Source organism: Pseudomonas sp. KBS0707, from assembly GCF_005937945.2.
GTDB lineage: Bacteria > Pseudomonadota > Gammaproteobacteria > Pseudomonadales > Pseudomonadaceae > Aquipseudomonas > Aquipseudomonas amygdali.
The window spans coordinates 5175001-5636373 of record NZ_CP041754.1 but is presented as its reverse complement, the minus strand read 5'-3'; the positions used below and the strand labels follow the sequence as shown (position 1 = coordinate 5636373).

Below are 461373 nucleotides of genomic sequence, written 5' to 3'. Positions count from 1 at the left end.
GAACAGCGTCCAGTTCGGCACGGAACGGGCGAAGGTCATACCTTCTTCCCAACTGGCCTTGATGCCAAGGCGCTCTGCCAGTTGCCGGTGCGCGAAGCACAGCAGGCCGCTGAATCCCAATTCGTCGAAGCGCGGATAGAGCGTGCGTACAACATCATCGAATTCGGTCAGGACCGAGTCTTTATCCGGTGTGTTCAGACCGTTTTCCAGCAACGGCTGCAACGCCGCCCAGACACCCGAATCACGGTCCACCAGAACCTCGTCGCAATCGATCAGCAGTGCGCGGTAATCAATAAGCCCCATGGCAGGCAACGTCTCCATTCAACAATGATCCCCAGCGCTGGTGGTCGCAGCGTCTCGCGACAACCGCGACCACGTCTACGCTCAGCTGGACTTCAATACTCGTGCCAAGGCGGCATCGAGAATGGTCAGTGCTTCATCGATCTGCTGCTCTGTGGTGACCAGCGGTGCGAGGAAACGCAACACGTTGCGGTACACACCACACTTGATCACCAACAGGCCGCCAATGCGTGCCTGATCAATGATCTTCTGATTGAGATCAGCGTCCGGGCTACGTGCGGCGTCGTTCTTGACCAGTTCCATGGCGAGCATGAAGCCGGTGCCGCGCACGTCGCCGATGCAGGTGTAACGGTCCTTGAGCTTGAGCAGACCGGCACGCAAATGTTGGCCCAGCTGCTCGCCACGCGCGAGCAGATTGTCCTGCTCGTATGTGTCGATCACCGCCAGTGCGGCGGCGCAGGACAGCGCATTACCACCATAAGTGCCACCCAGACCGCCCGGAAGCGGTGCATCCATGATCTCGGCACGACCGACCACGCCTGACAGCGGCATGCCGCCCGCGAGGCTCTTGGCAACCGTCACCAGATCAGGCTGGATACCCGAATGCTCGAAACCGAACCATTTGCCGGTCCGCCCGAAACCGGACTGGATTTCATCGACAATCAGCACGATGCCGTGTTGCTCGGTCAGCGCACGCAAGGCCTTCATGAACTCCACTGGCGCAGTCAGGAAGCCGCCATCGCCCTGCATCGGCTCGATCAGAATCGCCGCCACACGCTCCGGTGCGACCTGAGTGGCCAACAGCTCGTGCAACGCCGCCAGCGCGACTTCGCTGGTCACGCCGCGATACTCGTTCGGGTACGGCGTGTGGAACACTTCGGGGGCCATAGGGCCGAAATTCTGTTTGTACGGCTGGCTCATGCCGGTCAGCGTGGTGCCAAGCAGCGTACGGCCATGAAAACCGCCGCGGAACGAGATGATTGCCGGGCGATTAGTGTGGGCGCGGGCGATTTTCACCGCGTTTTCGACCGCTTCGGCGCCGGAGGTGAAAAGCACGGCCTTGTGATCGATGCCGCTCTGGCCCGCGATGAGATGGCTCAGGCGTTTGGCCAGGTCCAGATAGGGCTGATAGGACGCCACCTGAAAGCAGGCGTGGGTGACTTTGGTCAGCTGCGCCTGAATCGCCGCGACCACGTTCGGGTGGTTGTGGCCGATGTTCAACACGCCGATACCGCCGACGAAATCCAGATAGCGCTTGCCATCGACGTCCCACAATTCAGAACCCTGTGCCCGGTCGATGACCAGCGGGTGGGCCGTGACAATCCCGCGCGGCACGAACTGATCGCGCTGGCGGAGCAGATGGGGGGGTTCGTCGACTTTGCTGTTCATGGTTATACCTGTCGTGGGCCTGGCAGCCGACGGGGTGGCTGCGATGCTGTTCAGGTTAAGCGTTCAGCGAAATGATCTACGCCGAACTTGCCCTCTCAGATGTCCAGATCAACTGTTTTTCGCCTCGCAAACGGCAGATTCCTTCATGCCTTGCGAGCACCACGCAATCTGCCGGGCAACGCTGCTTTTCAGTCATGCCGGTGCTCTGCAAAAGGCTGTTTCGACAGATCCTGCTTCCGACTTGCGGCATGATGGGGCTCCACTTTCACACTCAGGAAATGCCCATGCCCGCCCTGCTCTACAAAGCTGACCCCGCACGCGCCGAACGCTGGCGTGTCCTGTTTGCCGAGCATGCGCCGGACATTGAATGGCGTGTGTGGCCGGATATCGGTGACCCGGCCGATATCCACTATTTGGGGGCCTGGCTGGCACCTGATGATCTACAGGAGCTGCTGCCCAACCTGAAGGTGCTGTTCGCCTTGTCTGCGGGCGTCGATCAACTGGACCTGAGCCGTATTCCCGAGTCCTTGCCGGTGGTTCGTCTGCTGGACCCCGGCATCAGTCATGGGATGTGTCAGTACGCGTCTTTGGCGGTACTGAGCCTGCACCGGGAAATGCTGCGTTATCGGCAGCAGCAGGTCGAGGGCGTCTGGAAAGCTCATCCGCTGGTACCGGCGCACAAGCGTCGCGTGGGTGTGATGGGGCTGGGCTTGCAGGCGCAGCATATTCTGTCGACCCTCAAACCATTCGGTTTCGAGCTGTCGGGCTGGGCGCGTAGCGAGCATCAGGTAGAAGGCGTGACGTGTTATGCGAGTGAAGGACAGCTGAGTGCGTTTCTTGGTCAGTGCGACATTCTGCTGTGTGTGTTGCCGCTGACCGGGCAAACCGAAGGCATCCTCAATCGCCAGCTTTTCGAGCGCCTGCCCCAAGGTGCAGCATTGATCAACATGGGCCGTGGCGGGCATCTGGTGGAAGCGGACCTGCTTGAAGCACTGGATAGCGGCCAATTGAGCGCTGCGGTGCTGGATGTACTGCAACAGGAACCGGCACCGGCTGATCATCCGTTCTGGCAACACCCGAAGATCATGCTGACACTGCATGTCGCGGCCATCACCCAACCGGAAAGCGCCTTTCCTGGCCTGCTCGATAACATTCGCCGCTTTGAGCGTGGTGAAGCGATGCAGGGGCAGGTGGATCGCGGCCAGGGTTACTGATGCGTTGGATTATCGTTCCCCACGCTCCGCGTGGGAATGCAGTTCTGGACGCTCCGCGTCCGATCTTGAGCGTGCTGTGCTCTGTGGATTTGTGACGCGGAGCGTCACGACCTGCATTCCCACGCTGGAGCGTGAGGAACGATAATCTCAACTATCGTGCCGACGCTCCGCGTTGGTACGCCGTTCTGAACGCTACAACCCCCCCACATGAAACGCCTTTACTTCCAGGTATTCATCCAGGCCGTAGCTGGAGCCCTCGCGGCCCAGGCCGGATTGTTTGACGCCACCGAACGGGGCGACTTCCATGGAGATGATGCCGGTGTTGAGGCCGACCATGCCGAACTCCAGCGCCTCGCCGAAACGCCATGAGCGACGCAGGTCCTGGGTGAAGTAGTACGCGCCAAGGCCATAAGGCGTGGCGTTGGCCAGTGCCAGCGCTTCGGCTTCGTCGGTGAAGCGCATCAGTGGCGCAACAGGCCCGAAGGTTTCTTCGTTGGCCAGCAGCATGCCCGCATGGGTTTCGCCCAATACCGTTGGCTGGACGAATTGACTGGTGCCATCGGGACGGCCGCCATGCAGCAACTTCGCGCCCTGGCTCAGCGCATCATCAATGTGCCGGGTAACCTTGCTGACCGCCGCCGGGTTGATCAGCGGGCCAATGGTCACGCTCTCTTCCAGGCCGTTGCCGACCTTGAGTTTGCTCACTTCCTCTACCAGCCGTGCAGCAAAACGGTCGTAGATGCCGTCTTGTACCAGAATCCGGTTGGCGCACACGCAGGTCTGCCCGGCGTTGCGGAATTTGCTGAGCATGATGCCCGTCACCGCCTGTTCCAGGTCCGCGTCGTCAAACACGATGAAGGGCGCGTTGCCGCCCAGTTCCAGGCTCAGACGCTTGATGTGTTCGGCGCTCTGGCGCATCAGCAAACGGCCGACCGGGGTCGAGCTGGTAAAGGAAATCTTGCGCACCACCGGGTTGCCGGTCAGTTCTTCGCCAATGCCTGCGGGCATGCCGGTGATGACGTTGAACACACCGGCAGGAATACCCACACGCTCGGCCAGTACCGCCAGCGCCAGCGCCGACAAAGGCGTGAGGTCCGATGGCTTGACGATGATCGGGCACCCGGCAGCCAAGGCTGGCGCGCACTTGCGGGTGATCATTGCGTTGGGAAAATTCCACGGGGTGATTGCGGCGCACACACCCACCGGCTGCTTGAGAGTCATCAAACGGCGGTCTGCGCTGGGCGCGGGGATGGTTTCACCGTAGGAGCGGCGCGCCTCTTCAGCGAACCATTTGACGAAGCTGGCGCCATAGCGGATCTCGCCGCGTGATTCGTTCAGCGGCTTGCCCTGCTCAAGGGTCATGATCAGCGCCAGGTCTTCGACGTTATCGAGCATCGCCTGATGCCAGCGCTCCAGCAGAGCGGCGCGCTCGGCAGCGGGACGTGCGCGCCAGGCGGGCCAGGCACGATCCGCAGCTTCGATGGCGCGACGGGTTTCAAGGCCATTCAGGGCCGGAACCTGCGCGATCATTTCGCCGGTCGCCGGTCGCCGGGTCGCTGATGGTCAGCGTTGCACCATTGTCAGCGCTGATCCATTGCCCATCGACGTAGGCGCGGTCTACCAGCAGGCTGGGGTCTTTCAACTGATTCTTGAGCATGGTCGAGTCCTGTTTCGGGATACCTGCCAGTCTAGGCAGGCGCCGCAGTCCAGGATGCTGAAAGCAGGATAACGGCAGCGTCCGATGCTGAAATTTGCCCTCGGACGGCAGCCTCTACTGCTTTAATGAGCCCAGCAGGGTTTGCAGAAAGCGCTCACCCGCGTTCATCTGGCTCTCCTCGATAAACTCATCCGGCTTGTGTGCCTGCTCGATAGAGCCTGGCCCGCACACCACCACCGGCACGTTGAGCCGCCCGGCGAACAGACTGCCTTCAGTGCCATAGGAGACCTTGATGTGCTGAGTGCCCGGTTCGGCAAATGCATGCAGCATGCGCACTGCTTCAACACTCGGATGAGTCTCCAGTGCCGGGTATTCGTTCATCACTTCGATTTCGATAGCGGCCACGCCCGACAATTGTTTCGCCTCGCGTACCAGCACTTCGGCGCGCTCGCGCAGTTGCTCCAGCAGCACGTCGGGATTGTCGCCCGGCAGGTTGCGGTATTCGAATTCCATGGTGCACAGGTTGGGCACAATGTTCAGCGCCTTACCGCCATCGATACGGCCGATGTGCACGGTGCTGTAAGGAATGTCGTAACCCTCGTCACGCGCGCCTTGTTGCTCGATCTGCTTCTGGCTCTTGCGCAGCTCGGCGATGAAATCGCTGGCCAGATGAATCGCGTTGACCGCTCTGGGTGCCAGCGACGAATGCGCCTCCTGGCCTCGGCAGAAGGTGCGATAGGACGCTTTTCCCTTGTGCCCTACGGCAAACTGCATCAGCGTCGGTTCGCCTACCACACACAGGAACGGGCGTACCGGTGCCAGATGCAGGACGTCGAGCAGACGCCGCACGCCGACACAGCCGATCTCTTCATCATGGGACAGCGCCAGTTGCAGCGGACGGATCAGGGTCGTGTCCGCGGCATCGAGCATCGCGTCGATGGCCAGGGCAATGAAACCCTTCATGTCGCAGGTGCCACGGCCGTAGATGCGCCCGTCGCGCAGGGTCGCCTGAAACGGCGGCATCGTCCACGCCTGGCCAGCAGCAGGAACCACGTCGGTGTGCCCGGAAAGCAGCACACCCGGCACATCACGCGGGCCGGTGCTGGCGAACAGGTTGGCCTTCTTGCCGGTCTCGTCCTTGACGATCAACGACTCGATGCCTTTGCTGGCCAGCAGTTCACGGACGTATTCGATCAGTGCCATGTTCGGCTCCGACGACACGGTGTCGAAGGCGATCAGGCGTTTGAGAATTTCCAGGGCGCGGGGGCTCATGAGGCTTTACTCGCTTGTTCGGTAACGATTTCAAAACGGCGAATGTCGAACGGGCTGATCGAGGTGCTGGTGGTGCCGGTGCTGATCAGTTCAGCCATCACGTCGCCCACGCCCGGACCGAGCTGGAAGCCGTGACCGCAGAAGGCAAATGCATAGAACAGGCCATCGACCTTACCGCTGCGGCCCATCACTGGCAGCGAGTCCGGCGTGTAGCCTTCAATGCCGCTCCACACGCGGATGATGTTCAGGTTGCCGACACCGGGCAACAGCCGACGCATCTGCTGCACCTGATTAATGATGCTGCGCGGCTCGACGTAGGCGCGGCGGTTGACCATGTCCGGCTTGCTGCGAAAACCACCGCCGATGACGATGTTGCCACGTGCGATCTGCCGAAAGTAGATCACTTCGTGAGGGATTTTGGTGAACACGCCGATGACGGTCGGCAGCGCATAAGGCACCGGTTCGGTCACAGCCATCTGCGGGCCATTGGTTTCCAGCGGTACGGGCTCGCCAAACTGCGCCGAGAGTTTTTGCCCCCAGGCACCTGCGGTGATCAATAATTGATCGGCAGTGAAAATGCGCCCGTCAGTGGTAGTGACTTCAAATTCGTTACCGACCTTTTCCACATGGGCCACTTCGGTACGCTCTTCGATGCGCGCCCCGGCACGAATCGCTGCGCGCGCAAAAGCCGGTGCAGCCAGACGTGGGTTGGCGTGGCCATCGTGAGGCGCGTAGGAGCCGCCCTTTACGTCCGGCCCGAGAAACCCGAAACGCTCGTGCAGTGCCTTGCCGCTGTAGATTTTCAGGTCCAGCTCACGGGCTTCCGGGGCCGCTGCATAAGCTTCCAGCTCAGCGATTTCATCCTCGCGATAGCAGACGCGCATGTGCCCGCTGGGCAGAAACTCCAGGTCTTCGCCGATCAGCTCAGGCAACCGCTGCCACAGTGCTCTGGAGCGGTTGGCCAGTTCCAGCTGACCGAGGTGCCGACCTTGGCGCCGTACGTTGCCGAAGTTGACGCCGCTGGCGTACTGGCCGATCACGTCGCGCTCCAGCAGGGTCACCGACTTGCCGCGCTGACGCAGAAAAAACGCCGACGCCGAGCCCATGAAGCCGCCACCGACAATCAGCACATCCACTTTCGGTTGTTTCATGAGGCCACCTCGTCCACCAGCATCGACAGCGGTTTCACGGGTGCCTGCCCGCGCTGACGACCGACCTGCTCGACCGGCACACCGGCCTGGGCAGCGATTACTTCGGCACCGGCCTGCGAGCAATAACGCCCTTGGCAACGGCCCATGCCAACGCGACTGAAAGCCTTGGCGCGGTTGACTTCGCATGCGCCTTTTTCACGCACCACGCCGCGCAATTCACCGGCGCTGATCATCTCGCAGCGGCAGACAATCGCTTCATCGGGCAACGCAGCTGCCTGGGCAGCAGGCCAGGGAAACGCTTCGGTCAGCCCGACACGGAAGCGGTCCATGACCTGCAGATTCTTGCGCACCTCTTCGCGGCGCGAGTTATCCACAGGCCGGCCAAGATCGTCCAGCAACGCCATTGCCGCCAATCGCCCTGCCTGTTCGGCGGCATCGGCACCACGGATTTTTGCGCCGTCGCCCGCTGCATAAACGCCGTTCACCGAGGTGCGACCGTCTTCGTCGACCGCCAGCACCCATTGCCCGGACGCGTCGTCGAAACGCAGTTGGCATCCGGCCAGGTCAGCCAGTTGAGTTTCCGGGCGCAGGTGATAACCCAGCGCCAATGCATCGCAATCGACGGTCAGCGAGTTACCGTTGGCGAGCTTCACGCGCACGCCGGTCACACCGTCCTGCTCGCTGCCGATAATTTCTTCGGGCTGCACGCCCAGGTGCACCGGCACTTTAGCGCTGTACAACTGGGCCAGCAGTTTCATGCCGTTGAACAGCAAGCCAGGGCGCGCGAGCAATTTGGGCATCGCGCCGATGCGCTTGCTGAACGGCGAGGTGTCGAGCACAGCGGCCACATCGGCACCGGCTTTGACGTACTGGCTGGCGACCAGATAAAGCAACGGTCCGCTGCCCATGAACACCACGCGACTGCCAATCGAGACCGATTGCGACTTGAGCGCGATCTGTGAGCCGCCCAGGCTGTAGGTGCCTGCCAGTTGCCAGCCCTTGATCGGCATAAGCCGGTCGGTGGCCCCGGCACACAGGATCAGTGCGTCGTATTCCACCACGGTATGCACGCCCTGGCTGGCACAGCACAGCTCGCCATGCGTGAGGTTCCAGGCCAGTGTGTCGGGGCGATAGTCGATTTGTGCGCGCAGGCGATCAAAGCTTTCGTGCAGGTCACGCGCCTTGGCTGCTTCGGTGCCATACAACGCTGAATAATCGCGCTTGAAGCCTTCTGGCTGACGGCGATAGATCTGCCCGCCGTCGCGCCGGTTTTCGTCGATCAGAATCGGTTTGATGCCCGCCGCCAGCAAGGTTTCGGCGCAACGGGTGCCCGCTGGGCCAGCGCCAATGATGACGACTCTCGGGCTGGCAGGGTTCTGAACGTCTAACCGTGAAGAAGTGGCCATTTCGCCTCCGGTTGGGTGGTGACGATATCGAGTCCGTCGCGGACTTCGTTGGAGCAGGCGCGCAGGCGCTCGCCGTTGCGGGTCCAGACCCAGCAATCCTGACAGGCGCCCATCAGGCAAAAACCGGCACGACGTCCGGAGTCGAACTCGGACTGGCGCAGCGTGGCTTTGCGGGTCAGCAACGCCACCATCAAGGTGTCGCCCTGCAATGCTTCTATGGGCGCGCCATCGACCATCAGGCTCACAACCGGGCGATCACGTTCGCCCAGTCTCACAAAACGGCCACTCATGCGTAGGCTCCCACGGTCACAGGATTAAGGTTTTCTTGCACCGCCTGCAGCTCGTCGCTGTCGCGATGGCAGAGGATTTCGCTGCCGCCTGCGATCATGCGACGGCTCGGGGCAGTCTTGTTGCACAGGCCTTCGACACGTGCCGGGCAACGGTTGAGGAAGGTGCACAGTTCGGGGTTGCTGGCCGGGGCGCTGATGGGTGGCAGCTTGCCGCTGGTCACACCACAGGTTTCCAGCCAGCCCTGACGCAGTTCCGGCACTGAGTGCACCAGCAGGTCGGTGTACGGATGGAATGGCACACGGCTGAACGCTTCGCGGCTGCCCTCTTCGACCTTGTGGCCGCTGTACATCACCACTATGTCGTCGCACAGCGCGCGGACGGTGGAAATGTCATGGCTGATGAACAGGTAGGAAACACCCAGCTTGCGGCGCAGTTCGCCAAGCAGTTCAAGGATGCACGCGCCCACCACGGTATCCAGCGCCGAGGTCACTTCATCACAGAGGATCAGGTCCGGCTTGGCCGCCAGCGCGCGGGCCAGGTTGACACGTTGTTTCTGGCCACCCGACAGTTCGTTGGGGCGCCGCTCTGCCAGTTCACGGGGCAGGCGCACCAGGTCCATCAGTTCGTCGATGCGATCGCGCAGGGCTTTGCCCTTCAGGCCGAAATACATCTTCAGCGGGCGCGCCAGAATTGCGCTGATGCTGTGCATCGGGTTGAGCGCGGTGTCGGCGTTCTGGAACACCATCTGGATGCGCCGAAATTGCTCTTCGGTGCGTCCCGCCAAGGTGCCGGACAAGTCGGCACCGTCGAATGTCAGGCTGCCGTGCGCCGGGTCCAGAAGACCGGCGACCACACGGGCCAGGGTCGACTTGCCCGAACCGGACTCGCCGATCACGCCAATGGCCTGGCCACGGCGAATGGTCAGGTCGATGTCTTCCAGCACGCGAATCATCGGCATGCCTTGCAGGTTCTTTTTGCCGTAGCCTGCAGTCAGGCCCCTGATGGTCAGCAACGTGCTGTCCTTGACCACCTCGCTGGCCGGTTTCAGTACTTTGTCGGGCCGCGCCGCTGCCAGCAGGCTGCGGGTGTAGGCGTCTTCCGGGCCTTTGAGCAGCGCCGCAGTGCTGCTCTGCTCGATAATCCGCCCGCCATTGAGCACCACGATCTGATCAGCCATCTGCGCCACGACGGCAAGGTCGTGAGAGACATAGACCGCCGTCGCACCGCGCTCGCGCACCACCCGCTTGAAGGCGCGCAGCACGTCGATCTGCGTGGTGACGTCCAGCGCCGTGGTCGGCTCGTCGAGGATCACCAGCAACGGGTCGCTGATCAGCGCCATGGCTGCCATCACGCGCTGCAACTGACCGCCCGAAACCTGATGCGGGTAACGCTGGCCGATGCTTTCCGGGTTGGGCAAGGCCAGGTCGCGGAACAGCTCTACGGCCTTGGCTTGCAGGTCTGCACGACTGCCCAGACCATGAATCAGCGCGCCCTCGATAACCTGATCAATAAGTTTTTTTGCCGGGTTGAAAGCCGCCGCGGCACTTTGCGCGGTGTAGGAAACACGGTTGCCGCGCAGGCCCTGCAACTGGCTTTCGGGCAGGCTGAGCATGTCGTGCTCGCCCACCTGAACCACACCGCCGGCCAGTTTGCAGCCGCGTCGGGCATACCCCAACAGGGCCAGCGCGATGGTGGTCTTGCCGGAACCGGACTCGCCGATCAACGCCAGCACTTCGCCTTTTTCCAGCGCGAAGCTGACGCCTTTGACGATTTCCAGCTCGCCCTGATCGCCATCGGCAACCACGCGCAGGTCTTGCACACGAATCAACTGGCTCATTTTCAATGCCCTCCCGAGCGGCGACCGCGCCGTGAGGCGAGCCGGTCGATGAACAGGTTGACACCGATGGTCAGCGTGCCGATGGCCAGCGCAGGTATCACGATGGCCGGCGCGCCCTGACTCAGTCCGCCGATGTTCTCGCGTACCAGCGAACCAAGGTCGGCATCGGGCGGCTGCACACCAAGCCCCAGAAAGCTCATGCCGCTGAGCAGTAACACGATGAAGCCAAAACGTAGCCCCAGGTCGGTCATGACCGGGTTGAGCATGTTCGGCAGAATTTCACGGCAGGCAATGTAGATACGACCCTCGCCGCGTGTGCGCGCCACTTGCACGTATTCCAGCGCTTCGATATTCACCGCCAGGCTGCGCGCGATACGAAACGCTCCCGGCGTGTAGCTCAATACCGCCGTACAGATCAGCAGCACCTCGGACGAGCCGAACGCCGAGACCATGATCAGCGCCAGCATTTTGCTGGGGATCGAGATGAACGCGTCCATCAGGCGGCTGATGATTTCGTCCAGCCATTTTGGCGCGACCACCGACAACAGCGCGCAAAGCGTGCCGATGCCGCTGGCCAGCACCGCCGAAATCAGCGCCAGGCCCACCGTGAAGCGCGCGCCGACCAGCACCCGGCTGAGCATGTCGCGGCCCAGGTAATCAGTGCCGAACGGATAAAGCGCGCTCATGTTTTCAAACATGTTGTCGGAAACCACTTCGCCGACAGCATGCGGCGCGAGCCAAGGACCGAACAGCGCGACCATCAGCCAGATGAAGCACACCGTTGCGCCCAGCAGGCCAAGCCATGAGGTGGGGCGGGACGCTTTTTTGCGCAGCACCGGTGCCGGCGCTTCAGGCGTCGATTTCGCAATGAATTGAGTCATTGGGTTCTCAGCCTCGGATTGGAAAGAATTGCACACAGGTCGGCCATCAGCACCAGACCCAGGTAAGCGGAGCAGAACAGCATGGTGCAGCCTTGAACCAACGCCATGTCACGGTTGGTTACAGCATCGACCATCAGGCTGGCGATGCCGGGATAGTTGAAGATGGTTTCAACGATAACCACCCCACCCAGCAGGTAGGAAAGGCTCAGCGCCACCGCGTTGACGATCGGCCCGATAGCGTTGGGCAAGGCGTGGCGCAGCACGATACGCACCGGGCTGACGCCCTTGAGGCGGGCCATTTCCACATACGGGCTGTCCAGTTGGTCGATGACCGCAGCGCGGGTCATACGCGCCATTTGCGCCACGATCACGCAGCACAGCGTCATCACCGGCAACGCGTAAGTGCGCATGAATTGCCACGGCGAGCTGACGTCACCGCCATACGACAACGCCGATAGCCAGCCCAGGTTAACGGCGAAAATCAGCACCGCCAGGGTTGCCACCAGAAATTCGGGCACCGCCACCAGGGTCAGCGTGATGAAACTCAGCGCACCATCAAGGCGGCTGCCGCGGTACATCGCTGCGCCAATGCCCAGTGCCAGCGCTAGCGGTACCGAGACCAGCGCGGTGGTTGCCGACAGCATCAGGGTTTTCGGAAAGCGCCCGGCAATCAGCTCGGACACCGGCATCGCGTTGGACACCGACTCACCGAAGTTGCCGCCGAGCAGGTTGGTCAACCAATGCAGGTAACGCACCACACCTGGCTGATCCAGGCCCAGCTTTGTACGCAATGCGGCGACCTGTTCAGGCGTCGCGAATTGTCCAAGGGCCTGTTGTGCCGCGTCTCCAGGCAACACCGCCGTAATGGCGAAGACCACGATGGAAACGATCAACAACGTCACGATCGCCGCGCCGAAGCGCTGCACGATCAACCAGAGTGTGTTGCTATTCATCTGCATCCTCCTGCTCGGTTCAGCGTTGCATTTACGCGTCCAGCCAAACCTGCTCGCTGAACATGTAGCCCATGAAGCCGCCCAGCGGGTTGCTGGAATAGCCCTGAACGCGCTTGTCCACGCCGTCGATGTTGCTGATGAACACGGGGATGCCGATGCCGCAGTTCTGGCTTACCAGGGTCTGCATGTCGCCGTACATTTTGGCGCGCTTGGCGTCGTCGGTTTCCCCGCGGGCCAGCAGCAGCAACTGGTCGAACTGATCGTTTTTCCAGCCGGATTCGTTCCACGGTGCCGAGGACTGGAAGAACTGCGAGAAGATCACGTCGGCGTTCGGTCGCGGGTTGATGTTGCCGAAGCTCAGCGGGTGCTTCATCCAGTGGTTGGACCAGTAGCCGTCGCTTGGCAAACGGTTGACGTTGAGGGTCAGCCCGGCCTGTTTGGCGGACTGTTGCAGCAGCACGGCGATGTCCACCGAACCCGTGGCGGCAGGCGATGCCGCGACGGCCATGGTGATCTTTTCCATGCCGGCTTTCTTGAGCAGGAATTTGGCTTTTTCCGGGTCGTAGGCGCGCTGTGGCAGGTCGGCGTTGAAATAGCGCGATCCCGGCGAGATCGGATGGTCATTACCCACGCACGCGTAGCCACGGAACACCGCCGATTTGACCTGTTCACGGTCCAGCAGGTACTTCATAGCCTCGGTGAATTCCGGGCTCTTGCCGGGCATCTGGTCCTGACGAATGATCAGGTCGGTGTAGTTGCCGGACGGTGCATCGACCACGCGGTGTTTGGCGCTGGCGGCAATGCGTGTGGTGGAGCGCGGATTGACCTCGTTGATCATGTGTACGTCGCCGGAAAGCAGCGCGTTGACCCGCGATGGCTCGTCGCTGATGGCGATGAATTCGATCTCGTCCAGGTACGGCAGGCCCGGCTTCCAGTAGTTGGGGTTGCGTGCACTGACCGAGCGCACGCCAGGGTTGAATTCCTTGACGGTGAACGGCCCGGTGCCGATGCCTTTGCTGAAGTCGGTGGTGCCTTCGGGCACGATCAGCAGGTGTGAAACGGCGAGGATCGACGGCAGCTCGGCATTGGGCGAACTGAGGGTGATCTGCACTTCCAGCGGGCCGGTGGCCTTGATCTCGGAAAACTGTGCCATCAGTGGCAGGACTTTCGAGCCAGTGGCCGGGTCCTTGTGGCGCGACAGGGAGAACACCACGTCGCCAGCGGTCAGCGCCTTGCCGTTGTGGAAGGTCACGCCTTGGCGCAGGGTAACGGTCCAGACGATCGCGTTGTCGCTTTCGATCTTCTCGGCCAGCTCCATGTGCGGCACCAGATGACTGTCGAAACGGGTCAGGCCGTTGTAGAACATGAAATGACGCACGTAGTCGGTAGACAGCGCGCCTTTGGCCGGATCCAGCGTGTCGGCGGTAGAACTGGACATGCCGGCAACGCGAATGCGGCCGCCCGGCTTGCCTTTGACAGGGGCATCCGCGTCGTCGGCAAAGACCTTGCCGGCCGCGCCGAACAGGCTGGTGGAGCCCGCCGCAACCACACCTGCAACACCCAGCATGCGCAACGCATCGCGCCGCGACAGGCCACGATTGAGACCTTTGAAAACCCGCAGGCTGTCTTGGCCTGTGATCAACGCGGAGTCGGTTTTGTTATCAGCCATATCAGTTCTACCTGTCGAAAAGGGGAAATTCCGAATTGCTCACGGTTGGCCGGAGCGTCCTTCAAACACACACGACGACGGTTAAACAAACACTCAGTGGCGGCTGTCCTGGTAGCGGTAATACGCGCCTACCAGCGGCAGAAACCATGGCTTGCCGAAGTGGCCGGGAATGGCTGGCCAGCTCAGGTCCTTCCACGGATTGGCCTGTGCCTTGCCTTCCATGACGTCGGCCATCATCCGCCCCATGTGCACTGACATCTGTACACCGTGGCCGCTGTAACCCATCGAGTAGAAGACCCCGTTGTGTTCGCCTGCACGCGGCAGACGGTCCGAGGTCATGTCCACCAGTCCGCCCCAGCAGTAGTCGACCTTGACGTGTGCCAGTTGCGGAAACATCTGCACCATGGCCGCCTGCAGTACCTTGCCGCTCTTGGCGTCGGAGCTGCTGTTGGACATGGCGAAGCGCGCCCGCCCGCCGAACAGCAGGCGGTTGTCCGGCGTGAGGCGGAAATAGTTGCCGATCAAACGGCTGGTCACGTAAGCGCGCTGGTGGGGGAACAGTTGGTCGATCAGCGCTTGCGGCAACACTTCAGTGACGATGACGAAACTGCCGACCGGCACGATGCGCCGGCGATACCAGCCCAGTCCGCCATGCTGGCAGGCACCGGTCGCCAGCAGCAGCTGGCCGGCCTGGATCGAGCCCTTCGAGGTGTTGACCACAAAGCCGCCACGGTTGGCCTTCCAGTCCTTTACCGTTGCGTTCTGATAGACCCTTGCGCCATGACGCACCGCCGCGTCGGCGAGACCCAGACCGAAACGTCCGACATGCATCTGTATGCCGTTGCGCTGCAGCAGGCCGCCGTGAAACTCGTTCGAATCGATTTCGGCGCGCACGTCCTGGGCGGACAGCAGCTCGACGTCAGCATCGACTTCACGGCGGATCAGCTCGCAGGTGCGCGCCAGTCCTTCGTAATGCCCTGGCTTGGCCGCCAGCTTGAGCTTGCCGTTACGCTTGATGTCGCAGGCGATGTTTTCCTGCTCGATCACGGTCACGACGCTCTGCACCGCGCTTTCGTAAGCCTTGTAATACTCGCGTGCCTGATCGGCACCCAGGGTTGCGCTCAGCGACGCGTAGTCCTGAGCCACGCCGGTATTGCACTGTCCGCCGTTGCGGCCCCGATCACCCGGCCTGCTTCCAGAACCACCACGCTGGCACCTTTCAAGGCCAATGCACGCGCCGCCGCAAGGCCGGTGAAACCGCCACCGACCACTACCACGTCAGCCTGCCCCTCCACTGCGCCGTCCTGCGCGCCGGTAAAGCCTGGAGCCGTATCGAGCCAGTAAGACTCACTGCGCATCTCGTTCCCCTTGTCACTCATCGAAGAGCACCTTGAAAAATGCCGGTGTCAGGCGCCGGGCCTGGCTTACAAGCCGACCAGCCCGGCCAGTCCGCCGATATCGGGAATCTGGTGGTATTCGAAGCTGCTGTTGGCTGGCTGCTCATGACCACGCGCCACGAATACCTTGTTCCTGATCTTCATGTCATGCGCCGAGAACAGGTCGTAACGGAAGCTCGAGGACACATGCAAGATGTCTTCCGGGCCGCAACCCAGGTTGTCGAGCATGAACTCGAAAGCAGCCAGACGCGGTTTGTAGGCCTTGGCCTGTTCAGCGGTGAACACCTTGTGGAACGGCGCGCCGAGCTTTTCGACGTTGGACATGATCTGGCTGTCGCTGGCGTTGGAGAAAATCACCAGCGGGATCTTGTCGGCGATTTTCGACAGGCCGGCGGGCACATCGGCGTGCGGGCCCCAGGTCGGCACGGCGTCGTAATACAGTTGGCCTTCTTCGCGGTATTCAACGTTCCAGCGCTTGCAGGTGCGAGCCAGTGCGACCTTGAGGATTTCGTCGTACGGCATCCAGTCACCCATGACCTGATCCAGACGATACGCCGAAAAATCCTTGACGAACTGATCCATCTGTTCAGCCGCAACGCGGTCGGCAAACAGCTCGCGCGTCATGGTGCCCATGTGGAAATTGGTCAAGGTGCCGTAGCAGTCGAACGTAATGAATTTTGGTCGAAGAAAGCTCATTGTGTGCGGTCCTGAAAGTTCGTTGAGGTCATGGCATGACGAGCAATCCGGCCTGATGTTCAGGGGCGGTGATGCACGCTGCAGCACAACCTCATTACAACACCGTGAAATCAGCAGATGGCGTTAAAAGTGATGGCTGCTTGATAGAAACCACCGTTTTGAGGTGCGCGCTCAGCAGACTTTGCGGGGCGCTCCAGCCTTGGGCAGAGCCCGGTTTTCGGCGCTTTTATGACCCTTTTCAGGGCGCTCGGGCTCAAACCCGCGGGTTTGCGCCGCAGAAACTGCGCCGCGCCAGCGCTTGGCGGGCGACAAACTCCGAGCCCTATATAAAAGGCTTGAACACGGGGTGAAAACCCTAAGCATTTGCTGCCGGAGGCCGCGCCGATTTAAGCAGTAACTGTGGTCTGGCGAACGGCACTTCGTGGAATCTGCCGAATGCGTGCAGCCCTCTTGTCACCGTCCGCAGCAGGTGGGATACAACATGCCTGACGCATCCTTTTATTGCCTGTGCATCCTTCTGGACGGAGACACGTCATGCTCGCTCAGCAACGCCTCGATTTTGAATTTCGCCCCATGACCGCAGCCGATGTCGGTAACGCTCATGAGTTATCCATTGCCCTGAAGTGGCCGCATCGACTGGAAGACTGGGCCATGCTGCAACGAGTCGCCCAAGGCTTTGTTGCAGTACACAACGGTCGCTTGATCGGCAGTGCCTTCGCCTGCCATCAGGGCGAGTTTTCCACTATCGGTCTGGTGATTGTCAGCGACGACTATCAAGGCAAGGGCATTGGCCGCAAATTGATGGAGCTTGCTGTCGGCTGCGTGCCGCCACGCACCGCCATCCTCAATGCAACACTTGCCGGCGCCCCGCTGTACGAAAAAATGGGCTTCGTCAGTTTTGGTGAGGTTCAACAGCGTCAGGGGCAGGCACAACTGCCTGACACAACCGCATTGAAAGCACAGGAAAGCAGTCGTGCGCTGAGCGAGGCTGACCATGCTCGCGTGCTGGAACTGGCCAATGCCGGTTCGGGTATGGACCGTTCGGTAACGCTGGGCGATGTGCTGAATAACCTTGAGCACGCAGTCGGCATCGAACGCGATGGCCAGTTGCAGGCTTTTGCCCTGTTGCGCCCGTTCGGCCGTGGCCTGTGCATCGGCCCTGTCGTCGCCCAGACGGTGGAACAGGCCAGGCACATGATCGAGCAACTGCTGGCCAAAGTGCCTTGCGCCTTTGTACGCATCGACATCCCGACCGACTGCGGCCTGGCCGACTGGCTGGACGAAGCCGGCCTCAAGCGTGTCGATAGCGTGACCTGCATGAGCATGGGCGCAGTTCCGCAAGCCAGCCAGGGCGTGCGCCAGTTTGCGCTGATTACCCAGGCGATCGGCTGATCGCCCGGAAAAACATCATCGTGCCAATGCTCTGCGCTCAGCGTTACACAAAAGTGCGGATGAGCTCTAAAAGCGGGGCTGAAACCGCAGTGGCAGGCTGGGCAGAAACCTACAGTGGGAGCGAACTTGTTCGCGAAGACGGTAATTCAGGCGATATATTTTCGAAGAATGTACCGGCCCTTTCGCGAACGAGCGAAGCGTCGCCCGGTCCGCTCCCACAAGAGTTGGGTATAACGCCAAGCGCACCGCGTTGGAACGATCATCGATGAATCATAAATTCTCATCCAGGAGCCCAACCCAATGCCCCACCCCACAGTCCTGCTATTGGCCCGCGCTGACCTCAGCCCGGTAGATACCGAATTCACCACCGGCCCCATTGATGCGCATGACCCGTTCGACAGTGGCCGCCGCACAGCATTTGTCGATGAACAGGGTATTGCGGCTGGCATCGTTGAATTGGGTACGGCGCTCTCGATAGAGGCCTACCCCTACACCGAAATGCTGGTGATGCATCGCGGTAGCGTCACGCTGACCTCTGGCACCGGCAGCATCACCATCAGCACCGGCGAAAGTGCCGTGATCGGTCGTGGCACGCAAGTACGTATAGAAGCGCAACCGGACAGCCTCTGGGCGTTCTGCGCATCCACTCAGGCCAGCGGCCCCGACAAACCCGGTGTCACCGCCCTGGACCGCCTCGCCATGCTCACACCGTCCTCACCGCCAGCCCCGGCGATCATGATCAGCGCGCTGCCGCAGTGCCGCAGCAACAACCTGTTTGAAGACACCGCAAGCACTTTGCGCATCGGCGTCTGGGACTCCACACCCTACGAGCGCATCTCGCGCCCGCACAAAATCCATGAGCTGATGAGCCTGATCGAAGGCAGCGTAGTGTTGAGCCTGGAAAACGGTCCGAGCCTGACCGTGAACACTGGCGACACCGTATTCGTCGCCCAGGGCGCGCCCTGCAAATGGACCAGCACGGGGTATGTGCGCAAGTTTTATGCTGTGACGTGAAGAAAGTTATTGCGCCCTTCAGTCTTGCAGGGCGCAATATACTTACATGTTTAGCTCTCGCCAGCGCAGTTAATCCAATGCAGCGCTAAAAGACAAGAATAAAAAATTTCTTTCGCCAATGCACGAAGAATCAGAAGTTTCCTACTTGCCTTCCGTGTCGCTTGTGTTAAGAAAAAATAACTAATTTCAGCAAGTTGAAATTTGCTCCTGACGGGCCCATCAAGGCAGTCATGCGCTTTATGCATTGCTTAACCTTTATCTCTCATGTTGACTGGAGATACTTTATCTGACCGACGCATTCACTGTGCGCACACTTACTAACCCTCCGCGAGACTCTATAAGCTGAACGATCCGTATGGGCACGAACGACCGCTGCCCCGTTTCGTCTCGCGTTTACCTTATTCAAAATCAATATGAAATTACTCATTTAACTCAAGGATTATTCCCTATGAAAACCAACAAGACCTTATTGGCTTCCCTTGCTTTTGCAACACTGTGCACCAGCGTTACGGCGCAAGCGGGACCAGCAGTTACTGTTACATTTAAAAACCTGGGCTCCGAGGTGGCGGAGTATAAACCCGTTACGCGTAATGAGATATCTGCCCGGCTGAATGCTAAATCACCGATTAACTCTGCAGTCCCCCCCGGGAGGTTCAGATACTTACTCGATGCAAAGCACTCTCTCGCCGGATACCAGCTACGCCAGTGTTCGCTACGTCATGGGGTCCAAGGTTTGCGTATTCTCGACCACCTTTATAAAGCTTCCCGGTGCAGGCGGGGCCAAGGTGCCGAAATGGAACCGGACTGCAAATTCTGAAGGCGGCGCTGTCTGCGCGGCGACGTCTCGCGCCACCAATCTGTCCACCTACGCGTGGGCTGCTGAATTCACCATGAAATAAGCCCCCCGGAGCGTGCGTGTCGCATTTTGATACGCACGCTTTTCAGCGGAAAACTAAAGCGGTGTCTGGCTGGGCCGATACAAAGAGTGAATATAAAGCCATGGATTGGCCCCTGCCGCGAGGACGCAGCATGATTGATACGATATCCCTCACACACCTCACCAATAAAACTGCACTATCGACTGTCGGGAAAAGCACCTCCGCCACGACTTTGAACTCCAGCCTGAAAGAGCTTGATTCTGCATCTGCTATTGACGGTGCCACCTTCTCGACATTGTCCAGTCAATTAAGTAGTAGTTCCGCACGAGCCCAAGCCCGCGACAGCAGTCTTGACTTCAAAAACCTGGGGGCCTTGGCAAAAAAAATTAGTGATAAAGTTGCAGGCAACAGCTATTACGCCAGTAGAAAACTGCACGACGCAGAGATTCCGGATACGGACGACCCTGCATTGCTCGAAAGAGCCATGCAAGCGACTTCGTTCAACAACGGGGCAGGAAAAAACCCATTCGCGGGTTTATCTCAGGATCAACTGAGGTTGATTATTTATGACGAGGGTGGCGACTTCACAATAAACGAAAGAAATGCCGCGTACTCCGAAAACTACTCTCAAGAGCAAGTATGGAAAAGGGCCATATGCCAAAGGTATACCGACGAATACAACGAAACCGGCAAAAGTACTCAAACACTGGTCATGCTTCTCGCCCACTATGACCAGCTGCCACCCATAGAAAAAGCACAATACCCCGCCAATTACGCCGCGCTCATCACATCGGACGACAGCTCGGCCATGGACATTTTCAACGCGCTGAAAAGCCAGTCAGATATTCAGGAGGCTTGAGCGCCTACGACGGAGCACGCGGTTTCGCGTGCCCGGTATTGCTGTCGGCGTCCTGCTGAATTGCCGCTCGCCGACAAAACGGCCATTTCATTAGTCGTGGCTCAGGGCCAACGTATAAAACTTGCTGTCCACCGCAATCAGCGGAAAGCTCGCTGGCAGGTCCTTTTTCTCGATCTCCCGAAAGCCGTGCTTCTCGTAGAAGCGATGCGCGGCATGAAACTTGTCGGTCGTGCCCAGGAACATCTCAGTAACGCCCCTGCTGCTGGACTCCTTGATCAAGCAGTCCAGCAGCTTGGCTGCAATCGAGAACTCTTTGCCGCGAAACGGCGCGGCAACGAACATCTTGCGCAGCGCTGCCTGCCCTGAGCCGATGTCCTTGAGCGCGATGCTGCCGACGACCTGATTACCTTGCACCGCGACCCAGAAATCACCTGTGCCGGTCTGGTAAAACGTGGGAATCGCCTTCAGATCAGGCTGATCCTCGGCGGTGATGGGGATACCGAATTCTTCACGCTGGATGGGCAGGATCAATGCCGACACACCTTGCTCATCGTTCGGCACAAAACGACGTACCTGAATTCCGGTCGCTGTCACAAACCACCTCCTTGCCATCGTCACAAATGGAAATGAGTATTCCAGACAAGCAAACGCCCCGACAAGTCGAGGCGTTTCCATGAGCATTTACGGGGTCCGTATGTGGGGACGGACACGGAGATGTTTAATTACAACATGGCTCCGGCGACCTCGCAGTTACGACGGTTGCCGTTGAATCAGGCATTCAGTCGTGCCCCTCCAACCCCGGCCGTGGACAACTCCCGACCGCCGCGATTGAGCTGATCACTGGCCTAATGCGCTGTGGCCGAAGCGATAGCCATATGAGCAGATTTTTCGACGCATGAACGGCATAGGCTAGGCCATCCATCATGTGGTCAAACGTCGCGGACGTGCGGGCTCACAATGTTAATCGAGTCACATGGAGAGAGAGAATCGATACTTCGGTGCGCAGCGAAATTGACGGTTTGGGTACACAGGCTAAACAATGCAGATCTGCATTACGTTGCTCCGGCAGTTCTGCCGCTGCGCGAGAGGTGCTGAGCGGATTTGGGATTTTATTGTTTTACCAAGGAACGGGTTTATGGCTGAAGTAAAGAAAATACCTTACTACACGATGAAACGGTCTATTTTTCGTGGCAAAGTATGGAAAGAAAATGATGGCCTAGAGGGGGCTGTCCCCATCAATACTCCGCAAAAAATCTCCTATAATCGTTGCGCGCCTGGTCAAGTAGTCTTAAAGCCCACAGAGCGTAGTAAAGAGCAACGTATGGCGCAACAAACAGAAGCGGGAGGTAAGAGATCGCTTACTGAAGTTAAAAATAATAAACCCTCCTCCGTGGAAACCAAACCCTCAAAGCCCTATACGCGAGAGCGCGATGCGGAAGATAAGGAAAAGCTTCCAGAGTTTGATCTTCAGGATATTCCTTTGGCCATGGACAAAATAGGTTGGCCGACAGCTGCCAAGATCGCCAAACGGTGGTTCGCTAGCCCTAAGCATATCTACAATAACCAACCCAATTCAGTTCAACCCATTGATGACACAACAGTGACATTAAAATGGGCTTTTAAGTATGGAAGCGTAGCAGAAAAATTTAATGAATTAATTGAAGAAAAAATTCATTTTGAAAAAGCAATTGCAGGTGCTAAACAAAAAATCCTCACGCATGTAAAAAATAAATTCGATGATTCTAGTTCGGCAGCAAATCTTTCCTTTGATACGTCTCCTTGGATAGGGGATATCAGGCAGTTTCATATTGACTGGCAAATTCAGTTTCAGGCAATATCAACAAGTAACACTCTTGACGGCATGAGTTTAACTGATCTCACTGCCACGCTAGGAAATTTTAATATCTATGCTGCTATTGGCAGGGTTGAAGTTGCTGTGGAAAAATTTTACAGATATGACGATACAGCCAGAACAAAAACTTTTTGCGCTGAAGCTACGGCGACCATTACTAGTGTATATACCTACCTGAAAGACAACTATTCCTTTAACGACAAAAATGATGGCAACAGTCAATATCTAGGGCACTGGAACAAAAATGACATGATTCTTTCCTACGCTGCCGTTGTCAGTGATCTTGTTGACGGTAAGAAAATTCATACTAATATGGGTAGTACCCCTATAACTGAAACTAAAATCAATTGGGACTATTTGCCTGGCGGGCAGATTGACAAGCCAGTAGATAAAAGAACAGGTATTGTCAGAAAATTTATGGAGAAAGATGTTTACTGGCCTGTGTACAATAGCTCTTATAGTGAGTGGAGAGAAAAGCATGGTCGGGGTGGCGATTTTATGATTTACAGCAGACCTGAAATACATAAACTAAAAAAGCCTATTATCATAAAGCTGGATACATTATGCAAACCCTCAGAGCCCATGTAAGAAAAATGTACCTCTGGTCTTTTTTCTTCTTTGTTTTTATATTTATTGCTTTGGTTATTTACTCCACTGCATTTAACGTGCTAGACAATACTGACTGCCAGAGCTACAACCACACTAAAGAATTAAACGGAGGCACAAAAAACTTCGACAATGAGAAATTTATAATAAATATTTGCGGAGCCGGACTCAACAACAGTCTTTTTAATGGCGATGGCATGGAGAGGGTCCGGCTGACTATCTTCGACGATCAAGGCGAGCTGTTAGCCAGGAGATACTATAGGATCTTTTGGGACGGCCAGCCCGGACATGAGCCGCTTAAGTTTTCTGAAAGCAGTATTACCTATCAAGACGACAAGGAGCAGAAAGGTCACGCAATCACTATGCCTCCTACACGCTTGGAGTGGATTCGGGCACGGCTTCCCCTATAATTTTGGTCCTCATACGAATGGGCTTATTACGGATATTAGAGAAGCCCTGATGCAGTGGAAGCGCTCATTGATAAGGATTTAGCCAGAGACTATACGAGCCCTCTGATTGACTCTGAAGTAAAGGGCGTAAAGTTTTATTTATTGAAATGCCTTGATCTCTACTTCGGTAAAGAACTCAATGCTCTGGTAAAGAAGTTTGTAATAAAGCCGGGCCCTACCTACAGGCAAGATAATAAATGACTGACGCCAACGCTGATATTTACACGGAGGTTGTGCGGACGCTATTCAATCGTCGAGTCGCAATCTGAACGGTTCTACATCAAGTACTCAATTCCAGGACCAAAAAAAACCGCCTGATGAAGGCGGTTTTTTTAGAGGACGCTAATTACAACTTCGGACCCGCAGCCTTGATGGCGTCGCTCACGTCGAACTTCTTGAAGTTCTCCACGAACAGACCAGCCAGGGCCTTGGCGGCTTCGTCGTAGGCAGCTTTGTCAGCCCAGGTGTTGCGTGGGTTGAGCAGGCCGGTGTCGACGCCGGGTACCGATTTCGGTACGTCGAGGTTGATGGTGTCCAGGTGCTCGGTTTCTGCACCGATCAGTGCGCCGCTCTGGATGGCTGCGACCACGCCACGGGTGGTCGGGATGTTGAAGCGCTTGCCGACGCCGTAGCCACCGCCGGTCCAGCCGGTGTTGACCAGGTAGACCTTGGATTTGAAGCCGCGGATGCGCTTGATCAGCAGTTCAGCGTATTCGCCAGCCGGACGCGGGAAGAACGGGGCACCGAAGCAGGTGGAGAAGGTGGACTTGATGCCCGAACCCGAACCCATCTCGGTCGAACCGACCAGTGCGGTGTAACCCGACAGGAAGTGGTAGGCAGCCTGTTCTTCGCTGAGGATCGACACCGGTGGCAGGACGCCGGTCAGGTCGCAGGTCAGGAAGATCACGGCGTTTGGCTCGCCGCCGAGGTTTTTCGGTGCGCGTTTTTCGATCAGTTCACGCGGGTATGCCGCACGGCTGTTCTGGGTCAGGCTGCTGTCGGCGTAATCGGCTTTTTTGGTAACCGGGTCGAGTACGACGTTTTCCAGTACCGCGCCGTGCTGGATGGCTTTCCAGATGACCGGCTCGTTCTTCTCGGACAGGTCGATGCACTTGGCATAGCAACCGCCTTCGATGTTGAACACCACGCCTTCGCCCCAGCCGTGTTCGTCGTCACCGATCAGGTAGCGGCTTTCGTCGGCGGACAGGGTGGTTTTGCCGGTGCCGGACAGGCCGAAGAACAGGGTTACATCGCCCTCTTCGCCCATGTTGGCTGCGCAGTGCATCGGCAGAACGTCGGAAGCCGGGAGCAGGAAGTTCTGCACCGAGAACATGGCTTTCTTCATTTCGCCGGCATAACGCATGCCTGCGATCAGCACCTTGCGGGCTGCGAAGTTGATGATGACGGTGCCATCGGAGTTGGTGCCGTCACGCTCAGGGTCGCAGACGAACCATGGCGCGTTCTGGATTTCCCACTCGTCCTTGCCAGCCGGGTTGTACTGTTCAGGGTTGATGAACAGGCAACGGCCGAACAGGTTGTGCCACGCAGTTTCGGTGGTCATCTTGACGGGCAGGTAGTGCGCAGGATCGGAGCCTACATGAACGTGGGAAACGAAGCGCTCGCGCTCGGCCAGGTATGCACCGACACGGTTCCACAAGGCGTCGAATTTCTCGGCCGGAAACTTGCGGTTGATCGGGCCCCAGGCGATGGCGTCCTGGGTGCTCGGCTCTTCAACAATGAAACGATCGACCGGCGAACGGCCAGTACGATGGCCTGTCTCCACAACCAGTGCGCCAGTGTCGGAAAGTACGCCTTCGTTACGGGCAAGGGCTTCCTTGACCAGTTCGTCGGTGCTCAGATCGGTGTGCACAGCGTTGTTGATTTGCGTCATGAGGTTCCCCGTCGGCCTGTAGCCGAGTGCTCCAAACGGTTTTGTAGTAAAAAAACAACCACTACTACAGCGTAAAAGTGGGCCGGATTATGCCAGAAATGCCCAGAAATGGTAGGACCCTCCTGTCAGAACAGCATTACAAGGGCCCATACCGTATTCTGAGGGGCTTTACGCGTTGATCAATGGCGCGTGTCAGATGGCGAATCGACACCGCCGCCAGCAAACAGCTGTGCAACGTCAGTGGCATCGAACAGGTAGCGCTCGTTGCAGAACTGACAGTCGATCTCGATGCTGCCGTTGTGCTCGATGACCAGTTGCTGCGCGTCCTCCAGGCCAAGACTGACCAATGCGTTGGCCGAGCGCTCGCGCGAGCAACTGCAGCGAAAACAGATTGGCTGGGCGTCGAACAGGCGCACCGGGTCTTCGTGATACAGGCGATGCAAAATGGTCTGGTTGTCCAGGCCGAGCATTTCTTCGGCAGTCAGGGTGCTGGCGAGGGTAATGACATGTTCCCAGCTGGCATCGCGCTCTTCCGGGTCGGTGATCTGTGCGGCAGGCAGTTGCTGCAGCAGCAGGCCGCGGGCGCGATGACCGTCAGCCTTGAGCCAGAAACGGGTGCCCAACTGCTCGGACATCACGAAGTAGTTAGAGAGGCTTTCCGACAGGTCGACGCCATCCAGCGCCACAATGCCCTGATAGCGCTTGCCCTTGTGCGGGTCGACAGTCAATGCCAGCGAACCGTCAGGCATCAGGTCCTGCAGGCCCGCGTCTGGCGTGATGAGCGTTTCGTCATAGCGGGCGATGCCGCGCAGCTCGCGTTCGCTGGAGCATTCGACCATCAGCAGCGGTACAGCGCCGCTGGAGCGCGCCTGCAAAATCAGCAGTCCGTCGAACTTGAGGGTGCCGACCAGCAGAGCGGCGGCAGCCATCAGTTCTCCCAGCAACTGCGCGACCGGCTCCGGGTACGGGTGCTTGGCGAGTACTTCGGCATAACTGCGTTCAAGGGCTACCAGCTCTCCACGAACGTCGCTTTCGTCGAAGATGAAGCGCTGGGTGAAATCGGTGTCCGGTAAATCATGCATAGGGAAGGTATCTGAAGTAATGACATTGGATGGCACGCGGCTGAGCAAGCACCGTCCGGCACTCGAAAGCGCCGTGGCCATGCGGATTGACCGGCATTTTAGGAGCTATCCGGTGCGCTTCCAAGCGGGTTGGCCGTTCGGGCTGATCGCCGGAGCCGCCATGCGCTGTTTTCAGTCGTTGTTGTGGCTGGCACGGAAACCAAAAAGCTCCCGGCGTTGCTTCTTGGTGGGCTTTCCGTCGGTAGTTACACCCAGGTTGCCAGCCTTGCGCTGAGCGGCCGCGCTTTCTCTTTTGGCGATGCTGTCGGGTGTCTCGCTATACAGCGTCTGCGCCTCAGGCGCACCCCGGCGAACGGTGGACAACGCCTCGACCACTATCGTGCGCTCATCGAAGCCTATGCGAATCTGAAACTCGTCGCCTGGACGAGGCTCCTTGCCGGGCTTGCAACGTTCGCCGCGACAGTGCACCTTGCCGCTTTCGATAGCTGCTTTGGCCAATGCGCGTGTTTTGAAAAAACGTGCGGCCCACAGCCATTTATCCAGACGGACCTTGTCATCTTCTTCCGGCTTTTGCGCCATTTGAATTCCTCATCAGTGCAGCAGTCTGAACGTTATCGGGCTCATCAGGAAACGCGACTGCGTCGCTCGCCTGATGTGTACATACCCACACGAACATGAAGTAACCGATCCTTGCTTGTCAAAAACAGCTATTCCCCTTTTCATTGCCCGACCCCTACATGGAGCGCGACGTGACAGATTTTCCAACTTCGTTGACCGCCCCCAGAAAAGGGTGCGCGGGATGCACGGGCAGTCCGGAACTGGATTTCTCGTTTGACTACGCGTATCAACCGATCGTGAACCTTCACGACCAGTCGATTTTCGCTCACGAGGCGCTGGTTCGTGGCCCCAATGGCGAAGGTGCGATGTCCGTTCTGAGTCAGGTCAACGACCAGAACCGCTACCGCTTCGATCAGGCGTGTCGGACCACCGCCATCGCCGGTGCCGCGAAACTGGGCATGAACGAGCGTTTATCGATCAACTTTTTGCCCAACGCCGTGTATCGTCCCGAGCTGTGTATCCGCAGCACGCTGGAGGCCGCGAGGCAGCGTGACTTTCCTGTCGAGCGTTTGATTTTCGAAACAATCGAAAGCGAGCATGTGGATAACAATGGGCACTTGAGCAATATTCTGCGCGAGTATCGCGAGTTCGGCTTCATGACCGCCATCGATGATTTCGGTGCCGGGTATTCCGGGCTGACGCTGCTCGCGGACTTTCAGCCAGACCTGATAAAGCTCGACATGAACCTGATTCGCGACATTCATCGTGATCGCGCGCGTCAGGCTATTGTTCGGGGTGTTGTCACAATGTGTTCGGACTTGGGGATTAAGCTCATCGCCGAAGGTATAGAGCAGGTTGAGGAGCGGGACTTTCTCGCCGATTGCGGCATTTTCCTGATGCAGGGCTATCTGTTCGCCAAACCTGCATTCAAAGCCCTGGCGCAGATAGCACCTGACGTCTGGCAGAAGTCTTGAGACATACGGAATTGCTTTGAAAACATTCGACCATCTGACAGTCATCGGCCTGCGCGAGTGGGTAGCGCTTCCCGACCTGGGGGTGGCGGGCCTGCGGGCAAAAATCGATACCGGTGCGAGCACGTCAAGCCTGCATGCCACCGAAATCGAACCTTTTGAGCGCGATGGCCAGAAATGGGTGCGCTTCAACGCGCATCTGGGCACTGTGGTTCAGTTGCGGCATCGCCGCTGCGAGGCGCAACTGGTCGCCATGAAAACCATTAAAAGCTCCAATGGCCACGCGCAGGTGCGTTACGTCATTCGCACCACGCTGGCCCTGGGTGATCGTATCTGGCCAGTGGAATTCACACTGGCTTGCCGCAAGTCGATGCGTTATCGACTGCTGCTGGGTTCCAAAGCGCTGATCGACGGCCAACTGGTGGTCAATCCGGGCATAACTTACGTACAAGACAAGCCGGTGTTCCCGGCCTCTACTTCCTCAGGTGTTGCATGAAGATCGCTGTGCTTTCGCGTAATCCGCGTCTGTATTCCACCCGTCGTCTGGTCGAAGCTGGCATCGAGCGTGGCCATGAGATGGTGGTGATCGACACCCTGCGCGCCTATATGAACATCGCTAGCCACAAGCCGCAGATCCACTATCGCGGCAAACCTCTGGAGGGCTTCGATGCGGTGATTCCGCGCATCGGTGCTTCGGTGACTTTCTATGGCTGTGCGGTGTTGCGTCAGTTTGAAATGATGGGCGTGTTTCCGCTCAATGAGTCGGTCGCCATTGCCCGCTCGCGCGACAAGTTGCGCTCGCTGCAACTGCTGTCACGTCGGGGCATCGGCTTGCCGGTGACAGGCTTTGCCCACTCGCCTGACGATATTCCCGACCTGATCCAGATGGTCAACGGCGCGCCGCTGGTCATCAAGGTGCTGGAAGGCACTCAGGGCATCGGCGTGGTGCTGTGCGAAACGGCCACGGCGGCCGAATCGGTGATCGAAGCCTTCATGGGTCTCAAGCAGGACATCATGGTGCAGGAGTACATCAAGGAAGCGGGCGGTGCCGATATTCGCTGCTTCGTTGTCGGTGACAAGGTCATCGCCTCGATGAAGCGTCAGGCCAAACCGGGCGAGTTTCGTTCCAACCTGCACCGTGGCGGCAGTGCCAGCCTGATCAAGATCACCCCGGAAGAACGCATGACTGCATTGCGTGCAGCCAAGGTCATGGGCTTGAGTGTGGCGGGTGTGGATATTCTGCGCTCCAATCACGGCCCGCTGGTGATGGAGGTCAACTCGTCACCTGGCCTGGAAGGCATTGAAGTCACCACCAGCAAGGATGTGGCCGGGATGATTATCGAGTATCTGGAGAAAAACAGCGGCCCGCACATGACCCGCACCAAAGGAAAAGGCTGACAGGGCGGCGACTCGACTCAATCGCTCAGGCCATGAGCTTGTCTGCGGATAAGCTGGCCTGAGCACTTCACTACCGTACATCTGTTAAATGCGCCGAGTAATCGATTCAGCAGCGCTATGTTCTTTCTGCAGACCCGCTTCTCTCCATCAGGCCGAAGACGACGTTTTAGCCACCTTCGCGCCGAATCGCCCTCTCGCCTCGCGACATAAATCAACACATTTCTGCTTATTTGTATGCCGATTGAGCATGAGGTAGTCGTTTACGGCATTAGACGTATGCGCGTGCCATGGGAATAGTTGCGACTTTTTTCGCCTGCTACAGAGCCGGGATGCTCGTCTGCGGTGACCTTCTCGGGACATTTCCAAAGGGATCCCCTGCCCTGAAACTGCTTTGAAAAGCACGCTCGGCGCATCGGTCTTGGACTTGCCCAAGCCACTTTGAACAAGGGTAATAATATGAAGAAGGCAAAGCTGAGTCTGGCCTGGCAGATTCTTATCGGACTGGTACTGGGTATCGCGGTGGGTGCGCTGCTCAACCATTTCAGCGCCGAGAAGGCCTGGTGGATCACCAATCTCCTGCAGCCTGCGGGCGATATCTTCATTCGTCTGATCAAGATGATCGTTATCCCTATCGTTGTCGCATCGCTGATTGTAGGCATCGCGGGCGTAGGCGACGCCAAGAAACTGGGGCGCATCGGTCTGAAGACCATCCTCTATTTCGAAGTCGTGACCACCATCGCCATTCTGGTGGGCCTGGTGCTGGCCAATGTGTTCCATCCGGGCACGGGTATCGACATGAGCACGCTGGGTACGGTGGATATCTCCAAATACCAGCAGACAACGGCCGAAGTTCAGCATGATCACGCGTTTATCGCGACCATTCTCAACCTGATCCCGTCCAACATCTTTGCTGCCATGGCGCGTGGCGAGATGCTGCCGATCATCTTCTTTTCAGTGCTGTTCGGTCTCGGGCTTTCCAGCCTGCAGGCAGAGGTCCGTGAGCCTCTGGTGAAGCTGTTTCAGGGCGTCTCGGAAACCATGTTCAAGGTCACGCACATGATCATGAACTACGCGCCGATCGGCGTGTTCGCGCTGATTGCGGTGACCGTCGCCAACTTCGGTTTCGCCTCCCTGTTGCCGCTCGCCAAGCTGGTGATTCTGGTGTACGTGGCCATCGCCTTCTTTGCCTTCGTGGTGCTGGGGCTGATCGCTCGGGCATTCGGCTTCTCGGTGATCAGGCTGATGCGCATCTTCAAGGACGAGCTGATTCTGTCCTACTCCACCGCCAGCTCCGAAACCGTACTGCCACGCGTGATCCAGAAAATGGAAGCCTACGGCGCGCCAAAAGCGATCTGCAGCTTCGTGGTGCCGACGGGTTATTCGTTCAACCTCGATGGTTCTACGCTTTATCAGAGCATTGCGGCGATCTTCATTGCCCAGCTGTATGGCATTGACCTGTCGATTGGCGCGCAGCTGATGCTGGTTCTGACCCTGATGGTCACGTCCAAAGGTATCGCGGGTGTGCCGGGTGTTTCCTTCGTGGTACTGCTGGCAACGTTGGGCAGCGCCGGTATCCCGCTGGAAGGCCTGGCGTTTATTGCCGGTGTCGACCGGATCATGGACATGGCGCGTACGGCCCTGAATGTGATCGGCAACGCGCTGGCCGTACTGGTCATCTCGCGCTGGGAAGGCATGTACGACGATGAAAAGGGCGAGCGCTACTGGAACTCCCTGCCGCACTGGCGCAGCAAGGAACCTGTACCGATGGGCCAGCCGACGGCTGACTGATCTTCGTCAATGTGCTGACAAACCCCGGACCTCCGGGGTTTGTTGTTTTCAGGTCGCCGGTTAGACTGCCTGCCTTACCAGAGGAATGAACATGAACGACGCACTCGACAATGACGAAGAAGAATTTGCCGCCTCGACCCTGATCGAAGCCATCGAGAACCAGATCGAATCCGGTAACCCGCCAGCGGCCAAGGCTGTTTTCAACATGCTTACCCTGGTTAACTACGAGCGTGAAGACATTCTCGAAATGATGGCGCACGTCCTGGCCATCGAAATCGACGCCTTGCTGGAGCAGGACCGTCCGTTCGATACGCAATGGTACGAAGCAGCGCTGCGGGCCCTGCCCGATCTGCCCCCGGAAAAGTAACCTTGCGGTCAGGTCGTGCCAGCAAGATATATGCTGCAAACACTCCAGACGCTGACTACACTGCAAATGCCCCGCTGCCGCATGATCCTCCGGGGCTGCCACGCCAAACCGGCTTCAACGGTCATCCAGAACCGACGAGCGCAGATTGGACACGTCGATTCCAGAGCACACCCGCCAGCCGGCGAGGTCGTACTACTACAAAAAGTCTGGAGTACCTATGTCGTATACCCCTGAGTTGGTTGCCGAACTGGAAATCCTTGCACTGTTCAATCTGGGAAACACCCAGGAAGGCCTGAAAGTCCACCATGTAGCGGCACCCACTGCCGTTGCAGCAGCAAAAAGACTCTTCGATAAAGGACTGACGACCCAGGTCGATGGCGGTTATCTGACCAGCCTCGGGCTTGAGGCCGCTCAACATGCCCAATCACTGTTGACCATCCTCAACGTTTCCAAACAAGCTGCCTGACAGGCGCAGGGCCTGCGCACAAAAAAGCGTGGCAGGCCCTTCACTTATCTGAACGCCGGTCGATACAGGATTCTGGCGTCAGAATAACAACCCGACTGAATCCTTTTCTCTCGGCTGCAAACCTTCTCCGCCATCTTTGCTCAGTAATTCCACGCCTGCACAGGCCAGATGCCTTGAGTTGCGATGACGCGTAATCCTGAAATTCGCCCCGACCTGGATGAGGGCATCGACCGCAAGGTTCTCAGCCAGTTGCGCAACCGTTTCCTGTCGCTCAATGACGGGCGATATGCGCGTGCCCTCGAAGGCATGTCGACCCGCCAGCAAAGCGTTCTGACCCTGCTGCCGCTGTTCTTTCACGTCAACCACCCTCTGCTGCCCGGTTACGTTTCCGGTGGCACGCCTGCTGGCGTCTCGCAGTACGAACCGGACACGCTGGCGCTGGCCGAAGCGCAACGCCTGACACGCTCCTTCTCTTACAAGGTCCGGCGTGGTAACGCTCCTCAGCCGATTCACGGCCTGTTCCTGATGGGCAGCCTCGGTACGCTGGCCCAGGCTGAACAAAGCGACATGGACGTATGGGTCTGCCACGACAGCGAACTGGAGCCGGAGGCCATCGCCGAACTGCGCAGGAAATGCCAGGCCCTTGAAGCCTGGGCCGCCACTATGGGGGCAGAAGCGCACTTTTTCCTGATTGACCCGCAACGTTTCAAGCGCGGGGACCGCGACTCGCAGCTCAGCTCTGACGACTGCGGCACTACCCAGCATTACCTGTTGCTCGATGAGTTTTATCGCACGGCGATCTGGCTCGCAGGGCGCACCCCGATGTGGTGGCTGGTGCCAGTCTATGAAGAGCAGAACTATGAGGATTACACCCATACCCTGCTGAGCAAACGCTTCATTCGCGCCAGCGAAGTGCTCGACCTCGGGCCGATGTCGCACATTCCTGCGGCGGAGTTTATCGGTGCCGGCTTGTGGCAGTTGTTCAAGGGTATCGAGTCGCCCTACAAGTCTGTTCTCAAGCTGCTGCTGATCGAGGTTTACTCCAGTGAACATCCCCGCGTGCAGTGCCTGAGCCTGCGTTTCAAGCAAGCGGTGTTTGCCAACCAACTGGACCTGGATGAGCTGGACCCGTACGTGGTTGTGTACCGGCGTATCGAAGAGCATCTGCAGGCACGCAACGAGCAAGAGCGCCTCGAACTGGTACGGCGCAGCCTGTACCTGAAGGTCAACAAAAAGCTCACCGGCTCGAGCCGTCAGCGCAATACCGGTTGGCAACGCCTGCTGCTGGAGCGCCTGACCTTTGAGTGGGGCTGGGATGAACGACAACTGGCGCTGCTCGACAGCCGCAGCCAGTGGAAAGTGCGCCAGGTGGCCAGCGAGCGTCGTGCACTGGTTAACGAGCTCAATTACAGCTATCGCTTTCAGACCCGGTTCGCCAGAACGCAAAGCACCGCCGACGCGCTCAATGCTCGTGACCTGACCATACTCGGTCGGCGCCTGTATGCCGCTTTCGAGCGCAAGGCGGGCAAGGTCGAGTTCATCAATCCGGGCATCGCTCCGGACCTTGCAGAAGATACGCTGACGCTGGTGCATTCCCCTGATAAACGCGAGCCAGGCAAGCATCAGTGGGCCCTGTACAACGGCAACCTGGGTATTCACGAGTGGCCGAACTTTTCGCCAATCAAGCGCAGCCGGGAATTGCTCGAGCTGCTGACCTGGTGCCACCGCAACAACGTGATCGACACCACGACCCGCGTGGCGCTGCATCCGGGCACCAGTGACTTGAGCGAGTTCGAGTTGTTCAACCTGCTCGGTGCCTTGCAGCAGAGTATTGAACTGCCGCTGCCCGAGGTCAGCGACGACGAGCTGCTCATGCCCAGTACACCCAGCGAGATACTGTTGCTGGTCAATGTCGGTGTCGACCCGCTCAGGCATCACCGCGACCTTAATATTCTGATGACCACCGAGCGCACCGACTCGCTCAGTTACGCGGGTGTCCGGGAGAATCTGGTGCTGACGCTGGACCAGATCACCCTCAATACCTGGAACGAAACGCTGGTCAGCCGCTATGACGGCCCGCATGCCCTGCTCGACTGCATGAGCGAACTGCTCGGCAGCCTGCCGCAGAGCGGTAAACAGCCGCAGATTCGGGTGCGCTGCTTCTGTCATAACCGGGCGCCTGCCATCGCCCAGCGGGTTGAAGAGTTGATCAGCACGGCCCGGTTATTACTCGCCAGGCAGTTGAACCACCGTTATCTGATTCAGGTGCAGCAGCAGTATCATGTGCTGGAGATCAAACCCGGACAGGTCGGTCATGTAGTGGTCAACAGCCTGCCAGGCCTGTTCAAGTACCTGGGTGAAGAGCTGCCGTTGTACAGCCCTTTGCATCTGGACCCTCAGGCACTCGACGGCCACGATCTGGCCCTGATCCTGCCACTTGGCCAGCCTGAATGTATTCAGGTGTTCTACCGAATCAACGAGCCGGATGCCGACGTGTACGTGCTGGACGAACACAATTCGCTCTGGCACCAGCGCCTGCCGTATCACGACGAACAAAGCCTGCTGACGCCACTGCAGCGTTTTCTTCACTCGCTGGTTTATCGCCGAGGCGCGTCATTGCCGCTGGACGACCCGTCCGAGCCGGTTTCGCTGGAAACCCTTTATTACCAAGTGCTGCCTTCTGGCCCCGGGCTTGCCCGGCGTGTCGAACATCGGTTGGCACCGACTGCGGCGGACAAGGCGTTTTATGACGTGCAGGCAATCATCGAAGAAACCTCGCCCGGACAGCTGAGCGCCACGCTGTACTGCGATAACTGCGAGTTTTCCGAGCTGGAATATGGCGATCAGCTGTATGCCGCCGTTGCCCGGCAAATTCTCGGCAAACGCCTGGAACCCCAGCGCTATCGCTGTTACATCACCGATCTGGACCTGTCCGGGCTGCTGGATGACCGGCATGGACAAAGCATCCTCTTCCTGCATCACAAGGCAGAGCTGGAAAAGCTGTTGAACGAGGCGATGGACCAGGCCTGACGTACGCTTGTCCTGCCCCGCGCGCCTAACGTTCCAACGCCGAGCATTGGCACGATAGGTGTTCTCTGGTGCGCCTATCGTTCCGCACGCTCCAGCGTGGGAATGCCGTTCTGGACGCTCTGCGTCCGCTCTTGAATGCGGAGGCGCTTTACGGATGCAGCGCCTTCGATTACTCGTACTCGCCCGCTGCTTCCGGCTGATATTCCACCGCCAGCAAGGTCAGCTTGAGGGTCTTGCCGCCCGGTGCTGGCCAGTCGATGTGCTGGCCGACGTGCAGACCCAGCAACGCCGAGCCCATTGGTGCCAGAACCGAGACGGTGCCGTCTGCGCCTGCATCCTGTGGATAAACCAGCTTGAGGTGGTAATCCTTGCCGCTGACTTCTTCACGGCAATGCACACGCGAATTCATGGTCACAACGCCCGCAGGCACTTCATCGTGGCCCACTACCTGGTCGGCGCGGTCCAGTTCGGCCTGCAACGCCTGGATGCCCGGCGTGTTTTCGTCCTGGCTGTCGATGAAACTCTCAAGACGCTGTACATCGAGGCGGGTGAGGATGATCGAAGGTGCTGTGGTCATGGTCTGGGCAGACTCCTTTATTCTCCATGAATAAAACAAAACCCCGCCGGGGTGGGCGGGGTTCTACGGGCCTCTCAATCTGGAGAAGCAGGTTCCGACACTAACACAGCGCAGTAAATACACAACCCGACGCGGCATCAGCCTGCGGTCTGGCCCGCGCTGGCTCGACGCTGTTCCGCTTCATGGCGAATCTGTCGACGACGATGGTCATCGGCCGAGCGCCATTCGCGGATGTCTTCGACATGACGGAAGCACCCGAGGCAAACCTTCTGCTCATCGAGCCGGCACAGGCTGATACAGGGCGACGGTACAGCCGGGCTGACGTTGCTGAAAAGCGGTTTGGGCGGTCGAACGGGGGACTGGCTCACGATCAGATCTCGTCGAAATCCAGTTCGACACCGGCTTGCTCAAGGGTGATGCGCGCAAGCATTTCGCTGAGCAGCTCATCACTGGTGTCGCAGGCCCAACGGCTGTTCTCTTCGTCATAATCGAAATGGAAACCGCCGGAGCGGGCTGCCAGCCACAGCTGACGAAGCGGCTCCTGACGACTGAAGATCAGTTGCGAGCCGTTTTCGAACTTGACGGTGAGGACGCCGGCCGAGTTTTCCAGGTCGACATCCAGGTCGCTCTCGTCGAAAACATCTTCCAGCACCTGCTGCGTCGCATCGACGAGGTCGTGAAAACGGGCTTCGGTCAAACTCATTGCGGGAACCTCGATAAGTGTCTGCAAATAGCGCAGAGGGGCAAGATACGGACGCAGCCAGGCAAATGCAAAGCTTACTCATCATTGACGATGCACGAGCACTTTAATCCCGATCAACCACCGCTCTGCTGCGGCTTTCACGTCAAAGGCACGCCAGACGGGACGCCGCTCGCATAGGCAAGCTGCCGGGTGGTCGGTATACTCTGGCGCAATTAATGCTTTTACAAAGGATTTCGCCATGAAGCGCCTGATCTCTTCGCTTGCTGCGCTTGTCGCGGTCGCTTGTCTTGTTACGGCCTGCGGCCAGAAAGGCCCGCTGTATCTGCCGGATGACACCAAAACTCCGGATGAACAAGCCAAATCGCAATCGCACAAGCGCCTTTAAGGGAATTCAATGGACGCCTTCAACTACCGCGACGGTGAGCTGTTCGCGGAAGGGGTAGCATTGTCTGCCATTGCCGAGCGCTTCGGCACGCCGACCTATGTCTACTCGCGCGCTCATATAGAGGCGCAATACCGTGCCTACGCCGATGCGCTGAGCGGCATGCCGCATATGGTCTGCTTCGCCGTAAAAGCCAACTCCAATCTGGGCGTGTTAAATGTCCTGGCGCGTCTTGGCGCCGGTTTCGACATTGTTTCGCGCGGCGAACTGGAGCGTGTGCTGGCCGCAGGCGGCAAAGCCGAGAAGATCGTGTTTTCCGGCGTCGGCAAGACCCGTGAAGACATGCGTCGCGCTCTTGAAGTTGGTGTGCACTGCTTCAATGTCGAATCCACCGACGAGCTTGAGCGCCTGCAGGAAGTGGCTGCCGAGCTCGACGTTCGTGCGCCGATATCGCTGCGGGTCAACCCGGATGTGGATGCAGGCACTCACCCTTACATCTCCACCGGCCTTAAAGAAAACAAATTCGGCATCGCCATTGCAGATGCCGAAGACGTTTACATTCGCGCCTCGCAACTGCCAAACCTGGAGGTGATCGGGGTCGACTGCCATATTGGCTCGCAACTGACCACGCTCGAGCCGTTCATTGATGCGCTGGATCGCCTGCTGGACCTGGTTGATCGCCTGGGCGATTGCGGCATTCACCTGCACCATATCGATCTGGGTGGCGGTCTTGGTGTGCGTTATCGCGACGAAGAGCCTCCGCTGGCGGCCGACTACATCAAAGCCGTGCGTGAGCGACTGGCTGGTCGTGATCTGGGGCTGTTGTTCGAGCCGGGGCGCTTCATCGTGGCCAACGCAGGCGCGCTGCTGACCCGCGTCGAATACCTCAAGCACACCGAGCACAAGGATTTCGCCATCGTCGATGCGGCGATGAACGATCTGATCCGCCCAGCGCTTTATCAGGCGTGGATGGACGTCACCGCGGTACGCCCGCGCGACGGCGAACCTCGTGCGTACGACATCGTCGGGCCGATCTGCGAGACCGGCGACTTCCTCGCCAAAGGGCGCGAGCTGGCGCTGGCCGAAGGCGATCTGTTGGCGGTCCATTCGGCCGGTGCCTATGGCTTCGTCATGAGTTCGAACTACAACACCCGTGGCCGTGCTGCTGAGGTACTGGTCGACGGTTCCCAGGCTTTTGAAGTGCGTCGTCGCGAAACCGTGGCCGAGCTGTTCGCTGGCGAAAGCCTGCTGCCGGAGTAATCCCATGCTGCTGCGTTTTACCAAGATGCACGGGCTGGGTAACGACTTCATGGTCCTGGACCTTGTGAGTCAGCACGCGCACATCTTGCCCAAGCATGCCAAACAATGGGGCGACCGCCACACCGGTATCGGTTTCGATCAGCTTTTGCTGGTCGAGGCGCCGAACAATCCGGATGTGGACTTTCGCTACCGAATCTTCAACTCCGATGGTTCCGAAGTCGAACAGTGCGGCAACGGCGCGCGCTGCTTTGCCCGTTTCGTACTCGACAAGCGCCTGACGGCCAAGAAGCAGATACGCGTCGAGACCAAGAGCGGCATCATTGAGCTGGATATCCGCAGCGACGGGCAGATCAGCGTCGATATGGGGCCACCCAGGTTTGTCCCGGAAGAAATACCTTTCGAGGCCGCAGAGCAGGCCACCCGTTACAACGTCGAGGTAGACGGGCAGAATATCGAACTGGCTGCTGTGTCCATGGGCAACCCGCATGCCGTACTGCGTGTCGATGACATCAATAACGCGCCGGTCCACGAGCTGGGGCCAAAGATCGAGCATCACCCGCGCTTTCCGGCACGGGTCAATGTGGGCTTTCTCCACGTGGTGGATCGTCAGCGTGCGCAGTTGCGTGTCTGGGAGCGTGGTGCCGGGGAAACCCAGGCCTGTGGCACCGGCGCCTGTGCGGCGGCGGTTGCTGCCATCAGCCAGGGCTGGATGGATTCGCCGCTGCTGATCGACCTGCCCGGAGGTCGCCTGTCCATCGAATGGGCTGGCCCGGGACATTCTGTCATGATGACCGGCCCCGCCGTCAGGGTTTATGAAGGCCAAGTTCGTCTTTGAGTGAGTAACTGCCATGACCGATCAACCTCCCGCTTCAACAGGCACCCCCTGCGAATCGCCTGTCGATAGCGCAGCGCCAGACCTTGAAGCAGAGGCGGTCATCGCCTTCCTGCTCGAGCACCCGGACTTCTTCGCCGAGCACGACGAGCTGCTGGTGTCGATGCGCATCCCGCACCAGCGTGGCAATACCGTTTCGCTGGTCGAGCGTCAGCTAAAGCTGCTGCGCGAGCGCAACATCGAAATGCGTCATCGCCTGTCGCAGCTGATGGACGTCGCTCGGGACAACGACCGCCTGTTCGAAAAGACCCGACGCCTGAACCTCGCCTTGATGGATGCCACCAGCCTGGACGAGCTGGTCATCGCTGTCGAAGACAGCCTGCGTCAGGATTTTCAGGTGCCCTTCGTCAGCCTGATCCTGTTCAGTGACAGCCCGATGCAAGTGGGGCGATGGGTCAGCAGCGCCGAAGCACAGAAAGCAATCGGCGGCCTGATTGGCGAGAAGATCATCTGCGGCGCGTTGCGTGAGCATGAACTGGCGTTCCTGTTTGGCGCAGAGCAAGGCAAGGAAGTGGGCTCTACCGCCATCGCCAGCCTCAATCACCTGGGCCTGCATGGTGTGCTGGCCATCGGCAGTCGTGATCCGCAGCATTACAAAAGCTCGGTCGGTACTCTGTTCCTCAGTTACATCGCCGATGTCCTGAGCCGCCTGCTGCCGCGTTTCGCTCACTCTTTACGCTCGGTTCGCTAGCTATGGAACAGCATCTGGACGCCTACTGCATGCACCTGCGCAGTGAGCGTCAGGTGTCGCCTCATACGCTTGAAGCCTACCGGCGCGATCTGAGCAAGGTTCTGGCATATTGCCAGAAGGCGCAACGGTCGAGCTGGAATGATCTGGATATCCAGCACCTGCGCAGCTTTACCGCCCGCCAGCACCAGCAGGGCCAGTCTTCACGCAGTCTGGCGCGCATGCTGTCGGCGGTGCGCGGTTTCTACAAGTACCTCAATCGCGAAGGCATCTGCCAGCACGACCCGGCAAACGGCCTGTCACCGCCCAAGGGTGAACGGCGTCTGCCCAAGACGCTGGACACCGACCGCACCGCGCAATTGCTGGATGGCGGCGTCGAAGATGATTTTCTGGCTCATCGCGATCAGGCCATTCTGGAGCTGCTTTACTCATCAGGGTTGCGACTGTCCGAACTGACTGGTCTGAACCTGGACCAGCTGGACCTGCGCGACGGGCTGGTGCAGGTCTTGGGCAAAGGCAGCAAGACCCGCGTACTGCCGGTCGGCAGCAAGGCGCGCCAGGCATTGGAAATATGGTTGCCGTTGCGTGCCCTGACCAATCCGCAGGACGACGCCGTATTCGTCAGCCAGCAAGGCAAGCGCCTCGGCCCGCGCACGATTCAAGTGCGGCTCAAGGCGGCTGGTGAGAGGGAGTTAGGGCAGAACCTGCATCCGCACATGCTGCGTCACTCGTTCGCCAGCCACCTGCTGGAGTCGTCACAGGACTTGCGCGCCGTGCAGGAGCTGCTGGGTCATGCGGACATCAAGACCACGCAGATATATACGCACCTGGACTTCCAGCATTTGGCTACTGTTTATGACAGCGCCCATCCCCGAGCCAAACGTAAAGGAGCTGCAGATGATTAAGCTGGTGACGTTTGATCTTGACGACACGCTCTGGGACACCGCCCCTGCCATTGCCGGTGCCGAAGTCACACTGCGTGACTGGCTGGCCGAACACGCGCCAAAGCTGGGGGCGATTCCTGTCGAGCACCTGTGGGAAATTCGCTCGCGCCTTGTGGCTGAAGACCCGTCCTTCAAGCACCGCATCAGCGCCTTGCGACGCCGCGTGCTGTTCCATGCGCTCGAAGATGCCGGCTACGACCCGGACGAGGCGCAGGACCTTGCCGACCGCGGCTTTGAAGTCTTCCTGCATGGCCGCCATCAGGTGCAGATTTTCCCTGAGGTGCAACCCATGCTGGAAATTCTCGCCAAGACCTTCACGCTGGGCGTGATTACCAATGGCAATGCCGATGTGCGTCGTTTGGGGCTGGCTGACTATTTTGCCTTCGCGCTGTGCGCCGAGGACCTGGGTATCGGTAAGCCCGACCCCGCACCGTTTGTGGAAGCGTTACGGCGCGCAAAAGTCGATGCCAGCGCAGCCGTGCACGTAGGCGATCACCCGAAGGACGATATCGCAGGTGCCCAACAGGCGGGCATGCGCGCCATCTGGTACAACCCGCAAGGCAAGGCCTGGGACGCAGACCGGCTGCCGGATGCCGAGATCCACAACCTGTCGCAGCTGCCGGAAGTCCTGGCACGCTGGGCCTGAAAACGGTCTGATGTTCGCTCAATAGAAAAAGCCCGCAGCGACGGCGGGCTTTTTCTCATACAGCGTCTGCAGCCTTAAATCGGGCGGCTACCGTATTTGTTGTCAGGCTTCTTGGGCGGATCGGCGACCACGTTGGCCTCCACTTCCTGCACCTTGCCACCACGCGCCAGGAACTCTTCCATGGCACGCGCCAGAGCATCGCGCTCTTTGTTCTTGGCTTCTACGCTAGGCAGTTCATCGACCGAGACAGCGGCCTTGGCCTTGCCTTTTGCGGGTGCTGCCGGAACGTCGGAATCGTCTGGCTCGGCTGCGTCGTCTTCCGGGGAGGCTGCTGCAAGCTCCTCACCGTCTTCGCCTTCCAGGTCGTCTACCAGATCGTCGTTAGTATCGTCGTCGTCGCTCATGTTCTACCTCATGACTTGCGAAAGCTGATTAGTTATAGCCCAACCGCCCGGAAATGCTAAGGCGATCGGAAAAATTCCATAACCGCTGACTCCAGCGGTTATATCCACTCACCCTGAAGGGTGGCGAGGACGTTACGAGACCCACCAGCGTCTCGATGTTCGCCCAGGTAAATACCTTGCCAGGTGCCCAGCGCCAGTCGCCCTGCCGTCACCGGCAGAACCAACTGGCAGCCCAGCAGACTGGCCTTGAAATGCGCTGGCAAGTCATCAGGGCCTTCGTCGTCATGTTCGTAGCCGTCCACGCCCTGGGGCACCAGACGGTTGAAAAAACGCTCAAAGTCACGACGTACCGCCGGATCAGCATTTTCGTTGATGGTCAACGAAGCCGAGGTATGTTGCAGCCATACATGCAGTAGCCCGACACGACAATCGCGCAACGGGGGCAAACCCGCGACTATTTCGTCAGTCACCAGATGGAACCCGCGGGGCCTGGCCCGCAAGGCAATTCTGGATTGATGCCACATACCGTTCTCCGCACCTTCGGCGCGCATTCTAACTCGACTGAGAAAAAAGCAAAGCGCGCAATAAACCGGCTTCCCTGCAAGTTGACGAAGACTGTCGATACATCGTTACCTGCGCTGCGTCACGGTGCCGAAATCATTGACGCGGGCAAAGTCAATGACAGCAAAAATCCGCGGTATATCCGCAAACGTCAGACAAAAAAAATGCCCGGAGACCGGGCATTCTTTTTTGCATCTGCGGCTGCTTACAAGTTGTAGCCACGCTCGTTGTGTTGCGCAAGGTCCAGACCGACAGACTCTTCCTCGTCGGTAACCCGCAGACCCATTACAGCATCCAGGACTTTAAGGATGATGAAGGTCACGATTGCGGTGTAAACGACGGTGAACGCGACGCCCTTGAACTGAATCCAGACCTGGGCACCGATGTCAGTAACAGTGCCGAAGCCGCCCAGTGCAGGTGCTGCGAACACGCCGGTCAGGATCGCGCCGACGATACCGCCGATACCGTGAACGCCGAACGCATCCAGGGAGTCGTCGTAGCCAAGCTTGCGCTTGAGGCTGGTAGCGCAGAAGAAGCAGATCACGCCTGCCGCCAGACCGATGATCAGAGCGCCCATCGGGCCGACTGTACCGGCAGCCGGGGTAATAGCGACCAGACCGGCAACCACGCCCGACGCGATGCCCAGAGCGCTTGGCTTGCCGTGGGTCAGCCACTCGGCGAACATCCAGCCCAGTGCGGCGGCAGCGGTAGCGATTTGAGTCACCAGCATCGCCATACCGGCAGTGCCGTTGGCCGCAGCGGCGGAACCGGCGTTGAAACCGAACCAGCCGACCCAGAGCATTGCTGCGCCGATCAGGGTATAACCCAGGTTGTGCGGTGCCATCGGCGTGGTCGGGAAGCCTTTGCGCTTGCCCAGTACCAGGCAGGCCACCAGACCGGCTACACCGGCGTTGATGTGCACCACGGTGCCACCAGCGAAGTCGAGAACGCCCCAGTCCCACATCAGGCCACCGACGCCACCCCAGACCATGTGGGCGATTGGCGCGTAGACCAGAGTGAACCAGATACCCATGAACACCAGCATTGCGGAGAACTTCATGCGTTCTGCGAAAGCGCCGACAATCAGGGCAGGGGTAATGATCGCGAAGGTCATCTGGAAGGTGACGAACACCGCCTCAGGGAACAACGCAGCAGGACCGGTAATGCTTGCTGGCGTGATGCCTGCCAGGAACGCTTTACCCATACCGCCAAAGAAGGAATTGAAGTTGACGACGCCCGCTTCCATGCCGGTTGTATCGAACGCAATGCTGTAGCCGTACACGACCCACAGGATGCTGATCAGACCGGTGATGGCGAAACACTGCATCATCACGGACAGAATATTCTTCGAGCGAACCATACCGCCGTAGAACAGCGCGAGACCGGGGATGGTCATGAACAGGACCAGAGCGGTCGAGGTCAGCATCCATGCAGTGTCGCCAGAGTTCAGCACCGGCTCGGCCACTGGGTCAGCCGCCAGGGCAAGACCAGGTAATGCGAGGGACAACAGGGCACCGAGCCCTGCGAATTGACGCAGAGTCATATTGTTTTCTCCTGGGGCGTTGGGTTTGGCGGCTTAAATAGCGTCTGTATCGGTCTCGCCGGTACGGATGCGAATGGCCTGTTCCAGATTGACCACAAAAATCTTGCCGTCACCGATCTTGCCGGTGTTGGCGGCCTTGGTTATGGCTTCGATGACACGATCCAGATCCTTGTCATCAATGGCGACATCGATCTTCACTTTGGGAAGGAAGTCGACGACGTATTCAGCACCGCGATAAAGCTCAGTGTGACCCTTCTGACGCCCGAAGCCTTTGACTTCAGTGACGGTGATGCCCTGCACGCCGATTTCAGACAACGACTCGCGAACGTCATCCAGTTTGAACGGCTTGATGATGGCAGTGACTAGCTTCATGAAAACTTTCTCCCGAATTTGGTGGACTTGCCCCAGGAAAACAAACCCGACTCAAGTCTAAGCGCAGTGCCTGGCTTTGTAACGTGTCGGCCGCCTGATCAGGCCAGGCCAACTCCAGAAAACCGCTTCTGACGAAACACTTCCCCGCTCCGCCTGCCGCACTGCATTCGTCACAGCGACTGCATCAGTGCATGGGTCATAAGCCACTAAGCAGAAAGCTTGCCATCTCGTGAATATTCATTGAATACAGGCTCTTGGGCAGGTTTTGCCGGGTCAAACCGGCTTCGCGACCAAGGTAATGCACACTAATGGTGCTCATGTGTACGCCGCAGCGCTCCATAAGCGTGCGACTCGCCCCCGTCAAATTGACTATAGACACTGCGTGTTACACTGCCGGCTTCTGATTCAGGAAAATCATCATGCTCGCGCCCAAAGCCTTTCTTGACGCCCTCAGCTGCCACGCTTCCCGTCTTTTCAACGGCGAAACGCCAGTACCCCGCAGCGAATTCGAAGCCCAGTTCAAGGCCCTGCTGCAAAGCGGCTTCAGCAAACTGGACCTGGTCAGCCGTGAAGAATTCGATAGCCAGATGGCCGTCCTCGCCCGCACCCGCGCCCGCCTGGAAGCGCTGGAGGCCAAGATGGCCGAGCTGGAAGAGAAGGCTGGCGATGTTGAAAAGGCCGAGTAATTCCTGGCCTGATATCTTCGCCGGTCGTCAGGCCATTGCGATCAGGCGATCTCGCTTCTGATCGCTTGTACCACCATGCTCGACAATCGCTCGGTCAGAGGATTGGGATTCGCCTCGTGCCTGTGCAACGTCAGGGCTATCGAAGGCAGAGCCGGCAAACCCCGGTCTTCGATATTCAGAAGCTCAGTGCCCGATTGAAGACCAAGAGCCGTTCTGATGGTGTAGCCCAATCCAGCCTCGGTGGCCGCAGACAGACCATTGAGACTCGAGCTGGTAAAGGAAAGATGCCAAGGGATCCCGGCAAGGTTCAATGCGTCAGTGGCCTTTGAATGGAAGGGACAAGGCGCGTCAAATGCAATCACAGGAAGTGGGTTGCCTGACTCGACACGCCAGTCCAGATACCGGTGTGACGATCCGATCCATTGCATGGGCAGCTCTACGATCGTTTCTTGGTACCCATTCTTTTTTACACCCCCCCACGCCACCGCAAGATCGAGAGAACCATTTTCGATGCGGTTCAACAGATCTGCATTACGTGCAATACGTGCCTCGACTCGAACATCGGGGTGGGCTCTGGCGAATCGTCCAAGCACTGTCGGCAAGAAACTGCCCAGGTCTTCCTGAAGCCCGAGGCGTACCCAGCCTTTGAGTTTGAGCTCCGACACTGCCGTTATGGTCTCGTCGTTAAGGCTCAAGAGGCGCTTGGAATAGTTAAGTAACACCTCCCCGGTGTCCGTCAACGCCAGCTTGCGTCCGGCTTTCTTGAAGAGTGGAGAGCCTGCCTGAGCTTCCAGTTTTTTCAATTGGGCACTAATGGCTGAAGTAGAGCGGGCAAGTTTCTGCGCGGCCTTGGCAAAACTGCCCAATTCGACCCCTGTTACAAAACTGCGCATGACATCCAAATCGAAATTCACCGGTCTCATAACAATCCTGCTTTTTGGGACGAACACGCAAAATAATTTGATATTCGAGACGATACTCTCATGAGAATCTTGCGACCCACAACCAATTAAATAGTGGGATTCTTATGACTGTCGATAACGGTCACCGTTGGAAAGTGCTTGGCGTCGGCGTGGCCGCCAATGCGAGCTTTTCAAGCGTCGTAGGGGGGCTGCCCGCGACGGCGGTCTATATGCGTGCCACCTACCAGTTGGATAACAGCGAGCTGGGGCTTGTACTCGGCGTTTTAGGATTGGGTATCGCCATCAGCGAGATCCCGTGGGGGCTGCTGACTGACCGCTGGGGAGACCGTCCCGTACTGCTGACTGGCCTGCTCAGTTCGGGGATTGCATTGCTGATATTGGCCATGCTGGCCTCTTACGCACCGACGGTCGTATTGCTGGCGTTGGGCCTGTTCGTAGTGGGCCTGCTTGGCAGCAGCGTCAACGGAGCCAGTGGGCGAGCGATCATGGCCTGGTTCAAAGAGGGTGAACGGGGGTTGGCCATGAGCATTCGCCAGACGGCCGTTCCGGGCGGTTACGCCTTGGGGGCCATCGTGCTGCCCTATCTCGCTTATACCTACGGGTTTGTAGAGGTCTTTACTGCATCAGCCTTGTTCTGCCTGATAGCGGCGTTGTTTGCCGGGTTCTGGCTCTATGAACCCGACTTCTCCAGCAGCGCTGCAAAAAAACAGAGCATGGAGACAAGTGCGAGCCCGTTAAAGGATCTGAGGGTCTGGCGCATCGTATTAGCCATCGGTCTGTTATGCGCGCCTCAATTCGCGATCCTCACCTATGCGGCGGTGTTCTTCCATGATTTCAGCAAGATGGACATCACGCTGATTTCAACCACGTTGGCGATTATCCAGGTCGGCGCGATTGTCAGCAGAATATGGAGCGGACGCTGGACCGACAAAAACAAAAACCGACGTGCCTACCTCAAGACCTGTGCCTGGTTAAGCACCCTGACTTTTTTGGCGCTAGGCACCTTGGTGTCGGCAGCGGGCTTTTATGGCCTGAGTGAAACTGCGCTGGCCAGCGGTCTGATTATCGGCGTCATGATCATTGCTGGAATAAGCGTGTCCGCCTGGCACGGTGTCGCCTATACCGAACTTGCCACACTGGCGGGTGCGAGTCGGGCGGGTACAGCCTTGGCCATGGGCAATACCTGCGTGTTTGTGGTGCTGTTCGCAACGCCCATCGCTGCATCCTCTCTCATGACTCACTTTTCCTGGGGAGTGGTGTGGCTGGCAGCAGCCTTCTGCGCGCTGTTGACGGTGCCGTTGTTCCCGCGCGTTGAAAAAAGCTATGCACTGGCACCCCGTTCAACCTGAGATCGATTCCCCTGCTGACCGCTGTTGTAAACCGTGTTGCCAACTAGTTTGAGCAGCACGCCCTCGCACTGACGATAGACGCCACCGGCCTGACGCTTTCTTAATTGAACTGAACTCTTTCCATGGAGGAGAGGCATGATCCCGCTATTTACTTTTGAGCCTGAAGAGAAAGCACACCTGCTGAATCTTCTGGAACCGCTAGATTTATCCCCCTATAAAAGCTACACAGGTTTCTCGGAAGGCATACGGCGCTTGCACTCCGATGTGCCCGCTCGTTTCCTGAGTGCCTGTCAGATTATCCGCAGCGAAAGAGCGAATCATCAGCAAAAGATTCACGTTATTCGCAACTGCCCTATGGACAGGTTGATTCCCGAGCTTGATCCGGAGGATCCGGTAAAGGATAAACACGTCAAGAAAACACAGTTTGTCAGTGAGGCCTTTCTTGAGCTGTTTGCGCAACTTACCGGCACACCGTTACTGTCTTATGAGACCAGAAATGAAGGTGATTTCTTCACCGATGTTATTGCCATCAAGAAGTACAGCGGGCAATTGACCGGCTTCAGTGACAGTGAACTGGTGTTCCACAATGATCGTACCGCGCATAAAGTCAGGGCCGACTACATCACTGTTACCGCTGATGCAGAATTGACCCATGTGACGACTTGGCGTTGCCCCATAAGTATTCAGCCCAAAGTCAGACCTGCTAACGCTTTACGGAGTAGAAGCTTGGGTCAGCGAAATTTCGACACATGGGTCAATTCTGCATCAGCGGCAACAAGCAATGGAACTGAAAACCAACGTAAGGCATGGTTAGAGTTTGCTAATCCCCTCAGATTGCGGGGATTAGCGAACTTTGATTTTCTGAACGAGTTTATGGCACCGCTTTTCAGGGGGATATCACCTGTCGTGGCGCTCGCTGAAGCGGTATCATAAAACGTGGTTTTATCGTATTGGCCAGGCTGCATTAGGGGGGACGGACAGGCTGGGCTTAAGTGCACTTTCTGTTACGTTGTTCCCCAAGCCCCCGACAATACAATATTAGACGTCAGCCCAGCGAAGCTTCAGGTAGTCGACCACCTGCTGAGTCTGTGAGGCCCGCAGAAACATATGTCGAAATAACATGCACCCGGAAACCTCAGTCAGAGAATCATTCAGGTCAAGCTGACGGGTAATTTCAGGCACGCCCCCCTCGACAGTCCAGTCGGGCTCGGTTTCTGATGCCGTTCCCACTTTATACAGAGCCATACCAATATATAACGCTGTGCCAGTTCCGCTGACGGTATCCGCCCACCACTGTGTGATGACATCATAACGCGCAACCTCACGAGCAAACGGCCAGTATACCTGCGGGGCGATATAATCAATGATGCCGTCAATGACCCATTTCCGTGTGTCTGCATACGCGAAATCGTAATTAGACGCACCGGCCTGCGTATCGGACCCCAGCGGGTCGTCAGATTTATTCCGCCAGACGCCTGCCGGGCTGACGCCAAACAAGACATCTGCTTTTACGGCGGCTATTTTCTTATGGCATGTATCAACCAGCGAATAAGTGTTATTCCGCCGCCAGTCGGCCTTCGTGGTAAAGTTAGTGTTGTATTTCTGGTAGGTGGCATCATCCTGCAGCAGCGAGCTTGCAGTTTCATTATAAAAATAATCATCGAATTGAATGGCATCAACATCGTATTTAGTGACAATTTCTTCAACAATACTACTAACCCACGTCTGAACTTCAGGTATACCGGGGTTGAGAACAAAGCGGTTCGCTGCGGTTCCCGTCCATTCAGGATGCGTTTTAAACACACTGGCCGGTGAGTCAGATGATGAGTTGTTCAGCTCTTCGATTGTGGCATCGCTGGCGTTCATTGATACGCGGTACGGGTTCACCCATGCGTGCAGCTCAATATTGCGAGCATGTGCCTGCTCGATAGCATAAGCCAGTGGGTCGAAGCCGGGATTCTTCCCGAGCGTACCCGTCAGGTACTTCGACCACGGAAGCAGGTCTGATGCGTAGAATGCATCTGCGCAGGGAACAACCTGGAATATGACGGCATTCATTTTCATTGCCACAATTTCATCAAGAATGCCGGTCAATTCTTCTTTCTGTTTACTGACACGTGCAGCCTCGTCAGTGATGGCCACAGATGAGACTGACGGCCAGTCAAGATTCGTAACTGTCGCGACCCAAGTCGCCTTGAGGTTTTTGTTCGCAGTTGCCATTGCGGTTTCTCCTTTAGGGTTCTGAGTGAACGAAGAACGCCTGCTCTCACAGACGTTCTTCAGGTATGGGAACGGCGTGTCAGCTCAGTTGCACGTCTTTCATCGCAGGAATATAACCGTAGTCATATTCTTCCTGCACGAACGAGCGATCCCCTTTCAAGAGGATTCTCACCGTCGGCGCTTCGGTCCCGCCGATACGATAATCCTCGCCTTCGGTGGGCACGCTGTCGATGAAAGAAGTTACCAGACCGTTTGGCATGACGCAGTGCGAATACGTCTGGAAAGGCTGCTCGGGCGGATTGCCGAGCACCAGGCCGGAAGCGTTCATTGGCCGGTACGGACCGAACAAATGTTCGCCGACAAAGCCGTACACCCCGTCTGGCCCTGTAATACCATCGGCATACGTGAACTTGTGACTGATGGTGAACAAGTAATACTTGCCGTCTTGAAAAACATAGTGCGGGCGCTCTGTCTGATCGTTCACGCCGACGGCCGTCACCAATGGCGGAAGTATTTCCCACTCTTCGCCACTGAGATCTTTTGCAACCGCCAGACCGATACAACCCACCTGGAATCTGGCACCCCCCACGTCTTCATGACCCGGCGGCACAGGGCCAAGTTCGGCAGCCCCTACTGTGTGCGAGCCGCGTTCACCGGCGACATTGCCTTCAAACACCATGTACAACTTGCCGTCATTAGGATCAATGAACGGACTGGGATCGCGAAAGTTCCAGCTCGAGTTCTGCGCTTCGGTTTGATAATACGTTCCGTCGGCCTCGAACAGTTTTTTGACCTGGGTAAAGTCTTTCAACTCCACGCCTTGATCGGACGTCACAATACGGCCACGTACCTTGGCGATCGCTGCGCCGGGTGTGACGCAGGTGTAATAAAGATCAATATCGCCTTTGTCATTCAACAGTATGGGTGTGCCCGCCCACTCTCGCGTCGTGGGCGATACCCCCTCGGCCATTACACGGCCACCAAAGATCCAGTCCTTGCCGGTACGCGAGTACCAGTAGCACATGCGTGCGCGGCCATGACGATCTTCCCAGTCACGCTTGATGTCATAACGGCCATTGGCGTCGAGGTATTGCGGATCATTGGGGTGACGGTCAGCCGTCAGGGTCAGGATAACCGACCAGCCGTTGACCGAAACCACCGTGCCATCCAGCTCGCGCAGCGGCATGGTATCCCAGATGAATACCGTATCACTCATGACCGGAAAGTCCGCACTGACCAGTGGCTGCGTGGTGGTCGGGTCATTTTCATTGACCTTCAGCGCATCGGCGCGGGACCAGACAGTGGGTTCGTAGTTGATGTTACCTGCTAGAGGACTATTTTTGAGCTGGCTTACAGCAGAGCTGCTAGTGGACATAATTGATACCTTTAAATAGCTTTGGGAGGCAGCAGCGACGCTGCTGTACCTCTTTCGCTCAAAGGCGATAACTCAAGGCTCACGGCCTTCACATGATTCAGCGTCCCGCAGCGGGAGCACTTGATTTGGAGTTCGGTGTAGTCACCCATGCGGGCCAGCAGCTTCTTGCACTGCCCGCATCGGTAGTCTTTCAACATTTGCATTGGTCTCCTTGTGCTTCGCCCAATAAAAAACCCCGCCTGGGCGGGGTTTGGGGGATCGCAATTTACCGGTTGGCGCTGTTTAAAAGCCCGTGTCCGGCGGCTGCCCTGAGGCGCAAATCGCATATCGTGGAACCTTTTTACCCCCCTCCGGAAAGGCTGGAAAGGGGCAGTTTCGGAGTAGGTCGAGTTTGGCCGGAGTTCAACACGAGTTCGACCGCAGTTGCGCAATTGACCCGGATAAACGGTACGAGACAGCGCTTTTATTGAGGGCGCTTCAGAAAAAGGAATTTCCTATGAAAGTGCTATGACTAATCGAAAATTTGGGTATCTAGGAAAGACTGGAGGACACCCTGCCCCTTCATCCCAACCATGTGCATTTGCTCTACGGCCATGTGGTTGCACCTAAAGCGCTGGTGGCCAGTTCGCTGCGGATGAAGCCCGACCACCTGTTTCTGGCAGAGCTGACGGGCGATGAGGCGTGGCACTGCATTGAAATGCAAAACACCGGTACCGGAGGCACCGTATGTACGGCGCACGCCAACGATGCCGAAGCAGGATTCGCTCGGGTGTGCGGCTTGATCAAGCAGTCACCGATCGGCATCGGCCTGGACTATAGCTACATCGAGCGCCTGGTACGGACCACATTCGACGTGGTGGTGTACATGGAAAACACCTACATCGAGGGAAGTGCATTACGAACCCGAACACAAGCTGGCCTTGCTCAATGGCCAGCGTCAACGAGCTGCCTAGGAGAACGCCATGTGGTGGAAAGTCTCGTTATCGATAGTGGTCATGATGGTCGTGTGTTTTGTGATCGGGCTGTACGCAGGGGGTGCGCTGTTTCTGCACCTGACTCAAGGTCACTTCGCGGGCTTGTCCTGGGACACACTGTGGGAGGCCCGCAAACTACCCTGGAACGACCGGCGGATGCTGTACGTGCCTTGGTCGTGGTGTGTGACGGCCGCCCTGACGTTCCTGCCAGTCGGCATCACGCTGATGGCCATTTTCATGCGCTTGAAGCCCAAGACCTCGCTGCACGGTGATGCCCGCTTTGCCAACAACCGCGAGCTGCGCCAGTTCGAGTATCAAGGCGAGTACAAGAACACCAGCAAGTAGGCATTGCACCCGCATCTCTCCTGATACTCCCGCATTTTCAAACCATTCCAATGCACCACCACGCAGACGGCTATCGGCCGCCTGGGGCCGAGCGGTGTCCGGAAGCACCTTGCAGGAAATTCTCAATGGAGAATCAGAAGGATACTTGGGCAACACTTGTCGGGTCGAAAATCCTAATGCGCAGTGGATGAGTGGAACAAAAAGTAGAAAAGCAGCCACTCATACCGCTGGCAGTTTGCTTAAAGGGCTGCTGATACTAGTTCTAAAATTTCCCGATACGAAAAACAGGAGAGGTTCGTGAGTACAAATAAGAAAGGTATTGATCTATCGCATTTTCAAGGTGATGTTGACTTTAAAAAAGTTTCTGAGGCTGGCATTGAGTACGCTTTTATCAAAGCAATAGAAGGCGCTACCGTACAGGATGCAAAATATACCACGTATCGTACGGACGCTAGAGTCGTTGGAATAAAAACGGGGGCATATCATTACTTTCGAGCACTCAGTAGCTCGCCGGAAGCACAACGAGATAACATCGTTAGTACACTTACTGCTGCTGGCTTCGATGCATCAACTGAGTTTTTTGCCATTGATGCGGAGCTCGAAGGCAACGAAAAAGCCACGCCGGACGAAATGGCTGATAATCTTCATAAACTGCTAACTTTATTGGAGAATGAAAAAATTTTACAAGGAAAAAGACCCTTTATATATTGCGATAATAATTTCTGGGCAAATCATATTTCAGGGGATAAGTATGCCTTTAGGGAAGGTCTGAAGTAGCCGGATGTTTTCCGGCTACCGAGTCCTCAGCACTTTTCAAAAAACGATGCATGTCGAAATTTGCTCAATTATCTTCGCTTTTCAGCTCTTTCGGCCGCTGCAAAGCCTTTTGCGGTAACCATTTCCTGCATTACACGCGCACCTCTCCTGCGCTCGCCAACAAATGTCGGCGGGCCATCCACAGGTTTGACAGGGCGAACAACGTCACCATCTGCGCGGTGTTCTTGGCCAAGCCCCGAAAGCGCACTTTTTCATAGCCAAACTGGCGTTTGATGACCCGAAACGGATGCTCGACCTTGGCGCGAACCTGAGCCTTGGCCTTCTCGATTTTGCGGATCGCCTTGTACAAAACACTGCGTTTTCCGTGCTTTTTGTAAGTGCTGCGGCGGGCGGCAATCTGCCAAATGACCTTGCGCCCAGCATGTTCTTCGCGCTTCTCAACCCCGGTGTAACCTGCGTCGGCGCAGACTACGTTTTCCTCGCCGTGTAGCAGTTTGGCAACCTGCGTGACGTCTGCCACATTGGCCGCTGTTACTACCACGCTGTGCACCAGGCCTGACTCGTCGTCGGCGCCGATGTGAGCCTTGGCGCCGAAATAGTACTGGTTACCTTTCTTGGTTTGATGCATCTCAGGATCGCGTTTGCCATCCTTGTTCTTGGTCGAACTGGGCGCGTGGATCAGCGTGGCATCGACGATGGTGCCTTGACGCAACGACAAGCCACGGTCGCCCAGATAACCATTAATTACGCCGAGAATCCCGGTCGCCAACTCGTGCTTTTCCAGCAGATGACGGAAGTTGAGAATCGTGGTTTCGTCTGGAATGCGCTCCAGGCTCAGGCCTGAAAACTGACGCAGGATGGTCGTCTCATACAGCGCTTCTTCCATCGCCGGATCGCTGTAGCCGAACCAGTTCTGCATCAGATGAACACGCAGCATCGCCATCAGTGGGTAGGCGGGCCGGCCACCTTCTCCTTTTGGATAATAGGGCTCAATCAGGGCAATCAAACCTTTCCAGGGCACCACCTGATCCATCTCGATCAGGAACAATTCCTTACGGGTCTGCTTGCGCTTGCCGGCATACTCGGCGTCGGCGAAGGTCATCTGTTTCATCATCGAAAAGCTCGGCGACTGGTGTCCGGAGATTTTGCCAAATTAGGAAGTCTTTTTCAGAGTTTCCTTAGAGGGTGTAGACAAAATAAATTAAACTTTCACTCCCTTGTCTGAATAGCCCTCAAGCCATGCCTAAAACCGGACGTCCTCGCTCGATTGCCGCCGAGCACTATCCCGTGCTGGTGAAACTCGCTCATGCACAGCCCTATTCCAGCCAGGCCGAATTGGCGCTCGTATTCTTCGCCGAAACCGGTATCACTGCGCATCCCGACACCTTTGCAAAAGCGTTGAAAATGGCAGGGATTACGCGTGTAAAGCAGCGGGCCAAGGGAAGTTTTCAGTCACCTGAACCTAATAAAGCCTATGGCTACAATGAAACCCACCGCCGCCAACTGCCGGAGCAGCTATATCCGAGTTGCTTGACAGATACCGAGTGGGCACTGGTCGCCGACCTGTTTGAAAGCCAGGGCGGACGAGGAGTGCCACCGCTTCACTCTCGGCGCACGTTGCTGGAAGCCTGTTGCTATGTCGTACGCACGGGGTGCTCATGGCGAATGCTACCCCGCGATTTTCCTCATTGGGACAATGTCTACAAAACGTTCCGCCGGTGGAGCGCTCAAGGCAAGTTCGAGCAAATGCATGATCGCTTGCGAGCTCAATGGCGTGAGCGGGAAGAACGCGCTGACAGCCCGTCAGCAGCGATCCTGGATTCACAGTCGACCCGCAGTTCTCCTCAAGGCGGTGACAGCGGCTACGACGCGGGCAAAAAAGTCAAGGGGCGTAAACGAAGTCTGATTGTCGATACATTGGGCCTGCTGCCGGCAGCCGCAGCATCGTGTTGATGATGCATGAAGATGGCGAGCAGATTGGCCGGTTCAAGGTACGTAGCCTGATGCGAGAGCTGGGATTGATCAGTAAGCAACCGGGATCGCATGCTTATAGAAAAGCGACGGTGGAGCGACCCGATATTCCGAATATTTTGAATCGAGCATTCGATGTTCCAGCGCCCAATCAGGTGTGGTGCGGCGATATCACTTACATCTGGGCACAAGGGAAATGGCATTACCTGGCTGTGGTTATGGATCTTTTCGCGCGCCGAGTGGTGGGCTGGGCGTTATCGAGCAAACCGGATACTGATCTGGTAATCAAGGCGCTGGATATGGCCTACGAACAACGCGGCAAGCCGCAGGGCCTGCTGTTTCACTCGGACCAGGGCGCCCAGTATGGCAGCCGACAATTTCGCCAGCGGCTTTGGCGATACCGCATACGCCAGAGCATGAGTCGTCGTGGCAACTGCTGGGATAATGCGCCGATGGAGCGGGTGTTCCGGAGTTTGAAAACTGAGTGGATACCGACCGTGGGCTACATGACGGCCCAAGAGGCTCAGCGAGACATCAGTCATTATCTGATGCATCGCTACAACTGGATTCGGCCACACCAGTTCAATAACGGACTGGCGCCAGCTCAGTCCGAAAAAAGACTTAACGTCGTGTCCGGGATCAGTTGACCACTACAGAATAGCCCTCAAGCCATGCCTAAAACCGGACGTCCTCGCTCGATTGCCGCCGAGCACTATCCCGTGCTGGTGAAACTCGCTCATGCACAACGTCGCCTTCTTCCAGCCTGAAATTCCGACTTTTTCAACAGAATCTGCCAGAAGCAGTCACTCGGCGGATAGGCTTGGCAAACCGTTGTCAGCGAGATCCGGACGACAGATGGTAGCTAATGAAAAGCCACGAAATCTAATATTTATTCTTCATTCTTGAAGAGTATTTGGTCACCAGTTTGGCCAGCAACCAGGCCAGAAAAGTCACAATGATTAAAGAAGCAATTAGTATCGTAAAGATTACCATTGTTTCCGCATCCTCTATCCCGTTGACACTGAAGACATCGTGCAGGGACAAATAAATTGCATTACCAACTGGTGTTTCTAATCCGGCCCTCACCAGTCCGCTAAGTATCAGGGTTCGCGTTATGATGGAGGCTACTATAACTACAGCGAAGACTTTAATGGTGGCTTTAATAAAGCGCATTATTTCTTGTTCCTGGGGTCAATGACATCTAAAACTCCAAAGTATTTTTTTTCGGATCCGGGAATTCTGTCTCCTTCCATATTGCGCAAGTAAATGCTTAGTTGATCAAAGCCAAGTTGAGATGTCATAGTTACACATCCCTCGCTTAAGCCTAGGGGACCTATAGGGTGCAGTCTGAAATTACCTCTCGTCACGTTGCTGACGATGGTTTCATCATCAATACTTCCGTCGTCACGGTAAAGTGAAAACCAATGACTCCGATCAGTCCGGGCAAACAAATCTGAGATCGGCTCTCGGAGCCAGCCCATTCTTCCGCCGCTTTCCCGATCAAGAATATAATATCGGCCAGGCGGCAGTGGCCCCTGTTTTAGATCACCCACTGCAGCAGGATCGTTGGCGAAGCCAGTTAATCCTGAAAAAGCCTCATAGCTTTCATTATTACTGCACTTCAGCTGGCTCATCGGCTGGCCTGTCAATTCAAAAGTGCAGTACGCTACTTTGTTGGTATCTATTGATTGGGTGTCCATGGGCATACATCTCCTTGTGTGATATCAGGCGTATACCTTGTTGGAAATTGCATCCCAACCGCCCACCACCTGGCCGCCCCCTTGCCCATCTGCGCGTTTTTGTTGTGTATAGGTCATTTTGATACGGCCATAATTCAGACGTACCGTTTCTGTGGGAAAGCCGCCCTCTACATCTCCGTTACCGTTAAGTGAAACGGAGGAAATAATGACCTCTTCAAGTACGATTTCCAAATATTTGAGCTTGTCTGTTCCTGCACGGTTGACCGCGAGTGTGACCTCTTTGAAGTGCTTTCCACTGCAGCAGGCTTCGTGCAGCTTTGGGGTGGCTTTGTCCACAGTTTTGCGGAAGAAGAGGTCACTCATACGAGCACGACCACTCGTTGCTCCGCCTGCACTGGTCGCCGTGACAGAGGCGGACTGGCTTGCTCCTAGGTCGAAATTTTCCATTTCGATCCAGTCCTTAAATTGAGCGTCAAGAGCTTCACCTGGAATTCCGTCGATTTTCAAATACGCGTCAAAGGCCATGTCGGTAATCATCCCTGCTGATTGATTTACAGCATATTGAGTGGCTTACTTTGTGAGGTCAACCGGGCTGCTCTCCAAATTGTTGGCGCTGATTAAAAACTGCCCGCTGCGAGTGGCGGGTGTTGGCCGTCTGCTGCCCCTCCCTCATCTGAAGTAGCCATCACGCGCCCTATGTTCAATAGCCCCCCACAGAAAGGCCCGCTCTGGCGGGTTTTTTGCGCTTGCTAGACACCAGTCCCTGGCCGTCTGGACTACCATTCTCGTTCGTACTGGTCTGGATGGCTCAGACCTTGTGAAAAACAGGAGTGATCATTTTGAAAGGAGCCGGCTCATCCAGCTTTGAGGCCAAATTTATTGAGCAGCAATGGGAAGAGCTGCGAGTCAGTCACCCGCCGCTGGGTCAACTGATCGATGACCTATGGGTTGCCATGGACGTGAGCAAAGCCTGCGTTGTTGATCACGTGCAGCTCAAAAATATGGTGGGGGCATTGGGGCGCAGTCTGCGCAGCGGTTCGCCTGACAGTGTGCGACGCTTTAAAGGTTGGACGATGCAATTCGTCCGGGACGGCGCGTTACCTGCTGACAAGGCCGCAGAGCTAGACACACGTGTCGAAGCTCTAAACCATGCGTGAAGGAATGTAGAGGGAGGCGATGAGAGCCATTTTGGAGAGTGGCGCGGCGCGCTTCAGCTTTGGGTGATGCGCACCTGGTTCAACCTTACAAAAGTTGGTCATGTTGCCGAAAGTCGTGGGGTGAAAGTGCTGCAGGCCGAAGTTTGACGCCTGGTGCTACGTCTGGGAGGCATTGACCAGCGGGACGCTGAGGTCGTAAACGTCCATCATTGCTCCGTCCCGGTGACCACTGGCCTCCTGCTTGTCCGCGCGGTTGCCAGCCGTGTCGGTAATGCCCCGCCGCTTGAGGTCATGCAGGCCAAACCGCTGCTCGACCGTTATGGTGCCGTCCTCGATGGCAGAGGTGATGAATCGTTGCCAGGCCGTATCCAAACTGGATTTGCGTAAAGCCCCACCGTGACTGGCCACGATGATGTAACGCCGGTCGGGACGAATCGGAACGACCGTTGATTTGCTGGCCCACACCTTGGCCCGGTAGGCCTTCGCTCCCTCCCAGGCGGCGCGCAGGCGTGGCGTCCAGCGGACAATGTTGTCCCGGCTGCCCTTGCGCCGGTTGGTCATGACTCCTTCGGTCAGCTCGTGGGCGTCGGTCAGGGTGATGGTCTCAATGCCCCGCAAGCGGCATAGGTAACCCATCTCCATCACGTAGCTCAGGTACTCCGGACAGCCGCCTTTCTCGTTCCTGGCCAAGCGACCGAATGCCAGCGCACGGTCGACCAGCACCTCCATGACTTGGTGTTCCGGCAAACGCCGGCGTTTGCGCTCCACCGGCGCTTCAATGCCCTGCGCCGGATTGCTGTCGAGGTAGCCCCGATTGCGACCCCACTGCAGTACCCGGCGCAGATAGCGCAGGACATGCGCTGCTTTAGACGGCGTGCCCTCGTCCGCCAGGCGATCGACAATCCGCTGGATCAATGCCGCCGTGAATTTCTTCACCAGCAGTTCCCCCAACGGTTTGCCCAGCCGGGTAGGGATATCCAGCAAAACGTCTCGCGAATAACAGTAGTCGCTGTGAGTCTTGAGGCTGAGCTTCTTGTAACGATCGCTCAGGTGAAATTGTGCGCAGACGTAACGCAATGTGCCTTTATCGACGCCCGAGGTTTGCTCCATGATCTGGTGTAACTCGGCCAGGCTCACGTCAGCAGGTGCCACATTGCGCCGGCGCTGTTTGCCGGTTTCGTCGTAATGCAGCGTGTACCAGACGCCGGCGTTGCGATGATCAAAATAGATGGCCGCTGGAAGAGCGACCTGGTCGATGTGTGGGGGGATGTGCGGATTGTGCTTCCGCTTACGCGCTTTCCTCATAGGATATTGGTGTCATAGCTCTCTGAGGTTACAGACTCGATGCCCGCAGCGTGGTGGATAAGATCCAGCGTCGTCCACGGACCAGTGCGCCCCCGGAACATGCGGATCCCTTGGGTTATCAGCGAGCGTTCGACGTCGGAGCGGCGTTGGTAGCCGGTGATGCGCTGCAGGTCCTCAAAAGTGAGAACGTTGCTTGTTTGGGAGTTCATGATTGCTCTCTATCTCAAGCAGCAATCAGGGCAGTGTAACGTCCCACCCTGATGCTCAAAGCCAGAACCTGACGGCTCAATTACTGGGGGAGGGGATGTCGAGAATGCTGGCCAGAACGCGCATGTCGTTGGCGCTCAAATCACCTTGGGTCGTAGCCTGTGCGGATTCAGATGGCGGCTCCAATGCTTCTGGCGAAGGGGGCGGCCTGCAGCGCGTCTTCGTGGTGAACGCCTCGGAGATAGGTGCCGGATCGGGTTTGCCGGGCCAGCGCGATACATCACGTAGAGGACGGCGATCAGCCCGCGCACGTCGTCGTGCAGGCGCTGGGTCTCGTCCGCCCGTCGTTTCACCGCGTCCAACTGGTGAACCGCGTAACAGGCCTGTTCCGCCGCGTCCGGTCGGTGAGCCGCGCATCCGTCCGATACTACCAAGCCCGCCCGGTGAGCCGCGCATCCGCCCGGTACCGCCAAGCCTGGCCGGTGAATCGCGTATTCGCCCGGTGCCACCGCGTCCGACCGATGCTCCTCGTATTCGTCCGGCCTCACGTATGCCCATCCCTGTGCCGCCGCTTCCTGCGGCTGCTCAACGAAGCATTATGCCTTTGCTGGGCAAGATGGCAGGCAAGGCCAAGGTTTTGCCTGGCGAAGCGGTAATCAGCGCTGGCCTGAAAGCGGTCGAGCTGTATCAGTCGGATGACCCTATCGAGAAAAAACTGGAAGGTGCTACCGAAGTTGCGGGCTCCGCGCTGGGCGGGTGGGGTGGAGCTGCGGCCGGTGCGGCGATTGGCACGATGATTTTGCCGGTCGTTGGCACGGCGATAGGCGCGGCCATTGGCGGTGCCCTGGGGTCTTGGGGCGGCAGTGAGGTCGGCGGCTTATTGGGCAAAGAGCTGTTCAGCAGTCCTGAGAAAGAGAACAAGCCGGTGTCGTTGCTGGCAGCGCCTCCGGTTCCGGTCGCGCTGCCCGGACCAGTAGTGCCCACGCTAGGTGCGACGGCCAAGGCTTTCGATAACGACCGGGTGCCCCTTATGGCTCGGGGGCCAGCTCCAGCGTTGGCTCCTTCCGGGCCGCTGATGGGGGATGTAGGTCGGGCTATGACGGAAAAGCCCGCAGCGAGTCCTGCCGCGCCGATTGTCATCAAGCCCGAGGCCCCCAAGATGCCGATAGGGGGCTTATTCAGATCACAGGGCGGGATAACTACGCCGCGTGCGCAGAAGCCCTGGGCCTGGATCTGCTCGAGCATCCTGAACTCCTCGAGCGTCCGGAGCATGCCGCCATGTCAGCTGCTTGGTTCTGGCACCGTGCTGGGCTCAATACCTTCGCAGATAGAAGCGACTTCCTGACAATCACCAAACGGATCAATGGTGGCACAAACGGCCTTGCCGACCGCCAAGCGCTTTATACGCGTGCCCTGAAGGTCCTGGTCTGATTGAGCTGAAGAGATAACGCAGCAGATTGAAAAAGAGCGACCAGTCGAGATGCGCCAACATCGCGACTGGTCACTGTTCCCGCAGATTACCCCTGCAAGTCCAGCCAAGGCTCTCGCTTCGTGCACAAAGCGGAGTGAGCCTAGCACCTGTCTATATATACAGTAAAGGTCTTGCTTTCTATGTCCACACCCATCATCCCCTGGATGGGCGGCAAACGCCGCCTGGCCGACCGTCTTATCCCGCTTTTCCCACCCCACGAATGCTACGTCGAAGCGTTCGCTGGCGGTGCGGCCCTCTACTTCATGCGTCCCCAGGCCGCCCCCGTTGAAGTCTTGAACGACATCAACGGAGACCTGGTGACGCTGTATCGCGTCGTCCAAAATCACCTTGAAGAATTCGTCCGTCAATTCAAATGGGCACTCAGCTCGCGCCAGGTATTTGAGTGGCAGAAGATGACCCGCCCCGAAACCCTTACCGACGTCCAGCGCGCGGCACGTTTCTTCTATCTGCAGCACCACGCCTTCGCAGGCAAGGTGAGTGGGCAGACGTTTGGTACCGCTACAACCGGTCCGGCCATCAACCTGCTGCGGATCGAGGAAAATCTTTCTGCGGCCTGGCAGCGTTTGTCCGGTACGTATGTGGAGAACCTGCCGTGGCTTGAGTGCGCAGAGCGTTACGACCGGCCTCACACGTTCCATTACATGGACCCGCCGTACTGGCAGACGGCTGGATATGGTGTGGATTTTCCATTCGATAATTATGAGCGAATGGCTGACTTCATGCGGCGGTGTAGGGGGAAGGTGATGGTCAGCATCAACGACCACCCTGACATACGGCGCGTTTTTGAAGGCTTCCATTTTGAAACTGTGGACATTCGTTACAGCACGGCAAACCAGAGAAAGGGAAAGGCTGATGTCAGCGGGGAGCTGGTTATCATGAATTGGGAGCCTGCCGCGCTCGGTGGGTTGTTCTGATGTTTGGCTTCAAGTCGGCCAGCGACCAGTACACCGAGAGAGAACCTTGATGATACAGTATGCTGACGCGATCTAAGTCATGGATGAGTTGATATGAATGATTTTTGCACGCCGGAGTCCAATGGTAGTCCCACTTGGGGGGTCTTTGATGTTTTTGTTTGGAAGTTGGTGCCAGCACGGTTCGGTGGAGGGCGAGGTCATATCCAGCGCTTCAAAGATACTTGGCTGATTCACAATAAGCAGTTCATCAAGGCATCAGCCGCAAAGTATTCGCTTCCTGTTGAGCTGTTGGCAGGTGTGTGTTGGATAGAAGCCGGAGGAGACCCAAGTTCTGCCGATAGAGCAGCATTCGAATTCCGAGTGTTCGATCATTTGGGCAACTTGCCAACCGTCAGCACTCCGCCACCTGCTAAGACTAGTTTCGGATGGGTGAGTGTTCAGCTTAGGACCGCAGCAGTTACATTAGGTCTTAACCCCGATGACATGTCAATTAGCGAGTTGAGAAGCTTAGCCAACTGTCTGGAGCAGGATATCTATAATATTGATCTAGCAGCAAAGCACTTGCGGCTGCTAGTTGATCATGACAATTTTAAATCCATCGGCATGGACGAGGTGCGTATCATTGGTGCTCGATACAATCGAGGGACAAACCCATCTATTGAGAGAATAAAAGAAGACACCAGTTATGGGGATTTTATTGTGAAAAGATGGAATTTTTTTAGTCAGCTTGTAAGGTAGTTTATATGACGGCTAAAGGCGTTTTGATAAGGGTTTTGCTGTATACGGTTTACGTATCCTGTCTGCTGACGTATATGATGTTTCATGGTTCGCAATACGATTGGATGGAACCAAGTTCCATAGTGTCGCATATTGAGGACAGATCCAATACTCGCGGTGATATAAGAACCATGACTGTGCTGCTTGCGCTTTTTGTACAGTTCTTGATTTTCATAAGCTGTACTAGAAAGGAGTGGGTAGGTACTGCTATTCTTCTTGCAGTCGTATTTGCTGTTTACTGGTGACCCAGTATGCCCGCCTGTTTGGTAGGCGGGCTTCTGCTGTGGCAGGGTACTCAGGGCACTGATTTATGCAAATGGCTTATTCGCGGTCCGGTCCCATCCGCCGGATACGATCCCAGCACTTCCACCGTCAGCACGGCGCTGCTGTGAGTACTCGAATTTTATTCGTCCATAGTTAAGTGTGATTAGCTCTACAGGTAAGCCTGCATGCTCAGCCCCATTTCCGCTAACGGTAGATATCAATACCTCTTCTAAGACGATATCCAGATACTTAAATTTTTCTGTGCCCGCCCGATGGACACGAATAGTTACTTTCTTGATATGCGACCCACGACAGCATAGCTCAAACAGTTTTGCCGTTGCTCTGTCTATATATTTACTTACTTTAAAGTCGCCCAGAGTAACGCCGCCTGCGCTCGCGCCGCCGCTAGAGCTGGCGGATGTACTGATCGACTGAACCGCGTCGTAATGGTAGGACAGCAGTTCCACCCAGCCTTTGTGGGCGTCATCAAGAGATTCGCCCTCTACACCGTCGACCTGCATAAATGCGTCAAAAGACATATCAGCTTCCTGCTTTAAAGATTAGAGCGCTTAGCCTAGCTTATAGGGGGCGGGTATTGCCAGCATCCTCTAATCTGCGCATGAAAATAGATGACCGAGAACTCACATCATGGGGTTTATTCTATTTTGCGACTCGCTCCTACAAGCAGAGTAAGCGATCTGAATCGCTCGGACTGAAGGTCACTGTCTATCCACAACTGTTATTTCGCAGAGCCTCCAACGGCCATTAGCAGCCTTCTGGCACTGAGGGCTTCGGTAAGGTGCTACCCATCACAACGAATAGCAATCGACCCAAATCAGCCGGTCATATTGGGGTTTCCGGCAGCATCTAGGATCCTTGACACGTATCGCGTAATCTGAGATCACGAATGAGGAGGATTTTATGGTTCAGGGACACGATGCACTTTTGTACCAAGCTGGGTGGATTACCGCAGAAGAGCTGTTCCGGCGGATGTTTTCCCCTCTATCTTTGGAATGGGTTTTCAGAGACCGATTTGGAACATCTTTGGCCAAAGGGATTGACCGGATCAATGGCTTCCAGTTTAGCTGTAGGTCAGCATCCGAGCTGGAAGTCGTTTCGGCCAAATGTCTTGATAGCACTTTTAGATTTGCACCATTTCTAGAACAGCTAAAGTTGAAAGGGCGCGGAAAGGAACCTCGCGTTATAAGTATACCAATTGTCCGAGATCGTATAGTTCTTCATCAGCTTCAAAAATACCTAGCCCTGATTTTTCCTGAGCAGGTACCTAGAAACGTAGCTAGTAGTTATGTCCGCCAGGTAGCTTTGGATGTCAGTACGATGGACGCGGCTAGTGCATGGGTGTGTAGTACTGACATCCAAAAATTTTATGACTCGATTGACCAAGATCGAACGGTCATGCTGGTAGGGAGAAAGATCAAGATACCTCAGGTCTTGAACTTGATCGCTCATGCCTTGCGGACTCCGACAGTGCCCAAAAATACACCACGAAATAAGCACTCAGTCTATAAGCAAGAAGTTGGCGTCCCTCAGGGGCTAGCGATATCTAATATATTGGCAGCGATCTATATGGCTGACGTGGATCGGGCGATGCGGTCAGTACCAGGGCTTCACTATTATAGATACGTCGATGATGTATTGATGTATGGGGAGGAAAGCCTGGTTACCACTTCGTTTAATTCGTTGAAAAGAAGGTTGATGAGGCGTGGCCTTCATCTTCATGGCTTAAGCTCTGATAAGACGAAATTTGGCCCGCTAGATCAAGACTTTTCGTATCTTGGTTACGTTTTTGAACTTCCTAAAATTACTGTGAGAAGAAACACAGTGGAGCGTTTTTTGCAATCGGTTGCCGCAAAGATAAGCGATTTTAAGCATAACCGAGCAAAGCGCCTTGAAAAGTTAAAATATCTCAATAAAGAAAGATTAGTCGATATTTTCTTTTTAGAGATAAATGAAAAGATTACTGGGGCAATCAGTCAAAATAAGAGGTACGGCTGGGTGGCCTACTTTAATCAGATTACAGATGAAAAACTCTTACACGAGATGGATAGAGCAGTCATGCGAATGGTTGCCAGGGTTCCTGACCTTGCAGCTGTAGGCACTATTAGGCTCAAGAAGTTAGCTCGCGCGTATTTTGCGATGAAATTTGATCCACGAGGTGGCTACGTACGAGATTACGATGTGGTTAAGACATCGGCGGAAAAGCTCAGCTTTTTGGAGAGCCGGGGCAGAGTAGACCCAGCCGTGGCACTGACTGAGGTGCAGATAATAGAAAAATACGATCATTATATTCGGATGGTGCTAGCACGGATGAACGAAGACGAAGGAGAAATTTACTAGCCAGATGTGTATATTGGCATCGGGTGGTGCCTACCGCTATGCGGTACCTCTCGCCTTAGGTCGAGAGCGGAAGTGCTCCGAGCCCCTTCAAACGGGCGTGACACCAAGTGTTATACCTTCCTAGGGGCTGTCCAACGGCTGCTTGGGAAGTGGATCTGACTGATTACTCAGGCGCCACCCCATTTTTCTAGGAGCGAAAGATGAAGAATTACCTGACTGAATTGCGCACTGTAATCTGGCGGACTGCTGGCGCGCGCTACAATGCGGCTCGACGCCTAAAGCGCAAGGAGCTTTTCTCTACGATAAGCTTGACCTTTTTCTCAGTCATGAGCATCTGTCTCGCGGTTGTCCAAAAAATGTATGCACCAGCTATTTCAAATGTTTCTGGATTAGATGATTATTTGACGACTCTCTCTATCCTGTCAGGCATTTTTCTATTAGCGATCTCGCTAATGGAGTGGGGGGCGAGGAACGGTTCAAGTGCGGATGCGCTCTACAAAAATGCTGAAGACTTGAACTCATTGCAAAGAAGAATAAAGCAAGAGCTTTTCAAAATTGACGCCATCGCTAGCTCTTGGGATAAATGTAGCGCATTTTCTATTGAATATGATGTCATCCAAAGTCGGTGCGATGTTAACCATGATCCGCTTGATGATCATCGGTTCCTGGCTGCGAAAAGATTGGCTAGTGAGTTTGCGAGCGAGAATATCAGTTTTTTTCATGCCGCCTGTATTAAAATGCTGTGGTTTTTTTCCAGTATTTGGTACTACTTGCTATTTTGGTTTGTTTCAGTTGTGGCCTTGATTCCGGTGTTTAGTGGTATTAAATTTTTTTAATATTTGCTCGATTTGTTTAAAAGTGTTTTTTGATAAGTCCGTGTTTCGCGATGATTTACTACCGATAAGTTATTCGTCAGTTGTTATCCGGGTGCTACTTAATAGCCGAACCCCTAACACTCTCCTTTGCGCCTCGCCGTCTGCCTTCGCTAGCACTATTGTTTTTGTTGCTTCAAGAGAAATAAGTCGTTGCGATACGAAATCGTCTAGGGCCTTCATGGACTGAGAGCCATTGCAGAACGTAAACGCCTTTCCCCATCCCAAGATGATTTTGTCGATTCGGTAGAGGGCTGATGAATACGAGTACTTACCGTTACCGTCATCATGCTCTGCGTTGTATCGAAGGGCACGAGCGGCTGTGTCAAATTCGGCGCCCAGCTTTACTTTGAAGCGCTTACGAGTTGCTTCGCTTGGTTGAACTAGCCCTGGAGATACATTGCAGCCTAGAAAGTCGAAGCCTTTGTCTGTGGATCCCCGAGACGCTTTTACTTTGTCTACACGCGGGTCGTAGGCGCTCAAGCCTATTTTGTCTAGCGTCTTTAAAGCCCTGTTGAAAGCCCGATCCACATTGCTAAGACTTTCTCCAAGAAGCAGGAAGTCATCGATGTAACGAAGGCAGGTAATGCCATCAGCGTTCATGGCCACGTCGAAATCGGCTAGATAGATATTGGCTAACAATGGCGACAAGGGTGAGCCCTGCGCTACACCTTCGATTCCTATCGGAAATATCTCGTTGAGCCCCTGCCGTCTCAAGTCGTCAATGTTAGCGAGGTCGGTCGTGATCGCCAGGTCTAGAAGCTTGAGCGTTGCGTCGCAGTTGATGTGGGAACGTAATAGGTCCTGGACCCGGTCTTTATTTATTTTAGTAAAGAAGGCCGGAATGTCCGAACGAATATGGAAGCGAGCACCATTCCGCATAGCATCCCTCGCGTCAGAGATGGCCATTGCAACGCGTTTCGTAGGTATTCCCCCATAGCTCGTTGGAGTGTCGAGCACTTTTCTAACAAACCGCACACGACGCTGTAGAACGTCGAGCAAGGCACGTTGAACCACACGATTGGGGATAGGTGCTAGCACCAAAGGGCGAGCTTTTCCTCCCGGCTTCTTTTGAGCAACTCCGGTTTGTTGGAGAAAAGTGAATGTCTGCTTTGATAGGGACCGCTGAATTTCAACCAAAGAGTCAGGCAGCCGACTCTCGAACTCTTCAGCGTCTCGTTTTATTTCGTCGGAGGACGAAAAGAGCGCGCTACTGCGCACCTTCCTCCACGCGCCGTAAAGGGTTCGTTGACTACAGATGTCCTTATACAGTCTGCTCATTCAGACGATCCTTGTGTTGTTGGGCATCCCCAGTTCTCTCTCACCCAACTGCTACAGGGACTAACTACCTTCGGGAGACCCAGATACCTGAACGGCTATCTTGGTCGCGACCCGCACAGCGCCCTCCGAAGAGATAACGCTGCCGTCTGGCAAACTCGGTTCAACGCCGCGTGGCGGCTCGACCAGCAAGCAGACGAAGCAGGTCCATGATAGCAAAATAATAGCCGAGGGCTTGTATAAACTTAGGTAGTGAAACAGTCTCTAAATAGCTGCCCGATCAGGCTTTGGTCAACAGCATGATGTGTGTGGCATGGATATCTTCTGTCTGCATGAAGCCGCAACGCAGGTAAAACGCATCGCCTTCAGAGGTGTCAGTGGAAAGACGCACGCACTGAAAACGAAGCGCGGCCTGCGCAATCAATGCTTTTACCAGCGCCTGACCTACATGTTGCCTCCTTACAGTAGGTGTTACGTACACACGCCTTAGCCTTGCGGTATCAGTTTTGATATACGGATCGACCGATAGCCCCCCGATGCCTATGAGTTGCTGCTGCGAATAAGCTGCCATAAGACATTCGCCAGGCGCATCAAAGCGATTTGCTCCGGAGTGCCATTCTGAAATCAGGCGTGTCAAAAATCTGAAGCCCTCTGCAACCGCCTCCTCCTCCAAGGCAAGAACCTGTGAGGGCAGGTGCGCAATTTGCTGAATCTCGATGGGTTGCATTCATCGTCCTCCGATTCGTTGATAATTCTTCAGGCCGGTGAGAGCTCGTCACCTACATGCTATGAGCGATGCAAGTGGATGCTTTGGCTGCTTGCTGCCTCCAAGCTCAACGAGCTGAATTGGTAAAGGGGCGTGTGCTTCAAAAAAACACTTCGCTTTAGCATAGAATAATGGAGTGAGACCAAGCGTGGCGCTAATGAGTTACAAATACTTTAGTTTATCTTTAATTTCTTTTCGAGCGCGACGGGATCGATTTTCCTAATTCAACGGCTGATGCTCTCAGTGAATGCCGATGTAAGAGGTTTTCGACTATGTCCATTACAAGTGTTACGTCATCCGATTGAAGAACATATCCTCTATGAGCGGCAGCATGGCCAGCATCAAGAGCAACTTCGAGTATCTCTTGATCTACAGAGCTCAAATGTCCACCGCGAACGAGTGCTGCGAGCTTTTTTGCAAAGCCGCCGACATCACCAATTGTAGCGTTGATGTAAATATCTATGAGCGCCCTCACGCCCATAATGGTCAGCCTACGGCTGTCTGTGTGTAAGGCTGTGTAGATCTCTCTGAGAAGAGACTGCCATTCATCTGGAAGCGTTGAAACCCAGGGTGGACTCTTTCTGGATATCCTAGGTGGAAAGTACTCAGTCTCTGCACTCATATCGTAGTCTGAGTGCCAATGCTCTACTTTGAATAAAACGCTCTGGCATCCACAGCACGACCATATTCTGTATATTGTTCCCCACTCCTCCCAGGGATTACGATCTGTATTTGTAACGCTGACCGCGTATTGCCTGACCTCGTCGTGCATTGTCCAGCTCGCGCAACGATTGCAATGGGCGCTACTCATTATTGCTCCCGAGGCCATCTCTTCGTAGCTGACCTGTTAAGAGTTCGGTGGTGTTGGAAAATTTATATGCTAATACTTGGAGTACGTACACAGCTAGATTCTCCGAAATCCCGCCCAAGCGAATGGTGAACCCGGTGTCCCATTGCATCGGCTTTTTTTCAACGTTCAACTGCGAAAAACGCTTGGTGTTTTCGATCCACCCCTCCGCTATGGCTGACCAGATCCAGGCTTCGTAATCGGTTTCGGGCAAGGATTTGTACGTTGAATTGTACGTACTACAGAAAAAAAAGGGCCTGCATCGCTGCAAGCCCTTGATTTGTATGGTGCCGGCACCAGGAGTCGAACCCGGGACCTACTGATTACAAGGAAGATGCTTTAAATAGATTAATCAATGGGTTACGGATTTTCTTATTACGTGGCAATGTTTTGGAAGGCTTGCCGCACGTGGCGTATCTGACTGTTATTACGTGGTCCAGAGCCCACCACCGACCACTTACAGAGACCCAGCCATGAGCGATGATGATTTGATCTATCTTTACGAACCTCCCCTCTCCGACAAGGAGGCGATCTTAATCGGAAGGATCATTGCTCTATGGGGAGCACTGGAGTCCATCGTGTTTGAGCAGACGCTTGATACTTTCAAGGTGCGTGGAGAGAGAGAGTTGCCCAAGCAAATGAACAACCTCAACTTTTCCAATGTGTTAGGACTTTGGAAAACCCATGTTGCAGACGTAGCAGAGGGCGGACGTGCAGAGGTTTTCAAGCAGCTGTACGCGAAAATCAATCACCAACTCGATTCGAGAAACGCTATGATTCATGGCATGTGGACCTGGACCGTCGATGATCCAGGGAAGATAAGCACGATGCGAGTTTCTAAAAAACAGCTCATAACCATGGACTTCCCAGCTGGCAGTTTGGCTGACATCCATAAGCAACTTGCCGTTATCAACTTCAAGATCCGATATCCTGGTGGACTGGAAGATTATGCGCGTGAGAGGGGGGAGGAGGGCTTTTCCATCAGCCGCAAAGCGATGAGCATGCTTGCCGGTAATCCAAATGCTAATGACTGGCTTACGTTGCATCCGGTGCTGGGCGACGAGTCCGAATGATCTTTTGAGCTACCCATAACGCGGCCTATGTTCAATCGGCCATCACAGACAAGCCCGCCCTACCGGGCTTTTTTGCGGCCAGTGGATGCCATAGGCCGGGGGGCAGAAGTTTCAGCACATCAGCGAGAGTCTACCACTGGAGAAGCGCTGGCGACTCGCTGCGGTATGGGGTGTAGTGAATGCCTAGAGCGAATTGAGCCCCAGCACAATAGCGTTTAGATGCCGTGCTTGCGAAGGTAGCGAGAGATTTTGGGAGCAACTAGATCTGACAGATCGAACCCTGCCCTGACCTGATCATATACGATACGGCTGACGGGGGTGTCCGGTCGAACATCCCCGGCTATAATTTGAGTCTCCAGCCGTGGCACCTTTAGCACCGTAGCTCCTCTGTAAACCACCCAACTCTTACGATTTATGAATGGGTGGCAACCAGGGTGCAAAACACATGCAGGATCGTGGAACGCCCCCTGCTGGACAGATGAGAAGTTTACTACCAAAACGCTCATCTCGTTGATTTCGCCACAGTGAACAGGATCGTTCATTACCACGTGGAGATGCGGGACAGGCCCTGTGACTATGAACAACGTTCCTTGCTGAAATACAGTCCATTGCGGCATTACGACATCTCGGCGAGTTTCTGACCTAGCAGCTTACGGGTTTGGAGCATTGAGACCTTTTCATGAGCCTGCACTTTGGTGAGCCCAAAAGATTTGAAAGTGACCTCAGAGTCAATTGGCTTGCTGGAGCTGCCGGGATTCTCCCATTCCGGAAGCGTATGAACGTAATCCACCAACTCCCAGCGCTTCAATTGGCCAAAATTCGCGAACACTTCTTCAAGAATCGCCAAGTCTGCCCGCGACAGCTCATCAAGCTCATCCCATGCAAAATCTCGCTGGAGCGTTACTTCGTTGTTTCGGATCGGGGAAATGAGCGCGCTCCACGCATCACTACTACGACTGCCATTCATTAGATCCAGAGTCGCCGAAAGGATAGGACCGTTTTTCATGTTGCATTGGGAGTCGTCAGACATCGGAGCGTCGTAGCGCTCCATACTCAAACGGTCAGCCAGATAGAGCAGCTTCATCAGCTTGATATGAGCCATCGGAGCTTCACGGCGAGCCAAAAAGAAAGCCGCCATCTGGGCCACTTTTTGTTCGGAAAAAATCAAGGGTCACCTCTCTTGCGCCATCCATGGGCATTGCTGATCGCGGGCGCGAAATTATGGGCGCACATGTGTATTAGTCAACAATATCAGGTGAGCATCCCATGGAAGCAGACGAGTGGTTGAATTCGCCTCCTCATCTTTTATCTATCGGCTCTCTGCCACGATCCTTGAATGTGGGTATAGCACGATTTCGAGATTCGCAACGGATTGGCCGACGATACGACGCCTTTATGCCGTATCTAATGAGCAGTGCTACGTCTGGGACGCATTGACCAATGGTACGCTGAGATCGTAGACGTCCATCATTGCCCCATCCCGATGACCGCTGGCCTCCTGTTTGTCTGCCCGGTTGCCGGCGGTGTCGGTGATACCACGTCGCTTAAGGTCATGCAGCCCGAAGCGTTGCTCGGCCACGATTGTGCCGTCCTCGATGGCCGAGGTAATAAACCGTTGCCAAGCCGTATCCAGGCTGGATTTGCGCAGAGCTCCTCCATGGCTGGCCACAATGATGTAGCGTCGATCGGGACGAATTGGAACGACCGTTGATTTGCTGGCCCATACCTTGGCCCGGTAGGCCTTTGCCCCCTCCCAGGCGGCGCGCAGCCGAGGTGTCCAGCGGACGATGTTGTCCCGGCTGCCCTTGCGCCGGTTGGTCATGATCCCTTCGGCCAGTTCATGGGCATCGGTCAGCGTGATGGTCTCAATGCCCCGCAAGCGGCACAGGTAACCGATCTCCATCACGTAGCTCAGGTACTCCGGACAGCCGCCTTTCTCGTTCCTGGCCAAGCGCCCGAACGCCAAGGCTCGGTCGACCAGCGTCTCCATGACCAGGTGTTCCGGCAAACGTCGGCGCTTGCGCTCTACAGGCGCTTCGATGCCTTGCGCGGGATTGCTGTCGAGGTAGCCCCGGTTGCGGCCCCACTGCAGTACCCGGCGTAGGTAGCGCAGGACATGCGCCGCTTTGGACGGCGTGCCTTCGTCGGCCAGGCGATCGACAATCCGCTGGATCAGTGCTGCGGTGAATTTCTTCACCAGTAGATCCCCCAACGGCTTGCCCAGCCTGGTCGGGATACCCAGCAGGACGTCCCGTGAATAGCAGTAATCGCTGTGAGTCTTGAGGCTAAGTTTCTTGTAACGATCGCTCAAGTGAAACTGCGTGCAGACATAACGCAATGTGCCTTTATCGACGCCCGAGGTTTGCTCCATGATCTGGTGCAACTCGGCCAGGCTCACGTCAGCAGGTGCCACATTGCGCCGGCGCTGTTTGCCGGTCTCGTCGTAATGCAGCGTGTACCAGACGCCGGCGTTGCGATGATCAAAATAGATGGCTGCTGGAAGAGCGGCCTGGTCTATGTGTTGGGGGATGTGCGGATTGTGCTTCCGCTTACGCGCTTTCCTCATAGGATATTGGTGTCATAGCTCTCTGAGGTTACAGACTCGATGCCCGCAGCGTGGTGAATAAGATCCAGCGTCGTCCACGGACCAGTACGCCCCCGGAACATGCGGATCCCCTGAGTTATCAGCGAGCGTTCGACGTCGGAGCGGCGTTGGTAGCCGGTGATGCGCTGCAGGTCCTCAAAAGTGAGAACGTTGCTTGTTTGGGAGTTCATGATTGCTCTCTATCTCAAGCAGCAATCAGGGCAGTGTAACGTCCCGCCCTGATGCTCAAAGCCAGAACCTGACGGCTCAATTACTGGGGGAGGGGATGGCGAGAATGCTGGCCAGAACGCGCATGTCGTTGGCGCTCAGATCACCTTGGGTCGTGGCCTGTGTGGCCAGGCCTTCAAGTCGCCCGCGAGCCTGCGGAGTCTTGTGCACTTGGTAACTGATCAATGCTGCGCCGATCAGGGCGATAGTCAGCAGGTTTGGGGATGGTGTGCTAGCCTTTGGATCGCTGCTGCTTGGGTGTTCCGTCTTCATCACCGTACTCCTAGTAGTGGTTGGTACTGGGGAGCTGCAACTCCTCAGTACCGTTCTTTTGCTGACATCGTTGCCGTCAGTTTCTTATGGCTGCAGTCATGCCCTGCGCACTAGGTGAATCACCAAGTCTTCCAGATCGATCAGATCTTCCGTTTCTGATTGCCATTCCAGCACCGCCTGGATCTGATCCCGGCTGCATTCCAGTACTAAAAGCTCCTGCTTTGTGGCGCTCCGAACCTCCAGAATCTCTACCAAGCCAGCAGCGCTGTATGCCTCGGCATGTACCAGTTGGTTTGCTTCGCCGATCCAGTCGTGCAGTTCTTTCAAATGCTTGAGCTGCTTCGTAGCACCTTGCCAACCTTCGCCCGTGATGACTTGAATGTGCATGTGTGTTCCTCCTCGCGGTAGTGATCAAGCGGCCTGAAAAATCCAGCAACGCACGGTTTTCGGCTTATCAGCGGCGTCGATATCCCAGGACGAACACACATTGCGGTTTGTCTCGATAAACTTCGGGCACTTGCTGGTTTTGAGGTGGCGTTTGAGTTCGGCCAGATCCGGGACCTTCTGCCGCTTGTTCGCTGCAGCTTCGGCAAAGTCGTTCAGGTTGACGGCAATCAGCCCCTCATTACGGGAGTGGTTCAACGCGCCAGCGTGGCTGTTTAGGTATTCGTAAAGCTCCCAGAACTCAACGACCATCGGGTGATCAGCGTTGATTGCCAGTTGTCGCTCTTTGGCCATGCATTGAACCTCCGCATGGGCTGCGTCAACTTGGTGCTGCTGCAGTGGCACGACATGTACCAGGGCGTCGACCAGCGCATGCAACTGGGCGTGGTTCTTGGCAATACGCACCGTGCGGATCTCGGGCAACTGCAGCAGCCGCTGTTCATAGAGCGGCACACTCGCTTTCACGGTCTGCATCACTTGCGCTTCCCGGGTTGTTGCCATCAACAGAAAGCCACTCACCTTGTCGACTGGCATCTGCTCGAGCTCTTCCACCAGCAGTTTGGTTTTGGCTGTCTGGCCGTCCTTTGTCATGCCGACGTGGGCTATCCGCTGCAGGATGGGCTCCGAGGCGTTCACAGCATGGTTTTGGGCGAACACAAAAGCACCGCGGAACGGCGGTTCCCGCGTGTCGTTGCCGTTGTTCTTCACCCCGGTCGACCGGACGCTACGGCCGTTGTAAGCGGTTTTCAGCTCGTCCCAGTCGTACTGCTTCGTCGCGCTGCCATCGGTCTTTTCCCGTTCAGATTCGATCAGCACGACCGGGAGGTTGCCGACCTGGGCGAAGTTACGGGCGCGGGCAGCTGCAGTTGCTCAAGGTCGAACAGATCGCAGCCGCCGGCGATGGCGTCCAGGATGGTGATCACCTTGCGCCACTGACCGTCCGGACACAGCGCGCCGGCAGAGATCTGCTTATCGCTCGGCCATGGCTCCTTGGCGTTCTTGCGCTTGCTGTTGCGGAATTTCTCACCCTGCCAGAACGGGTACGCCTGATGCGATACGGCGCTAGGCGTGGAGAAATAGGTTTTGCGCCACTTCTTATGGGTCGCCATGGCGCTGGCCACGGTGTTCAGTTTCTCGAAGTCGCGAATCCAGAAATATTCGTCAACGTACACATGGCCATGGTGACCCTGCGCAGTGCTGCTGTTGGTACTGAGAAACCGCAGCTCGGCCCAGGGCTTGCCGTCCTTGCTAAGTACGATCGGGTTGCCGGTCAGCTCCAGGCCGAACCAGGCTTGGGCAAACGCGATGATGTAGCTGCGGAAAATCTCGGACTGGGCGCGGCTGGCTGAATCCTACGGCGTCGAGCTTGCCAGCAAGACGTTCAGCGTCGAGCCGTCGATTGCCCAGGAACTCAACGAGGCGATCACCCACAAGTCCGATTTCCTGCAGCGCATCAACGTCATCGGCGTGACCGAGATCAAAGGTCAAAAGGTGTTCCTGGGCGTGTCGGGTCCTGTGACCGGTCGCACCAACACCAAGACCACTGATCGTGAAGCCAAGGATGCTTCGGCGCTGGATGACAGCACCTATGAGCTGTTTTCCACCGAATCCGACGTCAGCCTGCCTTACGCCAAGATCGACGCCTGGGCCAAGTTTCCGGACTTCCAGCAGCGCTACTCCGCTGCAGTGCAGAAGCAGATCGCACTCGACCGTCTGATGATCGGTTTCCACGGTCTCAAAGCCGCGCCGCAGACCAACCTCACTGAATTCCCGATGCTGCAGGACGTGAACAAGGGCTGGTTGCAGATCGCTCGCGAGCAGATCCCTGAGCAGGTTCTCAAGGAAGGCAAGGTCGCTGGGAAGGTGACGCTGGGCGAAGGCGGCGACTATGCCAACCTCGATGCCCTGGTGCATGACACCAAACAGATGGTCGACGAGCGCGTTCGTGATGGTGGCGACCTGATCGCAATCATCGGCAGTGACCTGCTGGCCGCTGACAAAGCCAAGCTTTATGCCAAGCAAGGCGACCTGCCAACGGAGAAAGAACGCATCGAAGACGCTCAGGTTATCGCGACCTACGGCGGTCTGCCGAGCTTCAGCGTGCCGTTCTTCCCGGTCAACATCGTAGTGGTCACCAGCTTCGACAACCTGTCGATCTACTTCCAGGACTCCAGCTGGCGCAAGCAGACCGTTGATAACCCGAAGCGCTCCCGCGTCGAGGATTACAACAGCCGTAACGAAGGCTATGTGATCGAGCAGCTGGAAAAGTTCGCCATGACTGAAAACGTCGAATTGGTGAAAGCATGAGCCTGGCACTGGCGCACAAACGCCGCTTGATCGCAGAAGGCCCAGCGGCTGCGGTCGCCGGTGCACAGATGGCTTATTCGGCTGACACCGCGCTGTCCAGTCCTGCCAATGCACGCAAGCATTTGAAGCTGATGGAAGACGCCTTGGCGGGTGATTTGGAGCGCATCAGCGCGATCAACAGCCGCGAGCAGCGCCAGTTGCTCAAGCGTGACGAGCTGCTGCCCAAGTACCTGGATTACGTACAGCGGTACCGCGATTCGGAATTGAATTTCCAGAACTCGGTGCTGGTGTATGTCCTGATCTGGCTGTTCGACACCGAGCAGTTCACCCAGGGCCTGGAGCTAGCCGACTTCGCAATATCCCAGGACCAGGCGCTGCCTGAGCGCTTCAACCGCGACATTCCGACCTTTGTTGCAGACGAGGTGATCGACTGGGCCGAGGCGGAATTCAAGGCCCGGCGCAGCCCTGAGCCCTACGTTTCCAACCTGCTGCCCCGTGTGGATGGCGAATGGCAGCTGTATGAGCGCATCCCGGCGCGCTACCACAAGTTGCTGGGAATGATCGCGCTGCATCGCAAGGACTGGCCTGTCGCTATTCACCACTTCGAACGAGCCGAACAGCTCTACGAAAGCATCGGCGTAGGAACACGCCTGTCTGACTGCCGCAAGGCGCTGGCCAAGGCGCAAGCCAAAGAAAACGCCGGCAACGGCATCGAATAACCGACTACCCCCCCGGCGAGAAACTGTGGATGTGAGCCAACCATTTATGGCCCTGACCCACTGAAACAGTTTTCCCGCCCCTATTTGAGCGGCCAGAAATGAGCTTTTCCGGGAAACCCACCACCTTTGTGGAACAAGCGATCGAGAACGACGGCTTTTGGCCTGATCTCTCTGTGACCGAGTTTCAGAAGGGTTACCGCCTGCCGGCGGAGTACCTGGTAGAGATGCTGGCCGCCGATCTGACCATGGCCATGGTCGAGGTCAATACCGACCTGGCCAAGTTAAAAGCGCGCTGGCAGGGCGCTGGCGTGTCCAACGTTGAATCCGCAGACACCACCATCCTGCCAGAGCGCACCTTTCAAGCGGCGACCTATAAGCGCGCCGTCTACAGCCGCGCCAAAGCCAGCCTGCTGACTCAGTTCGCCACGGTCAATCGCCGCGAAAGCGCCGAAAACGTGGGCAAGGAACTGCCAGAGCGCTCCGAAACTTTCCTCGCTTTCAGCCAGGCTGCTGTGCGGTCGCTGCAGGGCCGTGGCCGCATCACGGCGGCGCTGCTGTGATCAAGCTCAAGGCGTTGACCGCCTACCTGCTCGAGCGCCAATTGGTCGCTCCTGAGCAGCTCGACAGCTGGACCGACCAGGTGCAGGTCGAGCTGGTCTGGAAACCTGACACCCAAGGCATGCACATGGGTGACATGAATTACGGCGCGACCATCTCGATCGAGCGGTTCGCGGATCACCCGGCGCGCCTGTTTGCCCTGGTAGGCAGCTGGCTGGAAACCCACGACCAGGACCGCGACGGTCTGCCAAACGTGGTGTTCGACGTGGTCATGCTCGACAACGACCTGGCCGACGTCGACATCAAGCTGCAGTTCACCGAAGCGCAGTACCTGGCCGAGGATCCTGCCGGCGAGATCGAGGCGTTCGGCAATACCTGGTCGTTCGTGCCGTTCGAACTGTGGGTAGCTGAGAGCGGCGAGGTGACCGGTCATGGCCTTTGATCTGGACATTCGCGGCATGCTCGAAGCCCAGGACCTGCTGGCTTTGATGGAGCTTCCGACGCCCAAGCGCAGACGTCTGTTGAACAACGTTGCCAAGCGCGTGCGCAGTCTGAGCCGCCAGCGGATCCGCAATCAGCAGAACCTGAATGGAACGCCGTTCGCGGCCCGCAAGGACACGTCCAAGGGCAAGAAGAAGATGGAAACCGGCCTGGGCAAGCTGCTCGATGTCACTCGCCTGACCGGTACCGAAGCGGAGCTGGGCTGGCGTAACACGCTGACCCGTTGGGTTGCCTCGCAGCAGCACAACGGCGTGTCCGAACGGCGCACCGCCGCGCAGATGCGCCAGTGGAACAAGGTTCCGCCGGGCACCGCCGCTACCGAAAAACAGGCCAAGAGCCTGCGCCGTCTGGGTTTCAAGACCCGTCAGGAAGGCAAAAAGACCCTGACCCGCCCATCCGTGGCGTGGATCCAGCAACACCTGAACTACGCCAGAGCGGGATTGCTGATCCGCGTCCTGGACGACGAACGAGCCGAATCCACCGGTGCGCAAAGCTGGAACATCCAGCTGCCTGCGCGTCAGTTCCTCGGTGCCAGCGACAGCGAAACCAGCCAACTGGTGAACCTGGTGCTGCAACAAATCCTTAATTCACCCCGCTAACGAGGCACCGCTTTATGGCACTCGGCAAAGTCAGCGTTAACAATCTCAACCTCGGCCAGGGTGCCGTAAGCGAGATCGAACGCTATTTCCTATTTATCGGTCCCGCTGCCAAGAACGTCGGCAAGCTGGTCCCGTTGGACACCCAAAGTGATCTGGACGTCCAGCTGGGCGTTGCGGACAGCGACCTGAAAACCCAGATCCTGGCAGCGCGCAGCAACGGCGGTGATCGCTGGGCCTGCATCGCCGCTCCGATCGCGGGCGAAACCACCTGGCAACAGGCGCTTGAGAGCGCGACTCGCAGTTATTCCTTCGAAGCGGTGGTGATGGTCAACCCGGCAACCACTCAGGCCGAGCTGTCAGCGATGTACGTTGCAGCCAATGACCTGAGCAACAAGCTGGGCCGCCGCGTCTTCGTGCTCGCCGCGACTGCCGGCATTGCTCCGCAGTTGAGTTGGAGCGCTTACGTTGTCGAGCAGAAAGCCATCGTCGGCGGCCTGGCTGCGCCTCGGGTTCTGCCGGTACCGCAGCTGCACGGCAATAACCTGGGCGTGCTGGCCGGTCGACTGGCCAATGCCGCCGTGAGCATTGCTGACACGCCGATGCGCGTGGCCACCGGCGCGGTCCTGGGCCTGGGCGCTGAACCCAAAGACATGGATGGCATCCCGCTGACCTCCGCGGTGCTTTCGCAGCTCGACGCAGCGCGCCTGTCTGTGCCGCAGACGTACCCGGACTATCCGGGCACCTACTGGGGCGACGGCAACATGCTGGACACCCCCGGCAGTGACTTCCAGGTGATCGAGAACCTGCGTGTCGTGGACAAGGCAGCACGCCGCGTGCGCGCTCTGCTGATCCGCTACGTAGGCGATCGCACCCTGAACAGTTCGGCCAACAGCATGGCGACCACCACGTCCAAGCTGATGGCCCCGCTGCGCGCGATGGCCAAGTCCACCAAATTCGCCGGCCAGGTATTCCCGGGCGAGATTGAGCAGCCCAAGGACGGCGACATCGTGCTGACCTGGACGAGCAAAACCTCTGTCGTGGCCTACCTCAAGCTGCGCCCCCTCAACTGCCCGAAAGACCTGACCGCGAACATCGCGCTGGACCTTTCCGTTACGGATTCGGAGTAACCCATGGCCGCAAAAATTGGCGGTAAGAACTTCGACGTGAACCTGGGCGATCTGCTCGTTCACGTCGAGGCCGGCACTATCGATATCACGGACAACAGCACCGTGGCCCAGACCAAGGGTGTGCCCAATGGTCACGTCGACGGCGATGTCGCTGCAGCTGGCGAACTGGAGCTGGACACCACCAACTTCAATCTGCTGATCGAGCAGGCCAAGACTGCGGGCAGTTTCCGCGAGCTGGAGCCGTTCGACATCGTGTTCTTCGCCAAGGCCGGCGAAGAGGAACTGCGCATCGAGGCCTTCGGCTGCAAGGTCCGCGTGTCCAGCCTGCTGAGCATCGATCCCAAGGGCGGCGCGAAGAACACCCACAAGGTGCCGTTCGACGTCACCAGTCCAGACTTCATCAAGATCAACGGCGTGCCGTACCTGGCTGCTGCTGAAATCGAGGGCCTGACGTAATGGTTTGCCCGTTCGATCGTGCGCAGGCTCTGGAGCAGCGACAGCGCGACCAGGCCATTGCGGCCCAGTTGGCCAAGCCGCGAGCGAGCGGGCCGAGCCTCACCCATTGCCAGGACTGCGACAAGGAGATCCCACCGGCGCGCCAGGCGTTGGGCGGTATGACCCGTTGCGTGCCTTGCCAAACCCTGACCGAAAAAGGACGTCGCTGATGAGCACGAATCAAGTTGCTCAAGACACAGCCATTGCCCTGGTAAAGGCATCGCCCGCCATTGGCGTTGCCGCCACGGGTGCGACCGGTGCCGTTGACTGGTCGACAGTGGCCTACATGCTGACCGCGTTCTACATGGTGCTGCAGATCCTGCTGCTGATCCCCAAGTACCGCCAGATGCTGCGCGAGTGGGAGACCAAAGCATGAGCCTGCGCGTCAAGATTACCGCCGGCTTCCTGCTGCTCTGCAGCGGCACGTTGACCGCCTTCTTGGGCACTTGGGAAGGCAACGGCCAGAACGTGGTGTATGCCGACAGGCTGGCCGGCGGGTTGCCCACTGTCTGCAAAGGCATCACCAGGCACACCAGCCCGGATCCAGTGGTGGTCGGTGAATATTGGTCGGATGCGCGCTGCGCCGAGGTGGAAGGCCTGGTCATCGCCAAAGGCCAGTTGAGCCTGGCCGACTGCCTGACCAACCAGGCGATCGGGCAGAACACGTTCGACGCCTTGAGCAGCCACGGCCACAACTTCGGCGTGCCGACGACATGCGCGAGCCGTGCGGTGGGCCTGATCAATGCGGGCCGCATTGCCGACGGCTGCAGAGCGCTGGCCTGGGCTTCTGACGGCACGACACCAGTGTGGGCCTATGTGACCGGTGCCGACGGCCGTAAGACTTTTGTTCGTGGCCTGCACAACCGCCGGCTGGCCGAAATGAGGTTGTGCCTGCAATGACCATCAGCCCGCTGCAACTGTTATTTCGCACCCTGTTCGTCGGCCTCGTCATCTGGCTTGCCGTCGATTGGGCGCTTGATCGGTATGAAACCGTCGTCCAGGAGCGCAACAGCGCAATAACCGAGCGCGATGGCCTGCGCGAAGCCGCACGGATCAGAGGCGAGCAGCTCGCAGCGCGGGACCAGCTCGACACCCACCACACCGAGGAACTGAATCGTGCCCGCGCTCAAATCAACACTCTGCAGCTTGCTGTTGCTGATGGCCGTTACCGGCTGCGCATCAAAGCTGTCTGCCCAGCAATGCCCGGTACCGCCGGCACCACCGGCCTGGCTGATGCAGGCAGCGCCGAACTCGCAGCAGACGCTCGATCGGATTATTTCACCCTCAGAGACGAGCTTGCCCTCAGCCGGCAAATGATCCTCGGCCTGCAGGACTACATCCGCCAGGTCGTGCAACGCACGCCGGCACAACCCTGAACCTTTGCAACTCAACCTTACGGAAACACTGACATGAGCGAAGTAAATCGCAGCATCACTTTGGAACGTGGCGACAAGGAATTCACCTTCAACCTGACACCGCAGGTGATCACCAAGTACTTCAACGCCACGACCCAGGCCAACAAGGTCGCGCCGGCCCACAACCTGCTGATGGGCACCGTCAAGGACGAAGACAAGGCCGCACTGAAGGCGCTGCTGGAAAACCCGATCACCACCATGACCCTGGCCGGTGCGTTGCTTGAAGAGTATTCGCCGGACGTTGAAGTGATCGTAAAAAAGCCCTCGAACATGCCGAAGGCCTGACCCAGGACGGGCTGGGCCAGTTGCTGGCCTTGGCCCAACGCTGGCTGCCTGGCGCTGAACCCACGATCGAAAGCATGGGCACCGCCAAGTGGCTTGAAGACGAACACTGGAGACGCATGGAAATTGCCGTCGCCAACGGCATTTCCACTGCCTTTAACGGATAACCCTGATGGCTGACCGTTCCGCCCGCCTGGCTTTCATCCTGAAACTGACCGACAAGGTCAGCGCCCCGTTGGGCAAGGTGAAAACCAGCTTCAGCGACCTTGCCGCGAAGAGCCAGCAGAACATCATTCAGATGGGTGCAGGCCTGGCCGGCATGGTGGGGGCGGGCAAGGCCATCACCGAATCACTGGAACCGGCGCTGGAAGTGAACCGGGCGCTGGGTGACATGCGCGCCTTGGGCACCACCGAAGACGCGCTGGCGTCGCTGAACCGGACGGCCCTCGAATTTTCGATCACCTACGCCGCCAGCGCCGCCGAGTTCGTGGCGTCGTCACGTGTCATCGATGGCGCGATCAAGGGCCTGGTCGGCGGCCAGCTGGCCACCATCACCAGTGCCAGCAACCTGTTGGCCAAGGTCACCAAATCCGACGCCGAAACGACCGGGGCGTACCTGGGCACCATGTACAACCTGTTCAAGTCCCAGGCAGACAAGATGGGCCGGGTGGAATGGGCCCAGCAGCTGACCGGCCAGACCGCGCTGGCGGTGAAGCTGTTCCGCACCGACGGTGCCCAGTTGAAAGATGCCTTCAAGGAAGTAGGGGCGATCGCAACCCAGGCCGGCGTCAGCTTTGCCGAACAAATGGCGGTGGTCGGTACGCTGTCCAGCACCATGGAAGGGGGCGATGCCGGGGGGCGCTACAAGGCGTTTTTTGAAAACCTCAGCGCGGCTGCCGAGAAAACCGGCCTGAGCTTCACGGACGCCGTCGGCAATGCACTGCCCATGCTGCAGATCATGGACAAGCTGCAGGGCAAGTACGGCGACCTGACCAGCGCTGCTGCCGGCACCAAGCTGATGGAAGTATTCGGCGGTGAAGGTGCCCAGGTGATCGGCGCACTGGCCAAGGACACCGATCGGCTGCGCAACGGCATTGCCGAGCTGGGCAAGGTCCGGGGCCTGGAGAACGCCGAGAAGATGGCTAAGGCCATGGTCGACCCCTGGCAGCAATTCGGCAAAGCCGTCGAAGCGCTGCGCATCGCCTTCGGCCAGTCCCTTATTCCGACGCTGACCCCGCTGATGGAACGTCTGGTGGGCATTGCCAAGACCTTGACCCGCTGGACGCAACTGTTCCCGAACATCACCCGGCTTATCGGTATCACCACGCTGGTGGTCTTTGGCTTCATCGCCGCGATGTCGTTGCTGACCCTGGTAGTCGGTGTCAGCAAAATGGTCTGGCTGGGCATGCTCACCGTGTGGAAGCTGCTCACCTGGCAGGGCTTCAAATCGATCGCCATGTTCCTGTTCCACACGGTCATGGTCGCAGCTTTCGTGGTCGGCCTGATCGGTCTGTACACCTGGATGGCGATCGTGCGCGTCGGCATGCTGCTGTGGCAGGGCGCAATCTGGCTGGTCAACGCCGCCATGCTGGCCAACCCGGTGCTGCTGATCGTGGCCGGCATTGTCCTGCTGGCCGCTGCCGTGGTCGCAGCGGTCGTTTACTGGGACGAGCTGTGCGCCGCACTGATGAACACCACCGCGTTCCAGTGGATCAGCGATCAGATGGCCAAATTGTCCAGCTGGTTCGACTCGATGGGCGGTTGGTCAGGCGTCGCCAAAACGGCCTGGGACAGCATCCTGTCTACGGTCAAAGGCGCAATCAATGGCCTGATCGAGATGGCCAACAAGATCCCCGGCATCAACATAGAAACAACGTTTGGTGATCTGCCCGAGCCGCCGAAGGTTCCAGATCTGCCCGGTCAGGTGGGCGCAACTGTACCGGGTCCACAACTGCCGGCAGTGGTGACCACACCGCTGGCGGGCACCGTACCGGGAGCGGTCGCTCGATCTGCGCCGGCCCAGGGTGCTGCAGCGAGAGTCCAGGTGAAACCTGCACCGCCTATCAGCCTGCCGCAACCCAACGTGCTGCCCTTCAAACCGCTGCAGATGCCTGCTCCGCAGATCAGTCAGGCCGACCCGATCATGCTGCCGTCGGCGTCGGCGGACCTGGCGTTTTCGATGCCGGCCAAAACGGCACTGCCAGAGCGCGTCGAGAAGGTCATCGAGCTGCCTGCCAAATCGGACAAGGGTATTGAGGCCCGCAAGGCGATCAACGCCAATACGTCGATCAGTCCCACCAAACCGCAGGCCGTCCCGAAAGGAGGACTGATGCAAAGCTTCCAGAACCAGAGCAATGCCATGAACCCCAACCAGCGCCCCGGCACCCACGTCGAGACGCTGAATATCAATACCTCCAAACCGATGACACCGCTGGAGCTGGAAAACATGATGGCCATGGCGGTGGGCGGCTGATGAGTGAATACGTCGACCTGCTGATCATGAACAACGACCTGGTACTCGACCCGGCTCGCCAGCCCCTGCTGGTGGATGACCGCGCCTCGATCGCTCAGGACATCGCGCATCTGATCCGCGAAAGTGGCCTGCTGATCACCCTGGTGGCCGAGCGCGACCGGTTGCGTCAGCGTGACTGCATTCAGCAGATGGAGCTGCTCGTCGAGGATGACGAACGCCTGGTACCAGGTACTGCGCAGATCGAGCAGACCCAGCCGGGTGTGTACCTGGTGACCGCCACGACCGTGAAGTTTGGCCAGGTGGAGATCACCTTATGACCGTCGACTTCAAAAAGGCGCTGGGTGATTCCGGCATTCCGACTACCGAGGCGCAGCTCAAACAGGCCTGGGAAAAACTGGCCGTCGAGCAGGGCAGCACGCTGACCAACACCAGCGCGTACAGCCCGTTCTGGCGAATCATCACGGCGCTGGTCACCAAGCCCGTGCTTTGGCTGCTGGAGTTTGTCAGTGGCACGGTGCTGCCGAACTTCTTCGTCAAGACTGCCGGCGCGCAATGGCTGGACATGCTGGCTTGGGCGGTGAACATCGAGCGCAAAGCCGCGACGGTGGCCGTTGGTGAACTGCTCTTTACCCGCGCCAATACCGGTGGCGAGCTGGAAGTGCCGATCGGCACTGTCGTCCAGTCGCCGACCCTCAACGGTCATATCTACCAGTTGGTAACCACCGAGCCGCGCACCTTTGAAGAGGGCCAGAGTCAGCTGGTGGTACCGGTCAAGGCGGTGGGAGTCGGCAGCGGCTACAACCTGGCACCTGGTTATTACGCCGTGCTGCCCCAGTCGGTACCGGGCGTTGTCCAGGTGGTAAACAACATCGACTGGTTGCAGACGCCTGGCGCGGATTCCGAGCATGACGACCAGTTGCGCCTGCGCGTGCGCAATCAGTTTTCGGCGGTCAACCAGTGGCACACCGATGCGGTGTACCGGGCGATCATCACCGGGTTTCCTGGGGTTGCCGCTGACGGCGTGTACTTTGAACACGGCGCGCCGCGTGGACCAGGCAGTGCCAACGCCTTTGTACTGTTCGACGCCGGCGTGCCCGCCGATACTTTCCTCGAGCAGATCAACACGCATATCCGCGACGGCGGCAACCATGGCCACGGTGACGATCTGCTGGCCATGGCCATGCCTGAAACTCTGCACGCGATCAGCGTCAAGGTCTGGCCGGTGGCGAACCTGACAGCGCTGCAGCTGCAGACGCTGCAGGCTGAGGTCGGGCTGTTCATCCGCGCCGCTTTCCGCGAAAGCACCCAGAGTGACTACGCGCCGACTCGGACATTTCCCCAGTCACGTTTCAGTTTCAGCCGCCTGACCGAAGAGCTGCACGTCCAGTTTCCGGATATCAGTTCGTTGCGGTTTGCCAACAGCGACATCGTCTCGGCCTTGGACATCCCGCGCATCAGCACCCTGGCGGTGGTCCTGCAATGATCAAGCTCAAGCTGCCGTTCTGGCTCGAAGGGCTGGAGCTGACCAAGCTGGTCACCACCGCCCAGCTCTGGTGGGAGCAGGCCACCGAGTGGCTGCGCTGGCCGTACCTGCAGTTCGACGCAGACACCTGCCACCTGTCCATTTTGGAGCTGTGGGCCTGGCAGCGTGATGTCACGCGGTTTCCCGCCGAACCTGAAAGCCTGTTCCGTCTGCGGGTCAAGTACGCCTTTATCAACTCGGTGGACGCCGGCAGCACTGCTGGTTTGAAACGCATCCTGGAGCGCTTGGGCGTCGGCTACGTCGAGATCCAGGAGCGCATGCCCGAACGCGACTGGGACGTCGTGTTGCTCACCCTGAGCGATTCCCAACTTTCCGAGAACCCCGACCTGTTGCGCGTGCTGATCCGTCAGTACGGGCGCACCTGTCGCCGGTACGACTTCGTAACCATCACCCCGGTGCGGCTTGCTGTTGCCCTGGTGGATTTCAATGACGATCAGCAAACGCTGGTCGCCAGCCTTTAGGAGCCCTCATGGCTGCAAGCATTACCCTCGCCGGCGAGAAACTGATCGCCCAGAAACAAGCGGACAACCTGCCGCTGACCGTGGCCCGCTTCGTGCTGGCCAACGTGCCCGGCCTCAATGTGAGCGGCCCGGTCAATCGCGCCGGCGTGAAGCCGCCAGCGGCCCAGATCGTCTACACCGCAAACATCACCCAGCAGGGCTATGTGAACCCTAACCAGGTGGTGTACAGCCTCCTGATGGGCACCGATATCGGTGACTTCGACTGGAACTGGATCGGCCTGGAGACCAGCGAAGACGTGCTGCTGTCGGTGGCCTACGTGCCATTGCAACAAAAGCGCAAGAACGTCCTGCCTGACCAGATCGGCAACAACGTGACGCGCAACTTCCTGGTGGTGTTCGACGGTGCCCAGCAGCTGACCGGCATCAAGATCGATGCAAGCACCTGGCAGCACGACTTCACTGTACGCCTCAAAGGCATCGACGAACGCGAGCGGCTGAGCAATCGCGATATGTTTGGCCGTGCCTGCTTCTTTGATAGCGGTTTGAAACTGGAGAAAGTCGGTAGCACCTACCAGCTCAAGGCGGGGGTGGCTTATGTCGAAGGAATTCGTCTTGAGTCGACAGCCGTCCTGCCGGTCGTCGTGCCGTCGGTGCCCAACAACGCCTGGCTGGATGTGTCTCTGCAGCGCGATCACAGCGACGTGGTGGGTACGTTCCAAGTGGTGTTTGGCATGGACAAGGTGGATTACAACGACGGTGCCGGCGCACGCCATTACTTGGTGCCGTTGGCCGACTTGCCCACCTCATCGTTGATTACCGATCTGCGCAGCGTCGAGCCGATCATCACTGAACTGATCAAACACCTGGCCTCCCGGGTTGGTGACTATCCCAATCTGCGCGCCCGTGCCACCACTAAAGATGACGTGAAGCTGGACCAGGTTCCCAACGCGATCAGCAGTGATCCAACCAGCAATAGTGATCAAGTGTTGGCCACCACCAAAATGGTTGTAGCTGTACGCCAACTGCTCGAGGCCCTAGTCGACACCAAGCTCAACAAAAACGGTGGGGATGTCACGGGTACGATCAACACTACGCAGTCCATAGTGCTTAATAACGGTAGCAGTGACTCGCCAGAGGTGCGCTGGGCGACGACGTTACGTACCGTCTTTGCTGATGTGTATAACCATACGTTCCGTATTTTTTCGACAGGCGTACCGGATCCGCTGAACCTGGATCTGGCCAACCAGCGTGCGTATCTGTTTGGCCGCGAGCCGTGGGACACCGGTAACTTCAATCCGGCCCTTAAAGCTAATCTGGCGGGGGCAGCATTTACCGGCCCGGTCAGAGTGCCTTCGCTACCGGCCACGACCAAGGACCAGCAGGCCGCGAACACTGCCTTTGTGCATTCGGTGGTCGCCGCCCTGGTGGACTCGTCGCCGGCGGCGCTCGACACCCTCAAGGAGCTGGCGACGGCCCTGGGCAACGATCCCAACTTTGCCACGAGCATGACCAATGCCCTGGCGGGGAAACTGTCGACCAGCGGCGGCACGGTGGCCGGCCGACTGTACAGCCGCAAAGCAGATGCTCAACTCGGCGATTGGGGATCTGCGGGTCTGGTTCTCGATTCGGATTTGCACCCAGCCATTACCTTTCATGCCTCTTCGCGTAGTGTGGCGCGGATGCTTGGGCTACAAACTGACAATGAGCTGTATCTGGGCGGATCTGACCCTGGCCAGCCGCAGTACAAGCTGTACCACTCGGGCAACTTCAATCCTGCCGGCAAAGCCAACGTCGCCACCACCCTCGGTGGCTATGGCATCACCGACGCCTATACCGCCAGCCAGTCAGATGGGCGTTTTGTGTGGCTCGCGGGTGAAAACGGCTACACCGCATTCAGCCTCGGTCAGGTTCCTTCGCTGGCAGCGGCGGGTGCTTACACCCAAGGCCACGCCCCTCTGGGGATTACGAACGGCAATAACCCGGCCGCTGCAGCAGTGATTACATTTCATCGGGGCGGGTCCTACGGCACGTTCTTTGGTCTGGACACGGACAACCAGTTTGCGTTCGGTGGCTGGTCAGCGGGTAACGCTCGGTACCGTTTTTGGACCGAAGCCAACCGGCCGAAAAACACTGCCTCAGTTGAGGTCAACGGCTGGCACAAAGATGCTGACACCGGTCGCATCGAGCAGTGGGGGCGAGTCACGCTGGTATCGCCGAATGACGTCGGGGCAGTGGCGGAAGCGGGGATTTATTTTCCGATGTCGTTCCCGGCCGCGTTCCACTCTGTGACGTTCGGCATTGAGGCGGTCGGAGAGACCACTGAAATTGCCGAGAACCTGGTGGGGTTTCATAGCCCTGGCTTGGGCGCCATGACCGTACGCGTTCAACGCGTTGCCGGCAGTAACCCAAGCAACACCCCCATCACCATCCACTACCGCGTAACGGGGAAATAAATGGAGTTCTTTTACGGTCGCCCGTCGGGCGGGTTTTACAGCAGCGCGAGCCACGGCCCCCGAACCATCACTATCGATGACCCAACCTTCGAACGACCGAAGATCCTGGTCCCGGATCCCGCATACATCCCGGGCGACCACAGCCAGGAGGAGTCCGTGCCGATGATCGAGATCGATGACCTCGGCGTCCCGGTGCCGCAGATTACCGTCGACAATCCGGAATGCCTGCTGCCCCCGGCGAGCGATCTGATCGAGATCAGCATAGAGCACTACCAATCCTTACTGGAGGCACAGAGCAACGGCATGCGTATCGACCTAGATGACAGTGGTAGACCTGCTGCTATTGCGCCGTTTGCTCCCAGCATCGAGACGCTGCGCGAGAATGATCGTTGCTGGCGGGACTATCAGCTCAAACAGACCGATGGGATGGTCAGCCGTCACCGTGACGAGCTCGAAGCGGGGCAGGCAACGACGTTGTCGGTGGAACACTACAGGGCGCTGCAGGCCTATCGTGGCGCGCTGCGTGATTGGCCGGAGCATTCGTCGTTTCCTGACATTTCAGCCCGCCCATCAGCCCCGACCTGGTTGGTGCTGCCATGAGTTGGACCAACATCAAGTTTCGCTGGCCGGCACAAGCCACTCAGTGGATGGACCAGATGGCCGGCGCTCGCAATCTCATTCAGAGCGAAATGCTCAGCACTGGAGAGCGAGTCTCCAAGCTAGCCGGCATCGCGACCACCAGCCCGGGGCGGATCGGCGGAGCTGCACAAGCGGCGATCAGCGCCGGCCGTACCGCCTTGGCGGACCAGTTCGAGAACGTCCCGTCGTGCATCGTGGTGACGCCATTCCAGCACGGTATAGGGCAGGGCAGCGGTGGTCACCAACGCTTTCTGTCTGCGCCTAACCTGCTACAGCTGCTGGCCGACAAGTTGACTGACACGACCGACGCAGTCCGCCCGCAAGGCCAGCAGAGCGCCCTGGTACTGATATTCCTCGCCACGCGCCTGGACCAGCTTGCCGCGACGTTGGGTCGCTTCAACGTGGTGTTGCCTATGCCTGACCTGGTACGCGCCGAACGCCGGGCCGAACACCTGGCCAAGCTGGAGGTGGAAAAGTGGGTCATGCCGATCGCCGGGCAAATGCCGCTCTGGAGCCAATTGCCGCTGCAGCGGTGCCCGATCACCAAGCTGGCCAGCCAGTCCATGGCCGGACAGCTGGCTGTACTGGAGGGCTATGCCGCCGACAGCTCGCCCATGGCGGACCTTGCAGATCTGCAGGCGCGGAAGAAGGCGCAGGTACAAGAGCGCGAGCAGCAGCTGGCCGATCTGAAAGCCCAGTTCACTAACAGTGCCGACGACGTATCGATACAGTCCAGGATGCTGGGACCGGGTGACCTGGGCCAACTGCGCGGAGAACTACTTGAGGGTGAAGCACCGGGCCATGAATGGCCGCTCTGTGCCGGCGCGCTGCTGGTGGGATCTGCAGAGAGCCTGAGCTTTGTCCAGGAGCTGGTGGGCCTATGAGGCTGCTACTCAATGGCGAGCAGATCGTCGGCCACCGCATGAAGCTGACGGCCAACCTCAAGATCGAGGCCGATGAGCTGGGCGGCCAGACATCGGCAACCGACAAATCGCACAAGGGGTTCAAACCCAAGACGCTGACCGTGGCGCTGACAATCCCCTACAAGGCCCTAGAGGACCTGCGCACGATCATGCGCCTGGCCGAGGCGACTGCAGGCGGTGGCCAGCTCCAGACCTACCGCATCGTGAACGACACGGCCAAGGCCTTTGGCATCCGGCAGGTGACGTTCTCTGACGGGGTCAGCGCCCGCGAGGACGACACACTGGCCCAATGGATCGTCCAGTTCACCCTAAGCGAGAAGCTATCCAACCCTGAGAAGGTCGAGAACCGGCGCGCCGGCAACGGCGTAACGTCCCAGTCAGCACCAGGTGACGGTGTTGCAGGCAGCGGATCGGGCACGCCCGAAGAGCTGACAGGCTTTGAAGCGGTGCTCAAGAAAGTGGACACCTATCTGGGCGGCACGCCATGAGCATGAAACTGCACAAGGTGCTGACGATCGGCGGAGTGACTATGCCGCTTATCAACGACGATGTTCGTCTGGACCTCAAGAGCCCGGGCCGTGCCACGTTCACAATCAAGGCCGGTGCCACCGTCAAAGGTTTGGTCACGTTCGATATCGGCTACAACGAAGCGGTCCTGCAGCGTCATTTCATTGGCTACGTCGAACGCTGCACCGCCACCAACGGGATCGAGCAGGTGGTGCTGTGTCGTGAGTTAGCCGCGGTGCTGGCCAACCCGTTGCCCATGAACCTGCGCCACGTGGATCTGCGCGCTGTGCTGGCTGATATCGATAGCAAGACCGGCCTGCGTTTCCGGGTTCCGGATCAGGCCTACACACGAGTCAAGACGCCGTTTTTCTACAACCTGGCCGCTGGATACCAGGCGCTGGACAGCATGGCGCGGGTGTTTGGCATCAAGGACTTTATCTGGCAGCAACAGGGCGACGGCGAGATCTACGTCGGTGCGTGGGCTGACAGTTTCTTCGGCGCTCGGTCGCCGTTGCAGTTGCCGGTTAACCTTTTTGACGGTTATCAGGGCAGCCAAAGCGCGATGATCGCGGCCTTACCAGGCCTGCGACCAGGCGTATCAATCAACCAGGGCGAGCGGATCACGAACGTGACGCTGGCCGGCACACAGATGGCCATCAAATGGACGACGCAATAAAGCGCAGCGTAGAACGACAATTCCCTGAACTCACCGGCGGCTATCACTTGCCTCGCTTCGCCAAGGTCGTGGCCGTAGCGGATGCGCCGGCCAGCGCCGGGCTGTGTGACGACTTCCGACCGCGCTTCTCGGTCGACCTGCAGGTGATGGGGCCAGATGGTGAGATCGACACGACTTTGCCGGTACTGGCCGGCGTGCCGCTGCCCATGCCGGTGGGTGGCGATGAAATGGGGTTCTTTGCGTTTCCGGAGGAGGGCACCAGCGTAGTGGTGTGTTTCGCCTACGGCCTGCCACATAAGCCTTACATTCAGACGATCCTGCCGCACGGCCTGACACTGCCGAAGGTGCCCAAGGGCGACCAGGTGTGGCAGCACAGTGATGCCGTGCAGCAGCGCGTCGACGCGGACGGCAACTGGCTGCGCAAGACCGACGGCAAAATCCAGGACCAGGCGATCGAGCGCGAAGTCGACGCCATGACGAACACCGAAAGCTTCCAGAGCCACACCAGGAAGGTGGATGACCATTCGATTGAGTCAGTGGGTGGCGTAAAAAAGATCGAGGCTTTGGGCGCGCTCAAGCTGTTGTCAGGCGGATCCGCGAGCCTGGCGGCAGTGGACGACTTGCACCAGGCAACCGGTCGAGATCTGAACCTGGTGGTCGGCCAGAAGCACAACGTCACGGTGGGTGGCGACATGCACGAACGGATTCAGGGCCTGCGTGAAAGCATCACCAGTAAAAGCCAGCGTTTGCAGGCTCCGAAAAACTGGGTTGGGTCTGGAGGCGTGAACATCTTTCAGGTCGTGTGTGACCTGCTTGATCTGGTTCAGGACATGAACTCTCAGCTCGCTGCGCATACCCATGGCGCGACGCCGGTGCCTGCCAACGCAGCCGCGTTCACAGCTGATGCGACGAAAGCAGCGTTACTGTCAGCGAAGCTCAAGCCAGTAACGCTCTGAGAGAGCCTATTCCTTAAGAGGTGGTGCCTGGGGAGCATAAAGGGCACTGTCCGGCATTTGCTACGCAGTTCAAAGACCTTATCGCAGGCACTGGGTTATCTCATCACTCAACCAGCGGAGCCAACGTGGCTTTCTGTTGGGTCACCCGTTCGCTTTCCTATTGGTCTATGTATGGGGCTATGTATCGCTTTATCTATTGGTCTATCTATTCATTTATCTATTGATTCAGCAGTCAACTTAACCTTTCGCGTCTGGAGTGACGTTGGTTCTCCATGCTGTTCCGAAAGAAGCATATGGCTTTCCGAAAGTGTTTATTGTGTTTACTAATGTTGACCAATTAATCTAATTTTCAAAACGTCTGAGAGTGGATCTAAACCGTTCGTCTGAGAGATTAGCCGCATAGCTCAGAGCAAAGAGTCTTAGGCCCGATGATCAAATTTGATCAATGACCCAGAAATGCTTGGTTTTCGTGGGGTGAGATTTTACTGAGGGGTCGCTAAAACGACTCAGGCCCACGCAGTGGCGGGCCTGAGAGGAGGGTTTCGGGAGAGATTTGTTGTGTTACGATCTTCCCGTCACCCATACAGCTATGCATCTTGGAACCTAGGAATCTCTGAGCGTATGGCCAGCGCACGGGCGCGTCAACATGCGAATACGCATGTCGCATAAGTAATTCGCCTTTAAAATATTGAAACTGACACTCAACTGATATCGCAAATGTCAGCGAAAGTTTTCGTGTGCGCGTAGGCGGTGACGGCTTAAACGCTTTCACAGCAAGTTTGTGTTGCTGTCCATCCACACAGGAGATACTGACGTGAAACGATTTTTCCACGAAGACTTGATCCGGATCTTGCAGACGCTTTATTGGTCGCTACGCTTGTACGGCATCATCAAAGAGCTGTGATCAATCGCGGGGCGGAGGTGGGTTCTGTTATCTCTGTCCCGCACCACTGAATCAATTACTCTTAACACACCGCGGTTGGTCTGGCGTGTAATGTCGCCTTGGCCTAGTGCTTCCTGCGCATTCAACAGGCTAGGTTTGCAGGTGTGGATCAGAGCGCTGATATCACAGGTGCCTGCACCACCAAGCCTGCGCGTAGGCACAGCCGTCGACGTATTCAATACCACTGAGCACAAACCCATTGTGGGCCATTGTGGCCAACGTGACGTCCAGCAGCTCTGGGAGCCGCTGTCCCTCTTTTGGCATGCCTGCCTCAAGCCAGGCAATGTTTGCATGCCTGCCTAAATATTTGCAGTGAGTCGATCGGACTACCACGTTCCCTAGTATCGCTTCGTAACGCTCCCTCTCTCTGGGTTCCAGCGCTACGCCCTTGTGCCTCATTGGAATCACCAAGACCTGCATCAGGCGGCACTTTCTGATGGGGGGAGGTAAAGCTGCTCTTCAATTGCATAGGCGAGCGCTCCGTCAGCGAGTTCCAGCATGTCGCTGTACTCCTCTGCGTTCACGATTTTCGAGGTATGCAGAGCGCAAGCACGTTGCAGCAACAATTTGTGATGGACTCCTGGACGAGCGAGCAACGCGGTGCTGTCCTCAAGCAACGCGACCCATGCATCAACCTCTGCTTTTTTCTCTGCGATAACCACTGCCATGACCGTCTGCCCTCCGAATTTAACTGTATGTGCGTACAGTACAATCGCGTGCTTTGGCTTCGCCACAACTCTCCGATGGAAGGACTGAGTCTCAGCTAATCCGGGCTTCGGCGGAAAATTGGCCTAGGAATAAAAAAACTCAAGGAAAAGCACTTATCCCCCTCCCGCCGACGGGCTCCGCGTCCGTTTTTTGTGCAAATCCAGATGCGATGAAAGCACTACCCCAGCCCAGGCCAGCCGTGGGGTTGCGCAGGGGAGGGGCAATTGCACAACGTGCAAGCTTATGCAGAAAAATGTCAGCGCCTTACACAGTGAGCGACGGAGCGGTACAGATGGTGGCAAACCTCGGGGGCTCGGCCCGCTTGGGTGAAAAGTTGGAAAACCGAGGAGGATGGTGGTTTTCCAAATCGACACCAGTCCTGAAGCGGCGCACCAAGGCATCGATAGCCAGATCAGGTCAAACCTCTACAACGCACGCAGGACGGGGTCTATAGCCGCACTCAGGATGCTTTGGACGTTGCACACAGTTACACGTGCTGGTGACGACCTGAAGACCTTAACCCGCTGCAGTCGGCGTTTTGAAAAAAACCGTTTTAAATGAGATCGAATCTCAGGTATGGGAGGGTGTTTTCAAAAAGAGCGATATTAGCTATATGACCCACGAACCTAGGCTGGAGGCCACGGTTTTACTGGGCTGCGCGTATTACATCGAAAGGTAATATGAAGCGATATGAAAAGTAATATTTTCCTGAAACCCCCGGATTCATTGGGTTTTAGGAAATGAAAATATAGCTTTAGTAAAAGGTAATATTATCGCCTTTGTATCGCTTCAATATTACCTTTGCCCGAAAACGCTGAAAGCCACGGCCTGCAAGGGCTTCAGCCATTTTTCCCGAGCCGTATTACTAATATTACCTTTTTTCTGACCCCCCTCAGATTTTGAGCGGGGTACCCTGTCCGAGCGGTTGGCCAGGGTCTCGCGCTACTGCTCATGAGCGTCTGTAGCTGCGGTTGGAGCTCGACGTGGAGCGCGTAAGACAGGCCCGATCGGTGGACTTGTTACGTGGCTTATTACGTCTGGGGGAAAAAACAAGGGCCTGCATCGCTGCAAGCCCTTCTTTTATATGGTGCCGGCACCAGGAGTCGAACCCGGGACCTACTGATTACAAGTCAGTTGCTCTACCAACTGAGCTATACCGGCGTAATGGGCTGCGAGTATATAGCTTCTGATGAGCTTGTAAAGCCTAGCTGTCTGATTCAGTTGAAAAAAATCGACCATTGGCGCTTTGGGTGGGATGCGGGCGGGTGGTGGTGCAGGACGTTTCTGTTGGTTTTGGCGGAATGGTCTGCTTGATGTGTGTGAGCACTGCGCATTTGAATGCTGATTTCGCCTCTGGCACGCGCAGCTTGTACCTGACAAAGCGATGGATTTTTAACCTGTTCGTTCAAACCGATGCGTCCAGCGTTGATGGCTATCTGGTGCGTGAACAGGCACCCATCCGACCCCCGCCATTTTTGGGCAGTTGCAGGGCGGGAGGGCTTTGCATAGGCTTGTTCTCAACGGCCCAGGCTACTGAGTCAGTAGCACGGGACGTTAGCTTTTCAGCCAGCAGATAAAGGACTATCTGATGAGTAATGCGATGGATCGTAACCGGGTTTGGGGTTTTGTTTGCCGCAGGCTGGTCATTCGCTGAGGAGTTGTTGAAGGATATTTGTAGTTGCGTCTGGCCTGTCGGGTCTTGCGCAAGGTGGGGCTGAGGATTGCTGTCTGAATCGCATGAATGTGCGTCTGGACGCTCACGAAGGCTTCATCGATGTTTCAAGAGATGCCCGGATCCTCTGGATTCGGGCATTTTCTTGTGGGCTGGTTCTTGTTGCGTTGCATTTGCACTGGAGATATGGGCTTTTTGGCCGATACATCTGTATCAAAAATGGCAGTCAGCCATGGACAGCAAGTGCAATGCAGAGAACGCCCACGCATTACGAGCTGCTGAGTGTTGCTCGCGATGCCTCTCCTGAGCAGATCAAGAAGGCTTATCGCAAGCTGGCGCAGAAGCTGCACCCGGACAGGAATTCCGACCCTTATGCCTCGGACATGATGGGCGTGGTCAACGCGTCTCATGATGTGCTGGCGGACCCTTCGCGGCGTGCGGCTTATGATGCGCAGCTTGCTGCCGATGAGCACAAAGCTCGTATGGACGCGTTGCGGCGCAAGCAGGCGCGTGCGGCGGGTGTGCAGGCGGTGCATGTATACGCCGCAAACTCTGCTACTGCCACTGCAACGCCCTCTCGGGCCGCTCGGACGGGCCCGGCGCCCAAGGCTTCTCCTTCCTCTTCATCGCCTTCCAGTGACAAGCGTCGCCGCAGTGCGTGGCGTTGGGCGCTGGTGTTTGTGGTGTTTTGCGCAGCCGGGGCGTGGATGGGTTATGACCGGGATGCTGGCAAGGCGTTTGTGCCAGCCGAGCCGGTGCCGGTGGCGCAGACGTGGGTCAAGCCAGCGCCCGCCGCACCGGTTGAAGAGCCTGTGGCCAGTCCAGCCAAGCCGGTTGATGCGGTAACGTCCGAGTGTGAGGTGCCCGCGCTGGATCCGATGGGCGCGCCCTGGCCGGAAAAGGCGGGTTACGTGAAAGATATGCCGTTGCTCAAGGACAACGGCTGGTCGCAGATCACTGTGGATAACTCGGCCGGCGAGTCGGCGGTGTATGCCAAGGTCACGGATGCGGTGGGGCGCAGGGCGTTTCGGCATGCGTTCGTGCCGGCCGGTGCGGTGTTTACGTTCGCCAAGATGGACCCGGGGCTGTATCTGCTCAAGTACAAGATGATGAGCACGGGTTGTGCCTTTGCGTCGGGTCGGATCTTGCTGGAGGAGACGCCGATGGGTAGTCAGATCAAGTCCAGTGCGTACAAGCTGACGTTGCGCAAGTTGCAGAACCGCAGTGTGCCGTTTGCGCGGTTGAAGGATGATCAGTTTTAGCGGTTGGGCTGTGACGTGAGTGCGGCGTCGTCTGTTAAGTCTTCGCGGACAAGTCCGCTCCTACGGGCTTCGGCAATTGTGTGCAGAGATCATCTTTTGCAACGCTTTCAGGCCGGTTTTTGCAGGCTTGGTCTCTTTCTTTTGAAGGACATTTCCGAGAGAATCCCCGACCGCTTGCGCCTCTCGATGTGTGCTTCTAATCTCCGCCCGTCGCTGCATATCAGCGATCGGGTTTAGTCGCCCGGATTTGAGTTAAGGCGTATCGCGTCGCTGTTTTGGTCAGGTCTTCTTCCTGCACTTTATGGCGGCTGTGCGCGAGGGCACCTTTGGGTGCGCCGGTCTTAGCTCCCGGTCGACTAACCTTCGCACAGCTGCCACCTCACTCGTTTAGTCGCGACCCCAGTGGCAGTTCCATTGAGGAGAGAGCTAAGCATGGTCAAAATAACCCCCGACCCACCCAAACAGTCCAGCACCGCGCCAATCTTCGACAAGGCGGTCGTCAAGCGCGCCATGGCGTGTTACCTGCCAATCCCCCGCACTGACAAAGAACCCCACGACGGCAAGTTCGACTTCATCAGCCTGGAAGCAACCCTGGTGCATGCGCTGGATTTCCTGCGTTGTGCATCGGCTACTGCCCACGAACTGGGCGATGAATTGGCCGGTGCGCAACGCGACCTGGCGTTTGCCTCCATGCACATGCTGGAAATGGCCAAAGTCATGGTCGAGCGCTCGCTGGAGTGTGTCGAAGAGGTCTGAAACCTCGCACTAAACAAGTCGTGCACAGGCACTTGCGTGTGCACGATTGAGCCAGGTAAAAGGCTTGTCCCAGAGCCTTTACCAAATCTTTATGCACAATTGCTTGATAAAAAAATACGCGCGTTACCAGATGTGCGCACATTGGCCTGATGCGCCGCAAGGCATTGTTTTTGCGGGGTACGGAAAGGATTGCGGGAAAAAATAAGGGGCTTTAGTAACTGGCGCGCCAAGCTTTAACGCACTCATCCACATTTTCATCAACAGACTTATCCACAGGTTGCTCAATCGATTTAGGTCACGATTTTCGAGCCAGAATCAGCAGGTTGCGTGGTGTAATCCGGCTGTCACAGAAAGTGCCAACGCTGACGCTGTAGCCCTGCTCGTGGACATACATTGCCCTGTCGAGCACCAGCCACATCTCCAGCGGACGCCGAAACAGGTCGCGGATCAGTTCCAGGTTGCGCACTTCGGCCAGCCTTTTCCAGCCAGCGGCTTCCAGAGAAGCCCAGTCCTGCTGGCCCGGTGCCGGTAGATTCTTCAGTCGCGCCAGATGATTGCAGTAGTCCGCGTAGGACGCGTCCAGCCAGGAAGTCGGCAGCGAGGGCGTGGGCAAGTAATCGTCAATGCCGCGCAAGCTTCGCTGCAGCAGGTCGAAGCCCAGACGGCGAGCCATTGAGGTGTCGCGTTGACGACGCACGCGAGCGCCAGCCGTCACGGTTTCGCTGAGTGGCAGGCCGAGTTCGTCTCGCGACAGCTTCAAACCCGATGTTTTGCCGTCGCTGGACAGCGGTCGATACAAGTCGTGCCGGGTGCGGTTGTAGCAGCATGGCGCGATTGCCATGTGCCGACAGCCGGTCTGGCTTGCCAGCTCCATCAGCTGAATGTGCAGGTCGCCGCAGGCATGCAGCGCCACAGGCGTGTGCTCGGGTTGCAGGCAGCGCCAGGCGTCGTCGGCCATGACATCCTGCTGCACATGCCTGGCGTCGATGCCTTGCCGCGTACTCAGTGCCAGGCCTGCTTCGATCAGCGCCGAGTCGTGCTCCAGGCAGGTCAGGCGCTGACCGCGCCCGGTCAGGCGACGTCCCAGGTGGCCTTTACCTGAGCACCAGTCCAGCCAGTGAGTGGTGGTATCACGCCTGTCCAGATGGCTGGCGAAGGCTTCGATCTGTTGCCATTTGCGCCCCGGCACGTCGACACTCATGCGCGCATCGACTGGCTCCAGAGGATATGAAGGCAGTTCCGCTACATTGCTCAGGGCGACGGCCTCGGCGGCCAGTTGCGGGAACGGAAATGGCGCGTCGAGTTGTTCCGGGTGGTTATGCGCGGTCTCGGCCTGTTCCAGCGTGCGTTGCCGCAGCCAGTTTGCGAGGTCAGGATATTTGTCTTCCCACGGCAGACGCAGGTGCGTGAACGGCTTGGGCCGCCACAAGGCCTGATGCGCGAACAGAAAGCTGTCCAGCGCACGAAAGTGGCTGCCGAGGTGTTCATCCTGCAAGCAAGGTTCAGTGGGCATAGTGGCGGCCTCGCGGGGCAAGGTGCTGACTGGGTCGACGCCAGCACCCTTCATATCAGCGCCCCTGACTGGCGTCTACACGCAATAGCTTTTCCAGCAGGCGGAAGCCTTGTACCAGCACGAACGTCATCACGAGGTAGAACATACCGGCGGCGAAGAAAATTTCTACCGGCAAGTAAGTGCGGGCGATGATCGTGCGGGCCATGCCGGTCAACTCCAGCAGGGTGACGGTGCTGGCCAGTGCGCTGGCCTTGAGCATCAGGATGACTTCGTTGCTGTAGGCAGGCAGGCCGATACGTGCCGCGCGGGGCAGGACGATGTAGAACAATGCTTTCCATTTCGACATGCCCAGCGCCCGCGCAGCCTCGACTTCACCGACCGGCACGGCCTGAATGGCGCCGCGCAGGATTTCTGCGATGTAGGCGGCGGTGTGCAGGGTCATGGTGACAACCGCACACCAGAAAGGGTCACGCAGGTATGGCCACAGCGGCCCCTGACGCACCACGTCGAACTGCGCCAGGCCGTAGTAGACCAGAAACAGTTGCACCAGCAGCGGTGTGCCGCGGAAGAAAAAGATGTAGGCGTAGGGCAGGGCGCGTACCGGCCAGTGACGCGATGCACGGGCGATGCCCATCGGGATGGCGAGGATCAGCCCGGCGATGACGGCAATCGCCACCAGCTCAAGGGTCAGGGTCGCGCCCTGTGCCAGGCGTGGCAGCCACTTGATGATGACTTCCCAGTTCATGACGCGCTCCTCAGAAAGCCGCGACTGGCACGCTTCTCAAGGAAGTACATGCCGGCCATCGCCAGCACGGTCAGGCCCAGGTACATGAAGGCCGCGACCATGTAGAGGTGAACGCTTGCTTGGTGAAGCCCACGGCGATCTGCGCGTGGCGCATGATTTCTTCCAGGCCGATCACCGAGACCAGCGCGGTGTCTTTCATCAGAATCATGAACAGATTGCCCAGGCCGGGCAGGGCGATGCGCCACATCTGCGGCAGGACCAGTTTGAAGAGGATGCGCGAGCGTGACATGCCCAGCGCCAGCCCGGCTTCACGATGACCTTTGGGGATGGCCAGAATCGCGCCGCGAAACACTTCGGTCGCGTAGGCACCAAAGCAAATACCCAGGGCGATGACCCCGGCAGAGAAAGCGCTCAGGGCCAGGTCAGGAATGTCGAACAGTTTGCCCAGAGCGCGCATGCCGTTGACGGTGCCGAAGTAAATCAGCAACACCCAAAGCAGTTCGGGAATGCCGCGTACCAGGGTCGAGTATGTACTGCCCAGCCATTGCAGAGGCTTGTAGGGCGAGGTCTTGGCCAAGGCGCCGAGCAGTCCGAGTATCAGCCCCAGGCACAGGGCCGAGAGTGCAAGCTGGACCGTCATCAGCGCGCCAGCCGCAAGGGCCGGGCCGAATCCGTGGAGATCAATGTTCATGGGCAGGCTTTGTCAGGGCCGGTCGCCGCGCTTCGACAGGAAGCGGCGGCGACGCGGTCAGGTGAATCAGAGGATGCTGAAAGGGAAATACTTGTCGTTGATCTTCTTGTAGGTGCCATCAGCGATGATTTCTTTCAGGGCCGCGTTCAAGCGCTCGCGCAGGGCATCATCACCCTTGCGCACGGCGATGCCGATCTTGTCGTCTTCAACGACAGGCTCGCCCTTGAACTCGAAGTTCTGACCCGCTTCGCTTTTCAGCCACTCGAAGCTGACGTATTTGTCGGCCAGCATGGCGTCGACGCGACCGGAGGACAGGTCGAGGAAGGCGTTTTCCTGAGTGTCATAGAGCTTGACGTCCATGATCCCGAGCTTGTCTTCCAGCCAGGTGGCGGCCAGTGTCGATCGCTGTGCACCCACTGACTTGCCGGCAAGGCTTTCTTTGGCTTTTTCAGTGCTCGATACGTCGATCGAGGAAGTTTTCGGCGCGATGAATTGCAGCTTGTTCGAGTAATACGGGTTGGTGAAATCGACCACCTGCTTGCGCTCTTCGGTGATCGACAGCGACGAGATCAGGAAGTCGAACTTGTTGGCCATCAACGCCGGGATGATGCCGTCCCAGTCTGACGTCACCGCTTCGCACTCGACCTTCATCCTGGCGCACAGGGCCTGGCCGATTTCATAGTCAAAGCCCACCACCTGTCCACTCGCGTCCTTGTTGTTGAACGGCGGGTAGGCACCTTCGATGCCCATTTTCATTGTTTCAGCAAAGGCACTGCCGCTGAAGGCAAGGGTGGCCGCTGCGATCAGCAAGATCTTTTTGTACGACTGCATGGGTGTTGCTCCGTTAGCGGTGACTCGACATGAATTGTTTGCACCTTGCCGACAGCGGGTTTTCGAATACTTGCTGCGGTGTGCCCTGTTCTTCGACCATTCCCTGATGCAAAAACACCACTTCAGTTGATACCTGACGTGCAAAATTCATTTCGTGGGTCACCAGCAGCATGGTCCGGCCTTCTTCAGCCAGTGCGCGGATGACGCCGAGTACTTCCTGAACCATCTCCGGGTCGAGGGCCGAGGTCGGCTCGTCGAACAGAATGACCTTCGGCTGCATGGCCAGTGTACGCGCGATGGCGGCGCGCTGCTGTTGCCCGCCGGAGAGCTGCGCAGGGTAGGCATGGCGTTTGTCGGCGATACCCACCTTGGCCAGCAGCTCTTCAGCCACCTCGATGGCTTCGGCCTTGCTCTGGCCCAGAACGCGACGCGGGGCCTCGATGATGTTATCGAGCACGCTCATGTGCGGCCACAGGTTGAAGTTCTGAAATACGAAACCGATCTGGCTGCGCAAGCGGTTGATCTGCCGGTTATCGGCGGCAATCAGGTCGCCGTTGCGCGCAGCCTTGAGCTTCAACTCTTCACCGGCCACCAGAATCTGCCCCTGATGCGGGTTTTCCAGCAGGTTGATGCAGCGCAGCAGCGTGGACTTGCCGGAACCGGATGAGCCGAGGATCGATATGACATCGCCGTCGCGGGCGGTCAGCGAGATGCCTTTGAGCACCTCAAGCTGATCGTAGCGCTTGTGCAGGTTGCGGATTTCCAGGGCGGGCGTGGCCTCGGCCATGTGGGGTCCTCGTTGAAGTGTGCGCGCTGGCTGCCAGCGAACGCCAAGCTAGCACAGCGTTTAAAGGACAACCATCGACGTATTGTGTCGAGCGTGGAGGCGCTCGACGGGTTGTCTCATCCGGGCAGCGGACGGTCGCATGAAGGCAAGCACCATGCCCTGCAAAGCAGGGACGTGCGCGAAAAAGGCGCGATGTTGCCAGCTTTGGCCTGGTGTTGGAAGTAGCATTTGCTGAGTGGCGGTCTGATTTCTGCACCATGTTTGCGCTTTTAGGAAGGTTTGGGGCATTTTTGGTGCGTGCATGTAGACGAATCTGAGGCGTTTGGTAACAAGTCCTACAGGCTGCGTATAAAAGCCATCACCCTGCATGCTTCACAGGCTAAGCCACAGGCCTCGTATTCTCTAAGCGACGTCGTTTTCGAAATATTTTGGCGCAATTCTTGCGTCAATAATAAAGAACGGCACCGTAGCTTTCTTTTTACGTAACGCTTCGGTGTGCCTCGCTCGTCTTGCACAGGTGGTTTTATGAGCAGTACCGCTAACTCTTCCGAGCTCGAACAAGGGCTGAAACCGCGACACATTACGATGCTGTCGATTGCCGGCGTTATTGGTGCCGGTCTGTTCGTCGGCTCCGGCCACGCGATTGCCGAGGCAGGCCCTGCCGTGCTGCTGGCCTATGCCGCTGCGGGTACGCTGGTGGTGCTGGTGATGCGTATGCTGGCCGAAATGGCCGTTGCCTCGCCAGACACGGGTTCGTTCTCAACATACGCTGACCGCGCTATCGGGCACTGGGCCGGCTTCACCATCGGCTGGTTGTACTGGTGGTTCTGGGTGCTGGTGATCCCGCTGGAGGCCAATGCCGCCGCGACCATTTTGCATGCCTGGTTCCCGAACATCGCGATCTGGATGTTCACGCTGGTCATCACATTGCTGCTGACCGCGACCAACCTGTTCAGTGTGAAGAATTACGGCGAATTCGAGTTCTGGTTTGCGCTGATCAAGGTTGTGGCGATCATCGCGTTCGTGGTGCTGGGTGTTGCGGCAATTTTTGGCCTGCTGCCCACCAGTAACGTCAGTGGCGTGAGCCATCTGTTTGATACCGGTGGCTTCCTGCCAAACGGCATGGGCGCGGTGCTGGCGGCGATGTTGACCACCATGTTCTCGTTTATGGGCACCGAAATTGTGACCATCGCTGCGGCGGAGTCCAAGAACCCTGGCAAGCAGATCACCAAGGCCACCAACTCGGTGATCTGGCGGATCTTCCTGTTCTATCTGGTTTCGATCTTCATCGTTGTGTCGCTGGTGCCGTGGAACGACCCGCGCCTGGCCGAGGTAGGTTCGTATCAAACCGTGCTTGATGCGATGGGTATTCCGAACGCCAAGCTGATTGTCGATCTGGTGGTGCTGGTTGCTGTGACCAGCTGTCTGAACTCGGCGCTCTATACCGCATCACGCATGCTGTTCTCGCTCGGTAAGCGCGGCGATGCACCGGCATTGTCCAAGCGCACCAGCAAGGGCGGCACGCCTTACTGGGCAGTGATCATGTCGACTGCCGCGGCGTTCCTGACCGTGTTCGCTAACTACATCGCACCGGCTGCCGTGTTTGATTTCCTGCTGGCCAGTTCTGGTGCCATTGCCCTGCTGGTGTATCTGGTGATTGCCGTGTCGCAACTGCGGATGCGCCAGAAGCGCATTGCTGCAGGCGAGGCTATCGACTTCAAGATGTGGCTGTTCCCATGGCTGACGTGGGCGGTGATCGCGTTCATCGTTGCAGTGCTGACGATCATGTTGATCCAGGAAGAGCACCGTGTCGAAATCATCGCCACCGGCCTGCTAAGCCTGCTGGTGATCAGTGCTGGCCTGCTGGTTTCGCGCCGCCGCAAAGCCGGGCGTGTGGGCGCTGCTGCGCTGGGTTGATTGGCCGCTGACTATCGTGCTGACGCTCTGCGTCGGCACGGTCTCGATCAGCGTGCGGCCTTGGTGTCTCGTTTCATCAGCAGATCGGATGCCAGGGTGTAATCCTTCTGGAAGGCAGGGCTTTCGATCCATTCGATCGCCGTGTCTTCGTCTTCATCGTGGTACATGGCGCGGTACACGATCAGCAGACCCATCATGAAGTCCGTGGCAGGGTCTTCGTCCTCTTCGGAAACGACCAGTGCCAGCACCGGGTACTGCAGGAAGACGACGCACAGCGCCAGTTGGCTGATGGCTTCGGCGGCTTTCATGGCCACGAAGAGATCATCATAGTCGGCCGGGTCGAAGCCGTTCTCTACGATGTCTTTGAAGTCGAACGTGTTTAGATCAAGTTCGACGTCATCAAACGGCAGATTGACCAGCTCAGAGGCAAACACCGGGTGGACGAGGCTGGTTGTGCCCTTGCCCGAACGGTTCTGCTTGGCCTTGATTTTTGCGCGCTTGGCACGTTTTTGCTGCTTGTCTGGCGAGGCCATGAGCGGTCCTTTGGCTGGCGTGAAATGCGATGGCCGCTATTGAAGCGCAGACGGGCTGGATAACCAAGGCTTGGCCGTAATCTCTGGACAATAAAAAACCCGCAGGACGCGGGTTTTGATGTGCTGGGTGTTACACGATCGTCATCGCTTGCCCGGCTTTGCAAACGCTTCGGCTTCATCCATGCGCGTGGCGAACATGTTCACGGCCTCGACCGCATCGCTTGCGCCGTCGCGGATCTGCACGATGACCTGTCCGGCCTGATCGGCCAGTGTCACACCTCGAATGGCACCTTCCTGCGTGGCATCCATGCTCGCCACGGCTTCACGTGTTTCGGCGAGAATCTTGCCGATCATTTCGGCAATCTCGGTGGTAGAGCCGCTGGTACGTCCGGCCAGTTGCCGGACTTCGTCTGCCACCACGGCAAACCCGCGACCCTGATCACCCGCCCGTGCCGCTTCGATGGCAGCGTTGAGCGCCAGCAGGTTGGTTTGGTCGGCGATGCCGCGGATGGTATTGACGATGGCGGTGATCTGCTCGGAGCGATCGCCCAGTTGGCTCACCAGCTTCGCCGACGCGCCGATGTTTTCGGCAATCTGGCGCATTTCCCGAGCGGTTTCCTGAATGACCAGGGTTCCTTGTTCGGCCACTTTCTCGGTTTCTGCCGAGATATGGTAAGCACGCGACGCACCATGCGCATCGGCTTCCTGCTTTTCGACACGCTGGGTAATGTCACTGGCAAACTTGACGATCTTGTAGAGCTTGCCGTCGACATCAAAAACCGGGTTATACGTTGCTTCCAGCCAGACAACCCGGCCATGTTTGCCGAGGCGTTTGAACTGATCGCCAATGAACTCGCCCTGATTCAACTTGCGCCAGAATTCGGCATATTCCGGGCTGTTGACCAGTGCCGGTTCGCAGAACGATCTGTGGTGTTTACCTTTGATCTCGTTCAGTGCGTAACCCATGACGTTCAGGAAATTACTGTTGGCGGTTATCACATTGCCATTGGGCTCGAATTCGCAAACAGCCATGGCCCGGTCTACTGCTGCCAGCTTGCTGTTGGTCTCGTTTTCGAGCATTACGCGTTTGGTGACGTCCAGAGCATATTTGACCACCTTGAAGACTTTGCCCTGCGTATCGGTCACCGGGTTGTAGCTTGCCTCCAGCCAGACGCTACGGCCATTCTTGTCGATGCGCTTGAAGGTGCCGGAGATGAACTTGCCAGCCTTCAGAGACGCCCACAGGTCCGCGTATTCGCGGCTGCGGAGCATCTCCGGCTCGCAAAAGTCGCGGTGCGTCTTGCTGGCCAGCTCATCGGCCCGGTAGCCCATCGCTGCAAGGAAGTTATCGTTGGCACGAAGGATCTTGCCGTCGAGACCCAGCTCGACCACCGCCATTGATTTTTCCAGTGCGCTTGTCAGTCCTTTGAGTCCATCTACCTCGGCCTTCATGGCTGTCAGTTCAGCTTTGTTCTTGTTTCCGAACATAACCTGCCCCTTGGTGTGTTTGTGGACTTGCTGTGATTAGAGTATCGGCTCGAAAAGCTGCGACATGAACGAGTCATCGCAACAATCGACTGGATAAATGAAGAGATTTATTGGCGTCAAAAAAGTGCAGTTTTTGGTCAAAGAAAAATACATTGACTATAAGTGCACAGATATCTGGAAAAGCGGTCTGCCCGTCAAATTCCGGGCAAAGAAAAGCCCGCGATGGGGGGAGCGGGCTTAAGGATTCACACTTGGGAGCAGCTCTACAATGACGCGGCCGCTGTGAAAACTTTGTGAAGAGTATTCACTGTTTTCACTTTTTTTCCGGCTGGATGGTGTTGGTCACTTCGGACGTCGGCACGAAGGTCTTCGATTCTTCGGCAGCCGCTTCCTTGGACGCAGCTTTGTCCTTGGCCGCTTCGGTGTTCTCTTTGGCAGCCTCGTTCACTTTGTCCTGGGCAGACTCCATTTTCTCCTGGGATTTCTCCTGATGAGCCTGAGCGTCCTGTGCTTTCTGTTCGGATTTGCTGTCGCAGGCAGCCAGACCCAGAGTGGCGGCGATGATGAGGGCGGAGGCAGTAAACTTGAGCACGTAATTTTCCTTGTGGAAGCAAATGTATGGCTTCGATGGTGGGGAGGGAAAATTAGTTCAACGGGATGGGGGCGGCAGGGCTCTGGATGGCTGGTCTTGAGGGGCTCGAAGCTCTGGGCTTCCGCGCTGCGTAACGCATGTATGAGCATGCCTCTTCCAGGAGAAGGCCTCTCGCAGTCGATAACCGATTTTGGAGTTCAAGTATGGAGACCGTACGGATGACCGATCAAAAGGGCACCTTGACAAGCGCGCAGACTGAAGTGGGCACGTACACGAGACTGTCAGAAATTTTGTGTTCGGGCATAACATGTAGCTAGAGGTGCATGTATGCCGACCAAAAAGAAGTCCGCCAATGCAACAGCGAGGGAGTTGCCCTCGATTCCCCAAGAGCTGATCGAGCAGTTTGTTAAAGGCCCGATGAGCGCCGAAGCCATTCAAGACGCGTCCATGGCGTTCAAGAAGGCTCTGATCGAGCGTGCGCTAGGCGCCGAGCTGGGTCACCACCTTGGTTACCCTCAGGGCGCGGAGCGCCCTGAGGAGTCGACCAATCAGCGCAATGGCAAAAGCAGCAAGACGGTTCTGACCGACGACGGGCCGCTTCGCCTGGATATCCCCAGAGACCGCGATGGTAGCTTCGCCCCGATCCTGATTCCCAAGCACGAACGCCGTTTTACAGGCTTCGACGACAAGATAATTGCCATGTACGCCCGGGGCATGACGGTGCGTGAGATCCGCGCTTTTCTATCTGAGCAGTATGGAACTGACGTGTCCCATGACTTCATCAGCTCAGTCACCGATGCGGTCATGGAAGAGGTGGGCGCTTGGCAGCAACGACCCTTGGAACCGATGTATCCGGTGATCTTCTTCGATGCGTTACGGGTCAAAATCCGGGACGAGGGGTTAGTGTGCAACAAGGCTATTTATCTGGCGCTGGGGGTATTACCTGATGGCACGCGCGACATTCTGGGTATATGGATCGAGAGCACCGAGGGTGCCAAGTTTTGGATGAAGGTGTTCAACGACCTCAAGACTCGTGGCGTTGAAGATGTTCTGATCGCCGTCACGGATGGCCTCAAAGGAATACCGGAGGCGTTGGGGGCGGTTTTTCCTGCCACGACGCTGCAAACCTGCATCGTGCATCTGATCCGCAACAGCTTGGACTATGCCGCTTGGGATAAACGTCGGGCACTGGCCAAAGCACTCAAGCCGATCTACCAGGCGATCAATGCCGATGTGGCTGAGCAAGAGCTTAACGCCTTTGAAGCGGGCCCCTGGGGCAAGCAGTATCCGACTGTAGTTGCTGCATGGCGTCGCGCCTGGGATCGGGTTATACCGTTTTTTGTTTTTCCGGCGGGCATTCGCAAAGTGGTTTACACGACCAATGCCATCGAGAGCATCAATGCCCAGTTACGCAAGATCATCAAGACTCGAGGGCACTTCCCGACCGATGAGGCTGCGACGAAACTGATATGGCTTGGGTTGCGCAACATCACCGCCAACTGGGGTCATGCGGCACACGACTGGAAAGTGGCAATGAATCAATTTGCGATCCTGTACGGAGACCGATTTACCAGACCGAGCTGGTAAAACAAGGGCCTGCCTGACGGCAGGCCCTAACCAGCCCGAACACAAAAAAACTGATACTCCCACGTACACCAGCGACAGCCAACATATTCGCGACTTGATTCGTCGCGAACAGGCCCGGAGCGCAGACATCGAAGCCACCCGGCTTGCGCTGATGAAGGCGAGTCCAGCGGGGCGCCTCGTCCATTCAGCGTAGATGAATTCAAACGGAGAATGTTGAAGGCGAATGGCTGAGTATCGTTTCGCCCAGACAACAAAAAGCCCGCACGAGGCGGGCTTCTTGTGTGCTTTCAGGTGTGCTTGGCATCACCTGAAAACGAAAGGTGGTGCCCAGAGACGGAATCGAACCGCCGACACGGGGATTTTCAATCCCCTGCTCTACCGACTGAGCTATCTGGGCAACGGGGCGCATTAGACGTGTTTTTCAGGAGGTCGTCAAGCGTGTTTTTTAAAAAATTTGAATTATTACCGACGCTTACGACCTTCACTGCGTGAAACGCTTTATTTTTCGGGGGGTACGTAGCCTTCGGCCTGGGCGTATTCTTCGCCCGAGAGAAACTTGTCCATCTCGGTCTGGAGGAATTTCCGGTCTTCGGCGTTCATCATATTCAGGCGGCGCTCGTTGATCAGCAGGGTCTGGTGTTTCTGCCAGTCGGCCCAGGCTTTTTGCGAGACGTGGTTGAAAATGTCTTCGCCCTTGGCGCCAGGGTATGGGGCGCGTTCCAGGCCGGGCAGTTCTTCTTTGTACTTGCGGCACATTACGGTGCGGGTCATGACGACTCTCCTGCGTTCAATACGTCGGCTGCGCGTTTGAGCAGCTTTTTCACCGGGGCAGCTAGGCCCAGGCGTGGCGGGGTGGCGAGGTTATACCAGAGCCAGTCGGCCTCGGCCACGTGATCGGCGGACTCCTGGACCTTGACCAGCCAGGGTTCGATGCTCAACTGGAAGTGGCTGAAGGTGTGGATCAGCCCCGGCAATTCTTGATGCTCGCCCAATTGCAGTGCGTGTTGCGTGGCCAGGTGCTGCAGGTCATCGAAGTCATCCAGTTCCGGAAGGCTCCACAGGCCGCCCCACAAGCCGCTGGAAGGGCGACGATAAAGCAGAATCGCGCCTTCTTCGTTGGCGAGCATCGGCATGAGCGTGCGTTTCTGCGGCACCGTCTTGCGCGGCTTGGGGATCGGGTAACGGGTTTCCAGGCCGAGCATGTGCGCCTCGCAACTGCGTTCCAGCGGGCAGAGCAGGCAGCTGGGTTTGCTGCGGGTGCAGAGCGTGGCACCGAGGTCCATCATGGCCTGGGTATAGTTGTTGACCCGGCTGTGCGGTGTGAAGCGTTCAGCTGTGGCCCATAGCTGTTTGGCCACCTTGGGTTCGCCGGGGTAGCCCTCTTGCGCGGTAAAGCGCGCCAGCACGCGTTTGACGTTGCCGTCGAGGATCGGCGCGCGAAGACCCATGCTCAGGCTGGCGATTGCGCCTGCGGTGGATAGACCGATACCGGGCAGCAGGATGAGTTTTTCGACGTCGCGGGGAAACTCGCCATCGTGATCGGCAACCACGATTTTTGCGGTCTTCTGCAAGTTGCGGGCGCGGGTGTAGTAGCCCAGCCCGGTCCATAGGTGCAGCACTTCGTCTTCCGGTGCCTCAGCCAGCGCCTGCACGGTCGGCAGGGCCTCCATGAAGCGGTCGAAGTAATTCAGAACGGTGCTGACCTGGGTCTGCTGCAGCATGATTTCCGATACCCAGACCCGATACGGCGTGATGTCTTGTTGCCAGGGCAGGTCATGTCGGCCATGACGGTCGTACCAGTCCAGCACGGCGCTGGAGAATTGTTCGGGTTGCATGGCCTGAAGGGCTCTCGTCGTCGGGATATGAGTCGGGATAGGAAAGGGTGCGCCAGTGGAGCGCCGCGAGGGCGCTCCTGAGCTGTTCACATGGCTCTAGCGCTTGAACAATCCCTTGAGGGCGTCCTTGAGTTCGGGGCTGACCTTGTCACCGAGTTTTTCATTCAGCTTGTCCTCAAGCTTCTCGCTGATCCGTTCGCCCGCCAGCCTGGCAGCGATCTGGCCCACGCCTTCCTTGTCCAGGCGGCAGGCTTTGGCACCCAGTTCCAGCGGGCCGCGGCACTGCACCGGCCACTCGATGCCGACAAAGCGCGGATTAATCTCGCAGGCCGGGTCCGGCATGTCGCTCTTGTCGCCTTCGACGATGATGCCGACGCGGTAATTCATGCCCAGTACGCGCAGATCGACGTCGCCGTTACCGTTGACGGCCATGCCCGGCGTACGAACCTTGAGGTCCGGATTGCTGGCCACGCCGTTGCGTATCACCAGATTGCCGTTGAGCTGCTGGAAAGGAGTGTCCTTGGCGCGTGGTTCGCCGCTAAGCGTCTTGCGGTTGAGGATCGAAATACCCTTGCACAGCTGCTGCTCCAGGTTGGCATTGACCAGTACGCCGTTATTGAGCGCAAAGCTGGCGGTGCCGTTCAGGCTGTCGATCAGGGCTTTTTCGCTGTTGCCTGTGCCGGTCAGGCTGCTGTCTAGGTTCAGCAGGCCACGCACTGGCGGCGTCTGGCCCTGGCTTTCCAGAATGCGTTCGACCGGTACTTTGGCAATGCGCGTCTGTACCGTGGCCACAGGCGTGTCCGGACGCGCGTCCAGATTGCCCTTGACCTCGAAGTTGCCGTTGTACAGGTCGCCACTCAACGTATCGACCTTGATGACGCCACCACTGGCCTGGGTCTTGAACGCTGCGTTGTCGATGGGCAGTTTGTTCAGGGTCAGTTTGCCGAAGCTCAGGTCAGCTTCGACATCCAGCGTACGCAAGCGCTCCAGCGGCAGCAGCCTGGCAGTGCTCCAGGCGGCCTTGGTCGGTTGTTCGGGCAGCGGTGAATCGCCCGCAGCAGCGGCGGCCTCACCGGACTGAACCTCGGATTTGCGCGCGGCCTTGGCACCTTTGCTTTCTTCGCTCTCAGCCGGACGATAGCGGTCGGCGTCGAAGGTATCGCCCTTGAGCTGGACACGCAGCGCCTGCTTGGCGAAGTCGTCCACGGCGATCCGACCCGTGAAGGTGCTGTCGTCGACTTTCAGATTGAGGTTTTCCAGCGCAAGGCTGGTGGGCGTGCCGGCGAGGCGTGTGACCATTTCAACCTTGCTCAGCGCGCCCTCGGACATGGCGGGCAATGGCTGGCCGATGTTTTCGAAGAAGGTGCGCAGGTCGAGCTGGGCGATGGACAGACCGCCGCTGATCTGTGGCGTTTTATCCAGATCACGGGCACGCAGTTCGCCCAGTGCACGCAACTGGTTGGCTGACACTTTGAGGCTGTTCCATTCGGCGATATTGGCGGCAAGGTCTACCAGCAGCTGGCCCTGCGCCGAGAAAGTGACGGTCTTGCCCTGCAGCGGCTCGCCTGCGACTTCGCCGGACAAGCGCATGTCTTCGAATTGATAGCGCTTGAGTACGCGGTCCATGCGCAGTTCGCCGACCAGTTCAGTCTTGGCGCGCACGACGGGCTGGTTGGTGCTCAGGAACGCCGTCAGTTTGATCGGGATGTCGGATGTTTCACGAATTGGTCCGGTGCTCAGTTGAATGCTCTCGGCCGTGAAGGTTCGGCCTTTGCGGGCATCGCTGTAATCCACGCGGGCGTTGTTGACAGTCAGGCTGTCGATATCCAGCCGGATGGGCTGGGAAGGGCGATCGGCCTTGGGCGCGTCCGGGGCTGGTGCAGGAGCCGGTTCGCCAGGCGCTGCGGTGGTTGCGACAGCGGGCTTGCCGATGTCCTCCCAGTTGCCATGACCGTTTTCGTCACGGTGCAGGGCCAGGTTAAGGCCTTCGACGCGGATGTCACTCATCTGCACCTGACGACGAAGCAGCGGCAGGACACGTACGGACAGGCCGAGCATCTGCACATCGGCAAACGGCTGATCGGGGGCGGTCAGGGTGGCGACATGGGCGTCGTGCAATTCCAGGCCGAGCCAGGGGAACAGGCTCCAGCCGATATCACCGTTGAGCGTCAGCTCGACGTTGGCCTTGTCGCGTGCCAGCTGGCGAATCTCGTCTTTGTAGTCGTTGGGATCAAACAGGTGGGTCAGGGCGAAGCCGAGAGCCACGATGATCAGCAACAGCCCGAGAATAAACAGCCCCAGGATTTTGCCGAACGCTTTCATGGGCGAGTCCTTGTGTCGATATTCAAAAATAGCCCGTGAGTATACCGCTCTGACGCGCGTACCGGGCTGCGGATGCCTTTATTGCTGTCCGGTCTCCGGTTTGAGGTAGCAGCGCTCCTCTCGACCCTACAGCTACATAGCTTTTTTGCCTCAACTAAGGTTCTGACAGGCTTTTCCTTATCATTTAATTGATTGCATCTATGGCGTCATAGAGCGCGCGGATTAACCGATAAAATAGATAATAAAAAGCATGTAACGAGATGCTTATTTGCTATCAGACAGTGATAGTCTCCGTTTTTGCTGGCTCAGGTGCGTCTTTTTGTCACGTATCTGAACAACCTGCCGATAAAACAGACATGGCCGCTCGGCATAGAGTCTGTGGCGGACCAGCGGACCATCTGCGAGCTTCACACATTGGGGTAATTATAATGAGCACAAGCACAGCCTTGGGCGGCGACGCCGTTCAGCCTGCGTTCTTGTCCAAAGAGCGCATTATCGCCAAGCCCGGTTTCAACCGTTGGCTTGTTCCACCAGCAGCATTGGCCATCCATCTTTGTATCGGTATGGCTTACGGTTTCTCGGTGTTCTGGTTGCCGTTGTCCAAGGCCGTGGGTATTACTGCACCCGTCGCCTGTACTCCGGACATGGGTTTCTTCGCGCAGATGTTCGCGTCGACCTGTGACTGGCAGATCTCCATGCTGGGCTGGATCTACACCCTGTTCTTCATTTTTCTGGGTTGCTCGGCTGCCATCTGGGGTGGCTGGCTGGAGCACGCAGGTCCACGCAAGGCCGGTGTTGTTTCTGCCCTGTGCTGGTGTGGCGGTCTGCTGATTTCCGCGTTGGGCATTTATACCCACCAGATCTGGCTGATGTGGCTGGGCTCGGGGGTTATCGGCGGCATTGGTCTGGGGCTGGGCTATATCTCCCCCGTTTCGACCCTGATCAAGTGGTTCCCGGACAAGCGCGGCATGGCGACCGGTATGGCGATCATGGGCTTTGGCGGCGGCGCGATGGTGGGTGCACCGCTGGCTACGGCTCTGATGGGTCACTTCGCTTCGGCTGAAAGCGTGGGCGTATGGCAGAGCTTCGTGGTGATGGCGGTGATTTACTTCATCTTCATGATCGGCGGTGCACTGGGCTACCGCGTTCCGCCAACCGGCTGGAAACCTGAAGGCTGGACCGCTCCGGCTGCCAAGGCCAAGAACTCGATGATCACCAACCGTCACGTGCACGTCAGCGTGGCCTGGAAGACACCGCAGTTCCGTCTGGTCTGGCTGGTGCTGTGCCTGAACGTATCGGCCGGTATCGGCATCCTGGGCATGGCTTCGCCGCTGTTGCAGGAAGTGTTCGCCGGCAAACTGCTGGGCGTCGATCTGACCTTCAGCCAGCTCAATGCCGACCAACTGAAAGCCATTGCTGCGATTGCAGCCGGCTTCACGGGTCTGTTGAGTCTGTTCAACATCGGCGGTCGTTTCTTCTGGGCTTCGTGTTCGGACTTCATCGGTCGCAAGGCAACCTACTTCGTATTCTTCGCACTGGGCTTCCTGCTTTATGCGTCGGTTCCGACCCTGAGCCACATGGGTAGCATCGCCCTGTTCGTGGCCGCGTTCTGCATCGTGCTGTCGATGTACGGTGGCGGTTTCGCGACGGTTCCGGCTTATCTGGCTGACCTGTTCGGTACGCAGATGGTCGGCGCGATCCACGGTCGTCTGCTGACTGCCTGGGCTGCGGCCGGTGTGCTCGGTCCGGTATTGGTCAACTACCTGCGTGAGTACCAACTCGCCCACGGTGTTGCACGTGCCGATGCCTACGACATCACCTTGTACATCCTCTCGGGTCTGCTGGTGCTGGGCTTTATCTGCAACCTGCTGATTCGTCCGGTTGCCGACAAGTACTTCATGACCGACGCCGAGCTGGCGGCTGAACAAGCCATCGGTCACGACAAGGGTGCCAATGCCACGACTTCGCTGGAGTGGAAAGCATCCGCAGGCAGTAAGCCGCTGGTCATCGCCGCCTGGCTGGCCGTAGGCATCCCGCTGGCGTGGGGCGTCTGGATTACCCTGCAAAAAACCGCAGTGCTGTTCCACTAAAAGCCTGTAGGTAACAGATAAGCGCTTGCACTTAGGTGCAGGCGCTTTTTTTTGTGCGCAGAATTCTTGTTCCACGCACTCTGAATCGGACGCAGAGCGTCCCACTATAGTTGAGGCTATCGTTCCACACGCTCCAGTGTGGGAATGCCGTTCGTGACGCTCTGCGTCACCTATCTGCGGCTCAATGTGTTTGATGCACTGCCCGTTCCCCCGCAGACGCTGCTACATTAGCAACCCCTGTTTTTATTGCCTGTAGGAGTTGTTTGCATGCTAGCCCACGTGGAGTCATACGCTGGTGATCCGATCCTTTCCCTGATGGAAACCTTTGGCAAGGATTCCCGTGCGGACAAGGTCAATCTGAGCATCGGCTTGTATTACGACGCGCAGGGCCGTATCCCTCAGCTGGCATGCGTAGCAACGGCACAACAGCAACTGGCCCAGGGCGAGCAGGAGGCTTCTGTCTATCTGCCGATGGAAGGCCTGGCGGCTTATCGGCATGCAGTGCAGACCCTGTTGTTCGGGGCGGATCACCCGCTTGTGCAGGCAGGACGCGTGGCGACCATCCAGACCGTGGGCGGCTCCGGCGCGCTGAAAGTAGGTGCCGACTTCCTCAAGTATGCCTTCCCGGACTCGCAGGTCTGGGTCAGCGATCCGACCTGGGAAAACCACAACGCGCTGTTCGGTGGTGCGGGCTTCAAGGTCAACAGCTACCCGTATTTCGACGCGCAGACTGGCGGGGTCAGGTTCGAGGCCATGCTCGATACGGTGCAGCGCCTGCCTGCGCAGAGCATCCTTTTGCTGCACCCTTGCTGCCACAACCCGACAGGTGCCGATCTGACAGTCGAGCAATGGGACCGGTTGATCGAGGTTATCAAGGATCGTCAGCTCATCGCGTTTCTGGATATTGCCTATCAGGGCTTTGGCAAAGGCATTGATGAGGATGCCTATGCCATCCGCGCAATGGCCAACGCAGGTGTTACAACGCTGGTCAGTAACTCGTTCTCGAAAATCTTCTCGCTGTACGGCGAGCGGGTCGGCGGGCTGTCGGTCGTCTGCGAAGACACCGCGTCGGCTGCCAACGTATTCGGCCAGCTGAAGGCCACTGTACGTCGCAACTACTCCAGCCCGCCTGCGCATGGCGCCTTTCTGGTTTCAAAAGTGCTCAACACGCCGCACCTGCGCGAGCAGTGGCTGAGCGAAGTCGAGGCCATGCGCGTGCGCATCATCGACATGCGCACGCGGCTGGTTGAGGTGCTGGCGCAGAAGGTTTCCGGACGTGATTTCAGCTTTATCCTCAGGCAGAGCGGGATGTTCAGCTATACCGGTCTGACGCCACAGCAGGTCGATGAACTGAAAGACGTTCACGGCATTTACATGCTGCGCAGTGGCCGGGTGTGCATGGCGGGCCTGAATGAAGGCAATATCGACAAGGTATGTAACGCAATCGCGAGCCTCTTCACCCACTAAATGCCCTGCTGGTCGTCTGTTTGCTTCATGGCGGGCGCATCTGGGCCTATAATGCTCGCCTTTTTTCGCCCAATGATTTTGCGGAGCTGGTGATGGCCGAACGTAAGGCGTACGTCGAGCGTAATACTCTGGAAACCCAGATCAAAGCCTCGATCAACCTGGATGGCACCGGAAAGGCCCGATTCGATATCGGTGTGCCTTTTCTTGAGCACATGCTCGACCAGATCGCCCGGCACGGGCTGATCGACCTGGACATCGAGTGCAAGGGTGACCTGGCAATCGATGATCACCATACGGTGGAAGACGTCGGTATCACCGTGGGGCAGGCGTTCAGCCAGGCCATCGGCGACAAGAAAGGCATTCGTCGTTACGGCCACGCCTATGTGCCGCTCGACGAAGCGCTGTCGCGCGTGGTCATCGACTTTTCGGGTCGTCCGGGCCTGCAGATGCATGTGCCGTATACCCGTGCCACGGTGGGTGGCTTTGATGTGGACCTGTTTCAGGAGTTCTTCCAGGGCTTCGTCAACCACGCGAACGTGACGCTGCACATCGACAACCTGCGTGGCACCAACACTCACCACCAGATCGAGACCGTGTTCAAGGCTTTCGGTCGCGCGCTGCGCATGGCGGTCGAGCTGGATGAGCGCATGGCCGGGCAAATGCCATCCACCAAGGGTGTGCTCTGATGCAGACGGTTGCGGTCATCGATTACGGTATGGGCAACCTGCACTCTGTCGCCAAGGCGCTTGAGCACGTAGGCGCAGGCCGTGTGCTGATTACCAGTGACGCCAAGGTGATTCGCGAAGCCGACCGTGTGGTGTTTCCGGGTGTGGGCGCGATTCGCGACTGTATGGCCGAGATCCGCCGTCTGGGCTTTGATTCGCTGGTCAGGGAAGTCAGCCAGGACCGTCCGTTTCTCGGCATCTGCGTCGGCATGCAGGCGTTGCTCGACAGAAGTGAAGAGAGCGGCGGCGTGGATTGCATCGGTCTGTTTCCCGGCCAGGTGAAGTTTTTCGGCAAGGACCTGTATGAAGAAGGCGAGCACCTGAAAGTGCCGCACATGGGCTGGAATCAGGTCGCTCAGGCGGTGGATCACCCGCTGTGGCATGACATTCCGGACCTGGCGCGTTTCTACTTCGTGCACAGTTTCTACATCGATGCCGCCAATCAGCGTCAGGTGGTCGGGCGCGGTCACTATGGCCTCGACTTTGCCGCCGCGCTGGCCGACGGTTCGCGCTTCGCCGTGCAATTTCACCCGGAAAAGAGCCACACCCACGGCCTGCAATTGCTGCAGAACTTCGCTGCCTGGGATGGTCGCTGGTAATCGTATGAGCAAAACCAAGAGCAAGCCGCCGATTCTGACCCTTTCGCCCGAGCATGAGCAGCAGGCGATCGACAAGCTCAAGCGCCTGTTCGCAGAGCGCTTCGAGCTGGAGCTGGGTACGTTTGAAGTGGCTGAGGTACTGGAATTATTCACCCGCGAGATTGCCCCGCATTACTACAATCGCGCTATTTTCGATGTTCAGCAGCAGCTCAAGGAGCGGTTCGAGAGCATCGAAAGCGACCTCTGGGCGCTCGAAAAGAATTGAATAGAAGCAGCTTTGAGCTTCAGGCTTCAAGCCGCAAGAATCAGTGAGTACGCATACTTGCAGCTAATCGCTTGCAGCTTGCCGCTCTTTTTGACCAAGGAATAAGCATGCTGATTATCCCCGCTATCGACCTCAAAGACGGTGCCTGTGTACGTCTGCGTCAGGGCCGGATGGAAGATTCCACGGTGTTCTCCGATGACCCGGTGGCCATGGCTGCCAAGTGGGTCGACGGTGGTTGCCGCCGTCTGCATCTGGTCGATCTGAACGGTGCGTTCGAAGGACAGCCGGTCAACGGTGATGTGGTCACGGCCATTGCCAGACGCTACCCGAACCTGCCGATCCAGATTGGTGGCGGCATCCGTTCGCTGGAAACCATCGAGCACTACGTCAAGGCAGGCGTGAGCTACGTCATCATTGGCACCAAGGCAGTCAAAGAGCCCGAGTTCGTGGCTGAAGCCTGCCGCGCGTTCCCTGGCAAGGTGATCGTCGGTCTGGATGCCAAGGACGGTTTCGTCGCCACCGATGGCTGGGCTGAAGTCAGCTCGGTTCAGGTCATTGATCTGGCCAAGCGTTTTGAAGCCGATGGCGTGTCTGCCATTGTCTACACCGACATCGCCAAAGACGGCATGATGCAGGGCTGCAACATCCCGTTCACCGCCGCGCTGGCGGCGGCTACGCGGATCCCGGTGATTGCTTCGGGTGGCATTCATAACCTGGGCGACATTCAGGCGCTGTTGAATGCGAAGGCTCCGGGCATCATCGGCGCAATCACCGGTCGTGCGATCTACGAAGGTACGCTGGATGTGGCCGAAGCCCAGGCGCTCTGCGACCGCGAACAACGCTGAATAGCTGGAGACTGACCCTGTGGCCCTAGCCAAACGCATCATCCCTTGCCTGGACGTCGACAACGGTCGAGTGGTCAAGGGTGTCAAGTTCGAGAACATCCGGGATGCAGGCGATCCGGTGGAAATTGCTCGTCGTTACGATGAGCAGGGTGCCGACGAAATTACTTTTCTCGACATCACTGCCAGCGTCGATGGCCGTGACACCACGCTGCACACCGTCGAGCGCATGGCCAGTCAGGTGTTCATTCCGCTGACTGTCGGTGGCGGCGTGCGTACCGTGCAGGACATCCGCAACCTGCTCAATGCGGGCGCGGACAAGGTGTCGATCAACACGGCAGCGGTGTTCAACCCTGAGTTTGTCGGTGAAGCCGCCGCTCGTTTCGGGTCGCAGTGCATTGTGGTCGCTATTGATGCCAAGAAGGTCTCCGGCCCGGGTGAAACCCCGCGCTGGGAAATCTTCACCCACGGTGGACGCAAACCCACCGGGCTGGACGCGGTGCTCTGGGCGAAAAAGATGGAAGACCTGGGGGCTGGCGAGATCCTGTTGACCAGCATGGACCAGGACGGCATGAAGAACGGCTTCGACCTGGGCGTCACCCGCGCCATCAGTGATGCGCTGGGCATCCCGGTGATTGCTTCCGGTGGTGTCGGCAACCTTGAGCATCTGGCCGCCGGCGTCATCGAAGGCCACGCCAGTGCCGTGCTGGCGGCGAGTATTTTCCACTTTGGCGAATACACCGTTCCCGAAGCAAAGGCTTATATGGCCAGTCGCGGGATTGTGGTGCGCTGAGTCGCTGCGCATCAAAGCGGGCGTCGCTTGTTTCAGACCATGGGTTTGAAGCAGTCGGCGCTCGCTCTGTTTCAGCCCTGTGGCATTCGAGTATTACCTGTAAGCGACATCGCCGGACAGCGCGCTAGACAGTGCGCCGGGTTCGCGGCACTCTGCATGCGTCAGTCACGATCGAGTGCCGGAACATGTTCAAACGTCTATTTCTCGCACTGATCGGTGTCGGCTTGTTGCTGAATGAAACTGCGCGAGCCAGCGACTCAACGCCTTATTCCATGGTGTTGCTCACCGAGAATTTCCCGCCGTTCAACATGGCGGTCGATGGCAAGAATTTCGCGCAGGAAAACAACATCGACGGTATTGCCGCTGAAGTGGTGCGCGAGATGTTCAAGCGCGCAAACATTGGTTACAGCATGACCCTGCGTTTTCCGTGGGATCGGGTTTACAAGCTTGCCCTCGACAAGCCCGGCTATGGTGTGTTCTCCACCACTCGCCTGCCTGAGCGCGAAAAACTGTTCAAATGGGTAGGTCCGGTAGGCTCCTATGACTGGATCATGCTCGCCCGCGGCGACAGCCCCATCACGTTAACGTCGCTTGAGCAGGCAAAGAACTACAGGATTGGTGCCTATAAAGGCGACGCCATCGGTGAGCGTCTGAACGCGATGGGCCTTAACCCGATTTTGATGCTGCGTGACCGGGACAACGTGAAAAAGCTCGACAATGGTCAGATCGATCTGTGGGCCGTGGGCGATCCGGTTGGCCGCTATCTGGCGAAACTGGAAGGGGTCTCGGGGTTCAAGACCGCGCTGCGTTTCAACAGCGCCGAACTTTACCTGGCAGTCAACAAGAGCACGCCTGACGACGTTGTGGCTCGCCTGCAGAAAGCCCTCGACCAGATGCGCGCCGAGGGTTGGGTCGACGCCGTCAAGGCGCGCTATCAGTAATCGCTCAACCTGCTGCGGGAAGGGTGTCTTCACGTACGTTGGAGGGCTGCCCATTGATGTCATGGGCGTAAGTGCAGATCTTCAACGGCAGTAGTGTCTGGCGGGCCCACCTTGACCGTGTAATGGTCGATCAGGCGATGCTCGTACGACCAACTGACCGATAATGCGCCTAACCGGTTTTTCCCAATAACCACCTGTGGCTCGGGCGTCGGTCCCGCCGGTTGCAGCTCTATGGCAAGCGCAAGCGGCTGGATGCCGTCATTGAAAACCGTGTCTTGCTCTCCGTTGTGGAGACCTCACCCTTTAAGCCGGAATTGATCGGGTTATCAAGGCTGAAACGGCGCGGGACATGGAAAACAGACCTTGCCTACTTTGCGTGCGGAACGTGCTGACTCGGTTTTGGCGGGATCGACGGTAAAATCCGTCAGCGTCATTTCGGGAAAGGCGAGCGCAGATTGGCGAAAGCCAATTATATGCAATTAAGAGCTATTTATATGCAGCATAAGTGTTGCCCACGCTACATAAGTGTTGCTTATTGATGTTGCCGAAACGGTAGGATTCAAGCAATGAAGTGCAACGAGTTTCGGCGATGATTGCAGGCTCAAGGCGTTGAGTTCAGGGCGGCCAAGGGTAGTCATTTCAAGGTTACCTGAATGGTAAGGCAACCATCTTTGCAGACCATGGAAGCAAAGAAATGCACGAAGGGTTACGCAAGTCGATCATCAAGCAGCTCGGCCTTAAGGATTGACGTCGAGCTGCTCCACTACAGGTGAGACCTTATGTATCAATATCCATTGGATCTACATCGGGAGCCGACAGGTGTTTGGCTGTCGTGTCCAGACATTCCCGAAATGAGCGCCTCTGGCGACACCCTGCCTGAAGCATTGAGCGAAGCTCTTGACGGCATGGAATCGGCTCTATCGCTCTACGTCGATCAGCGTCGCAAGATTCCCCAAGCCTCAGTCGTACCCGGCCATGAACTGTTGATGCGTTTGCCTGCGCTGACGGTTGCCAAAATCATGCTATGGAACAGCTTGTTGGAAGAGGGCGTTAGCCGTGCTGAGCTGGCGCGTCGCCTCGGTTGCACGCGGCAAGTGGTGGATCGGCTTGTGGACTTTCTGCATGCCTCGAAAATCGAGCAGGTGGAGCGAGCGCTGGCTGAGCTTGGTCGGCGTATTACGTTGAGCATTGAGCGGGCCGCTTGATGTGTAACACCTCCTTTGAAAGACCAGCTGACGGACGTTTCGTCGTTCGCAGGCTCAGCGATACACCCCATTCTTGCCATGCGCCGCACTCGCCTGATTGCCGCGTTCGCTGATCATGCTGCGCAGGTCGATCCATTCGACGCCCTGATCCTTGAGTTTGGGCAACTCGCGTTCCAGTACGTCCAGCGTGACAGGGTAGGGGTGACCGATGACCACTGCCGAGCCATGCTTGCGGGCGATTTTGATGGCTGACTGCAATTGTCGGTTGATGGCTTCGGCCGTGCGCTCGTCGTCCAGAAACACGTCGCGTGAGACGCTTGCGAGGCCGATGCGCTGAGCCTCTGCGGCTGCCACGGTTTTCGCGCTGGTGCGGCTGTCCACGAAAAACAGATGACGTCGTTGCAGTTCGGCCATCAACCAGGCCATCGCGACCGGTTCGGCGGTCATCCGGCTGCCCATGTGGTTATTGATGCCGGCTGCATAAGGCACTTTCAGCAGCGCCGCATTGAGACGGCTTTCCAGTTCAGGCAAGGGCAGTTCGGGATGCCAGGCGTAAGGCCCGGTCGCCGGGTCCATCGGCATGTGCAGCATGACCGTCTTGCCTGCGCGGTGAGCCTCGCGGGCAAATTCGGTGGCGTGTGGAGTGTCAGGCATGATCGCCAGCGTTACCGGCCCGGGGAGCGCCAGTGTACGGCTATCCCGCGCCGGGTTCTGACCCAGGTCGTCGATGATCAGGCTGAGATAGGCCTTCGGCGGCTTGCCGTTGTCTTCGGCTGGCGCTGCATGGGCAGCGCCAGTGATCGAGAGTGTCAGCAGTAACAGAGCGAGAACGCGCATCCGTCAATTGCCGCGGGTGATACTCAGCCCTTTCAGAAGACTGAGCGCCTGGCTGAGCTGGAAGTCATCATCCTGCGGACGCGCCTTGGCTGCTGCGCCACCCTTGACGGTCGGCTTGTCGGCACCGCCGTTGCCATTGCCCAGGTGACCCATCAAGTCGGCTTCCTTGTAGTTCTCGCCGTCTGCTTCGCTGGTGACCTTGGCCCGACGTACCACGATGTCTGGGTTGATGCCCTGCGCCTGGATCGAGCGACCGTTCGGCGTGTAATACAACGCTGTGGTGATCTTCAGAGCGCGATCGTTGTTTAACGGCAGAACGGTTTGCACCGAGCCTTTGCCGAAGGTGTCGGTGCCCATCAGAATCCCGCGTTTCTGGTCTTGCAGGGCTCCGGCGACGATTTCCGACGCAGAAGCGCTGCCGCCGTTGATCAACACCACCAGCGGTACGCCTTCGCTGGCGTCTGCCGGGTCTGCCGAGAAACGCAGTTCGGAGTTGGCGATACGGCCTTTGGTGTAGACGATCAGGCCTTTGGTGAGGAAGTGGTCCGCCACCTGCACAGCCGATTGCAGCACGCCGCCGGGGTTGTTGCGCAGGTCGAGAATCAGGCCGCTCATCTTCTTGCCGTTGTCCTTGCGGAATTTGGCCAGCGCCTTGCCGACTTCGTCCCCGGTCTTGACCTGGAACTGGGTGATGCGGATATAGCCGTAGCCGTTCTCGAGCATCTGCGCCTTGACGCTCTTGACCTGAATGGTCGCCCGCGCCAGCGTCACATCAAACGGCGTACCGCCATCGCGCACCAGTGTCAGGGTGATCTTCTCGCCGATTTTGCCGCGCATCTTGTCGACCGCTTCCTGCATGTTCTGGCCCTGGGTCGGCGTGCCATTGATCTTCACGATCAGGTCGCCTGCCTCAATGCCAGCCTTGGAAGCAGGTGTGTCGTCGATGGGTGAAACCACCTTGACGAACCCGTCTTCAACGCCCACTTCGATGCCCAGTCCACCGAACTCGCCGCTGGTGCTTTCCTGCAGCTCCTGGAAATCTTCCGGGCCCAGGTAGGCGGAGTGTGGATCAAGGTTGCTGAGCATGCCCTTGATGGCGTTTTCCAGCAGAGTCTTGTCGTCCACTGGCTCGACATAGGCCGCCTTGACCCGATCCATGACCTCGGCAAAGGTGCGCAGCTCGTCAAGCGGCAGCGGCGGCTTGGCGTTGGCATTGGGCTTGGCGGGCGAGACTGCTGCAGGCGTGGCTGGCGCGGTCTTTTCGGCAGCTTGCGCCAAAGGCGCGCCAATATCGATGGCAATTGCCAGGGCCAGCGAGGTGAGGCGGGACAAATGCAGCATGTCTAACGAACTCCTACAGATATTGACGCCGGCTTATCCTTGAGTGCGGCACCATTGGGCTGGATCGCTGGGGCGACCCTGCTGACGAATAGCAAAGTACAACGCTGCCGTGTCCTGACCGCCACTATTGCCGACCGTGGAAATCGCTTCACCGGCTTTTACAATGTCACCTGCCGACTTGAGCAGGCTCTGGTTATGCCCATACAGGGTGAGATAACCGTTGCCATGGTCGAGAATGACCAGAAGCCCGGCACCACGCAACCAGTCGGCGAACACCACTCGTCCGCCATGCACTGCATGTACCTGGCTTCCGGCTGCGGCGCTGATCATGACGCCGTCCCATTTGGTTCGCTCGTCATCACCGCGGGCTTCACCGAAACGCGCAAGCAGTCGACCATCAATAGGCCATGGAAGTTTTCCCCGGGCCTCTGCAAAAGGTCCGCCGTAGGAAACTCCGGCACTGGAAACGACTGCGCCGGGGGCTTTGACCGGGCGACGCGGTGTGGGTTCATCAGCGCTTTTACTGCTGCTGGTGCTGTTGTTGCGGGCGACGGCCTCAGCTTCGCGCTGACGTTTCTCTTCGGCCTCGCGAGCGGCGACCAGCGCCTTCTGGCGAGCCTCTTCAGCTTCACGTGCCTGTCGGGCCAGGGTTTCTTCGATGGTCTTGAGAACCTTGGCCAGGTCGGCCTGATCCTGCTGACGGGCCTGCAGTTTCTGATCGCGGGCCTTGTAGTCCTGATTCAGCTTGGCCAGTGCCTGCTGACGCTCCTGGCGCACCTTGGCCAGTTCTTCGCTCTGGCTGTCCAGGTTGCTCTTCTGCACCAGCAACTGTGCCTGTTGCAGATCGATGTCTTTTTCGACATTGGCCAGCTGGCGCAGGGTTTCATTGAAGTTGCGTAGCTGCTCCAGGCGCGCCTGGCTCAGGTAATCGTAATACGTGAGGGTTCGGGCAAACTTCTCGGGGTGCTGCTGATTGAGCAACAGCTTGAGGTATTCCTGGCGGCCACTCTGATAGGCGGCGCGGGCCTGGATAGCAATCAGGCGTTGCTGTTCAACGCGGGCACTATTCAGTTTCTTTTTTTCACTGTCGAGCTTTTGCAGCTCGGTTTCCGTCTTTTTTAGTTCCTTTTGCAGGACCTCGACCTGCTTTTCCAACTTGCCCATTTCGGTTTCGGTGGTGCGCAGGTCCTTCTGGACGCCTGCACGTTCTTCCTGAAGCTTGCCCAGGACTTTTTGCAGCTCCGTCACATCCTGACGCGCAGCATCTATCTGTTTTTGGGTTTGCACACGCTCGTCTTCGGCAAACGCCGGATTGAGCAGGCAGATCAGAGCAAGGGCAATCAAGGCGCGAAGCATGTGGGTGGGCGATACCGAGGAATTGTGAGAAAAAATGTCAGGCTTAGTATGCCCGCCATGCGCTGCAAAAAAAACGCCCCGCAGCCACTGCTTTAGGGCTTGAAACATAAAAAACCGGCTTTGCCTGATGGCTATAGGCCGGTTTTCAGCGTTTTACTTCGCCACAAGGATCGAGTGGCCCGTCATCTCTTGCGGTTTCTCCATGCCCAACAGATGCAGCATGGTCGGTGCCACGTCAGCCAGAACACCACCTTCGCGGACTTTCAGCGGGCGCTTGCCGACGTACACGAAAGGCACCGGCTCGGAAGTGTGCGCGGTATGCGCCTGGCCTGTGGAGTCATCGGTCATCTGCTCGACGTTGCCGTGGTCAGCGGTAATCAGTGCTTCACCGCCGACTTTTTCCAATGCCGCGGTAATGCGACCGACGCATACGTCCAGGCATTCCACGGCCTTGATTGCCGCTTCCATGATGCCGCTGTGGCCGACCATGTCGCCGTTGGCGTAGTTGACGATAATCACGTCATAACGCTGATGCTCGATGGCATCGACAATTTTGTCGGTCACTTCCGGCGCGCTCATTTCCGGCTGCAGGTCGTAGGTGGCAACTTTTGGCGATGGAATCAGAATGCGCTCTTCGCCCGGAAACGGCTCTTCACGACCGCCAGAGAAGAAGAACGTGACGTGCGCGTATTTTTCGGTTTCGGCGATACGCAGTTGAGTCTTGCCGTTGTCTGCCAGGTATTCACCCAGCACGTTTTTCAGGCTGCCAGCCGCAAATGCCGAGGGCGCGGGGATGCTTGCCGCGTACTGGGTCAGCATCACGTAATTGACCTTGGGCTGACGGGCGCGCTCGAAATCCTTGAAGTCGTCTTCGACGAACACACGGGTCAGCTCACGGGCGCGGTCGGCGCGGAAGTTCATGAACACCACAGCATCGCCGTCCTCGACGCGAGCGGGTTCACCGATACGTGTGGCTTTGACGAATTCGTCGTTCTCGTCACGTGCGTAGGCAGCTTCAAGCCCGGCAACACCGCTGTCTGCGTGAAATTCGGCGGTGCTGTCGACGATCAGGTTGTAGGCGGTGGAGACCCGGTCCCAGCGGTTGTCACGGTCCATGGCGAAGTAGCGGCCGATGATCGTGGCGGTGCGGCCCTTGCCCAGGCGGGCGAAGGTTGCGTCCATCAGCTCAAGGGATTTCTTCGCGCTGCGCGGTGGCGTGTCGCGACCGTCGAGGAAGGCGTGCAGATAGATTTTTTCTGCACCGCGCTTGACTGCCAGTTCGGCCATGGCGACCAGATGGTCCTGGTGGCTGTGCACGCCGCCATCGGACAGCAGGCCCATGATGTGGACCGCCTTGCCCGCACCGACAGCTTTATCCACAGCGGCACAGATGGTCGGGTTCTCGAAGAACTCGCCGTCGCGAATCGCTTTGGTCACTCGAGTGAAGTCCTGATACACCACGCGACCGGCACCCAGGTTCATGTGTCCGACTTCGGAGTTGCCCATCTGACCGTCCGGCAGACCGACGTCCATGCCCGACCCTGAAATCAGGCCGTTGGGCATGGTTTCGTAAAGACGATCCATGACCGGCATCTTCGCGGCCAGGATGGCATTGCCTTCATGGCTTTCGCTGTGTCCGAAGCCATCCAGGATGATAAGAACCAGAGGTTTTGGCGTGGCAGTCATAGAACCCACTCGATGCTGGTTGAATAAAGAGAGTAACAAAGTACAAGGGAGCGGCATTTTAGGGACAAGTTCAAACGGCGTCACTGCCGTACGGACTTTGGCCCACCTTGGCTGCTGTGTATACTGGCCGACATTTTAATGCCCTGGAACCTACTGATGGTTGCTCACCTGCTTGAATTCGCCACTAACCACTATTTGATCACCGGTGCCTTCGTCATTCTGCTGGGACTGCTGATCGCTTACGAACTGAGCAAGGGCGGTGCCAGCCTGAGCACTCGCGAGCTGACCGCGCTGGTCAACAGCGACCAGGGCGTGGTCATCGACGTGCGCTCGAAAAAGGATTTCACTGCCGGCCACATCGTGGGATCCCTGAATTTCCCGCAGGACAAGGTGCTGACGCGTACCGCTGAACTGCAGAAATACAAGGACAAGACGTTGATCATAGTCGATGCAATGGGGCAGCATGCTGGCACCACCGCCCGCGAGTTGCTCAAATCCGGCTTCAAGGCGGCCAAGCTGTCCGGCGGTATTTCCAGCTGGCGCGGCGACAACCTTCCCCTGGTGAAGTGAACATGGCTCAAGTCATCGTCTATTCCAGCGATTATTGCCCGTATTGCATACGTGCCAAACAGCTGTTGCAGAGCAAGAGCGTGGCCTTCGAGGAAATCTGTGTCGACGGCAAGCCGCAACTGCGTGCCGAAATGACCAAGAAGGCCGGTCGCACTTCCGTACCGCAGATCTGGATCGGCTCGACCCACGTGGGCGGCTGCGATGACCTGTTTGCTCTGGAGCGTGCCGGCAAGCTTGATGCGCTGCTGGCCTGATTCCCCTTAAACTTTCAGCCCTATCTGACAAGGATCCGAGATGACCGACCAACCGAACAACGGTGCTGTTGCCAACGAAGAAAACGGCCCACAATTTTCCCTGCAGCGTATCTACGTTCGCGACCTGTCGTTCGAAGCGCCAAAAAGCCCGGCAATCTTCCGCCAGGAGTGGACACCGACCGTCAGCCTGGACCTCAACACCCGTCAGAAGCAGCTGGAAGGCGATTTCTATGAAGTCGTGCTGACCCTGTCCGTGACCGTCAACAATGGCGACGAAGTTGCTTTCATCGTTGAAGTGCAACAGGCCGGTATCTTCCTGATCAAGGGTCTGGACGACGGCGCGATGAGCCACACTCTGGGCGCGTTCTGCCCGAACATCCTGTTCCCGTATGCACGCGAAGCCATCGACAACCTGGTCGTACGCGGCTCGTTCCCTGCGCTGATGCTGGCCCCGGTGAACTTCGACGCCCTGTACGCCCAAGAGCTGCAACGCATGCAGGAAGCTGGCGAAACGCCGACTGTGCAATAAGCATTACGGCTGTTAAAGCGATAAAAAAAGCGCCTTTCGGGGCGCTTTTTTGTGTCTGGCGGCGCGCTATCAGGCAAACCCGTGCTGGCGCCATGCTTCATAGACGGCCACCGCCACTGTGTTGGACAGGTTCAGACTACGGCAGCCTTCGCGCATGGGCAGTCGCAGGCGGTGCTCGCTGCTCAGCGAGTCGAGGATGTCGGCGGGCAGGCCGCGGCTCTCCGGGCCGAACAGAAATGCATCACCAGGTTCAAAGCTGGCATCGTGAAAAGGGCGCGAGCCCTTGGTGGTGAAAGCGAACAACCGTGGGTTGCCGATCTTCTCCAGACAGCTTGCCAGGTCAGGATGCGTCTGCAGCGTGGCATACTCGTGATAGTCGAGCCCGGCACGGCGCAAGCGCTTGTCGTCCAGCTCGAAACCCAAGGGTTCGATCAAATGCAGGGTGCAGCCGCTGTTGGCGCATAGCCTGATGACATTGCCGGTATTCGGCGGAATTTCTGGTTGAAAAAGGATGACGTGAAACATGCACGGCTCCGAACGAAAGGACGGGATGCATTCTACCCCTGAAGAGGACCCGAGACCGAAGCTATGGCCGCGAGTTCTGGGTTCGATGGCGATTGTCGGCTTTACCGTGGGCACCATTATCGGTCGTCTGCAGCAACCTGACCCCGTTGAACTGGAGCAGATCGAGGAGCTGCCTGCCGGGCTGGCGCTCTGGTTCAATGAGGAGCCTAAGTACCAAGGGTCGACGGTGGATGGCGCTGTGGTGCTCAACGTCGATGCTTCAGGGCGGCCGTGGACGGGCCAACTGAGGTTCGACAACAGGGTTGCACGCTGGAAGGTGGAGCGAGGTGAGAAGGGGTTGGTGCTGACGCTCCTGGCAGCCCGTCCACTTCATGGCGACTGGCGCACTGAGAAGGTGGACGGGCGCTGGAGACTGGAGGTCAGTCTCCGGGAGGAATAAAAGAGGGGAATCCCCGGCCTGCCTGTACCAAGGTCCCCAAAACTGGTGATGTAATACCTATTGCAGAGTGCGTGCCAGTTTTGAGAATTAATCCGAAAGAACAGGCTGACTTAGCCATATCCGGTTAAGCACTTCTTGAGTCCGAAGCCGTTTAATATCATCAACGTATTGAATTTATTAAGTATTTTCATATTCGAAAACCTTGGATTGGTTGATGAGTCAGCCGCTGTGAATGCTCGGCGCTGGCATCTGGTCGCCCTGAATGTCGCGCCAGGCCCCGCAATGCGGTATCAGCGCATGCACTCAATTTGCGCACCGCAACGACCCACACACCCATACTGATGCATTAATGCTGCTGACCATGCCAGGGCACCAACCTGCGTTGCAGCGCGCGCAGTCCCAGCTCCATGGCAAAAGCGATCACGGCGATCACCAGAATCCCCAGCACCACAACGTCGGTCACCAGAAACTGCGCCGCCGACTGCACCATGAATCCCAGCCCGCTGGTGGCAGCAATAAGCTCTGCGGCCACCAGCGTCGACCAGCCCACGCCCAGGCCGATGCGAATACCGGTAAGAATGTCCGGGAGTGCGCTGGGCAGGACCACGTGCCGAATCAACTGCCAGAGCGTCGCGCCCAGCGATTGTGCCGCCCGCACTTTGATCGGGTCCACGGTGCGAACGCCGGTAGCCGTGGCAATGGCAATCGGCGCGAAGATCGCCAGATAAATCAGCAGTACCTTGGAGAATTCGCCGATACCGAACCAGATAACGATCAGCGGCAGGTAGGCCAGCGGTGGTATCGGTCGGTAAAACTCGATCAGCGGGTCAAATATCCCCTGAGCGATGCGGTTATGGCCGATGGCGATTCCTATCGGGATGGCCGTCAAAATTGCCGCGGCCAGCGCCAGCCCGATGCGTTGCAGGCTGGCGCCCAGATGCTGCCAGAGTGTGGCGTCCATGTAGCCCTTGGTTGCCAGCAGCCAGCCTTTGCTCAGCACATCCGCTGGCGGTGGCAGAAACAGCGGCTCGATCCAGCCCCCGGCAGTTACCGCCCACCAAAGAGTCAGCAGTGCCACGAGGGTCAGGATGCTGATCGCTCGGGTGCTCAGATAAACCTTCGGCGTGGGGGCAGCCGGTTGTTTGGCGAACGGTTTGCTGATGCCGGTCAGTTCGCGGCTATCTATAAGCTCATGGCTGCCAACAGGCTCAAGTCTACTCATACACACTGCTCCCGGGTGCGCTGGGAAAACACGCTGGCCAGCACATGCTCGCGGGTTTCGATAAAGCGCGGATCGGACTTTATCGCGCGGGCCGATTCGCCAGCGGCGTAGCGACGGCCGAAGTCCAGGTGCAGATGCTCGGCGATACGACCAGGGTTAGGGGCGAGCAGAACCAGGTCGGTGGCGAGGAAAACTGCTTCTTCTATGTCGTGGGTTATCAGAAACACCGGCTTGGCGGTACGTTGCCAGACTTGCAGCAATAGCTCCTGCATCTGCTCACGGGTGAAGGCATCCAGTGCACCGAATGGCTCGTCCATCAACAGGATGCGCGGATCGGCTGCCAGCGCTCTGGCCAGGCCGACGCGTTGCCGTTGTCCACCGGACAGCTGCCATATTCGCCGCTGGTCAAAACCGGCCAGATCCACCAGTGCCAACATCTCCCGCGCTCTGGTTTCACGTTCCAAGCGGCCGACACCCGCCAGTTCCAGGCCAAACGCAACATTGGCCAACACGTTCTGCCAGGGCAGCAAGGCATCGTCCTGAAACACCACGCCACGCTCTGCGCTCGGCCCCTCTACGGGAATGCCGTCGAGAGTAATGCGGCCGCTGCCGGGTTTGATGAAGCCGGCGATGAGGTTCAGTAACGAGGTTTTACCGCTGCCGGAAGGGCCAAGCGCAACCAGCAGTTGCTGTGGGCCCAGGCTCAGGTTGATGTCTGCCAGCACGGGTGCCGCTGCACCGGGGTACTGAGCGCCAATACGCTCCAACTGCAACAGCGCCATACGTTTCTCCTTGTGCTGAGAGCGCTTAGCGTGGGATGAACCGGGCGCTGACGTACGGTGAGTAGTCAGGCAGTACTGCGTCGACCTTGCCCTGCTCTTTAAGGAATGCTGCGGTTTTGGTCACCGCCTCGATGGTCGGTGTACCCAGCAGCGCGGTCTGCTCGGCAGCCAGCGGGTAGACATTGCCTTGCAACAGGCCAGGTACGTCAGATGCCTTGGCGCCAGACAGTCGGGTCAGCTTGTCTACGTTGGCCGGGTTGGCGATCCATGCAGCCGGGTCCTGGCGATACCGGGCGTAGGCATCGAGCGTTACCTTGGCGAATGCGCTGACAACTTCCGGGTGTTTGTTGGCGAAGTCCTTGCGCACGATCCAGGCATCGAAGGTCGGCGCTCCGACCTTCGCCAGTTCGCCGGAGGTGATCAGCACCTTGCCGGTTTCCTTGGCGACGCCCAGTGCCGGGTCCCAGACGTAAGTGGCATCAATGTCGCCGCGCTTCCAGGCCGCAGCAATGGCGGGCGGCGCGAGGTTCAGGATCGTGACCCTGGCCGGATCGATGTTCCAGTGTTTGAGCGCTGCAAGCAGGCTGTAATGGCCGGTGGAGACAAAGGGCACGGCCACTTTCTTGCCGATCAGGTCCTGCGGTGAGTTGATCCCCGAGCCATTACGGGCAACCAGCGCCTCGGCCGCGCCGATCTGCGTAGCTATCAGAAAGGTCTCCACCGGGAGTTTGCGTGTAGCGGCGGCTGTGAACGGGCTTGAACCGAGATAACCGATCTGTACGTCGCCGGATGCGATTGCGGTGATGACGTCCGCACCATTATCGAACTTGCGCCAGGAGATTTTTGAGTCGGTGGCTTTTTCGTAGGCGTTATCGGCCTGGGCAACCTTGGCCGGGTCGACGGTGGTCTGGTAGGCGACGGTAAAGTCTGCTGCCTGTGCAATGAATGTTGCGCCAGTCAACGACAGCGCAGTCAACAAGCGCAGGGAAAAATGCAGTTTCATGATGAAGCTCCGAATCAGACGGGCCGAGGACTGGCTGGATAAGGAGACTAAGTGATCTAAGAATCTTAAAATAAATAACTTTTGGGAATTAGCTTATGAAGCGGCTTTAGAGCCATCTGCAGAACCCATTTGCACATCGAAGGGCTGTTGCGCATCTGCCAATCGGCTCGGGGTTCACGCGCCCGACACCAAAATTGCTTTTTTGTTCACCTGGACTACAGTTGAGCGCATGTTTCAGACGGCAAAAAACGCTGAAAAAGGGTGTTTGGAGCGGTTTTTAGAAAATATTTCATGACCGTGGAGCGTCGGGAGTCAAGGTGATGACAATTGTCACAATTCATCACTAATCTCTCTGAAGTGCCCGTTTTACAAGGCTTTTACTGGCAAGCAAATTACGCTTCGCCGTTGGGAACTATGACCGGTTGGTCGCGATTTGGCCGGTCACTGATACAAAACCAAAAGATCTGACGAATGGTACCGAAATAAATTTTGGGAATTACCCGATTAGGTCGATACACTCCGTGACGTCCTGGCTGACACGAGTTGTGACATATGCCTGATTGTTCTTAGAACCTGCAAAACGGTTTCTTTTGAGCATGATGAATTTTCACTAACGTACGGCCACCGACATGCGCGGTCTAGTCAAAAGTCGGGGTGTACAGAATCCATTGATCTCCAGATCGGGACTGTCACCTTTCGCAATATCTCTGGGTCAGGGCAATGCCCGGCACCGGAGACATAAAAAATTAGATTCACGAGGAGCGTAGTTAATGAAGAAGTCCACCCTGGCCTTGGCCGTAACCGTCGCGGCATTGGCTCAGCAGGCCGGTGCAGCTGGTTTCCTTGAAGACAGCAAAGCGTCCGTTAGTTCTCGTACTCTGTATTTTGACAATGACCAGCGTGAGCCGGGCTCAGCCAACAACCGTGAGACGGCCACTGGCCTGAAATTCGATTATCTGTCGGGCTTCACTCAGGGTACTGTAGGTTTTGGTCTGGACCTTCAAGGTCTGGTGGGTGTTCACCTTGACGGCGGCCGCGGCCACCATGCGCTGAACGGCGGCATCACTCCTTCTGACAGTGACGGTTCTTCAGTTGGTGAGTGGACCCGCCTGGGCGCCAACGGCAAGGTTCGCTTCTCGAAAACCGAGCTGAAAGTCGGTAACGCACTGGCTCCTAACCTGCCAATCCTGGTTAGCAACGATGGTCGTCTTCTGCCTCAGGCATTCCAGGGCGGCATCCTGACCTCCAAGGATCTGGACAACGTAACCTTCACTGCTGGTCAGTTGAACAAATCCATCGGCCGTGCTTCGAGCAACTGGACTGACCTGTCCGTTGCCGGTGCCTCAGAAACCAGCGATCATTTCCGTTTCGCTGGTGCTGACTGGAAAGTCACCAAAGACCTGACCCTGCAGTACTACTACGCCAACCTGGAAGACTTCTACAAGCAACACTTCCTGGGTCTGGTTCATGTTTACCAGATCAGCGACAACCAGTCTTTCAAGACTGATCTGCGTTATTTCAACAGCAGCTCTGATGGCAAAAACAGCGACGCGGCGACCGGCTACCGTTTCAATAACAACAGTGGTTATGCCAAGAAAACTGGCGAAGTGGATAACACCACCTGGTCGGCGATGTTCACCTATTCCCTGGGTGGCCATGCATTGATGGTTGGTCGTCAGCAGGTGGGCGATGACGGCGGTATGGTTTACCTGGGTCAGGGCAACGTTACCAAGAACGGCACCAGCACTTCGAGTCTTGAAGGCAACGGGGGTTCGAGCTTCTACCTGTTCATTGACTCGATGATCAATGGCTTCAACCGCGCTGGTGAGAACACCACGTTCGGTCAGTACTCGTATGACTTCGCCAAGCTTGGCGTGCCAGGCCTGAAAGCATCCATTGCTTACCTGTATGGTGACGACATCAAAGGCGCACGCGGTACTACTGCGTTCGGTAACGAGTACTCCGAGTGGGAACGCGACATGCGCGTTGACTACGTAGTCCAGAGCGGTCCGTTGAAAGGCTTGGGTACTTCATTGCGTCGCGGTAATTACCGTGCTGATGGCGGCCTGAACAACGCTGCTGACGCTGATCAAACCCGTCTGATCTTCAACTACACCTACAACTTCATGTAAGTGTACTGAAGCTTGAAGAAACCCCGCTCCGTGCGGGGTTTCTTTTGCCTGTTTTTTGATATTCCTGGCAGGTCTATCAAGCGCATTATTTATTCTTTTTAACTTTTCTCAGCAGGGCGCACAGTAACGTCATACCAAGGCCTACCCGATACAGACAAGGAGCAACACCATGACACTGCGACTTGGCGACATCGCCCCTGACTTCGAGCAGGAATCCAGCGAAGGTCGTATCCGTTTCCATGAATGGCTCGGCGACAGCTGGGGTGTGTTGTTTTCTCATCCCGCAGACTTCACGCCTGTGTGCACCACTGAACTGGGCTTCACCGCCAAATTGAAAGACGAGTTTGCCAAGCGCGGTGTAAAAGCCATTGCGCTGTCGGTAGACCCGGTTGACTCGCACATCAAGTGGATCGACGACATCAACACCACGCAAAACACCCAAGTTAACTTCCCGATTCTGGCCGATGCCGACCGCAAGGTCTCCGATCTGTATGACCTTATTCATCCCAATGCCAGCGACACACTGACTGTGCGTTCGCTGTTTGTGATCGACCCTAAAAAGAAAGTGCGCCTGACGATTACGTATCCGGCGAGTACCGGGCGTAATTTCCACGAGATTCTGCGCGTTATCGACTCGCTGCAATTGACCGACAACTACAAGGTTGCCACGCCTGCCAACTGGGTGGATGGTGATGATGTAGTGATCGTGCCGTCGATCAAGGACGAAGCCGAGATCAAAGAACGCTTTCCCAAAGGTTACAAGGCCGTCACGCCTTATCTGCGCCTGACGCCACAGCCAAACCGCTAATTTTCGATCTACCAAGCGTGGGGTTATTTGGGCCGATTCATCGGCCCTTTTTTATTCCTCCCTCACAGCCGCCGACTGCGTCGCTTGATCAGGCGCGGACGCAGAGCGTCCAGAACGGCATGCGACGCGGAGCGTCGCACGATAGTCGAGATCATCGTTCCTCACGCTCCAGCGTGGGAATGCCTGTCGTGACGCTCCGCGTCATGGATATGCGCCACGCCGCATACTCAAGATCAGACGCAGAGGGTCCAGAACGGCATGCCGCCGTAGTACGCCGCACGATAGTTGAAAAATAGTGCTGCCCTTTATATTCATTTATGGAATAACTAAATGAATAAATAAGATTTATAGATATAAAAAAGTGCTGTTAAGGTCGTCCCTATTCCCGCCTTGTTCGTCTGTGACTGGCTGAGCAGGCACTACCCAACACCCGCTAGAGGAGCGCATATGCGCACTGTCATTTTGCGTCGAGGCCTTGTCGCTCTGTTTGCTGCTGCGGTCGCGCTTGGCGCGGTCACCCAGGCCCAGGCGGAAGATCTGCGCATCGGTTATCAGAAATACGGCACGCTGGTGCTGCTCAAGGCCAAGGGTTCGCTGGAGAAGCGCTTGGCCGAGCAGGGCGTAAAGGTTCAGTGGACAGAATTTCCGGGCGGTCCGCAGTTGCTTGAAGGTCTGAACGTGGGCTCGATTGATTTCGGCGTGACCGGTGAAACGCCGCCGGTTTTCGCTCAGGCAGCAGGCGCGGATCTGCTGTACGTGGCTTACGAGCCGCCAGCGCCGACCAGCGAAGCCATCCTGGTGCCCAAAGACTCGCCTATTACTTCGGTCAAAGACCTGAAAGGCAAGAAAGTCGTCCTCAATAAAGGCTCGAACGTCCACTACCTGCTGGTCAAGGCGCTGGAAGATGCCGGCCTGAAATACACCGATATCCAGACTGTCTTTCTGCCTCCGGCCGATGCGCGTGCCGCTTTCGAGCGCGGCAGCGTAGACGCCTGGGTCATTTGGGACCCGTACCAGGCTGCCGCAGAGAAGCAATTGCAGGCGCGGACCTTGAAAGACGGCACCGGCATTGTCGACAACCACCAGTTCTATCTGGCGACCAAGCCTTACGCGCAAAAGAATCCGAAGGTGATTCAAGCCTTGATCGAAGAAGTTCGTGCAGTGGGCGAATGGTCCAAGGCTCACCCTGACGAAGTGACCAAACAGGTTGCGCCGTTGCTGGGGCTGCCCGCCGACATCACCCTGACCTCGGTAAAACGCCAGGGCTACGGTGCGCTGTTTATTACTCCGCCGGTTGTAGCGGCGCAGCAGAAAATTGCTGACACCTTCTACCAGCTCAAACTGATTCCGAAGCCGCTCAGCATTGCTGATGTGGTCTGGACACCTCCTGCTGCTGTTGCTCAAGCACAGTGATCGTCAGGCCCTTCGAGGAGACAACTCCATGAGCCTCAGTGCTTCGCAACGCATCATTCACCGACTGGCGCCCTGGGCACTTCCAGTCCTGTTGTTGGCCGTCTGGCAGCTGTCGGTCAGCGCCGGATGGCTATCCACACGCATTCTTCCTGCACCCAGCGCAGTCATTGAGGCGGGTATCAATCTGGTTGCGAGTGGCGAAATCTGGACGCATCTGGCGATCAGCGGCTGGCGCGCCGGGATCGGATTCGCCATTGGCGGTGGCATCGGTCTGGCGCTGGGCTTCATTACCGGCCTGAGCAAATGGGGCAAGCGCCTGCTGGACAGCTCAGTGCAGATGATCCGTAACGTGCCGCACCTGGCGCTGATTCCGCTGGTCATTCTGTGGTTCGGCATTGATGAGACCGCCAAGATATTCCTGGTCGCGCTGGGCACCCTGTTCCCGATTTATCTGAACACCTACCACGGCATCCGCAACATCGATCCGGCACTGGTAGAAATGTCCCGCAGCTATGGCCTGTCCGGTTTCAGCCTGTTCCGGCATGTGATCCTCCCAGGTGCCATGCCTTCGATTCTGGTCGGTGTGCGCTTTGCGCTGGGCTTCATGTGGCTGACGCTGATTGTGGCAGAAACCATTTCTGCCAGCTCCGGCATCGGTTATCTGGCGATGAATGCACGGGAATTCCTGCAAACCGACATCGTGGTACTGGCCATTGTGTTGTACGCCGTCCTCGGCAAACTGGCCGATCTGGCGGCGCGAGGCCTTGAACGTGTGTGCCTGCGCTGGCACCCGGCCTATCAAGTGAGCAAAGGCGGTGCCGCATGACCAGTCTGAAACAGCAACCTCCACATTTGCTGCGCGGTATTCCGCTGGCAGTCCGCAACCTGAAAAAAGCGTTCGGCACTCGCGAAGTGCTCAAGGACATCGACCTGCATATTCCGGCCGGTCAGTTCGTCGCCATCGTCGGCCGTAGTGGCTGCGGTAAAAGTACCTTGCTGCGCCTGCTTGCCGGTCTCGACAAGCCAACCGAGGGTCAATTGCTTGCAGGTTCTGCACCACTGGACGACGCTCGCGAAGATACGCGTTTGATGTTCCAGGAGGCGCGGTTGCTGCCCTGGAAGAAGATCATCGACAACGTCGGCCTTGGCCTGAGCGGCGACTGGCGTGCGCAAGCACTCGAAGCGCTCGAGGCCGTCGGCCTTGCCGAACGCGCCAACGAGTGGCCAGCGGCATTGTCCGGTGGCCAGAAGCAGCGTGTTGCTCTGGCGCGTGCGCTGATTCACAAGCCGCGCCTGCTGTTACTCGACGAACCACTGGGCGCGCTGGATGCCCTGACTCGGATTGAAATGCAGCAACTGATCGAAAAGCTCTGGCACCAATACGGCTTTACGGTGCTGCTGGTCACCCATGATGTCAGCGAGGCCGTTGCCATCGCCGACCGGGTGATCCTGATCGAAGAAGGCCAGATCGGCTTAGACCTGTTGGTCGACCTGCCACGTCCGCGTGTTCGTGGTTCGCATCGCCTTGCAGCATTGGAGGCCGAAGTGCTCAACCGTGTGCTGGCCCTGCCGGGTTCACCACCTGACCCGGAACCGTTTTCGCCACTGCCCACGCAATTGCGCTGGGCAAATTAACCCTGATCCCCAAAGGAAGACATGCCATGACTATCAAAGCCATCAACGTTCGTAACCAGTTCAAAGGCACCATCAAGGAAATCGTCCACGGCGACGTACTGTCGGAAATCGACGTACAGACCGCTTCCGGCGTTGTGACCTCGGTCATCACCACCCGCTCGGTAAAAGAGCTGGAACTGGTCGTCGGCAGCGAAGTAATTGCCTTCGTGAAGTCGACAGAAGTCTCCATCGCCAAGCTATAAACAATGAATAAAAAACGCCCCGGACGGTCCTGACCCTCCGGGGTTTTTTGCTGTTTACCTAGAGGGTGTAGACAAAATAAATTAAACTTTCACTCCCTTGTCTGAATAGCCCTCAAGCCATGCCTAAAACCGGACGTCCTCGCTCGATTGCCGCCGAGCACTATCCCGTGCTGGTGAAACTCGCTCATGCACAGCCCTATTCCAGCCAGGCCGAATTGGCGCTCGTATTCTTCGCCGAAACCGGTATCACTGCGCATCCCGACACCTTTGCAAAAGCGTTGAAAATGGCAGGGATTACGCGTGTAAAGCAGCGGGCCAAGGGAAGTTTTCAGTCACCTGAACCTAATAAAGCCTATGGCTACAATGAAACCCACCGCCGCCAACTGCCGGAGCAGCTATATCCGAGTTGCTTGACAGATACCGAGTGGGCACTGGTCGCCGACCTGTTTGAAAGCCAGGGCGGACGAGGAGTGCCACCGCTTCACTCTCGGCGCACGTTGCTGGAAGCCTGTTGCTATGTCGTACGCACGGGGTGCTCATGGCGAATGCTACCCCGCGATTTTCCTCATTGGGACAATGTCTACAAAACGTTCCGCCGGTGGAGCGCTCAAGGCAAGTTCGAGCAAATGCATGATCGCTTGCGAGCTCAATGGCGTGAGCGGGAAGAACGCGCTGACAGCCCGTCAGCAGCGATCCTGGATTCACAGTCGACCCGCAGTTCTCCTCAAGGCGGTGACAGCGGCTACGACGCAGGCAAAAAAGTCAAGGGGCGTAAACGAAGTCTGATTGTCGATACATTGGGCCTGCTGCTGGCTGTCAGTATCAGTGCTGCAAGCGTGCAGGATCGTGACGCGGCGGATGATGCGGTGGCGTACTCGAAGGAAAAATATCCGTCACTGAGCACGCTTTTTGTTGATAGTGCGTACGCAGGAAAATGGGCACAGCGCACCCATCAACTGCACGCTATCGATGTTCAAGTGATCCGTGGCCCGAATAACAGAAGAACAGGGCAATGGCACTCTGAACAAGGCGATCTATTTTCCGTGGAGCCTGTTCAGACTGGATTTGTGGTCATGCCCAAGCGATGGGTAGTGGAGCGAACTCATGCCTGGAATGAGAGAGCTCGGCGACTGATCATGCATCATGATCGCCTTTTTGCGGTAAGCGAGGCATGGGTTTGGTTGGCCGAGGCTCGAATACTCGCGCGCCGACTCACTACATGATTTTGTCTACACCCTCCTAGAAGGTGTAGACAAAATAAATTAAACTTTCACTCCCTTGTCTGAATAGCCCTCAAGCCATGCCTAAAACCGGACGTCCTCGCTCGATTGCCGCCGAGCACTATCCCGTGCTGGTGAAACTCGCTCATGCACAACCCTATTCCAGCCAGGCCGAATTGGCGCTCGTATTCTTCGCCGAAACCGGTATCACTGCGCATCCCGACACCTTTGCAAAAGCGTTGAAAATGGCAGGGATTACGCGTGTAAAGCAGCGGGCCAAGGGAAGTTTTCAGTCACCTGAACCTAATAAAGCCTATGGCTACAATGAAACCCACCGCCGCCAACTGCCGGAGCAGCTATATCCGAGTTGCTTGACAGATACCGAGTGGGCACTGGTCGCCGACCTGTTTGAAAGCCAGGGCGGACGAGGAGTGCCACCGCTTCACTCTCGGCGCACGTTGCTGGAAGCCTGTTGCTATGTCGTACGCACGGGGTGCTCATGGCGAATGCTACCCCGCGATTTTCCTCATTGGGACAATGTCTACAAAACGTTCCGCCGGTGGAGCGCTCAAGGCAAGTTCGAGCAAATGCATGATCGCTTGCGAGCTCAATGGCGTGAGCGGGAAGAACGCGCTGACAGCCCGTCAGCAGCGATCCTGGATTCACAGTCGACCCGCAGTTCTCCTCAAGGCGGTGACAGCGGCTACGACGCAGGCAAAAAAGTCAAGGGGCGTAAACGAAGTCTGATTGTCGATACATTGGGCCTGCTGCTGGCTGTCAGTATCAGTGCTGCAAGCGTGCAGGATCGTGACGCGGCGGATGATGCGGTGGCGTACTCGAAGGAAAAATATCCGTCACTGAGCACGCTTTTTGTTGATAGTGCGTACGCAGGAAAATGGGCACAGCGCACCCATCAACTGCACGCTATCGATGTTCAAGTGATCCGTGGCCCGAATAACAGAAGAACAGGGCAATGGCACTCTGAACAAGGCGATCTATTTTCCGTGGAGCCTGTTCAGACTGGATTTGTGGTCATGCCCAAGCGATGGGTAGTGGAGCGAACTCATGCCTGGAATGAGAGAGCTCGGCGACTGATCATGCATCATGATCGCCTTTTTGCGGTAAGCGAGGCATGGGTTTGGTTGGCCGAGGCTCGAATACTCGCGCGCCGACTCACTACATGATTTTGTCTACACCCTCCTAGCAATTATGTGAGGTAGGCGAAGTATCAGTTTTGCTGGATGCTGATAGCTGGTTCTATTTGAAGCATCAGCCATGACCTCTTCAGCCCAAGCAGTTTTATGCCGCTATCGCTACGACCCGCTGGACCGTCTGGCTTCCAGTTCGCCGGTGAGGCAGGAAGATATCCAGCGCTTCTATCAGAAGAACGTTCTGGCGACCGAGATTCAGGGTGCGTTGCGGAGCACGGTCTTTCAGCATGAAGACCGGCTATTGGCTCAACAGCGGCACGTTGATGATCTAGTGGACACGACGCTGCTGGCGACCGATCAGCAACGTTCAGTTTTGCAACTTGTGGATAACACCGGGGTTGAGTCTATGGCGTATAGCGTCTACGGACATCATCCGCCTGAAAGCGGACTAACCAGTTTGCTGGGCTTCAATGGCGAGCGACGAGATCCGGCGACCGGGCATTATCTGCTGGGGAATGGGTATCGGGCTTATAACCCGGTGTTGATGCGGTTTAACAGCCCGGACAGTCTGAGCCCGTTTGGCGAGGGAGGGTTGAATGCTTATGGTTATGTGAGTGGGGATCCGGTTGGGTTTGGGGATCCGTCGGGGCATATAAGTGCTGGGTTGCTTGATAAGTTATTACGGGCCGGAACAATTATACTGGCGCCTAAAAAAATACCGTTATCACAGTTGCCTGGCATGGTTGATGAATTGCCATATTCCTCTGCTACTGTTTCGTCACCTCCCTCGCTTCCCATTGCGTCATCAACAGGTGCGGGCTTGGCAAGTAAGAGTTCAATTTCCAGCTCGTCTGTTGATCCGAGTGCAGGCGGGACTTTAAAATCCATGATCAGAAAATATAAAGAAAAACGTGAAGCTTTTAATCGTTTTTATAAATCTGGTGCAGCTGACCAGCGCAAAGCAGACGTACTCAAGGCGGCAGAAGCCACCTACCGAGAAGAGTTAGACGTTACAGTGAAAGCGCTCGAAGTGATGGAGGCGTCGAAAGGAACCAGTGCTTTTAATCCTGAAAGGTACAATATTCTGAACGCCAGGTTTATCAAGCGAGAAAGAAAATATAGCAAACGTTTTATGCCTTATCATGAAGGTGTGAAGAAGATCCGTGAATAGTGAGCTTTAAATAACTCGCTTCACCAAAAACATCGGCAAATACAACCCCAAATAAGCATCAAACACCCGCATCCCTTCCTCAGCCATGCGCGGTGTGATCTCGTCATGCAATTGCACTGATCGCGCATACACCCGATCCCCCAGTTCCATCGCCAGCGCAAATACGTCCATGTCATCCGGCAGCGCAGGCAGCTGGAAGTGGCGGTCAAAGACCTCAAGCATCAAATGCCCCAGCTCTATGTCGTGCTGGCGGTCTGCCTGGTTGATTTCGGTCAGGCCGTGCTGGGCAAGGATCAATTGGCGGGCGGCGGCGTCGGCGTTGTAGATGGCCAGCATGCGCAGTTCGACGATACGCGACAGGTCGCGCCAAGTGGTGAGCTGGTCGTGATCGATAGGCGCTTGCAGTGAGGCGCGGAAAGCCGCGTGAATATCGGCGGTCAACGCTTCAAGCAGCGCCGGAACGCTGGCGAAGAAGTGATACACCGAGGAGGGTGGAATACCTGCGCGTTCAGCCACGCTGTAGATCGACAGGCTGGCCACCCCTTGCTCGGCGAGCAGCGTGCGCGCGGCGTCGAGAATCGAATCGATCCTGGCCTGGCTGCGTGCTCGAGGTTTGCGGGGCGTGGCGGCGCGTGTCATGGGCGTGGCTCGTGGTTGGGCTGACGGCATTGTAAGGGATTCTGACTGGATGAATCTCTGTCGTCGCCAAACGATTATCGCTCCCACGCTCCGCGTGGTAGCGCAGTTCTGGACGCTCCGCGTCCTCTCCTGATTATGCGGTGCGAGAGGTGCTCCGGGCGCAAACAAAAACGCCGCAAAGCTCAAGGCTTTGCGGCGTTTTATGTTGCTCAGCCTCAATCAGACGGTGTGCAGGTACCAGTTGTACTCGAGGTCGGAGATGGAGTGTTCGAACTCTTCCAGCTCGCTCTCTTTACAGGCGACAAAAATGTCGATGTATTTCGGGTCGATGTACTTGGCCATGACCGGGTTGTCGTCCAGCTCGCGCAGTGCGTCGCGCAGGTTGTTCGGCAGGCTTTGTTCGTGTTGCTCGTACGAGTTGCCTTCTACCGGCGCGCCAGGCTCGACCTTGTTGACCAGGCCGTGGTGCACGCCGGCCAGTACCGAAGCCATGACCAGATACGGGTTGGCATCGGCACCGGCAACGCGGTGTTCGATACGCACGGCATCGGCGGTGCCGGTCGGTACACGAACGGCGACCGTACGGTTGTCCAGACCCCAGGTCGGCGAGTTGGGCACATAGAACTGCGCACCGAACCGGCGATACGAGTTGACGTTCGGGCACAGGAAAGCCATTTGTGCCGGCAGGGTCTCGAGCACACCGCCGATAGCGTGACGCAATGCGGCGTTCTGCTCGGGATCCTCGCTGGTGAAGATATTCTTGCCATCGCGATCCAGGATCGAGATGTGGACGTGCAGACCATTACCCGCCTGACCCGGATAGGGCTTGGCCATGAAGGTCGTGTCCATCTCGTGATCGTAGGCGATGTTCTTGATCAGGCGCTTGAGCAGCACGGCGTAATCGCACGCCTTGATCGCGTCGGCGACGTGATGCAGGTTGACTTCGAACTGTGCCGGGGCGCTTTCCTTGACGATTGCGTCGGCAGGAATGCCTTGCTCCTTCGCACCTTCAAGGATGTCCTGAAGGCAGTCGACGTATTCGTCCAGGTCATCGATCAGGTAGACCTGTGTCGAATGCGGGCGTTTGCCGGAGATCGGCGAGCGGGGCGGTTGCGGGCGACCGTTCACGTTCTCCTGATCGATCAGGTAGAACTCCAGCTCGAATGCGGCGCAGATGGTCAGGCCCATTTCGTCGAACTTGGCGACGACCTGGCGCAATACTTCACGCGGGTCGGCGAAAAACGGGTCGCCTTCGAGTTCGTGCATGGTCATCAGCAATTGCGCAGTAGGGCGCTTTTGCCATGGCTCGTTGCACAGGGTGTCGGGGATGGGATAACAGATTCGGTCAGCATCACCGATATCCAGGCCCAGGCCGGTGCTTTCCACCGTGGAGCCATTGATATCCAGAGCAAATAAAGAGGCCGGCAGGTTGATGCCTTTCTCGTAAACCTTATGGAGGCTGGTGCGTTCGATGCGTTTGCCACGCACCACACCATTCATATCTGCAATCAGAAGGTCAACGTACAGAACCTCAGGATGTTCCTTAAGGAACGCGTTCGCTTCGTTAAGCTGAACGGCACGCGGGGGTACCGACATGATGCAACACCTTTGTTGTTAAAAATATCAATCATCAATGATTGCGGATCTCAGTCAATCCGAAAGCCATGATGAAGTCAATAGAGCCTTTTTTTGCCCTAAAACTGCGCCATATGGCCTTTTTTGCCGCTATTTAGGGCGTTTTATTCCGTTTCTGACCGCTGTTAAATACGAGCTAGAGCGGCCTGTCTTCTATTTTTAACGGGTTGTTGTATAAAAAAATGAACGAGGCTAAGCTCGATCGCAACCCAGTAGAGCAACAATAGCGGGGGTCCAATGCTTCACCTTTCCCTGGTCGACACGCGACTATCAAGTCCGTACAGCGCTCATCATGCCTGTGATATCGGTGCTCGTGGTGGGTTGCCACACCTTGCGACATCCCTGAACGGCTATCGAAGCCAGTCTGCTCTACTCTCAATGCTGGACATTACCACTATAACGGCTTCGTCAGTGTGACCGCGGCCGTCTGGAAATCCGGCCCCGCAGCTGTCACCTTACCCCTAATCGGCGTCTGCCGAAACGAGTTGTACAACATGACGCCGATGCGTCTGGAACGCCTGATCACGATCAGGACAATAAAACCCTGAGGTATTTATGAGTACCAACCTCGACCAGCTCACCGATTGGTTGAAAGAACACAAGATTACCGAAGTCGAATGCATGATGTCCGACCTTACCGGCATCACCCGAGGCAAGATCTCGCCGACCAACAAGTTCATCGCTGAAAAAGGCATGCGTCTGCCTGAAAGCGTGCTGTTGCAGACGGTGACTGGCGACTACGTAGAAGACGATATTTACTACGAGCTGCTGGACCCGGCAGACATCGATATGATCTGCCGTCCCGACCAGAACGCGGTGTACCTGGTGCCCTGGGCGGTCGAGCCCACTGCGCAGGTGATTCACGACACCTACGACAAGCAGGGCAACCCCATCGAGCTGTCGCCGCGCAACGTGTTGAAGAAGGTCCTCAAGCTTTACGCCGATCAGGGCTGGCAGCCAATCGTGGCACCGGAGATGGAGTTCTACCTGACCAAGCGTAGCGACGACCCGGACTATCCGCTACAGCCACCGATCGGGCGTTCCGGGCGACCGGAAACCGGCCGTCAGTCGTTCTCGATCGAAGCGGCCAACGAATTCGATCCGCTGTTCGAAGACGTCTATGACTGGTGCGAACTGCAGAACCTGGACCTGGACACGCTGATCCACGAAGACGGTACGGCGCAGATGGAAATCAACTTCCGTCATGGTGATGCCCTTTCGCTGGCTGATCAGATTCTGGTGTTCAAGCGCACCATGCGCGAAGCCGCGCTCAAGCACGACGTCGCGGCGACCTTCATGGCCAAGCCGATGACCGGCGAGCCTGGCAGTGCCATGCACTTGCACCAGAGCATCATCGACATCGAGACCGGCAAGAACATCTTCTCCAATGAAGACGGGACCATGAGCGAGCTGTTTCTGAACCACGTGGGTGGTCTGCAGAAGTTCATCCCCGAGCTATTGCCGCTGTTCGCCCCCAACGTCAACTCGTTCCGCCGCTTTCTGCCCGACACCTCGGCACCGGTGAACGTCGAGTGGGGCGAAGAGAACCGTACCGTCGGCCTGCGCGTGCCGGACGCTGTGCCGCAGAACCGTCGCGTGGAAAACCGTCTGCCAGGTGCCGATGCCAACCCCTATCTGGCCATCGCCGCCAGTCTGCTGTGCGGCTTCATCGGCATGGTCGAAGGCATCAACCCGAGCGCACCGGTGGTCGGGCGGGGTTACGAGCGGCGTAATCTGCGTCTGCCGTTGACCATCGAAGACGCCCTGGAGCGCATGGAAAACAGCAAGACCATCGAGAAGTACCTGGGCAAAAAATTCATCATCGGTTACGTCGCGGTCAAGCGCGCCGAGCATGAAAACTTCAAGCGCGTGATCAGCTCGTGGGAGCGGGAATTCCTGCTCTTCGCAGTCTGATCCCGCAGAGCGCCGCAGCAGCAGGTATGCGGCGCTCTGATAACTGACCCTAATTAAAGGAAGTGCTGCATGAGTGCCCACAATAATCCGCAAACCCTCGAGTGGCAGGCCTTGAGCAGCGAACATCACCTGGCACCGTTCAGCGACTACAAACAATTGAAAGAGAAAGGCCCGCGCATTATTACCCGTGCCGAGGGCGTTTATTTGTGGGACAGCGAGGGCAACAAGATCCTCGATGGCATGTCCGGCCTGTGGTGCGTAGCCATTGGTTACGGCAGGGAAGAACTGGCCGACGCTGCCAGCAAACAAATGCGTGAGCTGCCTTATTACAACCTGTTTTTCCAGACCGCCCACCCGCCGGTGCTGGAACTGGCCAAAGCCATTTCCGAAATCGCTCCACAGGGCATGAATCATGTGTTCTTCACCGGTTCAGGCTCTGAAGGTAATGACACGATGCTACGCATGGTTCGTCATTACTGGGCTCTCAAAGGCCAGCCAGACAAGAAAACCATCATCAGCCGCGTCAATGGTTATCACGGCTCAACCGTCGCCGGTGCCAGTCTGGGCGGCATGACCTACATGCACGAGCAGGGCGACCTGCCGATTCCGGGTGTTGTCCACATTCCGCAGCCCTACTGGTTCGGCGAAGGCGGTGACATGACGCCGGACGAGTTCGGTGTGTGGGCTGCCGAGCAACTGGAAAAGAAAATTATCGAGCTGGGCGTCGAGAACGTCGGTGCGTTCATTGCCGAGCCGATCCAGGGCGCAGGCGGTGTGATCGTGCCGCCCGATTCCTACTGGCCGAAGATCAAGGAAATCCTTTCCCGCTACGACATCCTGTTCGCCGCCGATGAGGTGATTTGTGGTTTCGGGCGTACCAGTGAGTGGTTCGGTAGCGATTTCTACGGCCTCAAGCCGGACATGATGACCATCGCCAAAGGCCTGACCTCCGGTTACGTGCCGATGGGCGGCCTGATCGTGCGTGATGAAATCGTTGCGGTGCTCAACGAGGGCGGTGATTTCAATCATGGCTTTACCTACTCCGGGCATCCGGTGGCGGCAGCCGTTGCGCTGGAGAACATACGTATCCTGCGCGAAGAAAGGATCGTCGAACGGGTCAAGTCGGAAACGGCACCGTATTTGCAAAAGCGTTTGCGTGAGTTGAGCAATCATCCGCTGGTGGGCGAGGTCCGTGGCGTCGGGCTGCTGGGGGCCATCGAACTGGTGAAGGACAAGGTCACTCGCGAGCGCTACACCGACAAGGGCGCCGGGATGATCTGTCGAACCTTCTGCTTCGATAATGGCCTGATCATGCGGGCCGTGGGCGACACGATGATCATTGCGCCGCCACTGGTGATCAGTTTTGCGGAAATCGACGAACTGGTGGAAAAGGCTCGCAAATGCCTGGATCTGACGCTGGCGGTATTGCTGGGCTGAATCCGCAAAAAAGGTCGATTCAAGCGCAATGTGCGTTGTTTAACGGGTGTCGGCTTGAAAGCCTGCCCTGGAAGTTGCCAGACTAATGGCTACAAGCCGCTAACTGACGGTCAGTGATAAAAATACATTGGAGCTACGCATGAAAAAATTTGGCAAGACCCTTCTCGCGCTGTCCCTGATGGGCGTTGTGGCCGCCGCTGCGCAGGCCGATGATAAAGTGCTGCACGTCTATAACTGGTCCGATTACATCGCGCCGGACACCGTTGCCAAGTTCGAGAAAGAATCGGGCATCAAGGTGGTCTACGACGTTTTCGACAGCAACGAGACGCTGGAAGCCAAATTGCTCGCCGGCAAGTCCGGCTACGACATCGTTGTGCCGTCCAACAACTTCCTGGCCAAGCAGATCAAGGCGGGCGTCTACCAGGAACTGGACAAATCCAAACTGCCGAACTGGAAAAACCTGAACGAATCGTTGCTCAAAGCCGTGTCGGTCAGCGACCCGGACAACAAGCACGCATTCCCGTACATGTGGGGTTCGATCGGTATCGGCATCAACCCGGACAAGGTCAAGGCTGCGCTGGGCGCCGATGCGCCGGTCAATTCCTGGGACCTGCTGTTCAAGCCGGAGAACGCTGCCAAGTTGAAGTCGTGCGGCATCAGCTTCCTCGATTCGCCGACCGAAATGCTGCCGATTGCCCTGCATTACCTGGGCTACCCGACAGACTCTCAGGACAAGAAGCAGCTCGCCGAGGCTGAAGCGCTGTTCATGAAGATTCGTCCGTCGATTGGCTATTTCCACTCGTCCAAGTACATCTCGGACCTGGCCAACGGCAATATCTGCGTCGCAGTCGGCTACTCGGGTGACATCTATCAGGCCAAGTCCCGTGCTGCGGAAGCCGGTGGCAAGGTAAAAGTTGCTTACAACATTCCTAAAGAAGGTGCCGGTAGCTTCTACGACATGGTCGCCATTCCCAAGGATGCCGAAAACGTCGAGGGTGCCTACAAGTTCATGACCTTCCTGATGAAGCCGGAAATCATGGCCGAGATCACCAACGCCGTACGCTTCCCGAACGGTAACGCGGCGGCTACGGCGCTGGTTGACAAGGAAATCACCAGTGACCCTGGCGTTTATCCACCTGCCGACGTACAGGCCAAACTGTATGCAATCGCGGACTTGCCTGCTGCCACGCAGCGGATCATGACCCGCAGCTGGACCAAGATAAAGTCAGGTAAATAAGCCTGTCATCAAACCTGTGGATGCTGCGTAGCCTTGGCTGCGCAGCCTCCAACAGACAGGAATATTGCCTAAACCTTTGCTGGTTGGACGCATAGACGGTAAGTTGCGCGCCGGTTTGGTTTTCCGGACGCCCTCCGGCGCTCAGGCCCCTCTGTTAAAAGGACTCATTCTTTGTCTATTTCTATTTTTTCCAAAGCCTTGCTGGCGGCTGCCGGGCTGACACTGTCGATCAGTGCCCAGGCTGAGTCCACCGTGCATATTTATAACTGGTCCGATTACATCGGCAAGACCACCCTGGCGGACTTCGAAGCCGCTACCGGTATCAAGCCGATGTACGACGTGTTCGACTCCAACGAAACCCTTGAAGCCAAGCTGTTGGCCGGACGCACCGGCTATGACGTGGTGGTGCCGTCCAATCACTTCCTCGGCAAGCAGATCAAGGCCGGTGCGTTCCAGAAGCTCGACAAGTCGCTGCTGCCCAATTACAAGAATCTCGACCCGGCGCTGCTCAAGCGTCTGGAGAAGAACGATCCGGGTAACCAATACGCCGTGCCGTACCTGTGGGGTACCAACGGCATCGGTTACAACGTCGAAAAGGTCAAGGCCGTGTTGGGCGTCGACAAGATCGACTCCTGGGCCGTGCTGTTTGAGCCGGAGAACATCAAGAAGCTCTCCAGCTGTGGCGTAGCGTTTCTCGACTCCGCCGATGAGATGTTGCCTGCGGTGCTCAACTACATGGGGCTGGACCCCAACAGCACCAAGGAAGCCGATTACAAGAAGGCCGAAGCCAAGCTGCTGGCGATTCGTCCTTACGTAACCTATTTCCACTCGTCCAAATACATCACTGATCTGGCCAATGGCGACATCTGTGTTGCAGCCGGTTTTTCGGGCGATGTGTTTCAGGCCAAGGCGCGCGCAGAAGAGGCAGGCAAAGGCGTGAAGCTCGCTTACAGCATCCCGAAGGAGGGCGGCAACCTGTGGTTCGATATGCTGGCCATTCCGGCAGACTCGAAAAACATCAAGGCTGCCAGCGCCTTCATCAATTACATGCTTGACCCCAAGGTGATCGCCCAGGTCAGCGATGAAGTCGGCTACGCCAACCCCAATCCCGCCTCCGGCGAGTTCATGGACCAGAAAATCCGCACCGATGCAGCGGTTTACCCGCCTCAGGAAGTGCTGGACCGCCTGTTCGTGAACAGCGAGTTGCCCCCCAAGGTGCAACGTCTGATGACCCGCAGCTGGACCAAGGTCAAGTCGGGCAAATAAAAATCCAGCACCCGGCCGTATTGGCCGGTTGCCTACCTGTTGGGAGTTTCACCCATGGCAGTTGCCTCCGGCGCCTACAAGAAAGCCATCGAAGGCGGTCAGCAACCCAAAGAGGTGCTGGTCAGGATCGATCGGGTCACGAAGAAGTTCGACGAGACGATTGCGGTGGACGACGTGTCGCTGCAAATCAACAAGGGTGAGATCTTTGCCCTGCTTGGCGGCTCCGGTTCCGGAAAGTCCACACTGCTGCGCATGCTGGCCGGGTTCGAACGGCCAACCGAAGGCCGTATCTACCTCGACGGTGTCGACATCACCGACATGCCGCCGTACGAACGCCCGATCAACATGATGTTCCAGTCCTACGCGCTGTTCCCGCACATGACCGTGGCGGACAACATCGCCTTTGGCCTGAAACAGGACAAGCTGGCCAAGCCGGAAATCGAAGCCCGCGTGGCGGAGATGCTCAAGCTGGTGCAGATGACCCAGTACGCCAAGCGCAAGCCGCACCAGCTCTCGGGCGGCCAGCGTCAACGTGTGGCCCTGGCCCGCTCGCTGGCCAAAAAGCCCAAGCTGCTGTTGCTTGATGAGCCAATGGGTGCGCTGGACAAGAAACTGCGTTCGCAGATGCAGCTGGAACTGGTGGAGATCATCGAGCGCGTCGGCGTGACCTGCGTAATGGTGACTCACGATCAGGAAGAGGCCATGACCATGGCCGAGCGCATCGCAATCATGCACCTGGGCTGGATCGCGCAGATCGGCAGCCCGATCGATATCTACGAAACCCCGACCAGCCGTCTGGTCTGCGAATTCATCGGCAGCGTCAACCTGTTCGAAGGTGACGTGATCGAAGACATGGAAGCCCACGCGCTGATCCGCAGTCCCGAGCTGGAGCGCAATATCTATGTCGGCCACGGCGTCAGTACGTCGGTGGAAGACAAGCACATCACCTACGCCCTGCGCCCTGAGAAACTGCTGATCACCACCGAGCAGCCAGGCTTCGAATACAACTGGTCACGCGGCAAGGTCCACGACATCGCCTATCTGGGCGGTCATTCGGTGTTCTACGTCGAGCTGCCGGGCGGCAAGCTGGTGCAATCGTTCGTCGCCAACGCCGAGCGTCAGGGCGCACGGCCTACCTGGGGCGATGAAGTCTACGTGTGGTGGGAAGACGACAGCGGCGTGGTACTGCGCTCATGAAAATCCGCAAGATCAAGCGCGCGTTCGAGCGCATAAAGCCCAACGGGCGGCAGATGGTCATCGGCGTGCCGTTCCTCTGGCTGTTTCTGTTCTTTGCCCTGCCGTTTTTGATCGTGCTCAAGATCAGCTTCGCCGAAGCCGACGTCGCGATCCCGCCATACACCGAGATCTTCAGCTACGCCGACGAAAAGCTGCAGATGGTCCTCAACTTCGCCAACTACACCTTGCTCAGTGGCGATGACCTGTACGTTTCGGCCTATCTGGGCTCGCTGAAGATGGCCTTCATCAGCACCTTGCTGTGCCTGCTGATCGGCTATCCGATGGCCTATGCCATCGCCAGCGCGCGCAAGGACCTGCAAACCGTGCTGTTGCTGCTGATCATGATGCCGACCTGGACGGCGATCCTGATCCGCGTCTACGCCTGGATGGGCATCCTCAGCAACAACGGGCTGCTCAATGCTTTCCTGATGTGGCTTGGGCTGATCGACGCGCCGTTGCAGATCCTCAACACCAACCTGGCGGTGTACATCGGCGTGGTCTATTCCTACCTGCCGTTCATGATTTTGCCGCTGTACGCCAACCTTGTGAAGCATGACACCAGCCTGCTGGAAGCCGCGTCCGATCTGGGTTCGAGCACTTTCAACAGCTTCTGGAAAATCACCGTGCCGCTGTCCAAGAACGGTGTGATCGCCGGCTGCATGCTGGTATTCATCCCGGTGGTCGGCGAATTCGTGATTCCCGAACTGCTGGGTGGCCCGGAAACACTGATGATCGGCCGCGTGCTGTGGCAGGAATTCTTCAACAACCGTGACTGGCCGGTGGCTTCGGCGCTGGCAGTCATCATGCTGCTGGTGCTGATCGTGCCTATCATCCTGTTCAACCGCAGTCAGGCCAAAGAACTGGAGGGCAAGGCATGAACCGCTTTCGATTCTCGAACCTGATGCTGGTTCTGGGTTTGCTGTTTATCTATGCGCCGATGGTGATTCTGGTCATCTACTCGTTCAACGCCTCGCAACTGGTGACGGTCTGGGGCGGCTGGTCGGTGAAATGGTACGTCGGCCTGCTGGATAACTCGCAACTGATGGGCTCGGTGATGCGCTCGCTGGAGATCGCCTGCTACACCGCCGTTGCTGCGGTGGCGCTGGGGACGATGGCTGCGTTTGTGCTGACCCGCATCAGTCGCTTCAAGGGTCGGACGTTCTTTGGCGGGCTGGTAACTGCGCCGCTGGTAATGCCCGAAGTGATCACCGGCCTCTCGCTGTTGCTGCTGTTCGTGGCCATGGCGCAATTGATCGGTTGGCCGCAGGAGCGCGGCATCATGACCATCTGGATCGCGCACACGACGTTCTGCGCGGCCTACGTGGCAGTGGTGGTATCGGCGCGGCTGCGTGAGCTGGACCTGTCGATTGAAGAAGCGGCGATGGATCTGGGCGCGCGTCCGTGGAAGGTGTTCTTGCTGATCACCATCCCGATGATCGCGCCGTCGCTGGCAGCCGGCGGCATGATGTCGTTTGCACTGTCGCTGGACGACCTGGTGCTCGCCAGCTTCGTTTCCGGGCCGGGTTCGACGACTCTGCCGATGGAAGTGTTCTCCGCCGTGAGACTGGGCGTTAAACCTGAAATCAACGCAGTGGCGAGCCTGATTCTGCTGGCCGTTTCATTGGCGACCTTCCTGGTCTGGTTCTTCACCCGCCGCGCGGAAAACAGCCGCAAGCGTGCCATCCAGCAAGCCATCGAGGAAAGCGCAGCAGACGCCTGGAAACAACCGGACCCAAGGCGTGCGCCTGCGGCGTGAGGACCTGATCGTGCGCGGAGGGCGTGGGAGCGAGCTTGCTCGCGAACTGCCGGTTACCGGCAGCAACTAGCTATCTCGGTTTATCGCTCCCACGCTCCCATGCTCCAGCGTGGGAGCGCAGCTCTGGACGCTCTGCGTCCGATCTTGATAGCGCGGTGCTACGCAGACTTGTGACGCGGAGCGTCACGAAAGGCATGCCAACGCTGAGCATTGGCACGATAGTCAAACCCGGTTGTGCCTGATGTACCGTACGTGAAGGTTTCACTGTCGGTTCCCGACAGTTCGCGAGCAAGCTCGCTCCCACGAGAAGCCTCATTTCCGGGCTCGGCTATTCCCCCGGCACTAACCGTAAAACCCCTTCCGTATGCTCTGCCACGTCTTTCTCGCTGAAGCGCTGTGGCACGTACTCGCCACTCACAAACGCCTTGGCCTGATCCGAATAATGCTTGTCGAACGGCACGCCGCTCTGGCCTACCGGGTTGATACCCAGGCTATGCGCCGGGTCGGCGAAGTCGATGAGGCGGCGGGTCGAAGGGCCGTAGCCGACGGGCCACGGGGCAGGGCGGATGCTGGATGACAGGTTGTTCGGCACTTCATGGGTGCCCGGCGCTGCATACGGGCCAACGTTGAAGATCATATCCAACGGCTTTTGCGACCCCAGCGGGTGGCCTTGGGTCAAGGTATGCGCCTTGCCCCACACCCATTCATCCGGGTTAGTGCCATACAGCGACCTCAAGTGCGAAACAGTGGCTCGCCAGGCTACCTTGACGGTATTGGCGCGGCTTTCTTCATGGGGTGAATTGCGATTGTTCCACCACGGCGAATCGGCATCGGCGGCCAGACGCGGCAGGGCGGCGTCCAGTACGCGGGTCGACAGCAGCGTTTCGAACATCGTATCGCCCAGTTCGTCGTGGAATGTTTCTTCCGTCAGGTCGAACAGGAACTGGTTGAACAGTGTGGCACCCACCGAATCAACGGGGTAATCGCCTTTCCAGCTGGCCAGCCGCTCCACGAGGGCGATTTCGTCCGGGTCGCTGCCAACGCTGCGCAGTACCGGAATCAGCGGTTTGAGAATGCTAGGTGCGTAATCGGTCTGCGTGCCCAGTTGCAGCGCCTTGCTGGCGGCCAGGTCCCACTTGATGGTGGAGTCGCTCAGTTGCCGGTTCAGCTCCTGACCGCGCTCGGCCGGGTTGTAGTAACCCGGAATCTGCATGCCGGTCGGCGACAGCGGCTGGAAGTTGGCGGACACGATGTAGCCACGCGCCGGGTTTTCTTCGTGCGGGTTGGCGCTGAACGGGTAAAAGCCGAGCTTATCGGCCTGTGCCGTGCTGCCGTCCAGAATGAAGCTCGGGTTGACGCCTTGCGGACGAGTCGGCAGTTGCGCCGCAGCCCACCAACCGATATCACCTTTGGCATTGGCCCAGACGATATTGAGGCCCGGCGACTGAATCTTCTCGGCCGCGCTACGCATCTTGTCCAGCGTGTCGGCGCGGTTGGCCTCGTAGAAACCATCCAGCACCGGGTTGGCGGACACCAGAAATGACCACCACATCGCGATTGGCGTCTGGCCGGCGTTCTTGCCCATCACATTGTTGACGATAGGACCGTGCGGCGACTCAAGCAGGGTCAGGGTGACAGGGGCCTGACCTTTTACCGCGATCTGCTGCTCGGTACGCTTCATGTCCACCCATTGCCCGTGATACCAGACCTGATTGGGGTTATCAGGATTGGTCTTCTCGGCGATCAGGTCCACGTCATCGTTCTGGAACATGGTCAGGCTCCAGCCGAAATCCATGTTGTGGCCCAGAAACGCGAACGGATTGAGCCCCGGAAAGTGTCCGTACAGCTCAAAACCCGGCGCAGAAAGCTGTGCTTCGTACCACACCGAAGGCACGGAAAAGCGGATGTGCGGGTCGCCCGCGAGGATCGGTTTGCCGCTTTGCGTACGGCTGCCGGAAATCACCCAGGCGTTGCTGCCCTCGAACTGCGGCAGACCTGCGCCTTCCAGCGCTTTGTGGCTCAGCTGGGCCAACTGCGCCAGGCCTTTCCAGTCGGCGCTGGCCAATGCCGGTTTAGAACCGAGCATGCCGTCCGGATGCCAGTCCAGATCAAACACTTTCAAATACTGCGGGCCCAGTTGATCGCGCACATATGTCAGCAATGGTTCGGTTCTGAATGCTGCCGCAAAGCTGTACGCCAGATAGCCACCGATGCTCACGGTGTCTTCGGTAGTGAAGCGCCGCTTGGGAATACCCAGCGCGTCGAACTCCATCGGTCGTGCGTGGGTGTCCTGATACTGATTGACGCCGACGATGTAGGCTTCCAGCGCTTTCCAGGTCGGGGTGTTCTTGTCCTGGCGTGCGACATACGCGTCGGCATGCTCGCGAATACGCAGTGTGCGAAACAGTTTGTCGGTCTCGACCAGGTTCGGCCCGAGTATCTCCGCAAGTTCGCCACGCGCCAGACGCCGCAGCATTTCCATCTGGAACAGCCGGTCCTGAGCATGGGCATAACCCAGCGCTCGGTACAGATCTGCTTCGCTCTCGGCGCGGATGTGCGGCACGCCACGCTCGTCGTAACGCAGCGTGACAGGTGCCTGAAGATGGCTCATGGCAATCTCGCCATCACGGACCGGTTGTTTGCTATTGACGTACCAGCCCGCGCCGCCTGCAAGGATGGCGATGATGATGGCTAGAATGACGAGGCTGCGTTTCATCCGGGGTTCTCTGTGAATGGCGTGATGCATGGGCGAAGGCTATGGTTGTGCACTATGGCAGCAGCCTGACAGGCCGTCCTGCAGAACACAGCGCGAAAGCCTACCGCGATCGAGTACGCAGTAAACATTAAGATAGCGTTCGCTACCGTGCAGTCTGATGGCGATGTGCCTAAGCATGTGAAGCGTGTGATTGCAGTCGAGCAGCTTGCCATGCCGGAGCATACAGAAGAATATCGTTACACAATTTTACTTACCGTTTCCCGGAATCTGGAAGCCACATGTCCGCCACGTTTGACCCCGATAAACTGCGCGCCAGCCTGCTGCCGCTGAATATCATCGACCCGCTTTCCATGGACGGACTGGCCTATCAACGCTTCTACGGCCTGGCCGGGCTGGGCGGCGAAAAAATCATACGCAGCTGGCTGGGGCGTCTCGATGTCGCGGGCTACGAGGTTGTCGGGCAGGTGTGGATGCCTGACAGTCCGATCGCCACGCTGTTTCTGTTTCACGGTTTTTACGACCACATGGGGCTATACCGGCATGTGATCGAATGGGCGCTGGAGCAGGGCTTCGCCGTGATCGCCTGCGACTTGCCGGGCCATGGCCTGTCCAGCGGCAGTCGGGCCTGTATCGATGACTTCGCCGAGTATCAACTGGTGTTGCAACGTCTGCTGTCTGAAGCCGAAGGCCTGGGACTGCCACATCCCTGGCACCTGTGCGGACAAAGCATGGGCGGTGCCATCGTTACCGATCACCTGCTCCATCAGGGGCACGACACGCCTGCGCAAGGTGAGGTAATCCTGCTGGCACCGCTGGTCAGGCCAAGGGCCTGGGGATGGTCGCGGTTGAGTTATCACCTGCTCAAACCGTTCGTAAACGGCATTGCCCGGCGTTTCACCGAAAACTCCAATGCGCCTGCGTTCCTGCCTTTTCTCCTGGCGGACCCTTTACAGCCGCGTCGCCTGCCCACTGCCTGGGTCGGCGCGTTGTCGCAATGGATTGTGCGTATTGAGCGCGCGCCGCGGAGCCTGCGCAGCCCGTTGATCATTCAAGGTGACGCAGATATGACGGTCGACTGGTCTCACAACCTCACGGTTCTGAAAGGCAAGTTCAGCCAGCCGCAGATCCTGATGCTGGGGCACGCCCGGCATCATCTGGCCAATGAATCGCCGGAGTTACGGGCAAGGTACTTTGATTTTCTGAAAGGGCGTTTGCGCTAAGCCGTCGGTACCGATCAGGGGTTCAGGCTCGACGCACTTTGCCCAACCGCCAGTCCGGCGCGAATCGCAGCCAGTGCGGCCTGATAATAGGCTTTGCCTTCCGGCGACTCGGCGAAGGTCGAGAATTCTTCAAGCTCAGGGTCCGACAGGTCGCGATAGACGTACAGCAGCGTGTTGTTCAGATCAGCACTCATCTGCGCCATCAGGCGCTCGCGCTGGCCTTCGAGCATGCCCTGTGCCTGGCCTCCACCGAGCAGGCCGGGAATCATCTGGCTCAGGCTGTCTGCGGCAACGCCTGCGATGGCAAGGCTGACTTCCGCGCCGGCCTCTCTGGCCGGCAGTGCCTGGGCCAGATGGCCGATCAACAACTGACGCGTTGCATCCGCTTCGATATGCGGCAGCCCCTGGGCATGTTTGGCCAGCTGATCGGCGCGGGTGGCGGTCAGCTCGGCGTTGACGATCTTGCGGCCCAGCGGCGACTGGAAAAACTGCAGCGACGGGGCAGGGTCCTTGAGGCTTTCACGCAGGCGCCTGGACGCGCGCTGGTCCATGGCCTGGGGGGAAAAACGCTGATTGCTGTTATTGACCAGCGCTTGATAAACCGCAGGCGGCAGGTTGTTGCTGTAGCGCTGTTGAGCAGCCTTGAGAGCATCGTTGAAATGCGCGCGCTGTTCCGGCCAGCCTGCGGCCTTGTACAACTGATCGTAGCTGTCTGCCCAGGCAGGGGAGGTGCAGAACATCAACAGCAAAACAAACAAACGACGCATTGGGGACTCCTGTCGGCAGGCCGCTATTCTCCGGGTGTTAGCGTGGATTTGTCGAGTTATGAGTGCCGTTGGCGAGTGAAATCTCACGCGTGTGATACCACATGTATACGCCTCTGTCGGATTTCATGGCTTATCGATACTATGCACGCCATGCGCATACCCTCTGACCACCCACTGCTGTTGCGAATCGTCGACGACCTGGCCGCCAACGGCTGGTCGCAGCAGAATATTTTCCTGCCCGAAGCTCTGACTCTTGAACTTGAGCAAGAGTGCCGAAAACGTGCTGCCGAAGGCGAGCTCGAGCCTGCCGCTATTGGCAAGGGCGCAGCGCAGGAAATACGCGAAGGCATTCGTGGTGACCGCATTCAGTGGCTTGAAGCGGGGCAGGTGCAGTGTTGCGACAGCTATCTGGAATTGATGGAAAGCCTGCGTCAGGCGCTCAATCGCGGCCTTTTCCTGGGGCTGGAGGACTACGAAAGCCATTTTGCGCTGTATCCACCGGGTGCCCGCTACCTCAGGCATGTGGATCGCTTTCGCGATGATGACAAGCGCATGGTGTCGGCGGTGCTTTACCTCAACAATGCCTGGCTGCCCGAGCATGGCGGCCAGTTGCGCATGTACCTCAAGGACGATGTGGCTTACGACGTCCAGCCTACAGGCGGTTGCCTGGTGGTTTTTCTGTCCGGTGATATTCCCCATGAAGTCATGCCTGCCAGCCGTGATCGACTGTCACTGACGGGCTGGTTCAGGCGCCGCGGTAACGAGCTGTTTCAGTGACCGGTGGCCTGTTCATGAAAACTGTTTCATCAATGCAGTGAGCCATTGAGCCCTGCTGCGGTCTATCGTGAGCACTCCTGAACCGACGGATTTGTTGTGTGAGGGTGACTTACGTCAACTGCAACCGGAGCAATCATGAAATCCTTATTTTCTGGAACGGTGGTCGCGGGCCTGTTGCTCAGCGCATCCATGCTGGTCAGCGCCGCCGATATGCCATGCACTGCATCCCCTGAAGGCGCCGAGGTGTACATCATCTCGCCCAAGGATGGTGAAACCGTGACTTCACCGTTCAAGGTGCAATTCGGCCTCAAGGGCATGGGCGTCGCGCCTGCGGGTGTGGATGTTCCCGATACCGGTCACCATCACCTGCTGATCGATGTGAACGACCAGCCAGCGATGGATGCGCCGCTGCCGGTCAGTGACAACATCCGTCACTTCGGCAAGGGCCAGACCGAAACCGAAATCAACCTGCCGCCTGGTCAGCACACATTGCAATTGCTGATGGGCGACAAAGGCCACATGCCGCTGAACCCGTCGGTCGAGTCGAAGAAGATCACGATCAATGTGAAGTAGGTGTGTCAGTGTTTTTGTGACGCAGAGCGTCACGAACGGCATTCCCACGCTGGAGCGTGAGGAACGATTATCGCAACTATCGTGCGACGCTCTGCGTCGCATGCCTTTCTGGACGCTCTGCGTCCTCTTGCGACGCGGAGCGTCGTGAACTGCATTCCCACGCTGGAGCGTGAGGAACGATAGGTGCCCGGAATAACACTGATCGTGCCCACACGGGGTGGGCACGGCGCTCGGATCAGAACAGAACGCGGCTGCGGATGGTGCCTTTGATCTGTTGCAGCTTGGCTTGTGCCAAATCCGAGTACTCGGCGTCGACGTCGATGACCACGTAACCGACTTTCTCGTTGGTCTGCAGGAACTGACCGGAGATGTTGATGCCGTTCTCGGCGAAGACCTTGTTGATCTCGCTGAGCACGCCCGGGATGTTCTCGTGGATGTGCAGCAGGCGATGCTTGCCAGGGTGAGCAGGCAAGGCCACTTCCGGGAAGTTGACCGACGACACCGATGTACCGTTGTCGCTGTACTTGACCAGCTTTTCTGCGACTTCCAGACCGATGTTGGCCTGCGCTTCGGCAGTGGAACCACCGATGTGCGGGGTCAGGATCACGTTGTCCAGGCCACGCAGCGGGCTTTCGAAGATGTCGTCGTTCGAGCGTGGCTCGACCGGGAACACGTCGATTGCAGCGCCGATCAGGTGCTTGTCCTTGATCGCGTCGGCCAGGGCGTCCAGCTCAACGACTGTGCCGCGAGCCGCGTTGATCAGGATGCTGCCCTTTTTCATCGCGCGAATTTCTTTTTCGCCGATCATCCACTGGGTTTCCGAGGTTTCCGGCACGTGCAGGGTGACGATATCGGACATGCCCAGCAGCTCGTTCAGGCTGGACACCTGAGTCGCGTTGCCCAGTGGCAGCTTGGTCAGCGTGTCGTAGAAGTACACCTGCATGCCCAGGCCTTCGGCCAGCACCGACAACTGCGTACCAATCGAGCCATAGCCAATGATGCCGAGCTTCTTGCCACGGATTTCGAAAGAGTTGGCCGCGCTTTTGATCCAGCCGCCACGGTGGCATGAAGCGTTTTTCTCAGGGATACCGCGCAGCAGCAGGATCGCCTCGGCCAGCACCAGTTCAGCTACCGAGCGGGTGTTGGAGTAGGGCGCATTGAACACTGCAATACCGCGCTCACGCGCTGCATTGAGGTCAACCTGGTTGGTGCCGATGCAGAAGCAGCCGACGGCAACCAGTTTCTTGGCGCAATCGAACAGCTCTTCGGTCAACTGAGTGCGGGAGCGGATACCGATGAAGTGTGCGTCGGCGATCTTTTCTTTCAGTTCGGCTTCCGGCAGAGACTTGGTGTGGTACTCGATGCTGGTGTAGCCGGCTGCCTTGAGGACGTCGACAGCGGACTGATGGACGCCTTCGAGAAGAAGGAACTTGATCTTGCTCTTGTCGAGGGAAGTCTTGCTCATCTGCGTAAACCTGTGTCCCGAAGAAAATTGGCAGGGGGTGCCCGGTTCGGCTCTGGGCACGACTCACGGGGGGCGTATGCTAGCATATGAGCCCCGCGAAACCTCATCCCGAACGTGAACCGTTCTCAGGATGCCCATGAATCGTTCGAGAGTTGATTCAATGACCGATCGCGTTTTGATTGATGAGCTGCAGACCCTGGTTGACCCCGGCAAGGTACTCACCGATGCCGGTTCTCTGGAAACTTACGGCAAGGACTGGACCAAGCAGTTCACTCCTGCGCCACTGGCCATCGTATTCCCCAAGACCACCGAACAGGTGCAGGCCATCGTACGCTGGGCCAATGAGCGGCTCGTGGCGCTGGTGCCTTCGGGTGGACGAACCGGGCTTTCGGCGGCCGCGGTGGCAGCCAACGGTGAAGTGGTCGTCTCGTTCGATTACATGAACCAGGTGCTGGATCTGAATCTCACCGACCGGACGGCGGTCTGTCAGCCTGGCGTGATCACCCGGCAATTACAGGCGCTGGCTGAAGAGAGCGGCCTTTATTATCCGGTCGACTTCGCTTCTTCGGGCTCCAGCCAGATCGGCGGCAATATCGGCACCAATGCGGGCGGCATCAAGGTCATTCGCTACGGCATGACGCGCAATTGGGTCGCGGGCCTCAAGGTGGTCACCGGCAAGGGCGACCTGCTGGAGCTGAACAAGGACCTGATCAAGAACGCCACCGGCTACGATTTGCGCCAGTTGTTCATCGGTGCCGAAGGTACGCTGGGCTTTGTCGTCGAAGCGACCATGCGCCTCGACCGTGCGCCGAAGAACCTCACCGCGATGGTGCTGGGCACCTCGGACTTCAACTCGATCATGCCGGTGCTGCATGCCTTTCACGGCAGGCTCGACCTGACCGCCTTCGAATTCTTCTCGGACAAATCCTTCGCCCGGGTCATGGCGCGCGGTGATGTGCCGTCGCCTTTCGACACGCCATGCCCGTTCTATGTGTTGCTGGAGTTCGAAGCGACCACCGACGACCTGGCCGATCAGGCACTGGCGACCTTCGAGCACTGCGTCGAGCAGGGTTGGGTGCTGGACGGCGTGATGAGCCAGAGCGAACAGCAATTACGCAACCTGTGGAAGCTGCGCGAGTACATCTCCGAAACCATCTCGCACTTCACACCGTACAAAAACGATATCTCGGTCACTGTCTCGAAAGTGCCGGAGTTTCTGGCTGAAATCGACGCGATCGTTGCCGAACACTACCCAGACTTCGAAGTGCTCTGGTACGGCCACATTGGCGACGGCAACCTGCACCTGAACATCCTCAAGCCCGAGGGCCTCGACAAGGACGAGTTCTTCGTCAAATGTGCCCGGGTCAACAAGTGGGTATTCGAGACTGTCGAAAAGTACAACGGCTCGATTTCGGCCGAGCATGGTGTCGGGATGACCAAACGTGACTATTTAACGTACAGTCGCTCGCCGGTCGAAATCGAATACATGAAGGCGTTGAAAGCGGTGTTCGATCCCAACGGGATCATGAATCCCGGCAAAATCTTCGCCGTTTGATCCGTCGCAACCATTTGATCCGTCGCAACAATAAGCAGGCTACCTCTTACAGCCTCAGGAGACGTCATGAGCTACCAGCACAAATATGTCGATGGCACCAACATTCACTTCCCGCTGGGTAAAGTGGTCTGCATCGGGCGTAACTACGCCGAACACGCCAAGGAACTGGGCAACGCGGTGCCTACCGAGCCACTGCTGTTCATGAAACCCGGCAGCGCGGTGGTTGCGCTGGAGGGTGGCTTCACTATCCCGGCAGACCGCGGCTCGGTGCATTACGAAGCAGAGATCGTGGTGTTGATCGGCAAGCCCCTGAGCAAGAACCCTTCGCGCGAAGAAGTGCTGGACGCGATCAGCGGCTTTGCGCCCGGCCTGGACCTGACCCTGCGTGACGTGCAGTCGCGTCTGCGTGAGAAAGGCCTTCCATGGGAGCTGGCCAAGTGTTTCGACGGCGCTGCGGTGATTCCGCCGTTCGTGCCCGCCGAGACCTTCCCTGATCTGGAGGACATCGGTATCCGCCTGACCCTCAATGGCAAGGTGGTTCAAGACGGCAACAGCAACATGATGCTCAACCCGATCGTGCCGATGATCCAGCACATGGCAGCCAACTTCTCGCTGCAGGCCGGTGACCTGATCATGACCGGCACGCCTGCCGGTGTCGGGCCGTTCGAAACCGGCGACCAGATCGCGCTGGAACTGGTCGGGCAGACGCCGTTCGAGAGCGTCGTCAGGTAACCCGACAGCATCTTCAAGCTGCACCCAAAGCCACGCGGGATCACTCCCGGGTGGCTTTTGTTTGTGGAGTGACTGATAGTTCAGCCGATTTTGCGTTTTTTTCACACCTGTTCTGGATAATCCGGCCGTCCCTGCAAGGGCACCACGTCGTCATGAAGTCTCATTTGCTCAGGAACACATGAATGGCCAGTACTGCCGCAACGCCGCCTCGTAACAAAAAACGCTTCGCTTACTTGCGAAACATGCGCTGGTATTCGTGGTTGTTAGTGGTTGCCTTGCTGGGCTATGGGCTGGCCTTCATCATGCATTGGGATGATCGCGCGCTGCTCTGGTTTCAGGAGCGGTTCGAGAGCAAGGCAGGTCGTCACGCCAGTATCTGGCTGCCGGACTACCATGTGGATATCGACGCAAAGGTGCTGCCGGGCATGGAAAAGGACGAGGCGTCCGACCTGTCCTATAACCCGGTCACGAAAACGCTGTTTGCGGTCATGGGCAAAAATGCGTTTCTGGTGGAGCTGACGCTCACGGGCGATGTACTGCGCAAGATCCCGCTGGTGGGCTGGAGCAATCCGGAAGGTGTTGCCGTCATGAACGATGGCCTGATTGCGATCACTGATGAGCGCCAGCACAAGCTGACCATCGTTAAAGTAAACGCCGACACCACCACCCTGAACATAGCGGATTTCCCCCAGTACGAACTGGGCAAGTCTGCCAACCAGAACAAGGGCTTCGAAGGTATCGCCTGGGACCCACAGCGTCAGCAGCTGATACTGGGCGAGGAGCGACCTCCCGCGCTGTACACCTGGAAAAGTGATGGCAGTGACGCGCTGAAAGGCGACAAGCAACCGCTGTCGAGTCGCTCGCTGGACATGCGCAACCTGTCGTCATTGAGCATCGACCCGCGCACCGGCCACATGCTCGCGCTGTCTGCCGATTCGCACTTGTTGCTGGAAGTCGACGAGCAAGGCGAGCAGGTAAGCTTCATGACCCTGCTGGGCGGCATGAACGGTTTGAAGGACACAATTCCGCGCGCAGAAGGCGTGGCCCTTGATGAGGCCGGTACGCTGTACATGGTCAGCGAACCGAACCTGTTCTATTCGTTTCACCGGGCGCTTCACAAGCACTGAGCCAGGACGGCAACTACACAGGTCGCCGATACACATTCGGCAAAAATATAGCACCATGCCATTAAGCTTGCTTTCAGGATGGCATGGTATCAATCCCGTCCGCTCAATCTGTCCGAGTCACCCTTCATGCGTCGCTCTACTCGCTCTTTAGTCCTGCTTCTGGCCCTTGTACCCCTGATCGTTGTGTTCGTGATCGCCAATCAGCGATACCGCTATGTTGAAAGTGCCCTGTTCGACTGGCAGGTGTTCTGGCAGTCCGACTCACTTCAGTCCATTGGTCTGGATCAGTACCGAGTCGTCACCGAAGCACAGGTGATCGACGGGCTGCAGGATGATGTCTCGGGCCTGAGCTACGACCCGGACCGCAAGAGCCTGTTTACGGTGACCAATCAGAACCCTGAACTGGTCGAGCTGAGCCTGGACGGTCGTGTGCTGCGGCGCATTCCGCTGGTGGGGTTCGGTGATGCCGAGGCTGTCGAATACATCAGCCCGGGCACTTATGTGATCAGCGATGAGCGCCGGCTCCGGCTGATTCAGATTCACGTCGATGACAACACCAAAAGTCTGGACGCCGCCCAGGCAGAACAATTGACGCTGGGCATCACCGCCAGTGGCAACAAGGGCTATGAAGGGCTGGCCTATGATTCGGTCGGCAAGCGCCTGTTTGTCGCCCGCGAGCGTGATCCCGGTGCAGATCATCGAAGTGCGCGGCTTTCCCAGTACCAACTCCGAGGCTCCCGGCAATCTGCAGGTCATCTCCAACAGCAAGCGCGATGGCCGACTGTCGGTTCGTGACCTCTCCAGCCTGCAATTCGATGAAACCAGCGGCCATTTGCTGGCGTTGTCCGATGAGTCGAAGCGCATTCTTGAACTCGACACCAGCGGTCATCCGATTGGCAGCGGCTCGCTGGCAAAAGGGGCGATGGGGCTGAGCAAGGACGTGCCGCAGGCTGAAGGGATGGCTATGGACGCAGAAGGGACGCTGTATCTGGTGAGCGAGCCGAACCTGTTTTACGTGTTCCGCAAGCCTTGAGCCTGTGAGGGTCATGCCCACCTTGCGTGGGCACGACCGGTTTTATCAGCGCGTCAGGGTTTTCACGCCTTCGGTGGTGCCCAGCAGCAACAGGTCGGCCGGACGGGCGGCGAACAGGCCATTGGTGACCACGCCGACGATGGCGTTGATCTGTGCTTCCAGCTCCACCGGATTGGTGATGCTCATGTTGTGCACATCAATGATGATATTGCCGTTGTCGGTTAGAACACCTTCGCGATAAACCGGGTCGCCGCCCAGTTTCACCAGTTGTCGCGCAACGTGGCTGCGGGCCATCGGAATGACTTCGACCGGCAGCGGGAACGCGCCCAGCACCGGCACCAGCTTGCTGCCGTCGGCGATACAGATGAAGGTCTTGGCCACGGCCGCGACGATTTTCTCGCGAGTCAGTGCCGCGCCGCCGCCCTTGATCAGGTTCAGGTGCTCGTCGCTTTCGTCGGCACCATCGACATAGAACTCCAGGTCGCTGACCGTGTTCAGCTCATACACCGGAATGCCATGGCCCTTGAGGCGCGCGGCGGTAGCTTCCGAGCTGGCGACTGCGCCATCGAATGCCGCCTTGTGTTTAGCCAGCGCATCAATAAAGCAATTGGCCGTGGAGCCGGTGCCGACGCCCACAATGCTTTTGTCATCGAGCTTCGGAAGGATGAAGTCGACAGCTGCTTGGGCGACTGCCTGTTTGAGTTGATCCTGGGTCATGCGGGCTCCACGGTGCCTGATGTAGGTAAAAAGAGGGGGTATGTAAAAAAGGCCCGCATTATAGCGGCGACTGCGCTGCAAAGCCCTGTCATTCGTATGGTCGTCTTTCGGCACGCAGGGTAGACTTCCCGACCTTGCCCGCTTCGTCAGTGATGCCGCCCCGATGCTTGAACACTACGTCAAGAAAATCCTCACCTCCCGCGTGTACGACGTGGCTGTCGAAACCCCGCTGCACGGCGCTCGCCAGCTGTCCGAGCGGCTGGGAAACCGGGTATTGCTCAAGCGCGAAGACCTGCAGCCGGTGTTCTCCTTCAAGATTCGCGGCGCGTACAACAAGCTGGCGCAATTGACTGCAGAAGAAGCCGCACGCGGCGTGGTCACGGCCTCGGCGGGTAACCACGCGCAAGGTCTGGCACTGGCGGCACGCGAACTGGGCATTCTGGCGACTATCGTCATGCCGCGCACGACCCCGGAAATCAAGGTCGAAGGCGTGCGCTCGCGGGGCGCCACAGTGGTGCTGCACGGCGACTCCTTCCCCGAAGCGCTGGCCTACTCGCTGAAGCTGGTCGACGAACAAGGCTTCGTCTACATCCACCCGTATGACGACCCTGACACGATTGCCGGGCAAGGCACCGTGGCGATGGAGATTCTTCGCCAGCAGCCGGGGCAGCTGGACGCGATATTCGTACCGGTCGGTGGTGGCGGTTTGATCGCGGGTATCGCGGCGTACGTCAAATACCTGCGACCGGAGATCAAGGTTATCGGCGTCGAACCGGACGACTCCAACTGCCTGCAAGCGGCAATGGCGGCGGGCGAGCGCGTGGTATTGAGCCAGGTCGGGCTGTTTGCCGATGGTGTGGCGGTGGCGCAGATCGGCCATCACACCTTTGAAGTGTGCCGTCATTATGTCGATGAAGTGATCACCGTCAGCACCGACGAGATCTGCGCGGCGATCAAGGACATTTACGACGACACCCGCTCGATCGCCGAGCCCTCCGGCGCGCTGGGCGTGGCCGGGATCAAGAAATACGTCGAGCAGCGCGGTATCAGCGGTCAGACACTGGTGGCGATCGACTCCGGAGCCAACGTCAACTTCGACCGTTTGCGTCACGTTGCCGAGCGCGCCGAGCTGGGCGAAGGCCGCGAGGCGATCATCGCCGTGACCATTCCCGAGCAGCCGGGCAGCTTCAAGGCGTTCTGCGAGGCCATCGGCAAGCGGCAGATCACCGAATTCAACTACCGCTACCACACCGATCGCGAGGCGCACATCTTCGTCGGCGTGCAGACTCACCCGGAGAACGACCCGCGCAGCGCGCTGATCACCAGCCTGACCGGGCAGGGTTTTCCGGTGCTGGACCTGACCGACAACGAACTGGCCAAACTGCATATTCGCCACATGGTTGGCGGGCATGCCGAGCGGGTCAATGATGAAGTGGTGCTGCGCTTCGAGTTCCCGGAGCGACCGGGCGCGCTGTTCAACTTCCTCAACCGTCTGGGCGGCCGCTGGACCATCTCGATGTTCCACTACCGCAACCACGGCGCTGCTGACGGCCGGGTGGTTGCCGGGCTGGTGGTGTCGGAGGAAGAGCGGCATCTGGTCGGTACTGCTCTGGATGAGATTGGTTACCCGTATTGGGACGAGAGCGAGAACCCGGCGTACAGGCTGTTTCTGGGCTGACGTTGGGCGCAGAGCAGGCTTCTGCCCGCAGGGCGTGGGAGCGGACCGGGCGACGCTTCGCTTGTTCGCGAAGACGGTGTTTCAGGCGACGCAACTTCGGCGGATGTACCGGATCTTTTGCGAACAGGTTCGCTCCCACGGCCTTCGGCCAGAATCAAAGGCGGATTTGTGTATAACTCTGAGCGCTGGAGCGAAGGTCTGCGAAGCTGCCCTGAAACCGGTAACCTCGGTTGCGTCTGATGTACCGTGTGTACCGGTTTTGCTGCCGGTTCCCGGCAGTTCGCGGACAAGTCCGCTCCCACACAAGCGAAGCGTCGCCTGGTCCGCTCCATTCCGATCTAAAAGGAACACCGCGTCATGGAACCCATCACCGCCCTCAATACCCTGCACATCGTCGCCATTGCGCTGTTGTTGATCAGCGCGCTGGTGTTGTCCAGCGGGGTGGTCAAGGTGCGTCTTGAAGGCGACACGACCATTCAGAATCGCCTGCTCAAGCGGCCCTTGCTGTTTTTCTGGGTCCTTATGGCCGTGTGCCTGGCGACGCTGCCATTCAGCGGCTGGTGGCTGGTGCATCTGAAAGGGTTGTCGCTGGGCCAGACCTGGGTGCTGGGCAGCAGCGTGCTTTACACCCTGGGGCTGTGCAGTTGGGTGTGGCTGGTGGTCAGGCTCAACCGGTTGCGCCTCGGCGCCAAGGGCGGTAAGCGAGGCTTTACCTTGGCGCTGACCGTGATCAGCGTCGTGTGCTTTGTGGCGATGGCCGGTCTGATGGGCTTCAAACCGGCCTGAGCAGTGCCGACGTTCAGTTACGCAGGGTGATAACCGGCCAGCCGCGTCGCTCGGCTTCGGCACGCAATTTATCGTCCGGATCGACCGCAACCGGGTTTGCCACTTGCTCCAGCAGCGGCAGGTCGTTCATCGAGTCGCTGTAGAAATAGCTGTCCTCAAGGCTGAACGCGTTGTCTTCAAGCCACTGATTGAGGCGTGTCACCTTGCCCTCACGGAAGCACGGAACGCCCGTAGTACGGCCTGTATAACGACCATCAACCATCTCGCATTCGGTTGCCAGCAGTGTATCGATGCCCAGCCGCGCCACAATCGGTGCGGTCACAAAGCGATTGGTAGCGGTAATGACCACCAGCTTGTCGCCTGCGTCGCGGTGTTTGGCGATCAATTCCAGCGCCTTGGGCAGCATGATCGGCTCGATGCAGTCGCGCATGAAGTCGCGGTGCCATTCCTCCAGTTGCGCCATATCAGTGTTGCCCAGAATCTCCAGGGTAAAATTCAGGTAGTCGGTCATGTTCAGCGTACCGGCCAGGTAATCCTGATAGAACTCATCGTTGCGGGTCTTGTAGGTTGCGGCATCGAGGATCCCGCGTCGGCACAGATAATCGCCCCAGGCATGGTCGCTGTCGCCGCCCAGAAGCGTGTTGTCGAGGTCGAATAAAGCCAGACGCATAGGGTTACTCGCTGAAATAGTTGAAAAAAGAGTCCCAGAATACGAGGTTTTCACAAGTCTTCACATAAGGTGATAAGCCTCGTTGCTGGTTTGATCGCCTTTGTGGAACAATGCGGCGACATGCGTTTGCGAGGTTGTTGCCGTGATCGACCCCGATGGTTTCCGTCCTAATGTCGGGATTATTCTGACAAACGATGCTGGTCAGGTCCTATGGGCTCGGCGTATTAACCAGGATGCCTGGCAGTTTCCTCAGGGTGGAATCAACCCGCAGGAGACGCCGGAAGACGCGCTTTATCGCGAATTGAATGAAGAAGTCGGTCTGGAACGACATGATGTGCAAATACTTGCCTGCACTCGGGGCTGGTTGCGCTATCGTCTGCCGCAACGTCTGGTCCGTACCCACAGCCAGCCGCTGTGTATCGGCCAGAAGCAAAAATGGTTTCTCCTGCGCCTGATCTCCAACGAGCAGCGGGTGCGGATGGATTTGACCGGTAAACCGGAGTTCGATGGCTGGCGCTGGGTCAGTTATTGGTACCCGTTAGGCCAGGTGGTGACATTCAAGCGCGAGGTGTATCGACGCGCACTCAAAGAGCTTGCCCCGCGCCTCTTATCGCGCGACTGACACGGAGTTCGACCCCGAGCCATGCTCAATACGCTGCGCAAGATCGTCCAGGAAGTTAACTCCGCCAAGGATCTCAAGGCGGCGTTGGGCATTATTGTGTTGCGCGTCAAGGAGGCCATGGGCAGCCAGGTCTGCTCGGTCTACCTGCTCGATGCCGAGGTCAACCGCTTTGTCCTGATGGCTTCCGAAGGCCTCAACAAGCGCTCCATCGGCAAAGTCAGCATGGCGCCGAATGAAGGCCTGGTCGGCCTGGTCGGTACGCGCGAAGAACCGCTGAATCTCGAAAACGCCGCAGATCACCCTCGTTATCGCTACTTCGCCGAGACCGGTGAGGAACGCTACGCCTCGTTCCTCGGCGCGCCGATTATCCACCACCGTCGCGTGGTGGGGGTGTTGGTGATCCAGCAAAAGGAGCGTCGTCAGTTCGACGAGGGCGAAGAAGCCTTCCTGGTCACCATGAGCGCGCAACTGGCGGGCGTTATTGCCCATGCCGAAGCCACCGGCTCGATCCGCGGTCTGGGTCGCCAGGGCAAGGGCATTCAGGAAGCCAAGTTCGTCGGTGTGGCCGGTTCGCCGGGCGCTGCTGTAGGTGTGGCAGTGGTCATGCTGCCGCCTGCCGATCTGGAGGTGGTGCCGGACAAGACCGTCACTGACATCGCCGCCGAGCTGGCGTTGTTCCAGAACGCGCTGGAAGGCGTGCGCAATGACATGCGCACCCTGTCAGCCAAGCTCGCCACCCAGCTGCGCCCCGAAGAGCGCGCGCTGTTCGATGTTTACCTGATGATGCTCGATGACGCCTCGCTGGGCAGCGAAGTGACCGATGTCATCAAGACCGGCCAGTGGGCGCAGGGTGCCTTGCGCTCGGTGGTCAGCGAGCACGTCAAACGTTTCGAGCTGATGGACGATGCCTACTTGCGCGAGCGAGCCTCGGACGTCAAGGACCTGGGCCGTCGCCTGCTGGCTTACCTGCAGGAAGCGCGGCAGCAGGCGCTGGTCTACCCCGACAACACGATTCTGGTCAGTGAAGAATTGACCCCGGCCATGCTGGGCGAGGTGCCGGAAGGCAAGCTGGTGGGTCTTGTATCGGTTCAGGGGTCCGGCAACTCCCACGTTGCGATTTTGGCGCGGGCCATGGGCATTCCCACGGTCATGGGGCTGGTGGACTTCCCTTACTCCAAGGTCGACGGCATCGATCTGGTGGTCGACGGTTATCACGGCGAAGTCTTCACCAACCCCAGCGAAATCATGCGCAAGCAGTTCGGCAAGGTGGTCGAGGAGGAGCGCCAGCTTTCCCAAGGCCTGGATGCCCTGCGTGAACTGCCCTGCGTGACCCTTGACGGCCATCGCATGCCGCTGTGGGTCAATACCGGCCTGCTGGCTGATGTCGCTCGCGCTCAGCAGCGCGGTGCCGAAGGGGTGGGGCTGTACCGTACCGAAGTGCCATTCATGATCAACCAGCGTTTCCCGAGTGAAAAGGAACAGCTGGCGATTTATCGTGAGCAACTGGCCGCCTTCCATCCGCTGCCGGTGACCATGCGCAGCCTGGATATCGGCGGCGACAAGTCGCTGTCCTACTTCCCGATCAAGGAAGACAACCCGTTTCTGGGCTGGCGCGGTATTCGCGTCACTCTCGATCACCCGGAAATCTTCCTTGTCCAGACCCGCGCCATGCTCAAGGCCAGCGAGGGCCTGAACAACCTGCGCATTCTATTGCCGATGATCTCCAGCACCCACGAAGTGGAAGAAGCACTGCACCTGATCCACCGGGCGTGGGGTGAGGTGCGCGACGAAGGCACCGATGTGCCGATGCCGCCTGTGGGCGTGATGATCGAAGTGCCTGCGGCGGTCTACCAGACCCGCGATCTGGCGCGTCAGGTCGACTTCCTCTCGGTAGGCTCCAACGACCTGACCCAATACCTGCTGGCGGTCGACCGCAATAACCCGCGTGTGGCCGATCTTTATGATTACCTGCACCCGGCCGTGCTCCAGGCCCTGCAAAGCGTGGTGCGTGATGCACATGCCGAGGGCAAGCCGGTCAGCATCTGCGGCGAGATGGCCGGCGACCCGGCTGCGGCTGTGCTGCTGATGGCGATGGGCTTTGACAGCTTGTCGATGAACGCCACCAACCTGCCGAAAGTGAAGTGGATGCTGCGTCAGATCAACCTCAGCAAGGCCAAGGAACTGCTTGCGCAGTTGATGACCAACGACAACCCGCAAGTCATCAGCAGCTCCCTGCAACTGGCGCTGAAAAACCTCGGCCTGTCGCGGATGATCAACCCGAGCTCGGTCAAAGGGCACTAAGCGCCACGATAGTTACAGAACTATCGTTCCTCACGCTCCAGCGTAGGAGTGCCATGGGTGACGCTTCGCGTCATAAATCTGTGCCGCGCCGCCTGTTCAAGATCGGACGCAGAGCGTCCAGAACTGCATGCGACGCAGAGCGCCGCACGATAGTGAGGTGATCGTTCCTCACGCTCCAGCGTAGGAATGCCGTGGGTGAAGCTTCGCGTCATAAATCTGTGCCGCGCCGCCTGTTCAAGATCGGACGCAGAGCGTCCAGAACTGCATGCGACGCAGAGCATGGGAGCGATAACCCCGCTTCGTTACCGCCAGACACATCAGGTGCACCTTTTTTCACTTCGTTCAGCTGGCTTCCATCGGTAGCCGCTAGAGCATCCTGCCGGGCTCCGGTAACATGCGCGCCTGATTCAATCGCTCGCAAGGGCGTTCCAATTGAGGAGTCGCAATGCTGCCTTACCCGCAGATTGACCCGGTAGCTGTCGCTATCGGCCCGCTGCAAATTCACTGGTACGGGTTGATGTACCTGGTCGGCATCGGTGGCGCCTGGCTGCTCGCGTCGCGTCGTCTCAACAAATTCGACCCGACCTGGACCAAGGAAAAACTCTCCGACCTGATTTTCTGGCTGGCCATGGGCGTGATCGTCGGTGGGCGGCTGGGTTATGTGCTGTTCTACGACCTGTCGGCCTACATCGCCAATCCTCTACTGATATTCGAGGTCTGGAAGGGCGGCATGGCGTTCCATGGCGGCTTTGTCGGTGTGATGATTGCGGCCTGGTGGTTTGGCAAACGCAACGGTAAAAGCTTCTTCCAGCTGATGGACTTCGTCGCCCCGCTGGTGCCGATCGGCCTGGGGGCCGGGCGTATCGGCAACTTCATCAATGCCGAGCTGTGGGGCAAGCCGACCGACGTGCCGTGGGCGATGGTTTTCCCGCCGTTCAGCGACCCTGCGCAACTGGCGCGTCATCCTTCGCAGCTGTATCAGTTCGCATTGGAAGGCGTTGCACTGTTCATCATCCTCAATCTGTACGCTCGCAAGCCGCGCCCGACCATGGCCGTTTCCGGCATGTTCGCGCTGTTCTACGGCATCTTCCGCTTTGTGGTCGAGTTCGTCCGCGTCCCTGACGCCCAGTTGGGCTATCTGGCGTGGGGATGGGTGACCATGGGTCAGATCCTCAGTCTGCCGATGATCATTGCCGGCCTGTTCCTGATCTGGCTGGCCTACAAGCGCGACCCGGCTGCCAGCAAGGCAGCGGCTTAATACCGAAACGCCGGGTGTCAGCAACCGGCGCGTTCAACAAGGCAGGTGATTTATGAAGCAATATCTGGAACTGGTCGCACATGTGATCAAGCACGGGACCTTGCAAGCCAACCGTACCGGCGTGAACACCATCAGCTTTCCGGGTGCGATGCTGCGTTATGACTTGCAGGAAGGCTTTCCGGCCATCACCACACGGCGCATGGCGTTCAAATCGGCCATCGGCGAAATGGTCGGCTTCCTGCGTGGCGTGAACAATGCTGCCGAATTCCGCGAGCTGGGCTGCAAGGTCTGGGACCAGAACGCCAACGAAAACGCCCAGTGGCTGAACAACCCGTTCCGCAAGGGAGAGGATGACTTGGGCGAAATCTATGGCGTGCAGTGGCGCAAGTGGCCTGCCTACAAGCGTATCGATGCCGGCAATGTCGCAGCCATCGAACTGGCGCTTGGTCAGGGTTATCGCCAGATTGCCGAATCGGAAGAGGACGGCCAGTCGTTCGTAGTGCTGTACAAGGCCATCGACCAGATTCGCCAATGCGTCGACACCATCATCAATGACCCAGGCAGCCGCCGGATCCTGTTCCACGGCTGGAACTGCGCACAGCTCGATGAAATGGCCCTGCCGCCGTGCCACCTGCTGTACCAGCTGCACCCGAACCCGCAGACCCGCGAAATCTCGCTGACGCTGTACATCCGTTCCAACGACCTGGGCCTCGGCACGCCGTTCAACCTTACCGAAGGCGCTGCACTGCTGAGCCTGATCGGCCGCCTGACCGGCTACACCCCACGCTGGTTCACCTACTTCATCGGCGACGCCCACGTGTACGAAAACCACCTGGACATGCTCAACGAACAGATGACCCGCGAGCCGTACCCGATGCCGAAACTGGTCATCTCCGATCGTGTACCCGAGTTTGCCAAGACCGGTGTGTATCAGCCTGAGTGGCTGGAGCTGATCGAGCCTTCCGACTTCACACTGGAAGGCTACCAGCACCATCCGGCAATGACGGCGCCGATGGCGGTTTGAGCCCGTAAGAGAGCGAATCTAGCGCTGTGCTATAGTTTCAGCGCACACCCCCCTGACCTTGTTCAATGGAATCGACTATGTTTTTCAATCGGATTGGACATCGTAGCGATACGAAGAAGGCTGAAGACGAGGCCTTCATGCAGGCAATCAAGAGCATCGACTCTCTGGTGGTAAGGGTGGCCGCATGTCCATGGACGCCAAAGAAATCGAAGCCTTGGTTCGTTCCTCTCGCGACAAGGCTAAAAAACTGGTCACACCGCAAGCTGAATCCTGATAAATGGCTTTTTTACTTCTTCTGCCATTACTCGTCAGTGGCTTTTTGGTGTGCCTGAAGGATCCCACCGTTTACTGCAGGCTGCATCGCTATGAAGGCCAGATGCTTTACTTGCAGGTGGGGCGATACGGTATTTACTGCTTTGTAGCGGCCATGTGTGTCACCGCAGTCCTTGCAGGACTGTTCTCGCATGACTGGGGTGTGTTGTGTCCCGAATGGCTGCAAACGGCAAACGCTGCCTCGCCAGTCTGTTTTGCCGTGAACACCGATTTCATGGGTGCTTTAAGCCAAGTAGGGCAGGATTTTGACATCGCTGGCAGGAATTTTAGCCAAGTGGGTGTGTTCCTTGCATTGTCAGGTTTACTGACCTTTGTAATGCCAGACCTGGGGGCTTTTTTTACTGTCAGGATTCTCAAGTGGCAACTGGGCGCCAGTAAAAAAGAAGAAATTGTGGCCTATCTGCTGGGTGAGTCTGTAGATCACAGCCCTATCTGCTCGACTCTTTTCGATGCATTTGTCGAAAAGGATGAAGTGATGATCACGATGGCAGATCGAAAGGTCTACGTCGGCTACATCATGGATGTCGGAGCCCCTACCGAAGTGACGGGTGTGAATCAGGAGATTCTGCTCATTCCCACCGTCAGTGGCTATCGGGATAAAGACACCCTCAGAGTGGTGTACACGACCGATTATCCAAGCGACACACCGCTCAGGCCTATTGGTTTTCGGCAGGAAAATATCGTCTCGATCAGCGTCTTCAGCGAGGAAGTACGCGAAGCGTTCAAGCGCGCTGACTCTGGGCGGGCGGGTGAAGAGGCAGCGAAAGAGAAAGCTGCCAAGGATCAGCTCGTAAAGGCGATCACTGAGCTTGTGGCGGTGGTGCAAGCTGCGCAGCGCTGAACCAGAGATTTCAAACCTGTCTCAATGCCCATGACTCCTCCCCACATGTGAAGCCTCGCCCTCTGGCGCTGCAACAGCGCCCGTCACTTCCAGCCTCTCAAGTATCGCGCAGTGTTCTGCCGCGCCATCGCTGCAGCGGCGGCGCAGGTCGAGTAGTTGTTCCTGAAGCGCTTGCAGGCTCGCGACCCGGGCGTTGACGTGTTCGATGTGTTCGTCGATCAGCGCATTGACGCTTTCGCACTGGTCCTGCGGGCTGTCGCGCAGGCTGAGCAGGTTGCGGATTTCCTCCAGGGTCATGTCCAGGCTGCGGCAGTTGCGGATAAACGACAGACGCTCCATGTGTGCTTGGGTATACAGCCGGTAGTTGCCATCGCTGCGGGCAGGTGCGGGCAGCAGGCCTTCGCGCTCGTAATAGCGGATGGTTTCGACCTGGGTGTCGGTCAGTTTTGCCAGTTCGCCGATTTTCATTTGGACTCATCTCGTTTGAGTGCTTGACCCTATAGTGGCTACAGGGTGTTCACTTGGCAACAAGCAGAATCCTGGAGCGCAAAGAATGGGTACGACGATCAAGAATTCCCCCGCACATGACCATGACCACGACCACGATCATGACCACGGCGAGCATGCGCCTGAGCAAAAGCCCGTAGAACATGCTCATGCATGCTGCTCCAGCGATGCACAACCTGCTGTGGTGACCTTTAACGATGCGCTGGCATCAGGTAGTCGCTTGAGCAGCTTTCGTATCGAAGCCATGGATTGCCCGACTGAGCAAACCCTAATCCAGAACAAGCTGGGCAAGCTTGCCGGGGTGCAGAAGCTTGAGTTCAACCTGATCAATCGCCTGCTGGGCGTCTGGCACGATCTGCCGTCCACCGACCCGATTCGTGAGGCCATCAGTTCGCTGGGCATGCAGGCCGAGCCGGTCGAGGAGAGCGCAGCGTCTGATCAAGCGGCTCCGGTCGTGAAGAAACACTGGTGGCCGCTGGCATTGTCCGGCGTTACTGCACTGGGTGCTGAAGTGGTCCATTTGGCGTCACTCGGCCCGACCTGGGTCGTTGCTCTGCTGGCGCTGGTGTCGATCTTCAGTTGTGGGCTGACGACTTACAAGAAGGGCTGGATCGCGCTCAAGAACTTCAACCTGAATATCAATGCCCTGATGAGCATTGCGGTGACCGGTGCAATTCTGATCGGGCAGTGGCCTGAAGCGGCAATGGTGATGTTTCTGTTTACTGTGGCCGAGTTGATCGAAGCCAAGTCCCTCGACCGTGCGCGCAACGCAATCAGCGGGCTGATGCAGTTGACGCCAGAACTGGCCACCGTTAAACAGGCGGACGGCAGTTGGCAGGAAATTGAAGCTAAAAGCGTCGAAATTGGCGCTATTGTCCGCATCAAGCCAGGTGAGCGCGTAGGGCTCGACGGCGAGGTGGTGTCCGGTAACTCGACCATCGATCAAGCGTCGATCACAGGTGAAAGCCTGCCGGTCGAGAAGACTGTCGGCGACAAGGTATTCGCGGGCACTATCAATCAGGCGGGCTCGCTGGAATATCGTGTGACCGCTGCGGCGAACAATTCGACGCTGGCGCGCATCATCCATGCGGTAGAAGCGGCTCAGGGTTCGCGTGCGCCGACCCAGCGCTTCGTCGACAGCTTCTCGCGCATCTATACGCCGGTGGTGTTCGTTGTCGCCTTGGGCGTGGCGCTGATTGCGCCGCTGTTTTTCGGCGGCGAATGGTTTGACTGGGTTTACCGCGCGCTGGTGTTGTTGGTAGTCGCTTGCCCCTGTGCGCTGGTGATTTCTACGCCGGTGACCATCGTCAGCGGTCTGGCGGCAGCGGCGCGCAAAGGCATCCTGATCAAGGGCGGCGTTTATCTGGAAATGGGCGAGAAGCTTGATTACCTTGCCCTCGACAAGACCGGCACGCTGACCCACGGCAAGCCCGTGCAGACCGACTACGTGCCACTGGACCCGACGGTCGCCGACACTGCGCCGGCCATTGCTGCGAGCCTTGCGGGTCGCTCCGATCACCCGGTTTCCCAGGCGATTGCCAAGGCGGCTGACAGCAGCCTGAAGCTGCATGAGGTCTCGGCGTTTGAAGCCTTGGGTGGACGCGGTGTGAAGGGTGCAATCAACGGCCAGATGTATCACCTGGGCAACCATCGCCTGGTTGAAGAGCTGGGTCTGTGTTCGCCGGAGCTGGAGGCGAAGCTCGATGTTCTGGAAATGCAGGGCAAGACCGTGGTGCTGTTGCTGGACACCTCCGGTCCGATCGCGCTGTTTGCGGTGGCTGACACTGTCAAGGAAACCAGCCTTGAAGCCATCGCTCAGTTGCATGAGCTGGGCATCAAAACGGTCATGCTGACTGGCGACAATCCGCACACCGCCAAGGCGATTGCCGATCAGGTCGGTATCGACGAAGCGCAAGGCAACTTGCTGCCTGCCGACAAGCTGAGTGCCATCGAGGCCCTTTATGCTCGCAACCACCGTGTAGGCGTGGTGGGTGACGGCATCAATGATGCACCGGCGCTGGCTCGGGCCGAGATTGGTTTTGCGATGGCGGCAGCGGGTACTGATACTGCTATCGAGACGGCAGATGTCGCCCTGATGGACGATGATCTGCGCAAGATACCGACGTTCATTCGCTTGTCCCGTCGGACCTCGGCAGTGCTCAAGCAGAACATTGTTCTGGCAATCGCGACCAAGGTGTTGTTTATCGGCATCACGTTTGCGGGCATGGCGACCATGTGGATGGCTGTGTTTGCCGACATGGGCGTGAGTTTGCTGGTGGTGTTCAACGGGCTGCGGCTGCTCAAAAAGTGAACAGTCGAGGGCGTTGAAGGGCGGACGCGGAGCGTCCAGAACGGCATTCCCACGCAGAGCATGGGAACGATAATCATGGCCATCGGCTCCGATCACTGGCTATCGCTCCCACGCTCTGCGTGGTAGCGCTTTTATGGACGCTCTGCGTCCGACTTAGTCAGCCAAACCGCTCCTGTCCCCAGGCAATGAAGGTTTCCAGCAGTGGCTTGAGCACGGCGCGGGTCGGCTCGGCCAGGTCCGGGCGGTAGTGGAAGGGCACGAACTCCTCCATGTAGGTGCTTTGCGCCAGTTCCAGCTGCACCGCATGGATGTTGTTGGCCGGGTCGCCATAGTGGCGGGTGATGTGGCCGCCCTTGAAGCGCCCGTTCAACACATGGCTGTAGTCTTTGGCCGCAGCGCAGACCTGCTCCATTCAGCTGGCCAGCTCCGGGTCGCAGCTCACACCATTGAAGGTACCGAGGTTGAAGTCCGGCAGGCGACCGTCGAACAAATGCGGAATGTGCCCGCGAATCGAGTGGGCGTCGAACAGCAGCGCATAGCCGAACTCATCACGCATTCGCTGCAGCTCCTGCTCCAGCGTCTGATGATAGGGCGTCCAGATCTGCTGCAGATACAGCGCCCGCTCTTCGGCACTCGGTGTCTGCCCATCTTTGAACAGCGGCACGCCATCGAACAGAATCGACGGGAACAGGCCAGTGGTCGCGCCAGCGTACATCGGTTTGTCGTCGGAGGGCCGATTAAGGTCGATGACAAAACGCGAGTATTCAGCGGCCAGGGTACTGGCACCCAATTCAGCAGCAAAGTCATACAGGCGCGGGATATGCCAGTCAGTGTCCGGCAGGCTCAGGGCTTCGTCCACCAGCGCGGCTTCGACCACCGGGGTCAGTTTCAGACCGGCATGCGGCATGCTGATCAGCAGCGGAACGCGGCCACGTTTGAATGTCAGAACGTTATCCACAGGACTCTCCTTCAGATCGATGATTCGACGCCGTGGCGCACGATGCGTTTATCCAGATCGCCGCCCAGCCAGTAGGCCAGATCAGCCGGTCGCTCAATGTCCCAAGCGACGAAATCCGCTACCTTGCCGACCTCCAGCGAGCCGTGGGTCGCGCTCATGCCCAGTGCCTTGGCGGCATTGAATGTCACACCCGCCAGTGCCTCTTCAGGTGTCATGCGAAACAGCGTGCAGGCCATGTTGAGCATCAGACGCAACGACAGCCCTGGCGAGGTGCCGGGGTTCAGGTCGGTGGAAATCGCAATCGGCACGCCGTGCTTGCGCAGCGCTTCCATCGGCGGCAGCTGTGTTTCACGGAGGAAGTAAAACGCCCCCGGCAGCAGCACTGCGACGGTCCCGGCAGCGGCCATGGCGACGGCATCGTCTTCGGTCATGAACTCCAGATGATCCGCCGACAGCGCCTTGTAATGTGCCGCGAGGCTTGACCCGCCCAGCGAAGAAAGCTGCTCGGCATGCAGTTTGACCGGCAGTGCCAGTTGCCCTGCGCTGATGAACACCTGCTCGACCTGCGCAGGCGAAAACGCCAGGTACTCGCAGAACGCGTCCACGGCATCCACCAGCCCTTCGGCAGCCAGTGCTGGCAGCATGTCATTGCAGATGTGATTGATATAGTCGGCGGCGCGATCCGCGTATTCCGGTGGCAGGGCGTGGGCGGCCAGACAGGTGGCGCGTACGGTGACCGGTTGGGTATTGCCCAGACGGCGGATCACCCGCAGGATCTTGCGCTCGTTTTCCAGGTCCAGCCCATAACCTGACTTCATCTCGACGGTAGTCACGCCGTCCTTGAGCAAGTGTCGCAAGCGTCGCTCGGCGCTGGCGTACAGCTCATCTTCACTGGCCGCACGAGTCGCGCGCACCGTGCTGGCGATACCGCCGCCTGCTGCGGCAATCTCGGCGTAGCTCACACCCTGGAGACGCTGTTCGAACTCACCGCTGCGGTTGCCGCCAAACACTGTGTGCGTATGACAGTCGATCAGGCCGGGCGTCACCCATGCTCCGCCCAGATCGATGCAGTTGTCATGTTCCGGCTCGGCCAGCTCGGTTTCAGGCCCGATCCACTCGATGAGCGCTCCGGAGGTCACGATGGCGGCATTCTCGATGATCGAGTATTTACCGTGCGCCATGCTTGCGATGTGACAGTGTTTCCAGAGCGTTTTCATTTCGGGCCTCTTTGGTCAATGGGGATTGTTGAGCGCCTTTGGCTTGACCCACAACCCGTAGGCGATGAGCAGCAGCACAATCCAGATTGCGCCGACGATCAAGGCTGCACGGTTGTCCGGGAAATAGCCCAGCACGCCGAAGATGAACAGCATGAAGACGATGGCGGCGGCCGGTCCGTAAGGCCAGAACGGCACCGCGAATTTCAGTTGTGCGGCCTCGTCGCGGTTCATCGAACGGCGCATGGCAACCTGGGTGAGCAGAATCATCAGCCAGACCCAGACCGTGGCAAACGTTGCCAGCGAGGCGATCAGCAGGAACACGTCCTTGGGGATCAGGTAATTGAGCAGCACGCCGCCCAGCAACGCGATGCCCATGACCAGCACGGTCATCCACGGCACACCATGCCGTGACAGGCGCGCAAAACTGGCGGGTGCCTGACCGTCACGGGCCAATCCGTACATCATGCGCCCGGCGCCGAAGATGTCGCTGTTGATGGCCGACACCGCAGCAGAGATGACCACGATATTGAGGATAGTCGCCGCCGATGCAATGCCCAGATTGTCGAAAATCTGCACGAACGGGCTGCCTTGGGTGCCGATCTGCGGCCACGGGTAAATGCACATCAGCACAAACAGTGTCAGCACATAGAACAGCAGAATGCGCAACGGTACGGCGTTGATCGCCTGTGGCAGGCTGCGTTGCGGGTCCTTTGCCTCACCGGCCGTGATGCCGATGATTTCGATGCCGCCGAAGGCAAACATCACCACCGCAAACGAAGCGATCAGGCCGGTGACGCCGTTGGGCATGAAGCCGCCGTGTGCCCACAAGTTGCTGATGCCTATTTCGGTGCCGCTGGTCGAGCTGCCGATGCCGAAGATCATGATGCCGAAGCCCGCGACAATCATGGCCACGATGGCGCTGACCTTGAGGATCGACAGCCAGAATTCGGTTTCGCCGAAGACTTTCACATTGCACAGGTTGAGCGCGCCGATCAGGAACACGATGCCCAGCACCCAGATCCAGCGCGGCACCTCCGGAAACCAGAAGCCCATGTAAATGCCGAATGCGGTCACGTCGGCGAGGCAGACAATGATCATTTCGAATGCGTAGGTCCAGCCCAGTACGAAGCCGGCCAGCGGGCCCATGTAGCGCGTGGCGTAATGGCTGAACGAGCCGGAAACCGGGTCGTGAACGGCCATTTCGCCCAGTGCGCGCATCACCATGTACACCGCCGCGCCGCCGATCAGGTACGCCAGCAATACGGCCGGACCGGCCTGTTGAATCGCCGAGGCCGAGCCGTAGAACAACCCTGTGCCGATGGCAGAGCCCAGGGCCATGAAGCGTATGTGGCGGGCGGATAACCCGCGTTTCAAACCATCTTGTGACGTCATTTCAGGTCCATTTCATTACATACAGGTATGGCAAAAGCCGCGAAAACGCCTGCAACCGGCTTCCCGCAGCAATGACCAAAGCGAGCCCTGCCAGGCTCGCGGTACATCACAAACTCGGTAGCAGACGTGCAGGAACCAGCGGGTTCAGGCAAGTGGAGGACAACAGCTGACTGGCAGCTTCGATGTCCGGTGCAAAAAAACGGTCCTTTTCATAGAACGGGACCTTGCTGCGCAACAGGCTGCGGGCTTGCTCCAGTTTCGGAGAGGTTTTCAGACCCTCACGCAAGTCCAGACCCTGGCAGGCAGCCAACCATTCTACGGCAAGAATCCCGCGAACGTTTTCTGCCATTTCCCATAACCGCTTGCCAGCGGCCGGGGCCATCGACACATGGTCTTCCTGATTGGCGGATGTCGGCAGGCTGTCGACGCTGTGCGGATGAGCCAGCGCCTTGTTTTCACTGGCCAGCGCGGCGGCCGTGACCTGCGCGATCATGAACCCGGAATTGACGCCGCCGTTGGCGACCAGGAAGGGCGGCAGTTGCGACATGTGCTTGTCCATCATCAGCGAAATACGCCGTTCGCTGAGCGAGCCGATCTCGGCAATGGCCAGTGCCAGATTGTCTGCGGCCATGGCGACCGGCTCGGCGTGAAAATTGCCACCGGATATGACGTCGTTCTCGGCGGCGAACACCAGCGGGTTGTCGGACACCGCATTGGCTTCGATTTCCAGCACTTCGGCGGCTTGGCGCAACTGGGTCAGGCATGCGCCCATGACCTGCGGCTGGCAGCGCAGCGAGTAGGGGTCCTGAACCTTGTCGCAGTTGCGGTGCGACTCGGACACGCCACTGCTTTCGCCTAGCAAGTCGCGGTAGCAGGCAGCAGCATCGATCTGCCCGCGCTGACCGCGTGCTGCATGAATACGTGCATCGAAGGGTGAGCGCGAACCGAGCACGGCTTCGACGGTCAGCGAGCCACAGGTCAACGCCGCAGCGAACAGGTCTTCGCCCTCGAACAAGCCGCGCAGTGCATACGCGGTGGATACTTGCGTACCGTTGAGCAGCGCCAACCCTTCCTTGGCTGCGAGGGTCAGCGGTTGTAGTCCCGCGACAGCCAATGCATCGACAGCATTCAGCCATTCGCCCTTGTAACGCGCCTTGCCTTCGCCCAACAGCACCAGCGACATGTGCGCCAGTGGAGCCAGGTCACCCGAAGCGCCGACCGAACCCTTGAGCGGAATATGCGGATAGACCTCGGCATTGATCAACGCGATCAACGCATCGATCATCACCCGACGAATACCCGAGAAGCCACGGCTCAGGCTGTTGACCTTGAGCACCATGATCAAGCGCACCAGATCATCGCTGATCGGCTGACCAACACCGGCTGCATGCGACAGCACCAGCGAACGCTGCAGATTTTCCAGGTCTTCGCTGGCAATCCGCGTCGAGGCGAGCAGGCCAAAGCCGGTGTTGATCCCGTAGGCGGTGCGGTTCTCGGCCAGAATGCGTTCGACACAGGCGACGCTGTCGTCGATCTGCTGGTCTGCGCTGCTGTCCAGCGTCAGGCTGACCGGCTGCTGATGAATGGCGCGCAATTGCGCCAGGGTCAGTTGGCCGGGGATCAGGTTCAGCGTCTTGGCAGATAAGGTGGTCACGATGCAGCTACTCCTTGATTAATGTCAGCAACGGCGTGTGGCCGTCCGCCGCTTTTTATAGGGTTGCCGCATGATCGCGGCAGTGCTGGAAAACCCTTTCCAGCGATGTTGCGTCTTTGAGCAGGGCCGCGCTGCTGGCGATATCAGGGGCCAGCCAGCGGTCTTCATCGTAGGCCGGAATCCGCTCGCGCAGCAGTCGCCACGCAGCACCTGTACCCACGCCAAACCCTTGCGCCTTGAGGAATTCGAACGCCTGGGCCGCCAGCAAATACTCGATGGCCAGAATCTGTGTGACGTTGCCTAGCACTTTGTGCAGCTTGAGCGCGGCACTGGTGCCCAGGCTCAGATGGTCTTCCTGCAGGCCGGAGGTGACGTAGTTATCGACCACCGCCGGTTGCGCCATCTGGCGGTTTTCCGCGCACAGCGAGGCGGCGACGTACTGAACGATCATCATCCCCGAATTCACCCCCGGCTGGCTGACCAGAAACGCCGGCAGGCCGCTGACCATCGGGTTGATCAGGCGGTCGAGACGTCGCTCGGCGATGGAGCCCAGTTCTGCCAGCGCCATGCACAGCAGGTCTGCCGCCATCGCCACCGACTGGCCATGCGGGTTGGCCTGAGACACCACGCGCCAGTCATCGGGCGTGTCGAGCAGCATGGGGTTATCGGTGACCGAGTTCAGCTCGGTCTCGATCTGGCGAATGGCATGAGCCAACTGATCGCGGGTTGCGCCATGCACGTGGGGAATCGAGCGGATGCTCAGCGCGTCCTGGGTACGAATGCCCTGGCGGCTGGCAAGCACTTCGCTGCCCGCCAATACGCTGCGCAGGTTTTTGCCCACCTGCTGCATACCGGGATGTGGTTTGAGGGCAAGAATGCTCTCATCGAATGCATCCAGCTGACCGCCCAGTGCTTCGAAGGTCATCGCGCCGATCACGTCGGCCCATTGGCTCAGGCGCTCGGCATCGGCAATGGCCAGGCAGCTCAGGCCGGTCATGCATGGCGTGCCATTGACCAGACACAAGCCGTCCTTGGCACCGAGAATCACCGGAGCCAGACCTTCTTCATTCAAGGCCTGCTCAGCCGGGACGATCTGCCCGCGATAGCTGACCTGACCGACGCCCAGCAAGGCGATGCCGACGTGCGCCATGTGGGTCAGGTAACCCACCGAACCCTGCGATGGCACGTGTGGCGTAATGCCCCGATTGAGCAAGGCCAGCAGCGCTTCGACCACTTGCCGGTGAATGCCGGATTTACCCTGGCTGTAATTGAGGATTGCGGCGCAGATGATTGCGCGAGTCTGCTCGTCGGCCAGCGGCGCACCCACGCCGCAGGCATGGCTGAGCAGGGTATTGCGCGACAGGCGACTGAGCTGTTCGCCTTGCAGCGATACGTTGCACAGCGCGCCAAGCCCGGTGTTCACGCCATAGGCGCGTTCGCCGCTGACGACAATCTGCTGCACGATGGCCTGCGCGTTATCGATCCGCGCCCAGGCGGCATCCGACAACACCAGTTGCGCGCCTTGCCGGGCTACGGCGACTACGTCCTGCCAGCCCAGCGGGGCTTCACCGATGACGATCTGTTCTGCTCGCGACATCTGCAACGGTCCTTAAAGGGTGGCCACGCGGCGCTGAACGAAACGGTCCACGTAATCGTCGGCGGGCGAGTGAAGGATTTCTTTCGGTGTACCGACCTGAATCAAGCGCCCGTCCTTGAGGATCGCGATGCGATTGCCGATGCGTACCGCTTCGTCCAGGTCGTGGGTAATGAACACGATGGTCTTGTGCAGGCTGGCTTGCAGTTCCAGCAACTGGTCCTGCATCTCGGCGCGAATCAACGGGTCGAGGGCGCTGAACGCTTCGTCCATCAGAATGATGTCGGTGTCGGCTGCCAGTGCTCGTGCCAGACCGACGCGCTGGCGCATGCCACCGGAAAGCTGGTGCGGGTATTTGTTTTCGTAGCCCTTGAGGCCTACGGTCGTTATCCAGTGCTGCGCGCGTTCCTGGCACAGCGCCTTGCTCTCGCCGCGCACTTTCAGGCCATACGCGACGTTGGCCAGCACGGTCTTGTGCGGCAGCAGGCCGAAGCTCTGGAACACCATGCTGATCTTGTGCCGACGGAATTGGCGCAGCGCCTCCATGTCGTAGCGCAGGATGTCTTCACCATCAACCAGAATCTCGCCGCTGGTAGGGTCGATCAGGCGGTTGAAGTGGCGTACCAGCGTCGATTTGCCGGAACCGGACAGGCCCATGATGACGAAGATTTCGCCACTGCCGATCGACAGCGACAGGTCGTTGACCCCGACCACGCAGCCAGTTTGCGCCAGTACCTGATCCTTGCTCTGGTTCTGTTTGATCAGCGCCAGTGCTTCCTTTGAGCGGTTGCCAAAAATCTTGAATACGTTTTTAACGACGATCTTGCTCGGTTCCACGCTGCTCATTTGTGCGCCTCATGCCGTGGGCGGCCATAGGCCTGCGTGATACGGTCGATGACGACCGCCAGAATGACGATGGCCAGACCCGCTTCCAGCCCGCGTCCGAGGTTGAGCGTCTGAATGCCCACCAGCACGTCTTCACCCAGCCCGCGTGCGCCGATCATCGAGGCGATGACAACCATCGACAGCGCCATCATGGTGGTCTGGTTGATCCCGGCCATGATGCTCGGCATGGCCAGTGGCAGTTGCACACCAAACAGCTGCTGCCAGCGGTTGGCACCGAAGGCGTTGATGGCTTCCATCACTTCACCGTCAACCTGACGAATGCCCAGGTCGGTCAGACGAATCAATGGCGGCGCGGCATAGATCACCGTGGCGAAGATGGCCGGGACCTTGCCCAGGCCGAACAGCATCAGCACCGGAATCAGGTAAACGAAGCTGGGCATGGTCTGCATGATGTCCAGCAACGGCATCAGCACCGAGCGCAGGCGATTGCTGCGCGCGGAGAGAATGCCCAGTGGAATGCCGATCAGTACCGCAATGATCGTGGCGACCAGCATCAGCGCCAATGTCTGCATCAGCTTGTCCCACAACCCGACCGCACCGACCAGAAACAGCAGGCCGACGATGACCAGCGTCGTGACGATCTTGCGTGTCGCGTGCCAGGCAATGCCGCCAACGATTATCAGCATCAGCCACCACGGCGCAATGCGCAGCAGGCCTTCGAGGTTGACGATGGCCCATAGCAGGGTGTCGGAAATGTGCCGGAACACATCGCCATACTGAGTCACCAGCGAGTCGACCCCGTCGTTGACCCAATTGGCGATCGAGAAAGTGAAGCTTTCAGGAAACATAAGCGGCTCTCAAATGAGGTGTGTCGGGTCAACGTCAGGGCAGTCGGATTTGTCAGTCCGATTGCCCTTTCGTTTACAGCGAAGCGTCCACCTTTTTCGCGGCGTCTTCGCTGACCCATTTGTGCCAGACTTCGGGGTGCTCTTTCAGGAAAATCTTCGCCAGCTTCGGCGATTCGATACGTTCCTTGGCCATGCGCCCCAGGTTCTGGTTGAGCAGGTCGATAGGCAGGTTGACCTTTTCCAGGATGGCGAACAGTTCAGGGGCCTCATCGTGGAACACTTTGGACACGCCGACCTTGATATCGATCGTCTTGTTGACCCCGGCTTTCTCCTCCAGACGCACCAGGTCCACCTGGCCCATGAGCGGAGTTGGCGACCAGTAGTAGGTCAGGATCGGCTCGCCACGTTTGTAGCTGGAGAGAATAGCCGCATCCAGCGCAGGGCCGGTGCCCGGGCGGAAGTTGGTGTATTTGCTTTCCAGGCCATAGCTCTTGAGCATTTCGCTGTTTTCCAGCTCGCAGGTCCAGCCAGCCGGGCAGTTGTAGAAGCGGCCTTTGCCGGGCTCTTCCTGATCCTTGAACACCGCCGAATATTGGGCCAGATCGCTGATGGATTTCAGGTTGGGTGCCTTGGCTTCAAGCTTGCGTTTGGCATCGCCTTCGATCACATAGCGGGGCACATACCAGCCTTCCACTGCGCCAACGATAGGCGCGCCGACACCGACCACTTTCCCGGCTGCGGCGGCCTTGTTCCAGACCTCGCTGCGACCGACCCATTCTTCGGCAAAGATCTGGATATCGTTGGTGCTCAAGGCGTTTTCCATGGCGATGGAATTGCCGGGCAGGGCGTCAACGGTGCAGCCGTAACCCTTGTCCAGAACGACCTGCAGAATGTCGGTCAGCAGCATCGCGCTTTCCCAGTTAAGACCGGCGAACTTCACCGGCTTGCCTGATTCGCACCAGCCGGCAGCCTGACTTGCGCCTGCGCTGGCGAGCAGGCCAGCGGATACCAGGGTGGTCAGCAGGGCCTTTTTCATATTCATTATCGATGCTCCTAAGCCTGAAATGGATGACGGCAGCTTCAAGTAGGCATCCGGCCTGTGGGCATGTTCATGCCCGTTCCCCCGAGTCTGTCGGTTTGATAACCGCAGCCCCCTTAACGTCCGATCATCGGCAGGTTCAAGCCCTGCTCTCTGGCACAGTCGATGGCAATGTCATAACCGGCATCGGCATGGCGCATCACACCGGTGGCCGGGTCGTTATGAAGGACGCGGGCGATGCGTTCGGCGGCTTCGTCCGTACCGTCACAGACGATCACCATGCCGGAGTGCTGCGAGAAGCCCATGCCCACGCCGCCGCCGTGGTGCAGCGAAACCCAGGTCGCGCCGCTGGCGGTGTTGAGCAGGGCGTTGAGCAGCGGCCAGTCGGAGACGGCATCGGAGCCATCGCGCATGGATTCGGTTTCGCGGTTGGGGCTGGCGACCGAACCGGAGTCCAGGTGGTCGCGACCGATCACCACCGGTGCCGACAGCTCGCCGCTGCGGACCATTTCATTGAACGCCAGACCCAGCTTGGCGCGCTGACCCAGGCCGACCCAGCAGATACGCGCTGGCAAGCCCTGAAAGCTGATGCGCTCGCGGGCCATGTCCAGCCAGTTGTGCAGGTGATCGTCGTCCGGAATCAGTTCCTTGACCTTGGCGTCGGTCTTGTAGATGTCTTCTGGGTCACCCGACAGCGCGGCCCAGCGGAACGGGCCGATGCCACGGCAGAACAACGGGCGGATGTAGGCCGGGACGAAACCGGGGAAATCGAAGGCATTGGCAACGCCGACTTCCTTGGCCATCTGGCGAATGTTGTTGCCATAGTCGAAGGTCGGAATGCCCGCTTGCTGGAACGCAAGCATGGCTTCGACGTGTTCGGCCATGGATTGCTTGGCGGCTTTTACGACATTGGCCGGTTCACTGACCGAGCGGACGCGGTACTCGTCCCAGGTCCAGCCTTTGGGCAGGTAGCCATTGAGCGGGTCGTGGGCGCTGGTCTGGTCGGTGACCATGTCCGGACGCACGCCGCGACGGACCATTTCCGGCAGAATTTCTGCTGCGTTGCCGCACAGGGCGATGGAGATGGCTTTGCCTTCGGCGGTGTATTTGGCAATGCGCGCCAGAGCGTCATCCAGATCAGCGGCCTGTTCGTCGACGTAGCGGGTCTTGATGCGGAAATCGATACGGCTCTGCTGGCATTCGATGTTCAGCGAGCAGGCCCCGGCCAATGTCGCGGCCAGCGGCTGCGCGCCACCCATGCCGCCCAAACCTGCGGTCAGCACCCAGCGGCCCTTGAGATTGCCGTCATAGTGCTGACGTCCGGCTTCGACGAAGGTTTCGTAGGTGCCTTGCACGATGCCCTGGCTGCCGATGTAGATCCAGCTGCCTGCGGTCATCTGGCCATACATTGCCAGGCCCTTGGCATCCAGTTCGTTGAAGTGCTCCCAGCTGGCCCAGTGCGGCACCAGGTTGGAATTGGCGATCAGTACGCGCGGGGCGTTGCTGTGGGTCTTGAACACACCAACCGGCTTGCCGGACTGCACCAGCAGGGTCTCATCATCGTTGAGCTGAGTGAGGCTTTCGACGATTTTGTCGTAGCACTCCCAGTTGCGCGCAGCGCGACCGATGCCACCATAAACCACCAACTCGTTGGGGTTCTCGGCGACTTCCGGGTCGAGGTTGTTCATCAACATGCGCAGCGGCGCTTCGGTCAGCCAGCTTTTGGCTGTCAATTGAGTGCCGCAGGCAGCCTGTACGACGCCTTCGCGATGGCGGGTCCAGTTCTGCTTCAGGTCTTGATTATTCTCGGTCACAAAAAAATCCTCGGCGATCAATGCGAACCAGCCCGTTGAAGGGCGAACAGTGCCTGGCGAAGCAGGCCGATTCAGTCCAGTAGAAAGACAGAATGTCTAGCCTGTCTCTACTTGTATATACAAGCATATGCAATCAGAAGACCAACTTTGTCTGGCGGCTGTTCATTGATCGTTCGATGACCCTGCGGCTCAGTGTTTTCAGGGGGTAGCGGACTTTGCCGAGCAGGCGAACAATGTGTGAGGCGAGGTCAGGCGTGTTACCTGAAGCGTGATTTGCGCGCTTTTGGGGCGGCAGGTAACAGAATGGTGCGGTAAATGTGCGCAGGGTCGCCGGGTCAACATCGGTTATTTATGGATGCCTGAAAAATCCCCGTTAGGAGGGCCTGAATTGTGTTGCCTGAGGCTGGGAACGATCCCGCTCAAGCATGCGTCATACCCAAGCCTGAGCGAGCATTCACTGGCCCCCGATTAGTCTTTACGGGCACTTTCATGTTTAAATTGAACGCTCGTTCAAGTTAAACCGGTGGTTCGCTGCCCGCTCACAACAGGAGGCTTACCCTTGCCGTATCCGCTTTTTGCAGTTGGTTTTATCAGTCCGGAGGCACGCAACCGATGAGCTCTCCGAGTACTTCTTCAAGCGGCAACGTCCGCATGAACGCTCCAGTGTTCTACTTCGCTGCGAGTTTTATTCTGATTTTCGGCATCGTCGTGATCGCGTTCCCGCAAGCCAGCGGCGAATGGCTGCTGGCGGCGCAAAACTGGGCGGCCAACACGGTCGGCTGGTACTACATGATGGTCATGACCCTGTACCTGGTCTTCGTGGTGGTCACCGCCTTGTCGGGCTTCGGCAAGATCAAGCTCGGTGCCGACCACGACGAACCCGAGTTCAGTTACCTGTCATGGGCTGGCATGCTGTTCGCCGCGGGGATCAGCATCACGCTGTTCTTCTTCTGCGTTTCAGAGCCACTGACGCACCTGCTGCAACCGCCGCAGGGCGAAGGCGGTACGGCTGAGGCCGCGCGTCAGGGCATGCAGTTGCTGTTTCTGCACTGGGGCCTGCATGGCTGGGGCGTGTTTGCCTTTGTCGGCATGGCGCTGGCCTACTTCGCTTATCGCCACAACCTGCCGCTGGCCCTGCGTTCGGCGCTGTACCCGCTGATCGGCAAGCGCATCAACGGCCCTATAGGCTATGCAGTCGACGGCTTCGGCATCATAGCGACCATTTTCGGCTTGGGCGCAGACATGGGCTTCGGGGTACTGCACCTGAATTCCGGTCTGGATTACCTGTTTGGCGTGGCGCATACCCACTGGATTCAGGTCGGTCTGATCACCCTGATGATGGGCGCGGCGATTCTGGTGGCGATCGCAGGTGTCGACAAAGGCGTGCGCGTCATGTCCGACATCAACATGCTGCTGGCCTGTGCGCTGCTGCTGTTCGTGCTGTTTGCCGGCCCGACTCAGCACTTGCTCAACACGCTGGTGCAGAACATCGGTGACTACCTGGGTGCGCTGCCGAGCAAGAGCTTCGACGTCTACGCCTATAAAGAACCGAGCGACTGGCTGGGTGGCTGGACCGTGTTCTATTGGGCCTGGTGGATTGCCTGGGCGCCATTCGTGGGTCTGTTCATTGCGCGTATTTCCCGTGGCCGGACCATCCGTGAGTTCGTCTTCGGTGTGTTGCTGATCCCGCTGGGCTTCACCCTGGCGTGGATGTCGATCTTCGGTAACAGCGCCATCGATCAAGTGCTCAACCACGGCATGACTGCGCTGGGCCAGTCGGCCATCGATGATCCGTCGATGACCCTGTACCTGCTGCTGGAAACCTATCCGTGGAGCAAGACGGTCATTGCGGTCACGGTGTTCATCAGCTTTGTGTTCTTCGTGACGTCGGCCGATTCGGGCACTGTGGTGCTGTCGACGCTGTCAGCCAAAGGCGGCAACCCTGACGAAGACGGTCCGAAATGGCTGCGGGTGTTCTGGGGTGTGGCGACTGCACTGATCACCAGCGGCCTGCTGTTCTCGGGCAGTATCGATGCGCTTAAATCAGCGGTGGTGCTGACGTCGTTGCCGTTCTCGCTGATCCTGCTACTGATGATGTGGGGCCTGCACAAAGCGTTCGTCATGGAATCCCAGCGCCAGATTGCGCAACTGTATTCGCTGGCACCAGTGTCCGGCTCACGACGTGGCGGCTGGCGTCAGCGTCTGAGCCAGGCCGTGCATTACCCGTCGCGAGACGAGGTGTATCGCTTCCTTGACCAGACCGTGCGTCCAGCGATTGATGAAGTGACAGCGGTGTTTGTCGAGAAGGGCTTGAGCGTGGTCAACGTACCTGACCCTTCCAACGACTCGGTGACCCTGGAAATTGGTCATGGCGAAGAGCGTCCGTTCATCTATCAGGTGCAGATGAAGGGCTTTTTCACCCCTTCGTTCGCCCGTGGCGGCATGGGTTCCAAACAGCTGAACAACCGCCGCTACTACCGCGCCGAGGTTCACCTGAGCGAAGGCAGTCAGGACTACGACCTGGTGGGCTACACCAAGGAGCAAGTCATCAACGACGTGCTCGACCAGTACGAACGGCATATGCAATTTCTGCATCTGGTGCGGTGATAGGGGATTAAGAGCACCTATCGTTCCTCACGCTCTGCGCCGCGCCCCATGTTCAGGCGAGGACGCAGAGCGTCCAGAACGGCATGCGACGCGGAGCGTCGCACGATGGCTGAAGTCATCGTTCCACGCCCCCCAGCGTAGGCTCGAGATTGCGTCGGGCTCATGTACTCTCGCGCTCTACCAACCTGCACTCCAGCAAATTCAGCCGTTGTATGTCTCCCTCCACCGGCAACACGCCAAGGCTTTCAAGCACACGCGTTGCGGCCAGTACGCCGATCTCCAGCGCTGGCGGTTTGATGGTGGTCAGGCTAGGGAGCATCATTTCTGCGAAGGCGTAATCGCCAAAGCCCATCACGGCACAATCCTTCGGTATATGCAGGCCTGCGCGCTGGCTGGCGAGCAGGGCGCCGGCTGCCAGGTTGTCGTTGGCGAAGAAGATGGCGTCGGGGCGCGGTGTTTGGCTCATTAGTGTTTCCATGGCCTGTTTGCCTGCTTCGAACGGCGCCCGTCCGGCGTCCGGGACAAAGACCCACGGTTTGATGCCGAGCCCTTCCAGTGTGGCGATATAGCCGTCACGCCGCTCCAGTGCGCTGAAGTCGCCTGCAATGCTGTTCTGCACGAACGCGATGCGGCGGTAGCCCTTGTCGTACAAATAGCGGGCTGCCGTGACGCCGACGTCATAGTGAGAAAAGCCAATCTGGATCGGGCTGCGTTCGGGCTGGTGGTCCCAGGTTTCGATCACCGGGACATCGGTCTGCTCGATCATTTTCTCGGTAGCCGGGCTGTGGAAACGACTGGTCAGCACCAGCGCAGCCGGAGACCAGCCCAGAAACGCCCGTACTGCGCTTTCTTCCTGTTCGGCGGAAAAGTAGCTGGAGGCCAGCAGCAACTGGAAACCGTGCTGGCTCAGCGTGTCGCTGAAACCCTGAATGGTGTTGGCGAAGATAGGCCCGGAGATGTTGGGAATCACCATCGCTACCACCCGGCTGCGCGCCGACGCCAGGCCGCCTGCCACCAGATTGGGCACATAGCCCAGCGCATTGACCACGGCTGCAATTCGCTCACGCAGTTCAGGCGAGACTTGCTCCGGCTGATTGAAATAGCGCGATACGGTAATGGCCGAGACACCGGCCTCACGCGCCACTGCCGTGATCGTCACCCGGCCTGCGCCTCGGCGTTTGCGTGTCGCGGGTTTCTCGTCGGCCATGCTCGATCACTTCGTATAAAAGTAAAAAGAATATAAAACTAATTTTTCAGTATTGGACGATCTATTCGCCGTTTCCTGATACTGGCGATGTTAGCGCTAACAAACATGGTTTGTCTGCTACTCGCCACCGCGAATGCCCGGACCCGGTTTAGCCAGCAATCAACAGGCGCCAGTGCGTATCGCATTGTCGGATCAGGGCATATTTCAGGTAGGCACGCAGATGCACACAACACGTGGGGATGGCGTCAAATACACACTTCTGGCGCAAGCCATCGATCAGGCTCATGTGGCGCGGGGGCGCCGTTATGGCTGGCTGTTGATGGGGCTTGCGGCGTTGCCATGGGTTCCGGCAATGGCAGATAACGCAGCAACGCAGAGCACTGAAACGGTAGCGCTGGAGTCCGTCACCGTAACGGCCACGCGCCGTGAAGAGTCGTTGCAAAAAGTACCGGTCGCAGTTTCGGTGATTCAGGGCGAGCAACTGGAGCGGGACAATCGCAACGGCGTGGCCAGCATCGTGCAGCAAGTGCCTTCGCTGAATTTCCGTACCGGTGCGTCCAACAAGGACACCTCGCTGTTCATTCGCGGTGTCGGCACCATTTCCACCTCGCCGGGTGTCGAGCCGACGGTGGCGACAGTGATCGATGGCGTGGTGTATGCACGTCCGGGCCAGGCCACGCTGGACCTGCTCGACCTTGAGCGCATCGAAGTGCTGCGCGGCCCGCAAGGTACGTTGTTCGGTAAGAACGCCTCGGCTGGCGTGCTCAACGTCACCACCAAGGCGCCGACCGAAGAGACCCACGGTTACATCGATCAGTCGTACTACAGCGGTAACGAAAGCCGCACCCGTTTCGGCATCAGCGGCAGTCTGATTCCGCAAACCCTCAAGGGCTCGATTACCACGCTGTTCGGCAGCTATGACGGCAACGTCGATAACAAGCTCAACGGTCAGGAGGTCAACGGTTACAACCGCAAGGGCGCGCGCGGCAAGCTGGAATTCACACCCAACGACGACATCACCTTCACCCTTGCCGCGGACTACATGCAGTCCCATGACGACGCGCCCAATGGCGTAGTGAGCAAGGCGCTGACCCCAGCGTTCGCCAGTGCGCTGTCACCGGTGCGCGCCGACAGTGACAACCGTGATGTGCTCAGTGATTACCGCAGCCATGTCGAGGACGTCAACAAGGGCCTGTCGGGCCAGCTTGACTGGCAACTGGGCGATTACACCCTGACCTCCATCACCGCCTGGCGGGGCTGGGATAACATCCAGTATCAGGATGGCGACCGTCTCGGCACCGTCACCGCTGCATTCCCCGGCACCGAAGACAAAGGCGATCTGGAGTTCAATCAGTACTCTCAGGAGCTACGTCTGGCATCGCCAAAGGGCCAGTTTGTCGAGTATGTCGGCGGTCTGTTCTATATGCATGGCAAGAGCGACGAGACCTACCAGCGCACGCTCATCACGCCAACCCGTCAGGACCGTGGTATCGCCGATTACAGCACCACCACCGACAGCTATTCGGTATTCGGCGAAACCACCTTCAACTTCACCCCGGACTTCCGTGCGATTGCCGGGGCGCGCTGGACCCACGACGATCTGGAATACGACCATCGCCGCGTTTCGACATCGGCGACCACGGTCAGCGGCATTCAGCCTGCGACCAGCAGTTCCGGTTCGGTGGACGAGGATGGCAAGTCCGGTCGGCTGGGTCTGCAGTACGACCTGAACGACAGCGTGATGACCTACTTCACCTACTCGCGCGGCTATAAAGGCCCGGCTTACAACGTGTTCTTCAACATGCAGCCGCGTGACACCGACGCTTTGAAACCGGAGACCTCGAACACCTGGGAAGTCGGCGTCAAGGCCACCACCTGGAACAATCGCCTGACCACCAACCTGGCGGTGTTCCATAGCGATTACGATAACTATCAGGCGAACTTCTTCGACAGCGTTGCCGGGCAGGTCGTTACGCGGCTGATCAACGCAGGCAGTGTCAGTACTGAAGGCGTCGAACTGGATTACGCCTTGCAGGCCACCCGTAACCTGAAATTCTCCGGCGCGCTGTCTTACACCAAGGCGCGCATCGACAGCTTTGCCTGCCCGGCCGGTGCAGCGGCGTCGTGCAACGTCGATGGCAAAACCCTGCCGTATAGCCCTGACTGGAAAAGCTACGTTCGTGCCGACTACACCATCCCGCTGGACAACGGTCTGGATATCGAGCTGGGCACCGATTACAGCTGGCAGAGCGAAGTGCAGTACGACATCAGCCAGAACCCGGACACCAAGCAGGGCGCTTATGGCATCTGGAATGCCAGCGTGGCATTGGCCGATTACAACAGTGGCTGGCGCGTGGCGCTGCTCGGCAAGAATCTGGCAGACAAGTCCTATTCGCCGATGCTGGCCACCGGTGGTAGCTATGTTTACCGGTCTGTACCGCGTGATGACGAGCGTTATTTCGGCGTACAGCTACGCAAGGATTTTTGAGTCGTGGCACGCGGTAACACAGTAAGGAGTGAAGAATGAGCACGACTGCTCGACAGATGAAACTCGGCGCTTTTCTGATGGCCACCGGGCACCACGTTGCGGCTTGGCGTCACCCTGATGTGCCTGCCGATGCAGGGCTGGATTTCAAGCACTATCGGCACGTGGCCAAGGTCGCGGAAGCGGCAAAATTCGACACGTTGTTCGTGGCCGACAGCGTGGCTGCCGCCACCGGCGATATCGCCAGCCGCATGGCCCGCTCTGATCATTTCGAGCCGCTGACCCTGCTCTCGGCGTTGAGCGCGGTGACCGATCACATCGGTCTGATCGCGACGGCGACCACCACCTACAACGAGCCGTATCACGTTGCTCGCAAGTTCGCCTCGCTGGATCACTTGTCCGGGGGGCGAGCGGGCTGGAATCTGGTGACCTCCGATGCCGCCGCTGAAGCGCAGAACTTCGGTCGCGCCGAGCATGTGGGGCATGTCGAGCGTTATAGCCGCGCACGGGAGTTTCATCAGGTGGTGACCGGCCTGTGGGACAGCTGGGCAGATGACGCGTTTAACCGCGACAAGAGCAGCGGTGAATATTACGACCCGGCCAAATTACATGTGCTCAATCATCACGGTGAGCACTTCAGTGTCAAAGGCCCGCTGAACGTGGCGCGTTCGCCGCAAGGGCAGCCCGTGGTCGTGCAGGCGGGTTCCTCTGAAGTCGGCCGCGATCTGGCGGCGCAGACCGCGGAAGTGGTGTTCACCGCACAGACCTCGCTGGCCAGTGCCCAGGCGTTTTATGCGGACATCAAGGGCCGCCTTGGCGCATACGGACGTGACGCAGATTCGCTGAAAGTCATGCCCGGCGTGTTCATTGTCGTGGCCGAAACCGAGGCGTTGGCGAAAGCGAAATTCGAGTCGTTTCAGGAGCTGGTCGAACCTCAGGTGGGTGTCGCGCTGTTAGGCCGTATGCTGGGCAATTTCGACCTGTCGGGCTACCCGCTGGACGGCCCGTTGCCAGAGCTGCCGCTAACTGACAGCGGCCAGCGTAGTCGGCAGAAACTGCTCACCGAACTGGCCGATCAGGAAAACCTGACCCTGGCGCAACTGGGACGGCGGATTGCCGGTGGGCGAGGGCATTACAGCCTGATCGGTACGCCTGAGCAGATCGCCGATGAGCTGCAAACCTGGTTCGAACACGGCGCGGCAGACGGCTTCAACGTGCTGGTGCCGCATTTGCCGGGAGGTCTGGAAGACGTCGCGCAATTGCTAGTGCCGGAGCTGCAGCGGCGTGGGCTGTTTCGTACTGAATATGAAGGCACAACGTTGCGCGAGAACCTGGGGCTGCAGCGGCCTGCTTATAGATTTTGATAATTCCCGTACCAGATACCGAGCCTGGCTGCAGAGAGGTGACGCGGAGCGTCACGGGATGCATGCCAACGCGGAGCATTGGCACGAGAGTCGACCGAGAAAGGATTACCCATGAAACCATTCACCTTCATCGCCGCCATTCTGGCTTTCAGCGGCTTGCTCAATACAGCCTCAGCCGACGAACCTGACACGCTGCGCATTGGCTATCAGAAGGGCTCGATCACGCTGGTGCTGGCCAAGGAACATGGCCTTCTGGAGAAGCGCTTTGCTGCTACAAAAGTCAAATGGATCGAATTCCCGGCCGGGCCGCAGATGCTTGAGGCTTTGAATATTGGCAGTCTGGACATTGCGTCCACCGGTGACATCCCGCCGATCTTTGCTCAGGTCGCAGGCGCAGACCTGGTCTACATCGGCGCAGAACCGGCCAAGCCACAGGCAGAAACCATACTGGTGCGCAACGAAAGCCCGCTGCACAGCGTGGCAGAGCTGAAAGGCCGCAAGGTCGCGCTTCAGAAAGGCTCCAGCTCGCATAACGTGGTGTTGCGCTTGTTGAACAAGGCAGGGTTGACGTTCAAGGATATTCAGCCGATTTACCTGACCCCCGCCGATGCCCGCGCCGCCTTTGAAAACGGCAGTGTCGATGCCTGGGCAATCTGGGACCCGTACTACTCCATCGCCCTGAACGAAGGCCATAGCCGCCTCTTGGCCAATGGCGAAGGACTTGGACTGTCCGGGCCGTTCTATACCGCACGCCGGGCTTTTGCCGAGAAAAATGCGGCGTTTGTGCAGCAGGTTCTCGACGAACTGACGGTGGCCGATGGGCTGACTCGCTCGCAACGCAACGAAAGCATTCAGATCCTGGCGCGCAGCATGGGCTTGTCCGAAGCGGTCATCACTCAGTATCTTGATCATCGACCTGAATCACCCAGCCTGCCGATCACAGCCGAGATCGTGCGTGCGCAGCAGGCGACCGCCGATCTGTTTTACGACAACCACCTGATACCCAAGCGGGTCGATATCCAGCAGGTTGTCTGGCAAAAGCCATGATTCCGGCGTTGCGAACAGGCGTCGCCTGTTCGCAAACGCAATCAAGACGCCTCGAATATCCCCCAGACAAGAGAGGATTCAATGACCTACATCGCTGCCGAAAATCGTTACGAAGACATGCCTTATCGCCGTACCGGCCGCAGCGGGCTGGTGCTTCCGGCACTGTCTTTGGGCTTGTGGCACAACTTCGGTGACAGCACGCCGATCGACACCCAGCGTGCCATGCTGCGCACGGCGTTCGATCTGGGCATTAACCATTTCGACCTGGCCAACAACTATGGCCCGCCGTACGGCAGCGCCGAGATCAACTTCGGCCGTCTGCTGCGCGAAGACTTCAAGCACTACCGTGATGAACTGATCATCTCCAGCAAGGCTGGCTGGGACATGTGGCCGGGCCCATACGGACAGGGCGGTGGTTCACGTAAATACGTGCTCGCCAGCCTTGATCAGAGCCTGCAGCGCATGGGCCTGGATTACGTCGATATTTTCTACTCGCACCGCTTCGATCCGGACACCCCGCTGGAAGAAACCGCCAGCGCGCTGGCTACGGCAGTGCAGCAGGGCAAGGCGTTGTATATCGGCATCTCGTCGTATTCCGGGGCCAAGACCCGCGAAATAGCGGCGCTGCTCAAAGAGTGGAAAGTGCCGTTGTTGATTCACCAGCCGGCTTACAACCTGCTCAACCGCTGGGTCGAGAAAGACCTGCTCGATGCGACCGAAGAGCTGGGCGCTGGCGTGATCGCATTTACCGCGCTGGCCCAAGGGCTGCTGTCGGACAAATACCTGAACGGCGTGCCCAAGGATGCGCGGGTCAATCGTCCGGGCGGCGGCTCGTTGCAGGCTTCGCACCTGTCCGAGCAGAACATCGCCCACGTGCGTGCGCTCAACGAAATCGCCCAGCGTCGTGGTCAGAGCCTGGCACAAATGGCCCTGGCCTGGACGCTGCGTGACCCGCGCGTGACGTCAGCGCTGATCGGTGCGAGCCGTCCCGAGCAGATTGTCGAAAACGTCGGCGCGCTGAAGAACCTGGCGTTCAGCCCGGAAGAACTGGCCGAGATCGACAGCTTTGCGGTGGAAGGCGGAATCAACCTGTGGGAAAAACCGTCACTGGCTGAGTGATGCGGTGCTGAGCTGCGCGTTACACGCAATTCCTGAGATGACTATCGTTCCCACGCTCCGCGTGGGAATGCAGTTCTGGACGCTCTGCGTCCTGCCTTGAATAGTAGGCGCGGCGCAGAGTGTTTCGAAATGCATGCCAATGCGGAGCATTGGCACCAATGACCATCATATAACCACTCAGCCCTCATCAGCCTCGTCGTCATCCCCACCGTCGACCTTCATGCCCAGTTCCTTGATCTTTCGGGTCAAGGTGTTGCGGCCCCAGCCCAGCAGCACGGCGGCGTCGCGGCGGCGGCCGGCGGTGTGCTTGAGGGCGGTTTCGATCATGATCCGCTCGAAAGTCGGTACAGCGCTGTCCAGCAGGCTGGACTGACCGCGAGACAACGCTTGGTCGGCCCACTGACGCAGCGCCTGTTCCCAGTTGGTGACCGGGGCGGCGTCCTGCGGCAGGCTCAGCAGTTCCGGTGGCAGATCGCTGATGTGCACTTCACGACCCGAGGCCATGACCGTGATCCAGCGGCAAGTGTTTTCCAGCTGTCGCACGTTGCCAGGCCACGGCAGATGCTTGAGGTATTCCTCGGTCTCGGCCTTGAGCAGCTTGGGTTCGACTGCCAGTTCCTGAGCCGCGCGGCTGAGGAAGTGCTTGGCCAGGGTCGGGATGTCTTCGCGGCGGTCCGACATGCGCGGAATGTGGATACGAATCACGTTCAGGCGATGGAACAAGTCCTCACGGAACTTGCCGGCCTGTACCAGGGTTTCCAGGTTCTGGTGGGTGGCGGCAATGATGCGCACGTCGACCTTGACCGGCGTGTGCCCGCCCACCCGGTAGAACTCGCCATCGGCCAGCACGCGCAGCAGACGGGTCTGGGTGTCGGCTGGCATATCGCCGATTTCATCGAGAAACAGCGTGCCGCCGTCGGCCTGTTCAAAACGACCGCGACGCAGGTTGGCCGCGCCGGTGAATGCGCCTTTTTCGTGGCCGAACAGCTCCGATTCCATCAAGTCCTTGGGAATCGCCGCCATGTTCAGTGCAATGAACGGCGAGGCCGAACGCGGGCTGTGGCGGTGCAGTGCATGAGCGACCAACTCTTTACCGGTACCCGATTCACCGTTAATCAGAACAGTGATGTTGGAGTGGCTCAGGCGCCCGATAGCGCGAAATACTTCCTGCATCGCGGGCGCTTCGCCAATGATTTCAGGGGTGCGGGTCAGGGTCGGTGCGACGTCCAGGCCTTGCTGTTCCTGGGCGTGCTGATTGGCGCGTTTGACCAGCGAGACGGCTTCATCGACGTCAAACGGCTTGGGCAGGTACTCGAAAGCGCCACCCTGATAAGACGCCACGGCGCTGTCCAGATCTGAATGGGCGGTCATGATGATCACCGGCAGACGTGGATGCTGCTCGCGAATCCGCGCCAGCAGGTCCAGACCACTGGCACCGGGCATGCGGATGTCGGAAATGATCACGTCCGGCTGCTGACGGGCCAGACGGCTCATCACCCCGTCGGCGCTGTCGAAGCTCTGCGTGGTCATGCCTTCCTGTTGCAAGGCCTTTTCCAGTACCCAGCGGATAGAACGATCGTCGTCTACGATCCAGACAGTTTCACTACGGCTCATGTCGAAGGTGCTCCTTGTTCCAGCGGCAGGAAGATCGAGAACGTGGTGTGGCCGGGATGGCTGTCACACTCGATCAGGCCCTGGTGCTGGCTGATGATGTTCTGGGTAATGGCAAGACCTAGCCCTGTGCCATCCGGGCGGCCACTGACCATCGGGTAAAAAATGGTTTCCTGAAGTTCGGCCGGAATACCGGGGCCGTTGTCGATGATTTCGATCTTGCTGACCAGCCGATGGCGAACGTGGCCGATAGTGAACTGGCGCATGGCGCGGGTGCGCAGGGTGATTCGTCCCAGGCGCAATTCGTTCTGGCCGCTGATGGCCTGCATGGCGTTGCGCACGATATTGAGCACGGCCTGGATCATTTGCTCGCGGTCGATCAAGACGTCGGGAATGCTTGGGTCATAGTCGCGCACCAGCGTGATGCAGCCCTGACTTTCGGCCTCGACCAGGCTGCACACTCGTTCAAGCACTTCGTGCACGTTGGTCATCGCCAGCGACGGCAGCTTGTTGGAACCGAGCATGCGGTCGACCAGATTACGCAGACGGTCGGCCTCTTCGATGATGACGTTGGTGTAATCCTTGAGGCTTTCTTCAGGCAGCTCGCGGGCCAGCAGCTGTGCGGCGCCGCGAATGCCGCCCAGCGGATTCTTTATTTCGTGAGCCAGGCCACGCACCAGCATCTTGGTGGTTTCCTGCTTGGACAACTGGGCCTCTTCCTTGGTAATGCGCAGCAACCTGTCACGTGGGTGCACTTCAAGCAGCAGCAGGGTATCGCCCTTGCTGAGAATCGGCGTCACGGCATAGTCGACAGTCAGTGTCTGACCGGTCAGTGCGGTGAGCATCGCTTCGCGCTTGGTGAAAGGATGAGCCTGTTCCACTGCCTGACGCAGCGAACTCAGTGCCTCAGCCGACTCGGTGAACAGCTCGCTGATGAATTGCCCATGGCTGCGCTGCCCGCTGATGGCGAGCAGCATTTCCGCTGCCGGGTTCATGTACTCAAGTCGCAGGTCGGCGTTGAGCAGAATGGTGGCAGTGGTCAGGTTATCCAGTAACAGTCTGTGCAGCGCGTCGCTGATAGTCATGAATCGTGTTGACCTCTTTTGGCACATTGCAGTTGCGCAATGCTGGTGCTGGTTGGTCTGCGCCAGCAGGAGCAAGGCCACCAATACGGTGCTGTCTCAGTGAAGTTGCAAAAACCAAACCAAGGCTCCGAAAAGAAGCGCTTTATCTGCAAAATCGGGCCGTTTTTCGAGCGAGTGCCCGCATACGGCGCTACTTTCAGTGCGTTCCTGAACCAAATTGGACTGTATTGTTGCGCAGGTGTGCAGGTTGCGCACCAAAAAGGTGCTTCTGCGTTGTCGAGGATCAGAAGAAAGGCAGGATGCTGCTTTTAGGCTCGGGCTTGTCCTTGAGCGGACACTCCGGGCGCACGCCGTAGTCATCATCCTTGCAGGGATGAATCGCGCGCTTTTGCGCGAGGGAAATGCGCTGCACGTGAAACGGCTGGTTCGGCGTTTTTTCCAGGACACGGCCAAGCTCGTCGAAAATCTCTACCGATAATTGATGCGTGCCCCGATCCACATTGCTCAGCGGGAAGACAGGGCTGCGTCCGGCCTCGCCGACGGCAACGCCATCCAGCAATAGCCGGTAGCTGTGACCCGGCTGTAAAACCGGTTCGCTGGTGACGGTAACGATCAGATCGCCACTGGGATTGACCAGCGTGGCGTCCGGCTCGGGCACGAGAATTCTCAGCAGTTGATAATGAAACATCGGCTGCACGGCGGGTTTGGCGGGGTGCGCTTTCAGGGTTCGGGTCGGCGGGGTGCCGGTCATGTTGTTGCTGGGTGGAATATCAACGCGCTTGGCGTTCTTGCGCGGCTGGTCGGTAAACACCCGATTGCCTTGCGCGTCGATGTAGGTATAGACGTCGGCAGCGGCTGGCAGCGCTATCAGCAGCAGCAAGCAGATCAGCGTGCTGTGCATTCTGTGTCTGTTCATGGTTTGCCGAGGTGCACGCGTTGAATGGTCAGCGTAATGGTCTCGCTCTGCTGAATGATCCGCTCGCCGTCTTTCACCACTACCGCGAAGCTGTGCTCGCCGCGATCGATGTTGACCACTTGAAAGCGCGGGAGGTTGGAGGGCTGCCCGTACAGGTTGCCGTCCAGCAGCAGTTGCAGGCTGTGAGTCGGTTGCAGACGCGGCTGGATCTTCACGCCAATGATGAACGTGCCGTTGTTGGCACGTAATGCTTCATCGGCTGGCAGGTCCGTCAGTTCCAGTACGTCGTAGGCCGTTTGCGGCTGCGAGGGTGGTGCGTCAGGGGCTGGTTGCGGCGCACTGTTGACGACCGGTCTGGAAGGCGTCTGCGTTTCTATGCTGTTGAGTGGCGGCAGCTCGACCACTTCGGTTTTGGTGCCGTTGGGTGGCTGATTGCTGAATGCAGTGTTGCCGTTCGCATCGGTGTACTTATAGATCTGCGCCAAGGCAGGCAGGCTGATCAACAGCAGCAGGCAAATCAGGCTTTGACGCATGAGACTCTCGACAGCAATGGCACAATTGGCCGTCAGCATAGAACACATCGCCCTATGCTGCGCTACCCGCCTGATGTGTCAGAGGTTTGCCGAGCAAAGATCGGCAGTGGCCAGTACCAGCGCCTGATCGTGAATCGGGTCGGTCTGATAGCGCTTGAGCGCCATATCCAGCTTTATCCTGCAGTCTTCGGTCTTGCGCAGTGGCTGGAAGTCGGCATATGCCTGCAGCAGCTGGGTTTGCAACCGGTCGAGTTTCGGGCGGATATCGTCCACCAGGCTCAGCCTGGCCGTATCAGGGGCTTTGCCTGCTGCATGCCATTGGGCAAGCAGTGCATTCTGTATTTGCTTGTTGGCTTCGATCTGCGCCTTGAACAAGCGTTGAACGTCGTCAGGGTTCAGCTTGAATTCGGCAGCGCGGGCCTGCGCTGCGCTGATGACTTGCAGCTCGCGCGGCGGGTCCTCGACGGCTTTGCCGCTGTCCCATTTGCTCAGGGCAACCTGATCGGCGATGGACAGGCGCTCGCTGATGGCTTGCAACAGCGGCTCGATAGCAGAGGGCTTCTGCTCGGCGGCGAAGGCGAAGCAGGAAGACATGCACGTCAGGGTCAGCAGGGAAGTGGCCAGAAGCAGGCGCATATTCAACTCCATATTGATCGGGGCGGGTTCAGAGTTAAGCCCGATTCTTGGGTATGCAGCCAGTGCCCGGTGGTGAAAAGAATTTCATGTTGCAAGGCTGCATTCCGCGTACGTGCTGGTGAGAGCTTATTGCGACAACGGCGTTGCTTCTGTCGCGGCGTAAAAGACGATAAGTTCGACCGGTGTGTCGCCCGTCTTGCCGCGGTGCACGATATCAACCATCTCTGCGAGTGCGTCGCCTTTTTTCAGGCGGATTTCCTTGTTGCTGTCCCGTTTTTCGACGGTGATTTCTCCTGAGGCCACGTAGGCGGCGTTGGGGATCGGATGGCTATGCCATTTCAGCGCGGTGTTTGCAGGAATGTTGATTTTCAGAACGGTCAGCTCGGGCTGGCCTTTGGGGTAGGCAATGTAAGGCGTGCCATCCCAGGAAGTTTTGCTTTTCAGCAGAACACGGGATTCGACGGTGGGGCTTGCCTGTTGGGCAACGGCGTTGCCTGTCAGTGCTATCAGGGCAGCTGTGATCAGAAGTCTGTAGGGCATGTCGGGATGGCCTTGCTGGCTGAAATTCGAGCCAGAAGTTTGCCCGGTATTTTTTTTCTGATGCGGTATCCCGTTATTGCACAAAATAAAAAATCGGTCCTCGGAAACAAAGAAACCTCCCGAAGGAGGTCTCTTCTTACGCCATCAACGCTGGCGCGGCTGGATCAGCAGCTGTAGTACAGCTCGTATTCCAGTGGGTGTACGAAGGTACGAACGCGGATTTCTTCTTCGCTTTTCAGTGCGATGTAAGCGTCGATGAAGTCGTCGCTGAACACGCCGCCTTTGGTCAGGAACGCACGGCCCTTGTCCAGTTCTTCCAGCGCTTCTTTCAGGCTGCCGCAAACTTGTGGGATCTCTTTGGCCTCTTCAGGCGGCAGGTCATACAGGTTCTTGTCAGCTGCGTCGCCAGGGTGGATCTTGTTCTGGATGCCGTCCAGGCCAGCCATCAACAGAGCCGCGAAGGCCAGGTACGGGTTGGCCGAAGGATCCGGGAAGCGTGCTTCGATACGGCGGCCGCGTGGGCTGTTGACGTAAGGAATACGGATCGAAGCGGAACGGTTACGCGCCGAGTAGGCCAGCATGACCGGTGCTTCGAAGCCTGGAACCAGACGCTTGTACGAGTTGGTGGACGGGTTGGTGAAGCCGTTCAGCGCCTTGCCGTGCTTGATGATGCCGCCGATGAAGTACAGAGCGAGGTCGGACAGACCGGCATAGCCTTCACCTGCGAAGGTGTTCTTGCCATCTTTGGCGATGGACATGTGCACGTGCATGCCTGAACCGTTATCACCGTACAGAGGCTTTGGCATGAAGGTCGCGGTGCGGCCGTAAGCGTCAGCAACGTTGTGAACAACGTATTTCAGGGTCTGAACTTCGTCAGCCTTTTTAACCAGCGTGTTGAATTTCACGCCGATTTCGTTCTGGCCAGCGGTCGCCACTTCGTGGTGGTGAACTTCAACGGTCTGGCCCATTTCTTCCAGAGCGTTGCACATGGCGGTACGGATTTCGTGGTCATGGTCAAACGGCGGAACCGGGAAGTAACCGCCTTTGACGCCTGGGCGGTGGCCTTTGTTGCCGCCTTCCACGTCCTGGTCGGACATCCACGAACCTTGTTCAGAGAAGATCTTGAACATGGAACCCGAGATGTCGGACTTGAATTTCACTTCGTCGAAGATGAAGAATTCTGGCTCAGGGCCTGCGAATACGGTGTCACCGATACCGGTGGACTTCAGGTATTCCTCGGCGCGACGAGCGATGGCGCGTGGGTCACGATCGTAACCTTGCATGGTCGACGGTTCGATGATGTCGCACACCAGGATCAGGGTCGGTTCTTCGGTGAACGGGTCCAGAACAGCGGTTTCGTCGTCCGGCAGCAAAATCATGTCGGAAGCTTCGATGCCTTTCCAGCCAGAGATGGAGGAGCCGTCGAACATCTTGCCGACTTCGAAGAAGTCGTCTTCCAGCGCATCGCGAGCTGGCATGGTCACGTGGTGCTGCGTACCTTTAGTGTCCGTGAAGCGCAGATCAATCCACTTAACGTCATGATCTTTGATGAGTTGAACCGACTTCGACATGGTGTCCTCCGGGTGGCTAAGAACCGCCTTCTATAGGCTGGGTCCCTTGAATTTGGGTGATGCCGGCGCGAATATTCTGCCAAGGCAACCTGCCTCACAAGGGAGCAATTTGCATGCCAGTGCCCCGTGTTGGGTTTTTTGCTTCAAAAGCAGGCTTTCAGGGGATTTAAACGCGTCTGCCGAGAAAAGTACGCACCGTTATGGCGCTGCAGTTTGGTGCGTCGACTCTTTTTGGTGCGCTGATGATCGGGTATACGATAACTGGTTAAACGTTGAGCAATTTCCGCTATAATCCGCGCCCCCCTTTTTCAGTCGGCACCTCACGCGCTGTTTCCATGAAACTAATCGTTAAAGTTTTTCCAGAAATCACCATTAAAAGCCCGCCGGTGCGCAAGAAATTCATCCGGCAACTGGGCAAGAACATTCGTACCGTGCTCCGTGAACTGGACGCGGACATTGTCGTGGGTGGCGTATGGGACAACCTTGAGGTGGAGACCCGCCAGACCGACCCCAAAGTGCTGCAGGGCATCAGGGACCGGCTAAGTTGCATGCCCGGCATTGCCAACTTTCTGCAGGTGGCCGAGTACCCGTTGGGCGACATGGATGACATCGTTGCCAAGTGCAAACTGCACTACGCCGACCTGCTGCCCGGCAAGATGTTTTCAGTGCGTTGCAAGCGCGCCGGTCGCCACGATTTCAGCTCGATGGATGTCGAGAAATACGTCGGTAGCAAGTTGCGCATGCAATGCGGCGCTGCCGGAATCGAGCTGAAAAAGCCCGACCTGGTCGTGCGGATGGAAATTCGCGACCAACGGTTGTTTGTCGTTCATGACCAGCATCAGGGCATGGGCGGCTACCCGCTGGGTGCGCTGGAGCAGACCCTGGTATTGATGTCCGGCGGGTTCGATTCAACCGTTGCGGCCTACCAGATCATGCGCCGCGGCCTTATGGCGCACTTCTGCTTCTTCAATCTGGGCGGAAGAGCCCATGAACTGGGCGTGATGGAAGTCGCTCACTTTATCTGGAAGAAGTACGGCAGTTCGCAGCGGGTGCTGTTTGTCAGCGTGCCATTCGAGGAAGTTCTCGGAGAAATTCTGCAGAAAGTCGATAACAGTCATATGGGTGTAGTTTTGAAGCGTATGATGTTACGCGCTGCATCCGCCGTGGCTGATCGTCTCGAAATCGACGTGCTGGTAACTGGCGAAGCGATTTCACAGGTTGCCAGCCAGACGCTGCCAAACCTGTCGCTGATCGACGCGGCTACAGACAAGCTGGTCCTGCGACCGCTGGTTGCGAGCCACAAGCAGGACATCGTGGACCTGGCGACCGAAATAGGCACTGCCGATTTTGCCCGCCACATGCCTGAGTATTGCGGGGTGATTTCGGTCAACCCGAAGACCAACGCCAAGCGAAATCGCGTTGAGTACGAAGAAAAACAGTTCGACATGGCGATTCTCGAGCAAGCGCTTGAACGCGCGAAGCTGATTTCGATCGATCGGGTCATCGACGATCTGAGCCGCAATGTCGACATAGAAGAAGTCAGCCAGGCGCTGGCCGGTCAGGTCATCATCGACATCCGTCACCCGGATGCCCAGGAGGACCAGCCGCTGCAAGTGCCTGGCGTGGAGATACAGACGTTGCCGTTCTACGCATTGAAGAGCCGTTTCAAGGCACTGGATGACACGCGCCAGTACCTTTTGTATTGCGACAAAGGCGTCATGAGTCGCCTGCATGCTCACCATTTGCTCAGTGAGGGGCATGCCAATGTGCGCGTTTATCGACCGAGCTAAGTGCCCGGGGCTGTTTGCCTGTGGCTTGCGTCACCGGCCCCCCGACACCAGTCGTCATGCCGTAACGGCTTTTGCCGACTCGAAATAGTTAATCGCTGCCTTATAAACAGTCAGCAGACCGAATCCTCTGATCGAGATACACAAGTGATCGAAAATCTACGCAACATCGCCATCATTGCTCACGTTGACCATGGTAAGACCACCCTGGTAGACAAACTCCTGCGCCAGTCCGGCACCCTTGAGCGCAACGAGCTCAACGACGAGCGCGTGATGGACTCCAACGACCAGGAAAAAGAGCGCGGTATTACCATTCTCGCGAAGAACACCGCGATCAACTGGAATGGCTACCACATCAACATCGTGGACACCCCGGGCCACGCCGACTTCGGTGGTGAAGTAGAGCGCGTGATGTCGATGGTCGACTCCGTACTGCTGCTGGTTGATGCCCAGGACGGCCCTATGCCGCAAACCCGTTTTGTGACCAAGAAGGCTTTCGAAGCTGGCCTGCGTCCAATCGTGGTCATCAACAAGGTTGACCGTCCAGGCGCGCGTCCGGACTGGGTTCTGGACCAGATCTTCGACCTGTTCGACAACCTCGGTGCTACCGAAGAACAGCTGGACTTCAAAGTCGTCTACGCCTCGGCCCTGAACGGTATTGCCGGTCTGGAACACACCGACATGGCTGAAGACATGACTCCGCTGTATCAGTCGATCGTCGACCACGTTCCTGCGCCAAAAGTTGACCGTGACGGCCCGTTCCAGATGCAGATCTCGGCTCTGGACTACAACAGCTTCCTGGGCGTCATCGGTGTTGGCCGTATCGCTCGCGGTCGCGTCAAGCCTAACACCCCGGTTGTTGCTATCGATGCCGAAGGTAAGAAGCGCACCGGTCGTATCCTGAAGCTGATGGGTCACCACGGTCTGCACCGTGTGGACGTTGAAGAAGCAGCTGCCGGCGATATCGTCTGCATCAGCGGCTTCGACCAGCTGTTCATCTCCGACACCCTGTGCGATCCGCTGAATGTTGAAGCGATGAAGCCGCTGACCGTCGACGAGCCAACCGTTTCGATGACCTTCCAGGTTAACGATTCGCCGTTCTGCGGTAAGGAAGGCAAGTTCGTCACCAGCCGTAACATCAAGGAACGTCTGGACAAGGAACTGCTTTACAACGTTGCCCTGCGCGTTGAAGAAGGCGACACCGCCGACAAGTTCAAGGTCTCCGGCCGTGGTGAGCTGCACCTCTCGGTACTGATCGAAACCATGCGTCGCGAAGGCTTCGAAATGGGTGTTGGTCGTCCGGAAGTGATCATCCGTCGCGTAGGTGACGTTAAGCACGAACCGTACGAAAACGTGACCATCGACCTGCCGGAAGAATCCCAGGGCGCGATCATGGAGCAAATGGGTCTGCGTAAAGGCGACCTGACCAACATGGTTCCGGATGGCAAGGGCCGTGTTCGCCTTGAGTACAACATCCCGGCCCGCGGCCTGATCGGTTTCCGTAACGAGTTCCTGACCCTCACCTCCGGTGCTGGCATCCTGACCTCGATCTTCGACCGTTACGACGTGATGAAGTCCGGCGACATGTCCGGCCGTCAGAACGGCGTTCTGGTTTCGGTTGAAACCGGCAAGGCGCTGACCTACTCACTGGAAACCCTGCAAGCGCGCGGCAAGCTGTTCGTCGAGCACGGTCAGGAAATCTACGGTGGTCAGATCGTTGGTCTGAACAGTCGCGACAACGACCTGGGTGTGAACCCTACCAAAGGCAAGAAGCTCGACAACATGCGTGCTTCGGGCAAAGACGAAACCATCGCTCTGGTTCCACCTGTCAAGTTCACCCTTGAACAGGCTCTGGAATTCATCCAGGACGACGAGCTGTGCGAAGTAACGCCGAAGTCCATCCGTCTTCGTAAGAAGATCCTGGACGAAAGCGAGCGTACCCGCGCTGCCAAGAAAGCCAAGGCTTGATACTTAGCCCGCGCTGAATAAAAAACCCCGGTCGAGAGACCGGGTTTTTTTTATGCCTGATGGATTATCGGAGCACGCAGCCGGGTGAAGTTCAGGGCGGGTATCAGGTTTCTAGCGCTTGCCACCCACCGGTGCCAGCAGCAGTTCGATACGTTGCTTGCGGATACCATCGGCAGCAGCTTCAGCCAGCGCGGCATCGGTGATGATGGTGTCGAACTGCTCAAGCCCGGCCACCTTGTACATGCCGAAGGTGCCGTATTTCGAGCTGGTCGCGACCAATACGGTTTGCGAGGCTGACTGCATGGCGGCCTGTTTGACCTCGACTTTCAGCGCCGACGGTGTAGTCGTGCCGCGTTGCAGGTCCCACGAACTGGTCGACATGAAGGCCACGTCGGTCGCTAGCTGGCGCAAGGTCGCTGCCGCCAGCCCGCCGACACTGGAGCGGTTCGGGTGATCGAGCAGCCCGCCGGTGTGAATCACATCCACATGAGCAGCATCGGCCAGCGCGTTGACTACGCCGAAATCATTGGTGACCACAGTCATGCCTGACAACGCAATGATATGCGGCACGATTTCCTGCGTGCTGGTGCCCGCGTCCAGGTAAATCGTCATGTCCGGGTGCAGCAAACCCGCCGCGAGCCTCGCCATGCCCTGTTTGTGCGGCAGCTCTATAACCGCCTTGGACTGATGGCTGGGCTCGCTGTGCACCTGGCTGGCGATACGCACGCCACCGGTGACTGAATAGGCCCGGCCTTCTTGTTCCAGCTGGGCGATATCGCGGCGGATGGTCATGTGCGAGCAGTCGAACATCTCCATCAACTGATGAACGCTGAGCACCTGATGCTTGCGCAATTGACGCAGCATCAGCTCCCGGCGCTGATCGGGGATCATAGGTGTACCGCCGGAAATGGCGATCTCCTCTTCAGTGGACATTCGTGCTCCTTGATGAGCCGCCAAGACAACAGGCGGTCCGCGCATCTTAGCCAATCGCTCCGGCAATGGAAGCAGCGACGGGCCTTTTTGCACGGACTTGCTCATCTTTGCAGGCAGTCCACCTCAGTTCATCCAGTTGCCACCATCGACGTTATAGGTCTGCGCGACCACGTATTCACTGTCTGGCGAAGCAAGGAAAATCGCCATGCCGGTCAGGTCATCCGCCGTGCCCATACGTCCGTATGGCACCTGCTCGCCGACCAGCTTCTTCTTCTCGCCCAGCGGGCGGTTTTCATAGCGGGCGAACATCGCATCCACGCCATCCCAGTGTTCGCCATCGACCACGCCCGGTGCGATGGCGTTGACGTTGATGCCATGCTTGATGAGGTCCAGTCCGGCCGATTGGGTCAGGCTGATCACCGCAGCCTTGGTCGCGCAGTACACCGCCACCAGCGCCTCGCCACGCCGACCAGCCTGACTGGCCATGTTGATGATCTTGCCGCCGTGCCCCTGGGCAATCATTTGCCTGGCTGCTGCCTGCAACGTGAACAGGGTGCCCGCGACGTTGATCGAAAACAGCCGCTCGTAACTGTCGCGGGTGATACCGACAATTGGTGCCAGATCAAACAGCGCGGCGTTGTTGATCAGGATATCCAGCTTGCCGGTCTGTGCGACCACAGCGGCGATGGCCTGATCGATGGACGCCTGGTCCGTCACGTCCAGGCGTTCGGCCCCAGCTCGTTCGCCGTGGCTTGCGCGCGTTGCAGATTGATATCGGCAATGGCTACACGAGCACCTTCCTGGATATATGCCTGGGCAAACGCACGCCCGATGCCTCGCGCCGATCCGGTGATCAGCGCACTTTTACCTTCAAGTCGTTTCATGGGTTCATCATCCGTCCAATACAGTTGAGGGCCGCAGCTTTACTTCGGATAACCGGCGCGTTTCATCTCGCGTTCGGTGACGGCCTGTGCAGCGCTGAGCGCCTGTTCAGTGGTGGTCTGGCCAGTCACGGCAGCGGAGAACAACTTGCCGACCGAGGTGCCGATGGCCTGGAACTCGGGAATGGTCACGTACTGGATGCCGACGTAAGGCACGGGCTTGGCCGAGGAGTGCGCGGGGTCGGCGTGTTGCATCATCTGCAGCGTGATCTTGGCGAACGGCGCAGCTTTCAGGTAAGCCTCGCTGTAGGTGGAGGCGCGTGTGCCAGGCGGCACATTACTGATGCCGTCTTTCTCGGCGACCAGCTGGATATAGGCTTTGGACGTCGCCCAAGTGATGAACGTCTTGGCCGCGTCCTTGTGCTTTGAGGTGGCCGGTATCGCCAGCGACCAGGCGTAAAGCCATGATGAGCTCTTGTCGGTCACCTCAACCGGCGCAGGCGCAAAGCCGACGCTGTCGACCACCTTGCTCTGTTCCTTGTCCGTCGTGAAGGAGCCGGCCACGCTGGCGTCGACCCATAAGGCGCATTTGCCGCTGTTGAACAGCGCGAGGGTTTCGTTGAAACCATTGCTCGACACGCCCGGCGGGCCATACTTTTTCAGCGTATCGACGTAGAAATTCGCAGCCTTGCTCCATTCCGGGCTGGTCAGTTCGGGCTTCCATTGCTCATCGAACCAGCGCGCGCCAAACGCGTTGGCCATGATGCTCAGCAGCGCGATGTTCTCGCCCCAACCGGCCTTGCCGCGCAGGCACATGCCGTAAATACCTTTGTCGGGCTGATGCAGCTTCGCCGCGAACTCACCCAGTTGGGTCCAGGTTGGCTGCTGCGGCATGCTCAGACCTGCCTGCTTGAACAGGTCGGTGCGGTAATAGGTGATCGTGCTTTCGCCATAAAAGGGCAGGGCATAGAGCGTGTCCTTGACCGACAAACCCTGCCGCACCGAGGGAAATATGTCTTCCAGTTCGTACTCGGGCGCAAGGCCGGTGATTGGTTCCAGCCATTGCTTGGCGCCCCACAGTGGCGTTTCGTAGGTGCCGATGGTCAGCACGTCGAACTGGCCGCCTTGAGTGGCAATGTCGGTGGTCAGGCGCTGGCGCAGGACGTTTTCTTCCAGCGCCACCCAATTGAGTTTGATATCAGGATGCTGCTGTTCGAAGATTTTCGAAAGGCGCTGCATGCGGATCATGTCGCCGTTGTTGACGGTGGCGATGGTCACGGTTTCGGTGGCCTGCGCGGCCATGCTGCTGATGGCGACAGACACGCCCGCTGACAGGAAAAGCGCTTTGCGGATGTTCATCTCAGGGCACTCCATCCCGCGCCTTGGCTGGCGGGAGTCATTGTTTTTGTTGTTGGCCACGGCTGAATCACCATGGTGGACGGCTCGATTACAGCAGCCTGTTGCGGCCTGAACAAACGCACGGCGAATGATCGACTGATACTTTTTTAACCGCTGGCCACGCGGCGCTCTGAAAGCAAAAAAGTATCAGTGGCGGATTAATTGTGAGCTAGCACTGGCCGAGCGGCAGGGCGTATGTTTAGTTGTCCACAGCGCATTCATAACGATAAAAGGGGCGTCCAGTGCCTGACAGCCGAGCGGCTTTGTTTGAGCAGCGTCCCGCCGAGCTTGAGGTTATTCTCCCGCAGCCCGACCACTGCTTTCGCTGGTACGAGCACGACTATCCCTACTCGCTGGCCCGCTGGAACCACCATCCAGAATTTGAAGTCCACCTGATCCGCCAGGGCAGTGGCAAGCTGGTGGCCGGTGATTACATCGGTGAGTTCGGTGCCGGTCATGTGGCGCTGATCGGTCCCGATTTGCCCCACGACTGGATCGGCGATCTGGCCCCCGGCGAGCACCTGGCCGGGCGTGACGTGGTGTTGCAGTTCGATGGCGCGGCGTTGCTGGCGCTACGTGGCACGCTGCCGGAACTGGGCGATTTGCAGCGTCTGTTCGAACAGGCACATCGCGGGTTGGAGTTCACCGGCGAAACGGCCATGCAGGCTGCGCAACTGCTGGAGCAGATTGGCGCGGCACAAGGCCTGGAACGGCTGATTCTGTTCCTGCAACTGGTCAACACGCTGATGAAAGCACCTGCGCAGGAGGCTCGTCTGCTGGCCAGCACCTGGTATGCACCGACCCTGGATGCGCGCAGCTCCGAACGGATCAACAAGGCGTTCGATTATCTGCTGACTGAACTGACCAGCGATATTCGCCTGTCAGTCATCGCGCAACGGCTGGACATGAGTGATCCGGGCTTTTCGCGCTTCTTCAAACGCACCACCGGGCATTGTTTTATTGATCTGATGCGCAAGCTGCGGGTTCAGCGGGCTTGCCGGTTGCTGCTGCACAGCGAGATGTCGGTGTCGGACATCTGCTTTGAAGTGGGTTACGCCAACCTGTCCAACTTCAACCGGCATTTCCGCGTGGAGATGCAGCAGACGCTCAGTGAGTACCGGCGCGCCGCTGCATCCGTCTGATCAATGCTCTGCCGGCTCTTTCGCCTGAGGCGAACGGGTGACGGCATGCACCAGCTTACCGATCGTCAGGCCTTGCAAGAGGATCGACAGCAACACCACGATATAGGTGATGCTCAGCAGCAGATCGCGTTCCGGCCCGGTCGGCAGCGCCAGCGCCAAGGCGATCGAGACACCGCCGCGCAGGCCGCCCCAGGTGAGGATGCGGATCGTACCGTGCGGCACCTTACGCCAGCGACGCAGCAGCAGAATAGCCGGGGCCACGGTGACAAAGCGCGACAGCAGAATTGCCGCGGCCAACAGGCTGGCGGCAATCAGGTGCTGCCACGAGAACGGCAGCAGCAACAGCTCCATGCCGATCAGCGCAAACAGCAGTGCGTTGAGCATGTCATCCAGCAATTCCCAGAAACCGTCCATGTAACGACGGGTCATGTCGTTCATCGCCAGATTACGCCCCAGGTTGCCGATGATCAGCCCGGCCACGACCATCGCGATAGGGCCTGACACATGCAGCTCGGAGGCCATCGCCGAGCCGCCGATCACCAGTGCGAGAGTCAGCATGACTTCGATCTGATACTGCTCGATGCTTTTGATCATCAGGTACACGGCATAGCCAATCAGGCCGCCGAACAGCACACCGCCGACTGCTTCGTGGACGAACAGCAGGGCGGTTTCGCCAACCGTCGGCGTCTCGCCCAACTGCGCGATACCCAGCAGAACGGTGAACACCACCACCGCCGTGCCATCGTTGAACAGGCTTTCACCAACGATGGTGGTTTTCAGCGGTTTGGAGGCGTTGGCGGTACGCAACACACCGAGTACTGCAATCGGGTCGGTGGGCGAGATCAGCGCACCAAACAGCAGGCAGTACAGCGGGCTGACGTGCCAGCCGAACAGGGCGAAGATCCAGCAGGCCAGCGCGCCGATCACCGTGGTGGCAATCAGTACACCGAAGGTTGCCAGCAGGCCGATGGGCCAGCGATAGCTTCTCAGGTCGGCAAGGTTGACGTGCAGCGCGCCGGCGAACAGCAGGAAGGACAGCATCCAGTTCATCAGCAGGTCGCCGAAGTCGATCTGACCGATCAGCTGCTGGACGCGATCTTCCAGGCCGGGATAGCCCAGAAAACTCAGCCCTTGCAGCAGCAAAGAGAACATCAGCGCGGTGACCATCACACCGATGGTGGGCGGCAGACCGATAAAGCGATAGTTCACATAGGTCAGCAGCGCAGTGAGGCAGATAAAACCAGCAGCAAGTTCAAGCATCCGTCATTCCAGAATCCGTAAGTGCAGTGTCTCGATCACCGTAACCGAGCCTGTGTTTGATGGACCGGATCCATGTCCAGACACATCGCGACACGACACAGTGGGGTTTGCGTTGACCACGCAGATGCGGTGATGTTGCAAAAAAGGCAGGAATCAGTGAATGAGGCAGACTTGAAAGCGCAAGAAGCGGGGCATTGCAGGCACAAAAAAGTCAGCCCGGATAACGGTCCGGGCTGATGGGGGATGTAACAGTGGGTGGCCTCCCTGGCAGGTTCAGAATCATTGGCTGTTTCTGCACCCGCTCAGGACCTGGTACTGCACGGTGTTCAACTTGCCTTTGGAGTCCTCGTATGTCATCAGTTTCGGCATCACGCTACAGGTTTGCAGGTCCGGGGATTTGCGAATGACCTTGGCAACGTCGAGCTTCATTCCGTATTTGTACTCCTTGATCTCCGGCATCGGCTTGTTATGGATAGCGGCGTATTTCTGCACGCTGGCCTGGTGTTCCTTGATCACTGTGGTGGCTTTGACTTCATCAGTGGTGTAAGCGTAAGCACTCAGTGGCGAAAGAATGACCAGAGCAAGTAACAACGATTTGGCGGTGCGCATTTTCTTTTGTCTCCGTTTGAATGTGGTTCAACCTTACCAAGTGCGCACTAACCGGAAAGTGGCTGAAACATTACAAATCGGTAATCTCGCAGATGTCAGCTTTCTAACAGTATTGTCATTCTCTGCTCACCTTCCTGTTAGCTACCCGGACGTAAGCTTGTTTCATCCCTGACGAGCACTGAGCTTTTAAGGAACTCCTTACACACCGAAAGAGGGAATGATGATGAAACTGATCAAGTCGATGGTTTTCGCCGTAGCTGCCTTGTCCGCCACTGCAGCCTTCGCCGACGACGGCAACGAGTACGCAAGCACAGCGGCTGACAAGATGCGTCTTGCACAGGAACTGCGCTTCAAGGAACAGAACAGCAGCAACAAAGCCGAGCGCTACGTCAATACAGACGACAACGCCAAGGCCGAGCGGTCGACCAAGTCCGAAGGCTGATGCCTTTGATGCCCGACCCGCTGCACCCCAATTCGCCCTTGGTAGCTCCCTGCTCCTTTGGTCGGGGCGAATCTTTAAGCGTCCTTCGGGGCGCTTTTTTTATTCCCGTATCTACACAAATCGTTATCACGCCCGTGCTCCAGCCCCCGTGGGAGCGAGCTTGCTCGCGAAAAGGCCGGTACAGCCGCCAGAAGGAGTGCACTTGAACCAGGGAATGCCGTTCTGGACGCTCTTCGTCCTATCTTGAATGTCTGATTACACCGGTCAAAGCGTATTTTATTTTATTGAGCAACGGCGCGCTGTAATGCACTTCCTTTCATATTTGTAATCTTTCCGTCACCTCGGCGTTATCTTCGCCACTTCAAGATTGTGCCCCACTGGCAGCGCTCGGGTTAATAAAAACAGCCAGATCGACATGTTTATAACAATCTGCCGATTGGACGGAGCGCACATGACTCAACCTAAAACTCTATCACTGGCCCTGTGTTCGACCCTCGCCGGTGTCGCACCGGCTGCCGTATTCGCTGAAGAGCAGAAAGAAGGCTTCATCGAAGGCAGCACGCTGACGGTACTCAACCGCAACTTCTACATGAACCGCGACCACCGCAACGGCGAATCCAGCCCTACCGGCAATGGTTACTCCGAAGCGTGGGCGCAAGGCATCATCGGGCGATTCCAGTCAGGTTTTACTCAAGGCACCTTCGGCGTCGGGGTCGATGCATTTGCCATGATCGGCATCAAGCTCGACACTGGCGACGGCCGCAACGGCGGCCGCAGCGCATTTGACGTGCTGCCGGTCGATGGGGAAGGCCGCGCCCGTGACGAATACACCAAGGTAGGTGGCTCGCTGAAGGCCAGAGCCTTCGACACCGTCGTCAACGTGGGCGATGTGTTTCCCTCCACCCCGGTGGTTGCCTTCGGCGACTCCCGACTGCTGCCGGAAAGCTTTCGCGGCGTTACCGCCGTCAACAACAGCATCAGCGGCCTGACCCTGCAAGGCGGTCGCCTGCACTCCATGAGCCAGCCCGTTTCCAGCAACATGCGCGACGGCTTCGTCACCTTCTACGGCGGTGCCGTGGACTCTCCATGGGTTGCCTACTGGGAGTATCAGTTTTTTTGTGTTCGGGCTGGTTAGGGCCTGCCGTCAGGCAGGCCCTTGTTTTACCAGCTCGGTCTGGTAAATCGGTCTCCGTACAGGATCGCAAATTGATTCATTGCCACTTTCCAGTCGTGTGCCGCATGACCCCAGTTGGCGGTGATGTTGCGCAACCCAAGCCATATCAGTTTCGTCGCAGCCTCATCGGTCGGGAAGTGCCCTCGAGTCTTGATGATCTTGCGTAACTGGGCATTGATGCTCTCGATGGCATTGGTCGTGTAAACCACTTTGCGAATGCCCGCCGGAAAAACAAAAAACGGTATAACCCGATCCCAGGCGCGACGCCATGCAGCAACTACAGTCGGATACTGCTTGCCCCAGGGGCCCGCTTCAAAGGCGTTAAGCTCTTGCTCAGCCACATCGGCATTGATCGCCTGGTAGATCGGCTTGAGTGCTTTGGCCAGTGCCCGACGTTTATCCCAAGCGGCATAGTCCAAGCTGTTGCGGATCAGATGCACGATGCAGGTTTGCAGCGTCGTGGCAGGAAAAACCGCCCCCAACGCCTCCGGTATTCCTTTGAGGCCATCCGTGACGGCGATCAGAACATCTTCAACGCCACGAGTCTTGAGGTCGTTGAACACCTTCATCCAAAACTTGGCACCCTCGGTGCTCTCGATCCATATACCCAGAATGTCGCGCGTGCCATCAGGTAATACCCCCAGCGCCAGATAAATAGCCTTGTTGCACACTAACCCCTCGTCCCGGATTTTGACCCGTAACGCATCGAAGAAGATCACCGGATACATCGGTTCCAAGGGTCGTTGCTGCCAAGCGCCCACCTCTTCCATGACCGCATCGGTGACTGAGCTGATGAAGTCATGGGACACGTCAGTTCCATACTGCTCAGATAGAAAAGCGCGGATCTCACGCACCGTCATGCCCCGGGCGTACATGGCAATTATCTTGTCGTCGAAGCCTGTAAAACGTCGTTCGTGCTTGGGAATCAGGATCGGGGCGAAGCTACCATCGCGGTCTCTGGGGATATCCAGGCGAAGCGGCCCGTCGTCGGTCAGAACCGTCTTGCTGCTTTTGCCATTGCGCTGATTGGTCGACTCCTCAGGGCGCTCCGCGCCCTGAGGATAACCAAGGTGGTGACCCAGCTCGGCGCCTAGCGCACGCTCGATCAGAGCCTTCTTGAACGCCATGGACGCGTCTTGAATGGCTTCGGCGCTCATCGGGCCTTTAACAAACTGCTCGATCAGCTCTTGGGGAATCGAGGGCAACTCCCTCGCTGTTGCATTGGCGGACTTCTTTTTGGTCGGCATACATGCACCTCTAGCTACATGTTATGCCCGAACACAAAATTTCTGACAGTCTCCCTACTGGCGGTGACTATCAGGCCACCGACAGGTTGAGCCTTGGCCTCTACACCAGCCGACTCAAAGACGCCTGGGATCAGAAATACGCTTCAGCGTCCTACGTGCTGCCGCTCTCTGACGACCTGTCGCTGACCAGCAGCCTTAACTATTACAACGCCACCGACGAAGGCAAAAAACTGCTCGGCGAATTCGACAACGACATCTGGAGTGCAAAAGTCGCCCTGCAATACAGAGCACACACCCTGTCGCTCTCGCACCAGCGCAACGAAGGTGATGACGATTTCGACTACCTCCGGCAGTCCGACTCCATCTACCTGGCCAACTCCATCCAGTACAGCGACTTCAACTCACCCAAAGAGCGCTCGTGGATGGTCACCTATAACCTCGACATGTCCACCTTCGGCGTGCCCGGCCTGTCATTCATGACCCGCTACGGCAAAGGCACCGACGCCGACTACTCCAACGCCAACAGCACCTACATGCGCCGCGACGCACAAGACAACCCGCTGACCGACCAGAAACGCTGGGAGCGCGATATCGAAGCGAAATACATCGTGCAGACCGGATCACTCAAAGACCTGTCGCTGCGTGTGCGCCAGGCAACGACTCGTGCCACGGCGTTCGAATCGGATCTGGATGAGGTGAGGGTGATTATGGAGTATCCGTTGGGTGTGCTTTGAGGGGTGATGATTGAGTGAGGCGTCCTTTGGGGCGCTTTTTTTGATGAGGCGTGAATATTTTCACAGTCCCGATCTTATACGCTATACAGGAAGGGCATGCGCTGCGGAATTATGTCGCCCATCCTTGGCTAATGTTTTTGCAAATGATGAAGCCCGCATTTGAAAAGTTTGATGTTTTGGTTGTTGTGAGTATCCTGATGTTTAAGTTTCGTTATAGGTTTTAGTTGTTGAGGTCGGTTTCTATCTTAATGACATGCAGCCGTCAATTTCAAAGCTTTCAGAGTTTATTATAAAAATTACGAGATGATTTTCTACTTTCAAGGGGACCCAGCTTCGCAACGCCTCATCCTTTGAACATTCAAGCGATGCTGCACATAGGTATGCGCCATTAAGCTGGCGCCCTTGGGCTGCCAGGTTGTTGGCTCTGAATTCTATAATTGATTTTAGCGTGTCTTTGTTTTGATCATCATAGACAGATACTTCTGGAGCTAGCAGAAAGGAAATATCAGATATCTTTGATTTGCTGATTAATTCGCGTGTGATGGGATCGCATAGGTTCGAAGAAACGTACGATTTGAAGTCGACTTTTTCTATGATATCTTTAGCGTTCATTTGGATTGAATGCCTTAATTTCACGATTGATTTGCTTTAAGTAGTAATCTACTTGCTCTCTAATCCTAGCCGCAAAAAGCTCCTGCGGCCAATTTTTTCAAAGCTTGGGTGCACATTTACATGCGTTAGAAAACATACCTAATGGGCTGCTCTTATCTAACCAACATTTCCATATACTGCCCCTGAAACCTCAGGTTCTGCTCGACCTCGTTCACCACCAGCTTCTCAATCGCCCCCAACGGCCGATACTTGGCCTGCCAGACGATCTGCCCTTCGGCGTTGGTCATCTCCAGTGGCGTACCAATCTGGTCGGTGTGGAAGTAGTAGACCTTGTTCTCTACCTCGCCCTCTTTCTCATCAATACGGGCCAAAGGCGCATAGCTGCCTGGCTCGTAGAGGTACAGGCTGCTCTGCCCAGGACTTTCTTCACGCAGCAAGCGAAGACCTTGCCAGAGAAATAGTCGATGGTCGGTCTTGCCCTTAATGTCGGACTGTTTGGCAACGCGCCTGCCCAGGCTGTCGTACTTATAGCCGCTGGTGCTTTCCACCTGACTGTTGGCCATGGTCTCGGTTTTGACCAGGCGGTTTTCGCTGTCGTAGGTGAAGGTCTGCCAGCGGACGATGCCGACGATTTTCTCGACCAGGTTGCCCCACGCGTCGTATTTGTATTCGTGGTTGCTCCATTTTTTGAGGCGGTTGTCTTTGACGCGGTCGAAGCGGCTGGTGTTGAAGTTCAGGCGGTTGCCGGCAGCGTCGTAGCGGAATTCTTCGCCGTCGAAACGTTTTTCGGGGTTGTGCTCAAGCAGGCGGCCGTTGGCTTCGTATTCGTAGGTGACTTCGCCACGCAATTTGTCGGCCGGGTCATATACTTAGCGCCATTGCTAATCTATATCGCTCTATCTGGGTTTTTAAAGAGCCATTTTTAATATTCAATATTATCATCCGCGTCTTGGATGCTTACGGCCAAAAGAGAATGTTTAATGATGTTCCTTTCGTTTGTTGGTCTTCTGGTTTTTTTAAAGTCTAGATGTAAGTGGTTCTCCATTTTTCATTGTCTTGAAATTCGCGTTTTTGTATTCTGCATGTATTATCTTTTATTGAGAAGGTCAATCTGTAGGTTTGTCTTAGGTCGTGCTTTTTTTATATACTAAGCTTGCAGTCTTTTTTGAAGAGATTTCTAACCTTATCGATTCTTCTTCAAACTCATATTCAGGATGCATGCTGCATACCAGATTCTCTAATCGATCATAGTTTCTGCCTTTTTCAGTAACGTAAGTCGAAAAGATTGCTAGTAACTCAGTGCGCGCACGTCCATCCGCATTAGGCGTACTGTTATTTGCGTTTCTGTTCTCTCTCTTGTGCGTATAAAACCAATTTTCCCAATTGCGCAATGCCGTCGAAAAATCGCGAAACGTTTTTTCTACAATTTCCTCGTTAAGCTCGGTGCTTATGTTAGTTGTTGAATTCGGTGCCATCAATTAACTTCCCGTTACGATAAAGGTCATAATAAATTTTAGTGGGACGTGTGCCGCCATTTGCATATTGGAAAACGATTTCAAGATCAACTGGCCCATTGTCTTTAACCTCGTTCGCAATTGCTCGTCGAAGTCTCTGAACAACCCTCTATTAACTTTCGATAGCTGTGGAAAGACCCCATCCTTACCACCCCGATCCACCAAGAAGCTTAGCGATTATGTGACCAGCATCATCGTCCGGATTGCCAAGGCTTCTCGCCCAACTCCGGGACGACGCGTTTGTCGCAGTTCCGCCTTTTTTGATGTCGGCCTTGGTAATCGTAGCCGTTGCTCGCAAAGGCTGTCCTGCGGTGCCTCGAGTAACACTCGCATTGACGCACCAGCCTAACGGATCAACCCACCCATTAGGATTAGGCGCATATTGATACAGGTTATCCCCACCACTCAACCCAATCGGATCCTGCGTAATAAACCGCCCAATCTCCGGATCGTAATACCGAAACGTGTTGTAGTGAAGCCCCGTCTCGACATCGAAGTACTGCCCCTGAAACCTGAGGTTCTGTTCGACCTCGTTCACCACCAGCTTTTCAATCGCCCCCCACGGCCGATATTTGGCCTGCCAGACGATTTGCCCTTCGGCGTCAGTCATCTCCAGTGGCGTACCGATCTGGTCGGTGTGGAAGTAATAAATCCTGTTCTCCCCCTCACCTTCGCGCTGATCAACACGGGCCAGCGGCGCATAACTGCCGTGTTCGTAGAGGTACAAGCTGCTCTGCCCAAGACTTTCTTCACGCAACATCCGCAATCCCTGCCAGAGAAAGCGTTTCTGGCCGGTCTGCCCCTTGATCTCCCACTGTTTGCCAACGCGCCTGCCCAGGCTGTCGTACTGGTAGCTGCTGGTGCTTTCCACCTGACTGTTGGCCATGGTCTCGGTTTTGACCAGGCGGTTTTCGCTGTCGTAGGTGAAGGTTTGCCAGCGGACGATGCCGACGATTTTCTCGACCAGGTTGCCCCATGCGTCGTACTTGTATTCGTGGTTGCTCCATTGCTTTAGACGGTTGTCTTTGACGCGGTCGAAGCGGTTGGTGTTGAAGTTCAGGCGGTTGCCAGCGGCGTCGTAGCGGAATTCTTCGCCTTCGAAGCGTTTTTCGGGGTTGTGTTCAAGCAGGCGGCCGTTGGCTTCGTATTCGTAGGTGACCTCGCCGCGCAGTTTGTCGAGGGTGCGGCTCAGTTCGCCAGCCGGGTCGTACTCATAGCGGCGGTGGATCGGGTTGTAGGCGTGTTCGACATAGCGCTCTGGCTTAATGAGCGGGTTCTGGATCTGTGAGAGTTTTTCAGCGGGCAGGGTGGTTGCGTACTGCCAGGCTTTGCGGCCAAGGGCGTCGTAGCCGAAGCAACTGGTGAGTTTGCCTTGCGTGCGGTAGATCTCGCGGTGCAGGTCGTCGCGTTCCATGTCGCTGATCAGTTGGCCGTCGAGGTTCAACTGGTGCAGGTGACCGCTGCCGTAATACAGGTGGTTCAGGTGCTGGCCGGTGGGAAGGGTCAGCGTGGTCAGGTTGCTGAGTGGATCGTAGTCGTAGTTCAGTGCGCCCTGAGGCGACGTCTCCTGCGTTAGGCGGCCCAGAATATCGTAGGCAAATTCCAGTTTTTCGGCAGTGACACCGAGCTTTCTGCCGCCGTCAGTGGGTGTGCGTTGAATGGACAGTAGGCGGTCGCTGTCGTCGTAGGTGAAATCCTGAAGGGCGTCGTCGTTGAGTCTGGCCAGCAGGCGACCAATCGGGTCGCGCTCGAAATACGTGCTGCGCTGTGGCCGTTCGCCTTTTTCGCCGTAGCCGGTTTCTTCGACCTGAGTCAGATGCCCGCCAAGGTTGTAGCTGAAACGGCGGGTCAACTGGTCGATGCGCTTTTCTTCGATCAGCCGGTCGGAGTCATCGTAGGCGAACGTGTAAGTGGCGTCGTTTTCATTGATTAGCGCGGCAAGGCGCAGGGCCTTGTCGTACTGGTAGCCTACGATAAAACCCTTGGGGTCCTGGCGTCTGATCGGCAGGCCACGGGCGTTGCGTGCCAGATGCGTGGTCTGGTCCTTGCCGTTGGTGTGCGTCAGGACCTGGCCGTGGGCATTGTAGGTGAAGCTCTCGCGGGTGCCGTCCGGATGGTTGATGCTCAGCACTTCGCCGCCAGGTTTGCGTTCCAGTGTGGTGTTGTTCAGGGCATCAGTGACGGCCACCAGTTGATCGCGCTCGTCGTAACGGTACCAGGTGCTCTTGCCCGAGCAGTCCTGGAAGCGCTCGACCTGCGCCAGGTTGTTCCACCACAGGTATTTAGATTTATAGGTCGCATCGATGATGGTGTGCGGCAGGCCATCTTCGCTGTTGAGGTATTCGGTCTTTTGACCCAGCGCATCAATCTCGGCAACCAGATTGCCTTTCGAATCGTAGCGGGCCGTCCAGATGGCGCCGTCAGGGTAAGTGATCTGTTTGACCAGTGTGGTCTTGTAGTGATGCTGATAACGCGTGGTTCGGCCCAGCGGGTCGGTTTCTGCGGTCAGGCGTGACAGATCGTCGTACTCGAAGCCCAGCTGGTTGCCATCGGGCAGCGTCAGGCCGGTGATATTGCCAGTGTTGTCCAGCGCGATACGGTACTGCTCACCGCCGAAATCAGTGCTGGCGATGACGCGACGGTCCTTGTTGTAGGTCACCTCGGCGCGACGCCCCAGCACATCGGTTACGCGCGTCTGGCGCGCCTCGAAATCATAATCGAAATGAAAGTGCTCGCCGTCGCTGGTCCAGTGCTCGACCACGCGCGGCTTGCCGTCGAGAACTTCCCAGCGGTATTCGCAACTGAGCCCCAGCGCATTGGCGTGGCGGGTCATCAGGCCGTCGGTGTAGCTGAAGTTGCGCACCGAGTCGCCATTGCGGTTGTACACACTGTTCAACTGGCCGTTGCTGTCGTAGCCATAGCGCACCAGTGTTTCAACGGCTTTGTCGTCGACGATGCGCTTGACGGTACTCAGGCGGCTGGTCACTTCGTCGTAGTGCAGGTGTACACGTTGCCCGCCAGTGGCGCAGATGTCGGTCAGAACGCCGTCTTCGCTGCGCACGAAATGCAGAAAATGGCCGAGTGCGTTTTCGATGCGTTCCAGCGGCACCGGCTGGTTGTCGTCGGGCACTTCGCCGAAGTAATAGAACACGTTGTCCAGGGTTTGCAGCAGGTAATGACCGCCTTCGGTACGCACCAGATACAGCTGTTCCTGTGCGTTGTAGATGCGCTGGTTGTAGTCCAGTGTCACGAACGGCACGCTGCGGCCTTGGTTGTCACTGAGGTACAGAAAGCTGCCTTTACGGCGCAGGCTTTGTTCCCAGGGCAAGACCCAGCCATTGCCCAGTGCGCTGTCGACAGTCAGGTCGCTGGCATAGAAGCGTGTCCATTCGATGGGCATCAGACCGGGCAGGCTGAAGTCGGACTCATCGATCAACAGCTTGCGCCCAGTGGTGGTGTCGACCGGGTTGCCGTGCAGGCCACCCAGCACTTTTTCGGCCACGGGGGCGACGCCGAAGCGAAAAATGGCGTCCCCGAGAAAGATACCGCCCATAAACTGCAGCGCGCAAGGGCCTGCCGCTTTCAGACCGGCCTGCATGCCCAGCTTGGCAATGCTGAGCACGGCCTTGGCGCCGCCGGCCACGACCAACAGAATATCCACGGTGTAACGGGCCATCGCCGAGACTTCGTCGTCCACCGGCAGGTAGCGTTGGGTACCGCCGCCGATGATGACGTTGGGCGAGCCGGTGCCTATCTTCGCGCCGCAGGTCAGCTTGTCGCCCTTGCGCGCAGCGGGCTGGCCGTTGATGAAGACGTTGCTGGAGCCTTCGGCCACCTTGACGATCGGCGAGTGCTTGTCGCACACGGCGGTGCTCTCGATAGCAAAAGCAGCAGGCCGGCCGTTGATGAAGACGTTGGGCGAGGCAGACTCGATCTGCCCCGCGGGAGAGCTGAAGGCGCTGCCGATACTCTCCCCGATACTGGCGATGGCATTACCGGCCAGGCCGACTGCCATGGCCAGTAAAAAACCGCCGAACCCGCACGTGGCGACGGTGAGCGAGACATACGCCACTGCCGCGATGCCCACGATCGCTCCGAGCACAAAGCCCGCCATTGCACCGGTGTGTTCGATCTCATCCATTAACCGCGCGGCCTCGAACATCGCCGTTACTCCTGCGGGCTGCGAGTAGTTGAGGTGCGATCACCTGGCGTGACGCTGATATTCTGCAACGGATAGTCCATTAAAGCGTGTCCTGTCAGCGATGAAATAGAGTTCAGGGGGCGGTCAGGCCTTCAAGCATGCTGTCAAAATCCAGCAACCAGGTTTTCAGCGCGGGCTTTTCGGAGTCAATCACGCAGCCCACGCTCAGCCATTGGCGTTCGTTGTGATCGGCACACGGCACGATGGAACCGATCAGGCGTCCATGCCGCTCTTCAAGGCCTGCGCGAAAATGAAAATCCAGCGCCAGCGCGGCATTACCCGCCAACAGCGTTTCATAGTGGCGAATGACCTGGACTTCGCCATGCAGTGGCTGCAGCGCCTTGACGGCTTCGGCGAACGCTTCGGCAAGCGTTGCCTCTTCAGGTACATCGCGACGCTGAATGGAGACGACGACAGGCTCTCCGCCCACTTGAACGGTGGCTTCAATCGCGTTGCACTGGAAATCTTCCGGGAAGCCGACGTGGAACCCGCCGAAATTGAAACTGCAGGGCGCGTCGAGCAACGGCTTTGGAGCAGGGATGAGCGCTTCGACACGTTCAAGTGCCTGCTGCGCGGCGGCATGTTCGGCTGCCTCACGCGCCAGGGCTTCGTCAGCCAATCGGCGCTCGGAGATGCGGTCGTAAATACTGGTGCGCGTCATATGGCCGGAACCTTGTTCGTCAACATCTACATGTCCTTATGCACGGCGGCCCCAATGACTGCCATTTGCAGGTTGACGATAAGCACTTGCGCGGGTGGTTTGTATGCCCTGCGGCTACCTGCTTGCCTGGAAATGTCTGAAAACACCGCGGGAAGTAGGCTACAGACACAGTCTACTGTCGAAGGCTGAATCGTTTGACCTTTTCCCAAATGAAAGTTCAGTGAGGGCAGGGCAAAGCTCCAGAAGGCTATTTGTCGAGCGTTCTGGAGCTTGAACGGTTGCTTTGAACCCTATTTCAACGCCTCAACCGCCTTCTCATCCTCCCGCCGATGCGCCCACTGATACAACGCCGGCAACACCAGCAACGTCAGCGCCGTCGACGACAGAATCCCGCCAATCACCACCGTCGCCAGTGGTCGCTGCACCTCAGCCCCAGTCCCGGTGGCGAGGGCCATGGGGATGAAGCCCAGCGAGGCGACCAGTGCGGTCATCAGCACTGGGCGCAGGCGGGTGAGGGCGCCTTCGTTGATGGCGTTGTGCAGCGAGTGGCCTTCTTCGCGCAGGCTGCGGATGAAGGCGATCATCACCAGGCCGTTCAGCACCGCCACACCCGACAGGGCGATGAAGCCCACGCCTGCGGAGATCGACAGGGGAATGTCGCGCAGCCACAGGGCCATGACGCCGCCGGTGAGGGCGAACGGGATGCCGGTGAAGACCAGCAGGCCGTCCTTGAGGTTGTTGAACATCATGAACAGCAGCGCCAGTACCAGCAGCAATGCCACTGGCACGACGATTTGCAGGCGTTTGGCGGCTGATTGCAGTTGCTCGAACTGGCCGCCCCAATTGGTCCAATAGCCTGCCGGGATCTGCACGCCGCTGTCGATGGTGGTGCCTGCTTCTTCGACAAACGAGCCGAGATCCCGACCGCGCACGTTGGCGCTGACGATGACCACACGTTTGCCATTCTCGCGACTGATCTGGTTCGGGCCGAGCACCAGGTCAAGGCTGGCGACCTGGGACAGCGAGATGAAGCTGATCTGCTGGTTGCTGTTGGCGCTCGCAGGCACCGGAATGAGCAGGCTGGAGAGCCCGTTCACATCGGTGCGCAGTTGCTCGGACAGGCGCACCACCATGTCGAAGCGGCGATCACCTTCATACAACGTTCCCGCCTGACGACCGCCCAGCGCAATGGCGATGGCGTCCTGCACATCGGCCACGTTGAGGCCGTAACGCGCGGCCTTGTCGCGATCGATTTTGATGGTCAGTACCGGCAGGCCGGTGGTCTGCTCGACTTTCACTTCTGAAGCGCCTGACACTTTTTGCAGGGTGGCGGCAATTTTTGCGGCGGTCTGGTTGAGCACGTTCATGTCGTCGCCGAACACTTTCACCGCGACGTCACTGCGTACACCGGAAACCAGCTCGTTGAAGCGCAACTGGATCGGCTGGGACAGTTCGTAGTTGCTGCCCGGCACACTGGCGGCGGCCTTTTGCATGTCGGCTATCAGTGCCTCACGGGACTTGTCCGGGTCCGGCCATTCGCTTTGTGGTTTGAGCATCACGTAGCTGTCAGAGATGTTGGGCGGCATCGGGTCGGCGGCGATCTCGGCGGTGCCGGTGCGGGCGAACACGCGCTGCACTTCCGGCACTTTTTCGATGATGGCTTTTTCCAGACGCTGCTGCATGTCCACCGACTGGGTCAGGCTGGTGCCGGGAACCCGTAGCGCCTGCAAGGCGAAGTCGCCTTCGCTCAGGCTCGGGATGAACTCGCTGCCCATGCGGCTGGCGGTGAACCCCGACAACACGATCAGCACCAAGGCCAAGCCGAACGCTATCGAGCGATGCCCCAATACCCAGCTCAGTATCGGCGCGTAACGGTGGCGAGCGGTGCGCATCACAAAACCTTCTTCTTCCTTGACCTTGCCGGTGACGAACATGGCGATGGCGGCAGGCACGAAGGTCACCGAGAGGATCATGGCGCCGAGCAGGGCAATGACCACAGTGAACGCCATAGGGTGGAACATTTTGCCTTCCACACCGGTGAGAGCGAAGATCGGCAGGTACACGACCATGATGATCAACTGGCCGAAAATCAGCGGCCGACGGGCTTCTCTGGCGGCGGCGAAGACCTCTTGGAAACGCTCGGAGCGGGTCAGCATGCGGCCGTATTTCTTCTGGGCATGCGCCAGCCTGCGGATCGCGTTTTCGACGATCACCACCGCGCCGTCGACGATAATGCCGAAGTCCAGCGCGCCCAGGCTCATCAGGTTGGCGCTGACCTTGTTGGTGAACATGCCGGTAAAGGTGAACAGCATGGCCAGCGGAATCACCATGGCGGTGATCAGCGCAGCACGGATGTTGCCCAGAAACAGGAACAGAATCACGATGACCAGAATCGCGCCTTCGATCAGGTTCTTTTTCACCGTCGCGATGGCTTTTTCGACCAGGTTGGTGCGGTCGTAAACCGTTACCGCTTCGACGCCTTCGGGCAGTGTGCGATTGATGTCGGCAAGTTTCGCCGCCACGGCCTGTGACACCGTCCGGCTGTTTTCACCGATCAGCATGAACACCGTACCAAGCACCACTTCACGGCCGTTTTCGGTGGCTGCGCCGGAGCGCATTTCCTTGCCGATACCGACCTCGGCCACGCTGCTGATTCTGATAGGCGTGCCCTGCACATTGGCGATGACGATGTTGGCGATATCGTCCACCGTGCCGAGCTGGCCCGGTGCGCGTATCAGCAGTTGCTCACCGCCGCGCTCGATGTAACCTGCGCCGACGTTGGCGTTGTTGCGCTCAAGCGCAGCCACCAGGTCGTTCAGCGTCAGCTTGTAGGCGGCTAGTTTTTTCGGATCAGGCGCGATCTGGTACTGCCTGGCGAAACCGCCGATGGTGTTGATCTCGGCCACGCCTGGTACGTTGCGTAATTGCGGCTTGATGATCCAGTCCTGAATCACTCGCAGGTCGGTCGGCGTGTAAGGCGTGCCGTCTTCTTTCAGTGCGCCCTCTCGGGCCTCGACCGTCCACAGAAAGATCTCGCCGAGGCCGGTGGAAATCGGCCCCATCATCGCGTCGACACCTTCAGGCAACTGGTCCTTGGCAATCTGCAGGCGCTCGCCCACCAACTGCCTGGCAAAGAACAGGTCAGTGCCGTCTTCGAAAATCACTGTGACCTGAGACAGGCCCGAGCGCGACAGCGAGCGCGTCTGTTGCAGACCGGGCAGGCCTGCCATGTTGGTCTCGATGGCGAAGGTGATGCGCTGTTCGGTTTCCAGCGGCGAAAAGCCGGGTGCCGACGTGTTGATCTGTACCTGTACGTTGGTGATGTCGGGGACGGCATCGATAGGCAGTTTCTGGTAACTGGCAATGCCCAGCCCAGCCATGAGCAGCACAGCAAGCATCACGACGATGCGCTGTTCAATCGCGAATTGAATCAACCGTTCAAACATGGAGGTGTACTCGTGTGACGCAGATCAATGGGCGTGCTCGGCGGAGCCTTTGCCCAGCTCCGACTTGAGGATGAAACTGCCCGCGGCAGCCACTTGTGTACCGCCAGCCAGGCCTTTGACGATTTCCACGTAGCCGCCATCGCGGCGACCGAGCGTTACCGGTGTCAGTTGAAAACCTTCAGCGTTGCGTACGAAGACCGAGGGTTTGTCCTCAATCGACTGAATCGCAGACTCGGGAATGCTGACCGCCACGCTGGTCTGCTCGGCGGCGACTTCCACCGACACGAACAGGCCGGGACGCCAGGCACCCTGCGGGTTGGCAAGGGGCACGCGCACGGCGGCAGCGCGAGTCTGCTCGCCCAGCAGGCTGCCGACGTAACCAATCTTGCCTTCGACCCGCGCATTCAGATCGGGCGCGCTGACGATGACCGGACGACCGACCACCACCTTGTCCAGGTCCTTGGGCGCCACGCCGAAGGTGGCCCAGACACGCGACAGGTCGGACAGCGTGAAGGCATTGCTCGCTTCGCTGACCATCTCGCCGATGCCGAGGTGTTTCTCCACGACCATGGCGTCAAATGGCGCGATCAATTCGTAGCGATTGCCCGCGGATGGGTTCAGGCTGGCACCGATGGCGCTGATCTTCTGCCGGGCGTTGGCCAGGTTGATGTCGGCCTCCTGAAACTCCTGGCGCGCTTGCAAGTAGTCCTGCTCGGCGGAGATCTTGTCTTCCCAGAGTTTCTTCTCGCGCTGTAACGTCAGGCGGGCCAGTTCCTGGCGGCGTTGTGCGGCGTTCAGTTCGCTGCGCTGATCGGAGATCTGCTGGCTGGCAATCACTGCCAGCACCTGGCCCTTTTTCACGGCTTGACCCAGATCGACCTTCACTGATTCGACCACACCGCTGACCCGAGGCACGACATGCGCGGTGCGGTCCTCATCGAAGCGGATTTCGCCGGGGAAGGTCACAGTGGTGCTCATCTGTCGAGGCTCGGCGGTGGCCAGCTCGATGCCGGCAGTCTTGATCTGCTCGGCGCTCAGTTCGATGTGTCCCTCTTCCTCTTCATGGGCAGATTCTGACGCTGCGACGCCTGGTGTTTTCTTCTCGTTGCCTTGGCTCTTCTCGTCGGCATGACCTGGCTCGGCGTCATGGTCGTGTTCCTCGCCTGATGGCTCTGTTCCCGTTGCGAATGGCAGCATCTGCGGGTTCAGCGTCAGACTGCCCAGACCAATGATGGCCACCACCGCCAGCGTGATGGCAATGCTTCGTTTGTTGTTCATAAAGGCTCCCGGCGATCAGGTGCTTGCGGCACCTTGCGATACGCTCGATATAGGCGGACAAAGACAGTCAGGGGTTGAGGCTGAACCGGTTGAGATCACCGTGAATTCGCTCGACAGCCACTCGGGCTTCGGTGGCAGTCGCCAGCGATTCCAGGTACTGGCTGCGCGCTGAAATCAGCGTTCGTTGCGCATCCAGCACTTCCAGAAAACCGAACTTGCCCATTTCGAAACCGCGCGTTGCGGTGTCGACGGCGCGCTGCGCGGCGGGCAGGATGACCTGATTGAAGGACTCGACTTCCTGCGCCGCGGTACTCCACTGATCGAGGGCTGACTGGGTCTGGGTGCGCAGCTTGAGTTCAACGGCATTGCGCAGGTCGCGTGACTGGTCGGCCCGGCGTGATGCTGCAAGTACGTTGCCCTGATTCCGGTCGAATAACGGCAGCGGCATCGACAGACCCACTACGTTGACCCGTTCGCGCTCTTCGCGGCTGTACTGGCTGCCGACGCTGACGGTCAGGTCCGGGATGCGCTTGGCGCGTTCTGAACCCAGCGCGGCTTCGCGCTGTTCTATTTGCGCCTGAGCGAGGCGTAGCTCGGCAGACTGGTTGATGGCGCTCAGTAGCTTTGTGCTCTGTGGCAGCTTGCCCGGCGACAGATCGGTGTATTCCAGACGCTCGAAAGAGGCGACCGGCGAACCGGTGGTGCGCGCCAGTTCACGGTTGCTATTGATCTTCAGGGTCTCGGCGCGCCTTACCAGCACGTCGGTTTCAGCCAGTTGCACCTGAGCGCGCGTGGCCTCCACCGGTGACACCTTGCCCGCCCGAACACGCCCTTCGGCAACCTGCAGGCCGCGCTCGGCCAGTGTCCTGGACTGGCGCGCCAGGTCCAGACCTGCCTGCGCCCGCGCCGCTGCGTAGAACGCCTGAACCACTTCGGCCCGCAGTTCGTTACCGCGTCGCTCCACCTCCAGCCGGGCGGCGTCCTGGCCCTTGCTGGCGGCTTCGATGCGTGCTCCGCGCTTGCCGCCCAGTTCCAGTGCCTGGCTGAGCATCACGGTGGTGGTGCTGGTCTCGCGGCGTGTGTCTTCAACCTCCCACGACACCACCGGGTTGGGAATCAGCCCGGCCTGCTGGCGATCACCTTCGGCAACGCCGATCTCCCATTGCGCGGCGGCGAGTTCCGGGTTGCGCGCAAAGGCTGCGTCCAGCGCCTGAGCCAGGCTGATGCCCTGGGCTGCTGCGATGCCGGGAGCAGCAAATGGCAACAGCAGCAGACAAAGTGCGGCGACTTTCATGCCGGGCACCCTGTTGCCAGACCGGTACGCGGAGTGCGTACGTTGTTCTTCAGTCACATGAATTACCCTGTCCATGAAGCACCCCATCAAAACAAAAAACAAACAGGCACCTTGGCGCTGAAGTTGGCTGTGGGGACTTTATGTAACCGGAGCTATCACAGGGATTGCTGGAAAATTACGATTTTGTTATCCAGCAAGATAAGCGTTTCTTTTCAGTACACTGCACGGCATCGTCATCATCCGTTCATCAAACAGGAAGCCTGGTTATGCGAATCCTTGTCGTAGAGGACGAGCCGAAAACTGCCGAGTACATGCATCAGGGTCTGACCGAAAGTGGCTATATCGTCGATATCGCTGCAACCGGGCTCGATGGCCTCTATCTCGCGCAGCATCAGGCTTACGATGTGGTGATACTGGATGTGAACCTGCCAGAAATGGACGGCTGGGAGGTATTGAGTCGCCTGAGGAAGACGGTCAGTACGCGCGTCATGATGGTCACCGCACGAGGGCGCCTGGAAGAGAAGGTCAAGGGCCTGGAATTGGGCGCAGATGACTATCTGGTCAAGCCGTTTGAGTTTCCCGAGCTATTGGCAAGGGTCCGCACGTTGATGCGGCGCAGCGAGCAGACCACCACCTCCAAGGTGTTGCAGGTTGGCGATCTGGAGCTTGATCAAGGGCGGCACCGGGCGTTTCGCGGCAGCCAGCGCATCGACCTGACCACCAAGGAGTTCGCGCTGCTGCACTTGCTGATGCGTCACAGCGGTGAAGTCATGTCGCGTACCCAGATCATTTCTCTGGTCTGGGACATGAACTTCGATTGCGACACCAATGTGGTGGAAGTGTCGATCCGTCGCCTGCGCGCGAAGATCGACGATCCTTTCGAGACCAAGCTGATCCACACGTTGCGCGGCGTGGGCTATGTGCTGGAAGTGCGTGAATGAAACCGACGCGTCTGTCGACGCGCCTGGGGCTGACCGTTACTGCGCTGATTGCGTGTCTGGTACTGGTAATGGAAATGCTCGCTTATGCGGCTATTTCCCGTCAGCTCGATCTGCGCGCCGAAGACAGCCTGAACGAGAAGTTCGCGCAGATTGAACACAGCATGAGCGAGGGCTTTCTCGGCATCGAAGACATTGTTCAATACCCTCATACCCTGCGTGACCAGATCATCGGACACGACAGCTATTCGTTGATGGTGCTCGACGCGGGCAACCCTCGGCAGCAATTGATGATGGTCGGTAACGAGGAAGGCCGGAACCTGCCTGTCCCCGAGGCAGATCACATACCTCAAGGCTTTCAGGAGTTGCAGTCGGTACACGGCCACAAGATTCTGATGGGTTACAGGGAAATACACCTCAAGACAGGGCAGGACATTCTCGTCAGGCTGTCGATGGATCGGGAAAGCGACAGCACGCTGCTGCATGCTTATTTGAAATCGACTTTCCTGATACTGCCGCTGATCTTGCTGCTGGTCGGCTTCGTTGCCTGGTGGGTGGTGCGTCGTGGTCTCAGGCCGTTGGGTGCTTTCAGAAAAGTAACGGCACTGATCTCGGCTCGCGATCTGTCTCATCGCATGAAAGTGAAGGGCCTGCCTGATGAATTGCGCGACCTGGCGCATGCGGTCAATTTCATGCTGCACCGGCTGGACGGCGATGTGCAGCAACTGGCGCAGTTCTCGGACGACCTCGCACATGAGCTGCGCTCGCCCATGAACAACCTGATGGGCAAGGCGCAGGTCACGCTGTCCAGGCCGCGCCCTTCGGAAGAGTACAAGCAGGCGCTGGAATCGTGCACCGAGGAACTGGAGCGCATGTCGCGCATGATCAGCCAGATGCTGTTTCTGGCCAGTGTCAGCCAGCCTGCCGCGCCGTTGCCGGTTGAGGTCATCGACCTGCGCGAAGAGGCCGATAAGGTCGCCGAGCTGTTTTCATCTTCGGCGGAAGAGCGCGACATCACCTTGCAGGTTCAGGGTAACGCGAAAGCAACAGGCGACCGGCTGATGATTCAGCGAGCGATTTCGAACCTGCTGTCCAACGCTATCCGCCACGGTCTGTCCGGCAGTGTCATTACCATCACCCTTGCCACGCATGCAGATGAAGTGTCACTGGCGGTGCGCAATGCGGGCGAGGGGATCGATGCCGAACACCTGCCGCGGCTGTTCGATCGCTTCTATCGGGTTCATGTCAGCCGCGCGCGACAGCAGGGCGGGACGGGGCTTGGGCTGGCGATTGTGCGTTCCATCATGAGCCTGCATGAAGGGCAGGTGACGGTCGAGAGCGAGCCCGGACACTTCACGACGTTCAGCCTGATCTTTCCTAAACTGGTGTAATGCGTCAGGTTGGTGGTCGTTCTTCAAGAACCTTTCGCTGCCCCCCGGCTCATAGCTTGTGAGCGGGTATTGCCCGGATGCTTCAGATGAAGCTGAACCTATAAGGATGGACGTATGACAGTTGCTTTCTGGTGCGTGCTGATCGCGATCCTGCTGCCGATTATGTGTGCCGGTATCGCCAAGTTCGGCAGCGGCAAATTCGGCAGTGGTCACAATCATGACCCGCGCGCCTTTCTCGACAAGCTGGAGGGTTTCCCGCGCCGTGCGCATGCTGCCCAGCTGAACAGCTATGAAGCGACACCGGCGTTCGCTGCGGCAGTCATCATTGCGCACATTGCCGGCAATGCGCAGCTGGTGACCATTGATGTGCTGGCGGTGCTGTTCATCACCAGTCGTCTGTTGTACATCATCTTCTATCTGGCTGACCTCGCCGCACTGCGTTCGATAGTCTGGCTGGTGGGCATGGGGCTCATCGTCGCGCTGTTCGGCGTGTCGGCTTTCTCGGCCGTATCCTGACAGCCAGGTTGCGGCGCTGCCTATAAGCAGCAGCGCCGCGACCTTGATCAATCGTCAGGCTGGACTTTCTCAAGGTCGGTCTGGGCTTCCTGCAACTGTTTGCGCGACTCGGCCAGCTTGTCCTTGCGCTTGTTGATCTTCTCCGGATCACCTTTGTCCATGGCCTTGTTCAAGTCGGTCTGGCGGCGGCTGACTTCCTGCTTGGCGTCCAGCACCTTTTGCTTTCTCTGCTTGATCAAGGAGGTTTCGGTGCAGTTGGCATTGACCTCGGCGAGGGCCTTCTCAAGCCCGGCCTGCTCGGCCTTGTTACCTTCGGTCTTGGCGTCCTGAATCTTGCTGCTGATTTCCTGGCTTTTGATCTGGCACTCGGAAGGTGCGGGTGCCTGCTCATCTGCCAGCAGCGTTGTAGCCAGTAGCGTGCAACTGGTGAAAAGGATCAGTGGTGATAAAAACTGCATATGAACTCCGTTTGAACACGGACCAAAAAATGGACGTCCGCTACTTAAAACCTGAAATACCCTGAGCCTGCAATTGATAGCTCAATGCCTGCACCTCGGGGGCCTGAAAAAAGACCTCAGTTTCGCTGCCCGGCCAGGCCCTATGCCCGGCTCTGCTTGCCATTGCTCAACGCTACGCCCAGCCAGTTCCTGCCAATTGTTAGGAAGTGTTGCGCTTCCTGTGGGCGGCAGTCCGATGGCCTTGAGCCACGTCTGAAACGGCCGTTCACGCGCTGTTTGCAGGCTGGCGAGCAGTTTAGCGCTGCTGCGCTCTGCGAAGCCGGGAATGTTAGCAAGCTCAGCATGATTCAGGGTCATCCAATCGAGCAGGCTCTCTATTTGGCCGTTTTCAATAAGCTTGTCCCAGGTCCCCGGACCGACGCCGGGCAGCGCAAGGCCTTTCTTGCCGCTGAGCCAGATCAGTCTGGCGCGGAACTGGCTTTCACAGCCTGGGGTGGCTTGCCAGCAGCTCAACTCATGAAAGTCGTCGGCTTGCGGAATGATCATTTCAACTCGTTCGGCCGCGCGGGATATCACGCCGTCGAGTCTCGGAATCGTCAGCCCGGCCAGGCTCACGGCTACCTGATCGCCAGGTCTTATATCCAGTGTTTGCCAGCGTTGCAGTGAGCCGGTGCTGATGCGGCTGACGGTACGGTCGTCGAGACGTACCGGGGTCAGCTCCAGCACAGGGGTAATCCTGCCGCTGCGACCGACATTGAAGCTGACCTTGCGCACCTCGGCCAGCGCCTGGGCGTAGGGATGTTTCCAGGCGGCGATCCAGTAAGGCGCACTGGCTTGCCAGCGTTGCATCGGTGGGCGCTGGCCCTGGCGCATGATCACGCCATCTGTCGCGAACGGCAGAGGATTGCGGTACCAGTGCTCGCGCCATCGTGCGGCCTTGGCGTAGTTTTCCAGTGGGTGCGAATAGGCCGCGCTGTCCTCAAAACCCATGGCTTGCAGGCCTGCGAGACGTTGCGCCATATCGCCAGGCCCGTTCGGCCAGTCCCAGACGAACAGCCCGATGGCGTCGGCCTGCTGCGGGCTGATCGTCTGCCGCGCCAGCAATCCCGCGACCTTGCTGCGCGCGTTGACGCTGCCGGATGCTGACTGAATATGGTCGTCCAGACGCCAGTACAGCTCGCCTTGCAATATTGCGGATTCAGGCTGGGGCAGGTGCTGAGGAATGGTCTTGATCAGTCGCGCCTGCGAGGTCCAGTCCTGCCCCTTGCGCCCGTCACCACGACTGATCGCCTGCACAAGCTGACCGTTTTCGTAGACCAGGGTGACGGCTACGCCATCGACCTTGGGTTGAATCCACAGATCGTTGCGGCCCTCGAGCCAGTCCTTGACGCTGCTTTCGTCGGCCAGCTTGTTGACGCCCGTGTGCGCAACGGGATGAGGCAACGGGCCGACTGCTGTCTTTAGCGGATCGGCCTCGGGGGGGGGAAACGGCAAAGCACGAGCGCCACAGGTTCAGCTTCTGCCGCGCCTGATCGTAGAGCTCGTCCGGAATGTGCGAAATGCCCTGGCGGTGGTAGCTGTCGTTCCACGCAGCCATCTGCTGTTGCAAGTTTGTGACCTCGCTGCGCGCCTTGGCTGCAGGCCAGTCAGGGCATTGACTGGCATGGCCGAGGCCGGGCAGAAGAAACAGAAGGGCACACGTCATCAGGCGAATGGTGGGCAACATCGAAGCATCCTTGCTTTAGGAATGGGCTCGATGAGGCTAGTTGCTGGTGTTGTTTATAGACGGGTTGCTTGGTTACCGGGTTTTGCCAAAGCCCTGCGCGGCCTGTTTGATGACAGGACGCAGAGCGTCCGGAACGGCATACGACGCGGAGCGTCGCACGATAGTTGAGATAGTTGAGATAGTTGAGATAGTTGAGATAGTTGAGGTTATCGTTCCGCACGCTCCAGCGTCGGAATGCAGTGCGTGACGCTCCGCGTCACAGATTTGTGCCGCGCCGCGTATTCAAGATCGGACGCAGAGCGTCCAGAACGGCATGCGACGCGGAGCGTCGCACGATAATCGCCAGACGAAAAAAGCCCCGAAACGACCAGGTCGCTCGGGGCTTTTTTACTGGTTTTTACAGGCCGGCAGCGGCGCGCAGGGCGTCGGCGCGGTCAGTTTTTTCCCAGGTGAAGGCGGTGAAGGTGTCATCGCCAATGGTCATTTCGACCGGGGTACGGCCGAAGTGGCCGTAGGCCGCAGTGGCTTGGTACATCGGGTGCAGCAGGTCGAGCATGGTGGTGATGGCGTATGGGCGCAGGTCGAAGTTGTCGCGGACCAGCTTGATGATCTTGTCGTCGGACAGCTTGCCGGTGCCGAAGGTGTTCAGCGAGATCGACATCGGCTGGGCCACGCCGATAGCGTAGGACACCTGAATTTCGCAACGCTCGGCCAGACCGGCAGCCACGATATTCTTGGCCACGTAACGACCTGCGTAAGCAGCCGAACGGTCAACCTTCGATGGGTCCTTGCCGGAGAATGCACCGCCACCGTGACGGGCCATGCCGCCGTAGGTGTCGACGATGATTTTACGGCCGGTCAGGCCACAGTCACCTACCGGGCCACCGATGATGAAGTTGCCGGTCGGGTTGATGTGGAACTGGGTGTCCTTGTGCAGCAGGTGCGCAGGGATGACGTGCTTGACGATCAGCTCCATCACGCCTTCGCGCAGGTCCTTGTAGGACACATCCGGGTTGTGCTGAGTCGACAGTACGATGGCGTCGACGCCGACAACCTTGCCGTTTTCATAACGGCAGGTAACCTGGGATTTTGCATCCGGGCGCAGCCACGGCAGCAGGCCGGATTTACGCGCTTCGGCCTGACGCTGCACCAGCTGGTGGGAGAAGGTGATCGGCGCTGGCATCAGCACGTCGGTCTCGTTGCTGGCGTAGCCGAACATCAGGCCCTGGTCGCCAGCGCCCTGATCTTCAGGCTTGCTGCGGTCAACGCCTTGGGCGATGTCTACCGACTGTTTGCCGATGATGTTCATCACGCCGCAAGTCGCGCCGTCGAAACCGACGTCGGAGCTGTTGTAGCCGATGTCGAGGATGACGTTACGCACGATGTCTTCCAGATCGACCCAGGCCGAAGTCGACACTTCGCCAGCGATGATTGCCACACCGGTCTTGACCAGTGTTTCGCACGCTACACGGGCGTATTTGTCTTCAGCGATGATAGCGTCCAGAACCGCGTCGGAAATCTGGTCGGCGATCTTGTCCGGATGCCCTTCGGACACGGACTCGGAGGTGAAAAGTGAATATTCGCTCATCTCTACGGGTTTCCTTCATTTTACCGATGGTGAGTGTCGCCAGCCGGTCGCTGAAAATGGCGAACCTGGATCTGGAAACCATTACGTAAGCCTACATAGAGGCTTTCCCCGGGAACTAGCCCCGCAGCGATGGCCCAACGGGCCAGGTCTTCCTGCTCGAAACCTAACCAGAGATCGCCACAGGCCCCCCTGGCCCAGCTCTGGTCATGACTACACAATTCTGTTACCAGCAAACTACCGCCGGGTTTTACGTGTTCGGCCAGTTGCCTCAAGGCTTGGGCCGGGACTGCGAAATGATGCAGCACCATGTTGAGGACGACGCAGTCGGCACTGACTTTAGCGTCCGTCAGTGCATCGGCCAGCCTCAGCTCAACGTTAGCCAGCGCCTTGCGCTCGCAGACGCCGCGCGCCAGGTCCAGCATCACCGGGCTGTTGTCCATCGCGATAACCTGGCGGAAGCGCCGGGCCAGCTCTGGCAGAAAGCCGCCGTCGCCGGGGCCTACTTCCAGCGCCGTTGCCTGCGCGCCGAAGCTCAGTTTGTCGAGCAATGTCAGCAGGCTTTCGCTGTACTGCGCCAGACCGGCGATCAGGTCTTGCTGGGCACGAAACTTTTCGGCAGTACGGGCAAAGAAATCCTGGCTGGCCAATGCACGTTGCCGATGCACCAGACTTATGCGGCTCTGTACGTCGTCCGGCAGGTTCAGGGTGTCCACTTCATCAAGCAGCGCCGCATGCAGCCTGCCGCCCGGCAATCCAGTGTGGGGCAGGGCGCGACGGTAGAAAATCGCGTTGCCTTCACGCCGCGTTGCAACCAGATCCGCCTGAGCCAGCACCTTGAGGTGATGGCTCATGCCGGACTGACCAATGGCAAAAATCTGCGCCAGCTCAAGCACGCCGAACGAATCGTTGGTCAGCACACGCAGTACGTTGAGCCGCAAGGGATCGCCGCCGGCCTTGCACAATGCAGAGAGGTCGTCGCATGCATCATGGCGAATGGCAGGTACACGCAGGTTCATAGCTGCGCAGTCTAGAGAGCGATCCGGAGCGCTGCAAGGGCAATATCAAAAAGTTTTGATATTGCTGGATGGGTGGCACCGGTCAGGCATTCTGAACTTGTTGCGCTGACGGGTAATCCAGTCTTTACAGGGCAAATAATGTCCGTAACCCCGGAAAAAAGCCTATGGTCGACTATCTGTGATTGCCCCCGGCCTGTCCCTGAGGGAAAATGGCCGTCTTTTTTCCGATCCTAATTTTACAATTCCCAGGAGATCAGCGATGCCAAGCCGTCGTGAGCGTGCCAATGCTATTCGTGCCCTAAGCATGGATGCCGTGCAAAAAGCCAACAGCGGCCATCCGGGTGCCCCGATGGGCATGGCGGATATCGCCGAGGTTCTGTGGCGTGATTATCTCAAGCACAACCCGGCAAACCCCGCGTTCGCTGACCGTGACCGTTTCATCATGTCCAACGGCCATGGTTCGATGCTGGTCTATTCGTTGCTGCACCTGACCGGCTACGACCTGTCCATCGACGACCTGAAAAACTTCCGTCAACTGCACAGCCGCACACCGGGTCACCCCGAGTTTGGCTATACCCCAGGCGTTGAAACCACCACTGGCCCATTGGGTCAGGGTTTTGCCAACGCCGTCGGTTTTGCCGCTGCCGAGAAAACCCTCGCCGCACAGTTCAACCGTCCAGGCCATTCCATCGTTGATCACCATACCTACGTGTTTATGGGTGATGGCTGCATGATGGAAGGTATTTCCCACGAAGTCGCTTCCCTGGCCGGCACGTTGCAGCTTAAAAAGCTGATCGCGTTCTACGACGACAACGGCATCTCCATCGATGGCGAAGTCGAAGGCTGGTTTACCGACGATACGCCTAAGCGTTTCGAGTCGTACGGCTGGTTGGTGATCCGCAATGTCGACGGTCATGACCCTGAAGAAATCAAGACCGCCATCGACACCGCGCGCAAGAGCGACAAGCCGACGCTGATCTGCTGCAAGACCACCATCGGCTTTGGCTCGCCGAACAAGCAGGGCAAGGAAGAATCCCACGGTGCGCCGCTGGGTGCGGACGAAATCGCCCTGACCCGTGCGGCCCTGAAATGGAACCACGGTCCTTTCGAAATTCCGGCTGATATCTACGCCGAGTGGAATGCGAAAGAAAAAGGCCTGGCTGCCGAAGCCGAGTGGGATCAGCGCTTTGCTGCCTATTCCGCCGCTTTCCCTGAGCTGGCCAACGACTTCATTCGTCGCATGAGCGGCGAGTTGCCTGCTGACTTTGCAGAGAAATCCGCTGCTTATGTCGCCGAAGTCAACGCCAAAGGCGAAACCATCGCCAGCCGTAAGGCCAGTCAGAACGCCCTGAGCGCACTGGGCCCGTTGCTGCCGGAAATTCTCGGTGGTTCGGCTGACCTGGCCGGCTCCAACCTGACCATTTGGAAAGGCTGCAAGAGCATCACTGGCGAAGATCCCAACGGCAACTACCTGCACTACGGTGTTCGTGAGTTCGGTATGGGCGCCATGATGAACGGTATCGCCCTGCACGGCGGCTTCGTGCCGTACGGCGCAACCTTCCTGATCTTCATGGAATACGCTCGCAACGCGGTGCGTATGGCCTCGCTGATGAAGAAGCGTGTGATCTACGTATTCACCCACGACTCCATCGGTCTGGGCGAAGACGGCCCGACTCACCAGCCGATCGAGCAACTGACCAGCCTGCGTACCACGCCGAACCTGGACACCTGGCGTCCGGCAGATGCCGTGGAATCGGCCGTGGCCTGGAAACACGCCATCGAGCGCAATGACGGTCCATCCGCATTGATTTTCTCGCGTCAGAACCTGACTCACCAAGCGCGTGAACAGCAGCAAATAGATGCCATTGCCCGTGGCGGCTATGTACTGCGTGACTGCGCTGCAGAGCCTGAGCTGATCCTTATCGCGACTGGTTCGGAAGTCGGTCTGGCTGTGCAGGCGTATGACAAGCTGACCGAGCAGGGTCGCAACGTTCGTGTGGTCTCCATGCCATGCACCAGCATCTTCGAAGCTCAGGATGCGGCCTACAAGCAGGCTGTTCTGCCACTGCAGGTCAGTGCACGTATTGCTATCGAAGCGGCTCACGCCGACTACTGGTACAAATACGTGGGTCTGGAAGGTCGCGTGATCGGCATGACCACGTTCGGCGAGTCGGCCCCTGCGTCAGCCTTGTTCGAAGAGTTCGGCTTTACGCTGGAAAACGTCTTGAGCACGGCTGAAGAGCTGCTCGAAGACTGATCAGCTATGTAATGTTGATGTTGTGGGAGCGACCGGGGCGGCGATCCGCCTTGCTCGCGAATGTAGCAACTCGGTAAATCAGCTGCACCGAGTGCTGCCATTCGCGGACAAGTCCGCTCCCACATGACTGTTATTCCCTGGCGAAAACTTCATGCCCCAGCCCCGCCCTTACAAAGTTGCTCTGAACGGTTACGGCCGTATTGGTCGTTGTGTTGTTCGCGCGCTGTGCGAGCGGGGGGCCAAGGCCGGGTTTGAAGTGGTTGCCATCAATGATCTGGCCGACATGGCCAGTCTCGAATACCTCACGCGCTTTGACTCCACACACGGCCGGTTTCCCGGCGAAGTGCGGGTCGAAGGGCAATACCTGCACATCAATGACCACCGGATCAAGGTCCTGCGCAGTGCGACGCCCGAAGGCATCGACTGGGCCGGTCTGGAAGTCGATCTGGTGCTTGAGTGTTCCGGTGTCTACAACACTCGCGAAGATGGCCAGCGCTTTCTGGAGGCCGGTGCGCCGCGGGTGCTGTTTTCCCAGCCGATGGCCAGCGAACGGGATGTCGATGCCACCGTGGTGTTCGGCATCAATCAGCACAAGCTGACTGGCCGCGAGCTGCTGGTCTCGGCCGCGTCGTGCACCACCAACTGCAGCGTGCCGCTTCTGCGCTTGCTGGATCAGGCCATCGGCCTGGAATACATGACCATTACCACCATCCACTCGGCGATGAACGATCAACCGGTGATCGACGCTTATCATCACGAGGATCTGCGCCGTACGCGCTCGGCCTTCCAGTCGATCATTCCGGTGTCCACCGGTCTGGCGCGCGGAATCGAGCGGCTGCTTCCGGAACTTGCCGGCCGAATTCAGGCCAAAGCTGTTCGTGTTCCGACCGTCAATGTGTCTTGCCTGGACATTACGCTGCAAATGTCGCGAGACACCGACGCTGTCGAGATCAACCGTATTTTGCGTGAGGCTGCCACCAGCGGCCCGCTCAAGGGACTGCTGGCCTACACTGAGTTGCCGCATGCCAGTTGCGATTTCAACCATGACCCGCATTCGGCGATTGTCGATGCGAGTCAGACCCGCGTTTCCGGACCCCGGCTGGTCAATCTGCTGGCCTGGTTCGATAACGAATGGGGTTTTGCCAACCGAATGCTCGACGTCGCCGATCACTTTCTGCGCGTCGCTGACCAATAACAGTAAAAAAACAGGAATGCTCATGACCGTCTTGAAGATGACCGACCTCGATCTGCAAGGTAAACGTGTACTGATCCGCGAAGACCTCAATGTCCCGGTAAAGGACGGCGTTGTCAGCAGTGATGCACGTATTCTTGCCTCGCTGCCGACCATCAGGCTGGCGTTGGAAAAAGGCGCGGCCGTCATGGTCTGCTCGCACCTGGGTCGTCCGACCGAGGGCGAGTTCTCTGCTGAAAACAGCCTCAAGCCGGTTGCCGATTACCTGAGCAAGGCATTGGGTCGTGATGTTCCGCTGGTTGCCGATTATCTGGACGGCGTTGACGTCAAGGCCGGCGATGTCGTGCTGTTCGAGAACGTTCGCTTCAACAAGGGTGAGAAAAAGAACGCCGACGAGCTGGCACAGAAATATGCGGCCCTGTGCGACGTGTTCGTGATGGACGCTTTCGGTACCGCTCACCGTGCCGAGGGCTCGACCCACGGCGTTGCCAAATTCGCCAAAGTGGCAGCGGCAGGCCCGTTGCTGGCTGCCGAGCTTGAAGCGCTGGGCAAGGCTCTGGGCGCTCCGGCTCAGCCGATGACTGCCATCGTTGCCGGCTCCAAGGTGTCCACCAAGCTTGACGTACTCAACAGCCTGAGCGGCATCTGCAATCAGTTGATCGTCGGCGGCGGCATTGCCAATACATTCCTGGCCGCAGCGGGTCACAAGGTCGGTAAATCGCTGTACGAACCTGACCTGCTCGATACCGCGCGTGCCATTGCCGCCAAGGTCAGCGTGCCATTGCCGACTGACGTGGTGGTTGCCAAGGAATTCGCCGAGAGCGCCACTGCAACCGTCAAGCTGATCGCTGACGTGGCCGACGACGACATGATTCTCGATATTGGCCCGCAAACTGCTGCGCATTTCGCCGAATTACTGAAATCTTCCGGGACTATCCTGTGGAACGGTCCAGTCGGCGTGTTTGAATTCGATCAGTTTGGTGAAGGCACCAAAACGCTGGCCAAGGCCATTGGCGAAAGCCAGGCGTTCTCCATCGCGGGCGGTGGCGACACACTGGCGGCCATCGACAAGTATGGTGTTGCAGAACAGATTTCCTACATTTCGACCGGTGGCGGTGCATTCCTCGAGTTCGTGGAAGGCAAGGTTCTGCCAGCGGTAGAAGTGCTCGAACAACGCGCCAAGGCTTGAATGAAAGCTTTGGACAAGGAGTGGTCAATGGTCAGGGCGTTACCGTGGTTTCTCATCGCAGGTTTGCTGGCCGGTTGCGCGGGCAAACCTGCGGTTGAAGAGGTGGAGAGCGACTCCCCGAGCCAACCGCTCCAGTTAAGCTGTTATCAGGCGGGCTGGCAGGCCGAAACGGTGCCGGTCATCTACAAGCGTGGCGGTCCGCAGGCATGGGATCGTTACGAGTTCATGCCCAGAACAGGCAATGTAGGATGTTTGTGAGCCAGGTCTGAAATCCGTTTGGCAACATTGACGGGCTTGGGCGGTCTTTAAAGAGTGGATATTTTTCCGGCAAAGGAGTTTCGCCATGAAGATCGCTGCCCTGGCTCTGATGAGCTGCGTTGTATTGGCTGGTTGTACCGGTTCTGGCTCACATGCCAAGACCTGTCAGATATTCAGCCCGGCCTCTGTGAATGTGCCGACGACTGAAAACAGTCAACGGGTCGAGGCACATGTAACGGGTGAGCCGGCCGACGACCGTAAACAGGAACAGAACTGCCCCTGACAGTTGAGACGACCGGCATACACCGCGTTTCGCAGGGCAGCCAGGAGATGTAATGAGACGCGTGATTGCCCTTGGGGTTTTGGCAGTGCTTGGCGGTTGTTCGAGCCTGAGCACATCGCAGCACAATGACCCTTGGAACCGTTGGGTGTGTGACAGCAATGCAGAGGTCAACTGGCGCTACATCGATTCGGCCAAAAAGGAAGTCGATGTTCGTCTGAATCAGAGCGATCAGGTGTTCAGGCTCAAGGCTGAACCCGGCGCTGCCAGCGGAACGCTTTACAGCAACAATGTGTTGGCATTCGTCAACAAGGGGTAGCGAGGGCCTGATCTACTGGGACGCTACCAACGATCTGATCGGTCGCGGCTGCAAGGCCAGATAAGTCGGATCTCGGGCACACACGCACAGCCTTCGTGGCTGAGCTTATAACTTGAATGGCAGCCGCCACTACGGCAGGCTTGCTCGATTAACGACCCTACCGGGAGAGAGACAGACAATGGCACTTATCAGCATGCGCCAGATGTTGGACCACGCAGCCGAATTCGGCTATGGCGTTCCAGCTTTCAACGTAAACAACCTGGAACAGATGCGCGCCATTATGGAAGCGGCCGACAAGACCGACTCCCCGGTGATCGTCCAGGCTTCTGCCGGTGCCCGCAAATACGCCGGTGCGCCGTTTCTGCGTCACCTGATTCTCGCCGCGATCGAAGAATTCCCGCACATCCCGGTGGTCATGCACCAGGACCACGGCACCAGCCCTGACATCTGCCAGCGCTCGATCCAGCTGGGCTTCAGCTCGGTGATGATGGACGGCTCGCTGCGTGAAGACGGCAAGTCCCCAGCCGATTACGACTACAACGTCGACGTTACCCGTCGCGTAGTGTCCTTCGCTCACGCCTGCGGCGTTTCCGTGGAAGGTGAGCTGGGCGTGCTGGGTTCGCTGGAAACCGGTATGGCCGGTGAAGAAGATGGTGTTGGCGCGGAAGGCGTTCTGGACCACAGCCAGATGCTGACCGACCCTGAAGAAGCGGCTGACTTCGTCAAGCGCACCCAGGTGGATGCTCTGGCCATTGCCATTGGCACCAGCCACGGTGCGTACAAGTTCACCAAGCCGCCTACCGGTGACATCCTGGCGATCGAGCGTATTAAAGAGATCCACAAGCGCATCCCTAACACTCATCTGGTGATGCACGGTTCCTCGTCTGTTCCACAGGAATGGCTGAAGATCATCAACGAGTTCGGCGGCGACATCAAAGAAACCTACGGTGTACCGGTCGAAGAAATCGTTGAAGGCATCAAGCACGGCGTGCGCAAGGTCAACATTGATACCGACCTGCGTCTGGCCTCTACCGGTGCCATCCGCGAATTCATGGCTAAAAACCCAAGCGAGTTCGACCCGCGCAAGTATCTGGCCAAAACCGTCTCGGCCATGCGTGACGTGTGTATCGCGCGCTACGAAGCCTTCGGCACCGCTGGCAACGCCTCGAAGATCAAACCGATCTCCCTGGACGCCATGTTCGAACGCTACGCGCGTGGCGAGCTGGATGCCAAGATCAACTGAGTTGATTGCGCATTGAAAAAAACCGCAGAAATGCGGGTTTTTTTATGTCGGGTCAAAAGTAACTGCGCGGCGAATGAATGTGACGCGGAGCGTCACGAACTGCATTCCCACGCTGGAGCGTGAGGAACGATAATCCCCGCTATCGTGCGACGCTCTGCGTCGCATGCCGTTCCGGACGCTCTGCGTCCTCTCTCGAAAGGCTTAAACGCTCTTCATCACACCCGCACACGCCGCCTTGTACGCTTCGTGCTGATACTTGTTCAGGGTGGCGGGCAGGGCGAAGGTGTGTTTCTTGTTCTGCGCATTGACGGTCTGCGGCGAGATCAGCACCACGTTGCAATCAGACATCAGTTGAAAGATGGTTTCGATCTTGAAGGTGGTCGGGCCGCCAGCGAATTCGCCTTTCTTGCTGCGCTTCTTGATAACCACATGGCTGATGCCGTTTTCACGTACGAAACCGGCGAGTTGCGTGGAGAAGGCTTTGACGTTGGCGGCCTCGTCATCATCCTCCAGCGCAAGCTTCTTGGTGGCGAGCGGCAAGTGCTCGATGCCGCCATTACGTCGAGTGGCAAGGGCGAATATGGCTTCGCTGCCTTTGATTTCTACACCGCAAATAATCATGAGAAAACCTGATGAGCTCGTTCATATAAAGAAGCAGGTTATCTCATCGTAGACGTTATTCCTGTGCAATCGACTCCAGGTACTCCGAGCGCTCGTCGCTCATGCGCGCAATGCAGTCGTTTTCACTGATGGTGAATGCTTTGCTGCCTGCCGCAGAAGGGAAGACTTCAACGGCGCAATCTGCGTCACGCAGCTTCTCCCAGGCTTGCTGGGCGGTCTTGAGTTTGCTGGTAAAGTCGTTGAATTGCGTCTTGTTGGCAACGAACTGCGACTGAACACGCTTGAGCAGGTTGTTGAAGTTTTCCTTGAGCAATTCTTCTGCAGTCGTGCGGCTGTAAACCGAGCACTCCAGAGTCTGCTTGTCATCGTCAACACCGTCGCAAGGCGAGACATCCGGGTTCTGAGCAGCCTGTACGCCTGTCACAGCCGTTGCCATCAGGGCCAGGGTCAGCAAAAACGTTTTCATCGAGTCGCTCCGATCCATTGATACGCTGGATTCTGTCTCAAGCGCGAGACAATGAACAGGTTTACGACATCGTGGGGCGACACGCCGTCACCCTTTGTCGCATCTTGACGCTTTCGGCAAACCCCCTGTCGTTTTTGCACCCGGTTCACGCGACCCTCCGGCATATGCTGACCCCATTAGCGCCGACAGCCGATTCGGCGCGCCGGAATCAAAAAAGGGGACAGCCTGATGAGCCCAGCCGAATTGCACGCCGACAGCATCGTTATTGACGGGCTGATCATCGCCAAGTGGAACCGCGAGCTGTTTGAAGACATGCGCAAGGGCGGCCTGACCATGGCCAACTGCACGGTGTCGGTATGGGAAGGCTTCCAGGCCACTATCAACAGCATCTGCAGCAGTCAGAAACTGATGCGCGAAAACAGCGACCTGGTCATGCCGGTGCACACCACCGCAGACATTCGCAAGGCCAAGGAACTGGGCAAGACCGGCATTCTCTTCGGCTTCCAGAATGCGCATGCCTATGAAGACCAGATCGGTTACGTCGAGATCTTCAAGCAACTGGGCGTCGGCATTGTGCAGATGTGCTACAACACCCAGAACCTGGTCGGCACCGGCTGCTACGAACGCGACGGCGGGCTGTCGGGTTTCGGTCGTGAGATCGTCGCTGAAATGAACCGGGTCGGGGTGATGTGCGACCTGTCCCACGTGGGTTCGAAAACCTCGGAAGAAGTCATTCTCGAATCGAAAAAGCCGGTCTGCTATTCCCACTGCCTGCCTTCAGGCCTCAAAGAGCATCCGCGCAACAAATCCGACGCTGAACTGAAGTTTATTGCCGACCACGGCGGCTTTGTGGGCGTGACCATGTTCGCGCCGTTTCTGGCCAAGGGCATCGATTCGACCATCGACGATTACGCCGAAGCCATCGAATACGTGATGAACATCGTGGGCGAGGATGCCATCGGTATCGGCACCGATTTCACCCAGGGCCACGGTCAGGAGTTTTTTGAATACCTGACCCACGACAAGGGCTACGCCCGCCGTCTGACCAGCTTCGGCAAGATCATCAACCCGCTGGGCATCCGCACCGTGGGCGAGTTTCCCAATCTGACTGAAACATTGCTCAAGCGCGGTCATTCCGAGCGCGTGGTGCGCAAGATCATGGGCGAGAACTGGGTCAACGTACTGGCCGACGTCTGGGGCGAGTAATCCGCCAGCCACACCTTATCGAATTGAACCCCCGCGGCCTTTCAGGCGGTGGGTGTAACCCGAATCATCTGGAGTTTGACCCCATGGCTAAAATCGCCCCGCAACTGCCTATCGAAGTCGACAGCGAAACCGGCGTCTGGACCTCCGATGCGTTGCCGATGCTCTATGTGCCCCGGCACTTTTTCGTCAACAACCACATGGGCATTGCAGAAGTGCTGGGTGCCGATGCCTACGCTGAAATTCTCTACAAAGCCGGTTACAAGTCCGCCTGGCACTGGTGTGAAAAGGAAGCCGAATGCCACGGCCTGCAAGGTGTTGCCGTGTTCTAGCACTACATGAAGCGTCTGTCGCAACGCGGCTGGGGACTGTTCGAGATTCAGGACATCGATATCGAAAAAGGCACCGCCAGCGTGAAGCTTGAGCACTCCTGTTTCGTGTATGTCTACGGCAAGGTGGGACGCAAGGTCGACTACATGTTCACCGGCTGGTTTGCCGGGGCGATGGACCAGATACTCGCCGCCAGCGGCAGCTCGATCCGTACCGTAGCCGAGCAGGTTTACGGTGGCTCCGAAGAAGGTCACGACGACGGACTGTTTGTCGTCAAGCCGCTGTAAATCGAGGATCGCGTTATGGCTTTCGAAGCGATGTTCCAGCCGATCCAGATTGGCAAACTGACAATCCGTAACCGTGTGTTGAGTACCGCGCACGCTGAGGTTTATGCCACAGACGGCGGTATGACCACCGACCGGTATGTGAAGTACTACGAAGAGAAGGCCAAGGGCGGCATCGGTCTGGCCATCTGCGGCGGCTCATCAAGTGTCGCCATCGACAGCCCGCAAGGCTGGTGGAAATCGGTCAATCTGGCGACCGACAGAATCATCCCGCACTTTCAGAACCTCGCCGACGCCATGCACAGGCACGGCGCCAAGATCATGATCCAGATTACTCACATGGGCCGTCGCTCGCGCTGGGATGGTGATCACTGGCCGACCCTGATGTCGCCGTCAGGCATTCGCGAGCCGGTACACCGTGCGACTTGCAAGACCATTGAGCCGGAGGAGATCTGGCGAGTGATCGGCAACTACGCCAGCGCAGCGGCGCGTGCCAAGGCCGGTGGGCTGGACGGGGTCGAGTTGTCGGCGGTGCACCAGCACATGATCGACCAGTTCTGGAGCCCGAGGGTCAACAAGCGCACGGATGAATGGGGCGGCAGTTTCGAGAACCGCATGCGCTTTGGTCTGGAAGTTATCAAGGCGGTGCGCAAGGAGGTCGGCCCCGACTTTTGTGTGGGCCTGCGCATCTGTGGCGACGAGTTCCACCCCGATGGCCTCAGCCACGAGGACATGAAGCAGATCGCCAAGTATTACGACGACACCGGCATGATCGATTTCATCGGCGTGGTGGGCTCGGGTTGCGACACCCACAACACCCTGGCCAACGTCATTCCGAACATGAGTTACCCACCAGAGCCGTTTTTGCACCTGGCGGCCGGGATCAAGGAAGTGGTCAAGGCCCCGGTGCTGCACGCGCAGAACATCAAGGACCCGAACCAGGCAACGCGAATTCTGGAAGGCGGCTATGTCGACATGGTCGGCATGACCCGCGCGCACATTGCCGACCCGCACCTGATCGCCAAGATCAAGATGGGCCAGATCGATCAGATCAAACAGTGCGTCGGTGCCAACTACTGCATAGACCGCCAGTATCAGGGGCTGGATGTGTTGTGCATCCAGAACGCTGCGACGTCCCGCGAATACATGGGCGTGCCGCACATCATCGAAAAGTCCACTGGGCCGAAACGCAAGGTCGTGGTAGTCGGTGCCGGTCCTGCCGGTATGGAAGCGGCTCGGGTATCTGCCGAGCGTGGCCATGACGTGACCCTGTTCGAGAAGAAGGAATTCATTGGCGGGCAGATCACTACCGCGTCCAAGGCACCGCAGCGCGACCAGATTGCCGGTATTACGCGCTGGTTCCAGCTGGAGCTGGCGCGCCTGAAAGTAGATTTGCGTCTAGGCGTTGCGGCCGATGCAGCAACCATCCTCGACCTGCGCCCAGACATCGTGGTGCTGGCGGTGGGCGGTCATCCGTTTCTGGAGCAGAACGAACACTGGGGCGCTGCCGAGGGGTTGGTGGTCAGCAGCTGGGACGTGCTGGATGGCAAAGTTGCGCCGGGCAAGAACGTGCTGGTCTACGACACCATCTGCGAGTTCACCGGCATGTCGGTAGCCGACTATCTGGCCGACAAGGGCAGCCAGGTCGAAATCGTCACCGATGACATCAAGCCGGGCGTGGCAATTGGCGGAACCTCGTTCCCGACCTACTACCGCAGCATGTACCCCAAGGAAGTGATCATGACCGGCGACATGATGCTGGAAAAGGTCTATCGCGAGGGCGACAAGCTGGTGGCGGTGCTGGAGAACGAATACACCGGTGCCAGGGAGGAGCGAGTTGTCGATCAAGTGGTGGTGGAAAACGGCGTGCGTCCGGACGAAGCGATCTATTACGCGCTCAAGGAAGGCTCGCGCAACAAGGGACAGATCGACATCGATGCACTGTTCGCCATTCAGCCTCAGCCTTCATTGAGCCAGCCGGGCGACGGTTACCTGCTGTTCCGTATCGGCGACTGCGTGGCGCAGCGCAATACCCATGCAGCGATCTATGACGGCTTGCGCCTGTGCAAGGATTTTTGAGAACAGCTACAGGTTGCAAGCTTCAAGCTGCAAGTAGAAGCCTTTGCTCGGTGCTTTTTCTTGAAGCTTGCAGCTTGAGGCTTCCAGCTTAAAGCTTGCACCTTGAGGGCAACGTGATGCTAGACACCCTTCTTCCCATCCTGCTGTTCAGCGCCCTGGCCCTTGCGGCGCTGGGTGCGTGGCGGCGGGTGAGCATGTGGCGCAACGGACGGCCCTCGAAAGTCGACTTGCTCGGCGGGCTGCTGGCCATGCCCAAGCGCTACATGGTTGACCTGCACCACGTAGTCGCACGCGATAAATACATCGCCAACACCCATGTTGCCACTGCAGGCGGGGCGGTTGCCTCAATCGTGCTGGCGATTCTGGTGCACGGCTTCGGCCTGCATAACCGCGTTCTTGGCTACGCGCTATTGCTAATGACGGCGGTGATGTTTGTCGGCGCGGTATTTGTCTATAAGCGTCGTCTCAATCCGCCCGCGCGTTTGTCGAAAGGGCCTTGGATGCGCCTGCCGAAAAGCCTCATGGCGTTTTCAGCAAGCTTCTTTCTGGTCACGCTGCCGGTGGCGGGCATTCTTCCCGAGCATTTTGGTGGCTGGGTGCTGGTTGTGATCCTCGGGTTGGGCGTGTTGTGGGGCATCAGTGAACTGTTCTTCGGCATGACCTGGGGCGGGCCGATGAAACATGCTTTCGCCGGGGCGCTGCATCTGGCTTGGCACCGGCGAGCCGAGCGTTTTGCTGGGGGACGTTCCACGGGTCTGAAACCTTTGGATCTGAACGATCGAACCGCACCGCTGGGTGTGGAGAAACCTCAGGACTTCACCTGGAACCAACTGCTGGGCTTCGACGCCTGCGTGCAGTGCGGCAAGTGCGAAGCGGCCTGCCCGGCGTTTGCGGCAGGCCAGCCACTCAACCCGAAAAAGTTGATTCAGGACATGGTGGTCGGCCTTGCCGGTGGCACCGACGCAAAATTTGCGGGCAGTCCATATCCGTCGCTGGATGGCAAAGGCAAGCCGCTGGGCGAGCATGGCGGCAATCCGCATCAGCCCATCGTCAACGGGCTGGTGGACGCCGAAACGCTATGGTCCTGCACCACGTGCCGAGCCTGCGTCGAAGAGTGCCCAATGATGATCGAGCACGTCGATGCCATCGTCGACATGCGCCGTCACCTGACCCTCGAAAAGGGCGCGACGCCAAACAAGGGTGCCGAGGTGCTGGATAACCTGATCGCCACCGATAACCCCGGCGGTTTTGCACCGGGCGGGCGGATGAACTGGGCAGCGGATCTGAACCTGAGTCTGCTCAGCGAGAGAAAGAGCGTTGACGTGCTGTTCTGGGTCGGTGATGGCGCGTTCGATATGCGTAACCAACGTACCCTGCGCGCGTTCGTCAAAGTCCTCAAGGCGGCTAAGGTAGATTTCGCTGTGCTGGGCCTCGAAGAGCGCGACAGCGGTGACGTGGCGCGGCGTCTGGGTGATGAAGCGACCTTCCAGATGCTCGCCCGACGCAACATTCAGACCCTGGCCAATTACAGCTTCAAGCGTATCGTGACCTGCGACCCGCACAGTTTTCATGTGCTGAAAAACGAATATGGCGCTTTTGGTGGCGACTATCAGGTGCAGCACCACAGCACCTTCATGGCTGAACTGGTGCGCAATGGCGCATTGAGTCTGGGCCAGCACAAAGGTGCCAGCGTGACCTATCACGACCCGTGTTACCTGGGCCGTTATAACGGCGAGTACGAGGCCCCTCGTGACGTGCTGCGTGCCCTGGGTATAGAAATCAGGGAAATGCAGCGCTCGGGCTTTCGTTCCCGCTGCTGTGGCGGTGGTGGCGGCGCGCCGATTACCGATATCCCCGGCAAACAGCGAATTCCCGACATGCGCATGGACGACATTCGTGAAACCGCTGCCGAGGTGGTAGCAGTCGGTTGTCCACAGTGCACGGCCATGCTTGAAGGCGTGGTTGAACCACGCCCGCTGATCAAGGATATCGCCGAGCTGGTGGCCGATGCGCTGATTGAAGAAGTTATCCCCAGCCCGTCTGTTGCCAGCAAACGTGAACCCGCGGAGGTGCACTGATGAGCGACATTATCCGCCGCGACCCTCGTGCCGAGTGGATCGCTCGCAATCGACTGCACCCGCTGCATGCCGCCATGCAGCCTGTGCAGAGCAGTTGGATGGGACCAAACGGTTTGCTGCGCAAGAACGTGCATGGCCTGGGTTTTATCGGTCCCAGCGGTATAAAGCGCATTGACCGTAGCGGCGCTCAGCAGGGTGGCGCGGTCAAGCGTTCAGCTGTCGCCGACGTGCAGTTGCCGCTGCATACCATCGTCGAGCCAGCGTTCTATATCACGGTGGTGCCCGATATGGTCGGCGGCCGCCTGAGCAGCCACGATCGCGACTTGCTGGGGCTGGCGCGTCAGCTTGCCGGAGCCGACGGTGCCGTGCTGGCAGTGGTGTTCGGCGAACACAAGGAAACTGCTTTCGACGTTGCTGGCGTGGATCGGTTATTGATTATCGACGGTGCCGGGTTCGACGGTTATTCACCGGAACAGCGCGTGCAAGGATTGCGAGCTGTGGATAACCAGTTCAACCCGCGCCACTGGCTGTTGCCGGACAGCCGTAGCGGCGGTGGCGAACTGGGAAGACGTTTTGCCGCCAGCATCGGCGAGCGACCTGCAACGCGGGTCTGGCAGGTCAAGGACCAGCTGTGCATAAGTCGGGCAGGCGCGGGACGCGAAGACCTGGTTCGGCCTTTGGCCCGTCTGATTCTGGCCGCGGTGGAGTGCGCCGAACCGGTCAGCGAAACCCGCCACGAGGTAGTGCCGGTCGAGTTGTCCACAGGCGTGGCGCGCAGCCTGCCGCGTATCGAAGACCTGGGAGCGGTTGCCGTCGATCCCGGCGTTATCCCCATGGCTGAAGCCGAATTCATTCTGTCTGGCGGCAATGGTGTCAAAGACTGGGGCCTGTTTCATCACGCCGCTTCGGCACTCGGGGCCACCGAAGGGGCGTCGCGGGTGGCGGTGGACGATGGTTTCATGGGCCGCGAGCGGCAGGTGGGCGCGAGTGGCACCTGGGTGACCGCAAGGGTGTATGTTGCCGTTGGTATTTCCGGGGCCATCCAGCATCTGCAGGGCATCGGCGCCTGTGACAAGGTCATTGCGATCAATCTGGATGCGGGGTGCGACATGGTCAAGCGCGCTGATCTATCGGTCATCGGCGAAAGCGCCGAAGTGCTCACGGCGTTGATAGCCGCAGTGCAAGCCTGGCGCAGCGGAGGTAAGCGTGATGCAGCCTGAAGTGTCTGTGGATAAGCATGCGGCACAGATCATCAGTCTGGTATCCATCGGAGCGCACCCGACATCAGGTCGTGCGCGCCGCGCCGAACAGGATGCGCGGACCGTCGAGCTTGGCTTGCAGCTGGCTGGGGATAACTTGCAGGTACTGCACGCCGGCAATGCCGAAGAACCGGCGCTGCGCGCTTACCTTGGCATGGGGCTCAACGAGCTACATGTGCTGGAGCAACCCGAGGGCGCCGATGCGCTGGTCGCGTTGACTGACTACCTCCGCGATTCTGCCGCACAGGTGGTGCTGGCCGGCAGTCAGGCTGAAACCGGTGAAGGGTCGGGCATGCTGCCTTTTTTGTTGGCTGAAAGGCTGGGCTGGTCACTGGTGACCGGTCTGGCTGAAGTCGAGTCGCTGAACAACGGTACCGCAGTGGTGTTGCAGGCTCTGCCTCGCGGCCAGCGTCGTCGGCTGAAGGTCCGCCTGCCGTTTCTGGCCACTGTGGATAACGCGGCTCCCAAACCCCGGCAGAGCGCCTTCGGGCCCGCACAGCGTGGCACGCTGGACACCGAAAGAGTTCAGGTCGTTGCCGATGAGTTATTGACCAACCAATCGCTGCAGCCAGCCAGACCGCGGCCCAAACGTCTGAAAGTGATCAAGGCCAAGAGCGGCGCTGACCGCATGAAAGCCGCCACTGCCAAGGCCAGCGGCGGCGCAGGTCAAGTGCTGAAGGGGCTGCGCCCGGAAGAGGGCGCAGCCGCGATTCTGAAGCTGTTGATTGATGAGGGCGTCGTAAAGTAAGGCTATGGTCTTGTGCTGCCCTCTTTGATGGGCGGTTTGCTTTCTGCTCGGAGAAAGGCCGGAAGCAGGCATAGGAAATACTCCCGTCCAGACCACCGCCATTACTGACCTCGACTTTTACATCCGCGTTTTCGTAACTGCGATCTAAACTCGAAATGGTGATGGGGTAGCAAGATGGCTCGTTTGAACGTTACGCCTGTACAGCCTTGACCAATATTCTTTTCGGGAAGACTTACGCACAATCCCTGTGCGTGTGCCTGTGGATAATGTGTTGGTTAACGTCTGAAGAGCTTTTAGAACGTGGCTTTCGGAGTGGTGTTCAAAAAATGATCAATCTAACTCTTTATTTTTATTGCATTTTTTTGTGGATAAATGCGCACTGCCATGTGCCAACCACTGGTTTGCCCACAATCTCTGTGCGCGTGCTTGTGGACAAGTTGTTTGTGATTACCTGCAAGCCTTGTAAATAAAGGCTTTGGAGGTTTTGTACGAAAAATGATCAAATCAGGGTTTTGCGTGCAGCGTTGGTTCATTCGGGTGGTTTTTCAGTCATTGTATACGTTGTCCACAGCAGGCCGGGTGATTCGGACGAAGTTGTACCCAAAGTCTGTTGACGCTTCTGTGGATAAGGTGTTCGCGCTCCTCTGTAACCCAGTGAAACTGTGGGCTACAAGGTTTTGAGCAAAAAATGTACAGGTGCAATGTTTGCAAGGTGATCTGGATAAGTGATTGTTATCCAGTACATTCCTGCGTCAGCGCAACGACTCACCCACATGAACGCTTTGAAGGCTGTGTGGATAAGTCATTTCGTCGCTATATTTTCAAGCCCGTCTCATCGGCTATGGCAGCAGGTACCTGACGCCACGAGGATTACTGCCATTTTTTCGGCAAACCGGGATAAAGTTTGCCGCCTGCTTGCTCCACCCAAAGCGCCCACAACGTTGGTGCACTACCTGGCTTCCAGTCTGTTTGTGAGGTGTGAGGATTGAGACAGATATAGGTGTCGCCGCCATACGTCACTTTATCCCCCTCCAAGTAGGATTGAGCTGTTTTCCACTCAGAAATCGCTGCGCTGGTCGAAGCTTGTACAACATTGCTTGGGCCAGACAGGTTTTTCTCTGTATCGAGCGCGCCGGCAAGACACTGATACGTTTTAGCCGCTGTTAGTCCTTCCACAGTGTACTTGAGTGTTGTGGCGTCGAGACTCACTGTCTCCCCGCCAAAGGTTATGAGGCGGTAGGACGCGACACCCAGTGCACTGAAAGACGCGTCCCACTCTAATGAAACACTGGTCATTGTTGCAGCGGTCTGGCGTAAGTTGCCTGGTGGCGTAGGGCGATCGTCAGAGGGCTCGGACTTTGTAGTGACCAAGAGCGTTTCAGATCGCTCAGAGCTGTTTCCCACGCTGTCAATCGCCTGGATCTGATAACCATAAAGACGGCTGTGCAAAACACTTGTGTCAGTAAAGGGTGCGCTTCCAACGCGCTGTAAAAAAACATTATCCCTGAAGAGGTCATATTGGACGTGAGCAACTCTCGCCTTGCTCCAGTCGAGCGTTACCGACGTTGTGGTCTGTTCGGTGGATTTGAAGTCGAGAGGCAGTGACGGGTTACCGGGAACAGGTGTTTCGCCAGCGGTCTTGACCTTTAGTACATTACTGACCTCTGACCACTGAAGTTCGGTATCTTGTGCAACGACGTAGTATTCATACTGAGTATCGGCAGTGACGTCGCTATCGGTATACGCGGTCGTTACGCTTGCGATCGTTTGAAAAGGCCAGCCATTTCGGCCAATTTGATACCTGACGATTTGGCTATCGCTGGTAGACGGTGTCCACGTTAGCGACACACTGCTCTCGGTGATCTCCGCGAGGCTCAATACAGGTGTCGTCGGTTTTGCATCGCCTCCGCCTTCACTCTGTGTACGCACGGTGAGCGCGGCCGAGAATTCGGATGTGTTGCCTATGACATCAATTGCACGCACCTGGTAACTGTAAGCAGTACCGGGCTGAAGGCCGGTATTGTTATAAACAGGGTTGTCTACAAGAAAGGAGTCCGCACCGTTACGACGCAATTCATATTGCAAGACCGGTTGCGGGCCTTCCGAGAGCGACCAGTTCAGTTTCACCGACGTTGCAGTTTTTTCGGTTGATCTGAGATCAGCAGGTACTGATGGTTTTTCCGGTACAGGTGTTTCGCCTCCGGTGAGATAACCGTAGCGGTTCACGAACTCCCAGTTGTACTCCTCGCCGCTTTTGTTCTTGCCGGCATCCCAGTTGACTGACCAGGTCATCAGCCCGCGAATCGGATTGCCGGCTTTTCTCAAGTCGTCCAATGCATCTATAGCATCCTGCGGGTTTACCACATAACCGGTAGCGGCTGCGTCATTATTGGTGGGTAAGCCAATGGCCAGTCTATCGGCGGGAATTGTTGTGAAGCCACGTGTACCGTGGATCAGGCTATCAGTCAGGTAGTAGAGAAAATCTTTCTTGTGAGCATCGTTGTTTTGAGTGACCCACAGGCCGCTGCCATTATTGGCTTCATCGACCCGTAAGCCATCGCCGCCCTGGTTGTAGTACTGTGGCGCAATAAAGTCATAGATGTCTTCCAGAGCGTTGATGTAGGCCAGGTAAGCGCCGCCGCTTCTCAACGATTCCAGGAACGTCACGACGTCTTTTAGAAACGGAAAGTACGCAGTGATTTCTTTCAATAAAGGAAGTTTTTTGCTGACTCTAAGGTAAGGAAATTCCGGGGCCATGCTGATGATGAAGTGCTTACCTTCTGTCTCGTAATACTCGCGCACCATCCTCAACGCAGCGGGTAATACGGTCTGGTTATCGGCAAAGGTAATAGCAGCTTGTTCAAGGTCGATATCCAGGCCGTCAAAGCCATAGGTTTCAACCAGACGAATAATTTCATAAGCCAGTGCATCTTCCTGACCGGCATGCAACTCAATATGCGCGTCAGCCCCGCCAAGAGAAATCAGCACTGCACGGCCTTGTGCATTCAGTGCTGCCACCTGAGCGCGAAACGCATCATCACTCAGGTTATAAGGTTTGAAGGTGGGAATGCCGGCACCTTTCATAAAGGCCACGGCCACGACGTTATACGCTTCGGGTATGTCGGTCAGCGCCATCTCTTTGAAGAGGCCTTGCTGGTAACCTTGACCGGGTTCGGAAGGCCAGTTATGCCAGAACCCCATGAGAATATTTTTGCCCCTTATATCCGGCATGGCCGAGGCGGCATCGGTTGTTTTGTTTTTATATTGATTAATGATTTTTGGGTTGAGCATAGTCCGTGTCTCCTTCCGTTGGATTGACTTCAACGAGAGTTGATCACGAGAGGGGTTTTCAGTTAACTGTCAGAAATGACGGTATCGGCGGAGGAGTTGTTGTGCGGGGGAAACGGGAAATTCGTCAGTCGACGATCGTTTGAGCAGGCTCACCTCGCTGAAGAGTGAGCCGTACTCAGTATTGCCAAGGGCAGGTGTGCCCTCTACTCGTGATTCACCGCCACGCCCTTCAGATAGGGTGCAGGCTCTGCCCCGAGGTTTTCCAGCATGCGCGAGCTGTACCAGTCGACGAAGTTGACCACGCCGAACTCATAGGTTTTCGAATAAGGCCCGGGTTGATAGGCGGTAGAGTTAATGCCGCGCTGGTTTTCTTCGGCAAGACGGCGGTCCTGATCATTGGTGGCATCCCAGACCTGGCGCATGCGTTCCACGTCGTAGTCCACGCCCTCGACTGCATCCTTGTGGACAATCCACTTGGTGGTGACCATGGTTTCCTGTGCACTTATCGGCCACACCGTGAATACGATGATGTGATCGCCCATGCAGTGGTTCCAGGAGTGTGGCAAATGCAGAATACGCATCGAGCCCAGGTCCGGGTTCTGGATGCGGCCCATCAGTTTTTTGCAGCCGACCTTGCCGTCCAGGGTCATCGACACCGTGCCTTTGAGCAGCGGCATGCGCACGATACGGTTACGCAGGCCGAAACTGGCGTGGGCGTAGGGGATTTTCTCGGCGTCCCACGCAGCAGCAGACGCGGCCACGTGATCCTTGAAGGCCTGATCGGCGCGCGGGTCTGTGACATCGTCCCATTCCAGCAGGGTTTTGAGCAGCTCAGGGTGCGAGCCACCGCAGTGATAGCACTCGCGGTTGTTCTCCAGTACAAGCTTCCAGTTGGCCTTTTCCATCAAGGTGGTTTGCACCGCCACCTTGGTGTTCTCCATATCATAGGGTTCCATGTAGTGCCGCAGCGTCGACAGGAACTCGTCGATGGCAGGCGGGTTTTCCGCCAGGCTGATGAAAATGTAGCCACCTGCGGTCTTGACGTGCACCGGCTTGAGGCCGAACTGCTTCATGTCGAAGTCGTCGCCCATTTCAGTGCCCGCATACAGCAGACGACCGTCCAGCTCATAGGTCCACTGGTGATAGTGGCAAACCAGTTTGGCGACCTTGCCTTTCTCGGCAGTGCACAGGCGCGAGCCGCGATGGCGGCATACGTTGTGGAACGCGTTGACTGCACCGTCCGGACCACGCACCACCAGGATCGGGTTCTTGCCGATCTGCAGCGTCAGGTAATTGCCCTTGGTCGGGATCTCGCACGTCATCCCGGCAATCAGCCACTCCTTGTGAAAGATTTCCTGCATGTCGATTTCAAACAGTCGGTCATCACTGTAAAAAGGCTGCGGCAGCGAGTAGGTGCGCTCGCGATTCTGCAGCATCTCGGCAGTGGCCTTGCGTGCAGGTTCCAGCGGATCGCCCAGGCTCAAGGTTGCGGTGACGTCCATCGATTAAATCCCTCATGACCGCGGCATGGGCGGCCTGCGAATGTGGCTGATACGGGTGTGATCGCGTTTCACGCATGACGATAGATCAGTCAATCATGCTCATGACCCTTGATGGCGAGTGTGGAGCCGGGCGCTGAGTGAACCTTATCCATGGGCGACATGGCCGCATCCGTTCCCGACGCGACAGGCCTTGTTGCACGGGGCTGGTCGCGGTAAGTACGTGAATGTCGTTGATAGGTAAATGGCCGCCTCGCGCGTTACGCAGAATCCGCAGCATGAGAGGCCGACAGTCGGCCGTGGAGATCGAGTATGTCGCAAAGTTTCCTGAGCCCGGTCACGACCCAGACATGGGCCAACGGTCGCCACCTGGTACGTGTCGTCAAAGTCATCCAGGAAACCTGGGATGTGCGCACTTTCTGCTTCATGGCCGACCAGCCGATCATGTTCTTTTTCAAGCCGGGCCAGTTCGTAACCCTGGAGCTGGAGATCGATGGTCTGCCGATCATGCGCTCTTACACCATCTCCAGCTCACCGTCGGTGCCCTACAGCTTTTCGATCACCGTCAAACGCGTACCGGGTGGCAAGGTCTCCAACTACCTGCATGACACGCTCAGTGAGGGTCAGGAACTGGCCGTGCACGGGCCGGTCGGGCTGTTCAATGCCATCGATTTCCCCAACCCGAAGATTCTCTACCTTAGCGGTGGCGTCGGCATCACGCCGGTGATGTCCATGGCGCGCTGGTTCTATGACACCAACGCCAATGTCGACATGGTGTTTGTGCACAGCGCCCGCTCGCCCAAGGACATCATCTATCACCGCGAGCTGGAACACATGGCCTCGCGTATCGATAACTTCAGCCTGCATCTTGTCTGCGAAAAGCATGGGCTGGGTGAGCCGTGGGCCGGTTATCGCGGCTACCTGAACCAGAAAATGCTTGAACTGATGGCCCCGGACTTCATGGACCGCGAGGTGTTCTGCTGCGGGCCGACACCGTACATGGCGGCGGTCAAGCGTCTTCTGCTGGAAAACGGCTTCAACATGGCGCAATACCATGAGGAGTCGTTCGGCGCGACACCGCCTGAGGCGCGGGCCGATGCAGTCGAGCAGGCCGAAATCGCAGCCGACACGCCGGATGTCGACGCCGCCGACCTGCATCAGGTGGAATTCACCGACACCGGCAAGAGCATTCGCGTGGCCCCGGGCGAAACTGTTCACGCCGCTGCCGCCAAACTCGGCCTGATGATCCCCAAAGCCTGTGGTATGGGCATTTGCGGCACCTGCAAGGTCATGAAGCTGAGCGGCGAAGTGGAAATGGAGCACAACGGCGGCATCACCGACGAGGATGTTGCAGAGGGCTACATTCTGTCCTGCTGCAGCGTACCGAAGGGGGATGTGCGGATTGAGTATTGAGCACGCCGAAACTGTGTAACGCGGAGCGTCCGGAACGGCATACCCACGCGGAGCATGGGCACGATAGTGATCTCTCTGACGACTATCGTTCCTCATGCTCCAAGCGCGGGAATGCCGTGGGTGACGCTCTGCGTCACAAATCTACGCCGCGCTGCAGGTTCAAGACCGGACGCGGAGCGTCCAGAACGGCATGCGACGCGGAGCGTCGCACGATAGTTGGTGTCATCCTTCCGCACGCTCCAGCGTGGGTACGATGGGCATTCTTTAGGGCACCTATCGGTTACGTTCCACTGTGACTCTGCTTATAAGCCGCCAGCGCTGGCAGCAGTTGCTGGTCGATGGCCTGGCGGACGGCGGGGAGGAGGGTGGCGCTGCCGGTCAGGAGTTGCTCTACCAGACGTCGCAGGGCTGTAGCGCGTTCGGCGTTCAGGCCGCAAACGGCTTGCGCGCAGGCTTGTTCAGCGGTTGCGCCGCCGGGTGCTTCGAAGCCCAGGGCTCTGAGTTGGCCGAGCAGGTCTTCCTGGTCAATCAAATCTGCGTGCATCATGGCTTCTGTTCCTTTGATCGGGCTTTTTTCCGATTCTGGTAGGGCAGACTGCCAAGGGCAAGTCCTGAGCGTCGCGCATGGCAGGATTGACTACAGGTACGTCGTTTTCAGTTCAGGTCGCGCTTATTCGATTTGCAGGTTTTCTATTGTGTTGTCGACCATGACCTTTGCCATTTCCACCAGGTGCATGATAGTGAGCGTCATATCTCTTTGCGCGCCGGTCATGCTGTCGCTGAATTCGTAAGCGCTGGTTGCTGCACAGCGCAGCAGGTCGCTGGCATACATCAGCGCATCTTCATGGCTGACTTTGGGGCGGGCGTTGAAGAGGGGTGGGTCGGGGACGATTTTTAGCATGTGATGTATCTCCTGGAGTTTTAGAAGACCATCACCGTCGGCTACTAAGCGAGGGTGGTGATCATGCGCAGGTAGTAGCCCGGTCCAGGAACCCCGGTGCATCCGAAGATGCCCCACGCACGACCACCATAAAAAATGCAGGCCGTGAAAGGGCACCTGCACAAGGTGGCGCAATGCGCCTGGATTTAACGAGGGCTACTAATCCTCATCGCTGAATATGCAGCGACGGGCGCAGAGTAGTGATCGAAATCGGCAGGCACAAGGGGGCGGGAGTTTCTCGGAAATTTCCTTCAAACGAAAGAGACGAGTCCCGCAAATTCGTTACAAATTCTTGTTCATTGCTCAGGTTTGCTAAACTGCGCAACTTGCCAGGAGCTGCCATGAATTACCGTCACGCCTACCATGCCGGCAACCACGCCGACGTGTTCAAACACCTGACTCTGACTCGCTTGATCGCCCTCATGGCGCGCAAGGAGCAGCCGTTCGCCTATCTCGACACCCACGCGGGGTTGGGGTTATACGACCTCAAGGGCGATCAGGCCACCCGCACCGGAGAGTGGCTGGAAGGCATCGGCCGTCTTTGGGATGCACCGGATTTGCCCGCGCTGGCCTCCGATTACTTGCAAGTGCTGCACGACATGAACCCCGACGGCGAGCTGCGCTACTACCCCGGCTCGCCGGAGCTGGCCCGCCGCCTGACTCGCGAGCGCGAGCGTGTGCTGCTCAACGAGAAGCACCCCGAAGATGGGCGTCTGCTCAAGGAAAACATGAAGGGCGATCGCCGCGTGGCAGTGCATCTGGGGGAAGGCTGGCATGTGCCACGCGCCTTGCTGCCGGTGGCTGAGAAGCGTGCCGTGATGCTCATTGACCCGCCGTTCGAGCAGCTCGATGAAATGAAACGCTGCGCTGTAGCGCTCAAGGAAACCATCGGGCGCATGCGTCAGACGGTGGCTGCTATCTGGTACCCGATCAAGGACCCGCGCCTGCTGCGGCGTTTTTATCAGGACCTGGCCGAGACTGGCGCACCCAAATTGCTGCGCGTCGAGCTGTTCGTCCACCCGCTGGACACCCCGGCCAGCCTCAACGGTTCAGGCCTGGCCATCGCCAACCCGCCGTGGGGCCTGGAAGAAGAGCTGCGTGAGCTGATGCCTTATCTGGCAGACAAACTGGGCCAGACCCAGGGCGGCTGGAAGATGGACTGGTTGATCGCCGAGTAAGTTTGCGTGCATCCAGGCCGTATTGCGCGGTCATGAGCGGACGCAGAGCGTCCAGAACTGCATCCCCACGCGGAGCGTGGGGATGATAGGGCGCCAGCCTCGCTCATCCGCTCGCTCAAGCTGGCAGACAAACTCCGGTACCACCAAGGCCGCAGTAGCCCTGAGGGTTCTTGGCCAGGTATTGCTGGTGGTAGGCCTCGGCAAAGTAGACCGTCGGGGCTTCTTCGATTTCAGTGGTAATTGCGCCTAGCCCGGCCTTTCTCAGTTCCGCCTGGAACTCCGCAGCGCTGGCCTTGGCGGCGTCGAGCTGTTTGGGAGTTGTGCAGTAGATCACCGAGCGGTACTGAGTACCGATGTCGTTACCCTGACGCATACCCTGGGTCGGGTTGTGCGCTTCCCAGAACACCTTGAGCAACGACTTGTAGCTGATTTTCTCGGGCTCGTAGACAACCAGCACCACTTCAGTGTGGGCAGTCAGACCGGAGCAGACTTCTTCGTAAGTCGGGTTCGGGGTAAATCCGCCCGCATACCCCACGACGGTGCTCACCACACCTTCCTGTTGCCACAGGCGGCGTTCTGCGCCCCAGAAGCAACCCAGGCCGAAGATGGCGAATTCCACATTGCTCGAAAACGGTCCCAGCAGCGGGTTGCCGTTGACGAAATGAGTTTCCGGAAGCGCCATAGGCGTTTCACGACCCGGCAGTGCTTGTTCGGCGGTGGGCAATACGTTTTTGTTCACTAGAATTTTCGAGCGCAGAGTCATGAACCATATCCTCTCGTTTAGAGACAGGCAGCAGGGGCCAGGACAGATGAGCAGAGTTACATAGGTCCCGTTACACGCACAAACAAGTGCTGCCGTGTAATAACAGCCTGACAGTGTGCCCGAGAGAGCAGGGTGCAGGGAAGGTTGTCAGGCGGACGGACGACGCGGGTAGCGCTTCAGTTTCTCGATCAGCTCTTCGCCGGGGATAGGCTTGTCGAACAGATAGCCCTGGCCCACATCGCAACGATGACGGCGCAGGAACGTCAACTGTGCAGCGGTTTCAATGCCTTCGGCGACCACTTTGAGCTTGAGGTTGTGGGCCATCGCGATGACCGCAGAGGTGATTTCCATGTCGTCTTCATCATCCGGAATATCGCGGATGAAGCTGCGATCAATCTTGATCACATCAATGGGGAATTTCTTCAGGTAGCTGAATGACGAGTAACCGGTGCCGAAGTCATCCATGGCCAACGACAGGCCAAGCTTCTTCAGCGAGTCCAGCTGCTGGCGCGTGTCTTCGGTGGCTTCCAGCAGCAGGCCTTCGGTCAGTTCCAGTTCCAGCAGCGAAGGATCCAGCTCTTCTTCTCTGAGGATAGCGGCAATCGATGACACCAGCTCGGGGTCGGAAAACTGCTTGGGTGACACGTTGATCGCTACCTGCAAATTACCGAAACCAGCGGCGGTGAGGTCCTTGCTCATGCGGCAGGACTGGCGAGCGACCCACTTGCCGATGGGGATGATCAGGCCGGTTTCTTCCGCCACGCTGATGAACTGATCGGGGCGGATCATGCCTTTTTCAGGATGATTCCAGCGCAGCAGCGCTTCCATGCCCAGTAAACGACCGGTCAGCAGGCACAGCTTGGGCTGGTAGAACACCTCCAGCTCGTTCTGGGTCAGGGCGCGGCGCAGGTTGTTTTCCACAAACAGCTTGTAGCTGGCCTCGGCATTCAAGGCTTCGGTAAACACCTGAACCTGGTGCTTGCCGTTGGCTTTGGCCTTATGCAGGGCCAGGCCGGCGTTTTTCATTAAGGTCTGCGGATCACGGCCGTGCAGCGGCGCGCAAGCAAGGCCCACCGAGCCGGTAACGCTGATCAGCTGATTATCGACGAACATCGGCTTGTCCAGCGTGGCCAGTACCTGACTGGCGGTGGCCTGACCGGCTTCCTGATCCGTGTTGTCGAGCAGAACGGCGAATTCGTTACTGGCAAAGCGCGCGAGCACGTCGGATGGGCTCAGGGTGTTACGCAGGCGGCGCGCCAGACTGATCAGCAGTTTGTCGCCGGTCTGGTGGCCGAGACTGTCGTTGATGCGCTTGAAGTTGTCGATGTCGACCAGCAACAGGCTCATCGGCGTGTCGGTGTCACGGACAAAGCGTTCGTCCAGGTTGCGGATGAAGGCCGGACGGTTGCCCAGATTGGTCAGGTTGTCAGTGTAGGCCAGGCGCTCGATACGCTGCTGGGCCAGCTTGCTCTGGGTGATGTCTTCATAGATGCCAATGTAGTGCGTCAGCTCGCGATTATCGCCATACACCTTGGAAATCGACAGCTGGCCCCAGTAGGGTTCGAGGTTCTTGCGTCGACTTTTGAACTCGCCCTGCCAGCTGTTGCTGTTGGTCAGGCTGGAGTTGGCTTCCAGCAGCAACTGGTTGAGGTTTTCCAGCGCAGGCAGTTCCGAGAGCTTGTGCCCGGAGACTTCATCGGAACTGTACTGCGTGATCGCCGTGAAGCTTGGATTGACGTATTCGACCACGCCGTTGCAGTTGACCAGCAGAAAGGCGTTGGCGCTCTGTTCGACCGCACGCTGGAACAGGTGCAGCGCATTGGTCGCGGCTCGACGGTTATGGTTGTTGATGACCTGAGCGAACTGGTCGGCCAGCTCCCCGGCGAAGGCGATTTCGTCGGACTGCCACTCGCGTGTCGAGCCGGACTGTTCCAGGCAGAGCACGCCAATGACCTGGCCATCGATACGAATACTCGCATCGAGGACCGCCTTGTCTTCTCCAGGGTTCAGGCTTTCGGCCATTTCGCGGGTGCGCGGGTCGGTCTGGATATTGCTGGCGTCAATCGCCCTGCTGGTATTGAGCGCTTGCAGATAGGTGGGGTAGGCGCTGATATCAATCGGCGTACGCGACTGATAGTCGCCGCTTTCCCGACGATAGTCGGTGATCGGTTCCAGACGCTTGTCGGTGAGGTTCCAGATACTGACATGATCGACGTCATAAATGTCGCAGGCACTCTTGGTGATCAGCTTTGCCGCTTCCAGCAGGGTATTGGCTGTGGTGTAACGATGCCGGGTCAGGCGCAGGATCAGGTCCTGCTGGGCACGCACGCGTTCCAGATGGGCAAACTGGTCACGCTGGGCGCGCTGGTTGAGTTCAAGGGCAATCTGCAGGCGCAGGTTACGGGTTTCGAGATCGGAGTCAGTGGCGGTCTCGCTTTCTGTTACAAGGCCATCGACGATCAGAAAATAACCACGCAGCAGATGACGATTGTGCTGCTTGTAGGCTTCGCCGATTTCCAGCAAGCCAAGCGCGCCCTTGGGGCTGTGCAGGGTGTAGCGAATCAGGTAATTCGGAGAAGAAGCCAGTTGCTGCTGGATGTCGTCATGCAGTTGATAGCGTGCTTGCGGCTCCATGAGGCTGGCATAAGGGGATCCAATCAAGGCGCAAAGGTCGACGGCGGGCAGGCCGAACTGCTTTTCGCAATTCGGATCGAGAAACAATAGCGCCCAATTGGCTTCATTCAGCCGCTCGAAACGCAGCATGCCCAGGCGCGATGGCACTGGCAATTGCGTCACTACCTCGGCTGCGGATCTACCGGCAGCATCGGTTTGGCTTTTCATGAACAAACTCGCTTCCGGAATACTAGTCGCGACGGGCGTAAACCCCACTTTCGCGTATGGCAAGGTTGCATGATGCGGCTCGTGCTTACAAGAGACCACAGTGGCTTAGTGCTATAAAAGTGTCGGCCGATTGCCCAGGTTCTTCAATGTATCTGGTCGGATACTTGAAACTGCTCGTTTTTCGGGCAAAGTCCCTGTTTTAAAGGGGATTTCGCCATACAGGTTTGCTCCTGTCCGGAAGGGTTGTCAATCAAGTCGTCGCTACCCTGGCCTCCTTCGCTGGTAATTGCAGGAAAATCCCGGCGGCAAACATGGCCAGAACTCCGACGCTCAGGAACGTCAGCTGGAAAGCCTCCAGCACGCTGCTCAGCTCGCCGGTGGCCACTTCTTCGCTGAAACCGCCCAACAAGGCCGCAGCGCTTGCAACCCCAAGGCTCAGCGAGAGTTGTGCCACCACCGAGAGCAGGCTGTTGCCGCTTGCCGCGCTGGCATCGTCCAGATCGATCAGGGTGACGGTATTCATCGCTGTGAACTGCAGGGAGTTGACCGCGCCGAGCAGGCCCAGATGCACCAGCAAAACCCAGTACGGCGTCTGCACATCGACCAGTGCCAGGCTTGCCAGCAGGATGCCCAGCAGCAATGTGTTACCGGTCAGAATGAGGCGATAGCCCATATGCTCGATCAGCCAGCGCGCTACCGTCTTGGCGAACATTCCTGCAGCTGCCAGCGGTAACATGCTCATGCCCGCCTCGGAAGGCGAATACCCCAGTGCCACTTGCAGCAGCAACGGGATCAGGAACGGCAAGGCTCCGCTGCCCAGACGGGCGAACAGATTGCCCAGAATACCGACCGCAAACGTTCGGGTGCGAAACAGCGAAGGGGCGAACAACGGCGATTCGATGTGCCCGGCGCGCAGCCAGTAGGCCGCCAGGCAGCCCATCCCGGCAAACAGCAGAAGCACCACGCGCATATGTGGCAGGTTCAGCTCGCCCAGCCCCTCAAGGGCAATGGTGATCAGCACCATTGCCGCGCCAAACAGGATAAACCCGATGCCGTCAAAACGCGTTCGACCGCCTCCGGGAAGGTCGGGGATGAAGTGTTTGACGGCATAGCAGCCGATAATCCCGACTGGAATATTGAGCAGGAAAATCCAGTGCCAGCTCAGGTACTCGACCATCCAGCCGCCAAGCGTCGGCCCCAGCAACGGTCCCAAAAGACCGGGCACGGTGATAAAGCCCATGATCCGTACCAGCTCCGAGCGCGGATACGCACGTAAGACGATCAGGCGTCCGATGGGCAGCATCAGCGCGCCACCCAGCCCCTGAATCACCCGCGCCGCCACCAGCACGTTGAGTGACCAGGACAGCGCGCACAGCAGCGAGCCGAAGCTGAACAGCAAAATGGCGCTGAAGAAGATGCGCTTGATCCCGAAACGATCGGCAATCCAGCCCGAGGCCGGGATCAGCAGTGCGATGGTCAGCATGTAGGCGATAACCACCGACTGCATGCGCAGGGGGTCTTGCGCCAGCGAGCTGGCCATGGACGGCAGGGCGGTGTTGAGGATCGTGCCGTCCAGGCTTTGCATGAAGAACGCAATGGCGATGACCCAGGGCATCCAGCGCAGGGTCTTTTCATCCATGATTGGCGCTGCTGAGTTCGACATAAGCTCCTGCTACAAGGTTAGGGTGATTCGGCTTATCTAGAGCGCCGGGCAGTTGAATCGACCCCGTCTGGCGCTGAGTGTAGGTACTCGATTGAAGAATCAGTTCCCGCTCGCGAGTCAGGTCCTCCAGTGCGCTACCCAACAGGCTGTAGGCGCTGTCATCGAAACGCATGGTGCTGACCGGTGCGACGATCTTGCCGTCTTCGACCCAGAATGTTGCGAAACGTGTCATCCCGGTCAGACGTGCGGCAGCGCGATCCGAAAAGTTCAGGTACCACAGGTTGCTGATGTAAAGGCCTGTGCCGAGCTTTTCAAGGATCTGGTCCAGCTCCAGCGAGCCGCCGGCAATGCTCAGTGCGCTTGGACCTTCGCCATAATCCGCGCCGTTGGCAGGCAGGTCGTACTCAGCGGCACTGCTCGAGTCCACCAGTCGCTCGCGGGCCTGCCCGTTGACGATCAGCTTCAGGTCCTTGCGCGGGTAGCCTTCGCGTGAGAAGGCTGGCGAGAGCGAGCCACTGACTTGCTCGTCGAAGCTGATCAGCGGGCTGAAATGAGTCTCGCCGTCATACAGCCTTTGCAACGGGCTGCGCTTGCTGGCCACCGCTTGCGCGGAAAACCCGCCCCATCTGAGCATGCCAATGACTTCGTCCAGCGCCGCCGGAGCCAGATAGGCACGGTATTGACCGGGCTTGAGGGTGTGCAGTGGGCGGCCGAGAAATTCGAGCTGTTCACGGGCCTGCTGAAAGCGTTGCACGAACGCTTCGTTGTTCCAGTCGTGACCTGCGTAATTGGCTTTCACCGCCTGGCCGTTTTCATGAAACAGGCTCCAGTCGAAATTGAAGCTGTTGGCCTGATGCCAGCCCAGCGCGCCCCACGAACTGGCGAAACCCCGGTACAGCGGGCCAGCCGCATAAAAACCCACCAGATCGAGGTCGCCTGACAGTTGGCTGATCTGCTCGACTACCTGCGCGCTGTCCGGCAGCGGTAAGTCCTGCACATTGCTGCTCTGCCAGGCCTGCGTGTTAGGCAACAGATACGGGTCTTTCGCCAGCGAAGGCAGGGTTTCGCGCAACTGCTGCAAGGCATTGGAAAGGCGCCGAGTATCGGTCTCCTGATCCCCGGACAAGGTCACTTCCAGGTTGGCATGACGCCCGTCGTCGATCAGTTTGAAGGTCGCAATGACCTGCTGCACGCTCCCGGCCTGCCGAACCTGGCCGTGGTTGAAACGAATGAAGTCGGACGCTTCGGCGTCGTAGGCCAGGGTGAAGTGTTCCGTCGGGCTGATGGCAGCCTTGAGCACGGCGACCAGCGCCTCGAATTGCTGTTGGTGCGACATCAGGCATCCCCTCCAAACACATCGACATTGGCAAATACACACGCCGGAGAGGCATGGCCTACACGGATCACCTGATTGGGTTCGCCATTGCCGCAGTTGGGCGTGCCCAGCACTTTGAAGGTACTGGCCTCACCGACTGCGCTGAGGTTTTTCCAGAACTGAGCAGAAATTGCCCGATAGTTGGGGTTCTTCACCACGCCCTTGAGTTCACCGTTTTCAATTAATTGGCCCCATTCGCAGCCGAACTGGAACTTGTTGCGCGCGTCGTCGATGGACCAGGAGCGATTGCTCGACATCAGGATGCCGTGCTCGATGTTACCGATCAGGCCGTCCAGTGACTGGTCGCCCGGTTCGATGTTCAGGTTGGCCATGCGATCGATGGGCGCACGGTTCCAGCCGCAGGCGCGGCTGTTGGCGACCCCGTCCAGGCCGCTGCGGTATTGCGACAGTGCGCCGGCGGCCGTGCCATCGTCGTCGTGCGCGTAGCTGGCCAGCTGTTCAGGAATGTCCGGGTCGAACGTCACGTTCAACAGGCTGGAGCCATATTGCAACGTGCCGAAATCAGTCGTCTTGACGAAGCTGGTGCCTGCGTAATTACGCTCGTCGCCAAGAATCCGGTCCAGTTCCAGAGGATGGCCGATGGACTCGTGAATCTGCAGGACCATCTGATCCGGCATCAGCAGCAGGTCGCGTGGGCCTGACGGTGTGTTGGGTGCGAGGATAAGCTGCAAGGCCTCATCGGCGACGTTGGCCTCAGAGCCGATCAGGCCGCAACTGCTCAGCACTTCGATGCCGCCCTGCTGGCCGAAGTTATGGCCACCCAGCGTGCGGGTCTGGCTGTCACGACCGTCGTAGGCTGTCACGCTCATGCCGGGGAAAACGAAGCGTTGCGCCTGACGAAGCTCTGCGCCCGCGGTGTTCAGGTAAATCTGCTCAACCGTTTCCAGCCCCAGTACGGCCTGCCAGTTGACCAGCCGTTCGTCTTTCGGGACGGCGCTGGACTCGGCCATCAGCAGGCCGATGCAGTCGCTCAGTGGCGGGAATGCTTGATCCATGTGCGGCGACAGATAGTCAGCCTTGGCAGTCGAGACAGCTTGATCGCTCAGGTTCAGCAACGCGTGTGGTGCCAGGCGACGTGCCAGCGATTCGGCCTGCTGCAAGGCGGCTTGCAAACCCCGAAGGGAAATGTCGTTGGTGGCGGCGTAGGCTTCAACACCGTTCAGGCGCACGGTCAGCATTGCGCCCTCGTCGCTGCTCAGCGACGGCGGCTCGGCCACATTCTTGCGCACGCACAGGCGTTGGCCGGTGCGGTGCACGTAACGTACGGAAAAAAATTGCGCTTCACTCTGCAGAGCAGCGAAATGCTGCTTGAGCCGGGCGGAGAAATCGAACATGCAGACAAGCTCCTTCTTGAGGGTGGTCAGTGAAGTCCGGGCGGCCTTTTGAGCCGATTGCCGTTAAGGGGGAGATTACCCCCCACGATTGCCAGGCTGCACCCGCAAGCTTTGAGCCAGAAGCTTCAGCCCTGCATCACCAGCTTGATATCGGCGGCCAGTTCACGCACGCGCTCTTCTTCGGTGTCCCACGAGCACATGAAGCGTGCGCCGTTGCCGATGAAGGTATAGAAACGCCAGCCCCTGGCGGTCAATGCTGCAATGGCCGGTTCCGACAATTGCAGAAACACACCATTGGCCTGTACCGGAAACATCAGCTCCACGCCGGGAATATCCTTGACCAGTTCGGCCAGGAGTTGTGCGCAATGGTTGGCGTGGCGTGGCGTGCGTGTTTGAGCCAAGCGTCGTTTTCCAGCAGCCCGACCCACGGCGCAGACAGAAAGCGCATTTTCGACGCAAGCTGCCCGGCCTGTTTGCAGCGGTAATCGAAATCTTCAGCCAGGTCATGGTTGAAAAACAGGATGGCTTCACCCACCGCCATGCCGTTTTTGGTACCGCCGAAGCACAGCACATCGACGCCGGATTTCCAGGTCAGTTCTGCCGGTGAGGCCTCCAGAAAGGCGCAGGCATTGGAGAAGCGGGCACCGTCCATGTGCAGATGCAGGCCCAGCTCCTTGCAGGTCGCACTGATTGCCTTGAGTTCTTCGGGCTGATAAACGCCGCCTACCTCGGTGGCCTGGGTCAGCGTCACGACGCGCGGTTTGGGGTAGTGAATATCCTGACGCTTGAGCGCCACTTCGCGAATCGACTCCGGAGTCAGCTTGCCGCCTGCGCTGCGTGCTGTCAGCAGTTTGGAGCCGTTGGAGAAAAACTCCGGCGCGCCGCATTCATCGGTTTCAACGTGAGCCGTTTCCGAACAGATGACACTGTGGTAACTCTGGCACAGCGATGACAGCGCCAGCGAGTTGGCCGCTGTGCCGTTGAAGGCAAAAAACACTTCGCAGTCGGTTTCGAACAGACGGCGGAAATCATCTGACGCGCGTGCAGTCCATTGATCGTCACCATAGGCACGTTGATGCCCCTTGTTCGCCTGCTCCATGGCTGCCCAGGCTTCAGGGCAGATACCGGAATAGTTGTCGCTGGCGAACTGTTGGCTTTGGTCTGTCATGGCCGATTCCTTATGGGCGATTATGGTGCGCACTGTAGCGACAATATAAGGTTCGGTCATGTGTTGACTGCATGACGCAATTCCCCATTCAGGAGCGATATGGATCTGTCCAACCCGCCTTTTCTGCCCGGACGCAACAAGGCGCTGGACCTGCTCAAGTGGCTGGCGATGCTGAGCATGGTGCTCGATCATCTTCGCTATGTGGGCTGGTCAGTTGATTTTCTTTACGTGCCGGGGCGTTTCGCCTTTCCCTGGTTCTGTCTGGCAATTGCCGTAAACCTTTCCCGGCGCAGCGCAGCCATTCTGGCCCCGAGGGTGCAATGGCGCTATCTGGGGTGGCTGCTGGCATTCGCAGCGCTATCAGAAATCCCGTATCGGCTGTTCATGGCGGACGTGACCGTGCTGAACGTGATGCCGACCCTGTTGCTGGGGCTGCTGATTGCTCAAGGCTGGCAGCACCGCAACGTGACGACGCGAATCATGGCCATCGTGGCCCTGCTGCTGGGCGCGGTTTTTCAGCAACAATTGATGTTTGGTTTTGCCGGTGTGTTGCTGCCGCTGGTTTTTCTGTTGGTGCTGCAAAAGCGCCTTTGGTATTCGGTGTTTCCGGTAGCTTTCTGTCTCGCAGGCAATGCCTGGCCGCAGATGTTTGCCGGCGCGAGCTGGGGCGATCCGATTTCCATTGGTTCGATAGCTGCCTGCCTGGTAGTGCCCGCGCTGGGCATAGCGCTACTGCGCACCAAACCGAAGTTCGCAGTGATCCCGATGCGGCGCTGGGCCTATGCGATCTACCCGCTGCACTTCCTGGTATTGCTGGGTTTGCGGACGGTGTTGGAGCGTGGCTGAACGATAACCTCAACTATCGTGCGACGCTCCGCGTCGCATGCCTTTCCGGACGCTCTGCGTCCTCTTGCAAGGCAGAGCGTCGTTAACTGCATTCCGATGCTGGAGGCATCAGCTATTAGGCAGCAACCGGCAAGTAATGCTCTTGATGTAGCGCGTCTCGGCAATTGCCGGGTGTACCGGGTGATCCGGGCCCTGGCCGCCGCGTTCCAGTAGCTGGATGTTGCGGTCCAGATGGCGGGCGCTGGTCAGGAGGACGTTTTGCAGGTCGTCTTCCGGCAGGTGCATGGAGCAGGAAGCGCTGACCAGAATGCCGTCCTTGCTGAGCAGGCGCATGGCTTGCTCGTTCAGGCGGCGGTAAGCGCCTTCGCCGTTTTTCATGTCTTTCTTGCGTTTGATGAACGCAGGTGGATCGGCAACGATCACATCGAAACGCTCTTCACCGGCTTTCAGCTCTTTCAGCGCTTCGAAAACATCGCCTTCGATGCAGGTCATTTTTTCTGCGAAGCCATTCAGGGCCGCGTTGCGCTCAACGCCATCAAGGGCGAAGGACGATGCGTCGACGCAGGTCACGTCACTGGCACCAAAAGCCGCTGCCTGAATCCCCCAGCCACCAATGTAGCTGTACAGGTCCAGTACACGCTTGCCTTTGACGTAGGGGGCAATGCGCGCGCGGTTCATACGGTGGTCGTAGAACCAGCCGGTCTTCTGCCCGGCCATCACCGGTGCTTCGAACTTCACGCCGTTCTCTTCCAGCGCAACCCATTCGGGAACCAGGCCGAACACGGTTTCGACGTAACGATTCAGACCTTCCGCATCGCGAGCGGCTGAGTCGTTCTTGAACAGGATGCCGCTTGGCTTGATGACCTGAACCAGCGCGGCAATGATGTCTTCCTTGTGGTTTTCCATGGTGGCCGAGGCCAGCTGGACAACCAGAATGTCACCGAACCGGTCCACTACCAGACCCGGCATCAGGTCTGAATCGCCGTAGACCAGACGATAGAAAGGCTTGTCGAACAGACGCTCGCGCAGCGACAGCGCCACGTTCAGGCGATGGACCAGCAAAGACTTATCGAGCGGCAGCTTGATATCGCGCGACAGCAAACGTGCGCAGATCAGGTTGTTGGGGCTCATGGCGACGATGCCCAGCGGCTTGCCGCCAGCAGCTTCGAGGATGGCCTGATCACCGGCTGCAAAACCATGCAGCGGGGTGGCGGCTACGTCGATTTCGTTGCTGTAGACCCACAAGTGACCGGCGCGCAGGCGGCGGTCGGCGTTGGCTTTGAGGCGCAAGCTAGGCAGGGACATGACGTCGCTCCTGAAAAAAGAGCGGGATTATAGCGCGTCATCCCGGTAGTGCGCCGGGATGACTACAATAATCGCAACCGATCAAGCCGACAGCGCTTCAATCAACTTGCTGTTGAAGGCCGGGATGTCATCAGGCTGGCGGCTGCTGATCAGCGTGCCGTCGGTGACAACTTCCTGATCAACCCATTTAGCCCCGGCGTTGACCAGGTCATCCTTCAGCGTCTTGAAGCTGGTCAGGGTTTTACCCTTCACCAGGCCTGCCGATATCAACAGCCAGCCGCCGTGACAGATAACCGCCACTGGTTTGCCGGAGCCCTCTATGTCCTTGACGAGCTTCTGTGCGTCCGTGTCTATGCGGATGGTGTCGGAGTTCTGTACGCCGCCCGGCAGAACCACGCCATGGTAGTCGCTGGCGTTGGCCGCCTTGAACGTGCGGTCGATCTTGAAATCATCGGCAGGTTTGTCGTGATTCCAGCCTTTGACCTTGCCCTCTTCGGTGGACAGGATTTCCACGGTGGCACCTGCTTGCTCCAGCGCTTCTTTCGGGCCGGTCAGTTCGACCTGCTCGAAACCGTCGGTTACAAGAATTGCGATGCGTTTGCCAATCAGTGCTTTAGACATGGGATCCTCCAGTGTCGGGCTTTCAGGGTGGCGTCTGGCGGTCGTTTTGAGGCCGCCATATACGCCGTCAACACAAGGTCCGAAGCCTGGCATTTGGCAAAGTTCCGAGAATATCTTCGTCTTGGGTGATGGACCGTTTCCCCGCAAGGGGTCAGAATCCAGTCATTACGGTGAGTAAATTCCTATGTCCGAAGAGCTAAGCCCAGAACAGATCCAGCAAGCGTTGCAGGGTATCAGTGTGCCCCCGCAGCCGCAGATCATGGTGGATCTGCAGATGGAGCAATACATGCCCGATCCGGACCTTGGGGTAATTGCGCGGCTGATTGCGCAAGATCCGGGGTTGTCCGGGGCGCTGCTGAAGATCGTCAACTCTGCGCACTACGGCCTGTCCAACAAGATTGCCTCGATTGACAAGGCTGTGAATCTGCTGGGCAGTCGTACCGTGATCAATCTGATCAACGCACAGTCGATCAGGGGCGAGATGACCGATGAGACCATCGTCGCGCTTAATCGCTTCTGGGATACCGCGCAGGATGTCGCAATGACCAGTCTGACGCTGGCCAAGCGCATCGGCTCGCAGACTGTGGATGAATCCTACGCATTGGGCCTGTTCCATGACTGCGGTATTCCGTTGATGCTCAAGCGCTTCCCGAATTACATGCCGGTCCTTGAAGAAGCCTACGCCAACGCAGGGCCTGATTGTCGCGTTGTCGATACTGAAAACGCCGCGTTCGACACCAACCACTCGGTGGTCGGCTATTACACGGCCAAGTCATGGCGCTTGCCTGCGCACGTGACTGACGCGATCGCCAATCATCACAACGCATTGGCGATTTTTCAGGACGATACCAGTCGCAATGCCCCGCTCAAGAACCTCTTGGCCCCCCTGAAAATGGCCGAGCACATCTGCCAGTCCTACCAGGTGCTGGGCAATCAGGGCGAAGATCACGAATGGGAATGCATTGGTGCGCTGGTGCTGGATTACGTGGGCTTGTCCGAATATGACTTTGAATACCTGAGGGAAAGCATCCGCGAGCTGGGCGCGCGCTGAGCCTGTGCGCTGATGGCTTGCCCTTCCTGTAAAACCGAGTGATACATGCCTGAATTACCCGAAGTAGAAACCACCCGTCGCGGCATTGCGCCCCATCTTGAAGGTCAGCGTGTCAGCCGCGTTATCGTGCGCGACAGCCGTTTGCGCTGGCCCATTCCCGAAGATTTGGACATCCGACTTTCCGGACAGCGCATTGTGCAGGTGGACCGGCGCGCCAAGTACCTGCTGATTCAGGCCGAAGTGGGTACGCTGATCAGCCACTTGGGCATGTCGGGCAATCTGCGCCTCGTCGAGGCCGGGCTTCCGGCGCTCAAGCACGAGCATGTCGATATCGAACTGGAGTCCGGGCTGGCCTTGCGCTATACCGATCCGCGTCGATTCGGGGCGATGCTCTGGAGCCTTGATCCGCATAATCACGAGTTGTTGATTCGTCTGGGGCCGGAGCCGCTGACCGATCTGTTCGACGGTGAGCGCCTTTACGAGCGCTCGCGCGGCAAGTCGATTGCGGTCAAACCGTTTGTCATGGACAACGCCGTGGTGGTCGGGGTGGGCAATATCTACGCGACCGAAGCGCTGTTCGCGGCGGGTATCGACCCGCGACGCGAAGCCGGAGGAATCTCACGGGCGCGTTATCTCAAGCTCGCCATCGAGATCAAGCGCATTCTGGCCTACGCTATAGAGCGCGGCGGCACCACGCTGCGTGACTTCATCGGCGGCGACGGCAAGCCGGGGTATTTCCAGCAGGAATTGTTTGTCTACGGGCGTGGCGGCCAGCCATGCAAGGTCTGCGGTACAACGTTGCGTGAAATCAAGCTGGGGCAGCGCGCCAGTGTTTATTGTCCAAAATGCCAGCGCTGAAATACGAGAGGCGCAGAGCGTAAGGCCACTTGCTTAAGCTGCACCCCTGTTTATAGTGATGGCACCTTAATTATTTGCTACGCCTGAAGGACCAAGCCATGAGCCCGTTTCGTATTCTTGCTGCCACGCTGGCGCTGTTTGTCGGCCTGCAGGCACTGCCTGCGATTGCCGCCGATGTCTCCACCGGCAGCGGCGATCCGGTCTACACCATTCAGAACCCGCCAGCGTTCGCGATGATCGGCGATCTGCTGATCGCCCGACCGCTGTTGATCGCGGCCACGGTCATCGGTACAGGGCTGTTCGTGATTGCTGCGCCTTTTGCAGCGGCAGGCGGCAACCTCGGCGCAACGGGCAAGGCGCTGGTGGTCGATCCGGGCAAGGCAGCCTTTGTGCGTTGCCTGGGTTGCACCGGTGACGGGTATGGCAAGCAGCAGTAAAGGCTGTATCAGGCTTTGCTGGTGATGATCCGGTACTTGTCCATCAGCTGTTCTTTGCTCTCGACGTGATTTTCATCCAGGGGGATGCAGTCGACCGGGCAAACCTGCTGGCATTGAGGCTCGTCGTAGTGACCCACACATTCGGTGCACAGGTTCGGGTTGATCACGTAGATCTCCTCGCCTTGTGAAATCGCCTCGTTTGGGCACTCGGGTTCGCAGACGTCGCAGTTGATGCAATCGTCAGTGATGATAAGGGACATGAATTGCTCCTGCCGCAGCCGACGCCGGGGCACATTAAAACCAATGCGGCGAATTGTGCCGCATTAGGCTTCGGGATGCACCTTCACATGCAGTGCGTCTAGCGCTTGAAACGTTCGGTCAGCGCCTGAGCGACAGCAGGATGAACGAATTTGGTGATATCACCGCCCAACGCCGCGATTTCACGCACCAACGTCGAGGAAATGAACGAGTAGCGCTCTGACGGCGTGAGGAACAGGCTTTCGACGTCCGGTGCCAGCTGACGATTCATGTTGGCCAGCTGAAACTCGTACTCGAAGTCTGATACCGCGCGAAGGCCGCGCAGAAAGACGTTGGCATTCTGTTCCTTGGCAAAATGCGCGAGCAGCGTCGAGAAGCCGACGACTTCCACGTTGGGCAGGTGTTTGGTGACTTCGCGGGCCAGTTCGACGCGTTGTTCCAGAGGAAACAGCGGGTTTTTCTTCGGGCTGGCGGCAACCGCAATGACCACGTGGTCGAACAGGCGCGAGGCGCGCTCGACCAAATCTCCATGGCCCTTGGTAATCGGGTCGAAGGTGCCTGGGTACAACACTCGGTTCATCGCGTCGTCCTGGTCGGAGTCCGTTGTGGGACTCGGATGGTATCGCAGCCTTCCCGATGGGCCAAGCTGCGTAATAAGCGCCAAGTGTCGTATTGCGCCGATTATCGGCCATGTTTCAGCCCAAACCCCCGATTTTGGGGCTATTTACTGTGGTGCGGATGATGCCCGACGCGCAGCAATTGGCTAAGACACCTTGTGTTCAGCTTGCCTGCGTCGACTCTTCACTGGTGCTGCTTCGATTCTGCCACCATTGCGGCATCTGCCTGCGTTAAGATTGCCATCATCTGATTAGCACTTAGAGTGGCCTTGTCCGCATGGCAACCCGTACCAAAACCCGTGAACGCATCGTGCAAACCAGTCTGGAGCTGTTCAATCAGCAGGGCGAACGAAGCGTGACCACCAATCATATTGCTGCGCACATGGAAATCTCGCCCGGCAATCTCTATTACCACTTCGCCAACAAGCAGGTGATCATCGCCGAGTTGTTCACCGAGTATGAAACGCTGGTGGGCAGTTTTCTGACCCTGCCTGCCGACCGCCCGCCGACCATCGAAGACAAGCGCGATTATTTTCTGGCGATAATGGACGCCATGTGGCGCTACCGTTTTCTGTACCGCGACCTTGAGCATCTACTGACGTCGGATGCAGAGCTGGCGAGGCGTTACCGGCGCTTTTCGTATCGCTGCCTGATGCAGGCGATGACTATCTATCGGGGGTTTATCAAGGCTGGCATCCTGAAAATGGATGAATCGCAGATCGAATGGACCAGTCTCAACACCTGGATCGTTCTGACGTCGTGGGTGCGTTTTCTGTGCACCAACCGGGAAAACGCTACAGAGTTGAACGAATCGGCGATTCGACGTGGCGTCTATCAGGTACTTATGCTCGAATCTGTGTTTGTCGCGCCTCAGGCTCGCGAAGCGTTCGACGCGCTATGCGAAACGTTTCACTCGACGTTGCCTGAGGTTCTGATGTGAATTTCAGAGCCGATGAGCGGCCTGCTTGTCGGTTCTCTGCCACAGGAGTGTGTCATGTCCATTGCGCAACTGATCAGCCCCGAGCAACTGGCTGCACGACAGAAAACCCCAGGTCTGGTGATTCTCGATTGCCGTTATGCGCTCGAAGATTCCGACTATGGTCAGCGCAGTTACGCCCAGGGGCGTATCGAGGGCGCGTCCTTTGCCGATCTGAAGCGCGACCTCAGCGGGCCAGCGATCAAAGGCAAAACAGGCCGCCACCCGCTGCCGGACCCGGAAGTCTTGTTACAGTGTTTCCAGGCATGGGGCATCAACGCTGACAGCGATATCGTGCTGTACGACGACGGACCTGGAATGTATGCCGCGCGCGCCTGGTGGTTGCTGGCCTGGATGGGCAAGCGCGAAGGCGTGTACCTGCTCGATGGAGGGCTGAAAGCCTGGCACGCCGCCGGGTTGCCGTTGAGCCTTGACGCGCCGAATCGTGAGCCAGGCAGTTTCAGCGGTGAGCCGGACATGTCGATGGTGCTCAGCGGCAGTCGCTTGCATGGCCGTCTCGGTCGCCCGGAAATGACCTTGATCGACGCCCGCGCCGAAGCGCGCTTCCGAGGTGGCGTAGAGCCTTTGGACCCTGTCGCCGGGCATATTCCAGGTGCTCAGTGTGCGGCCTGTACCGATAACCTCGGGCCGGATGGACGCTTTTTGCCGCCAGAGCAGCTCAGGCAGCGTTTTGCCGAAAAACTGCAGGGTCGACCGCCGGAAAGTCTGGTGTCCTACTGCGGATCAGGCGTCACGGCCTGCCATAACCTGTTCGCGCTGTGCCTGGCCGGATACCCGTTGGCAACGCTTTATGCGGGCTCGTGGAGCGAGTGGATCAACGATCCCGAGCATCAAATCGCCACGGGCGCCGGTTGATGCGTCGTCAGCCTGATCAGGCGTTTTCGCGCTGATGTGCAGCGCTTAGCCATAACGGGATGCGGCGCTCAAGGTAATAGCCCGGATTGCGCAGCGAGCCGTCGACGAAACCGACATGCCCGCCTTTGGCGTGTAGCTCGAACTCGGTGCAGGACGACAGCTCGCTCGGTTCGGGGAGGCTGTGGGGGAACACGAACGGGTCGTCGCTGGACTGAATGATCAGCGTCGGCGTCTGAATCTGACCCAGATAGTAGCGGCTGGATGCCCTGCGGTAGTAATCCGTGGCGTCGGAAAAACCATGCAGCGGTGCAGTCACCCGTCCATCGAAGTCCCAGAACGTTCGCATGTTCTCCAGTGAGCCCAGCGCGGCGAGTTCGGCCAGCCCCTCGCTGATGCCTTCATGCTGGAAGCGATGCTGCTTGTCACGGATATACGCCAGCATTTCGCGCATGAAGTGCCGTTGATAAACCCTGGAGAATCCTTGGCCGATGCGGTTGGCGCATTCGTCCAGCCGAAACGGCACTGACACCGCCACCGCTCCCCGAAGATCACTGCTAGCGCCGGATTCACCCAAGTACTTGAGCAACACATTGCCGCCCAGCGAATACCCCGCCGCATAAATCGGAGCCAGTGGCCGCAGCGAACGCAAATGAGCGATCACCTCGGCCAGATCCTCGCTGGCTCCCGAGTGATAACTGCGTGACAGCAGGTTCGGCTCTCCCGAGCACCCGCGCCAGTTCAGCGCCACACTGGGCCAGCCCTGCGCCGCCATGGCCTTTTGCAGGCCGGCTACATACGGCGAATTGGACGACCCGGTCAGGCCGTGCAATACCAGCACCAAGGGCTTATCGGGCTCATCCGGGCCATGCCAGTCCATGTCCAGAAAATCCCCATCCTTCAACCACAACCGCTCGCGAGTGCGCGCCAGCAGCGTCGGCTTGCGCAGCAGCGGCCCCCACAGCGTCTGCAAATGCGGATTGCCCATGCCGACGGCCGGGACGAATGGATTGGCATGGGACAGAAAGGTAGGGCGTGTGGACACGTGCTTGCTCAACGATCAGTTCAGGGGCTGAAGCTGTACGTTGCCACTAAGTGGTCCGGGATGTAAGGGGGAGAGCAGTCATGTAGCTCTATGACGTGTTTTTAGGACCGTAGCACCAACCTGGATTGGCGAAACTGTTGAACTGAGTCAAGTGGCGCGGCGTAGGAAAAGTATCTCCGGTGTGTAAGGCCTGAAGTCCTACAAAAAAACAGGTGCTTTCCAATCATTGATCGCTACACATCATCTCACTCAGGCGATACTGTTCGCTTTCTGAATACATGCATAAGGAAACCTCTGATGCTCAAGACCCTGAGCGTTAAAAATCTCACGGTTTTCCGAGAGCTGAACCTCACATGCAGTCCCGGCCTTAATGTCATTGTCGGGGAGAATGGCATGGGTAAGACCCATTTGCTTAAAGTGGCCTATGCGCTGATCGCCACAAGTGCAGAGGCGGCAAAAAAAGCCAATTTGGCAGAGCCTACCAAGACCTATCTGCAAAAAGCCTATGCGGACAAACTGACAGGTGTGTTCAGGCCTGAATCAGTAGGCAGGCTGGCACGCCGCAAGCAGGGTCGTGGCAGGTGCGAAATATCATTAGCCTTCGATGACAGCGCTCTTGATACCCGTATCAGCTTTGCAACGAGCGCTAAAACGGATGTCCAGATAGAAAAACTTTCCGAGAAGTGGGATGAGCAGAGCCCGCTCTACCTGCCTACTCGCGAGTTGTTGACAATATTCCCCGGTTTTGTGTCTGTTTATGAGGGGCACTACCTTGAATTTGAAGAAACCTGGCGAGATACCTGCTTGCATCTTGGTTCTCCGACTTTGAAGGGGCCGCGCGAGAAATGGGCCGCCCAAATATTGGAGCCGATTGAGCAAGCGTTGGGCGGGAAAGTGGTTCTGGATAACAATGGCCGTTTTTATTTGAACGTGCCGGGTAGTGGATCCATGGAGATGCCGCTGGTAGCAGAGGGGCTTAGAAAGCTGGCGATGCTGGCCCGCCTCATTGCCACAGGCTCAGTCCTCGACAAAGGGTATCTTTTCTGGGATGAGCCAGAGGCAAATCTTAATCCGCGTTTGATCCGGTTGGTGGCAAGTGTGATACATGCGCTGTCCAGCCAAGGTGTTCAGGTATTCATCGCAACACACAGCTTCTTTTTACTCAAGGAACTTGATCTGCTCTCCAGGCAAAAGCCTTTTCCACTCCAGTACTGGGGGCTCAAAAAAGAGGAGAGCGCTGATGGCGTTTCGGTCGAGCAAGCAGATGTGCTGAATGGCCTTTCAAAACTGGTCATGCTGGACGAGGAGCTTGCTCAATATGATCGTGAGTTGGATATTGCCAATGGTTGATGTGGTTGAAGGTGCGTTAACATTTTCATTTACTGATGATTGGCAGGTCATCAAGTACGACGAGACTCTCTGGTACACCGAGCGCATGAAGAGAAGCCTCAAAGGTGTGGATATCCTGGCCGCAAAAGAAAATCGTCATTGGTGGATAGAAATCAAGGACTGCGTCGGCTATGAGCCGGATAACTTACCGAGGTTGTCAGAGTCCCCACCGACCTCGGTGACTCACACCAAGGCGTGGCTTGATGCGCAGGTATTTGCCGAGCAGGTAAAAGTGCTGCGTAAGAAGCCGTTTATTATTGATGAGGTCATGCAGAAGTTTCGAGACACGCTGGTATCCGTCGTGGTGGCGCACAGGGAAGACGATGGTGAGTTGTCTTCCTACACTGCGCCAGCCATAAGCGGCCAAGGGCTGGTGATTGTTCTACTTCTTACATGGTCCCCTCGTGACTATGGCCGTCTGGCGACTCGTTTGAAAACCAAACTGGATATGGCTTTGAAGCCTTATGGCTTGATCGGTTTTGTTGTCAATGAGGCTTGTAGGGTCCCTGGACTCGACGTGGCGGTAAATAGAACCGCCTAGGATTTTTTCTCCTCACGCAGTTCAGTTCCACAGATTTCCCCGAGAGGTCTGTGGAATTCTGATTACCCCCGCTGCCACAACGCGTAATACACCTGACCAGCCTTTTTCTCGCGGTGTAACCGCCAGCTGCCCGGCAAGCCGGTGGTCGATGGCGGGGTTTCGCTTTCGGTGTAGATCCAGGCAGTGTCGGCCAGCCAGCCGTGGCTTTCCAGCAGGTTGCAGGCTGAAGCCAGCAGGCCCTGATGGAAGGGCGGGTCGAGGAACACCACGTCAAAGGGCGAGGCGGTGGCGGTTTCCAGATGGCGCAGGGCGTCGGTCTGGGAGACCTGGCCGCTGGTGCAGTTCAGTGCGTTGAGGTTCTGGCGCAGGCTGGCGATGGCTGCCGCGTTGCTGTCCAGCGCCAGGCCCATGCTGGCGCCACGGGACAGGGCTTCGAAATACAGTGCGCCGCTGCCAGTGAAAACGTCCAGCACCCTGGCACCAGCGATGTAGGGCGCCAGCCAGTTGAACAGGGTTTCGCGCACGCGATCAGGCGTCGGGCGCAGGCCGGGGGCGTCGGGGAAGGTCAGGCGACGGCTGCCCCATTCTCCGCCGATGATACGAAGCTGACCCAAGCCGTTGTGGCCCTTCGGACGTGGATTGGCCATCAGTGTTCCGGGACCCCTACAGGTTGGCGAGTGGGTTTGTCGGTCGGCGCCGGCAGTGGCTTTTGCTCGACGGTCGGGCCAACGGTAACAATGACCATCTTGTCGGCGCTCAGGTGCTTGCTCATCGCAGCTTTCACCTGTTCGACGGTCACGCTCTGGGCGGCGGCCATGTAGTCCTCAAGGTAGGTCAGCGGCAGGTTGTAGAAACCGATTGCTCCTAGCTGGCCCACGATGGCCGAATTGCTGGCTGCGGTGAGCGGGAAGCTGCCGGTCAGTTCGCGTTTCACATCGTCGATTTCTTTCTGGGTCGGGCCGTTGGCGAGGAAGTCGCGAACGATGTCCTGTACCAGTTTGAGGGTGTTTTCGCTCATTTCCGCGCGCGTTTGCAGGCCGATCATGAACGGCCCGGCAACCTGCATGGCGGTGAAGCCTGACGACACACCGTAGGTCAGGCCGCGTTTTTCCCGCACTTCGGTCATCAGTCGACTGCCAAAGCCGCCACCACCCAGTACCGAGTTACCCACGGTCAGCGCCGCGTAATCCGGGTCGTTACGATCGATGCCCAGTTGCGCGAGCATCAGGTGGGTCTGGTTGGACGCGAATTCGATATGCGTGGTGCCTGCCTTCGGTTCAACCGGATCGGCGACCTTCGCCAGCGCCGGGCCTTTGGGCAGCGAGGCGGAAACCTGCGCCGCGACGGCTTGCGCTTCGTCTCGCGACAGATCGCCTACCAGAGCAATCACCGCGTTGCCTGCCGCATAGCCTTTGGCGTGGAAGGCCTTGAGCTGAGCCAGGGTAATGGCATTGATGCTTTTTGCGTCGCCTTCGCTCGGGTGAGCGTAGGGATGGTCGCCGTAGAGATGGTTGAACAGTTCCTTGCTGGCGATAGCGCCGGGGTTCTGTTTCTGAGTCTTGAAGCTGGCGATCAACTGGTTTTTGATACGGGCCAGAGAGTCGGCAGGGAAGGTGGGCTTGCCCACGACTTCGCTGAACAGCTTCAGTGCCGGGTCGCGTTTGTCGGCAGCACTCAGGCTGCGCAAGGACGTGACCGCCATGTCACGGTAGGAACCGTTGCTGAAATCCGCTCCCAGGCCTTCGAAGCCCTGTGCGATGGCATTGACGTCCTTGCCTTTGACGCCCTCATTGAGCATGGCGTTGGTCAATAGGGCAATGCCGGGCGATTTCTGGTCCTGGCTGCTGCCTGCGGCGAATGTCAGGCGCATGTCGAACATCGGCAATTCGCGCGATTCCACGAACAGCACCCTGGCACCCTCGGCGGTATTCCAGGTTTGTATGTTCAGGGCACGACGGGCCGGCGCCTTGCCGTCCAGTTCCTTGAGGGTTTGCAGGTTGCTGCCCAGTGCAGGAGTGGTCTGGCCCTGCTCGGCAGGGGCGGCGTTGTCGGCCACGGCTGGCAATGCGACAAAGGTGCCGAGTGAACCGGCCAGGATCAGGCCAAGCAGCGCATGACGTGGAGCGTTGCGCGTGATCATTTGGCTTTCTCCTCAGGCAGAACGTGCGCAACGCTGAGGCGCTCACGGGTGAAATAGGTGTTGGCAGCTTTCTGGATGTCCTGCGGGGTCACGCTTTGCAGCGCCTCCAGTTCATTGTCCATCAGCTTCCAGGACAGGCCGACAGTTTCAAGCTCGCCGATCATGGTCGCCTGGCTGGTAATCGAGTCGCGCTCGTAGACCACGCCCGCAATGACCTGAGCCCGAACGCTCTCCAGTTCTTCGGCCGACGGTGCCTTGGTTTTCAGCTCGTCGAGCAGACGCCAGATGCCGGCTTCCACATCGGCCAGGGTCTTTTTCTTTTGCAGGTTGGGTGTGGCGCTGATCATGAACAGGCTGTCGCCGCGAGCAAATGCGTCGTAGCGCGACGATGCGCCGGAGACCAGTTCTTCGCCACGTTCCAGGCGTGAGGAAATGCGTGCGCTGTAACCACCGTCGAGCAGTGCCGCAATCAGGCGCAGGGCATTCGCCGAACGTGGGTCTTCAGCGGTCGCAACGCTTGGCACGTTGAAGCCGTAAATCAGGCTCGGCAACTGGGTTTTGACGTGCAGAGTGATCTTGCGCTCGCCCGGCTCGGCCAGTTCCAGCGGTTTTTTCGAGGACGGCACGTCGCGGCGCGGGATCGGCCCGAAGAAACGCTCTGCCAAGGCTTTGACCTCGTCCGGCTGCACATCGCCAACCACCACCAGCGTGGCGTTGTTCGGCGCATACCAGGATTCGTACCAGTGGCGCAGCTCTTCAACCTTCATGCGCTCCAGGTCCGCCATCCAGCCAATGGTCGGCGTGTGATAGCCGCTGGCAGGGTAGGCCATCGCCTTGAAGCGTTCGAATGCCTTGCCCATCGGCTTGTCATCAGTGCGCAGGCGACGCTCTTCCTTGATGACTTCGATCTCGCGGCTGAATTCGTCGGCGGGCAATTTCAGGGTTGCCATGCGATCGGCTTCCAGCTCCAGCGCTACGCTCAGACGATCGCGGGCCAGGACCTGATAGTAGGCGGTATAGTCATCGCTGGTGAACGCATTCTCTTCAGCACCCAGATCGCGCAGAATCAGCGAGGATTCACCCGGTCCGGTCTTGCTGCTGCCCTTGAACATCATGTGCTCAAGCGCATGGGACAGGCCGGTCTGGCCGGGTGTCTCGTAGCTGGAGCCGACCTTGTACCAGATCTGGGAAACCACCACTGGAGCGCGGTGGTCTTCGCGGACGACAACTTTCAGGCCATTGTCCAGGGTAAATTCATGGGTCGGTTGCGAATCAGCAGCCAATGCTGTCAAGGGCAGACAAATAGTGCTGAGCAGCAGGCCTGCGGCGCGGCGGGCTAGAGCATTCATTCGTAGTTTGAACCTGTAGGACGGCCCGCGTGAACTTAGCGTCGGCGGGCGCGGGGGTGTTAGGATACTGATCCGTTTGCTTCAGAGACAGCCTTCACTGGCCGATTGCGAGTGAAACCTGTCTGAAACGCAGGTAAAGGTAGCGCTTCAAGCGGCCGTTGAGTGAACAAGAAGCCCTAAACGCAGTCTGTTTTGCATGTCAGAATTTTTCCGGGTCGCCCTCTGGCGCCCCGCAACCTTGAGATAGCCGTCCTCCATGTTTGGTTCCAACGACGACAAGAAGACCCCAGCCGAGGCTGGAGAGAAGAAAGGCCTGTTCGGATGGCTGCGCAAGAAACCGCAGCAAGCCGAGCCAGCGCCACAAGAATCATCCCCGACGCAACCCGATCCGGTCCACGACCCGGTTGTGACCACACCGCAGGTTGAGCCTGCTGCTGCCTCGCAATCTGTACCCGAGAGCATCGTCGAGCCGGTTGCGCATTCGCAGCAAGGCCATGTCGAGCCGGGTGCGCCGTCGCCTCAGCCGTGGCTGACCTTGCCGGTAACCGAAGAGCCAGTGGCACTGAGTGACGAGCGCGAGCCGCACATCACCCCGCCAATTCCAGAGCAAAGTCAGGCTCATGCCATGCCCGAGCCGGTCGCAGCGCAACCTGTGGCTGATATCGTGCCGCTGAGTGTTCCCGAGCCGCTACTGGTTCAGCCTGTTCCAGAACCAGAACCAGAACCAGAACCCGTCGTAGCGCAGGCTGTGCCACAACCGGTAGCGCCTGTTCCGCAAGTGGTTCCTGCTCTGGCCCCTGCTCCGGTACAAGAGCCCGAAACCGGCAAGGTCGGCTTCTTTGCTCGCCTGAAGCAGGGGCTGTCGAAAACCAGCGCCAGCATCGGCGAAGGCATGGCCAGCCTGTTCCTGGGCAAGAAAGCCATCGATGATGACCTGCTGGAAGAAATCGAAACCCGTTTGCTGACCGCCGATGTCGGCGTTGAGGCCACATCGGTCATCATCAATAGCCTGACTCAGAAGGTCGCGCGCAAGCAGTTGACCGATGCTCAGGCGTTGTACACCTCGTTGCAGGGCGAACTGGCTGCGATGCTCAAGCCTGTCGAGCAGCCCTTGGTGATCAAGGTCGAGCACAAGCCGTTCGTGATTCTGGTGGTCGGCGTCAATGGTGCGGGCAAGACCACCACTATCGGCAAGCTGGCCAAGAAGCTGCAACTGGAAGGCAAGAAGGTCATGCTGGCCGCGGGCGACACGTTCCGCGCTGCAGCCGTCGAGCAATTGCAGGTCTGGGGTGAGCGTAATCACATACCGGTCATCGCTCAGCACACCGGTGCCGATTCCGCCTCGGTGATTTTCGATGCCGTGCAGGCCGCCAAGGCCCGTGGCATTGATGTGTTGATCGCCGACACCGCAGGTCGCCTGCACACCAAGGACAACCTGATGGAGGAGTTGAAGAAGGTTCGCCGCGTGATCGGCAAGCTGGACGCAGATGCTCCTCACGAAGTCCTGCTGGTCCTCGATGCGGGCACCGGGCAGAACGCTATCAATCAGGCCAAGCAATTCAACCAGACGGTTACGTTGACCGGGCTGGCGCTGACCAAGCTGGACGGCACCGCCAAGGGCGGCGTGATTTTCGCCCTGGCCAAGCAGTTCGGCTTGCCGATTCGCTATATCGGTGTCGGTGAAGGTATTGATGACTTGCGTACCTTCGAGGCCGAACCCTTTGTTCAGGCACTGTTTGCGGAGCGGGAGCGTCCATGATTCGATTCGAGCAGGTCGGTAAGCGCTACCCGAATGGACATGTCGGGTTGCATGAACTGAGCTTTCGAGTACGTCGCGGCGAGTTTTTGTTTGTCACTGGTCATTCCGGTGCCGGTAAAAGCACGCTGTTACGCCTGTTGCTGGCCATGGAGCGTCCGACCACCGGCAAACTGATGCTGGCCGGCCAGGACCTTGGGCAGATCAGCAACGCACAGATCCCGTTTCTGCGTCGTCAGATCGGCGTGGTGTTCCAGAATCACCAGTTGCTGTTCGATCGCACGGTGTTCAACAACATCGCGTTGCCCTTGCAGATCCTCGGTCTGTCCAAGCCCGAGATTGCCAAACGGGTCGATTCGGCCCTTGAGCGTGTGGCGCTGTCCGATAAGGCCGAGCTGTACCCCGGCGACCTGTCCACCGGTCAGCAACAGCGTGTCGGGATTGCTCGCGCCATTGTCCATCGCCCGGCCTTGCTGCTGGCCGATGAACCGACCGGTAACCTCGACCCACGTCTGGCGGCGGAAATCATGGGCGTGTTTGAAGATATCAACCGACTGGGGACCAGCGTGCTGATCGCCAGTCACGACCTTGCATTGATTGCCCGCATGCGCCATCGCATGTTGACCCTGCAACGCGGTCGTTTGATCGGTGACGGGGAGGCCGGAGTATGAGTGCTACACGCAGCCCCAAGGTTTCCGAACGCGTCGCGCCCAAGGCCGCCGACCCAGTGCCGCCGAAAAAGAAAAAGCAGCGTCACGACCATGATGATGACGGCCCGGATTTCAGCGCGTTGTTGTCGGCGTGGCTGGAAAGCCATCGCTCCAGTCTGCTGGACAGCCTGCGACGTCTGGCCAAACAGCCGATAGGCAGCTTTTTTACCTGTCTGGTGATGGCGATTGCCTTGAGCCTGCCGATGGGCTTGTCATTGCTGCTGAGTAATGTCGAGCGTCTGGGTGGTTCATGGCAGCGTGCGGCGCAGATTTCCATCTACCTGAAGCTGGATGCCAATACTGCTGATGGCACTCGCTTGCGCGATGAAATCAAGTCGATGCCCGGTGTGGCAGACGCCGAGTACATCAGCAGCGAGCAGGCATTGGGTGAATTCAAGCAACAGTCCGGTCTGGGCGAGGCGCTCAAGGAATTGCCAGAGAACCCGCTTCCGGGCGTGGTGCTGGTAACGCCGGATGAAGTGGACAAACCTGCGCTGGAAGCCTTGCGCACGCGGTTGGCAGAACTGCCTAAAGTCGAGCAGGCGCAACTGGATCTGGTCTGGGTCGAAAGACTGGCCGCGATCCTCAAGCTGGGTGACCGATTCGTTTTCGGCTTGACGGTTTTGCTTGTCTCAGCTTTGCTGTTAGTAATTGGTAACACAATTCGTCTACATATTGAAAACCGCCGTATCGAAATCGAAGTCATCAAGCTGGTGGGCGGTACTGACAGCTACGTGCGCAGACCCTTCCTTTATATGGGCGCGCTGTACGGTTTCGGGGCAGGTATCCTGTCCTGGGGCGTTCTGGCTTATGGCCTGAACTGGCTGAACGGTGCGGTCGTCGGGCTGGCAGGTCTCTATGGAAGCGACTTTGCGCTGGCAGGTGTTCCGATGGGTGATGGTCTTTCGCTCTTGCTTGGAGCGGTTCTGTTAGGGTATATCGGTGCCTGGATTGCGGTCGCTCGTCACTTGCGTGAGCTGGCGCCCCGTTAGAGGCAAATTTTTCGTTCACCAGACTGGCTTCTGAAAATCAAGGAACTTGGTTAGCGGTTCCGGGTCAATCTCGCTATTGCTGAACTGCACATAACCTGTGCGCTGGAGGTTTTTTCGTATGACCACTTCTTTGCAACCTGCTTATGCTTTAGTCCCGGGTGCGAACCTTGAGGCCTATGTGCACACGGTCAACAGCATTCCCTTGCTGACGCCCGAGCAGGAGCGTGAACTGGCTGAAAGTCTCTACTATGAGCAGGACCTGGACGCGGCCCGACAAATGGTCCTCGCCCACCTGCGCTTTGTCGTGCACATCGCTCGCAGTTATTCGGGTTACGGTCTGGCTCAGGCTGACCTGATTCAGGAAGGTAACGTTGGTCTGATGAAGGCCGTGAAGCGTTTCAACCCCGAAATGGGCGTGCGTCTGGTGTCCTTTGCCGTGCACTGGATCAAGGCCGAAATTCACGAGTTCATCCTGCGTAACTGGCGCATCGTCAAGGTCGCCACCACCAAGGCGCAGCGCAAGTTGTTCTTCAACCTGCGCAGCCAGAAGAAGCGTCTGGCCTGGCTGAACAACGACGAGGTGCATCGCGTCGCTGAAAGCCTTGGCGTCGAGCCGCGTGAAGTGCGTGAGATGGAAAGCCGTCTGACCGGCCATGACATGGCCTTTGACCCGGCAGCCGAAGCGGATGACGACAGTGCGTTTCAGTCACCAGCCAATTATCTGGAAGACCACCGCTACGACCCGGCGCGTCAACTGGAAGATTCCGACTGGACTGACAATTCCACCGCCAACCTGCATCAGGCGCTGGACGTGCTGGACGAACGCAGCCGCGACATCCTCTACCAGCGTTGGCTGGCAGAAGAAAAAGCCACGCTGCACGACCTGGCGCAGAAGTACAACGTCTCCGCCGAGCGTATTCGCCAGCTGGAAAAAAGCGCGATGAACAAGCTCAAGACGTCGATAGCTGCGTAAGGCTTCCCGGTGACGAAAAAACGCCCCGAGATGATCGGGGCGTTTTTGTTTGTATACCAGCTATCGTGCGTCGCTCCGCGTCGCATGCCGCTTCGGACGCTGGAACGTAGGGAACGATAATCTCAATATCGCATGCCGTTCTGGACGCTCTGCGTCCTCTTCGCGACGCAATCACCACCGACGGCTGCTATTGAGTCCCTGCAAATACTCATCCCCACCCAACTGACGCATTTGCTGACGAATCCAGCCGGCGCGACGCGAGACGTAGCTGCTCGGGTGGCTGGCGCTCCACTCGCGCGGGTTGGGGAGGACGGCGGCGAGGTAGCTGGCCTGCTGTACAGAAAGCGCGCTGGCGTTGGTGCGGAAGTGATGTTGCGCTGCTGCCTGCGCGCCGAATACGCCTTCGTCCCATTCGACGCTGTTCAGGTACACCTCAAGGATGCGCTCCTTGGACCACAGCAGCTCGATGAGCATAGTGAACCACGCCTCCAGCCCTTTGCGCAGGTAGCTGCGACCGGACCACAGGAACAGGTTTTTCGACACCTGCTGGCTAAGCGTACTGGCACCACGGATCGAGCCGCCGCGCTCGTTGTGCAGGATGGCCGCTTGAATGGCGTCGACGTCGAAACCCCAATGCTCTGCGAATTTCTGATCCTCGCCGGCAATGACCGCAATTTTAAGGTTGTCGGAGATCCTGTCCCACGGTTCCCAGTCGCGTTGCAGGTCGATAGGCTCGCCGTCGACCCAGGATTCGACCTTGCGTTCGACCATCAGCGCGGTGCCTGGTGGCGGTACCCAGCGCAGAACCAGAACCACGAGAACACTGCCTGCGGCGAACCACAGCAGGGCTTTGACGATGCGACGAAGGATAAACTGCAGCATAGAGATGGCTTGGCCGAACCCGTTGAGCGGGCCATTATACAGACCGTGCGCCTTTCGACGATTTTTCACTGGAGTTCCTGATGCTTCGTAGCTTTTTGATGCTTGCTGCCTTCTTCGGCTTCACGGGTGTGGCGTTGGGCGCATTTGCCGCTCACGGTCTCAAGGAACGCCTGAGTGCCGAGTACCTGGCGGTGTTTCATACGGGTGTGCTTTACCAACTGATCCACGCGCTGGCCCTGCTCGGTGTGGCGATACTGGCGACGCACATCCCCGGGCGTCTCGTCACTTGGGCCGGATTCTCGTTCGCTATCGGCATACTGTTGTTCTCCGGCAGCCTGTACGCGCTGACCCTGACCGGCATCGGCAAGCTGGGCATCATCACCCCGTTCGGTGGTCTGGCCTTTCTGTTTGGCTGGTCGATGCTCGGTCTGGCTGCCTGGCGGTTGGGCTCTGCTCCTTGAGTGACGGCTTGCACGGCAGATCGCGCTTGAGACGAATGGCGTGGCTTTGCCTTGGTCATACCCGCTGATCGGGCTAGAATGCTGGCCCCCCAAAAATGATGGCTGCTCTCGCATGCACATTCAGTTGAACGGTGAACCCTTTGAATTGCCCGATGGCGAAACCGTCGCGGCATTACTGACCCGCCTGGACCTTGCCGGACGCCGGGTTGCGGTGGAACTGAACCTGGATATCGTGCCGCGCAGTCAGCATGCAGCGACCGTCCTGAGTGAAGGCGATCAGGTCGAAGTGGTTCATGCCATTGGCGGTGGCTAGTTCGCAACCTGCACTTAGCCCAACCCCCATCTGCACGTTATGAGGATTTCCGATGAGCAATGTTCGCAGCGACAAGCCCTTCGTCCTGGCCGGTCGGACTTTCGAGTCGCGTCTTTTGGTAGGCACCGGCAAGTACATCGATATGGAACAGACCCGTCTGGCCATTGAAGCCTCGGGTGCCGAGATCGTGACTGTTGCCGTGCGTCGCACCAACCTCGGCCAGAACCCCGGCGAGCCGAACCTGCTGGATGTGCTGCCACCTGATCGCTACACCATCTTGCCGAACACCGCTGGCTGCTTCGATGCAACCGAGGCCGTGCGCACCTGCCGCCTGTCCCGCGAACTGCTCGACGGCCGCAATCTGGTCAAGCTCGAAGTGCTGGCCGACCAGAAAACCCTGTTTCCGAACGTCATCGAAACCCTCAAGGCCGCCGAGATACTGGTCAAGGACGGTTTCGACGTGATGGTCTACACCAGCGATGACCCGATCATCGCCCGCCAGCTGGCCGAAATCGGCTGCATCGCGATCATGCCGCTGGCCGGCCTGATCGGCAGCGGTCTGGGTATCTGCAACCCCTACAACCTGCAGATCATCCTTGAAGAAACCAAAGTGCCGGTGCTGGTCGATGCCGGTGTCGGCACTGCCTCCGACGCCACCATCGCGATGGAGCTGGGCTGTGAAGCCGTATTGATGAACTCGGCCATCGCCCATGCACAGCAGCCGGTGATGATGGCCGAAGCCATGAAGCACGCTGTAATTGCCGGTCGTCTGGCGTACCTCGCCGGGCGCATGCCTCGAAAACTCTATGCCAGCGCATCTTCGCCGCTGGATGGCCTGATCAAGTAAGAGCCCGTTGATGACTGATTCACACGTTCCGCACCCAGAGTCGCCTGCTGTCGAAGAAGGCGAAGAGCGCCCGCACCGCCGCATCAAGAGTTTTGTGATGCGTGCCGGTCGCATGACCGAAGGTCAGCAGCGCGGCCTTGATCAAGGTCTCCCCCTGTATGGCCTGTCGCTGACCGATGCGCCGGTGGATTTCGATCAGGTGTTCGGTCGCGCTGCGCCGCGCACGCTGGAAATCGGTTTCGGCATGGGCCACTCGTTGCTGGAAATGGCGGCAGCGGCTCCCGAGCACGATTTTATAGGTGTCGAGGTGCACTCCCCAGGCGTAGGCGCGCTGCTCAACGGTGTGCTGACCCAAGGGCTGACCAATGTGCGCGTCTACGATTGCGACGCCATTGAAGTGCTGAACCGCTGCGTCGCCGATAACAGCCTTGATCGCCTGATGCTGTTCTTCCCGGATCCGTGGCACAAGAGCCGTCACCACAAGCGCCGTATCGTGCAGCCGGAATTCGCCGCACTGGTGCGTAGCAAGCTCAAGGTTGGCGGTGTGTTTCACATGGCCACCGATTGGGGGCCTTACGCGGAATACATGCTGGAAGTGATGAGCGTAGCGTCTGGTTATCGCAACCAGGCTGAAGACAACCAGTACGTTCCGCGCCCTGCGGAACGGCCGATCACCAAGTTCGAGCGCCGTGGCGAGAAGCTCGGACACGGCGTATGGGATCTGAAGTTCGAGAAAGTCGACTGACCGGCTTTGCGGGTTGCTGACAACCCGCAATGTCGTGTCGCTTACTGAATCTCGTCCGGCTTGACGATCACCCAGTTCTTGTCCGCCGTGACCGGCAGCTTCTCCTTGGCCTGAGCTTCGGCATTGTCCTTGATCATGCCGTTCAGCTGGGTCATGTACTTGTCCTTGCGGTTGATCCACAAGTGCACGCCGCCCTTGCTCACGTCGACGCTGTGAAACAGCATGTAGCCGTCGCTGGTCGGGGTATCGCCGCCGACCAGGACCGGTTTTTTCCACTGGTCGATGTAGGTCAGAATGGCCGCCTGCTTGCCCGCCATCCAGGTTGCCGGTGTCCACAGGTATGGCGTCAGCTCCAGCCCCATGTTGCTTTTCGCATCGTATTTGCCTGCGGTGATCTGCTTGCGTGCGGTAGTCAGCTCACCGGTCTTGCGGTCTTTGAGCAGGGTGGTGACGCCTATCACGTTCTGCGGTTTGACGTTGTAGCCATACTTCGGATCGGCGGCGACCATGCGCACCAGCTCTTCGGAGGCTGCGGTCATCACGTAGACCTCGATCCCGTTCTCCATCAGCTTGTTGTACAGCTCGGTCTGCCCGGTGAATACGCGCGGCGGCTCGACATTGAGTTGCTTGACCGTATCGCCGTCGTAATAGGTCGCCGGGATCGGCTTTTTCAGGGCCATCAGCTCATCGACATAGCCTTTGAGCTCCTGCAGGGTAAAGCCGGAAAACACCTGCGCGACCCACGGGTAGCAGACCATGTCGTCTATTTCGCAAAGGCGATAGTAGTAACTGAACAGGCTTTCCTTGTGGTCGGCGGTGTCTTTGAAGGGGATCAGCTTCAGCGAGGGGTCGAGTTTTTCGCGGGTGATCAGGCCTTTGTTTTCCATGTACGGCAGCAGCGACTCTTCGAGGTCGAAGCGGTAGCTGGTGTTGTCCATGTCGAAGACTGCGTAATTGCCCTTGTTGGCATTCGCTGCAATCATCGCGTCGAGCGCCTTGGCGGCAGGCTCGGGCCAATGCTTCAATTCGGTGGCCGCGATAGCCTGGCTGGCAAGCCCGAAGCAGACGGCAGCAGCCAACAGTTTTGGCACGAGTTCCATAGGCGATTTCCCCTTGTCGAAAAAACGAAGGGGCAGACCGTAACAAATTATTGTGAAGGCAAAAGTACGTCAGCGACCCGAAAAAGGCCAAATGACGCCGTTTGCCCCTTTATTTGCGACAGTGAAACCAAAAACGACACTTTTATTGCAGTTTTTCGTCAGCGGCCGCAATTGCTCCAGAAATTGCTGATCAGACGCGTTCCCACACTTCGAAGTTGTAGGCAGGCTTGTCATCGACGGCGGCGTTTTCGATGTTGGATACCAGCGCCCACTGCGCCGTATCGAATTCAGGAAACCACGCGTCGCCATCAGGGCTCAGTGCCACGCGAGTCAGGTACAGGCGATCCGCCTCGGGAAGGCCCTGGGCATAAAGCTGCGCGCCGCCGATCAGCATCACCTCGTCGACACCCTGTTCCTGCGCCCACTGCTCGGCGCGCACGACGGCGGCGTCCAGCGAAGCGAAGACTTCCGCGCCTTCAAGCTGCAAATCAGTCTGGCGGCTGACCACCAGGTTCAGGCGACCGGGCAGGAGGCGGCCCAGCGAATCCCAGGTCTTGCGACCCATGATGATCGGCTTGCCGAGCGTCGTGGCCTTGAAGTATTTGAAATCCCCCGGCAAATGCCAGGGCATGGAATTGTCGACGCCGATCACTCGGTTTTCACCAAGGGCGGCAATCAGGCTAAGGGGGAGATGAGTTTTCATGCGCCGAGGATATCAGAGGTCGCAGGGCAGGCGAATGAACTGACACGCACCGTGCTCAGTCCCATGACAGCGGTTATGCTCACCGCTGAATTCAATCAAGAGACACTGTGTGACTGCTCTGACCCCACTCGATACCCTCTGGCTGACCGAAGCCGTGCGCCTGCGTGAACAACAGGCTGGCGCGCTGGATGATCAGGAAGCCAATCGCCGCGCCCGGGCGGCCGGAGGCGACCTGACTGCCCGTATCACCCATCGCGCCCTTGGGCTGGCACAGCGCGACGGCATGCTCGGCGCATTGCATCACTGGAAGCAGGGCGCGCGGTTGGCGTTGATTGCGCTTGCCGTATTCGCTGTCATCAGTGGCGCGGGCCTGGCCTTCGCCGCAATGGGCGACGGGCAGGCACCGGTCAATGTGTTCTGGGCGCTGGGCAGTCTGCTTGGGCTTAATCTGGTGCTGCTGGCTACCTGGGCGCTGGGCTTTATCTTCGCTGGCCGCAGCAACAGCGGGCTGGGCCGCTTATGGCTGTGGTTGAGTGAAAAGCTTGCCCGTGACGCCCAGGCTGCGCAACTTGCTCCGGCATTGGTTCTGCTGCTGCAACGCAAGCGTCTGAATCGCTGGGTGCTTGGCCTGGTGGTTCACAGCCTGTGGCTGCTCGCGCTGGTCAGTGCGCTGGTGGTGCTGTTGATGCTGATGGCGACCCGGCGCTACGGGTTTGTCTGGGAAACCACCATTTTGAGCAGCGACACGTTTGTCAGCCTGACTCAGACACTCAGTACCGTCCCGGCTTGGCTGGGCTTCAGTGTGCCGGACGAAGCCATGATTCGCGCCAGCGGCAATGCAGCGCTGAGTATCGAGAATGCACGCCAGGCCTGGGCTGCGTGGCTGGTGGGCGTGCTGCTGGTCTACGGCATTGTGCCGCGTCTGTTGCTGGCAGCGTTCTGCCTGTGGCGCTGGAAGCAGGGGAGTGCGGGGCTGCGTCTCGATCTTGAGTTGCCCGAGTACCTTGAGCTGCGTGAACGATTGATGCCCAGCAGCGAGCGATTGGGCGTCAATGACGTCGAACCTGCCGCGCTGCATCAGATTCAGCCCGGCGTGGGTGCGTCCGACAGTAATGGCGCGTTGCTGGTGGCCATCGAGCTGGATGATCAACAAGTCTGGCCGCCAGAACTGCCGTCAGGCGTGGTCGATGCAGGCATTCTCGACAGCCGTGAGTCGCGCCACAAGCTGCTGGAGCAACTGACCCATTATCCGCCTGCGCGCATGGTGGTCGCCTGTGATCCGCGCCGCTCACCGGATCGTGGCAGTCTGGCACTGATTGCCGAACTGGCGCGCAGCGCGGGGGCGACACGTGTATGGCTGTTGCCCGCGCCTGCCGGGCAGGTGCTCGATCTGGAGCGTCTGGGCGACTGGCACGCCGCGCTGGATCAGTTGCAATTGCCGCGCACAGACAGCGCGCCCTTGAACTGGCTGGAGACAGGCCATGACTGAAGCAGACAATGTCCGCGCCATCAAGCTGGCGGTGGTCGGCCACACCAATGTCGGCAAGACTTCGCTGCTGCGTACCCTGACCGGCGATGTCAGCTTCGGCGAAGTGTCTCACCGGCCCAGCACCACCCGCCATGTGGAAGGTGCGCGCCTGTCGGTGGACGGTCAGGCACTGGTCGATCTGTACGACACGCCCGGCCTGGAGGACGCCATTGCGCTGCTCGATTACCTGGAGCGGCTTGATCGTCCCGGTGAACGTCTGGATGGCCCGGCGCGACTGGCGCGCTTTCTGGAGGGCAGTGAAGCACGCCAGCGCTTTGAGCAAGAGGCCAAGGTCATGCGCCAGTTGCTCGGCTCGGACGCTGGGCTGTATGTGATCGATGCACGCGAACCGGTACTCGCCAAGTACCGTGATGAGCTGGCGGTGCTGGCCAGTTGTGGCAAGCCACTGCTGCCGGTGCTGAATTTCGTCAGTGCACAGCAACACCGCGAGCCGGAGTGGCGCGAAGCGCTTTCACGCTTGGGGCTGCATGCATCGGTGCGCTTCGACAGCGTCGCACCGCCGGAAGACGGCGGTCGACGTCTGTATGAAAGCCTGGCGCTTCTGCTGGAAAGCGCGCGGCTGCGGCTCGAGCGTTTGATTGAGGATCAGGAGAAACAACGTCGAGCCAGAAAACACAGCGCGGCGCGGCTTATCGCCGAACTGTTGATTGACTGTGCAGCGTGTCGGCGTAGCGTCGAGACCACTGCCGAGCAGGAACAGCAGGCTGTGGAAGCGTTGCGCAAGGCGGTTCGCCAGCGTGAGCAGCAATGTGTCGAGGCGCTGCTCAAGCTGTATGCGTTTCGCAAGGATGATGTGTCTACCAGCGATTTGCCGTTGATGGATGGCCGTTGGGGCGATGATCTGTTCAATCCGGAAACCCTCAGGTTGATGGGCGTGCGGGTTGGCGGCGGCGTGGCAGCCGGTGCGGCGGCCGGGGCAGGGGTCGATCTTATGGTCGGCGGCGTAACGCTTGGCGCTGCGGCTTTAGTCGGCGCAATTGCGGGCGGTGCCCTGTTGACGGCGCGCAGCTACGGCGGACGATTGCTGGGCAAGTTGAAGGGCCGCAGGGAATTGACGGTGGACGATGCAGTGCTGCGCCTTCTCGCACTGCGACAGGGGCACTTGTTGCTGGCATTGGGAGTGAGAGGCCACGCGGCCATTCACCGCATGGAATTGACCACGCCGCAGGACAAAACCTGGCGCAAAGGCAAAATCCCCGAGCCGCTCACCCGTGCCCGCGCCCACCCGCAATGGTCAACACTCAATCCGCACGCCAAACCGAATCAGGCTGAGCGGCAGGAAGCGATTGATCAGCTGGCGGATGTGGTTTTGCAGGATTGACTGTTCCAGCGCTGAAGACCGGACGCAGAGCGTCCTAGAACGGCATGCGACGCGGAGCGTCGCACGATAGTTGAGGTGATCGTTCCTCACGCTCCAGCGTGGGAATGCCGTGGGTGACGCTCCGCGTCACAAATCTGCGCCTTGACGCATCCTCCAGAACCCCCGCACTCAGGCGCTTTTCAGCTTGCCGTTTGCCGGCGAAAACCCGCCGATTATCTTTTATTGATTGATCGTTCAATAAAAAATCTTTAGACTGGTCTCACCGTTTTGGTAAAACGATCACTGCAGACACCCGGGAGAATCGCGCCAATGCCCAAGGTCGGAATGCAACCCATCCGCCGCCAACAGTTGATCCAGGCCACGCTGACTGCGGTCGATCAGGTCGGTATGGGCGATGCCAGCATTGCGCTGATTGCGCGACTGGCAGGCGTGTCCAACGGCATCATCAGTCACTATTTTCAGGACAAGAACGGCCTGATCGCCGCCACGATGCGGCATCTGATGAACGCCTTGATCCAGAACGTCCGCGAACGTCGGCAGGCGCTGACCGAAGACAGCCCAAGGGCTCATCTGCAAGTGATCATCGAAGGTAACTTCGACGCCAGTCAGGTCAGCGGCCCTGCCATGAAAACCTGGCTGGCCTTCTGGGCGACCAGCATGCATCACCCTTCGCTGCACCGATTGCAGCGTATCAACGACCACCGTTTGTATTCGAACCTGTGCTGTCAGTTCCGCCGTACCTTGCCACTGGAACAGGCACGCAGCGCCGCCCGCGGGCTTGCTGCCCTGATAGATGGGCTGTGGCTGAGAGGCGCGCTGTCAGGCGATGCATTCGACACCGAGCAAGCACAACGGATTGCCTACGAATACATGGATTTCCAATTGGCGAAATCGGCGAGCTGAGGCTTTCGAAGCCCCTTACCGAACGACTGTAAAAGCCTGTTGCCGAACGAACCCGGCACACTGAAATCAGTCATCGCCCCCCACTGAATTTGCGAGGACTTTATGGCCCGTTTTGAACTGCAGAAACTTTACATCGATGGCGGTTACGTCGATGCCAGCAACACTGAAACCTTCGATGCCATCAACCCGGCGAACGGCGAAGTACTGGCGCAGATCCAGCGCGCCGGCAAGGAAGACGTCGAGCGCGCAGTCGTTGCTGCTGAAAAAGGCCAGAAGATCTGGGCGGCCATGACCGCCGTCGAGCGTTCGCGCATCCTGCGCCGTGCTGTCGACATCCTGCGTGAGCGCAACGATGAGCTGGCCGCGCTGGAAACGCTGGACACCGGTAAAGCCATTTCCGAAACCCGCTACGTGGATATCGTGACCGGCGCTGACGTACTGGAATACTACGCAGGCCTGGTGCCTGCCATCGAAGGCGAACAGATCCCGCTGCGTGATTCCTCTTTCGTTTACACCCGCCGAGAGCCGCTGGGTGTGGTTGCAGGCATCGGTGCGTGGAACTACCCGATCCAGATCGCCCTGTGGAAATCCGCACCGGCGCTGGCTGCGGGCAACGCGATGATCTTCAAACCAAGTGAAGTCACCTCGCTGACCACTCTGAAACTGGCAGAAATCTACACCGAAGCTGGCGTGCCAAATGGCGTGTTCAATGTGCTGACCGGTAGCGGTCGCGAAGTCGGCACCTGGATCACCGAGCACCCGCGCATCGAGAAAGTCTCGTTCACCGGCGGCACCGACACTGGCAAGAAAGTCATGGCCAGCGCTTCGAGCTCGTCGCTCAAGGAAGTGACCATGGAGCTGGGCGGCAAGTCGCCGCTGATCGTGTTTGACGACGCTGATCTGGACCGTGCTGCCGACATCGCAATGATGGCCAACTTCTATAGCTCCGGCCAGGTCTGCACCAACGGTACGCGTGTGTTTGTACCGAACGCGTTGAAAGCCGAGTTCGAAGCGAAAATCCTTGAGCGTGTGAAGCGTATTCGCGCCGGTAACCCGGAAGACGAAAACATCAACTTCGGCCCGCTGGTCAGCTTCGAGCATATGGAAAGCGTGCTGGGCTACATCGCCAAGGGCAAAGAGCAGGGCGCACGCCTGTTGTGCGGCGGTGATCGTCTGACCGGTGGTGTGTTCGACAAGGGCGCTTTTGTTGCGCCAACCGTGTTCACCGACTGCACCGACGAGATGACCATCGTGCGTGAAGAAATCTTCGGCCCGGTAATGAGCATCCTCGGCTACGACACCGAAGAAGAAGTGGTGCGCCGCGCCAACGACACCGACTTCGGTCTGGCCGCAGGCATCGTGACTCGCGACCTGAACCGCGCACACCGCGTGATTCATCTGTTGGAAGCCGGTATCTGCTGGATCAACGCCTGGGGCGAGTCGGCGGCACAAATGCCGGTCGGCGGTTACAAGCAATCGGGTGTTGGTCGTGAGAACGGCATCAGCTCGCTGGCGCAGTACACGCGGATCAAGTCGGTACAGATCGAGCTGGGCGACTACGCCTCGGTTTTCTAAACACGCTTCAAGTGGCACGCGGCAAACCTCAAGCAGACGCAATCAAAAGCGGCTTGCCGCACCCCATTTTCACAAGTATCGCCTCGCTGCTTCTGCTTGCAGCCGAGGCTTGAGACTTGCAGCTCTATGAGGGAGCCTCTATGACGACTCAATCCGAATACGACTACATCATCATTGGTGCCGGCTCTGCCGGTAACACCCTGGCAGCCCGTCTCACCGAAGACGCAGGCGTCACTGTTCTGCTGCTGGAAGCCGGTGGCCCGGACTACCGTCTGGATTTCCGTACCCAGATGCCAGCCGCTCTGGCATTCCCGCTGCAGGGCCGCCGTTATAACTGGGCCTACGAGACCGAGCCAGAGCCACACATGAACAACCGCCGCATGGAATGCGGTCGTGGTAAAGGCCTGGGCGGTTCGTCGCTCATCAACGGCATGTGCTACATCCGCGGCAACGCGATGGACTATGACGGCTGGGCCAAAGAGCCGGGCCTTGAAGACTGGAGCTACCTCGATTGCCTGCCGTACTTCCGCAAGGCCGAGACGCGTGACATCGGCCCGAATGACTACCACGGTGGTGAAGGTCCGGTCAGCGTGACCAAGCCCAAGGCGGGCAACAATCCGCTGTTCCACGCGATGGTCGAGGCGGGCGTGCAAGCCGGTTTCCCGCGCACTGACGACCTCAATGGTTATCAGCAGGAAGGTTTCGGTCCGATGGACCGCACCGTGACGCCTAACGGTCGTCGCGCCAGTACCGCCCGTGGTTATCTGGACGAGGCCAAGAAGCGCTCGACCCTGACCATCGTCACTCACGCGCTGACCGATCGCATTCTTTTCGAAGGCAAGCGTGCCGTCGGCGTGGCGTACCTGGTAGGTGACAGCGACACCCGCATCCAGGCCCGTGCCCGCAAGGAAGTGCTGCTGTGTGGCGGCGCGATCGCTTCGCCACAGATTCTCCAGCGTTCCGGCGTCGGTCCGGCCGAAGTGCTGAACAAGCTGGATATTCCGGTGGTTCATGATCTGCCGGGCGTTGGCCAGAACCTTCAGGATCACCTGGAGATGTACCTGCAGTACGCCTGCACCCAGCCGGTGTCGCTGTACCCTTCGCTGAAGTGGTGGAACCAGCCTGCCATCGGTGCAAAGTGGATGTTCCTCGGCACCGGTATCGGTGCGAGCAACCAGTTTGAAGCCGGTGGTTTCATTCGCTCCAGCGAAGCGTTCGAATGGCCGAACATTCAGTACCACTTCCTGCCGGTCGCGATTAACTACAACGGCACCAAGGGCGTTCAGGAACACGGCTTCCAGGCTCACGTTGGCTCCATGCGTTCGCCGAGCCGTGGTCGTGTGCAGGTCAAATCCAAAGACCCGCGCGAGTACCCGAGCATCCTGTTCAACTACATGTCCAGCGAGCAGGACTGGCAGGAGTTCCGTGACGGCATCCGCCTGACGCGCGAGATCATGCAGCAACCGGCTCTGGACCCGTACCGTGGCCGCGAAATCAGCCCCGGCATCGATGTCCAGTCTGATGAAGCGCTGGATCAGTTCGTGCGCGAGCATGCTGAAACGGCTTATCACCCGTCCTGCTCGTGCAAGATGGGCACCGACGAGATGGCCGTTGTCGACGGTCAGGGCCGTGTGCATGGCCTGCAAAGCCTGCGCGTAGTCGATGCCTCGATCATGCCGATCATCACCACCGGTAACCTGAATGCACCGACGATCATGATCGCCGAGAAAATCGCCGACAAGATCCGTGGTCGCCAGCCGCTGCCACGCAGCACCGCCGACTACTTCGTTGCAGGCGACAAGCCGGCACGCGGCAAGCCGCTGCGCGAAATCAGCCACCAGGCCTGATCTGACGACGGGCGTCCTCCCTGGACGCCTTTCGTTGTGCATGCTCCAGCGTGAATGCATTTCACACTGGAGCATCGGCACGATAGTTACCAGATTCTCGTTCCTCAAGCTCCAGCGTGGGAATGCATTTCCCGACGCTCCGCGTCGCAATGGACGCGGAGCATTGGTACGAGCGCCAACTCGATTCAGACCCTCCTCCCGACAGACGCGAATTGCCACCATCCCTCCGCTCTGCCACAATCGCGAATGATTCTCTTTAGTTAGATCTTTCTCATCGAGGCTATTCGTGTCGTCAGTCCCAAGCACTCATAGCGAGATTGTTGGCGCGCTGTATCGCGATCATCGTGGTTGGCTGCTGGCCTGGCTCAGACGCAATGTCGCCTGTCCACAGCGTGCTCAGGATTTGAGTCAGGACACGTTCGTGCGTTTGCTCGGGCGACAGGAATTGCTGACGCCCAGAGAGCCTCGAGCGTTCCTGGCGGCCGTTGCCAAGGGACTGATGTTCGACTACTTCCGCCGCGCTGCGCTGGAGCAGGCTTATCTCGGGGAGTTGATGCAGGTTCCCGAGGCCGAGCAGCCTTCGCCGGAAGAGCAGATGCTGATTCTGGAAGACCTCAAAGCGATCGACCGTATGCTGGGCAGCCTCTCCAGCAAAGCACGGGCAGCCTTTCTGTACAGTCGCCTCGACGGGCTGAGCCACGGCGAAATTGCCGAGCGGCTGGGCGTCTCGGTTTCGCGCGTCAGGCAATACCTGGCTCAAGCCATGCGTCAGTGCTATGTAGCGCTCTACGGTGAGCCGACATGAACACCAGGCCGGTATCCGCTCATGTTCTGGACGCCGCGATCCAGTGGCAATTGAACATGGATGGCAGCAGCGGCAATGATGCTGAGCTTGCTCGCTGGCTGGCCGCCGACGAAGAGCATGCCAGGGCCTGGAGCCAGTTGGGCATGGTCAATCAGCGTTTTGCCTTGCCAGCAGGTCCGGCGCGCAAGGCATTGCAGCAATCGCCTGGTGCCCAGCGGCATAGCTTGCGCAAGCTTGGCGGCGGTCTGGTCGGCGTGTTCATGGCGTTGGGGCTGGCATTGTTCGTCGGCGACCGCTACCTGCCGATAGATTACTGGCTTGCCGATCAGCGCACCGCCACCGGTGAACAGCGTGACGTGCGTCTGGCGGACAACACCCTGATTCGCCTTAACACCCACAGCGCGATTGATGTGCGCTTCGATGCGCAGCAACGTCGGGTGATTCTGCAGGACGGCGAAATAATGGTGCAGACCGGCAATCATGACGATCCGCGTCCCTTCATCGTCGAAACTGCGGATGGCAAAATGCGCGCCCTGGGTACGCGCTTTCTGGTCCGCCGCGAGCCAGACGGAACACTGCTCAGCGTGCTGCAATCAGCGGTTGCCGCCAATGCGCGCAATGCGTCCGGTGAACAGGTTCTGCGCGAGGGCCAGCAGGTTCTCCTTACGCGCAATGGCCTTGGCCCGTTGCTCAGCATGCCTTCCGGCGTCGACGCCTGGACGCGCGGCATGTTGGTGGTGGACAACGCCCGGCTGGCGGACATGCTTGCTGAACTGGGTCGTTACCGTACAGGCCATCTGAGTGTCGACTCGACCGTGGCTGATCTGCGTATTACCGGCACATTCCCGCTGGCCGACACTGACCTGGCGCTCAAGGCGTTGTTGCCGACCTTACCCGTGCAGATCGAACAACACACCGCGTGGTGGGTCACTGTGCTGGCCAGGGATGAGCAGGCCAGCAGCAATCCGGCAAAACTCTGAAACATACCTCTTCGTGCCTGCATCGGATCGCCCTGACACTTTTCCAGTTTCGAGCGGCTTAGTCTTACAAGTCATTTCGGGGGCACGCTCCGTTTTGCGTCCCTTCGCCTGTGGATAAACCATGAAAAGCCAAACCGTGCGCCGCTGGTCCATCGTGCATACCTGGAGCAGCCTGATTTGCACCCTGTTTTTGTTGATGCTCGCGGTTACAGGACTGCCGTTGATCTTCCATCATGAAATCGATTACCTGCTGGGCGACGCCCCGCAGTACCAGGAGATGCCTGCCGACACGCCGCATCTGAACCTGGAGCAACTGGCCAGGGCCGCCGAAGCACATCGCCCCGGCGAGGTGATGCAGTATTTCGGCTGGGACGACGAAGACACCAATGGCGTGATGGCCATCACCGCGGCAACCGCAGGCACCGAGCCCAATTCCTCGCACACCTTCGCCCTTGATGCACGCACCGGTGAAGCGCTGGAAATGCCTTCTGCCAATGGCGGCTTTATGATGGTCATGCTGCGCCTGCACGTAGACATGTACGCCAACCTGCCCGGCAAATTGCTGCTGGCGTTCATGGGTTTGCTGTTTGTGGTGGCGATCGTTTCCGGGACCGTGTTGTATGCGCCGTTTATGCGCAAGCTGGAGTTCGGCCAGGTGCGGGTCAATAAATCCAGGCGTACGCGTTGGCTGGACCTGCACAACCTGATCGGCGTAGTGACATTGACCTGGGCGCTGGTGGTGGGCGTGACGGGGGTGATCAGTGCCTGTGCCGATCTGCTGATTGCCTCCTGGCGCAATGATGCGCTGGCCACCATGATCGCCCCTTACAAAGACGCGCCGCCATTGACCCAGCGCGCCCCGGCGACTCGATTGCTGGAAATTGCCGAATCCGCTGCGCCCGGCATGCAGGCCGATTTCATCGCTTTCCCCGGCACGCGCTTCTCCAGCGAGCATCATTACGCGGTGTTCCTCAAAGGCAACACGCACTTGACTGCGCACCTGGCCACGCCAGTGCTGATCGACGCGCAGACGCTGCAAGTCACGGCCGTGGTAGAGCGTCCCTGGTACATGGATGCATTGGGTATGTCGCAGCCTCTGCATTTCGGTGATTACGGCGGCATGCCGATGAAGATTCTCTGGGCAGTGCTGGACATGCTGACCATCATCGTACTCGGCAGCGGCGTCTATCTGTGGTGGGTGAGGCGTCGTGCCGCGCGCTCGGTGAGCGTGATTCGCGCTCAGGCGGCGCAATGAGTTCCAGGCCATCGCGATTCTGGAAGACCTTTGCGATACCCGCCTTGATAGCGCTGCTTATCGGCGTCGGCTTGTTCGCCGCGCTGCTGGGTGATGGCTGGTGGGATACGCTGGCGTGGCTGGGCATGGGGACGGCTGCCCTGTTGAGCATCAAGGGCTTGCTGGTGCGGCGCGGCTGATTGAAACGCTCATTGCAGGCGCGTCACAGGCTGACTAGTCTAAGAGCCTGTCTCATTCGAGGAACACCCATGTCAGCGCCCACGATGACGTTGTACTTCAACGCCGCCTCGCCTTTTGCCCGCAAGGTGATGGTGATGCTTCATGAAACCGCTCAGCTCGACCGCGTCGAGTTGCAGACCACAGTGCTGACGCCGGTCAGCCCGTCTGCCGAGCTCAATGAAGACAACCCGGCCGGCAAACTTCCCGCGCTAAGGCTGGCTGACGGTAATGTCATTCATGACAGCCGGGTGATTCTTGATTTTCTCGACCACCAGCACGTGGGCCTGCCACTGATCCCCCTGGAAGGCTCGGCACGCTGGAGGCGCCTGACCCTGGCTTCGCTGGCCGATGCGGTGTTGGATGCAGCGGTAATGATCCGCTACGAAACTGCCTTGCGTCCGCAGGAAAAACACTGGGACCAGTGGCTGGACAACCAGCAGCAGAAGATTGAACGCTCGCTGCATTACTTCGAAAGCGACGCGGTCACAGAGCTCAGCACATCCTTTGATGTCGCATCGATCAGCGTCGCCGTGGCGCTCGGTTATCTGGACTTTCGCCAGCCGGATCTGAACTGGCGCAGCACTTATCCGCGACTGGCCGCTTGGTATCTGGACGTCAGTCAACGCCCGTCGATGATCGCGACCCTGCCGCCAGTTTGAGTCAATCTGCGCCGCGCCGCACAGTCAAGATAGGACGCGGAGCGTCCTGAACGGCATGCGACGCGGAGCGTCGCACGATAGTCAGGAAGAAGCATGAGCACGATAGACGCCTCAGCAGTCAGGCTGGTCAGCGGTATAGCGGCGTGCCGGATTAACCGCTGCGTCGAACTCGCGCAGCGCCTTGGCACCGATCAGTAGCGGGAAGTTGAAGTGGCTGCGGTCGACCAGATTGACTTCGACCGTGCGCTTCTTGTTTCCCAGGCACAGTTCCAGGTCTACAACAGGACGCTTGGCAGGGTTGATGCCTTCGTCGTCTTCGTCATCACCTTCTGCACGCCCTTTGATCTTGCTGATCCGCGACACCTTGTGCTCATACACCTTGTTGTCGGCGCCCTTGGTTGCCAGACGGAATCGCACCCAGTCATCGCCATCACGCTGGAACAGCTCGATGTCCTTGGCCGACAGTGAAGCAGTCAGTGCGCCGGTGTCCATCTTGGCCTTGAAGGTCTGGTCTACGTCCAGAACCTTGATGTTCTCGTAGCGGCCATACAGCGTCGGTTCAGCAGCCATGACCGGCAGGGCCAGCAACGACAATAGCGCCAGGATCGGTTTCACGTGAGAGGTTCCTCGCAATGGTCAGCGCCTGATTGGCGCGCGTTTTTAGACAGCGAACCTGCAGTAGGTTCGCCAGCAAGAGTGTCAGGCCAGCATAAGTGCCCGGACGTGAAACATTTGTAAGCACCTGTGTAATTGGCGTAAAACGCGTGGGTCTTTATTATTGCCGCCCCTGAACCTTCAAGAGTCCGCCATGCGCCGTCTGCTCACCGGCTGTTTTGTTGCTTTGTTGTTACTGATCAATACGCTGGTATTGATAGGTCCGTTATTGGTTTTTGCCTTGCTCAAGCTGCTGTTCAGAGGCCGAATGCGCGATCGCTGTTCAGTCGCCGTTATGTGGATTGCCGAAACCTGGGCCGAGATCGACAAGGTCATCTTCGCAACCTGTGTACCGACGCAATGGGATATTCGTGGCGATGAGGGCTTGCGCGGTGATACTTCGTATCTGGTCATCAGCAATCATCAGTCGTGGGTGGATATTCCCGCGCTGGTCCAGGCACTCAACCGGCGCACGCCCTTCTTCAAGTTTTTCCTGAAAAAAGAACTGATCTGGGTGCCCCTGCTGGGCCTGGCGTGGTGGGGGCTGGATTACCCGTTCATGAAGCGCTACAGCAAGGCGTTTCTGGCGAAGCACCCGGAACTGAAGGGCAAGGATCTGGAAATCACCAAGGCCGCCTGCGAGCTGTTCAAGCGTCAGCCAGTGACCATCGTCAACTATCTGGAAGGCACGCGCTTTACTCCGGGCAAACATGCGACTCAATCATCGCCCTATACCCATCTGCTCAAGCCCAAGGCCGGTGGCGTCGCATTCGTGCTGGCTGCCATGGGCGAGCAACTGGACGCCATTCTGGATGTCACCGTGGTCTGTCCGGGTTCAGGCATCCCGGGGTTCTGGGACATGCTGTGCGGGCGGGTGCCCAAGGTGATTGTCGACATCAAAACCCGCGAAATGGACCCGGCACTGTGGCAGGGCGATTACGAGAACGATCCGGTGTTTCGCGAGAAAATCCAGAGCTGGGTCAACCAGCTCTGGGTGGAGAAAGATGCGCGTATTGCGGCGTTGCGGCTTGAATCAGCTGCCGGAACCCCATAACCCGCTCAAGCTCTGCAACGCCGAACCGCTGGCACCTTGCTGCCCGAGGTATTGCAGAATCAGCGGGGCAAACTGGCTGACCATCGTGCTGTCCATGCCCAGTGCCTTGAAGGCGTTATTCACATCACCCATGCTCTGCACGTTGCCCAGTGCGCTGTTGAGCATCGAGTTATCGCCGGACTTGCCACCGAGCAGGCTGCCCAGTGCGTTTGCGCCTCCCAGGCTGTCCAGTGCGGAGGTGCCGGACATCTGCTCCAGACCGGGAACCGATTTGGCCAACTGCGAATAATCGGTGCTGGTCAGCTTGTTCTTCGCCAGCCCGAGCAATGCGCCTGTTCCGCCAACGGCTTGTTCAGGGGTGACATTGAGCTGGGTGCCAAGGGTATTAAGCAGTCCTGCGACTTCAGGGGCCGCTGTGGCTTTCTGATTGCCACTCGTGGCATTGGAAACCGCATTTGCGGCGTCATTCAGATTGAAGGCAAACACCGGGCTTGCAGCCAGTGCCATCAACGTTACCAAAGCCATACCGCGTGCAGTTTTCATTGCGTCACCCTTATCAAACCTGAACCGCCCATGAGTGGGCGGTAAAGCAGACGGTTTGACTGTGAGCAACAGAGGCTTGTTCCCAACGCGCTGAAGACAGGCAGTTATTTCATTTGCCTGAATCGGCTCTGGCAGACGAGGTGGGCTCCCTAGCATTTCTGCTAACTGTGCAGCACGAGATCACACGCCCAGAATTACGGTTCTATCATCGATTGCCGCAGGTGATGTTCATGTCTTCTGCCAGCCCTGTAGTGCTCTGCACTTACCATTACGACGCAACGGATCGCTTGGCCGACTGCTCGCCTGCGGGGCAGGGGAGCGACCGGTTTTTTTATCAGCAGAATCGCTTGGCGACGCAAATTCAGGGGCAGATACAGCACACGCTTCTGCGTACGGACGAGCATTTGCTGGCTCACCTGAGTGTGGAAAACAACCAGAACGATTGTCTGTTACTGGCGACGGACCAACAGCAGTCCGTGATCGCGGCACAGGGTTTGGCGTTTGCTTATACGCCTTACGGCCATCGTTACCCTTCAGGCCCCGCAAGCCTGCCGGGCTTTACCGGCCAGCGGCTTGACCCGATTACAGGGCATTATTTGCTGGGCAATGGGTACAGGGCTTTTAATCCGGTTTTGATGAGGTTCAATAGTCCGGACAGTTTGAGCCCGTTTGGCGAGGGCGGGTTGAATGCGTATGCGTATTGTGAGGAGGACCCGGTTAATCGGGTTGATCCGGGCGGACATTTGCCAGCGTTTTTTGTGAGCATTTTGAAAAGAGCAAGCAGTGTGAAAAAGCGCTTACTTGGTCGAAAAGTTAGCCAGGATTCTCTATCTTCCCCGTTGCTTTATCCTGTCGAGAGTTTCGGGTCCGCACAGGTGGGAGTATCAGTTTTTTTGTGTTCGGGCTGGTTAGGGCCTGCCGTCAGGCAGGCCCTTGTTTTACCAGCTCGGTCTGGTAAATCGGTCTCCGTACAGGATCGCAAATTGATTCATTGCCACTTTCCAGTCGTGTGCCGCATGACCCCAGTTGGCGGTGATGTTGCGCAACCCAAGCCATATCAGTTTCGTCGCAGCCTCATCGGTCGGGAAGTGCCCTCGAGTCTTGATGATCTTGCGTAACTGGGCATTGATGCTCTCGATGGCATTGGTCGTGTAAACCACTTTGCGAATGCCCGCCGGAAAAACAAAAAACGGTATAACCCGATCCCAGGCGCGACGCCATGCAGCAACTACAGTCGGATACTGCTTGCCCCAGGGGCCCGCTTCAAAGGCGTTAAGCTCTTGCTCAGCCACATCGGCATTGATCGCCTGGTAGATCGGCTTGAGTGCTTTGGCCAGTGCCCGACGTTTATCCCAAGCGGCATAGTCCAAGCTGTTGCGGATCAGATGCACGATGCAGGTTTGCAGCGTCGTGGCAGGAAAAACCGCCCCCAACGCCTCCGGTATTCCTTTGAGGCCATCCGTGACGGCGATCAGAACATCTTCAACGCCACGAGTCTTGAGGTCGTTGAACACCTTCATCCAAAACTTGGCACCCTCGGTGCTCTCGATCCATATACCCAGAATGTCGCGCGTGCCATCAGGTAATACCCCCAGCGCCAGATAAATAGCCTTGTTGCACACTAACCCCTCGTCCCGGATTTTGACCCGTAACGCATCGAAGAAGATCACCGGATACATCGGTTCCAAGGGTCGTTGCTGCCAAGCGCCCACCTCTTCCATGACCGCATCGGTGACTGAGCTGATGAAGTCATGGGACACGTCAGTTCCATACTGCTCAGATAGAAAAGCGCGGATCTCACGCACCGTCATGCCCCGGGCGTACATGGCAATTATCTTGTCGTCGAAGCCTGTAAAACGTCGTTCGTGCTTGGGAATCAGGATCGGGGCGAAGCTACCATCGCGGTCTCTGGGGATATCCAGGCGAAGCGGCCCGTCGTCGGTCAGAACCGTCTTGCTGCTTTTGCCATTGCGCTGATTGGTCGCCCCCTCAGGGCGCTCCGCGCCCTGAGGATAACCAAGGTGGTGACCCAGCTCGGCGCCTAGCGCACGCTCGATCAGAGCCTTCTTGAACGCCATGGACGCGTCTTGAATGGCTTCGGCGCTCATCGGGCCTTTAACAAACTGCTCGATCAGCTCTTGGGGAATCGAGGGCAACTCCCTCGCTGTTGCATTGGCGGACTTCTTTTTGGTCGGCATACATGCACCTCTAGCTACATGTTATGCCCGAACACAAAATTTCTGACAGTCTCTTTTGTGAATACCCCAGATACTTTCCAACTGAACGTCTCTGATTGAGTCGGTGATCAACCTGCCATTCCTTGAATCCCCGACAACCTTTCACCCATCCTCGCGCGCACCAAAATAAAAGCGGAACCGAATCCACATATCGACCACCCATCCAGACAGGTCCGAAAACCTCCCGTTCAAGCTGGGAAACGTTTCAGGCACCTGCCACAGCTGACTCACCAACGGAAGCAAACCGCGAGTCAGCAACGTAGCCCCCGTTATGCCCCCGAGCAAACACGACTTCCCCGTGCAGCCCTGGCAGTTTGAAGAAGTGTCGCCTGCAACCTCTTGGCGTCATGGCGACAGCCCTTCAAACACGTTTACGCACCACCGAATGTGCAGTGACGATTACTACCACCACCTGTATTGATCTGTCGAACTTGATATCTGAGCCGATGGAGCCCGCTCATGACCTTAAGAATCAATACTCGTTCTGCTACCCCGGTTGTGCCTCTGGAAACAGGATCTTCGTCGCAGCCGGAAGTACCGTCTGTCACGGCAAGACCGACTGAGCCTCCGCCAGTCGCCAATCCTGCTGCACCTAAATCAGCGCCAGGTGTTCAGCAAGCTCACGGGCTGAAGACGCGCATCGCTGGCAAGCTTTCCGAGCGTCAGACCAATTTCAGTCTCGGTATTCCCGGCACCGGTCGTACTTTAAACCGGCCCTTGCGCAGCGGGATTCCGGAGGAAGGTGAGCACCTATCGAGCGAGGAGAAACACGATCCGTTGCTAAAAGAAGCGCATGAACTGCAGCGCATGGTCGATTCGGCGCTGACCCACCTGAAGGCGGCGCCAACGTCTCTCTGGGAGCGCCCCGCCCCTTCAACGGTAAGGGGTATTACCACCAAGATTTTTCCGTGGCTAAAGCCTGCCCCGCTACGCGAGGTTGCCAGCAATGGCAGCAACGCCAAGACCAAGGCCGATAACTCAAAGCAAAGCCCTGAAACCATCGCAGCGGCGGTGAAAGAGTTGAGCACCCGGCTGGATCATCAGAGCAAGGTGCTCGCCACAGCCACCCTCGCATTGGTCGCTGCGCGCGAGCATCTTGAATCGCTCGAACAGACCACCCCACCCACGTCGACCGAACGACTGAACCATGCCAGGGCTCGCGTTCAACAGGCCGACTCCACCACCCGCCTGGCCAGCCAGCAACTTCGGGAGCTGATTCAGGGCACAGAGGTACTGCAACTGGGCGCGCTGAGTGAGGGGCAGGATCAGGTTAAACAGAAAGCCGAGTTCTCTCAGCAGTGGCTGGGCGAGTTGCGCACACGCATGCAGGCGCTGGATGTCCGTTTCGCCGACCGGCACGCTGCCATCGAAATCGAACTGCAACTCAAGGTGGCAGAGACTCGTGAGCTGATTTCACTCGATCACGACATGACCGCGGCCGAGCACACGGCCGCGCACGCCAATACGCAGCTTTCTGCGTTGCGCGCCCAGCGACAGGAGACGCCCGAAGGGTCAGACGAAGCCGACAGGCTGGACACCGCCATTGGACAGACGCTTGCAACGCGTTCACAGGCCATGCAAACACATCAGCAACTGACAAAAAGACTGGTGCGGGTCGATGCCGATGTTGCGCGCCTGAACGACGAACTGGGCAAGATTCATCAGCGAATCGCGATCGTCAATGACGAGCGCTTTGCACTCAAGACACTTGATCAGAAACTGCCCGCATCAGACCAGGTCACCACGCCTGCAGAGGGCGAGGCCCAAGAACGAATCGATAAAACCGCTCTCAAGAACGTCCGCGAGCAGTACCTCGCCAGTCAGATCAGTCAAGCGCACGCTTTTGCAGCAACCGGTGCGGATGAAATTCAAGCGGCCCTGCAACGTATCGGCGATCGCCTGCAAGGCACGCCGCCACCCACATCGCTGCCAGCTTTCGCGGTTATCGAGGTAATAACGTCGGCGCTGGCAGACGTGACGGGCAATGACGCCACACGTGCCAACCGTGTGCTCGACGTACTGAGCCAGCACCCACTGGAACATTGGCCACGCGTGGCCGAAGAAATGTCGAAGTCGGTCAGGACCCGCAGCGCCACAAACAACAGCATTCAGCAGGACACGCTCAACCTCTGTCGAAAACTGGCAACTGTGCCGCGTGGCATGGAAATGCTGCAAGTGCTCTCCAGCGATGGCACTGCACCGATCGTGGCCGAGCGGGCCAAGCCTTTGCGCGTGTTCTGGAATGCCGATGAAGCGCAGCAGAAAGAGCCCGACGGCAAGGTCAAGGCATGGCTGCAAACCGCCAAACAGGTGGCGCGCAGCAAGCTGGATGGAGACGAGAAGTCGTTCGACGATGTTGATCACGCCGCCTTCAACGCGGTTCGTAACGGTTATTTCAGCAACGCTCCCGGCACGCCCTATGCGCAGCATGACCAGCGCCTGAAAAAAGCGACGATGGAATGGGTCATGCGCGCCGTGGCGGCCAATACCCCGGAGCAAGCAACAGCAACTGCCCCAGCGAAAAGCTCGTTACCACGCCGCCTGGTCCCAACGCTGAACAAAACACCCTTTGCTAAATCGACGCTGGATCGGGCCTACTCGGTGGGCGAAAGCATGGGCCTGCAATCGCCCAGAAAGCAGGTTGATCAGGTGATTTCTGCGCGTATCAGCATGCTGGAAGAAACCCTGAAAAACGCCAAGGGTGCACCAGGACTGCAACTTGAAATCCCGGCCGCCCAAGCCCTGCTCGATCACCTCAAATCTCTGGAAAAGAAAGGCACTCACCTGTCGCAGGTGACGCTTAAAAATCGCGATGGCAAATCGATGCAAAGCCTGCTTAAGGCCCGCGTTCAACAGCAGCGGCTATCACAGATATGGGATAAGCCGGACGCGAACGGCAAGCGTGCAGTCAACGTACTGCACAAAGCTCAGCACATCGAACTGCCGCCGCTGTACAGCGAACTGGCGAACAGCAAGCTGTCGGTCTACGAGGCAATCAATCGCGTCGATGAGCACCTGCGCGAGATATTGCCGCCAGCGCTGCAACCTGCTCAGTCTGTTGAAGAGGTGCTTGATCAGGACTTGAACGCGGCGATAAAACTGCTGAAAACCCGGCATTTGAGCGAGAAAAGCGACATTGTGACGTTTTTCAAGCCGTTCATTCTTGAAAGCCGCCTGCGCGACCGGCTGCGGCTGGGCGGCGGAGGCACGCTGGGCGTAGGCTTGCCGTCGCTGCCCTACAGCTTGATATCGCCCATCGTGTCACCGATCTTTTCGGCAGAGAAATCTCGCAGTGACGAAGCGTTTGCCCAGTTGTTCATGCCGATTCTGGGGATGGAAATGTCCTTCGGCAAAACACGAACCGAAGCCGCCGAGGTCACCATCGGTGTGGCGGCAGGAAGCGCGGTTGCAGAGGGTGTGGGGATACAGGCTGCGCTCACTGGCCGCTTTACCGCTCAGGAAACCCAAACCAGCTCGACCCTCATGCGCTTTTTCCGCACCCGTCACAAGGACGATGAAATGCGCGGCAACATGCTGACCGCGCTGGACAGCATGGTCCGCTGGGACATCATCGACCCGCAAAAGGGCCAGCGCTACGCCGGGCCGCTGGAAGCCATACTGGCGCGTAACCCGGAGGTCTCTGTCAGCCAGATAGATGCGACGTCCAGCACCCGCAACGTCGCGGCGCGTATGGCATTGCGCGTCCCGGCGGTACGTTTCAAGGATGGCGCAAGCGATGCCTCTCAAACCCTGACGCCGGAACCTTCGGTGTACGTCGAAGCGGATCGAATCAAGGAAACACGTACGGAAACCGGCGGATTCATCAGCGTTGTCGGCGCCAAGGGTGACACTGCTCAGCAACGGGCGGGGGTCACCGCCAACCTGAACTTCGCGCCGATTGCCAGCTCGGCCACGTCAGCAGAAAAAGGTGCCAACCATGGGGTTCAGGTTCAGGGGCTGGGTTTGCAACTGGGCATGTCCCGAGACTTGGCCTGGGCGCTGGAAAAGAACGAAATATCACCCTTCCTGATTGGCGACAAACAGGACGCCGATCTGGACCGGCACTACTCCACGCTGCGCGACATGCAGGCCGAAATCACCGCCAACCGTGATCTGTGGTTGATGCGTTGCATCGAAACACTGGAGCCGGATGAGACAGGCAACAAAAACACCCCCGACAACCGCCTGCGCGCGGCTATACACCTTGACGCTTTCGAGGCGACAATCAAACGTCTGGGCAAGGACAGCAAGTATTGCCAGTACAACGTCAATTACTCGATGAAGGGCCGGGCAGGCGCCGAAATAGACGGCTATCGCGGCATTCAGGCTGTGGCTTTGCAGCGCGGGGATGTGCAGGCAGCGGAAAAGGCCCAGCAGGCCATTGACGATATTTTGCTGACCAAAGAAACCTGGCGACCACTGATGTTGATCGTTCGTGAACGGGCACGGGACTCAACCGTTGTCGGCTGGCGTAACCTGCTGCGTTGGCAGAAGCTCTCCAATATCGACGGTCAGCGCACTGCAGCGCAGTTTCCGCCGCCGTGAAAACGGGGATCGACACGCTGGTCATTCAACTGCACGACTATCGCGTCAATTCATTCCCAGCTCACGCTTTACCAGCTTCACCAGCTGCTTGGTGTTAAGCGGCTTGAGCAGGAAGTCCACCACGTTCAAGTGCATGGCATCGATGGCATCGCGCACGTTGGCATCGCCGGAGACGATAATGATCGGCAGTTCGGCGCGATCCGACTCCCTTACCTTGCGGATCAGGTCCAGCCCGTCGAAAGGTGCCATGCGCAAATCGGTAATCAGCAGTCCGATGGACTGACGCGTCTGGATCATTTCGAGCGCGCTGTCGCCACCGGGTGCGGTCATGCAACTGATGTCATTGAGGCTCAGAATTTCGGCCAGCAGCTCGCGCGCGTCGCTGTCGTCATCGACGATCAGAACTCGTTGCGGTGCGTCACGGGCGGGCGTGAGCATGACCTCATGGAGGGCATTGCGCTCTTCATCGCTCAAAATGTCGTGGTCAATCATTGCAGTCTCATCATTCCCTGAACTAATCCGACAGCAGATATGGATAAATCTGCGATGCATTTCGTCGGCATCCTGGCCAGTCTTCGCTCGCAATCCATTGCGTTCGTCAAATCAGTTACGCCGCAGCAGGCACGGCACTGTCACTCGGTTCAAGCGTAAGACTTACGTCCAATGGGCACCTGGCTGCAAGCGGCCGACCATGAGCACCAATAACAAGAACGCGGAACAGGCCATGAGCAAGGCAGATGCTTTCACCCAGGCAGGCAAGACAGCCGTGCTACAGAACATACACGGCACCATGCAGTTTCTGCAAAAATTCCCGCCTTTCAACCAGATGGAAAACGCGCATCTGGCGTACCTCGTAGAGCAGTGTCAGCTCCGGTTCTATGCTGCGGATGAAAGCATCATCAAGCCTGGCGATGGCCCGGTAGAGCACTTTTACATCGTCAAGCAGGGGCGAATCGTCGGTGAACGTCCGCATTCTGCCAAAGGCGGCACAGAAACAACATTTGAAATTACCACTGGCGAGTGTTTTCCACTTGCGGCCCTGCTGGGCGAGCGTGCCACTCGCACTGAACACCTGGCTGCAGAAGACACCTTCTGCCTGCAATTGAACAAGCAGGCGTTCATCAAGCTATTCGCGCTTTCCACAACGTTTCGCGACTTTGCCCTGCGCGGCGTCAGCAGCCTGCTGGATCAGGTCAATCAGCAGGTCCAGCAGCGCGCCGCTGAAACCCTGGGCACGCAGTATTCCCTGAATACACGTCTGGGCGAACTGGCCATGCGTCACCCGGTGATGTGCAGCCCTGAAACACCCATGCGCGACGCGGTGAAACTGATGCATGAACAGCAGGTAGGCAGCATCGTGATTGTCGACGAGCAGCAGGCCCCGCTGGGGATTTTTACCCTGCGCGACCTGCGTGAGGCAGTTGCCGATGTGAATGCCGATTTCAGCGCGCCGGTCAGACGCACCATGAGCCTGTCGCCGTTCCATCTGAGCCCGGACGCCAGCGCATTCGACGCGGCCATCGCCATGACCGGACGTCACATCGCCCACGTGTGCCTGGTCAGAGACGGGCGATTGTGTGGAGTGGTATCGGAGCGCGATTTGTTTTCCTTGCAACGGGTCGACCTGGTCCACCTGGCACGGACCATCCGCAATGCGCCGCGTATCGAGGCGCTCGCCGGTTTGAGGGGCGATATCGTCCAGTTGGTCGACCGCATGCTGGCCCATGGTGCCTCTTCGACCCAGATAACCCAGATCATTACCCTGCTCAATGACCACACCGTGTGCCGCGTGATCGAGCTGACGCTTGCAGAAAATGGCGACCCCGGCATTGCATTCAGCTGGCTGTGCTTTGGTAGCGAAGGCCGTCGCGAGCAGACGCTGCATACCGATCAGGACAACGGCATTCTGTTTGAAGCCAGCGATGCGGCGGAGGCAGAGCAGATCCGCACGTTATTGTTGCCGATTGCCGAACGTATCAATCAGAGCCTGGCACAGTGCGGTTTTACCCTGTGCAAGGGCAACATCATGGCCGGCAACCCCGACCTGTGCCTGTCCCGGCTCGAGTGGTCACAGCGCTTTGCAGCCTTTATCCGCGAGGCAACTCCGGAGAACCTGCTGGCATCGAGTATCTATTTCGATCTGCGCGTGGTCTGGGGCGATGAGAGCGGCGGCGAGCAACTGCGCCGCGGCATTCTTGATCAGGTAGCAGACAACAAGCTGTTCCAGCGCATGATGGCCGAGAACGCACTGCGCCAAAGGCCGCCGGTGGGCCGCTTCAAGGATTTCGTCCTGGCGCGCAAAGGCAGCGAAAAAGACACCCTGGACCTCAAGACCGAAGGCCTGACGCCCTTTGTCGACGGTGCGCGCCTGCTGGCGCTTGCCAATGGTGTCGGCGTCAACAATACCCAGGAACGCCTGCGCCAACTGGTCGAACGTGAAGTCATCGACCCCCTGGATGGCGCTGCGTATGAAGAGGCGTACCACTTCATTCAGCAGACCCGCATGCAGCAACATCAATTGCAAAGCCGCCAGAACCTTCCTTACTCCAACCGCATCGACCCTGACACGCTCAACCATCTGGACAGACGCATTCTGCGCGAATCGTTTCGCCAGGCGCAGCGACTGCAAACCAGCCTGACCCTGCGTTATCAAGTATGAACCTGTTCGAATGGCTCAAGCCGCGCGCGAAAAAGACACCCTTGCAAGCGCATCAACTGGATCGCCTCAAAAAGCTGCCGGTCTGCGCGAACCTCAGCGACAAGCCTTTGCGCCAACAGCGCTGGGTCGTGCTGGACCTTGAACCCAGCGGCTTGAACATGAACCGCGATCAAGTGCTGTCCATGGGTGCGGTGGTGATTGAAGACGGCGCCATCGATCTGGGCCAGCAGTTCGAGCGCACGCTGTTGCGCGTCGACCACAAGATCAGCCCCGCCGTTCTGATTCATGGGCTGGCGCCCAGTGCGATTGCCGCAGGCAGTGAGCCGGTCGAGGCTTTGCTGGACTTCATGGAGTTCGTCGGTGACAGCCCGATCCTCGGCTTTCACGCGCCATTCGATCAGCACATGCTGTCGCGTGCCTTGAAGGAAAGCCTGGGCTATCGCTTGCAGCATCCGTTTTTCGACGCTGCCGAAATAGCTCCGATGCTCTGCGAGCACGCCAACCTGCGTCATGCCGGGCTGGATGACTGGACCCGTTTCTTTGGTCTGCACGCCGAAGAGCGTCACCACGCCAGCGCCGATGCGCTGGTCACCGCAGAACTGGCGCTGATCCTGTTCAGCCATGCTCGTCGCCAGCAGATCGACAGCCCCTTGCGGCTGGAGGAAGCACTCGGGCAATGGCGCAGACGCAGACAGTCGCATTCGTTCTGACTGCGACTGCGTCAGCGCCTCACATTCAGTTCGGGGCGATGGTCTTGGCGATCACATCCACCGTCGCTTCGACCTGCTCCCGGTAGCGCTTGAGCTCGACCTTGTGCAATTGCTCAAGCTCGATCTGCTGCGAACAAAGGTTCAGCGCAGCAAGGACCAGCAGACGGTCACCGATCAACGTCGGGTATTTGCGCTTGGTGTCGGCCAGCGACGCATTAAGCATCGCGGCGGCCTTCATGAGGGTCAGGTCTTCGCCAGCCGGCGCCTTGACCGAGTACTCATTGCCCAGAATAGTGAGGACGGTTACACCGCTGCCATCGACGTTCATGCGCCGACAGCACTTGCGCTGGTCGCGCGATCAACCAGTGCCTGGATGCGCGCGGCAGTGCTGCCATGCTTCTCTTCCTGCTCCATCAGACTCAGTTGCAAGTTCTCGTTCTCGTCCTTGGCTTTTGCCAGCTCGGCACCGAGCTGTGCATTTGTTTCCTGAAGGGCCTGGTTCTGCTGCACCAGATCGCCGACAAGTTGTTCCAATTGGCTAAGGGAGGCTTCCAACATTTTGATTTCTCGAGCAAATTTCAACGGGCGCGTACGATAAAGAAAAGTCGCTGCGCATACCAGCGCTCAGGCTTTGATACTGATCTGTCATGACGTTGACATGTCCATAACGTAGACGCGTAGGGGGCTTGTGACTACGTATTCGGAATCCGGTTCCTGCTGTTCGTCAGACCGCCCCGAACTGCGACAAATGCGCACAGCCAATGGGCAAACTGACATCACCCTAACCCCCCTCAACCCAGTCTTTTCAAGGGTTTGCGCGAATGTCAGCCATATCCAAAGATAACCGTCAGTAATAAGTCGTCAATATTTAGTGCCTACTGACTCAAGACGTTAGTCGCATGACCGATAGGCAGCCATTCACTGCATTCCCTTCACCGTTAAATCGCATGGATTGCGTACCTGACCCTGGAAGCTTTCTATGTCCCTGCGAAATATGAACATCGCGCCCCGAGCGTTTCTTGGATTTGCCATGATCGGCACACTCATGTTGATTCTGGGTGTATTTGCACTGTCTCAGATGAGCAAGATCCGTGGCGCCACTGAAGTGCTGGCCGACAACAATGTGCCGAGCATCAAGAGCCTTGACCGATTCGCTGAAGTCAGCATTCGTTTGCGCGTTCTGTCCTATCGATTGCTGGTCAACCGCGACCCGGAAACCCAGCAGAAAACCATCGAGTTGATGGCGATGCGCAACAAGCAGATCACTGACGCTCAGGCGATTTACGAGAAGCTCATCAGCGATCCCGACGAGCGCAATCTTTACAGCCAGTACGTACAACTGCTGGGACAATATCGCCAGCTTGAAGAGCGCCTGAAGACCCTGACTCGCGCCAACAAGATCGATGAATTGCAGGGCCTGCTCAATAACGAAATGCTCAACAACTCCGACCAGATGAATGTTGTGCTCAGCAAACTGGTGGAGTTCAACACGGCTCAGTTGAACCAGGTGAAGAAGGATGCGTCCAGCGAGTACGATTCGGCATTCAATCTGGTCGTCGGACTGTTGATCGCTGCCACCCTGCTGACCATCGTGTTTGCCTGGATGCTGATCAAAAGTATTACCACGCCGATTGCCACGGCTCTGCATGCAGCGGAAACCATCGCACAAGGCAACCTGACCCGGCCGATCCAGATCGACGGTACCGATGAAGCCGGTCGTTTGCTGCTGGCCATGAAAACCATGCAGGACAAGCTGCGCGATACGTTGCAGGGAATTTCCGGTTCGGCCACGCAACTGGCCTCGGCTGCTGAAGAGCTCAATGCTGTCACCGACGAAAGCGCACGCGGGCTGGTGCAGCAGAATAACGAAATAGAGCAGGCTGCAACCGCGGTCAACGAGATGACCAGCGCCGTGGAAGAAGTCGCGCGCAATGCCGTCAGCACGTCACAAGCGTCTCGCAATGCTGCGACATCTGCTGGCGACGGTCGTGACCTGGTTCAGGAAACCGTCAGCGCCATCGAACGCATGAGCGGCGATGTGAAAGGTACGGCTGAACTGATCATCAACCTGGCCAGTGAATCGCGTGATATCGGTAAGGTGCTGGACGTGATTCGCGGCCTGGCAGACCAGACCAATCTGCTCGCCCTCAACGCCGCCATCGAGGCTGCACGCGCTGGTGAAGCCGGGCGTGGCTTTGCTGTAGTCGCCGACGAAGTCCGCGCCCTGGCGCACCGCACGCAGCAATCGACCAGTGAAATCGAACGCATGATCGGTAGCATTCAGAGCGGTACAGAGCAGGCAGTGAGTTCGATGCGCAACAGCACCGAACGCGCCGAATCGACGTTGAACATCGCCAAAGGCGCGGGCTTGGCGCTGAACACCATCAACGTTGCAGTCGAAGAGATCAACGAACGCAACATGGTCATCGCCAGTGCTGCCGAAGAGCAGGCGCAAGTCGCTCGCGAAGTGGACCGCAACCTGGTCAACATCCGCGACCTGTCTGCACAATCCACCACCGGCGCCAATCAGACCAGCGCGGCCAGCACCGAGCTATCCCGCCTGGCCGTGGACCTCAACAGCATGGTGTCGCGCTTCGCACTGTAAACACACGAAAACCCAACTGGCGTGCCGGCGCTCCGCGTCAGTACGCCGTTCTGGACGCTCCGCGTCGCATGCCTTTCCGGACGCTCCGCGTCCTCTTGTGGCGTAGGGCGACTAAAGCCTCACACTCGCAAACGTCGATTCATTACGCGCCTGACTCAACGCCGACATCGGTCCGGACAATGGGGCGAGCACCATTGCCTGCGGGATCGGCATCATGGCGACCTGTTGCGCGGTGTTGGAACCCACGCGCTCGTCACGCGGCGGAATGCCGAAGTATTCGCGGTAGCATTTGGAGAAGTGTGGCGTCGATACGAAGCCGCACACTGACGCCACTTCGATGATCGACATCGGTGTCTGCTTGAGCAGTTGCCGAGCGCGGATCAGGCGCAGTTTCAGGTAGTAGCGCGACGGCGAGCAGTGCAGGTATTTCTGGAACAGTCGCTCCAGCTGCCTGCGCGACACGGCGACGTACACCGCCAGCTCGTCAAGGTCGATCGGCTCTTCAAGATTTGCCTCCATCAAAGCCACAATTTCCTGCAGCTTTGGCTGATTGGTACCCAGCATGTGCTTGAGCGGCACGCGCTGATGATCCTGTTCGTTGCGAATGCGCTCGTAGACGAACATCTCGGAAATCGCGGCCGACAACTCACGACCATGATCGCGACTGATCAGGTGCAGCATCATGTCCAATGGCGCCGTGCCACCCGAGCTGGTGAAGCGGTTACGGTCCAGGGTGAACAGCCGGGTGCTCATCGACACGCGTGGAAAGGCTTCCTGCATTGAAGCCAGACACTCCCAATGCACACTGCAATCGAAGCCATCCAGCAAGCCGGCACACGCCAGCGCCCAACTGCCGGTGCACACCGCGCCGAGGCGACGTGACTGACGTGCCTGGCTCTGCAGCCAGCTCACGTGTTCACGCGTCACGGTGCGCTGAATGCCGACACCACCACAGACGATGACGGTATCGAGTGCCGGAGCCTTGTGCATGGCGGCATCCGGTGTGATCTGCAAACCGTCACTGGCCCACACCTGACCGCCGTCCACGCTCAGCGTGGTCCAGCGATACAACTCGCGGCCCGACAGCTGGTTAGCCATGCGAAGAGGTTCTACCGCCGATGCGAGGGAGATCAGGGTGAAGTTATCCAGCAGCAGAAAGCCGATGGATTGTGGCGCGCTGTTCTGAGGTTGAGCCCCTTGATTGAACGATGTCATCACACTATCTCCTCACATATGGCATTGGTTGGCCCCAGGACAGGCTCTTCTTATAGCCCTCTTCATTGATGGGCTTTGTGATGACATCGCAAATCCCATGCCGGAAATTGATCAGCCATTCAACAACACCTGAAAACGACGTCGCGAAGTGTCTATCCAGCAGCGACCCGAGTGTCTGTTTGCGACGCCAAGGCGCGCTGGCCGCACTCCTGATGAGCAATTCGGTAGCACACGGGGAAACGCCATGGGGCTAGACGTGCCCCAAGTGCTACTCAAGGAGGGTGTAGACAAAATCATGTAGTGAGTCGGCGCGCGAGTATTCGAGCCTCGGCCAACCAAACCCATGCCTCGCTTACCGCAAAAAGGCGATCATGATGCATGATCAGTCGCCGAGCTCTCTCATTCCAGGCATGAGTTCGCTCCACTACCCATCGCTTGGGCATGACCACAAATCCAGTCTGAACAGGCTCCACGGAAAATAGATCGCCTTGTTCAGAGTGCCATTGCCCTGTTCTTCTGTTATTCGGGCCACGGATCACTTGAACATCGATAGCGTGCAGTTGATGGGTGCGCTGTGCCCATTTTCCTGCGTACGCACTATCAACAAAAAGCGTGCTCAGTGACGGATATTTTTCCTTCGAGTACGCCACCGCATCATCCGCCGCGTCACGATCCTGCACGCTTGCAGCACTGATACTGACAGCCAGCAGCAGGCCCAATGTATCGACAATCAGACTTCGTTTACGCCCCTTCACTTTTTTGCCTGCGTCGTAGCCGCTGTCACCGCCTTGAGGAGAACTGCGGGTCGACTGTGAATCCAGGATCGCTGCTGACGGGCTGTCAGCGCGTTCTTCCCGCTCACGCCATTGAGCTCGCAAGCGATCATGCATTTGCTCGAACTTGCCTTGAGCGCTCCACCGGCGGAACGTTTTGTAGACATTGTCCCAATGAGGAAAATCGCGGGGTAGCATTCGCCATGAGCACCCCGTGCGTACGACATAGCAACAGGCTTCCAGCAACGTGCGCCGAGAGTGAAGCGGTGGCACTCCTCGTCCGCCCTGGCTTTCAAACAGGTCGGCGACCAGTGCCCACTCGGTATCTGTCAAGCAACTCGGATATAGCTGCTCCGGCAGTTGGCGGCGGTGGGTTTCATTGTAGCCATAGGCTTTATTAGGTTCAGGTGACTGAAAACTTCCCTTGGCCCGCTGCTTTACACGCGTAATCCCTGCCATTTTCAACGCTTTTGCAAAGGTGTCGGGATGCGCAGTGATACCGGTTTCGGCGAAGAATACGAGCGCCAATTCGGCCTGGCTGGAATAGGGCTGTGCATGAGCGAGTTTCACCAGCACGGGATAGTGCTCGGCGGCAATCGAGCGAGGACGTCCGGTTTTAGGCATGGCTTGAGGGCTATTCAGACAAGGGAGTGAAAGTTTAATTTATTTTGTCTACACCCTCAAGGCACGCCCTGAAAAATCAGGTCGTCAGCGGGTTTTCGCGCTAAAAGGTGGCGGCCATCAAGGCGTGTGATCAAAAACCGCGCAGCCATCAAAAGTGATGGTCAGACCTGACGACACGACCGCACGGGCTGACCCGATAATGAACTTGTCGGCGTTACCCCCCTCCAAAAGACCGCGTTCGCGCAGGCACCGACCTGCCAACCGACCGTTGCCGACCTGCGCAGCGACTGTGTAACGTACTGGCCGTTTTTCAGCAGTCCCAACACTGCAACCGGGCGTGTGTACGATGCAACGAATCTGTAAGCGACCTTGCGCGCACTGGATACGACGCCTCCTGCACTGGATACGACGCCCCCTGTAGGCGTTTGATTTTCCCTGTTACATGATCGGTTCCGACTCGATCGCCCGGCGCAGTGATGGAGCTTCGCGAAAAGCCTCGCCAACCCATAAGCCGCGTCAGCGTTCACCTGCTGATGACTAGAAGAAACTCACAGGAGTCCACCCATGAAAGGTTCCAAATCGTTGCTGTTGGCCGCTACGCTCTGTATGCCGGTGCTTGCTCAGGCAGCCGAGCCAGAGGCCTGTCATACGGTCAACTTCTCCGACGTAGGCTGGACTGACATTACCGTTACTACTGCGGTCACCAGCGCCGTACTCGAGTCTCTGGGTTACACGACCAAGACCACCATGATTTCCGTACCGGTGACCTACAAGTCGCTGGCCGACGGCAAGAACATGGACGTGTTCCTCGGCAACTGGATGCCGACCATGGAAAACGACATCAAGCCGTATCGCGAAGCCGGGACTGTCGAAACCGTGCGAGCCAACCTGGAGAACGCCAAGTACACCCTGGCAGTGCCTCAGGCGCTCTACGACAAAGGCCTGCATGACTTCGCCGACATCGCCAAATTCAAGAAGGAACTGGGCGGCAAGATCTACGGCATCGAGCCCGGCAATGATGGCAATCGCCTGATCCAGAGCATGATCGACAAGAACGCCTTCGGCCTGAAAGATGCAGGCTTCAAGGTTGTAGAGTCCAGCGAAGCCGCAATGCTTTCGCAGGTCGACCGCGCCGTGAAACGCAAAAACGACGTCGTGTTCCTCGGCTGGGAACCGCATCCGATGAACACGCGTTTCAAGATGAAATATCTGACTGGCGGTGATGACTTCTTCGGCCCCAACTATGGCCAGGCGACCATCTACACCAACACCCGCAAAGGCTACAGTCAGGAATGCAGCAACGTAGGTCAGTTACTCAAGAACCTGTCCTTCACACTGGACATGGAAAGCACCCTGATGGGCAACGTCCTGGACGACAAAATGAAGCCTGATGCCGCCGCCAAGGCGTGGATCAAGAAAAACCCGCAAGTACTCGACACCTGGCTCTCCGGCGTGACCACCGTCGATGGCAAGCCAGGCCTGGAGGCAGCCAAAGCCAAGTTGACCCAGTAAGCCGACAGCAGGCGGGGCTGACCCGCCTGCTGCCCTCTTCACCTTCCGCAAGCGGACACCCGAAATCATGCTGACTGACCATAAAATCCCTCTGGGCGAGTACATCGCCGCATTTGTCGATTGGTTGACGGCCAACGGCGCCGATTACTTCGACGCGATAGCCTCGACACTGGAAATGATGATCCACGGGTTCACTTTCGCGCTGACCTGGTTCAATCCATTCGTACTGATCGGCCTTATCGCCGCCCTCGCGCATTTCATCCAGCGCAAGTGGGGCCTGACGGTTTTCGTCATCCTTTCGTTTCTGCTGATCCTCAACCTGCATTACTGGCAGGAAACCATGGAAACCCTGGCGCAGGTGCTCTTCGCCACGCTGGTGTGTGTCGTCATCGGCGTGCCGCTGGGCATCATTGCCGCGCACAAGCCGCTGTTCTACACCATCATCCGGCCATTGCTCGATCTGATGCAGACTGTTCCCACGTTCGTCTATCTGATCCCGACCCTTACGCTATTCGGTCTGGGCGTAGTGCCCGGCCTGATCTCGACCGTGGTCTTCGCCATTGCTGCACCGATTCGCCTGACGTATCTGGGCATCCGCGATGTACCCCAGGAATTGCTGGACGCCGGCAAGGCCTTCGGCTCGTCGCGCCGCCAGTTGCTGACCCGCATCGAACTGCCCTACGCCATGCCCAGCATCGCTGCCGGGATCACCCAGTGCATCATGCTGTCGTTGTCGATGGTGGTGATTGCCGCGCTGGTCGGTGCCGATGGTCTAGGCAAACCCGTGGTCAACGCACTGAACACAGCCGATATCGCGCTCGGCTTCGAAGCCGGTCTGGCAATCGTATTGCTGGCCATCATGCTCGACCGTATCTGCAAACAACCCGAAGCCAAGGTAGGGTCCGACGCATGAGTATCATCAAATTCGACAAGGTAGACGTCATCTTCTCCAGGGACCCGCGTGAAGCCCTCAAGCTGCTGGACGAAGGTCTCACGCGTGACCAGATTCTGAAGAAAACCGGGCAGATCGTAGGCGTCGAGAACGCCAGTCTGGACATCGAGAAAGGCGAAATCTGCGTGTTGATGGGCTTGTCCGGCTCGGGTAAATCCAGCCTGTTGCGCTGCATCAACGGTCTCAATACCGTCAGCCGTGGCTCGTTGTTCGTCGAGCATGAAGGCTCGCAGATCAACATCGCCAACTGCAGCGCGGCCGAGCTGAAAATGATGCGCACCAAGCGCATTGCCATGGTCTTCCAGAAATTCGCCCTGATGCCCTGGCTGACAGTACGCGAGAACATCAGCTTCGGCCTGGAAATGCAGGGTCGCCCGGAAAAGGAACGACGCAAGCTGGTCGATGAAAAGCTCGAGCTGGTGGGCCTGACACAGTGGCGCAACAAGAAGCCGGACGAGCTGTCCGGTGGCATGCAGCAGCGAGTGGGGCTGGCCCGCGCACTGGCAATGGATGCCGACATTCTACTGATGGACGAACCGTTCTCGGCGCTTGACCCGCTCATCCGCCAAGGCTTGCAGGACGAACTGCTGGCCCTGCAAAGCAAGCTGAGCAAGACCATCGTCTTCGTCAGCCACGATCTGGATGAAGCCCTGAAGCTCGGCAGCCGGATCGCCATCATGAAAGACGGCCGCATCGTGCAATACAGCGTGCCAGAACAGATCGTCCTCAACCCGGCAGATGAATACGTTCGTACCTTCGTTGCGCACACCAATCCACTGAACGTGCTGTGTGGTCGCAGCCTGATGCGCACGGTCGATGAGTGCACGCACGTCAACGATTCGGTGTGTCTGGACCCGAGCGGCGACTCATGGCTCGACCTGGCCGAAGGCAATGTGATCAAGGGCGCACGGCAAGGTGCTACGCCCCTCGATCTGCAGAACTGGACCCCCGGCCAGGACGTCGGCACGCTCGACCGTCGCCCTACCCTGGTGCACTCCAACATCGGCATGCGCGACGCATTGCAGATCCGCTACCAGACCGGCAACAAGCTGGTCCTGCAGGACGGCAATAAAGTGGTCGGCATTCTCGGGGATACCGAGCTGTATCACGCGCTGCTGGGCAAAAACCACGGCTAAGGCCTGAAAATTAAAGTCTGAAACCGACAAGCCCGCTTCCCTGCGCTGGAATCACTCCCGCCGGGAGCGGGCTTTTTCGTTTGCGGCCTCGTCACCGCGCAACGCCTCTTCTGCTATTTCCGTTCCCTTGGCCCCCATGTCGTAAACGCACCTTTGTGTGGCGTCCATAGGCATTTGGCGACTTCGGTCCGGCCCTACCATCGCTCTCAGAGGGCTCTGTTCGGCCCTAACGACAAGTCAGGCGCCGCGCCGCCGCTGGGAGATCCGCGATGTTCAGCAAGCAAGACCAGATCCAGGGTTATGACGACGCACTGTTGTCGGCAATGAACGCCGAGGAGCAGCGTCAGGAAGACCATATCGAGCTGATCGCCTCGGAGAACTACACCAGCAAACGCGTGATGCAGGCGCAGGGCAGCGGCCTGACCAACAAGTACGCAGAGGGCTACCCTGGCAAGCGTTACTACGGCGGCTGCGAGCACGTCGACAAGGTCGAGCAACTGGCCATCGAGCGCGCCAAACAGCTGTTCGGGGCCGATTACGCCAACGTACAGCCACACTCCGGCAGCCAAGCCAATGCAGCGGTCTATCTGGCGTTGCTGCAAGCAGGCGACACTGTATTGGGCATGAGCCTGGCGCACGGCGGTCATCTGACCCACGGTGCCAAGGTCAGCTTCTCGGGCAAACTCTACAACGCCGTGCAGTACGGCATCGACACCACCACCGGGCTGATCGATTACGACGAAGTCGAACGCATCGCCGTCGAATGCCAGCCGAAAATGATCATTGCCGGTTTCTCGGCCTATTCGAAGACGCTGGATTTTCCGCGCTTCCGTGAAATCGCCGACAAGGTAGGTGCCTACCTGTTCGTCGACATGGCACACGTTGCAGGTCTGGTGGCTGCCGGTCTCTATCCGAACCCGCTGCCGTATGCCGATGTGGTCACCACCACCACGCACAAGACACTGCGTGGCCCACGCGGCGGCCTGATTCTCGCCAAGGCCAACGAAGAGCTGGAGAAGAAATTCAATTCCGCCGTCTTCCCCGGCGGTCAGGGCGGCCCGCTGATGCACGTTATCGCCGCCAAGGCCGTGTGCTTCAAGGAAGCGATGGAGCCAGGTTTCAAGGCTTATCAACAGCAGGTCATCGACAACGCACAAGCGATGGCGCAGGTATTCATCGACCGCGGCTTCGATGTGGTTTCAGGCGGGACCGACAACCATTTGTTTCTGGTCAGCCTGATCCGTCAGGGCCTGACCGGCAAGGACGCCGACGCCGCTCTGGGCCGTGCGCACATCACCGTCAACAAGAACTCGGTGCCCAACGACCCGCAGTCGCCGTTCGTGACCTCCGGTCTGCGCATCGGCACGCCGGCCGTCACCACCCGCGGCTTCAAGGTGACCCAATGCGTCGAGCTGGCGGGCTGGATCTGCGACATTCTCGATAACCTCGGTGATGCCGATGTCGAGGCCAACGTCGCCAGCCAGGTAGCAGCCTTGTGCGCCGATTTCCCGGTTTATCGCTGAGTCAGGAGTAGCCTCACATGCAGCATTACTCAGGCTTCGGCCTTCTCAAGCATTCCCTCAGCCATCACGAAAACTGGCAGCGCATGTGGCGCACGCCGACCCCGAAAAAGGTCTACGACGTGGTCATCGTCGGCGGTGGCGGGCACGGTCTGGCGACTGCCTACTATCTAGCCAAGGAGCACGGCATCACCAATGTGGCCGTGGTCGAGAAAGGCTGGCTGGGCGGCGGGAACACCGCACGTAACACCACTATCGTGCGCTCCAACTACCTGTGGGACGAGTCGGCCCACCTTTATGAGCACGCGATGAAACTGTGGGAAGGCCTGTCTCAGGACCTGAACTACAACGTCATGTTTTCCCAGCGCGGCGTCTACAACCTGTGCCACACCTTGCAGGACATGCGCGACTCCGAGCGGCGTGTCAGCGCCAACCGCCTGAACGGTGTAGATGGCGAACTGCTCAACGGCAAGCAGGTCGCTGAGGAAATCCCATACCTGGACTGCTCGAAAAACACCCGCTACCCGATCATCGGTGCAACCGTTCAGCGTCGTGGCGGCGTAGCTCGTCACGACGCAGTGGCCTGGGGCTTTGCGCGTGCCGCCGACGCCTTGGGCGTAGACCTTATCCAGCAGACCGAAGTCATCGGCTTTCGCAAGGAAAACGGCGTGTGCATCGGCGTCGAAACCAACAAGGGTTTCATCGGTGCCAAACGTGTCGGCGTGGTAACCGCCGGTAACTCCGGGCACATGGCCAAACTGGCGGGCTTTCGTCTGCCGATCGAATCACATCCTTTGCAGGCACTGGTCTCCGAGCCGATCAAGCCGATTATCGACAGCGTCATCATGTCCAACGCCGTGCACGGCTACATCAGCCAGTCCGACAAGGGCGACCTGGTGATCGGTGCCGGTATCGACAGTTGGGTCGGTTATGGCCAGCGTGGCTCTTACCCGGTGATCGAACACACTATTCAGGCCATCGTTGAGATGTTTCCGGTGCTGTCGCGTGTGCGCATGAACCGCCAGTGGGGCGGCATCGTCGACACCACGCCGGACGCCTGCCCGATCATTTCCAAAACGCCGGTGCCGAACATGTTCTTCAACTGCGGCTGGGGCACAGGCGGCTTCAAGGCCACGCCGGGCTCGGGCAACGTGTTTGCCGCCAGTCTGGCCAAAGGCGAAATGCACCCGCTGGCCAAACCGTTCTCCATCGACCGTTTCCACAACGGCGCGCTCATCGACGAACACGGCGCTGCAGCCGTAGCCCACTAACAGGAGAACCCGACCATGCTGCATATCTTCTGTCCTCACTGTGGCGAACTGCGCTCCGAAGAGGAATTCCACCCGTCCGGCCAGGCGCATATTCCACGCCCGCTGGACCCAGGTGCCTGCACCGATGAGCAATGGGGCGACTACATGTTCTTTCGCGATAACCCGCGCGGCCTGCACCACGAGCTGTGGATACACGCTGCCGGTTGCCGCCAGTACTTCAACATGACGCGCAATACCGTGACCTACGAGATTCTCGAAACCTATCCGATTGGTACGAAGCCGCAGTTCACGGATCAGGGAGACAAGGTATGAGCCAGACCCAGCGCTTGCCCAACGGCGGCCGTATCAATCGCAGCAAGGTGCTCAACTTCACCTTCAACGGCCAGACCTATCAGGGCTTTGAAGGCGACTCGCTGGCCTCTGCCCTGCTGGCCAATGGCGTCGATATCATCGGCCGCAGCTTCAAATACTCCCGCCCGCGCGGCATCTTTGCAGCGGGTTCGGAAGAGCCAAACGCCGTGTTGCAGATCGGCGCGACCGAAGCGACGCAAATCCCCAACGTGCGCGCCACGCAACAAGCGCTCTATGCAGGACTGGTCGCCACCAGCACCAACGGCTGGCCAAGCGTGAACACCGACGTCATGGGCATTTTGGGCAAGGTCGGCGGCAAGTTGATGCCACCGGGCTTCTACTACAAAACCTTCATGTACCCGCAATCGTTCTGGATGACTTACGAAAAGTACATCCGCAAGGCTGCGGGCCTGGGGCGCTCGCCGACCGAGAACGATCCGGACAGCTATGACGCGATGAACCAGCACTGTGACGTGCTGATCGTCGGCGCAGGCCCAGCCGGGCTGGCCGCCGCGCTGGCTGCCGGCCGCAGTGGTGCCCGAGTGATCGTTGCGGATGAACAGGAAGAGTTCGGCGGCAGTCTGCTCGACAGCCGTGAAAGTCTCGATGGCAAACCCGCTGCTGAATGGGTGGCTACGGTGGTCGCCGAGCTGAAAAGCCTGCGCAACGTGACACTGCTGCCGCGCGCCACGGTCAACGGCTACCACGATCACAATTTCCTGACCATTCATGAGCGCCTTACCGACCACCTCGGTGATCGCGCGCCCATCGGCATGGTTCGCCAACGTATGCACCGGGTACGCGCCAAGCGTGTGGTGCTGGCTGCCGGTACTCACGAGCGCCCGCTGGTTTACGGCAACAACGATGTGCCGGGCAACATGCTGGCAGGCGCCGTTTCGACCTATGTCCGGCGTTACGGCGTAGCACCGGGTAAAAAACTGGTGCTGTCCACCAACAACGACCATGCCTACCGCGTTGCGCTGGACTGGCTCGACGCCAGCCTGCAAGTGGTTGCGATTGCCGATGCTCGGCATAACCCGCGCGGCCCGCTGGTTGAGGAAGCCCGCGCCAAAGGCATTCGCATTCTGACCGGCAGCGCAGTGATTGAAGCGCGTGGCAGCAAACGCGTGACAGCTGCCCGCGTCGCCGCAATCGACGTCAAGGCGCACACCGTCACCAGCCCCGGCGAATGGCTTGAGTGCGATCTGGTGGCCAGCTCCGGCGGCTACAGCCCGATTGTGCACTTGGCCTCGCACTTGGGTGGCAAGCCGGTATGGCGTGAGGACATCCTCGGGTTTGTACCGGGCGAAGCACCGCAGAAACGTATCTGCGTAGGCGGCGTCAACGGCGTCTACAGTCTTGCAGACAGCCTGGCCGATGGTTTTGAAGGTGGCGTGCGCGCGGCCAGCGAAGCAGGCTTCAAGGTGGTCGAAGGCGTGATGCCCAAAGCCTTCAGTCGCGCTGAAGAACCGACACTGGCGCTGTTTCAGGTGCCGCACGAGAAAGGCACCGCTCGGGCCCCCAAGCAATTCGTCGACCTGCAGAACGACGTGACCGCTGCCGCCATCGAGCTGGCGACCCGTGAAGGTTTCGAGTCGGTCGAGCACGTAAAACGCTACACCGCGCTGGGTTTCGGTACTGATCAGGGCAAGCTGGGCAACGTCAACGGTCTGGCCATCGCCGCCCGTTCACTGAACGTGTCGATCCCGGAAATGGGCACCACCATGTTCCGCCCCAACTACACGCCGGTCACGTTCGGCGCGATAGCCGGGCGTCATTGCAAGCACATCTTCGAACCGGTGCGTTTCACCGCACTGCACGCCTGGCATGTCAAAAACGGTGCCGAATTTGAAGACGTCGGCCAGTGGAAACGCCCGTGGTACTTCCCGAAAAACGGCGAAGACCTGCCCGCAGCCGTCGCTCGCGAATGCAAGGCTGTGCGCGACAGCGTGGGTCTGCTGGACGCTTCGACGCTGGGCAAAATCGACATTCAAGGCCCGGATGCCCGCGAATTCCTCAACCGCATCTACACCAACGCGTGGACCAAACTGGACGTGGGCAAGGCCCGCTACGGTCTGATGTGCAAGGAAGACGGCATGGTCTTCGATGATGGCGTGACTGCCTGCCTCGCCGACAACCACTTCCTGATGACTACCACCACAGGCGGCGCTGCACGCGTCCTGCAATGGCTGGAAATCTATCAGCAGACCGAATGGCCGGACCTGAAAGTGTATTTCACCTCAGTGACCGATCACTGGGCGACGCTGACGCTGTCCGGCCCCAACAGCCGCAAGCTGCTCAGCGAAGTCACCGATATCGATCTGGGCCGTGAAGCCTTCCCGTTCATGACCTGGAAGGAAGGTCTGGTCGCCGGTGTGCCAGCTCGCGTATTCCGTATCTCGTTTACCGGTGAGCTTTCCTACGAGGTCAACATTCAGGCTGACTACGCCATGGGCGTTCTGGAAAAGATCGCCGAGGCAGGCAAACAGTACAACCTGACGCCTTACGGCACTGAAACCATGCACGTACTGCGCGCCGAAAAGGGCTTCATCATCGTTGGCCAGGACACCGATGGTTCGATGACTCCGGACGACCTGAACATGGGCTGGTGTGTCGGCCGGACCAAGCCATTCTCGTGGATCGGCTGGCGCGGCATGAATCGCGAAGACTGTGTACGCGAACAGCGCAAGCAACTGGTCGGCCTCAAGCCTGTCGACCCGACCAAATGGCTACCAGAGGGCGCGCAACTGGTGTTCGATACAAAACAGACGATCCCGATGAGCATGGTTGGCCATGTGACTTCCAGCTATGCACACAACTCGCTGGGCTATTCGTTTGCGATGGGCGTGGTCAAAGGCGGCCTGGCGCGCATGGGAGAGCGGGTCTTCGCGCCTCTGGCAGACGGCAGCGTGATCGAAGCCGAGATCGTTTCCTCGGTGTTCTTCGATCCAAAGGGCGAGCGCCAGAATGTCGAGTAACACGCGGAGCGCCGATCATCAGCAGCAAACAGAATTCAAGGCAGGTGATTCATGACCACAGCGAACGTTTACCAGCAGCGCCCGACCACCGATGTCAAAGCCGAGTCGCCGCTGTTCCACGCAAACCTCGACAGCCTGATCGGCAAGGGGCGCGCCAGCCCCGGCGTGTTCCTGCGCGAGAAAAAGCTGCTGGGCCACCTGACGATTCGTGGCAATGCCCACGATCCGGCCTTCGCCGCAGGCGTACACAAGGCGCTGGGCATGGAGCTGCCCGCCGCACTGATGCTGGTCATCAGTGGCGAAAGCTCGCTGCAATGGCTTGGTCCGGATGAATGGCTGCTGATCGTGCCGAGCGGCGAAGAGTTCGCGGCAGAGCAAAAGCTGCGCGAGGCGCTGACCGGGCTGCATATCTCCATCGTCAACGTCAGTGGCGGCCAGTCGATCCTCGAACTGACCGGTCCGAAAGTGCGCCAGGTATTGATGAAATCCACCAGCTACGACGTGCACCCGGACAACTTCCCGGTGGGCAAGGCCGTCGGCACGGTGTTCGCCAAGTCGCAACTGGTGATCCGCCGGACCGGTGAAGAAACCTGGGAGCTGCTGGTCCGCCGCAGCTTCTCGGATTACTGGTGGCTATGGTTGCAGGATGCGAGTGCCGAGTACGGGCTGAGCATTCAGGCGTGAAGAGCCGGGAACCGGGGCTGAAACCGCAGCGTCGGTCTCAATGAAGACTCCAGTGGGAGAGGCCTGTGGGAGCGGACTTGTCCGCGAAGACGGTAGTCCAGACGATACATTTCCGGTGAATGTACCGCCCCCTTCGCGAACAAGCGAAGCGTCGCCCGGTACGCTCCCACAAGATTTGTGTATAACGCGGAGCATTGGCACAAGAGTCAGCCGTATCTGTGGATAACGAACATTCAGGAGCTTTGATTCAATGAGCCGCGCGCCCGATACGTGGATTTTAACCGCCGACTGCCCCAGTGTACTGGGCACGGTAGATGCGGTGACCCGCTTCCTGTTCGAGCAGGGCTGCTACGTCACTGAGCACCACTCCTTCGATGATCGCCTGTCAGGGCGTTTCTTCATACGCGTGGAATTTCGTCAGCCCCAGGCTTTCGACGAACAGGCTTTCCGGGCCGGGCTGAGCGAACGAGGCGAAGCCTTCGGCATGATCTTCGAACTCACAGCACCCAACTACCGGCCAAAAGTGGTGATCATGGTTTCAAAAGCCGATCACTGCCTGAACGATTTGCTCTATCGCCAGCGTATCAATCAACTGTCCATGGACGTGGTCGCGGTGGTGTCCAATCACCCGGATCTTGAGCCATTGGCTGGCTGGCACGGTATTCCGTACTACCATTTCCCTCTGGACCCGAACGACAAGCCTGCGCAGGAAGCGAAGGTCTGGCAGGTGATCGAAGAATCCGGCGCAGAGCTGGTGATTCTCGCCCGCTACATGCAGGTCCTTTCACCCGATTTGTGCCGCAAGCTGGACGGCAAGGCGATCAACATCCACCACTCGCTGCTGCCCGGTTTCAAGGGTGCCAAGCCTTACCATCAGGCTTACAACAAGGGTGTGAAACTGGTGGGTGCTACCGCGCATTACATCAACAACGATCTGGACGAAGGCCCGATCATTGCTCAAGGCGTGGAAGTGGTTGATCACAGCCACTATCCCGAAGACCTGATTGCCAAAGGTCGAGACATCGAAGGTCTGACACTGGCCCGCGCAGTGGGCTATCACATTGAACGGCGGGTGTTTCTCAACGCCAACAGGACGGTGGTTTTATAGCTGCAACTGCTTCTCTCTGCTCCACCACAATAAAAGCGAGGTGACATGTATGTCTGGTAATCGCGGTGTAGTGTATCTCGGCGCTGGCAAGGTCGAAGTGCAATCAATCCCCTTCCCGAAAATGGAAGACCCACGCGGCAAGCGCATCGAACACGGCGTGATCCTGCGCGTAGTCTCCACCAATATCTGCGGCTCGGACCAACACATGGTGCGTGGTCGCACGACGGCGCAAACCGGGTTGGTCCTGGGTCATGAAATCACCGGCGAGGTGCTGGAAGCCGGGCGCGACGTGGAACATCTGAAAGTCGGTGATCTGGTTTCTGTGCCGTTCAACGTGGCGTGCGGTCGCTGCCGCAGTTGCAAGGAACAGAACACTGGCGTCTGCCTGACGGTCAACCCGGCCCGCCCCGGCGGTGCATACGGCTACGTCGACATGGGCGACTGGGTCGGCGGTCAGGCTGAATACGTGCTGGTGCCTTACGCTGACTTCAACCTGCTCAAACTGCCAGACCGCGACGCGGCGATGGAGAAAATCCGCGACCTGACCTGCCTGTCCGACATCCTGCCCACCGGCTACCACGGTGCAGTGACTGCCGGGGTTGGCCCTGGCAGCACGGTTTACGTAGCAGGCGCTGGCCCGGTCGGCCTGGCTGCGGCGGCGTCAGCACGCTTGTTGGGCGCGGCGGTGGTAATCGTCGGCGACGTCAACCCGAAACGCCTGGTCCACGCCAAGGCCCAAGGCTTCGAAATTGCTGACCTGTCCCTGGACACGCCACTGCACGAACAGATCGCTGCCCTGCTCGGCGAGCCTGAAGTGGATTGCGCCATCGACGCCGTAGGCTTCGAAGCACGCGGTCACGGCCATGCTGGCGCTCAGGCCGAAGCACCCGCCACCGTTCTCAACTCGTTGATGGGCGTAGTGCGCGTCGCAGGCAAGATCGGCATCCCCGGCCTGTACGTCACCGAAGACCCAGGTGCCGTAGACGCTGCCGCAAAAATGGGCAGCCTGAGCATTCGCTTCGGCCTGGGCTGGGCCAAATCCCACAGCTTCCACACCGGCCAGACCCCGGTCATGAAATACAACCGCCAGCTGATGCAGGCCATCATGTGGGACCGCATCAAGATCGCCGATGTGGTGGGTGTAGAGGTGATCAGTCTGGATGATGCGCCGCGGGGTTATGGGGAGTTTGATTCGGGCGTGCCGAAGAAGTTTGTGATTGATCCGCATCGGTTGTTTGGTGCTGTGTAGGCATCTAACAGAAAATGGGGTTATTGACTAATTACGTCAGCAGATTCAAGAGCGGGGAATGCTCTCTCACATCTGCTGGCGTATTAATCTTAACTCTTTCTTCTTCAGCATTAGAAATTTTAAGGGCTAATTTGTAAGAGGGTGGCGTCGATAGATTCTGAATAGGATTAGCGAGGTTTTTCTGCGATTTCTTGTATTGTTGAACCAGAGAGACTGTCAGAAATTTTGTGTTCGGGCATAACATGTAGCTAGAGGTGCATGTATGCCGACCAAAAAGAAGTCCGCCAATGCAACAGCGAGGGAGTTGCCCTCGATTCCCCAAGAGCTGATCGAGCAGTTTGTTAAAGGCCCGATGAGCGCCGAAGCCATTCAAGACGCGTCCATGGCGTTCAAGAAGGCTCTGATCGAGCGTGCGCTAGGCGCCGAGCTGGGTCACCACCTTGGTTATCCTCAGGGCGCGGAGCGCCCTGAGGGGGCGACCAATCAGCGCAATGGCAAAAGCAGCAAGACGGTTCTGACCGACGACGGGCCGCTTCGCCTGGATATCCCCAGAGACCGCGATGGTAGCTTCGCCCCGATCCTGATTCCCAAGCACGAACGACGTTTTACAGGCTTCGACGACAAGATAATTGCCATGTACGCCCGGGGCATGACGGTGCGTGAGATCCGCGCTTTTCTATCTGAGCAGTATGGAACTGACGTGTCCCATGACTTCATCAGCTCAGTCACCGATGCGGTCATGGAAGAGGTGGGCGCTTGGCAGCAACGACCCTTGGAACCGATGTATCCGGTGATCTTCTTCGATGCGTTACGGGTCAAAATCCGGGACGAGGGGTTAGTGTGCAACAAGGCTATTTATCTGGCGCTGGGGGTATTACCTGATGGCACGCGCGACATTCTGGGTATATGGATCGAGAGCACCGAGGGTGCCAAGTTTTGGATGAAGGTGTTCAACGACCTCAAGACTCGTGGCGTTGAAGATGTTCTGATCGCCGTCACGGATGGCCTCAAAGGAATACCGGAGGCGTTGGGGGCGGTTTTTCCTGCCACGACGCTGCAAACCTGCATCGTGCATCTGATCCGCAACAGCTTGGACTATGCCGCTTGGGATAAACGTCGGGCACTGGCCAAAGCACTCAAGCCGATCTACCAGGCGATCAATGCCGATGTGGCTGAGCAAGAGCTTAACGCCTTTGAAGCGGGCCCCTGGGGCAAGCAGTATCCGACTGTAGTTGCTGCATGGCGTCGCGCCTGGGATCGGGTTATACCGTTTTTTGTTTTTCCGGCGGGCATTCGCAAAGTGGTTTACACGACCAATGCCATCGAGAGCATCAATGCCCAGTTACGCAAGATCATCAAGACTCGAGGGCACTTCCCGACCGATGAGGCTGCGACGAAACTGATATGGCTTGGGTTGCGCAACATCACCGCCAACTGGGGTCATGCGGCACACGACTGGAAAGTGGCAATGAATCAATTTGCGATCCTGTACGGAGACCGATTTACCAGACCGAGCTGGTAAAACAAGGGCCTGCCTGACGGCAGGCCCTAACCAGCCCGAACACAAAAAAACTGATACTCCCGAACAAAAAACGCGATGTTTACTCATCGCCTTCCCGAAGAGGCAGCAAGCTGCCTCTCAGGTCCGATGACTAAAATCCTTACATTCCTTTTTTGGCCTTGAACTCACGACGGCGACGATGCAGTACCGGCTCGGTATAGCCGTTAGGCTGTCGCGTACCTTCGATCACCAGTTCGACGGCTGCCTGGAAGGCAATGTTGCTGTCGAAGTCTGGCGCCAGCGGGCGATACAGCGGGTCATTGGCATTCTGGCGATCCACGACCGGTGCCATGCGCTTCAAGCTTTCCAGCACCTGAGCTTCGCTGACAACGCCGTGACGCAGCCAGTTGGCCATGTGCTGGCTTGAGATGCGCAGCGTTGCGCGGTCTTCCATCAGGCCGATGTCGTTGATATCCGGTACTTTCGAGCAACCTACACCCTGATCGATCCAGCGCACCACATAGCCGAGAATGCCCTGTGCGTTGTTGTCCAGTTCGTTCTGGATTTCTTCGGGCGTCCAGTCGGTGTTCGGCGCAAGGGGAATGGTCAGAATGTCATCCACCGATGCCTGCTCGCGTTGAGCCAGTTCGGCCTGGCGAGCGAATACATCGACCTTGTGGTAATGCAGGGCGTGTAGCGCAGCCGCTGTAGGCGAGGGCACCCATGCAGTGTTTGCGCCAGCCAGCGGGTGAGCGATTTTCTGTTCCAGCATGGCGGCCATCAGGTCGGGCATGGCCCACATGCCTTTGCCGATCTGTGCGCGACCTTGCAGGCCGCATTTCAGGCCGATGTCGACGTTGGAGTTCTCGTAGGCACTGATCCATTTCTCGGCTTTCATCTGCGCCTTGCGCACCACCGGGCCCGCTTCCATCGAGGTATGGATTTCGTCACCGGTGCGGTCGAGGAAGCCGGTGTTGATGAATACCACGCGCTCGCTGGCTGCCTGAATACAGGCTTTGAGGTTGACCGTGGTACGGCGCTCTTCGTCCATGATGCCGACTTTCAATGTGTTGCGCGGCAAGCCCAGCACCTGCTCGATACGCCCGAACAGTTCGTTGGTAAACGCGGCTTCCTCCGGCCCGTGCATCTTCGGTTTGACGATGTACATCGAGCCGCTGCGGCTGTTGCTGCGCGAGGTATTGCGGTTGAGGTTGTGGATCGCAGCCAGACTGGTCAACAGGCCATCGAGAATACCTTCCGGCACTTCATTGCCATGCTTGTCGAGAATCGCGTCGATGGTCATCAAGTGACCTACGTTACGAATGAACAGCAGCGAACGACCGTGCAGCGTGACTTCGCCGCCTTGCGGCGTGGTGTAGACGCGATCCGGGTTCATGGTGCGGGTGAAGGTTTCGCCGCCTTTGGACACCGATTCCGCCAGGTCGCCTTTCATCAGGCCTAGCCAGTTGCGGTAGACGACTACTTTGTCGTCGGCATCGACGGCTGCAATGGAGTCTTCGCAATCCATGATGGTGGTCAGCGCGGCTTCCATGAGGATGTCTTTCACGCCTGCCGCATCGGTTTGGCCAACCGGGCTGGAAGCGTCGATCTGCAATTCGAAATGCAGGCCATTGTGTTTGAGCAGCACGGCGAACGGCGCTGAAGCCTCACCCTGAAAACCCACCAGTTGTGCATCGTCGCGCAGGCCCGTGTTGCTGCCGCCCTTGAGGCTGATGACCAGTCTGCCGTCGATCAATTTGTAAGCAGTCGAATCAACGTGCGAGCCAGCCGCCAAAGGGGCTGCCTGATCGAGGAATGCGCGGGCGAAGGCGATCACCTTATTGCCACGCACCTTGTTGTAGCCCTTGCCTTTCTCCGCGCCGCCTTCTTCGCTGATGGCATCGGTGCCATAGAGCGCGTCATACAGCGAGCCCCAGCGGGCATTTGACGCATTGAGCGCAAACCGTGCGTTCATTACAGGCACGACCAGTTGCGGTCCGGCCATGGTGGCTATTTCTTCATCGACGTTTTGCGTGGTGATCTGGAAGTCCGCTGCTTCTGGCAGCAGGTAGCCGATCTCCTGAAGGAAGGCTTTGTAAGCCGAGGCGTCGTGAGCCTGTCCGGCGCGCGATTGGTGCCACGTGTCGATCTGCGCCTGCAATTCATCTCGTTTGGCGAGCAGTGCCTTATTCTTTGGCGCAAGGTCGTGGATCAGTTGGTCCGCACCCGCCCAGAACGAAGTGGCGTCGATGCCGGTTCCGGGTGTGGCTTCGTTCTGCACGAAGTCGAACAGGACTCTGGCGACTTGCAGGTCACCGACTTGAACGTACTCAGTCATTGCACTTGCCTCACTCTGCTCAGCAGGGTCGAGCACACTCGGGGAGCGCTCTGTTATTGATCTTGGTGTCATGTAGTGCGAGATTCTGGATACTACATGAGCCGCCGTTGCGTGAAAACGTCGCTGAATATGTCATTAAACGACTGGATATTCATATCGGGTCACGATGATATTCATTGTGTTCCCAAAAGCGCTCGTGATTGTTCCATAAAGCGTGGCAAACGGTACACGATTTACCGCGCACGGGCTGCCTTCGGGGCTGTCTATACTGGTGCGACCGACGCCGTTTTCAAATCACCTGCACAGAAAGAGGAATTGACCGTGGATCATCTCGTCGTAACGTTGGTTGCTCCCGACAAACCGGGTCAGGTCGAACGTATCGCGCAATGCATTGCCGAGCAGGGCGGTAACTGGCTGGAAAGCCGCATGTCGCGCATGGCCGGGCAATTTGCCGGGATCCTCAAGGTGGGCGTCGAGCCGGAAAAGTACGATGACCTGATCAAAGCGTTGAACGCCCTGTCGGCCCATGGCATTCGCATGCTGTTGGCTGAAAGCGTGATAGAGACAACCGCCCCGACCCAGTTGATCAGCATGCAACTGGTCGGTAACGACCGCCCCGGCATTGTGCGCGACATCACCCGCTTGCTGGCCGGGCAGGGTGTCAACGTTGAACACTTGATTACCGACGTTTCTCCTGCGCCCATGAGCAGCGAGTTGCTGTTCCACGCCGATGCAGTGCTGGGCGTACCGGTGGGCTTGTCGCTGGATGGCCTGCAGGCAGGGCTTGAGACCCTGGCTGATGATCTGATGGTGGAGCTGGTGTTGGGTACTGAGGACTAGATTCACTTTCAGGTTATCCAGGTTAACCGTGCACCTGCCTGTGGATAACCTGGGGGAATAGCCTTGCACGCCACGTTCGCCGTGGCCTGGCGAAATTTGATCAAAAAACCAACAGTTTCAATGGCTTGTGCACAGATAAGGTTAGCCTGCCTGTGGATAACCCTTGGAGAACCTCTTGCAGGCCACGGGGGGCGTGGCTTGCGAGGTGTTGTGTGTTTTTTGATCAGCCTCGGCCGCGGGATTTCAGCCAGATATCCACACTGTAGATTGCCAGCCCCGCCCAGATGAAGGCAAAGGTGATGATGGTGCTGGTGGTCAGGTGCTCCCCATACAGCAGCACGGCCAGCAGCAGAACCAGCGTGGGCGCGAGGTATTGCAGGAAACCCAGGGTGGTGAAGGGCAGGTGACGGGCTGCGGCGTTGAAGCACACCAGCGGGATCAGCGTCACCGGGCCTGCGGCGGCGAGCCAGATGGCTTGCGTGGTGGTCCAGAATTCCGGCTGGGCGCTTACGGCCGTCGGGTTGAGCGTTAGCCAGATCAATGCCAGCGGCACCAGCATCCAGGTTTCCACTACCAGGCCAGGCAAGGCGGCAACCGGGGCTTTTTTGCGGATCAGGCCGTAGAACGCAAAGGTCAGCGCCAGGGCCAGTGACACCCACGGCAGGCTGCCGACGTTCCAGACCTGCTGGGCGACACCAATGGTGGCGAAAGCGACCGCCAGCATTTGCAGACGCCTGAGCCGCTCGCCCAGCAACAGCATGCCCAGCAGCACGTTGACCAGCGGGTTGATGTAATACCCGAGACTGGCTTCAAGCATGCGGCCGTTGTTAACGGCCCACACGTAGACGATCCAGTTCGCGGCGATCAGCGTCCCGCTGAGTGCCAGCACGGCCAGTCGCTGTGGGTTGTTGCGCAGGTCACGCCACCAGCCGGGATGTTTCCAGAACATCAGCACAATCGAGCCGAAGAGGGCTGACCAGAGCACTCGATGGATGATGATCTCGATGGCCGGAACGGCTGAGATGGCCTTGAAGTAGATGGGGAACAGGCCCCAGATGGTGTAAGCACTCAGGCCCAGGATGTATCCACGGCGTGGATTGGCAGCTTGCATGGAGCGTCCCTTTAATACAGATTAATACAGAAATTTCCGGTTTTATTGTGGGGTGATGCGGTTGATGGTTTTGATCGTACTCACGCTGGAGCGCTGGATGTTATACACAGGTTCGGCTGATTCACGACATCTTTGCCGCGTCACTTGTTCAGGATCGGACGAGGAGCGTCCAGAGCTGCATGCGACGCGGAGCGCCGCACGATAATCTGGGGCTCATCAGGTCAAAACAGCTTCAACGGCTCTTCATTCAGCGCTGACATCTGCTCGCGCAGTGCCAGGATATGGTCGCCCCAGTAACGCTCTGTGCCGAACCATGGAAAGCTGTGCGGGAATGCAGGGTCGTCCCAGCGCCTGGCCAGCCAGGCGCTGTAGTGCATCAGGCGCAGGGCACGCAGTGGTTCGATCAGGGCCAGTTCGCGTGGATCGAAATCATGAAACTCGTTGTAACCGTCCATCAGCTCCGACAACTGGCCGAGGCGCTCCTGGCGATCACCGGCCAGCATCATCCAGATGTCCTGAACGGCAGGACCAAGGCGGCAGTCGTCCAGGTCGACGATGTGGAACATCTCGTCGCGGCACATCATGTTGCCGGGGTGACAGTCACCGTGCATGCGAATGTTAGTATGCGGCGTGGCGGCGTAAACGTCTTCGACACGCTTGAGCAGGTCACGGGCTACCGACTCGTAAGCCGGAAGCAGGCTGCGCGGGATGCAGTCGTTTTCCAGCAGGTAATTGACTGACGCATGGCCAAAGTTATTCACACCCAGTGCTTCGCGGTGCGCGAACGGTTTGGTCGAGCCGACCGCATGGATACGCCCCAGTAACTGACCCAGGCGATACAGCTGATCCAGATTGCCCGGCTCCGGCGCGCGTCCGCCTCGGCGCGGGAATAGCGTGAAGCGAAAACCGGCATGTTCGAACAGGGTTTCGCCGTTATGCACCATGGGCGCAACAACGGGCACTTCGACCTCGACCAGCTCGTAAGTGAAGCTGTGTTCTTCAAGGATGGCTTCGTTGGTCCAGCGCTGGGGCCGATAGAACTTGGCGATCAGCGGCTGACCGTCTTCGATACCGACCTGATACACGCGGTTTTCGTAGCTGTTGAGTGCCAGGATGCGGGCATCGCTGAGAAAACCGATGCTTTCAACGGCATCGAGCACCAGATCGGGAGTGAGTGTTGCAAACGGGTGAGCCATGACTACTCCTGCGCGCAGCAGGTTGCCGCGTCGGACCGCTGATGGTAACGCAGACCGGTCCCGGTTCGCTAAACCCCTTCTGTTTAAAGTGCCCAAGGGTCGAGTTGTCACCAAACGGTCATCCTCCGGTCGCTGTTCAGCCATGTTCGGCACTTACAGTTGCCGCCAATGAGATCGATCTCAAGCGAGCGACCATGACTGATTTGAAAGAAGTTGCACGACTGGCCGGGGTTTCCCGGGCTACTGCTGCACGCGCCTTCGCAAGCCCTGAGGTGGTGCGCGCCGAGACCCGCGAGCGAGTATTCGTCGCTGCTCGTGAGCTGGGCTTTCGCCCCAATCGGCTGGGCAGACAGTTACGTCTGCAAACCACCAATCTGATTGGCGTCATCGTGCCAAACCTGCTCAACCCGGTGTTCGCCGAGCAGTTTCAGGCTATGGAACGGGCGGCGCGGGCACGAGGCTACAACCTGTTGTTGGCGACCACCGACTACAGCGCCGAGCGTGAAAGCGCCGTGGTTGAGGAACTGCTGCGCCAGCGGGTCGACGGGCTGGTGCTGACCGTAACCGACGCCGAGCACAACCGTGTGCTGGAGAGCCTGGCCATCGAGGACACGCCGTTCGTGCTGGCCTATCACCAGACCGACAATGAGGAGTACAGCGCTGTGTCTGTGGATAACCGCGCAGGCATGGCGCTGGCGACGCGGTATCTGATCGACGCCGGCCACCGGTGTATTGCGATGGTCGCAGGCCCGGTCATGCAGTCCGACCGCGCCCGCCTGCGTTACGAAGGCTATCGCGATGCCATGAACGAGGGTGGGCTTGAGGCGCGCCCGGTGATTGAAATGCCTGCCCATACCAACGCCGACTTCGCCGCGCTCAAACCGTTGTTACGTGGTCCGACTGCGCCCAGCGCGCTGGTCTGTTCCAACGATTTGCTGGCCATCAGCCTGATTGCCGAATTACGCCGCAACGGCTGGGGCGTTCCCGAGCGCCTGTCGGTGATCGGCTTCGACGGCATCGCCCTCGGCACGCAGATGCACCCGACCTTGTGCAGCGTGGTTCAGCCCATCGCCGAGCTGGCGCACATTGTCATCGACCAATTACTGGCACGGATTGCTGGCGCAGTACCTGTTTCTCATTGTCTGCCGTGCCACATCCGGCCCGGCGAAAGCACCCAGCCCTACAAGGAGATGCTTCATGCTCAGCCTCAGTAAAACCCTCGCGGCACTGCTGTTATGTGGTGCGGCCAGCCTCGCCCAGGCCGCCGAAACCGCCATCTGCTACAACTGCCCGCCCGAATGGGCCGACTGGGGAACACAGCTCAAGGCGATTGCCGACAGCACCGGTGTCCAGGTGCCGCTGGACAACAAGAATTCCGGCCAGGCGCTGGCGCAGATCGTTGCCGAGCAGGCCGCACCGGTCGCTGACGTGGTCTATTACGGCGTGACCTTTGGCCTGCAGGCGCAGAAGGCCGGCGTGGTCGATACCTACAAACCCAAACACTGGGACGAGATTCCGGCAGGCTTGAAAGACCCTGAAGGGCACTGGTTCGCGATTCACTCCGGGACCCTCGGCATCATGGTCAACGTGGACGCACTGGGCGGTCTGCCGGTGCCGCAAAGCTGGGCGGATCTGCTCAAGCCCGAGTACAAGGGCATGGTCGGCTACCTCGACCCGTCCAGCGCGTTCGTCGGGTACGTGTCCGCCGTTGCGATCAATCAGGCCATGGGCGGCACACTGGACAACTTCGGCCCGGCCATCGACTACTTCCAGAAGCTGGCGAAGAACTCGCCCATCGTGCCCAAGCAAACCGCTTATGCACGCGTACTGTCCGGTGAACTGCCGATTCTGGTCGACTACGACTTCAACGCCTATCGCGCTCGCTACAAGGACAAGGCTAACGTCGCTTTCGTGATTCCCAAGGAAGGCACCATTGGCGTGCCGTACGTGATGAGCATGGTTGCCAAGGCACCGCACCGCGCCAATGCCGAGAAGGTGCTGGATTTCGTCCTGTCTGACGAGGGCCAGGCGCTGTGGGCCAAGGCTTATTTGCGTCCAGTGCGCTCGAAGATGCCTGCCGACGTGGCCGCGCAGTTCCTGCCCGACAGCGATTACGCTCGTGCCGGTGTGGTGGATTACCAGCACATGGCTGCCGTGCAGGAAGCCTTTGCTGCCCGTTATCTGCGTGAGGTGAAGTAATGTCAGCCTCGCCGGGACACGCGCTGGCTCTGCACAAGGGCGGATTTATGAAGCTGCGGCTGCGCCCGACCGCTGCGGTGGCACTTGCTCCGGCGCTGGCGGTGTTGCTGGCATTCTGGCTGCTGCCGCTGACCCACCTGATCCTGCTCGGCGCACAAGGTTCTGACGGCAACGGCAACGGCAGCGGTTACTGGCAGGTGTTGAGCAGTGCTCAATACCTCGGCAGCCTGGCGCAGACCTGTCTGCTGGCACTGGTGGTCACGCTTGCGGCGTTGCTGGTCGGCGGTATCAGCGGTGTGTTTCTGGCCCGTAACCAGTTTTTCGGACGCTCTGCGCTGGTGGCGTTGCTGACCTTTCCGCTGGCGTTTCCTGGCGTAGTGGTGGGCTTTCTGGTGATTCTGCTGGCCGGTCGCCAAGGCATCTTCGCGGCACTCGGGCTGGAGCTGGCTGGCGAACGCTGGATATTCGCCTATTCGCTGACCGGTTTGTTCATTGGCTACCTGTATTTCTCGATTCCGCGCGTGATTCTCACCGTCATGGCCGCTTGCGAAAGCCTGGACCGCAGCCTTGAAGAAGCTGCGCATTCGCTGGGTGCGGGTCATTGGCGGGTGGTGTGCGATGTGATCGTTCCGGGGCTGGCACCCGCGCTGGTGTCCTGCGGTGCGATTTGCTTCGCCACGTCGATGGGCGCATTCGGTACTGCATTTACGCTTGGTACGCGCCTGAACGTCACGCCGGTGGCGATCTACAACGTGTTCACCAATTACGCCAACTTCACCGTAGCCGCCGCGCTGTCGGTGATCCTCGGGCTAGTGACATGGGCAGTGCTGTTGCTGGCCCGTCGCATGGTCGGGACATCAGGGGTTGCCCTTTGAAACGTTCTCCATTGTTTGCTGCGCAACTGGCATTCACGTTACTGGTTTGTGCGTTCATGCTGGTCCCGGTAGTGCTTTCGCTGCTTGCCGGGCTGACCCGCAATTATTTTCTGGGCCTGTCGAGCGGTTTGACCTTCGACTGGCTGGTGCAGGTCTGGCAAGCCTATTCACCGACTGTCTGGTTGTCGCTGCAACTGGCTGTGGCCTGTGCGATCTGCGTATGCCTGGTCGGCATTCCGGCGGCGTATGCGCTGGTGCGCATGAACAATCGCTTCAGCCGGGCCTTTGAAGAACTGATGGTTCTCCCCGTCGCCATGCCCGGCCTGGCCAGCGCCCTGGCGTTGCTGCTGACCTACGGCCAGTTCGGCAGCTTTCGCAGCAGCTGGCTGTTCATTCTGGTGGGCCATGTGTTGTTCACGTTGCCGTTTCTGGTGCGCCCGGTCATGGCGGTCATGCAGCGTCAGCAACTGCCGGTTCTTGAAGAGGCTGCCGCCAGTCTGGGCGCCGGGCCGATGAAGCGCTTTTTCAGCGTGGTGGTGCCCAATTGCCGGGCCGGGATTCTGGCCGGTGTGCTGATGGTCGTGACCCTGTCGCTGGGTGAGTTCAACCTGACCTGGATGCTGCACACGCCGATGACCAAGACCCTGCCGGTCGGTCTGGCCGACAGCTACGCCTCAGCCCGACTGGAAGTCGCCAGCGCCTACACCCTTCTTTTTCTGTTGCTGATTGTGCCGCTGCTGATTGCGTTGCAGGCCATCAGTGCGCGTCTTGCCCGTGGAGAGAGCCGATGAGCGGAACTACCATTCGCCTGAAAGGCTGCCGCAAGGCATTTGCCGACGGCACCGTTGCTGTACAGGATCTGCACTTGACCATCGAGCCTGGCGAAACGCTGGCGATTCTCGGTCCGTCCGGTTGCGGCAAGACCACTACCTTGCGCCTGATCGCCGGGCTGGAGCGGCCGGATGTCGGTCGGGTGTTGTTCGATGATCAGGACGTTACGCGCCTGCCTATCGAGCGGCGTGACGTCGGGATGGTGTTTCAGAACTACGCGCTGTTCCCGAATCTAGACGTCGCCGGGAACATTGTTTACGGCCTGAAGATTCGCGGCCTGTCGCCTGCCGAACGAAGCAAGCGTTGCGATGAGTTGCTGGAACTGGTTGGCCTGACCGGTCATGGCAATCGTCGTGTCAACGAGCTTTCTGGTGGTCAGCGTCAACGGGTCGCGCTGGCCAGGGCTCTGGCACCGCGTCCGCGGGTGCTGCTGCTCGACGAGCCGCTGGCGGCACTGGATGCGCAGTTGCGTGAGCGCTTGCGCAGCGAGCTCGATCAGTTGTTGCGTGGGTTGGGCATCACCTCGGTGTTCGTCACCCACGATCAGGGCGAGGCGATGGCCCTGGGCGACCGGATTCTGGTCATGGAAAAAGGCTGCGTCTCGCAATTGGCGACGCCGAGGGAAATCTATCAACAACCTGCCAATGCGTTCGTCGCCGGGTTTGTCGGCAATCTGAATGCGTTCAGCGTGGTCGAGCGCACCCCGTCAGGCCTCAAGGTGAGCGGCGGCGAGCTGCCGTGGCACGGTGCTGACGTACCCGGCACGGTGTATTGCCGCCCGGAGCATCTGCGCCTGATGCCGGAGCGCGGGCACCTTCAGGGTCGCTTGGTCGGGCAGTTTTTTCAGGGTGCGCAAAGCCGTTTGCTGGTCGATGTCGGAGGTCCGCAGCCGCTGTTGGTGGACAGCACCGACAACGTTATTCACGCCGCCAACGCTGCCATCGCCCTGAGTGTTGAGCCGCAGGCGCTGTTCACCCTGCATTCGTAACATCGTTTCCGTAGAGAGATTATTTTGAATCGTCCGTTTCTTATTGCCCAGATCAGTGACTTGCACCTCAAAGCCGACGGGCGTCTGACCTATGGCGTGGTCGATACACTGGGTGCATTGCGCCGCGCAGTCGAACACATCAACGCCAGCAAGCAGCGCCCAGACATCGTGGTGATCAGTGGTGATCTGGTCGACTTCGGGCGTGAGGACGAATACGCCGTGCTCAAGCCTGAGCTGGAACGCCTGCACATGCCGTTCTATCTGGTGCCCGGCAATCATGACGATCGACACAACCTGCTGGCTGCGTTTGCCGAACAGGTGTACCTGCCATTGTCGGCCAGCGGACCTCTGGACTGGGTGGTGGAGAAATACCCGGTACGTCTGATCGGCATGGACACGACCATTCCCGGCGAGCATGGCGGGCGGCTGGATTACTGTCAGTTGGACTGGTTGCACGCGCAGCTGTCACGTCGTCCTTATGTACCGACGGTGATCATCCTGCACCATCCGCCGTTCATTACCGGCATAGGGCACATGGACCGCGAACCCTTCGGCAACGCGTCGGCGCTGGAGCGTGTGATTGCCCAGCATCCGCAAGTGGAGCGTTTATTGTGCGGGCATTTGCATCGCCCCATGCAGCGGCGTTTTGGTGGCAGCGTGGCAAGCATCTGCCCTGGCACGTCACACCAGATCGTGCTGGACCTCGACGAAGCCGCGCCTGCCCATTTCAACCTGGAGCCGGCAGGCTACGTGCTGCATCGCTGGCATTCGGAACAGGGTTTTGTCAGTCATAACGCCGTGTTCGGCGGCTATGAAGGGCCATACCCGTTCTACGATGTGAACGGGTTGATTGATTGATTGTTCATTAGCTATAGCTCCCACGCTCTGCGCCCGGCGTGATACTCAAGTCTTGATGAGCCCGGAAAGCGGGGCTCGACGCGCAGTATCAGGCGGAGTAAAGATCCTTGTGGGAGTGAGCTTGCTCACGAAGACGGTGTTTCAGTCGATGCATTTTCGACGATCATACAGCCCTCTTCGCGAACAAGTTCGCTCCCACGGCCTCCGGCCAGAATCAATAGCAGATCTTTATATAACGATGAGCGATCTGCGTCCTCTTCCTGATTGCCGATCAGGCGCCGATAACGCCGCCATCTTCGCGGGTAATGACCATCACCGATGAACGCGGTTTGCCGTTTGGCAAATGCTCGGGGAACGTGGAACCACCGTTTTCACCGGGATGCTGGATGCCGATGAACATGGTTTTGTAGTCCGGCGCAAAGCTGATGCCGGTGATTTCGCAACCAATCGGCCCGACCAGAAAGCGACGAATTTCGCCGGTGGCAGGATCGGCGCAGAGCATCTGGTTGTTGCCCATGCCCGCGAAGTCACCCTTGTTGCTGGAGTCGCCATCGGTCTGAATCCACAGTCTGCCGGCTTCATCAAAGCTCAAGCCGTCGGGGCTGTTGAACATGTTCTGCGCGTTGATATTGCTCGACCCGGCCTGCGGCGTACCGGCATGCACCGTCGGGTTACCCGCGACCACGAACAGGTCCCAGTCGAAGGTCATCGCCGAGGGATTGCTGCCTTCTTCGCTCCAGCGCAGGATCTGCCCGTACTGGTTCTTGGCGCGCGGATTCGGCCCGCCTACAGGCTGACCCTCTTCGCCGCGTTTGACGTTATTGGTCAGTGTGCAATAGACCTGACCGTCCTTGGGACTGACCACGATCCACTCCGGGCGGTCCATGCGCGTGGCTTTTACAACGCTGGCCGCCAGGCGCGCGTGAATCAGCACTTCTGCCTGATTGTTGAAACCGGCAGCCGCATCCAGGCCATTCTTGCCATGAGTCAGTTCGACCCACTGGCCCTTGCCTTTCGGATGATCCGGATTGCTGTCGCCTGCATCGAACTGCGCCACGTACAAGGTGCCGTGGTCGAGCAGGTTACGGTTGGCTTTGGGGTTCTGATGATCGATCTTGTCGCGGCTGATGAACTTGTAGATGAACTCGCCACGCTCGTCGTCGCCCATGTACACCACGGCGCGGCCACCCTTGGTTTGGGTGAACGCCGCGTTCTCATGCTTGAAGCGACCGAGTGCAGTGCGTTTGACCGGTGTGGACTTGGGGTCGAACGGATCGATCTCGACCACCCAGCCATGACGATTGACCTCATTGGGGTTTTTCGCAACGTCGAAGCGTGGGTCGTGCGGGTGCCAGTTGATCTCCTTGCTGGCAGCAACCACGCCATAGCGCTTCATGCCGGCGTCGAACTTTTGCTCGGCGTTGCTGCTGCCGAAGCAATCAGTGAAGTTCTCTTCGCAGGTCAGGTAAGTGCCCCACGGCGTCTGGCCGCTGGAGCAGTTCTGAAACGTGCCGAGCGCCTGGGTGCCGGTCTTGTCGGCATCCGTTTTGAGCCAGTCGTGTCCGGCTGCCGGACCACTCAGGCTGATCGGCGTGTTGCCGTGAATGCGACGGTTGTAGCGCGAGTCCTGAACGAACTGCCATTTACCATTGTGCTGTTGCACTTCGATCACGGAAACGCCTTCTGCAGCCAGTGCCTTTTGCACTTCTTCAGCCGATTGCGGCTCTTTGCCGTGATCGAAAAGGTAGCGGTAATTGGTGTATTCGTTGTTGATCGCCATCAGTGCGCGATCCTTGTGGCCTGGCATCGGGAACAGGCACATGCCGTCGTTGTTGTCGCCGAACTGCACTTCCTGAGCCTGGGCCGTATCCTTGCCGCTCGGGTCGAAAGCCGGGCCGCCTGCCTGTAAAGGGTGGCCCCAACTGATCAGAACGGATGAGGTATAGCCTTGCGGCAGGCTGATGCTGTCGGCAGTGGCGGCAGGGATGCTCTGGAAGCCCAGCAGTGTGCCGGACGCTGCGCTGATGCTGTTCGCGAGAACCGTGCGGCTCAACAGGTTGCCACCCAGAAACATCGCTGCGCCGCACAGGGCACCTGCGCTAATGAAGCCCCGGCGGGTGAGGCCGACCTTGTCTGTGCCGACCAGGTTTTCCAGATCGGTGGTTTGATTTTCTTCTAATAGTTTCATCATCACGGCTCCCTCGAATATGGCAGCCACCTTAGTGCGCGCATATGACGGAATTGTGTCGTGGTAATGACTTGCCGACGCTTACATCGGTATACCCAGCAACACCAGTGAAGCGGCAAATCTTGCCTGCACCGTTGCACCGCTTTTCAGCTGTTGTGCATGCAGGTGCTCAGGTGTCGCCATGGCGCACAGCGTCTGGCCGCCAGGGAGTGTGATGCGTACTTCGCTTGGGCCATCTTCAGCGTCGGTCACGTTATCGATTCGGCCGATCAGGCAATTGTTTCCATTTGTTTCTTCGCTGTTGTCTGCATGCAGTTCCAGCCAACCGGCCTTGATCAGTGCAACCACCTCCGTGCCGTTTTCCAGCTCCAGACGCAGGGTGCTGTCATGGGTAACCTGTGCTTCGATGAACACCTCGCCAGCCAATTGCAGGCGAACCTGATCGTTGTGTCCCTGACGGGTGATGCTGACGATCCGCCCCAGCAACTGGTTGCGTGCGCTGGTGCGCAAGGTCAGACGATTGAGCAGGTCAAGGTCGCTGCTGTCTTCGGCCGCTTCCAGCACCTGCGCCTGCAATGCCTGCACCCGCTGATAAAGACGCAGCACTCGCTCGCCCTCTACCGACAGCTTTGCGCCGCCACCGCCACGTCCGCCGACACTGCGTTCTACCAGCGGCTTTTGCGCCAGATTGTTCAGCTCATCAATGGCGTCCCATGCTGCCTTGTAGCTCAGGCCTGCGCTTTTCGCGGCACGGGTGATCGAGCCCTGTTCGGCAATGTGCTACAACAACGCGATACGTTGCGGGCGGTGGACCATGTGTTGCGTCAGCGGGGTGGGTAGCGACATGGTAATCCGGGGCGGTCGAGTAGGAGAGGGCAGTATGATCGCTCTCGCGCATGGCGTCGAAAACCGGACGCGGAGCGTCCAGGGCTGCGCTCCCACGCGGAGCGTGGGAGCGATGAGTGTTTTGAGGTTCCTGAGCATAGTGCCCAATCAATCCCCAGGCTTCGGCGTTCTTGCCAGGCAGTACACGTCCACTCTTCGCGCGCCGGCCTTGTTCAGGAGTCGCGCAATGACCTCTGCCGTCGAACCGGTGGTCAGGACGTCGTCCACCAGCGCCAGGTGCTTGCCCTGCACCCAGTCGGGATCAACGAGGGTGAAGGCGTCGCGCAGGTTGCGTTTGCGTGCCTTGGCGTCCAGCCCTTGTTGCGCTGCTGTCTCCCGGCTGCGCAACACATGGTGTTCGTCAACGGGCAGCTGCAACTGTTTACCCAGCCACCCGGCCAGCATCGCCGCCTGATTATAGCCGCGCTGGCGCAGGCGCTTGTTAGCGAGAGGAACAGGAATCAGGTAATCGGGACGTGGCAGGTCTTCCTCGAAATGGTGCTGCAGAAACTGCCCGCACAGTTCGGCCAGCAGGCGTCCCATCGGCCATTTACCGTTATGTTTGAAACGGGTGATCAGGCTGTCCACCGGGAAGTCGTACAGCCACGGCGCGATCACCTGAGCAAATCCGGGAGGGCGCTTGCAGCATTGCGCGCAGCTCATGCCGGAGAGGGGTAACGGCAGCGCACAGCAGTCGCACTGGCTGCCCAGCCATGGCAGCTCGGCTTCGCACGGCACGCAGACAGGCATTGGCACCTCGCTGCGCTCATTGCATAACAAACAGTTTTGTTTGTTTTTTAACCAGATGTAAACCTCGTATTGGCGGTTGGGTTGACAGCGCATGGCTCTTCCTTAAATATGCCCGACATCCGTGTAGCGCATGGTGCCTTTACGCCCTCGCGCATTGCCCAGAAACACCAAGGAGCCGCCCGATGAGCGCCAGCACCACCGACACTTTGCGTCACGACTGGACTTTAGCCGAGGTCAGGGCGCTGTTCGTACAGCCATTCAATGACCTGCTGTTTCAGGCGCAAACGGTGCACCGCGCTCATTTCGACGCCAACCGTGTGCAGGTTTCCACGCTGCTGTCGATCAAGACAGGCGCTTGCCCGGAAGACTGCAAGTACTGTCCGCAGTCCGGTCACTACAACACCGGTCTTGAGAAAGAAAAACTGCTGGAAGTGCAGAAGGTGCTTGAGGAAGCAGCGCGTGCCAAAGCCATTGGTTCGACCCGTTTCTGCATGGGCGCGGCCTGGAAGCATCCTTCCGCCAAGGACATGCCTTACGTGCTGGAGATGGTCAAAGGCGTGAAAGCCATGGGCATGGAAACCTGCATGACCCTCGGCCGTCTCGATCAGGAGCAGACCGAAGCGCTGGCCACTGCCGGGCTGGACTACTACAACCACAACCTCGACACCTCGCCGGAGTTCTACGGCAGCATCATCACCACCCGGACCTACAGCGAGCGCCTGCAAACCCTGGCCTACGTGCGCGATGCCGGGATGAAGATCTGCTCGGGCGGCATTCTGGGCATGGGCGAGTCCCTCGATGACCGCGCCGGGCTGCTGATCCAGCTGGCAAACCTGCCGGAGCACCCGGAGTCGGTGCCGATCAACATGCTGGTCAAGGTTGCCGGTACGCCGCTGGAAAACGCCGAAGACGTCGACCCGTTCGACTTCATCCGCATGCTCGCGGTGGCACGGATTCTCATGCCGCAGTCCCACGTGCGGTTGTCTGCCGGGCGCGAAGCGATGAACGAGCAAATGCAGGCGCTGGCCTTCTTCGCCGGTGCCAACTCGATTTTCTATGGCGACAAGCTGCTGACCACCGCCAACCCGCAAGCCGACAAGGACATGCTGTTGTTCTCGCGTCTGGGCATCAAGCCCGAAGCGGGCGAAGGCCATGCTGATGAAGTGCATCAGGCTGCCATCGAACAGGCGCTGGTCGAACAGCAAAGCAGTTCGATGTTCTACGACGCTGCCTCTGCCTGACCCCTTGAACGGGCCGGCCTGCTCCGGCCCGTTTTGAACTGCCATCTTTCGGACCGGGGCCTGCATGTCTTTCGATCTCCGCACGCGCCTCGACGCCCGTCGCGCCGAACATCTCTACCGTCAGCGCCCCTTGCTGCAAAGCCCGCAAGGCCCGCAGGTGGTTGTCGACGGTCAGCCATTGCTGGCGTTCTGCAACAACGATTACATGGGCCTGGCCAACCATCCGGAAGTGATCGCCGCCTGGCAGGCAGGTGCCGAGCGTTGGGGCGTGGGCGGCGGGGCGTCGCATCTGGTGATCGGCCACAGCACGCCGCACCACGAACTGGAAGAAGCGCTGGCCGAGCTGACCGGTCGTCCTCGTGCCTTGTTGTTCTCCAATGGCTACATGGCCAACCTCGGCGCGGTGACAGCCTTGGTCGGGCAGGGCGATACGGTGCTGGAAGACCGCCTCAATCATGCCTCGCTGCTGGATGCCGGTCTGCTCAGCGGCGCACGGTTCTCGCGCTATCTGCACAACGATGTGACCAGCCTGGCAAGCCACCTGGAGAAATCCGTGGGCGATACGCTGGTGGTCACTGACGGTGTGTTCAGCATGGATGGTGACATCGCTGACTTGCCTGCGCTGGCGCAGGCTGCGAAGGCCAAGGGTGCCTGGCTGATGGTGGATGACGCCCACGGATTCGGGCCGCTGGGTGCAAACGGTGCCGGAATCGTCGAGCACTTCGGCCTGAGCATGGAGGATGTGCCGGTACTGGTCGGCACCCTCGGCAAATCGTTCGGCACCTCTGGAGCATTCGTGGCCGGCAGTGAAGAGCTGATCGAAACCTTGATTCAGTTCGCCCGGCCCTACATTTACACCACCAGCCAGCCACCTGCGCTGGCCTGCGCGACCTTGAAAAGCCTGCAATTGCTGCGTACCGAACATTGGCGTCGCGAGCATCTGGCGAGCCTGATCCAGCAGTTTCGTCAGGGTGCCGAGCAGATCGGCCTGCAGTTGATGGACAGCTTTACGCCGATCCAGCCAATCCTGATCGGCGATGCCGGACGGGCTCTGCGTCTGTCGCAGTTGCTACGTGAGCGTGGCTTGCTGGTGACGGCGATTCGTCCGCCGACCGTGCCTGCTGGCAGTGCCCGATTGCGCGTAACGTTGTCTGCCGCACACAGCAAGGCCGACGTACAGCTATTATTAGAGGCTCTGGAGCAGTGCTACCCGCTGCTGGATGCAAGTGAATCCACGGAGCCCGTCCATGCGTGATCGTTTGATTCTACTGCCGGGCTGGGGCTTGGGCGTTTCGCCGCTGGAGCCGCTTGCCGCCGCGTTGCGCGGGCTTGACGGGCACCTGCGGGTCGAAATCGAGCCGTTGCCGGATATCGACAGCTGCGACCTGCCTGACTGGCTCGACGAACTGGACGCCAACCTGCCGGATAACGCCTGGCTGGGCGGCTGGTCGCTGGGCGGCATGCTCGCCGCCGAGCTGGCAGCACGGCGTGGCGAAGGTTGCTGCGGGCTGCTGACCCTGGCCAGTAATGCCTGTTTCGTCACCCAGGGCGCGTGGCCGAATGCGATGCCCGCGCAGGATTTCGATGCGTTTCTGGCCGGCTGTTCCGCTGACCATGACGCGACCCTCAAGCGTTTCAGCCTGTTATGCACCCAAGGCGCAGAAGACTCACGCGGTCTCGCCCGGTTGCTCAAGGCTGGCGCGCCGCACAGCTCCAAAACCGCTTTGGTCGACGGCCTGAAGATACTCCAGCAACTCGATACACGTGGCGCGCTGCAAACCTATCGCGGCCCGCAACTGCACCTGTTTGCCGGACTTGATGCGTTCGTGCCGGCTGAAGCAGCAAGTGATCTGCTGGCCTTGTTGCCGGATGTCGAGGTCGGTCTGATCGAACAGGCCAGCCATGCATTCCTTGTGGAAAACCCCCACGGAGTAGCCGCTGCGATTCACGCCTTTCTGCACGAGTTGGACGATGACTGATCTTTCTATGCCCAAACCGCCCTCTGTCCTGCCGGACAAACGACAGGTCGCCGCGTCTTTTTCCCGGGCCGCGGGCAGCTATGAGAGCGTGGCCGAACTACAGCGCAGCGTCGGCAGCGAGCTGCTGTCTCGTCTGCCTGCGCAGTTCAGTCCGGTTCGCTGGCTGGATCTGGGGAGCGGCACTGGCTATTTCAGCCGGGCACTGGATCAGGTTTTCAGTGGCAGCGAAGGCATCGCGCTGGATATCGCCGAAGGCATGTTGCGCCATGCGCAGCCATTGGGCGGTGCACAGCACTTTGTGGCAGGTGATGCCGAGCACCTGCCACTGCGTGATCAGAGTTGCGGGCTGATTTTCTCCAGCCTCGCTGTGCAGTGGTGTGCGGATTTCGCCGCGGTGCTCCGTGAGGCTCACCGGGTATTGCAACCAAGCGGTGTGTTTGCCTTCGCCAGCCTGTGCGTCGGCACGTTGTACGAGTTGCGCGACAGCTGGCAGGCAGTCGACGGCCAGGTTCATGTAAACCGCTTTCGTCACGAGGATGATTATCGTCAGTTGTGCGCTGCCAGCGGTTTACAGGTGCGCAGCCTGGATGTGTGCCCGCAGGTGTTGCATTACCCCGATGTGCGCAGCCTGACGCATGAGCTGAAAGCGCTCGGGGCGCACAACCTCAACCCTGGGCGGCCCAGTGGCCTGACCGGACGCGAGCGGATCAAGGGCATGGTTCAGGCCTACGAAGCCTTCCGTCAGGAAGCCGGTCTGCCCGCTACCTATCAAGTGGTGTACGCGGTGCTTGAAAAAGCCTGACGGCTCCACGTCATAAGGAAGATTACCGAGATGAGCGCTGCTTATTTCATCACCGGAACCGATACCGATGCTGGCAAGACCACGGTAGCTGCCGGTTTGCTGCATGCCGCCCGCTTGAAGGGCTTGAGCACCGCAGCGGGCAAGCCTGTGGCATCCGGTTGCGTAGTGACTGCACAGGGACTACGCAATTCCGACGCGCTGGCGTTACAAGCCGAGTGCTCTGTCGAGCTGGATTACGATGAAGTCAATCCGCTGGCTTTCGAACCGGCCATTGCGCCGCATCTGGCCGCGTGCGAGGCAGGTGTCGTGTTGACGGTCGACTCGTTGCTGAAGCCGATGCAGCATATTCTGGATAAACAGGCCGACTTCACCTTGATTGAAGGCGCAGGCGGCTGGCGCGTGCCCTTGGCCGGGCAGAGCAACCTGTCTGATCTGGCCATTGCACTGGATCTGCCGATCATTCTGGTGGTGGGCGTGCGTCTGGGCTGTATCAATCATGCGCTGCTGACTGCCGAAGCCATCGCCCGGGACGGTCTGCACCTGGCAGGCTGGGTGGCCAACGTCATAGACGCAAACACCTCGCGGCTTGAGGAAAACCTCGCCACGCTGGTCGAGCGTCTGCCTGCACCCTGTCTTGGACGCGTGCCCCGATTGAACGAGGCGAGCGCCGGAAATGTGGCGCAATACCTTGAATTAGGGCAACTGCGCTGACAGCGACGCTATCTTGCTGACAGGCAACGTTGTTTTGGTTTTTTCAAGAGTCAGGCTATCATGCGGCCTAGTGCCATTAGTCTATTTGTCGAGTATTTCTGCGCAAATGCTGGTTCAATGGCACGTGTTCGTTTTTTGAACTGAGGATCGGCTTATGCAAATCACCATGAACAACACCCTTTATCCGGGCCTGAGCGCTATGCAGGTCGGGCAAGGTCGTGTGGATCAGGCGGCCACCCAGATCGCCAGCTCCAATATCGAAGTGTCTGGCAGAAGCCAGTCTTCCGACTTTCAGCTCGAAAACCTGCGTTCCGTCGACCGCAGCCAGCGTTCTGACCTGTCTGCCAATATTGTCGAGCTCAACGCCGGTAAGAGTCAGGTCGAAGCCGGGGTTGCGGTTCAAAAGGCCAGCGACGAAGCGCTTGGCACTCTGATCGACACTTACGCTTAACATCCTGTGTTCTAAAGCTTCGTGTAACGCCCACGCCGTGCCACACCTGCACGGCGTCGTTTGCTGAATTGCCTGCCATCACCCTCCTGTATCGCCCCCGTAACACCTTCCGCCCCCCTACTAAACTTGCGCTTACGTTTTTCCTGCGCCTGATGCCTTTGTCTGCGCGGTCTGTGGAGCAGCGTGGACGAATGGTGCGCGCTTCGCTATTGACAAGGTTTAGGCGTAAACGTATGTTTCAAACACCTGTTTGACCGCAAGGCATACGAGATTGTCTGGTGCTTGAGGCTATGCTTTCAGCGACCGCCCGGTCATTCGTTCCAGGATTCATCAGCAGAGGTTTATCGCTATGCCTGACTACAAGGCCCCCTTGCGTGATATTCGTTTCGTCCGTGATGAGCTGCTCGGTTATGAAGCGCACTATCAAAGTCTGCCAGCCTGTCATGACGCCACCCCGGACATGGTCGACGCCATTCTCGAAGAGGGTGCCAAGTTCTGCGAGCAGGTTCTGGCACCGCTGAACCGGGTGGGCGATACCGAGGGCTGCACCTGGAGCGAGTCGGGCGTGAAGACACCGACCGGTTTCAAGCAGGCTTACAAGCAATTTGTCGAGGGCGGTTGGCCGAGTCTGGCGCATGACGTTGCGCATGGCGGCCAGGGCTTGCCCGAGTCGCTGGGTCTGGCAGTGAGCGAGATGGTCGGCGAAGCGAACTGGTCGTGGGGCATGTACCCTGGTCTGTCGCATGGTGCGATGAACACCATCTCCGAGCACGGCACCCCCGAGCAGCAGGACGCCTACCTGACCAAGCTGGTCTCCGGCGAATGGACCAGCACCATGTGCCTGACCGAATCCCACTGCGGCACTGACCTGGGCATGCTGCGCACCAGGGCTGAACCTCAGGCTGACGGGACCTACAAGGTTACCGGCACCAAGATTTTCATTTCCGCTGGCGAACACGACATGGCCGATAACATCGTCCACATCGTGCTGGCGCGTCTGCCGGACGCACCGGCTGGCACCAAAGGCATTTCGCTGTTCATCGTGCCCAAGTTCCTCTCGGCGGCTGATGGCAGCATCGGTGAGCGCAACGCGGTTAACTGTGGCTCCATCGAACACAAGATGGGCATCCACGGCAACGCCACCTGCGTGATGAACTTCGACGGCGCTACCGGCTACCTGATCGGCCCGCCGAACAAGGGTCTGAACTGCATGTTCACGTTCATGAACACCGCGCGTCTGGGCACTGCACTGCAAGGTCTGGCGCATGCCGAAGTGGCCTTCCAGGGCGGCCTGCAATATGCCCGTGACCGTCTGCAGATGCGTTCGTTGACCGGCCCTAAAGCACCGGACAAGGCCGCTGACCCGATCATCGTCCATCCAGACGTGCGCCGCATGCTGCTGACCATGAAGGCTTTCGCCGAAGGCACGCGTGCCATGGTGTACTTCACGGCCAAACAGGTCGATATCGTCAAGTACAGCGAAGACCCGGAGCAAAAGAAAGCCGCCGACGCCTTGCTGGCGTTCATGACGCCGATTGCCAAGGCTTTCATGACCGAAGTGGGCTTTGAAGCCGCCAACCACGGCGTGCAGATCTACGGTGGTCACGGTTTCATTGCCGAGTGGGGCATGGAACAGAACGTTCGCGACAGCCGGATTTCGATGCTGTACGAAGGCACCACTGGCATTCAGGCTCTCGACCTGCTGGGCCGTAAAGTGCTGATGACTCAGGGCGAAGCGCTCAAGGGCTTCACCAAGATCGTCCACAAGTTCTGCCAGGGCAATGAGGGTAACGAAGCGGTGCAGGAGTTCGTGACGCCGTTGGCCGCGCTGAACAAGGAGTGGGGCGACCTGACCCTGAAAGTCGGCATGGCGGCCATGAAGGATCGCGAAGAAGTCGGCGCCGCTTCGGTGGATTACATCATGTTCTCCGGTTATGCCTGCCTGGCGTACTTCTGGGCCGACATGGCGCGTCTTGCGGCCGAGAAGCTGGCTGCCGGTACATCGGACGAGGCGTTCTACCGCGCCAAGATCCAGACCGCGCGCTTCTACTTCCAGCGCATCCTGCCGCGCACTCGCACGCATGTTGCTGCGATCCTGTCGGGCGCTGCCAACCTGATGGACATGAAAGAGGAAGACTTCGGCCTGGCTTACTAAGAGGGTGTAGACAAAATCATGTAGTGAGTCGGCGCGCGAGTATTCGAGCCTCGGCCAACCAAACCCATGCCTCGCTTACCGCAAAAAGGCGATCATGATGCATGATCAGTCGCCGAGCTCTCTCATTCCAGGCATGAGTTCGCTCCACTACCCATCGCTTGGGCATGACCACAAATCCAGTCTGAACAGGCTCCACGGAAAATAGATCGCCTTGTTCAGAGTGCCATTGCCCTGTTCTTCTGTTATTCGGGCCACGGATCACTTGAACATCGATAGCGTGCAGTTGATGGGTGCGCTGTGCCCATTTTCCTGCGTACGCACTATCAACAAAAAGCGTGCTCAGTGACGGATATTTTTCCTTCGAGTACGCCACCGCATCATCCGCCGCGTCACGATCCTGCACGCTTGCAGCACTGATACTGACAGCCAGCAGCAGGCCCAATGTATCGACAATCAGACTTCGTTTACGCCCCTTGACTTTTTTGCCTGCGTCGTAGCCGCTGTCACCGCCTTGAGGAGAACTGCGGGTCGACTGTGAATCCAGGATCGCTGCTGACGGGCTGTCAGCGCGTTCTTCCCGCTCACGCCATTGAGCTCGCAAGCGATCATGCATTTGCTCGAACTTGCCTTGAGCGCTCCACCGGCGGAACGTTTTGTAGACATTGTCCCAATGAGGAAAATCGCGGGGTAGCATTCGCCATGAGCACCCCGTGCGTACGACATAGCAACAGGCTTCCAGCAACGTGCGCCGAGAGTGAAGCGGTGGCACTCCTCGTCCGCCCTGGCTTTCAAACAGGTCGGCGACCAGTGCCCACTCGGTATCTGTCAAGCAACTCGGATATAGCTGCTCCGGCAGTTGGCGGCGGTGGGTTTCATTGTAGCCATAGGCTTTATTAGGTTCAGGTGACTGAAAACTTCCCTTGGCCCGCTGCTTTACACGCGTAATCCCTGCCATTTTCAACGCTTTTGCAAAGGTGTCGGGATGCGCAGTGATACCGGTTTCGGCGAAGAATACGAGCGCCAATTCGGCCTGGCTGGAATAGGGCTGTGCATGAGCGAGTTTCACCAGCACGAGATAGTGCTCGGCGGCAATCGAGCGAGGACGTCCGGTTTTAGGCATGGCTTGAGGGCTATTCAGACAAGGGAGTGAAAGTTTAATTTATTTTGTCTACACCCTCTAAGCCTCGCTGCGGTCATGAAAACCGCCTGATCGCTGATCAGGCGGTTTTTTTATGGGTGCGTTTTGGCTCATTGTTAACACCAATCTCAACGAGACTGTGGGGAGCACTGACCCCGGATAACTCTCGTTCCCATCACTGCGCGTGGTAATGCATTTCGTGACGCTCTGCGTCACATCGCAGCCATGGCGCACTATTCAATCCGGTCCGAGATACAGATAGCACCAACGCCCGCGACTTCCGCAATAAACATTTCCCACCTCCTGCCGTTACAGAAAGTAGCTCGTTTATTGATCCTGCCGATGCATTGTTCGCTGGCGGAGGGCACAATGCCATCAGGCCAGCCATTCATTCAGATGCCGGGTAGGAGATAACCCCTTTTGTTGCGTCCATCAGCTGCGCGATTGAGTCATTTTTTGCCTTCACTGGGTCTGCTGGTGGCGGGGCTTGCGGCTGCGTACGTAAAGGACCTGACCGTCTTCTTCACATCGCTTTTCAATGTGCTGCCCACGCTGGTCCTGCTGTTGGGCGGTGCGTATTGCTGTGTTTACCGGCGTCAGCGCGAGCTGTTTCTGATGCTCACGGTGTATATCGCCTACTACCTGCTGGATACCCAGACCGATTTTTACCGCGATAACGGCAAGGTCCGTGAGGATGCGGCGGTGATTTTCCACCTGGTCTGCCTGCTGCTGCCGGTGCTGTTCGGGCTGTATGCCGCGTGGGAAGAACGTACCCATCTGTTTCAGGACATGGTCGCGCGGCTCGCGGTATTGGTGGCGGTAGGCAGTGTGGCGCTGGGTCTTGAACAGAGTTATCCGGTCGAACTGCAACTCTGGCTGGCCGACATCCGCTGGCCTGCATTGCACGGTGCCTGGATGAGTCTGATTCAGCTGTCCTATGCCATGTTCCTGGTGTCATTCGGGGTGTTGATCTGGCAATACCTGGAAAAACCGCGACCGCTGCACGCCGCGCAGATTGTTGGCCTGCTGGGATTGTTCTGGGCACTGCCGAAAACCTTCATCCTGCCGTTCACGCTGAATATCCTCTGCAGTCAGGTGATGCTGATGATTGCCGCCGCCGTGGCTCACGAGGCGTATCAGATGGCCTTCCGGGATGAACTGACCGGACTGCCTGGTCGCCGGGCGCTCAATGAACGCATGCAGCGTCTGGGACGCAACTATGTGCTGGCGATGAGCGACGTGGATCACTTCAAGAAATTCAACGACACCCACGGCCACGATGTGGGCGATCAGGTGCTGCGTCTGGTGGCCAGCAAGCTGTCAAAAATCACCAACGGTGGTGGCAAGGCGTATCGCTATGGGGGCGAAGAGTTCGCCATCGTGTTTGCCGCCAAGACCATTGATGAATGCATGCCGCATCTGGAAGCCATCCGCGAGACCATCGCCAATTACGAGATTCAGTTGCGCAACAAGGACAGTCGCCCTCAGGATGATCAGCAAGGCCGACAACGCCGTGGTGGAGCGCAGGCAGGCAGCGTGTCGGTAACGGTCAGTATCGGCGTTGCCGAGCGCCAGCCGGAACATCGCACGCCGGAAGAGGTGCTCAAGAGTGCTGACCAGGCGCTGTATGCGGCCAAGGGGGCCGGGCGCAACTGTGTGGTCGCTTACGGGCAGTTGAACCGGCGCGGCGCTGTTCGTACAACTGAAGCGGCCACCTGAACCAATCCTGCTATTTTTCCCCGTGACCTGCTGTGACTATTCAGTCATGACACGACCCTATGTCTCTGAAATGTTGTTCGGGTAGACTCGTGAAACTCGACTGCTGATCTGCGTCTCTGCATGCATCGATCAGCCTCCAACAGAATTTCGCTCCGTGTTCACGAGGTTTGCCATGGCTGACTACAAAGCGCCACTGCGCGATATGCGCTTCGTCCTCAATGAAGTCTTCGAGGTTTCAAAGCTCTGGGCTCAACTGCCCGAGCTGGCCGAAACAGTCGATGCTGAAACGGTCGAAGCCATTCTCGAAGAAGCCGGTAAAGTGACCAGCAAGACCATTGCGCCGCTGAGCCGTAACGGTGACGAGGAGGGCTGCCACTGGAAGGACACCGTCGTCACCACACCTGCAGGTTTTCCCGAGGCCTATAAGACCTACGCTGAGGGCGGCTGGGTCGGTGTAGGCGGCAATCCCGAGTTTGGCGGCATGGGCATGCCCAAGGTGGTGTCGGCTCAGGTCGAAGAGATGCTCAACTCTGCCAGCCTGGCGTTCGGTCTGTACGCGATGCTCACGTCCGGCGCCTGCGTATCGATAGACACCCACGCCAGCGAAGCGCTCAAGACCAAATTTCTGCCCAATATGTATTCAGGCGTCTGGGCCGGTTCGATGTGCCTGACCGAGGCCCACGCCGGTACCGATCTGGGCATCATTCGGACCCGCGCCGAACCGCAGGCTGACGGTGACTACAAGATCACCGGCAGCAAGATTTTCATCACAGGCGGCGAACACGACCTGACCGAAAACATCATTCATCTGGTCTTGGCCAAGTTTCCGGATGCACCTCCTGGGCCGAAAGGCATTTCGCTGTTTCTGGTGCCCAAGTTCATGGTCGGCGACGACGGCAGCCTTGGCGAGCGCAACACCGTCAGCTGTGGCTCGATCGAGCACAAAATGGGTATCCAGGCTTCGGCGACCTGCGTGATGAACTTCGACGACGCTACCGGCTACCTGATCGGCGAACCGAACAAAGGGCTGGCGGCGATGTTCACAATGATGAACTACGAGCGTCTGGGCGTTGGTATTCAGGGCCTGGCGTCGGGCGTGCGGTCTTACCAGAGCGCCGTCGAGTATGCGCTGGATCGTTTACAGAGCCGCGCCCCGACCGGAGCGCAGAACAAGGACAAGGCTGCTGACCCGATCATCGTCCACCCCGACGTGCGTCGCATGCTGTTGACCATGAAGGCGTTCAACGAAGGCGGTCGTGCGTTTTCCAGCTACGTCGCCCTGCAACTGGATATCGCCAAGTTCAGCGAAGACGATGCCGCGCGCAAGCGTGCCGATGATCTGGTGGCGCTGCTGACCCCGGTCGCCAAGGCGTTCCTGAGTGATATCGGTCTGGAAACCACTGTTCATGGCCAGCAGGTTTTCGGCGGTCACGGTTACATCCGCGAGTGGGGCCAGGAACAGCTGGTACGTGACGTGCGCATTACGCAGATCTACGAAGGCACCAATGGCATTCAGGCGCTGGACCTGGTGGGGCGCAAGATCGTTGGTTCGAACGGCGCTTTCTATCAGCTGTTTTCGGATGAAGTGCGCCAGTTCATCAATGGCGCGGATGGCGCACTTAACGAGTTCGCCCAGCCGCTGGCAAAAGCCTTGAACATGCTGGATGAGCTGACTGGCTGGGTGCTGGACCGCTCGCGCGGTAATCCCAATGAAATCGGCGCAGCCTCTGTGGAATATCTGCATCTGTTCGGTTACACGGCGTATGCCTACATGTGGGCCATGATGGCCAAGGCAGCACTCGGTAAAGAGCAGCAGGAGGAGTTCTACGCAAGCAAGATGGGTACTGCACGCTTCTACTTCGCACGTCTGCTGCCGCGTATTCACTCGCTGGACGCCTCGGTGCGCGCGGGCAGCGATTCGCTGTACCTGTTGAAGGCGTCACAATTCTGACCTGCAAAAGCCTTGTAAGCATTTGCTTACACTGCGTGGTGCCAATTGACCTCTTCCCAAGAAAGGGATCCAAAGTTAATCTTTGTTCATGGACGTAGCGCAGGACGCGCAACAAGACATAACAGGGACACGTAGGGAAGCCTGCCAGGATGGCGGGGTGAAAGGGAAATCAGGGAAACAGTCTGGAAAGCCCCGCTTCGGCGGGGTTTTCTTTGTCTGCGTTTTAACGATTCTGTTTTCTTTCCGCTCGCAGCACACGATGCTGTGCCCGCAGTGCAACGCTTGTCCTGATCCTCTCCCGAGAAAGAATAATGGCGCGGTGCCAGAGCCGGTTGAACCCTCACCGACGGCTAGGGTCGATTAGCTGTATGGCCAATCAGAGCCAATTCAATCAGGAGCTTTTCATGGACATCATTCGTATCATTTTCGCCATTCTGCTGCCTCCGGTAGGCGTGTTCATGCAAGTAGGCTTTGCTGGCGCTTTTTGGCTGAATATCCTGCTGACCCTGCTGGGTTATATCCCGGGCATCATCCACGCGATCTACATCATCGTCTCGCGCAAGTAACTCTCGCGCAAGTAACAAGGTCGCCCGACCACGCAGTAGCACTCGTTGATCGTTCCCTGCTGCGGGAACGATCACACGGCTTGATCAGGCATCAAGCACATCCCGATAAAAACGCCATTCTTTCTCCAGAGCATCTGCCAGGTTACCCGCCTTGTGGAATCCATGATGCTCGTCTGCGTAGAAGTGCGCTTCAGTCTTGATGCCGTTGTCTTGCAGGGCTTTGAGCATGGCCCGGGTCTGTTCGGGCACTACCACGGCATCCAGCTCGCCTTGAAAGAAAATCACCGGCACCTTGATGCGGTCTGCGTGCAACAGCGGCGTTCGGTCCTGATAACGCTCGATGTCCTTGTCCGGGTCGCCGATCAGCCAGTCCAGGTAATCGCCCTCGAATTTATGCGTGGCCCTGGCCAGTGCTACCGGGTCGCTGACGCCATACAGACTGGCACCTGCACGAAACACATCCTTGAAGGCCAATGCACAAAGTGTGGTGTAACCACCCGCGCTGCCGCCGCGAATGAAGGCCTGTCCTTCGTCAATCAGGCCACGTCCCGCCAGATGCGTGACAACCGCACAGGCATCTTCGACGTCCGCCACGCCCCATGCCAGGTGCAGGCCTTGCCGATAGGCGCGACCGTAGCCGCTGCTGCCGCGATAATTGAGGTCTGCCACGGCGAAGCCGCGGTGTGTCCAATACTGAATACGTGGGTCCAGCACCGGGTAGCAGGCGGAAGTCGGGCCGCCATGGATGAACACCACCAATGGCGGTTTTTGCGTGCCGGTCATGGCCGGGTAGAAATAGCCGTAGGCCTCGGCTCCACCGCTGGGATAACGCAGCGGCTGAGGGCGGCTGATCAGTTCGGGCGGCAGCGGCGAGCCTCCCCCGGCAAGCACCTGAACACCGGCGTCGTGGCGAGAAATAGCCAGCACGGCAGATGTGCTCACCGCGGATGCCGCGATGCAATACACGAACTCTTCGTCAATGGCGAGGCTGCGAAAGCGGCTGTAACCAACGCTGAAATCCTCGACGCTGCCGTCAGCCTGACAAAGCCCCAGAACACTGGAGCCGTCTTCGATCCAGCTCGCCAGATAGCCATCGTTGATTGGCAGCCAGGTGCAGCTGCCCAGTTGCCAAGGCGCAGAAGCGTGATCGGCCGGGCTGGCGGGCAGCGGCGCAAACCCGGAAGGCGATTCACCCCACGGCTGCCAGAAGCCAGCGCGATCAGTCAGGCAATGCAGGCGACCCTGGGCGTCAAAACGTGGCTGTTGCAGCGACTCTTGTGCGCCTTCGCCTGCAACACACTGCGCAGTGCCCCAGCTGCCGTCGTCTTGTCTCGCTGCACACATCAAGCGGGTGCTGGTCCACGGTTGATGCGGGCGTTGCCATTCGATCCAGGCCAGGCGCTTGCCGTCGGCGCTGATGATCGGCGCTGCGTAGAAATCAGCGCCTTCTGCCAGCAATCGGCGCTGCCCGTCAGCCAGATCGATAGCGACCAGCCGATGGGTGTTGTGGTCTTCTTCAACGGCTAGAATCTGACCACCGCTAAAGAACAGGCCGCCATAACGCTTGTCGCCCTCCGTCAGCGCAACCGGCGCGCTGGCGTCCAGCGTCTGGCGGTACAGTTGCTGGTCGCGCTCATTGACGAACACTAGCGCGTCGTCGGCCAGACAGAACGAACCACCACCGTATTCATACACTCGGCTGCGAACGCTGAAGCCTTGTAGCGTCAGGCAGCGCTTGCTGTTCGCGTACCAGTGCCAGATACGACAGGCACCGTCTTCGGGGCGGTATTCGTTCCAGAACAGGCCCGCCGAGCTGACATCCAGTTCGGCGAAGTCGACGCCTGCAGCGACCGCTTGGGCGGCGCTCAGGCGTTCAGGAGGATTTTGCGATGAGTCGTGAGTTTCGGTCATTGCGAAAGGCCAGCTCTTCAATGGTTTGAGTAGCGGTTTCGGACTCGTCACGAGCCTGAGTGATGATCCCGTGGTGATAGGATTTGCTGCACACCGGGTCGGCATTGGCAGCATCGCCAGTCAGCATGAAAGCCTGGCAGCGACATCCGCCGAAGTCCTTTTCCTTTTCGTCACACGAGCGGCACGGCTCGGGCATCCAGTCGTAACCGCGGAAGCGATTGAAGCCGAACGAGTCGTACCAGATGTGCTGCATGCTGTAATCGCGCACGTTGGGGAACTGGATCGGCATCTGCCGTGCGCCGTGGCAGGGCAGCGCTGTGCCATCCGGTGTCACGGTCAGGAAGATATTGCCCCAGCCGTTCATGCATGCCTTGGGACGCTCTTCGTAATAATCAGGCGTGACGAAAATCAGCTTGCACGGATGATTCTCTGCCTCCAGCCGGACGCGGTATTCATTGGTGACGGCTTCGGCGCGGACCAGTTGATCCTTGGTCGGCAGCAGGCCGAGGCGATTCAGGTGCGCCCAGCCATAGAACTGACAGGTGGCCAGTTCGACGAAGTCCGCTTCAAGCGCCAGACACAGCTCGATGATCTTGTCGATGCGGTCGATGTTGTGCCGATGGGTGACGAAATTCAGCACCATCGGGTAGCCGTGCTTTTTGACCGCCTTGGCCATTTCCAGCTTTTGCGCAAAGGCTTTTTTCGAGCCGGCGAGCATGTTGTTGACCTGCTCGTCGCTGGCCTGGAAGCTGATCTGGATATGGTCCAGGCCTGCTTCCTTGAAGGCGATGATCTTTTCTTTTGTCAGGCCGATGCCCGAGGTGATCAGGTTGGTGTAGAAACCCAGGCGCCGGGCTTCGGCGATCAACTCGGCAAGGTCCTGGCGCACCAGCGGTTCGCCGCCGGAAAAGCCGATCTGTGCCGCGCCCATCTCCCGCGCTTCCTGCATGACCTTGAACCACTGCTCGGTGGTCAGCTCCTGGCCCTGTTTGGCAAAATCCAACGGGTTGGAGCAATACGGGCATTGCAATGGGCAGCGATAGGTCAGCTCGGCGAGCAGCCACAGTGGCAGCCCGACCTCGGGAGTGGGCGGTATGTAGGGTGTATTGGTAACGGGGGCAATGTCAGACAAGATCGATCCAGTTTTTCTTTTTGGTGCCTTCCATGAACTCGTCGACGTCCATGCCCAGTTCGGGAACATTGGGGAACTGCTGCTGAAGCTCATGAATGATGGCGGTGATGGTGCGCTTGCCATCGATCAGCCCGCCAATCAGGGCCGCGCTGTCATTGAGTTTGATCATGCCTTCAGGATAGAGCACCACATGCGCCTTTTGCGCAGGCTCGTACTGAAAGCGATAGCCTTGATGCCATTTGGGTGTCAACGCTCGGAACTGCGGATCGTGCTTCATAGCGTAATCCCCTTATGCCAGACCTTTTGGTCTGTAACGCTGTGATACGGCGGGCGGTTCAGCTCGTAGGCCATGGACATCGCATCGAGCATGCTCCACAGGATATCGAGCTTGAACTGCAGGATTTCCAGCATGCGCTGCTGGCCTTCATATGTAGTGTAGTGCTGTAACGTGATGGCGAGGCCGTGTTCCACGTCGCGTCGGGCCTGGCCCAGGCGAGTGCGGAAATACTCGTAGCCTGCCGGGTCGATCCACGGGTAATGCTGCGGCCAGCTGTCCAGGCGCGATTGGTGGATCTGCGGCGCGAACAGTTCGGTCAGCGAGCTGCTGGCCGCTTCCTGCCAGTTGGCGCGGCGGGCGAAGTTCACGTAGGCGTCGACGGCAAAACGCACGCCTGGCAGCACCAGTTCCTGAGAGCGCAGTTGGTCCGGGTCGAGCCCCACGGCCTGGCCGAGGCGCAGCCAGGCTTCAATGCCGCCGTCTTCGCCGGGCGCACCGTCATGATCGAGCAGGCGCTGAATCCACTCGCGACGGATCTCGCGATCCGGGCAGTTGGCCAGAATCGCCGCGTCCTTGAGCGGAATGTTCACCTGATAGTAGAAACGGTTGGCGACCCAGCCCTGAATCTGCTCGCGGGTTGCACGACCCTCGTACATCGCCACATGGTACGGGTGATAGATGTGGTAATAGGCACCCTTGGCGCGCAAGGCCTGTTCGAATTCGGCGGGGGACAGCGCAGTCGCTTCGCTCATGTCAGCTCCTAAAGCTCGATGCTCATGCCATCGAAGGCCACTTCGACGTTGCGACGAACCAGCTCCGCACGTTCCGGGGAGTCTTCGTCGAGAATCGGGTTAGTGTTGTTGATGTGGATAAGCACTTTGCGCTGCTCGGGAAAGCCTTCGAGGACTTCCAGCATGCCACCGGGGCCGTTCTGTGCCAGATGGCCCATTTCCCGGCCGGTACGCGTGCCCACGCCACGGCGCTGCATTTCGTCGTCGTCCCACATTGTGCCGTCGACCAGCAGGCAGTCGGCGTCACGCATTTTCTCGGCCAGTGCTTCATCGACCTTGCCCAGGCCCGGGGCATAGAACAGCTTGCCGCCAGTGCGGGTGTCTTCGACCAGCAGGCCGATGTTGTCGCCCGGGTGCGGGTCGAAACGGTGCGGCGAATATGGTGGTGCGGCGCTGCGCAGCGGGAATGGCGTGAAGCGCAGGTTAGGGCAGGCCGGAATCACAAAGCTGCCCTGTAATTCGATGCGGTTCCAGGTCAGGCCGCCGTTCCAGTGCTTGAGCATTTCGAACAGCGGGAAGCCGGTGCTCAGGTCTTCATGGACCATCTCGGTGCACCAGACCTGGTGCGGGCAGCCTTCGCGCAGGCTGAGCAAACCGGTGGTGTGGTCGATCTGGCTGTCCATCAGCACAATGGCGCTGATGCCGGTGTCGCGCAATGCGCGCCCCGGCTGCATTGGCGCAAAGCCCTGCAGTTGCGCACGGATATCCGGTGAGGCGTTGCACAGCACCCAGTTTATGCCGTCGTCGGACAGCGCAATCGACGACTGGGTCCGCGCCTGAGCACGCAGGCTGCCGTCGCGAAAACCTGCGCAGTTGACGCAGTTGCAGTTCCACTGGGGGAATCCACCACCAGCAGCAGAACCTAGAATCTGGATGTACATGACAGCTCCTGGCACACGTTCTGAAATAAAAAACAGCCACAACCATAAAAAAAGCCCCGGCGAACCGAGGCTTCACAGCGCACTGAAATCAACGGCTTGCGAAGTACATGGTGACTTCAAAACCGATACGCAGATCAGTGTAAGCAGGTTTAGTCCACGACATAAAAATCTCCTCGGATAAGTGCTGCGGTTGGTGACTACATCTTAGTGCATCGCTGAAGGCATACGTTCAGATAGTTAGGGAGCTATGTTACTCAATTTAACAATTGCGCAGGACTGGAATCTGCAGGAAAGACCATTACCGTTCAGGTAAGGATAGCGGGATGGCCGCGTTGGCAGGGCGATTGGCCACGATCAGCCAGCCGCCAGTGGCATTGGTCAGCTGCTCCGTAGCAGTGAGTAACGAGTGTGTATCCAGATTTGACAGAGCGCGTTGCAACGCCTGCGAGTGGCTACCCTGATGGCCGGCAAGATGCGCTTGCCACTGCATGTCCGCCTGCTGCTGGTCCGGCATGCTCGACGGCTCGAATTGGGCTGAAAGGGCTTTTATCTGCTCAGACACATCTGCGTCGCGAACCCGCTCGGGCAATCTGCCGATGAACGTCTCAATGTGCTGAAAAAGCTGCCCTGCGTCGCAGGAGGGTGATTGAACACCAAACAGTAATCCGGTCCTTCCATTGATCTGTCTGATGCCACTGAACACGGCGTAACCCAGTTGCAGCTCGACCCGCAGCCGCTGGTAGAAGAGCGCTTGTGACACGTGCGCGAGCAACCGCCAGGCAGCTTCATCTTCAATGGAGGCCGTAAGGGCCGGGCAAAACACCAGCACTGCGTCTTCCGACGAGGACGATGCTTCAGTCGCCCAGCGTTTGCCTGGGAAAGTGGCGGGCGGCTTTGGCGAGTCTGTTTGCCGAACGCCCGGTGCTGCATTCAATGTGGCGTCTATCAAGGGCTGGCTGGCAGCAGAGAAGCCACTGGCGAAGCTGATCCAGCGCGAAGCCGCCCATACGCTTGGCAGATCGCCAACCGTCAGCTGCGGTTCGCTGCTCAGGTAATGATCGGCAAGCTGTTTGAGCAACTGACGAATCGGAATCAGCTCAGGTTCGTCGCCTGCCAGCGATGCGGGCTCAGCGCGCTGCAGGCGATGCAGGGCGTGTTCGATAACCGCAACCATCGGCTCGCGCAGGCCGTTCAGTTGAAGCTGCCAATAAGGCCCGTAAGCACTGAACGTCATGGTCACACCAGCCTGACGTGCGTCTTCGATCAATGGCTTGAGCCCTGTATCGAGCATCCGCCAGAGGGTTGGCTGCGGGGAGGGCAGTTCCCAGCGCAGATAAAACGCGGCTTCATCGCTGTTGGTAAATGCCGTATCGAGAAACGGATTCGGCGCTGGCAAACGCCAATTGACCTGCTCGATGCTGTGGGTATCTGCGAGTGCGGAGCCGATCAGCGCGTCGGGCGTGAACTGTTCGAGCAGCGCGCGCAATGCCTCTTGGCCTTGCGCGCCTAACTGCGCAGGCGTCTCGCGACAGTAATGATGTGCCAGCGCCAACGCACCGAGCATGTGCAGGCGGCGTTGTTCGAGGCGTTGGTATTGCTCGACCAGCAACGGCCAGTGAGTCTTGAAAAAATCGAGCCAGCTGAAAAACAGGCTGTTGATGGTGAGAGTTTTCGCGAGGGCATCTTTCAGTTCGATATAAAGCAAGAGCTGCCCGCCGAACTGGTACAGCGGTGCGGCTTTCAGGGAGCTGGCAAGGCCCCTGTCGACCAGCTCGGCAATCAGTCCGCCCGGCTGAGTTGCATTAAGCCAGTGACAGAAGAACGCCAGCGCTTCGTCAGACTTGTCCGGCAAGTCCTCAAAGGCAAACAGCAGGTGGTTTTGCTCGTCAGCCTTTGGTCGATTGGCAATCAGCGGTGGGGGCGGTTGTTGTATGGCCTTCAGACCACTGGCGAACATTGCGCCATGGTTGATTGCCAGTGTTTCCAGCTCGGCCATTGGTAGCGGCCCACTCAGGCACAGGGTCATCTGCCCTGCCTGATAGAAGCATCGATAAAAGTCCTGCAACGCCTGTTGAAACGCAGGGTTGGGCACTGACAGGCTGTAACGATTGCCAGCATGAAAGCCGCGCAGCGGATGCTGTGGATTGATCGATGCCAGCCGGCGCGCCTGATCGCGTGATGCGCTATCGCCGACCCAGGCGATGAACTCGGCGTGCAGCACTTCGCGCTCGCGCAGTTGATCGGCCATGGTCATGCGCGGCCGGGCAAGCATGTCGCACAGTCGCTCCAGCCCTTGGGCAAAGACCGCCTGCGGCAGCTCAAAGAAGAAGTCAGTGGTGCGTTCGCGTGTGCTGGCATTGACCTGACCGCCATGGCGCTGCACGAACGTCATCAGGTTTTCGCTGGCAGGGAAGCGCTCGGTGCCGAGGAACAACAGATGCTCCAGAAAATGCGCCAGCCCTGGCCAGGCCCGCGGCGCATCATGGCTGCCCGCCGCGACGCGCAATGAAGCTGCGCAGCGCTTGAGGCGCGGTTCGTGACACAGCACCACATTCAGGCCGTTGGCCAGCGTGAGGCGTTTGATGTCAGAGGAAGGCGGGGCAGGCATGAGGGTGTCCACGGCAGCAGGGAATGCAAAGCATCATGCTAGCGGATAACCGGCGAAGTTCGCGAGCATGGCTGAACCAAGGCAGGACGCGGAGCGTCCAGAACTGCATGCCGACGCGGAGCGTCGCACGATAATCGAGATTGTCACTCCAGTGTAGGAGTGCCGAGCGTGACGCCTCGGGATCAAGTCAGCGACGTATACAGCCCCGGCCGACGATCGACGAAATAGTCGTTCACCGTCCTGGCCTGGGCCAGCAATGCCTTGTTCAGCGTCCCCACCAGCAAGCCTTCGTCCTGACCTGCCAGCAGTGGGCGGCTGCCGTCCGGTGCGCAGAGGCTGCTTAGCCCGCAGTAACGAATCGCGCCTTCGCTGCCGCAATAGTTGGCGTACACCACGTAGCAGTGGTTCTCGAACGCTCGCGCCCGTACCGTCACTTCACAGACAAAGTCGTAAGGCAGCATGTTCGCGGTCGGCACCAGAATCAGTTCGGCCCCTGCCAGCGCAAGCCGACGGGTGTTTTCAGGGAACTCCACGTCGTAGCAAATCAGCATGCCCAGACGCCAGCCGTTCAATTCGACCACCGGGTAATAATCCTCGCCTGCTGCGAACATCGACCTGTCCAGCTCACTGAACAGATGGGTCTTGCGGTAGTTGCACAGACGTGTGCCCCGGCTGTCGATCAACTGCACGGCGTTGTATACCTGTTGATCAGGCCCGCGCTCCGGATAGCCGTACAGAATCGCAATGCCGCTGGCTTGCGCGATGGCGGCAATGCGCGACGCTGCCGGACCATCCTGCGCTTGCGCCAGTTCACTGACCGCCTGTGCACCGATGTTGTAGCCAGTCAGGAACATCTCCGGGCAGATCAGCAGCTGTGCCCCTTGCTCTGCGGCAGCCTGGGCCTGTTTTTCCAGACGCGTCAGGTTGCCGCTTATATCCAGCGGCAACGGCGAGCATTGATACAGCGCAATGCGCATGGTTTTTCCTTCTGTCAGTCGCCCAGTGCAATCGGGCCGATTTCATGAAACACGTCACCGGGGCCGGGGTTCTCGGCGTGAGTCTTGCCGCCGAAGTGGTTCATGATGCCCCACACGGCGTTGAGCGATGTCTGCACTGCGCCTTCAACCCAGGCCGGCGTCCAGGACACATCGTCACCGGCGATGAACATGCCGCGCTGTTCGCTGGGCATGTCCTGCTGCATGAAGTGCGCGTACATGCGCTGGTTATAGCGGTAATGGCCCGGCAGCGCACCTTTGAAGGCACCCAGGAAGTGCGGGTCGGCCTCCCACGAAACGGTGATCGGGTCGCCGATGATGCGCGCCGCGATGTCCACTTTCGGATAGATCTTCTTCAGCGCATCAAGCGCCAGCTTCACACGCTTCTCGATAGGCTGCGGCAGCATCTTCAGCGCATCGCTCATCCACGAGTAAGACAGGCAGATCACGCCCGGCTTGTCGTCGCCGTTATCGAACAGGTAAGTGCCACGGGTCAGGCGGTCGGTGAGGGTCATGCTCATCAGATCGCGACCGGTTTCCGGGTCCTTGTCCTTCCAGAACGGACGGTCGACCATCACGAAGGTCTTCGAGGATTGCATGTAGCGTGTGCGATCCAGGGCCATCCACATTTTTTGCGAGAACAACGATTCTTCGCACTCGATCTGCGTGGTCAGCAGCCAGCTCTGACAGGTGGTCAGCACGGCGGCGTATTGCCGGGTGTCGCCCCAGTTGTCGGTCACGGTAAAGCTTCCGTCCTCGGCGCGGGCAATGCGTTTTACGCCAGGACGCGGTGCGCCGCGGTGCAGCGAAGACAGGCTGGTGCCCTTGGGCCAGTGTGCGCAACGCTCGGGCACATGGCTCCACAAACCGACCGGCACCTGCTGCACGCCGCCCACGATCAGGTGCTGGTGCTCATCGCAATTGGTCATCACCACGCGGAAGATTTCCAGCATCGAGTTGGGGAAATCCGAGTCCCAGCCGCCGGTGCCGAAGCCTACCTGACCGAATACCTCGCGATGATAGAAAGACAGTTTGGCGAAGGCCTTGGACGTCGCGACGAAATCGTAGAAGGTGCGGTCGTCCCACAGCGGCACCAGCTTGTTCCACAGCTCTTTGAGGCGCGGCACATCACTGTCACGGATGGCCTGCTGGATGTCACCGAACTGCGAGCCGCTTTCCAGTGCGTCGGCCCAGGCGTCGGCCACTTCCTGAAACAGCGCCGGCAGATCCGAGAGCATTTGCGCGTAATAGGTGGTGCCTTCCAGGTCGATGACGGTGCTGCCGGAAGCGGCGGTCAGCGGGTTGGGAAAGGGCCTGGACTCAAGGCCCAGTTTGTCGACATAATGAAAGAATGCGGTCGATGACACCGGAAAGCGCATGCCGCCCAGTTCGGCAACGATGCCTTTGGCACCCTCAAACTCTTGCGAACGCAACCGCCCACCCATCTTGGAGGCTTCGTACACCACTGGCTTGAGGCCCATCTTCATCAGCTCGTAGGCCGCCACCAGCCCCGCGATACCGGCACCGATAATCGCTACTTCCGCGCCATGATTTTCAGCCGGGATACTGCCCAGACCTTTCGGGTGTTCGATCCAGTCATCGAAGGCGAAGGGGAAGTCGGGGCCGAACATCGTGATCGGCTTTTTGCCGTTGGCGGGGTGACGGTTGTTCTTCATGACGGACCTTGATGGGCAACGGCGAAAACAACAGTCTAGAGACGGGCGGGCACGTTAATAAGACGCAAAGTGTCGTCGATATGCTGTTTATTTATGCAAAGTGACGAATATTTTGGTCATCTTGTATGGTTTCGTGCAGCTATGGCTTGCTTATACCGGCTGGCCGCGGTCGATCTTGCTGCTGAGGATGATCGATGTCGTGGTCTTCTCGACACCATCCACGCTGCCGATCAGGTCCAGTAGCTGGTCCAGTTGCTCGGGAGAGTCCGTGCGCAGCCAGGCGACATAATCGAACTCGCCACTGACCGCACATAACTGCTGCACCTGCGCCATGGCGCTGAGTCGGCGCAGCACTTCCTTGCCCGAACGAGGTTGCACGGTGATGCCGACATACGCCTGCAATCCGCCACTGACCACTCGCTGGCCAAGGCGCACGCCATAGCCGGTAATCACCTTGCTGCTTTCCAGGCGTGCCAGCCGGGAGGTGACGGTGGTACGGGCGATGCCCAGTTGACGGGCGAGCATGGCGACGCTTTCGCGTGCATTGATTTGCAGCGCTGCGATCAACTGTCGATCAATTTCGTCCAGCACGGGCGGGCGGGTATCGGGCACGGGTATTTCCTTAAAACTTCCAGCGTTTAGCGGTCTTGGCCAGGCGTGCCTGGAGCCCGTCCAGGTTCTGTGCCAGTTGCTGAGTCATCAAGTGATAGCCCATCAACTCGGCTGGAATGACCGGCTGCGCGGGAGCGCTTTCCGATGTGCGCACCAGTCGCTCGGTTGCGCCGGTTTGCAGCGCGCGAGCCATGCCGATCAACTGACGACGTATCTGCCGGTAATCGTTATCCAGTGAAGTTTTAAACGACTCGCCCGCTACTTTATCCAGATCGGCAGGGCGAATATTGGCAAGAATTTCCAGGGTGCTCAGGCACATGCGGAAATGGCCTTGAATGGCGTCCAGCTCGACCATGGACATCTTCACTTCCTTGGAAACCGACGGCAGCAGCGAGCGCAATTGCAGCATCGTGGCGTTGAGCCTGGCGGTCAGCTTGAGATGCTCGTCAGCGGTGACCGGCTGGCCTTGCACGATGCGTCCATAGACCTTGGCGCAGTCACGCAAGCCACTGGCCAGGTTGTAGCGCCAGGAAAACACGGCATACAGCGGCAGGGCGAAGGAGAAGGCCAGCGCCAGCGCGATACCGATCAAAATATCTACGGTGCGCCACAACCCGTCACTGATCGGGTTGTAGCCATGACCGGCCACGATAAACAGCGTTATCGCCGACAGCAGCGCGGTGTAACCGCCTTTGCCGATAGCGTGATAAGCAAAAAAACCGCACATAACCGACATCATCGCGTAGGTCAGCAACGGCATTTCCAGATAGCCCTGCTGGACCACCACGATCAGGCCAAGACCAGCTCCGATCAACGTTCCGTAGGCGCGCTCGACTGACTTTTTGCCGATATTGCCGTGGTGCTGCAAACCGCCGATGACGATCAGCATTGTCACCGACGCCCACTCGCCATGAGGCAGATTGAGGCCCGTGGTCAACAGAATCGTTACCAGCAAGCCCACCGCAATCCGCGCCGCGTGGATCAGCCGCGCATGCCGATAACGGCGATACGGGTCCAGCAGCGGACGCAGAACAGGGCGAAGCCAGGAGGGTATGAAAGCAGAGCGCGAATTCGTCATGCGTTAAGAGACCGCGAGGGTAGGGAAGAGATTCCCTGATTGGATGATGGCAGGTCTCAGTAAGCCACATTTTGAGAGGGGATGGGTGGTGTATGTTGGTGATCAGTGAACATGACATCGTGGATTCAAGCGGTAGGAACGACGATCTGAATTCAGTAAGGATGAAATCCAGCACTTTTTAAGATGTCTCTATATGAGACTTTATGGTCATTAATGTGTACTTTCGTGATCTATTATCTACAGGTTCAAGCCTGCAAACGTGCTACTTTGTGATTCCTTGAACCCCCGCGCCTGCTGCTGGTAACTGCTCATGAAAGCTTTTTTCCCCGTTCAATGCAGCGACACGCTGTTGCGGATTGCCCTGCTGGTAAAGCAGGCCCGGCTACAACAGGGCGTTCGGCAAGTGGATCTTGCCTAGCGGCTGGGCATTTCGCTGCGTACATTTCGACGTATCGAAGCAGGCAGCGCAGACGGCGTATCGCTGCGCGACTTCATGCTGGTGGTCTGGGGGCTGGGTGTGTCAGAGCGCTTGTTTCAGGGGCTGCGAGACGACGAGTCGTTTAGCGTCGAACAGCTTGAAGCGGCCGACCGCAAGCGCGTTCGCCTGCCCAGAAGCAAGCCGGAGGACTTCTGATGGCTCAGGCCTACATTTATATGGAGTGTCCTGTGTGCAGAGTTGGACGCTACGGTCGATGCTACCAGTGCCGGGCGCTTGAAGGGCCAGTAGCCCCCTCAGATTCTGCAGCCCTTATGGCAAGGGCCGATTGATCTGGTAGCGAGTGCTGCGGCCGCCGCCGGGCAGACGAGTCAGGCAGTTTCTGCCAAGCAGATCACTTAAATGCCGGGTCGCCGTGGCCTTGGAGACTTTCGCTACCGCTTGATACTGCGCGGCGCTCAGACCTTCTTCAAAGCCCCGCTCGCCGCCATCAAGCAGTCGATTCAACACCTTGACCTGCTCGGCGGACAAGCCGTCACCATTGTGCAACTGCCAGAATCGCGTCTTGGCCAACACCCGTTCGATACGAACCAGGGCATGCTCAATGCTGTTCAGCAATGTGCGCAAAAACCATTCCAGCCACTCGGTGATATCGGTTGTACGTTTCTGGCTGGTTTCCAGAACATGGTAATACCCGGCGCGGTCATCGAGGATGCTGGCAGACATGGAAAACAGCCGAATGGCTTGTTGATCGCCCTGAGTCAGCGTCAGGTCAGTCAGCGCCCGCGTCAGGCGACCATTACCGTCGTCAAATGGATGCAGCGTCACAAACCAGAAATGTGCGATGCCGGCACGCACGAATGGATCTAGCCCCGGATCATTTTGACTGGCGGCAAACCAGTCGAGGAAGTCGTCCAGTTGTTGCGCAAGCAGCGCACGCGGTGGTGCTTCGAAATGCACGACCGGTCTATCAAGTCTCCCGGAGACCACCTGCATGGGCTCGTCGCTACGCAACTGGCCTGCCAGGATGCGAGCGGATACAAAGCTGTCTTCTGCCGGGAACAGCCAGCGATGCCAGGTGTACAGGCGTTGCAGGTCAAGCGGTTGATCGTGCCTGCGTGTGGCGTCCAGCACCAGCTCTGCCAACCCCTCGCTGCGGGGGGGTTGTTTACCGTTATTGGCAATACCCAGACGACGCGCCAACGAAGACCTGACAGAGCCCACATTCAGTCGCTCGCCTTCGATGGCAGACGAGGTAACAATATTCTGCAAAAGAGCTGCTGACACCGACCGACGCAGCGTTGGTGCGCCGCAGTGGTGTGCTTCCCGATCATCCTGCGTACGTGATCTACACCTCCGGTTCCACCGGCAAGCCCAAGGGCATCCTGATTTCCCAGCGCAGCATCTGCCATTTCCTGCGCAGCGAAAACGCGGTACTCGGTATCCGCGCCAGCGACCGGGTCTACCAGGGCTTTTCCGTGGCATTCGACATGTCGTTCGAGGAAATCTGGATTGCCTATCTGGTGGGCGCAACGTTGTGGATAGGCCCAAAGGAAACCAGCGGAGACCCCGAAACCCTGCCACGTCTGCTGAACGAGCAGCGCATCAGCGTTTTGCACGCGGTGCCTACCTTGCTGGCGCTGTTCAGCGAAGACGTCCCCGGCCTGCGGGTGATCAATCTGGGCGGCGAGATGTGCCCTGAGTCGCTGGTCGACCGCTGGGCCACGCCGAACCGGCAAATGTTCAACACCTACGGGCCCACCGAAGCCACTGTGTCGGCCAGTCTGGCGCGGTTGTCGCGTGGTCGCCCGGTCTCGATTGGTACGCCGCTCCCCAATTATGGTCTGTTGGTAATCGCCAATGACCCAGCGGTCGGCAGCAGCCTGGCACCCAGCCTGCTGCCCCGTGGCGAAGTCGGCGAACTGTGCATCATCGGCCCCGGTCTGGCTGAAGGTTATCTGGGCAGACCGGATCTGACCCAGGAAAAATTCCTGCCTAACCCGTGGTCCACTGGCTATCACGATGCGCGCCTGTACCGCACCGGCGACCTCGCGCGGATCGACGATGAAGGACAAGTACAATGCCTGGGACGTGCCGATGATCAGGTGAAAGTTCGTGGCTTTCGCGTCGAGCTGGGCGAGATTGAAGCGCTGTTGGCGCAACAGCCCGGCGTAGGTACTGTTGCCGTCCTGTTGCGCAACGAGGGTGGCGTTGATCAGCTGATTGCTTATCTGGTTTGCGATACATCGACGGACTCCACATTCACCAGCCAGCTGCGCAAGGTCTTGCAGACCCGGTTGCCGTCTTACATGGTGCCGGGGCATTTCGAGTTGCTCGACAGCATGCCGCGCCTCACGTCCGGAAAAATCGACCGCAAAACACTCAAGGCCCGCCCGTTGACGGTTGATGCCGCGGGTGCTGGCGCAGAGTCCGAAGTGGCTGAAACTGAAGGCGAAATCGCACTGTTTGCTGCGTTGGCCACACTCTTTCCTGGCATGCCGATCCGCCGCGATGCGGACTTTTTCACTGATCTGGGCGGGCACTCCTTCTTTGCAGCACGTTTGGCCTCGGCCTTGCGGGCGAACCCTCGCTTTGCACAAATCACCGTGCGCGACATTTACCAGCAACGCCGTATCGGCGCGATTGCCGAAGTGCTGGATCAAGCACCGCAAGAGATGGCTGCCCCGGTCGACTGGACGCCTCCGTCCGCGTGGCGTCGCTGGCGTTGCGGCGTGGCTCAGGCTCTGGCATTGCCGGTAATGGTCAGCCTGCGAATGACTCAGTGGCTCGCGCCATTCTTTACTTATCACTTGCTTACCGGTTCGCCTGACGACTCTGTGGCTTTGGCGACTCTGGCTTCTATCTCGGTGTTTCTGATTGCCACCGTTCTGCAGTTTTTCATCGCGTGGGCGGCCAAGTGGCTGATCGTTGGTCGCCTGAAGCCTGGAATATACCCATTGTGGGGCGTCACTTACTTTCGCTGGTGGGCCGCCGACCGTATGGTCGAGTCGGCACCGACTTACCTGTTGAGTGGTTCTTCGCTTTATCCCCTGTGGCTGCGCGCCCTGGGAGCAAAGATCGGTGAGGAAGTGATTATCGGCGGGGCCACGGTGCGGGCCCACGACCTGCTGGAGATCGGTGACGGGGTCAGCGTCGGCAACGGCGTGAGCTTCGAGAACGCACGCGTCGAGCGGGGTCAGCTGCATCTGGGACGTATCGCGTTGCAGGACAATGCCTGTGTCGGTTCCTACGTGATCATGGAGGGCAATACCGCTATCGGTCCGTGGGGGCATCTTGAGGCGCAATCGGCCATGGCCGACGGCCGGGAGGTTCCGGCTGGGCGTGTCTGGCAGGGCTCACCTGCGTGTGATGTCGGCGCGTTCGATACGCTCGGCCAACCTGCGCGGCCTGTGACCAGCCCTGCGCGTTTGCGGGCAGAAAAACTGTTCTTCGTGTTCGGCGTTCTGCTGGTCGCGACGCTGTTCTTCATCCCGGTCTTCCCGACCTTTTTCCTGATCGACTGGTTCGACACGCAGAACGTCTTGCCATGGTTCGAGGGCAGCGGACCATTGGGACAACTGGCGCGCTATTTCCTGCTCGCGTTCCCGGCCAGTGCGGTGCTGATTGTCGCGACTGTTCTGGCCTCTGCCGCATTGCGCTGGATCGTCTTTCCACGTCTCAAGCCGGGTCGCTACGCGGTACACAGCAACACTTATTGCGCCAAGTGGCTGATCAGCCAGATTCAAGAGGCCAGCCTCAACGTGCTGTCCGGCATCTACGCCACGGTGTATTCGCCCTTCTGGTATCTACTGCTGGGCGCGAAAGTGGGGCGCGACGCCGAGATTTCCAGCGCACAGGGCGTCATCCCGGACATGCTGACCCTGGGCGATGAAACCTTTATCGCCGATGCGGTGATGCTGGGCGATGAGCGTATCGATGGCGGCTGGATGACTATGCAGCCCACGGTCGTATCCAATCGCAGCTTTGTCGGCAACGGCGGTTACATTTCAGATGGCACGGTACTGCCGGAAAACGTCCTGATCGGCGTCCACTCCTGTGCACCGCATAACAGCAAGATGGCCGATGGCGATACCTGGCTGGGCTCACCACCAATCCACCTGCCAGCCCGCGAGCAGGTAAGCGGTGCTCCGGAATCGCTGACCTTCAAGCCCTCGCCATTGCGTCGTCTGGCCCGAGGTCTGGTCGAAGGTGTGCGCATCGTCACCCCTCACGCGGTGGTGATTGCGGTTGGCTACACCGTGATGCTTGATCTGATGCCACTCGCCGACCAAGAGCGCTGGGGTGCCGTGCTGGCTTACCTTGCCGTCATCGGCATGGCGTACAGCGTGGGTAACTTTCTGCTGATCGCAGGCTTGAAGTGGCTGGTCATGGGGCGCTATCGCAAACGCGCAGACCCTATGTGGACACCATTCGTATGGCTTTCGGAAGGTATCACCAGCCTTTATGAAGGCATGGCCGCACCAAACTTCATGCGCTACCTGCGCGGTACTCCGTGGTTGCCGCTGGCCTTCAACCTGCTCGGCTGCAAGATTGGCCGAGGGGTTTACATGGACACAACCGACATCACCGAATTCGACTGCGTCAGCATCGGTGCAGACAGCGAACTGAATGCCGGTGCCTGCCCGCAAACACACCTGTTTGAAGACCGGGTCATGAAGATTGATCACGTCATCATCGGCGAACGCGTGTACATGGGGCCACGCAGCGCCGTGCTGTACAGCGCCGTAGTCGGCAACGATGCGCACCTTGGCCCACTGACCCTGGTGATGAAAGGCGAACACATCCCCGCGTGCAGTCGCTGGGCCGGCTGCCCTGCGGCACCTGACAAAGCATGATGCCCGGAGCGAGCTGGACATTTGATGAAAATGGCCAGCTTGCCCCTCCCAAGTCTTTCCCGCACCACGGTGTATTGCTGGTCAGTTGCGTCACCAGGCCTGGCTCTGCAAGAGATGACGCGAGAAACCGCATTCGGGCCTGCACGCGTAAAGCCGTGGGGCAGTGGCTCGAATTGCCATCGGACGCGATCACGTTCATCAGCACTCCAGGTGTTGCGCCGCTATTGATGATCGACGGCCTGCCGGAGCCCGGTTTTTCCATCAGCCATGAAGCTGGATTCTCTCTGGCTGCGGTCAATCTCAACGGAGCGGTGGGTGTGGACTTGATGCAGGTCCAGCCTGTACCTGACTGGCAGATTGTTGCGCGAGATTATCTCGGGCCAGATGTAGGTGCGCGACTGCGGGATGTTTCCGAGGCGATGCGCCCGGTCGCGTTTGCCAAGGCCTGGTGTGAGCGAGAAGCTTTTTTGAAGCTGCACGGCCGTGAGTTGGGGGAGTGGGCAGAGGTGGGGCAATTGGAGGGCGTGGGCATCGAGGTTGAATTGGGGACGAATGTGGTTGGGATGGTGGCTTTGAAATGGCCTCGATGTGTAGCTCAGAGCCGTCAGGTCGGGACTGTCAGCCGGTGTCCCGACCCAAAGCCCCGTTCACACATCAGTTTGATTTATTCAAAGGTTAGGTATAAGTTACATTTAATCTAATTTGTTATGTATACGGAACATGGACTATTCCCTCATCACAACGCGTCTTGGCGAGCAGATTCGGCAGCGCCGCCTCAATCGAGGGCTTACGCAAGCCAGGCTCGCCGCGATGGCAGCCGTCACCCGGCAAAAGATAATCGCCGTAGAAAAAGGTGACCTCTCAGTAGGTATGACGGCCTATGCGCGCGTGCTCGGGGCGCTGGATTGTGAGCTCTCGGTCATACCCGCTGTCATGCCTACACTGGATGAAATTGAGGGAGTATTCGACTGATGATGACCACGCTGCAAGAGCTACTCCGCTATCGCCAAAGCAATCCGCCTGTTCTGTGCCCCCGACCAGGTACAGGACTCATTGGCCCAGCTATTCGCCATCGTGACCCTGAGCTGTATTGTCGGCAACGGCGACGCCCACCTGAAAAACTTCGGTCTGCTGTATTCCAACCCCACCCAGCGAGATGCACGGCTCGCTCCAGCTTACGATATCGTCAACACCACGGCTTACATCCCCGAGGACGTGTTGGCACTGGATCTGCTCGGCAACAAGTCGCTATTCGCCTCGCGGCAGGGCCTACTGGATTTCGCCCAGATCTGTGATGTGACACGTCCAGAGGAGGTGATTTCCGGACAACTTCAGGCACTGGAGCAAGTACTGGCGAGTTCGGTTGAGCTGAACGAGCGGGCGCCGGAGGTCATCGCTGCGGTCAGGCGATGTGCTGAGCCGTTTATGAAAACTTTTGGATAGCGAGCCGTTGGGCTTCGTGTAGCGACCTTTGGCAACTGCAATTCCAACAGACAGATGAATGCACGAATGTTCTAGACTCACCTCCTGACGTCAGCGATAACCAATCGCTTTCATCGATTCAGGTGTTTTATGCCTTCCACACACTGGATAGACCTCGCTCGCGACCTTGATACAGGCATCGAGACGCTGCACGCGCACTTTCAGGGGCATGCCTATGATCCCCATTGGCATGACAGCTATCTGGTGGGCGTTACCCGGCAAGGTGTGCAGCAGTTCAATTGCCGCCGTCAGCGCCATGCCAGCACGCCCGGGCAGGTGTTCACGCTGGAACCGGGGGAAATTCATGATGGCAATGCCCCGTGCGCCGAAGGGTTCACCTATCAGATGCTGTACCTGGACCCGCATTGGCTGAGCCGGGAGCTCAGTGGGTTGTTCGAACAGGCTCCCGACCAGCATCTGCCTTCTTTCGCCAACACCCTGCAAACCGAATCACGGCTGGCTCACGCGGTCACGTTCGCTTTCACGGCGCTGCATCAAAAAGAACTACGCATCGTTCGTCAAAGCGCGTTGGATGAATTACTGGCGCAGCTCATTGATCGGGTGCAATGGCGACGCATGACCGATCCCGATCCGCGCTTGCCGCAGGTGGCCTTGCGGGCGAGGGATTATCTGCACGCGCATCTGCATCAGGACGTGGGCATGAACGAGTTGGCAACTGTTTGTGGCGTTGACCGCTTTCGCCTGACTCGGGCGTTCAAGGCGACCTTTGGCCTGCCACCTCATGCATATCTGGTACAGCTGCGCCTGGCCAAGGCCCGTCGAATGCTGGCAGCGGGAATCTGGCCCGCTCAGGTGGCCAGCGATCTGGGCTTTGCTGACCAAAGCCATCTGGGCCGCTGGTTCATGCGCGCCTACGGACTTAGCCCGGCGGCCTATCGCTTGCGCTGCTCAAACCTTCCAGACTGATCCTGTGGTATGTCGCAGCATGGGATTTTTCAGCCCTGGATTGCCGATCATGCTGCCTTTCATTATGTACGCCTTCGTCGCCTCGATTACCCCCGGCCCCACCAACATCCTGGTATTAAGCAACAGTGCCCGCTTCGGCTGGCGCGCCGTCGTACCGTTGATTCTGGGAGCCTGCACCGGCGCTGCACTGTTGGTGTTGCTCGTCGGCATGGGTGTCGGCCACTCATTGCTCGCGATCCCCAATGCTCAGCGCGTCATGGCATGGGTCGGCGTGCTGTGGCTAACTTGGCTCGCCTGGAAAATAGGTGCCGGCCCGACCGACTCAATCGAGCGGCAAAACAGTCTGCCGATGGGCTTTATCGGTGGCGCAGCACTGCAATTAGTAAATCCCAAGACCTGGGTCATGGCGCTGGCGGTAGTCAGTGTATTCAGCCAGCGCAGCCCGGTGTCTTACCTGGCGCTGGTGTTTTTTCTGATTTCCTTGCCCTGCCTCGGCAGCTGGGCTCTGATGGGCGCAGGCTCGTCCCGATGGCTCACATCGCCTTGGCGAGTGCAGTGGATGAATCGAGTGCTGGCGGTTTTATTGCTGCTGGCGGCGTGGATCGGTTTTATGGACAGTGTCTGAACGCGTGCGGCCTGGGTTGGCGGTGGGTACGCGAGGAGTCTGCTTCATTTCAAAAGCTGATCTTGTCGAGCCAACTCAACTATTTGCTTGTGAGGTGAGTTTTGCTCTTCAACTTGCTGGTTTGCTCTGCGGTCGTCATCTCTTTTCACCGCAGAGCCTGTATGGCGTCAGATTATTCCGGTGCTTGCGCGCCGCTGGCCCTGGACAGCTCAGCAGGTCGGGCTGCCGCATTGAAGAAGGCCAGGTGATAGGCCAGGCCGACGAACACCGCACCGCCCACCGCGTTACCCAAAAATACCGGAACGAAGTTGTCGCCGAACTGCGCCCAGCTCAAGGCGCCGGCAAAGATCGCTGCAGGAATGACGAACATATTGGCGACGATGTGCTGAAAGCCGATCGCGACGAATGCCATCACCGGAAACCACATGCCGACCACTTTACCGATCACGTCCTTGCTTGCGTAGCTGAGCCACACCGCCAGGCACACCAGCCAATTGCAGCCAATACCCGAGATGAATGCCTGTTCGAAGCTGGCCCCCATCTTGGCATTGGCGATGGCCACAGTCTTGGCCATGAATGGGCCTTCAGTCAGCCCCACCACATGGCCGAAACAATAGGCGACGAACAGCGCGCCGATAAGGTTGGCCAGCGTCACTAGTACCCAGTTGCGCACCAACTGACCCAGACCGATACGCCCGGCGAATAGCGCCATGGGCAGGCTCATCATGTTGCCGGTCAGCAACTCGCCACCGGCCAGCACCACCAGAATCAGCCCGACCGGAAACACCACAGCGCCAAGCAGATTGCCCAGCGACGCCCACTCGTGAGGGATCATGGTGCTGACATGAATATCGAGAAGGAACCCGAGGGCAATGAAAGCCCCTGCCAGAAAGCCCAGGATCATCAACGACGACAGGCCCAAGTGGGCTTTCTTGACGCCGCTTTCGACGGCAATTTCAGCGATTTGCTGCGGGGTGTTCAGAGACATGGTGGGCTCGTGCGTGGTCGTGGGCTGAGCGTGGGGAGCAGAAGCTCAAGCGGTGCGCGCATCTGTCGCACGGGGAAACAACGTTACGGAATGTTTCGAAGGATGGCTAATCGGATGTTTTGATCGGGTGATTGAGAGGGTCGATGACTGGACTTACAGTTGTTTGGTTGGCAGGTTTGTAGTGGGTCAACTAAACCCGATCACTGAGTTGTCAGCGAACGAGCCATCTTGGAAACGCTCAAGGGGAGTATCAGTTTTTTTGTGTTCGGGCTGGTTAGGGCCTGCCGTCAGGCAGGCCCTTGTTTTACCAGCTCGGTCTGGTAAATCGGTCTCCGTACAGGATCGCAAATTGATTCATTGCCACTTTCCAGTCGTGTGCCGCATGACCCCAGTTGGCGGTGATGTTGCGCAACCCAAGCCATATCAGTTTCGTCGCAGCCTCATCGGTCGGGAAGTGCCCTCGAGTCTTGATGATCTTGCGTAACTGGGCATTGATGCTCTCGATGGCATTGGTCGTGTAAACCACTTTGCGAATGCCCGCCGGAAAAACAAAAAACGGTATAACCCGATCCCAGGCGCGACGCCATGCAGCAACTACAGTCGGATACTGCTTGCCCCAGGGGCCCGCTTCAAAGGCGTTAAGCTCTTGCTCAGCCACATCGGCATTGATCGCCTGGTAGATCGGCTTGAGTGCTTTGGCCAGTGCCCGACGTTTATCCCAAGCGGCATAGTCCAAGCTGTTGCGGATCAGATGCACGATGCAGGTTTGCAGCGTCGTGGCAGGAAAAACCGCCCCCAACGCCTCCGGTATTCCTTTGAGGCCATCCGTGACGGCGATCAGAACATCTTCAACGCCACGAGTCTTGAGGTCGTTGAACACCTTCATCCAAAACTTGGCACCCTCGGTGCTCTCGATCCATATACCCAGAATGTCGCGCGTGCCATCAGGTAATACCCCCAGCGCCAGATAAATAGCCTTGTTGCACACTAACCCCTCGTCCCGGATTTTGACCCGTAACGCATCGAAGAAGATCACCGGATACATCGGTTCCAAGGGTCGTTGCTGCCAAGCGCCCACCTCTTCCATGACCGCATCGGTGACTGAGCTGATGAAGTCATGGGACACGTCAGTTCCATACTGCTCAGATAGAAAAGCGCGGATCTCACGCACCGTCATGCCCCGGGCGTACATGGCAATTATCTTGTCGTCGAAGCCTGTAAAACGGCGTTCGTGCTTGGGAATCAGGATCGGGGCGAAGCTACCATCGCGGTCTCTGGGGATATCCAGGCGAAGCGGCCCGTCGTCGGTCAGAACCGTCTTGCTGCTTTTGCCATTGCGCTGATTGGTCGACCCCTCAACGGCCTGGAGCCAGGCTGCCTGCAACTGGAAATCACCGAAAACTTCATCATGAGCCAGACCCAGGAAGCGCTGGCAGTGCTGCACAAACTGAAGAAACTCGGTGTGCAACTGGCCATCGACGACTTCGGTACCGGCTACTCCTCCCTGAGCTACCTCAAACGCCTGCCGCTGGACATCCTCAAGATCGACCAGTCCTTCGTTCGCGGCCTACCCGAAGACACCCACGACGCCGCCATCGTCCGCGCCATCATCGCCCTCGGGCGCAGCATGCAACTGACCGTGATTGCCGAAGGCATGGAGAACAGTGAACAGCAGCAATTCCTGACCCGCGAGGGCTGCGAACAGATCCAGGGCTACATCATCAGCCTGCCCCTTCAACCCGAAGAATTCAGCGCGAGATTTCTTCTTATGAATCTTTCGGACGTTTCGGATAGCACAGCCGCGAAACCGCCGTTATAATCCGCGGCCTACTGAGGGCCCATAGCTCAGTTGGTTAGAGCAGAGGACTCATAATCCTTTGGTCCACGGTTCTTATGTGGTATGAATGTCGGTGTGGCATTTGAACCTCATTTCTGGTAGTTTTGCATCACCTCAGCGCCACTGTAGCTCAATTGGTTAGAGCAACCGACTCATAATCGGTGGGTCGCGGGTTCGATTCCCGCCGGTGGCCCCATCTCCTTGTATATCAAGCACTTCATGAATTCTGCACAACTTCTCTGACAACGCTGTCGGAGTTTTTCGCGTGCTAAAAAATCCTCATTTCAAGACTTTTGCTTGACATGGCAAGTGCAACACCGAAAGCTAGATGGGTGTTGTATTTGGAAATGCGCTCGTGAAAAATTTCATCTTGGTCGAGGCACCGCTCACAAGCGAAGCTAAACACCTATTGCTTCACCTTGACCCGGATATGCCCGACGAGCTGCGGGAATTCAAGCCTTTTAAGCACGCAGGACATCATGCAGCAGGGTGTAGCTCGCCCAAACCGAAGCGACACCCTCTGTGTTGGCTTCTCGGTTTGAATACCAAACAGGTCGTTAGCCCTACAATATTGTGAGCAGGGCTTTCGCTTCAGGCGCCTTACCCTCCTTGTATGACCGCAGGATCCGCGCCCAATGCCTCAAGGTAGGAGAATGTCATTGAAGTTGCTCACAACGCTTTGGAGCGTCATCAGCCCCGACCGCCGCCCCGAGCGTGAGAAAGCGCATGAACGCGAGTTCATCCGGGCGGCCAACTCTTTGAAGACCCTCAAGGTGACACCGGAGGGCGGGATGTCCATCGATCCTGAAGAACTCCGAGATCAGATAATCGCCTCACGTCAGCAGTTGAAGCATCTTGTCCACAAACCAGGAGCGCCTAGGAGACCTTTCGAGGCAGCGACAGGCCTCCTGCTGGAACAGGAAGCGAGTCCCTCCGTAGAGACTCCAGTGGGTGCCATGGACTGTATCGAGGTGGTGGCTTGGCGTCGGTTGCACAGTGGCGGTGCAGTGCGTTATCTGTGCCTCCAGTCTACGAGTACGGGGCGATTCGCTGTCGCGACCGCAAGCCTGTTCTCGGACGGCACGCAAAGTATCCCAACTTGGATCGAAGCCAACACCGCCAAGCACGTCGCCAATGCCATACAGCACGATCATCTCCGCTGGTTGGCTACCGTGAGCGAGGCGATGGACGCTTGGGATGCACACCTTTGATTGCCTTGAGGCGAGACTTACCGACGCTTGGGCCTACAACTGCCATGCCTCAATAGTGTTGAAAAGTCTTTCAATCTGAGTTGGCAAGTCGGTTTGTGGGTCATAGCTATGGTTGAAAGTGCTACCCCCGGCTACGAACTTGTCCGCGATTGTAACTTTTGAATAAGTAGTAATTTGCTTTAGTCTAGCGCCGAAAATCCGATAATGCTTGTCTCGAAAAGCTGCTGGCAAATAACTTTCAATCGTATAGCCATCAGTCACCCAGCAATATCCTGTCTTCGATTCATGTTCAGCAATGTCTGCCCAAACCTGATATTTCACACAGTTTTGGTTAATGCATTCATCAGTGCCGTCAGCTGCGCGCTGAAAGTCTAGATCTCGATCCATAACTACTATGGAGTTCCTGTTTATACTGAATATGTCAATTAATCCTGGCGTAGCATTTGATGTGAAATGGCCGAGCATAGAGCCGCCGTAAAAAACGAAGGAGAAATCAAGATTCTCCATGGGCATGGATTTACCATGCGTCGAGCACCAGAGCGAAAGCCAGTGCAAAATGTAGATTCGATCAGACGCCCCTTCGACCCATATCACTCCGTTGGCTTGGAAAACATCGCTTGGTTTTATGCCGAGCCCTGACAGAGCCCTTGCAGGTGATGTTAATTCTGATAATGCGTAACCATTTACTTCAAATAGCTTTGTGTCTGGTACAGACCAGCTTGATATGTCTAGAAGCACAGAAGAGTGCGTAGAGATGAAAAGCTGAAGGTTCTTGCGGGTGACGATTTCAGAAACTCTAGCCATCATGAGTCTCTGAAGCGTTGGATGCAGGTGGACTTCAGGCTCCTCGATGACACATATCTGGTCATCCTTAACAGAGTTCAGCCATCCTATTAGTCCAGCAAACGCCCGCCATCCAGACGGCAGCATCTTTATTGGGATATGGTTGTACTGACCTAAATCATCGTTGAGGTAGACACCTAACGTATTCTTATCAAGAAAGCTAATTGGGTTGGCATGCTTGTAGGCGTCATCTGCATTTGGAGGCCTTTTATAGTCTACTTGGTCGGGCTGCAATGGGTGCGGCGCGAGTCCCACTAGATGCTTGCCATCATTATTGAGCGCGTTGATGACTTTGTTAATACAAACTCCGCGCTCGTCGTGTGATGAGCGAAAACTAATTATTGCTTCTAGTTTATCTAAAACCTTTAAAAGTTCTTTGGGAGATTTCGACGATTTACTGTAAATGCTTCCCTTGAATAAGTGTCTGTCTTCTCGTGTGGTAACGGCTATGTATGTGCCAAATTCATCAATATCTAGCTTGTTGAATACTGAAGCTACCCAAGTTCCATTGTCAAAGTAGATGATGGAAGCCGCCACGGTAGTGGATCGCATGTTTTCACGAGCAATCGTTTTTATAATCTCAACATCCTTGAGTGCGCGCACCATATCTAGCACAGTTGACTTACCGCCGCCGTTGGGGCCGACGAAAATATTAACCTTTGAAGCTTTGACTTGAGGAACATCACGCGGATTGAGGGAGTTGGTCTGCATGATGTTATTGAGGCAGAGTGTTCGAAGCCCCAACAGACCAAAACTTTTAATATGCAAGACTGTATTCCTTTACTGATTGATTTTGATAGGCGCACTCATTAGGCATCTTCTGAAAATGAGCTCCCGAGCGGTGCAGGCGTCACGCTCGTATTGTACCTAGAGGGTGTAGACAAAATAAATTAAACTTTCACTCCCTTGTCTGAATAGCCCTCAAGCCATGCCTAAAACCGGACGTCCTCGCTCGATTGCCGCCGAGCACTATCCCGTGCTGGTGAAACTCGCTCATGCACAGCCCTATTCCAGCCAGGCCGAATTGGCGCTCGTATTCTTCGCCGAAACCGGTATCACTGCGCATCCCGACACCTTTGCAAAAGCGTTGAAAATGGCAGGGATTACGCGTGTAAAGCAGCGGGCCAAGGGAAGTTTTCAGTCACCTGAACCTAATAAAGCCTATGGCTACAATGAAACCCACCGCCGCCAACTGCCGGAGCAGCTATATCCGAGTTGCTTGACAGATACCGAGTGGGCACTGGTCGCCGACCTGTTTGAAAGCCAGGGCGGACGAGGAGTGCCACCGCTTCACTCTCGGCGCACGTTGCTGGAAGCCTGTTGCTATGTCGTACGCACGGGGTGCTCATGGCGAATGCTACCCCGCGATTTTCCTCATTGGGACAATGTCTACAAAACGTTCCGCCGGTGGAGCGCTCAAGGCAAGTTCGAGCAAATGCATGATCGCTTGCGAGCTCAATGGCGTGAGCGGGAAGAACGCGCTGACAGCCCGTCAGCAGCGATCCTGGATTCACAGTCGACCCGCAGTTCTCCTCAAGGCGGTGACAGCGGCTACGACGCAGGCAAAAAAGTGAAGGGGCGTAAACGAAGTCTGATTGTCGATACATTGGGCCTGCTGCTGGCTGTCAGTATCAGTGCTGCAAGCGTGCAGGATCGTGACGCGGCGGATGATGCGGTGGCGTACTCGAAGGAAAAATATCCGTCACTGAGCACGCTTTTTGTTGATAGTGCGTACGCAGGAAAATGGGCACAGCGCACCCATCAACTGCACGCTATCGATGTTCAAGTGATCCGTGGCCCGAATAACAGAAGAACAGGGCAATGGCACTCTGAACAAGGCGATCTATTTTCCGTGGAGCCTGTTCAGACTGGATTTGTGGTCATGCCCAAGCGATGGGTAGTGGAGCGAACTCATGCCTGGAATGAGAGAGCTCGGCGACTGATCATGCATCATGATCGCCTTTTTGCGGTAAGCGAGGCATGGGTTTGGTTGGCCGAGGCTCGAATACTCGCGCGCCGACTCACTACATGATTTTGTCTACACCCTCTTAGCGTCATTCAGGTAACTGTGAGGGATGCAAAACACTTCATTGATGTGTTTCTGCCCTTGCTGTTCTGGTTGACGCCAATTGTGTGGGTCACCTCTGCGCTGCCCGAGGGTGTCGCCAGCATAGCGGCCCACAACCCGGTAGCTCTTTATTTCGATAGTTTCAGCAGCATTTTGCATGCTGGTGTGGTTCCAGACACCCGTGATCTGCTGCTTTGCGTGTTGATGGGGGCCGCCTCGTTGCTCATCGGCCTGCTGATATTCAGAAAGGTCGACGACGTGGTGGAGTATTTATGAGCCGCGTCGTCATCAAGGCGGAAAACCTTACCAAGCAGTTCACTCTTCGCCACAACAGGGGCGGTTTGAAAAGCAAGTTTCTAGGCCTGTTCGATGCTCAATACCGTGAGCATGCCAAAACGTTCATGGCAGTCAGCGACGTGTCGTTCACCTTGCATAAAGGGGAGTCGCTTGCACTTGTGGGACATAACGGTTCAGGTAAAAGCACGCTCTTACAGCTGGTTTCACGCATCCTTGTTCCCACCAGCGGACGCTTGACTACGGTGGGTCGTGTAGCCCCTTTAATAGAAATCGGTGTGGGCTTTCACCCTGATCTGACAGGGGAGGAGAATATCTATCTTAACGCCAGCCTGTTCGGGTTAAGTAACAGGGAAGTACGTTCGCGTTTCAACGAGATCGTGGATTTTTCCGGGCTGGGAAACTTCATTGATACCCCGGTCAAGAACTATTCGTCGGGTATGTATATGAGGCTGGGTTTTTCGGTGGTGGTTCATGTTGAGCCACAGGTTTTGCTGGCTGACGAAGTGCTCGCTGTGGGGGACGAAGAGTTCAAGCGCAAATGCCACGAGCGAATTCGCACTTTGCAGGATGACGGCATGGCCCTGATTCTTGTTACCCACGCGGTAGAAGAGGGTAAAGAGTTTTGTCAGCGCTATTTGACGCTTGAGCGTGGCCGGATGATTGAACACGGTTGTTATTGATTCATTGCAGTCAATGCCGCTTCGTCAACTTCAAAATCACCCATTCAAAAGGGATTTTCATGCTGCAAATTATCGTTCCGATGGCGGGTGCCGGGAGTCGCTTTGCGGTCGCGGGCTACACCGATCCCAAGCCGTTGATCCCTGTACATGGCGTACCGATGATCAAGGTCGTGATTGACAACCTGACGCCGAATTGTCCGCACCGATTCATCTTCATCTGTCAGGCGGATCAGGTCGCAACCTATTCGCTGAAGGAAAAGCTGAATGCGTGGGCACCTGGATGCGACATCGTCGAGCTTGGTGGGCTGACGGGGGGCGCCGCGTGCTCCGTTTATGCCGCCAGGCACCTGCTCGACTATAGCCAGCAAGTGATGATTGCCAACAGCGACCAGTATGTCGATGTGGACATAAACGCTTATCTGCAGGCAATGAACGAGAGTGACGCAGCGGGCTTGATCATGACGATGAAAGCCAGCGATCCGAAGTGGTCGTTTGTGGGCTTCAGCGCAGAAGGCCTCATCACCCGCGTAATGGAAAAAGAGGTCATCTCTGACGAAGCCACTGTCGGCATCTACAACTTTCGCAATGCAGGTCAGTTGATATCGGCCATCGAGACAATGGTCATGAAAGATCTTCGCGTCAATGGCGAGTTCTATGTTGCCCCGGCGTACAACGAGATCATTGGACGCGGCGCCAAAGTGATTCATTACAGTATTGGCGCAGAGGGTCATGGCATGTACGGCCTGGGTATACCGGCAGACCTGAACCAATTCCTGTCGTTGCCGCTAAGCAGGCAGGCAGCCTCGGGAAGGCAGGCCTGACATGCAGATCATCAGCCATCGTGGCTATTGGCTGCAAAAGCCGCAGCGCAATTTGCCCGAAGCATTTCACCGATCATTCGACCTTGGTTTCGGCACAGAAACCGACGTCCGTGATGTAGCGGGTCAATTGGTTATTTCTCACGACATGCCCGTTGGTGGCGAGCTGACGCTTGAGGAGCTGCTCGCCATCATGGCAGGTCGTAACTTGCCACTGGCCATCAACATCAAAGCTGATGGAATGGCGCAGGCGCTCGCCAAAACCTTCGCTCGATATGGTCATACCAACTGGTTTGCCTTCGATATGGCGGTACCGGACATGCGCAGTTACTTTCACGCGAACGTTATTACTTACACCCGGCTCAGCGAAGTTGAACCGTCCCCAGCCTGGATCGAAAAGGCAGCAGGTGTCTGGCTTGACGGTTTTGAGGGGGAATGGTTTTCCAGTCAGGTTATTGGCGATCTTCTATCTCAGGGCAAGCAGGTGTGTGTGGTATCTCCCGAGTTGCACGGGCGTGACCATCGCGGCCTGTGGCAGCAATTGCTTGAACTCGACGCGCACGACGGTTTAACGATTTGCACTGATATTCCCGCAGACGCAGCCACTTTCTTCAAGTGAGGCAATCATGATCAAGGCAGTGATATTCGATATGGATGGCGTCCTCATTGAAGCCAAGGAATGGCATTACGATGCACTGAACAAAGCCCTCAGCCTGTTCGGTTACAACATCAGTCGCCATGAACACCTCACCGCCTACGACGGTCTGCCCACCTCGCGCAAACTCGACATGCTGAGCGTAGAGCGCGACCTGCCGGTTGCGTTGCACGCATTCATCAACGAAATGAAGCAGCAGTACACCATGGAAATCGTGTACGCCCAGTGCAAACCGACGTTTGTGCATCAGTACGCGTTGTCATCGTTGAAAACAATGGGCTACAAGCTGGCGGTTGCATCCAACTCCATTCGCAACACCGTGGAGGTCATGATGAACAGGGCAGACCTGGAGCGATACCTCGATTTGCAGCTCTCCAACGAGGATGTCAAACATGCCAAGCCAGCTCCCGATATCTACACCAAAGCCATCAGGCAACTGGGCCTGATGCCCGAAGAGTGTCTGATCGTCGAAGACAACGAAAATGGTATCAAAGCCGCCAGAGATTCCGGTGCCCATGTTCTGATCGTGGCTGAAACCTGCGATGTAAACCTCAATAACATCCTCGGCAAGGTCGATGAGATCAACGTCGACAAGGTGGCTAGCCTGTGAGCGCATTGAACATCATTCTTCTGTCGGGAAAGAAGGGAGAGACGTCGCTCGACGACGGCGAGTACCCCGAATATCTGTGCGAATGCAATGGCAAGCCACTGATCCATACGCTGATCGACAACTGTGCTGCGCTTGAGCCGCGCAGGATCATCTGCACATTCTCGAATGACGATGTCACTCGGCTGCACCTTCGCAACATGGTCCAGCAAATGCACCCTGCGGCCAGTGTTCTGCCCATTAACAAAGTCACCCGGGGTGCCGCCTGCACGGCACTTCTGGCGAGCGGGCAAATCGACAACGATGATGAGTTGTTGATTCTCAGTGTCAGTGATTTTCTGGATATAGAGCTGCGTGACGCCGTGCGTGCGTTTCGGAACAACGATGAAGATGCCGGCGTGGTTATCTTCAATTCACTGCACCCTCGCTATTCATTCGCACGTCTGGATAGCAACTGCCGGGTCATTGAAGCTGCCGAAAAAAATCCGATCAGTCCCCACGCCATTGCAGGTGTGTACTGGTTCAAATCCGGCTCGCTGTTCGTGGCGGCGGCGAAAGAGATGATTCGCAAGGATGCCAGGGTCAATGACAACTTCTACATAGCACCCGCCCTCAATGAGCTGGTGCTGTTACAGAAAAGGATCGGTGCCTACCGAATCGAACCCAGTCAGTACCGGCCACTGAAAACCAATAGTCAGCTTCACGCTTTCGAAGCAGGAGAAATGCGATGAAAACGGCAAGACTGCAAGACATGGTCAAAGGCTGGTTTGTGGGCGGCTTCGAGCCTGCTGCTTTCAATACCGAGTCCTGTGAGGTCGGGGTCAAGATTTACCAGGCAGGCGAAAAGGAAGCTGCCCATTATCATAAGGTTGCCACAGAGATAACCGTGCTCATTTCCGGGTCCGTCAACATGCGCGATCAGGTCTGGCATGCAGGCGACATCATCGTTCTGGAGCCGGGCGACATCACTGCGTTCGAAGCGCTCACTGATGCAACCACCGTTGTCGTTAAGGTGCCCGGCGCGCTTGCCGACAAGTACGTCGTCTGAACCATGAAAACGACCCATCTCCAGCACCATCCAAGCCTTGGTTACCTGGCGGCGGACAGCCTGCGTAAGCTCCCGGTTGGCCTGCTGCTGCCCCATGAATGTTCGGGTTTTGTTTCGTTCCGCGCCCATCCGTTTCGCAAGCGGGAGCGGGTAATCAAAAACCTGCATGCCGCACGGCGTCCGTTATCCATGTACGACTCGGGTAGTTACTGCTTTTATGGTGTCCAGAGTGATTCACCGCTGGCACCACTGCTGCTGTGGGACGGTGCCCATTTTCTGAATGTTGGCGAGAAGATTACAGTTATCGAAGACACTGAGTTTGAGTGCTATCTGGACCGTGAATATTTTGCCGGATCACTCAAGGTAATCGAACGCTCGGCCACCTCTGTCACCTACAAAAAGGTAGCAAGGCTGGCGGCGGAATCCGATGACGATCTTGATGGCTGGAGCTTTTGCCTTCCTGTAGGGCCAGGAGACGCCACGGTCCTGAATGCGGTAGTGAAGCGTATTCTGGAAATTGACGTCCCGAGCAAGGAGATACTTCTGTGTGGCACACCGGGAAGCAACTTCGCCTATTTCGACAAGGTCCGCATCGTGGGGCAGGACATTACTGCTCCGCCAGTGCAGATCTGCAAGAAGAAAAATCGTCTCGCTCTGGAGGCCGGATTCAGCAATCTCGTGATCCTGCATGACCGCGTATTTCTGCCCAGGAATTTTGGAGAAATCGTACGTCGCTTTGGTCCGCGCTATCCGTTGATGACACTGCAAAGCATGTTTTTCGACAATCGGCTCAGTATGCACCCTCGCCGCTATTCGGATTACGGCATGGCTTTGGGCGCGATAGCCAACGGTCTTCAGGGGGTGAGCCGAAACTGCAGCGATGCAGCGAGTATCGCCCCGTCGATTTTTCCAGAGATCGAGCGGACCGGTTTCAGTTATGCCAGTGCCATGCGTTACAACAGCGACTCCTGCTACGCGACCGGCAGTCTCTACATCTGCCGGAAGGAAGTGTGGAATGCTTTCCCGTTGGACGAGTCTTTGTATTGGGTTGAATTTGAAGACATTGAACACGGTATGCGCCTGTCAAAAGCTGGCGTACCTTGCAGGGTCAATCCATTCGGCATTACGCAATCAATCACCTCCCGTGCGCTATTGGGATCAGAGACTTTGGTGCAATCAGCAAGTGGCAAACTCGGACGCATAGGCCCGCGTTACTTCTCGGTTCTGAACAAGAAGCCTCTGATCAACATCTCCAGCAAAACGGCTCTCGCCAGGCTGCACCAGTTCGCAAGTAAGTACCTCGTCAGCCGGGCAGCAGTGAGTATACCGACCGGGGTTTGTCATATAAGTGTTCGAGCCTGGATCGAGCTGATCAATCATGTCGTTCAGCAGTCCACGTTCAAAAACGATATTGGAACGGTCAGAGAATTTATCAGCGACTTTGAGAGGCTGGTGTTGTTTGGCCAGCTACCAAGTACGCGGCAAGAGTTTCTGGTCAATCGCTTCCTTGCAGACCCTGTGCTGGCCAAACAGACGCTGATCACCCAGAGCTGTGAAGTGCGCAATATGTTGCGTCAACGCAGTACGCAGACATGGTTTGTTCGTCAGCAGGATGATTACTTTCATCACATCCTCCTGTCGCTCCCGGGTATTTTGATTTCGGCGGTTCGTGCTTGCAGAAACAACGGGAAAATCTTCTATTTTGAAAGCGTGTGGGCTGCGGTGAAGGCTATCTATAACTCCACTCCCTTCAAGTCCTATGCCAGAGGTTCAAAATGAAGATATTCGTCGTGTCTCATTTGAGCCCCAGGCCGGCCAGTCATGAGCTGATCTGTCAGCTGTCCCACATCCAGCACGCGTATAGAAAGACAATCCCGGTGCTTGTCATCGATGACCGCTACAACCTGACCGAACTGCCCATCAGCGATCTACCGACGGACCACGTCCAGTTCAGTCTGGAAGATTTCCTTCACGAAAATGGCCTGAGCGGCATTGTGGCGAACAGCGTTGCGCGTCATATGGATAAGGTCGAGAGCGTATGGGTACTGATTGATTTTGGTCAGCATGACTCGGCTACCTGCATGGACTTCATCCAGAAAATGGCTCGCTACAACTATTTGAGCCCAAGGCTTCGAAACCGAAACATCGTGATCATGGTGCCTGCCATGCACCTGGGTATCTATTCGCGAACCCTCAATGCCTCGTTCAATAACCTGCCTTCAATCACAAGAGCTGCAGCTCGTTCGGCTCAAATCGGGAGGTTACTCATGGTCACCCGTCTTGAGACGGTGCTGATCAGCCTGCCAATGCTGGCTGGAGTCCTGCGTCGCATGCATCGTCTTTTTTTGCGCGTCTTTCGGCGTGCTGCGAGATTTATCTGAATGATCTGTTCTCGTCGTCATCTCCCATTAAGGTTAAAAACATGCCTCATCTTGTGGCCGTTGATTCCAGAAAAATCAGCGTGGTTATCCAGGGGCCTCTTTATCGCAACCTGAGCCCCCAGCGGAATATCTTCGCCTGTATCGCATCGGTCAGGACACACCTGCCACATGCCGAAGTTATCGTCTCTACCTGGTGTCATGAAGATACTTCTACGGTTGAAGCGGATCAGCTCATCATGTCGGATGATCCGGGTGCCTTCGTCGACGATGCCGGTAATCAGATCAACATCAATCGCATGCTGCGATCGACGTTGTGCGGTATTCAGGCCGCCTCAAGACCGTATGTCATGAAGATGCGCGCCGACCACAACCTGACCAGCCCTGCACTGGCTGTCATAGGCCAGCCAGATGATGCCAACCCTGGCGAAACGTGCTTGTTCGAGACGCCCATTACCACCACGACGCTCTACATTCGTGACCCTGAACGGTTACCGATGTTGTTCCACATATCAGACCTTGTTCAGTTCGGCGCACGCGATGCGATGCTCGCCATGTGGGAACAACCGCTGTTCGAAAGGGATGCGCTTTTCAACGACAAGCCGTCTCGCAACCCGTTTGGCAACTTCATTGGTTATACCTCCGCGCGCATGGTGGCAGAGCAGGCGCTCATGCTTGGCGTCATGCACAGGAGTGGCATTGACGCCCGGCTCGCACGACCTTGCGAGGTAGGGCTGAGCAACCTGAAACTGTGGGATAGCGTCTTGAGGTGCAATTTCAGGGTCTTGAACCATCATGAGGCCGGAGTCGATTTTCCTGAGCGTTTTCTGACAGGCAGCCACGTATTAAAGACGCTCTACAAAGCCACCGACATACATCAGTTGCGGAGTCTCGACGCAAGTGGCTACAGGTTGAGAATAGCGCGCATCTGGCTCAATCAATACGTGCTGACCTGCCTGCGCCCCGGCTGGTGGATTTCCTCGGCGACCATCGTACTGTTCAGCATCTCGCCGACTTTCGCTAAGCGTGTTCGGTCGTACTGGCGTACGTTCAGGAAAGTGGCTCATGCGCAGTCGTATCGGGTTTGAAGGCTGGGCGTGGGCCGGTACAGAAAATACGTCACGAGCTAAGTAAGCGCTCATCCAGCTTGCTGAGCAGCGCATACGGGTCAGTACCGATCCCCCGACAGACATCCATGAACTCAATGACATCGAGCCTGCGCTCGGCGTTCTCCGTCTTTGAGACAAATGACTGCGGCCGCCCTAGCCTGATGGCCAATTCTTTTTGCGTCATACCGGCTGCGCTGCGCGCTTCCAGCAAAAGATCAAGTAACGCTTGGTAGCGGGCGTTATGGACGGTTTTCACTTGGCAAACCCTCTAATAGTCCGGTTACCTGAATAAACCTGACTTGGGATTATCCTAAAGTGGGTTTCGACCGGGACAACCAGCAAAGTACTGTCAACGGCTGATTTGGCGGGAAGCTTCTCAAGTAGATGATATCCACTGCCCAGCCGCGGGAAGAAAGCAGTAGGCATTAAAAAGCCGGCTTGTGGCCGGCTTCTCGTAGGCGGTTCCGATCTATTTTTGATAGACCGCAATCACCTTCAACAGGTGCGCCTCTTAAAGAAGCGCGAATAGACAATAGGGCAAACGGATCACATGCCCCATTCAAACACCGCATCGCATGACTGCGTCAGGTGCTCTGGATGGCGCACAGAATACTGAAATTCTCCGCCAATGCCCAGCCTGAATGCCTTTCAACCCCAAACGCCTCACAACAGCAGCATCGCATTGCGCCGACTGTTGAGTGTCGACCACCAGAATATCCAGCCCAGAATCCGTATTTTCTCCCGGTCGATGTCTTCGGCACTGAACAGTTCGTCCGGGTATTCGGCGTCGTTATGGCTGCGCAGGCGCAGACCGCCATTGGGCATGCGGTAGAGGTAGCGCACGCGCAGGATGCCGCCGTGCTCGAGGGCGTAGATTTCGCCGTCGATGACCTGGGTCAGTTCGCGGTCGACGCCGAGAATCGAGCCGTCCTGGATCTTGTCGGCCATGCTGTTGCCGACCATGGCGACACACATGCAGTTTTTTGGGTCGATGCCCATGGTTTGCAGAACTTGCAGGGGCAGGCGGATTTTTTGCCCGGGGGCTTCGGAGAGGACAGTTTTGCCGACGCCATGAGTGGATTCGACCTCCGTGTAGATCTGAATTTCCACATCGCCGCGCAGCACGTTTCTGGTCTGCTGGATGACCATTCGGGTGTCGTCACCGGTGTTTTCATTGGCCGATTCATTGGGATGTTTGGGCCCGTCGCCCGTGCGCAGCCAGCGTGCGTTTACGGTTAACAGTTCAGCCACCTCATCAATCCGCGCCATGGGCACGCCACGCTTGAACCAGTTATTGACGTGTTGCGGCGTGATTTTGCGGTTGGCCGCAAAGTCAGTCGCTGTGAGATGGCACTCCCGAAGGAGGATGCGGAGTCGATCGCCTGATGTATTCATAGGGGCGAAGTCTACGGACGTCGCTTGGGCGTTTAAATGAACGAGGTGTTGAGATCGACGTTATCCCAAGGGGGGTGCGGCTATCCGGACTACGGATGGAATGAATATCGTGTAGGCAGATTCCGTAATAGCGCTTTTTTGGCTAAACGATGTACCGGGCGTTTACCCTTGCTATACGGGCATTAACGAACTGTTTATCGAGCGCCTAAAAGTCGAACGCATTTTTAAACGTGTGCGCTGCAAAAAAACGGATGAGTGTGTTTCAAGGAGCGGTATTGGCAGGGAGCAGCGGCGGGGAAGGGGTAAAGCGTGTTTCAGGGCACGCGTGTGGCGTGCCCTGAAACGCCAGATCAGTGATCAGCCTTTGAACGCTGCAACCGATTTGGTGATCTCGGCGCGGGCAGCGTCAGCATCGCCCCAACCTTCGATTTTCACCCATTTGCCTTTTTCGAGATCCTTGTAGTTCTCGAAGAAGTGCTTGATCTGCTCAAGCAGCAGGGCTGGCAGATCGGTGTACTCTTTCACGTCGACATACAGCTGGGACAGCTTGTCGTGTGGCACTGCGATAACCTTGGCATCGCCACCGCCGTCGTCAGTCATGTGCAGAATGCCGACCGGGCGGGCACGGATGACCGAACCTGGAGACACCGGGTAAGGCGTTACCACCAGCACGTCCAGCGGGTCGCCGTCGTCAGCCAGCGTGTTAGGGATGAAACCGTAGTTGGCCGGGTAGAACATCGGGGTGGCCATGAAACGGTCAACGAACAGGCAATCGGTTTCTTTGTCGATTTCGTACTTGATCGGCGCGTGGTTGGCCGGGATTTCGATCGCGACGTAGATGTCGTTCGGAAGGTCTTTGCCTGCCGGAATCTTGCTGTAGCTCATTGGGCATTGCCCCCATAGTTGACCAGACAGATTTTGGCGCGAACCGCCAAAAAGTGGTCCGGATTATAGGCATATTCTGTTTTGGTTGCCACGCATGGCCTTGGTGGCTGTCAGTTGTCCCGGCAAGCCGAGTCCTGCTGACGCAGCAGGTTCAGTCTGGCGAGAGTGTCTTGCCGGTAAAACGCCTTCAGTTGTTCGTAGACTGCCGGGTAACTGTCGTGCAGCAGGTCGGGTGCGCTGAAGAAGTATTCGCTGGTCACGGCGAAAAACTCGGCAGGGTCTTCTGCGGCATAGGGATCGATGGCGGGCTCGGCGTCGGGGTTGTGGTCCAGTTGCCGGTTGAGATCATCGAACGCGCTTTGCATGACGCGAGCCCATTCGGTCACCTGCATGTCGCTGTGCAGCGGCGGCAGGCCATTGGCGTCGCCGTTGAGCATGTCGAGCTTGTGCGCCAGTTCATGGATCACCAGGTTGTAGCCATCCCAGTGGCCGCTGCTCAACACGCCCGGCCAAGCCAGAATCACCGGGCCCTGCAGCCAGGCTTCGCCGCTGTGTTCGCCGTCCCACTCGTGCTCCACGCCACTTGCATCGCGATGGCGCTGCGGGCTGACGAAGTCGTCGGGGTACAGCACGATCTCGTGAAAGCCCTGATACCAGTTCAGTTCGCCCAGATTCAGCAGAGGCAGTTGCGCCTGGGCGGCGAGAAACAATCGCTGCTCGTCATCCAGATCAACGCCCGGCAGTGCACTGAGGTGTTTGTCATTCAGAAACAGTACGCAGGCGTCACGCAATTGCGCATGCTGCCCGCTGCTCAGCCCATCGAGGATCGGCAGACGTCCACGCACCTTCTGCCACAGCTCGTCAGCAACCGGGTGTCTGGCGAGCGTGCGCTGCCTGCGCCAGTTGCTGAACGACCACATGATTCAGCGTGCGTCTGCCGGAGGCGCGCTACGGCTGCGAACCACACCAATGATCATCGGCACCAGCGACAGCAGGATGATTGCCAGCACCAGCAAGGTCAGGTTGTGCTTGATGAACGGCACGTTGCCGAAGAAGAAGCCCAGTGTCACCAGGCTGCCGACCCACAGCACTGAGCCCAATACGCTGAAACCCACGAAGCGCGGATAGGACATTCTGCCCACACCGGCCACGAATGGCGCAAACGTGCGGATGATCGGCAGGAAACGCGCGAGTGTTACGGTTTTGCCGCCGTGGCGCTCATAGAAGTCCTGGGTGCGCAGCAGGTAGTCGCGGCGGAAGATGCGCGATTTAGGATTGCTGAACAGTTTTTCGCCCGCAGTGCGGCCAATGACGTAGTTGGTACTGTCGCCCAGAATCGCCGCCAGCATCAGCAGCCCGGCCAGCAGGACCGGGTCCATGCCGCCACCGGCAGCCACGGCTCCGGCGATGAACAGCAGCGAGTCGCCCGGCAGGAAGGGCATGATCACCAGCCCGGTTTCGCAGAAAATCACCAGAAACAGAATCGCGTAGACCCACGTACCGTAGTTGGTCACCAACAGGTCAAGGTAGACGTCGAGATGCAGAATAAGGTCAAGCGGGTTGAAATCCATTAAGGCACCTGAGGCGAGAACCCTGTACGGGGTCGCATGCGGAAGAAACGACTGTTCAGTATGCGCGGCATTATAGAAGCAGAATGCGCAGAAGGGGTTTGGGAATAAACGCTGGGTTTTTGATGTGTGACGACTGGAGCAGTATGTTGCGCTGACGCGGCTTTGCTGCCGCGTGCTGGCGAGGGGGTGATCAGTCCTGGTTGATGGGCAGCACGTAGTTTTTGAACTGCGTGTCTTCCTTGAAACCGATGGACTCATAGACTTTTTGCGCCACCTCGTTATTGCTGCTGGTCGACACGCGCAGTCGCACCGCATGTGTTTCCTTGGCCATCTTCTTCGCCTGTTTCATCAAGTGATCGGCGACCAGTTGGCGGCGCGCGTCCTCGGCAACATAGATGTCGTTGAGAATCCATACCCGCTTGAGCGACAGCGATGAGTAGCTGGGATACAGCTGGCAGAAGCCCAGCAGTCTGCTCTCGTCATCCTTGGCCAGCGCCAGATAGATCACTGACTCGTCACGACGCAGACGTTTTTCGAGAAAGTCCCGTGAGGAGTCCGGGAACGGTGACTCACCGTAGAACTCGCGGTATTTGATGAACAATGGGCAGAGCAGGTCCAGGTGTTCGAGAGTCGCTTTGATGATCCGCATGGTTGGCCTCAACTTCCCTATGGGCTGATGCAGTGCGCCGGGATGATTACGCGATTCTGCCCGGCGACTTTAGAAAGCACAATCTAATGTGGTGCGGCCGGGCCGTCGAGCAGGAAATTGCCGATCGGCTTGCCTGAATGCTCGGCAGAGCCGTCTGAATCAAGGGTCTGCAGTTGCGCTTCGTCTTTAAGATTGACCCCCGAGATCTGCCGCCTGCAGGCCTCGCGCATCAGGTACAGCAGCCGATGGGCTGCCATGCCGTAGCTCAAGCCCTCCAGGCGCACGTTGGAAATACAGTTGCGGTGCGCATCATTCAGCCCGACCTTCGGCGCGTAGGTGAAATACAGCCCCAGACTGTCCGGTGAGCTTAGGCCCGGGCGCTCGCCGATAAGGATAACCACCATTTTCGCGCCGAGCAGTTCACCCACCTCGTCAGCCACGGCGACGCGGCCCTGCTCGACCATTATCACTGGCGACAGGGACCAGCCCTCGACGTTTGCCTGCTCCTCCAGGCGAGTGAGAAAAGGCACGGCATGTCGATGCACGGCCAGGGCTGAGAGACCGTCGGCGACCACTACCGCCAGATCGAGGCCGCCCGGATGAGCCGCCGCGTACTCGCGCAGTGCCTGCGCAGACTCCTCATTCAGGCGTCGGCCCAAGTCCGGGCGTTGCAGGTAGCTGTCGCGGTCGGCAGCAGCGCTGTGCAGCAAAATGGTTTCACGACCTTTCTCGGTCAGTTGCGCGCTGATCGCGGCATGATCGAAGGCCAGATGCACGGCATCGCGCGCCTGGGCATGCGCCGCTTGAAAGTCGAGCTGCGCGGAGGTGGGCAGGCTGGTGCCGGTTCGCCCCAGCGCGATGCGTGCGGAGGTCAGGCGGCGTAGCTCCAGCCAGGGATTGGCTGGTGCGGCGTTGTCTTGTATTTCGTTCATCGGCTGATCACTCATGCGAGGTGCGCCAGTGCCTGGCGGAACGCAGGCGGCAGGCTGTCACCGAAGCGGACGCGGCCGTCGGTCTGGGTAAAGATGCCCATTTTCTCCAGCCAGGCCTCGTATTCCGGTGCGGGACGCAGGCCCAGGCTTTGCCGGGCATACAGCGCATCGTGGAACGAGGTGGTTTGATAATTGAGCATGATGTCGTCCGAGCCGGGGATGCCCATGATGAAGTTGATCCCGGCAACTCCCAGCAGCGTCAGCAGGGTATCCATGTCGTCCTGATCGGCTTCTGCGTGGTTGGTGTAGCAGATGTCACAGCCCATCGGCACACCCAGCAGCTTGCCGCAGAAGTGATCCTCCAGACCGGCACGGATGATCTGCTTGCCGTTGTAGAGGTACTCGGGGCCGATGAAACCGACCACGGTGTTGACCAGAAACGGATTGAAATGCCGGGCGACGGCATAGGCGCGGGTTTCGCAGGTCTGCTGGTCGACGCCGTGATGTGCGTTGGCCGACAGCGCGCTGCCTTGCCCGGTCTCGAAATACATCAGGTTTTTTCCGAGAGTGCCGCGGTTCAGGCTCAGGCCCGCTTCGTAGCCTTCCTGTAACAGCTTGAGGCTGATGCCGAAGCTTGCGTTGGCGGCCTCGGTGCCGGTGATCGACTGGAACACCAGGTCCACCGGTACGCCACAGTTTATCACTTCGATGGACGTGGTGACGTGGGTCAGCACGCAGGATTGCGTCGGGATTTCATAGCGCTGGACGATGGCGTCGAGCATTTCCAGCAAGGCGACGATGGACGAGGTGCTGTCGGTTGCCGGGTTGATACCGATCATGGCATCGCCATTGCCGTACAGCAGGCCGTCGAGCACGCTGGCGGCAATGCCGGACGGGTCGTCGGTGGGATGATTGGGTTGCAGGCGTGTCGACAGCCGCCCGCGCAGGCCCATGGTGTTGCGAAAGCGCGTCACCACCCGGATCTTCTGTGCCACCAGAACCAGGTCCTGCACGCGCATGATTTTCGACACGGCAGCGGCCATTTCCGGTGTCAGGCCGGGAGCCAATGCGCGCAGGCTGGTTTCATCGGCCTGCTCGCTGAGCAGCCAGTCACGAAAGCCGCCGACCGTCAGATGGCTGACCGGGGCAAACGCCAGTTTGTCGTGGGTATCGATGATCAGCCGGGTGACTTCGTCCTGTTCGTACGGGATCAGGGCTTCTTCAAGAAAGTGCTTGAGCGGAATATTCGCCAGCGTCATCTGCGCTGCAACGCGCTCGCCGTCGCTTTGCGCCGCAACCTCGGCCAGATAATCACCGGAGCGCGCGGGGCTGGCCTTGGCCATGACTTCTTTGAGGCTGTCGAAGCGGTACGTCTGCGCACCGACAGAATGGGAAAAGCTCGCCATACAGATTCTCCATGACGCCGCGCTGCTTGCGTCGGACGTAGTCTTTCGGGTGAACCGGTGACGTCCCGGTTCAAACGACTGTGGGAAGCGATGCAAGCAATTAATACTCCATCCCGGCCGGGAGTGCGAGTTTGCAACCATGAACAGGGGATTCAGAGCAAAGATGCATCACGCCAAGGCGGTGTGCCAAGGCACGATGCACAGGGTTGGTGCGCGATGCTTTTTGAGATGACTATTGTGCTGACCCGCGCATTTGAGATTGGACGCAGAGCGTCCAGAAAGGCATTCCCACGCGGAGCATGGGAACGATGAACATTTTGAGACGACTATCGTGCCGATGCTCCGCGTCGGCATGCAGTTCATGACGCTTTGCTTCACAAGCTCGTGCTGACCCCGCGTATTTGAGATCGGAGGCAGAGCGTCCAGAAAGGCGTTCCCACGCGCATGGGAACGATGAACATTTTGAGACAACTATCGTGCCGATGCTCCGCGTCGGCATGCAGTTCGTGACGCTCTGCGTCACAAGCTCGTGCTGCCAGCGCGCATTCAAGATCGGACGCAGAGCGTCCAGAAAGGCATTCCCACGCGGAGCATGGGAACGATGAACATCCTGAGACGACTATCGTGCCGATGCTCCGCGTCGGCATGCAGTTCGTGACGCTCTGCGTCACAAGCTCGTGCTGACCGCACGCATTTGAGATTGGACGCAGAGCGTCCAGAAAGGCGTTCCCACGCGGAGCATGGGAACGATGAACATCCTGAGACGACTATCGTGCCGATGCTCCGCGTCGGCATGCAGTTCGTGACGCTCTGCGTCACAAGCTCGTGCTGACCCCACGCATTTGAGATCGGACGCAGAGCGTCCAGAAAGGCGTTCCCACGCGGAGCATGGGAACGATGAACACCCTGATACGACTATCGTGCCGATGCTCCGCGTCGGCATGCAGTTCGTGACGCTCTGCGTCACAAGCTCGTACTGCCAGCGCGCATTCAGGATCGGACGCAGAGCGTCCAGAAAGGCGTTCCCACGCGGAGCATGGGAACGATGAACATCCTGAGACGACTATCGTGCCGATGCTCCGCGTCGGCGTGCAGTTCGTGACGCTCTGCGTCACAAACTCGTGCTGACCCCACGCATTTGAGATCGGACGCAGAGCGTCCAGAAAGGCATTCCCACGCGGAGCATGGGAACGATGAACATCCTGAGACGACTATCGTGCCGATGCTCCGCGTCGGCATGCAGTTCGTGACGCTCTGCGTCACAAGCTCGTGCTGACCGCACGCATTTGAGATTGGACGCAGAGCGTCCAGAAAGGCATTCCCACGCGGAGCATGGGAACGATGAGCATTTTGAGACGACTATCGTGCCGATGCTTCGCGTCGGCATGCAGTTCGTGACGCTCTGCGTCACAAGCTCGTACTGACAGCGCGCATTCAGGATTGGACGCAGAGCGTCCAGAACGGCGTTACCACGCTGGAGCGTGGTAACGATAGTCGGACAATCAACTGGCCTAGAAAAAACCCAACGGGTTGGTGTCGTAGCTCACCAGCAGGTTTTTGGTCTGTTGGTAGTGCTCAAGCGCGATTTTGTGGGTTTCGCGACCGACGCCGGACTTCTTGTAGCCACCGAATGCGGCGTGGGCCGGGTACAGGTGGTAGCAGTTGGTCCAGACTCGCCCGGCCTTGATCGCCCGGCCCACGCGGTAGGCGCGGTTGATGTCGCGGGTCCACAAGCCTGCGCCCAGGCCGAACTCGGTGTCGTTGGCGATGGCCACAGCCTCTGCTTCGTCCTTGAAGGTCGTGACGCTGACCACCGGGCCGAAGATTTCTTCCTGGAACACACGCATCTTGTTGTTGCCTTTGAGCAGCGTCGGCTGGATGTAGTAGCCAGTGGACAGGCTGCCCTCAAGCTTCTCGACCTTGCCGCCGGTCAGCAGCTCGGCGCCTTCGCCCTTGGCGATGTCCAGATACGAAAGAATCTTGTCGAATTGTTGCTCGGATGCCTGAGCGCCGACCATGGTGTCAGTGTCCAGAGGGTCGCCGCGCTTGATCTTCTCGACCTTGCGCATCACCGCTTCCATGAACTGTGGATAGATCGACTCCTGCACCAGTGCGCGGGACGGGCATGTGCAGACTTCGCCCTGATTGAAAAATGCCAGCACCAGGCCTTCGGCAGCCTTATCGATGAACTCTGGTTCGGCGCTCATGATGTCTTCGAAGAAGATGTTCGGCGACTTGCCGCCCAGTTCCACGGTGGACGGGATGATGTTGTCCGCCGCCAGTTTCATGATGTGCGAGCCGACCGGGGTCGAGCCGGTGAAAGCGATTTTGGCGATGCGCTTGCTGCTGGCCAGCGCTTCGCCTGCCTCGCGACCATAACCCTGCACGATGTTCAGCACGCCGGGAGGCAGCAGATCGCCGATCAGTTCGATCAGCACGCTGATCCCCAACGGGGTCTGTTCGGCTGGCTTGAGCACGATGCAGTTACCGGCAGCCAGCGCAGGAGCGAGCTTCCAGGCGGCCATCAGGAGCGGGAAGTTCCACGGGATGATCTGCCCGACCACGCCCAGCGGCTCATGAATGTGATAGGCAACAGTATTACCGTCGATTTCGGCAGCGCTGCCTTCCTGAGCACGCAGCACGCCAGCGAAGTAGCGGAAGTGATCGGCGGCGAGCGGGATATCAGCGTTGAGGGTTTCGCGGATCGCTTTGCCGTTGTCCCAGGTTTCGGTGATGGCCAGGACTTCGAGATTGGCTTCAATACGATCGGCAATCTTCAGCAGCACCAGCGAGCGTGCCTGCACTGAGGTCGAGCCCCAGGCTGCAGCGGCTGCGTGCGCAGCGTCGAGGGCCTTTTCGATATCTTCGGCAGTGGAGCGCGGAAATTCGGCGATGGCCTTGCCGGTGACGGGCGAGGTGTTGGTGAAGTACTGGCCTTTGACCGGTGCGACGAACTCGCCGCCGATATAGTTACCGTAGCGTTCCTTGAAATTGACGATAGCGCCTTCGGTACCGGGATGAGCGTAACGCATGATATGTCTCCTGGTTCTTGTTGTGAGGGAGTCTGTGTCGATTCTGCTTTCGGGTATCTGGCAATAAGCGTTCAAGAATAGGCCAATTGCATCCGGCCGTGGCTAGGACTTTAGGCTTATCTGCCCGGCATTGAAATGGCTTGTGCAGGCAATGCGGTGGACAAACTCAGAGTGCCATTTCACCGTCCCTACGTTAACCTGCGCAGATGTTCTGAGAGGTTGGTCATGCATATTCATATCCTTGGTATCTGCGGCACGTTCATGGGTTCTCTGGCGGTGCTCGCCAAAGAGTCGGGGCACCGGGTCACCGGCTCCGACGCTAACGTCTATCCGCCGATGAGCACCCAACTGCAAGCCCAGGGCATCGAGCTGACCCAGGGTTACGATCCTGCGCAACTGGACCCCGCACCTGATTTGGTTGTGGTCGGCAATGCGCTGTCGCGTGGCAACCCGGCGGTTGAATACGTCCTGAATAAAGGTTTGCCGTATGTGTCCGGCCCGCAATGGCTGGCTGACCATGTGCTGCAAGACCGCTGGGTATTGGCGGTGGCCGGTACGCACGGCAAGACCACCACCAGCAGTATGCTGGCCTGGGTGCTGGAACATGCCGGCATGAGCCCCGGTTTCCTGATCGGCGGCATCCCGCAGAATTTCGCCGTGTCGGCGCGTCTGGGCGACACCCCGTTCTTCGTGGTCGAGGCCGATGAATACGACAGCGCGTTTTTCGACAAGCGCTCCAAGTTCGTTCATTACCGCCCGCGCACTGCGATCCTCAATAACCTTGAGTTCGATCATGCCGACATCTTCCCGGATCTGCCCGCCATCGAACGCCAGTTTCACCATCTGGTGCGTACCATTCCGAGTGAAGGCCTGGTGATTCATCCGACCACCGAGCCTGCATTGTCGCGGGTCATCGAAATGGGCTGCTGGACGCCGGTGCAAACCACTGGTGATGGCGGTCAGTGGCAGGCGCGGCTGTTGAGTGAAGACGGTTCGCGTTTTGAAGTGCTGTTCGAAGGCGAGCTACAGGGCGCGGTTGAGTGGGACATGACCGGTCAGCACAACGTGGCCAATGCCTTGGCAACGCTGGCGGCTGCTCGCCACGTGGGCGTTGTGCCTTCGCTGGGCGTACAGGCACTCAGCGCCTTCAAGAGCGTCAAGCGGCGCATGGAAAAGGTCGCCGAGGTGCGCGGCATCACTATTTATGATGACTTCGCTCACCACCCGACAGCCATTGCCACCACGCTGGATGGCCTGCGCAAGAAAATCGGTGATGCGCCGATCATTGCCGTTATCGAGCCGCGTTCCAATTCCATGAAGCTCGGCGCGCACCGCGACGGTCTGCCGGAAAGCGTGAGTCAGGCAGATCAGGTGGTCTGGTATGCCCCGCCCAATCTTGGCTGGGACCTGGCGGCTACGGTCGCTGGAGGCAGCGTACCCTCGACGGTATGTGATTCGCTTGAAGCAATCATCGCGCGAGTCCATAGCCAGGTGCAGCCCGGCACGCATATCGTCATCATGAGCAACGGCGGCTTTGGCGGCCTGCACGGCAAACTGGCCGAGGCGCTGAAATGAGCGGCCCGGAGCGCGTTACGGTTGCGATGACCGGCGCTTCTGGCGCGCAATATGGCCTGCGCTTGCTGGATTGTCTGGTGCGTGAGGACCGGGAGGTGCACTTCCTGATCTCCAAGGCCGCGCAGTTGGTAATGGCCACCGAGACCGACGTACGTCTGCCACCCAAACCGATGATGATGCAGGCGTTTCTGACGGAATACACCGGCGCGTCTGCCGGGCAGATTCGCGTTTATGGTCGTGACGACTGGATGTCGCCAGTGGCGTCAGGTTCTGGTTCGCCCAGCGCAATGGTGGTGGTGCCATGCTCCACCGGTTCGCTGTCGGCAATTGCTACCGGGGCCTGCAACAATTTGATCGAACGCGCTGCCGACGTCACGCTCAAGGAGCGTCGCCAGTTGATTCTGGTGCCCCGCGAGGCTCCGTTTTCCAGTATTCATCTGGAGAACATGCTCAAGCTGTCGAACATGGGTGCGGTGATTCTGCCCGCATCTCCGGGCTTTTATCATCAGCCGCAGACCATCGACGATCTGGTGGACTTTGTCGTCGCGCGGATTCTCAATCTGCTGAATATTCCTCAAGACATGCTGCCGCGTTGGGGCGAGCACCACATTGGCGGCGATGAATAAGCTGCTGCTGGTAGCGCTTGCGCTGACGCTGACTGGCTGCGCCACCGCGCGCACGCTCAATGCGGCTAAACCTGGCGCGCCGGTGGTGTATGCAGGCACGCGGTTGAATATGTATGCGCTGCAGGGTTGTTGCTGTGCTGCTGACCGTTTCGGTGCCGAAGCACCGAGCTATCCGGGCCTGGACCTGCCGGGCAGCGCGCTGCTCGACACCTTGTTGCTGCCGCTGTCATTGCTGACGGCAGCGGGACTAGGGGTTCAGGCTACGGGCGGGCTTTAGGGTTACCGGTGCAACACCTGCGCTATCAGGTAATGCTCCCTTGGGTGACGCAGAGCGTCACGAATTGCATTCCCACGCGGAGCATGGGAACGATCATGCGATGGGCTGGAAAACGATCATCGTCCGGCCGCAGCGACCGTCATCTACTTGCCCAGCTTGCGCAGTTCATCCGACTCGACGATACGCTCGCCATTCTGCTCTTCCAGCGCCAGGCGCCACATGGCGCGGGCCAGCTGGCAGGCTTCGATAGCGCCGTATTTGCCGGGGATCAGTTTGGCGATGGGGGCTGCCAGTTGCTCGACCCAGCGGGTTTCGGTGCGGCTGCCTACCAGCAGGGAAGGGCGCGCGATAGTCAGTTGCGGCCAGCTCTGCGCGCGCAATGCCTGTTCCATCTCGCCTTTGATACGGTTGTAGAAGGTGCTGGACTTGGGGTCTGCACCAATCGCACTGATTACCAGCAAGTGGCGCGCGCCCAGCTCGCGCGCACGTTTGGCGAACGCTGTGACCAGCTCCAGATCAACCGCCTTGAACGCATCCTGTGAGCCTGCCTGCTTGATCGTGGTACCCAGGCAGCAGAACGCGATGTCCACACGGCCAGCCAGTGTTGGCAGCAGTGTGCTCAGCTCGCCAACCGGGTTTTCAAGGTGCGGGTGTTCTGCCAACGGCCTGCGCGTTGGTGCCAGCACGCGGCTGACTGTCGGTTCGTTGAGCAGGCGGTCAAGCAAGTGTTCGCCCGTCAGGCCGGTGGCCCCTGCAAGCAGGATGTGTTGCGGCGTCAGATACATAATCGTTCTCCCTTCATACACTGATAGCCTAGTGGCTAGTCGAGGTCTTCGCTTCCGTGCGGTTCAACGCCGTATTCAACGCGCGTTCGGCCTGGCTTTTGCGCAACTGCTGCCAGCGCGCCAGAACTCCTTTCGGTGCCCATATCTGCGGTTCGGAGGCATCGAAATTGTCTTCGCTCTCACGTTGGGCAACATAGGCTTTTGCTTCGTTGAAAGCGTGTTGCAGGTCATCGGTTTCGACCAATGCCCTGGCGAATAGTGCATCGCCAAAGTAAGTGAAGTCAGCCTCTTCCGAGCAGCCGAATGAAACGCGGTCGGCGCGTGATGCGGTTATGATCAACGTGCGTTCATCCTTCAGGTCTGGAATGAAACCACCGGAATAACAGGCCGAAATCACCACGATCTTGTCACGATTCTTCAGCGGCGCAAGGGCGGCCGCGAGTGCATCGGCGGGCAGATCGGCCAGCGACAGGCGCGGCTGGTCCAGCACCAGTTCGTGGTCCTGGGTACCGTGGCTGGTCAGGTAAATGAAGATCAGGTCTTCCGGGCCGGTACGTTGCGCGAGTGTCTGGACTGCGCGGGAGATGGTCTCGCGGGTTGCCATTGGCCGGTCATCCATGTGGTCGCGATGATTGACCAGACTGACCTGCCCGACGGCTCCAAAGCGCGACTTCAGCAAGTTGCTGACATAGTCTGCCTCGCGCATGAACACGCTCTGCTTGCCGTCGCCTCCCACGACCAGGGTGTAAAGCTCGGTGGCGGGCGTTGATGCAGGGACTGCGGCCAGCGCTTTTTCCAGCAGGGTGCCTTGTACCAGCAGCCCTGCTTCAAGCGCGTCAGGCAGCAGTTTGCCTTTGGCGTCGCGCACCCGTTGGCCATTGGCCCAGATACCACGCTGCTCCTTACCGTCCGGGGAGATCAGCACGCCGTCGCCCTGATAGGTGTCATCGGCGAACTGGCCGACATAGCGGCTGCCGTCGGCCAGTTGCAGCTGGCCCTGACCCATGAAACGCCAGTTGTCGAAGTCGCCCTGATAACGGCTGCCGTCAGAACCGATCAATTCGCCTTTGCCGGTCAGCGCGCCTTCCTTGAAATCACCGCTCCAGACGTCGCCGTCGCTATTTTCATAGCGACCCTTGCCGTCGAGCTGGCTGTTGCGAAAGTTGCCGACGTATTGATCGCCATCAGCGCTGGTGAAGCTGCCGGTGCCCTGCAATTGACCGTCGACAAAATTACCGCTGTATTGATTGCCGCTGGCGTCACTGCGCGAGCCTTCGCCGTTGGCCTTGCCATTGGCGAACATGCCCTGGTGCTGGCTGCCGTCTTCCAGCTCCAGACGTCCGGGGCCGTCGTACAGGCCTGCCTTGAACTGACCGCGATAAAGCACGCCCTTGTCTTTCTGAGTGCCTTCGCCGTCGCGCAGCCCGAGTTTGAAGTTACCGACATAACTCGCGCCATTACGGGTCGTCAATCGGCCCTGACCGTTGAACAGGCCTTGCTCGAAACCACCCTTGTAGACGTCGCCGTTGCTGGCGTGCCACTCACCCTGGCCTTGGCGCAGGCCGTTTTCGAACTGACCTGCGTACCAACTGCCGTTGGGGTAGTCGATACGCCCCTGGCCCTGCAATACGCCGTTGACCAGATCGCCGCGATAGCGCCCGCCGTCGGACAGGCGGCCGTCGGGTGGCAAAATTGATTCGCCATCACCGCAGCCTGCGATCAAGAGTGTCAAAGCCAATGGAGCGAGCGCGCGCATGTGAGATCCCGGAAGAATGATTCAGGGGCGGGCCCGGCTCTGCTTGAGCAAATGTTATGGGGCACGACCGCAGGGGAGTATGCCGCAGCGAGTAAGCGGGATGAAACAGTCTGTTACGACTGTTTCATGTTTTAAACGTGTTACACGAAAAACAGGGTTAAAGGTTCGGCCACAAAAGCGGGTTTTTCCTGACCTTCGATCTCCAGCGTGGCGGTTGCCTTGAGCAGCCATTGGCCCGGTTTTTTCTCGGTCACTTCAGTCAGCTGGACCTTGAGACGCACGCGAGAGTTGACCAGCACTGGCTGAACGAAGCGCACGCTGTCCATCCCGTAGTTGACCGCCATCTTCAAGCCTTCGGGCAGCACCATGATGCCCTCTATCAGCTTGGGGATCAGTGACAACGACAGGAAACCATGCGCGATAGTCGCGCCGAACGGGGTCTGCGCCGCTTTGACCGGGTCGACATGAATGAACTGGAAGTCCCCTGTGGCTTCAGCGAACAGGTTGATGCGCTCCTGGTCGATGGTCAGCCAGTCTGAACATTCTGCTTCCTTGCCGATGTAATGCTTGAGCTCTGTGACGGGTACAGAAGGCATACCGCTCTCCTTGCCTGATGTGGTGTTGTGTTGAAGTGCCGCTGCCCGAATCAGCTAATGCCTGCGGGCGAATCACAAGATCAGCAGAGTGTTGCCGGTTGGTCAAGCAACTGCCTCAATACGAATACCCGCTCATGACCTGCGACGCGGCGTGTTTATAATGACGCCGATAATTCGCTGGATTCGTTTATTTGCCGGGGTCCTCATGTTGTTACGGGGTTTGACATGGCTGGTGATGTTCCAATTGCTGGGAACCGCGCTCAACCATCTGTTTCTATCGATATTGCCGGGGCCGATCATCGGCCTTGTGCTGCTGATGGCCTATCTGATGCTGCGCGGTGAAGTGAGCGAGCCGATCAGCATGGCCGCCAGCAGTCTGCTGCGTTATCTGCCGCTGCTGCTGGTGCCGCCTGCCGTTGGCGTGATGGTGTATGCGTCGGCCATCGCCAAGGACTTCTGGGCGATCTTCGGCACGCTGACCCTGTCGCTGATGATTTCCGTGACCTTTGTCGGCTGGCTGATGCAGGCACTCATCCGGCGTCAGGCCCGCCGCCAGGAGGGGCCATGAATATGGACTGGCACGGTGCATGGCTATCGGTGATTCACCATCCGCTTTTTGGCATCGCGATCACCCTGGGTGCCTATCAACTGGCGATGGCTGTGTATGAGCGAACCCGTTGGCTGTTTCTGCAGCCGGTGCTGGTCTCGATGGTGGTGGTAATCAGTGTTGTGCTGTTCTGCGATCTTGAATACACCGAGTACCGCAAGAGCACTGAAATTCTCAGCACGCTGCTAGGGCCTGCGACCGTGGCGCTGGCGGTGCCGCTTTACCTGAATATGCGCCGAATCCGCCAGCTGTTCTGGCCTGTCTTGACTACGCTGGTAGTCGGCGGGGTATTTGCCACCGGGCTGTGTGTCGGGTTCGGCGTGCTGTTCGGTGCTGACCATATGATTCTGATGACCATGGCACCCAAGTCGGTCACCTCGCCCATCGCCATGCTGGTTGCCGAGCAGATCGGCGGGGTCGCAGCCCTGGCGGCGGTTTTTGTGTTGATTACTGGCGTATTCGGTGCCATTTTCGGCCCCGGCCTGCTGTCGCTGGTCGGGGTCGACAACCCTGCGGCTCGCGGCATGGCACTGGGTCTTACGGCCCATGCAGTGGGGACTTCCGTGGCATTGCAGGAAGGAGAGGAATCGGGGGCTTTTGCTGCGTTGGCAATGAGTCTGATGGGCGTTGCAACGGCATTGTTCCTGCCGCTGGCAATGTCGCTGGCCATTTAAAGGAGGCTTTTCCATGACGTTGCCGTTGTTTCCGTTGAACGCTGTGCTGTTTCCAGGTTGCGTGCTTGATCTGCAGTTGTTTGAAGCGCGCTATCTGGACATGATCGGCCGCTGCATGAAGCAGGGTGAAGGGTTTGGTGTGGTGTGCATCACCGAAGGAAGTGAGGTGGGCACCGTGCCGGGCGGCTACTCGCCGATTGGCTGCGAAGCACTGGTCACGGATTTCCAGCAGCAGGACAACGGCTTGCTGGGCATCCGTGTCGTCGGTGGGCGGCGCTTCCGGGTGGTCGCCGCTGAAGTTCAGCGCGATCAACTGCTGGTGGCCGAGGTTGAATGGCTGCAAGAGCCCGTGGAGCGTCCGTTGCAGGAAGAAGACGCCGACCTCGTTGCACTGCTGGAAGCGCTGGCCGAGCACCCGATGGTGGCGTCCTTGAACATGGGCGTGTCGGCCGGTGGGCAGTATTCATTGTCCAACCAGCTTGCCTATCTGCTGCCGTTCACCGAAAAGGACAAAGTGGAGCTTCTGGAAATCGACGACCCCGAAGAACGCCTCGACGCGATTCAGGAGCTACTCGATGAAATGCAGGGCGATCTGCAGGCCTGAGCCTCGATCGCGCTGCTCATTGCGCAACACGTCAGGCGAGGTTAGCGCGGCGGATATTGCTCCAGAATTTTTGCCACCGTGTTGCGGATGGCCTGCTCCCGTTCAGCCGGGTTGCCAGCGTTGTCGTTAAGGATGCGCTCGGTACTGCCGCGCCAGACCAGTTTGCCGTCCTTACCGTCGAACATATCAATCTGCAAGGTGCCGACCTTGTAGTCCACGCTGCGGGTTTCGGTGTTCATCGGCCCGTTCCAGTAGCCGTAGCCACCCCAAGGGTTCCAGCCGCCGCCATAGTTGGTGCTGACCGTTTGTTGGCGGTTTTCGACAATCAGCCAGGCCTGTACTTTCAAATCCGACCGGGCACCGGCAGCGGCCATACGCAGGCCGCGCTGGTCCAGTTGCTCGCTGATCGATTGGCGAATGCGTTGCTCGGTCAGGTCACTTTTGAGCCGTGGGTCATCATCCGGCTGATACTGAACGGCAGGCTCTTTCCAGCTCCAGTTGCGATAGCCGCCGAAATCACGCTGGGCATCGAAATCGCGATTGATCGAATTGCTCTGACAGGCAGCCAGCAGCAAGGCACAGGACAGCAGGACGATACGGCGAAACATGGCAGTGCACCGAATGGGTTACGAAGGAGGGTAGGCCGTCAGCGCCTGTTGCACGGCCTGACGTAATGCGCTGCTGCGGTCAGCCAGGTTATTGCTGGCGCGTGCATCTGCGCTGGCGCTCCATACCGGCTGGTTGCTGCGTGCGTCGATCAGATTGATCTGCACCACCATCACGTTTTCCTTATAAGTGCGCACCACCGGCACGCTGGCGTATCTGCCGTAACCGGGCCGGTAGCCATCGTAGCGGCCATAGCCCATGCCGCCTGCGTAATACGGATCGTAATCTTCGCGCACCTGACGCAACCGGGTTTCCTGCCGGGTCGTGGCGCTGACGTAGAGGTCCGCAGCTTGATTACCGCGAGCCGGCCGCAAGCCGCGTTGGTCCAGACCATTGCTGACCGCTTCGACCACCTGCGCAGAATCCACCCACGCCGTACCGGGCGGCAACTGGCCGTTGAGCCAGCCCCACGACCGATACCGGCCATAGTCGCGCGGCGGCGCAGGGTAGGCGCTCATGTCCAGGGTCTTTGCCGCCTGCGCAGGAGCAGGCGGCATGGGCAGAGAACTGGCCACATACGGATTATCGCTCTGGCACGCGCTAATCCCGAGCAGGCCAGTCCCCAGAAGCACGGCAAACAAGGCAGAACGGTGTTTCATGGTGGTCTCCGCAGTGATGTCAGACCGGACGGCACATCCAGTGAAGGTATCGACCCAGCCCGGCAAAGGCTGGATGACGCCGATGCGCCAGTTCCATTTCCAGCAGATCCGTCAGCTCGGCCCGAGCCTGGAATTCAACCGGCATGTAATCGTGAAATACCCGCACCCCGCTACGGGTTTCGACTTGCCACAGGCCTTCAAGTTGCGTCGCCAGTTCCCGAGGGTCGAGCGGTTGTTGTGGCGTCAGGCTCTGCTTTTCCCCGGCCATGTCATTTTTGCGCATCTTGCGGAAATGACCTTTCAACAAGTTGCGATAGATCAGCGCATCACGGTTGTAAAAAGCCAGTGACAGCCAGCCATCGTCGCGGGTCAAGCGGCGCAGTACCGGAAGGATGGCGTGCGGCTCGGCCAGCCATTCCAGCACGGCGTGGCACAGCACCAGATCGTAAGTGTCGCTCAGTAAACCGGGCAGCGCCTGCCAAGGAGCCTGAATGAAGGTCGCCGTCTGTCCGGCCTCGACAAAGCGCTGACGTGCGCCTTCGAGCATGGGTTCGGCGGGCTCGGCCAGGGTCACTTCATGTCCTTGTTCGGCCAGCCACAGTGACATGTGGCCCAGCCCGGCACCGATATCCAGCACGCGAAGCGGTCGTGCGGGTAGCGTCTCGGTCAAATCGGCCTGCAGCACCGCCAGACGAATGGCTCCCTTGGCACCGCCGTAGATCTTTTCTGCAAAGCGGGTCGCCAGCTGGTCGAAATGCCGATCACTCACTTGGCAAATCTCCGCTCGCTGTCTGCCAGCTTGTTGCGCACCACGGTTTCCATGTCCAGCCCCAGCTCGTTGCACAGCAACAACAGATAAAGAACGATATCGCCGACTTCCTGACCGGCATGTTCCAGTTGGTCGGCAGGCAGCTCGCGGGACTGGTCTTCACGCAGCCACTGAAATATCTCCACCAGCTCGGCCATTTCCACGCTGGCAGCCATGGCCAGATTTTTCGGGCTGTGAAATTGCTTCCAGTCATTCTGGTCGCGGATGCGGTGCAGGCGTTGGGTCAACTCGTCGATGTTCATCGTGCTCTCCTGAAGGTGCATAGCTTCAGGGGGATCGGGTCGCCAGGCAAGTGGGCGTTGCGGTTTGTTCAGCCATTGAAGGGAGCGGTGCTCCCGTCAGAGGTTTTTATCAGGGATGCATCACTCGGTTGCAGGCTGCCAGCTACCGATCATATGCACGATGCCCTCCTGGCCTTCGACACGGAACTGACCATGAGAGCCAGCGGCGCTGGCCGAGAGTGTGACGTCGGCGGGCAGGCGTACCGGCTTCTGGAACTGCACGCTGATCTCGACATTCGAGGCTGGCAAGTGCTCGCCAAGGGCCGCGAGCGTACGTGCCTTGAGCCACATGCCGTGGGCGATGGCACGCGGGAAGCCGAACAGCTTGGCGCTGGGTGCGCTGAGGTGAATCGGGTTGTAGTCGCCCGACACCTTGGCGTACTCGCGCCCGATTTGTGCCGACGCACGCCAGTTGTCCAGCTCGATCAGGGGCAGCGGCGCAAGCTCGGGATGCTCTACAGGCGCGTCTTCTAGATGCACAGCGGTGCACAGCATGGTGCTTTCTTCTTCCCAAAGCAGGCCCATGCCGTCCTCGGCCTGAGTCACCAGGGTGAAGGTGGCGCCTTTGGCGTGCGGGCGCAGGTCGGTGGCCTGAACGCTGATATACAGCTGGCTTACTCCGCCGAGCGGGCGATGAGTGCGAATGCGATTGGCAAGGTGAATAAGCCCCAGCAACGGAAACGGGAATTCCTGAGAGGTCATCAGCTGCATTTGTAACGGAAAGGCCAGCACATGCGGATACGTCGGCGGCAGCAGGCTGCTTTCTTCGAATCCACAGACCTTGCGGTAGGCATCAAGCTTGTCGGTATCGACCGCGATCCAGCTTCGCAATCCCAGATCGGGTAACTGCGACCCTGTGACCTTGCGCCTGAGCGCTGCCTGGATGAACAGGTTGGACAGGGGCTGCAGAGAATTGAGGTAGCGCCAGTGAGCCGTCATCATCCATCTCCTTGAATTCGATGCTGGGGCTTATGCCCCGATCACGTTTTGACCACATACACGTAGAACCTGACCGCTCACCGCGCCGCTGCCCGGCTGGCTAAACCACGCCACAGCTTCAGCAACATCCTGTGGCGAACCGCCCTGACCGAGCGAACTCATGCGCCGTCCTGCCTCACGCAGGGTGAACGGCATGTGCGCGGTCATTTTCGTTTCGATGAAGCCTGGCGCGACGGCATTGATGCTGATGCCGCGCGACTTGAGCCCGGGAGCCATCGCCTTGGCAAAACCGATCAGACCGGCCTTGCTAGTGGTGTAGTTGGTTTGCCCGCGATTACCGGCAATGCCGCTGATCGACGCCATGAGCACAATCCGCGCGTTATCCCTCAGCGCACCGGCGTCGAGAAGCACCTGAGTCAGCACTTGCGGAGCGTTGAGGTTGACCGCCAGTACCGAATCCCAGAAGTCCTCCGGCATGTTGACCAGCGTCTTGTCACGCGTGATGCCGGCGTTGTGCACCAGTATGTCGACGCCGTCCGACAGGTGTTCAAGCAACTGGGCCGGAGCATCCGCTGCGCAGATGTCCAGCGCCAGTGCCTGGCCGCCGAGCCGTGAGGCCAGTGCTTCCAGTTCGTTTTTGGTCTGTGGCACGTCCAGCAGGATGACCTGCGCGCCATCACGGGTCAGGGTCTCGGCAATCGACGCACCGATGCCGCGCGCCGCGCCCGTCACCACAGCCTTGCGTCCGGCCAGCGGGCGAGTCCAGTCCTGCACTTTGCCCGGACAGGCGCTCAGGTGGACAAACTGACCGGAGATGAACGCAGCCTTGGGCGTCAGGAAGAAGCGCAAGGCGCCCTCCAGTTGATCCTGCGCGTCATCATCCACTTGCAGCAGCTTGACCGTTGCGCCGTTGCGCACTTCCTTGGCCAGCGAGCGGCTGAAACCTACGATGGCCTGTTGAGTGCTGGCCGCCAGCGGATCAGCGAGTGTTTCGGGGGATTTGCCGAGGATGACCACATGCGCGCAGTGGTCAAGATTGCGCAGCAGCGGCTGAAAGAAGTCCCGCAACTGCCTGAGCTGCTCGGTGCGCAGAATCTGGCTGGCATCGAACACCACCGCTTTCAGGCGAGGCCCCTGGTTGGACACCCAGGTGGTGGCGCCAGGCATGTCACTGCCGAAACTGTAAAGCGAGTCGGTCAGACGACTGGCGAACTGACGGACCTGATCACCCAGCGGCCCGGCACTGATCAGCAGTGTGCCTTCTACAGGACGAAGCCGGCCGGCCTGCCAGCGCTCCAGGTGCGTGGGGGCGGGCAGACCGACGGCATTCACCAAGCGCCGACCCATGTCGGAATTGGCGAAATCAATATAGCGATCTGACGGCATGGAACACTCTCCTGAAGTCGGGGTTCAAAGGAATGGACCACGGTGGCATGACGTTTGTTCTTGCGATCGACACGGCTCATCCATTCGCTTGAAGAAAGGGAGTTTTCCATGACGCATCCTCGTCGGGTCGCCATCGTTGGCGGTAACCGCATTCCGTTCGCCCGCTCCAATGGCCCTTACGCCACTGCCAGCAATCAGGACATGCTCACTGCTGCTCTGGAGGGGCTGATCGAGCGCTTCAATCTGCACGGGTTGCGCATGGGCGAGGTAGTGACAGGCGCGGTGCTCAAACACTCCAGAGACTTCAACCTGACCCGCGAATGCGTGCTCGGCTCGCGGCTCTCGGCACAGACCCCGGCGTATGACATTCAGCAAGCCTGCGGCACGGGGCTGGAAGCCGCGTTGCTGGTGGCCAACAAAATCGCGCTGGGGCAGATCGAGTGTGGCATTGCCGGGGGCGTGGACACCACGTCGGATGCGCCGATAGGTGTCAATGAAGGGCTGCGCAAGATTCTGTTAAAGGTCAACCGCGGCAAGACGCCGGGCGACAAGATCAAGGCCTTGATGCAGTTGCGTCCACACCACCTCAAACCGGAGCTGCCCCGTAACGGCGAGCCACGTACGCGGTTGTCGATGGGGCAGCATTGCGAGCTGATGGCGCAGAACTGGGGCATAGAGCGCGGGGCGCAGGATCAACTGGCGCTCGAGAGCCATCTGAAAATGGCCGCAGCCTACGCCGAGGGCTGGCAGGATGACTTGATAACGCCGTACCTTGGGCTGATACGTGACAACAACCTGCGCCCGGACCTGACCCTCGAAAAGCTGGCTGGCCTCAAGCCCGCATTCGAGCGAAGTGCCAAGGGCACGCTGTCGGCCGGCAACTCGACGCCGCTGACCGACGGCGCGTCGGTGGTGTTGCTGGCCAGTGAAGAGTGGGCGCGCGAGCGTGGCCTGCCGGTGCTGGCCTACTGGCGGGATGGCGAGGCCGCGGCGGTGGATTTCGTCAACGGCGCAGAAGGGCTGCTGATGGCCCCGGCCTACGCCGTTCCGCGCCTGCTGGCGCGCAATGGCCTGACCCTTCAGGATTTTGATTACTACGAAATTCACGAAGCCTTCGCCGCGCAGGTGCTGTGCACGCTCAAAGCCTGGGAGGACGCTGATTACTGCAAGACCCGTCTGGGACTGGACGCACCATTGGGGGCTATTGACCGCAGCAAACTGAACGTCAAGGGCAGCTCGCTGGCAGCCGGGCATCCGTTTGCCGCAACCGGAGGCCGTATAGTCGCCAACCTGGCCAAACTGCTCGATGCAGCAGGCAGCGGGCGTGGATTGATTTCGATCTGCGCAGCTGGCGGGCAGGGTGTTACGGCGATTCTGGAGCGTTAGGCAAATACTGGGGGCATGGGCATAATCCACAGCGGAAAAGGACGGTACGTCTGAAGAGATATGACGCGGAGCGTCATGAACGGCATGCCGACGCGGAGCATTGGCACGATAAGGTTCTTCTGGACACCTCTCGTTCCTCACGCTCCAGCGTGGGAATGCATTTCGTGACGCTCCGCGTCACACCCGTGCGCGGGATGAACAGTCAGCATTATTGGCCTGTAACGTTGAGGTAAGGCATGGGGTTCATCATTGGGGTATCGGTGCTTCTGATTCTGATCGGCACGGTGTTCTATCTGTTTGACAAAGGCGCGCAAACCCGCTGGCTACGGCCCTACATCGGCCTGGCGCTGATTGGGTTGCTGATCGGCGGGATGGGCTTGCTGGTGGGGCTGGTTTCCGATGAAATCGAAAGTTATTTCCTGCTGGTTGCCAAATGGGTGATCGCTGTGACCGGTATCATGTTTTGCCTGCGGCTGATCATACTGATCGCCAGGCGCTTCATCGTCAGAAATTGAGCGTGCAACCCGCCCATGTGTGACAGGACAACGTGGAAAATCACTTCAAATTTCTGACCTTGCCCAAGACATCGGGCGAGGTCGCCAACGTCTTCATTCACGGCTATTCGTCAGGGCATGATCTGGACGACCGGCGCATGCTGGCCAACAGTATTCCTGGTGCCTTGCGCCAAAGCGTGAATATTCTGGCGTTCTGGCCATCCAGCCATTTCACCCAGATGGACAACCGTTCCCGTGGCCTGTTGATGGCCGCCGCCCGAGTGCATCCGTTGGCGGGCGCAGCCGCGCTGGCGGGAGACCGCGTCGTTCATTTTGCGCGCATCCGCAACCGGGCTCGCGATATGGGCAAAGTGTTGCTGGCACAACTGGACCGCTATCTGTTCGAACATCATCCGGACGTAAAACAGGTCAACCTGATTGGCCATTCACTGGGCGGACGACTATTGGTCAGCGCGCTCAAGAACCTGCAACAGACGCCCGAACACGGGCTGGTGGTGGGCGATGTGTTGCTGATGGCTGCTGCGGTGCGCATTGAAGCGGCCGAGGCCGAAGTGTTGAAGCAGAAAATCAGCGGACGACTGATCAACGCTTACTCCAGCGAAGACCACGTGCTGTTGTTGAATCTGGGCGAGAAGAGCCTGGGACGCACACCGGTCGAGCATTTCGAGAATGTGCGGATGCCGGGTTATCGCCATCACCATTATTGGAGACGCTTGCAGGAAGTGCTGATCGCAACTCGCTTCAGCGGCTGTGAAGGGCTGGAAACCGGCGTTGCCGTTCTACCGACAGTCACCCGCGACCCTGTCTTGCAGGACATCTGGCTGCACAGCGTTCTGGCCCGCTCCCCAGACTATGTGGTGGAGGCGGCCATCAAGCATTTGTGCAGCAGTCGATGGACACGCCTCAAGGCCACCGAATCGGATCGCACCTACGCATTTGTGCGCGAATTCCAGCTGGTCGCCGGACACTTTCTGATCAATGCCGCCCGGCGTAGAGGCGTGCCCTATACGCGAGTGCTGGGCATGCTGGCGCGGCAATACGGCCTGAGCGATTCGCTGCACCAGTGTGCGACGGTGGTTGAAGTGGAGGAACTGCTGCTCAGAACGTTCTTTCGCCATGCGTTCAACAGCGCGCACCCGCTGGTGCAGATGCCACGCGCCAGTGTCAGCGCGATGAGCTGGGAGGTGTATGCCGCACATGTCGATGCACTGGCCGAGCGTTTGACCGTGGCTGCATTCTTCAAGCCCGCGCAGGCCGAGAAAGCTCCCGGCACGATCAAAGGGTTGCTGGGTGCAATTCGCCAGGCGCCGGTGCAGCGCCTGCTGACGCACTTTGGCACGGCGCTCAGGCCGGGTTATTCAGCGTTGATCCCGACAGTGGCAATCGTCTTTTACGCGCGCGTCACGCTGGGCGATGACGCGCTGATGTAACAGTGGTCAGGCGGCCTGGGCTTCTTCCAGCGCGGCCTGCGAAAGCTGCTGGCGATGACGACTAGCGTAGCTCTCGGCGATGATCGAACAGACGATCAACTGCATCGGGTGGTAGATCATGATCGGCAACAGGATCAGGCCCAGCCCTGGATTACTGCCGAAGATCAGCGCTGCCATCGGCGCCCCTGCTGCAAGCGATTTCTTGGTGGCGCAGAACACCGCCGCGACCTTATCGGCATGATCGAACTTGAGCGCCCGTGCGGTGCGCGTGGTCATCAACAGGATCACCGCCAGCAGCAGCGCGGTGCCGATGAATGCGGTCAGGATCACGCTGTTGCCCTGGCTCTGCCACATGCCGGAAATCATCGAGTTGCAGAACGCCGCGTAAACCAGCAGGAGGATCACCAGCTTGTCGATCAGGTTGGTGTACTTCTTGTGACGGGCGAAAAACTTGCCCAGCAACGGCCGCATTAGCTGGCCAAGCACCAGTGGCAGCAGGAGCATGGCGCACAGGTCGAGCAGTGTATCGCCCAGATCGATCCCGCCAGCGCCGGTGCCGACCACCAAGCTGACCAGCCACGGGGTGATGAAAATCCCGATGACGCTGGACATGCTGGCGTTGAGAATCGCTGCCGGGACATTGCCGCCTGCGCTGCCGGTCAGCGCCACCGAAGACGAAATGGTCGAGGGCAGGGCGCACAGGTAGAGAAAACCCAGCATCAGCAGCGCTGGCACATACGAGTCCAGCAGCTTTTGGCACGCCAGCCAGATCAGCGGGAACACCACGAAGGTGAAGACCTGGATCATCACGTGCAGGCGCCAGTTGGTCAGGCCTTTCTTGATCTGCTCGCTGGACAGGTTTACCCCATGCAGAAAGAACACCACGAACACGCCGACCTTGATGACGTATTCAGCGTGCATGCTGCCGCCGGTAGCGCCGAAACGCGGGAAGAAGTAGGCGAGCACCGTTGCCAGAACCATGCCCCAGAGGAACCAGTCGGTAGCGACGCGTTTGAAGTGTTTGAGTGATTGCATGCGGGGTCCGTAGAACGTTTGTACACAGAGATGCGTGCAGGCTACTCTGTTGCGCCATAGCCGTCTTGCGACATAAGGCCATAAGATGCCGACTAACGGACAAATAGATCAGCGACATCCCACTGGCGAGCGGCAGATACCGGCACTGTCCGGTCTGCCGCGCCCGTTATATGCCCGCGCTGAAAGCCTCAGTGCCGGTTCGTGGACGCCGCCCCATCGTCACGACTGGGTGCAGTTTTCCTATGCGATCAGCGGGGTGCTGGGTGTGCATACCGCCGAGGGTAGTTTTTTTGCACCACCACAATGGGGCGTCTGGGTGCCTGCGGGGCTTGAGCACGAGGTCGTGACCTCCATGCGTGCCGAAATGCGCAGCCTGTACATTCGCACGGCTGATTCCGGCTGGGCACCACAGCGTTGCCGGGTGCTGGAAGTCACGCCGCTGGCCCGCGAACTGATCAAGAGCTTCTGCCTGTTACCCGTGGACTATCCCGAGCAGGACAGCCATGAGGCGCGGCTGGTGCAGGTATTGCTGGACCAGTTGGCGCACCTGCCGGAAGTCGGTTTTTCGCTGCCGTTGCCGCGTCACCCGCGTTTGCTGAGCCTGTGCAACGAGTTGATCGAAGAACCGGGCCAGTTGATTACCCTGCACGACTGGGCGGCACGTCTTGGCACATCCGAGAAAACCCTGATGCGCCTGTTTCAGCGGGAAACCGGGTTGAGCTTTCGCGGCTGGCGTCAGCGGGCACGATTGCTGTCTTCACTTTCTGCACTGGAAGAGGGCGCCAGTGTGACCCATACCGCGCTGGCCTGTGGGTATGACTCGACGTCGGCTTTCATCGCTGCGTTCAAGGGCTTGTTCGGCTATACGCCCGGTGATTTGTTCAAGTAACGCCAGGTTGTATTGCGTACTAACGAGTGCATTTAACGAAGATTTTTCGGCCTTTACACGTTTTGTCCCGGAATATCTTTTATCGCCTGAACGGCACGAAAGGTGTTTTAAACCAGGGGATTGCGTGGTTTTTGCTTAAAAAACCTTTCAATCCCAAGGCCACTACCCCTACTCGCTGGCGGAGGATTGCCGTATAACGGCAACAATCGCGTATCTGGCAACAAAGGACCCACAATAAAAGCTGATGAAAACTCCTAAACGCATTGAACCCCTGATCGAAGACGGTCTGGTCGACGAGGTGCTGCGCCCGCTCATGAGTGGTAAAGAGGCAGCTGTTTATGTGGTGCGCTGTGGCAATGAGCTGCGGTGTGCCAAGGTTTACAAGGAGGCTAACAAACGCAGTTTCCGTCAGGCGGCCGAGTATCAGGAAGGCCGCAAGGTACGCAACAGTCGCCAGGCCCGGGCCATGGCCAAGGGCTCGAAGTTCGGGCGCAAGGAAACCGAAGACGCCTGGCAGAACGCCGAAGTGGCTGCACTGTTTCGTCTGGCCAGCGCGGGTGTCCGGGTGCCCAAGCCGTACGACTTCCTGGAAGGCGTACTGCTCATGGAACTGGTGGCCGACGAGTATGGCGACGCTGCGCCGCGCCTGAACGACGTGGTTCTGGAGCCTGATCAGGCGCGCGAGTATCACGCGTTCCTGATCGAACAGATCGTGCTGATGCTGTGTTCCGGTCTGGTGCACGGTGACCTTTCCGAGTTCAACGTGCTGCTGGCACCGTCCGGCCCGGTCATTATCGACTTGCCACAAGCGGTCGATGCAGCGGGCAACAACCACGCGTTCAGCATGCTGGAGCGTGACGTTGGCAACATGGCGCTGTACTTCGGCCGCTTCGCGCCGGAGCTCAGAAAGACCAAGTACGCCAAGGAAATGTGGTCGTACTACGAGGCTGGCACTTTGTCGCCCGCCACGGTGCTGACCGGTGAGTTCGACGAGCCGGAGGACGAAGCCGATGTGGGCGGCGTACTGCGCGAAATCGAAGCCGCCCGTCTCGACGAGGCTCGCCGTCAGGCAGCTCGTGCGGCAGACGATGCGCCACCGAGCAAATCCACCGAAGAACCACCGCCGCCGTGGATGCAGTAAAGCTTTTGTGGGAGCGAGCTTGCTCGCGAAGACGATGGATCAGGCGCGCTGTTTTCGGAGCTTGTACCGGCCCTTTCGCGAGCAAGCTCGCTCCCACGGGAGTGCGTGTGCAGGCGCACCGCCGAGTGATGCAGTAAGACCCCTGTGGGAGCGAGCCGGGCGTGTTGGACTAGCTCTAACGTAGGTGGTGGCTAGCAACCCACTCCCGACGCTAGGTCCTTGAGGATCGGGCAGTCCGGGCGGTCGTCGCCGTGGCAGTGCTCTACCAGTTCCTGAAGCGTATCGCGCAGGCTCGCCAGTTCCTCGATCTTCTGATTCAACTGCACGATGTGCTGACGGGCCAGCGCCTTGACGTCGGCGCTGGCGCGTTGGCGGTCTTGCCAGAGGGTCAGCAGTTTGCCGACTTCCTCCAGCGAGAACCCCAGGTCTCTCGAGCGTTTGATGAACGCCAGCGTGTGTAAATCGTCGGCGCTGTACAGGCGATAGCCACTGTCGCTGCGATGCGCCGCTTGCAGCAGGCCGATGGATTCGTAGTAGCGGATCATCTTCGCACTCAAGCCACTGCTTTTCGCCGCCTGACCGATGTTCATGGCGTGTCCTCCAGATCACGGGGTTTCCAGGTTTTCAGCAGCAGCGCATTGCTCACCACGCTGACACTGGACAGCGCCATGGCCGCGCCAGCCAGTACCGGGTTGAGGTAGCCCAGCGCCGCGAGGGGAATGCCAATCAGGTTGTAGACAAATGCCCAGAACAGGTTCTGGCGGATCTTTGCGTAGGTTCGCCGGCTGATGTCCAGCGCCGCCGGCACCAGTCGCGGGTCGCCGCGCATCAGGGTGATGCCCGCTGCATGCATCGCGACGTCCGTTCCGCCGCCCATCGCAATTCCCACATCCGCAGCCGCCAGCGCCGGTGCATCGTTGATGCCGTCACCGACCATGGCAACCACATGATGGTTTTTCAGCTGGGTGACGGTGGCCGCCTTGTCGGCAGGCAGCACTTCGGCATGTACATCGTGTATCCCCAAGGCCTTGGCGACTACTTGAGCGCTGCCACGGTTATCGCCGGTCAGCAGATGGCTGGTAATGCCGCGTGCGTTCAGCGCCCTGATCGCCTGATCCGTTCCGGGCTTGAGTGTGTCACCAAAGGCAAACATGCCGATGACCTTCGGCTCCGGGGCCTGCTCGATCAGCCAGGACAGCGTTCGCCCTTCGGCTTCCCAGATACGCGCAGATTCGGCCAGTTCGCCGATGGGCAGGCCGCTTTCATCCAGCAGGCGTCGATTGCCCAGCGCCAGCTCCCGGCCCTGAACGGTGCCCGCTATCCCCCGGCCGCTGAGGGCATGGCTGTTTTCGGCTGCATCGAGCTTGAGTTGCCATTCATGACACACATCGAGCACCGCCCGGGCCAACGGGTGTTCACTGCCGCGTTGCAGTGCGCCCGCCAGTTGCAACAGGTGTTCTTCATTGCCCGACACCGCACTCATGTTGGTGATGCGCGGCGTGCCTGCGGTCAGCGTGCCGGTCTTGTCGAATACCACGGCATCCACCGCGTGGGCGCGCTCCAGTGCCTCTGCATCCTTGATCAGAATGCCGTAGCGCGCCGCCACGCCGGTTCCGGCCATGATCGCTGTAGGTGTCGCAAGGCCCAGAGAGCAGGGGCAGGCAATCACCAATACGGCGACCGCATTGATCAGCGCCACTTCAAGCGTGGCTCCAGCCAGCAGCCAGCCTGCCAGCGTGAAAAAGGCAATCCCCAGGACAGAGGGCACAAACACCTGGCTGACTTTATCCACCAGTTTCTGGATCGGGGCCTTGCCCGCCTGAGCGTCTTCGACCAGCCGAATGATGCGCGCCAGAACTGTTTCCGCGCCCAGCGCAGTGGTTCTCACCAGCATCTGGCCTTCGCCGTTGATGGCACCCCCCGTGACCTTGTCACCCGGCTGCTTGGCCACCGGCAGGCTTTCACCGGTAATCAGTGCTTCATCGGCATGGCTGCTGCCTTCGACCACTTCGCCGTCCACCGGAAACCGTTCGCCAGGTTTGACCAGCACCTCATCGCCAAGCTGCAGTGAGCTGATCGCGACGTCCTGTTCGACGCCGTCGACCACGCGCAGCGCGCGCTCCGGGCGTAGAGCCTCAAGGGCACGAATGGCGCTGGCGGTCTGATGCTTGGCGCGGCTTTCCAGGTATTTACCCAATAGCACCAGCGCGATGACCACCGCCGATGCTTCGAAATACAGATGCGGCGTTGTGCCGGGTGCAGCACTCAGCCATTGATAGACGCTCAAGCCGTAGCCCGCGCTGGTGCCGATGGCGACCAGCAGGTCCATATTGCCTGCGCCGGCGCGCACGGCTTTCCAGGCAGCCAGATAAAAACGCGCGCCCAGAACGAATTGCACCGGTGTCGCCAGCGCGAATTGCGCCCAGGCGGGCAGCATCCAGTGCACGCCCAGCGGCGTCAGTAACATTGGCGCGATCAACGGCAGTGCCAGCGCGATGGCCAACAGCAGGGCCCATCGTTCGTTGTGCAGGTGGCGTGCTTTCTGGTCAGCTTCGGCGTGGCGATCCTCAACCAGCGTCGCGCTGTAACCGGCACGGCTGACGGCGTCGATCAGGGTTTGCGGATCGGTCTGGGCTGCGGTGTCTACATGGGCGCGTTCATTGGCCAGGTTGACCGTCACACTGTTGACCCCCGGCACTTTGGCCAGAGCACGCTCGACCCGACCCGCACAACTGGCGCAGGTCATGCCGCTGATCGGCAGGTCGAAGGTGGTGGTTTGTTGCATGTGAATCACTCCCTGAGGCTGGATACCTGCAAGGATCAACCTTGCCACATGGGCAAGGTCAAGCGCGAATCAATAGTTGAGGTCGGCTTTCTTGAGGTACATGCCGTTCAGGTCCGCGGCGATACGGTATTTGAGGATATCGCCCGAGCGTAGCTGGATCTTGGTACTGCGCGGCGCTTCCATTCCCGGTTCGCAGCCCACCACGGTGCCACGCAGGGTGCTCAGTCTTATCGACACTTCACCGGGAGGCAGGTTGAAAGACACCGAGTCCTCCTGAAAAAGTCTCCCGGCCAGACGGTCCTGCACATAGATGCCGATCTCACAGGAGGTCGCGACTTCCAGGCGCTCTCGGGAAATGATCAGGATGCCGTAATCCTGATCGGCCTGAGTGGCGGGTGCGATAGCCAAGAAACCGAGAATGCTGAAGAGGCTCACTGTTGACCAGCGCATCGCTGATACTCCTGATGTAAACGTTGATGAGTCAGCTTGGCTCACGATCAGCACGAATACCAGCCCGGCAGCGATAACAGAAACTTGACCTTGCCATCATGACAAGGTTGAAGATGCTCGCTATCCATCAATGAGGGAGTGACACCATGCAGTTATTCAATGTTCAAGGCATGACCTGCGGGCACTGTGTTCGTGCGGTGACTCAGGCGATCAAGAATGACGACCCAGGCGCTGATGTTCAGGTTGAACTGGCCAGCAAGCAGGTGAAGGTGCAAAGCAGTCTTTCACCCGAGCAGATCGTCAGGTTGATCAGCGAAGAGGGTTATCAGGCGCAGCCTGCATGACGCGGGTCAGGGAGACCGGAGCGGTCTCCCTGTCTGTAAACTTTGAAAAGTTTTGAATTAATTACCCTGTCCTTCGTTCTCTGCAAGGTAAGCCGGTTAGACTAACCCGTTGCCCTGCACCCGTTAATGGACACCCGATGAATCTACGCACAATCCTTATTCTTGGCTCATTGAGTGCCTTCGGCCCTCTGGCCATCGACTTCTATCTTCCTGGCTTTCCGGCCATGGCCTCGTATTTCGGGACCGACGAAAAACATATTCAGTTGACCCTCGCGGCTTACTTTCTCGGGCTTTCCCTGGGACAACTGGCCTATGGTCCGGTGGCTGACCGGTTCGGCCGGCGCATTCCACTGCTGTTCGGCGTTACCTTGTTCATGCTCGCCTCGATAGCCTGCGCCTTTGCGCCCAGCCTTGAATGGCTGATTGGTGCGCGCTTCGTTCAGGCGTTGGGCGGCTGTGCCGGGATGGTGTTGTCGCGGGCAATCGTCAGTGACAAGTGCAATGCCGTCGAGTCGGCCAAGGTCTTTTCGCAACTGATGCTGGTCATGGGGCTGGCACCGATTCTGGCACCCATGCTTGGCGGAGTACTGGTCAGCACCTTTGGCTGGCAATCGATCTTTGTCAGCCTGGCGCTTTTCAGTGGTGCCTGCCTGGCGGCGGTTGCACTGGGGCTGCCGGAAAGCATGCCCGCCAGCACGCCTCGTCAGCCGTTGAGTGGCGCATTTCGCCAATACGTCAACCTGCTGCAGGACCGCGTCTTCATCGGCCATGCCCTGACGTGCGGCATTGCCATGGCCGGAATGTTCGCTTACGTCGCCGGGTCGCCGTTCGTGTTCATCAAGCTGTACGGCGTACCAGCCGAGCATTACGGCTGGCTGTTCGGGATGAACGCGGCGGGTTTCATTCTGGTCGCGCAGATCAATGCGCGTCTGCTGCGCAAGACGGGGCCGGCATTTTTGCTGTCACGCACGGTCTGGATCTATCTGACCGCGGCGCTGGTGTTGCTGGCGATCAGCTTGCTGCGCACAGAATCGCTTTGGCCGCTGCTGGTGCCATTGTTCATTTGCGTGGCAAGCCTTGGGTGCATCATCCCCAATGCGTCAGCCTGCGCCATGAGCGGCCAGTGGGCGCGTGCGGGCAGTGCCTCGGCGCTGCTGGGTTGTCTGCAATTCAGTGTTGCCGTCATCGCCGCCAGCCTGGTGGGCTTGTTGCATGACGGCACGGCCACACCCATGGCGCTGGTTATCAGCCTGTGCGGTGTGCTGACGGTCGGCCTTTCGGTACTGACACGCCGTGCGCAAGGCACGCGGGATGCGCAGGCGAAGCCGGTCTGATTCGGCGCAATGGTTGTGTCAGTCACGCTATGCGCTGACACAACCATCTCGCGTTCAGAACCCTTCCAGTACGACCTTGCCCTTGGCCTTGCCACTTTCCAGCAGGGCATGAGCGCGGCGCAGATTCTCTGCGTTGATACTGCCGAAGTGCTCACCAAAGGTGGTTTTCAGCGTTCCGGCGTCGATCAGCTCGGCCACCCGGTTGAGCAGGTTGTGCTGTTCGATCATGTCCTCGGTTTCAAACATCGACCGCGTGTACATGAACTCCCAGTGCAGCGACAGGCTCTTGCGCTTGAGCTTCGACACATCCAGTGACTTGGGATCGTCGATCAGCGCCAGCTTGCCTTGTGGCTTGAGCGCCTCGACCAGTTGGTCCAGATGCTGTTCGGTCTGGGTCAGGCTGGCCACATGGGTCACCTGATTCAGGCCGACACGTTTCAGTTCTTCGCTCAACGGTTTGCTGTGGTCCAGCACCTCGTGTGCGCCCAGTTCGCGTACCCAGCTTTCGGTCTCGGGCCGGGAAGCGGTGCCGATGACTTTCAGGGTGGTCAGCTGACGTGCCAACTGGGTAAGGATCGAACCTACACCGCCCGCTGCACCGACGATCAGCAGGCTGTGCGAGCCTTCGCCTTTTTGCTGAGCGATCTGCAGGCGCTCGAACAACAGCTCCCAGGCAGTGATCGCCGTCAACGGCAACGCCGCCGCATGGGCAAAGCTCAGGGTTTTCGGCATATGTCCGACAATACGCTCGTCGACCACATGCAGTTCGCTGTTGCCACCCGGCCGGGTCAGGGAGCCGGCATAGAACACTTTGTCACCCGGCTTGAACAGCGTGACCTGGCTACCCACCGCTTTCACGACGCCTGCCACATCCCAGCCCAGTACCTTCGGAGCGCCGTCCTCGGGCTGTACGTTCTGGCGGATTTTGGTGTCCACCGGGTTGACGGAGATGGCCTTGACCTCGACCAGCAGATCACGAGCGCCAGCCACCGGTTCAGGCAGTTCGATGTCCTGCAATGACAGTGCGTCGCTGATCGGCAGCGAGTGGTAATACGCGATTGCTTTCATGACGAGCCTCTTCAGGAAAAATGATAAAGAGATCATTGGCTATTTCCAGTAAAGATAAAAACCGCTAAAACGGCAGGCTCTTTCAATTTTATTTTGATAATACGAGGCATTGATGTTGCGCTTTGACGACTTGCAGTTGTTCGTTCGTGCGGCGGACCTGGGCAGTCTTTCTGCTGCGGCGCGGGTGATGGACATGTCTGCGGCGGTTGCCAGCGCGGCGCTCAAACGCATTGAACGGCAATTGGGTGCGCGCTTGCTGGCACGTTCGACCCGCAGCCTGCGTCTGACCGCCGAAGGCGAGGGGTTTCTGGAGTATGCCCGCGCCGCACTGGGCAGTCTGGAAGAAGGGCGGCGCCTGCTGGCCAGCAGCCAGGACCGTTGTGAGGGCGTGTTGCAACTCTCGGCACCGTCGGATCTGGGACGTAACGTGCTGTTGCCCTGGCTTGACGAGTTTCAGCAGCAACACCCGCAACTGACCGTGCGCCTGTTGCTGGGTGATCGTATTGCCGACCTGTTCCGCCAGCCGGTCGATGTGGCGCTGCGTTACGGCGAGCCGGAGGATTCAAGCCTGGTCGCATTGCCGGTGTTGCCTGACAACCGGCGGGTGTTGTGTGCCGCGCCGAGTTACCTGCAACGTCATGGCGAACCGCAGCAGGTTGAGCAACTGGCGCAGCATAACTGCCTGTTGTTCATGCTCGGGGACCGCGTGCATGACCGCTGGACGCTGAATGACGGCAAGCGCGAAATCAGCCTGACGGTCAGCGGCAACCGGTTCAGTGACGACGCAGATGTAGTGCGCCGCTGGGCAGTAGCGGGCGAAGGTGTGGCGTACAAATCCTGGTTGGACGTCGCCGCAGATGTACGGGCCGGGCACCTGAAAGTATTGATGCCAGATTTGATCGGCGAGCGAGCGCCGCTGAACCTGTTATGCGCGCACCGGGCGCAGCTCAGCAAGCCGGTCATTCTGTTGCTGGAAATGCTCAGGTCACGTTGTAAGCAACAGGCTGTAGGTCCGTCACCCGTTGGGTTGTTTTAATAGCCACGTCCGGGTAGGAAATAACCTTCGGAAGTGTCGGAAAATATAATATTTTAAAGTGTTTCAACGGTGCAAAGTTTCAACTCTCAGGCGAAGTTGAAACTGACTGTTGTTGAGTGGTTTTGGCGTTTTTGTCATGGGTATTACGCTTGTTTTTTCAATGTCTTTTTGAAGTAATGGTTGAAACCGCTTTGCTAGAGGGGGGGGGGGCGCCGTTAAGACAGGAAGATCTTCCTGCCGATGGGGCGAGAAAGAAACGTTCGATTTTTCGGGCCGTTGTACAACAACAGTTTGTACGAATCGTTTTTCGCCCACTGGGGCCGAAGGGCATAGAGTTTATACTTGTCATTTCATATAAGAACCACGTTCAACTCTACCGAGGCGTGATTGCTTTCACCCAGTCATCACGATAGATGAATGTTTCAACAGGGAGTGAACACATGGAATACGGACCTTGCATCAGCCAGATCGCAACACTGCTGGCCGACCCCAAGCGCAGCGCAATGATCTGGGCACTGATGGATGGTACTGCTCGTCCTGCCGATGAGTTGGCGATTTTGGCGGGACTCTCGACCTCCTCTGCCGGCGCGCACCTGGCGCGTCTGACCAGTGGCGGTCTGTTGAAACAGGAGGCGCGGGGTCGCAAGCGTTTCTTTCGCCTCGCCGCGCCGGAAGTGGGGGCCGCTGTCGAAGCTCTGGCTTGTGCCTCTCTGGCCAGCGCCGAACAGATCAGCCGCAGGTTTGCCCAGCCCATGCCGCCGTTGCCGCTGCGCCGTGCAAGAATCTGCTCCGATCATCTGGGTGGCGAAATGGCCGCTGAGCTTTATCAGCGTCTTCTGGAAGCGGGCTGGATAGAACAGCAAGAGAAGCGTGTCGAGGTCACGAGCAAGGGTGTGGCCAGTTTTGCCGAGCGCGGTATTTACATACCGGCGCTGGCACAGCGCAAGCGTGAAACGGTATGTGCCTGCCCGAAATGGAATGATCGCAACCCGCACCTGGGCGGCGCGCTGGGGGCGGGGCTGCTGCAGCTATTCTTCCAAATGGGCTGGCTGCGTACCACCGACGAGCCCAGCACCTTGCAGGTCTCCTCCAGTGGGCAGCGGGAAATCAGCAAGATCGCGGCGGCGGCCTGACGGGAGCGGCAGGTGTGGCGCGCTCCACCACTAACGTACCACCGGTCCGCGTCGGCACGCAGTTCCGGACGCTCCGCGTCCTCTTGCGACGCAGAGTGTCGCGAAAGGCATTTCAACGCGAAGCGTTAGGAACGATGGATGTGCGTGCCCGCCCCACCACTATCGTGCCAACGCTCCGCGTTGGTATGCATTTCCGGACGCTCCGCGTCCTCTGCGACGCAGAGCATGAGCAGCGATGGATGTAACTCGCTCAATCCCTCTTTAGGGCTTTACCAGGCGTGCATCCAGGCTGTTTTGTGCCAGACGTTTTGCCTGATCTTCAGTCATGCCCAGATGCGTGTACAGCGCATGGAAGTTCTCGGTCACGTAGCCACCGAAGTAGGCCGGGTCGTCCGAGTTGACGGTGACTTTCACGCCGCGCTCGAGCATGTCGAGGATGTTGTGCTGGGCCATGTCGTCGAACACGCAGAGCTTGGTGTTGGACAGCGGGCAGACGGTCAGCGGGATTTGTTCGTCGATGATGCGCTGCATCAGTCGCTCGTCTTCGATGGCGCGTACACCGTGGTCGATGCGCTGGATTTTCAGCAGGTCCAGTGCTTCCCAGATGTATTCCGGCGGGCCTTCTTCCCCGGCGTGGGCGACCGTCAGGAAGCCCTCGCTGCGGGCGCGATCAAATACGCGCTGGAACTTGCTCGGCGGGTGGCCCATCTCGGAACTGTCGAGACCCACGGCGACGAACGCATCACGGAACGGCAGCGCCTGATCGAGGGTTTTTTCGGCTTCTTCCTGGGACAGGTGACGCAGGAAACTCAGGATCAGGCCGCTGTCGACACCCAGCTTCGACTTGCCGTCTTTCAGCGCACCGGTAATCCCGGCCAGCACCACTTCAAACGGGATGCCCCGGTCAGTGTGGGTTTGCGGATCGAAGAACGGTTCGGTGTGGATAACGTTCTGTTCCTTGCAGCGCAGCAGGTAAGCCCAGGTCAGGTCGTAGAAATCCTGCTCTGTGCGCAAAGCGTCCGCACCGCGGTAATACAAATCAAGGAATTCCTGCAGGTTGTTGAAGGCATAGGCCTTGCGCAGGGTTTCGACGTCATTCCACGGCAGGGCAATTTTGTTGCGCTCTGCCAGGGCGAACAGCAACTCGGGTTCCAGCGAACCTTCGAGGTGCAAGTGCAGTTCTGCCTTGGGCAGGGCGTTCAACCAGTCGTACATATTCTTTTCTCATCAGGTGCAGATCGCGGGCATTCTACAGATGCACGTCGCTGCGCAGGGTAAAACCTGACCGAACGTTCAACTTGCCTCCTGATCGCGGCGGTAAGCATAGGTATCAGCAAAGCGCGACAGCAGAAACTCGGCGCAGGTGGTGACAGGATAGCGCGCGGGCTGGCTTTCGCTCTGGCAACCGGGCAAACATTCGATGCGCGTGTCGGGATGCGGTTCGGCGAAGAACGGCATCGAATAGCGGTCGACGCCAAGCGGGCTGATAACCCGGTGCGGCGTGGACAGATAACGGTCGTTGCTCCAGCGCGCCATCATGTCGCCGAGGTTGACCACGAACGTGCCGTCAATTGGCGGTGCGTCGATCCATTCGCCCCGCACGTCGCGAACCTGCAAGCCGCCCGCCGTGTCCTGGTACAACAGGGTGATGCAGCCATAGTCGGTATGCGCGCCTGCGCCTTGTTGCTCGGCAGAGGTCGCCGTATCACGCGGTGGGTAATGAATCATGCGCAGCACGCTGACGGGGTCCTTGAAGCGCTGATCGAAGAAATCGCGTTCGATGCCCAGCGCCAGGGTCATGGCGCGCAGCAGGGTTTGCGCCAATGCCTGCATGTCCAGGTAATGCTGCTCCATCAGGCCTTCCCAACCGGGAATGTCCGGGTGCCGATTGGGCCCGCGCAGTGGTTTGCCAGCCAGCACGTCGGGATGGCTGGCATCCAGATGCAGGCCCATGTCGAAGGTTTCCTTCAGGTCGCTCGGCAGGCTGGGGTCCAGTTGCTCGGTGGCGATGGCACCATAGCCGCGATGATGGGTGCTTTGCGTGATGTCGATGATGAGCTTTTCGGCTGCCGGACGGGCGAAAAAGTCTTTGGCTGCCGATTGCACCTGCTCGATGCGTTGCGCGCTGATCGGATGGCCCTTGATGTAAAAGAAGCCCCATTGCCGACAGGCACTGTCGATCTGCCGGGCGACATCCTGCCAGGCCTCAAGGTCGGTGCCGTAGAGCGGGGCTATGTCGATGACGGGAAGCTGGTCCATTAAAGGTCCTGGAAATCATGTGGTATTCGCTGTCGATGAGCGTGCCCGCCGAAGCGGGCACGCGACGCCAGACGGTTATTTAGGCAGTTCGGCCTTGATCCCTTCAACGTAATAGTTCATCGAAGCCAGCTCGGCGTTGGTTGCAACCACACCGTCAGCAATTTTCACGGTGCCGGTCTGGTCCTTGATCGGTCCGGTGAACGGGTGGAATTCGCCGCTTTCGATGCTGGCGATGATCTTCTGCGCCTCAGCCTTCACATCAGCAGGCACCACGTCGCTGATCGGCAACTCGACCGTACCCTCTTTCAGGCCGCCCCAGTAATCCTGTGGTTTCCAGGTGCCTGCGATTGCACCCTCGGCAGCCTGAATGTAATGCGGGCCCCAGTTGTTGACGATGGAAGCCAGTACCGCTTTCGGCCCGAAGTGCGCCATGTCCGAAGCGTAGCCGACGGCATAGACGCCACGACGCTCGGCGGTCTGGATCGGCGCAGGGCTGTCGGTGTGCTGGAAGACCACGTCAACGCCCTGATCGATGAGTGCGTTGGCAGCATCGGCTTCCTTGCCCGGATCGAACCAGGAGTTGACCCACACTACTTTGATCTCGGTGCCCGGATTGTATTTGTTCAGCGCCAGCTGGATGGCGTCGATGTCACGCAGCACTTCAGGGATCGGGAATGAAGCGACATAACCGATTTTCTTGGTCTTGGTCATTTTCGCGGCGATGTAACCGCTCACGTAACGACCCTCATAGGTACGGGCCAGATACGTGCCCATGTTCTTGTCCTGCTTATAGCCGGTCGCGTGCTCGAACTTCACCTTGGGGAACTGCTTGGCGACTTTCAGCGTGGGGTTCATGTAGCCGAACGAGGTACTGAAAATCAGGTCGTAACCGCCCTTGGCCATGTTGCGGATAACCCGTTCGGCGTCCGCGCCTTCCGGTACGTTTTCCACATAGCTGCTGCTGACCTTGTCGCCCAGCGCCTTGACCATCGCTTGGCGGCCCTGTTCATGCTGATAGGTCCAGCCGTGGTCGCCAATGGGGCCGATGTAGACGAATCCGACCTTCAGCGGATCGGCTGCCGAGGCGAGCAGGCTGGAGCCAATGCCGACAACGGCGGCCATGGCACACAGTAGTTTTTTCAGAGGACGACGTGGGTTGGTCAGGTGCATCGGGTCTAGCTCCTTGCGGTCTTGTTGGAGTGCATACCCCGACAATGCAAATAACTGACCAACAGGACAACTTACGATGCTGGCGTGCTTCACCCTGTAGCAATAGTGCGTGTGTAGGAGCGGACTTGTCCGCGAAGGAGGTCGTTCAGACGATGCATTTTCGGAGAATATGCCGACCCTTTCGCGAACAAGTTCGCTCCCACGGCCTTCGGCCAGAATCTAAAACAGACTTGTGTGTAACGCGTAGTGCAGCGAGAAGGTGCAGGTGCGGTGGGCTGCGCCGCTAACTGGTGCAGCGCGTGCTGCGCTCGACGATGCACATCGGCGTACCGGCCACGGGTTCGCGCATGATCTGCACCTGCACATCGAACACCTGGCAGACCAGCTCGGCTGTCAGCACCTCGCCCGGCGCGCCGCAGGTCACCAGACGTCCACCCTGCATGACCGCCAGGTGGTCGGCATAGCGACAGGCCTGATTGATGTCGTGCAGCACGGTAATCACGGTTTTACCTTCGGCGCTGAGTTCGCGCATCAGGTCCAGCAGTTCGACCTGATGGCTGATGTCCAGATACGTGGTGGGCTCGTCGAGCAGGACGATGGCGGCGTCCTGCGCGAGGATCATCGCCAGCCACGCTCGTTGGCGCTGCCCGCCGGAAAGGTCGGACAGCGGCCGTTCGGCCAGGGTTTCCAACTCCATGCGTTGCAGGGCCTGCTCGACACTGTGCTGATCGGCCCCGCTCAAGCGTCCCCACATGCTGTTGTGCGGGCTGCGACCATAAGCCACCAGTTGACGCACACTGACGCCTTCCGGAATGGGCAGCACTTGCGGCAGAAAAGCCACCTTGCGGGCCAGCTCTTTGGCGGAGAGCTGGCTGTAGGCCTTGCCGTCCAGGCTGAGGCTGCCCGATTGCGGGGTGAGAATTCGGGCAAACGCTTTGAGCAGTGTGGATTTGCCGCAACCGTTGGGGCCGATCAGCGCCGTGACCTGCGCGGGCGGCGGGCTGAATGACAGGTCTTGCACGATCCGCGTTGCGCCATAGCCGATGTCGAGTTGCTGCGCCTTCAGAATACTCATGGGATCAACCTTTGAATCGGGCCAGCAGCCAGAGGAAATACGGAGCGCCGATCACCGCCGTGAGAATACCGGCGGGGATCTCGCTGGGGGCGATCAATGTGCGCCCCAGCGTATCGGCCAGCACCAGCAATAACGCGCCCAATACCATGGAGGCGGGCAGCAGGTATTGATGATGACCGCCGACCAGACGGCGGGCCATGTGTGGCGCGACCAGCCCGACAAAACTCACCGGACCGATGATGCCCACGCCCAGGCTGGTCAACAGCACGGCACTGCCCATTGCCAGCCAGCGCGTACGTTTGAGGCCGGTGCCCAGGCTCTGCGCTGCTTCATCGCCCAGGCCGATCAGGTTCAGCGGTTTGGCCAGCAGCAAGCTGAGCGGGATCAACAGCAGAAGCGGCGAGGCCAGCCACACATGGTGCCAGTTACGGCTCCACAAACTGCCGGTCAGGGCCAGCAGGGCGGTATTGATATCCAGCGGGTTGGACAGAATCAGAAATTCGGTGATGCTCGACAGCGTCACCGCAATCGCCACTCCGGAGAGCGCGAAACGCACGCCGGAAAACTGCACGCCGGTGTTATACAACGCCAGCAGCAGCGCACCTGCCGCGCCGCCCAGACACGCCACAAACGGCAGCGCGGACACCGGTAATTGCGGCAGGCCGATGATGGCGATGGTCAACGCCAGCCCTGCGCCCTGTGTTACGCCAAGAATTTCCGGCGAGGCCAGCGGGTTGCGGATCACGCCTTGAACAATGGCGCCCGCCAGGCCGAAGGCGCAGCCGGTCATGATTGCGATCAAACCGCGTGGCAGACGGTGATTCCAGACCTCGAAATCCTTGCTGTCGTGGGCGATCAGGTGATCAAGCACTGCACCGGGCGTCAGCCAGACGGTGCCCGCGCTGAGGCTCAGCAGCACGGCCAGTGCCAGCAACAAAATCAGCAACAACAGCCGTTGGCGGGGCTGGTTCATAGCGCACGCCTCGCCAGAAACAGAAAGAACGGCGCGCCAATCAACGCAGTGACCACGCCGGCCGGGGTTTCCACCGGGAACGCCACAGCGCGGCTGATCAGGTCGGAAGCCAGCACGATAGCCGCGCCCAGTCCGGCGCTGATCGGGATCAACCAGCGGTAGTCATTGCCCAGCCATTGGCGAGCAATGTTCGGCGCGATCAGGCCGACAAACGCTATCGGCCCCACCGCACAGACGCTGGCGCCGGCCAGCAGCAGGCTGACCACGAACACCAGCAGGCGCAAGGCACCGATACGCACGCCCAGTGAACGGGCAGCGTCTTCGCCGAGGTTGATCAGGTTCAGGCGCGGCGCACAGGCAATCGCCAGCACCAGACCGACCAGCGTGCAAGGCCAGAGCAATTGCAATTGCGCCGCGCCGACATTGGCCAGCGATCCGGCCAGCCAGTTGAGGACGCTTTGCGCCTGCGCTTCGACAAGAATTACAGTGAGACGGGTCAAGGCGGCGCACAGCGCGGCGACGGCGACACCCGCCAGCACCAGTCGGCCTTGAGCCGTGGCGGGTGACCATGCACCGCCAAGACTGAACACGGTGATCCACGCCAGCGCACCACCGAGGCAGGTCATCAGCAGGGCACCACCGGGGAAGGGCAGAGCGACCAGGCCTGTGGAAAACAGCGCCAGCCCAAGCGCCGCGCCCGCCGTAACGCCAAACAATGACGGGGAGGCCAGACGGTTGCGCGTGATGCCCTGCATCAAGGCACCGGCCACGCCGAGGCAGGCACCGACCAGCGCCGCGCACAAGGCGCGTGGCACGCGCAATTGCGCAACGATGTAAGCGATGTTGCCGCCCTCGCGGCCCTGCGTGATCAGTCCGTTCCAGGCATCTACCTGACGAATACTGAACGACGACAGGGCGAACAGCGACATCCAGAACAGTCCCAGGCAGGTCGCGGTGATCACGCCCGCCATCAGCCAGCGGCGCATTTACGGGTTCAGCACGGCCTTGCCGCCCTTGAGCACGGCAAGCGCATCGTCGGCGATCTGCTCGGAGGCCATGATCCCGCGATTGCGCGCCCAGCTGTCGCCATCCACTTCAGCTACCTGCTTGTTACGTACTGCGCCAAGCACCTGCCACAGCGGCTGCTTGCTCCAGCTGTCGACGATGCTCGGGCGACGATAATGACCGACCAGCAACCAGTTCGGGTCCAATGCCAGCAACTGCTCCAGGCTGACGAATTCGGTGGGCGCGGCGTCTTTGCGTACTTCCGGGACCTTCAGACCGATCGCCTGCAACACGCTGCCCGCATAAGAGTGCGGGCCATGTACCGAGAAGCTGTCTTCGCGGGCGACGCCGAACAGCACGTTGGTGTTGGCCGGAATCTGCTCGGCAACAGTCTTCAGGTGCTGGCGGTTCTCCGCGATCCGCGCCTGCATCTCTGGGCCTTTGCCGAGCGCCACGCCAATCAGCTCGGCAGATTTCAGACTGCCCTGATAATCCTCGCCGCGCGACGGCAGCATCAATGTCGGTGCCAGACTGGCCAGATCGTTGTAAAGCGCCTGATGGCGGCCGAGGTCGGCAATGATCAGGTCCGGCTTGAGCCGCGCGATCACTTCTATATTGGGCTGCGAGCGCAGCCCCACGGACTGCCATTCGCCTACCGCCTTGCGCACCTTGGGCAGTACGCGGTTGGCATCGCCATCGTCGGCGGCACCGACCGGCGTCACACCGACCGAAGCCAGTCCGTCGAGAAACGAAAACTCCAGCACCACCACGCGCTTGGGGGGGGCAGGCAGGTGAACTTTGTGTTGGCCGTCATCGATGTCGATAGGTGCGGCCTGGGCGGCGCTCGCCAGCAGAGTGAGCAGGCCGCAAGCCAATAAATGCGGAAGTCGAAAAGCACGCACGGCGAATGTCCTTTCTAACAGAAGCTGAATCGTGAAAAACAGACGCGCCAGAAAAGGCGCCTGGAAAACGGCGGGCACTATTTCACATCGTGACGACGGGATCAAAAGTCATTTACGTGTGGGTGCAGTTCTCATTCGGGTCATTTGTTGAAACCTTTTGTCACACACCGCACTCTGAACGGCTTCAATGACAGACACGTTCATGACTATCCGCGGCGATCTGTCGCAAGGGTTTGGAGAAAGTAATGGGCGCTTTGCTCAAGCAAGAAAAGTTTCTACTGCTGGCAATCATTGCCATGTTTGTCGCCTATCCGCTGGAGCATGTGCTGCTGGGCAACGGACAGGTCGTCGCACTGGTTTCAGGGTTGGCGCTGGTCGGCTTCATCGTCTGCGCCTCGATGCGCGTCGCGCATCACGCCGAGATGCTCGCGGAAAAGGTCGGTGACCCCTACGGGACGATGATCCTCACGCTCTCGGCGGTGCTGGTCGAAGTGGTGATTCTGGCGATCATGATGAGCAACGAACCATCGCCGACGCTGGTGCGAGACACGATTTACTCGGCGGTGATGCTCGACATCAACGGCATCCTTGGCCTTGCGGCGCTGATGGGCGGCATCAAGCATGGCGAGCAGTCCTATAACGATGACTCGGCGCGCACCTATAGCGTGATGATTTTTACCGCCATGGGCGTGTCGATGGTGGTGCCCGAGTTCATCCCCAAAGGCGACTGGAAGATCTATTCGGCGTTCACCATTGGCGCGATGATTCTGCTCTACACGCTGTTCCTGCGCATGCAGGTCGGCCCGCACAGCTACTTTTTCAGCTACAGCTACCCGGAAAAGAAAAAGCGCCAGGGCTCGGATCAGGCTGAACAGCATGCAGAGCCGGTCAACCTGACCCGCTCGATTGTCACATTGGTCACCGGTGTGGTGGTGATTGGCGCGCTGGCTGAAGTGATGTCCAAGACGGTCGACCTGGGCCTGGAAGGGACGGGGGCTCCGCCAGTGATGACCGCCATTCTGGTGGCCGCCATTTCCGCTGCACCGGAGATTCTGACCGCCCTGCGCGCGGCACTCGCCAACCGCATGCAGTCAGTGGTCAACATCGCTTTGGGTGCATCGTTGTCCACCGTGATTCTGACGGTTCCGGTCATGGAAGCGATGGCGCTTTACAGCGGCCAGCCGTTTCAGATGGCCATGACGCCGGTGCAGACCGTGATGATCTTCATCACCCTGCTGGTGTCCGCCATCAACCTCAACGACGGCGAAACCAACGCCATCGAAGGCATGACCCACTTCGTGCTGTTCGCGACGTTCATCATGCTGTCGTGCCTGGGGCTTTAGGAATGTCACGCTCTGCGTCGCAAGAGGACGCAGAGCGTCCTGAACGGCATGCCGACGCGGAGCGTCGCACGATAGTTGAGATTATCGCCCCGCACGTTCAGCCCCGAATCAACTCCCGCGCGGCCTGGCTGTGATCGGCAATCAACTGCTTGATGTCCAGGCCTTCGACCTGGCCGTCGATCACTCGCCATTGTCCTGCGATCATCACCCGATCGGCACGGTCCGCGCCGCACAGCAGCAGCGCCGAGAGCGGATCATGGCTGCCGGAAAAGCGCAGCTCGTCCAGCTTGAACAGCGCCAGATCAGCCTGTTTGCCCACCGCCAGTTCACCGAGGTCAGTGCGTCCCAGCAATTGCGCCGACCCCTTGGTGGCCCAGCCCAGCACGAGCTGCGGAGTGATTTTTTCGGCGCCGTAGCGCAGGCGTTGCAGGTAAAGCGCCTGGCGGGTTTCGAGGATCATGTTCGATGCATCGTTGGACGCCGAACCATCGACCCCGAGCCCCAGCGGCGCGCCCGCAGCGATCAGCTCCAGCGTCGGGCAGATGCCAGAAGCCAGGCGCATGTTCGAGCTTGGGCAGTGACAGACGCCGGTGCCCGCAGCGCCGAGGCGGGCAATCTCGTCGGAGTTGAAATGAATGCCGTGGGCCAGCCAAGTGCGCGGGCCGAGCCAGCCGACGCTGTCCAGATAATCCACGGTGCGCAGGCCGAAGCGTTGCAGGCAGAAGTCCTCTTCGTCGAGGGTTTCAGCCAGATGCGTGTGCAGGCGCACGTCGAGTTTTTCGGCCATGGCCGCACTCTCGGACATGATCTGCGGCGTGACCGAAAACGGCGAGCAGGGTGCCAGCGCGATCTGGATCTGCGCACCATCGCCGCGCTCGTGATAGGTCTCGATCAGGCGCTGACTATCGGCCAGAATCACCTCGCCCTGCTGCACGGTTTGCTGTGGCGGCAAACCTCCGTCGGCTTCACCAAGGCTCATCGAACCACGCGTCAACATTGCGCGCATACCCAGCTCGCGAACGCTTTGCACCTCAACATCGATGGCGTGTTCAAGCCCGTCGGGAAACAGATAGTGGTGGTCGGCAGCGGTTGTGCACCCGGACAGTAACAGCTCGGCCAGCGCCACCTTGCTGGCGACCGCGAGCTTCTCCGGCGTCAGGCGCGCCCATACCGGGTACAGGGTTTTCAGCCAGGGGAACAACGGCTGATTGACCACTGGTGCCCAGGCCCGCGTGAGGGTTTGATAGAAGTGATGGTGCGTGTTGATCAACCCCGGCAGCAACACATTCTCACGGGCATCGAACGTCTGAGTGCAGGGCTTTGACGGGAGCTGCCCGGCGGCCAGCACTTCAGTGATGACGCCGCCTTCGATCACCAGACCGCCACGGGCGTCCAGGTCATTGGCAGTGAACACGGCAAGGGGATTTTTCAACCAGATACGGATCGCAGGCATGGGCCGGCTCCTCTGAAAGACAGGTTCAGGTTAGCCAGCTCAGTGTTGCCCTGTCTGCTGATCCAGGGTCGCCGGGGTCAGGTGCGCCCCGGCGAAGGACGGCGATTCTAGTCGAGCAGCCGATTACCAGGCAATCGTCTTGCCCTGGTAATCGATGAAGTGATGGCCGCCCTTGCCTGCGTAGGCATTGAGCTGTTCTACAAGTCCGGTGGTGCTGGTCATGACGTCGATGGCGGCATTTTCGCCGCCCATGTCGGTCTTCACCCAACCCGGATGCATCGACAGCACGGTAGGACGGTTCTCGCCCAGCTCGGTGACAAAGGTATTGGTCATCGAATTGAGTGCAGCCTTGCTGGCCTTGTACAGCGCAAGGTTTGCGCCGTCCGGGCAAGTGACGCTGCCCAGCCACGAACTCATGAACGCCAAGACGCCCGTGCCGGGACGGATTTGCTCAACGAAGCGCCCGGCCAGACGAATCGGCGCTACAGCGTTGGTCAGGAACAACTGCCCAAGCTCGGCGGCGGTCGACTTCGCCGCGCTCTGGTGTTGCGCACCGGTAATCCCGGCATTGACGAACAGCACGTCGAACACCTCGCCACGCAGCTTCTGGACCAGCACTTCCAGCGAAGCAGGTTCGTCCAGATCCACTGCTTCGATGCGCACGCCTTCTACCGCTTTGAGGTTTTCGGCGTTCTGCGGATCACGCACCGTGGCGGTGACCTGCCAGCCCTGTTCGGTCAAGCGCTGCACCAGCCCGAGGCCCAGGCCACGCGAAGCACCGATGATCAGGGCGGTTTTCTTGGTAGTGGTCATGAATGATTCCTTGGCAAATTGAGAGACAGACTCCATGGCAGTGCCAGCAAGGCCTCTCGAAAGTTTCGACCTTGCAGCGTACTCCTGCCCATGACCTGTTGGAATCTTCGCGAGCCGAAAACGTTCAGGGGAATCACTGGAACGGCATGCCTGATAGTTTCAGGATTATCGTTCCTCACGCTCCAGCGTGGGAATGCCGTTCATGACGCTCTGCGTCAACCATCTGCGCCGCTAGCTCCTCAATGCCCCGCCCGCCAAGGCTGGCCCAGCGATACCGGCGCATACAGCCGGGTGCGCAAGGCGTCGCGGGAGAGCAGGACGAGGACGATGATGGTGGCGAGGTAAGGCAGCATCGCCAGCAGGTTGGACGGGATGGCCAGGCCGATGCCTTGCGCGACCAGGTGCAGGATGCTGGCGAGGCCGAACAGGTACGCACCGAGCAGTAGACGCCACACGTGCCAGCTGGCGAACACCACCAGCGCCAAGGCTATCCAGCCGCGTCCGGCGCTCATGTTTTCCGCCCACATCGGTGTGTAGGCCAGCGACAGGTAGGCCCCGGCCAGCCCAGCCATTGCGCCGCCGAACAGCACGGCCAACGTGCGTACACGCAACACTGGCAAGCCCATGGCGCTGGCCGCATCGGGATTTTCGCCGACCGCCTGGATAATCAGCCCGACGCGGCTTTTCAGCAGCGCCCAGGCGACCAGTGCAAACAGCGCAAAGGACAGGTAGACCAGCAGGTCCTGGGCAAACAGCATGCGGCCGATCAGCGGAATGTCACTCAGCAGCGGGATGGCCACCGGTTCGAAACCGCTCAATGGCTTGCCGACCCAGGCGGCGCCGACGAAGCTGGAAAGGCCGACACCGAAGATGGTCAGCGCCAGCCCGGTCGCGACCTGATTGGCGTTGAACACCAGCGCCACCAGCGCAAACAGTGCCGACAGCAGCATGCCAGCGAGCATCGCCAGCAGCACGCCCAGCCATAGATTGCCGGTACTCAGGGCGATGATGAAACCGATCACCGCGCCAAACAGCATCATGCCTTCCTGACCCAGGTTGATGACGCCGCTTTTTTCGCAGATCAGTTCGCCCAGCGCCACCAGCAGCAAGGGGGTTCCGCAGCGGACCATGGCATAGAAAATGTTGCTCAGCAGGTCGATATCCATCATGCGGCTCCTGTGACGGCTGTCATCTGGCGCTTGGCCCAGTGCAGTTTCAAACGTGGGCGATAGAGAATCAGCACATCACAGGCCAGCAGGAAGAACAGCATCATCCCCTGAAACAATTGCGTGATTGCCAAGGGCAGGTTCAAGGTCATTTGTGCGCTTTCACCACCCAGGTACAGCAAGGCGATCAGCAGGCTGGAGAACAGAATGCCGATGGGGTTGAGGCGTCCGAGAAAAGCGACGGTGATCGCGGCATAGCCGTAACCCGGCGAGACCTGCGGCACCAGTTGACCGATCGGCCCGGTCACTTCCGACACGCCCGCCAGACCGGCCAGTGCGCCACTGATCAACAGTGCCAGCCATACCAGTCGCTTCTCGCGAAAGCCGACAAAACCGGCAGCACGCTTGTCGAGCCCGAGCACCTTGATCTGGAAACCGACAAAGCTGCGCTGCAGCAATACCCAGACTGCGACCAGTGCCAGCAGGGCGAAGTACACGCTGATGCGCGCGCGGCCATCTTCCATCAGCAGCGGCAGACGGCTGGCCTCGCCAAAAGTCGCGGACTCCGGGAAGTTCATGCCGGCCGGGTCTTTGAGCGGCCCGTGCACGAAGTACAGCAACAAGTTGAGGGCGATGTAGTTGAGCATGATGCTGGTGAGGATTTCATTGGCGTTGAAGTGCGTGCGCAGCCAGGCGGTCACGCCCGCCCAGGCCGCGCCTGCCAGGGTGCCGGCCAGCAGCACCATGACCAAGGCCCAGCGACTTTCCATCTCGATGATATTCACCGCCACGGCACTGCCTGCCAGCGCGCCGAGCAGCAGCTGGCCTTCCGCGCCGATGTTCCAGATGCGCGCTTGATACGCGACCGCCAGGCCCAGCGCGCAGAGCAGAATCGGCAAGGTTTTGACCATCAATTCCGACACGCCATACCAGTCGCTGACCGGTGCGATCAGCAAGGTGTGCAGCGTCACCCAAGGGTTGAGCCCCAGGCCGATGAACAGCAGCGAGCCGCAGACCAGTGTCAGGACGGCAGCCAGTAAAGGGGAACACCACAACATGGCGCGCGATTGCTGGCCGCGCGGTTCCAGAGAAAGCAGCATCTTTTGCTCCGTTAACCCGCCGTATGGGCCTGGGTGTGAGAATGATCGAACTGTCCCGCCATCCAGCCGCCGATTTGCACGGTGCTGGTCTGTTCAGTGGGGATCAGGTCGGAAAGCTGGCCGCCGCTCAGGGCGGCGAGTCGGTCGCTGATCTGGAACAACTCGTCCAGGTCTTCGGAAATCACCAGAATGGCCGCCCCCGCGTCACGCAAGGCAATCAATGCCCGGTGAATCGCTGCGGCAGCACCGACATCCACGCCCCAGGTCGGGTGCGCGGCAATCAGCAGTTTGGGGTTTTGCAGTATTTCCCGGCCGAGAATGAATTTCTGCAGGTTGCCGCCCGAGAGGCTGCGCGCCGCGGCCTGTGCATCCGGCGTCTTGACCGCAAAGCGACGGATAATTTCGTCGGCCAGCGCGCGAACCTTGCCGCGCTGTATCAAGCCGTTGCTCACCAGCCCTTGCTGGAAAGCGGTCAGCAGAGCGTTATCGGCCAGGCTGAGTTCCGGCACTGCGCCATGCCCCAGACGCTCTGCCGGAACGAACGCCAGCCCGTGTTTGCGGCGGGCGTCGGGGCGCAGGTCGCCGACCGGGATGTCTTGGAAACGCAGGGTTGTCGCCTGGGCATGAGGCAGGGTCTGTTCGCCACTCAGCAGCGCCAGCAATTCATCCTGACCATTGCCGGCCACGCCCGCGATGCCGACGATTTCGCCGCTGCGTACTTCCAGGCTCAGGTCTTTCAGTGAGCAACCGAACGGGTCCGGGTTGTGCCAGGACAGCTTGTCGACGCGCAGAAAGGCTTCGCTGCCGCTGACTTTGTCGTAGTGCGCGGTCAACCCTTCGGCATCACCGACCATCAAGCGCGCCAGCTCCAGATCGGAGCATTCAGCCGGGATACAGTGCCCGGATACCTTACCGTTGCGCAGGACGGTTGCGCTGTGACACAAGGCACGAACCTCGCCCAGCTTGTGACTGATAAACAGAATGCTGCAGCCTTCTGCGGCCAGATGCCTGAGGGTCACGAACAGCTCTTCGGCTTCCTGGGGTGTGAGCACAGAGGTGGGCTCGTCGAGGATCAACAGACGAATGTCCTGCATCAGGCAGCGAATGATTTCGACTTTCTGCCGCTCGCCAATCGACAGGCTGTGGACCAGGCGCTGAGGCTCCACTGCCATGCCGTAGCGTTGCGAAACTTCGCGAATGCGCGGTTCCAGTTGCTTGGGCGTGCCTGCCGCCGCGCCCATCGCCAGGGCGATGTTTTGCGCGACACTGAGGGTTTCGAACAGCGAGAAATGCTGGAACACCATGCCGATGCCCAGGCTTCTGGCTTGTGCCGGATTACGCATGGTCTGCGCCTGGCCTTGCCAGATGATCGACCCGGCGTCGGGTTGCGTCACGCCATAGGTGATCTTCATCAGCGTGCTTTTACCGGCGCCGTTCTCTCCCAGCAGGGCATGAATTTCGCCGGGCTGAATCGTCAGGTCGACAGCGTCGTTGGCCAGGCAGCCGGGATACCGTTTAGTGATGTGGCGCAGTTGTAGACGCGCAGGTATCGCGTGGTTTGACATGAAAGGCTCGAAGGCAGAAGTGGGTCGCTTGTGGATAAAGCAAAATCCTGGCCAAGGAGTCAGGATTCCTGTCCTGTGCGTTCAATCAAGGCTGAGTAAGGTGTTTTCGACATTCATGACCGTGCAGTAATAACCAAACGCGATCGTTTCGGCACCAGTTCGGGGCGCGCTGGCGGAGCAAGGGGCAAATGTGGCTCTTTGATTTGAGTAAAAAATATACAGCAGGCGTCAAGCGAGGTGCGTTATGTGGATGCGCGACCCTTGCACCTGTTATCCACAGGTTCTTCCACAGATACTGTGCGCAAGCGGGCCAGCGGAGAATAATACGCCGGTTGTTAGCGTCCAAAGGTGCTAAGGAGCGCTAACAGACTGTTTTTGCACCCTTTATGGATCCACGTCAGGCGATTGCTCAAAAAACGATCATTCGTCTGAAACGCAAGCCCGACAAGGCCCGCATTGGAGTGTACTCAGCTTATCCACAGCCGGATGCACAGTAGATGTGGGCAATTGCTGTCGCGTTGCCTACTCCGTTGTGGTCTTGTGCAAAACGATTCTGCCGCGACTCAGATCAGCCAGTTGTCGTTGCAGCGTGTCGGCATGCTCGGGGCCTATCGCGATTGCCATCTGCACGCCAGTGGCAGTGAAGTTTTCACTTTCCAGCAGGCCGTTGACTTCCGCGAGACGCAACTTGACCAGCGCCAGTTCACTGAAGCTGCATTCAAGGTGGAATGACGAACGCTGAATCAGCGGCAGACGCTCGGCCTGCTGCAAACATTTGTTGGCTCCACCGCCATAGGCGCGGGCCAGGCCGCCAGTCCCCAGTTGAATGCCGCCGTACCAGCGGATCACCAGCACCACGACCTGATCGAATTCCTGCGCCTCGATGGCTGCCAGGATCGGCCTGCCTGCAGTACCGCCCGGTTCCCCGTCATCGTTGCTGCGATACTGACCACCCAGCTTCCAGGCCCAGCAATTGTGGGTGGCGTTGAGGTCGCTATGCTGCTCGATAAACGCCTGGGCGTCGGCCGGGCTGGCGATGGGGGCGGCGAGGGTGATGAAGCGGCTCTTGCGGATTTCTTCACGAAACTCGCAAGGGCCGACCAGGGTAAAAGGCATGCGTGTATCCAGCTGACGTCAAGGCGCCGATTCTACAAGGCTGGCGGCGTGAGCCCACAACCTTTGAGGATGATCCGGATCAGATTGTTGCTGGCCTGATCCATGTCTTGCCAGGTCAGGCGGGAGCGACCGGTGACTCGGCAGATCTGCGAGGCGAAATCAGCGTAGTGCTGGGTGCTTCCCCACAGCAGGAAGATCAGGTGTACAGGGTCGACCGGGTCCATCTTGCCTGCATCGATCCAGGCTTGAAAAACCGCTGCCCGGCCCTGGAACCACAGGCGGTAGTCCTGGCTGAAATACTCGCTCATGCATTCGCCACCGCTGATGATCTCCATGGCGAAGATCCGTGAAGCCTGAGGCTGGCGGCGCGAAAACTCCATCTTGGCGCGAATGTAGCGGGCCAGTGCCTCGGCTGGATCATCTTCGACGCTCAGGTGGTTGAACGTGCTGTCCCACAAATCAATGATGTTGCTCAGTACCGCGACATACAGGCCCAGCTTATTGGTGAAGTAGTAATGCAGGTTGGCTTTGGGCAGCCCGGCTTTCAGCGCAATGGTGTTCATGCTGGTGCCCTTGAAGCCGTGGCGGGCAAATTCATCTTCGGCTGCCTGGATGATTGCTTGTTCGTTCTTCTGACGAATACGGCTTGCGGGCTTGGTGACGTGAGCGCTGTGTGCGGGGACTTCAAGGGTCATGGGCAATTCCGGACAGGTCGTAGGGCGCAACTAATGAACAGATAGCGCACCGGCGATTATCTCGCAAGCACCGGCGCAAGTGCGGCTATGGAAACCTATCGTGGTTGTTCAAGGGGATTGGGTTCCGTCGCTGAATCATTCCGGGTCACGGCGACCTTTCCTTCCGGAATCAGCAGGCACATTACGATGGCTGTGATGCCGCCGCTGGTGATGGCCGAATCGAACAGGTTCTGTACCAGTTTGGGCATCTGATGCAGCAGCGCAGGCTGCGCGGCGATACCCAGACCGACACCCAGTGACGTGGCGATGATCAGCATGCTGCGTCGGTCCAGCGGAGACTGGGCCAGAATGCGCACACCGGCTGCCGCGACGCTGCCGAACATCACCAGCCTTGCGCCGCCGAGTACCGGTTTGGGAATCTGCTGGACGATGGCACCGATGTGCGGGAACAGCCCGAGCACGAACAGCACCGCGCCGATGTACAGTCCGACATAGCGACTGGCAACGCCGGTCAGCTGGATCACGCCGTTGTTCTGCGCAAAGGTGGTGTTGGGGAATGCACTGAACGTTGCGGCAATCATGCAGCTCACACCGTCGCCCAGCACGCCACCCTTGAGGCGCGCCACGTAGCTCGGGCCACTGATCGGCTGGCGGGCTAGCATGCAATTGGCCGTCAGGTCGCCGACCGTTTCGATACTGCTGATCAGATAAATCAGCGCGACCGGCAGGAAAGCGGTCCAGTCAAAGCTGAAACCAAAACGGAACGGCACCGGCACGCTGATCAAGGGCAGGTCGTGGATCGGCTGTGGAATCAGCTTGCCGCTGAACCAGGCGGCGAGACTGCCGACCGCCAGGCCGATGATGATCGCCGACAAGCGCACCCAGGGCGTATTCGAACGATTAAGTACGATGATCACTGCCAGAACGAAGGCACCCAGCGCCAGGTTCAACGGCGCGCCGAAGTCAGTTGCGTTGAAGCCGCCGACCAGGTCCGTCACACCTACCTTGATCAGGCTTACACCAATCAGCGTGATGACAATGCCGGTCACCAGCGGCGTGATGACACGTCGCAACTGGCCAATACAGCGACTGAGCACGATTTGCACAAGCGCGCCGAAAAAGCACACGCCGAAGATCATCGCCATGATGTCCTCCGGGCTGCCGCCGCGTTGCTTGACCAGAAAACCCGCGGACAACACCGCGCCCAAGAAAGCGAAGCTGGTGCCTTGCAGGCAGATCATGCCTGCGCCGATACCAAACGGGCGGCGCGCCTGAATGAAAGTACCTGTGCCCGACACCATCAGGGCCATGCTGATCAGATACGGCAGGTATTGAGTCAGGCCGAGCGTCGATCCGATGATCAACGGCGGGGTGATGATCCCGACGAAGCTAGCGAGGACATGCTGGAACGCTGCCAATATGGCCGTTAAAGGTCTTGGGCGATCATTCAGGCCGTAAATCAGGTCATCGTTGTCGAGTGTTTCAGGCTGCATGGCAAGGTCTCGGACGGGGAACTGCCATGTACTGGCGTGTCGTTATCGGGATTACTGCAAAAAACTGTCCAGTTGCTCAGGTTATTTTTATTTGAGTCCAACTATTTCAATAAATATCAGCCTGATAGCGTTTTCGAGCCGCTCTGCAACGTTGGATGACTGGAAGGGTGTCCTGCAGCAGTGTGTCATCGGGTAGCGGCCAGTGTTTCCAGAAAGCTCTCCAGCACCAAATGAGGGCGTCGGCCTTTTCGGGTAACGGTCACCAGGTTGAGGTCGTAGAACTTTGAGTCCGGTTTCAGCGCGCGCAATCGACCTTCCTGCACCCAGGCGTTGGCGTAATGATCTGGCAGGTAGCCAATGTAGCGTCCAGTCAGAATCAGGAACGCGATGCCCTCGCGGTCTGAAGCGCTCGCGGTGCAGGTCAGTGCCTGATAATGCTCCTGAATATCGTTGGGCAGGCGAAAGGTCGGGGCAATGGCTTCCTGCTGGGCGAGGCGTTCATCATCCAGCGTTGAGTTATCCACGTAGAAGAGCGGATGTCCCACCGCGCAATAAAGCAGCGAACGCTCACTGTACAACGGGTGATATTCAAGGCCGGGCAGGGCGCTGGCCTGTGGCACGACACCGACATGCAGGCCGCCGTCCAATACGCCTCGCTCGACTTCGGCGGGAGCAATCATGCGGATATTGATGTGCACGCCCGGGCCACGCTCTTTCAGGCGGGCCAGTGCATGGGTGATGCGCATGTGGGGAAGGGTGACCAGATTGTCGGTCAGGCCGATGTTCAACTCGCCGCGCAGGTTCTGATGCAGGCCGTTGACCTCTGTCCTGAAACTTTCCAGAGCGCTGAGCAGTTGCAACGACGATTGATAAACCTCACGTCCTTCGTCGGTCAGCGAAAAACCGGCGCGCCCTCGCTGGCAAAGCCGCAAGCCGAGACGCTGTTCCAGATCGCTCATTTGCTGGCTGATCGCCGACCGGCCAATGCCGAGCACGCTTTCGGCCGCGGAAAAACCGCCTGCCTCGACGACACTTTTGAAAATACGCAGCAGGCGGATATCAAAATCGCTCACCTGCGACAGCGGATCGGGGCGACGGACGCTCATTGTTTAGTCTCTACCAAACCAAAGATCATGAAAATCGGGTTTTATGAACTTTAGCTGCGTGACACCTTGGCTGCAATGACCGTTCGTTTAGCGCCTGCGAGGCTTGCCCCCCATGAATATGTTCGAAGCGTCTGATGTGCCTGTAGCCAGTCAGTTGAAGCTTGATGCCCACTGGATGCCTTACACGGCGAATCGAAATTTCCAGCGTGACCCGCGCATGGTCGTTGCTGCGCATGGCAGCTATCTGACAGACGACAAGGGCCGCAAGATCTACGATGGGCTTTCCGGGCTATGGACATGCGGGGCCGGGCACACTCGCAAGGAAATTCAGGAAGCCGTTTCCCGGCAACTGGGCATTCTGGATTACTCGCCGGGCTTTCAGTTCGGGCATCCGCTGTCGTTCCAGTTGGCGGAAAAGATTACCGAACTGACGCCGGGCAATCTCAATCACGTCTTTTATACCAACTCCGGTTCTGAATGCGCGGACACGGCAGTGAAGATGGTGCGTGCCTACTGGCGGTTGAAAGGGCAGGCAACCAAGACCAAGATGATCGGGCGCGCGCGTGGCTATCACGGCGTGAACGTGGCGGGCACCAGCCTGGGCGGAGTGAATGGCAACCGCAAGATGTTCGGCCAGTTGATGGATGTCGACCATCTGCCGCACACGCTGCTGGCCAGCAACGCCTATTCGAAGGGGATGCCCGAAGCGGGCGGTATTGCGCTGGCCGACGAGATGCTCAAGCTGATCGAGCTGCACGATGCATCGAACATCGCGGCGGTAATCGTCGAACCCATGGCGGGCTCTGCCGGCGTGATCGTTCCGCCGCAAGGCTATCTCAAGCGTCTGCGCGAGATTTGTGATCAGCACAATATCCTGCTGATCTTCGACGAAGTCATTACCGGCTTCGGCCGTACAGGCTCGATGTTTGGTGCGGACAGTTTCGGTGTCACGCCTGACCTGATGTGTATCGCCAAGCAGATCACCAATGGCGCGATCCCCATGGGCGCAGTGATCGCCAGCAGCGAGATCTATCAGACCTTCATGAATCAGCCAACGCCGGAATACGCCGTCGAATTCCCCCACGGCTATACCTATTCGGCACATCCGGTGGCCTGCGCGGCCGGGCTCGCGGCGCTGGAGTTGTTGCAACGTGAGAACCTGATACAGCAGGCAGCAGAAATCGCTCCGCATTTTGAAAGCGTGCTGCACGGTATCAAAGGCGCGAAAAACGTGGTGGATATCCGCAACTACGGACTGGCAGGCGCCATCCAGATCGCACCTCGTGACGGCGATGCCATCGTGCGGCCTTTCGAGGCAGGCATGAGACTGTGGAAAGCCGGGTTCTATGTGCGTTTTGGCGGTGACACCTTGCAGTTTGGCCCGACCTTCAACAGTCAGGCGCAGGACCTGGACCGGTTGTTCGATGCCGTCGGCGAAACGCTGAACCTGATCGACTGATCACGCTGACAGGCTCTCTTCTTATATAGGTACTTTTATACAGGTGCTTTTGTCGCATGGGCTGCGAAGTCATTCGCGCCCGATGCAATTATTCGGAGTTTTCCATGAGCAGCATTCAACACCTGATCCACGGCGAGTTCATTTCTGAAGATGGCCGCACCGCAGATGTGTTCAATCCGTCGACCGGCCAGGTTGTCCACACAGTAGCGCTTGCCACTCGGGACACGGTCCAGAAGGCGATCGATTCGGCCAAGGCTGCGTTTCCGGCCTGGCGTAATACACCGCCAGCCAAGCGCGCTCAGGTGATGTTCCGCTTCAAGCAATTGCTGGAGCAGAACGAAGCGCGCATTGCTCAGTTGATCAGTGAAGAACACGGCAAGACCCTGGAAGATGCTGCGGGCGAATTGAAGCGCGGTATTGAAAACGTGGAATACGCCTGTGCCGCGCCGGAAATACTCAAGGGGGAATACAGTCGTAATGTCGGGCCGAACATTGATGCGTGGTCTGATTTCCAGCCGCTGGGTATCGTTGCCGGTATCACTCCATTCAACTTCCCGGCCATGGTGCCGCTGTGGATGTACCCGCTGGCCATCGCGTGTGGCAATTGCTTCATCCTCAAACCCTCCGAACGCGATCCCAGTTCCACGTTGCTGATAGCTGAGCTGCTGCACGAGGCCGGGCTGCCGAAGGGTGTGCTGAATGTGGTTCATGGTGACAAGGTTGCCGTCGATGCACTGATCGAAGCGCCTGAGGTCAAGGCGCTGAGCTTTGTCGGTTCGACCCCGATTGCCGAGTACATCTACAAAGAGGGCGCAGCGCGTGGCAAGCGGGTTCAGGCTCTCGGTGGCGCCAAGAACCATGCGGTACTGATGCCGGATGCCGACCTGGACAACGCAGTGAGTGCCTTGATGGGCGCTGCCTATGGATCCTGCGGTGAGCGTTGCATGGCTATTTCGGTTGCGGTATGCGTCGGGGATCAGATCGCTGATGCGTTGGTGGCCAAACTGGTTCCGCAAATTCAGAGCCTGAAAATCGGCGCAGGTACGACTTGCGGCCTGGATATGGGGCCACTGGTTACCGGTCAGCATCGCGACAAGGTCGGCGGTTATATAGAGGATGGTGTGCAGTCGGGCGCTACCCTGGTGGTGGACGGTCGCGATCTCCAGGTTGCCGGACATGAACAGGGCTTCTTCATGGGCGGCTGTCTGTTTGATCGTGTCACGCCGCAAATGCGCATCTATAAAGAAGAGATCTTCGGGCCGGTGCTGTGCATCGTGCGTGTGGACAGCCTTGAACAGGCCATGCAACTGATCAACGACCATGAATACGGCAACGGTACTTGCATCTTTACCCGTGATGGCGAAGCGGCCCGATTGTTTTGTGATGAGATTGAAGTAGGAATGGTCGGGGTCAACGTTCCGCTGCCGGTACCGGTTGCCTATCACAGCTTTGGTGGCTGGAAGCGTTCCCTGTTCGGCGACTTGCATGCGTACGGTCCCGATGGTGTGCGCTTCTACACGCGTCGCAAGGCGATTACGCAGCGCTGGCCGCAACGTGCGAGCCATGAAGCGTCGCAATTCGCATTTCCCAGCTTGTAAATTCCCGTGGCGGGAGATCGTCTATAAAGAGGATCTCCCGCATTTGTTGGGGCTCAGCAGTCGAATTGCAGATTTTTGAAATTAACGGTTGACGCCCTCTGTGATCTGTCTATAATTCGCCCCACTTCCGGCGCAGACGGAAACGAAAAAGCCTTTTAGATCAATGATTTACAAGGGTTTAGAGTGAAGAGTAAGCGAGGAAGGAGGTCGAGTCTGCAGTGATCGACAGCGGTGAGAAAAAAGAGTTTGACACGCGGTTGTAACGCTGTAGAATTCGCCTCCCGCTGATGAGCAACTGAAGAGTTGATCGAAGCGCAAGTGGTTGAAGTTGCAAAGGAAACTTTGAAAACTTCTTAAAATAACCGCTTGACAGATACAAGAGACGCTGTAGAATGCGCGCCTCGGTTGAGACGAAAGCTCTTAACCACCCGCTCTTTAACAACTGAATCAAGCAATTCGT

At 58.4% G+C, this 461373-nt stretch carries 408 protein-coding genes, 3 tRNA genes and 35 pseudogenes (1 of these 446 only partly in view); 239 read left to right on the top strand and 207 right to left on the bottom strand.

The annotated features are described in order from the left end of the window. A protein-coding gene (locus FFH21_RS27190; protein WP_005782377.1) for an HAD family hydrolase crosses the window boundary here: on the bottom strand, positions 1-303 show its beginning. Its footprint begins 354 nt before the window's first position; 303 of the gene's 657 nt are visible here — the first part of the coding sequence; its start codon is at positions 301-303; its stop codon lies off the left edge, out of view. Between the two features lie 81 nt (positions 304-384). After that, positions 385-1689: a 4-aminobutyrate--2-oxoglutarate transaminase gene (gene gabT, locus FFH21_RS27185; RefSeq protein WP_004659571.1), complete on the bottom strand. Its 1305-nt coding sequence runs from the start codon at positions 1687-1689 to the stop codon at positions 385-387. A gap of 284 nt (positions 1690-1973) precedes the next feature. On the opposite strand from gabT, the gene FFH21_RS27180 reads away from it, so the two are divergent. Further along, complete coding sequence (locus FFH21_RS27180; protein WP_041924677.1) at positions 1974-2903, top strand: glyoxylate/hydroxypyruvate reductase A; 930 nt, start codon at positions 1974-1976, stop codon at positions 2901-2903. 192 nt (positions 2904-3095) lie between these two features. Here the strand turns inward: FFH21_RS27180 and FFH21_RS27170 are convergent. From FFH21_RS27170 to FFH21_RS27120, 11 genes and pseudogenes are all read right to left on the bottom strand, one after another. After that, positions 3096-4560 (bottom strand): annotated as a pseudogene (locus FFH21_RS27170) (NAD-dependent succinate-semialdehyde dehydrogenase). Between the two features lie 114 nt (positions 4561-4674). Then, a complete protein-coding gene (gene argE, locus FFH21_RS27165; RefSeq protein WP_004663163.1) occupies positions 4675-5832 on the bottom strand; it encodes an acetylornithine deacetylase in 1158 nt (385 codons plus the stop codon). After that, positions 5829-6983 (bottom strand): FAD-binding oxidoreductase, encoded by a 1155-nt coding sequence (locus FFH21_RS27160; protein ID WP_004659574.1) that lies wholly within the window; start codon positions 6981-6983, stop codon positions 5829-5831. Before FFH21_RS27160 ends, argE begins: the two co-directional genes overlap by 4 nt. Next, the gene (locus tag FFH21_RS27155; protein WP_004663167.1) at positions 6980-8389 is read right to left on the bottom strand and encodes an NAD(P)/FAD-dependent oxidoreductase; all 1410 of its coding nucleotides are present in this window, start codon (positions 8387-8389) and stop codon (positions 6980-6982) included. The genes FFH21_RS27160 and FFH21_RS27155 overlap by 4 nt, the downstream gene beginning before the upstream one ends. Then, complete coding sequence (locus tag FFH21_RS27150) at positions 8368-8679, bottom strand: (2Fe-2S)-binding protein (RefSeq protein WP_002555955.1); 312 nt, start codon at positions 8677-8679, stop codon at positions 8368-8370. The genes FFH21_RS27155 and FFH21_RS27150 overlap by 22 nt, the downstream gene beginning before the upstream one ends. Then, on the bottom strand, positions 8676-10517 hold the full coding sequence (locus tag FFH21_RS27145) for an ABC transporter ATP-binding protein (RefSeq protein ID WP_004659575.1): 1842 nt from the start codon (positions 10515-10517) through the stop codon (positions 8676-8678). Before FFH21_RS27145 ends, FFH21_RS27150 begins: the two co-directional genes overlap by 4 nt. 2 nt (positions 10518-10519) lie before the next feature. After that, entirely contained in the window at positions 10520-11398 is an 879-nt protein-coding gene (locus FFH21_RS27140) for an ABC transporter permease (RefSeq protein ID WP_004659576.1), read from the bottom strand. Further along, entirely contained in the window at positions 11395-12351 is a 957-nt protein-coding gene (locus tag FFH21_RS27135; RefSeq protein ID WP_002555958.1) for an ABC transporter permease, read from the bottom strand. The genes FFH21_RS27140 and FFH21_RS27135 overlap by 4 nt, the downstream gene beginning before the upstream one ends. A 31-nt stretch (positions 12352-12382) precedes the next feature. After that, positions 12383-14020 (bottom strand): ABC transporter substrate-binding protein, encoded by a 1638-nt coding sequence (locus FFH21_RS27130; RefSeq protein ID WP_011169859.1) that lies wholly within the window; start codon positions 14018-14020, stop codon positions 12383-12385. Between the two features lie 93 nt (positions 14021-14113). Then, positions 14114-15378, bottom strand: a pseudogene (locus tag FFH21_RS27125) (NAD(P)/FAD-dependent oxidoreductase). A gap of 66 nt (positions 15379-15444) precedes the next feature. After that, a complete protein-coding gene (locus FFH21_RS27120) occupies positions 15445-16113 on the bottom strand; it encodes a haloacid dehalogenase type II (RefSeq protein WP_004659581.1) in 669 nt (222 codons plus the stop codon). Positions 16114-16647: 534 nt separating this feature from the next. Here FFH21_RS27120 and FFH21_RS27110 point away from each other — a divergent pair. The 4 genes and pseudogenes from FFH21_RS27110 to FFH21_RS27090 all read left to right on the top strand — a co-directional run bounded on the left by FFH21_RS27110 (position 16648) and on the right by FFH21_RS27090 (position 20256). Beyond that, complete coding sequence (locus tag FFH21_RS27110) at positions 16648-17505, top strand: GNAT family N-acetyltransferase (protein ID WP_004659582.1); 858 nt, start codon at positions 16648-16650, stop codon at positions 17503-17505. A gap of 300 nt (positions 17506-17805) precedes the next feature. After that, complete coding sequence (locus tag FFH21_RS27100) at positions 17806-18519, top strand: cupin domain-containing protein (protein WP_004663176.1); 714 nt, start codon at positions 17806-17808, stop codon at positions 18517-18519. Between the two features lie 448 nt (positions 18520-18967). Next, positions 18968-19418: pseudogene (locus tag FFH21_RS27095) on the top strand (hypothetical protein). Positions 19419-19548: 130 nt separating this feature from the next. Next, positions 19549-20256 (top strand): hypothetical protein, encoded by a 708-nt coding sequence (locus FFH21_RS27090; protein WP_004659586.1) that lies wholly within the window; start codon positions 19549-19551, stop codon positions 20254-20256. 90 nt (positions 20257-20346) lie between these two features. On the opposite strand, the gene FFH21_RS27085 is transcribed toward FFH21_RS27090, so the two are convergent. Then, positions 20347-20850: a GNAT family N-acetyltransferase gene (locus tag FFH21_RS27085; protein WP_004659587.1), complete on the bottom strand. Its 504-nt coding sequence runs from the start codon at positions 20848-20850 to the stop codon at positions 20347-20349. A gap of 541 nt (positions 20851-21391) precedes the next feature. On the opposite strand from FFH21_RS27085, the gene FFH21_RS27080 reads away from it, so the two are divergent. Genes FFH21_RS27080 through FFH21_RS27070 form a run of 3 tightly spaced genes read left to right on the top strand, consistent with a single transcriptional unit; the run spans position 21392 to position 23364 of the window. Next, complete coding sequence (locus tag FFH21_RS27080) at positions 21392-22696, top strand: DUF6402 family protein (protein ID WP_011169857.1); 1305 nt, start codon at positions 21392-21394, stop codon at positions 22694-22696. Positions 22697-22701: 5 nt separating this feature from the next. Further along, entirely contained in the window at positions 22702-23124 is a 423-nt protein-coding gene (locus FFH21_RS27075; protein ID WP_004659590.1) for a hypothetical protein, read from the top strand. A 54-nt stretch (positions 23125-23178) separates the two neighbouring features. Further along, positions 23179-23364: a T6SS amidase immunity protein Tai4 family protein gene (locus FFH21_RS27070; RefSeq protein ID WP_004659591.1), complete on the top strand. Its 186-nt coding sequence runs from the start codon at positions 23179-23181 to the stop codon at positions 23362-23364. 145 nt (positions 23365-23509) lie between these two features. On the opposite strand, the gene FFH21_RS27065 is transcribed toward FFH21_RS27070, so the two are convergent. The 3 genes from FFH21_RS27065 to FFH21_RS27055 all read right to left on the bottom strand — a co-directional run bounded on the left by FFH21_RS27065 (position 23510) and on the right by FFH21_RS27055 (position 26715). Beyond that, complete coding sequence (locus tag FFH21_RS27065) at positions 23510-25054, bottom strand: phosphoenolpyruvate carboxykinase (RefSeq protein WP_011169856.1); 1545 nt, start codon at positions 25052-25054, stop codon at positions 23510-23512. Between the two features lie 179 nt (positions 25055-25233). Then, positions 25234-26136 (bottom strand): Hsp33 family molecular chaperone HslO, encoded by a 903-nt coding sequence (gene hslO / locus FFH21_RS27060; RefSeq protein WP_004663183.1) that lies wholly within the window; start codon positions 26134-26136, stop codon positions 25234-25236. Between the two features lie 171 nt (positions 26137-26307). Next, positions 26308-26715 (bottom strand): RNA-binding S4 domain-containing protein, encoded by a 408-nt coding sequence (locus FFH21_RS27055; RefSeq protein ID WP_011169855.1) that lies wholly within the window; start codon positions 26713-26715, stop codon positions 26308-26310. Positions 26716-26885: 170 nt separating this feature from the next. Between FFH21_RS27055 and FFH21_RS27050 the strand changes: the two genes are divergently transcribed. From FFH21_RS27050 to FFH21_RS27020, 7 genes are all read left to right on the top strand, one after another. Then, complete coding sequence (locus tag FFH21_RS27050; protein ID WP_011169854.1) at positions 26886-27668, top strand: EAL domain-containing protein; 783 nt, start codon at positions 26886-26888, stop codon at positions 27666-27668. Positions 27669-27717: 49 nt separating this feature from the next. Further along, positions 27718-28161 (top strand): ATP-dependent zinc protease, encoded by a 444-nt coding sequence (locus FFH21_RS27045; protein ID WP_170947379.1) that lies wholly within the window; start codon positions 27718-27720, stop codon positions 28159-28161. Next, positions 28158-29063 carry a 30S ribosomal protein S6--L-glutamate ligase gene (gene rimK, locus FFH21_RS27040; RefSeq protein ID WP_003318100.1) on the top strand — a complete coding sequence of 302 codons (906 nt, stop codon included), beginning with the start codon at positions 28158-28160 and terminating at the stop codon, positions 29061-29063. The genes FFH21_RS27045 and rimK overlap by 4 nt, the downstream gene beginning before the upstream one ends. Positions 29064-29519: 456 nt before the next feature. Then, a complete protein-coding gene (gene gltP, locus FFH21_RS27035) occupies positions 29520-30851 on the top strand; it encodes a glutamate/aspartate:proton symporter GltP (protein ID WP_002555824.1) in 1332 nt (443 codons plus the stop codon). A gap of 91 nt (positions 30852-30942) precedes the next feature. Then, positions 30943-31218, top strand: coding sequence for a hypothetical protein (locus FFH21_RS27030; protein ID WP_004659597.1), 276 nt, complete (start codon positions 30943-30945; stop codon positions 31216-31218). A 217-nt stretch (positions 31219-31435) separates the two neighbouring features. Beyond that, positions 31436-31684 carry a TIGR02647 family protein gene (locus FFH21_RS27025; RefSeq protein ID WP_002555822.1) on the top strand — a complete coding sequence of 83 codons (249 nt, stop codon included), beginning with the start codon at positions 31436-31438 and terminating at the stop codon, positions 31682-31684. A gap of 183 nt (positions 31685-31867) precedes the next feature. Further along, the gene (locus FFH21_RS27020; protein WP_011169852.1) at positions 31868-34714 is read left to right on the top strand and encodes a class I adenylate cyclase; all 2847 of its coding nucleotides are present in this window, start codon (positions 31868-31870) and stop codon (positions 34712-34714) included. A 169-nt stretch (positions 34715-34883) separates the two neighbouring features. Here FFH21_RS27020 and rnk read toward each other — a convergent pair whose 3' ends face one another. From rnk to cyaY, 3 genes are all read right to left on the bottom strand, one after another. Then, a complete protein-coding gene (gene rnk / locus FFH21_RS27010; protein ID WP_011169851.1) occupies positions 34884-35291 on the bottom strand; it encodes a nucleoside diphosphate kinase regulator in 408 nt (135 codons plus the stop codon). A 137-nt stretch (positions 35292-35428) separates the two neighbouring features. Then, the gene (locus tag FFH21_RS27005) at positions 35429-35659 is read right to left on the bottom strand and encodes a DUF1289 domain-containing protein (RefSeq protein WP_004659602.1); all 231 of its coding nucleotides are present in this window, start codon (positions 35657-35659) and stop codon (positions 35429-35431) included. Between the two features lie 2 nt (positions 35660-35661). Then, complete coding sequence (gene cyaY / locus FFH21_RS27000; RefSeq protein WP_004659603.1) at positions 35662-35994, bottom strand: iron donor protein CyaY; 333 nt, start codon at positions 35992-35994, stop codon at positions 35662-35664. 238 nt (positions 35995-36232) lie between these two features. Here cyaY and FFH21_RS26995 point away from each other — a divergent pair, with 238 nt between their 5' ends. The 6 genes from FFH21_RS26995 to FFH21_RS26970 are packed head-to-tail and all read left to right on the top strand — an operon-like array spanning position 36233 to position 40806. Next, entirely contained in the window at positions 36233-36379 is a 147-nt protein-coding gene (locus tag FFH21_RS26995; RefSeq protein ID WP_004659604.1) for a lipoprotein, read from the top strand. Positions 36380-36388: 9 nt separating this feature from the next. Next, positions 36389-37636 carry a diaminopimelate decarboxylase gene (gene lysA / locus FFH21_RS26990; RefSeq protein ID WP_004659605.1) on the top strand — a complete coding sequence of 416 codons (1248 nt, stop codon included), beginning with the start codon at positions 36389-36391 and terminating at the stop codon, positions 37634-37636. 4 nt (positions 37637-37640) lie between these two features. Beyond that, positions 37641-38471, top strand: coding sequence for a diaminopimelate epimerase (dapF, locus tag FFH21_RS26985; RefSeq protein WP_004659606.1), 831 nt, complete (start codon positions 37641-37643; stop codon positions 38469-38471). Between the two features lie 13 nt (positions 38472-38484). After that, a complete protein-coding gene (locus FFH21_RS26980) occupies positions 38485-39219 on the top strand; it encodes a DUF484 family protein (RefSeq protein ID WP_002555814.1) in 735 nt (244 codons plus the stop codon). Between the two features lie 2 nt (positions 39220-39221). Continuing rightward, entirely contained in the window at positions 39222-40121 is a 900-nt protein-coding gene (xerC, locus tag FFH21_RS26975) for a tyrosine recombinase XerC (RefSeq protein WP_011169849.1), read from the top strand. Then, the gene (locus tag FFH21_RS26970) at positions 40114-40806 is read left to right on the top strand and encodes an HAD family hydrolase (RefSeq protein ID WP_004659608.1); all 693 of its coding nucleotides are present in this window, start codon (positions 40114-40116) and stop codon (positions 40804-40806) included. The genes xerC (FFH21_RS26975) and FFH21_RS26970 overlap by 8 nt, the downstream gene beginning before the upstream one ends. A gap of 74 nt (positions 40807-40880) precedes the next feature. Here the strand turns inward: FFH21_RS26970 and sutA are convergent, their stop codons facing one another. The 5 genes from sutA to FFH21_RS30740 form a co-directional block, all read right to left on the bottom strand. After that, the gene (gene sutA, locus FFH21_RS26965) at positions 40881-41210 is read right to left on the bottom strand and encodes a transcriptional regulator SutA (protein ID WP_002555811.1); all 330 of its coding nucleotides are present in this window, start codon (positions 41208-41210) and stop codon (positions 40881-40883) included. 98 nt (positions 41211-41308) lie between these two features. Beyond that, positions 41309-41734: a secondary thiamine-phosphate synthase enzyme YjbQ gene (locus FFH21_RS26960; protein WP_002555810.1), complete on the bottom strand. Its 426-nt coding sequence runs from the start codon at positions 41732-41734 to the stop codon at positions 41309-41311. 242 nt (positions 41735-41976) lie between these two features. Next, on the bottom strand, positions 41977-43314 hold the full coding sequence (locus FFH21_RS26950; protein ID WP_004663188.1) for an ammonium transporter: 1338 nt from the start codon (positions 43312-43314) through the stop codon (positions 41977-41979). A gap of 33 nt (positions 43315-43347) precedes the next feature. Beyond that, positions 43348-43686, bottom strand: coding sequence for a P-II family nitrogen regulator (gene glnK, locus FFH21_RS26945; RefSeq protein ID WP_002555808.1), 339 nt, complete (start codon positions 43684-43686; stop codon positions 43348-43350). A gap of 196 nt (positions 43687-43882) precedes the next feature. Then, complete coding sequence (locus tag FFH21_RS30740) at positions 43883-44005, bottom strand: hypothetical protein (protein WP_255872753.1); 123 nt, start codon at positions 44003-44005, stop codon at positions 43883-43885. Between the two features lie 100 nt (positions 44006-44105). Here FFH21_RS30740 and FFH21_RS26935 point away from each other — a divergent pair, with 100 nt between their 5' ends. Continuing rightward, a complete protein-coding gene (locus FFH21_RS26935; protein ID WP_011169848.1) occupies positions 44106-44372 on the top strand; it encodes an accessory factor UbiK family protein in 267 nt (88 codons plus the stop codon). A gap of 41 nt (positions 44373-44413) precedes the next feature. On the opposite strand, the gene FFH21_RS26930 is transcribed toward FFH21_RS26935, so the two are convergent. Then, positions 44414-45295, bottom strand: a complete 882-nt coding sequence (locus FFH21_RS26930) for a LysR substrate-binding domain-containing protein (protein WP_005743179.1) — start codon at positions 45293-45295, stop codon at positions 44414-44416. Between the two features lie 104 nt (positions 45296-45399). Here FFH21_RS26930 and FFH21_RS26925 point away from each other — a divergent pair, with 104 nt between their 5' ends. Both FFH21_RS26925 and FFH21_RS30735 read left to right on the top strand, forming a co-directional pair. Then, positions 45400-46644 carry an MFS transporter gene (locus tag FFH21_RS26925; protein WP_019740751.1) on the top strand — a complete coding sequence of 415 codons (1245 nt, stop codon included), beginning with the start codon at positions 45400-45402 and terminating at the stop codon, positions 46642-46644. A 135-nt stretch (positions 46645-46779) separates the two neighbouring features. After that, complete coding sequence (locus FFH21_RS30735; RefSeq protein WP_011169846.1) at positions 46780-47577, top strand: hypothetical protein; 798 nt, start codon at positions 46780-46782, stop codon at positions 47575-47577. Between the two features lie 105 nt (positions 47578-47682). On the opposite strand, the gene FFH21_RS26915 is transcribed toward FFH21_RS30735, so the two are convergent. The 3 genes from FFH21_RS26915 to FFH21_RS26905 all read right to left on the bottom strand — a co-directional run bounded on the left by FFH21_RS26915 (position 47683) and on the right by FFH21_RS26905 (position 50442). Then, positions 47683-48864: a glycoside hydrolase family 10 protein gene (locus FFH21_RS26915; protein WP_011169845.1), complete on the bottom strand. Its 1182-nt coding sequence runs from the start codon at positions 48862-48864 to the stop codon at positions 47683-47685. 79 nt (positions 48865-48943) lie between these two features. Continuing rightward, positions 48944-50239 carry a glycoside hydrolase family 68 protein gene (locus FFH21_RS26910; RefSeq protein ID WP_004667176.1) on the bottom strand — a complete coding sequence of 432 codons (1296 nt, stop codon included), beginning with the start codon at positions 50237-50239 and terminating at the stop codon, positions 48944-48946. 11 nt (positions 50240-50250) lie between these two features. Continuing rightward, entirely contained in the window at positions 50251-50442 is a 192-nt protein-coding gene (locus FFH21_RS26905) for a Com family DNA-binding transcriptional regulator (RefSeq protein ID WP_003381760.1), read from the bottom strand. 332 nt (positions 50443-50774) lie between these two features. Between FFH21_RS26905 and FFH21_RS26895 the strand changes: the two are divergent. The 3 genes and pseudogenes from FFH21_RS26895 to FFH21_RS26885 all read left to right on the top strand — a co-directional run. Then, positions 50775-51192 (top strand): annotated as a pseudogene (locus FFH21_RS26895) (ATPase, T2SS/T4P/T4SS family); the annotation flags it as partial. 9 nt (positions 51193-51201) lie between these two features. Further along, entirely contained in the window at positions 51202-51558 is a 357-nt protein-coding gene (locus FFH21_RS26890; protein ID WP_004662956.1) for a hypothetical protein, read from the top strand. A gap of 297 nt (positions 51559-51855) precedes the next feature. Then, positions 51856-52323, top strand: a pseudogene (locus FFH21_RS26885) (glycoside hydrolase family 25 protein); the annotation flags it as partial. Between the two features lie 142 nt (positions 52324-52465). On the opposite strand, the gene FFH21_RS26880 reads toward FFH21_RS26885, so the two are convergent. After that, positions 52466-53446, bottom strand: a complete 981-nt coding sequence (locus FFH21_RS26880) for an IS5-like element ISPsy2 family transposase (RefSeq protein WP_004665467.1) — start codon at positions 53444-53446, stop codon at positions 52466-52468. A gap of 128 nt (positions 53447-53574) precedes the next feature. Here FFH21_RS26880 and FFH21_RS26875 point away from each other — a divergent pair. Next, positions 53575-54282 (top strand): annotated as a pseudogene (locus FFH21_RS26875) (IS5-like element ISPsy19 family transposase); the annotation flags it as partial. Next, a pseudogene (locus tag FFH21_RS26870) lies at positions 54261-54953 on the top strand (IS3-like element ISPsy24 family transposase); the annotation flags it as partial. The pseudogenes FFH21_RS26875 and FFH21_RS26870, both read left to right, overlap by 22 nt. Before the next feature lie 235 nt (positions 54954-55188). On the opposite strand, the gene FFH21_RS26865 reads toward FFH21_RS26870, so the two are convergent. Genes FFH21_RS26865 through FFH21_RS26855 form a run of 3 tightly spaced genes read right to left on the bottom strand, consistent with a single transcriptional unit; the run spans position 55189 to position 56531 of the window. Next, positions 55189-55479 (bottom strand): hypothetical protein, encoded by a 291-nt coding sequence (locus FFH21_RS26865; RefSeq protein WP_041924675.1) that lies wholly within the window; start codon positions 55477-55479, stop codon positions 55189-55191. Further along, the gene (locus FFH21_RS26860; protein WP_041924674.1) at positions 55479-56006 is read right to left on the bottom strand and encodes a DUF2778 domain-containing protein; all 528 of its coding nucleotides are present in this window, start codon (positions 56004-56006) and stop codon (positions 55479-55481) included. The genes FFH21_RS26865 and FFH21_RS26860 overlap by 1 nt, the downstream gene beginning before the upstream one ends. Positions 56007-56030: 24 nt before the next feature. After that, entirely contained in the window at positions 56031-56531 is a 501-nt protein-coding gene (locus FFH21_RS26855; protein ID WP_011169837.1) for a type VI secretion system tube protein Hcp, read from the bottom strand. 314 nt (positions 56532-56845) lie between these two features. Between FFH21_RS26855 and FFH21_RS26850 the strand changes: the two genes are divergently transcribed. Next, positions 56846-57163: a hypothetical protein gene (locus tag FFH21_RS26850; protein WP_041924673.1), complete on the top strand. Its 318-nt coding sequence runs from the start codon at positions 56846-56848 to the stop codon at positions 57161-57163. A gap of 156 nt (positions 57164-57319) precedes the next feature. Here the strand turns inward: FFH21_RS26850 and xerC (FFH21_RS26845) are convergent, their stop codons facing one another. The 3 genes from xerC (FFH21_RS26845) to FFH21_RS30730 all read right to left on the bottom strand — a co-directional run bounded on the left by xerC (FFH21_RS26845) (position 57320) and on the right by FFH21_RS30730 (position 59233). After that, positions 57320-58468, bottom strand: a complete 1149-nt coding sequence (gene xerC / locus FFH21_RS26845) for a tyrosine recombinase XerC (RefSeq protein ID WP_011169836.1) — start codon at positions 58466-58468, stop codon at positions 57320-57322. Continuing rightward, complete coding sequence (locus tag FFH21_RS26840) at positions 58465-58677, bottom strand: hypothetical protein (protein ID WP_005737208.1); 213 nt, start codon at positions 58675-58677, stop codon at positions 58465-58467. The genes xerC (FFH21_RS26845) and FFH21_RS26840 overlap by 4 nt, the downstream gene beginning before the upstream one ends. Positions 58678-58753: 76 nt before the next feature. Beyond that, a complete protein-coding gene (locus FFH21_RS30730) occupies positions 58754-59233 on the bottom strand; it encodes a hypothetical protein (RefSeq protein WP_234704562.1) in 480 nt (159 codons plus the stop codon). Between the two features lie 534 nt (positions 59234-59767). Here FFH21_RS30730 and FFH21_RS26830 point away from each other — a divergent pair. The 3 genes and pseudogenes from FFH21_RS26830 to FFH21_RS26820 all read left to right on the top strand — a co-directional run. Then, positions 59768-60106 (top strand): annotated as a pseudogene (locus FFH21_RS26830) (glycoside hydrolase family 19 protein); the annotation flags it as partial. A 180-nt stretch (positions 60107-60286) separates the two neighbouring features. Next, complete coding sequence (locus FFH21_RS26825; RefSeq protein WP_011169834.1) at positions 60287-61081, top strand: DNA adenine methylase; 795 nt, start codon at positions 60287-60289, stop codon at positions 61079-61081. A 93-nt stretch (positions 61082-61174) separates the two neighbouring features. Then, a complete protein-coding gene (locus tag FFH21_RS26820; protein ID WP_011169833.1) occupies positions 61175-61819 on the top strand; it encodes a hypothetical protein in 645 nt (214 codons plus the stop codon). A gap of 347 nt (positions 61820-62166) precedes the next feature. Here the strand turns inward: FFH21_RS26820 and FFH21_RS26810 are convergent, their stop codons facing one another. Beyond that, complete coding sequence (locus tag FFH21_RS26810; RefSeq protein ID WP_011169832.1) at positions 62167-62661, bottom strand: type VI secretion system tube protein Hcp; 495 nt, start codon at positions 62659-62661, stop codon at positions 62167-62169. Between the two features lie 382 nt (positions 62662-63043). Between FFH21_RS26810 and FFH21_RS26805 the strand changes: the two genes are divergently transcribed. Together FFH21_RS26805 and FFH21_RS26800 are read left to right on the top strand one after the other, a co-directional pair. Continuing rightward, entirely contained in the window at positions 63044-64480 is a 1437-nt protein-coding gene (locus FFH21_RS26805; RefSeq protein WP_011169831.1) for an RNA-directed DNA polymerase, read from the top strand. Positions 64481-64680: 200 nt separating this feature from the next. Beyond that, the gene (locus FFH21_RS26800; RefSeq protein WP_024421063.1) at positions 64681-65316 is read left to right on the top strand and encodes an SLATT domain-containing protein; all 636 of its coding nucleotides are present in this window, start codon (positions 64681-64683) and stop codon (positions 65314-65316) included. A 69-nt stretch (positions 65317-65385) separates the two neighbouring features. On the opposite strand, the gene FFH21_RS26795 is transcribed toward FFH21_RS26800, so the two are convergent. From FFH21_RS26795 to FFH21_RS26785, 3 genes are all read right to left on the bottom strand, one after another. Next, entirely contained in the window at positions 65386-66633 is a 1248-nt protein-coding gene (locus FFH21_RS26795) for a reverse transcriptase domain-containing protein (protein ID WP_011169830.1), read from the bottom strand. A 277-nt stretch (positions 66634-66910) separates the two neighbouring features. Beyond that, positions 66911-67357: a GNAT family N-acetyltransferase gene (locus FFH21_RS26790; RefSeq protein ID WP_005621643.1), complete on the bottom strand. Its 447-nt coding sequence runs from the start codon at positions 67355-67357 to the stop codon at positions 66911-66913. Between the two features lie 223 nt (positions 67358-67580). After that, positions 67581-68168, bottom strand: coding sequence for a DUF4145 domain-containing protein (locus FFH21_RS26785; protein WP_230383658.1), 588 nt, complete (start codon positions 68166-68168; stop codon positions 67581-67583). A gap of 548 nt (positions 68169-68716) precedes the next feature. On the opposite strand from FFH21_RS26785, the gene FFH21_RS26780 reads away from it, so the two are divergent. Then, entirely contained in the window at positions 68717-69316 is a 600-nt protein-coding gene (locus FFH21_RS26780) for a hypothetical protein (protein ID WP_041924669.1), read from the top strand. Positions 69317-69932: 616 nt separating this feature from the next. Here FFH21_RS26780 and FFH21_RS26770 read toward each other — a convergent pair. From FFH21_RS26770 to FFH21_RS26740, 7 genes and pseudogenes are all read right to left on the bottom strand, one after another. Then, positions 69933-70484 carry a Panacea domain-containing protein gene (locus FFH21_RS26770; protein ID WP_011169827.1) on the bottom strand — a complete coding sequence of 184 codons (552 nt, stop codon included), beginning with the start codon at positions 70482-70484 and terminating at the stop codon, positions 69933-69935. A 249-nt stretch (positions 70485-70733) separates the two neighbouring features. Then, positions 70734-71882 carry a tyrosine recombinase XerC gene (gene xerC / locus FFH21_RS26765; RefSeq protein WP_011169826.1) on the bottom strand — a complete coding sequence of 383 codons (1149 nt, stop codon included), beginning with the start codon at positions 71880-71882 and terminating at the stop codon, positions 70734-70736. Next, positions 71879-72091, bottom strand: a complete 213-nt coding sequence (locus tag FFH21_RS26760; RefSeq protein ID WP_005737208.1) for a hypothetical protein — start codon at positions 72089-72091, stop codon at positions 71879-71881. Before FFH21_RS26760 ends, xerC (FFH21_RS26765) begins: the two co-directional genes overlap by 4 nt. Before the next feature lie 76 nt (positions 72092-72167). Next, positions 72168-72401, bottom strand: a complete 234-nt coding sequence (locus FFH21_RS26755) for a hypothetical protein (protein ID WP_011169825.1) — start codon at positions 72399-72401, stop codon at positions 72168-72170. A 96-nt stretch (positions 72402-72497) separates the two neighbouring features. Beyond that, complete coding sequence (locus tag FFH21_RS26750; RefSeq protein WP_041924668.1) at positions 72498-72788, bottom strand: hypothetical protein; 291 nt, start codon at positions 72786-72788, stop codon at positions 72498-72500. Positions 72789-72812: 24 nt separating this feature from the next. Further along, positions 72813-73712: pseudogene (locus tag FFH21_RS26745) on the bottom strand (bifunctional DNA primase/helicase); the annotation flags it as partial. Next, positions 73703-74194 (bottom strand): annotated as a pseudogene (locus FFH21_RS26740) (terminase large subunit domain-containing protein); the annotation flags it as partial. The pseudogenes FFH21_RS26745 and FFH21_RS26740, both read right to left, overlap by 10 nt. Between FFH21_RS26740 and FFH21_RS26735 the strand changes: the two are divergent. From FFH21_RS26735 to FFH21_RS26630, 23 genes are all read left to right on the top strand, one after another. Next, complete coding sequence (locus tag FFH21_RS26735) at positions 74160-75152, top strand: phage major capsid protein, P2 family (RefSeq protein WP_041924667.1); 993 nt, start codon at positions 74160-74162, stop codon at positions 75150-75152. The pseudogene FFH21_RS26740 and the gene FFH21_RS26735 sit on opposite strands and share 35 nt — an antisense overlap. After that, positions 75149-75871, top strand: a complete 723-nt coding sequence (gpM, locus tag FFH21_RS26730; RefSeq protein WP_041924666.1) for a phage terminase small subunit — start codon at positions 75149-75151, stop codon at positions 75869-75871. The genes FFH21_RS26735 and gpM overlap by 4 nt, the downstream gene beginning before the upstream one ends. Before the next feature lie 98 nt (positions 75872-75969). Next, a complete protein-coding gene (locus FFH21_RS26725) occupies positions 75970-76431 on the top strand; it encodes a head completion/stabilization protein (RefSeq protein ID WP_011169821.1) in 462 nt (153 codons plus the stop codon). Then, positions 76428-76871 carry a phage tail protein gene (locus tag FFH21_RS26720; protein ID WP_004415364.1) on the top strand — a complete coding sequence of 148 codons (444 nt, stop codon included), beginning with the start codon at positions 76428-76430 and terminating at the stop codon, positions 76869-76871. The genes FFH21_RS26725 and FFH21_RS26720 overlap by 4 nt, the downstream gene beginning before the upstream one ends. Beyond that, entirely contained in the window at positions 76861-77529 is a 669-nt protein-coding gene (locus tag FFH21_RS26715) for a phage virion morphogenesis protein (RefSeq protein WP_011169820.1), read from the top strand. Before FFH21_RS26720 ends, FFH21_RS26715 begins: the two co-directional genes overlap by 11 nt. A gap of 14 nt (positions 77530-77543) precedes the next feature. Next, positions 77544-78656 carry a DUF2586 domain-containing protein gene (locus tag FFH21_RS26710; RefSeq protein WP_011169819.1) on the top strand — a complete coding sequence of 371 codons (1113 nt, stop codon included), beginning with the start codon at positions 77544-77546 and terminating at the stop codon, positions 78654-78656. 3 nt (positions 78657-78659) lie between these two features. Then, on the top strand, positions 78660-79112 hold the full coding sequence (locus tag FFH21_RS26705; RefSeq protein ID WP_003342306.1) for a phage protein: 453 nt from the start codon (positions 78660-78662) through the stop codon (positions 79110-79112). Then, positions 79112-79321 carry a TraR/DksA family transcriptional regulator gene (locus FFH21_RS26700; protein ID WP_005743482.1) on the top strand — a complete coding sequence of 70 codons (210 nt, stop codon included), beginning with the start codon at positions 79112-79114 and terminating at the stop codon, positions 79319-79321. The genes FFH21_RS26705 and FFH21_RS26700 overlap by 1 nt, the downstream gene beginning before the upstream one ends. Continuing rightward, complete coding sequence (locus FFH21_RS26695; RefSeq protein ID WP_004415377.1) at positions 79321-79527, top strand: hypothetical protein; 207 nt, start codon at positions 79321-79323, stop codon at positions 79525-79527. The genes FFH21_RS26700 and FFH21_RS26695 overlap by 1 nt, the downstream gene beginning before the upstream one ends. Beyond that, positions 79524-80051 (top strand): lysozyme, encoded by a 528-nt coding sequence (locus FFH21_RS26690; protein WP_011169818.1) that lies wholly within the window; start codon positions 79524-79526, stop codon positions 80049-80051. The genes FFH21_RS26695 and FFH21_RS26690 overlap by 4 nt, the downstream gene beginning before the upstream one ends. Continuing rightward, positions 80048-80527 carry a lysis system i-spanin subunit Rz gene (locus FFH21_RS26685; RefSeq protein ID WP_011169817.1) on the top strand — a complete coding sequence of 160 codons (480 nt, stop codon included), beginning with the start codon at positions 80048-80050 and terminating at the stop codon, positions 80525-80527. Before FFH21_RS26690 ends, FFH21_RS26685 begins: the two co-directional genes overlap by 4 nt. 33 nt (positions 80528-80560) lie before the next feature. After that, positions 80561-80851 carry a putative phage tail assembly chaperone gene (locus FFH21_RS26680; protein WP_003342295.1) on the top strand — a complete coding sequence of 97 codons (291 nt, stop codon included), beginning with the start codon at positions 80561-80563 and terminating at the stop codon, positions 80849-80851. Between the two features lie 20 nt (positions 80852-80871). After that, positions 80872-81015: a hypothetical protein gene (locus FFH21_RS30105; RefSeq protein ID WP_005737178.1), complete on the top strand. Its 144-nt coding sequence runs from the start codon at positions 80872-80874 to the stop codon at positions 81013-81015. 5 nt (positions 81016-81020) lie between these two features. Continuing rightward, on the top strand, positions 81021-83321 hold the full coding sequence (locus FFH21_RS26675) for a phage tail tape measure protein (protein ID WP_011169816.1): 2301 nt from the start codon (positions 81021-81023) through the stop codon (positions 83319-83321). Continuing rightward, positions 83321-83638 (top strand): DUF2590 family protein, encoded by a 318-nt coding sequence (locus FFH21_RS26670; protein ID WP_003342289.1) that lies wholly within the window; start codon positions 83321-83323, stop codon positions 83636-83638. Before FFH21_RS26675 ends, FFH21_RS26670 begins: the two co-directional genes overlap by 1 nt. Further along, the gene (locus FFH21_RS26665; protein ID WP_011169815.1) at positions 83635-84804 is read left to right on the top strand and encodes a baseplate J/gp47 family protein; all 1170 of its coding nucleotides are present in this window, start codon (positions 83635-83637) and stop codon (positions 84802-84804) included. The genes FFH21_RS26670 and FFH21_RS26665 overlap by 4 nt, the downstream gene beginning before the upstream one ends. Beyond that, entirely contained in the window at positions 84801-85325 is a 525-nt protein-coding gene (locus FFH21_RS26660; RefSeq protein WP_011169814.1) for a phage tail protein, read from the top strand. Before FFH21_RS26665 ends, FFH21_RS26660 begins: the two co-directional genes overlap by 4 nt. A gap of 8 nt (positions 85326-85333) precedes the next feature. Continuing rightward, entirely contained in the window at positions 85334-87778 is a 2445-nt protein-coding gene (locus FFH21_RS26655) for a phage tail protein (RefSeq protein ID WP_011169813.1), read from the top strand. Further along, positions 87779-88378 (top strand): phage tail assembly chaperone, encoded by a 600-nt coding sequence (locus tag FFH21_RS26650; protein WP_041924665.1) that lies wholly within the window; start codon positions 87779-87781, stop codon positions 88376-88378. It begins immediately after the preceding gene. Beyond that, positions 88375-89301, top strand: a complete 927-nt coding sequence (locus FFH21_RS26645) for a hypothetical protein (protein WP_011169811.1) — start codon at positions 88375-88377, stop codon at positions 89299-89301. The genes FFH21_RS26650 and FFH21_RS26645 overlap by 4 nt, the downstream gene beginning before the upstream one ends. Further along, positions 89298-89828 (top strand): hypothetical protein, encoded by a 531-nt coding sequence (locus FFH21_RS26640; protein WP_011169810.1) that lies wholly within the window; start codon positions 89298-89300, stop codon positions 89826-89828. The genes FFH21_RS26645 and FFH21_RS26640 overlap by 4 nt, the downstream gene beginning before the upstream one ends. After that, positions 89825-90523, top strand: a complete 699-nt coding sequence (locus FFH21_RS26635; RefSeq protein ID WP_041924664.1) for a hypothetical protein — start codon at positions 89825-89827, stop codon at positions 90521-90523. Before FFH21_RS26640 ends, FFH21_RS26635 begins: the two co-directional genes overlap by 4 nt. Then, a complete protein-coding gene (locus tag FFH21_RS26630; protein WP_041924663.1) occupies positions 90508-91479 on the top strand; it encodes a hypothetical protein in 972 nt (323 codons plus the stop codon). Before FFH21_RS26635 ends, FFH21_RS26630 begins: the two co-directional genes overlap by 16 nt. A gap of 1066 nt (positions 91480-92545) precedes the next feature. Here FFH21_RS26630 and FFH21_RS30900 read toward each other — a convergent pair. The 3 genes from FFH21_RS30900 to FFH21_RS26610 form a co-directional block, all read right to left on the bottom strand. Next, a complete protein-coding gene (locus tag FFH21_RS30900; RefSeq protein ID WP_011169808.1) occupies positions 92546-92842 on the bottom strand; it encodes a hypothetical protein in 297 nt (98 codons plus the stop codon). Next, the gene (locus FFH21_RS26620; protein ID WP_041924879.1) at positions 92842-93090 is read right to left on the bottom strand and encodes a hypothetical protein; all 249 of its coding nucleotides are present in this window, start codon (positions 93088-93090) and stop codon (positions 92842-92844) included. The genes FFH21_RS30900 and FFH21_RS26620 overlap by 1 nt, the downstream gene beginning before the upstream one ends. 1125 nt (positions 93091-94215) lie before the next feature. Continuing rightward, positions 94216-94291, bottom strand: a tRNA-Thr gene (locus FFH21_RS26610). 104 nt (positions 94292-94395) lie between these two features. Here FFH21_RS26610 and FFH21_RS30725 point away from each other — a divergent pair. The 3 genes and pseudogenes from FFH21_RS30725 (at position 94396) to FFH21_RS26595 (ending at position 96820) form a co-directional block, all read left to right on the top strand. Beyond that, positions 94396-94639 (top strand): annotated as a pseudogene (locus tag FFH21_RS30725) (hypothetical protein). Between the two features lie 411 nt (positions 94640-95050). Further along, on the top strand, positions 95051-96064 hold the full coding sequence (locus FFH21_RS26600; protein WP_004654112.1) for a J domain-containing protein: 1014 nt from the start codon (positions 95051-95053) through the stop codon (positions 96062-96064). Between the two features lie 432 nt (positions 96065-96496). Beyond that, entirely contained in the window at positions 96497-96820 is a 324-nt protein-coding gene (locus FFH21_RS26595) for a DUF6124 family protein (RefSeq protein ID WP_004655116.1), read from the top strand. Between the two features lie 295 nt (positions 96821-97115). Here FFH21_RS26595 and FFH21_RS26590 read toward each other — a convergent pair whose 3' ends face one another. The 5 genes and pseudogenes from FFH21_RS26590 to FFH21_RS26570 form a co-directional block, all read right to left on the bottom strand. Beyond that, complete coding sequence (locus FFH21_RS26590; protein WP_004655114.1) at positions 97116-98387, bottom strand: methyltransferase; 1272 nt, start codon at positions 98385-98387, stop codon at positions 97116-97118. A 1-nt stretch (position 98388) separates the two neighbouring features. Beyond that, positions 98389-99078: an ABC transporter permease gene (locus tag FFH21_RS26585; protein WP_002555785.1), complete on the bottom strand. Its 690-nt coding sequence runs from the start codon at positions 99076-99078 to the stop codon at positions 98389-98391. Then, a pseudogene (locus FFH21_RS26580) lies at positions 99075-99769 on the bottom strand (ABC transporter permease). The gene FFH21_RS26585 and the pseudogene FFH21_RS26580 overlap by 4 nt, the downstream one beginning before the upstream one ends. Positions 99770-99835: 66 nt before the next feature. Beyond that, entirely contained in the window at positions 99836-100600 is a 765-nt protein-coding gene (locus FFH21_RS26575) for an ABC transporter substrate-binding protein (protein ID WP_011169805.1), read from the bottom strand. 13 nt (positions 100601-100613) lie between these two features. Beyond that, the gene (locus FFH21_RS26570; RefSeq protein WP_011169804.1) at positions 100614-101387 is read right to left on the bottom strand and encodes an ABC transporter ATP-binding protein; all 774 of its coding nucleotides are present in this window, start codon (positions 101385-101387) and stop codon (positions 100614-100616) included. A 525-nt stretch (positions 101388-101912) separates the two neighbouring features. On the opposite strand from FFH21_RS26570, the gene gabP reads away from it, so the two are divergent. Beyond that, a complete protein-coding gene (gabP, locus tag FFH21_RS26560) occupies positions 101913-103304 on the top strand; it encodes a GABA permease (RefSeq protein ID WP_004663235.1) in 1392 nt (463 codons plus the stop codon). A gap of 47 nt (positions 103305-103351) precedes the next feature. On the opposite strand, the gene FFH21_RS26555 is transcribed toward gabP, so the two are convergent. The 3 genes from FFH21_RS26555 to FFH21_RS26545 form a co-directional block, all read right to left on the bottom strand. Further along, entirely contained in the window at positions 103352-103837 is a 486-nt protein-coding gene (locus FFH21_RS26555; protein ID WP_004655099.1) for a hypothetical protein, read from the bottom strand. Positions 103838-103978: 141 nt separating this feature from the next. Beyond that, positions 103979-105325 (bottom strand): PAS domain-containing methyl-accepting chemotaxis protein, encoded by a 1347-nt coding sequence (locus FFH21_RS30895; protein ID WP_004663222.1) that lies wholly within the window; start codon positions 105323-105325, stop codon positions 103979-103981. A 313-nt stretch (positions 105326-105638) separates the two neighbouring features. Then, positions 105639-105917 carry a hypothetical protein gene (locus tag FFH21_RS26545; RefSeq protein WP_004655093.1) on the bottom strand — a complete coding sequence of 93 codons (279 nt, stop codon included), beginning with the start codon at positions 105915-105917 and terminating at the stop codon, positions 105639-105641. Positions 105918-106244: 327 nt separating this feature from the next. On the opposite strand from FFH21_RS26545, the gene FFH21_RS26540 reads away from it, so the two are divergent. Together FFH21_RS26540 and FFH21_RS30710 are read left to right on the top strand one after the other, a co-directional pair. Continuing rightward, the gene (locus tag FFH21_RS26540) at positions 106245-107504 is read left to right on the top strand and encodes an IS256-like element ISPsy17 family transposase (protein WP_004666928.1); all 1260 of its coding nucleotides are present in this window, start codon (positions 106245-106247) and stop codon (positions 107502-107504) included. Positions 107505-107517: 13 nt separating this feature from the next. Then, positions 107518-107735, top strand: a pseudogene (locus FFH21_RS30710) (type II toxin-antitoxin system ParD family antitoxin). A gap of 90 nt (positions 107736-107825) precedes the next feature. On the opposite strand, the gene FFH21_RS26530 reads toward FFH21_RS30710, so the two are convergent. The 4 genes from FFH21_RS26530 to FFH21_RS26515 all read right to left on the bottom strand — a co-directional run bounded on the left by FFH21_RS26530 (position 107826) and on the right by FFH21_RS26515 (position 111661). Then, a tRNA-Phe gene (locus tag FFH21_RS26530) sits at positions 107826-107901 on the bottom strand. 101 nt (positions 107902-108002) lie between these two features. Continuing rightward, a complete protein-coding gene (locus FFH21_RS26525) occupies positions 108003-108275 on the bottom strand; it encodes an oxidative damage protection protein (RefSeq protein WP_002555777.1) in 273 nt (90 codons plus the stop codon). After that, on the bottom strand, positions 108272-109339 hold the full coding sequence (gene mutY / locus FFH21_RS26520; RefSeq protein ID WP_004655089.1) for an A/G-specific adenine glycosylase: 1068 nt from the start codon (positions 109337-109339) through the stop codon (positions 108272-108274). Before mutY ends, FFH21_RS26525 begins: the two co-directional genes overlap by 4 nt. Positions 109340-109435: 96 nt before the next feature. Further along, positions 109436-111661, bottom strand: a complete 2226-nt coding sequence (locus FFH21_RS26515; protein WP_011169802.1) for an AsmA family protein — start codon at positions 111659-111661, stop codon at positions 109436-109438. Between the two features lie 428 nt (positions 111662-112089). Between FFH21_RS26515 and FFH21_RS26510 the strand changes: the two genes are divergently transcribed. From FFH21_RS26510 to FFH21_RS26470, 8 genes are all read left to right on the top strand, one after another. Further along, positions 112090-113751: an OFA family MFS transporter gene (locus FFH21_RS26510; protein ID WP_002555774.1), complete on the top strand. Its 1662-nt coding sequence runs from the start codon at positions 112090-112092 to the stop codon at positions 113749-113751. Positions 113752-114018: 267 nt separating this feature from the next. After that, positions 114019-115218, top strand: a complete 1200-nt coding sequence (locus tag FFH21_RS26500; protein ID WP_011169800.1) for an amino acid aminotransferase — start codon at positions 114019-114021, stop codon at positions 115216-115218. Positions 115219-115310: 92 nt separating this feature from the next. Further along, positions 115311-115904, top strand: a complete 594-nt coding sequence (gene hisB / locus FFH21_RS26495; protein ID WP_002551454.1) for an imidazoleglycerol-phosphate dehydratase HisB — start codon at positions 115311-115313, stop codon at positions 115902-115904. Next, on the top strand, positions 115904-116542 hold the full coding sequence (hisH, locus tag FFH21_RS26490) for an imidazole glycerol phosphate synthase subunit HisH (protein ID WP_002551455.1): 639 nt from the start codon (positions 115904-115906) through the stop codon (positions 116540-116542). The genes hisB and hisH overlap by 1 nt, the downstream gene beginning before the upstream one ends. A 4-nt stretch (positions 116543-116546) precedes the next feature. Then, positions 116547-116807: a DUF2164 domain-containing protein gene (locus FFH21_RS26485; protein ID WP_002551456.1), complete on the top strand. Its 261-nt coding sequence runs from the start codon at positions 116547-116549 to the stop codon at positions 116805-116807. 107 nt (positions 116808-116914) lie between these two features. After that, on the top strand, positions 116915-117652 hold the full coding sequence (gene hisA, locus FFH21_RS26480; RefSeq protein ID WP_002551457.1) for a 1-(5-phosphoribosyl)-5-[(5-phosphoribosylamino)methylideneamino]imidazole-4-carboxamide isomerase: 738 nt from the start codon (positions 116915-116917) through the stop codon (positions 117650-117652). Between the two features lie 19 nt (positions 117653-117671). Then, entirely contained in the window at positions 117672-118442 is a 771-nt protein-coding gene (hisF, locus tag FFH21_RS26475; RefSeq protein WP_002551458.1) for an imidazole glycerol phosphate synthase subunit HisF, read from the top strand. A gap of 185 nt (positions 118443-118627) precedes the next feature. Continuing rightward, positions 118628-119383 (top strand): ABC transporter substrate-binding protein, encoded by a 756-nt coding sequence (locus tag FFH21_RS26470; RefSeq protein ID WP_004663214.1) that lies wholly within the window; start codon positions 118628-118630, stop codon positions 119381-119383. 4 nt (positions 119384-119387) lie between these two features. Here FFH21_RS26470 and FFH21_RS26465 read toward each other — a convergent pair. After that, positions 119388-119628 (bottom strand): annotated as a pseudogene (locus tag FFH21_RS26465) (serine protease); the annotation flags it as partial. Positions 119629-119976: 348 nt separating this feature from the next. Here FFH21_RS26465 and FFH21_RS30705 point away from each other — a divergent pair. Both FFH21_RS30705 and FFH21_RS26455 read left to right on the top strand, forming a co-directional pair. Continuing rightward, positions 119977-120131 (top strand): annotated as a pseudogene (locus tag FFH21_RS30705) (type II toxin-antitoxin system HicA family toxin). Between the two features lie 31 nt (positions 120132-120162). After that, a complete protein-coding gene (locus FFH21_RS26455) occupies positions 120163-120588 on the top strand; it encodes a type II toxin-antitoxin system HicB family antitoxin (RefSeq protein WP_011169797.1) in 426 nt (141 codons plus the stop codon). A gap of 54 nt (positions 120589-120642) precedes the next feature. Here the strand turns inward: FFH21_RS26455 and FFH21_RS26450 are convergent, their stop codons facing one another. The 4 genes from FFH21_RS26450 to gpmI all read right to left on the bottom strand — a co-directional run bounded on the left by FFH21_RS26450 (position 120643) and on the right by gpmI (position 125808). Next, positions 120643-121425 carry a divergent polysaccharide deacetylase family protein gene (locus tag FFH21_RS26450; protein WP_004655075.1) on the bottom strand — a complete coding sequence of 261 codons (783 nt, stop codon included), beginning with the start codon at positions 121423-121425 and terminating at the stop codon, positions 120643-120645. Between the two features lie 3 nt (positions 121426-121428). Further along, entirely contained in the window at positions 121429-122766 is a 1338-nt protein-coding gene (locus tag FFH21_RS26445) for a S41 family peptidase (RefSeq protein WP_054073188.1), read from the bottom strand. Positions 122767-122799: 33 nt separating this feature from the next. Next, positions 122800-124122 (bottom strand): murein hydrolase activator EnvC, encoded by a 1323-nt coding sequence (locus FFH21_RS26440; RefSeq protein WP_029240926.1) that lies wholly within the window; start codon positions 124120-124122, stop codon positions 122800-122802. A gap of 153 nt (positions 124123-124275) precedes the next feature. Beyond that, complete coding sequence (gpmI, locus tag FFH21_RS26435; protein ID WP_002551465.1) at positions 124276-125808, bottom strand: 2,3-bisphosphoglycerate-independent phosphoglycerate mutase; 1533 nt, start codon at positions 125806-125808, stop codon at positions 124276-124278. Positions 125809-125964: 156 nt separating this feature from the next. Here gpmI and FFH21_RS26430 point away from each other — a divergent pair, with 156 nt between their 5' ends. From FFH21_RS26430 to secB, 3 genes are read left to right on the top strand one after another with little or no spacing between them, the layout of a single operon-like run. After that, positions 125965-126378, top strand: coding sequence for a rhodanese-like domain-containing protein (locus FFH21_RS26430; protein ID WP_002551466.1), 414 nt, complete (start codon positions 125965-125967; stop codon positions 126376-126378). A gap of 2 nt (positions 126379-126380) precedes the next feature. Continuing rightward, positions 126381-126632, top strand: a complete 252-nt coding sequence (grxC, locus tag FFH21_RS26425) for a glutaredoxin 3 (RefSeq protein WP_004655067.1) — start codon at positions 126381-126383, stop codon at positions 126630-126632. Between the two features lie 40 nt (positions 126633-126672). Continuing rightward, positions 126673-127161 carry a protein-export chaperone SecB gene (gene secB / locus FFH21_RS26420; protein WP_002551468.1) on the top strand — a complete coding sequence of 163 codons (489 nt, stop codon included), beginning with the start codon at positions 126673-126675 and terminating at the stop codon, positions 127159-127161. A gap of 69 nt (positions 127162-127230) precedes the next feature. Here secB and FFH21_RS26415 read toward each other — a convergent pair whose 3' ends face one another. After that, complete coding sequence (locus FFH21_RS26415) at positions 127231-127686, bottom strand: tRNA (cytidine(34)-2'-O)-methyltransferase (RefSeq protein ID WP_004655065.1); 456 nt, start codon at positions 127684-127686, stop codon at positions 127231-127233. Here FFH21_RS26415 and FFH21_RS26410 point away from each other — a divergent pair. Then, a complete protein-coding gene (locus FFH21_RS26410) occupies positions 127685-128125 on the top strand; it encodes a hypothetical protein (protein ID WP_004655063.1) in 441 nt (146 codons plus the stop codon). The genes FFH21_RS26415 and FFH21_RS26410 overlap by 2 nt on opposite strands. A 346-nt stretch (positions 128126-128471) precedes the next feature. On the opposite strand, the gene tauC is transcribed toward FFH21_RS26410, so the two are convergent. From tauC to tauA, 3 genes are read right to left on the bottom strand one after another with little or no spacing between them, the layout of a single operon-like run. Next, the gene (tauC, locus tag FFH21_RS26405) at positions 128472-129347 is read right to left on the bottom strand and encodes a taurine ABC transporter permease TauC (RefSeq protein ID WP_011169795.1); all 876 of its coding nucleotides are present in this window, start codon (positions 129345-129347) and stop codon (positions 128472-128474) included. Next, positions 129344-130129, bottom strand: coding sequence for a taurine ABC transporter ATP-binding subunit (tauB, locus tag FFH21_RS26400; RefSeq protein WP_004655059.1), 786 nt, complete (start codon positions 130127-130129; stop codon positions 129344-129346). The genes tauC and tauB overlap by 4 nt, the downstream gene beginning before the upstream one ends. A gap of 25 nt (positions 130130-130154) precedes the next feature. Continuing rightward, complete coding sequence (tauA, locus tag FFH21_RS26395) at positions 130155-131132, bottom strand: taurine ABC transporter substrate-binding protein (RefSeq protein WP_004655058.1); 978 nt, start codon at positions 131130-131132, stop codon at positions 130155-130157. Positions 131133-131902: 770 nt separating this feature from the next. Between tauA and FFH21_RS26390 the strand changes: the two genes are divergently transcribed. The 9 genes from FFH21_RS26390 (at position 131903) to FFH21_RS26345 (ending at position 140904) form a co-directional block, all read left to right on the top strand. Further along, complete coding sequence (locus FFH21_RS26390; protein ID WP_054088568.1) at positions 131903-133264, top strand: OprD family porin; 1362 nt, start codon at positions 131903-131905, stop codon at positions 133262-133264. Positions 133265-133433: 169 nt separating this feature from the next. Then, positions 133434-134072 carry a peroxiredoxin gene (locus FFH21_RS26385; protein WP_004655053.1) on the top strand — a complete coding sequence of 213 codons (639 nt, stop codon included), beginning with the start codon at positions 133434-133436 and terminating at the stop codon, positions 134070-134072. A 447-nt stretch (positions 134073-134519) separates the two neighbouring features. Then, positions 134520-135485 carry a sulfonate ABC transporter substrate-binding protein gene (locus FFH21_RS26375; RefSeq protein ID WP_002555773.1) on the top strand — a complete coding sequence of 322 codons (966 nt, stop codon included), beginning with the start codon at positions 134520-134522 and terminating at the stop codon, positions 135483-135485. A gap of 28 nt (positions 135486-135513) precedes the next feature. Then, on the top strand, positions 135514-136311 hold the full coding sequence (ssuC, locus tag FFH21_RS26370) for an aliphatic sulfonate ABC transporter permease SsuC (protein WP_011169794.1): 798 nt from the start codon (positions 135514-135516) through the stop codon (positions 136309-136311). Further along, on the top strand, positions 136308-137120 hold the full coding sequence (gene ssuB, locus FFH21_RS26365) for an aliphatic sulfonates ABC transporter ATP-binding protein (protein WP_004655048.1): 813 nt from the start codon (positions 136308-136310) through the stop codon (positions 137118-137120). Before ssuC ends, ssuB begins: the two co-directional genes overlap by 4 nt. Before the next feature lie 26 nt (positions 137121-137146). Then, the gene (locus FFH21_RS26360) at positions 137147-137362 is read left to right on the top strand and encodes a molybdopterin-binding protein (protein WP_002555770.1); all 216 of its coding nucleotides are present in this window, start codon (positions 137147-137149) and stop codon (positions 137360-137362) included. A gap of 119 nt (positions 137363-137481) precedes the next feature. Further along, complete coding sequence (locus FFH21_RS26355) at positions 137482-138585, top strand: IS5-like element ISPsy19 family transposase (protein WP_004663854.1); 1104 nt, start codon at positions 137482-137484, stop codon at positions 138583-138585. Positions 138586-138662: 77 nt separating this feature from the next. After that, positions 138663-139766 carry an IS5-like element ISPsy19 family transposase gene (locus FFH21_RS26350; protein ID WP_004663854.1) on the top strand — a complete coding sequence of 368 codons (1104 nt, stop codon included), beginning with the start codon at positions 138663-138665 and terminating at the stop codon, positions 139764-139766. A 91-nt stretch (positions 139767-139857) separates the two neighbouring features. Beyond that, positions 139858-140904, top strand: coding sequence for an RHS repeat-associated core domain-containing protein (locus FFH21_RS26345; protein WP_011169793.1), 1047 nt, complete (start codon positions 139858-139860; stop codon positions 140902-140904). Between the two features lie 6 nt (positions 140905-140910). Here FFH21_RS26345 and FFH21_RS26340 read toward each other — a convergent pair whose 3' ends face one another. Beyond that, positions 140911-141543, bottom strand: coding sequence for a TetR/AcrR family transcriptional regulator (locus FFH21_RS26340; RefSeq protein ID WP_011169792.1), 633 nt, complete (start codon positions 141541-141543; stop codon positions 140911-140913). 219 nt (positions 141544-141762) lie between these two features. Then, a complete protein-coding gene (locus FFH21_RS26335; protein ID WP_003413528.1) occupies positions 141763-143139 on the bottom strand; it encodes a glutamine synthetase family protein in 1377 nt (458 codons plus the stop codon). Positions 143140-143733: 594 nt separating this feature from the next. On the opposite strand from FFH21_RS26335, the gene FFH21_RS26330 reads away from it, so the two are divergent. The 7 genes from FFH21_RS26330 to FFH21_RS26300 all read left to right on the top strand — a co-directional run bounded on the left by FFH21_RS26330 (position 143734) and on the right by FFH21_RS26300 (position 152024). Beyond that, complete coding sequence (locus FFH21_RS26330; RefSeq protein ID WP_002555767.1) at positions 143734-145092, top strand: glutamine synthetase family protein; 1359 nt, start codon at positions 143734-143736, stop codon at positions 145090-145092. Between the two features lie 69 nt (positions 145093-145161). Continuing rightward, entirely contained in the window at positions 145162-146529 is a 1368-nt protein-coding gene (locus FFH21_RS26325; protein ID WP_011169791.1) for an aspartate aminotransferase family protein, read from the top strand. A 139-nt stretch (positions 146530-146668) separates the two neighbouring features. Further along, on the top strand, positions 146669-147766 hold the full coding sequence (locus tag FFH21_RS26320) for a polyamine ABC transporter substrate-binding protein (protein WP_004663257.1): 1098 nt from the start codon (positions 146669-146671) through the stop codon (positions 147764-147766). Positions 147767-147937: 171 nt separating this feature from the next. After that, positions 147938-149032, top strand: a complete 1095-nt coding sequence (locus tag FFH21_RS26315; protein WP_011169790.1) for a polyamine ABC transporter substrate-binding protein — start codon at positions 147938-147940, stop codon at positions 149030-149032. 54 nt (positions 149033-149086) lie between these two features. Continuing rightward, a complete protein-coding gene (gene potA / locus FFH21_RS26310; RefSeq protein ID WP_004663260.1) occupies positions 149087-150229 on the top strand; it encodes a polyamine ABC transporter ATP-binding protein in 1143 nt (380 codons plus the stop codon). Next, positions 150226-151146, top strand: a complete 921-nt coding sequence (locus FFH21_RS26305) for an ABC transporter permease subunit (RefSeq protein ID WP_003372160.1) — start codon at positions 150226-150228, stop codon at positions 151144-151146. Before potA ends, FFH21_RS26305 begins: the two co-directional genes overlap by 4 nt. Next, positions 151143-152024, top strand: a complete 882-nt coding sequence (locus tag FFH21_RS26300) for an ABC transporter permease subunit (protein ID WP_004655028.1) — start codon at positions 151143-151145, stop codon at positions 152022-152024. The genes FFH21_RS26305 and FFH21_RS26300 overlap by 4 nt, the downstream gene beginning before the upstream one ends. Positions 152025-152352: 328 nt before the next feature. On the opposite strand, the gene FFH21_RS26290 is transcribed toward FFH21_RS26300, so the two are convergent. Beyond that, positions 152353-154740, bottom strand: a complete 2388-nt coding sequence (locus FFH21_RS26290; RefSeq protein WP_011169788.1) for a penicillin acylase family protein — start codon at positions 154738-154740, stop codon at positions 152353-152355. Positions 154741-155018: 278 nt separating this feature from the next. Here FFH21_RS26290 and FFH21_RS26285 point away from each other — a divergent pair, with 278 nt between their 5' ends. Then, positions 155019-155960, top strand: coding sequence for an alpha/beta hydrolase (locus FFH21_RS26285; RefSeq protein WP_011169787.1), 942 nt, complete (start codon positions 155019-155021; stop codon positions 155958-155960). A 14-nt stretch (positions 155961-155974) separates the two neighbouring features. Here FFH21_RS26285 and FFH21_RS26280 read toward each other — a convergent pair whose 3' ends face one another. Further along, positions 155975-156727, bottom strand: coding sequence for a DUF2059 domain-containing protein (locus tag FFH21_RS26280; RefSeq protein WP_004655021.1), 753 nt, complete (start codon positions 156725-156727; stop codon positions 155975-155977). Between the two features lie 141 nt (positions 156728-156868). On the opposite strand from FFH21_RS26280, the gene FFH21_RS26275 reads away from it, so the two are divergent. Both FFH21_RS26275 and FFH21_RS26270 read left to right on the top strand, forming a co-directional pair. Next, entirely contained in the window at positions 156869-157504 is a 636-nt protein-coding gene (locus FFH21_RS26275; protein ID WP_005733639.1) for a 2OG-Fe(II) oxygenase, read from the top strand. A gap of 135 nt (positions 157505-157639) precedes the next feature. Continuing rightward, positions 157640-158077: a DUF4399 domain-containing protein gene (locus FFH21_RS26270; protein ID WP_011169785.1), complete on the top strand. Its 438-nt coding sequence runs from the start codon at positions 157640-157642 to the stop codon at positions 158075-158077. Between the two features lie 235 nt (positions 158078-158312). Here FFH21_RS26270 and serA read toward each other — a convergent pair whose 3' ends face one another. Then, a complete protein-coding gene (serA, locus tag FFH21_RS26260) occupies positions 158313-159542 on the bottom strand; it encodes a phosphoglycerate dehydrogenase (RefSeq protein WP_002555754.1) in 1230 nt (409 codons plus the stop codon). A gap of 160 nt (positions 159543-159702) precedes the next feature. Between serA and FFH21_RS26255 the strand changes: the two genes are divergently transcribed. The 4 genes and pseudogenes from FFH21_RS26255 to FFH21_RS26240 all read left to right on the top strand — a co-directional run bounded on the left by FFH21_RS26255 (position 159703) and on the right by FFH21_RS26240 (position 163989). Continuing rightward, positions 159703-161097 carry an FAD-binding oxidoreductase gene (locus FFH21_RS26255; RefSeq protein ID WP_004663266.1) on the top strand — a complete coding sequence of 465 codons (1395 nt, stop codon included), beginning with the start codon at positions 159703-159705 and terminating at the stop codon, positions 161095-161097. A gap of 66 nt (positions 161098-161163) precedes the next feature. Continuing rightward, positions 161164-161829 carry a fumarylacetoacetate hydrolase family protein gene (locus FFH21_RS26250; protein ID WP_011169783.1) on the top strand — a complete coding sequence of 222 codons (666 nt, stop codon included), beginning with the start codon at positions 161164-161166 and terminating at the stop codon, positions 161827-161829. Between the two features lie 182 nt (positions 161830-162011). After that, a complete protein-coding gene (locus FFH21_RS26245) occupies positions 162012-162956 on the top strand; it encodes an SdiA-regulated domain-containing protein (RefSeq protein ID WP_004655011.1) in 945 nt (314 codons plus the stop codon). A gap of 126 nt (positions 162957-163082) precedes the next feature. Continuing rightward, positions 163083-163989 (top strand): annotated as a pseudogene (locus tag FFH21_RS26240) (SdiA-regulated domain-containing protein). A 45-nt stretch (positions 163990-164034) separates the two neighbouring features. Here the strand turns inward: FFH21_RS26240 and rpiA are convergent. Beyond that, positions 164035-164706 (bottom strand): ribose-5-phosphate isomerase RpiA, encoded by a 672-nt coding sequence (gene rpiA, locus FFH21_RS26235; RefSeq protein ID WP_002555749.1) that lies wholly within the window; start codon positions 164704-164706, stop codon positions 164035-164037. A gap of 163 nt (positions 164707-164869) precedes the next feature. On the opposite strand from rpiA, the gene ilvA reads away from it, so the two are divergent. Further along, positions 164870-166384 carry a threonine ammonia-lyase, biosynthetic gene (gene ilvA, locus FFH21_RS26230; protein WP_011169782.1) on the top strand — a complete coding sequence of 505 codons (1515 nt, stop codon included), beginning with the start codon at positions 164870-164872 and terminating at the stop codon, positions 166382-166384. Positions 166385-166741: 357 nt separating this feature from the next. Then, the gene (locus FFH21_RS26220; RefSeq protein ID WP_004655005.1) at positions 166742-167170 is read left to right on the top strand and encodes a DUF2269 family protein; all 429 of its coding nucleotides are present in this window, start codon (positions 166742-166744) and stop codon (positions 167168-167170) included. A 13-nt stretch (positions 167171-167183) separates the two neighbouring features. Here the strand turns inward: FFH21_RS26220 and FFH21_RS26215 are convergent, their stop codons facing one another. Continuing rightward, entirely contained in the window at positions 167184-167840 is a 657-nt protein-coding gene (locus FFH21_RS26215; protein ID WP_004655004.1) for an HAD family phosphatase, read from the bottom strand. Positions 167841-167982: 142 nt separating this feature from the next. On the opposite strand from FFH21_RS26215, the gene FFH21_RS26210 reads away from it, so the two are divergent. The 6 genes and pseudogenes from FFH21_RS26210 to FFH21_RS30100 all read left to right on the top strand — a co-directional run bounded on the left by FFH21_RS26210 (position 167983) and on the right by FFH21_RS30100 (position 174219). Further along, positions 167983-168462: an RNA pyrophosphohydrolase gene (locus FFH21_RS26210; RefSeq protein WP_002555745.1), complete on the top strand. Its 480-nt coding sequence runs from the start codon at positions 167983-167985 to the stop codon at positions 168460-168462. 21 nt (positions 168463-168483) lie between these two features. Beyond that, on the top strand, positions 168484-170763 hold the full coding sequence (gene ptsP, locus FFH21_RS26205; RefSeq protein WP_002555744.1) for a phosphoenolpyruvate--protein phosphotransferase: 2280 nt from the start codon (positions 168484-168486) through the stop codon (positions 170761-170763). A 445-nt stretch (positions 170764-171208) separates the two neighbouring features. Next, complete coding sequence (lgt, locus tag FFH21_RS26195; protein WP_004655000.1) at positions 171209-172021, top strand: prolipoprotein diacylglyceryl transferase; 813 nt, start codon at positions 171209-171211, stop codon at positions 172019-172021. 52 nt (positions 172022-172073) lie between these two features. Beyond that, positions 172074-173045, top strand: a complete 972-nt coding sequence (locus FFH21_RS26190) for a thymidylate synthase (RefSeq protein WP_002555742.1) — start codon at positions 172074-172076, stop codon at positions 173043-173045. Between the two features lie 77 nt (positions 173046-173122). Then, positions 173123-173319 (top strand): annotated as a pseudogene (locus FFH21_RS26185) (hypothetical protein). A gap of 3 nt (positions 173320-173322) precedes the next feature. Beyond that, on the top strand, positions 173323-174219 hold the full coding sequence (locus FFH21_RS30100) for a hypothetical protein (protein ID WP_004654996.1): 897 nt from the start codon (positions 173323-173325) through the stop codon (positions 174217-174219). 21 nt (positions 174220-174240) lie between these two features. On the opposite strand, the gene cadR is transcribed toward FFH21_RS30100, so the two are convergent. After that, a complete protein-coding gene (gene cadR, locus FFH21_RS26175) occupies positions 174241-174687 on the bottom strand; it encodes a Cd(II)/Pb(II)-responsive transcriptional regulator (protein WP_004654994.1) in 447 nt (148 codons plus the stop codon). 49 nt (positions 174688-174736) lie between these two features. Then, positions 174737-174877 carry a hypothetical protein gene (locus FFH21_RS30700; protein WP_230383636.1) on the bottom strand — a complete coding sequence of 47 codons (141 nt, stop codon included), beginning with the start codon at positions 174875-174877 and terminating at the stop codon, positions 174737-174739. A 30-nt stretch (positions 174878-174907) separates the two neighbouring features. Here FFH21_RS30700 and FFH21_RS26170 point away from each other — a divergent pair, with 30 nt between their 5' ends. Further along, positions 174908-177037 carry a heavy metal translocating P-type ATPase gene (locus FFH21_RS26170; RefSeq protein ID WP_230851388.1) on the top strand — a complete coding sequence of 710 codons (2130 nt, stop codon included), beginning with the start codon at positions 174908-174910 and terminating at the stop codon, positions 177035-177037. Positions 177038-177194: 157 nt separating this feature from the next. On the opposite strand, the pseudogene hutG reads toward FFH21_RS26170, so the two are convergent. The 9 genes and pseudogenes from hutG to hutU form a co-directional block, all read right to left on the bottom strand. Further along, positions 177195-177995, bottom strand: a pseudogene (gene hutG / locus FFH21_RS26165) (N-formylglutamate deformylase). Between the two features lie 11 nt (positions 177996-178006). Beyond that, positions 178007-179212 (bottom strand): imidazolonepropionase, encoded by a 1206-nt coding sequence (gene hutI / locus FFH21_RS26160; RefSeq protein WP_011169778.1) that lies wholly within the window; start codon positions 179210-179212, stop codon positions 178007-178009. Positions 179213-179227: 15 nt separating this feature from the next. After that, on the bottom strand, positions 179228-180604 hold the full coding sequence (locus FFH21_RS26155) for an amino acid permease (RefSeq protein ID WP_004663273.1): 1377 nt from the start codon (positions 180602-180604) through the stop codon (positions 179228-179230). 106 nt (positions 180605-180710) lie between these two features. Continuing rightward, positions 180711-182258 carry a histidine ammonia-lyase gene (hutH, locus tag FFH21_RS26150; RefSeq protein WP_011169777.1) on the bottom strand — a complete coding sequence of 516 codons (1548 nt, stop codon included), beginning with the start codon at positions 182256-182258 and terminating at the stop codon, positions 180711-180713. A 55-nt stretch (positions 182259-182313) separates the two neighbouring features. After that, positions 182314-183855 carry a histidine ammonia-lyase gene (gene hutH, locus FFH21_RS26145; protein ID WP_011169776.1) on the bottom strand — a complete coding sequence of 514 codons (1542 nt, stop codon included), beginning with the start codon at positions 183853-183855 and terminating at the stop codon, positions 182314-182316. Between the two features lie 12 nt (positions 183856-183867). Beyond that, positions 183868-184698 carry a glycine betaine/L-proline ABC transporter ATP-binding protein gene (locus FFH21_RS26140; RefSeq protein ID WP_004654975.1) on the bottom strand — a complete coding sequence of 277 codons (831 nt, stop codon included), beginning with the start codon at positions 184696-184698 and terminating at the stop codon, positions 183868-183870. Continuing rightward, on the bottom strand, positions 184695-185546 hold the full coding sequence (locus FFH21_RS26135) for a proline/glycine betaine ABC transporter permease (RefSeq protein ID WP_011169775.1): 852 nt from the start codon (positions 185544-185546) through the stop codon (positions 184695-184697). The genes FFH21_RS26140 and FFH21_RS26135 overlap by 4 nt, the downstream gene beginning before the upstream one ends. Before the next feature lie 73 nt (positions 185547-185619). After that, positions 185620-186588 (bottom strand): ABC transporter substrate-binding protein, encoded by a 969-nt coding sequence (locus FFH21_RS26130; RefSeq protein ID WP_004654970.1) that lies wholly within the window; start codon positions 186586-186588, stop codon positions 185620-185622. A gap of 113 nt (positions 186589-186701) precedes the next feature. Further along, positions 186702-188378 (bottom strand): urocanate hydratase, encoded by a 1677-nt coding sequence (hutU, locus tag FFH21_RS26125; protein WP_230383635.1) that lies wholly within the window; start codon positions 188376-188378, stop codon positions 186702-186704. 672 nt (positions 188379-189050) lie between these two features. Here hutU and betT point away from each other — a divergent pair. After that, a complete protein-coding gene (gene betT / locus FFH21_RS26120; RefSeq protein WP_205897542.1) occupies positions 189051-191006 on the top strand; it encodes a choline BCCT transporter BetT in 1956 nt (651 codons plus the stop codon). A gap of 160 nt (positions 191007-191166) precedes the next feature. Here betT and FFH21_RS26110 read toward each other — a convergent pair whose 3' ends face one another. Then, positions 191167-192213, bottom strand: coding sequence for a LacI family DNA-binding transcriptional regulator (locus tag FFH21_RS26110; RefSeq protein ID WP_002555728.1), 1047 nt, complete (start codon positions 192211-192213; stop codon positions 191167-191169). Positions 192214-192385: 172 nt separating this feature from the next. On the opposite strand from FFH21_RS26110, the gene FFH21_RS26105 reads away from it, so the two are divergent. The 4 genes from FFH21_RS26105 to mgrA all read left to right on the top strand — a co-directional run bounded on the left by FFH21_RS26105 (position 192386) and on the right by mgrA (position 198228). After that, the gene (locus FFH21_RS26105) at positions 192386-194701 is read left to right on the top strand and encodes a TonB-dependent receptor (RefSeq protein ID WP_011169772.1); all 2316 of its coding nucleotides are present in this window, start codon (positions 192386-192388) and stop codon (positions 194699-194701) included. Between the two features lie 35 nt (positions 194702-194736). Then, a complete protein-coding gene (locus tag FFH21_RS26100; protein WP_011169771.1) occupies positions 194737-196062 on the top strand; it encodes an LLM class flavin-dependent oxidoreductase in 1326 nt (441 codons plus the stop codon). 111 nt (positions 196063-196173) lie between these two features. Further along, a complete protein-coding gene (locus tag FFH21_RS26095) occupies positions 196174-197109 on the top strand; it encodes a sulfonate ABC transporter substrate-binding protein (RefSeq protein WP_004663283.1) in 936 nt (311 codons plus the stop codon). A gap of 81 nt (positions 197110-197190) precedes the next feature. Continuing rightward, the gene (gene mgrA / locus FFH21_RS26090) at positions 197191-198228 is read left to right on the top strand and encodes an L-glyceraldehyde 3-phosphate reductase (protein ID WP_004654952.1); all 1038 of its coding nucleotides are present in this window, start codon (positions 197191-197193) and stop codon (positions 198226-198228) included. Between the two features lie 177 nt (positions 198229-198405). Here mgrA and ntrC read toward each other — a convergent pair whose 3' ends face one another. The 7 genes from ntrC to glnA form a co-directional block, all read right to left on the bottom strand. Next, complete coding sequence (gene ntrC / locus FFH21_RS26080; RefSeq protein ID WP_002555721.1) at positions 198406-199842, bottom strand: nitrogen regulation protein NR(I); 1437 nt, start codon at positions 199840-199842, stop codon at positions 198406-198408. After that, entirely contained in the window at positions 199839-200924 is a 1086-nt protein-coding gene (glnL, locus tag FFH21_RS26075) for a nitrogen regulation protein NR(II) (RefSeq protein ID WP_011169770.1), read from the bottom strand. The genes ntrC and glnL overlap by 4 nt, the downstream gene beginning before the upstream one ends. A gap of 283 nt (positions 200925-201207) precedes the next feature. Beyond that, complete coding sequence (locus FFH21_RS26065) at positions 201208-201825, bottom strand: DUF4124 domain-containing protein (RefSeq protein ID WP_004654948.1); 618 nt, start codon at positions 201823-201825, stop codon at positions 201208-201210. Between the two features lie 11 nt (positions 201826-201836). Beyond that, a complete protein-coding gene (locus FFH21_RS26060; protein WP_011169768.1) occupies positions 201837-202373 on the bottom strand; it encodes a DUF4124 domain-containing protein in 537 nt (178 codons plus the stop codon). A 78-nt stretch (positions 202374-202451) separates the two neighbouring features. Further along, the gene (locus FFH21_RS26055) at positions 202452-203009 is read right to left on the bottom strand and encodes a chorismate mutase (protein WP_004654945.1); all 558 of its coding nucleotides are present in this window, start codon (positions 203007-203009) and stop codon (positions 202452-202454) included. 126 nt (positions 203010-203135) lie between these two features. Next, positions 203136-203549 (bottom strand): cupin domain-containing protein, encoded by a 414-nt coding sequence (locus tag FFH21_RS26050; RefSeq protein WP_004654943.1) that lies wholly within the window; start codon positions 203547-203549, stop codon positions 203136-203138. A gap of 164 nt (positions 203550-203713) precedes the next feature. Then, entirely contained in the window at positions 203714-205120 is a 1407-nt protein-coding gene (gene glnA, locus FFH21_RS26045) for a glutamate--ammonia ligase (protein WP_002555716.1), read from the bottom strand. Between the two features lie 335 nt (positions 205121-205455). Here glnA and thiI point away from each other — a divergent pair, with 335 nt between their 5' ends. Next, positions 205456-206910: a tRNA uracil 4-sulfurtransferase ThiI gene (gene thiI / locus FFH21_RS26035; RefSeq protein ID WP_041924662.1), complete on the top strand. Its 1455-nt coding sequence runs from the start codon at positions 205456-205458 to the stop codon at positions 206908-206910. Between the two features lie 144 nt (positions 206911-207054). Continuing rightward, entirely contained in the window at positions 207055-208875 is a 1821-nt protein-coding gene (gene typA, locus FFH21_RS26030; protein ID WP_004654937.1) for a translational GTPase TypA, read from the top strand. A 111-nt stretch (positions 208876-208986) separates the two neighbouring features. Here the strand turns inward: typA and FFH21_RS26025 are convergent, their stop codons facing one another. The 3 genes and pseudogenes from FFH21_RS26025 to FFH21_RS26015 all read right to left on the bottom strand — a co-directional run bounded on the left by FFH21_RS26025 (position 208987) and on the right by FFH21_RS26015 (position 212048). Continuing rightward, positions 208987-209808, bottom strand: a complete 822-nt coding sequence (locus tag FFH21_RS26025) for a DeoR/GlpR family DNA-binding transcription regulator (protein WP_004654935.1) — start codon at positions 209806-209808, stop codon at positions 208987-208989. 123 nt (positions 209809-209931) lie between these two features. Beyond that, positions 209932-210692: pseudogene (locus FFH21_RS26020) on the bottom strand (L-iditol 2-dehydrogenase). A 39-nt stretch (positions 210693-210731) separates the two neighbouring features. Further along, positions 210732-212048, bottom strand: a complete 1317-nt coding sequence (locus tag FFH21_RS26015; RefSeq protein ID WP_011169763.1) for a sugar ABC transporter substrate-binding protein — start codon at positions 212046-212048, stop codon at positions 210732-210734. 281 nt (positions 212049-212329) lie between these two features. On the opposite strand from FFH21_RS26015, the gene FFH21_RS26010 reads away from it, so the two are divergent. Next, positions 212330-213229, top strand: a complete 900-nt coding sequence (locus tag FFH21_RS26010) for an AraC family transcriptional regulator (protein WP_004654930.1) — start codon at positions 212330-212332, stop codon at positions 213227-213229. Here FFH21_RS26010 and FFH21_RS26005 read toward each other — a convergent pair whose 3' ends face one another. Together FFH21_RS26005 and FFH21_RS26000 are read right to left on the bottom strand one after the other, a co-directional pair. Beyond that, entirely contained in the window at positions 213230-214489 is a 1260-nt protein-coding gene (locus FFH21_RS26005; RefSeq protein ID WP_011169762.1) for a sodium:proton antiporter, read from the bottom strand. A gap of 279 nt (positions 214490-214768) precedes the next feature. Beyond that, positions 214769-215098 carry a DUF2790 domain-containing protein gene (locus FFH21_RS26000; RefSeq protein ID WP_004663292.1) on the bottom strand — a complete coding sequence of 110 codons (330 nt, stop codon included), beginning with the start codon at positions 215096-215098 and terminating at the stop codon, positions 214769-214771. Positions 215099-215315: 217 nt separating this feature from the next. Here FFH21_RS26000 and FFH21_RS30090 point away from each other — a divergent pair, with 217 nt between their 5' ends. Together FFH21_RS30090 and FFH21_RS25990 are read left to right on the top strand one after the other, a co-directional pair. After that, on the top strand, positions 215316-215540 hold the full coding sequence (locus tag FFH21_RS30090) for a hypothetical protein (RefSeq protein ID WP_004663296.1): 225 nt from the start codon (positions 215316-215318) through the stop codon (positions 215538-215540). 451 nt (positions 215541-215991) lie between these two features. After that, a pseudogene (locus tag FFH21_RS25990) lies at positions 215992-216651 on the top strand (OprD family outer membrane porin); the annotation flags it as partial. Positions 216652-216701: 50 nt separating this feature from the next. Here the strand turns inward: FFH21_RS25990 and FFH21_RS25980 are convergent. After that, entirely contained in the window at positions 216702-217961 is a 1260-nt protein-coding gene (locus tag FFH21_RS25980; RefSeq protein WP_004666928.1) for an IS256-like element ISPsy17 family transposase, read from the bottom strand. Positions 217962-218020: 59 nt separating this feature from the next. Between FFH21_RS25980 and FFH21_RS25975 the strand changes: the two are divergent. Beyond that, positions 218021-218695: pseudogene (locus tag FFH21_RS25975) on the top strand (OprD family outer membrane porin); the annotation flags it as partial. Positions 218696-218935: 240 nt separating this feature from the next. Here FFH21_RS25975 and FFH21_RS25970 read toward each other — a convergent pair. The 8 genes and pseudogenes from FFH21_RS25970 to FFH21_RS25930 form a co-directional block, all read right to left on the bottom strand. After that, complete coding sequence (locus FFH21_RS25970; protein ID WP_004663303.1) at positions 218936-219307, bottom strand: hypothetical protein; 372 nt, start codon at positions 219305-219307, stop codon at positions 218936-218938. A gap of 164 nt (positions 219308-219471) precedes the next feature. Further along, positions 219472-220161 (bottom strand): annotated as a pseudogene (locus tag FFH21_RS30085) (RHS repeat domain-containing protein); the annotation flags it as partial. A gap of 270 nt (positions 220162-220431) precedes the next feature. Beyond that, a complete protein-coding gene (locus FFH21_RS25955; protein ID WP_081002677.1) occupies positions 220432-220782 on the bottom strand; it encodes an NTF2 fold immunity protein in 351 nt (116 codons plus the stop codon). A 184-nt stretch (positions 220783-220966) separates the two neighbouring features. Beyond that, positions 220967-224983 (bottom strand): RHS repeat-associated core domain-containing protein, encoded by a 4017-nt coding sequence (locus tag FFH21_RS25950; protein ID WP_011169760.1) that lies wholly within the window; start codon positions 224981-224983, stop codon positions 220967-220969. A gap of 112 nt (positions 224984-225095) precedes the next feature. Next, the gene (locus FFH21_RS25945; protein WP_011169759.1) at positions 225096-225683 is read right to left on the bottom strand and encodes a hypothetical protein; all 588 of its coding nucleotides are present in this window, start codon (positions 225681-225683) and stop codon (positions 225096-225098) included. Between the two features lie 290 nt (positions 225684-225973). Beyond that, entirely contained in the window at positions 225974-229129 is a 3156-nt protein-coding gene (locus FFH21_RS25940) for a CusA/CzcA family heavy metal efflux RND transporter (RefSeq protein WP_011169758.1), read from the bottom strand. Between the two features lie 24 nt (positions 229130-229153). Then, positions 229154-230407 (bottom strand): efflux RND transporter periplasmic adaptor subunit, encoded by a 1254-nt coding sequence (locus FFH21_RS25935; protein WP_004654922.1) that lies wholly within the window; start codon positions 230405-230407, stop codon positions 229154-229156. Between the two features lie 67 nt (positions 230408-230474). Next, complete coding sequence (locus FFH21_RS25930) at positions 230475-231701, bottom strand: TolC family protein (RefSeq protein ID WP_004667121.1); 1227 nt, start codon at positions 231699-231701, stop codon at positions 230475-230477. Between the two features lie 266 nt (positions 231702-231967). On the opposite strand from FFH21_RS25930, the gene FFH21_RS25925 reads away from it, so the two are divergent. The 3 genes from FFH21_RS25925 to FFH21_RS25915 all read left to right on the top strand — a co-directional run bounded on the left by FFH21_RS25925 (position 231968) and on the right by FFH21_RS25915 (position 234546). Then, the gene (locus tag FFH21_RS25925; RefSeq protein ID WP_004654919.1) at positions 231968-232642 is read left to right on the top strand and encodes a heavy metal response regulator transcription factor; all 675 of its coding nucleotides are present in this window, start codon (positions 231968-231970) and stop codon (positions 232640-232642) included. Next, a complete protein-coding gene (locus tag FFH21_RS25920) occupies positions 232639-234030 on the top strand; it encodes a heavy metal sensor histidine kinase (RefSeq protein ID WP_004654917.1) in 1392 nt (463 codons plus the stop codon). The genes FFH21_RS25925 and FFH21_RS25920 overlap by 4 nt, the downstream gene beginning before the upstream one ends. Before the next feature lie 114 nt (positions 234031-234144). Then, positions 234145-234546: an MAPEG family protein gene (locus FFH21_RS25915; RefSeq protein ID WP_011169757.1), complete on the top strand. Its 402-nt coding sequence runs from the start codon at positions 234145-234147 to the stop codon at positions 234544-234546. A gap of 47 nt (positions 234547-234593) precedes the next feature. Here the strand turns inward: FFH21_RS25915 and FFH21_RS25910 are convergent, their stop codons facing one another. From FFH21_RS25910 to FFH21_RS25890, 4 genes and pseudogenes are all read right to left on the bottom strand, one after another. Continuing rightward, complete coding sequence (locus FFH21_RS25910) at positions 234594-235004, bottom strand: DUF1090 domain-containing protein (RefSeq protein WP_011169756.1); 411 nt, start codon at positions 235002-235004, stop codon at positions 234594-234596. 40 nt (positions 235005-235044) lie between these two features. Continuing rightward, positions 235045-236730: pseudogene (gene ligB, locus FFH21_RS25905) on the bottom strand (NAD-dependent DNA ligase LigB). 397 nt (positions 236731-237127) lie between these two features. Further along, positions 237128-238318 (bottom strand): methionine adenosyltransferase, encoded by a 1191-nt coding sequence (gene metK, locus FFH21_RS25895; protein ID WP_011169755.1) that lies wholly within the window; start codon positions 238316-238318, stop codon positions 237128-237130. Between the two features lie 20 nt (positions 238319-238338). Continuing rightward, positions 238339-239334 (bottom strand): metalloregulator ArsR/SmtB family transcription factor, encoded by a 996-nt coding sequence (locus FFH21_RS25890; protein ID WP_011169754.1) that lies wholly within the window; start codon positions 239332-239334, stop codon positions 238339-238341. Between the two features lie 259 nt (positions 239335-239593). On the opposite strand from FFH21_RS25890, the gene tkt reads away from it, so the two are divergent. The 7 genes and pseudogenes from tkt to fba all read left to right on the top strand — a co-directional run bounded on the left by tkt (position 239594) and on the right by fba (position 246072). Continuing rightward, positions 239594-241591, top strand: a complete 1998-nt coding sequence (gene tkt / locus FFH21_RS25885; protein ID WP_011169753.1) for a transketolase — start codon at positions 239594-239596, stop codon at positions 241589-241591. 151 nt (positions 241592-241742) lie between these two features. Next, positions 241743-242786 carry an erythrose-4-phosphate dehydrogenase gene (epd, locus tag FFH21_RS25880; RefSeq protein ID WP_003411999.1) on the top strand — a complete coding sequence of 348 codons (1044 nt, stop codon included), beginning with the start codon at positions 241743-241745 and terminating at the stop codon, positions 242784-242786. A 22-nt stretch (positions 242787-242808) separates the two neighbouring features. Beyond that, complete coding sequence (locus FFH21_RS25875) at positions 242809-243972, top strand: phosphoglycerate kinase (protein ID WP_011169752.1); 1164 nt, start codon at positions 242809-242811, stop codon at positions 243970-243972. Between the two features lie 27 nt (positions 243973-243999). Continuing rightward, positions 244000-244230: a hypothetical protein gene (locus FFH21_RS25870; protein WP_002555693.1), complete on the top strand. Its 231-nt coding sequence runs from the start codon at positions 244000-244002 to the stop codon at positions 244228-244230. 85 nt (positions 244231-244315) lie between these two features. Further along, positions 244316-244513, top strand: a complete 198-nt coding sequence (locus tag FFH21_RS25865) for a hypothetical protein (protein WP_004654900.1) — start codon at positions 244316-244318, stop codon at positions 244511-244513. A gap of 52 nt (positions 244514-244565) precedes the next feature. Next, positions 244566-244893, top strand: a pseudogene (locus FFH21_RS25860) (MliC family protein). 114 nt (positions 244894-245007) lie between these two features. Beyond that, positions 245008-246072 (top strand): class II fructose-bisphosphate aldolase, encoded by a 1065-nt coding sequence (fba, locus tag FFH21_RS25855; RefSeq protein ID WP_004654897.1) that lies wholly within the window; start codon positions 245008-245010, stop codon positions 246070-246072. Positions 246073-246273: 201 nt separating this feature from the next. Here fba and FFH21_RS25845 read toward each other — a convergent pair whose 3' ends face one another. Together FFH21_RS25845 and FFH21_RS25840 are read right to left on the bottom strand one after the other, a co-directional pair. Next, on the bottom strand, positions 246274-246693 hold the full coding sequence (locus FFH21_RS25845; RefSeq protein ID WP_004642718.1) for a DUF3010 family protein: 420 nt from the start codon (positions 246691-246693) through the stop codon (positions 246274-246276). Between the two features lie 55 nt (positions 246694-246748). Next, positions 246749-247159, bottom strand: coding sequence for a lysozyme inhibitor LprI family protein (locus FFH21_RS25840; RefSeq protein WP_002555668.1), 411 nt, complete (start codon positions 247157-247159; stop codon positions 246749-246751). 228 nt (positions 247160-247387) lie between these two features. Between FFH21_RS25840 and FFH21_RS25835 the strand changes: the two genes are divergently transcribed. The 6 genes and pseudogenes from FFH21_RS25835 to FFH21_RS25810 all read left to right on the top strand — a co-directional run bounded on the left by FFH21_RS25835 (position 247388) and on the right by FFH21_RS25810 (position 255140). Beyond that, positions 247388-248365: a dipeptidase gene (locus FFH21_RS25835; protein WP_004663330.1), complete on the top strand. Its 978-nt coding sequence runs from the start codon at positions 247388-247390 to the stop codon at positions 248363-248365. A gap of 83 nt (positions 248366-248448) precedes the next feature. Next, positions 248449-248979, top strand: a pseudogene (locus FFH21_RS25830) (DUF5943 domain-containing protein). A gap of 15 nt (positions 248980-248994) precedes the next feature. Next, on the top strand, positions 248995-251055 hold the full coding sequence (gene dgcA, locus FFH21_RS25825) for a dimethylglycine demethylation protein DgcA (protein WP_004663334.1): 2061 nt from the start codon (positions 248995-248997) through the stop codon (positions 251053-251055). 116 nt (positions 251056-251171) lie between these two features. Next, complete coding sequence (gene dgcB, locus FFH21_RS25820) at positions 251172-253133, top strand: dimethylglycine demethylation protein DgcB (RefSeq protein WP_004663335.1); 1962 nt, start codon at positions 251172-251174, stop codon at positions 253131-253133. After that, positions 253133-254353: an electron transfer flavoprotein subunit alpha/FixB family protein gene (locus tag FFH21_RS25815; protein ID WP_004663336.1), complete on the top strand. Its 1221-nt coding sequence runs from the start codon at positions 253133-253135 to the stop codon at positions 254351-254353. Before dgcB ends, FFH21_RS25815 begins: the two co-directional genes overlap by 1 nt. Beyond that, positions 254343-255140, top strand: a complete 798-nt coding sequence (locus FFH21_RS25810) for an electron transfer flavoprotein subunit beta (protein WP_011169749.1) — start codon at positions 254343-254345, stop codon at positions 255138-255140. Before FFH21_RS25815 ends, FFH21_RS25810 begins: the two co-directional genes overlap by 11 nt. An 870-nt stretch (positions 255141-256010) precedes the next feature. Here the strand turns inward: FFH21_RS25810 and FFH21_RS25800 are convergent. Together FFH21_RS25800 and gbcA are read right to left on the bottom strand one after the other, a co-directional pair. Then, positions 256011-258431, bottom strand: a complete 2421-nt coding sequence (locus FFH21_RS25800) for a fibronectin type III domain-containing protein (protein WP_011169748.1) — start codon at positions 258429-258431, stop codon at positions 256011-256013. 203 nt (positions 258432-258634) lie between these two features. Further along, the gene (gbcA, locus tag FFH21_RS25795; protein WP_002555658.1) at positions 258635-259933 is read right to left on the bottom strand and encodes a glycine-betaine demethylase subunit GbcA; all 1299 of its coding nucleotides are present in this window, start codon (positions 259931-259933) and stop codon (positions 258635-258637) included. Positions 259934-260242: 309 nt separating this feature from the next. On the opposite strand from gbcA, the gene gbcB reads away from it, so the two are divergent. Next, positions 260243-261343, top strand: coding sequence for a glycine-betaine demethylase subunit GbcB (gene gbcB, locus FFH21_RS25785; protein WP_004654878.1), 1101 nt, complete (start codon positions 260243-260245; stop codon positions 261341-261343). A gap of 280 nt (positions 261344-261623) precedes the next feature. On the opposite strand, the gene FFH21_RS25775 is transcribed toward gbcB, so the two are convergent. Next, on the bottom strand, positions 261624-261890 hold the full coding sequence (locus tag FFH21_RS25775) for a hypothetical protein (protein WP_002555654.1): 267 nt from the start codon (positions 261888-261890) through the stop codon (positions 261624-261626). A gap of 123 nt (positions 261891-262013) precedes the next feature. Next, complete coding sequence (locus tag FFH21_RS25770; protein WP_004654874.1) at positions 262014-262244, bottom strand: DUF6124 family protein; 231 nt, start codon at positions 262242-262244, stop codon at positions 262014-262016. Between the two features lie 380 nt (positions 262245-262624). Between FFH21_RS25770 and FFH21_RS25765 the strand changes: the two genes are divergently transcribed. Further along, positions 262625-263461: a 23S rRNA (adenine(2030)-N(6))-methyltransferase RlmJ gene (locus FFH21_RS25765; RefSeq protein ID WP_002555652.1), complete on the top strand. Its 837-nt coding sequence runs from the start codon at positions 262625-262627 to the stop codon at positions 263459-263461. 115 nt (positions 263462-263576) lie between these two features. On the opposite strand, the gene msrA is transcribed toward FFH21_RS25765, so the two are convergent. The 6 genes and pseudogenes from msrA to FFH21_RS25735 form a co-directional block, all read right to left on the bottom strand. After that, entirely contained in the window at positions 263577-264224 is a 648-nt protein-coding gene (gene msrA / locus FFH21_RS25760; protein WP_011169745.1) for a peptide-methionine (S)-S-oxide reductase MsrA, read from the bottom strand. A 147-nt stretch (positions 264225-264371) separates the two neighbouring features. Then, positions 264372-267065: a GGDEF and EAL domain-containing protein gene (locus FFH21_RS25755; protein WP_004663339.1), complete on the bottom strand. Its 2694-nt coding sequence runs from the start codon at positions 267063-267065 to the stop codon at positions 264372-264374. Positions 267066-267315: 250 nt separating this feature from the next. Beyond that, positions 267316-268728 (bottom strand): multidrug transporter subunit MdtD, encoded by a 1413-nt coding sequence (mdtD, locus tag FFH21_RS25750; protein ID WP_004654870.1) that lies wholly within the window; start codon positions 268726-268728, stop codon positions 267316-267318. A 9-nt stretch (positions 268729-268737) separates the two neighbouring features. Continuing rightward, positions 268738-270064, bottom strand: a pseudogene (locus FFH21_RS25745) (TldD/PmbA family protein). Then, positions 270064-271458, bottom strand: a complete 1395-nt coding sequence (locus FFH21_RS25740; protein ID WP_011169743.1) for a TldD/PmbA family protein — start codon at positions 271456-271458, stop codon at positions 270064-270066. Before FFH21_RS25740 ends, FFH21_RS25745 begins: the two are co-directional and overlap by 1 nt. Positions 271459-271583: 125 nt before the next feature. Then, positions 271584-272626, bottom strand: a pseudogene (locus FFH21_RS25735) (low specificity L-threonine aldolase). Positions 272627-272725: 99 nt separating this feature from the next. Here FFH21_RS25735 and FFH21_RS25730 point away from each other — a divergent pair. Beyond that, positions 272726-273472, top strand: a complete 747-nt coding sequence (locus FFH21_RS25730; protein ID WP_011169742.1) for a TraX family protein — start codon at positions 272726-272728, stop codon at positions 273470-273472. A gap of 108 nt (positions 273473-273580) precedes the next feature. Here the strand turns inward: FFH21_RS25730 and FFH21_RS25725 are convergent, their stop codons facing one another. After that, positions 273581-274777, bottom strand: coding sequence for a class I SAM-dependent rRNA methyltransferase (locus tag FFH21_RS25725; RefSeq protein ID WP_004663348.1), 1197 nt, complete (start codon positions 274775-274777; stop codon positions 273581-273583). Positions 274778-274858: 81 nt separating this feature from the next. Continuing rightward, complete coding sequence (locus FFH21_RS25720) at positions 274859-275398, bottom strand: type 1 glutamine amidotransferase domain-containing protein (RefSeq protein WP_004663350.1); 540 nt, start codon at positions 275396-275398, stop codon at positions 274859-274861. Positions 275399-275636: 238 nt separating this feature from the next. Between FFH21_RS25720 and FFH21_RS25715 the strand changes: the two genes are divergently transcribed. The 3 genes from FFH21_RS25715 (at position 275637) to FFH21_RS25705 (ending at position 277744) form a co-directional block, all read left to right on the top strand. Continuing rightward, positions 275637-276449 carry an HDOD domain-containing protein gene (locus tag FFH21_RS25715; RefSeq protein ID WP_011169740.1) on the top strand — a complete coding sequence of 271 codons (813 nt, stop codon included), beginning with the start codon at positions 275637-275639 and terminating at the stop codon, positions 276447-276449. Positions 276450-276494: 45 nt separating this feature from the next. Then, entirely contained in the window at positions 276495-277307 is an 813-nt protein-coding gene (gene mutM, locus FFH21_RS25710) for a bifunctional DNA-formamidopyrimidine glycosylase/DNA-(apurinic or apyrimidinic site) lyase (RefSeq protein WP_004654856.1), read from the top strand. Positions 277308-277405: 98 nt separating this feature from the next. After that, positions 277406-277744 carry a hypothetical protein gene (locus FFH21_RS25705; RefSeq protein WP_004663352.1) on the top strand — a complete coding sequence of 113 codons (339 nt, stop codon included), beginning with the start codon at positions 277406-277408 and terminating at the stop codon, positions 277742-277744. A gap of 8 nt (positions 277745-277752) precedes the next feature. On the opposite strand, the gene FFH21_RS25700 is transcribed toward FFH21_RS25705, so the two are convergent. Next, positions 277753-278004: a YfhL family 4Fe-4S dicluster ferredoxin gene (locus FFH21_RS25700; protein ID WP_003316325.1), complete on the bottom strand. Its 252-nt coding sequence runs from the start codon at positions 278002-278004 to the stop codon at positions 277753-277755. Positions 278005-278102: 98 nt separating this feature from the next. Next, the gene (gene coaD, locus FFH21_RS25695; RefSeq protein WP_002555639.1) at positions 278103-278582 is read right to left on the bottom strand and encodes a pantetheine-phosphate adenylyltransferase; all 480 of its coding nucleotides are present in this window, start codon (positions 278580-278582) and stop codon (positions 278103-278105) included. Between the two features lie 314 nt (positions 278583-278896). On the opposite strand from coaD, the gene FFH21_RS25690 reads away from it, so the two are divergent. Then, the gene (locus FFH21_RS25690) at positions 278897-279559 is read left to right on the top strand and encodes a TetR/AcrR family transcriptional regulator (RefSeq protein ID WP_002555638.1); all 663 of its coding nucleotides are present in this window, start codon (positions 278897-278899) and stop codon (positions 279557-279559) included. 54 nt (positions 279560-279613) lie between these two features. Then, entirely contained in the window at positions 279614-280471 is an 858-nt protein-coding gene (locus tag FFH21_RS25685; RefSeq protein WP_011169738.1) for a sulfurtransferase, read from the top strand. Positions 280472-280487: 16 nt separating this feature from the next. Here FFH21_RS25685 and FFH21_RS25680 read toward each other — a convergent pair whose 3' ends face one another. Then, positions 280488-281513, bottom strand: a complete 1026-nt coding sequence (locus FFH21_RS25680) for a hydrolase (protein WP_004654847.1) — start codon at positions 281511-281513, stop codon at positions 280488-280490. 297 nt (positions 281514-281810) lie between these two features. Between FFH21_RS25680 and FFH21_RS25675 the strand changes: the two genes are divergently transcribed. Both FFH21_RS25675 and FFH21_RS25670 read left to right on the top strand, forming a co-directional pair. Further along, positions 281811-282863: an ATP/GTP-binding protein gene (locus FFH21_RS25675; RefSeq protein ID WP_003432516.1), complete on the top strand. Its 1053-nt coding sequence runs from the start codon at positions 281811-281813 to the stop codon at positions 282861-282863. Further along, the gene (locus FFH21_RS25670; RefSeq protein WP_004667115.1) at positions 282832-283443 is read left to right on the top strand and encodes a hypothetical protein; all 612 of its coding nucleotides are present in this window, start codon (positions 282832-282834) and stop codon (positions 283441-283443) included. Before FFH21_RS25675 ends, FFH21_RS25670 begins: the two co-directional genes overlap by 32 nt. 62 nt (positions 283444-283505) lie before the next feature. On the opposite strand, the gene rsmD is transcribed toward FFH21_RS25670, so the two are convergent. The 3 genes from rsmD to FFH21_RS25655 are packed head-to-tail and all read right to left on the bottom strand — an operon-like array spanning position 283506 to position 286932. Next, positions 283506-284090 carry a 16S rRNA (guanine(966)-N(2))-methyltransferase RsmD gene (rsmD, locus tag FFH21_RS25665; RefSeq protein WP_003411937.1) on the bottom strand — a complete coding sequence of 195 codons (585 nt, stop codon included), beginning with the start codon at positions 284088-284090 and terminating at the stop codon, positions 283506-283508. Next, positions 284090-285583 (bottom strand): pitrilysin family protein, encoded by a 1494-nt coding sequence (locus FFH21_RS25660; RefSeq protein ID WP_011169737.1) that lies wholly within the window; start codon positions 285581-285583, stop codon positions 284090-284092. Before FFH21_RS25660 ends, rsmD begins: the two co-directional genes overlap by 1 nt. Beyond that, the gene (locus FFH21_RS25655) at positions 285580-286932 is read right to left on the bottom strand and encodes a pitrilysin family protein (RefSeq protein ID WP_054088523.1); all 1353 of its coding nucleotides are present in this window, start codon (positions 286930-286932) and stop codon (positions 285580-285582) included. Before FFH21_RS25655 ends, FFH21_RS25660 begins: the two co-directional genes overlap by 4 nt. A gap of 256 nt (positions 286933-287188) precedes the next feature. Between FFH21_RS25655 and ftsY the strand changes: the two genes are divergently transcribed. The 4 genes from ftsY to rpoH all read left to right on the top strand — a co-directional run bounded on the left by ftsY (position 287189) and on the right by rpoH (position 291363). After that, entirely contained in the window at positions 287189-288691 is a 1503-nt protein-coding gene (gene ftsY, locus FFH21_RS25650; RefSeq protein ID WP_011169735.1) for a signal recognition particle-docking protein FtsY, read from the top strand. Beyond that, positions 288688-289359 (top strand): cell division ATP-binding protein FtsE, encoded by a 672-nt coding sequence (ftsE, locus tag FFH21_RS25645; RefSeq protein WP_002555631.1) that lies wholly within the window; start codon positions 288688-288690, stop codon positions 289357-289359. The genes ftsY and ftsE overlap by 4 nt, the downstream gene beginning before the upstream one ends. After that, entirely contained in the window at positions 289356-290390 is a 1035-nt protein-coding gene (ftsX, locus tag FFH21_RS25640) for a permease-like cell division protein FtsX (RefSeq protein WP_002555630.1), read from the top strand. Before ftsE ends, ftsX begins: the two co-directional genes overlap by 4 nt. 118 nt (positions 290391-290508) lie before the next feature. Further along, positions 290509-291363, top strand: coding sequence for an RNA polymerase sigma factor RpoH (gene rpoH, locus FFH21_RS25635; RefSeq protein ID WP_002555629.1), 855 nt, complete (start codon positions 290509-290511; stop codon positions 291361-291363). A gap of 171 nt (positions 291364-291534) precedes the next feature. Here the strand turns inward: rpoH and mtgA are convergent, their stop codons facing one another. Then, positions 291535-292245, bottom strand: coding sequence for a monofunctional biosynthetic peptidoglycan transglycosylase (gene mtgA, locus FFH21_RS25630; protein ID WP_002555628.1), 711 nt, complete (start codon positions 292243-292245; stop codon positions 291535-291537). A gap of 80 nt (positions 292246-292325) precedes the next feature. Between mtgA and FFH21_RS25625 the strand changes: the two genes are divergently transcribed. From FFH21_RS25625 to trmB, 4 genes are all read left to right on the top strand, one after another. Next, the gene (locus FFH21_RS25625) at positions 292326-292706 is read left to right on the top strand and encodes a DUF423 domain-containing protein (RefSeq protein ID WP_002555627.1); all 381 of its coding nucleotides are present in this window, start codon (positions 292326-292328) and stop codon (positions 292704-292706) included. A 112-nt stretch (positions 292707-292818) separates the two neighbouring features. Next, the gene (thiS, locus tag FFH21_RS25620; protein WP_003372514.1) at positions 292819-293019 is read left to right on the top strand and encodes a sulfur carrier protein ThiS; all 201 of its coding nucleotides are present in this window, start codon (positions 292819-292821) and stop codon (positions 293017-293019) included. A gap of 52 nt (positions 293020-293071) precedes the next feature. Next, the gene (locus tag FFH21_RS25615) at positions 293072-293866 is read left to right on the top strand and encodes a thiazole synthase (protein WP_003304387.1); all 795 of its coding nucleotides are present in this window, start codon (positions 293072-293074) and stop codon (positions 293864-293866) included. A 97-nt stretch (positions 293867-293963) separates the two neighbouring features. Next, on the top strand, positions 293964-294611 hold the full coding sequence (gene trmB / locus FFH21_RS25610; protein WP_216597063.1) for a tRNA (guanosine(46)-N7)-methyltransferase TrmB: 648 nt from the start codon (positions 293964-293966) through the stop codon (positions 294609-294611). A 41-nt stretch (positions 294612-294652) separates the two neighbouring features. Here the strand turns inward: trmB and FFH21_RS25605 are convergent, their stop codons facing one another. Beyond that, positions 294653-295711: a hypothetical protein gene (locus tag FFH21_RS25605; protein WP_004654825.1), complete on the bottom strand. Its 1059-nt coding sequence runs from the start codon at positions 295709-295711 to the stop codon at positions 294653-294655. Between the two features lie 190 nt (positions 295712-295901). Continuing rightward, positions 295902-296414 (bottom strand): dihydrofolate reductase, encoded by a 513-nt coding sequence (locus FFH21_RS25600; RefSeq protein ID WP_004654823.1) that lies wholly within the window; start codon positions 296412-296414, stop codon positions 295902-295904. 109 nt (positions 296415-296523) lie between these two features. Here FFH21_RS25600 and FFH21_RS25595 point away from each other — a divergent pair, with 109 nt between their 5' ends. The 10 genes from FFH21_RS25595 to FFH21_RS25540 all read left to right on the top strand — a co-directional run bounded on the left by FFH21_RS25595 (position 296524) and on the right by FFH21_RS25540 (position 307527). Continuing rightward, complete coding sequence (locus FFH21_RS25595) at positions 296524-297903, top strand: DUF2868 domain-containing protein (protein ID WP_011169732.1); 1380 nt, start codon at positions 296524-296526, stop codon at positions 297901-297903. Further along, positions 297896-299284, top strand: a complete 1389-nt coding sequence (locus tag FFH21_RS25590; protein WP_011169731.1) for a GTPase/DUF3482 domain-containing protein — start codon at positions 297896-297898, stop codon at positions 299282-299284. Before FFH21_RS25595 ends, FFH21_RS25590 begins: the two co-directional genes overlap by 8 nt. Before the next feature lie 309 nt (positions 299285-299593). Next, positions 299594-300187, top strand: a complete 594-nt coding sequence (gene betI / locus FFH21_RS25580; protein ID WP_002555619.1) for a transcriptional regulator BetI — start codon at positions 299594-299596, stop codon at positions 300185-300187. 102 nt (positions 300188-300289) lie between these two features. After that, complete coding sequence (betB, locus tag FFH21_RS25575; protein ID WP_004654813.1) at positions 300290-301762, top strand: betaine-aldehyde dehydrogenase; 1473 nt, start codon at positions 300290-300292, stop codon at positions 301760-301762. Positions 301763-301902: 140 nt separating this feature from the next. After that, complete coding sequence (betA, locus tag FFH21_RS25565; protein ID WP_011169730.1) at positions 301903-303609, top strand: choline dehydrogenase; 1707 nt, start codon at positions 301903-301905, stop codon at positions 303607-303609. 286 nt (positions 303610-303895) lie between these two features. Then, the gene (locus FFH21_RS25560) at positions 303896-304414 is read left to right on the top strand and encodes an RNA polymerase sigma factor (protein WP_002555616.1); all 519 of its coding nucleotides are present in this window, start codon (positions 303896-303898) and stop codon (positions 304412-304414) included. After that, a complete protein-coding gene (locus FFH21_RS25555) occupies positions 304411-305394 on the top strand; it encodes a FecR domain-containing protein (protein ID WP_011169729.1) in 984 nt (327 codons plus the stop codon). The genes FFH21_RS25560 and FFH21_RS25555 overlap by 4 nt, the downstream gene beginning before the upstream one ends. A 121-nt stretch (positions 305395-305515) precedes the next feature. Next, entirely contained in the window at positions 305516-306649 is a 1134-nt protein-coding gene (locus FFH21_RS25550) for a PepSY domain-containing protein (protein ID WP_011169728.1), read from the top strand. After that, positions 306646-306828: a hypothetical protein gene (locus FFH21_RS25545; protein ID WP_004654803.1), complete on the top strand. Its 183-nt coding sequence runs from the start codon at positions 306646-306648 to the stop codon at positions 306826-306828. The genes FFH21_RS25550 and FFH21_RS25545 overlap by 4 nt, the downstream gene beginning before the upstream one ends. Positions 306829-306897: 69 nt before the next feature. After that, positions 306898-307527 (top strand): glutathione S-transferase family protein, encoded by a 630-nt coding sequence (locus FFH21_RS25540; RefSeq protein ID WP_004663374.1) that lies wholly within the window; start codon positions 306898-306900, stop codon positions 307525-307527. Positions 307528-307638: 111 nt separating this feature from the next. Here the strand turns inward: FFH21_RS25540 and FFH21_RS25535 are convergent, their stop codons facing one another. Next, positions 307639-308142: an ATP-dependent zinc protease gene (locus FFH21_RS25535; protein ID WP_002555611.1), complete on the bottom strand. Its 504-nt coding sequence runs from the start codon at positions 308140-308142 to the stop codon at positions 307639-307641. A 193-nt stretch (positions 308143-308335) separates the two neighbouring features. Between FFH21_RS25535 and FFH21_RS25530 the strand changes: the two genes are divergently transcribed. Then, a complete protein-coding gene (locus FFH21_RS25530) occupies positions 308336-309235 on the top strand; it encodes an acyltransferase (RefSeq protein WP_011169727.1) in 900 nt (299 codons plus the stop codon). Here the strand turns inward: FFH21_RS25530 and FFH21_RS25525 are convergent. Beyond that, positions 309215-309778, bottom strand: coding sequence for a DUF2780 domain-containing protein (locus tag FFH21_RS25525; RefSeq protein ID WP_004654797.1), 564 nt, complete (start codon positions 309776-309778; stop codon positions 309215-309217). The two genes, FFH21_RS25530 and FFH21_RS25525, sit on opposite strands and share 21 nt — an antisense overlap. A 230-nt stretch (positions 309779-310008) precedes the next feature. Between FFH21_RS25525 and FFH21_RS25520 the strand changes: the two are divergent. Then, positions 310009-310665, top strand: a pseudogene (locus tag FFH21_RS25520) (RHS repeat-associated core domain-containing protein); the annotation flags it as partial. Between the two features lie 51 nt (positions 310666-310716). Here the strand turns inward: FFH21_RS25520 and FFH21_RS25510 are convergent. Further along, a complete protein-coding gene (locus FFH21_RS25510) occupies positions 310717-311976 on the bottom strand; it encodes an IS256-like element ISPsy17 family transposase (protein ID WP_004663377.1) in 1260 nt (419 codons plus the stop codon). A gap of 846 nt (positions 311977-312822) precedes the next feature. On the opposite strand from FFH21_RS25510, the gene FFH21_RS25500 reads away from it, so the two are divergent. Beyond that, positions 312823-316560 (top strand): type III effector, encoded by a 3738-nt coding sequence (locus FFH21_RS25500; RefSeq protein WP_178114230.1) that lies wholly within the window; start codon positions 312823-312825, stop codon positions 316558-316560. 45 nt (positions 316561-316605) lie between these two features. Here FFH21_RS25500 and FFH21_RS25495 read toward each other — a convergent pair whose 3' ends face one another. After that, positions 316606-317052, bottom strand: a complete 447-nt coding sequence (locus tag FFH21_RS25495) for a response regulator (RefSeq protein ID WP_002555590.1) — start codon at positions 317050-317052, stop codon at positions 316606-316608. Positions 317053-317284: 232 nt separating this feature from the next. Between FFH21_RS25495 and FFH21_RS25490 the strand changes: the two genes are divergently transcribed. Both FFH21_RS25490 and FFH21_RS25485 read left to right on the top strand, forming a co-directional pair. Next, on the top strand, positions 317285-319219 hold the full coding sequence (locus FFH21_RS25490; protein WP_041924871.1) for a putative nucleotidyltransferase substrate binding domain-containing protein: 1935 nt from the start codon (positions 317285-317287) through the stop codon (positions 319217-319219). Continuing rightward, a complete protein-coding gene (locus tag FFH21_RS25485) occupies positions 319216-319929 on the top strand; it encodes a PolC-type DNA polymerase III (RefSeq protein WP_054088522.1) in 714 nt (237 codons plus the stop codon). Before FFH21_RS25490 ends, FFH21_RS25485 begins: the two co-directional genes overlap by 4 nt. A 25-nt stretch (positions 319930-319954) precedes the next feature. Here the strand turns inward: FFH21_RS25485 and FFH21_RS25480 are convergent, their stop codons facing one another. Continuing rightward, on the bottom strand, positions 319955-320257 hold the full coding sequence (locus FFH21_RS25480; protein WP_003316170.1) for a cell division protein ZapA: 303 nt from the start codon (positions 320255-320257) through the stop codon (positions 319955-319957). Next, a complete protein-coding gene (locus tag FFH21_RS25475; RefSeq protein ID WP_003316169.1) occupies positions 320254-320487 on the bottom strand; it encodes a hypothetical protein in 234 nt (77 codons plus the stop codon). Before FFH21_RS25475 ends, FFH21_RS25480 begins: the two co-directional genes overlap by 4 nt. A 421-nt stretch (positions 320488-320908) precedes the next feature. On the opposite strand from FFH21_RS25475, the gene FFH21_RS25465 reads away from it, so the two are divergent. Continuing rightward, positions 320909-322534: a methyl-accepting chemotaxis protein gene (locus tag FFH21_RS25465; protein ID WP_004663386.1), complete on the top strand. Its 1626-nt coding sequence runs from the start codon at positions 320909-320911 to the stop codon at positions 322532-322534. A 111-nt stretch (positions 322535-322645) separates the two neighbouring features. Here the strand turns inward: FFH21_RS25465 and FFH21_RS25460 are convergent, their stop codons facing one another. Both FFH21_RS25460 and FFH21_RS25455 read right to left on the bottom strand, forming a co-directional pair. After that, the gene (locus tag FFH21_RS25460) at positions 322646-323749 is read right to left on the bottom strand and encodes a GlxA family transcriptional regulator (protein ID WP_011169723.1); all 1104 of its coding nucleotides are present in this window, start codon (positions 323747-323749) and stop codon (positions 322646-322648) included. 293 nt (positions 323750-324042) lie between these two features. Next, positions 324043-325146 (bottom strand): IS5-like element ISPsy19 family transposase, encoded by a 1104-nt coding sequence (locus FFH21_RS25455; protein ID WP_004663854.1) that lies wholly within the window; start codon positions 325144-325146, stop codon positions 324043-324045. Between the two features lie 564 nt (positions 325147-325710). On the opposite strand from FFH21_RS25455, the gene FFH21_RS25445 reads away from it, so the two are divergent. The 11 genes from FFH21_RS25445 (at position 325711) to FFH21_RS25390 (ending at position 339429) form a co-directional block, all read left to right on the top strand. Then, positions 325711-326658, top strand: coding sequence for a choline ABC transporter substrate-binding protein (locus FFH21_RS25445; RefSeq protein WP_004655916.1), 948 nt, complete (start codon positions 325711-325713; stop codon positions 326656-326658). A 64-nt stretch (positions 326659-326722) separates the two neighbouring features. Next, complete coding sequence (choW, locus tag FFH21_RS25440) at positions 326723-327571, top strand: choline ABC transporter permease subunit (RefSeq protein ID WP_170846044.1); 849 nt, start codon at positions 326723-326725, stop codon at positions 327569-327571. Beyond that, positions 327568-328746, top strand: coding sequence for a choline ABC transporter ATP-binding protein (gene choV, locus FFH21_RS25435; RefSeq protein WP_004655920.1), 1179 nt, complete (start codon positions 327568-327570; stop codon positions 328744-328746). Before choW ends, choV begins: the two co-directional genes overlap by 4 nt. A gap of 269 nt (positions 328747-329015) precedes the next feature. Next, positions 329016-330269 carry a serine hydroxymethyltransferase gene (glyA, locus tag FFH21_RS25430; protein WP_004655925.1) on the top strand — a complete coding sequence of 418 codons (1254 nt, stop codon included), beginning with the start codon at positions 329016-329018 and terminating at the stop codon, positions 330267-330269. Positions 330270-330286: 17 nt separating this feature from the next. Then, the gene (locus FFH21_RS25425; RefSeq protein ID WP_002555602.1) at positions 330287-331537 is read left to right on the top strand and encodes a sarcosine oxidase subunit beta family protein; all 1251 of its coding nucleotides are present in this window, start codon (positions 330287-330289) and stop codon (positions 331535-331537) included. A 15-nt stretch (positions 331538-331552) separates the two neighbouring features. Beyond that, positions 331553-331849 (top strand): sarcosine oxidase subunit delta, encoded by a 297-nt coding sequence (locus FFH21_RS25420; protein WP_002555603.1) that lies wholly within the window; start codon positions 331553-331555, stop codon positions 331847-331849. Further along, positions 331846-334866 (top strand): sarcosine oxidase subunit alpha, encoded by a 3021-nt coding sequence (locus FFH21_RS25415; RefSeq protein ID WP_011169725.1) that lies wholly within the window; start codon positions 331846-331848, stop codon positions 334864-334866. Before FFH21_RS25420 ends, FFH21_RS25415 begins: the two co-directional genes overlap by 4 nt. A gap of 51 nt (positions 334867-334917) precedes the next feature. Continuing rightward, positions 334918-335550, top strand: a complete 633-nt coding sequence (locus FFH21_RS25410; protein ID WP_004655930.1) for a sarcosine oxidase subunit gamma — start codon at positions 334918-334920, stop codon at positions 335548-335550. 250 nt (positions 335551-335800) lie between these two features. Continuing rightward, positions 335801-336658, top strand: coding sequence for a formyltetrahydrofolate deformylase (purU, locus tag FFH21_RS25405; protein WP_004655932.1), 858 nt, complete (start codon positions 335801-335803; stop codon positions 336656-336658). Positions 336659-336707: 49 nt separating this feature from the next. Then, entirely contained in the window at positions 336708-337907 is a 1200-nt protein-coding gene (fdhA, locus tag FFH21_RS25400) for a formaldehyde dehydrogenase, glutathione-independent (protein WP_004663379.1), read from the top strand. Between the two features lie 262 nt (positions 337908-338169). Continuing rightward, complete coding sequence (locus FFH21_RS25390; RefSeq protein ID WP_004663377.1) at positions 338170-339429, top strand: IS256-like element ISPsy17 family transposase; 1260 nt, start codon at positions 338170-338172, stop codon at positions 339427-339429. A 139-nt stretch (positions 339430-339568) separates the two neighbouring features. Here FFH21_RS25390 and FFH21_RS25380 read toward each other — a convergent pair whose 3' ends face one another. Next, positions 339569-341746, bottom strand: coding sequence for a malate synthase G (locus FFH21_RS25380; protein WP_004654794.1), 2178 nt, complete (start codon positions 341744-341746; stop codon positions 339569-339571). 321 nt (positions 341747-342067) lie between these two features. On the opposite strand from FFH21_RS25380, the gene FFH21_RS25375 reads away from it, so the two are divergent. Next, complete coding sequence (locus tag FFH21_RS25375) at positions 342068-342586, top strand: glycine cleavage system protein R (protein WP_004654792.1); 519 nt, start codon at positions 342068-342070, stop codon at positions 342584-342586. A 223-nt stretch (positions 342587-342809) separates the two neighbouring features. On the opposite strand, the gene rarD is transcribed toward FFH21_RS25375, so the two are convergent. Beyond that, positions 342810-343697: an EamA family transporter RarD gene (gene rarD, locus FFH21_RS25370; protein WP_004663394.1), complete on the bottom strand. Its 888-nt coding sequence runs from the start codon at positions 343695-343697 to the stop codon at positions 342810-342812. Between the two features lie 221 nt (positions 343698-343918). After that, a complete protein-coding gene (locus tag FFH21_RS25360) occupies positions 343919-344893 on the bottom strand; it encodes a serine/threonine protein kinase (RefSeq protein WP_002555585.1) in 975 nt (324 codons plus the stop codon). Between the two features lie 194 nt (positions 344894-345087). On the opposite strand from FFH21_RS25360, the gene FFH21_RS25355 reads away from it, so the two are divergent. Genes FFH21_RS25355 through FFH21_RS25330 form a run of 6 tightly spaced genes read left to right on the top strand, consistent with a single transcriptional unit; the run spans position 345088 to position 350644 of the window. Beyond that, positions 345088-346107 (top strand): substrate-binding domain-containing protein, encoded by a 1020-nt coding sequence (locus tag FFH21_RS25355; RefSeq protein WP_041924661.1) that lies wholly within the window; start codon positions 345088-345090, stop codon positions 346105-346107. Further along, complete coding sequence (locus tag FFH21_RS25350) at positions 346091-347092, top strand: ABC transporter substrate-binding protein (RefSeq protein WP_004654786.1); 1002 nt, start codon at positions 346091-346093, stop codon at positions 347090-347092. Before FFH21_RS25355 ends, FFH21_RS25350 begins: the two co-directional genes overlap by 17 nt. Then, positions 347092-347967 carry an iron ABC transporter permease gene (locus FFH21_RS25345; protein ID WP_011169716.1) on the top strand — a complete coding sequence of 292 codons (876 nt, stop codon included), beginning with the start codon at positions 347092-347094 and terminating at the stop codon, positions 347965-347967. Before FFH21_RS25350 ends, FFH21_RS25345 begins: the two co-directional genes overlap by 1 nt. Continuing rightward, positions 347964-348758 (top strand): ABC transporter permease, encoded by a 795-nt coding sequence (locus FFH21_RS25340; protein WP_011169715.1) that lies wholly within the window; start codon positions 347964-347966, stop codon positions 348756-348758. Before FFH21_RS25345 ends, FFH21_RS25340 begins: the two co-directional genes overlap by 4 nt. Then, positions 348755-349786 carry an ABC transporter ATP-binding protein gene (locus tag FFH21_RS25335; RefSeq protein WP_004654779.1) on the top strand — a complete coding sequence of 344 codons (1032 nt, stop codon included), beginning with the start codon at positions 348755-348757 and terminating at the stop codon, positions 349784-349786. Before FFH21_RS25340 ends, FFH21_RS25335 begins: the two co-directional genes overlap by 4 nt. A 24-nt stretch (positions 349787-349810) precedes the next feature. Then, complete coding sequence (locus FFH21_RS25330) at positions 349811-350644, top strand: phosphodiesterase (RefSeq protein ID WP_011169714.1); 834 nt, start codon at positions 349811-349813, stop codon at positions 350642-350644. Positions 350645-350915: 271 nt separating this feature from the next. Here the strand turns inward: FFH21_RS25330 and FFH21_RS25320 are convergent, their stop codons facing one another. From FFH21_RS25320 to FFH21_RS25310, 3 genes are all read right to left on the bottom strand, one after another. Further along, positions 350916-352832: a PhoX family phosphatase gene (locus FFH21_RS25320; protein WP_011169713.1), complete on the bottom strand. Its 1917-nt coding sequence runs from the start codon at positions 352830-352832 to the stop codon at positions 350916-350918. An 81-nt stretch (positions 352833-352913) separates the two neighbouring features. Continuing rightward, positions 352914-353609, bottom strand: coding sequence for a TOBE domain-containing protein (locus tag FFH21_RS25315; RefSeq protein ID WP_230383677.1), 696 nt, complete (start codon positions 353607-353609; stop codon positions 352914-352916). 216 nt (positions 353610-353825) lie between these two features. After that, a complete protein-coding gene (locus FFH21_RS25310; protein WP_011169711.1) occupies positions 353826-354560 on the bottom strand; it encodes a ComF family protein in 735 nt (244 codons plus the stop codon). Between the two features lie 89 nt (positions 354561-354649). Here FFH21_RS25310 and bioB point away from each other — a divergent pair, with 89 nt between their 5' ends. The 7 genes from bioB (at position 354650) to FFH21_RS25275 (ending at position 361806) form a co-directional block, all read left to right on the top strand. Next, the gene (gene bioB / locus FFH21_RS25305; RefSeq protein WP_011169710.1) at positions 354650-355708 is read left to right on the top strand and encodes a biotin synthase BioB; all 1059 of its coding nucleotides are present in this window, start codon (positions 354650-354652) and stop codon (positions 355706-355708) included. Between the two features lie 64 nt (positions 355709-355772). Continuing rightward, positions 355773-356963, top strand: a complete 1191-nt coding sequence (bioF, locus tag FFH21_RS25300; RefSeq protein WP_011169709.1) for an 8-amino-7-oxononanoate synthase — start codon at positions 355773-355775, stop codon at positions 356961-356963. Beyond that, a complete protein-coding gene (locus FFH21_RS25295; RefSeq protein ID WP_004654764.1) occupies positions 356956-357687 on the top strand; it encodes an alpha/beta fold hydrolase in 732 nt (243 codons plus the stop codon). Before bioF ends, FFH21_RS25295 begins: the two co-directional genes overlap by 8 nt. After that, positions 357680-358489: a malonyl-ACP O-methyltransferase BioC gene (gene bioC, locus FFH21_RS25290; protein ID WP_011169708.1), complete on the top strand. Its 810-nt coding sequence runs from the start codon at positions 357680-357682 to the stop codon at positions 358487-358489. The genes FFH21_RS25295 and bioC overlap by 8 nt, the downstream gene beginning before the upstream one ends. Before the next feature lie 30 nt (positions 358490-358519). Next, positions 358520-359200 carry a dethiobiotin synthase gene (bioD, locus tag FFH21_RS25285; RefSeq protein WP_004654760.1) on the top strand — a complete coding sequence of 227 codons (681 nt, stop codon included), beginning with the start codon at positions 358520-358522 and terminating at the stop codon, positions 359198-359200. A gap of 154 nt (positions 359201-359354) precedes the next feature. Next, on the top strand, positions 359355-359651 hold the full coding sequence (locus tag FFH21_RS25280) for a hypothetical protein (RefSeq protein WP_004654758.1): 297 nt from the start codon (positions 359355-359357) through the stop codon (positions 359649-359651). Positions 359652-360000: 349 nt separating this feature from the next. Continuing rightward, positions 360001-361806: a phenylacyl-CoA dehydrogenase gene (locus FFH21_RS25275; protein ID WP_011169707.1), complete on the top strand. Its 1806-nt coding sequence runs from the start codon at positions 360001-360003 to the stop codon at positions 361804-361806. A 16-nt stretch (positions 361807-361822) separates the two neighbouring features. Here FFH21_RS25275 and FFH21_RS25270 read toward each other — a convergent pair whose 3' ends face one another. Beyond that, a complete protein-coding gene (locus FFH21_RS25270; protein ID WP_138858483.1) occupies positions 361823-362926 on the bottom strand; it encodes an IS5-like element ISPsy19 family transposase in 1104 nt (367 codons plus the stop codon). Between the two features lie 438 nt (positions 362927-363364). Here FFH21_RS25270 and FFH21_RS25265 point away from each other — a divergent pair, with 438 nt between their 5' ends. The 3 genes from FFH21_RS25265 to FFH21_RS25255 all read left to right on the top strand — a co-directional run bounded on the left by FFH21_RS25265 (position 363365) and on the right by FFH21_RS25255 (position 367180). Next, positions 363365-364663, top strand: a complete 1299-nt coding sequence (locus FFH21_RS25265; RefSeq protein ID WP_011169706.1) for a diguanylate cyclase — start codon at positions 363365-363367, stop codon at positions 364661-364663. 172 nt (positions 364664-364835) lie between these two features. Then, the gene (locus FFH21_RS25260) at positions 364836-366614 is read left to right on the top strand and encodes an acyl-CoA dehydrogenase C-terminal domain-containing protein (RefSeq protein WP_011169705.1); all 1779 of its coding nucleotides are present in this window, start codon (positions 364836-364838) and stop codon (positions 366612-366614) included. Between the two features lie 404 nt (positions 366615-367018). Further along, positions 367019-367180, top strand: a complete 162-nt coding sequence (locus tag FFH21_RS25255; RefSeq protein ID WP_002555565.1) for a YqaE/Pmp3 family membrane protein — start codon at positions 367019-367021, stop codon at positions 367178-367180. Positions 367181-367264: 84 nt separating this feature from the next. On the opposite strand, the gene FFH21_RS25250 is transcribed toward FFH21_RS25255, so the two are convergent. From FFH21_RS25250 to FFH21_RS25200, 11 genes are all read right to left on the bottom strand, one after another. Further along, on the bottom strand, positions 367265-369091 hold the full coding sequence (locus FFH21_RS25250) for a S9 family peptidase (RefSeq protein WP_011169703.1): 1827 nt from the start codon (positions 369089-369091) through the stop codon (positions 367265-367267). Beyond that, entirely contained in the window at positions 369054-370223 is a 1170-nt protein-coding gene (gene pqqE, locus FFH21_RS25245; RefSeq protein WP_004654746.1) for a pyrroloquinoline quinone biosynthesis protein PqqE, read from the bottom strand. Before pqqE ends, FFH21_RS25250 begins: the two co-directional genes overlap by 38 nt. After that, positions 370216-370500, bottom strand: a complete 285-nt coding sequence (pqqD, locus tag FFH21_RS25240) for a pyrroloquinoline quinone biosynthesis peptide chaperone PqqD (protein WP_004654744.1) — start codon at positions 370498-370500, stop codon at positions 370216-370218. The genes pqqE and pqqD overlap by 8 nt, the downstream gene beginning before the upstream one ends. Continuing rightward, positions 370497-371252: a pyrroloquinoline-quinone synthase PqqC gene (gene pqqC, locus FFH21_RS25235; RefSeq protein WP_002555561.1), complete on the bottom strand. Its 756-nt coding sequence runs from the start codon at positions 371250-371252 to the stop codon at positions 370497-370499. Before pqqC ends, pqqD begins: the two co-directional genes overlap by 4 nt. An 8-nt stretch (positions 371253-371260) precedes the next feature. Next, positions 371261-372172, bottom strand: coding sequence for a pyrroloquinoline quinone biosynthesis protein PqqB (gene pqqB / locus FFH21_RS25230; RefSeq protein WP_004654742.1), 912 nt, complete (start codon positions 372170-372172; stop codon positions 371261-371263). A gap of 88 nt (positions 372173-372260) precedes the next feature. After that, positions 372261-372335: a pyrroloquinoline quinone precursor peptide PqqA gene (gene pqqA / locus FFH21_RS25225; RefSeq protein ID WP_003422658.1), complete on the bottom strand. Its 75-nt coding sequence runs from the start codon at positions 372333-372335 to the stop codon at positions 372261-372263. A 135-nt stretch (positions 372336-372470) separates the two neighbouring features. Further along, entirely contained in the window at positions 372471-374780 is a 2310-nt protein-coding gene (gene pqqF / locus FFH21_RS25220) for a pyrroloquinoline quinone biosynthesis protein PqqF (protein ID WP_004663414.1), read from the bottom strand. Positions 374781-374962: 182 nt separating this feature from the next. Beyond that, complete coding sequence (locus FFH21_RS25215; RefSeq protein WP_011169701.1) at positions 374963-375757, bottom strand: carbon-nitrogen hydrolase family protein; 795 nt, start codon at positions 375755-375757, stop codon at positions 374963-374965. Positions 375758-375771: 14 nt separating this feature from the next. After that, positions 375772-377451: an NAD(P)/FAD-dependent oxidoreductase gene (locus FFH21_RS25210; protein ID WP_041924660.1), complete on the bottom strand. Its 1680-nt coding sequence runs from the start codon at positions 377449-377451 to the stop codon at positions 375772-375774. Between the two features lie 150 nt (positions 377452-377601). Beyond that, the gene (locus FFH21_RS25205; RefSeq protein WP_002555556.1) at positions 377602-378063 is read right to left on the bottom strand and encodes an Lrp/AsnC family transcriptional regulator; all 462 of its coding nucleotides are present in this window, start codon (positions 378061-378063) and stop codon (positions 377602-377604) included. A 10-nt stretch (positions 378064-378073) separates the two neighbouring features. Next, complete coding sequence (locus tag FFH21_RS25200) at positions 378074-379141, bottom strand: FUSC family protein (RefSeq protein ID WP_004654731.1); 1068 nt, start codon at positions 379139-379141, stop codon at positions 378074-378076. A 310-nt stretch (positions 379142-379451) separates the two neighbouring features. Between FFH21_RS25200 and FFH21_RS25190 the strand changes: the two are divergent. Next, positions 379452-379775: pseudogene (locus FFH21_RS25190) on the top strand (helix-turn-helix domain-containing protein). A 114-nt stretch (positions 379776-379889) separates the two neighbouring features. Here the strand turns inward: FFH21_RS25190 and FFH21_RS25185 are convergent. Next, positions 379890-380858, bottom strand: a pseudogene (locus FFH21_RS25185) (Fic family protein); the annotation flags it as partial. On the opposite strand from FFH21_RS25185, the pseudogene FFH21_RS25180 reads away from it, so the two are divergent. The 6 genes and pseudogenes from FFH21_RS25180 to FFH21_RS25155 form a co-directional block, all read left to right on the top strand. Next, positions 380840-384433: pseudogene (locus FFH21_RS25180) on the top strand (Pls/PosA family non-ribosomal peptide synthetase); the annotation flags it as partial. The pseudogenes FFH21_RS25185 and FFH21_RS25180 overlap by 19 nt on opposite strands. Then, positions 384430-385134: a 4'-phosphopantetheinyl transferase superfamily protein gene (locus tag FFH21_RS25175; RefSeq protein ID WP_011169697.1), complete on the top strand. Its 705-nt coding sequence runs from the start codon at positions 384430-384432 to the stop codon at positions 385132-385134. The pseudogene FFH21_RS25180 and the gene FFH21_RS25175, both read left to right, overlap by 4 nt. A 19-nt stretch (positions 385135-385153) precedes the next feature. Further along, positions 385154-385405, top strand: coding sequence for a helix-turn-helix transcriptional regulator (locus FFH21_RS25170; protein ID WP_004660081.1), 252 nt, complete (start codon positions 385154-385156; stop codon positions 385403-385405). Between the two features lie 15 nt (positions 385406-385420). Further along, positions 385421-385876: pseudogene (locus FFH21_RS25165) on the top strand (HipA domain-containing protein); the annotation flags it as partial. Positions 385877-386005: 129 nt separating this feature from the next. After that, complete coding sequence (locus tag FFH21_RS25160) at positions 386006-386842, top strand: AraC family transcriptional regulator (RefSeq protein ID WP_004660084.1); 837 nt, start codon at positions 386006-386008, stop codon at positions 386840-386842. A 49-nt stretch (positions 386843-386891) separates the two neighbouring features. Then, on the top strand, positions 386892-387467 hold the full coding sequence (locus tag FFH21_RS25155) for a LysE family translocator (protein ID WP_004660086.1): 576 nt from the start codon (positions 386892-386894) through the stop codon (positions 387465-387467). A 172-nt stretch (positions 387468-387639) separates the two neighbouring features. On the opposite strand, the gene FFH21_RS25150 is transcribed toward FFH21_RS25155, so the two are convergent. Together FFH21_RS25150 and FFH21_RS25140 are read right to left on the bottom strand one after the other, a co-directional pair. Continuing rightward, positions 387640-388455 carry a formate/nitrite transporter family protein gene (locus FFH21_RS25150; RefSeq protein WP_011169694.1) on the bottom strand — a complete coding sequence of 272 codons (816 nt, stop codon included), beginning with the start codon at positions 388453-388455 and terminating at the stop codon, positions 387640-387642. 304 nt (positions 388456-388759) lie between these two features. Next, a pseudogene (locus FFH21_RS25140) lies at positions 388760-389812 on the bottom strand (IS256-like element ISPsy17 family transposase); the annotation flags it as partial. Here FFH21_RS25140 and FFH21_RS25135 point away from each other — a divergent pair. The 3 genes and pseudogenes from FFH21_RS25135 to FFH21_RS25115 form a co-directional block, all read left to right on the top strand. Continuing rightward, positions 389813-390274 (top strand): annotated as a pseudogene (locus FFH21_RS25135) (EAL domain-containing protein); the annotation flags it as partial. 137 nt (positions 390275-390411) lie between these two features. After that, positions 390412-390488, top strand: a tRNA-Ile gene (locus tag FFH21_RS25125). 457 nt (positions 390489-390945) lie between these two features. After that, positions 390946-391503: a hypothetical protein gene (locus FFH21_RS25115; protein WP_041924867.1), complete on the top strand. Its 558-nt coding sequence runs from the start codon at positions 390946-390948 to the stop codon at positions 391501-391503. Between the two features lie 33 nt (positions 391504-391536). Here the strand turns inward: FFH21_RS25115 and FFH21_RS25110 are convergent, their stop codons facing one another. Further along, positions 391537-393114, bottom strand: coding sequence for an ATP-dependent endonuclease (locus tag FFH21_RS25110; protein ID WP_054072986.1), 1578 nt, complete (start codon positions 393112-393114; stop codon positions 391537-391539). A gap of 160 nt (positions 393115-393274) precedes the next feature. Between FFH21_RS25110 and FFH21_RS25105 the strand changes: the two genes are divergently transcribed. The 11 genes and pseudogenes from FFH21_RS25105 to FFH21_RS25055 all read left to right on the top strand — a co-directional run bounded on the left by FFH21_RS25105 (position 393275) and on the right by FFH21_RS25055 (position 401985). Beyond that, entirely contained in the window at positions 393275-394378 is a 1104-nt protein-coding gene (locus FFH21_RS25105; protein WP_004663854.1) for an IS5-like element ISPsy19 family transposase, read from the top strand. A gap of 15 nt (positions 394379-394393) precedes the next feature. Continuing rightward, positions 394394-394690 (top strand): annotated as a pseudogene (locus tag FFH21_RS25100) (ABC transporter permease); the annotation flags it as partial. Next, positions 394687-395391, top strand: a complete 705-nt coding sequence (locus FFH21_RS25095; RefSeq protein ID WP_054073178.1) for an ABC transporter ATP-binding protein — start codon at positions 394687-394689, stop codon at positions 395389-395391. The pseudogene FFH21_RS25100 and the gene FFH21_RS25095, both read left to right, overlap by 4 nt. A gap of 59 nt (positions 395392-395450) precedes the next feature. Continuing rightward, positions 395451-396212 carry a glycosyltransferase family 2 protein gene (locus FFH21_RS25090; RefSeq protein WP_011169689.1) on the top strand — a complete coding sequence of 254 codons (762 nt, stop codon included), beginning with the start codon at positions 395451-395453 and terminating at the stop codon, positions 396210-396212. Between the two features lies 1 nt (position 396213). Further along, on the top strand, positions 396214-396828 hold the full coding sequence (locus tag FFH21_RS25085; protein ID WP_011169688.1) for a hypothetical protein: 615 nt from the start codon (positions 396214-396216) through the stop codon (positions 396826-396828). A gap of 7 nt (positions 396829-396835) precedes the next feature. Then, positions 396836-397474, top strand: coding sequence for an HAD family phosphatase (locus FFH21_RS25080; RefSeq protein ID WP_011169687.1), 639 nt, complete (start codon positions 396836-396838; stop codon positions 397472-397474). After that, on the top strand, positions 397471-398202 hold the full coding sequence (locus tag FFH21_RS25075; RefSeq protein WP_011169686.1) for a glycosyltransferase family 2 protein: 732 nt from the start codon (positions 397471-397473) through the stop codon (positions 398200-398202). The genes FFH21_RS25080 and FFH21_RS25075 overlap by 4 nt, the downstream gene beginning before the upstream one ends. After that, the gene (locus tag FFH21_RS25070) at positions 398199-398519 is read left to right on the top strand and encodes a hypothetical protein (RefSeq protein ID WP_002551862.1); all 321 of its coding nucleotides are present in this window, start codon (positions 398199-398201) and stop codon (positions 398517-398519) included. The genes FFH21_RS25075 and FFH21_RS25070 overlap by 4 nt, the downstream gene beginning before the upstream one ends. 3 nt (positions 398520-398522) lie before the next feature. Further along, entirely contained in the window at positions 398523-400298 is a 1776-nt protein-coding gene (locus tag FFH21_RS25065) for a hypothetical protein (protein ID WP_011169685.1), read from the top strand. Continuing rightward, the gene (locus FFH21_RS25060) at positions 400295-400900 is read left to right on the top strand and encodes a hypothetical protein (RefSeq protein ID WP_011169684.1); all 606 of its coding nucleotides are present in this window, start codon (positions 400295-400297) and stop codon (positions 400898-400900) included. The genes FFH21_RS25065 and FFH21_RS25060 overlap by 4 nt, the downstream gene beginning before the upstream one ends. Positions 400901-400941: 41 nt before the next feature. Beyond that, positions 400942-401985 carry a WavE lipopolysaccharide synthesis family protein gene (locus FFH21_RS25055; RefSeq protein WP_011169683.1) on the top strand — a complete coding sequence of 348 codons (1044 nt, stop codon included), beginning with the start codon at positions 400942-400944 and terminating at the stop codon, positions 401983-401985. Positions 401986-402016: 31 nt separating this feature from the next. Here the strand turns inward: FFH21_RS25055 and FFH21_RS25050 are convergent, their stop codons facing one another. The 9 genes from FFH21_RS25050 to FFH21_RS24975 all read right to left on the bottom strand — a co-directional run bounded on the left by FFH21_RS25050 (position 402017) and on the right by FFH21_RS24975 (position 411876). Then, entirely contained in the window at positions 402017-402262 is a 246-nt protein-coding gene (locus FFH21_RS25050) for a helix-turn-helix domain-containing protein (RefSeq protein WP_011169682.1), read from the bottom strand. A 407-nt stretch (positions 402263-402669) separates the two neighbouring features. Continuing rightward, entirely contained in the window at positions 402670-403401 is a 732-nt protein-coding gene (locus tag FFH21_RS25045; RefSeq protein ID WP_011169681.1) for an XRE family transcriptional regulator, read from the bottom strand. A gap of 357 nt (positions 403402-403758) precedes the next feature. Continuing rightward, positions 403759-404286, bottom strand: coding sequence for an inorganic diphosphatase (gene ppa / locus FFH21_RS25040; RefSeq protein WP_011169680.1), 528 nt, complete (start codon positions 404284-404286; stop codon positions 403759-403761). Positions 404287-404396: 110 nt separating this feature from the next. Further along, on the bottom strand, positions 404397-405206 hold the full coding sequence (locus FFH21_RS25035; RefSeq protein WP_011169679.1) for a zinc-dependent peptidase: 810 nt from the start codon (positions 405204-405206) through the stop codon (positions 404397-404399). A 3-nt stretch (positions 405207-405209) separates the two neighbouring features. Continuing rightward, positions 405210-405857, bottom strand: a complete 648-nt coding sequence (locus FFH21_RS25030; protein WP_011169678.1) for a DedA family protein — start codon at positions 405855-405857, stop codon at positions 405210-405212. Positions 405858-406047: 190 nt separating this feature from the next. Beyond that, positions 406048-406506, bottom strand: coding sequence for a GNAT family N-acetyltransferase (locus FFH21_RS25025; protein ID WP_002551873.1), 459 nt, complete (start codon positions 406504-406506; stop codon positions 406048-406050). Between the two features lie 83 nt (positions 406507-406589). Beyond that, complete coding sequence (gene eutC / locus FFH21_RS25020) at positions 406590-407453, bottom strand: ethanolamine ammonia-lyase subunit EutC (RefSeq protein ID WP_041924657.1); 864 nt, start codon at positions 407451-407453, stop codon at positions 406590-406592. Next, complete coding sequence (locus FFH21_RS25015) at positions 407450-408844, bottom strand: ethanolamine ammonia-lyase subunit EutB (protein WP_011169676.1); 1395 nt, start codon at positions 408842-408844, stop codon at positions 407450-407452. Before FFH21_RS25015 ends, eutC begins: the two co-directional genes overlap by 4 nt. Positions 408845-410355: 1511 nt before the next feature. Next, positions 410356-411876 carry an aldehyde dehydrogenase family protein gene (locus tag FFH21_RS24975; protein WP_004666377.1) on the bottom strand — a complete coding sequence of 507 codons (1521 nt, stop codon included), beginning with the start codon at positions 411874-411876 and terminating at the stop codon, positions 410356-410358. 225 nt (positions 411877-412101) lie between these two features. Here FFH21_RS24975 and mpl point away from each other — a divergent pair, with 225 nt between their 5' ends. Genes mpl through FFH21_RS24955 form a run of 3 tightly spaced genes read left to right on the top strand, consistent with a single transcriptional unit; the run spans position 412102 to position 414354 of the window. Beyond that, entirely contained in the window at positions 412102-413451 is a 1350-nt protein-coding gene (mpl, locus tag FFH21_RS24965) for a UDP-N-acetylmuramate:L-alanyl-gamma-D-glutamyl-meso-diaminopimelate ligase (protein ID WP_041924656.1), read from the top strand. Continuing rightward, positions 413448-414077, top strand: coding sequence for a flavin prenyltransferase UbiX (ubiX, locus tag FFH21_RS24960; protein ID WP_002555552.1), 630 nt, complete (start codon positions 413448-413450; stop codon positions 414075-414077). The genes mpl and ubiX overlap by 4 nt, the downstream gene beginning before the upstream one ends. Next, a complete protein-coding gene (locus tag FFH21_RS24955) occupies positions 414070-414354 on the top strand; it encodes a YceK/YidQ family lipoprotein (protein WP_041924655.1) in 285 nt (94 codons plus the stop codon). Before ubiX ends, FFH21_RS24955 begins: the two co-directional genes overlap by 8 nt. Before the next feature lie 143 nt (positions 414355-414497). Here the strand turns inward: FFH21_RS24955 and FFH21_RS24950 are convergent, their stop codons facing one another. The 3 genes from FFH21_RS24950 to FFH21_RS24940 form a co-directional block, all read right to left on the bottom strand. After that, positions 414498-415139, bottom strand: coding sequence for an oxidoreductase (locus tag FFH21_RS24950; RefSeq protein WP_011169673.1), 642 nt, complete (start codon positions 415137-415139; stop codon positions 414498-414500). Between the two features lie 28 nt (positions 415140-415167). Further along, positions 415168-416895 carry a C13 family peptidase gene (locus tag FFH21_RS24945; RefSeq protein ID WP_011169672.1) on the bottom strand — a complete coding sequence of 576 codons (1728 nt, stop codon included), beginning with the start codon at positions 416893-416895 and terminating at the stop codon, positions 415168-415170. Positions 416896-417035: 140 nt separating this feature from the next. After that, positions 417036-417491, bottom strand: a complete 456-nt coding sequence (locus FFH21_RS24940) for a MaoC family dehydratase (RefSeq protein WP_011169671.1) — start codon at positions 417489-417491, stop codon at positions 417036-417038. A gap of 205 nt (positions 417492-417696) precedes the next feature. On the opposite strand from FFH21_RS24940, the gene FFH21_RS24935 reads away from it, so the two are divergent. Genes FFH21_RS24935 through FFH21_RS24925 form a run of 3 tightly spaced genes read left to right on the top strand, consistent with a single transcriptional unit; the run spans position 417697 to position 419376 of the window. Continuing rightward, positions 417697-418059, top strand: coding sequence for a CidA/LrgA family protein (locus FFH21_RS24935; RefSeq protein ID WP_019741210.1), 363 nt, complete (start codon positions 417697-417699; stop codon positions 418057-418059). Continuing rightward, positions 418056-418772, top strand: coding sequence for an LrgB family protein (locus FFH21_RS24930; protein ID WP_011169669.1), 717 nt, complete (start codon positions 418056-418058; stop codon positions 418770-418772). The genes FFH21_RS24935 and FFH21_RS24930 overlap by 4 nt, the downstream gene beginning before the upstream one ends. Before the next feature lie 13 nt (positions 418773-418785). Beyond that, the gene (locus FFH21_RS24925) at positions 418786-419376 is read left to right on the top strand and encodes an LON peptidase substrate-binding domain-containing protein (protein WP_004666370.1); all 591 of its coding nucleotides are present in this window, start codon (positions 418786-418788) and stop codon (positions 419374-419376) included. Positions 419377-419417: 41 nt separating this feature from the next. Here the strand turns inward: FFH21_RS24925 and FFH21_RS24920 are convergent, their stop codons facing one another. From FFH21_RS24920 to FFH21_RS24895, 6 genes are all read right to left on the bottom strand, one after another. Next, positions 419418-419984, bottom strand: a complete 567-nt coding sequence (locus FFH21_RS24920) for a DUF4136 domain-containing protein (RefSeq protein WP_011169668.1) — start codon at positions 419982-419984, stop codon at positions 419418-419420. 18 nt (positions 419985-420002) lie between these two features. Next, positions 420003-420641 carry a DUF4136 domain-containing protein gene (locus FFH21_RS24915; protein WP_011169667.1) on the bottom strand — a complete coding sequence of 213 codons (639 nt, stop codon included), beginning with the start codon at positions 420639-420641 and terminating at the stop codon, positions 420003-420005. A gap of 19 nt (positions 420642-420660) precedes the next feature. Continuing rightward, complete coding sequence (locus FFH21_RS24910) at positions 420661-421410, bottom strand: methyltransferase domain-containing protein (RefSeq protein WP_011169666.1); 750 nt, start codon at positions 421408-421410, stop codon at positions 420661-420663. Beyond that, the gene (locus tag FFH21_RS24905; RefSeq protein ID WP_019741213.1) at positions 421407-421712 is read right to left on the bottom strand and encodes a MazG-like family protein; all 306 of its coding nucleotides are present in this window, start codon (positions 421710-421712) and stop codon (positions 421407-421409) included. The genes FFH21_RS24910 and FFH21_RS24905 overlap by 4 nt, the downstream gene beginning before the upstream one ends. Before the next feature lie 120 nt (positions 421713-421832). Further along, entirely contained in the window at positions 421833-422690 is an 858-nt protein-coding gene (locus FFH21_RS24900) for a MaoC/PaaZ C-terminal domain-containing protein (protein ID WP_005731172.1), read from the bottom strand. A gap of 30 nt (positions 422691-422720) precedes the next feature. After that, complete coding sequence (locus FFH21_RS24895) at positions 422721-424076, bottom strand: 3-oxoacyl-ACP reductase (RefSeq protein ID WP_011169664.1); 1356 nt, start codon at positions 424074-424076, stop codon at positions 422721-422723. A 108-nt stretch (positions 424077-424184) separates the two neighbouring features. On the opposite strand from FFH21_RS24895, the gene FFH21_RS24890 reads away from it, so the two are divergent. From FFH21_RS24890 to FFH21_RS24875, 3 genes are all read left to right on the top strand, one after another. Next, positions 424185-425462, top strand: coding sequence for an acetyl-CoA C-acetyltransferase (locus tag FFH21_RS24890; RefSeq protein ID WP_011169663.1), 1278 nt, complete (start codon positions 424185-424187; stop codon positions 425460-425462). 236 nt (positions 425463-425698) lie between these two features. Next, positions 425699-425977, top strand: coding sequence for a hypothetical protein (locus FFH21_RS24880; RefSeq protein ID WP_011169662.1), 279 nt, complete (start codon positions 425699-425701; stop codon positions 425975-425977). A gap of 32 nt (positions 425978-426009) precedes the next feature. Next, entirely contained in the window at positions 426010-427407 is a 1398-nt protein-coding gene (locus FFH21_RS24875) for a DUF726 domain-containing protein (protein ID WP_011169661.1), read from the top strand. A 6-nt stretch (positions 427408-427413) separates the two neighbouring features. On the opposite strand, the gene FFH21_RS24870 is transcribed toward FFH21_RS24875, so the two are convergent. Beyond that, on the bottom strand, positions 427414-428442 hold the full coding sequence (locus tag FFH21_RS24870; protein WP_011169660.1) for a bile acid:sodium symporter family protein: 1029 nt from the start codon (positions 428440-428442) through the stop codon (positions 427414-427416). Positions 428443-428527: 85 nt separating this feature from the next. Between FFH21_RS24870 and FFH21_RS24865 the strand changes: the two genes are divergently transcribed. Then, entirely contained in the window at positions 428528-429331 is an 804-nt protein-coding gene (locus FFH21_RS24865; protein ID WP_002555534.1) for a helix-turn-helix transcriptional regulator, read from the top strand. A gap of 244 nt (positions 429332-429575) precedes the next feature. Further along, complete coding sequence (locus tag FFH21_RS24860) at positions 429576-430472, top strand: PA4780 family RIO1-like protein kinase (RefSeq protein ID WP_002555533.1); 897 nt, start codon at positions 429576-429578, stop codon at positions 430470-430472. Positions 430473-430663: 191 nt separating this feature from the next. On the opposite strand, the gene cueR is transcribed toward FFH21_RS24860, so the two are convergent. The 3 genes from cueR to FFH21_RS24845 form a co-directional block, all read right to left on the bottom strand. Continuing rightward, positions 430664-431062, bottom strand: a complete 399-nt coding sequence (cueR, locus tag FFH21_RS24855; RefSeq protein ID WP_011169659.1) for a Cu(I)-responsive transcriptional regulator — start codon at positions 431060-431062, stop codon at positions 430664-430666. Next, positions 431059-433257: a cation-translocating P-type ATPase gene (locus FFH21_RS24850; RefSeq protein ID WP_011169658.1), complete on the bottom strand. Its 2199-nt coding sequence runs from the start codon at positions 433255-433257 to the stop codon at positions 431059-431061. Before FFH21_RS24850 ends, cueR begins: the two co-directional genes overlap by 4 nt. A gap of 69 nt (positions 433258-433326) precedes the next feature. Next, entirely contained in the window at positions 433327-433707 is a 381-nt protein-coding gene (locus FFH21_RS24845) for a hypothetical protein (RefSeq protein WP_011169657.1), read from the bottom strand. Positions 433708-433853: 146 nt separating this feature from the next. On the opposite strand from FFH21_RS24845, the gene FFH21_RS24840 reads away from it, so the two are divergent. Next, positions 433854-434051, top strand: coding sequence for a heavy-metal-associated domain-containing protein (locus tag FFH21_RS24840; protein ID WP_004659353.1), 198 nt, complete (start codon positions 433854-433856; stop codon positions 434049-434051). 137 nt (positions 434052-434188) lie between these two features. After that, on the top strand, positions 434189-435385 hold the full coding sequence (locus tag FFH21_RS24835) for a multidrug effflux MFS transporter (protein WP_011169656.1): 1197 nt from the start codon (positions 434189-434191) through the stop codon (positions 435383-435385). A 54-nt stretch (positions 435386-435439) separates the two neighbouring features. Here the strand turns inward: FFH21_RS24835 and FFH21_RS24830 are convergent, their stop codons facing one another. Beyond that, on the bottom strand, positions 435440-436453 hold the full coding sequence (locus tag FFH21_RS24830) for a zinc-binding alcohol dehydrogenase family protein (RefSeq protein WP_011169655.1): 1014 nt from the start codon (positions 436451-436453) through the stop codon (positions 435440-435442). A gap of 112 nt (positions 436454-436565) precedes the next feature. On the opposite strand from FFH21_RS24830, the gene FFH21_RS24825 reads away from it, so the two are divergent. Both FFH21_RS24825 and FFH21_RS24820 read left to right on the top strand, forming a co-directional pair. Next, on the top strand, positions 436566-437489 hold the full coding sequence (locus FFH21_RS24825) for a LysR family transcriptional regulator (RefSeq protein ID WP_002555526.1): 924 nt from the start codon (positions 436566-436568) through the stop codon (positions 437487-437489). 440 nt (positions 437490-437929) lie between these two features. Continuing rightward, positions 437930-438622, top strand: a complete 693-nt coding sequence (locus FFH21_RS24820; RefSeq protein WP_011169654.1) for a helix-turn-helix transcriptional regulator — start codon at positions 437930-437932, stop codon at positions 438620-438622. A 261-nt stretch (positions 438623-438883) separates the two neighbouring features. Here FFH21_RS24820 and FFH21_RS24815 read toward each other — a convergent pair whose 3' ends face one another. From FFH21_RS24815 to FFH21_RS24785, 7 genes are all read right to left on the bottom strand, one after another. Beyond that, positions 438884-439837: an adenosine deaminase gene (locus tag FFH21_RS24815; protein WP_011169653.1), complete on the bottom strand. Its 954-nt coding sequence runs from the start codon at positions 439835-439837 to the stop codon at positions 438884-438886. Between the two features lie 78 nt (positions 439838-439915). Beyond that, positions 439916-440881, bottom strand: a complete 966-nt coding sequence (locus tag FFH21_RS24810; protein WP_011169652.1) for a 2-oxoglutarate and iron-dependent oxygenase domain-containing protein — start codon at positions 440879-440881, stop codon at positions 439916-439918. Between the two features lie 75 nt (positions 440882-440956). Then, positions 440957-442051 carry a BMP family ABC transporter substrate-binding protein gene (locus tag FFH21_RS24805; protein WP_011169651.1) on the bottom strand — a complete coding sequence of 365 codons (1095 nt, stop codon included), beginning with the start codon at positions 442049-442051 and terminating at the stop codon, positions 440957-440959. 283 nt (positions 442052-442334) lie between these two features. Beyond that, on the bottom strand, positions 442335-443126 hold the full coding sequence (gene fecE / locus FFH21_RS24800; RefSeq protein WP_011169650.1) for a Fe(3+) dicitrate ABC transporter ATP-binding protein FecE: 792 nt from the start codon (positions 443124-443126) through the stop codon (positions 442335-442337). A gap of 4 nt (positions 443127-443130) precedes the next feature. Continuing rightward, positions 443131-444099 carry an iron ABC transporter permease gene (locus FFH21_RS24795; RefSeq protein WP_011169649.1) on the bottom strand — a complete coding sequence of 323 codons (969 nt, stop codon included), beginning with the start codon at positions 444097-444099 and terminating at the stop codon, positions 443131-443133. Then, positions 444096-445085 (bottom strand): iron-dicitrate ABC transporter permease FecC, encoded by a 990-nt coding sequence (gene fecC / locus FFH21_RS24790; protein ID WP_041924654.1) that lies wholly within the window; start codon positions 445083-445085, stop codon positions 444096-444098. Before fecC ends, FFH21_RS24795 begins: the two co-directional genes overlap by 4 nt. Beyond that, positions 445086-446006: a Fe(3+) dicitrate ABC transporter substrate-binding protein FecB gene (locus tag FFH21_RS24785; RefSeq protein WP_011169647.1), complete on the bottom strand. Its 921-nt coding sequence runs from the start codon at positions 446004-446006 to the stop codon at positions 445086-445088. It lies immediately after the preceding gene. Positions 446007-446251: 245 nt separating this feature from the next. Here FFH21_RS24785 and FFH21_RS24780 point away from each other — a divergent pair, with 245 nt between their 5' ends. Continuing rightward, positions 446252-447349, top strand: a complete 1098-nt coding sequence (locus FFH21_RS24780) for a calcium:proton antiporter (protein ID WP_011169646.1) — start codon at positions 446252-446254, stop codon at positions 447347-447349. A gap of 97 nt (positions 447350-447446) precedes the next feature. Here the strand turns inward: FFH21_RS24780 and FFH21_RS24775 are convergent, their stop codons facing one another. The 9 genes from FFH21_RS24775 to FFH21_RS24730 form a co-directional block, all read right to left on the bottom strand. Next, positions 447447-448802 carry an 8-oxoguanine deaminase gene (locus tag FFH21_RS24775; RefSeq protein ID WP_011169645.1) on the bottom strand — a complete coding sequence of 452 codons (1356 nt, stop codon included), beginning with the start codon at positions 448800-448802 and terminating at the stop codon, positions 447447-447449. Between the two features lie 123 nt (positions 448803-448925). After that, entirely contained in the window at positions 448926-449615 is a 690-nt protein-coding gene (locus tag FFH21_RS24770) for an SDR family oxidoreductase (protein WP_011169644.1), read from the bottom strand. Between the two features lie 239 nt (positions 449616-449854). Further along, a complete protein-coding gene (locus FFH21_RS24760) occupies positions 449855-450781 on the bottom strand; it encodes an ABC transporter permease (RefSeq protein WP_011169643.1) in 927 nt (308 codons plus the stop codon). Further along, the gene (locus FFH21_RS24755; RefSeq protein ID WP_011169642.1) at positions 450781-451881 is read right to left on the bottom strand and encodes an ABC transporter permease; all 1101 of its coding nucleotides are present in this window, start codon (positions 451879-451881) and stop codon (positions 450781-450783) included. Before FFH21_RS24755 ends, FFH21_RS24760 begins: the two co-directional genes overlap by 1 nt. Before the next feature lie 11 nt (positions 451882-451892). After that, complete coding sequence (locus tag FFH21_RS24750) at positions 451893-453446, bottom strand: ABC transporter ATP-binding protein (protein WP_011169641.1); 1554 nt, start codon at positions 453444-453446, stop codon at positions 451893-451895. Between the two features lie 522 nt (positions 453447-453968). Then, positions 453969-454562 carry a YigZ family protein gene (locus FFH21_RS24745; protein WP_011169640.1) on the bottom strand — a complete coding sequence of 198 codons (594 nt, stop codon included), beginning with the start codon at positions 454560-454562 and terminating at the stop codon, positions 453969-453971. Between the two features lie 32 nt (positions 454563-454594). Beyond that, positions 454595-455257 carry a TetR/AcrR family transcriptional regulator gene (locus FFH21_RS24740; protein WP_011169639.1) on the bottom strand — a complete coding sequence of 221 codons (663 nt, stop codon included), beginning with the start codon at positions 455255-455257 and terminating at the stop codon, positions 454595-454597. Positions 455258-455352: 95 nt separating this feature from the next. Then, positions 455353-456750, bottom strand: coding sequence for a uracil-xanthine permease family protein (locus tag FFH21_RS24735; protein ID WP_011169638.1), 1398 nt, complete (start codon positions 456748-456750; stop codon positions 455353-455355). Between the two features lie 185 nt (positions 456751-456935). Continuing rightward, positions 456936-457856 carry a LysR family transcriptional regulator gene (locus tag FFH21_RS24730; RefSeq protein ID WP_011169637.1) on the bottom strand — a complete coding sequence of 307 codons (921 nt, stop codon included), beginning with the start codon at positions 457854-457856 and terminating at the stop codon, positions 456936-456938. A 112-nt stretch (positions 457857-457968) separates the two neighbouring features. Here FFH21_RS24730 and FFH21_RS24725 point away from each other — a divergent pair, with 112 nt between their 5' ends. Next, positions 457969-459315 carry an aspartate aminotransferase family protein gene (locus FFH21_RS24725; protein WP_011169636.1) on the top strand — a complete coding sequence of 449 codons (1347 nt, stop codon included), beginning with the start codon at positions 457969-457971 and terminating at the stop codon, positions 459313-459315. Positions 459316-459419: 104 nt separating this feature from the next. Continuing rightward, positions 459420-460913, top strand: coding sequence for a CoA-acylating methylmalonate-semialdehyde dehydrogenase (locus FFH21_RS24720; RefSeq protein WP_011169635.1), 1494 nt, complete (start codon positions 459420-459422; stop codon positions 460911-460913). Positions 460914-461373: the final 460 nt, after the last annotated feature.

Bases quoted from the DNA above. Each gene is read 5' to 3' on its own strand.
- FFH21_RS25055 (WP_011169683.1), top strand. From the start codon at position 400,942: ATGCCTCATCTTGTGGCCGTTGATTCCAGAAAAATCAGCGTGGTTATC.
- FFH21_RS25250 (WP_011169703.1), bottom strand. From the start codon at position 369,091: ATGACCGAAACTCACGACTCATCGCAAAATCCTCCTGAACGCCTGAGC.
- FFH21_RS25390 (WP_004663377.1), top strand. From the start codon at position 338,170: ATGCCGACCAAAAAGAAGTCCGCCAATGCAACAGCGAGGGAGTTGCCC.
- FFH21_RS25090 (WP_011169689.1), top strand. From the start codon at position 395,451: ATGCTGCAAATTATCGTTCCGATGGCGGGTGCCGGGAGTCGCTTTGCG.
- FFH21_RS26525 (WP_002555777.1), bottom strand. From the start codon at position 108,275: ATGACCCGCACCGTAATGTGCCGCAAGTACAAAGAAGAACTGCCCGGC.
- FFH21_RS24770 (WP_011169644.1), bottom strand. From the start codon at position 449,615: ATGACCACTACCAAGAAAACCGCCCTGATCATCGGTGCTTCGCGTGGC.
- FFH21_RS26355 (WP_004663854.1), top strand. From the start codon at position 137,482: ATGCCTAAAACCGGACGTCCTCGCTCGATTGCCGCCGAGCACTATCCC.
- FFH21_RS30700 (WP_230383636.1), bottom strand. From the start codon at position 174,877: ATGAGCATGTTCTACGGGCTTTTGCTCAGGCGCATGCTCGCCGTGGTC.
- FFH21_RS25490 (WP_041924871.1), top strand. From the start codon at position 317,285: ATGAGCAAGGCAGATGCTTTCACCCAGGCAGGCAAGACAGCCGTGCTA.
- FFH21_RS25690 (WP_002555638.1), top strand. From the start codon at position 278,897: ATGGCAACCCGTACCAAAACCCGTGAACGCATCGTGCAAACCAGTCTG.
- FFH21_RS26575 (WP_011169805.1), bottom strand. From the start codon at position 100,600: ATGCAGTCGTACAAAAAGATCTTGCTGATCGCAGCGGCCACCCTTGCC.
- FFH21_RS26340 (WP_011169792.1), bottom strand. From the start codon at position 141,543: ATGACACGCGCCGCCACGCCCCGCAAACCTCGAGCACGCAGCCAGGCC.
- FFH21_RS25500 (WP_178114230.1), top strand. From the start codon at position 312,823: ATGGTCGATTCGGCGCTGACCCACCTGAAGGCGGCGCCAACGTCTCTC.
- FFH21_RS26285 (WP_011169787.1), top strand. From the start codon at position 155,019: ATGTCCGCCACGTTTGACCCCGATAAACTGCGCGCCAGCCTGCTGCCG.
- FFH21_RS26450 (WP_004655075.1), bottom strand. From the start codon at position 121,425: ATGCGCGTTCTCGCTCTGTTACTGCTGACACTCTCGATCACTGGCGCT.
- FFH21_RS26685 (WP_011169817.1), top strand. From the start codon at position 80,048: ATGACCATCAGCCCGCTGCAACTGTTATTTCGCACCCTGTTCGTCGGC.
- FFH21_RS25970 (WP_004663303.1), bottom strand. From the start codon at position 219,307: ATGAACGCTAAAGATATCATAGAAAAAGTCGACTTCAAATCGTACGTT.
- FFH21_RS25940 (WP_011169758.1), bottom strand. From the start codon at position 229,129: ATGTTTGAACGGTTGATTCAATTCGCGATTGAACAGCGCATCGTCGTG.
- FFH21_RS27135 (WP_002555958.1), bottom strand. From the start codon at position 12,351: ATGAATAGCAACACACTCTGGTTGATCGTGCAGCGCTTCGGCGCGGCG.
- FFH21_RS24840 (WP_004659353.1), top strand. From the start codon at position 433,854: ATGCAGTTATTCAATGTTCAAGGCATGACCTGCGGGCACTGTGTTCGT.
- FFH21_RS27160 (WP_004659574.1), bottom strand. From the start codon at position 6,983: ATGAAACAACCGAAAGTGGATGTGCTGATTGTCGGTGGCGGCTTCATG.
- FFH21_RS26215 (WP_004655004.1), bottom strand. From the start codon at position 167,840: ATGCGTCTGGCTTTATTCGACCTCGACAACACGCTTCTGGGCGGCGAC.
- ftsY (WP_011169735.1), top strand. From the start codon at position 287,189: ATGTTTGGTTCCAACGACGACAAGAAGACCCCAGCCGAGGCTGGAGAG.
- FFH21_RS25425 (WP_002555602.1), top strand. From the start codon at position 330,287: ATGCAGCATTACTCAGGCTTCGGCCTTCTCAAGCATTCCCTCAGCCAT.
- FFH21_RS27180 (WP_041924677.1), top strand. From the start codon at position 1,974: ATGCCCGCCCTGCTCTACAAAGCTGACCCCGCACGCGCCGAACGCTGG.
- gpmI (WP_002551465.1), bottom strand. From the start codon at position 125,808: ATGACTGCCACGCCAAAACCTCTGGTTCTTATCATCCTGGATGGCTTC.
- FFH21_RS24925 (WP_004666370.1), top strand. From the start codon at position 418,786: ATGACGTTGCCGTTGTTTCCGTTGAACGCTGTGCTGTTTCCAGGTTGC.
- hisH (WP_002551455.1), top strand. From the start codon at position 115,904: ATGCAGACGGTTGCGGTCATCGATTACGGTATGGGCAACCTGCACTCT.
- FFH21_RS25755 (WP_004663339.1), bottom strand. From the start codon at position 267,065: ATGAAAAGCCAAACCGATGCTGCCGGTAGATCCGCAGCCGAGGTAGTG.
- FFH21_RS26320 (WP_004663257.1), top strand. From the start codon at position 146,669: ATGAAAAAATTTGGCAAGACCCTTCTCGCGCTGTCCCTGATGGGCGTT.
- purU (WP_004655932.1), top strand. From the start codon at position 335,801: ATGAGCCGCGCGCCCGATACGTGGATTTTAACCGCCGACTGCCCCAGT.
- FFH21_RS24950 (WP_011169673.1), bottom strand. From the start codon at position 415,139: ATGTATCTGACGCCGCAACACATCCTGCTTGCAGGGGCCACCGGCCTG.
- xerC (WP_011169849.1), top strand. From the start codon at position 39,222: ATGGAACAGCATCTGGACGCCTACTGCATGCACCTGCGCAGTGAGCGT.
- ppa (WP_011169680.1), bottom strand. From the start codon at position 404,286: ATGAGCTACAGCAAGATTCCGGCAGGCAAAGACCTTCCGAACGACATC.
- FFH21_RS26415 (WP_004655065.1), bottom strand. From the start codon at position 127,686: ATGTTTCACGTCATCCTTTTTCAACCAGAAATTCCGCCGAATACCGGC.
- mutY (WP_004655089.1), bottom strand. From the start codon at position 109,339: ATGCAACCCGAACAATTCTCCAGCGCCGTGCTGGACTGGTACGACCGT.
- thiI (WP_041924662.1), top strand. From the start codon at position 205,456: ATGAAACTAATCGTTAAAGTTTTTCCAGAAATCACCATTAAAAGCCCG.
- thiS (WP_003372514.1), top strand. From the start codon at position 292,819: ATGCACATTCAGTTGAACGGTGAACCCTTTGAATTGCCCGATGGCGAA.
- FFH21_RS26680 (WP_003342295.1), top strand. From the start codon at position 80,561: ATGAGCGAAGTAAATCGCAGCATCACTTTGGAACGTGGCGACAAGGAA.
- FFH21_RS26300 (WP_004655028.1), top strand. From the start codon at position 151,143: ATGAACCGCTTTCGATTCTCGAACCTGATGCTGGTTCTGGGTTTGCTG.
- FFH21_RS27065 (WP_011169856.1), bottom strand. From the start codon at position 25,054: ATGACGCAAATCAACAACGCTGTGCACACCGATCTGAGCACCGACGAA.
- FFH21_RS26190 (WP_002555742.1), top strand. From the start codon at position 172,074: ATGAAGCAATATCTGGAACTGGTCGCACATGTGATCAAGCACGGGACC.
- FFH21_RS25530 (WP_011169727.1), top strand. From the start codon at position 308,336: ATGCGCCGTCTGCTCACCGGCTGTTTTGTTGCTTTGTTGTTACTGATC.
- FFH21_RS25200 (WP_004654731.1), bottom strand. From the start codon at position 379,141: ATGACGAATTCGCGCTCTGCTTTCATACCCTCCTGGCTTCGCCCTGTT.
- FFH21_RS25835 (WP_004663330.1), top strand. From the start codon at position 247,388: ATGAGCCCAGCCGAATTGCACGCCGACAGCATCGTTATTGACGGGCTG.
- FFH21_RS24745 (WP_011169640.1), bottom strand. From the start codon at position 454,562: ATGCCTTTTACCCTGGTCGGCCCTTGCGAGTTTCGTGAAGAAATCCGC.
- FFH21_RS25510 (WP_004663377.1), bottom strand. From the start codon at position 311,976: ATGCCGACCAAAAAGAAGTCCGCCAATGCAACAGCGAGGGAGTTGCCC.
- FFH21_RS26800 (WP_024421063.1), top strand. From the start codon at position 64,681: ATGAAGAATTACCTGACTGAATTGCGCACTGTAATCTGGCGGACTGCT.
- gbcA (WP_002555658.1), bottom strand. From the start codon at position 259,933: ATGGACGTCACCGCAACCTTGAGCCTGGGCGATCCGCTGGAACCTGCA.
- FFH21_RS25355 (WP_041924661.1), top strand. From the start codon at position 345,088: ATGACTGATTTGAAAGAAGTTGCACGACTGGCCGGGGTTTCCCGGGCT.
- FFH21_RS24820 (WP_011169654.1), top strand. From the start codon at position 437,930: ATGGAATACGGACCTTGCATCAGCCAGATCGCAACACTGCTGGCCGAC.
- tauA (WP_004655058.1), bottom strand. From the start codon at position 131,132: ATGAAACTGCATTTTTCCCTGCGCTTGTTGACTGCGCTGTCGTTGACT.
- FFH21_RS26980 (WP_002555814.1), top strand. From the start codon at position 38,485: ATGACCGATCAACCTCCCGCTTCAACAGGCACCCCCTGCGAATCGCCT.
- FFH21_RS27120 (WP_004659581.1), bottom strand. From the start codon at position 16,113: ATGAGCTTTCTTCGACCAAAATTCATTACGTTCGACTGCTACGGCACC.
- FFH21_RS25480 (WP_003316170.1), bottom strand. From the start codon at position 320,257: ATGAACGTCGATGGCAGCGGTGTAACCGTCCTCACTATTCTGGGCAAT.
- FFH21_RS25605 (WP_004654825.1), bottom strand. From the start codon at position 295,711: ATGGAACTCGTGCCAAAACTGTTGGCTGCTGCCGTCTGCTTCGGGCTT.
- ilvA (WP_011169782.1), top strand. From the start codon at position 164,870: ATGCTTGAACACTACGTCAAGAAAATCCTCACCTCCCGCGTGTACGAC.
- ubiX (WP_002555552.1), top strand. From the start codon at position 413,448: ATGAGCGGCCCGGAGCGCGTTACGGTTGCGATGACCGGCGCTTCTGGC.
- FFH21_RS26015 (WP_011169763.1), bottom strand. From the start codon at position 212,048: ATGAACATCCGCAAAGCGCTTTTCCTGTCAGCGGGCGTGTCTGTCGCC.
- rpiA (WP_002555749.1), bottom strand. From the start codon at position 164,706: ATGACCCAGGATCAACTCAAACAGGCAGTCGCCCAAGCAGCTGTCGAC.
- FFH21_RS24750 (WP_011169641.1), bottom strand. From the start codon at position 453,446: ATGTCAAACCACGCGATACCTGCGCGTCTACAACTGCGCCACATCACT.
- FFH21_RS26360 (WP_002555770.1), top strand. From the start codon at position 137,147: ATGACTATCAAAGCCATCAACGTTCGTAACCAGTTCAAAGGCACCATC.
- FFH21_RS25920 (WP_004654917.1), top strand. From the start codon at position 232,639: ATGAAACCGACGCGTCTGTCGACGCGCCTGGGGCTGACCGTTACTGCG.
- FFH21_RS27075 (WP_004659590.1), top strand. From the start codon at position 22,702: ATGTACCTCTGGTCTTTTTTCTTCTTTGTTTTTATATTTATTGCTTTG.
- msrA (WP_011169745.1), bottom strand. From the start codon at position 264,224: ATGACTCTGCGCTCGAAAATTCTAGTGAACAAAAACGTATTGCCCACC.
- FFH21_RS26780 (WP_041924669.1), top strand. From the start codon at position 68,717: ATGAGCGATGATGATTTGATCTATCTTTACGAACCTCCCCTCTCCGAC.
- FFH21_RS26055 (WP_004654945.1), bottom strand. From the start codon at position 203,009: ATGCGCCTGCTTCTGGCCACTTCCCTGCTGACCCTGACGTGCATGTCT.
- FFH21_RS26640 (WP_011169810.1), top strand. From the start codon at position 89,298: ATGAGGCTGCTACTCAATGGCGAGCAGATCGTCGGCCACCGCATGAAG.
- FFH21_RS27130 (WP_011169859.1), bottom strand. From the start codon at position 14,020: ATGGCTGATAACAAAACCGACTCCGCGTTGATCACAGGCCAAGACAGC.
- FFH21_RS26825 (WP_011169834.1), top strand. From the start codon at position 60,287: ATGTCCACACCCATCATCCCCTGGATGGGCGGCAAACGCCGCCTGGCC.
- FFH21_RS24905 (WP_019741213.1), bottom strand. From the start codon at position 421,712: ATGAACATCGACGAGTTGACCCAACGCCTGCACCGCATCCGCGACCAG.
- FFH21_RS26690 (WP_011169818.1), top strand. From the start codon at position 79,524: ATGAGCCTGCGCGTCAAGATTACCGCCGGCTTCCTGCTGCTCTGCAGC.
- FFH21_RS26345 (WP_011169793.1), top strand. From the start codon at position 139,858: ATGACCTCTTCAGCCCAAGCAGTTTTATGCCGCTATCGCTACGACCCG.
- FFH21_RS26755 (WP_011169825.1), bottom strand. From the start codon at position 72,401: ATGAAGACGGAACACCCAAGCAGCAGCGATCCAAAGGCTAGCACACCA.
- FFH21_RS26970 (WP_004659608.1), top strand. From the start codon at position 40,114: ATGATTAAGCTGGTGACGTTTGATCTTGACGACACGCTCTGGGACACC.
- FFH21_RS26860 (WP_041924674.1), bottom strand. From the start codon at position 56,006: ATGGACACCCAATCAATAGATACCAACAAAGTAGCGTACTGCACTTTT.
- FFH21_RS26430 (WP_002551466.1), top strand. From the start codon at position 125,965: ATGGTTGCTCACCTGCTTGAATTCGCCACTAACCACTATTTGATCACC.
- FFH21_RS26855 (WP_011169837.1), bottom strand. From the start codon at position 56,531: ATGGCCTTTGACGCGTATTTGAAAATCGACGGAATTCCAGGTGAAGCT.
- FFH21_RS26485 (WP_002551456.1), top strand. From the start codon at position 116,547: ATGAGCAAAACCAAGAGCAAGCCGCCGATTCTGACCCTTTCGCCCGAG.
- FFH21_RS24780 (WP_011169646.1), top strand. From the start codon at position 446,252: ATGGGCGCTTTGCTCAAGCAAGAAAAGTTTCTACTGCTGGCAATCATT.
- sutA (WP_002555811.1), bottom strand. From the start codon at position 41,210: ATGAGCGACGACGACGATACTAACGACGATCTGGTAGACGACCTGGAA.
- FFH21_RS25175 (WP_011169697.1), top strand. From the start codon at position 384,430: ATGATGCCCGGAGCGAGCTGGACATTTGATGAAAATGGCCAGCTTGCC.
- FFH21_RS24720 (WP_011169635.1), top strand. From the start codon at position 459,420: ATGAGCAGCATTCAACACCTGATCCACGGCGAGTTCATTTCTGAAGAT.
- FFH21_RS25270 (WP_138858483.1), bottom strand. From the start codon at position 362,926: ATGCCTAAAACCGGACGTCCTCGCTCGATTGCCGCCGAGCACTATCTC.
- FFH21_RS30735 (WP_011169846.1), top strand. From the start codon at position 46,780: ATGATCCCGCTATTTACTTTTGAGCCTGAAGAGAAAGCACACCTGCTG.
- FFH21_RS26950 (WP_004663188.1), bottom strand. From the start codon at position 43,314: ATGACTCTGCGTCAATTCGCAGGGCTCGGTGCCCTGTTGTCCCTCGCA.
- FFH21_RS24835 (WP_011169656.1), top strand. From the start codon at position 434,189: ATGAATCTACGCACAATCCTTATTCTTGGCTCATTGAGTGCCTTCGGC.
- bioD (WP_004654760.1), top strand. From the start codon at position 358,520: ATGAGCGCTGCTTATTTCATCACCGGAACCGATACCGATGCTGGCAAG.
- FFH21_RS25925 (WP_004654919.1), top strand. From the start codon at position 231,968: ATGCGAATCCTTGTCGTAGAGGACGAGCCGAAAACTGCCGAGTACATG.
- FFH21_RS27030 (WP_004659597.1), top strand. From the start codon at position 30,943: ATGAACGACGCACTCGACAATGACGAAGAAGAATTTGCCGCCTCGACC.
- FFH21_RS26250 (WP_011169783.1), top strand. From the start codon at position 161,164: ATGAGCTACCAGCACAAATATGTCGATGGCACCAACATTCACTTCCCG.
- trmB (WP_216597063.1), top strand. From the start codon at position 293,964: ATGCGTGCCGGTCGCATGACCGAAGGTCAGCAGCGCGGCCTTGATCAA.
- FFH21_RS25545 (WP_004654803.1), top strand. From the start codon at position 306,646: ATGAGTTCCAGGCCATCGCGATTCTGGAAGACCTTTGCGATACCCGCC.
- FFH21_RS25945 (WP_011169759.1), bottom strand. From the start codon at position 225,683: ATGACGCGCACCAGTATTTACGACCGCATCTCCGAGCGCCGATTGGCT.
- argE (WP_004663163.1), bottom strand. From the start codon at position 5,832: ATGAGCCCCCGCGCCCTGGAAATTCTCAAACGCCTGATCGCCTTCGAC.
- FFH21_RS24920 (WP_011169668.1), bottom strand. From the start codon at position 419,984: ATGTTTCGCCGTATCGTCCTGCTGTCCTGTGCCTTGCTGCTGGCTGCC.
- FFH21_RS25035 (WP_011169679.1), bottom strand. From the start codon at position 405,206: ATGTGGTCGTTCAGCAACTGGCGCAGGCAGCGCACGCTCGCCAGACAC.
- FFH21_RS25095 (WP_054073178.1), top strand. From the start codon at position 394,687: ATGAGCCGCGTCGTCATCAAGGCGGAAAACCTTACCAAGCAGTTCACT.
- FFH21_RS25870 (WP_002555693.1), top strand. From the start codon at position 244,000: ATGGTCAGGGCGTTACCGTGGTTTCTCATCGCAGGTTTGCTGGCCGGT.
- FFH21_RS25770 (WP_004654874.1), bottom strand. From the start codon at position 262,244: ATGCTAAAAATCGTCCCCGACCCACCCCTCTTCAACGCCCGCCCCAAA.
- FFH21_RS25485 (WP_054088522.1), top strand. From the start codon at position 319,216: ATGAACCTGTTCGAATGGCTCAAGCCGCGCGCGAAAAAGACACCCTTG.
- FFH21_RS26455 (WP_011169797.1), top strand. From the start codon at position 120,163: ATGTATCAATATCCATTGGATCTACATCGGGAGCCGACAGGTGTTTGG.
- FFH21_RS26470 (WP_004663214.1), top strand. From the start codon at position 118,628: ATGTTCAAACGTCTATTTCTCGCACTGATCGGTGTCGGCTTGTTGCTG.
- FFH21_RS26785 (WP_230383658.1), bottom strand. From the start codon at position 68,168: ATGCACGACGAGGTCAGGCAATACGCGGTCAGCGTTACAAATACAGAT.
- FFH21_RS27110 (WP_004659582.1), top strand. From the start codon at position 16,648: ATGCTCGCTCAGCAACGCCTCGATTTTGAATTTCGCCCCATGACCGCA.
- FFH21_RS26995 (WP_004659604.1), top strand. From the start codon at position 36,233: ATGAAGCGCCTGATCTCTTCGCTTGCTGCGCTTGTCGCGGTCGCTTGT.
- FFH21_RS26600 (WP_004654112.1), top strand. From the start codon at position 95,051: ATGCAGAGAACGCCCACGCATTACGAGCTGCTGAGTGTTGCTCGCGAT.
- FFH21_RS25085 (WP_011169688.1), top strand. From the start codon at position 396,214: ATGCAGATCATCAGCCATCGTGGCTATTGGCTGCAAAAGCCGCAGCGC.
- FFH21_RS26005 (WP_011169762.1), bottom strand. From the start codon at position 214,489: ATGCTTGAACTTGCTGCTGGTTTTATCTGCCTCACTGCGCTGCTGACC.
- bioC (WP_011169708.1), top strand. From the start codon at position 357,680: ATGACTGATCTTTCTATGCCCAAACCGCCCTCTGTCCTGCCGGACAAA.
- FFH21_RS25025 (WP_002551873.1), bottom strand. From the start codon at position 406,506: ATGCGGATCATCAAAGCGACTCTCGAACACCTGGACCTGCTCTGCCCA.
- FFH21_RS25080 (WP_011169687.1), top strand. From the start codon at position 396,836: ATGATCAAGGCAGTGATATTCGATATGGATGGCGTCCTCATTGAAGCC.
- mdtD (WP_004654870.1), bottom strand. From the start codon at position 268,728: ATGTCGAACTCAGCAGCGCCAATCATGGATGAAAAGACCCTGCGCTGG.
- FFH21_RS25725 (WP_004663348.1), bottom strand. From the start codon at position 274,777: ATGTCCCTGCCTAGCTTGCGCCTCAAAGCCAACGCCGACCGCCGCCTG.
- FFH21_RS26750 (WP_041924668.1), bottom strand. From the start codon at position 72,788: ATGCACATTCAAGTCATCACGGGCGAAGGTTGGCAAGGTGCTACGAAG.
- FFH21_RS26725 (WP_011169821.1), top strand. From the start codon at position 75,970: ATGAGCTTTTCCGGGAAACCCACCACCTTTGTGGAACAAGCGATCGAG.
- FFH21_RS26880 (WP_004665467.1), bottom strand. From the start codon at position 53,446: ATGAAACAGATGACCTTCGCCGACGCCGAGTATGCCGGCAAGCGCAAG.
- FFH21_RS25550 (WP_011169728.1), top strand. From the start codon at position 305,516: ATGAAAAGCCAAACCGTGCGCCGCTGGTCCATCGTGCATACCTGGAGC.
- lgt (WP_004655000.1), top strand. From the start codon at position 171,209: ATGCTGCCTTACCCGCAGATTGACCCGGTAGCTGTCGCTATCGGCCCG.
- FFH21_RS26840 (WP_005737208.1), bottom strand. From the start codon at position 58,677: ATGAACTCCCAAACAAGCAACGTTCTCACTTTTGAGGACCTGCAGCGC.
- FFH21_RS24975 (WP_004666377.1), bottom strand. From the start codon at position 411,876: ATGCGTTACGCTCATCCCGGTACCGAAGGCGCTATCGTCAATTTCAAG.
- FFH21_RS25685 (WP_011169738.1), top strand. From the start codon at position 279,614: ATGTCCATTGCGCAACTGATCAGCCCCGAGCAACTGGCTGCACGACAG.
- FFH21_RS26220 (WP_004655005.1), top strand. From the start codon at position 166,742: ATGGAACCCATCACCGCCCTCAATACCCTGCACATCGTCGCCATTGCG.
- FFH21_RS26410 (WP_004655063.1), top strand. From the start codon at position 127,685: ATGCACGGCTCCGAACGAAAGGACGGGATGCATTCTACCCCTGAAGAG.
- rpoH (WP_002555629.1), top strand. From the start codon at position 290,509: ATGACCACTTCTTTGCAACCTGCTTATGCTTTAGTCCCGGGTGCGAAC.
- FFH21_RS26515 (WP_011169802.1), bottom strand. From the start codon at position 111,661: ATGAAAGCGTTCGGCAAAATCCTGGGGCTGTTTATTCTCGGGCTGTTG.
- FFH21_RS26660 (WP_011169814.1), top strand. From the start codon at position 84,801: ATGATCAAGCTCAAGCTGCCGTTCTGGCTCGAAGGGCTGGAGCTGACC.
- glnK (WP_002555808.1), bottom strand. From the start codon at position 43,686: ATGAAGCTAGTCACTGCCATCATCAAGCCGTTCAAACTGGATGACGTT.
- FFH21_RS25955 (WP_081002677.1), bottom strand. From the start codon at position 220,782: ATGGCACCGAATTCAACAACTAACATAAGCACCGAGCTTAACGAGGAA.
- tkt (WP_011169753.1), top strand. From the start codon at position 239,594: ATGCCAAGCCGTCGTGAGCGTGCCAATGCTATTCGTGCCCTAAGCATG.
- FFH21_RS24860 (WP_002555533.1), top strand. From the start codon at position 429,576: ATGAAAACTCCTAAACGCATTGAACCCCTGATCGAAGACGGTCTGGTC.
- betB (WP_004654813.1), top strand. From the start codon at position 300,290: ATGGCCCGTTTTGAACTGCAGAAACTTTACATCGATGGCGGTTACGTC.
- gabP (WP_004663235.1), top strand. From the start codon at position 101,913: ATGAGCAGTACCGCTAACTCTTCCGAGCTCGAACAAGGGCTGAAACCG.
- FFH21_RS26375 (WP_002555773.1), top strand. From the start codon at position 134,520: ATGCGCACTGTCATTTTGCGTCGAGGCCTTGTCGCTCTGTTTGCTGCT.
- FFH21_RS26760 (WP_005737208.1), bottom strand. From the start codon at position 72,091: ATGAACTCCCAAACAAGCAACGTTCTCACTTTTGAGGACCTGCAGCGC.
- FFH21_RS25065 (WP_011169685.1), top strand. From the start codon at position 398,523: ATGAAAACGACCCATCTCCAGCACCATCCAAGCCTTGGTTACCTGGCG.
- rsmD (WP_003411937.1), bottom strand. From the start codon at position 284,090: ATGGCCAATCCACGTCCGAAGGGCCACAACGGCTTGGGTCAGCTTCGT.
- FFH21_RS30900 (WP_011169808.1), bottom strand. From the start codon at position 92,842: ATGCAGGTCTTGGTGATTCCAATGAGGCACAAGGGCGTAGCGCTGGAA.
- FFH21_RS24730 (WP_011169637.1), bottom strand. From the start codon at position 457,856: ATGAGCGTCCGTCGCCCCGATCCGCTGTCGCAGGTGAGCGATTTTGAT.
- FFH21_RS26385 (WP_004655053.1), top strand. From the start codon at position 133,434: ATGACACTGCGACTTGGCGACATCGCCCCTGACTTCGAGCAGGAATCC.
- fecE (WP_011169650.1), bottom strand. From the start codon at position 443,126: ATGAGTATTCTGAAGGCGCAGCAACTCGACATCGGCTATGGCGCAACG.
- FFH21_RS25455 (WP_004663854.1), bottom strand. From the start codon at position 325,146: ATGCCTAAAACCGGACGTCCTCGCTCGATTGCCGCCGAGCACTATCCC.
- FFH21_RS25150 (WP_011169694.1), bottom strand. From the start codon at position 388,455: ATGTCTCTGAACACCCCGCAGCAAATCGCTGAAATTGCCGTCGAAAGC.
- fecC (WP_041924654.1), bottom strand. From the start codon at position 445,085: ATGCGCCGCTGGCTGATGGCGGGCGTGATCACCGCGACCTGCCTGGGA.
- FFH21_RS26805 (WP_011169831.1), top strand. From the start codon at position 63,044: ATGGTTCAGGGACACGATGCACTTTTGTACCAAGCTGGGTGGATTACC.
- FFH21_RS24930 (WP_011169669.1), top strand. From the start codon at position 418,056: ATGAATATGGACTGGCACGGTGCATGGCTATCGGTGATTCACCATCCG.
- FFH21_RS26650 (WP_041924665.1), top strand. From the start codon at position 87,779: ATGGAGTTCTTTTACGGTCGCCCGTCGGGCGGGTTTTACAGCAGCGCG.
- hutI (WP_011169778.1), bottom strand. From the start codon at position 179,212: ATGAAAACGCTCTGGAAACACTGTCACATCGCAAGCATGGCGCACGGT.
- FFH21_RS26280 (WP_004655021.1), bottom strand. From the start codon at position 156,727: ATGCGTCGTTTGTTTGTTTTGCTGTTGATGTTCTGCACCTCCCCTGCC.
- FFH21_RS26110 (WP_002555728.1), bottom strand. From the start codon at position 192,213: ATGGCCGACGAGAAACCCGCGACACGCAAACGCCGAGGCGCAGGCCGG.
- FFH21_RS25555 (WP_011169729.1), top strand. From the start codon at position 304,411: ATGAACACCAGGCCGGTATCCGCTCATGTTCTGGACGCCGCGATCCAG.
- FFH21_RS25260 (WP_011169705.1), top strand. From the start codon at position 364,836: ATGGCTGACTACAAAGCGCCACTGCGCGATATGCGCTTCGTCCTCAAT.
- FFH21_RS25210 (WP_041924660.1), bottom strand. From the start codon at position 377,451: ATGAAGAACAACCGTCACCCCGCCAACGGCAAAAAGCCGATCACGATG.
- FFH21_RS26890 (WP_004662956.1), top strand. From the start codon at position 51,202: ATGTGGTGGAAAGTCTCGTTATCGATAGTGGTCATGATGGTCGTGTGT.
- secB (WP_002551468.1), top strand. From the start codon at position 126,673: ATGACCGACCAACCGAACAACGGTGCTGTTGCCAACGAAGAAAACGGC.
- FFH21_RS27140 (WP_004659576.1), bottom strand. From the start codon at position 11,398: ATGACTCAATTCATTGCGAAATCGACGCCTGAAGCGCCGGCACCGGTG.
- FFH21_RS25660 (WP_011169737.1), bottom strand. From the start codon at position 285,583: ATGATCACGCGCAACGCTCCACGTCATGCGCTGCTTGGCCTGATCCTG.
- FFH21_RS26790 (WP_005621643.1), bottom strand. From the start codon at position 67,357: ATGCAACCCATCGAGATTCAGCAAATTGCGCACCTGCCCTCACAGGTT.
- ftsX (WP_002555630.1), top strand. From the start codon at position 289,356: ATGAGTGCTACACGCAGCCCCAAGGTTTCCGAACGCGTCGCGCCCAAG.
- FFH21_RS26820 (WP_011169833.1), top strand. From the start codon at position 61,175: ATGAATGATTTTTGCACGCCGGAGTCCAATGGTAGTCCCACTTGGGGG.
- FFH21_RS26675 (WP_011169816.1), top strand. From the start codon at position 81,021: ATGGCTGACCGTTCCGCCCGCCTGGCTTTCATCCTGAAACTGACCGAC.
- FFH21_RS26540 (WP_004666928.1), top strand. From the start codon at position 106,245: ATGCCGACCAAAAAGAAGTCCGCCAATGCAACAGCGAGGGAGTTGCCC.
- pqqD (WP_004654744.1), bottom strand. From the start codon at position 370,500: ATGAAGCACGATCCGCAGTTCCGAGCGTTGACACCCAAATGGCATCAA.
- FFH21_RS25445 (WP_004655916.1), top strand. From the start codon at position 325,711: ATGAAAGGTTCCAAATCGTTGCTGTTGGCCGCTACGCTCTGTATGCCG.
- eutC (WP_041924657.1), bottom strand. From the start codon at position 407,453: ATGAGTGATCAGCCGATGAACGAAATACAAGACAACGCCGCACCAGCC.
- FFH21_RS26930 (WP_005743179.1), bottom strand. From the start codon at position 45,295: ATGAGACCGGTGAATTTCGATTTGGATGTCATGCGCAGTTTTGTAACA.
- rnk (WP_011169851.1), bottom strand. From the start codon at position 35,291: ATGACCACAGCACCTTCGATCATCCTCACCCGCCTCGATGTACAGCGT.
- FFH21_RS26050 (WP_004654943.1), bottom strand. From the start codon at position 203,549: ATGCCCTACAGACTTCTGATCACAGCTGCCCTGATAGCACTGACAGGC.
- FFH21_RS24845 (WP_011169657.1), bottom strand. From the start codon at position 433,707: ATGCGCTGGTCAACAGTGAGCCTCTTCAGCATTCTCGGTTTCTTGGCT.
- FFH21_RS24955 (WP_041924655.1), top strand. From the start codon at position 414,070: ATGAATAAGCTGCTGCTGGTAGCGCTTGCGCTGACGCTGACTGGCTGC.
- FFH21_RS26130 (WP_004654970.1), bottom strand. From the start codon at position 186,588: ATGAATATGAAAAAGGCCCTGCTGACCACCCTGGTATCCGCTGGCCTG.
- FFH21_RS25980 (WP_004666928.1), bottom strand. From the start codon at position 217,961: ATGCCGACCAAAAAGAAGTCCGCCAATGCAACAGCGAGGGAGTTGCCC.
- FFH21_RS27055 (WP_011169855.1), bottom strand. From the start codon at position 26,715: ATGGCGCAAAAGCCGGAAGAAGATGACAAGGTCCGTCTGGATAAATGG.
- FFH21_RS24815 (WP_011169653.1), bottom strand. From the start codon at position 439,837: ATGTACGACTGGTTGAACGCCCTGCCCAAGGCAGAACTGCACTTGCAC.
- FFH21_RS25775 (WP_002555654.1), bottom strand. From the start codon at position 261,890: ATGATGCACGCAGATTTGATTGACCAGGAAGACCTGCTCGGCCAACTC.
- FFH21_RS25105 (WP_004663854.1), top strand. From the start codon at position 393,275: ATGCCTAAAACCGGACGTCCTCGCTCGATTGCCGCCGAGCACTATCCC.
- FFH21_RS26865 (WP_041924675.1), bottom strand. From the start codon at position 55,479: ATGCGCTTTATTAAAGCCACCATTAAAGTCTTCGCTGTAGTTATAGTA.
- FFH21_RS25410 (WP_004655930.1), top strand. From the start codon at position 334,918: ATGACCACAGCGAACGTTTACCAGCAGCGCCCGACCACCGATGTCAAA.
- FFH21_RS26290 (WP_011169788.1), bottom strand. From the start codon at position 154,740: ATGAAACGCAGCCTCGTCATTCTAGCCATCATCATCGCCATCCTTGCA.
- gbcB (WP_004654878.1), top strand. From the start codon at position 260,243: ATGTCGCAAAGTTTCCTGAGCCCGGTCACGACCCAGACATGGGCCAAC.
- betA (WP_011169730.1), top strand. From the start codon at position 301,903: ATGACGACTCAATCCGAATACGACTACATCATCATTGGTGCCGGCTCT.
- serA (WP_002555754.1), bottom strand. From the start codon at position 159,542: ATGAGCAAGACTTCCCTCGACAAGAGCAAGATCAAGTTCCTTCTTCTC.
- FFH21_RS25380 (WP_004654794.1), bottom strand. From the start codon at position 341,746: ATGACTGAGTACGTTCAAGTCGGTGACCTGCAAGTCGCCAGAGTCCTG.
- FFH21_RS30895 (WP_004663222.1), bottom strand. From the start codon at position 105,325: ATGTTCGGAAACAAGAACAAAGCTGAACTGACAGCCATGAAGGCCGAG.
- ntrC (WP_002555721.1), bottom strand. From the start codon at position 199,842: ATGAGCCGTAGTGAAACTGTCTGGATCGTAGACGACGATCGTTCTATC.
- FFH21_RS25475 (WP_003316169.1), bottom strand. From the start codon at position 320,487: ATGTTGGAAGCCTCCCTTAGCCAATTGGAACAACTTGTCGGCGATCTG.
- FFH21_RS25890 (WP_011169754.1), bottom strand. From the start codon at position 239,334: ATGAACCTGCGTGTACCTGCCATTCGCCATGATGCATGCGACGACCTC.
- ptsP (WP_002555744.1), top strand. From the start codon at position 168,484: ATGCTCAATACGCTGCGCAAGATCGTCCAGGAAGTTAACTCCGCCAAG.
- mpl (WP_041924656.1), top strand. From the start codon at position 412,102: ATGCATATTCATATCCTTGGTATCTGCGGCACGTTCATGGGTTCTCTG.
- FFH21_RS27155 (WP_004663167.1), bottom strand. From the start codon at position 8,389: ATGGCCACTTCTTCACGGTTAGACGTTCAGAACCCTGCCAGCCCGAGA.
- FFH21_RS25765 (WP_002555652.1), top strand. From the start codon at position 262,625: ATGAATTACCGTCACGCCTACCATGCCGGCAACCACGCCGACGTGTTC.
- FFH21_RS25350 (WP_004654786.1), top strand. From the start codon at position 346,091: ATGCTCAGCCTCAGTAAAACCCTCGCGGCACTGCTGTTATGTGGTGCG.
- gabT (WP_004659571.1), bottom strand. From the start codon at position 1,689: ATGAACAGCAAAGTCGACGAACCCCCCCATCTGCTCCGCCAGCGCGAT.
- hisB (WP_002551454.1), top strand. From the start codon at position 115,311: ATGGCCGAACGTAAGGCGTACGTCGAGCGTAATACTCTGGAAACCCAG.
- FFH21_RS25655 (WP_054088523.1), bottom strand. From the start codon at position 286,932: ATGAATGCTCTAGCCCGCCGCGCCGCAGGCCTGCTGCTCAGCACTATT.
- FFH21_RS25275 (WP_011169707.1), top strand. From the start codon at position 360,001: ATGCCTGACTACAAGGCCCCCTTGCGTGATATTCGTTTCGTCCGTGAT.
- dgcA (WP_004663334.1), top strand. From the start codon at position 248,995: ATGGCTTTCGAAGCGATGTTCCAGCCGATCCAGATTGGCAAACTGACA.
- pqqC (WP_002555561.1), bottom strand. From the start codon at position 371,252: ATGAGCGAAGCGACTGCGCTGTCCCCCGCCGAATTCGAACAGGCCTTG.
- FFH21_RS25600 (WP_004654823.1), bottom strand. From the start codon at position 296,414: ATGAAAACTCATCTCCCCCTTAGCCTGATTGCCGCCCTTGGTGAAAAC.
- dgcB (WP_004663335.1), top strand. From the start codon at position 251,172: ATGCTAGACACCCTTCTTCCCATCCTGCTGTTCAGCGCCCTGGCCCTT.
- FFH21_RS25215 (WP_011169701.1), bottom strand. From the start codon at position 375,757: ATGCGCATTGCGCTGTATCAATGCTCGCCGTTGCCGCTGGATATAAGC.
- xerC (WP_011169836.1), bottom strand. From the start codon at position 58,468: ATGAGGAAAGCGCGTAAGCGGAAGCACAATCCGCACATCCCCCCACAC.
- FFH21_RS25705 (WP_004663352.1), top strand. From the start codon at position 277,406: ATGAGCCCGTTTCGTATTCTTGCTGCCACGCTGGCGCTGTTTGTCGGC.
- hisA (WP_002551457.1), top strand. From the start codon at position 116,915: ATGCTGATTATCCCCGCTATCGACCTCAAAGACGGTGCCTGTGTACGT.
- FFH21_RS26960 (WP_002555810.1), bottom strand. From the start codon at position 41,734: ATGTGGCATCAATCCAGAATTGCCTTGCGGGCCAGGCCCCGCGGGTTC.
- FFH21_RS24805 (WP_011169651.1), bottom strand. From the start codon at position 442,051: ATGCACCTGACCAACCCACGTCGTCCTCTGAAAAAACTACTGTGTGCC.
- FFH21_RS25720 (WP_004663350.1), bottom strand. From the start codon at position 275,398: ATGTCTAAAGCACTGATTGGCAAACGCATCGCAATTCTTGTAACCGAC.
- FFH21_RS25070 (WP_002551862.1), top strand. From the start codon at position 398,199: ATGAAAACGGCAAGACTGCAAGACATGGTCAAAGGCTGGTTTGTGGGC.
- FFH21_RS25700 (WP_003316325.1), bottom strand. From the start codon at position 278,004: ATGTCCCTTATCATCACTGACGATTGCATCAACTGCGACGTCTGCGAA.
- FFH21_RS25255 (WP_002555565.1), top strand. From the start codon at position 367,019: ATGGACATCATTCGTATCATTTTCGCCATTCTGCTGCCTCCGGTAGGC.
- ssuC (WP_011169794.1), top strand. From the start codon at position 135,514: ATGAGCCTCAGTGCTTCGCAACGCATCATTCACCGACTGGCGCCCTGG.
- FFH21_RS26330 (WP_002555767.1), top strand. From the start codon at position 143,734: ATGAGTACCAACCTCGACCAGCTCACCGATTGGTTGAAAGAACACAAG.
- FFH21_RS25840 (WP_002555668.1), bottom strand. From the start codon at position 247,159: ATGAAAACGTTTTTGCTGACCCTGGCCCTGATGGCAACGGCTGTGACA.
- FFH21_RS26935 (WP_011169848.1), top strand. From the start codon at position 44,106: ATGCTCGCGCCCAAAGCCTTTCTTGACGCCCTCAGCTGCCACGCTTCC.
- FFH21_RS25335 (WP_004654779.1), top strand. From the start codon at position 348,755: ATGAGCGGAACTACCATTCGCCTGAAAGGCTGCCGCAAGGCATTTGCC.
- rarD (WP_004663394.1), bottom strand. From the start codon at position 343,697: ATGCAAGCTGCCAATCCACGCCGTGGATACATCCTGGGCCTGAGTGCT.
- FFH21_RS25875 (WP_011169752.1), top strand. From the start codon at position 242,809: ATGACCGTCTTGAAGATGACCGACCTCGATCTGCAAGGTAAACGTGTA.
- FFH21_RS25115 (WP_041924867.1), top strand. From the start codon at position 390,946: ATGTCATTGAAGTTGCTCACAACGCTTTGGAGCGTCATCAGCCCCGAC.
- FFH21_RS24830 (WP_011169655.1), bottom strand. From the start codon at position 436,453: ATGAAAGCAATCGCGTATTACCACTCGCTGCCGATCAGCGACGCACTG.
- potA (WP_004663260.1), top strand. From the start codon at position 149,087: ATGGCAGTTGCCTCCGGCGCCTACAAGAAAGCCATCGAAGGCGGTCAG.
- FFH21_RS25320 (WP_011169713.1), bottom strand. From the start codon at position 352,832: ATGAAACTATTAGAAGAAAATCAAACCACCGATCTGGAAAACCTGGTC.
- FFH21_RS24760 (WP_011169643.1), bottom strand. From the start codon at position 450,781: ATGGATATCGACCTGCTGAGCAACATTTTCTATGCCATGGTCCGCTGC.
- FFH21_RS26155 (WP_004663273.1), bottom strand. From the start codon at position 180,604: ATGACGTCACAAGATGGTTTGAAACGCGGGTTATCCGCCCGCCACATA.
- FFH21_RS24865 (WP_002555534.1), top strand. From the start codon at position 428,528: ATGCCGACTAACGGACAAATAGATCAGCGACATCCCACTGGCGAGCGG.
- dapF (WP_004659606.1), top strand. From the start codon at position 37,641: ATGCTGCTGCGTTTTACCAAGATGCACGGGCTGGGTAACGACTTCATG.
- FFH21_RS25730 (WP_011169742.1), top strand. From the start codon at position 272,726: ATGGATCTGTCCAACCCGCCTTTTCTGCCCGGACGCAACAAGGCGCTG.
- FFH21_RS25295 (WP_004654764.1), top strand. From the start codon at position 356,956: ATGCGTGATCGTTTGATTCTACTGCCGGGCTGGGGCTTGGGCGTTTCG.
- FFH21_RS25360 (WP_002555585.1), bottom strand. From the start codon at position 344,893: ATGGCTCACCCGTTTGCAACACTCACTCCCGATCTGGTGCTCGATGCC.
- grxC (WP_004655067.1), top strand. From the start codon at position 126,381: ATGGCTCAAGTCATCGTCTATTCCAGCGATTATTGCCCGTATTGCATA.
- FFH21_RS26795 (WP_011169830.1), bottom strand. From the start codon at position 66,633: ATGAGCAGACTGTATAAGGACATCTGTAGTCAACGAACCCTTTACGGC.
- FFH21_RS24940 (WP_011169671.1), bottom strand. From the start codon at position 417,491: ATGCCTTCTGTACCCGTCACAGAGCTCAAGCATTACATCGGCAAGGAA.
- FFH21_RS26635 (WP_041924664.1), top strand. From the start codon at position 89,825: ATGAGCATGAAACTGCACAAGGTGCTGACGATCGGCGGAGTGACTATG.
- FFH21_RS26570 (WP_011169804.1), bottom strand. From the start codon at position 101,387: ATGGCCGAGGCCACGCCCGCCCTGGAAATCCGCAACCTGCACAAGCGC.
- FFH21_RS25810 (WP_011169749.1), top strand. From the start codon at position 254,343: ATGCAGCCTGAAGTGTCTGTGGATAAGCATGCGGCACAGATCATCAGT.
- mutM (WP_004654856.1), top strand. From the start codon at position 276,495: ATGCCTGAATTACCCGAAGTAGAAACCACCCGTCGCGGCATTGCGCCC.
- FFH21_RS25910 (WP_011169756.1), bottom strand. From the start codon at position 235,004: ATGCAGTTTTTATCACCACTGATCCTTTTCACCAGTTGCACGCTACTG.
- FFH21_RS24895 (WP_011169664.1), bottom strand. From the start codon at position 424,076: ATGCCGTCAGATCGCTATATTGATTTCGCCAATTCCGACATGGGTCGG.
- FFH21_RS25030 (WP_011169678.1), bottom strand. From the start codon at position 405,857: ATGGATTTCAACCCGCTTGACCTTATTCTGCATCTCGACGTCTACCTT.
- FFH21_RS26590 (WP_004655114.1), bottom strand. From the start codon at position 98,387: ATGAAGGGTGCTGGCGTCGACCCAGTCAGCACCTTGCCCCGCGAGGCC.
- FFH21_RS26445 (WP_054073188.1), bottom strand. From the start codon at position 122,766: ATGCTGCATTTGTCCCGCCTCACCTCGCTGGCCCTGGCAATTGCCATC.
- gltP (WP_002555824.1), top strand. From the start codon at position 29,520: ATGAAGAAGGCAAAGCTGAGTCTGGCCTGGCAGATTCTTATCGGACTG.
- fba (WP_004654897.1), top strand. From the start codon at position 245,008: ATGGCACTTATCAGCATGCGCCAGATGTTGGACCACGCAGCCGAATTC.
- FFH21_RS24725 (WP_011169636.1), top strand. From the start codon at position 457,969: ATGAATATGTTCGAAGCGTCTGATGTGCCTGTAGCCAGTCAGTTGAAG.
- xerC (WP_011169826.1), bottom strand. From the start codon at position 71,882: ATGAGGAAAGCGCGTAAGCGGAAGCACAATCCGCACATCCCCCAACAC.
- FFH21_RS25670 (WP_004667115.1), top strand. From the start codon at position 282,832: ATGATCGTGAGTTGGATATTGCCAATGGTTGATGTGGTTGAAGGTGCG.
- FFH21_RS30100 (WP_004654996.1), top strand. From the start codon at position 173,323: ATGGCTTTTTTACTTCTTCTGCCATTACTCGTCAGTGGCTTTTTGGTG.
- FFH21_RS24850 (WP_011169658.1), bottom strand. From the start codon at position 433,257: ATGCAACAAACCACCACCTTCGACCTGCCGATCAGCGGCATGACCTGC.
- betI (WP_002555619.1), top strand. From the start codon at position 299,594: ATGCCCAAGGTCGGAATGCAACCCATCCGCCGCCAACAGTTGATCCAG.
- FFH21_RS26270 (WP_011169785.1), top strand. From the start codon at position 157,640: ATGAAATCCTTATTTTCTGGAACGGTGGTCGCGGGCCTGTTGCTCAGC.
- FFH21_RS24735 (WP_011169638.1), bottom strand. From the start codon at position 456,750: ATGCAGCCTGAAACACTCGACAACGATGACCTGATTTACGGCCTGAAT.
- FFH21_RS26710 (WP_011169819.1), top strand. From the start codon at position 77,544: ATGGCACTCGGCAAAGTCAGCGTTAACAATCTCAACCTCGGCCAGGGT.
- FFH21_RS26025 (WP_004654935.1), bottom strand. From the start codon at position 209,808: ATGTCCACTGAAGAGGAGATCGCCATTTCCGGCGGTACACCTATGATC.
- cadR (WP_004654994.1), bottom strand. From the start codon at position 174,687: ATGAAAATCGGCGAACTGGCAAAACTGACCGACACCCAGGTCGAAACC.
- epd (WP_003411999.1), top strand. From the start codon at position 241,743: ATGCCCCAGCCCCGCCCTTACAAAGTTGCTCTGAACGGTTACGGCCGT.
- FFH21_RS26665 (WP_011169815.1), top strand. From the start codon at position 83,635: ATGACCGTCGACTTCAAAAAGGCGCTGGGTGATTCCGGCATTCCGACT.
- FFH21_RS27145 (WP_004659575.1), bottom strand. From the start codon at position 10,517: ATGAGCCAGTTGATTCGTGTGCAAGACCTGCGCGTGGTTGCCGATGGC.
- FFH21_RS26095 (WP_004663283.1), top strand. From the start codon at position 196,174: ATGAAACCATTCACCTTCATCGCCGCCATTCTGGCTTTCAGCGGCTTG.
- FFH21_RS24945 (WP_011169672.1), bottom strand. From the start codon at position 416,895: ATGCGCGCGCTCGCTCCATTGGCTTTGACACTCTTGATCGCAGGCTGC.
- FFH21_RS26390 (WP_054088568.1), top strand. From the start codon at position 131,903: ATGAAGAAGTCCACCCTGGCCTTGGCCGTAACCGTCGCGGCATTGGCT.
- FFH21_RS25345 (WP_011169716.1), top strand. From the start codon at position 347,092: ATGTCAGCCTCGCCGGGACACGCGCTGGCTCTGCACAAGGGCGGATTT.
- FFH21_RS24795 (WP_011169649.1), bottom strand. From the start codon at position 444,099: ATGAACCAGCCCCGCCAACGGCTGTTGTTGCTGATTTTGTTGCTGGCA.
- mgrA (WP_004654952.1), top strand. From the start codon at position 197,191: ATGACCTACATCGCTGCCGAAAATCGTTACGAAGACATGCCTTATCGC.
- FFH21_RS26245 (WP_004655011.1), top strand. From the start codon at position 162,012: ATGGCCAGTACTGCCGCAACGCCGCCTCGTAACAAAAAACGCTTCGCT.
- glnL (WP_011169770.1), bottom strand. From the start codon at position 200,924: ATGACTATCAGCGACGCGCTGCACAGACTGTTACTGGATAACCTGACC.
- FFH21_RS26630 (WP_041924663.1), top strand. From the start codon at position 90,508: ATGGACGACGCAATAAAGCGCAGCGTAGAACGACAATTCCCTGAACTC.
- FFH21_RS25950 (WP_011169760.1), bottom strand. From the start codon at position 224,983: ATGTTCGAGGCCGCGCGGTTAATGGATGAGATCGAACACACCGGTGCA.
- FFH21_RS26670 (WP_003342289.1), top strand. From the start codon at position 83,321: ATGAGTGAATACGTCGACCTGCTGATCATGAACAACGACCTGGTACTC.
- FFH21_RS27020 (WP_011169852.1), top strand. From the start codon at position 31,868: ATGACGCGTAATCCTGAAATTCGCCCCGACCTGGATGAGGGCATCGAC.
- FFH21_RS27025 (WP_002555822.1), top strand. From the start codon at position 31,436: ATGTCGTATACCCCTGAGTTGGTTGCCGAACTGGAAATCCTTGCACTG.
- bioF (WP_011169709.1), top strand. From the start codon at position 355,773: ATGTCTTTCGATCTCCGCACGCGCCTCGACGCCCGTCGCGCCGAACAT.
- FFH21_RS26595 (WP_004655116.1), top strand. From the start codon at position 96,497: ATGGTCAAAATAACCCCCGACCCACCCAAACAGTCCAGCACCGCGCCA.
- FFH21_RS26555 (WP_004655099.1), bottom strand. From the start codon at position 103,837: ATGGCCTCGCCAGACAAGCAGCAAAAACGTGCCAAGCGCGCAAAAATC.
- FFH21_RS25615 (WP_003304387.1), top strand. From the start codon at position 293,072: ATGAGCAATGTTCGCAGCGACAAGCCCTTCGTCCTGGCCGGTCGGACT.
- FFH21_RS26925 (WP_019740751.1), top strand. From the start codon at position 45,400: ATGACTGTCGATAACGGTCACCGTTGGAAAGTGCTTGGCGTCGGCGTG.
- FFH21_RS25495 (WP_002555590.1), bottom strand. From the start codon at position 317,052: ATGATTGACCACGACATTTTGAGCGATGAAGAGCGCAATGCCCTCCAT.
- FFH21_RS26500 (WP_011169800.1), top strand. From the start codon at position 114,019: ATGCTAGCCCACGTGGAGTCATACGCTGGTGATCCGATCCTTTCCCTG.
- FFH21_RS26620 (WP_041924879.1), bottom strand. From the start codon at position 93,090: ATGGCAGTGGTTATCGCAGAGAAAAAAGCAGAGGTTGATGCATGGGTC.
- FFH21_RS26100 (WP_011169771.1), top strand. From the start codon at position 194,737: ATGAGCACGACTGCTCGACAGATGAAACTCGGCGCTTTTCTGATGGCC.
- FFH21_RS30740 (WP_255872753.1), bottom strand. From the start codon at position 44,005: ATGAGCACCATTAGTGTGCATTACCTTGGTCGCGAAGCCGGTTTGACC.
- FFH21_RS25155 (WP_004660086.1), top strand. From the start codon at position 386,892: ATGCTGCCTTTCATTATGTACGCCTTCGTCGCCTCGATTACCCCCGGC.
- FFH21_RS25060 (WP_011169684.1), top strand. From the start codon at position 400,295: ATGAAGATATTCGTCGTGTCTCATTTGAGCCCCAGGCCGGCCAGTCAT.
- FFH21_RS26135 (WP_011169775.1), bottom strand. From the start codon at position 185,546: ATGTTTCCTGAAAGCTTCACTTTCTCGATCGCCAATTGGGTCAACGAC.
- FFH21_RS26000 (WP_004663292.1), bottom strand. From the start codon at position 215,098: ATGCGCACCGCCAAATCGTTGTTACTTGCTCTGGTCATTCTTTCGCCA.
- bioB (WP_011169710.1), top strand. From the start codon at position 354,650: ATGAGCGCCAGCACCACCGACACTTTGCGTCACGACTGGACTTTAGCC.
- FFH21_RS25740 (WP_011169743.1), bottom strand. From the start codon at position 271,458: ATGTTCGATTTCTCCGCCCGGCTCAAGCAGCATTTCGCTGCTCTGCAG.
- FFH21_RS25465 (WP_004663386.1), top strand. From the start codon at position 320,909: ATGTCCCTGCGAAATATGAACATCGCGCCCCGAGCGTTTCTTGGATTT.
- FFH21_RS25160 (WP_004660084.1), top strand. From the start codon at position 386,006: ATGCCTTCCACACACTGGATAGACCTCGCTCGCGACCTTGATACAGGC.
- gpM (WP_041924666.1), top strand. From the start codon at position 75,149: ATGAGCCTGGCACTGGCGCACAAACGCCGCTTGATCGCAGAAGGCCCA.
- FFH21_RS25310 (WP_011169711.1), bottom strand. From the start codon at position 354,560: ATGCGCTGTCAACCCAACCGCCAATACGAGGTTTACATCTGGTTAAAA.
- FFH21_RS24915 (WP_011169667.1), bottom strand. From the start codon at position 420,641: ATGAAACACCGTTCTGCCTTGTTTGCCGTGCTTCTGGGGACTGGCCTG.
- FFH21_RS24900 (WP_005731172.1), bottom strand. From the start codon at position 422,690: ATGACGGCTCACTGGCGCTACCTCAATTCTCTGCAGCCCCTGTCCAAC.
- lysA (WP_004659605.1), top strand. From the start codon at position 36,389: ATGGACGCCTTCAACTACCGCGACGGTGAGCTGTTCGCGGAAGGGGTA.
- FFH21_RS25800 (WP_011169748.1), bottom strand. From the start codon at position 258,431: ATGCTCAACCCAAAAATCATTAATCAATATAAAAACAAAACAACCGAT.
- FFH21_RS26715 (WP_011169820.1), top strand. From the start codon at position 76,861: ATGGCCTTTGATCTGGACATTCGCGGCATGCTCGAAGCCCAGGACCTG.
- FFH21_RS26065 (WP_004654948.1), bottom strand. From the start codon at position 201,825: ATGCACAGCACGCTGATCTGCTTGCTGCTGCTGATAGCGCTGCCAGCC.
- FFH21_RS27100 (WP_004663176.1), top strand. From the start codon at position 17,806: ATGCCCCACCCCACAGTCCTGCTATTGGCCCGCGCTGACCTCAGCCCG.
- FFH21_RS24775 (WP_011169645.1), bottom strand. From the start codon at position 448,802: ATGCCTGCGATCCGTATCTGGTTGAAAAATCCCCTTGCCGTGTTCACT.
- cyaY (WP_004659603.1), bottom strand. From the start codon at position 35,994: ATGAGTTTGACCGAAGCCCGTTTTCACGACCTCGTCGATGCGACGCAG.
- hslO (WP_004663183.1), bottom strand. From the start codon at position 26,136: ATGCATGATTTACCGGACACCGATTTCACCCAGCGCTTCATCTTCGAC.
- FFH21_RS25540 (WP_004663374.1), top strand. From the start codon at position 306,898: ATGTCAGCGCCCACGATGACGTTGTACTTCAACGCCGCCTCGCCTTTT.
- ftsE (WP_002555631.1), top strand. From the start codon at position 288,688: ATGATTCGATTCGAGCAGGTCGGTAAGCGCTACCCGAATGGACATGTC.
- FFH21_RS26275 (WP_005733639.1), top strand. From the start codon at position 156,869: ATGCACGCCATGCGCATACCCTCTGACCACCCACTGCTGTTGCGAATC.
- FFH21_RS25930 (WP_004667121.1), bottom strand. From the start codon at position 231,701: ATGAAAGTCGCCGCACTTTGTCTGCTGCTGTTGCCATTTGCTGCTCCC.
- cueR (WP_011169659.1), bottom strand. From the start codon at position 431,062: ATGAACATCGGTCAGGCGGCGAAAAGCAGTGGCTTGAGTGCGAAGATG.
- FFH21_RS25420 (WP_002555603.1), top strand. From the start codon at position 331,553: ATGCTGCATATCTTCTGTCCTCACTGTGGCGAACTGCGCTCCGAAGAG.
- FFH21_RS25525 (WP_004654797.1), bottom strand. From the start codon at position 309,778: ATGAAAACTGCACGCGGTATGGCTTTGGTAACGTTGATGGCACTGGCT.
- FFH21_RS26335 (WP_003413528.1), bottom strand. From the start codon at position 143,139: ATGTCGGTACCCCCGCGTGCCGTTCAGCTTAACGAAGCGAACGCGTTC.
- FFH21_RS24870 (WP_011169660.1), bottom strand. From the start codon at position 428,442: ATGCAATCACTCAAACACTTCAAACGCGTCGCTACCGACTGGTTCCTC.
- coaD (WP_002555639.1), bottom strand. From the start codon at position 278,582: ATGAACCGAGTGTTGTACCCAGGCACCTTCGACCCGATTACCAAGGGC.
- choV (WP_004655920.1), top strand. From the start codon at position 327,568: ATGAGTATCATCAAATTCGACAAGGTAGACGTCATCTTCTCCAGGGAC.
- FFH21_RS25865 (WP_004654900.1), top strand. From the start codon at position 244,316: ATGAAGATCGCTGCCCTGGCTCTGATGAGCTGCGTTGTATTGGCTGGT.
- FFH21_RS25280 (WP_004654758.1), top strand. From the start codon at position 359,355: ATGCAAATCACCATGAACAACACCCTTTATCCGGGCCTGAGCGCTATG.
- tauB (WP_004655059.1), bottom strand. From the start codon at position 130,129: ATGGCGCTGTTGCAGTTGGAGCGTATTGGCGCTCAGTACCCCGGTGCA.
- FFH21_RS26510 (WP_002555774.1), top strand. From the start codon at position 112,090: ATGAGCACAAGCACAGCCTTGGGCGGCGACGCCGTTCAGCCTGCGTTC.
- FFH21_RS26655 (WP_011169813.1), top strand. From the start codon at position 85,334: ATGGCTGCAAGCATTACCCTCGCCGGCGAGAAACTGATCGCCCAGAAA.
- FFH21_RS24755 (WP_011169642.1), bottom strand. From the start codon at position 451,881: ATGCTGCTTTCTCTGGAACCGCGCGGCCAGCAATCGCGCGCCATGTTG.
- glyA (WP_004655925.1), top strand. From the start codon at position 329,016: ATGTTCAGCAAGCAAGACCAGATCCAGGGTTATGACGACGCACTGTTG.
- FFH21_RS26325 (WP_011169791.1), top strand. From the start codon at position 145,162: ATGAGTGCCCACAATAATCCGCAAACCCTCGAGTGGCAGGCCTTGAGC.
- FFH21_RS30730 (WP_234704562.1), bottom strand. From the start codon at position 59,233: ATGGGCATACGTGAGGCCGGACGAATACGAGGAGCATCGGTCGGACGC.
- pqqB (WP_004654742.1), bottom strand. From the start codon at position 372,172: ATGTACATCCAGATTCTAGGTTCTGCTGCTGGTGGTGGATTCCCCCAG.
- FFH21_RS26305 (WP_003372160.1), top strand. From the start codon at position 150,226: ATGAAAATCCGCAAGATCAAGCGCGCGTTCGAGCGCATAAAGCCCAAC.
- FFH21_RS26905 (WP_003381760.1), bottom strand. From the start codon at position 50,442: ATGCAAATGTTGAAAGACTACCGATGCGGGCAGTGCAAGAAGCTGCTG.
- FFH21_RS26255 (WP_004663266.1), top strand. From the start codon at position 159,703: ATGACCGATCGCGTTTTGATTGATGAGCTGCAGACCCTGGTTGACCCC.
- FFH21_RS24740 (WP_011169639.1), bottom strand. From the start codon at position 455,257: ATGACCCTTGAAGTCCCCGCACACAGCGCTCACGTCACCAAGCCCGCA.
- betT (WP_205897542.1), top strand. From the start codon at position 189,051: ATGAACGCTCCAGTGTTCTACTTCGCTGCGAGTTTTATTCTGATTTTC.
- FFH21_RS25415 (WP_011169725.1), top strand. From the start codon at position 331,846: ATGAGCCAGACCCAGCGCTTGCCCAACGGCGGCCGTATCAATCGCAGC.
- FFH21_RS26695 (WP_004415377.1), top strand. From the start codon at position 79,321: ATGAGCACGAATCAAGTTGCTCAAGACACAGCCATTGCCCTGGTAAAG.
- FFH21_RS26060 (WP_011169768.1), bottom strand. From the start codon at position 202,373: ATGCGTCAAAGCCTGATTTGCCTGCTGCTGTTGATCAGCCTGCCTGCC.
- pqqF (WP_004663414.1), bottom strand. From the start codon at position 374,780: ATGCCTGCCCCGCCTTCCTCTGACATCAAACGCCTCACGCTGGCCAAC.
- FFH21_RS24890 (WP_011169663.1), top strand. From the start codon at position 424,185: ATGACGCATCCTCGTCGGGTCGCCATCGTTGGCGGTAACCGCATTCCG.
- FFH21_RS24825 (WP_002555526.1), top strand. From the start codon at position 436,566: ATGTTGCGCTTTGACGACTTGCAGTTGTTCGTTCGTGCGGCGGACCTG.
- FFH21_RS25625 (WP_002555627.1), top strand. From the start codon at position 292,326: ATGCTTCGTAGCTTTTTGATGCTTGCTGCCTTCTTCGGCTTCACGGGT.
- FFH21_RS26585 (WP_002555785.1), bottom strand. From the start codon at position 99,078: ATGAACTGGGAAGTCATCATCAAGTGGCTGCCACGCCTGGCACAGGGC.
- FFH21_RS25675 (WP_003432516.1), top strand. From the start codon at position 281,811: ATGCTCAAGACCCTGAGCGTTAAAAATCTCACGGTTTTCCGAGAGCTG.
- FFH21_RS24810 (WP_011169652.1), bottom strand. From the start codon at position 440,881: ATGGACCAGCTTCCCGTCATCGACATAGCCCCGCTCTACGGCACCGAC.
- FFH21_RS24880 (WP_011169662.1), top strand. From the start codon at position 425,699: ATGGGGTTCATCATTGGGGTATCGGTGCTTCTGATTCTGATCGGCACG.
- FFH21_RS25170 (WP_004660081.1), top strand. From the start codon at position 385,154: ATGGACTATTCCCTCATCACAACGCGTCTTGGCGAGCAGATTCGGCAG.
- FFH21_RS25045 (WP_011169681.1), bottom strand. From the start codon at position 403,401: ATGAATACATCAGGCGATCGACTCCGCATCCTCCTTCGGGAGTGCCAT.
- FFH21_RS26910 (WP_004667176.1), bottom strand. From the start codon at position 50,239: ATGTCCACTAGCAGCTCTGCTGTAAGCCAGCTCAAAAATAGTCCTCTA.
- FFH21_RS25015 (WP_011169676.1), bottom strand. From the start codon at position 408,844: ATGGCGAGCTTTTCCCATTCTGTCGGTGCGCAGACGTACCGCTTCGAC.
- FFH21_RS25460 (WP_011169723.1), bottom strand. From the start codon at position 323,749: ATGACATCGTTCAATCAAGGGGCTCAACCTCAGAACAGCGCGCCACAA.
- FFH21_RS25915 (WP_011169757.1), top strand. From the start codon at position 234,145: ATGACAGTTGCTTTCTGGTGCGTGCTGATCGCGATCCTGCTGCCGATT.
- ssuB (WP_004655048.1), top strand. From the start codon at position 136,308: ATGACCAGTCTGAAACAGCAACCTCCACATTTGCTGCGCGGTATTCCG.
- fdhA (WP_004663379.1), top strand. From the start codon at position 336,708: ATGTCTGGTAATCGCGGTGTAGTGTATCTCGGCGCTGGCAAGGTCGAA.
- FFH21_RS25845 (WP_004642718.1), bottom strand. From the start codon at position 246,693: ATGATTATTTGCGGTGTAGAAATCAAAGGCAGCGAAGCCATATTCGCC.
- rimK (WP_003318100.1), top strand. From the start codon at position 28,158: ATGAAGATCGCTGTGCTTTCGCGTAATCCGCGTCTGTATTCCACCCGT.
- mtgA (WP_002555628.1), bottom strand. From the start codon at position 292,245: ATGCTGCAGTTTATCCTTCGTCGCATCGTCAAAGCCCTGCTGTGGTTC.
- glnA (WP_002555716.1), bottom strand. From the start codon at position 205,120: ATGTCGAAGTCGGTTCAACTCATCAAAGATCATGACGTTAAGTGGATT.
- FFH21_RS26705 (WP_003342306.1), top strand. From the start codon at position 78,660: ATGGCCGCAAAAATTGGCGGTAAGAACTTCGACGTGAACCTGGGCGAT.
- FFH21_RS26440 (WP_029240926.1), bottom strand. From the start codon at position 124,122: ATGCTTCGCGCCTTGATTGCCCTTGCTCTGATCTGCCTGCTCAATCCG.
- FFH21_RS26915 (WP_011169845.1), bottom strand. From the start codon at position 48,864: ATGGCAACTGCGAACAAAAACCTCAAGGCGACTTGGGTCGCGACAGTT.
- FFH21_RS26645 (WP_011169811.1), top strand. From the start codon at position 88,375: ATGAGTTGGACCAACATCAAGTTTCGCTGGCCGGCACAAGCCACTCAG.
- FFH21_RS26810 (WP_011169832.1), bottom strand. From the start codon at position 62,661: ATGTCTTTTGACGCATTTATGCAGGTCGACGGTGTAGAGGGCGAATCT.
- FFH21_RS26350 (WP_004663854.1), top strand. From the start codon at position 138,663: ATGCCTAAAACCGGACGTCCTCGCTCGATTGCCGCCGAGCACTATCCC.
- metK (WP_011169755.1), bottom strand. From the start codon at position 238,318: ATGAGCGAATATTCACTTTTCACCTCCGAGTCCGTGTCCGAAGGGCAT.
- FFH21_RS27150 (WP_002555955.1), bottom strand. From the start codon at position 8,679: ATGAGTGGCCGTTTTGTGAGACTGGGCGAACGTGATCGCCCGGTTGTG.
- FFH21_RS30090 (WP_004663296.1), top strand. From the start codon at position 215,316: ATGATGATGAAACTGATCAAGTCGATGGTTTTCGCCGTAGCTGCCTTG.
- FFH21_RS24935 (WP_019741210.1), top strand. From the start codon at position 417,697: ATGTTGTTACGGGGTTTGACATGGCTGGTGATGTTCCAATTGCTGGGA.
- FFH21_RS25590 (WP_011169731.1), top strand. From the start codon at position 297,896: ATGACTGAAGCAGACAATGTCCGCGCCATCAAGCTGGCGGTGGTCGGC.
- tauC (WP_011169795.1), bottom strand. From the start codon at position 129,347: ATGAGTAGACTTGAGCCTGTTGGCAGCCATGAGCTTATAGATAGCCGC.
- FFH21_RS25935 (WP_004654922.1), bottom strand. From the start codon at position 230,407: ATGAACAACAAACGAAGCATTGCCATCACGCTGGCGGTGGTGGCCATC.
- FFH21_RS26140 (WP_004654975.1), bottom strand. From the start codon at position 184,698: ATGAGCAGCGTGGAACCGAGCAAGATCGTCGTTAAAAACGTATTCAAG.
- FFH21_RS27090 (WP_004659586.1), top strand. From the start codon at position 19,549: ATGATTGATACGATATCCCTCACACACCTCACCAATAAAACTGCACTA.
- FFH21_RS25815 (WP_004663336.1), top strand. From the start codon at position 253,133: ATGAGCGACATTATCCGCCGCGACCCTCGTGCCGAGTGGATCGCTCGC.
- FFH21_RS27080 (WP_011169857.1), top strand. From the start codon at position 21,392: ATGGCTGAAGTAAAGAAAATACCTTACTACACGATGAAACGGTCTATT.
- FFH21_RS26700 (WP_005743482.1), top strand. From the start codon at position 79,112: ATGGTTTGCCCGTTCGATCGTGCGCAGGCTCTGGAGCAGCGACAGCGC.
- hutH (WP_011169776.1), bottom strand. From the start codon at position 183,855: ATGTCGCGAGCAGAACAGATCGTCATCGGTGAAGCCCCGCTGGGCTGG.